Annotated in this window: 287 protein-coding genes, 1 tRNA gene and 1 pseudogene (1 of these 289 cut by a window edge); 153 read left to right on the forward strand and 136 right to left on the reverse strand. The window is 37.1% G+C overall.

The genetic code is table 11. From position 1 onward, the window contains the following. Both D017_RS13420 and D017_RS13425 read right to left on the reverse strand, forming a co-directional pair. A protein-coding gene (locus tag D017_RS13420) for a PEP/pyruvate-binding domain-containing protein (RefSeq protein WP_035337172.1) crosses the window boundary here: on the reverse strand, nucleotides 1–935 show its 5' end (the start). The gene continues 1,984 nt to the left of window position 1, outside the view; 935 of the gene's 2,919 nt are visible here — the first part of the coding sequence; its start codon is at nucleotides 933–935; its stop codon lies off the left edge, out of view. A 212-nt stretch (nucleotides 936–1,147) separates the two neighbouring features. Then, nucleotides 1,148–2,350 carry a GAF domain-containing sensor histidine kinase gene (locus D017_RS13425; RefSeq protein ID WP_035337175.1) on the reverse strand — a complete coding sequence of 401 codons (1,203 nt, stop codon included), beginning with the start codon at nucleotides 2,348–2,350 and terminating at the stop codon, nucleotides 1,148–1,150. A 301-nt stretch (nucleotides 2,351–2,651) separates the two neighbouring features. Between D017_RS13425 and D017_RS13430 the strand changes: the two genes are divergently transcribed. The 11 genes from D017_RS13430 (at nucleotide 2,652) to D017_RS13480 (ending at nucleotide 20,652) form a co-directional block, all read left to right on the forward strand. Then, nucleotides 2,652–3,107 (forward strand): MarR family transcriptional regulator, encoded by a 456-nt coding sequence (locus tag D017_RS13430; RefSeq protein WP_013752306.1) that lies wholly within the window; start codon nucleotides 2,652–2,654, stop codon nucleotides 3,105–3,107. Then, on the forward strand, nucleotides 3,107–5,515 hold the full coding sequence (locus tag D017_RS13435; protein ID WP_035337177.1) for a 3-hydroxyacyl-CoA dehydrogenase/enoyl-CoA hydratase family protein: 2,409 nt from the start codon (nucleotides 3,107–3,109) through the stop codon (nucleotides 5,513–5,515). Before D017_RS13430 ends, D017_RS13435 begins: the two co-directional genes overlap by 1 nt. Before the next feature lie 154 nt (nucleotides 5,516–5,669). Then, on the forward strand, nucleotides 5,670–6,863 hold the full coding sequence (locus tag D017_RS13440; RefSeq protein WP_035337179.1) for an acetyl-CoA C-acyltransferase: 1,194 nt from the start codon (nucleotides 5,670–5,672) through the stop codon (nucleotides 6,861–6,863). A 174-nt stretch (nucleotides 6,864–7,037) separates the two neighbouring features. After that, the gene (locus D017_RS13445; RefSeq protein ID WP_035337181.1) at nucleotides 7,038–8,852 is read left to right on the forward strand and encodes an acyl-CoA dehydrogenase family protein; all 1,815 of its coding nucleotides are present in this window, start codon (nucleotides 7,038–7,040) and stop codon (nucleotides 8,850–8,852) included. Between the two features lie 180 nt (nucleotides 8,853–9,032). Beyond that, nucleotides 9,033–12,485, forward strand: coding sequence for a pyruvate carboxylase (locus tag D017_RS13450; protein ID WP_035337183.1), 3,453 nt, complete (start codon nucleotides 9,033–9,035; stop codon nucleotides 12,483–12,485). Between the two features lie 230 nt (nucleotides 12,486–12,715). Continuing rightward, nucleotides 12,716–12,913: a helix-turn-helix transcriptional regulator gene (locus D017_RS13455; RefSeq protein ID WP_035337184.1), complete on the forward strand. Its 198-nt coding sequence runs from the start codon at nucleotides 12,716–12,718 to the stop codon at nucleotides 12,911–12,913. Beyond that, the gene (locus D017_RS13460; RefSeq protein WP_035337185.1) at nucleotides 12,910–13,965 is read left to right on the forward strand and encodes a DNA cytosine methyltransferase; all 1,056 of its coding nucleotides are present in this window, start codon (nucleotides 12,910–12,912) and stop codon (nucleotides 13,963–13,965) included. The genes D017_RS13455 and D017_RS13460 overlap by 4 nt, the downstream gene beginning before the upstream one ends. A 3-nt stretch (nucleotides 13,966–13,968) precedes the next feature. Beyond that, nucleotides 13,969–15,012: a DNA cytosine methyltransferase gene (locus D017_RS13465; RefSeq protein WP_035337187.1), complete on the forward strand. Its 1,044-nt coding sequence runs from the start codon at nucleotides 13,969–13,971 to the stop codon at nucleotides 15,010–15,012. Next, nucleotides 15,009–17,843, forward strand: a complete 2,835-nt coding sequence (locus D017_RS15495) for an AAA family ATPase (RefSeq protein ID WP_051583916.1) — start codon at nucleotides 15,009–15,011, stop codon at nucleotides 17,841–17,843. The genes D017_RS13465 and D017_RS15495 overlap by 4 nt, the downstream gene beginning before the upstream one ends. After that, nucleotides 17,843–19,270 carry an McrC family protein gene (locus D017_RS13475; RefSeq protein WP_051583917.1) on the forward strand — a complete coding sequence of 476 codons (1,428 nt, stop codon included), beginning with the start codon at nucleotides 17,843–17,845 and terminating at the stop codon, nucleotides 19,268–19,270. Before D017_RS15495 ends, D017_RS13475 begins: the two co-directional genes overlap by 1 nt. Nucleotides 19,271–19,368: 98 nt before the next feature. Further along, nucleotides 19,369–20,652: an MFS transporter gene (locus tag D017_RS13480; RefSeq protein WP_035337189.1), complete on the forward strand. Its 1,284-nt coding sequence runs from the start codon at nucleotides 19,369–19,371 to the stop codon at nucleotides 20,650–20,652. Nucleotides 20,653–20,751: 99 nt separating this feature from the next. Here the strand turns inward: D017_RS13480 and D017_RS13485 are convergent, their stop codons facing one another. Both D017_RS13485 and D017_RS13490 read right to left on the reverse strand, forming a co-directional pair. Next, nucleotides 20,752–21,903, reverse strand: coding sequence for a serine hydrolase domain-containing protein (locus D017_RS13485; RefSeq protein WP_051583918.1), 1,152 nt, complete (start codon nucleotides 21,901–21,903; stop codon nucleotides 20,752–20,754). A 63-nt stretch (nucleotides 21,904–21,966) separates the two neighbouring features. Beyond that, on the reverse strand, nucleotides 21,967–22,767 hold the full coding sequence (locus D017_RS13490; RefSeq protein ID WP_035337191.1) for a helix-turn-helix domain-containing protein: 801 nt from the start codon (nucleotides 22,765–22,767) through the stop codon (nucleotides 21,967–21,969). A 151-nt stretch (nucleotides 22,768–22,918) separates the two neighbouring features. On the opposite strand from D017_RS13490, the gene D017_RS13495 reads away from it, so the two are divergent. The 5 genes from D017_RS13495 to D017_RS13515 all read left to right on the forward strand — a co-directional run bounded on the left by D017_RS13495 (nucleotide 22,919) and on the right by D017_RS13515 (nucleotide 30,209). After that, on the forward strand, nucleotides 22,919–23,875 hold the full coding sequence (locus D017_RS13495) for a tRNA-dihydrouridine synthase family protein (protein ID WP_035337193.1): 957 nt from the start codon (nucleotides 22,919–22,921) through the stop codon (nucleotides 23,873–23,875). A gap of 78 nt (nucleotides 23,876–23,953) precedes the next feature. Then, nucleotides 23,954–25,690, forward strand: coding sequence for a glycosidase (locus tag D017_RS13500; protein WP_035337194.1), 1,737 nt, complete (start codon nucleotides 23,954–23,956; stop codon nucleotides 25,688–25,690). Nucleotides 25,691–25,808: 118 nt separating this feature from the next. Continuing rightward, nucleotides 25,809–27,359 (forward strand): M20/M25/M40 family metallo-hydrolase, encoded by a 1,551-nt coding sequence (locus tag D017_RS13505; protein ID WP_035337196.1) that lies wholly within the window; start codon nucleotides 25,809–25,811, stop codon nucleotides 27,357–27,359. Between the two features lie 108 nt (nucleotides 27,360–27,467). Continuing rightward, a complete protein-coding gene (locus tag D017_RS13510; RefSeq protein WP_035337198.1) occupies nucleotides 27,468–27,941 on the forward strand; it encodes a nuclear transport factor 2 family protein in 474 nt (157 codons plus the stop codon). Between the two features lie 90 nt (nucleotides 27,942–28,031). Beyond that, on the forward strand, nucleotides 28,032–30,209 hold the full coding sequence (locus tag D017_RS13515) for a radical SAM protein (RefSeq protein ID WP_035337200.1): 2,178 nt from the start codon (nucleotides 28,032–28,034) through the stop codon (nucleotides 30,207–30,209). Between the two features lie 53 nt (nucleotides 30,210–30,262). On the opposite strand, the gene D017_RS13520 is transcribed toward D017_RS13515, so the two are convergent. From D017_RS13520 to D017_RS13530, 3 genes are all read right to left on the reverse strand, one after another. Then, nucleotides 30,263–31,129, reverse strand: a complete 867-nt coding sequence (locus tag D017_RS13520; RefSeq protein ID WP_035337203.1) for a hydroxymethylglutaryl-CoA lyase — start codon at nucleotides 31,127–31,129, stop codon at nucleotides 30,263–30,265. Between the two features lie 96 nt (nucleotides 31,130–31,225). Then, nucleotides 31,226–32,788: an FAD-dependent protein gene (locus tag D017_RS13525; RefSeq protein WP_035337204.1), complete on the reverse strand. Its 1,563-nt coding sequence runs from the start codon at nucleotides 32,786–32,788 to the stop codon at nucleotides 31,226–31,228. 88 nt (nucleotides 32,789–32,876) lie between these two features. Further along, entirely contained in the window at nucleotides 32,877–33,146 is a 270-nt protein-coding gene (locus D017_RS13530; RefSeq protein WP_035337205.1) for a hypothetical protein, read from the reverse strand. Nucleotides 33,147–33,254: 108 nt separating this feature from the next. Between D017_RS13530 and D017_RS13535 the strand changes: the two genes are divergently transcribed. Genes D017_RS13535 through D017_RS13545 form a run of 3 tightly spaced genes read left to right on the forward strand, consistent with a single transcriptional unit; the run spans nucleotide 33,255 to nucleotide 35,864 of the window. Further along, entirely contained in the window at nucleotides 33,255–34,250 is a 996-nt protein-coding gene (locus D017_RS13535; protein WP_035338301.1) for a transporter, read from the forward strand. 18 nt (nucleotides 34,251–34,268) lie between these two features. Further along, on the forward strand, nucleotides 34,269–35,408 hold the full coding sequence (locus tag D017_RS13540; RefSeq protein ID WP_035337208.1) for a GNAT family N-acetyltransferase: 1,140 nt from the start codon (nucleotides 34,269–34,271) through the stop codon (nucleotides 35,406–35,408). A gap of 27 nt (nucleotides 35,409–35,435) precedes the next feature. Next, nucleotides 35,436–35,864, forward strand: coding sequence for a hypothetical protein (locus tag D017_RS13545; RefSeq protein ID WP_035337210.1), 429 nt, complete (start codon nucleotides 35,436–35,438; stop codon nucleotides 35,862–35,864). Nucleotides 35,865–35,890: 26 nt separating this feature from the next. Here D017_RS13545 and D017_RS13550 read toward each other — a convergent pair whose 3' ends face one another. From D017_RS13550 to D017_RS13565, 4 genes are all read right to left on the reverse strand, one after another. After that, nucleotides 35,891–36,757 carry an N-acetylglucosamine kinase gene (locus tag D017_RS13550; protein WP_035337211.1) on the reverse strand — a complete coding sequence of 289 codons (867 nt, stop codon included), beginning with the start codon at nucleotides 36,755–36,757 and terminating at the stop codon, nucleotides 35,891–35,893. A gap of 112 nt (nucleotides 36,758–36,869) precedes the next feature. After that, nucleotides 36,870–37,871, reverse strand: coding sequence for a type I glyceraldehyde-3-phosphate dehydrogenase (gene gap / locus D017_RS13555; RefSeq protein WP_035337213.1), 1,002 nt, complete (start codon nucleotides 37,869–37,871; stop codon nucleotides 36,870–36,872). Nucleotides 37,872–37,886: 15 nt separating this feature from the next. After that, nucleotides 37,887–38,873 (reverse strand): 6-phosphofructokinase, encoded by a 987-nt coding sequence (gene pfkA / locus D017_RS13560; protein WP_035337216.1) that lies wholly within the window; start codon nucleotides 38,871–38,873, stop codon nucleotides 37,887–37,889. Nucleotides 38,874–39,072: 199 nt separating this feature from the next. After that, nucleotides 39,073–43,533, reverse strand: a complete 4,461-nt coding sequence (locus D017_RS13565; RefSeq protein WP_051583921.1) for a translocation/assembly module TamB domain-containing protein — start codon at nucleotides 43,531–43,533, stop codon at nucleotides 39,073–39,075. Nucleotides 43,534–43,554: 21 nt separating this feature from the next. Here D017_RS13565 and tsaD point away from each other — a divergent pair, with 21 nt between their 5' ends. From tsaD to D017_RS13585, 4 genes are all read left to right on the forward strand, one after another. Then, nucleotides 43,555–44,595, forward strand: coding sequence for a tRNA (adenosine(37)-N6)-threonylcarbamoyltransferase complex transferase subunit TsaD (gene tsaD / locus D017_RS13570; RefSeq protein ID WP_035337220.1), 1,041 nt, complete (start codon nucleotides 43,555–43,557; stop codon nucleotides 44,593–44,595). Between the two features lie 2 nt (nucleotides 44,596–44,597). Next, nucleotides 44,598–45,302 carry a 16S rRNA (uracil(1498)-N(3))-methyltransferase gene (locus D017_RS13575; protein WP_035337222.1) on the forward strand — a complete coding sequence of 235 codons (705 nt, stop codon included), beginning with the start codon at nucleotides 44,598–44,600 and terminating at the stop codon, nucleotides 45,300–45,302. A gap of 204 nt (nucleotides 45,303–45,506) precedes the next feature. Then, nucleotides 45,507–46,436 (forward strand): hypothetical protein, encoded by a 930-nt coding sequence (locus D017_RS13580; RefSeq protein ID WP_035337224.1) that lies wholly within the window; start codon nucleotides 45,507–45,509, stop codon nucleotides 46,434–46,436. 116 nt (nucleotides 46,437–46,552) lie between these two features. Then, nucleotides 46,553–47,326, forward strand: a complete 774-nt coding sequence (locus D017_RS13585; protein ID WP_035337225.1) for a CDP-alcohol phosphatidyltransferase family protein — start codon at nucleotides 46,553–46,555, stop codon at nucleotides 47,324–47,326. 73 nt (nucleotides 47,327–47,399) lie between these two features. Here the strand turns inward: D017_RS13585 and D017_RS13590 are convergent, their stop codons facing one another. The 11 genes from D017_RS13590 to pyrR form a co-directional block, all read right to left on the reverse strand. Next, a complete protein-coding gene (locus D017_RS13590; RefSeq protein WP_035337228.1) occupies nucleotides 47,400–48,065 on the reverse strand; it encodes a porin family protein in 666 nt (221 codons plus the stop codon). Nucleotides 48,066–48,221: 156 nt separating this feature from the next. Further along, complete coding sequence (locus tag D017_RS13595; protein WP_035337230.1) at nucleotides 48,222–48,830, reverse strand: porin family protein; 609 nt, start codon at nucleotides 48,828–48,830, stop codon at nucleotides 48,222–48,224. Nucleotides 48,831–48,891: 61 nt separating this feature from the next. Continuing rightward, nucleotides 48,892–49,785, reverse strand: a complete 894-nt coding sequence (locus D017_RS13600) for a rod shape-determining protein (protein ID WP_035337232.1) — start codon at nucleotides 49,783–49,785, stop codon at nucleotides 48,892–48,894. Beyond that, nucleotides 49,785–51,851 carry a polyphosphate kinase 1 gene (gene ppk1, locus D017_RS13605; RefSeq protein ID WP_035337234.1) on the reverse strand — a complete coding sequence of 689 codons (2,067 nt, stop codon included), beginning with the start codon at nucleotides 51,849–51,851 and terminating at the stop codon, nucleotides 49,785–49,787. The genes D017_RS13600 and ppk1 overlap by 1 nt, the downstream gene beginning before the upstream one ends. A gap of 2 nt (nucleotides 51,852–51,853) precedes the next feature. Beyond that, nucleotides 51,854–52,336, reverse strand: a complete 483-nt coding sequence (locus D017_RS13610; protein WP_035337236.1) for a histidine phosphatase family protein — start codon at nucleotides 52,334–52,336, stop codon at nucleotides 51,854–51,856. Between the two features lies 1 nt (nucleotide 52,337). Further along, nucleotides 52,338–52,982: a pyridoxamine 5'-phosphate oxidase gene (gene pdxH, locus D017_RS13615; protein WP_035337237.1), complete on the reverse strand. Its 645-nt coding sequence runs from the start codon at nucleotides 52,980–52,982 to the stop codon at nucleotides 52,338–52,340. Nucleotides 52,983–53,113: 131 nt separating this feature from the next. After that, complete coding sequence (locus D017_RS13620) at nucleotides 53,114–53,527, reverse strand: hypothetical protein (RefSeq protein WP_225969308.1); 414 nt, start codon at nucleotides 53,525–53,527, stop codon at nucleotides 53,114–53,116. A gap of 9 nt (nucleotides 53,528–53,536) precedes the next feature. Next, a complete protein-coding gene (locus D017_RS13625; RefSeq protein ID WP_035337242.1) occupies nucleotides 53,537–54,454 on the reverse strand; it encodes a ribonuclease Z in 918 nt (305 codons plus the stop codon). 8 nt (nucleotides 54,455–54,462) lie between these two features. Continuing rightward, nucleotides 54,463–54,798, reverse strand: coding sequence for a hypothetical protein (locus tag D017_RS13630; RefSeq protein ID WP_035337244.1), 336 nt, complete (start codon nucleotides 54,796–54,798; stop codon nucleotides 54,463–54,465). Next, nucleotides 54,798–55,727 carry an aspartate carbamoyltransferase catalytic subunit gene (locus D017_RS13635; RefSeq protein WP_035337245.1) on the reverse strand — a complete coding sequence of 310 codons (930 nt, stop codon included), beginning with the start codon at nucleotides 55,725–55,727 and terminating at the stop codon, nucleotides 54,798–54,800. The genes D017_RS13630 and D017_RS13635 overlap by 1 nt, the downstream gene beginning before the upstream one ends. A 5-nt stretch (nucleotides 55,728–55,732) precedes the next feature. Then, nucleotides 55,733–56,272 carry a bifunctional pyr operon transcriptional regulator/uracil phosphoribosyltransferase PyrR gene (gene pyrR / locus D017_RS13640; protein ID WP_035337246.1) on the reverse strand — a complete coding sequence of 180 codons (540 nt, stop codon included), beginning with the start codon at nucleotides 56,270–56,272 and terminating at the stop codon, nucleotides 55,733–55,735. Between the two features lie 125 nt (nucleotides 56,273–56,397). On the opposite strand from pyrR, the gene D017_RS13645 reads away from it, so the two are divergent. Then, nucleotides 56,398–58,092, forward strand: coding sequence for an alpha-glucosidase (locus D017_RS13645; protein WP_035337247.1), 1,695 nt, complete (start codon nucleotides 56,398–56,400; stop codon nucleotides 58,090–58,092). Here D017_RS13645 and D017_RS13650 read toward each other — a convergent pair. Beyond that, nucleotides 58,089–58,706 carry a LysE family translocator gene (locus tag D017_RS13650; RefSeq protein ID WP_035337249.1) on the reverse strand — a complete coding sequence of 206 codons (618 nt, stop codon included), beginning with the start codon at nucleotides 58,704–58,706 and terminating at the stop codon, nucleotides 58,089–58,091. The genes D017_RS13645 and D017_RS13650 overlap by 4 nt on opposite strands. A 262-nt stretch (nucleotides 58,707–58,968) precedes the next feature. Continuing rightward, complete coding sequence (locus D017_RS13655) at nucleotides 58,969–60,003, reverse strand: quinone-dependent dihydroorotate dehydrogenase (protein ID WP_035337250.1); 1,035 nt, start codon at nucleotides 60,001–60,003, stop codon at nucleotides 58,969–58,971. A gap of 107 nt (nucleotides 60,004–60,110) precedes the next feature. Here D017_RS13655 and pepT point away from each other — a divergent pair, with 107 nt between their 5' ends. Further along, nucleotides 60,111–61,358 (forward strand): peptidase T, encoded by a 1,248-nt coding sequence (gene pepT / locus D017_RS13660; protein ID WP_035337251.1) that lies wholly within the window; start codon nucleotides 60,111–60,113, stop codon nucleotides 61,356–61,358. A 10-nt stretch (nucleotides 61,359–61,368) separates the two neighbouring features. Beyond that, the gene (locus tag D017_RS13665) at nucleotides 61,369–62,562 is read left to right on the forward strand and encodes an LETM1-related biofilm-associated protein (RefSeq protein ID WP_035337252.1); all 1,194 of its coding nucleotides are present in this window, start codon (nucleotides 61,369–61,371) and stop codon (nucleotides 62,560–62,562) included. Here the strand turns inward: D017_RS13665 and D017_RS13670 are convergent. From D017_RS13670 to D017_RS13690, 5 genes are read right to left on the reverse strand one after another with little or no spacing between them, the layout of a single operon-like run. Then, nucleotides 62,559–63,317 (reverse strand): LytTR family DNA-binding domain-containing protein, encoded by a 759-nt coding sequence (locus D017_RS13670; RefSeq protein WP_035337255.1) that lies wholly within the window; start codon nucleotides 63,315–63,317, stop codon nucleotides 62,559–62,561. The genes D017_RS13665 and D017_RS13670 overlap by 4 nt on opposite strands. 49 nt (nucleotides 63,318–63,366) lie before the next feature. Continuing rightward, complete coding sequence (locus D017_RS13675) at nucleotides 63,367–64,503, reverse strand: amidohydrolase family protein (protein WP_035337256.1); 1,137 nt, start codon at nucleotides 64,501–64,503, stop codon at nucleotides 63,367–63,369. Continuing rightward, complete coding sequence (locus D017_RS13680) at nucleotides 64,500–64,844, reverse strand: 2TM domain-containing protein (protein ID WP_035337261.1); 345 nt, start codon at nucleotides 64,842–64,844, stop codon at nucleotides 64,500–64,502. The genes D017_RS13675 and D017_RS13680 overlap by 4 nt, the downstream gene beginning before the upstream one ends. After that, entirely contained in the window at nucleotides 64,844–65,155 is a 312-nt protein-coding gene (locus D017_RS13685; RefSeq protein ID WP_035337263.1) for a 2TM domain-containing protein, read from the reverse strand. The genes D017_RS13680 and D017_RS13685 overlap by 1 nt, the downstream gene beginning before the upstream one ends. 6 nt (nucleotides 65,156–65,161) lie before the next feature. Continuing rightward, on the reverse strand, nucleotides 65,162–65,446 hold the full coding sequence (locus D017_RS13690) for a 2TM domain-containing protein (RefSeq protein ID WP_225969309.1): 285 nt from the start codon (nucleotides 65,444–65,446) through the stop codon (nucleotides 65,162–65,164). Between the two features lie 159 nt (nucleotides 65,447–65,605). Here D017_RS13690 and D017_RS15295 point away from each other — a divergent pair, with 159 nt between their 5' ends. The 5 genes from D017_RS15295 (at nucleotide 65,606) to D017_RS13710 (ending at nucleotide 69,108) form a co-directional block, all read left to right on the forward strand. Then, entirely contained in the window at nucleotides 65,606–65,770 is a 165-nt protein-coding gene (locus D017_RS15295) for a Lacal_2735 family protein (protein WP_035337265.1), read from the forward strand. An 82-nt stretch (nucleotides 65,771–65,852) separates the two neighbouring features. Next, a complete protein-coding gene (locus D017_RS15390; protein WP_160164977.1) occupies nucleotides 65,853–66,026 on the forward strand; it encodes a hypothetical protein in 174 nt (57 codons plus the stop codon). 58 nt (nucleotides 66,027–66,084) lie between these two features. Then, entirely contained in the window at nucleotides 66,085–67,989 is a 1,905-nt protein-coding gene (locus tag D017_RS13700) for a DNA polymerase III subunit gamma/tau (protein WP_035337266.1), read from the forward strand. A gap of 35 nt (nucleotides 67,990–68,024) precedes the next feature. Next, the gene (locus tag D017_RS13705; protein ID WP_035338305.1) at nucleotides 68,025–68,606 is read left to right on the forward strand and encodes a tRNA-(ms[2]io[6]A)-hydroxylase; all 582 of its coding nucleotides are present in this window, start codon (nucleotides 68,025–68,027) and stop codon (nucleotides 68,604–68,606) included. Between the two features lie 37 nt (nucleotides 68,607–68,643). After that, the gene (locus tag D017_RS13710; protein ID WP_035337267.1) at nucleotides 68,644–69,108 is read left to right on the forward strand and encodes a DUF6265 family protein; all 465 of its coding nucleotides are present in this window, start codon (nucleotides 68,644–68,646) and stop codon (nucleotides 69,106–69,108) included. Here the strand turns inward: D017_RS13710 and D017_RS13715 are convergent. The 3 genes from D017_RS13715 to D017_RS13725 form a co-directional block, all read right to left on the reverse strand. After that, on the reverse strand, nucleotides 69,105–69,629 hold the full coding sequence (locus D017_RS13715; protein WP_160164978.1) for a TlpA disulfide reductase family protein: 525 nt from the start codon (nucleotides 69,627–69,629) through the stop codon (nucleotides 69,105–69,107). The genes D017_RS13710 and D017_RS13715 overlap by 4 nt on opposite strands. A 114-nt stretch (nucleotides 69,630–69,743) precedes the next feature. Continuing rightward, the gene (locus D017_RS13720; protein ID WP_035338309.1) at nucleotides 69,744–70,820 is read right to left on the reverse strand and encodes a hypothetical protein; all 1,077 of its coding nucleotides are present in this window, start codon (nucleotides 70,818–70,820) and stop codon (nucleotides 69,744–69,746) included. Nucleotides 70,821–70,903: 83 nt separating this feature from the next. Then, nucleotides 70,904–71,569: a Crp/Fnr family transcriptional regulator gene (locus D017_RS13725; protein ID WP_035337269.1), complete on the reverse strand. Its 666-nt coding sequence runs from the start codon at nucleotides 71,567–71,569 to the stop codon at nucleotides 70,904–70,906. Nucleotides 71,570–72,036: 467 nt separating this feature from the next. On the opposite strand from D017_RS13725, the gene D017_RS13730 reads away from it, so the two are divergent. The 22 genes from D017_RS13730 (at nucleotide 72,037) to D017_RS13835 (ending at nucleotide 90,846) form a co-directional block, all read left to right on the forward strand. Continuing rightward, on the forward strand, nucleotides 72,037–72,375 hold the full coding sequence (locus D017_RS13730) for a hypothetical protein (protein WP_035337271.1): 339 nt from the start codon (nucleotides 72,037–72,039) through the stop codon (nucleotides 72,373–72,375). Beyond that, complete coding sequence (locus D017_RS13735; protein ID WP_035337272.1) at nucleotides 72,366–72,758, forward strand: hypothetical protein; 393 nt, start codon at nucleotides 72,366–72,368, stop codon at nucleotides 72,756–72,758. Before D017_RS13730 ends, D017_RS13735 begins: the two co-directional genes overlap by 10 nt. Beyond that, entirely contained in the window at nucleotides 72,755–73,066 is a 312-nt protein-coding gene (locus D017_RS13740) for a hypothetical protein (RefSeq protein WP_035337273.1), read from the forward strand. Before D017_RS13735 ends, D017_RS13740 begins: the two co-directional genes overlap by 4 nt. A gap of 199 nt (nucleotides 73,067–73,265) precedes the next feature. After that, a complete protein-coding gene (locus D017_RS13745; protein WP_035337276.1) occupies nucleotides 73,266–74,369 on the forward strand; it encodes a DUF262 domain-containing protein in 1,104 nt (367 codons plus the stop codon). Continuing rightward, on the forward strand, nucleotides 74,369–74,866 hold the full coding sequence (locus D017_RS13750) for a hypothetical protein (protein ID WP_051583923.1): 498 nt from the start codon (nucleotides 74,369–74,371) through the stop codon (nucleotides 74,864–74,866). Before D017_RS13745 ends, D017_RS13750 begins: the two co-directional genes overlap by 1 nt. A 150-nt stretch (nucleotides 74,867–75,016) precedes the next feature. Continuing rightward, the gene (locus D017_RS13755) at nucleotides 75,017–76,027 is read left to right on the forward strand and encodes a hypothetical protein (RefSeq protein WP_035337284.1); all 1,011 of its coding nucleotides are present in this window, start codon (nucleotides 75,017–75,019) and stop codon (nucleotides 76,025–76,027) included. An 84-nt stretch (nucleotides 76,028–76,111) separates the two neighbouring features. Next, nucleotides 76,112–76,663, forward strand: coding sequence for a hypothetical protein (locus D017_RS13760; protein WP_152023908.1), 552 nt, complete (start codon nucleotides 76,112–76,114; stop codon nucleotides 76,661–76,663). 209 nt (nucleotides 76,664–76,872) lie between these two features. Next, the gene (locus D017_RS13765) at nucleotides 76,873–77,652 is read left to right on the forward strand and encodes a hypothetical protein (protein ID WP_035337287.1); all 780 of its coding nucleotides are present in this window, start codon (nucleotides 76,873–76,875) and stop codon (nucleotides 77,650–77,652) included. Between the two features lie 118 nt (nucleotides 77,653–77,770). Continuing rightward, entirely contained in the window at nucleotides 77,771–78,436 is a 666-nt protein-coding gene (locus D017_RS13770) for a hypothetical protein (RefSeq protein ID WP_152023909.1), read from the forward strand. Nucleotides 78,437–78,489: 53 nt separating this feature from the next. Beyond that, entirely contained in the window at nucleotides 78,490–79,350 is an 861-nt protein-coding gene (locus D017_RS13775; RefSeq protein ID WP_035337291.1) for a glycerophosphodiester phosphodiesterase family protein, read from the forward strand. Nucleotides 79,351–79,421: 71 nt separating this feature from the next. Then, nucleotides 79,422–80,114 carry a hypothetical protein gene (locus D017_RS13780; protein WP_035337293.1) on the forward strand — a complete coding sequence of 231 codons (693 nt, stop codon included), beginning with the start codon at nucleotides 79,422–79,424 and terminating at the stop codon, nucleotides 80,112–80,114. Between the two features lie 220 nt (nucleotides 80,115–80,334). After that, nucleotides 80,335–81,078 carry a hypothetical protein gene (locus tag D017_RS13785; protein ID WP_035337294.1) on the forward strand — a complete coding sequence of 248 codons (744 nt, stop codon included), beginning with the start codon at nucleotides 80,335–80,337 and terminating at the stop codon, nucleotides 81,076–81,078. A gap of 254 nt (nucleotides 81,079–81,332) precedes the next feature. Further along, nucleotides 81,333–81,707, forward strand: coding sequence for a polysulfide reductase NrfD (locus D017_RS13790; RefSeq protein ID WP_160164979.1), 375 nt, complete (start codon nucleotides 81,333–81,335; stop codon nucleotides 81,705–81,707). Nucleotides 81,708–81,853: 146 nt separating this feature from the next. Then, nucleotides 81,854–82,468, forward strand: coding sequence for a hypothetical protein (locus tag D017_RS13795; protein ID WP_035337297.1), 615 nt, complete (start codon nucleotides 81,854–81,856; stop codon nucleotides 82,466–82,468). A gap of 332 nt (nucleotides 82,469–82,800) precedes the next feature. Continuing rightward, entirely contained in the window at nucleotides 82,801–84,429 is a 1,629-nt protein-coding gene (locus D017_RS13800) for a S8 family serine peptidase (RefSeq protein ID WP_035337298.1), read from the forward strand. Between the two features lie 223 nt (nucleotides 84,430–84,652). Next, nucleotides 84,653–85,231, forward strand: coding sequence for a hypothetical protein (locus D017_RS13805; RefSeq protein WP_035337299.1), 579 nt, complete (start codon nucleotides 84,653–84,655; stop codon nucleotides 85,229–85,231). Nucleotides 85,232–85,517: 286 nt separating this feature from the next. Then, nucleotides 85,518–86,033 (forward strand): GNAT family N-acetyltransferase, encoded by a 516-nt coding sequence (locus tag D017_RS13810; protein WP_035337300.1) that lies wholly within the window; start codon nucleotides 85,518–85,520, stop codon nucleotides 86,031–86,033. 112 nt (nucleotides 86,034–86,145) lie between these two features. Next, entirely contained in the window at nucleotides 86,146–87,105 is a 960-nt protein-coding gene (locus D017_RS13815) for an SDR family oxidoreductase (protein ID WP_192816519.1), read from the forward strand. Between the two features lie 129 nt (nucleotides 87,106–87,234). Continuing rightward, complete coding sequence (locus D017_RS13820) at nucleotides 87,235–88,146, forward strand: response regulator transcription factor (protein ID WP_035337303.1); 912 nt, start codon at nucleotides 87,235–87,237, stop codon at nucleotides 88,144–88,146. A 1-nt stretch (nucleotide 88,147) separates the two neighbouring features. Next, nucleotides 88,148–88,654 (forward strand): hypothetical protein, encoded by a 507-nt coding sequence (locus tag D017_RS13825; protein ID WP_035337305.1) that lies wholly within the window; start codon nucleotides 88,148–88,150, stop codon nucleotides 88,652–88,654. Nucleotides 88,655–88,843: 189 nt separating this feature from the next. Further along, nucleotides 88,844–90,163 (forward strand): MFS transporter, encoded by a 1,320-nt coding sequence (locus D017_RS13830; RefSeq protein ID WP_035337306.1) that lies wholly within the window; start codon nucleotides 88,844–88,846, stop codon nucleotides 90,161–90,163. Nucleotides 90,164–90,327: 164 nt separating this feature from the next. After that, entirely contained in the window at nucleotides 90,328–90,846 is a 519-nt protein-coding gene (locus D017_RS13835; RefSeq protein WP_035337308.1) for a hypothetical protein, read from the forward strand. On the opposite strand, the gene D017_RS13840 is transcribed toward D017_RS13835, so the two are convergent. Then, nucleotides 90,847–92,943, reverse strand: coding sequence for a M1 family metallopeptidase (locus tag D017_RS13840; protein ID WP_035337309.1), 2,097 nt, complete (start codon nucleotides 92,941–92,943; stop codon nucleotides 90,847–90,849). Between the two features lie 82 nt (nucleotides 92,944–93,025). Between D017_RS13840 and recG the strand changes: the two genes are divergently transcribed. Continuing rightward, the gene (gene recG / locus D017_RS13845; protein WP_035337310.1) at nucleotides 93,026–95,128 is read left to right on the forward strand and encodes an ATP-dependent DNA helicase RecG; all 2,103 of its coding nucleotides are present in this window, start codon (nucleotides 93,026–93,028) and stop codon (nucleotides 95,126–95,128) included. Here the strand turns inward: recG and D017_RS13850 are convergent, their stop codons facing one another. Further along, nucleotides 95,129–96,379 carry a TlpA disulfide reductase family protein gene (locus tag D017_RS13850; protein WP_035337313.1) on the reverse strand — a complete coding sequence of 417 codons (1,251 nt, stop codon included), beginning with the start codon at nucleotides 96,377–96,379 and terminating at the stop codon, nucleotides 95,129–95,131. It abuts the gene before it with no gap. Nucleotides 96,380–96,671: 292 nt separating this feature from the next. Here D017_RS13850 and pheT point away from each other — a divergent pair, with 292 nt between their 5' ends. The 3 genes from pheT to D017_RS15055 all read left to right on the forward strand — a co-directional run bounded on the left by pheT (nucleotide 96,672) and on the right by D017_RS15055 (nucleotide 100,531). Continuing rightward, nucleotides 96,672–99,098 (forward strand): phenylalanine--tRNA ligase subunit beta, encoded by a 2,427-nt coding sequence (gene pheT / locus D017_RS13855; protein WP_035337314.1) that lies wholly within the window; start codon nucleotides 96,672–96,674, stop codon nucleotides 99,096–99,098. Nucleotides 99,099–99,266: 168 nt separating this feature from the next. Continuing rightward, nucleotides 99,267–99,989 carry a hypothetical protein gene (locus tag D017_RS13860; RefSeq protein ID WP_035337315.1) on the forward strand — a complete coding sequence of 241 codons (723 nt, stop codon included), beginning with the start codon at nucleotides 99,267–99,269 and terminating at the stop codon, nucleotides 99,987–99,989. Nucleotides 99,990–100,006: 17 nt separating this feature from the next. Next, on the forward strand, nucleotides 100,007–100,531 hold the full coding sequence (locus D017_RS15055; protein WP_051583924.1) for a DUF2007 domain-containing protein: 525 nt from the start codon (nucleotides 100,007–100,009) through the stop codon (nucleotides 100,529–100,531). Between the two features lie 2 nt (nucleotides 100,532–100,533). On the opposite strand, the gene D017_RS13870 is transcribed toward D017_RS15055, so the two are convergent. Then, on the reverse strand, nucleotides 100,534–102,153 hold the full coding sequence (locus D017_RS13870) for an ABC-F family ATP-binding cassette domain-containing protein (RefSeq protein WP_035337316.1): 1,620 nt from the start codon (nucleotides 102,151–102,153) through the stop codon (nucleotides 100,534–100,536). A gap of 166 nt (nucleotides 102,154–102,319) precedes the next feature. Here D017_RS13870 and D017_RS13875 point away from each other — a divergent pair, with 166 nt between their 5' ends. Then, the gene (locus D017_RS13875) at nucleotides 102,320–103,723 is read left to right on the forward strand and encodes a thioredoxin-like domain-containing protein (RefSeq protein ID WP_035337318.1); all 1,404 of its coding nucleotides are present in this window, start codon (nucleotides 102,320–102,322) and stop codon (nucleotides 103,721–103,723) included. A gap of 77 nt (nucleotides 103,724–103,800) precedes the next feature. On the opposite strand, the gene fsa is transcribed toward D017_RS13875, so the two are convergent. The 4 genes from fsa to D017_RS13895 all read right to left on the reverse strand — a co-directional run bounded on the left by fsa (nucleotide 103,801) and on the right by D017_RS13895 (nucleotide 106,698). Then, entirely contained in the window at nucleotides 103,801–104,457 is a 657-nt protein-coding gene (gene fsa / locus D017_RS13880) for a fructose-6-phosphate aldolase (RefSeq protein WP_035337320.1), read from the reverse strand. Nucleotides 104,458–104,537: 80 nt separating this feature from the next. After that, nucleotides 104,538–105,341 carry an SDR family oxidoreductase gene (locus D017_RS13885; RefSeq protein ID WP_035337321.1) on the reverse strand — a complete coding sequence of 268 codons (804 nt, stop codon included), beginning with the start codon at nucleotides 105,339–105,341 and terminating at the stop codon, nucleotides 104,538–104,540. A 180-nt stretch (nucleotides 105,342–105,521) separates the two neighbouring features. Next, nucleotides 105,522–105,968 carry a thioredoxin family protein gene (locus tag D017_RS13890; RefSeq protein ID WP_035337324.1) on the reverse strand — a complete coding sequence of 149 codons (447 nt, stop codon included), beginning with the start codon at nucleotides 105,966–105,968 and terminating at the stop codon, nucleotides 105,522–105,524. Nucleotides 105,969–106,065: 97 nt separating this feature from the next. Then, nucleotides 106,066–106,698, reverse strand: a complete 633-nt coding sequence (locus D017_RS13895) for an NAD(P)H-dependent oxidoreductase (protein WP_035338315.1) — start codon at nucleotides 106,696–106,698, stop codon at nucleotides 106,066–106,068. 90 nt (nucleotides 106,699–106,788) lie between these two features. On the opposite strand from D017_RS13895, the gene D017_RS13900 reads away from it, so the two are divergent. The 7 genes from D017_RS13900 (at nucleotide 106,789) to D017_RS13930 (ending at nucleotide 113,066) form a co-directional block, all read left to right on the forward strand. Continuing rightward, complete coding sequence (locus tag D017_RS13900) at nucleotides 106,789–107,184, forward strand: acyl-CoA thioesterase (protein ID WP_035337327.1); 396 nt, start codon at nucleotides 106,789–106,791, stop codon at nucleotides 107,182–107,184. Beyond that, nucleotides 107,184–107,852, forward strand: coding sequence for an ElyC/SanA/YdcF family protein (locus tag D017_RS13905; RefSeq protein WP_035337329.1), 669 nt, complete (start codon nucleotides 107,184–107,186; stop codon nucleotides 107,850–107,852). The genes D017_RS13900 and D017_RS13905 overlap by 1 nt, the downstream gene beginning before the upstream one ends. Before the next feature lie 55 nt (nucleotides 107,853–107,907). Then, on the forward strand, nucleotides 107,908–108,645 hold the full coding sequence (gene gldF / locus D017_RS13910) for a gliding motility-associated ABC transporter permease subunit GldF (protein WP_035337331.1): 738 nt from the start codon (nucleotides 107,908–107,910) through the stop codon (nucleotides 108,643–108,645). Further along, on the forward strand, nucleotides 108,642–110,336 hold the full coding sequence (gene gldG / locus D017_RS13915; RefSeq protein WP_035337332.1) for a gliding motility-associated ABC transporter substrate-binding protein GldG: 1,695 nt from the start codon (nucleotides 108,642–108,644) through the stop codon (nucleotides 110,334–110,336). Before gldF ends, gldG begins: the two co-directional genes overlap by 4 nt. 118 nt (nucleotides 110,337–110,454) lie before the next feature. After that, on the forward strand, nucleotides 110,455–111,573 hold the full coding sequence (dnaN, locus tag D017_RS13920) for a DNA polymerase III subunit beta (RefSeq protein ID WP_035337334.1): 1,119 nt from the start codon (nucleotides 110,455–110,457) through the stop codon (nucleotides 111,571–111,573). A 193-nt stretch (nucleotides 111,574–111,766) separates the two neighbouring features. After that, complete coding sequence (locus D017_RS13925; protein WP_035337335.1) at nucleotides 111,767–112,840, forward strand: M28 family metallopeptidase; 1,074 nt, start codon at nucleotides 111,767–111,769, stop codon at nucleotides 112,838–112,840. Nucleotides 112,841–112,990: 150 nt separating this feature from the next. Further along, a tRNA-His gene (locus D017_RS13930) sits at nucleotides 112,991–113,066 on the forward strand. A gap of 133 nt (nucleotides 113,067–113,199) precedes the next feature. Here D017_RS13930 and D017_RS15395 read toward each other — a convergent pair. The 3 genes from D017_RS15395 to D017_RS13945 form a co-directional block, all read right to left on the reverse strand. Further along, complete coding sequence (locus D017_RS15395) at nucleotides 113,200–113,373, reverse strand: hypothetical protein (protein ID WP_160164980.1); 174 nt, start codon at nucleotides 113,371–113,373, stop codon at nucleotides 113,200–113,202. 184 nt (nucleotides 113,374–113,557) lie between these two features. Then, nucleotides 113,558–114,274, reverse strand: a complete 717-nt coding sequence (gene bshB1, locus D017_RS13940) for a bacillithiol biosynthesis deacetylase BshB1 (protein ID WP_035337338.1) — start codon at nucleotides 114,272–114,274, stop codon at nucleotides 113,558–113,560. Nucleotides 114,275–114,404: 130 nt separating this feature from the next. Further along, nucleotides 114,405–115,580 carry a PLP-dependent aspartate aminotransferase family protein gene (locus tag D017_RS13945; RefSeq protein ID WP_035337339.1) on the reverse strand — a complete coding sequence of 392 codons (1,176 nt, stop codon included), beginning with the start codon at nucleotides 115,578–115,580 and terminating at the stop codon, nucleotides 114,405–114,407. Between the two features lie 375 nt (nucleotides 115,581–115,955). Here D017_RS13945 and D017_RS13950 point away from each other — a divergent pair, with 375 nt between their 5' ends. The 3 genes from D017_RS13950 to D017_RS13960 all read left to right on the forward strand — a co-directional run bounded on the left by D017_RS13950 (nucleotide 115,956) and on the right by D017_RS13960 (nucleotide 117,889). Then, nucleotides 115,956–116,534, forward strand: coding sequence for a hypothetical protein (locus D017_RS13950; protein ID WP_051583925.1), 579 nt, complete (start codon nucleotides 115,956–115,958; stop codon nucleotides 116,532–116,534). A 30-nt stretch (nucleotides 116,535–116,564) separates the two neighbouring features. Further along, nucleotides 116,565–117,026: a GNAT family N-acetyltransferase gene (locus D017_RS13955; protein ID WP_192816520.1), complete on the forward strand. Its 462-nt coding sequence runs from the start codon at nucleotides 116,565–116,567 to the stop codon at nucleotides 117,024–117,026. Nucleotides 117,027–117,088: 62 nt separating this feature from the next. After that, nucleotides 117,089–117,889 (forward strand): MBL fold metallo-hydrolase, encoded by an 801-nt coding sequence (locus tag D017_RS13960; protein ID WP_035337343.1) that lies wholly within the window; start codon nucleotides 117,089–117,091, stop codon nucleotides 117,887–117,889. Nucleotides 117,890–117,976: 87 nt separating this feature from the next. On the opposite strand, the gene D017_RS13965 is transcribed toward D017_RS13960, so the two are convergent. After that, a complete protein-coding gene (locus D017_RS13965; RefSeq protein WP_035337344.1) occupies nucleotides 117,977–118,858 on the reverse strand; it encodes a hypothetical protein in 882 nt (293 codons plus the stop codon). Nucleotides 118,859–119,263: 405 nt separating this feature from the next. On the opposite strand from D017_RS13965, the gene D017_RS13970 reads away from it, so the two are divergent. The 10 genes from D017_RS13970 to D017_RS14015 all read left to right on the forward strand — a co-directional run bounded on the left by D017_RS13970 (nucleotide 119,264) and on the right by D017_RS14015 (nucleotide 131,627). Continuing rightward, complete coding sequence (locus tag D017_RS13970) at nucleotides 119,264–120,556, forward strand: DUF2254 domain-containing protein (protein ID WP_225969310.1); 1,293 nt, start codon at nucleotides 119,264–119,266, stop codon at nucleotides 120,554–120,556. Between the two features lie 198 nt (nucleotides 120,557–120,754). Then, nucleotides 120,755–121,315 carry a hypothetical protein gene (locus D017_RS13975; protein WP_035337347.1) on the forward strand — a complete coding sequence of 187 codons (561 nt, stop codon included), beginning with the start codon at nucleotides 120,755–120,757 and terminating at the stop codon, nucleotides 121,313–121,315. A gap of 101 nt (nucleotides 121,316–121,416) precedes the next feature. Next, nucleotides 121,417–123,156, forward strand: coding sequence for an FAD/NAD(P)-binding protein (locus D017_RS13980; protein WP_051583926.1), 1,740 nt, complete (start codon nucleotides 121,417–121,419; stop codon nucleotides 123,154–123,156). Nucleotides 123,157–123,161: 5 nt separating this feature from the next. Beyond that, entirely contained in the window at nucleotides 123,162–123,665 is a 504-nt protein-coding gene (locus D017_RS13985) for a GreA/GreB family elongation factor (protein ID WP_035337349.1), read from the forward strand. A 109-nt stretch (nucleotides 123,666–123,774) separates the two neighbouring features. After that, nucleotides 123,775–124,488, forward strand: a complete 714-nt coding sequence (locus D017_RS13990) for a pirin family protein (RefSeq protein ID WP_035337351.1) — start codon at nucleotides 123,775–123,777, stop codon at nucleotides 124,486–124,488. Between the two features lie 89 nt (nucleotides 124,489–124,577). After that, entirely contained in the window at nucleotides 124,578–124,895 is a 318-nt protein-coding gene (locus D017_RS13995; protein WP_035337353.1) for a heavy metal-binding domain-containing protein, read from the forward strand. A 156-nt stretch (nucleotides 124,896–125,051) separates the two neighbouring features. Beyond that, the gene (locus tag D017_RS14000) at nucleotides 125,052–126,152 is read left to right on the forward strand and encodes an endonuclease/exonuclease/phosphatase family protein (protein WP_035337355.1); all 1,101 of its coding nucleotides are present in this window, start codon (nucleotides 125,052–125,054) and stop codon (nucleotides 126,150–126,152) included. Nucleotides 126,153–126,186: 34 nt separating this feature from the next. Next, a complete protein-coding gene (gene amrB / locus D017_RS14005) occupies nucleotides 126,187–127,284 on the forward strand; it encodes an AmmeMemoRadiSam system protein B (RefSeq protein ID WP_035337356.1) in 1,098 nt (365 codons plus the stop codon). A gap of 147 nt (nucleotides 127,285–127,431) precedes the next feature. Further along, entirely contained in the window at nucleotides 127,432–127,809 is a 378-nt protein-coding gene (locus D017_RS14010; RefSeq protein WP_035337358.1) for a hypothetical protein, read from the forward strand. A 131-nt stretch (nucleotides 127,810–127,940) separates the two neighbouring features. Next, nucleotides 127,941–131,627 carry a hypothetical protein gene (locus D017_RS14015; RefSeq protein ID WP_081804698.1) on the forward strand — a complete coding sequence of 1,229 codons (3,687 nt, stop codon included), beginning with the start codon at nucleotides 127,941–127,943 and terminating at the stop codon, nucleotides 131,625–131,627. Nucleotides 131,628–131,816: 189 nt separating this feature from the next. Here D017_RS14015 and D017_RS14020 read toward each other — a convergent pair whose 3' ends face one another. Then, nucleotides 131,817–135,542, reverse strand: coding sequence for a metallophosphoesterase (locus D017_RS14020; RefSeq protein WP_035337359.1), 3,726 nt, complete (start codon nucleotides 135,540–135,542; stop codon nucleotides 131,817–131,819). 48 nt (nucleotides 135,543–135,590) lie between these two features. Between D017_RS14020 and D017_RS14025 the strand changes: the two genes are divergently transcribed. Then, nucleotides 135,591–136,832: a Pycsar system effector family protein gene (locus D017_RS14025; RefSeq protein ID WP_035337361.1), complete on the forward strand. Its 1,242-nt coding sequence runs from the start codon at nucleotides 135,591–135,593 to the stop codon at nucleotides 136,830–136,832. A 47-nt stretch (nucleotides 136,833–136,879) separates the two neighbouring features. On the opposite strand, the gene D017_RS14030 is transcribed toward D017_RS14025, so the two are convergent. Next, entirely contained in the window at nucleotides 136,880–139,267 is a 2,388-nt protein-coding gene (locus D017_RS14030) for a GAF domain-containing protein (RefSeq protein ID WP_035337362.1), read from the reverse strand. Between the two features lie 81 nt (nucleotides 139,268–139,348). Here D017_RS14030 and D017_RS14035 point away from each other — a divergent pair, with 81 nt between their 5' ends. From D017_RS14035 to D017_RS14045, 3 genes are all read left to right on the forward strand, one after another. After that, nucleotides 139,349–140,485 carry a TlpA disulfide reductase family protein gene (locus tag D017_RS14035; protein WP_035337364.1) on the forward strand — a complete coding sequence of 379 codons (1,137 nt, stop codon included), beginning with the start codon at nucleotides 139,349–139,351 and terminating at the stop codon, nucleotides 140,483–140,485. Nucleotides 140,486–140,552: 67 nt separating this feature from the next. Beyond that, nucleotides 140,553–141,608 carry an endonuclease/exonuclease/phosphatase family protein gene (locus D017_RS14040; protein WP_035337365.1) on the forward strand — a complete coding sequence of 352 codons (1,056 nt, stop codon included), beginning with the start codon at nucleotides 140,553–140,555 and terminating at the stop codon, nucleotides 141,606–141,608. A gap of 161 nt (nucleotides 141,609–141,769) precedes the next feature. Further along, complete coding sequence (locus tag D017_RS14045) at nucleotides 141,770–142,657, forward strand: mechanosensitive ion channel family protein (RefSeq protein ID WP_035337370.1); 888 nt, start codon at nucleotides 141,770–141,772, stop codon at nucleotides 142,655–142,657. A 75-nt stretch (nucleotides 142,658–142,732) separates the two neighbouring features. Here D017_RS14045 and D017_RS14050 read toward each other — a convergent pair whose 3' ends face one another. From D017_RS14050 to D017_RS14060, 3 genes are all read right to left on the reverse strand, one after another. Next, the gene (locus tag D017_RS14050; RefSeq protein ID WP_035337372.1) at nucleotides 142,733–143,992 is read right to left on the reverse strand and encodes an aminotransferase class I/II-fold pyridoxal phosphate-dependent enzyme; all 1,260 of its coding nucleotides are present in this window, start codon (nucleotides 143,990–143,992) and stop codon (nucleotides 142,733–142,735) included. A 137-nt stretch (nucleotides 143,993–144,129) separates the two neighbouring features. Then, nucleotides 144,130–145,170, reverse strand: coding sequence for a pyridoxal-phosphate dependent enzyme (locus D017_RS14055; RefSeq protein ID WP_035337374.1), 1,041 nt, complete (start codon nucleotides 145,168–145,170; stop codon nucleotides 144,130–144,132). A 133-nt stretch (nucleotides 145,171–145,303) separates the two neighbouring features. Further along, complete coding sequence (locus D017_RS14060; RefSeq protein ID WP_035337376.1) at nucleotides 145,304–147,364, reverse strand: oligopeptidase B; 2,061 nt, start codon at nucleotides 147,362–147,364, stop codon at nucleotides 145,304–145,306. 121 nt (nucleotides 147,365–147,485) lie between these two features. Between D017_RS14060 and D017_RS14065 the strand changes: the two genes are divergently transcribed. Beyond that, nucleotides 147,486–147,809 (forward strand): YbaB/EbfC family nucleoid-associated protein, encoded by a 324-nt coding sequence (locus D017_RS14065; RefSeq protein WP_035337378.1) that lies wholly within the window; start codon nucleotides 147,486–147,488, stop codon nucleotides 147,807–147,809. Nucleotides 147,810–147,970: 161 nt separating this feature from the next. Here the strand turns inward: D017_RS14065 and D017_RS14070 are convergent, their stop codons facing one another. The 10 genes and pseudogenes from D017_RS14070 to guaB all read right to left on the reverse strand — a co-directional run bounded on the left by D017_RS14070 (nucleotide 147,971) and on the right by guaB (nucleotide 160,560). Continuing rightward, a complete protein-coding gene (locus D017_RS14070) occupies nucleotides 147,971–149,077 on the reverse strand; it encodes an OmpA family protein (protein WP_035337380.1) in 1,107 nt (368 codons plus the stop codon). 192 nt (nucleotides 149,078–149,269) lie between these two features. Continuing rightward, nucleotides 149,270–150,298, reverse strand: coding sequence for a GntG family PLP-dependent aldolase (locus tag D017_RS14075; RefSeq protein WP_035337382.1), 1,029 nt, complete (start codon nucleotides 150,296–150,298; stop codon nucleotides 149,270–149,272). Between the two features lie 85 nt (nucleotides 150,299–150,383). Beyond that, on the reverse strand, nucleotides 150,384–152,780 hold the full coding sequence (locus D017_RS14080) for a zinc-dependent metalloprotease (protein WP_035337385.1): 2,397 nt from the start codon (nucleotides 152,778–152,780) through the stop codon (nucleotides 150,384–150,386). Nucleotides 152,781–153,095: 315 nt separating this feature from the next. After that, the gene (locus tag D017_RS14085; RefSeq protein ID WP_035337389.1) at nucleotides 153,096–153,644 is read right to left on the reverse strand and encodes a DUF4252 domain-containing protein; all 549 of its coding nucleotides are present in this window, start codon (nucleotides 153,642–153,644) and stop codon (nucleotides 153,096–153,098) included. Nucleotide 153,645: 1 nt separating this feature from the next. Then, nucleotides 153,646–154,182, reverse strand: coding sequence for a DUF4252 domain-containing protein (locus tag D017_RS14090; protein ID WP_035337391.1), 537 nt, complete (start codon nucleotides 154,180–154,182; stop codon nucleotides 153,646–153,648). 20 nt (nucleotides 154,183–154,202) lie between these two features. Then, complete coding sequence (locus tag D017_RS14095; RefSeq protein ID WP_035337393.1) at nucleotides 154,203–154,646, reverse strand: hypothetical protein; 444 nt, start codon at nucleotides 154,644–154,646, stop codon at nucleotides 154,203–154,205. Beyond that, nucleotides 154,633–155,142: a sigma-70 family RNA polymerase sigma factor gene (locus D017_RS14100; RefSeq protein WP_035337394.1), complete on the reverse strand. Its 510-nt coding sequence runs from the start codon at nucleotides 155,140–155,142 to the stop codon at nucleotides 154,633–154,635. The genes D017_RS14095 and D017_RS14100 overlap by 14 nt, the downstream gene beginning before the upstream one ends. A gap of 187 nt (nucleotides 155,143–155,329) precedes the next feature. Further along, on the reverse strand, nucleotides 155,330–157,216 hold the full coding sequence (gene yidC / locus D017_RS14105; RefSeq protein WP_081804699.1) for a membrane protein insertase YidC: 1,887 nt from the start codon (nucleotides 157,214–157,216) through the stop codon (nucleotides 155,330–155,332). An 82-nt stretch (nucleotides 157,217–157,298) separates the two neighbouring features. Beyond that, nucleotides 157,299–158,933 (reverse strand): CTP synthase, encoded by a 1,635-nt coding sequence (locus D017_RS14110; RefSeq protein ID WP_035337398.1) that lies wholly within the window; start codon nucleotides 158,931–158,933, stop codon nucleotides 157,299–157,301. A gap of 155 nt (nucleotides 158,934–159,088) precedes the next feature. Further along, a pseudogene (gene guaB, locus D017_RS14115) lies at nucleotides 159,089–160,560 on the reverse strand (IMP dehydrogenase). 337 nt (nucleotides 160,561–160,897) lie between these two features. On the opposite strand from guaB, the gene D017_RS14120 reads away from it, so the two are divergent. Then, nucleotides 160,898–161,143, forward strand: a complete 246-nt coding sequence (locus D017_RS14120) for a hypothetical protein (protein ID WP_035337403.1) — start codon at nucleotides 160,898–160,900, stop codon at nucleotides 161,141–161,143. Nucleotides 161,144–161,216: 73 nt separating this feature from the next. Here D017_RS14120 and D017_RS14125 read toward each other — a convergent pair whose 3' ends face one another. The 7 genes from D017_RS14125 to D017_RS14155 form a co-directional block, all read right to left on the reverse strand. Continuing rightward, nucleotides 161,217–163,694, reverse strand: a complete 2,478-nt coding sequence (locus D017_RS14125; protein ID WP_035337406.1) for a TonB-dependent receptor — start codon at nucleotides 163,692–163,694, stop codon at nucleotides 161,217–161,219. Further along, nucleotides 163,675–165,054, reverse strand: a complete 1,380-nt coding sequence (locus D017_RS14130; RefSeq protein ID WP_035337410.1) for an HTTM domain-containing protein — start codon at nucleotides 165,052–165,054, stop codon at nucleotides 163,675–163,677. Before D017_RS14130 ends, D017_RS14125 begins: the two co-directional genes overlap by 20 nt. 7 nt (nucleotides 165,055–165,061) lie before the next feature. Then, nucleotides 165,062–166,183, reverse strand: a complete 1,122-nt coding sequence (locus tag D017_RS14135; RefSeq protein WP_035337412.1) for an imelysin family protein — start codon at nucleotides 166,181–166,183, stop codon at nucleotides 165,062–165,064. A gap of 67 nt (nucleotides 166,184–166,250) precedes the next feature. Then, nucleotides 166,251–167,459, reverse strand: a complete 1,209-nt coding sequence (locus D017_RS14140) for a DUF4856 domain-containing protein (RefSeq protein WP_035337415.1) — start codon at nucleotides 167,457–167,459, stop codon at nucleotides 166,251–166,253. Nucleotides 167,460–167,587: 128 nt separating this feature from the next. Further along, nucleotides 167,588–168,055, reverse strand: coding sequence for a heme-binding domain-containing protein (locus tag D017_RS14145; protein WP_035337417.1), 468 nt, complete (start codon nucleotides 168,053–168,055; stop codon nucleotides 167,588–167,590). 181 nt (nucleotides 168,056–168,236) lie between these two features. Continuing rightward, nucleotides 168,237–169,520, reverse strand: coding sequence for a DEAD/DEAH box helicase (locus D017_RS14150; RefSeq protein ID WP_035337420.1), 1,284 nt, complete (start codon nucleotides 169,518–169,520; stop codon nucleotides 168,237–168,239). Between the two features lie 136 nt (nucleotides 169,521–169,656). Next, nucleotides 169,657–170,409, reverse strand: a complete 753-nt coding sequence (locus tag D017_RS14155; RefSeq protein WP_035337422.1) for a hypothetical protein — start codon at nucleotides 170,407–170,409, stop codon at nucleotides 169,657–169,659. Nucleotides 170,410–170,613: 204 nt separating this feature from the next. On the opposite strand from D017_RS14155, the gene D017_RS14160 reads away from it, so the two are divergent. Together D017_RS14160 and D017_RS14165 are read left to right on the forward strand one after the other, a co-directional pair. Then, nucleotides 170,614–171,174 (forward strand): L-threonylcarbamoyladenylate synthase, encoded by a 561-nt coding sequence (locus D017_RS14160; RefSeq protein ID WP_035337423.1) that lies wholly within the window; start codon nucleotides 170,614–170,616, stop codon nucleotides 171,172–171,174. Between the two features lie 125 nt (nucleotides 171,175–171,299). Continuing rightward, nucleotides 171,300–172,715 (forward strand): HD domain-containing protein, encoded by a 1,416-nt coding sequence (locus D017_RS14165; protein WP_035337426.1) that lies wholly within the window; start codon nucleotides 171,300–171,302, stop codon nucleotides 172,713–172,715. Between the two features lie 78 nt (nucleotides 172,716–172,793). Here D017_RS14165 and D017_RS14170 read toward each other — a convergent pair whose 3' ends face one another. From D017_RS14170 to D017_RS14190, 5 genes are all read right to left on the reverse strand, one after another. Beyond that, nucleotides 172,794–173,048 carry a CDGSH iron-sulfur domain-containing protein gene (locus tag D017_RS14170; RefSeq protein ID WP_035337429.1) on the reverse strand — a complete coding sequence of 85 codons (255 nt, stop codon included), beginning with the start codon at nucleotides 173,046–173,048 and terminating at the stop codon, nucleotides 172,794–172,796. Nucleotides 173,049–173,093: 45 nt separating this feature from the next. After that, a complete protein-coding gene (gene bla, locus D017_RS14175; RefSeq protein ID WP_081804700.1) occupies nucleotides 173,094–173,885 on the reverse strand; it encodes a subclass B1 metallo-beta-lactamase in 792 nt (263 codons plus the stop codon). A 7-nt stretch (nucleotides 173,886–173,892) separates the two neighbouring features. Continuing rightward, nucleotides 173,893–175,251 (reverse strand): DEAD/DEAH box helicase, encoded by a 1,359-nt coding sequence (locus tag D017_RS14180; RefSeq protein ID WP_035337431.1) that lies wholly within the window; start codon nucleotides 175,249–175,251, stop codon nucleotides 173,893–173,895. Between the two features lie 139 nt (nucleotides 175,252–175,390). Next, complete coding sequence (locus D017_RS14185; RefSeq protein ID WP_035337434.1) at nucleotides 175,391–176,233, reverse strand: ABC transporter permease; 843 nt, start codon at nucleotides 176,231–176,233, stop codon at nucleotides 175,391–175,393. An 8-nt stretch (nucleotides 176,234–176,241) separates the two neighbouring features. Next, nucleotides 176,242–177,135 carry an ABC transporter ATP-binding protein gene (locus tag D017_RS14190; protein ID WP_035337437.1) on the reverse strand — a complete coding sequence of 298 codons (894 nt, stop codon included), beginning with the start codon at nucleotides 177,133–177,135 and terminating at the stop codon, nucleotides 176,242–176,244. A 96-nt stretch (nucleotides 177,136–177,231) separates the two neighbouring features. On the opposite strand from D017_RS14190, the gene D017_RS14195 reads away from it, so the two are divergent. After that, complete coding sequence (locus tag D017_RS14195; protein ID WP_035337439.1) at nucleotides 177,232–178,302, forward strand: hypothetical protein; 1,071 nt, start codon at nucleotides 177,232–177,234, stop codon at nucleotides 178,300–178,302. A gap of 72 nt (nucleotides 178,303–178,374) precedes the next feature. Here the strand turns inward: D017_RS14195 and D017_RS14200 are convergent, their stop codons facing one another. The 3 genes from D017_RS14200 to D017_RS14210 all read right to left on the reverse strand — a co-directional run bounded on the left by D017_RS14200 (nucleotide 178,375) and on the right by D017_RS14210 (nucleotide 181,118). Beyond that, on the reverse strand, nucleotides 178,375–179,430 hold the full coding sequence (locus tag D017_RS14200; protein ID WP_035337440.1) for a nucleoid-associated protein: 1,056 nt from the start codon (nucleotides 179,428–179,430) through the stop codon (nucleotides 178,375–178,377). 71 nt (nucleotides 179,431–179,501) lie between these two features. Then, the gene (locus tag D017_RS14205) at nucleotides 179,502–180,023 is read right to left on the reverse strand and encodes a hypothetical protein (protein ID WP_035337442.1); all 522 of its coding nucleotides are present in this window, start codon (nucleotides 180,021–180,023) and stop codon (nucleotides 179,502–179,504) included. Between the two features lie 42 nt (nucleotides 180,024–180,065). Then, a complete protein-coding gene (locus D017_RS14210; protein WP_035337444.1) occupies nucleotides 180,066–181,118 on the reverse strand; it encodes a COX15/CtaA family protein in 1,053 nt (350 codons plus the stop codon). A gap of 299 nt (nucleotides 181,119–181,417) precedes the next feature. Between D017_RS14210 and D017_RS14215 the strand changes: the two genes are divergently transcribed. Together D017_RS14215 and D017_RS14220 are read left to right on the forward strand one after the other, a co-directional pair. Next, a complete protein-coding gene (locus D017_RS14215; RefSeq protein ID WP_035337446.1) occupies nucleotides 181,418–182,602 on the forward strand; it encodes a hypothetical protein in 1,185 nt (394 codons plus the stop codon). Nucleotides 182,603–182,852: 250 nt separating this feature from the next. Beyond that, the gene (locus D017_RS14220; RefSeq protein WP_035337448.1) at nucleotides 182,853–184,007 is read left to right on the forward strand and encodes a DUF3800 domain-containing protein; all 1,155 of its coding nucleotides are present in this window, start codon (nucleotides 182,853–182,855) and stop codon (nucleotides 184,005–184,007) included. A gap of 81 nt (nucleotides 184,008–184,088) precedes the next feature. On the opposite strand, the gene lpdA is transcribed toward D017_RS14220, so the two are convergent. Continuing rightward, nucleotides 184,089–185,486, reverse strand: a complete 1,398-nt coding sequence (gene lpdA, locus D017_RS14225; RefSeq protein WP_035337450.1) for a dihydrolipoyl dehydrogenase — start codon at nucleotides 185,484–185,486, stop codon at nucleotides 184,089–184,091. 163 nt (nucleotides 185,487–185,649) lie between these two features. After that, complete coding sequence (locus D017_RS14230; protein ID WP_035337453.1) at nucleotides 185,650–186,495, reverse strand: DUF2911 domain-containing protein; 846 nt, start codon at nucleotides 186,493–186,495, stop codon at nucleotides 185,650–185,652. Nucleotides 186,496–186,816: 321 nt separating this feature from the next. Here D017_RS14230 and D017_RS14235 point away from each other — a divergent pair, with 321 nt between their 5' ends. The 10 genes from D017_RS14235 to D017_RS14280 all read left to right on the forward strand — a co-directional run bounded on the left by D017_RS14235 (nucleotide 186,817) and on the right by D017_RS14280 (nucleotide 194,343). Then, the gene (locus D017_RS14235) at nucleotides 186,817–187,326 is read left to right on the forward strand and encodes an SRPBCC family protein (RefSeq protein ID WP_035337456.1); all 510 of its coding nucleotides are present in this window, start codon (nucleotides 186,817–186,819) and stop codon (nucleotides 187,324–187,326) included. A 28-nt stretch (nucleotides 187,327–187,354) separates the two neighbouring features. Continuing rightward, nucleotides 187,355–188,053, forward strand: a complete 699-nt coding sequence (locus tag D017_RS14240) for an SDR family oxidoreductase (RefSeq protein ID WP_035337459.1) — start codon at nucleotides 187,355–187,357, stop codon at nucleotides 188,051–188,053. A 110-nt stretch (nucleotides 188,054–188,163) separates the two neighbouring features. Next, nucleotides 188,164–189,474, forward strand: a complete 1,311-nt coding sequence (locus tag D017_RS14245; protein ID WP_035338325.1) for a deoxyribodipyrimidine photo-lyase — start codon at nucleotides 188,164–188,166, stop codon at nucleotides 189,472–189,474. Nucleotides 189,475–189,628: 154 nt separating this feature from the next. After that, a complete protein-coding gene (locus tag D017_RS14250; RefSeq protein ID WP_035337462.1) occupies nucleotides 189,629–190,036 on the forward strand; it encodes a DoxX family protein in 408 nt (135 codons plus the stop codon). Beyond that, a complete protein-coding gene (locus tag D017_RS14255) occupies nucleotides 190,029–190,766 on the forward strand; it encodes an SDR family oxidoreductase (protein WP_035337464.1) in 738 nt (245 codons plus the stop codon). The genes D017_RS14250 and D017_RS14255 overlap by 8 nt, the downstream gene beginning before the upstream one ends. A 204-nt stretch (nucleotides 190,767–190,970) precedes the next feature. After that, nucleotides 190,971–191,357 (forward strand): hypothetical protein, encoded by a 387-nt coding sequence (locus D017_RS14260; RefSeq protein ID WP_035337466.1) that lies wholly within the window; start codon nucleotides 190,971–190,973, stop codon nucleotides 191,355–191,357. Between the two features lie 213 nt (nucleotides 191,358–191,570). Further along, nucleotides 191,571–191,942, forward strand: coding sequence for a hypothetical protein (locus D017_RS14265; RefSeq protein ID WP_035337468.1), 372 nt, complete (start codon nucleotides 191,571–191,573; stop codon nucleotides 191,940–191,942). Nucleotides 191,943–192,009: 67 nt separating this feature from the next. Further along, the gene (locus D017_RS14270) at nucleotides 192,010–193,443 is read left to right on the forward strand and encodes an amidohydrolase (protein ID WP_035337470.1); all 1,434 of its coding nucleotides are present in this window, start codon (nucleotides 192,010–192,012) and stop codon (nucleotides 193,441–193,443) included. Further along, a complete protein-coding gene (locus D017_RS14275; RefSeq protein ID WP_051583930.1) occupies nucleotides 193,443–193,952 on the forward strand; it encodes a VOC family protein in 510 nt (169 codons plus the stop codon). Before D017_RS14270 ends, D017_RS14275 begins: the two co-directional genes overlap by 1 nt. 10 nt (nucleotides 193,953–193,962) lie before the next feature. Then, nucleotides 193,963–194,343, forward strand: coding sequence for a nuclear transport factor 2 family protein (locus tag D017_RS14280; protein WP_035337473.1), 381 nt, complete (start codon nucleotides 193,963–193,965; stop codon nucleotides 194,341–194,343). Between the two features lie 36 nt (nucleotides 194,344–194,379). Here D017_RS14280 and D017_RS14285 read toward each other — a convergent pair whose 3' ends face one another. From D017_RS14285 to zwf, 4 genes are all read right to left on the reverse strand, one after another. Further along, entirely contained in the window at nucleotides 194,380–196,020 is a 1,641-nt protein-coding gene (locus tag D017_RS14285; protein WP_035337475.1) for an ABC-F family ATP-binding cassette domain-containing protein, read from the reverse strand. A gap of 120 nt (nucleotides 196,021–196,140) precedes the next feature. Further along, nucleotides 196,141–197,142: a carboxypeptidase-like regulatory domain-containing protein gene (locus D017_RS14290; RefSeq protein WP_035337478.1), complete on the reverse strand. Its 1,002-nt coding sequence runs from the start codon at nucleotides 197,140–197,142 to the stop codon at nucleotides 196,141–196,143. Nucleotides 197,143–197,184: 42 nt separating this feature from the next. Then, complete coding sequence (pgl, locus tag D017_RS14295) at nucleotides 197,185–197,898, reverse strand: 6-phosphogluconolactonase (RefSeq protein ID WP_035337481.1); 714 nt, start codon at nucleotides 197,896–197,898, stop codon at nucleotides 197,185–197,187. Nucleotides 197,899–197,961: 63 nt separating this feature from the next. After that, nucleotides 197,962–199,473, reverse strand: coding sequence for a glucose-6-phosphate dehydrogenase (gene zwf / locus D017_RS14300; protein WP_035337484.1), 1,512 nt, complete (start codon nucleotides 199,471–199,473; stop codon nucleotides 197,962–197,964). A gap of 176 nt (nucleotides 199,474–199,649) precedes the next feature. Between zwf and gndA the strand changes: the two genes are divergently transcribed. From gndA to D017_RS14315, 3 genes are read left to right on the forward strand one after another with little or no spacing between them, the layout of a single operon-like run. Beyond that, nucleotides 199,650–201,059 carry an NADP-dependent phosphogluconate dehydrogenase gene (gene gndA, locus D017_RS14305; protein WP_035337487.1) on the forward strand — a complete coding sequence of 470 codons (1,410 nt, stop codon included), beginning with the start codon at nucleotides 199,650–199,652 and terminating at the stop codon, nucleotides 201,057–201,059. Nucleotides 201,060–201,118: 59 nt separating this feature from the next. Then, nucleotides 201,119–202,747 (forward strand): ABC transporter substrate-binding protein, encoded by a 1,629-nt coding sequence (locus tag D017_RS14310; protein WP_035337490.1) that lies wholly within the window; start codon nucleotides 201,119–201,121, stop codon nucleotides 202,745–202,747. Between the two features lie 43 nt (nucleotides 202,748–202,790). Then, nucleotides 202,791–203,405 carry a YigZ family protein gene (locus D017_RS14315; protein ID WP_035337492.1) on the forward strand — a complete coding sequence of 205 codons (615 nt, stop codon included), beginning with the start codon at nucleotides 202,791–202,793 and terminating at the stop codon, nucleotides 203,403–203,405. Here D017_RS14315 and D017_RS14320 read toward each other — a convergent pair. Continuing rightward, entirely contained in the window at nucleotides 203,402–203,794 is a 393-nt protein-coding gene (locus D017_RS14320; protein WP_035337493.1) for a thioesterase family protein, read from the reverse strand. The genes D017_RS14315 and D017_RS14320 overlap by 4 nt on opposite strands. Before the next feature lie 203 nt (nucleotides 203,795–203,997). On the opposite strand from D017_RS14320, the gene dnaA reads away from it, so the two are divergent. Then, a complete protein-coding gene (dnaA, locus tag D017_RS14325) occupies nucleotides 203,998–205,425 on the forward strand; it encodes a chromosomal replication initiator protein DnaA (RefSeq protein ID WP_035337496.1) in 1,428 nt (475 codons plus the stop codon). Between the two features lie 82 nt (nucleotides 205,426–205,507). On the opposite strand, the gene D017_RS14330 is transcribed toward dnaA, so the two are convergent. The 3 genes from D017_RS14330 to gltB are packed head-to-tail and all read right to left on the reverse strand — an operon-like array spanning nucleotide 205,508 to nucleotide 211,772. Beyond that, a complete protein-coding gene (locus D017_RS14330) occupies nucleotides 205,508–205,714 on the reverse strand; it encodes a hypothetical protein (protein ID WP_035337498.1) in 207 nt (68 codons plus the stop codon). A gap of 52 nt (nucleotides 205,715–205,766) precedes the next feature. Beyond that, complete coding sequence (locus D017_RS14335) at nucleotides 205,767–207,230, reverse strand: glutamate synthase subunit beta (RefSeq protein WP_035337501.1); 1,464 nt, start codon at nucleotides 207,228–207,230, stop codon at nucleotides 205,767–205,769. 3 nt (nucleotides 207,231–207,233) lie between these two features. After that, complete coding sequence (gene gltB, locus D017_RS14340; protein WP_035337503.1) at nucleotides 207,234–211,772, reverse strand: glutamate synthase large subunit; 4,539 nt, start codon at nucleotides 211,770–211,772, stop codon at nucleotides 207,234–207,236. Nucleotides 211,773–212,211: 439 nt separating this feature from the next. On the opposite strand from gltB, the gene D017_RS14345 reads away from it, so the two are divergent. The 5 genes from D017_RS14345 to D017_RS14365 all read left to right on the forward strand — a co-directional run bounded on the left by D017_RS14345 (nucleotide 212,212) and on the right by D017_RS14365 (nucleotide 216,299). Further along, entirely contained in the window at nucleotides 212,212–213,252 is a 1,041-nt protein-coding gene (locus D017_RS14345) for a porin (protein WP_035337506.1), read from the forward strand. A 12-nt stretch (nucleotides 213,253–213,264) separates the two neighbouring features. Next, nucleotides 213,265–213,603 carry a P-II family nitrogen regulator gene (locus D017_RS14350; RefSeq protein ID WP_013749505.1) on the forward strand — a complete coding sequence of 113 codons (339 nt, stop codon included), beginning with the start codon at nucleotides 213,265–213,267 and terminating at the stop codon, nucleotides 213,601–213,603. 35 nt (nucleotides 213,604–213,638) lie between these two features. Continuing rightward, complete coding sequence (gene amt, locus D017_RS14355; protein WP_035337509.1) at nucleotides 213,639–214,874, forward strand: ammonium transporter; 1,236 nt, start codon at nucleotides 213,639–213,641, stop codon at nucleotides 214,872–214,874. A gap of 118 nt (nucleotides 214,875–214,992) precedes the next feature. Further along, entirely contained in the window at nucleotides 214,993–215,466 is a 474-nt protein-coding gene (locus D017_RS14360) for a low molecular weight protein-tyrosine-phosphatase (RefSeq protein ID WP_035337512.1), read from the forward strand. Nucleotides 215,467–215,573: 107 nt separating this feature from the next. Continuing rightward, entirely contained in the window at nucleotides 215,574–216,299 is a 726-nt protein-coding gene (locus D017_RS14365) for an SAM-dependent methyltransferase (protein ID WP_035337515.1), read from the forward strand. A gap of 1 nt (nucleotide 216,300) precedes the next feature. On the opposite strand, the gene D017_RS14370 is transcribed toward D017_RS14365, so the two are convergent. The 7 genes from D017_RS14370 to D017_RS14400 form a co-directional block, all read right to left on the reverse strand. Further along, nucleotides 216,301–216,558, reverse strand: a complete 258-nt coding sequence (locus D017_RS14370; protein WP_035337517.1) for a DUF3820 family protein — start codon at nucleotides 216,556–216,558, stop codon at nucleotides 216,301–216,303. Nucleotides 216,559–216,563: 5 nt separating this feature from the next. Continuing rightward, nucleotides 216,564–217,277, reverse strand: coding sequence for a DUF2071 domain-containing protein (locus tag D017_RS14375; protein ID WP_035337519.1), 714 nt, complete (start codon nucleotides 217,275–217,277; stop codon nucleotides 216,564–216,566). 68 nt (nucleotides 217,278–217,345) lie between these two features. Continuing rightward, entirely contained in the window at nucleotides 217,346–218,977 is a 1,632-nt protein-coding gene (locus tag D017_RS14380) for an amidohydrolase (RefSeq protein WP_035337521.1), read from the reverse strand. Nucleotides 218,978–219,028: 51 nt separating this feature from the next. After that, on the reverse strand, nucleotides 219,029–219,583 hold the full coding sequence (locus D017_RS14385) for a hypothetical protein (protein ID WP_035337523.1): 555 nt from the start codon (nucleotides 219,581–219,583) through the stop codon (nucleotides 219,029–219,031). A gap of 50 nt (nucleotides 219,584–219,633) precedes the next feature. Next, nucleotides 219,634–220,101 carry a hypothetical protein gene (locus tag D017_RS14390; protein WP_035337526.1) on the reverse strand — a complete coding sequence of 156 codons (468 nt, stop codon included), beginning with the start codon at nucleotides 220,099–220,101 and terminating at the stop codon, nucleotides 219,634–219,636. Nucleotides 220,102–220,149: 48 nt separating this feature from the next. Further along, nucleotides 220,150–221,928 carry a TonB-dependent receptor gene (locus tag D017_RS14395; RefSeq protein WP_035337529.1) on the reverse strand — a complete coding sequence of 593 codons (1,779 nt, stop codon included), beginning with the start codon at nucleotides 221,926–221,928 and terminating at the stop codon, nucleotides 220,150–220,152. Between the two features lie 68 nt (nucleotides 221,929–221,996). Next, entirely contained in the window at nucleotides 221,997–225,017 is a 3,021-nt protein-coding gene (locus tag D017_RS14400) for a tetratricopeptide repeat protein (protein WP_035337530.1), read from the reverse strand. Nucleotides 225,018–225,367: 350 nt separating this feature from the next. Here D017_RS14400 and D017_RS14405 point away from each other — a divergent pair, with 350 nt between their 5' ends. Beyond that, a complete protein-coding gene (locus tag D017_RS14405) occupies nucleotides 225,368–226,381 on the forward strand; it encodes a pirin family protein (RefSeq protein ID WP_035337532.1) in 1,014 nt (337 codons plus the stop codon). Between the two features lie 99 nt (nucleotides 226,382–226,480). Here the strand turns inward: D017_RS14405 and D017_RS14410 are convergent, their stop codons facing one another. Beyond that, entirely contained in the window at nucleotides 226,481–227,359 is an 879-nt protein-coding gene (locus tag D017_RS14410) for a zinc-dependent metalloprotease (protein WP_035337535.1), read from the reverse strand. A 371-nt stretch (nucleotides 227,360–227,730) separates the two neighbouring features. Next, nucleotides 227,731–228,378 carry an LON peptidase substrate-binding domain-containing protein gene (locus tag D017_RS14415; protein WP_035337537.1) on the reverse strand — a complete coding sequence of 216 codons (648 nt, stop codon included), beginning with the start codon at nucleotides 228,376–228,378 and terminating at the stop codon, nucleotides 227,731–227,733. Nucleotides 228,379–228,522: 144 nt separating this feature from the next. Between D017_RS14415 and lysA the strand changes: the two genes are divergently transcribed. The 3 genes from lysA to D017_RS14430 all read left to right on the forward strand — a co-directional run bounded on the left by lysA (nucleotide 228,523) and on the right by D017_RS14430 (nucleotide 231,580). Further along, entirely contained in the window at nucleotides 228,523–229,728 is a 1,206-nt protein-coding gene (gene lysA, locus D017_RS14420; protein ID WP_035337539.1) for a diaminopimelate decarboxylase, read from the forward strand. Between the two features lie 71 nt (nucleotides 229,729–229,799). Next, a complete protein-coding gene (locus D017_RS14425; protein ID WP_035338327.1) occupies nucleotides 229,800–230,915 on the forward strand; it encodes a serine hydrolase in 1,116 nt (371 codons plus the stop codon). 101 nt (nucleotides 230,916–231,016) lie between these two features. Continuing rightward, entirely contained in the window at nucleotides 231,017–231,580 is a 564-nt protein-coding gene (locus D017_RS14430) for an alkylphosphonate utilization protein (protein ID WP_035338328.1), read from the forward strand. 78 nt (nucleotides 231,581–231,658) lie between these two features. On the opposite strand, the gene D017_RS14435 is transcribed toward D017_RS14430, so the two are convergent. The 4 genes from D017_RS14435 to D017_RS14450 all read right to left on the reverse strand — a co-directional run bounded on the left by D017_RS14435 (nucleotide 231,659) and on the right by D017_RS14450 (nucleotide 236,312). Then, nucleotides 231,659–232,606, reverse strand: coding sequence for a nitronate monooxygenase (locus tag D017_RS14435; protein ID WP_035337542.1), 948 nt, complete (start codon nucleotides 232,604–232,606; stop codon nucleotides 231,659–231,661). Next, the gene (locus D017_RS14440; RefSeq protein WP_035337544.1) at nucleotides 232,606–234,222 is read right to left on the reverse strand and encodes a S8 family serine peptidase; all 1,617 of its coding nucleotides are present in this window, start codon (nucleotides 234,220–234,222) and stop codon (nucleotides 232,606–232,608) included. Before D017_RS14440 ends, D017_RS14435 begins: the two co-directional genes overlap by 1 nt. A gap of 42 nt (nucleotides 234,223–234,264) precedes the next feature. Then, entirely contained in the window at nucleotides 234,265–235,458 is a 1,194-nt protein-coding gene (mnmA, locus tag D017_RS14445; protein ID WP_035337546.1) for a tRNA 2-thiouridine(34) synthase MnmA, read from the reverse strand. A 161-nt stretch (nucleotides 235,459–235,619) separates the two neighbouring features. Then, entirely contained in the window at nucleotides 235,620–236,312 is a 693-nt protein-coding gene (locus tag D017_RS14450; protein WP_035337548.1) for a toxin-antitoxin system YwqK family antitoxin, read from the reverse strand. Nucleotides 236,313–236,386: 74 nt separating this feature from the next. Between D017_RS14450 and D017_RS14455 the strand changes: the two genes are divergently transcribed. After that, the gene (locus D017_RS14455; RefSeq protein WP_035337551.1) at nucleotides 236,387–237,787 is read left to right on the forward strand and encodes a fasciclin domain-containing protein; all 1,401 of its coding nucleotides are present in this window, start codon (nucleotides 236,387–236,389) and stop codon (nucleotides 237,785–237,787) included. Nucleotides 237,788–237,936: 149 nt separating this feature from the next. On the opposite strand, the gene D017_RS14460 is transcribed toward D017_RS14455, so the two are convergent. Continuing rightward, nucleotides 237,937–239,961 carry a dihydrofolate reductase gene (locus D017_RS14460; protein ID WP_035337553.1) on the reverse strand — a complete coding sequence of 675 codons (2,025 nt, stop codon included), beginning with the start codon at nucleotides 239,959–239,961 and terminating at the stop codon, nucleotides 237,937–237,939. An 88-nt stretch (nucleotides 239,962–240,049) separates the two neighbouring features. Here D017_RS14460 and D017_RS14465 point away from each other — a divergent pair, with 88 nt between their 5' ends. Both D017_RS14465 and crcB read left to right on the forward strand, forming a co-directional pair. Further along, nucleotides 240,050–241,081, forward strand: a complete 1,032-nt coding sequence (locus tag D017_RS14465) for a GyrI-like domain-containing protein (protein ID WP_035337556.1) — start codon at nucleotides 240,050–240,052, stop codon at nucleotides 241,079–241,081. 6 nt (nucleotides 241,082–241,087) lie between these two features. Beyond that, nucleotides 241,088–241,459 (forward strand): fluoride efflux transporter CrcB, encoded by a 372-nt coding sequence (gene crcB, locus D017_RS14470; RefSeq protein ID WP_035337558.1) that lies wholly within the window; start codon nucleotides 241,088–241,090, stop codon nucleotides 241,457–241,459. 32 nt (nucleotides 241,460–241,491) lie between these two features. Here the strand turns inward: crcB and D017_RS14475 are convergent, their stop codons facing one another. Further along, complete coding sequence (locus tag D017_RS14475; RefSeq protein ID WP_035337560.1) at nucleotides 241,492–241,986, reverse strand: YkgJ family cysteine cluster protein; 495 nt, start codon at nucleotides 241,984–241,986, stop codon at nucleotides 241,492–241,494. A 23-nt stretch (nucleotides 241,987–242,009) separates the two neighbouring features. On the opposite strand from D017_RS14475, the gene D017_RS14480 reads away from it, so the two are divergent. Further along, nucleotides 242,010–242,720, forward strand: a complete 711-nt coding sequence (locus D017_RS14480) for a class I SAM-dependent methyltransferase (protein WP_035337562.1) — start codon at nucleotides 242,010–242,012, stop codon at nucleotides 242,718–242,720. Here the strand turns inward: D017_RS14480 and D017_RS14485 are convergent. Next, nucleotides 242,713–243,243 carry a DUF2059 domain-containing protein gene (locus D017_RS14485; RefSeq protein ID WP_035338330.1) on the reverse strand — a complete coding sequence of 177 codons (531 nt, stop codon included), beginning with the start codon at nucleotides 243,241–243,243 and terminating at the stop codon, nucleotides 242,713–242,715. The two genes, D017_RS14480 and D017_RS14485, sit on opposite strands and share 8 nt — an antisense overlap. 43 nt (nucleotides 243,244–243,286) lie before the next feature. On the opposite strand from D017_RS14485, the gene D017_RS14490 reads away from it, so the two are divergent. Then, complete coding sequence (locus D017_RS14490; protein ID WP_035337565.1) at nucleotides 243,287–244,063, forward strand: hypothetical protein; 777 nt, start codon at nucleotides 243,287–243,289, stop codon at nucleotides 244,061–244,063. A gap of 74 nt (nucleotides 244,064–244,137) precedes the next feature. On the opposite strand, the gene D017_RS14495 is transcribed toward D017_RS14490, so the two are convergent. Beyond that, on the reverse strand, nucleotides 244,138–246,183 hold the full coding sequence (locus tag D017_RS14495) for a LysM peptidoglycan-binding domain-containing protein (RefSeq protein ID WP_035337567.1): 2,046 nt from the start codon (nucleotides 246,181–246,183) through the stop codon (nucleotides 244,138–244,140). Nucleotides 246,184–246,192: 9 nt separating this feature from the next. Further along, on the reverse strand, nucleotides 246,193–247,725 hold the full coding sequence (gene guaA / locus D017_RS14500; protein WP_035337569.1) for a glutamine-hydrolyzing GMP synthase: 1,533 nt from the start codon (nucleotides 247,723–247,725) through the stop codon (nucleotides 246,193–246,195). Between the two features lie 373 nt (nucleotides 247,726–248,098). Between guaA and D017_RS14505 the strand changes: the two genes are divergently transcribed. Next, nucleotides 248,099–248,674, forward strand: a complete 576-nt coding sequence (locus tag D017_RS14505; RefSeq protein WP_035337571.1) for a hypothetical protein — start codon at nucleotides 248,099–248,101, stop codon at nucleotides 248,672–248,674. Between the two features lie 13 nt (nucleotides 248,675–248,687). On the opposite strand, the gene D017_RS14510 is transcribed toward D017_RS14505, so the two are convergent. Next, nucleotides 248,688–249,122 carry an Lrp/AsnC family transcriptional regulator gene (locus D017_RS14510; RefSeq protein ID WP_035337574.1) on the reverse strand — a complete coding sequence of 145 codons (435 nt, stop codon included), beginning with the start codon at nucleotides 249,120–249,122 and terminating at the stop codon, nucleotides 248,688–248,690. 108 nt (nucleotides 249,123–249,230) lie between these two features. Here D017_RS14510 and D017_RS14515 point away from each other — a divergent pair, with 108 nt between their 5' ends. From D017_RS14515 to D017_RS14535, 6 genes are all read left to right on the forward strand, one after another. After that, a complete protein-coding gene (locus D017_RS14515; RefSeq protein WP_035337576.1) occupies nucleotides 249,231–249,653 on the forward strand; it encodes a hypothetical protein in 423 nt (140 codons plus the stop codon). 135 nt (nucleotides 249,654–249,788) lie between these two features. Further along, complete coding sequence (locus D017_RS15300) at nucleotides 249,789–249,947, forward strand: lmo0937 family membrane protein (RefSeq protein ID WP_035337578.1); 159 nt, start codon at nucleotides 249,789–249,791, stop codon at nucleotides 249,945–249,947. Nucleotides 249,948–249,976: 29 nt separating this feature from the next. After that, on the forward strand, nucleotides 249,977–250,117 hold the full coding sequence (locus D017_RS15435) for a hypothetical protein (protein ID WP_013749540.1): 141 nt from the start codon (nucleotides 249,977–249,979) through the stop codon (nucleotides 250,115–250,117). Nucleotides 250,118–250,554: 437 nt separating this feature from the next. After that, complete coding sequence (locus D017_RS14525; RefSeq protein ID WP_035337581.1) at nucleotides 250,555–250,947, forward strand: cupredoxin domain-containing protein; 393 nt, start codon at nucleotides 250,555–250,557, stop codon at nucleotides 250,945–250,947. A gap of 81 nt (nucleotides 250,948–251,028) precedes the next feature. After that, entirely contained in the window at nucleotides 251,029–251,727 is a 699-nt protein-coding gene (locus D017_RS14530) for a hypothetical protein (RefSeq protein ID WP_035337583.1), read from the forward strand. Between the two features lies 1 nt (nucleotide 251,728). Beyond that, complete coding sequence (locus D017_RS14535) at nucleotides 251,729–252,016, forward strand: hypothetical protein (RefSeq protein ID WP_035337586.1); 288 nt, start codon at nucleotides 251,729–251,731, stop codon at nucleotides 252,014–252,016. Here D017_RS14535 and D017_RS14540 read toward each other — a convergent pair whose 3' ends face one another. The 3 genes from D017_RS14540 to D017_RS14550 form a co-directional block, all read right to left on the reverse strand. Next, a complete protein-coding gene (locus D017_RS14540) occupies nucleotides 252,017–252,910 on the reverse strand; it encodes a tetrahydrofolate dehydrogenase/cyclohydrolase catalytic domain-containing protein (RefSeq protein ID WP_035337588.1) in 894 nt (297 codons plus the stop codon). It lies immediately after the preceding gene. A 76-nt stretch (nucleotides 252,911–252,986) separates the two neighbouring features. Continuing rightward, nucleotides 252,987–254,315, reverse strand: coding sequence for a signal recognition particle protein (ffh, locus tag D017_RS14545; protein ID WP_035337592.1), 1,329 nt, complete (start codon nucleotides 254,313–254,315; stop codon nucleotides 252,987–252,989). Nucleotides 254,316–254,615: 300 nt separating this feature from the next. Further along, entirely contained in the window at nucleotides 254,616–254,867 is a 252-nt protein-coding gene (locus D017_RS14550) for a type B 50S ribosomal protein L31 (RefSeq protein WP_035337593.1), read from the reverse strand. A 181-nt stretch (nucleotides 254,868–255,048) separates the two neighbouring features. On the opposite strand from D017_RS14550, the gene D017_RS14555 reads away from it, so the two are divergent. The 4 genes from D017_RS14555 to D017_RS14570 all read left to right on the forward strand — a co-directional run bounded on the left by D017_RS14555 (nucleotide 255,049) and on the right by D017_RS14570 (nucleotide 260,225). Then, a complete protein-coding gene (locus tag D017_RS14555; RefSeq protein WP_035337596.1) occupies nucleotides 255,049–255,588 on the forward strand; it encodes a DUF4199 domain-containing protein in 540 nt (179 codons plus the stop codon). Nucleotides 255,589–255,597: 9 nt separating this feature from the next. Further along, on the forward strand, nucleotides 255,598–256,539 hold the full coding sequence (locus D017_RS14560) for a glycosyltransferase family 2 protein (protein ID WP_035337598.1): 942 nt from the start codon (nucleotides 255,598–255,600) through the stop codon (nucleotides 256,537–256,539). An 88-nt stretch (nucleotides 256,540–256,627) separates the two neighbouring features. Beyond that, on the forward strand, nucleotides 256,628–258,355 hold the full coding sequence (locus tag D017_RS14565; protein ID WP_035337601.1) for a phospho-sugar mutase: 1,728 nt from the start codon (nucleotides 256,628–256,630) through the stop codon (nucleotides 258,353–258,355). A gap of 34 nt (nucleotides 258,356–258,389) precedes the next feature. Then, nucleotides 258,390–260,225 (forward strand): ABC transporter ATP-binding protein, encoded by a 1,836-nt coding sequence (locus tag D017_RS14570; RefSeq protein WP_035337604.1) that lies wholly within the window; start codon nucleotides 258,390–258,392, stop codon nucleotides 260,223–260,225. A 1-nt stretch (nucleotide 260,226) separates the two neighbouring features. Here D017_RS14570 and D017_RS15060 read toward each other — a convergent pair whose 3' ends face one another. Continuing rightward, on the reverse strand, nucleotides 260,227–260,934 hold the full coding sequence (locus D017_RS15060; RefSeq protein WP_152023910.1) for a hypothetical protein: 708 nt from the start codon (nucleotides 260,932–260,934) through the stop codon (nucleotides 260,227–260,229). Nucleotides 260,935–261,179: 245 nt separating this feature from the next. On the opposite strand from D017_RS15060, the gene D017_RS14580 reads away from it, so the two are divergent. After that, nucleotides 261,180–262,235, forward strand: coding sequence for a VWA domain-containing protein (locus D017_RS14580; RefSeq protein WP_035337607.1), 1,056 nt, complete (start codon nucleotides 261,180–261,182; stop codon nucleotides 262,233–262,235). Nucleotides 262,236–262,353: 118 nt separating this feature from the next. Beyond that, entirely contained in the window at nucleotides 262,354–262,785 is a 432-nt protein-coding gene (locus tag D017_RS14585) for a hypothetical protein (RefSeq protein WP_035337609.1), read from the forward strand. On the opposite strand, the gene D017_RS14590 is transcribed toward D017_RS14585, so the two are convergent. Both D017_RS14590 and D017_RS14595 read right to left on the reverse strand, forming a co-directional pair. Beyond that, nucleotides 262,775–264,253 (reverse strand): family 20 glycosylhydrolase, encoded by a 1,479-nt coding sequence (locus tag D017_RS14590; protein ID WP_225969311.1) that lies wholly within the window; start codon nucleotides 264,251–264,253, stop codon nucleotides 262,775–262,777. The two genes, D017_RS14585 and D017_RS14590, sit on opposite strands and share 11 nt — an antisense overlap. A 78-nt stretch (nucleotides 264,254–264,331) precedes the next feature. Continuing rightward, nucleotides 264,332–265,540, reverse strand: coding sequence for a class I SAM-dependent rRNA methyltransferase (locus D017_RS14595; protein ID WP_035337615.1), 1,209 nt, complete (start codon nucleotides 265,538–265,540; stop codon nucleotides 264,332–264,334). Between the two features lie 106 nt (nucleotides 265,541–265,646). Here D017_RS14595 and D017_RS14600 point away from each other — a divergent pair, with 106 nt between their 5' ends. Beyond that, nucleotides 265,647–266,231: a M15 family metallopeptidase gene (locus D017_RS14600; protein WP_225969312.1), complete on the forward strand. Its 585-nt coding sequence runs from the start codon at nucleotides 265,647–265,649 to the stop codon at nucleotides 266,229–266,231. A gap of 2 nt (nucleotides 266,232–266,233) precedes the next feature. Here D017_RS14600 and D017_RS14605 read toward each other — a convergent pair whose 3' ends face one another. The 8 genes from D017_RS14605 to aroC all read right to left on the reverse strand — a co-directional run bounded on the left by D017_RS14605 (nucleotide 266,234) and on the right by aroC (nucleotide 275,528). Beyond that, the gene (locus D017_RS14605; protein ID WP_035337620.1) at nucleotides 266,234–268,732 is read right to left on the reverse strand and encodes a zinc-dependent metalloprotease; all 2,499 of its coding nucleotides are present in this window, start codon (nucleotides 268,730–268,732) and stop codon (nucleotides 266,234–266,236) included. A 109-nt stretch (nucleotides 268,733–268,841) separates the two neighbouring features. Further along, nucleotides 268,842–269,231 carry a hotdog domain-containing protein gene (locus D017_RS14610; RefSeq protein WP_035337623.1) on the reverse strand — a complete coding sequence of 130 codons (390 nt, stop codon included), beginning with the start codon at nucleotides 269,229–269,231 and terminating at the stop codon, nucleotides 268,842–268,844. 148 nt (nucleotides 269,232–269,379) lie between these two features. After that, complete coding sequence (locus D017_RS14615) at nucleotides 269,380–270,066, reverse strand: HAD family hydrolase (protein ID WP_035337625.1); 687 nt, start codon at nucleotides 270,064–270,066, stop codon at nucleotides 269,380–269,382. Between the two features lie 43 nt (nucleotides 270,067–270,109). Continuing rightward, nucleotides 270,110–270,964 carry a glycoside hydrolase family 16 protein gene (locus D017_RS14620; protein WP_035337628.1) on the reverse strand — a complete coding sequence of 285 codons (855 nt, stop codon included), beginning with the start codon at nucleotides 270,962–270,964 and terminating at the stop codon, nucleotides 270,110–270,112. 199 nt (nucleotides 270,965–271,163) lie between these two features. Beyond that, the gene (locus tag D017_RS15065) at nucleotides 271,164–271,982 is read right to left on the reverse strand and encodes a hypothetical protein (protein ID WP_152023911.1); all 819 of its coding nucleotides are present in this window, start codon (nucleotides 271,980–271,982) and stop codon (nucleotides 271,164–271,166) included. Nucleotides 271,983–271,988: 6 nt separating this feature from the next. Further along, entirely contained in the window at nucleotides 271,989–272,768 is a 780-nt protein-coding gene (locus tag D017_RS15070) for a hypothetical protein (RefSeq protein ID WP_051583935.1), read from the reverse strand. Nucleotides 272,769–272,885: 117 nt separating this feature from the next. Beyond that, nucleotides 272,886–274,331 (reverse strand): dicarboxylate/amino acid:cation symporter, encoded by a 1,446-nt coding sequence (locus D017_RS14635; protein ID WP_035337630.1) that lies wholly within the window; start codon nucleotides 274,329–274,331, stop codon nucleotides 272,886–272,888. Nucleotides 274,332–274,463: 132 nt separating this feature from the next. After that, nucleotides 274,464–275,528 carry a chorismate synthase gene (gene aroC, locus D017_RS14640; protein WP_035337632.1) on the reverse strand — a complete coding sequence of 355 codons (1,065 nt, stop codon included), beginning with the start codon at nucleotides 275,526–275,528 and terminating at the stop codon, nucleotides 274,464–274,466. 172 nt (nucleotides 275,529–275,700) lie between these two features. Between aroC and D017_RS14645 the strand changes: the two genes are divergently transcribed. Beyond that, nucleotides 275,701–276,510 (forward strand): UDP-2,3-diacylglucosamine diphosphatase, encoded by an 810-nt coding sequence (locus D017_RS14645; protein ID WP_051583936.1) that lies wholly within the window; start codon nucleotides 275,701–275,703, stop codon nucleotides 276,508–276,510. A gap of 31 nt (nucleotides 276,511–276,541) precedes the next feature. Here D017_RS14645 and D017_RS14650 read toward each other — a convergent pair whose 3' ends face one another. Beyond that, nucleotides 276,542–279,457 (reverse strand): FAD-binding and (Fe-S)-binding domain-containing protein, encoded by a 2,916-nt coding sequence (locus tag D017_RS14650; protein ID WP_035337635.1) that lies wholly within the window; start codon nucleotides 279,455–279,457, stop codon nucleotides 276,542–276,544. A gap of 90 nt (nucleotides 279,458–279,547) precedes the next feature. Between D017_RS14650 and D017_RS14655 the strand changes: the two genes are divergently transcribed. Then, complete coding sequence (locus tag D017_RS14655; RefSeq protein WP_013749568.1) at nucleotides 279,548–280,042, forward strand: hypothetical protein; 495 nt, start codon at nucleotides 279,548–279,550, stop codon at nucleotides 280,040–280,042. On the opposite strand, the gene bshA is transcribed toward D017_RS14655, so the two are convergent. The 9 genes from bshA to D017_RS14700 all read right to left on the reverse strand — a co-directional run bounded on the left by bshA (nucleotide 280,043) and on the right by D017_RS14700 (nucleotide 290,123). Next, on the reverse strand, nucleotides 280,043–281,173 hold the full coding sequence (gene bshA, locus D017_RS14660) for an N-acetyl-alpha-D-glucosaminyl L-malate synthase BshA (protein WP_035337638.1): 1,131 nt from the start codon (nucleotides 281,171–281,173) through the stop codon (nucleotides 280,043–280,045). Nucleotides 281,174–281,266: 93 nt separating this feature from the next. After that, nucleotides 281,267–284,188 (reverse strand): glycoside hydrolase family 3 N-terminal domain-containing protein, encoded by a 2,922-nt coding sequence (locus D017_RS14665; RefSeq protein WP_035337640.1) that lies wholly within the window; start codon nucleotides 284,186–284,188, stop codon nucleotides 281,267–281,269. 148 nt (nucleotides 284,189–284,336) lie between these two features. Next, complete coding sequence (locus D017_RS14670) at nucleotides 284,337–284,831, reverse strand: hypothetical protein (protein WP_035337642.1); 495 nt, start codon at nucleotides 284,829–284,831, stop codon at nucleotides 284,337–284,339. A gap of 197 nt (nucleotides 284,832–285,028) precedes the next feature. After that, nucleotides 285,029–285,820: a (Fe-S)-binding protein gene (locus D017_RS14675; RefSeq protein WP_035337645.1), complete on the reverse strand. Its 792-nt coding sequence runs from the start codon at nucleotides 285,818–285,820 to the stop codon at nucleotides 285,029–285,031. Nucleotides 285,821–285,853: 33 nt separating this feature from the next. After that, nucleotides 285,854–286,288 (reverse strand): phosphoheptose isomerase, encoded by a 435-nt coding sequence (locus D017_RS14680; RefSeq protein ID WP_035337647.1) that lies wholly within the window; start codon nucleotides 286,286–286,288, stop codon nucleotides 285,854–285,856. Continuing rightward, entirely contained in the window at nucleotides 286,281–286,622 is a 342-nt protein-coding gene (locus tag D017_RS14685; RefSeq protein WP_035337650.1) for a hypothetical protein, read from the reverse strand. Before D017_RS14685 ends, D017_RS14680 begins: the two co-directional genes overlap by 8 nt. Continuing rightward, the gene (locus D017_RS14690) at nucleotides 286,612–287,958 is read right to left on the reverse strand and encodes a (Fe-S)-binding protein (RefSeq protein WP_035337653.1); all 1,347 of its coding nucleotides are present in this window, start codon (nucleotides 287,956–287,958) and stop codon (nucleotides 286,612–286,614) included. Before D017_RS14690 ends, D017_RS14685 begins: the two co-directional genes overlap by 11 nt. Nucleotides 287,959–287,983: 25 nt before the next feature. Continuing rightward, on the reverse strand, nucleotides 287,984–288,928 hold the full coding sequence (locus D017_RS14695; protein ID WP_035337656.1) for an MlaD family protein: 945 nt from the start codon (nucleotides 288,926–288,928) through the stop codon (nucleotides 287,984–287,986). Between the two features lie 67 nt (nucleotides 288,929–288,995). Beyond that, entirely contained in the window at nucleotides 288,996–290,123 is a 1,128-nt protein-coding gene (locus D017_RS14700; RefSeq protein ID WP_081804702.1) for an N-acetylmuramoyl-L-alanine amidase, read from the reverse strand. Nucleotides 290,124–290,301: 178 nt separating this feature from the next. Between D017_RS14700 and D017_RS14705 the strand changes: the two genes are divergently transcribed. Beyond that, on the forward strand, nucleotides 290,302–293,067 hold the full coding sequence (locus D017_RS14705; protein ID WP_035337658.1) for a putative LPS assembly protein LptD: 2,766 nt from the start codon (nucleotides 290,302–290,304) through the stop codon (nucleotides 293,065–293,067). Between the two features lie 52 nt (nucleotides 293,068–293,119). Continuing rightward, a complete protein-coding gene (locus D017_RS14710) occupies nucleotides 293,120–293,500 on the forward strand; it encodes a Rid family detoxifying hydrolase (RefSeq protein ID WP_035337661.1) in 381 nt (126 codons plus the stop codon). Nucleotides 293,501–293,544: 44 nt separating this feature from the next. Here D017_RS14710 and holA read toward each other — a convergent pair whose 3' ends face one another. Then, the gene (holA, locus tag D017_RS14715; RefSeq protein WP_035337662.1) at nucleotides 293,545–294,549 is read right to left on the reverse strand and encodes a DNA polymerase III subunit delta; all 1,005 of its coding nucleotides are present in this window, start codon (nucleotides 294,547–294,549) and stop codon (nucleotides 293,545–293,547) included. A gap of 36 nt (nucleotides 294,550–294,585) precedes the next feature. Between holA and D017_RS14720 the strand changes: the two genes are divergently transcribed. The 4 genes from D017_RS14720 (at nucleotide 294,586) to D017_RS14735 (ending at nucleotide 298,050) form a co-directional block, all read left to right on the forward strand. Then, nucleotides 294,586–295,041: a type I restriction enzyme HsdR N-terminal domain-containing protein gene (locus D017_RS14720; RefSeq protein WP_035337665.1), complete on the forward strand. Its 456-nt coding sequence runs from the start codon at nucleotides 294,586–294,588 to the stop codon at nucleotides 295,039–295,041. Between the two features lie 48 nt (nucleotides 295,042–295,089). Continuing rightward, entirely contained in the window at nucleotides 295,090–296,082 is a 993-nt protein-coding gene (locus D017_RS14725) for a glycosyltransferase family 2 protein (protein ID WP_035337668.1), read from the forward strand. 82 nt (nucleotides 296,083–296,164) lie between these two features. After that, nucleotides 296,165–297,046, forward strand: coding sequence for an OmpA family protein (locus D017_RS14730; RefSeq protein WP_035337670.1), 882 nt, complete (start codon nucleotides 296,165–296,167; stop codon nucleotides 297,044–297,046). A 245-nt stretch (nucleotides 297,047–297,291) separates the two neighbouring features. Beyond that, entirely contained in the window at nucleotides 297,292–298,050 is a 759-nt protein-coding gene (locus D017_RS14735; RefSeq protein WP_051583937.1) for a hypothetical protein, read from the forward strand. A 100-nt stretch (nucleotides 298,051–298,150) separates the two neighbouring features. Here D017_RS14735 and D017_RS14740 read toward each other — a convergent pair whose 3' ends face one another. Then, nucleotides 298,151–298,768, reverse strand: a complete 618-nt coding sequence (locus D017_RS14740) for an L-threonylcarbamoyladenylate synthase (protein WP_035337672.1) — start codon at nucleotides 298,766–298,768, stop codon at nucleotides 298,151–298,153. 72 nt (nucleotides 298,769–298,840) lie between these two features. Beyond that, nucleotides 298,841–299,053 (reverse strand): DUF2945 domain-containing protein, encoded by a 213-nt coding sequence (locus tag D017_RS14745; protein ID WP_035337674.1) that lies wholly within the window; start codon nucleotides 299,051–299,053, stop codon nucleotides 298,841–298,843. Between the two features lie 105 nt (nucleotides 299,054–299,158). Here D017_RS14745 and D017_RS14750 point away from each other — a divergent pair, with 105 nt between their 5' ends. Next, on the forward strand, nucleotides 299,159–300,058 hold the full coding sequence (locus D017_RS14750; RefSeq protein ID WP_035337677.1) for an alpha/beta hydrolase: 900 nt from the start codon (nucleotides 299,159–299,161) through the stop codon (nucleotides 300,056–300,058). 137 nt (nucleotides 300,059–300,195) lie between these two features. Here the strand turns inward: D017_RS14750 and D017_RS14755 are convergent, their stop codons facing one another. Then, nucleotides 300,196–302,532: a UvrD-helicase domain-containing protein gene (locus D017_RS14755; RefSeq protein ID WP_035337679.1), complete on the reverse strand. Its 2,337-nt coding sequence runs from the start codon at nucleotides 302,530–302,532 to the stop codon at nucleotides 300,196–300,198. A gap of 81 nt (nucleotides 302,533–302,613) precedes the next feature. Between D017_RS14755 and D017_RS14760 the strand changes: the two genes are divergently transcribed. From D017_RS14760 to D017_RS14820, 13 genes are all read left to right on the forward strand, one after another. Continuing rightward, nucleotides 302,614–303,120: a VOC family protein gene (locus D017_RS14760; protein ID WP_225969313.1), complete on the forward strand. Its 507-nt coding sequence runs from the start codon at nucleotides 302,614–302,616 to the stop codon at nucleotides 303,118–303,120. Nucleotides 303,121–303,499: 379 nt separating this feature from the next. Continuing rightward, entirely contained in the window at nucleotides 303,500–303,652 is a 153-nt protein-coding gene (locus tag D017_RS15400) for a hypothetical protein (protein ID WP_160164981.1), read from the forward strand. Beyond that, a complete protein-coding gene (locus D017_RS14770) occupies nucleotides 303,636–305,330 on the forward strand; it encodes a DUF262 domain-containing protein (protein ID WP_035337683.1) in 1,695 nt (564 codons plus the stop codon). The genes D017_RS15400 and D017_RS14770 overlap by 17 nt, the downstream gene beginning before the upstream one ends. A 92-nt stretch (nucleotides 305,331–305,422) precedes the next feature. After that, a complete protein-coding gene (locus tag D017_RS14775) occupies nucleotides 305,423–306,154 on the forward strand; it encodes an HNH endonuclease (protein WP_035337685.1) in 732 nt (243 codons plus the stop codon). Between the two features lie 71 nt (nucleotides 306,155–306,225). After that, entirely contained in the window at nucleotides 306,226–306,573 is a 348-nt protein-coding gene (locus D017_RS14780) for a hypothetical protein (RefSeq protein ID WP_225969314.1), read from the forward strand. A gap of 89 nt (nucleotides 306,574–306,662) precedes the next feature. Beyond that, entirely contained in the window at nucleotides 306,663–307,541 is an 879-nt protein-coding gene (locus D017_RS14785) for a hypothetical protein (RefSeq protein ID WP_035337688.1), read from the forward strand. A 100-nt stretch (nucleotides 307,542–307,641) separates the two neighbouring features. After that, a complete protein-coding gene (locus D017_RS14790; RefSeq protein WP_152023912.1) occupies nucleotides 307,642–308,616 on the forward strand; it encodes a hypothetical protein in 975 nt (324 codons plus the stop codon). A gap of 75 nt (nucleotides 308,617–308,691) precedes the next feature. Next, on the forward strand, nucleotides 308,692–309,639 hold the full coding sequence (locus tag D017_RS14795) for a hypothetical protein (protein ID WP_035337693.1): 948 nt from the start codon (nucleotides 308,692–308,694) through the stop codon (nucleotides 309,637–309,639). 67 nt (nucleotides 309,640–309,706) lie between these two features. Next, entirely contained in the window at nucleotides 309,707–310,588 is an 882-nt protein-coding gene (locus D017_RS14800) for a hypothetical protein (protein WP_035337694.1), read from the forward strand. Between the two features lie 85 nt (nucleotides 310,589–310,673). After that, nucleotides 310,674–311,501 (forward strand): M23 family metallopeptidase, encoded by an 828-nt coding sequence (locus tag D017_RS14805; RefSeq protein ID WP_152023913.1) that lies wholly within the window; start codon nucleotides 310,674–310,676, stop codon nucleotides 311,499–311,501. A gap of 89 nt (nucleotides 311,502–311,590) precedes the next feature. Then, entirely contained in the window at nucleotides 311,591–313,252 is a 1,662-nt protein-coding gene (locus D017_RS14810; RefSeq protein ID WP_035337696.1) for a S41 family peptidase, read from the forward strand. A gap of 132 nt (nucleotides 313,253–313,384) precedes the next feature. Continuing rightward, nucleotides 313,385–315,271: a CocE/NonD family hydrolase gene (locus D017_RS14815; RefSeq protein WP_035337698.1), complete on the forward strand. Its 1,887-nt coding sequence runs from the start codon at nucleotides 313,385–313,387 to the stop codon at nucleotides 315,269–315,271. Nucleotides 315,272–315,627: 356 nt separating this feature from the next. Continuing rightward, nucleotides 315,628–317,457: a PLP-dependent transferase gene (locus D017_RS14820; RefSeq protein ID WP_035337701.1), complete on the forward strand. Its 1,830-nt coding sequence runs from the start codon at nucleotides 315,628–315,630 to the stop codon at nucleotides 317,455–317,457. Between the two features lie 84 nt (nucleotides 317,458–317,541). Here D017_RS14820 and D017_RS14825 read toward each other — a convergent pair whose 3' ends face one another. The 6 genes from D017_RS14825 to D017_RS15405 all read right to left on the reverse strand — a co-directional run. Next, entirely contained in the window at nucleotides 317,542–317,994 is a 453-nt protein-coding gene (locus D017_RS14825; RefSeq protein ID WP_035337703.1) for a peroxiredoxin, read from the reverse strand. A 2-nt stretch (nucleotides 317,995–317,996) separates the two neighbouring features. Beyond that, nucleotides 317,997–318,407 (reverse strand): 6-carboxytetrahydropterin synthase, encoded by a 411-nt coding sequence (locus D017_RS14830; RefSeq protein WP_035337704.1) that lies wholly within the window; start codon nucleotides 318,405–318,407, stop codon nucleotides 317,997–317,999. Next, nucleotides 318,404–318,922 (reverse strand): isopentenyl-diphosphate Delta-isomerase, encoded by a 519-nt coding sequence (idi, locus tag D017_RS14835; RefSeq protein ID WP_035337707.1) that lies wholly within the window; start codon nucleotides 318,920–318,922, stop codon nucleotides 318,404–318,406. The genes D017_RS14830 and idi overlap by 4 nt, the downstream gene beginning before the upstream one ends. An 82-nt stretch (nucleotides 318,923–319,004) precedes the next feature. Beyond that, on the reverse strand, nucleotides 319,005–320,951 hold the full coding sequence (locus D017_RS14840; protein WP_035337709.1) for an OmpA family protein: 1,947 nt from the start codon (nucleotides 320,949–320,951) through the stop codon (nucleotides 319,005–319,007). A 12-nt stretch (nucleotides 320,952–320,963) separates the two neighbouring features. Beyond that, on the reverse strand, nucleotides 320,964–321,908 hold the full coding sequence (locus D017_RS14845) for a type IX secretion system membrane protein PorP/SprF (protein WP_035337712.1): 945 nt from the start codon (nucleotides 321,906–321,908) through the stop codon (nucleotides 320,964–320,966). A gap of 209 nt (nucleotides 321,909–322,117) precedes the next feature. After that, nucleotides 322,118–323,457, reverse strand: a 1,340-nt coding sequence (locus D017_RS15405; protein WP_035337715.1) for a gliding motility-associated C-terminal domain-containing protein, incomplete at its 5' end; no start/stop codon positions are given.

Below are 323,457 nucleotides of genomic sequence, written 5' to 3' on the forward strand. Positions count from 1 at the left end.
GAAAGTACGTCTTGACGTATATAACAGAGTACATCTGCAATTTCTGGCACAAGTGTTTGCGCAGAGGTATCCTGAGCAGCTTTTTCTAAAAACGTGCTAATGCGTTCTGTTAGATCATTTTTTACAGAGATAGCGTTTACTTGACTATGTAGTTCCTTAAAATTGATAGGTGTATAAAATTCGGCGAGCATTTTTTCTAGTTGGTCAAACTGCTTTTTCACTTCATCAGAGAGGTCTCCCTTATGTTTAGCTCTAAACTCTTGAACCATCTGGATGTCACTCACACTGGGCTTGCCGTGTATTTTAATACGGGCATCCATAAATTTTGGGTAGGTCTCTGCCAGTATTTTTGACTCACTACGCATACGCTGGGCAATGTTGCTATCTCCATCGTGAGGAATATCACGTAAGGTCTGGCGTAGTAAATAGTAGTTTTGTCTAAAACGAATATCGCTACGCAATAACCACTCATAAAACTCAACGCCCCACGCCTCCTCATCTTCAGACTGTATGGCACCACGGTAAAACTGTGACTTGCGCTGCACCCATCCATTATCTACACTTGCAAGGTATCTCGCTAGTTGATATTGCTTGATGCGGCTATTATCATTTGTAACATCCCAGAAAGCAACCTTATCTGTGTTTGCAAGTATATCTGCAAAAAAGAGGTGATACTTAGTACCTAGCGTTATTAGGTCTTCACTATAACTTGCGTGCTGCACACCACCACCTATATCATCTGGACAAGGGTCACGTGCTTCTCGCATCGTACCATCTTCACAAAACCACTCTATTTTTTTATAAGGGCCTCGCGGATTTTCTTTAAAAGATTTGATATTCTTCTGTATAGTTGCTACGGGTAAGTCTTGAGCATACAGTGCACTTGCTATACAAATAGTAAGACTAGTGAGCAATAACTGGGTAATTTTCAACATGTAGTGTTGTTAGATTGGTTTGTTGCGCACTAATATAGTCGAGCCCTATTCCGATCTACTATAGATTAACGTATGTCTAAGTGATAATTAACTTAAAAATAACGATTCCAACCTGAAGCATACTCATTAGGCAGCAATAACTCTATGATAAATAGAATAGGCTTGATGTGACAATGACGTGAAGTGTTACGCTTTCGCGAAAGCGTACTTAGCTACCTCGCAATGGTAAAGATAAACTCTGTATATTTTCCAAGCTCCGACTTTACTCTTATCGTACCACCAAGATTATTTACAAGTTTCTGCACCGTAGAAAGTCCAATTCCATGGCCGCGTTCTCCATTCTTATCAAGATGTCCTACTGTACTAAAAAGAGTAAATATGCTATCAACCTTATCTTCTTCAATACCTCGACCATTATCTCTTACAGAAAATTCAAAGTGCTTAGCCGTTTGTGTGGCTTTAATATCTATTACTGTATGCTTCTTATCATTGTACTTAAGACTGTTTGCTATAAGATTTAAGAAAATCTGATCTAGTGCAGATCTGTTGCAATGTAATTCTATATTATTTTCTGGGAAATGAACTTCACATTCGTAGTTAATATTAAGAAGGTCTACAAGATCCTCAAGCATATCATTGAGCATGAATTCATGCACATCATCCTTATCATAAGCGGTACTCTCATAATGCGTAAGAATATTAGTGATATACTTACTCATAGACATAGATGACTTTTTAAGGTAGCTCAAGTAGTTTTTACCTTTTTCATCTATCTCGTCATTATATTTCTTTTTTAATATATCTGATGTAAGTATGAGGTTTGCTAGTGGCATCTTGAGGTCATGAGAAACAGTACCGGCAAAATCCTGAAGTAATGAATTATGCTTAGTTAGGTTTTCCTTGGTAGTTCTAAGTTTAGCATTTACAGATCTCAATTCAAAAAGTCGTTCTACCTGTTTCCCTAAGGTGATAAGTGCTTCTCTTTGTTCTTGATTAAGCTTATTAGGTTTATGATCTATAACACATAATGATCCCACAGCCATTTTATCTTTAGTGCGCAATGGAATTCCAGCATAAAAAATAACTGGCGCGTCACCCTTTGTAAGTGGGTTGTTTACAAATCTCAAATCCTTTGTAGCGTCAGGAATCTCAAAAATCTCATTAGGAGTTAAAATTGCATGTGCGCAAAACGAGCTATCTCGCGAAGTTTCACAAGGAGCAAATCCAACTTTTGATTTAAACCATTGCCTGTCTTCATCTACCAGAGTGACTAGGGCTACAGGAGTCTTACATATATATGCAGCTAATTTTGTGATGTAATCAAAATCTGGCTCCTGAGCTGTGTCTAGAAGGTCTAGACCATGTAAAGCTTTCATGCGCTTAAACTCATTAACTGGTGTTGCTGGTGCTATCATACTGGTAATAAATTTAAGTCGCCATTTAGGGAATTGTATTTGCTGGCTCAGTAGACAAAGATAATGGCTTCCTCTTAACAGGTGAACGTTTATAGATTATCATTTTGACTGTATTGAACAGACTGAGACGATATAATAACATAGAATTTACAAAATTTTTGCAAAGTTGAGGTATATTACAGTCAATGTATTAGCAACTACAGAAATAAAATAATGACTAATAATCAATAAAATTCGCAAAAACTACTGTGCGTGCATAGTAAATTATTGTATATTTACAACGATTTCGGAATAAAACCATATGAATGACAAAACAATAGACTACTGTTTGAGAGCCACTTGGCAAGCAGTAATGAAAATGTATAATGAACAAGCAGCAGAGTTTGATGTAACGATGGCCGTTGGTTTTGCACTATTAAGTATAGATCCAGACCAAGGAACACCTTCTACAGCATTAGGCCCTCGTATGGGTATGGAAGCCACTTCCCTATCACGTACACTTAAGACTATGGAAGAAAAAGGCTTGATAGAACGCAAACCTAATCCAGCAGACGGACGCGGAGTTCTTATACATCTTACTCCATTTGGAAAAGAAAAAAGAGATTTCTCAAAAACAAAAGTAAAGACCTTTAATGGTGCTGTGAGAAATACTATAAGTGAAGAAAAAATCAACAACTTTTATGAAGTTATTGATACTATCAATGATTTGATTCAAAATAGAAAAGTTTTTAACCAAAAAGAAACCTTAGTAAAATAATGGCAAAACGTAGAATAAAGAAAGTAGCCGTCATCGGTAGCGGAATTATGGGAAGCGGTATCGCTTGTCATTTTGCAAATATCGGTGTAGATGTACTCTTGCTAGACATCGTACCTAGAGAACTAAATGCTAAAGAACAAGCAAATGGTCTTACACTTGAAGATAAAGTAGTGCGTAACCGTATGGTAAACGATGCACTTAAAACTGCTTTAAAAAGTAAGCCTTCTCCTATTTACAACCAGTCTTTTGCAAGTAGAATCACCACAGGAAACCTTGAGGATGATATTGCAAAAGTAAAAGACGTAGATTGGATTATAGAAGTAGTTGTAGAAAGACTTGATATTAAGAAGCAAGTTTTTGAAAACTTAGAAAAACATAGAACTCCTGGTACACTTATTACTTCAAACACTTCTGGTATTCCTATCCAGTTTATGTCTGAAGGTCGTAGTGAAGACTTCCAGAAGCACTTCTGTGGTACACACTTCTTTAACCCTGCACGTTACTTAAAATTATTTGAAATCATCCCTGGACCAAAAACAGACCAGAGCGTTCTTGATTTCTTAAATAAGTATGGTGAGCAATTTTTAGGAAAAACATCTGTAGTAGCAAAAGATACTCCAGCGTTTATAGGTAACCGTATCGGTATCTTCTCAATTATGTCATTATTCCACACCGTTAAGGAAATGGGGATGACGGTAGAAGAAGTAGATAAACTTACAGGTCCAGTTATAGGACGTCCTAAATCTGCAACCTTCCGTACGGTAGATGTTGTTGGTCTTGACACCCTTGTACATGTTGCAAACGGTATTGCAGAGAACTGCCCTAAGGACGAAAGAAAAGAATTATTTGCCTTACCAGGTTTCATCAGCACGATGATGGAGAATAAATGGTTAGGTTCAAAAACAGGTCAAGGATTCTATAAAAAGAGTGTAGATGCGACAGGACAAAAAGAAATCCTTACGCTTGACCTAGATACACTAAATTACCGCTCAGCAAAAAGAGCAAAGTTTGCAACCTTAGAGCTTACAAAGTCTATCGATAACGTGTATGATCGCTTTAAAGTGCTCGTAGGTGGTAAAGACAAGGCTGGTGAGTTTTACCGCAAGTCTTTTGCACACTTATTTGCATACGTTCAGAATCGTATTCCTGAAATTACAGATGAGCTTTACAAGATAGATGATGCTATGAAGGCTGGTTTCGGCTGGGAGCACGGACCATTCCAAATTTGGGATGCTGTAGGTGTAGAAAAAGGTATCGAACTAATGAAAGCAGAAGGTCTTGAGGTTGCCTCTTGGGTAACAGATATGACTGCTGCTGGAATTGAGACATTCTATTCTGTAAAAGATGGTGCTACGCATGTATACTCCGCTTCCGCGAAAGCGCATGTAAAAAAACCTGGTCAAGATTCATTTATCATTCTTGATAACATCAGAAAACAAACAGAAGTATTCTCAAACACGGGAGTATCTGTTCAAGATCTAGGCGACGGAATCTTAAACGTAGAGTTCCGTTCTAAGATGAACTCTATAGGAGGTGATGTACTTGCAGGAGTTAATAAGGCTATTGATATGGCCGAAAAAGATTTTGATGGTCTCGTAGTAGGTAATCAAGGTACAAACTTCTCTGTAGGAGCAAACATTGGGATGATCTTCATGTTTGCCGTAGAGCAAGAATATGATGAGCTTAATGCTGCTGTAAAGTATTTCCAAGATACATGTATGCGTTTGCGTTACTCTGCTATCCCTACGGTTGTTGCACCTCACGGTATGACACTAGGTGGTGGATGTGAGATGACACTTCATGCAGATCGCGTAGTAGCTGCTGCCGAATCTTACATAGGACTCGTTGAGTTTGGTGTAGGTGTAATACCAGGTGGTGGTGGATCTAAGGAAATGGCCTTAAGAGCATCAGATAAGTTTGATAAAGGTGATGTACAGTTAAATGTACTTCAAGAGCACTTCCTTACTATTGGTATGGCAAAAGTGTCTACCTCTGCTCATGAAGCCTATGATCTTAATATCCTTAAGCATGGTAAAGATATTGTGGTGGTAAATCGCGATCGTCAGATTGCTACAGCAAAAGCTGTTGCACGCCAGATGGCAGACCAAGGATATACTCAACCGGCAAAACGTAATGATGTACTTGTATTAGGTAAGCAAGCATTAGGAATGTTCTTAGTAGGAACAGATTCTATGGAAGCTTCTCACTACATCTCTGAGCATGACAAGAAGATTGCAAATAAACTTGCTTACGTGATGGCTGGAGGAGATCTTTCTGAGCCTACAAGAGTTTCTGAGCAGTATTTACTAGACCTAGAGCGTGAAGCGTTCTTATCACTAGCTACTGAGAGAAAATCACTAGAGCGTATCCAGCATATGTTACAAAAAGGAAAACCTTTACGTAACTAATATATAATTGCCCTTAGCCTCCCCTTTGAAGGGGAGGTTGGTGGGGATGTATAAGTTTAGATTGTATCAGCAAATAACTTTCTAACCACAATAACATCTCCCCTAGCCCTCTTCAAAGAGGGAGATTATAACCTAATAAAGAAACACTGTTATTATGAAAACAGCATATATAGTAAAAGCATATAGAACAGCCGTTGGGAAAGCTCCCAAAGGTGTCTTCAGATTCAAGCGAGCAGATGAGCTTGCTGCAGAAACGATTCAGTATATGATGAAGGAGCTGCCAGAGTTTGATAAAAAACGCATAGATGACGTAATTGTTGGAAATGCAATGCCAGAGGGATCGCAAGGTCTTAACATGGCACGTCTTATCTCTTTAATGGGACTTGACGTTATTGATGTACCGGGTGTAACTGTAAACCGTTTCTGTTCTTCTGGAATAGAAACTATCGGTATGGCAGTAGCAAAGATTCAAGCAGGAATGGGTGATTGTATTATCGCTGGTGGAGCAGAGTCTATGTCTTCTGTACCTATGACAGGATTTAAACCAGAACTTAACTACGATACCGTAGTAAAGTCTGGACATGAAGATTACTACTGGGGAATGGGTAACACGGCAGAGGCTGTAGCAAATGAATTCAACGTATCTCGTGAAGATCAAGATGAGTTTGCATACAACTCACACATGAAAGCCCTACGTGCACTGGCCGAAGACCGTTTCCAAGATCAGATTGTTCCTATCGATGTGGAGCAAACATATATCGATGCAAATGGTAAGAGAGCAACTAAATCTTATACGGTAAATAAAGACGAGGGACCACGTGCTGGAACTAGTAAGGAAGCGCTTGCAAAGTTAAGAGCTGTATTTGCTCAAGGTGGTAGCGTTACTGCAGGTAACTCTTCACAAATGAGTGATGGTGCTGCCTTTGTAATGGTGATGAGTGAGGAGATGGTAAAAGAACTTAACATCGAGCCTATCGCTCGTATGGTAAACTATGCTGCGGCTGGTGTACCACCTCGTATCATGGGTATAGGTCCTGTAGCTGCAATTCCTAAGGCATTGAAGCAGGCAGGTCTTAAGCAAAATGACATTGAGCTTATTGAGCTTAACGAGGCATTTGCTTCACAATCTCTTGCAGTTATCCGTGAGCTAGGTCTTGATCCAGATATTATAAACGTAAATGGAGGAGCGATCGCTTTAGGTCACCCACTAGGTTGTACAGGAGGTAAACTGTCGGTACAGTTATTTGATGAGATGCGCAAGCGTGATATGTCAGGTAAATACGGGATGGTTACTATGTGTGTAGGTACTGGACAAGGAGCAGCAGGAATTTACGAATTCCTTAAATAATAAAATAGATGAGACCTCTTATTAAAAAGGAGTGTCTCATCTGTTTAAAGTTCGCTTTCGCGAAAGCGTAAAAAAACAATTAAAAAAATAACACAATTTAAAAATAGAGATCAGATTTTAGAAGGATGATTACCCCCTATCTAACGTCTAAAATCTCAAATCTAATATGTAATTATGGCTACAGAAGAAACAAAGAAAGATATCTTACGCGGTGGACAATTTATCGTAAAAGAAACAGCTTGTGAAGATGTCTTCACAATGGAAGATCTTAATGAAGAGCAGCGCATGATGCGTGACAGTACTAGAGAGTTTGTAGATCGTGATCTATGGGCACACTGGGAGCGCTTTGAGAAAAAAGACTATGCATACACAGAGGAGACAATGCGTACGGCTGGTGAACTAGGTTTACTAGGTGTTGCAGTACCAGAAGAGTATGGTGGGTTAGGAATGGGCTTTGTATCTACAATGCTTGTTTGTGATTACATCTCTGGTGCAACTGGATCTTTTAGTACAGCCTTTGGAGCACATACAGGAATTGGAACAATGCCAATTACTTTATACGGTAACGAAGAGCAAAAACAAAAATATGTGCCTAAACTCGCTAGCGGTGAGTGGTTTGGAGCTTACTGTCTTACAGAGCCAGGTGCTGGATCTGATGCAAACTCAGGAAAAACTAAAGCAGTACTTTCTGAAGATGGAAAATCTTACAAGATTTCTGGACAGAAAATGTGGATTTCAAACGCAGGATTCTGTAATCTTTTTATCGTATTCGCAAGAATAGAAGACGATAAGAACATCACAGGATTTATCGTAGAAAATGATCCTTCTAACGGAATCACACTAGGTGACGAAGAGAAGAAATTAGGTATCCACTCTTCTTCTACACGTCAGGTATTCTTTAATGATACTGTAGTATCTGCAGAGAATATGCTTTCTGAGCGTGGTAATGGATTTAAAATTGCAATGAACGCACTTAACGTAGGTCGTATTAAACTTGCAGCTGCTTGTCTTGATGCACAACGTCGTGTAGTAAACGAAGCAGTAACGTATGCTAAGGAGCGTGTACAGTTTAAAACTCCTATTGTAAACTTTGGTGCAATCAAACAAAAGCTTGCTACCATGGCTACAAATGTATATGTAGATGAGTCTGCATCATACAGAGCAGCAAAGAACATAGAGGATCGTATCGCGATGCGTCATGCAGAAGGAAACACACACCAAGAAGCAGAGCTTAAAGGTGTTGAGGAGTATGCCATTGAGTGTTCTATCCTTAAAGTTGCCGTTTCTGAAGATGTACAGAATACAACAGATGAAGGTATCCAAGTTTTTGGAGGAATGGGCTTTAGTGCAGATGCTCCTATGGAATCTGCTTGGAGAGATGCTCGTATCGCTCGTATCTATGAAGGTACAAACGAGATTAACCGTATGCTAGCGGTAGGAATGATGGTGAAGAAGGCAATGAAAGGTCATGTAGACTTTATGGGGCCTGCTACTGCTGTAGGTGAAGAACTTATGGGTATTCCTTCTTTTGATACACCAGACTTTTCTGAAACATTATCTGAAGAGAAAGATCTTCTTAAGCGTCTTAAGAAAGTATTCTTAATGGTAGCAGGATCTGCTGCAAAGAAATATGGAACAGAGCTAGAGAAACACCAGCAATTACTAATGGCTGCTGCAGATATCTTGATTGAAATCTATATGTCTGAGAGTGCAATCTTACGTACAGAGAAGAATATCAAGCGTTCTGGTCTTGAGAGCCAAGCAACGCAACTTGCAATGACTCAACTATACTTATTTAACGCAGTAGATATTATCCAGACTAAGGCTAAAGAAGCTATTATCTCTTTTGCCGAAGGTGATGAGCAACGTATGATGCTTATGGGTCTTAAGCGTTTTACAAAGTACACAAACCAGCCTAACGTAATAGGCTTACGTAACCAGATTGCTGCAGATGTGGAGCAACATGGAAAATATCGCTTTGACGCATAATACACTTTAATAAGTCACTAAAACTATGTGTAATAGATTACGTATTGAAAATGACTTAAAAGTGTTTATGTTCGCTTGCGCGAAAATTTAATTTTATCAAAGCCACTTCTCCTATTGAAGTGGCTTTTTTTGTACCCTACTACTACAACGATTTCGTAACACAACAACCTATCTTATACAATGAAAATTAAAAAAGTCCTTGTCGCCAATCGCGGGGAAATTGCCATTAGAGTACTGCGTGCCTGTACCGAACTTAATATCGCTACAGTTGCGATTTATACCTACGAGGACAGATACTCACAACATCGCAATAAAGCAGATGAGTCTTACCAAATAGGCAAGAATAATGAGCCACTCAAGCCCTACCTTGATATGGATCAGATTATTGACTTAGCCAAATCAAAAAATGTAGATGCCATTCACCCCGGATACGGTTTCTTGTCTGAAAACTCCACCTTTGCTAGAAAATGCGCCGAAAACGGCATTATTTTTATAGGTCCTAAACCTGAGGTGATGGACGCACTAGGTGATAAAATCACTGCAAAAAAAGTAGCACAAAAGTGTAATGTACCTATAATAGAAAGTAATAAAATTGCGCTAGACACCCTTGATATTGCACTTTCTGAAGCTACAAAAATTGGCTATCCAGTAATGCTTAAAGCCGCCTCTGGTGGTGGTGGTCGCGGGATGCGCATCATCCGCAAAGAAGAAGATTTACAGCTTAGTTTTGACTCGGCACGTAATGAGGCGCTTAACTCCTTTGGTGATGATACCATGTTTCTTGAGAAATACGTAGAAGACCCTAAGCACATAGAAGTACAGATTGTAGCAGACTCCCACGGCAACATCAGACACTTGTATGAGCGTGATTGCTCTGTACAACGTAGACACCAGAAGGTGGTAGAGATGGCTCCTTCTTATGGGCTATCACAAACACTATGCGATAATCTATACAAATATGCCGTAGCCATTGCTACCGAAGTAAACTACAACAATATTGGTACTGTTGAGTTTTTGGTAGATGCAGATGATAATATTTACTTCATTGAGGTAAATCCACGTATTCAAGTGGAGCACACGGTTACTGAGATGGTAACAGGCATCGATCTCGTAAAAACACAGATATTTGTCGCTGGAGGTTATAACCTATCAGACAAGCAGATTAAGATTTACGGTCAAGAATCCATTGGTACTTATGGTTTTGCGATACAGTGCCGCCTTACTACCGAAGATCCTGTAAATAACTTTACGCCAGATTATGGGAAAATTACTACCTACCGTAGTGCTTCTGGTATGGGAATTCGTCTTGATGCGGGAAGTATTTACCAAGGGTATAAAGTGAGTCCGTTTTTTGATTCTATGCTAGTTAAGGTTTCTGCACATGGTAGAACGCTTGATGGCTCTATTCGTAAGATGGTTAGAGCATTAAAAGAATTTAGAATACGTGGTGTAGAGACTAACATTCATTTTCTGCAAAATGTCATCCAGACAGATACCTTTAAAAACGGAAAAACTACCGTAAACTTTATACAGAATACTCCTTCCCTCTTTGACATCAAGCTATCACAAGACAGAACTTCAAAAGTGGTTCAGTTTCTTGCAGAAGTTAGTGTGAATGGAAATTCTGACGTAAAGAAAAAGGACGACTCTAAGATTTTTAGAACACCAGAAACCCCATTATACAGCCTCTCAGACCCTTTCCCGAAAGGGACCAAAGACTTACTCACAGAGTTAGGTCCAGAGGAGTTCTGTAAATGGCTCATGGCAGAAAAAAAGATACATTTTACAGATACGACCATGCGTGATGCTCACCAGTCCCTACTGGCTACACGCATGCGTTCGTATGACATGCTTAAGGTAGCATCTAGTTTTGCAAAAAATCACCCTAACACTTTTAGTATGGAAGTTTGGGGAGGTGCAACCTTTGATGTTTGCTTGCGTTTCTTGCACGAAAGCCCGTGGACACGCCTGCGCGAACTGCGTAAAGCGGTGCCTAATATTCTTTTCCAAATGCTCTTGAGAGGATCAAATGGTGTAGGATACAAGGCATATCCAGATAACTTGATAGAGAAATTTGTCGAAAAATCTTGGGAGAATGGTGTAGATATTTTTAGAATTTTCGATTCCCTTAACTGGGTAAAAGCCATGGAGCCTAGCATCCAGTACGTGCGTAACCTCACAGGAGGTATTGCCGAGGGTGCGATAAGCTACACCGGAGATATTCTTGATGTAAAGCAAACTAAGTATGATCTTAAGTATTATACCCAGCTCGCAAAAGATCTTGAAAACGCAGGAGCGCATATGATTGCCATAAAAGACATGGCAGGACTCTTAAAACCGTATGCCGCAACAGAACTGGTAACAGCGCTTAAAGACACCGTAAACTTACCGATACATTTACACACGCATGATACCTCGTCATTACAAACGGCTACCTATCTCAAAGCCATTGAGGCAAATGTAGATGTGGTTGATGTAGCCCTAGGCGGACTATCAGGACTTACGTCTCAACCTAACTTTAATGCGGTGGTGGAGATGATGAAATATCAAGAACGTGAGCACCCTTTTGAGATGGAAAAACTCAATCAGTTTTCAAATTTCTGGGAAGACACGCGCGAACTCTACTACCCTTTTGAGTCTGGACTCAAGGCAGGAACCGCAGAGGTTTTTAAACATGAGATTCCTGGAGGGCAGTATTCTAACCTTAGACCACAAGCAACGGCGCTAGGTCTTGGTGATCGATTTGCTGAAGTTAAAAAGATGTATGCTGCCGTAAATAGTATGTTTGGAAACCTAGTCAAAGTAACACCTAGTTCAAAAGTAGTGGGTGATATGGCGATATTTATGGTGACTAATAACCTAACGCCAGAAGATGTGATGGAACGTGGCGACATGATTTCCTTCCCAGAATCTGTGATTAATTTCTTTAAAGGCGATTTAGGGCAGCCCGTAGGCGGATTCCCTAAAAAATTACAGGCTATCATCTTAAAGAATAAAGACGCCTATACAGACCGCCCCAACGCTCATCTGGCTCCTGTAGATTTTGACAAGGAATATGAAACCTTTACGGCCAGATTCCAAAAAGGGTTTACACGTCCTCTAGAGATGGAAGACTTCTTATCATACATGCTCTACCCTAAGGTGTTTGAGCAAGCGCATGAAAATTACAAGAAGTATGGCAATCTAGCCCTCGTACCTACTAAGAATTTCTTTTACGGTATGGCGCTAGGAGAAGAGATTCTCATTGAGCTAGAGCCTGGTAAAACAGTCATTATCAAGTTACTTTCTATTGGGATACCTAGTGATGAAGGAATGCGCACCGTGTTCTTTAAAGTAAACGGTGAAAACCGCTTTGTCGAAGTGCACGACACCTCTCTCAACATTAAGAAAGTAGAAAATCTTAAAGTAGACCCAGAAGACAGCAACCAGATAGGTGCTCCCCTACAAGGATCACTCTATAAAGTGCTTGTTAAAAAAGGGCAAGAGGTAAAGGAAAACGACCCACTGTTTATCATAGAAGCCATGAAGATGGAAACCACCGTAGTAGCCTCAAAAGACGGCCGCGTAGCATCTATTACCGTAAGCGACGGCAATATGGTCTCACAAAATGACCTTGTCCTTACCATTGAGTAGTACGCTGCGCTATTGATTTCTTATAAATACGCTTTCGCGAAAGTGTAACAAACTAAAAACCACCCGAGGAATTGGGTGGTTTTTTTGTGTCTTAATGAGTAAGAATATTCTTTAATCTTACAATGTAATCTTAGCATTAATAACTATTTTTATGCTCACTAAATGATATAATAAAATATCATTTAATTCAGCCTAAATATACTTTAGATAAATCTATTGAAACTCAAAAAATGAACCGAATAAAAGAGGTTTTAGAAAAAAAAGGGATAAAACAAATTTGGTTATCCGAACAATTAGGAAAAAGTTATAATATGGTAAATTCTTATGTGCAAAACAGAAGACAACCGAGTATTGAAGATTTATATAAAATTGCTAAAATATTGAATGTTGAAGCAAAAGAATTACTAATAGAAAGAGAAATTAAATGAATGTATTAGACTTATTTTCCGGATGTGGTGGAATTAGCTTAGGATTTAAATTAGCTGGATACACCATTAGTGGAGGTGTTGATATTGACCCTGATTCTATCAAAACTTTTCAAAGAAACTTCCCAAAATCAAAAGCTATTTGTGAAAGTTTGTTGGAATATAGTGATGAAAAAATCATAGAGGATTTTGGAGATAGGAAAATTGACATTGTTGTAGGTGGCCCACCCTGTCAAGGTTTTTCATCTGCTAATAGATGGAATAAAGAAAATGAAGATCCACGAAATAAACTATTTTTTGAATACTTAAGGTTTGTAGAACTTCTTAAACCTAAAGCAGTTGTAATTGAAAATGTGAGAGGAATATTAACAAGAGATAAAGGGTTTGCAAAAAATAGAATTGAAAAACTACTTACAAACCTTGGGTACACTGTTGATTGTAAGGTGTTAAATGCATCTGATTATGGAGTTCCACAGAATAGATTGAGAGCTTTTTTTGTCGCAATAAGAAAAGATTATAAAGAAACTTTTGATTTTGAGCAGTTAAAATCAAAACCAAAAGTTACCGTTAAGGAGGCTATTGGTGAATTATATGATTTAGATAAAAATCCTAAAGATAAATTAACTACTCAACCTAAAAATAAATATTTACAATATTTAAGAAAAGAAAATCAGGAAATCTACAACCATGAAACCAAGTATCCTGCTCAATTAACACAAGAAAGAATAAGTCATGTACCTCAAGGAGGAAATTGGGCAGACATACCAACTGAACTCTTTCCTAACAATAGAAGCAACAGACATTCTTCTGCCTTCAAAAGATTAGATGAGAATGCATGTTCTGTAACTATTGACACAGGTAATGCACACAGTAATTATTTTCACCCTTTATACAATCGTATACCAACAGTAAGAGAAGCAGCCAGAATTCAAAGTTTTAAAGACGATTTTATTTTAGAAGGTAGCAGAACAAGTCAATATCGTCAAGTTGGTAATGCTGTGCCTCCATTATTAGCGAAAGCAGTTGCTGATGCATTAAAAAAATATTTAAAATAAATTATGAAAATTATAGATCTTTTTTCTGGAGTTGGAGGATTAAGCCAAGGATTTGAATGGAATGGTTTTAAGCCCGTTGTAGCAATCGACTTTTGGAATGATGCAATCAAAACGTATAACCACAATCGAAAGGAAAAGGTTGGCATTTCAATGGACGTTACTCAATTCAATGATGAATTGCTTCCTAACATTTTAAAGGAGCATAAAATCGATGGAATAATTGGAGGACCACCATGTCAAGGTTTTAGTACCGCCAGATTGTCCAACGCGACAGAAAAAATTGGTAAAATCAACGAAAGTAGAAACCATTTATATCTTGAGTTTTTTAGGACGGTAAATATTGTAAGACCCAAATTCTTTTTGATTGAAAATGTTAGAGGATTAGTGTCCGCCAACAAAGGTGCTTTTGTTGAAGACATAATAGAAAGGTTTGGAAGCATTGGATACAATGTCTCTTATAAAATTTTAAACGCTTCGGATTACGGTGTCCCACAAAATAGACAACGAGTTTTCTTTGTAGGTTTATTAGAAGGTAAATTTGAATTCCCCGAGAAATTCGGGTATAAAGTTTCTACGAAAGAGGCGATTATGGACCTTATTCAATCTAACGAAGAAGCAATTCAAAAATATAGTATACCTTCAAAAAATGAGTATCAGAAATTGATGCGCAATGGGAAGAAAACAATAAAAAATCACGAGGTAACAATCCACAACGAACAAACTACTAATGTAATCTCAATGGTACCTGATGGGGGAAACATTAAATCTTTACCTCCAAAATACTGGGAAATAAGAAAATACAACAAAGCTTTTCAAAGGATGAATAGTGCATTACCTTCTAATACTATAGATACCGGTCATAGAAATTATTTCCACTATGAAGCCAATAGAATTCCTACGGCTCGTGAATCTGCACGAATACAAAGTTTCCCAGACTCTTTTGAGTTTTTGGGAACGAAGGGAAGTCAATATAAGCAAGTTGGAAATGCTGTGCCTCCACTTTTAGCAAAAGTGCTTGCCGAAAAAATTAAATCATATCTTAAATGAGTTTAGAAAAATTAAAACGTGATCTAATTTCTTGTGGGAAAGAGTTCTTTATTGATAACTATACTGAAATTAAAGAATTTTCCCAAGGAAATATTGAGAGAGACAAACTCGACTCATTAATAACGGCTAAGGCACAATGGACTAACATAACTACACTTGGTAACCGAATAAGTGCGGTTAAGATGTTTTTTGAAAACAATCAAGTTATAGATGCACTGAAGATCACGATAGAATCGAGAGCTAAAGCAAATGTAACCGAAAAAGCTAAAGATTACTTTAAGCAAGAAACAGGAAGATCATATAATGAGACTAAAGATAAAATTTTGTCAGAATCAAATTCAGGCTTATTAAAAGAAATCCTTGATACCATTGAAACAGAATATATCAAAGAGCTATGTGACATTGAGGAATTCAGGTATCAAAAAGGATCAGATAAATTAATTGAGTTTGAAAACTATGCTGGTTTAACTAGGGAAGAAATTACCCTTCTATTAAATCAATTTAATGATTCTGGTTTAACCTTCACAAATTTTGTTGAATCTTTAGATAAAGAAAGTGACAAGTATCAGCTACTTACATTGTTGGGAGAAGTTGTTAGTTATTGCGACCTCCATGCCGCTAATAAGAAATTTTACAATCAATATGATGACAACAGAACGCTAGGTAAAGCTGGTGTTCGAATGAATGATTGGCTTGATAAACTTCTTAGTTATAAAATTGAAGACAATGACTTGTCGAAACTCACACCCAGCATTAAAAATGCGCTTCTTTACCTAAAAGATCCGGAAAATGGGTTAACAATGTTGAGTGAGAATCATAGAGAAAAGTTTTCAATAAAGCTACTACATAAAACGTACGAGCCCGAAAACATAATTCATGATTTAATCTCATTTTTTGAACCTTATGATATTGAAGTTTCGAACGAGAAAAATCGTACCACAGTTTATTGTAGTATACTTTATTCAGAAAATGTAAAACAACTTTGGCTTAATGATGATGATATTGAAGTAGAAGAAAATCCTGATACTAAAAATACAAATGATATGAAAACACCTTTAAATCAAATTTTTTATGGACCTCCAGGTACTGGAAAAACTTATAATATTTCTTCGGAAGCAGAGAAAATTATTAACTCAGAGAATAATTCTTCAGCAAATACCAGAGAAGAAAAGTTTCATCGAATTTGTGAATCTGTTAGAAATATCAGCGGTTTAGAAATAAAAGCAAATTCCTTATATCGAAATGAACGAGCTATATTATGGATGTATGGTTACTTATTAGAACCACCACATAATGCAACCAATTCGATTATAAATAATGAGGCAATTGCTAACGGTATGGATCCATCTCCATCCTCATGGGCACAATATTCACAATATCTTACACAATTTGGTTTTGTAGACGATTGGAGAAAGTCTACTGAAGTCAATCTAAATGAAAGAGGTATTGAATTAAAAAATGATTTAGTTGAATTCTTAAATGAAAACAATCTAACATTTGAAGATTTGAAAAACTGGAATCAAGATGCTCCAGACATTGTTAGAGAATCCTACTTCAGTGCTATTAGTGAAATTGAAAAGGACAATTTTACTAATCAAATGAAAGTTATTTATTGCGTTCTCAATTTAGCGTTAAACAATTTTCTTAGATCTGAAACAGAGTATAAAAAGAAAGAGGCATCAGATAGAGAAGAAGCTTCTGCATATATTGATATTGAAGATGATAATGCTGATATCAAATGGATTGGTCAAATTGGAAGATCTCTGAGAGGTTTAGGTATAGTAGATAATTATATTCTAGATAGTACAGGGAAGAACACATATCATCTTAGTGAAAATGGCCTTGAATTAGTTGACAAAATTATTGAAAACTGGGAAAATAATTACCCTGAATTATTTGGCGATTTTATCAGTTATGAAAATGCAGTTGAACATGGGCGAGTAAAATTTATAACATTCCATCAATCGTACTCATATGAAGAATTTATAGAGGGGATCAGACCAAAAATGGATTCAGATGAACTAACTTATTCTTTAGAAAAAGGTGTCTTTAAAGAGATTTCTGATAATGCTAAAAACTATCCAAATCATAATTATGTAATAATAATTGATGAAATTAACAGAGGTAATATTTCTAAAATTTTCGGAGAACTAATTACACTTATTGAACCTTCAAAAAGGCTATTTTCAGGCAATGAAAAAGAACACCCAAAAGAGGTTACTCTTCCATACAGTAAAAAGCTATTTGGTGTACCTAAAAACCTTTACATTTTAGGTACAATGAATACTGCTGATAAATCTATTTCTTTACTAGATTCAGCTTTAAGGAGAAGGTTTTCATTTACAGAGATGTTACCAAATTCAACAGTCGTAAAAGACAATATATCAATAGAAGGTATTGAGGTTGAAAAACTTTTTGAGACAATCAATTCTAGAATTGAATTCTTAATTGACAAAGACCATACGATTGGTCATTCATATTTTCTTAAAATAAAAGAAAATCAAACTATTGAGGCTCTATCGTTAATATTTAAAAATGAAATCATCCCATTATTGACTGAGTATTTCTATGGTGATTTTGAAAAAATTCAACTGGTTCTTGGTGAGAATAAAGATTGGAAATCTAAAAGTGACAATAAATTCTTTAATAAAAAAACCTCCCAGCAAAAAAGCTTATTCGGTAAAGATGAAGCTGTAGAGGGTTATGACGAAAAAATAATTTTTGAATTAAATGATGATTTATTAGGACTAAAAGAAGATGGAACTATTAAAGGTAAATCAGAAGACCTAATAAAGCTTTTCAAATCTGTTTATACTAAGAAATCGAATTAGTGAGAAAAAATTACGAAATATCGGAATATGGTGTTATTAGATCTAAAGAAGATTATGACATAGAATCATCTTTTAAATCTTTAAAAGAGCTTTACCTACCAAAAGAACTTTTCAATGACCTCTTTGAGTTTATTATGCAAAATCAAGAGGAAAAGAAAGAGGGAGAACGTATGTTCTCAATCTATTCTAAAGGAAAAAAACGTCAAATTAAAACAAAAAACTATGTTGGCGTAATTGAAACTTCAAAGGGTCTTACTTTGGAAATTTTACCTAAAATATTTTTCGATTATTCAGATGAGGATTACAATACTGAATTGATTGACACCAAAAAGGTATTTCTAAAGATGTTAAGTAAATTAAAGAATTCACCATTTCTAAATATCAGTTCAGCACATCTCAAAACATCATCTAGTTTTCCTTTATTAGAAGTATTTATTGAGAATTACATAAAGGAGATAAAAAAGATAATAAGAGGCGGTCTTAAATCTCAATATGTTGATCAGCAGGAAAATTTAAACTTCCTGAAAGGTAAGATTGTAAATTCAATAAACATAAAACATAATCATTCAAATAAAGCGAAGTTTTATTGTGCATTTGACGAGTTTTCTAATAATATGGTTTATAACCAATTGATTAAATCAACGTTATTAAAACTGAATAGAATTTCAAAATCACATTACAACAGGACAAGTATCCTTCAATTATTGCATCATTTTGATCCAATAAAAGAATCAATGGACTTGATATCGGATTTCAGAAAAGTCAGTGGTAGCAATCGCCTATTTTTAAATTACAAGCAAGCTATCTCATGGTCTGAAGTTTTTTTAATGAACAAATCGTTTACAAACTTTAGCGGTAACTCTAAGAATATGGCTATTCTATTTCCTATGGAAAGAATTTTTGAAGATTATGTTGGCTACTTAATGAAAACATATGCCGAAGGCCATGAAATAAAAACTCAAGATAGGTCATATTATTTGGTTTCAAGTCACATAAACAAAAATAAGTTTAGGTTAAACCCTGATATTGTTGCAACTAATGAGAAATATAATGAACAGATAATATTTGATACTAAATGGAAATTGTTGGATGAATCAAAGGAGAAAAAAAACTATAATATTTCTCAATCAGATATGTACCAGCTATATGCCTACGGGAAAAAATATGATTTAAAAAACGGATTTGCAACAGAACCTAAACTTGTATTACTCTACCCTTCCAATCCGAATTTTCAAAAACCACTTGACGATTTTATTTATGAAGGGGAACTTATCTTAAGTGTGCTCCCTTTTAATTTAAAGAGTTCTCTTTCTAAAGAAAACGAACAAAAAGAACTGAAGAAAATTTTTACTTCAATTAATAAATTACCTAATTATAAATTGGAGGAGATACAACTTCACATGGCCGCAGAAACAACCAATAAATAAATTTTTGAAGTTTGTGCCTCATTCAAATTTAGAACAGTTAAAAAATCCATCCCCACCAAAACCATATCTTTGAGTAAAACACCTCCACCACTCAACCTATGGACGCCAAACCGCAAAAACATTCTGTTACTTATATTGTATTACTCATACTAGCGGGAGAGGCGGTTTTTATATTACCATTTGTATTGGCTAGGGTTTTTAGAGCGACGGTGCTTGATGTATTTGAGATAAACAACACAGAGCTTGGTTTTTGCTTTTCTATTTATGGTCTGGTAGCGCTAGTGTCTTATCTTTTTGGCGGTCCGCTGGCAGATAGGTTTCCTCCTCGTAAGTTAATGGGTGTGGCACTTGTACTCACCGCCTTGGGCGGACTGGTATATGCAAATAGTCCCTCGCTTGTCACTTTGCAAGTGCTGTATGGCTTTTGGGGTTTTACGACGATTTTCTTGTTTTGGGCAGCGATGATTAAAGCTACGCGTGTTTGGGGTGGTGAAAAAAGCCAAGGGAAAGCCTTCGGCTTTCTAGATGGCGGTCGCGGCCTTGTAGGTGCGCTTTTTGGAGCGTTGGGTGTGCTTATTTTTTCGCTGTTTGCTCCAGAAAATGGAAGCGAACTATCACCAGAACAGCAAGCGGAGGCGTTTACTTCTGTAATCTATTACTCTTCTGCTATTGTAGCAATTATTGGAGTTCTCGTATTCTTCTTTCTCAAAAGTGATGTAGCAGCTGAGGAAATCAATCGAGAAAAAATAACCGTAAACACCATAAAACAAGTAATGCTATTACCCTCTGTAAGCTTGCTTATGGTCATTATACTTTGTGCATATGTGGGCTACAAAATCACAGATATCTTCTCGCTATACGCAAATGTAGTAATGGGATACAATGAGGTAGGCGCTGCCAAAACGGGAACTTTCTTACTCTTTATTCGTCCCGTAGTAGGCGTGGTAATTGGTTTTCTAGCAGATAGATCTAGAGCGTCTGTATACTTGATGATAGGTTTTGTGCTGTCTGTTCTTGGCGCCATACTATTTGCTTCGGGAGTGCTTCATGAAGGAACTACTATCCTATTTTTTCTCTCTATCATTATCACAGCCGTAGGTGTGTATGCTGCGCGTGTGCTGTATTTTGCCGTGATGAAGGAAGGAAATATTCCGTTGTATCTCACAGGTACTGCTGTAGGCATTATTTCATTTATAGGCTACACACCAGATATTTTTGCAGGACCTATGATTGGCTACTTTTTAGACGGGATGCCTGGTCGTGCGGGTCACGAGGCTGTGTTTTGGTTACTCGCTGCGTTTTCGGCAGTTGGCTTAGGTGCTTCGTTTTTGTTTTATCGATTTTCGCTACGTAATGATAAAGCCTCGTCTTTAAGGAAATAAGCTTTCGCGAAACTCTTCCTGAATTCATTTCGCAGAACTTGTCCCGAATTCACTTCGGGAAGCGTAAAAAAGCAGGGAACTTTTAGTATACATTACAATTTATGACTGCTTACCTAACCAGAGCATATAATTAATTACACGTTGCAAAGCTTCACTATCTGCATCGTTAGTGTCGTTAATTGCGATGCTACACTGATACTCCGGGAAATGAATAAAAAGTGTACCCCAAAAACCAGAATGAGTATAGGCTACGATATCGTTTTTCTTTCCTTGTATACTCCTAAAACCTAGTCGCTGTATAGGTAATTGCTTTCCCGCAGCATCATAATCCTTTTGTAGAAGCATTACGGCAAGACTATCTTCATGCTCATAAATCTTACCGTCAAAAAGCGCTTGTAGAAACATCGCTAAATCTCTTGTGGTAGAAACCAGACCGCCACCACCATATAAATCTACAGAGGCATCCCACTCTGACGCATCAAGCGGTCCCACGTACCTTTTTACAGACGGTAATAATCCTTCTGGGCTAGGTTCTAAGGTTTCAAGCCAGGTGGCGTTCATCCCAATTTTATCCAACTTTAAAAGACTTCGTAAGCCTTCGGCTAGTCCTGTATTAGTGAGTTTTTCTATAATCTCACCTAGTAATATATATCCCGTATCGCTATAATGCTGCTCTATTCCTGCTGCTGCATGTGGCTTGCCATAATCCATCGCAAACTGGATTTGTTCTGTTCTCGTCCATCGTCTTGAGGGTGTTTTTGAAGCTACCTCAATATATTCTGGACCACCTTCGGCATAATCATAAAGGCCACTAGAGTGAATTAAACATTGACGTATCGTAATTGCATCTGGATGATAACCGCCTTTTCTTAGTATCTCAATATGCTCTTGACTAATGTATTGTGTGATAGCATCGTCTAATGCTAGTTGGCCATTTTCGCGCAAGCGCATAATAGCAATCGCTACAAAGACTTTTGTAAGACTTGCAATCCTAAAAGGTTGTGCCGCATCAAGTTTTCTATCCTTTTCTAAACTATCAAAGCCCGCTGCACCTGTAAAGTCAATATCAAGCTTAGGCGAAATTACGGTGAGTGATAAACCCGTAGAGTGAGCCAACTTCTCTCCTGTCTCTTCATCTAAAATACGCTGAAGATTAATAGCTGGATTTGCATCATAATCAACAGCTTTTTGAGAAGTTCCGCAGCTTGTAAGTAAAGCACAAAGAGCAATATAAAAGTATCTGAATTTCATTGTTTTTATTTTTGGTAAAGATGACGCTTTCGCGAAAACGTCCATTGTAAAAATTCGTCACAATTACATAGGTCGCACTTTTATAAAGGCAGCGGTTTTTAACAATTGCCCTGGTGTGAGGTAGGTATAGCGCTTAATATCTTTAATAAAATGCGACTGATCATAATACCCATATTTGACTACATAATGCTGCCAGTCGCTATTACGAGTGATGTATAACTCTCGTAAAGCAAGTTTATAACGTTGCAACGACTGGAACCGCTTAGGAGTAAGCCCTGTGTCTTTTTTAAAATGACGCTCCATAGTGCTATATGAATATCCCGTAGCATCCATGATGGTTTTCATATCAAAAGTGCTGCTTATTTCTTGTGCCATTTCTACCACAAAACCTTCTGCTTGTTTATTATACTGCTCGAGGAACCACTCATCTAGCGCAGTAACGACTTGGGGTGCTTGAAGTGTGTCTAAATAGCTAATGAAGTTATTAATTGCAACGCCAAAAACATCATCTAGACACGCCACAGAGTCACGCATAATTGTTTGCGCATCTGCTCGTAAAAATGGACGTAAGGATGAGAGACCACGTGACTTAAACTTCACAATTATACACCGCTTAAGAGCAGATAAATCAAGATAAACCTGATCGTGGATAAAGCTAAAAAGCCTACTCGCATCAGAATGATAAATTTTTCCCATGTAAGTCATCGTGTAATGCCCTTCTAATACAATAATCATATCTGGAGTAATGCCAGGATAGGCATACATAAACGGACTTCCGAGTGATAATATTCCTGCATCATTGAGTATCCAATAATGATCAATATGTTTTTGAATTTCTGGGATGGATGGTGCTAGAATCACCATCCGAAGCTAGTCATAATATGTGAAGATGACAAAAGGTTTGTTTTAGAAAGGTACGTTCTTGACAAACTCGTCCCACACTAACTTCGCAAACCGTAAAAAACATAAGACATACCATGCTTTTTAAATTTATCTTTGCTGCCAAATAGATTCAATGTCCTTTACTCTTCTTTCCTCGCCTTTACAAGGCTTTACAGACTTTAGATTCCGTAATGCGCAACAGCAATTTTTTGGTGGCATAGACACTTACTATGCGCCATACATACGTCTCAATGGGAAGATGAAGATAAAGGGATCTTATCAACGCGACCTTGATCCTGCAGTAAACACGACACTTGAGGTAATCCCACAGGTGATGACGGCAAGTGCAGATGAGTTTATGTTTGTGATTAAATATATTGAGTCACTGGGCTACACAGAGCTCAACTGGAATTTAGGTTGCCCCTACCCGATGGTTACAAAAAGCGGAATGGGTTCTGGACTTATCTGTAACACAGAAAAAATAGATCATATTCTTGATCGTGCACATAGCGAGTCTAATGTGACCATCTCTATGAAAATGCGCCTAGGTTATGAGAGTCCAAATGAGATTTTAGAATCTTTTAAAGTACTCGATAAATATCCGCTTAAAAATGTGGCTATTCATGCTAGGCTTGGTAAACAGCTCTATAAAGGCGGTGTTGATCTAGAAGGGTTTCAGAAATGTATAGACGTGGCAAAACATACGTTGTACTACAACGGTGATATCACAAGTGTTGAGCAGTTTAGAAAAATGCGCGAGCGCTTTCCTTCTATCAAGCATTTTATGATAGGTAGAGGTCTCATTGCAGATCCGTTTTTACCAAGTATGATTAAAGCAGATACGACAGAGTATCCTGCTAAGCGCTGGGAAACTTTTAGAGCTTTTCACGATACGATTTACGAGCAGTATGATGCGGCATTATCTGGTCCTACGCCTATCAAGATGAAAATGCTAGGTTTCTGGGAGTTTTTCTCTCAGTCTACTCACAATCCGCATAAGGTGTATAAGGCTATCAAAAAAGCAGGAAATCCCGTAAAATATAGGCAAGCCGTTGGCGAGATTATCGCTGCGCAGCGTAAAGCACAATAATTTTAGACGAAGCGGTTGATAAAAGTGTTTTCTTCTATCAATTTCGCTATTTTTAGATTTCACAATTAATCCGTGTTTATGAAGTCTAAGATTCCCAATGGTGTAATGCTTAATGCTTATCCAGATAGCATAGGTAAAAAGCTACACGATACTGTTACCTTATTGCAGCGTCCAGAACTTAAGGATGTCTTCTCCTTGTTTTATGTACTACCTACTTTTTTTAACAGTGATCTAGACCGCGGTTTCTCCATTATAGACTATAATATAAATTCAGATTTGGTTAGTCAAGAGGATCTTGATGCGCTTAAAAAGCTAGATGTCATGCTTAAGTTTGACATTGTGCTTAACCATCTTTCTGTAGGCTCACCACAGTTTAAAGACATGCTAGAAAACGGTGACAACTCTATTTATAAAGACTTTTTTATTGACTGGAATACCTTTTGGGAAGGTAAAGCAGATGCCTACAACAATGGTGTAGCTGTTCCCAAAAAAGAGTACCTAGATAAGTTATTCATGCGCAAGCCTGGCTTACCAGTGCTCAAAGTGATGTTTCCAGATGGTACAGAACGCCCGTACTGGAACACATTTTATCAGCAAATTACGTATCATGAAATAACCATTGAGGATTTAAAAACTTTAAGCGAACTATCAACCGAGGATAAAAAGGATACGGTGGCACTTATAAATAATGCCATTGCTGGTGGGTATGATATTTCTGAAGTACGCTTTCGCGAAAGCGTAACACCTCACATCCCTGAGCTTTTAAAGATCATTGAGCAACAACGCTCTTATCTTGGGCAAATGGATGTAAATGGAAATTCTGAAATGGTTTGGGATTTTTATGATGAAACACTTAAAAAAGTAGCCGATTTTGGATGTAAAATATTACGCCTTGATGCCTTTGCTTACTTACATAAGGAAGTGGGACAAACCAACTTTTTCAATAAACCTGGAACCTGGACGTACCTAGAGCGTATCAACCAGATTGCTCAAAAATATGATCTTACCTTACTTCCTGAGATTCACTCAGAATACGGTTTAGGCCTACACGACGAAGTTGCTTCTGAAGGATATCAAATCTATGATTTCTTTTTCCCTGGACTTGTTATTCACACCATTGAAACTGGAAGCGCTAGCGCTCTTTTGTCATGGGCAAAAGAAGTGATTGCCAAAGGTTATAAAACCGTAAACATGCTAGGTTGTCACGACGGGATACCCGTACTCGACCTGAAAGGAATCACAGATGCACAAGGAAATAACCATCCAGGACTCCTAAAAGACACTGAAATTGAACATATCATTGAAACGATTTTAAGTCGTGGTGGACGTGTCAAGAATATCTATGATCCCGAAGGAAACAAAATCTCCTACTACCAAGTAAATGCTACGTTTTACAGCGCCCTGGGCGAAGATGATCGCAAGCTCTTGCTTGCTCGTGCATTACAAATATTTATGCCTGGAATCCCCCAGGTTTGGTACTTAGACCTTTTTGCAGGAAAGAATGATTATGAGGCGGCAGACGCTGCTGGAACCGGAGGTCATAAAGAAATTAACCGCACTACATTAACACAGGAAGATATTGAGCGCGGACTTGAAAAACCTGTGGTCTTAAAACAACTAGAATTACTGCGTTTACGTAACACCGCTGCTGCTTTTTCTGGAACAATGACCATAGAAATTGAAGATACTAGTCAGCTGGAAATTAGTTGGAAACAGGACGATGATACAGCCACCTTAAAAGCAAATCTCACTGACTACTCTTTTACGATTACTCATGTTTCTAATGGTGTAGAAACAGTCATTGCTAATAACTAGTTGATTACAAAACTCCGAATAATTTTAATTAACAAGCATGTAAGCACTTTATTGTGAGTCATCTTGCTCTTAATTTAAAATGCATTCGTAACTTCTACCATCTTAAAAACCAATCCAAATGAAATTAAAATACAGCACACTAGCGCTAGGTCTTCTTTTAAGCACCTCGCTATTTGCCCAAAAGGACAACCCAACCGTTCAAGCGCTTATTAAAGAAGCCACCACAAACTCACAGCTAGAAACGCTAGCACACGAGATTACAGACGTATTAGGACCTAGACTTGTAGGAACGCCACAAATGCAGGCTGCCAATGACTGGGCAGTAGCTCAATACAAATCTTGGGGAATTGACGCTAGAAATGAGCAGTACGGAGAATGGCGCGGCTGGGAACGTGGTATCTCACACATAGATATGCTAGAACCACGTGTACAAAGTCTACGCGGTACACAACTCGCATGGAATCCTAGCACATCAAAAGAAGGAGTTACTGCAGAGGTAATTACCTTACCTACGGTAAAAGATGCTAAGGATTTTACAAAGTGGCTTAAGAACGTAAAAGGGAAAATTGTACTCCTGTCCAAACCACAAATCACGGGACGACCAGATTATAACTGGGAGGAGTTTGCAACCGAAAAGTCTTTTGCCAAAATGAAAAGACAACGCGACTCACTTTCTAACCTATGGAATGATAACATACAACGCACAGGATTTACGAGTAGAGGTCTACCAGAAGCACTAGAAAATGCTGGTGCTGTTGGGATTGTTACTTCAAACTGGTCTAGAGGTTTTGGTGTGAATAAAATCTTTAGTGCCCGCACGAAGAAAATCCCAACTGTAGATTTAGAGCTTGAAGATTATGGAATGTTATACCGACTTGCTGAGTCTGGTCACACACCTAAAATCAATATTACAGCCATTTCAAAAGAGCTTGGAGTTGTACCTACTTTTAACACTATTGCAGAAATAAAAGGAACCGAAAAACCAGAGGAGTATGTGATACTCTCAGCACATTTTGATTCTTGGGATGGTGGTACAGGAGCAACAGACAACGGTACAGGAACGCTAGTTATGATGGAAGCTATGCGTATTTTAAAGAAAATTTACCCTAACCCAAAGCGTACTATTCTTGTAGGTCACTGGGGAAGTGAAGAGCAAGGTCTTAACGGATCAAGAGCATTTGTAGAAGACCATCCAGAGATTGTAGCAAAGGTGCAGGCATCTTTTAATCAAGATAACGGTACTGGACGTGTAGTACGCCTTAATGGTGGCGGATTCTTAAGAAGCTACGATTATCTTAGTAGATGGCTTAATGCAGTGCCAAATGAAATTTCAAATGAAATTGAGACTACGTTTCCAGGTGCTCCCGCACGCGGAGGATCTGATTATGCCTCCTTTCAAGCAGCTGGTGCGCCAGGTTTTAGCTTAAGTAGCCTTAACTGGTCATACTGGAACTACACATGGCATACTAACCGTGACACTTATGATAAAATAGTTTTTGACGATATACGTAACAACGTAATTCTTACAGCAATATTAACCTATATGGCTAGTGAAGACCCAGAGTTTACTTCTCGTGAGCGAGCGGTATTACCTATAGATCGTCGTTCTGGAGAGCCTAGAGAATGGCCTACACCTAGATCTCCTACCCGCAAAGGAGGAATGGATTAATTAAAATAATGGGTACACTTTCGCGAAAGTGTACCCATCTTTTTTATACAACTATGCTACTACTTCAATAATTGCCATACCATCTAGTTGAAGCTAAAAATGAACCTCATGAACCACAATACTCTTATTGCAACATTTTACAAAGCGTTTACTAATGGAGATGCTGCAGGGATGACAGCCTGTTATCACGATGACATTATTTTTTCTGATCCAGCGTTTGGAACCTTACATGGCAAAGAAGCAAAAGCTATGTGGCACATGCTTATCGAGCGTGGAAAAGGAGCTAATAAAGTGAGCAATAGTAACATTGAAACCACAGCCACCACTGGAAGCGCGCAGTGGACAGCCCGCTATCCGTACGGACCCAAAAAACGTCCCGTAGTAAATCATGTGACTGCAAACTTTACATTTAAGGATGGTAAAATCATAGAACATCACGATACTTTCGACATGTATAGCTGGACTAAACAAGCACTTGGCATGCCAGGAGTTTTATTAGGATGGTCAGGATTTATGCGCAACTCGATTCAAAAAAAGACCAACGGAATGCTCAAAAAATACATGGAAAGAAATCCGCAATAAGTCGGCTTCCTTTTAAAGTGTCCCACTGCCTATATCAATAGTGTGGAGTAATTCAATTATCTTTATGCCCCGTTAGAAAAAGCATTCTTTTTGAAAGATATTTTACTCATCACTCCGCCATTTACGCAACTCAATACCCCTTATCCTGCTACGGCATACATTAAAGGGTTTTTAAATACTAAAGACATCTCATCATTCCAGATGGATCTTGGTATAGAGGTTATTTTGCAACTATTTTCGGCAAAGGAATTTACAAGGCTTTTTGAGATTGCTCGCGAGCATGACACGATTGTTTCAGATAATTGTAGGCGTATCTATGCAATGCGAGATACCTATGTTAAGCTACTTGATGACGTAATGTCCTTCTTACAAGGAAAAAATCAAACCCTTGCAAGACAAATATGCACCGGCAACTTCTTACCACGTGCTTCTCGATTTGATCAGCTAGATGATATGGAGTGGGCTTTTGGCGAGATGGGAATGCAAGACAAAGCAAAGCATCTTGCTACTCTCTTTCTAGAAGATCTCTCAGATTTTATTGTGGAATGTATTGATCCTAATTTTGGATTTAGTCGCTATGCAGAGCGTTTAGGTCAAAGCGCAAACTCTTTTGATGAGTTATACACCTCGCTACAAGATGACCTCACTATTGTAGATGAGATTACTATTGATATTTTAGAAGCACGCTTTCGCGAAAGCGTACCAAAACTAGTGTTACTCTCCGTTCCATTCCCTGGAAATTTATACAGCGCTTTTAGATGTGGGCAGTGGATTAAAGAACACTACCCAACAGTCAAAGTAGCTATGGGAGGTGGTTTTCCTAACACAGAACTACGAGAATTAACAGACACGAGAGTCTTTGAATTTGTAGATTATATCACGCTAGATGATGGAGAACTCCCAGTAGAACTTCTCGTGGAAGATGTTGTGCAAAACGTGGAAAACCCTACCTATAAGCGCACATTCATTCTTGAAAATGGTGAGGTTACTTATAAAAATAATACGCTCCGTCAAGACTATAAACAGGCGTACTTAGGAACTCCAGATTATTCAGATTTATTGCTTGATCAGTATGTCTCTGTGATTGAGATTGCAAACCCTATGCACAGTTTGTGGAGTGATGGTCGCTGGAATAAGCTTACCATGGCGCATGGTTGCTATTGGGGAAAATGTACCTTTTGTGATATTTCGTTAGATTATATAAAAATCTACGAGCCCATCGCTGCGAGTATTCTGGTAGATCGTATGGAAATACTGATTGAGCAAACAGGAGAAACTGGTTTCCACTTTGTAGATGAAGCGGCACCACCAGCGTTGATGAAAGCGCTTGCGCTTGAAATCATCAAGCGAAAGCTAGTTGTCACCTGGTGGACAAACATCAGGTTTGAGAAAAACTTTACTAAAGATTTATGTAGACTTCTCAAAGCCTCTGGTTGTATTGCCGTTTCTGGCGGACTAGAAGTCGCTTCAGATAGACTATTGAAGCTTATTGATAAAGGAGTGACTGTTGCACAAGTTGCTCAAGTTACACTCAATTTTACCGAAGCAGATATTATGGTGCACTCCTACTTGATGTATGGATATCCTACTCAAACGGAGCAAGAAACGATAGATAGTCTTGAGATGGTACGCCAGCTTTTTGAGCTGGGCATTATACAATCTGGCTTCTGGCATCAATTTGCCCTTACCACGCACAGCCCTGTAGGCAAAGACCCGGAGAGCTACGGAGTAACTCCACATTATAACGAGATTACCTTTGCAAACAATGATGTAGACTTTAGTGATAAAACTGGAATAGACCATAGCAAATTCAGCTACGGTCTCAAGAAATCTCTCTTCAACTACATGCATGGGATTGGATTTGATGAGGGCTTGCAAGAATGGTTTGACTTTGAGGTTCCTCGCACAACGATTCATCCACATGTGATAGAGGATAGTCTTCAAGACGAATTACAATTTAATACAAAATCTACCTCTAGAATACTGTGGCTGGGCTTTCCTCCTATGCAAAAGACATTTAAGAAGAAAAAACGCGAACTAACAGAGCTTACGTTTCAAGATCAAACAGGAACTACACAAATTACGGTAGATACTCAAGATGCACTTTGGCTAATCGACATGCTAGAAATGGCGAGTCCACATCAAGATAAATTACCGACTTACGCCGCTCTCAAAACTTCGTATGAGGAAACGCAAGAAAATTTTGAGTTATTCTGGTATTCTAAGGCGATGCTAAGTCTGCGAGAAGCGGGACTACTAGTTATATAAGATAATAAGTTGTTGAGGTACGCTTTCGCGAAAGCGTAATAAGAAAAATACTCCTAGTGATATTTCTGAAAGATTTTTAAAGCTTCGTTGTAGCTACTTTCAAAACTCATTGCATTCACATTATCATCTGCCTTAACGGAGGCAAAATAAGAAACGAGTTTCTCTGTAGGCATGTTACCTGTAAGATCGTCTGCCGCCATTGGGCAACCACCAAAACCTTGAATCGCACCGTCAAATCTACGGCAACCCGCTTTATAAGCTGCATCTACTTTCTCGTGCCAAGTGGTAGGCGTTGTGTGTAAATGAGCTCCAAATTCAACTTTTGGATAGCGCTTTATAAGATTAGAGAATAGATAATCTATCGTCTCTGCATCTGAGGTACCTACCGTATCTGATAAGGAAAGTATTTTTACTCCCATACTGCTGAGCTTCTCTGCCCACTCCCCTACGATATCCACATTCCATGGATCACCGTATGGATTACCAAATCCCATAGAGATATAAACGACTAGCTCTTTATCCTTTGAATCAGCGAGTTCTATAATATCCTTGAGTAAATCTACAGATTGAGCGATAGTTTTATGCGTGTTACGCATTTGAAAATTCTCTGAGATAGAAAATGGATAACCAAGATAATCTACCATTTCATGCTGCACGGCATCTTGTGCTCCGCGCAAGTTTGCCACAATAGAAAGTAATTTACTATCGGTTTTTGATAAATCAAGACTGTGTAAAACCTCTGCAGAATCCTTCATTTGAGGAATCGCCTTTGGCGACACAAAACTACCTACGTCTATGGTGTCAAAACCACAGCGTAATAACGATTGTATATATTGAACCTTAGACTCTGTAGGAATCCAATCTTTTATACCTTGCATCGCGTCACGAGGACACTCAATAATTTTTACATTCTCATTCACTACGTAAAAATAGCAGTTTCAATTGTGGTATCACAACCAGAAGTAACAATTAAGTGATGATTTTATAATTTACTTGTCAACAAGATTTTGAGTAGCTTACAGTTGTGCTTCTTGTTTTGCGACAATTTTATCTACACAGTTTATACCGTCAATTGCCGCCGAGATAATCCCTCCGGCATATCCAGCACCTTCACCACAAGGATACAATCCTTTAATCTCTACGTGTTCAAGAGTTTCCCAATCTCGTGGAATAGAAACAGGAGATGAAGTACGGCTTTCTGGAGCGTGTATAACCGCATCATTAGTGAGATAACCTTTCATTTTTCTACCAAAACTTAAGAACGCTTTCTTTAATCGTTTGGCTATTAAATCTGGAAGCACTTTATTAAGATCTACTGCTACAATTCCTGGCTGGTAAGAGGTTTTAGGAAAGTTTTTTGACACACGACCGTCAATAAAATCTCGCATGCGTTGTGCAGGAGCAGCTTGAGTTTTACCTGCCGCTTCCCAACATGCACGCTCTACCGACTTTTGAAAGTCTAAACATACAAAGGGGTCTCCTTCTTTGTAATTAGGCAAATCTTCTGGAGTTACACTAACCACAATTCCGGAGTTGGCATACGGATTATCACGCTTAGAAGGACTCCATCCGTTGGTTACAATCTCTTCTTGATCTGTCGCACATGGAGCTATAATCCCTCCAGGACACATACAGAAAGAGTAAACTCCTAACCCATCAACCTGTTGTACTAAGCTATAGGAAGCTGGTGGTAAATATGGATTATCACCATCTGAGTGATACTGTATATCGTCTATAAGCTCCTGCTGGTGCTCAATACGCACACCTATTGCAAACGGCTTTGCCTCTATCTTAATGTTACGTTTATGAAGTAAGTAAAATATATCACGAGCAGAATGCCCAGTGGCAAGGATTACGTTATCGAAATTGAGCCAATCGGTATCATTTATCTGTATTGCTTTAATGGCACTATCTTCAATTTTGAGGTCTGTAAGTTTTGTATCAAATCTCACCTCTCCTCCATACTGGATGATGGCTTCACGCATCGCAGTAATGATTTTAGGCAATTTATTAGTACCTATATGTGGGTGTGCGTCTACCAAAATATCTTCTACTGCACCAAAATGTACAAACCACTCAAGGGCTTTAAGTACATTACCTCGCTTTTTTGAACGTGTATATAACTTCCCGTCAGAATATGTTCCTGCTCCTCCTTCTCCAAAACAATAGTTGGAGTCTGGATTTACAATATGTTCTTTATTAATCGCTGCTAGATCGCGTCTTCTAGCACGCACGTCTTTTCCTCTTTCAAAAACAATAGGTTTAAGTCCGCCTTCTACAGCGCGTAATGCGGCATATAATCCCGCAGGACCAGCACCTATAATCGCTATTTCTTTTGCGTTTGAAACATCTTGGGGTACAAAAGGAGGAATCTGTGGACGCTCTTCTCCATGTTTCCAGAATTCTATTTGTAGTGAGACTTTAACTGGAGATTTGCGAGCATCTATAGATCGCTTGCGTATATCCCATTCTCTTACATCATCTGCTCTAAGTCGCGCTTTTTTAAAGGCAACTTCTGCGATGTAATCATCATCTTCTGCTTGGTGTGGAAGTACGTTTATTTGAACAAGTGTAGACATAGCGCGAAGATAAGTCCTTACAATCTTGAAACCGAACTAGAATTTAAAAATTGGAACGTAATTTATTGGAAAGGTAAAAATAAAAGAACTAGTCTAATTCTTCATAGTCTACATATTCTCCTACCACTTTTGACGCCTTTTTAGGCACATCTTTAGTTTGAGCTGTAGGTCTTTGTGCCTGTTGTGCTTGTTGCTGGAAACCTTTAAAAGCATTTTCCATTTTCTGTCCTGCTTTTTTAGTAATATATTTTACCAGATAAGGCCAAAGTAATTTACCTAAGAAACGCAACCCAAAATAAACCATCAAGATGATGGCTAAGTTTTTTAGGAAACTAGGAATTTCTGCAACTAAGAGCATAAATATAGCTTTTAAACAAAATTAGTAATTATGAATCGCAACAATAGCCGGTATAAGCTTAAAAAAAAGATAAAATCTCCTATATTTGATATACTAACCTACAAACTTATGCATACTTTGCGTTTTTTCACCTCAGTCTTTATATACTTTGCAGTTGTTACTTCAGCAATAGCTCAATATACAGAGACAATCAATTCAAACAGACCTGGAGAATCTCAAGGTGCTTTTAGCGTAGGTACTCGTGTTCTACAAGTAGAGACAGGCTTTGATATAGGTAACGATACCCACTCCTTGTTGGAAACGGATACAGATATTATAGGCTATAATCTTAATTTAAGATATGGCTTGTTTTTTGAAAATCTAGAATTAAATGGACTTATGCGTTATCAACGTAACGAAGTTTCCTTTACTTCTGGCTCTGCACCATTAGACCCTATTTCTGGATTAGAAACTGTACAAATAGGAGCAAAATACCTAGTATATGATCCTTATAAATATGCTCAAGACGAGGTAAATCTATACAGTTATCATGCTAATAATCGTTTTAAGTGGAAGACACTAATTCCAGCTGTAAGTGTTTATGCCGCCGGTGTTTTTGATTTTACAAATAGTCAGTTTAATACAGTAAGAGAAGACGGTATTAGCCCAAATATTGCTTTAGTACTACAGCACAACTGGGGACGTTGGGTATGGGTAAATAACATAATCTTAGACAGAGTAGGTACTAACTTTCCTACTACCTCATGGATTACTACGCTCACACACTCGTTTAATGAGAAATTTGCAGGTTTTGCAGAGTATCAGCTTATAGATGGTGATTTATATTCCGACTATATTGTAAGAGGTGGTGCGGCATATTTAATTACAAAAAATCTTCAAGTAGACTTAGGTGGTCTTGTAAACTTCAAGGATACTCCATCTAGATGGAACGTATCTGCAGGGGTTTCATACCGATTAGACTTACACGAAAAAGACGAAATCATAAAGGATAAAAATGCGGCAGATGACAAGAACAGTTCATCTAAGAGACAAGCAAAACGCATAAATAAAAAGAAACGTAAAGATGCTGTAGATCCAGATGGTCAAAGCAACGATACAAACTAACTCCCCTAAATGCAATCAATGATTACCCTTAAGGAAATGACAACCCCTAGAGAACTTAAACAATTTGTTAAGTTCCCATTTTCCCTTTATAAAAATGAACCTAAATGGGTTCCTCCTATCGTGGCCGATGAGCTAGATAGTATGGATCCCGCAAAAAATCCAGTTTTTAAAAATGCTACGGCTCGTTATTTTCTTGCTTTCGCGAAAGCGGAAAATGGAAAAGAGAAAGTAGTGGGAAGAATATGCGCAATCATTAATGCCATTGAAATAAAAGAACAAGGAAAACCTAAAATGCGTTTTGGTTGGTTTGACGCCATTGACGATATAGAAGTTACAAAGGCACTTCTTGCCAAGGTTACAGAAATAGGAAAAGAAAATAACCTCGAGTTTATTGAGGGACCTGTAGGGTTTTCAAACATGGAAAAAGCAGGATTACTTGTAGAGGGTTATGAGTATATGAATACCATGATTACTTGGTACAATTTCCCATATTATAAAGATCACTTTGAACAATTAGGATTTGAGAAAGCTGCCGAGTGGGTAGAGTTTAAAATACAGATTGACCCACCAGAAAAACAAAACCCAAAAGTTAAGAAATTTGCAGATATTATTGCTAAACGCTATGAGCTTAGTCCGCTAGAATTTAAAACCTCTGCAGATGTAAAACCTTATGTAAATGAAATGTTTGGCTTGCTTAACAAAACCTATGACAAGCTAAGTACGTTTGTACCCATACAGCAGTACCAGATTGATCATTACAAGGAAAAATACATCAAGTACATACATCCAGATTTTATTAAATGTGTGCAAGATAAAGATGGGAAGTTAGTGGCATTTGCGATTACAATGCCATCCTTTAATGAAGCCCTAAAAAAAGCTAATGGTAGCTTGTTCCCTTTTGGGTTTTATCACTTGCTTAAAGCGAAAAAGCGAAATGATACTGCTGCGTTCTATCTCATAGGTATTGATCCAGAATACCAAAACAAAGGAGTTACTGCGGTAATCTTCCAAAAAATGCAAGAGCTTTTTAACAAGAGAGGTATCACTCAAGTTGAGACAAACCCTGAGCTAGAAGAAAACAAAGCCATCCAGCAACTGTGGAAAAACTATGAGCACAAACTACACAAACGCAGAAGAACTTATAGAAAAGATTTTTAATAGAGCTAAAACATTCTGGATAGTATTATGATAGATTTGCTAAGCCTTGTAGGTCTTGCAGTAGACGCAGCTATTGTCGTACTTATTCTAATCGTACAACTCATAATATACCCTAGCTTCTTATTTTATGATCGTGATAATCTTGTAAGTTGGCATAACAATTATACGGGTAAGATTGCTGTAATAGTAGGGCCGCTTATGGTTGTACAACTTTTACTAGCCGTTTATAATGTATTTACTGGTGGTTCATATACGATAGGGACTATTTATCTAGTCTTTGTATTATCTACCTGGGTTACCACTGCACTTATATTTGTACCGTTACATAAAAAAGTGACCCAAAATACTCACACAGATGGAGATCTTAGGTCACTTGTTTCAAAAAACTGGATACGTGTTGTTTTATGGGTTATAATTCTCAGTATAACCCTATTAAAACTTAATCTACTCCAGTAGTTTTCTTTTTATAATTAATAGTGTTGCTACTTGGCAAGTATGTGTTCTTTATGATGCGCAACAAGGCCATCTATAGGTCGTTTAAGAATCTTACCAGCAGTAAGTCCAAAACTACCTAATACTTCCTTAAGTTCGGCTTGTAAATAAAAGCCTATAGAACCTACAAAATGAATAGGTATTTCTTTTGCGTCTGGAAACTGGAGAACAATCTGATGTTCTACAAATACAGAAAGCCCTTCCTTTATAACTCCTTGGCAATACTCCTCATCTTTATTTTCAATAATGAAACGTGCAAAGGTTGCTAGATATGTATTAGGATTAGGATTTTTATAAAGGTGATTCTTTATGTTTTCCGAACTTAAGTCATATTCTGACTCAAATTTTTGGGCTAGTGCAGCCGGTATTTTCCCGAACTTATAATCACGTATAAGTTGACGTCCAAAATAATTACCACTCGCATCATCCATTACTACATAACCCAGAGAAACTACTTTCTGAATGATGTCTGTACCATCAAAGTAACTACAGTTTGACCCTGTACCTAAGATAGAAACAATACTTCTCTCTCCCTCTGTGGCTGTAGCATATAATGCTGCATACGTATCTTCTTTAAGAACAATATCAGTAGCCTGAGTAAATATCTCATCAAAAACACTTCTCATTAAAATACGAGGGCGCTCTGTACCACAACCAGCACCATAGAAGTAAAGTGCTTTCACATCTTTTCTATGTTTATAAAGCTCAAAGTTGTTTACAATACGTTCTCTTAAAATTTCTCGAGATAAAACTTGAGGATTTAATCCTAAAGTTTGTGTTTGAAAAAGACTTTTACCATCATCAGTTAGCGCAATCCAATCTGTTTTTGTCGAACCGCTATCTACTACTAAAATCATATAATACGTGTATGAAGAAAAATAATATAAAAACGCTTTTATAGCAATATACACCTACCTCCTATTTAAGAGCAGCTAAGTATATATTACTACAAAAGCGCATTAATGCATCTTAAAGTGTATTTACTTTTTCTGCAAGGTCAACTAGTTTATTAGAATATCCAAACTCGTTATCATACCAAGACACAAGCTTAAAGAATGTTGGGTTTAACTCTATTGCACTATCTGCATCAAATACAGAAGTACGTGTCTCGCTTACAAAATCTTGAGATACTACAGCATCTTCAGTATAGCCTACCACACCTTTCATAGAACCTTCGGCAGCATCTTTAAATGCTTTTTTGATAGCCTCTACAGAAGTTGCTTTTGAAGTCTTCACAGTTAAGTCTACTACAGATACATCTGCCGTAGGTACACGGAAAGCCATCCCTGTAAGTTTTCCATCTACTGCTGGTAATACTTTCCCCACTGCTTTTGCAGCTCCTGTAGATGTAGGTATAATGTTATTTAAAGCACTACGGCCTAGACGGTAGTTCTTACGGCTAGGTGCGTCTACTACAAACTGTGTAGAAGTACCTGCGTGTATTGTAGTCATAAGCGCCTCTTCAAGTCCAAAGTTATCTTCTATAACTTTTGCCATAGGTGCTAGACAGTTTGTAGTACAAGAAGCGTTAGACACCACGGTGTGCTCTGCAGTAAGATCTGCGTCATTTACTCCCATTACAAACATAGGTGCATCTTTAGAAGGCGCAGATATTACAACTTTCTTTGCTCCTCCTTCTATATGGTAATTTGCCGTTTCTAGAGTTGTAAAGATACCTGTACACTCTGCCACAACGTCTGCTCCAGCTTCATCCCACTTAAGATTTTTAGGATCACGCTCTGCAGTAACACGTATAGTTTTACCATCTACAACAAGGTGTCCATCTTTTACCTCTACAGTTCCATCAAAACGTCCGTGTACAGAGTCATATTTAAGAAGGTATGCTAGGTGATCTACATCCAGTAGATCGTTTATTGCTACTACATCTACATTATCACGCTTTACTGTCGCTCTAAATACGATACGTCCAATACGTCCAAAACCGTTTATTCCTAATTTTAAATTTGCCATTGTTCTTCTCTATTATTATGTGGTCATTATCTCAGACACACGGATTAATTCTTTATTTATTTTACTCTCACCTTTAATTGCTTGTTCTAGCGGTGTGAGTGTCATTTTATCATGTATGGTACCTACCATAAAATTGCTTTTACCTTCTATAAGGCTTTCTACAGCTTTTACTCCCATACGGCTAGCTAGCACACGGTCATAGCATGTAGGCGATCCTCCTCGCTGCATATGCCCTAGTACAGAAACTCGTACATCATAGCCTTCCATATTCTCATCTACGTAGTCTTTAAGTTCAAAAACAGACTTTCCTATTTTATCACCTTCGGCTACGACAACGATACTTGATGATTTTCCAGATATTTTAGAACGCTGTAGTGACTCTACTAGTCGTTCTATACCCATATCCTCTTCTGGTATTAAGATCTCTTCAGCACCAGCACCTACTCCAGCATTAAGAGCAATGTGACCTACATCACGGCCCATCACTTCTACAAAAAAGAGTCTGTCATGTGAGTGTGCAGTATCACGTATTTTATCTATCGCATCTACAGCAGTATTAAGTGCTGTATCATAACCTAATGTGCGATCTGTACCAGAAATATCATTATCTATAGTACCAGGAATTCCTATCACTGGAAAATTAAACTCTTCACTGAAATGAAGCGCTCCAGTAAATGTACCGTCACCACCTATAACTACGAGTGCATCTACACCTGCTTTTACCATTTCATTATGTGCAATCTGCCTACCATCTTTTGTTCTAAAGCGTTGACATCTTGCAGATTTTAAAAAGGTTCCTCCTTTATTGATAATCCCTCGAACGCTTCTAGCATCAAGAGGAATAAAGTCACCTTCAATCATTCCGTCATACCCTCTGTAAATACCTACACAATCTATATTATGGTAGGCGCAAGTACGCACTACAGAACGCACAGCGGCATTCATCCCAGGAGCATCTCCCCCCGAGGTCATCACTGCGATTTTGTTTATTTTTTTTGTCATATAAGAGCCAATAAAAATTAAATTTAGGAAACTTACCCTAGAAATATCAAGGAATTAGAGGGTATTTTGCGACATTGTCAATTTCAAACGTTTTCGTTTGAAAAGTTTTTTCAGATTCTGAGAATTTGGAAGAAAAAATGAAGAAAATAGAAGGAGAATATGAAAAATACGCTTTCGCGAAAGCGTAAAAAAAGTCTATTTAGCGATTAAACTGTACTCCGTCTGGAGCAATTTTTTTAGGCACGTCCTTTTCACCTTTAGCCTGCTCAACAGCTTCTTTGATTTTGCCTTTAAAGATTTTTCGAAGAAGTTCTTTGAAGGTATTGAAATCTACCGCATACGATAATCCCACTCCTTGTGTGTATCCTTCTGTCTCACCTATAAATTGAATATCTGTCTGGCGGTTGAAAACTTTGGCGCGAAGTGTACCATCTTCATTTAAGAGAAAGTCAATTTCTACATCTCCTACAATCACACTCTCACTCACACCGCCCGTAGGAACTCCTACTTTACCATTTATGAGGACACGGTTTGTAATCTGTGTAGACAATGTCACTCCCACTCTACCAGCAGACTGGACATCCAGTGTAGGATCACGATCTGCTTGTACAAGATCTATACCTACGTCAAAAATACTGTCGTCATCATTAAAAAGTATCCCTGATAGAATAGATGACGTAGTCTCAAGTAAGTTATTTACCGCAGCAGAAGCCGTATTAATATCTGCTGAACTTAAAAAGGCTCCTTGAGATACTAGAGATATCGCATTAAGTTCCTTGGCATTTCTATCTTGTAATAAAAACTCTAACTCTGATACCACAGTACTACCAGCTCCAGGAAATTCTATATCAAAGGTAATATCTGGCTTGAGGAGCTCTCCATCTAAATTGATGACTACATTAACAGGAATCTTTCTATTTACTGTAGATGTTTGCAGTAACGTTCCTGGATTTGCTTGCGTTCTGTAAATTGCGCTTACATCTAAGAGTGCTTTTGCTGGATCACCATCCCAACGTATGTTTGCATCTTGCTGCAAAACAAAGTCTTTTGTAATAAAACCACCGTACCTAAAATTAAAGACTCCTTCGGTAGCAATAAAATCCCCGTTCATTATAAACTTGCCGTTAGTATCGAGTTGTATTAAGAGTGTTCCTACTCCTCTACCTCTCAAAGTACTGCCGTTTGCTTTATCAACCACAACCTCTACTTCTGCATCTGGATCTATATCAAGATCAAAGTTTACAGAAAGTCCCTTTACAGCCTCTGTAATAACTTGTACGCCATTAATGCGCGCTTCTTTTTCTTCTGGACTTAAGAACTTAATGTAGGAGTTGTCACCTAGAGCCTCAGAGTCATCTATAGGTATTTTAAAAGTAGTTCCTCTCGCAGTCTCTCCAAAAACATCAATAACCAAGTTATCTGTAGGTCCTTTTATAAAGGCCTCTCCTTCTAGAAATGCCGTACCATAATATAAAGATTCTATATCTTCTTCTGTATCCAATACTGCAATTCTATTTGCCGAAATTCCAAGATCAAGTTTCCAGTCACTAAAGGATTTGTGACTTATAGAACCATTAAGTGCTCCTAAGGTATTATACTTGACATCTTCAAGTTGTATTGCTTCAAAAATGAATTGTTGCTTATTTAGTTTGACATTTGAAATGCCTTTGAAATCGTAATTTACATTTAAATAAGGAATGGCGATTCCTGCATTTTCGAGTGTAAGATTCCCATTGATGTCAGGATTTCTATAATCTCCTATTACTTTAGCTTCTCCACTCGCCAGTCCTCTTATTTGATCTATGACTCCCTTACCCATAGGATTAAATGGACTAAGATCTAATTCTTTAAGACCTACATCCATATCGATATAAGGAACCTTACCAGATGCGTCTATACTACCATCTGCTGTTAAGGAACGGAGACCGTCACGCTCTAACTTTGACTTGATATCATACTTTGATAATGTTGCATTACCTGTAACATTTAGATCTAGTTGTCCCAAGTTTGTACCATTTACCGAAAAATCATTAATAGCGAGAGAAGTATTAGGGAAATAAGCACCATTCTTTTGTAGAATATCTAGTTTACCATTGATACGACCTCCTAAATCAAGACTATCAAGATCTGGCGTTACCTTAGCTAGGTCTACATTTTTAAAATTTGCTTTGATATCCTTGAAGGTACTATCTCTAAGCTGTCCTTTAAGATCAATGCGTTCATCTTTATGGCTCAATGCCAAGGTATTAATATCAATATCTTTGAAATTATTATCAAAAACTACGCTGTTCTTTCTATCATTTTGCTCGTTGATATACCAAGGGTTATCCTTAAAAATAATCTTTGATTTTTTAAATCCTAAAACTGAGTTTCCTTCTGCATTAATGGTGTGATATAAAGAAAGATCAAACGAGTCATCATTACGTTTACCACCCGTAAATTCTGACCTCATAAATAGAGTATCTTTTAATGTTACATTGATGAGATTAAAATCTGACACAGCATAGAAACCTGCATTTACACTATCTGCAGCTACGTACGTATTAAATAAAGGGTTCTTGTTATCTACACGGACCTCGATATCTTCTGCCATGTAGCCAAAGGCGTCAATCTTAGGTGACTTGAAAGTAAGTTTAAATTCAGAATCATTTGCTACCACGCTCCCCCTTATGATAGTCTCTGGTTCAAAATCCAACTCAGGAACAAATATGGCAACTATCTTATTAAAGATAGTAAACTCAAAGTCCATAAACTGGTCTTCGGTCAGTACCTCGGGCTGGTAATTTGTATATAAACTCCCTATGGCATTTTTAAATAAAGGAACTACTTCATTAAATTTAAAAACACCACGCACCTCACCACTTATAATCTCAGTAGAGTTGATATCAATTGTACGCACTTTCTTAGCGTCAAATTTTGATGTAATTTCAAAATCTTTGAAGCTATAGGTATTATTCTTGTTTTGATAACTAGCGTCTGCAAAAGATATTCTTCCATATACATCTTCTACATTAGTTCCCTTCATATCAATAATTACATTACCCTTAAGGATAGAAATGCTATCATTGATAAAATTGAGCATTTTAAGATCTGCATAATCAATTTGAGCCTCTAGATCATAACTATTAAACTCTTTTGAGATATCTATTAACCCATTAAGTTTTGCTTTTGCATTAGGATCATCAAGCAACAATTCTCCATCAAAAACTGGCGCTTTAAGATTTCCAAAGACTGTGATGTTTTTATATAAATAGTTATTGTAACCTATGCTTTTAATACTTCCCGAGAGCTTTGTATTAATGTTTTCTTGTATAAACCCTTTTCCCTCAACATCCATATCAAAGGTGGTCTCCCCAAGCCTATTATCGTCTAGCAGTTTACCTAGGTTAAAGTTGTCAAATTTTACATTACCCTCATAGCCCGCATTATCCGCATCTCTCAATCCTTTAAGTAATAGATCAAGAGAGACATCTCCCAGATTTGTTGTGAGATTACCATCTGTGACCACTGTAGATAGTGTAACCGTATTTGCACCACGAAAAGAAACTTGGCCTAATTTTGACATTTCTGGTGGTAAGGAAGAAAGCACGTCTGGTAGTAATCTTTTTAAGTCAAAATAATTCGTCTCAAGATTATTGTACGTTCCAGAAATTCTAAAGTCATCACCGCTTACTAGACCGTCAAAATAAACATCACCTTCTATCACAGAATTTCCTAATCCTGTTACTTTAAGATTCGGCACTCTAAAGTCGTTAAGATGTCCGGTTACATTCCCAGATATATCTAAATCAATGTCTGGAGCAATCTCTCTATAAAATGGACGTATATCATTAGTAGATATTTTAGCTTTCGCGAAAGCGGCCTCCACCTCCACTAGCGTATTAAAATCATCCAGCGCTCCATCTGAAGTATCTAACTTGATATCACCTTCGATACTAGAAAAATCTGTTGTTAGTGAAAAATCTTTGAGCGTTATTAAATCTGGATCATAATTAAAAGTTCCATCTAGGGACCTTATCTGGTAGCCTCTAATGGCGTCAAAGGATAGTGACTCAATATGAGCATCTACAGAACTGCTATTGAGATAAAAGTCTTCCCAATTAGTTGAAAGATTTTGATAATCGAGTACTAAAGAGTTTTCTAAGTCTCCGTTTACATACATGAATCTTCCTTCAGAAATTGACACATTATCTGAAGACATAATGAAAGCCTTTCCAGATTTTGGAGCATTTGTAGCAAACTGGCGTGAGAATAGCGTTAAGTTATCTGTAGCTTCACCTTTATATTTTGTGAGGTAAAAATTTACACCCTCAAGTGTAATATCCCCTAGCTCCATATTATTATCAAGTGCCTTCTGAACGCTATAGAGACTTGTAGCAAGCTCTTTTACGTAGATCATAGTATCTTGCTTATGATCTTTAATCAAGGTACCTTTTGCAAGAACATCTCCGTTCCATTTGAGACCTACACGATCTACTTGTATACTGGTTCCGTAAGTATTATTTATACGCTCTGTAACGCTCTTGGCAATTCGAGTTTGAACGCTGGGAAGAGAAAGCAATAATAGAATGAGCCCAAAAAGCAAGAATAACACTAGAAGTGTGCGAAGTGCTATTTTTTTAAATTTCTTGATAGGGCTTATTGTTTTAACTTTGTACACTTACTGCAACTTACGTGCCTTATGAATAATAAAATTTCTTCTACTTATATTCTCGCAATAGAATCATCTTGTGATGACACTGCTGCGGCTGTTTTACACAACGACAAGGTACTCTCAAATGTTGTTGCAAACCAAGACATTCATCAAGAATATGGAGGGGTAGTTCCAGAGCTTGCTTCACGTGCACATCAACAAAATATTGTTCCCGTAGTAACCGCTGCTTTACGCAAGGCAAATATCGATAAAAATCAGCTAAGCGCTATAGCTTTTACAAGTGGTCCGGGCTTATTAGGATCTTTACTCGTAGGCACCTCTTTTGCTAAGTCTTTTGCTATGGGTTTAGATATCCCGCTTATTGATGTAAATCATATGCAGGCACACATTTTAGCCCATTTTATAGATGAAGATGGCTATAATAAACCTACATTCCCCTTTCTAGGAGTTACAATCTCTGGAGGTCACACACAGATTGTACGTGTAGATGACTACTTTACCATGGAGGTTATAGGGCAAACTATAGATGACGCCGTAGGCGAAGCTTTTGATAAAAGCGCAAAAATCTTAGGCTTACCTTATCCTGGGGGACCGTTAATTGACAAATATGCACAAGACGGAGACCCAAAGGCCTTTCCATTTACAAAACCCAAAGTAGGCGGCCTAGATTTTAGTTTTAGTGGTCTTAAAACTCAAATCATGTACTTTGTACAAAAACAGCAACTAGCAGATCCAAGCTTTATTGATAATCGTCGCGATGATGTTTGTGCATCTATTCAACATACCATTGTCAATATTTTAATGGATAAAATCAAAAAAGCTGTAAAAGAAACTGGCATTACTCAAATTGCCATAGGTGGTGGCGTTTCAGCAAATAGTGGGATACGCAGTGCGTTAAAAGCATCTGAGTCTAAATATGGATGGAGTACTTATTTACCAAAATTTCAATACACCACAGATAATGCAGCTATGATAGGAATTGTAGGTTATTTAAAATACAATCAGCTATCTGAGAAAAACACGTATCAAGATCTTGGTGTTAGTGCTCAATCACGATTAAAAATATAAGAATGCAGTTATTTTATAGTGAAACACTAACAACAGATAGCGATACTTATACGTTACCTAAAGATGAAAGTAAGCACGTGATACGCGTACTACGTAAAAAAACGGGTGACGCAATACAGCTAACTAACGGAAAAGGATATCTTTTTAATGCAATTGTGGCAGAAGAAAATCCTAACAAATGTAGGTTACAAATAGAAAATTATAGTTACCAAGAGCCCAGAGACTATAAACTTCATCTAGCTGTTGCACCTACAAAACTTAATGATCGCTTTGAGTGGTTTTTAGAGAAAGCTACAGAAATAGGTATTACAGAAATTACACCAGTACTCTGTGATCATAGCGAACGTAAGGTTATAAAAGAAGAACGCTTTATAAAGATTATTCAAAGTGCTATGAAGCAATCATTGCATTATCATCTTCCTAAATTGCATCCGCTCACTCAATTTTCAGAGTTTGTGAAGCATGAAAGAATGGATAAGACTTTTATTGCACACTGTGAAGATCTCAAAAAAGAGTCTCTCAAAGATTACTTACAGCCTCATGAATCATACACTATTCTCATAGGTCCAGAAGGAGATTTTTCAACAAAAGAAATTGAGCTAGCTCTAAAGGAAGGGATCACTCCCGTATCCTTAGGTAAAAGCCGTTTGCGCACAGAGACAGCTGCTGTAGTTGCTTGTCACAGCGTCGCTTTTGTAAATGAGTAATTACTTGCAATTACTCTCAAAACACTAGAGCAAAATCAAGATTTTGTAAATTCAAATAATAATGGTTTATTTGCTTCCTGCGTCTCCACAAGAGATAAAGGCCCAACCTATTATTAATCAAAAGATTAGATAAAATTGCGTAATTTTGTCAAAGTGGTTGCACCCTTTATCCCGGCGTTTATAAGCGTTTGCGGAGGCATTACTATGATGATAAGCTTAGAGTTATTTTTTACAAATGACCATCTACCTGAACTCAAAAACATACTTCTATTGCTCTTATTTTTGAGTTCTATTCTTGTTGTCGTTCTTCTTGGCTTTATACTTTCAAAAACAGCTCGTCTTAAATTTTCTGGAGACTCATTATTTCAAGAAATACAAAAATTGACTCAGCAAGTTCATTACTTTAGGGATATTGCAGATATTCTTATAAGATCATCAGTATGGACACCAGGGCTTAAAGAATACATTGACGAGGAATTCTCAAGTCTCAATTATTTTTTAGTTAAAGAGTTCTACAAAGGTAGATCTAAACTAGCTTTGGAATATATTGAAGAAAAAGATCGCTACGGAGAAACAGAAATACTTTACCTAGAAACCAAATCACTACTGCTCAATGACCCTAGTAAGAGTAGTGTAAAAGGATATATGAATCCTAAAGAATATGATGTTCGTATGCTTAAAAAGTGGACGGAACACAAAGTAGGAATGGGATGGAATCATTATTTTGGTTTTAAGTACAATCAGTTTAAGGAAGAACTAGATATCCATCGCGTCTATGAACGCCACCAAGAGAGAATTTTAAAGTATGCAGTACAACTAGATCCTCTAAGATACAGAGACATGGGTTTTAGTGAAGAACTTCTTTCAAAACTTGGTATGCACCTGTCTGAAGAGGTATTACCTCAATTATTAAGTCTTACTTCACAATCTGTACGTAAGGTTCCTAAAGTTATAACAGTGGCATACATACTCATTGTTTTGCTCGTCATATTTGGAGTAATACTGCCCACTATCACCCTTCTTTTTGGATTACATGTTTTATTTGGATTTCTATCTATAACTGTTGTAGTAAGTATAATTTTCTTTCTTATGCTTTCTATATACCCTTTTGTAAAACGCGAGATTAATGGTTGATTTACGCTTTCGCGAAAGCAAAATAAACCCTCTTATACCCTATCTTTGTACTCAATATAAATTGCTGTTTTAAATGCACCTTCTAGGTTTTTAAAAATGCTATTACCTAGAAGTTTATGTCAAAATTACCTGAAGCCCACAAATTTGTTGACCTTTCTGATTATGGTCGAAGCATTGCTCGTCAAATCGCCCTTACCCTTAAAGACACCTCTGCAACTCCGGTTCAAGTAACATACTCCTTTGTAGTAAGCGGTATAATGGCAATTGCCTGCATAGTTGAAGGGTATTACTTTCTAGCTGCTTTTTTCTTAGTCTTAAAATCAATTCTTGATGCGGCAGATGGAGAACTCGCAAGAATAAAAAATACTCCATCCTATACGGGAAGATACCTAGATTCTATATCTGATATACTTTTAAACGCTGCAATCCTCTACACGATTGGTTTTATAACTAATGCCAGTTTATACTGGACAGTGCTTGCGTTTTTATGCATCCAGCTGCAAGGAACATTATATAATTACTATTACGTGATATTACGTAGCAAGCTCAATGGCGACACTACTAGTCGTATTATTGAAATAGGTATTCCTAAGGCTTTACCAGGCGAACAGCAGAGTACGGTTACCTTTCTATATAAAACGTACAGGATTTTGTACGGAGCATTTGACGCTATTATTTATAAGGTGGACCCTAATGCCGAGGAGGGTTCTATTACACCAAACTGGCTTATGACCATAGTGTCTACTTTTGGCTTAGGTTTTCAATTATTACTAATTGCACTATTTCTTATTGTAGGCCTCCCTGAGTATATAATTCCATTTTTTATAGGATACACTATCATGATACCTGTTTTAATCATAACAAGGATAGCAGTAAGAACAGAAAAGTAATAGCTATTTCTATAAACTAAAAAAGCCCAGCTATGAGAATTAGCTGGGCTTTATATTTATGTGTAAGGTAAGTTTATAAACGGTACCCTATGCTTAATGTTATGTATTGATTAGTACCCGACCCATTCACTAGGAAGTTATCACCATTCACAAGACTATTATTATTTGCTTGTGGCTCGCCATCTTCTGGTGTATATGGTAAACGTACTGCTGCATCGTCTTCAAAAACCTCTAAGAAGCCTTTAGTAAATCTCGCCTCTATAAAGACACTCTCATTAAAGTGATATCCTAAACCTCCAAAAGCAGAAAAGTCAAACGACTTATAGTTTTCTGATTGCTCGTAAAATGAAATCTTAAGTCCTGCTTGTGGTCCCGCAATAAGAAAAACTCTATTAAGGTTAAGACGTAATCCTAAAGGGATTTGTAAGAAATCATAACGAACACCCTCGTACTTATTTCCTTGAGATGAAAATGCAAACTCTGGCTGAAAGCTCAATTTATTATTTACTGGAATCTCTGCAAGAAATGCAACTGCAAATCCGTAGCGGCTGTCATCTATAGAACTAAAAGGCGCAATAGCTGGATCACCATTTAAACCATTATTCTCAATAGTGTACTCGAGGTTACTTATTTCACTCACACTTAAGCCCGCTTTAAATCCAAAGCGTACGCCCTGAGCAAAAAGCTGTGTGCTACATAAAAATGCAAAAAAGATGATAGATAGTACTATTTTTTTCATAATTAAAAGATATTCGTCATTAGTAAATAGAGATAACGTTGGGAATCTCAGGGTATAAAGATAAATTGTATAAATCAGTTATCTACACTAAAATATTAAAACCAAGCAAATAAACTATAAAAAACAAATTATACCCGATAACGAACACATTTTTCATTAAAGTCTATAACCTATCCCTAGTTGAATCACTGCATTTTTACCTTCTAATTCTGAAAACCTAGTCTCTCCAGCATTATTAAAAGTAAAATTGTTATTATCTTGAAAGACATCTGTTAGACCATAAGTATATCTAGCCTCTATAAAAATATTAGAATCAAAAATATACCCTATCCCACCAAATGCAGATGCTTCAAAGTTTGAAAAAACACCTGATTTATTAGGGTCCCATACTTTTACCCCTACTTGTGGACCAGCATTTATATACAAATTACTTAGATTGAGCTTAAGGCCTAAAGGAAGGTTTAAATAATCTAAGCGAAAACTCTCCAAATTTTTTCCTTGTTGAGAAAAGATAAATTCTGGCATAAAACTTAACTTCTCAGAGAGAGGAATATCTACCAGAAAACCTACAAAATAACCTGTGCGTTTTCCGTCAAGTTGGTTTTCAATTCTCTCTGCAGCAGAGCTACCATCATTGTCAAAAGACAATCCAGTAACATCTGCAAAGTTTACTCCTGCTTTAAATCCAGAAGTAACCTGAGCGTTAATAAAAGAAAAAGATAATAGAGATAGTCCCGTTAATAATAAAAATAATGATTTTTTCATGATCTAATGTTTTGTATATCTATAGTTTACACAAAAATATACATTAAACTCCAAACCATTATCATGATTTATTAGAATGGTATAAGCTTTTTATAATCCCATCTGCCAGCCCAATTTTCGGAACAATAATCTGCTTTGCTTTAGATGATTTCATTGCTTGTAAATAAATACGCAATGCTGGTATAATCACATCTGCACGATCAGGGTTAAGAGAAAGCTTTACAATACGCTCCTCGTAAGTCATCGTTTTAAGTTCTTTATATAATTGCGTAAGAAATAAGTATGATAGCGTTTTTCCAGGCTTTTTTGCACTTAACTTAAATACCTTATTTATGTTCCCACCAGATCCTATAAGATCTATATGATCATAATTTTCACATTTTAAAGCAATCCATTTTTCTAAAATTTCCCAATCTTCAACAGAAACTAGATCATTTAATAAACGCACAGTTCCAATCTTGAAGGATCGAGAGGCAATCACATTGCCCATGTGATAAATTGTTATTTCAGTACTACCCCCTCCTACATCTACATAGATATAGGTCCGGTCTTCTTTAATAAAACTATTAAGATCTGTGGCCGCTATAATCTTTGCCTCTTCCTCACCATCTATAACATCAACAGTGATATTTGTTTTTTTCTTTAACGCTTTCGCGAAAGCTAAACCATTACGAGCATCTCTCATGGCACTAGTAGCACAAGCTCTATACTTCAGCACTTGGTGAGCATTCATAAGTAATCTAAAAGCTTTCATGGCATCTTCCATGCGCTCTTGATTCTTAACAGAGATCTCGCCATTTACAAACACATCCTCCCCAAGCCTTATAGGTACACGGACTAAAGCATTTTTCTTAAATAATGTAGGGCCATCTTCTTGTTCAATAATATTTGCGATAAGGAGACGCACAGCATTAGAGCCTATATCTATTGCGGCATATTTTTTTATGGTAAGCACTATACTTTAGAGAGTTTATTTACGTAATAATCATAAGTAGCAAATTGTGATCTTATTACTGGCTTATCATCTGTTTTATATCTGTTATCCATCTCTTTATTGAGTACACGGGCTTTTACATTGTCACTCCATGCAATGTCATGAGTCTCTATTATTTCCTTCTTAACATCCTCATCATAAATAGGTACAGTTACCTCTACCCTATTATCAAGATTACGGCTCATCCAGTCTGAGGAAGAAATAAATACTTTTTCCCATCCTGGTTCTCCAAAAATATAGACCCTAGTATGCTCTAAAAATTTATCGATAACACTAATAATCTTAATATTCTCACTCATCCCTGGAACTCCAGGAATAAGGCAGCATACCCCGCGTACAATCATCTCTATCTTTACACCAGCATTACTTGCCTCATAAAGCTTATCTATGATTTCATAATTAGATATACTATTAAGTTTTAATCGTATTAAACCAGTCCCACCGTTTTTTACAACTTCTATTTGTTCTTCAATAAGCCTATACATCTTATTTCTAGAATAGTGTGGTGCCACTACAAGATGCTTATATTTATTTACGATATAATTAGTATCAAAGAAATTAAAGAGTTTATTTAAATCCTTTAATATTTCCTTATTTGCGGTAAAGAGTGTGTAGTCTGTATAAATACGTGCTGTAGCGTGGTTGAAATTTCCAGTACTTATAAAACCATATCTTACAATCTTTCCCTCTTCTTCTCTATCAATAACACAAACTTTACTGTGCACTTTTAGACCAGGTACACCAAAAATGAGGCGTACACCTTCATTCTGCATTTTCTTGGCATATCGCATATTTGATTCCTCGTCAAAACGCGCTCTAAGTTCTATTTGTACCGTTACCTCTTTGCCATTTTGTGCGGCGTTTATAAGAGCACTTGCAATACTTGATAATTTTGCCAATCTATAGATTGTAATCTTTATAGATCTCACTTTTGGATCTAGTGCTGCTTCTCTCAAAAACTTGATGGTATAAGAGAAGCTCTGGTAAGGGGTATATTGTAAAAAATCTTTTTTGGCTACAACCGAAAACAGACTATCCTCAAGACTTATACCTGGTATAGGCAAAGGTTTTACACTTGGATAATACAGCTCTTGCCTATTAAATGTAGGGAAATTCATATAATCCTTTCGGTTGTGGTAACGACCTCCAGGTATGATACTATCCTTACGTTTTATACCTAATTTATTAAGTAGAAACTGTAGCGTTTCCTTTTCTATAGTTTTATCAAATACAAATCGTACAGGTTCTCCATCTTCACGTCCTTTAACGCTTCGTGTGAGTTTTTCTAAGAAACTTTTACCCAGATCAGATTCTATATCGAGTTCTGCATCACGTGTTATTTTAATCATATGAGCAGTGATACTGTCATAATCAAAAATGCTAAAAATCGTATCAAGATTATACCTTATGATATCATCAAGCATCATGATGTAATCCTTACCATCAACTTGAGGCAATACTACAAAGCGATCTATTGTGCTAGGTATTTCTAAAAGTGCATATAGTGGCTTTTTTGTATCAGATAGCACCATCTTAACCATTAGATAAGCATCTAAATCTTGAATACGTGGTAACTCCACATCTTCTCTCAAAATTATGGTCTCTACCGCAAGGGAAACTTGATCTGTAAAGAAGTCCTTTATAAAGGCCTTATGCTCTGGAAGTGTAATTTGATTCTCCTTGAGCATGTAAATATTTTGCTCTTCGAGCTTATTGTAAATATCTGCAAGTATTTTAAGACTTTCTGTTTGCTGTTCTATAACTACCTCTGTGATCTTTACTAGTAGCTCTTCGGCAGAATATACTCCTAAGGCTTTTCTTCCGGTTTTTCCAGCATCTACAATCCTACGCACAGTAGCATATCGCACTCTAAAAAACTCATCAAGGTTATTTGAAAAAATACCTAAAAAACGAAATCGCTCAATGAGTGGCACATTTTCATCTGCTGCTTCTTGTAACACCCTTGCGTTAAATTGCAACCAACTCAACTCACGGTTTATATATCTATTTTCGTCTGTTTGCGTCATTATTATAATTCTTTAGGAGCTTTGTAATAAATCGTCTTTCCTTGTTTAAGGTCTTTCCAGCTATTAATATCAAAAGTTATTGCAGTAAACGCTGCTGTAGAAACATTATCTATAGTTTTACTTCCGTACGTATTAACCACATTAGTCATTGCATTATTATGCCCAAAAACCATCAAGCAATCTACCTCATCACTCACATTACGTATCACCTCAACAAGGTCTGCACCTGCAAAATCATACATTTTATAATCAAGTACTAAGTGCTTATCATCTATCCCGTAAGCTTGTGCAAAAAATAAAGCGGTGGTTTTTGCTCTTAACGCATCACTACTCATCATAAGATCTGGCTTAGGCATTGCTGCCGCAATATGGGCTGCCATAGCAGGTGCATCATTTAAACCTTTTTCATTAAGCGGTCGCTCATGATCTATAACATCAAATTTCCAACTTGATTTTGCGTGTCTTACGAGGTAGAGTGTTTTCATATTATGAGGCTAGTCTTTCTTTAATCCACTTACCGTTATCAAGTCTGTAGCGTATTCTATCATGTAAACGGCTTGGTCTTCCTTGCCAAAACTCGATAGATACGGGCTTTACAATATAACCACCCCAGTGTGCTGGACGTGGTATGTCCTTGTTTTCATAAGCGGCTTTGAGTTCTTTCATCTTATCCTCAAGCACTTCTCTACCAGCGATCACACTACTTTGATCAGAAACCCAAGCGCCTAGCTTACTGTCTTTGGGACGTGCATTAAAATAAGCATCACTTCGCTCTGCAGTTACCTTTTCTATACCACCTTTGATAATCACTTGACGTTCTAGATTAGGCCAGAAAAAAGAAATCCCTACCTTGTTGTGGTGAGCAATACTCTCCCCTTTTTCGCTTGTATAGTTAGTGTAAAAAACAAAACCATCTTCGTCTAGTTCTTTGAGAAGAACAATTCTAGATTTTGGAAAATTATCTATACCTAAGGTGGCAACAGTCATTGCATTAGGCTCGGCAACGCCTCCGGCTTCTTCCACCTCCTTAAACCAGGCTTTAAACTGATCCATAGGGTTTGCCGCAGAGTTTTCAAGTAATAACTCGCCTTTCTCGTATGATTTTCTGTAGTCGTGTAAGTCTCTGTTCATTGCAGTAAATGTACGAAGACCAAAATGAAGATAAAAGTTAGAATTAATCCATAATTCGTAAAAATAGATTAAATTTTTACCTCAAAAACGTCGAAATATAATTGAGTACGCTTTCGCGAAAGCGCAACTCATTACTTCTTCATAAATCTCTTTTTAATTAGCAATTTACGCACCTTATCATTGTGTTTTCTAATACGCGTAAACTCTTCATAATCCATATCCTCATCATCTACCCCTGATGCGGCAAATTGCCCTTCAAAGTTCTCTAGCATCTCCACACGATCTGTGTAGATGTTGTAGCGGCGATGCTCTGTAAACCCTTCTGCTTGTAAAAAATACTCACATATGTATTGATCTTCAAGCATAAATATCTTGAAAGTAATACTGATATTTCCTTTTACAGAAGTAGATCCATAAATAGTATGGATTTTTTTGAGCTGTGTATCAGGACTTACTAAAAATAGGTTACGAGGTATTAAAATGTCAAAATGCTCTTGCAATTTTGCTAGTACTGGCTTTGCTATTTTTTTAATTTCTTCTTCCATCATAACTCTTTAAAATGTGAATTCTTTACCATCGTCTCCCAATAAGACATTTTCAAAATAGGGCCTAGCTTCTTCTTTAAATAGATTTAGATCTCCATATCTTATAGAATAATGACCTAATACTAAGCTCTTCACCTCTGCTTTTGCAGCAATTTGCGCAGCTTGTGCTGCTGTACTATGCCCTGTAGGCTTACATAAATGTGAATGACTTTCTAAAAAAGTTGCCTCATGATATAACACGGTGGCTCCTTTAATTTGTGTAGCAACAGATTCTTTATACGCTGTATCACTACAATATGCATAGCTTTTAGGAGTATCTGGGTCAAAGGTAAGCTTATCATTAGGTATAAGCGTCCCATCGTCTAAAGTAATGTCTCCCCCTTGCTTAATTTTTGAATAATAGGCCTTATCTATCTCTAGGTTGAGACACGCATTTATATCAAGCTTACGTTCACCAGGTTTTTCTTGAAAGTAAAAACCGTTTGTATAAATACGATGTTTAAGCGGTATCGTAGTAACCGTCACCTGCTCATCCTCATATATAATCGTAGGTTCTTTACTTGTAATCTCTACAAATCGCAATGGATAACTCGTAAACCCTTGTGTTATTTTTAATTGTAAAAGTATAATCTCTTTAAGCCCCTTAGGCCCATATATCGTAAGAGGAGCAGTTCTTTTGAGCAGACTAAAGGTCGTAATGACACCCATAAGCCCAAAAAAATGATCCCCATGCAAATGGGATATAAATATGTGCTTTATGCGAGAAAATTTAATCTTATTGCGGCGTAGTGCAACCTGCGTACCTTCACCACAATCTATAAGGAATAGGTGATTACGTATGTCTAACACCTGGGATGTGGGATTTTTAAAGGAGCTAGGAGCTGCCGCATAGCAACCTAAAATGGTAAGATGTAGATTGCTAGGCATAAAAAGTTTTAAAATCCGAGATCGCGTTCAATCTCTTCCATTTCTATAATATCTCCAGCCTCCTCAATTGTAGGAACTACAATCATCTCATCTGGAACTACATCATAATTGATCCCTGTATTTACAAAGATAAATGACTTCTTATCTGCACGCTGGTAGTTAGATAGCTTTAAGAATTGCACAAGATCCTCAAGTGTAAGATTCTCATACTTAAGCAAGTCAATTACTAGATTCTTTTGGTCGTAATGCGTAGGCACTACGTTTTCTAGGTGCACTGCAAATTCACGCACATCTGTACGATCATCTGCTAGTATAGTATAGGTAGGTTTTTCTGTAACCGTCATTATTTTTTAATTTTTGAAGCTAGAAGATACATTACCGCCATTCTCACCGCAACGCCATTTTGCACTTGATCTAAGATGATTGCATGTTCTGAGTCTGCTACGTCACTCGTAATCTCCACACCTCGATTTATAGGTCCTGGGTGCATGATTACAATTTGCTTATCTAGAGAATCTAGTAACTTTTTATTCACTCCGTATTGCTGGGTGTATTCTCTTGTGCTAGGGAAGTAACTAATATCCATTCGCTCATTTTGTACGCGCAGCATATTTGCCACATCGCACCACTCGAGCGCTTTGCGCAAGTCTAGCTCTACTTCTACTCCTAGTGATTCTATATATTTAGGTAAAAGTGTTTTTGGACCACATACTTTTACGTTTGCTCCTTGTAACTTAAGCGCATATATATTTGATAGCGCAACACGGCTGTGAAGAATATCACCTACAATCACCACGTTTTTTCCAGCAACATCACCTAGACGTTCTCTTATAGAATAACTATCTAGTAATGCCTGAGTAGGGTGCTCATGTGCCCCATCTCCAGCATTTACAATACTTGCATTAATGTGTTTGGATAAAAATACACCTGCACCAGGATTAGGGTGCCTCATTACTACCATATCTACCTTCATAGATAAGATATTATTTACCGTATCGATAAGTGTTTCTCCTTTCTTTACAGATGATGCTGCTGCAGAGAAGTTGATTACATCTGCACTTAAACGTTTTTCTGCGAGCTCAAAAGAAAGCTTGGTTCGCGTGCTATTTTCAAAAAAGAGGTTTGCAATAGTAATATCACGTAGTGATGGCACTTTTTTAATAGGGCGATTAATCACTTCTTTAAAGTGATCTGCCGTTTTAAAAATAAGATCAATATCTGCCTCGTTTATATATTTGATTCCTAACAGATGATTGACACTCAACTCGCTCATAATACTTAGCTTTTTACTAGATATACGGTATCTTCTCCATCATTCTCCTCCCAGCATACCTTCACTTGTTCATCATTTATAGCATCTACCTGACGTCCTTTATAATCTGGTTGTATAGGTAAGTGACGAGAAAAACGTCTATCTATAAGACATAATAACTCCACCTCTTCTGGTCTACCAAAGCTCTGCACAGCAGTAAGAGCAGCGTTTATGCTACGTCCGGTATATAAGACGTCGTCTATAAAGACTACCTTCTTATCCTCTACTACAAAGTCTATTTTGGTTTTATTTGCTTCTAGTGTTTTCTCGCTACGGCGAAAATCATCACGATAAAACGTAATATCTAGGTAACCCAGTTTTATAGCCTCAATGCCATAATCTGTAGTGAGCAACTTCTTGATACGTTCGGCTAGATAAACGCCACGTGGTTGTATCCCAATGAGAACGGTATTATTAAAATCAGTATGATTTTCAATGAGTTGACAAGCCAGACGATTGAGAATAATATTAATCTCTGTCGCAGTAAGAAGTACTTTTTGGCTCATAGAATTTTCCGAAATCTGTTCGGGGGTCAAAGTTACATAATTCTAAGGATTGATGGTAGTGTTTGTTACGCTTTCGCGAAAGCGTATCTATTACTAACTTCGTTATAACCTAAACGCTGAAAAAGATGCTACAAACTCAAACATGGTGGAAAGAAGGAATTGTATACCAAATCTACCCTAGATCTTATCGTGACACCACTGGTAACGGCATAGGTGACTTGCGTGGAATCATAGAAAAACTAGATTACATTGCTAGTCTAGGAGTAGACATTATCTGGCTCAACCCTATTTATGATTCGCCTAATGATGATAACGGTTATGACATACGTGATTACCGCAAGATTATGGCAGAGTTTGGCACTATGGATGATTTTGACGAGTTGCTTTCTGGAATGAAATCTAGAGGACTCCGACTAGTGATGGATCTCGTGGTTAATCATTGTAGTGACGAGCATGAGTGGTTTAAACAAAGTAGGACTTCTCGCGATAACCCTTACCGAGACTACTTCCACTGGTGGCCAGCCGAAAAAGGAACACCTCCAAAAAGATGGAGTTACTTTGACGTAGAAGAAAATGCATGGCAATACGACAAGCAAACGGATGCTTATTACTTACATTATTTTGCTGTAAAGCAGCCCGACCTCAAATGGGAGAACCCAAAAGTAAGAGCCGAAATATATGACATGATGCACTTCTGGTTTAAAAAAGGTGTTGATGGTTTCCGTATGGATGTGATTCCTTTTATAAGTAAAGACATCAACTACCCCGAAATTGACGCAAAAGAACCTCATGAATACATTGCGTATTACGCAAATGGCCCAAAAGTGCATGAATACCTCAACGAACTCAATACGGAGGTAATCTCAAAATACGATGCGTTTACAGTAGGTGAAGGCCCAGGGATAAGCATTGATGATGCGTTGGACTTTGTTCATGAAGAACGCAAGGAAATGGATATGTTCTTTCACTTTGACCTGATGAGTTTAGACCGTGCTCCTGGAGAGGTTTTTAAAATGCGTGATGGCGGCTACTCATTACCAGAATTTAAAAAAGTATTTAGTGATTGGGATGCTGCATTTGCAAAAGCTGGCTGGGGATCTTTATTTCTAGCAAACCATGATTTCCCGAGAACTGTGAGCCGCTGGGGTAATGACACCCAAGAACACTGGAGAAACAGTGCTACCCTACTTCAAACATTTCTATTAACCATGCGCGGTACTCCTTACTTTTATCAAGGTGATGAGATCGGGATGACTAACGTACGCTTTACAGACATAGAAGATTATCGCGATATTAATACCATTAACAGATATGAGACCGTAAAAAACAGAGGTGGAGATCTTGACGCTTTTATGGACAGTGAGCAACATGCTGCTAGAGAAAATGCACGCACGCCCATGCAATGGGATCACACAAAAAACGCTGGCTTTACAAGTGGCACTCCGTGGATAAAGCTCAATGAAGACTACAAAATAGGTGTCAACACAAAAGACCAACTTAATAAAAAGGATTCAGTACTCTCCTACTTCAAACAGATTGTTGCTGTCCGTAAAAAGTACCCAGCGCTCGTGTATGGAGCTTATGAGTGTATCAAGCCAGAAGATGAGCAAGTATATTGCTATACGAGAACGCTTGAGAGTGAACGTTTCTTAGTGCTATTAAACTTCTCTGAAGATACAGCACAGTTCTCGTTACCGCTTTCTGTAAGCTATAACAGGAAGATCAAAGTGATTTCTAATGATAAAATAATAGATGATAAGACCTTTAAAGAATTTACACTCCGCCCATGGCAAGCGATTGTGTATCGTTTAGAAAACTAGCCGTCTATAAAAATGTAAACAGCAATCCCTATAAAAACAATAATTTGCAGCCACTTTAAGACAATACCCGCGTTCTTATTGGTGCGAAGTACATGAGAGATTTTTCCTGCTACGAGTGCGATACTCCCGAAGATGACAAAGGATTCAAGCATAAACAGTAATCCTAACACATAAAATTGATACACCGTATTACCATCTGGCTCCCATAGAAATCCAGGAAAAAATGCTAAGAAGAATATCGTCACCTTAGGGTTAAGGATATTCATGATCACACCTTGTTTAAAAAGCGCCGTGTACGACTTTTTTGGAGCACCATCTGCGAGATTAATTGACGCATCGCTACGGTATACTTTGAAGGCTAGATAAAGCAAGTACATTGCTCCTACTGTTTTAATTGCAAAAAACAAAAAAGGCGAAGCAGCAATCACTGCCGATAGTCCAAAAGCAACAAGTGTAGTATGTACAATACATCCAGATATTAACCCCGCAGTGGTTGCAAGTCCAGATTTACTGCCATTTGCAACACTCTGCGTGAGTACATAGATATTATCTGGCCCTGGCGAAAACGCAAGCAAAGCAGTTGCTGCCAGAAAAGCGATGAGAGATTCTATCAAAGGAATACTAATTAGTTAGTCCATGCAAAATAAGAAAAAACAAGACACAAGCAGCCCTACCACTGTCGTTCCTTCCACATCGAGTAAAAGCCTAGCAATAATAAAAGACCTGCCGTAGCAAGCTTTGCCCATTGCGGGATAAAGGTTGCAATATCCGGTTTCATGGAAAAAAGCATGACGGCAATGGATGCAAAAATAAGTTTATGAGAATTCCTCATGATAAAAATTGATTAGCGTGTAGTTACTAGACGATGGTAACTTACTATCCTTTCGCTAAGATGGCGTTATTTATCTCTTTAATCAATCCTGGACCTTCGTATACAAACCCTGTATAGAGCTGTACAAGTGATGCTCCTGCTTCAAGTTTATCTAGAGCGTCTTGCGCAGAGTGAATTCCTCCTACGCCTATGATTGGGAATGAGTTATTACTCTTATCTGATAGGTATTTAATCACACGTGTAGAACGATCTGTAACTGGCTTACCGCTTAATCCGCCATTACCTATTTCTGCAAGGCGAGCGTCCGTGGTTATTAAACCTTCTCTATTTACAGAAGTATTACTTGCGATCACACCATCTAGACCTGTTTCTTTTACAAGGTCTACAATCTCATCTAGTTGCTGGTCATTGAGGTCTGGAGCAATTTTAAGAACAATTGGTCGTTGTACTTCATACTTCTTATTTGCTTGCTGCACTGCTCCTATAAGTTCCTCTAGATAGTCTTTATCATTCAATTTTGCATGACTAGACACATTAGGGCAACTTACATTAAGCACAAAATAATCTACTACAGGATGTAATTCGTGAAAACAAGTTAGATAGTCTGCTGTATAATCTTCTGGCTTGGTATCGGTGTTCTTACCGATGTTTCCACCGATAATAATGTTGTTGTTTTTACGAGATTTTAATCGAGTTACCGCTTCGGCTACTCCTCCATTATTGAAGCCCATTCTGTTTATGAGACCTTGATCCTCTTTTAATCGAAACAGACGCTGCTTTGGGTTTCCTGCTTGTGCCTTTGGAGTAACGGTACCTATCTCAATGAAACCAAATCCTAAGTCCCCAAGTTCATTAAAAAGCTTTGCATCTTTATCAAAACCTGCCGCTAGTCCTACGGGGTTTTTAAAAGTAAGGCCCAGCACTTTGCGCTCTAGTCGCTTGTCTTCCACCTTACCCATACGATTAAGAAGTCCTGAGAGTCCTAATTTATGTAATCGCTTTATCCATCTAAAGGTAAAATAATGCACTTTTTCTGGATCAAAGGAAAAGAGAATTGGGCGTATGAGGAGTTTGTACATTTCGGTGGTTTCTGTGGTGCAAAAATAGTCCAAAAAGAGGTATTTTTGAAGCAGAACTGAATGATGATTTTTACGCTTTCGCGAAAGCGTACTCACAACCACCCATTATGATTGATAAAGACGCACTTCTTAAAAGATTTATAAGCTACGTAACTACCTATACCGAAAGTGACCCTAACAGTGATACCACGCCAAGTACTGAGTGCCAGTGGGATCTTGCGAGACAGCTCAAGGATGAACTAGAAGCAATGGGAATGAGTGAGGTGACTATAGATGAGCATGCGTATGTGATGGCGACACTGCCTAGCAATGTAGATCACGATGTGCCAGTTATTGGTTTCATATCGCACTTTGATACAACTCCAGATTTTACGGGGAAAGACGTAAAACCGCAGATTTGGGAGAATTATGATGGTGGAGATCTTGTTCTCAATAAGGAACAGAATATCGTGTTATCTCCAGAATACTTTGATGATTTAAAGCAGTATAAAGGGCAAACTATTGTAACTACTGATGGTACTACCCTACTAGGTGCAGATGACAAGGCGGGTATTACAGAGATTATGGAAGCAATGAAATACTTGCTTGAAAATCCTCAAGTAAAACACGGAAAAATACGCGTAGGCTTTACTCCTGATGAGGAAATAGGTCGTGGTGCACATAAATTTGATGTAGAAAAATTTGGTGCAGAATGGGCATATACGATGGATGGTAGCCAGATAGGCGAACTAGAATATGAGAATTTTAATGCTGCTGGAGCGGTGGTTACCATAGAGGGTAAAATTGTACACCCAGGCTACGCAAAAGGTAAAATGGTAAATAGTATGTACATCGCTACAGACTACATAAACAGCTTACCTAGACTAGAAACTCCAGAGCATACTTCTGATCGTGAGGGGTTCTTTCACTTATATGATATTAACGGTAGCGTTGACAATACTACATTAGAATATATCATAAGAGATCACGACAAAGGACACTTTGAAGCTCGTAAACAAATGATGAGTCAACTAGCAGATGAGCTTAATGCGCAGCTAGAAAAAGAAGTAGTGACTGTAGAGATTAAAGATCAGTACTTCAATATGCGGGAGAAAGTAGAGCCTGTAATGCACATTGTAGATATTGCAGAGGAAGCAATGAAATCATTAGACATAGAGCCACTTATTAAACCTATACGTGGAGGTACAGATGGATCACAACTCTCATTTATGGGGTTACCATGTCCTAACATATTTGCTGGAGGTCATAACTTCCATGGGAGATATGAGTATGTACCTGTGGAGAGTATGATGAAAGCTGTTGAGGTGATTGTAAAAATTACAGAAATCACAGCTCAAAAGAACGCTAGCAACTAGTTAATTACTTATGAATCCTTCTGCTACAGGCTGGATAAATAAACACTTCCCAAGGCTTCTTGACTACCTTGTTAAGAACCCTATGGATGAACGTGAATTTTATGACTCGCTACGAGCCAAGGGTTTTATTTATGGACACTCGCTAGACACCTTGCTGGATAGTGAATCCTCACAACTTAAGTGGACGGTACAAGAGAAGACAAAGATTAACCTCTTTGACGCACTTGCTTTTACGTATTACGACACGATTGCAAATCCTAGGCAAGAAGATTGCCTAGAGGCTATCGTTTCATTTTATAAACTGTTAGACAAAAAGGAACAGTACTTTATTAAAATCCCATTGGGTAATGAATCTGCTTCCTCTAAGGTGGAGAAGATTATCCATCAGCGGGTGCAGACTAATGAGTCTGCTCTGCAGAAGAGTTTTAGCCATCTTATCACTAATGCTTTAGTGTTTATAGACATCCTAAGTTTTGATCACTACCTCATTACCCAAGGTGATCCTTATGAGTATGCAAAAAACCTAGAGGCTGTTCTTACAGAATCTATATGGCTTGCATTGCAACAAAAAGAAAGTAAAGATGAATATAACAAGCTCCTTATAAAACTATTTGAAAGCTCTGTACGTTATAACGAACTCATAAAGCACACGCATACTGAAGTTTCTGAGATTAACCTCGGGATTATCACAGAACCCCTAGAGCAACAATACCTTCTAGATTTATGTAGTCTATCACTATGGGATGATGAGAAAATCGATAAGCATGAACGCGAATTCATAATGCAGTTCTGTACGATTATGGGACTTGATGAAAAAGGGTATCTAGATGCGGTACTTGCTGTAAAAACTTTCCTGACAGAACACGGCACAGAGATATCCTATCTTAAGTACAGCAATCCTATAAAGCATTTTTATAGTCAGACGACTTCTTCTGTGGGTAATCTTATATCACGCAATAGCAAACGTCTTGTGAGAGAAATAAGAGAGAGTCGTGACTTGGTAATTTTACTAGGTCAGTCTACTACCCGTGATTTATCTAAAGAAGAACGTAAACTAGTAAAGAAACAACTACTTGACATTTGTAAAAGCATACCGTCACTCGCTGTATTCTTACTTCCAGGAGGAGGATTACTACTTCCTATTCTCGTGCGATTAATTCCTACTATGCTCCCTAGTGCTTTTAATGAGAATCTTGAGGATTAGGCAATCCACGTTTTAAAGTCTTTTACACGCTCTCTGCTCACAATAATTTCTTGCTCATTCCACGTATTGAGCTTTATTTTTAGTCTTGAGTTTGTGTAGGCTATGATATCTGCTATGGCATTGATATTTACGTAAAATTTCCTGCTTACGCGAAAGAATGTCTCAGGCTCTAGATCGTTTTCGAGTAGCTCCAGCGTAGTATCAAGTAAATAATTACGTCCATCTACAGTACCTGCGTAGGTTCCTTTGTTTTCACTATAAAAACACTCAATCTCATCTATAGGAATCATTTTTATATGCTGTCCTATTTTTGTGGTAAAACGCTTTTTATATTCTCGCTCAACGGGCGTTGCACCTAGCAACTTTCGGATGTCTTCAAAGTTGAGTGACACGTCTTGCGACTTAGGCATGCGCTCCTTGTATTTGCTTACTGCTTTTTCTAAGTCTTCGTCGTCTATTGGTTTTAATAAATAATCTACGCTATTGAGTTTAAAAGCTTGTAGCGCATATTCATCAAACGCTGTTGTAAAAATAATAGCACTCTTCACCTCTACTTGATCAAAAATCTCAAAAGACAACCCATCTGAGAGTTGAATGTCTAGAAAAATCAAATCTGGGTGCGTATTTGTCTTAAACCAGGCCACAGCTTCCTTTACAGAATGCAGCATTTCATTTACAGTAACTCCTACTTCGGCAAGCATTCTATTAAGGCGTCTTGCAGATGGTTTTTCGTCTTCTATAATGAGTACGTTCATGAGTTGGTTGTTTGATGATTTTTTTGATGTACGTAAAAATACTAATTCTTTATTCTTGTGCGATAAGCACGCCTTCTTTCCAGATATTTGCTATCGAGTTTATGTTCATCACATCATCTACAGGAGATTTATCAAGCAATAACATATCTGCTTTAAATCCTGTTTTGATGTATCCCACGTTCTCTAAAGAAAACTTATCTGCCGGTAATGAGGTGGCACTCGCTAGCACTGCTTCTTTAGGTAATCCCGCTTTCGCGAAAAAAGCTAATTCCTTATACAAATCGCTACCTATATTAATATTGGCATTAGGTGGATCTGTACCTGCTAGTATCGGAATTCCTGCATCATATAGGCGTTTAACTTCCTTTAGGAGACGCGCTTCTATTTCGGCAGTTTCTTCAGGAGTTTTATTGTAGTACAGTGGCTGAATCAATACTGTGGTAAGTATGGTAGGTATCACAAAGAAGTTTGCATCTTCATTAAGTTGATCGAGCTGTGCTACTGTGAGAGGCGCATCATTATAAATATGTACAAGACCATCTGCACCGCTTGAGAGTGCATCAAAAGCATCTTGCGCTCGTGATACATGTACAACTGCTATTTTATCTGCCTTATTTGCTTCTTTAATAATAACCGCTACGGTTTCTTTATCAAGTGTAGCTTTCCAAGGTTCTACAATGATTTTTATATAATCAACTCCAGCAGCTACACGATCTGCTACCCATTGTTGCGCATCTTCTGGCCCCGAAAGTGTGGGAATAGGAAAACCGTATTGTGTACCGTGACCGCCTTCTGTAGTGGCTGCATATCCTGCGCGATACAATCTAGCATTGCCAGGCGTATCACGTAGATTAATCATTCCCTCTTGCATAGGTTCCATGCCGTGCATGTCTAGCAAATTGAGAACACCTGCTTGGGCTGCTTCTTGTAGTTGTGGTGCTGCCCATGTATGTACATGTGAGTTAGTAAGAGCTGGCATTAAGAACTTCCCAGTGCCGTCTATGGTAGTCTGTGCAGTAAGTGGGTTTGAAGACACCTCACTGATGATTCCGTTTTCTACTTTTACAAATTGATTTGCTAAGATTTCGGTGCCATTAAATAAGGTTACATGTTCTACCACAAAACTTTGTTGCGCGCTCACTGAGTAGAAGCTCACGAATAGTAAGATAAATAGCGTACGTATCATGAATTCCTGTTTTCGCGAAAGCGGTTTGAAAACTCCTCTTCCTCTTGATTCATAAACTCTTGAATCTTGCGATCTTCCCACTTTTTTATAAATGTTAAAAATCGAAAGCCTTTAAAAACATATATCCAATGCACTAGCAGCGATAATCCCCAGAAAAAAGGTGTTGTATATCGTACCCACCACGGGGCATTACCCAGCACATCGAAGTTAAAAAACATGCCCGAATAGAATAATTGCAGGAGGATATTAATCACAATATAAACCGTGAGGTGTCTATAAAAACCTTTTTCTTCTTCTACGCGTTTTTTTGCGCGTTCATATTTACTATTATTTGATTCCATTAGTTCTTAAATAATGTATTAGACTGTGATTCTTGTTCTTCTTTTTTTAAGTGTTCTTCTATTTTCCTTTTCTCCCAACCTTTGCCTAAAAAAAAGTTGACACCGTATAGTTTAATTGCTTCAATAACGATACCCAGTAAAGAGAAGCCTATTACCCACAATATCCAAGGATTGCGAAATTCATTAACGTAGTAGTTTATGGCTGCTACCACTGCCGAGACAATGATTGCATTGACAATCTTACCATAAAATTTTCTAACACGTTGCACATGTTCTGTAGCTCTTTGATACTTTTCTTTCTGTGTTTCCATGTTATCTTATTTAAAGTCCTCTTTACGAATGTACTCATCTATCTTACGTTTTTCCCAATCTTTTGAGAAGAAAGGATTCCACCCGAAGGTCTTTGCAGCATGACTAAGTATCCCGATTCCCCAACCTGCGATAGGAAAAATAGCCCAGAAAAAACCTGTGGTATAAAAATTTAATACTAAGAAAAAGCATACAAAGATGAGGTATGTCCCTAGGTGTGTATAAAACTCTTTAAGCTCGCTTACTCTTGCTCTTGCTCTATCGTACTTTGTGTTTTCTGTTGTTGTGTTCATAATGTTTGTTTTTTTGTTTGATGGTGTAAATATCATATCAAAGCTTCTTTTTTTAAAGTAGTACTTACCGAAGTGTAGAAATTCATTACTGAATTGTAAAACTGTCATAAACTCATTGAAATCACCTCTTATAAACCGTATCTTTATGTAAAAAAAGTTATGTTCGGATTATTTAAAAAGAAAAGCGAAGTAGAAAAACTTCAGGAAAAACACAAACAGATATTAGAAAAGGCGTTCCAACTATCTAAAACTGATAGAAGTGCTAGCGATAGTTTATATGCAGAAGCTGCAGAGATTGAAAAGCAAATATCGCAGCATTCGTAATTTTGTGCATTTATTATTGTGAAATCGTTAAGTAATTGTAAAAAAAATTATATTTTACAACTGCAAACAAAAACACTCTAGTATGAAATCCCTATTCTACTCATCGCCAAAACTGAGGCGATTAATGGCGTATCGAAGGAAAGCCATGTGCAACGCAAAAAAATGGAGCAATAAAGATGAAATGGCTAGTCACAGCTACCAGATTATGGTGCATGTAATTGACCAGAAGCTCTCTGCACTTACTGTTAATAAATAAGCAATAAAGAGTCCATACTCACTAGCATAATATTACGTACCCCTTTATATTTGTGAGTATGGAACCTTTTATAGTATCTGCCCGAAAATACCGTCCCACCACTTTTAAAGATGTTGTTGGGCAACAGGCTATTACTAACACTTTAGAAAACGCAATACGCAACAACCACCTCGCTCAGGCGCTACTTTTTTGTGGTCCTCGTGGTGTGGGTAAGACGTCTTGTGCACGTATTCTTGCAAAGCAAATCAATACTGACGAGAACACAAGTCCAGATGAGGACTTTGCTTTTAACGTATTTGAGCTTGATGCAGCGTCAAACAACTCTGTAGATGATATACGTAGTCTTATAGATCAAGTACGCATCCCGCCACAGGTAGGAAAGTACAAGGTGTATATTATTGATGAGGTGCACATGCTCTCTGCTGCGGCCTTTAATGCGTTTCTTAAAACACTAGAAGAACCTCCTAAGCACGCTATTTTTATACTAGCGACTACAGAAAAACACAAAATCATCCCTACGATACTTTCTCGTTGTCAGATTTTTGACTTCAAGCGTATTACCGTAACAGATGCTCGCAAGCACCTTGTACAGATTGCGCAAGAAGAAGGTATTGAAGCAGATGAAGAAGCATTACATATCATTGCTCAAAAAGCAGATGGTGCGATGCGTGATGCTTTATCCATTTTTGACCGCGTAGTGAGTTTTAGTGGTAAAACGCTTTCGCGAAAAGCAGTGACAGAGAACTTAAATGTTCTTGACTACGATACCTATTTCACCACCACAGATTATTTACTTGCAAACGATATACCACAGGTACTCGTACAGTATAATGATATCTTGTCACGTGGTTTTGATGGACATCACTACATTGCTGGTCTAGCTTCTCATTTTAGAGACTTAATGGTTTGTAAAAATCCGCCGACGATTCATTTATTAGAAGTGGGCGATACAACTAAGAAGAAATACTACGAGCAATCACAAAAAACCGATATGGCTTTCTTAATGGAAGCTATCAATATTGCAAATGATTGTGATCTTAAATTTAGAACCAGCCGTAACCAGCGACTGCTAGTAGAACTTTGCCTCATGCAACTTGCCTCTATCACTTTTGATGGAGAAAAAAAAAATGACGGTCCGTTCTTAGTACCACCTTCTTATTATAAAGTAGATCATACACCGACTGGCGCAGCGCCACAAGCGCAAACGGCAGTTGTATCAAATAACACTTCAGCTACACAAGCACCAAGTGCTACAAATGCAGCAGCAGTAGCAGCAGCTGTTACGCAAACGCCGAGTACTCCTACTCCGCCGCCTACTGTACAGCAAAGTGTACCTGTACAAGAAAATACTGTTGCACCAAATACAAGTGCTCCACAAGCAACGCAAGCTCAAACGCAAAATGCAGCTCCTGCACAGAACACAGCAGCAACACCGCAAGCTGCTCCTGTAACGCCTCAAGCCTCACCTACTACTCCTAGCGTACCAGAATTATCATTGCGCAAGGATCGTGTGTCTGGGTTGTCACTTAAAGGATTACAGCGCAAAAAGGAGCTAGAGCTAAAGAAAGCTGACAAAAAAGTAGATGTAGAAAATCTACCTACAGAGCCATTTACAGAAATTGCAATGCAAGCTGCTTGGGCAGAGTATGTAAAACGTCTTCTTGCCAAAGGAGAACGTATTATCGCCTCTAACCTAGAAGCAGATCAGCCGACATTGAATGGGACTACCATTGAATTAGAGTATCCTAACGAGACGATGAAAATTGAAGTAGAACGTGCTCAAGGGCCGCTACTTGAATTTTTAAAACGTAGTCTCAACAATTATGATATTACTTTAGGAATTACGGTAAATGAAGAAGTACAGCGCAAATATGCCTATACTGCTCAAGAACGATATGATAAACTACGAGAACACAATCCTGCGCTAGATATCCTCAGGAAAACATTTGATCTCGACCTATAAAAAAACACGCTATGGAAAATAAAGAAGCTATCCAGATGCTCCACCTTAAATTACCTACAGATCCTCGCTGGGTAAATATTGTAGAAAAAAACATAGAAGAAATACTTACAGATCACGCCTACTGCGAGCAGAAAGCTGCTTCTAGTGCGATTTCCTTTATCATAGGTTTTCCAGAATACTCAGAGCTTGTTGCTGCGATGAGTGATCTTGCCATGGAAGAAATGAGCCACTTTAAAATGGTGCATGATATCATGATAGAAAGAGGATTACACCTAGGTCGTGAGCGCAAGGATGCCTACGTGCACAAGCTACGTTTCTTTTTCCCAAAAGGAGGATCAAGAGTAGAGAGCTTAGTCAACCGTTTGCTGGTTGCGGCGCTTATTGAAGGTAGAAGCTGTGAGCGTTTCCGCTTACTGTCTGAGGAGCTTGAAGATAAAAAGCTTGCTAAGTTTTATCGCAAACTCATGATAAGCGAGGCTGGACACTATACGATGTTCTTAAACTTTGCACGCCAGTATGGAGACAGAGCAAAAGTAGATGCGAAGTGGCAAGAGCTACTAGATTTTGAAAAGCAAGTAATGAAGGATCTAAGTGTTACAGAAACCATACACGGATAATATTTCCACTAGTTTTCTCAACTAAACATAAGCTTATATGCGCATACATATTCTTATCATTTCTTGTCTAGTAGTGAGCTGTATCGCTTGTAAGGAGAAAGCACCCGTACAAAAACCAACCACACCTTTTGATTATCTACTAGGAGACTGGGAGCGAACTAATAGTAAAGGCGGTAGTGAGACCTTTGAACACTGGAAAACGGTTACGGCTACAGAGCTACGAGGTCATGGTTACACCTTAGAAGACGAGGACACCGTTTTTAACGAGCGCATGCGACTTGTACAAAAGAAAAACGAGTGGCAACTGCAAATAAGTGGGCCAAATGAAACGCCAACCGTTTTTAAAATCACTGAGAATGATGGCAAGTCATTTACGGCTGTAAATCCTGAAAATGAGTTTCCTAAGGTGATTAGGTATTCTTACTTTGATGATGTGCTTACGGCAACTATCTCCTCAGAGGAAATGGAAATTCCGTTTATATTCTGGCGGATAGAAGATTAACCTTCGGTGAGGAGTTTATCTATGATGGTTCTTATGCTATCGCTATTCCAGTCTGAGGCGCCTGTTTCTTTTACCACTATATTTCCTTCCTGATCGATGATGTAACTCGTAGGTATCGAGCGTTCAAAAAGTAACTCCGGTGTTTCCATCGCAGGTAAAACTGCTGGGAGGTCTAGTTCTCTTTTAGTCATAAACTTTTTGACTACTTCAGGATCTTCGTTTGTGATGAGCAAGAACGTAATCTTATCTCCATAATCTGCATGCAGTTCAGCTATAGATGGTAGTTCGGCAATACACGGAGGGCACCATGTTGCCCAGTAACTTATAAAAGTGACTTTGCCCTTCCCTACGCCTACTTCGGCTGGGATTCCTTCTAGCGAGCTTACTTTATAATCAAAAGACTGGAGTTGAGTTTGGTCCTTTTTCGCGAAAGCGGACGGAGAAAATATCGCCACCTTCACCTTATTTATTGCCACCTGAATAGGAGTCCGCGTCTGCGGAATAATAAGCAGGAGAATCACAATGATGAACAATATATTTTGCCAACTAAATCTTTTTTTCTGAGCCATAGGGAATAAAAAAATGCGTGTGTACGATGAGTCGTACACACGCATTAAACTTACGTTTTTTTATACTTAATTACGAGTAACCGTCACAGGTTCTGATAAGTCAAAACAACCGCTTAGGTCATTTGCATTTGCACCCACCATAAGACCGGTAAGTCCTTCCTCATAACGCAGGTACCAGATAAGGCAAACGCCCGTTCCAGCATCATCAAAGTTTACGCCCTCTACCGCAGCCAGTGTAGGTGGTAATCCCAGGATCTCTCCAGTATCTGTAGTGATCACCCAGCTATTTAAAGCGCCTACGCTCTCTCCCGTAAGACCTAGCCCGCTTACCATATCTGGTGTGCCGTCTACGGTAAAGGTAAAAGGACCTCCAGTAATTTCGGCAGCGATTGCCTCGTTACGTACTACTTCTACAGGTTCAGATAGATCAAAAACTCCCGTAAGGTCATTTGCATTTGCTCCCACTTCTAGCCCTTCTAGTCCTGGCTCATAGCGTAGGTACCAGATAAGGCAGATTCCTGCTCCTGCATCGTCAAAGTTTACACCTTGCACCGCATCTAGCGTAGGTGGTAATCCTAAAATTTCGCCAGTGTCTGTGGTAATCACCCAGCTTCTCTCAGATCCTACAGAATCACCCATAAGTGATAAACCGCTTACCATATCTGGCGTACCGTCTACACAAAACTCAAAAGGCCCTCCCACGATTTCGGCAGCAAGTGGTCCCGCGTTGCGGTTTACGACAAGAAAGTTAGAGAGCTCAAAATCTCCTGCAAAGTCATCAAGATTTTCGCCCGTTGTTAGTCCGCTCAAGCCATCTTGATACGCAAGGTGATAGATGTAACAGGCACCCACACCAGCATCGTCAAAGTTTACACCCTCCAGCGCCTCCAGCGTAGGTGGGATTCCTAAGATGTTTTTAGAGTCATCTGTCACTACAAAAGTAGTCACATCTCCCGCTAGTTCGCCAGTGAGTGTCACGCCCGTTACCATATCTGGCGCTCCATCTACAAAGAAGGTAAAAGGACCTCCTGCTAGCGTGCCAGCTTCTGGTGTGATTGCGTTTGTGGTGGTATCGTCGTCAGAGTCACACGATACAAGGATAGCTCCTAGAGCGAAGCATCCCATTAATAGTTGCTTTTTCATTATTGATAGTTTTTTTTATTTAATAGTGTAAAACTAAAACCATCAAGATTGCTTAAATGTAAGCTAGCTTACATTTGGTGATTTTATGCCACTTTTATGCGAATTTCATTGCGAGAAAATTCTAAAAACTGCGTTGCCTTGAGCTCGTTCATAATCGCATTAAGCGTAGGTCTTGAGGTGCCTATGAGACTTGCGATATCTTTTTGAGTGTATGGATGTTTAATCACGGTATCACCCGTATTTGGGCAGCAGTAGCCATAATCTTCGGCTAGTTCTGTCATAAATTCCTTTACACGTGTGGTTGCATCTTTAAAGAGTAGCAAGTCTAGACGGCGCTCTAACTTTTTAAACCTGATCCCGAGAAATTTATACACCTTAAGACTAAAGCTGTGGTTATTGCGCATTAACTCCTGCATCTGGCACACCGGCACGGGGCATACCGAGGTTTTTGCATCTATAGACTGTGCAAACTCACTGCGCGACTCCTCCCCTAGTATCGCCTTCTCGCCAAAGAGTTCGCCCTTAGTAAGTATCGCCCGCACCACCTCCTTACCATCCTCTGCATAGTAACCCAGCTTTACCTTACCCTTCTCTATCAAGTACACCTTATTTGCCGCATCCTCCTCAAAGTAAATAAAGTCCTGCTTCCCGTATTGCGAGAAGTTATGCCGCTTTCTATAATGCTTTGTTTTATGGGGACACAACACGCTAAAAACATTTACATCTTCAAGAAACCAGATTTTTGACATAGCGCGTGTAGGATTTAATTGTTACACATCTGTCGGCAGCCGCTCTGTAACCTTACAGCCAGTAGGCGTTTATAGCATTGTGGGTGTAGTACGCTTACGCGAAAATGTCTCGCGTTATATCCATATGCTTTTATGAGCAATGTGTTTAGTGGGTGGTTGTTTTTAGTGACTGCTCGCGAAAAACTGATATCCTTTTTGAAGTAAAGTGACTTATTTTCAATTATTTCGCTATAAATGAGGATTACCGTATGGCAGTTTGGATTTGAGGTGGTAGATTAGTGGTTTGCTTGTAGGTATTGATTCTTTACAGCAATAAATGGCAATCTTAAATAATATTTTATCAACTGATATTCATTGGTTTGTGGTTGGGGTTTTGGTAGATTGCTTATGTATTCAAGTTGTGCTTAATGTTAGAGAAACATCGTTACAAACGTTAAAATTTATTACATTTAAAAAAATAAAAACTTATGGCAGTAAAAGTTGAGACAGTTGATATTCTGAAAAAATATTTTGAAGGAGTTACCAAACGAGCCAATCATCACGCACCAAACGTAAATGATGTAATTTATGGTTTACTCGGAGTGATAATTCTAAAAAAAGACGATGGCACACACATAGAAGTTCGTGGTAGCGACGATGATAAAACTGGAAATATACTTTGGGTAACTATAGGTGGTATACGATACGCTTTTAGATATGAGCATTCAGATGGAACAATAGAAATAAGAAGAGACACATACAAAGGTCCTTTGGTTTTAAAAATTGATAATTCAACAACTCTTCAACAAGTTATTAATTGCTTTTAGATAAAATGGAGTGGGCTAAAGTTTTCAATCAAGTATCTTCAATAAAAGTCAAAAGTGTAACTGACTCTTTGTTCAAATTTGGAACGTTTGGATTAATCATTGGAGTTGTTTCAGCAATTTTCTCTGACAAAGACTGGGTTGTAATCGTAGTCTTTTCTTTTTCAGCTTTATTTTATCTTATTGGTCTGTTTTTCTACTGTTTTTTTGCATTAAAAAAACCAGATTATCTTAGAAGTGAAGAATATCAAACTCAAAAACAAGCATTGGAATTGTTGGGCGACAACGAAAGAGCTCATAATCAAAATCTATCACACCTTCACCTAATAACAAACCCAAATGCACCAAAAAATGACAACAATAGCGAAAATCCGTTAACAGAATGAATTGGGATAAATTTTATATAATCACTTTGGACAATGATGGAATTCCCAGCTCATTTAATAAAAAAGTATTTCATAATCAACTGACTAAAACAAATGGAGTTATAGCGTGGTGGCATTATTTGGAATCCACCTACATTATTAAAGTTGGATATTCTGTGAATGCTGCTCATATTGCTGAGTTAATGAAAGAAATTGCACCAAGTAAAAAGTTTTTCACATCGGAAATAAAATTTAATGATTTTAATGGTTGGCTACCTAACGAAGCTTATGAATGGATACGCGAAAACACTAAGCACAACAACGTATAAAAACAATAGGGCAATTGTAGCAAAACCGAATGGCTTGGGTGCATTTACGAGGTCGCCAAATTTTTAAATTTGGCTTATTTACAAGAAAAAATAATAAGAAAAATTTAAAAATTGGGCTTGTGGCTCAACCGAATGGATAGCGTGCAAATCCGCCCTACTGTTCTTATAGACAACCGTTGTGCGTCATTAAAAAAAAACTATGTCTGAAAATATAAATATTGACCAAGAATTAGAGAACTTAGAAGAATCTCAAGAGAATCAGGATGACTATAATGAAAACCCACCTAATGATATTGTTGCATATAATGAACTTAGGTCTTGTGCCGATTTATTAAGAATGTACCTAGAGAACCAACTTGAAATTCAACCAGATTTTCAGCGAGATGTAGTTTGGAACAAGGCTATGCAAACTAGATTAATTGATTCTTTAGTTAAACAATTACCTATTCCAAGTTTGTGTTTAAGTCTTGATTATAAAACACAAGAAAGATTTGTAATTGACGGTCTTCAAAGAATAGCAACTGTCGTCAATTTTTTAAATGTCAAATCAGAAGATGAATGGAAATTAGCAAGACTGGACGATATTGACGAGAGAATATCCGGCAAAACTAATTTAACAATAAAGAAAAAATACCCTGAACTTTTCAGTAAAATCCAAAATACTGTTTTACCGATTACAGTATTGAGGTGTGACTATTCTAAAAAAAGCCATATGAATTATTTGTTTACAATTTTTCATAGACTAAATACTGGTGGCAGTAAATTGACAAATCAAGAAATTAGAAATTGTATTTATAATGGCACTTTAAATAATTTTTTAAAGAATATAGTCAGCAGAGAAAACTTTATAAATCTATTTGACATAAAAGCCAATAAGGTTTATCGCTTTTCTAATGAAGAATTAGTATTAAGATTTATTTCTTTTCACACAAAATATGAGGATTACAATGGTCGTTTAGCAAAATTTTTAAATGACTTTATGGAGGATAATAAAAATGCCAATGATGAATTTATCGTAAATTTAGTTGACATTACAACTAGAACAATTAATCTATTATATGAAACAATATTAAATAACGAACCCTTACCAAGACTAAGTAAAGCAACTACAGAAGCAATACTTGTTGGCATTTCAAGAAATATTGCAACATTAGAAAACAAAAATGCTGCAGAATTACATAATCTATATATGGCATTGAGAAATGATGAATTATTTTCTGTAGAGAGCTTAAAAGAGGGCTTAGCTCAAAAGGATAGAGTAATTGATAGATTAACAAGAGCAATAGAAATTTTCTCAGCATAATGATAGCAAAATCATATATTAAGTCGACTTTAATAGAGTTAGACAAATTATACAATTCTGCATCTAGTCAAAAAAAAGCTATCTATTTTTCAAAACTTGCAGTAATTGAGTTATGCGGTTGGATTGAAGAAACTTTAGATGATATAATTATTAAACACGGTAATCGAAATCTTAAAAGTGCTGACAATAAGAACTATTGTAAAAATAAAATTGTAAATCCTAATTATGGATTTCAATATAATAATAACATTCGACCAATGTTAATAAGCCTACTGGGATTAATTCAGGTTGAGAAATTGGAACTAGAACTTGAAAAAACAGCTCAAATAACTCTCTTAAAAAGTAATCTAGGAAACTTAAAAAGCACAAGAAATGAAGCTGCCCATACTCATTTGAAAGGTGTTACTAGAATTTACAATGCACCTTCTAGGACACTTGGAGATTTTAATAGAATATCAACGATTTTAGAAAAAATAGATAGTGAACTAAGGAAATAACTATGCACAACATTGTGTGTAATTCAGTGCTAGTTATAGCCTACTTACGAAAGTCCTCGCGGACTTTCTATCTGTGATTTATTTACTCACTTTAGTTCTGAAACACGCAACAAATCATATACAATCACGTTACCCACCATTTGAAAAAAATTGAGAACTAAAAATCCAAAAATTGCTAAACTTATTACAGATTGTGCAAAAACTGCTAAATCACAATCTAATAAGTGTATGCATCCAAATTGTAACGACAAAGCAATAAATTCTCATATTATGCAAAAGAATGGTATACTATCTTCAATTGCTGATAAAAATCATTTGTGGGAGTTATCTGTCGACCATTTTAAAGAGGAATACATTGGTTTCAAAAAGACTGGAATAAATAAAATTTACACCTTTACTGGATTTTGCAATAATCACGATACCTCAATTTTCAGCAAAATAGAAACTGAAGGGGAAATTGATTTTGAAGATTATGAATCCTGTTTATTATTTGCACTTCGAACAGCGTATAACGAAATCTGGGTTAAAGAAGTTGTTATAAAATTGCAAGAATGTTTGTTGTTAAATACGGAAATCGAAATTAATGAGAATGTTTTACAAAAAACTATTAAGCAAAACAGATTAGCATTAAAGGATATGGAATTTTATACAACTTCAATGTGGGAAGATTTGAATAGCCAATCTGAATCATTTGTATTTGAATTTCGTGAGATGGAATATCAAGAAATTTGCTTAAACTCGATTTATACTTATGATACTTCAAAAGAAATAATGGAGTATCAATATAAATATGGAAAGGATATGGAAAGACCAGCCGAGATTTTTATTTCGTTCTTTCCCTATGCATTTAAATCAATTTTATTAATGGGCTATCATAAAGATGATACTTCAAAAGTTAAGTCATTTGTAAATTTGTTTTTTAAAGAAAACAAAAAACGTACGAATAGAAGGTTATCAAGTTTAATTTCTTTCAATTGTGAAACTTGGGTTTGTTCACCAGCATTTTATGAGCAAAAATTTAAAGGTTTGGACTCTGAATTTTTTAAAGCAATGCAATTTTCAGGAAGAAATGGTAACGAGAGAAAAACATTTGATGTTGATTTTTTTAAGCCTGACTTTAGAAGTAAATTCAAAACATTCATCGAAAAAAACGGTGGCTAACAAAGAACTGATTTAAAAAACAAGCCTACTTCTACCCTTCCATCCTCTATAAAACCATCACTAATCAACCTTAAACCCATCCTCTTGAGAATCTTCTTTGTTATTTTATCGGTGTTCTTGGTGTCTCTTTCTTGTAAGAATGAAAAACAGCTTGCTCCTATCTTAGCACTGACTCATCAGGAAAACAATGGAATACGATGCACAGATAATGGATGTAGTGGTTCATACACCGGAGCAGAGTTTATAAACGGACATGATATTGCGCATCAATTTTCTAACACCATGAGTAATGCCGTAGGCAAGAGGCTAAAAGAACTCTATCGTGAAGAAAAATATAGAAAAGTAGATTTTTCCTCCATTACCATGAGCACCCAAGGAATGGGAAGCGGTAAAGTCGTTTACATGCTTGTGATACCTTTTACTGCTGTTAATGAGCCATGCGATGCTTATACTTCTTTTGATCACGTAGGAGGCTGGAATCACAAACCTGCATTAGCTAGAAGAAAAAAAGAACTTGAAGGAGTGACTATGACAGGTCATAAATTAGCGATAAGTAAACTAATAACAACACCTGAGGGATTACAAGAATATTGGATCCAATGGAAAAATAAAACAACGCAAGCAGATTGCGAATAGGGAATTGAGTTAAAGAGTGAGATTATTTCATTGTTTCTCAGCAGATGCCTACATCTACATTCCTACCTGGCCTTAAGGTTTTCCGGATTTTGTTTTGCTATCTGCCTTATTTAGGAGGTAATTTTATAATTTGCGCTCGGTAAGGCTTATACGAGACTTTACTATCACCAAACAACTAAGAAACCATTCATTACAATCAAAAATTAATCATGAAAAAATTATTGTTTTTAGTACTCATTAGCTTGGCTTTTGTAGCATGTTCATCAGATGATAGTCCTACAATCTTAGAAGAAGAAACTAATGCTTCACTTAAGCTTTACAAAAGAACAAACAGTTATTACGATGGGGTATTATCTTCAACTCAAGAAGTATTTTACAATAGTGAAAACAAGATTGAATCTGTCACCTTAAATGAGGTTGATTATTTAAATAGAACTTTTACAGTTAATTACACCAATGGCAACGTAAGCGGAATTACTAGTTACACAGATGTAATTAATCCAAATGGAATAGATGAAACCATTAACTACAATGACATAACGCTAACCAATAATACCATAATTCTTATCTCTGATGCCTCAGATAGAACCTTAGAAATTGAATTTTCTAACGGCTATGTAAACTCGACAAAGTTCTACCCAACGTCAATGCCAAGTAGCCTCTTCGAACAAATATTTACTCGTAATTCAAACAACCAACTTATTTCTAATACAACTGGTTTTGATAGTTTTGAATATTCAGATTTTGATGCTGACAAACAATTGGATCCGTATGGAAGCGTCATGGAATATGAACACAGTACATTCTTTATGATATTTGGTCTTGAGGTATCGAGAGATAATCCTTTGACCGCCACTTACAATGGAAACAATGGAGAAACTTATAGTAATTTTTTAGAATATGACGAACAAGGTTACGTCACAAAAGTGAGTTATGATTCATCAAACTCAAATTCAAACTATTCTGAACACCAATATATTACAGAATAAGCGGGTTCTAACCTTTGTAAGATGAGTAATAGACTTTCTGAAAATAAGATGCATTTTAATTAGAGAGTAATTTTATAATTTGCATCTCAATAGCCATTAAATACACTTTACAAATCGCTTGAAAAAAACATTTATCATAGCAATTAATATTTTGATTTTAGTTGGGTGTCAATCCAAAATCAAAAATGAGTTGACTACTGAAAGTCCTTCTGTGCAACTGAATGAAATCCGGAAAGAAACTAAAGTTTTTGGTGATAGTTTGAAAATAGTATATGAATATCGTGGAGATACTGTGATTCAAGAAAGAATTGATCTAAAAAAAATATCAGAAGATAATTTTGATGATTCATTTACGGTGGTTTCTGTCTTTTCTCGTAAGGAAAAATCTAATTTGTCATGTACAGAAATTTTCAAAATGACAATTGACAGTATGGATTTCCAGTATTGCTATGATGATATATTTAGCAAATTAGAAGCTGATCTTCTTACAGCTAAGAACGCTGATAAACCTTCGAAAGTAGAAGGTCTTAATGAAACTAAGAGAAAAATAATTGATTATAAAAATGGTACAAAAACAGATTTAAAATGGATAAAACGTCACTTTGTGTTTGATTTAATATTAGACTTAGACTTTGATATTTACGACAATAAAAACAGATCAGAAATTGAAAGCATTATCATCGAAAAGTATGAAACTAACTTTTCTGGAGGACACCAATATTATTTTTTAAACAAAGAACGGGATACAATTGTAACATATAATATTCGGGATTGGATTATTTAATTCAAAAGAACATAAAAGACTAAAAATCAATTAAATTACACTCAACCACACCAATGAAAACACTACTACTTCCCCTACTCCTAGTTGGAATTCTTATTGCAGGATGCACTCCATCTGTTGAGAAAAAAAATACGCTACAAGAGTTCTTCAGTTATACTGAGAATGGCGAGACCTTAATCAGTGCGCATCGCGGTGGTAAAAGTTATGCAGGCTACCCTGAGAACAGCTTAGAAACCATGAAATACATCAAAGAGTCTATTCCAAACGCGTTGTTTGAAATTGACGTGGCAAGTAGTGAAGATGGCGTTCTATTTCTTATGCATGACAGTTCGCTAGAAAGAACAACAACTGGCTCTGGAAGAGTTGATCAAAAAGATTGGGCAACACTCTCACAACTCCACCTCAAAGATGATTTTGACTCCATCACTGATTATCAAATCCCTTTATTTAAAGATGTTTTAGACTGGGCAAAAAAGGAAAACGCCATCCTCACGGTTGACATTAAGCGCAGCGTTGATCCAGAACTTGTACTCCGTTTTATAGAGGAAAACGATGCCTTAGCGCAATCGGTGATTATTACTTACTCCATGGAAACAGCACAACAACTTTACAAGTTAAATCCTGAGGTTGTACTTTCTGTGAGCATTAGAAATATGAAAGAGTTTGATACAGCTGCTAGCTCTGGCATTCCATGGAAAAATATGGTCGCTTTTACGGGAACTATAGAATCAGATCCATCATTGTATGCCAAATTGCATGAAAAGGGAGTGATGTGTATGCTAGGTACGTTAGGAAACCTTGATAAAAAGGCCAAAGCAAGAGGCGATGTGCTCTATAAAGAATGGACAAAGCTTGGCATAGACGTCTTTGCAACCGATAGACCACTTGAAGTGCAAAAAGCGCTTTCAAAGTAGCAAATCAACCACGAACACCTAGTATTAAAATAACCCAGTAACAGCATTTACGACCTTAGATTACCAAACCAATGAACAGACTAACACTTCTACTCCTTTCAATCGTATTAATTTCTTGCAATAACACCGAAAAGAAAGAACAGCTTCCAGAGAAAAAAGAAGTTGCACAACCCACAATTAAATCCATAGAGGAAGTCAAAAGTAAAATCAAACGTTTTAATGATTTCATCCCGAGCGATTATGAACTTGTGATTTCTAGAAATGAACTTAATAAAGTAATGTCAGATTTTAATAAAGACGGCGTTTCTGATTATGCGGTATTACTAGCCAGCGGAAAAAACGACAGAGACTACTCAAACACAAAAGATGTGCGCCTTGCGATTTTTGAAGGACAAGCAGATGGTTCTTTTATACTCAAAAGCCAAACCGGAAATTTGACCTCGGCCTTTTTACATGTAAACCCTAACCGTAGGATAAAAGTTGCCAGAGCAAATGTGATCAGTGTGAAGCATGAATCGATGAGACATGACTATGAGTTAAAAATCAAATATGATAAAACATACAACGACTATATGCTCATAGGCTCTGAATACAACAACTACGGCAACGCCGCAAAAGATGGAGCCGGTAACATAAGCTCAAATTTCATAGAAGGCAAAAGAGTGTCCACTATTGGTAAGAAGAAAACAACGAATTTAGATAAGAAGCTATTGCCTATTTCGGCAATTAGCGACGGTAATATTTATGAATTGATTGGTGGTTAATAATGTAAAAGCGATTACTGTTTGATTGTTATGCTTTCGCGAAAGCGTAACAACCACTATAAGTACTTTTTTATTTTAACAAAACACTGTCAACAAGGAATTTACGGTGTGAATTAGATACATTGAATTAAGCAGATACAAATATTAGGTTGGCTAATGCTATTAATGGGGAAACTAATCTATTAGAATTTTATTATAATATGTTACAACAATACCACCAATGAATACCTTCATAAAGAAATACATTATCGAAAAATGGTGGGTACCTCCATTAACTTTTATAGCATCGGTAATTATATTCTTTGCTACCATTGGAATTGACGTATTTCCTCCTAAGCTCTTCTTGATTTTTGGAGTTGCAGTACTATTTCTAGGAGGTGTTATTCAAATATTCAATAATAGAAGGCTTGTTGGCTTTTTGAATGTTGGCTTGTCTGTACTTATCCTAAGTTTTATAGCCATATTAGTATTTTCTTTTAACTCACTATATGGACCAACAGACTTATTTGCAAACGACCTTGAGTTACCAGATAATGTACTATTAGAGAAGCCACTCAATGACAGATTTGATAATTCTCCTGCACTAATAAATCATGAAAATAATGGAGAAATTTTAACTCATAACATCAATTTCCAACTCTATAATTCATATCAACCAGGGCTATACGAGTATGACCTATGGATACAATCAGATCAAAGCGGAACTGTCTTTTTAAAGGTTTATGAAATTACTCAGGAGATTTTGCTTTCATCTTCGAGTGTTATGAATGAGTCAAGTATAAGAATAGAGAATACACAAGGAAAGATTAAAAAGTATAGTTTTAAAGATGATTTTACCATTTACGAAGGAGACTGGGGTCAACCGTATGGAGCAAGATTTGAAGTTTGGTTTATCCCAGATGACAAAAATGGAGAGGAGAAGCTCGTTCAAAAAAATTATATCATTGAAGGATGGATGCGATAATAAAATATAAGATGTATTTCTAATTTATTGAGAGATATCACTAGCCACCTCAAATAGTACATATGGAATTATATAAACGACTTATTGAAATAGTTGACGCAAATGTGATCAACTGTTTGATTCCAATGATTCTGACTTTGCTTTTTATCAAACTCATATTCAAACAGAGATTTGAAGTTAAAAGAACATTGAATGTAATACGTTGGATAATTATCATCTATACAGTAATCACATGGACTTTTTATCTAATTGGGATGGCAACTACTAACAACCATGAAGAATATGCGTTTATCAACAGAGCAGCTGGCCCTTATGCTTGGGCTTATTGGTTAATGTTTCTATCTGCCTTAATTTTACCCCTTACCCTACTCGTGCAGAAATTAGCATCAAACTTTTGGTATGTATTATTGGTCTCTTTTGCGATGAAAAGCGGGATATTCTTTGAGCGATTTGTAATCATTACAACTAATCTACAGAGTAATACTCTGTCTAAAAATGGCGACACCCACCTCATTGATATAATTACATCTAGCATTGGAATGGTATTCTTACAAGGTGTTATTATTACCATCGTGATTTTGGGAATATTAGAGGTTTCAAAGAAGAATTCAAAGCTTACAGATTCTTAAATTAATTACTGTGTGGCTGTTGCGCTTTTGCGAAAGCGTATACTTCACTATGATTACTTGTATATTTAAGCAACATATTTATAATAATAAGTTTCGAAAAAACATAGGTTGCTGTTTTAAGAGTATTTTGAAATAAATAGAATAAGATGATGCTAAAAGAAAAATTTCTAAATCTTATAGAAAAGTATTCTGATGACAACAATTACAACTTAAAATGTTGGAATGAGATAGAAAAAAACTATTCATCTAAATCTCGTCATTATCATAATCTGAAACATTTAGAAAACATGATTTCTGATTTGGACCATGTTGAATCTCAAGTTAACAACATAGACGCGTTACTATTTTCCATTTATTACCACGACATCGTGTACAAATCAACTCAAAGTGATAATGAACACAAAAGCGCGCTAGTTTTTAAAGAGAGAATTTCTGTAACCTCTTTTAATCATATAGAGGAATGCGTAGAGCAGATTGAGGCTACAAAAGAACACCTACTATCTTCATATAATGACATAAATATTCTCTTAGATTTAGATCTATCTATTTTAGGCAAAAGTGAAAATAAATACAGTGAGTATTCACAAAATATCAGGAAAGAGTATAAAATCTATCCTGATTTCATGTACAGAAAAGGAAGGAAAAAAGTGCTAAATCATATGCTTGAATTAGAGTCCATATTTAAAAATAGTTTCTTTAAAGATAAATATGAAACCCAAGCAATCAGTAATTTACGGTCTGAACTGGATACGTTGAATTAAGCATTCAAAAACTAGACGTCAGCTAATATTAAATTCAAGATTTTAATAAAATTAGCAGATGGTAGGATCGTTGAGGGAGAAGCAACATCTGTAAATATTAAATAATGCGTTATACTATCTTATTGTAAAATGCAAATAAATGATTACTGATATCGCACTTACAAGTGTAAGCCGTTTTAATTGAATAGATTAAAGTTTTTTTATAATATTTAGTTTAAGTAGATTTGATTAATTCATCACAATCATCAATCAAAAATTAAGACTTCTCTTTCAATCAAAAAGTTAGTTCCTATAAATGCTAGCTTTACAAGAAAGTGGTCTTCTCTCTAATTATGAAAAAAACATTTTCAAACATGCTACCCGTTCTGGTTGTAGTATTTGGCTTAGTAACCATCCATGCGCAAACAAATAAAAAGCTAACTAATGCCGAATTTAAACAATGGCACCATGCGGATCTGACTACAGACTCTATTCTTGGGATTAGCACAGAAAAAGCTTATTCTTTCTTAAAAAACAAAAAGAATTCCCAAGTAATAATAGGCGTTATAGACTCGGGTATAGATTTAAAACACGAAGATCTAAAAAACAAAATTTGGGTGAATCCCAATGAAATAGTAAACAACAATATAGACGATGATAAGAATGGATTTATAGATGATATTAATGGCTGGAACTTTGCTGGTGATTTGACCTATCAGAACTTCGAACATGAAAGAATACTAATGAATCAGTCTCTTGCAGAAAATAAATCCATAATATCTAAAGCTCAAAAGACTTATAAATCTCGATTAAAGAGAGCTAAAAAGAATATCAAAGTCGTACAAAATAGATTAGTCAATCTTGAAAAATCACATGATGCATTTTCCTCACATTTAGGAAAACCAGACTACACCTTAAAGGAAGTACTGGCGATAGAAACAACAAATGCAAACCTCAATAAAGAGATTGAGACGGTTAGAAAACATATAGAAATTATTGAGAAAATAAGCCAGAAATATGCAAGGCATGAACCTATAAATATTGACATCCCTTATCATATAGTAAATCGTATAAAGTCTAATAGAAGAGAATTAGAAATCGATAGTATTCTTATTTCTGGGAATAGCATAACAACAGATTTAAGAGCGACCCTAGGAGATAATCTTACCGACATAAAAGACACACAATACGGCAGTAATAGTCTTAACAATAACATAGATAATGAAGAGCATGCTACGCATGTAGCGGGGATAATAGCTGCGACTAGAAATAATGAAAAAGGTATCAATGGAATAACTGATAACTGCCTTATACTGCCAGTACGATTAAATGGAGCTGATGGTGATGAGCATGATAAGGATGTTGCCCTTTCTATAAGATACGCTGTAGACAATGGTGCTAAGATTATAAATGCCAGTATCGGGAAGGAATTCTCACCCTATAAAGAACTCGTTTATGAATCAATATTGTACGCTGCAAAAAATGATGTCCTAATTGTCATTGCGGCTGGTAATGACAACATAAATCTTGATAAAAATTTTAAGTATCCTAATGATTCTAAAAATCTAAAAACTGAATTTTCAAATAATGTTATTGTTGTTGGTGCAACAAATAGTTATTATGGAGAAAATCTAGTAAGTATTTTTTCAAACTATGGGAAGCTTAATGTTGACATTTTTGCTCCAGGAAATTCTATCTACGCGACAATTCCTAATAATGACTACGATTTTAAAGACGGAACATCTATGGCTGCACCTATGGTAGCAGGTGTTGCAGGATTAATACGTTCTTATTATCCAAGTCTAACAGCAACCCAAGTCAAGGAAATCATCCTCAATTCAGGAACAAAAATTAATATGCAAGTAAATGCTCCAGGTAGTTATAACAAAAAAGTTGACTTCTCAGATCTTTGCTCTTCAAGTAGCATTTTAAATGCGCACAACGCAGTTATTATGGCTGATCAAATGACTAATAATAAATAAACTAAGAACTATTACTATCAGCTCGCTTCACAAGATTATTGTAGAAATAAAAACTCATCGTCCATACCTCAAAACCACCATCTAATCACTCAACCTATTAAACCAATAGTTGTTTCACGCTGTATAAAGGGAGATTACGCTCAATGAAGATGAGCAATTAACTAACTACATATCAATGCTCTAAATATAGTTTTGTGTCAATATAAATCATAAAACTTTTGACATGCCTACAGAAACAAAAAAATCAGACAACGTTCTTGAACAATTTTTAAGCGAATTTGAAACCTTAGTATCCGGAATCACCGAGCACGCATTAAAAAATGCAGAGGACGAAGATGAAAAAGCGGTGATACAATCATTTGCTCCTTCACTTAATAATCAAATTTTTGAACTCAATCAGTTTATTAGAGAAGGTTCAAAAAAGTCATCAAAACAACAAGAACATGACGTTATTGAAGTTTTGAAAATTAGCTCAGGAGTATCACTTGCCAAAAATGCAAAAGGGATGTTCCCTAGCATAGGTTCCCTCGTAGGAAAACTTGGAATTGATAGAATTATCAAAGAAATTAAAAAGATTATCTACGCTATTCTTGATATGATAGGTATCAAACTGCCTAAATGGTTGGATAAAATCATAAACCTTATTGATGAAATAATCGCATTTATCTTATCAGGAGGCTCTTCAAAAATGATGACTACCTTTTCTATTCAAGAGCAGAATTACTTGAACGAATTAACGCAGCTAGCCAAATTAGAGCAAGCGCACCAATTCAAGTTTCAAGAGGATGAAGATGAGGAATAAGACATTAGAATAAAAAAGCTGCACTAAGCAGTTAGCGTTCTAGTCCATTACTACAAGCTTTTAATTCAATCTATGCCATTATAAACCTTTGGCTTGCGCTATAATTTGTGGCTCATGATTGTATTAAAAGCTTGTTTTTTTATAGATATTTCAATGGCTGTTACGCTTTCGCGAAAGCGTATACTTCACTATAAATTCTTGTATATTTAATGTAAGATAAATTGCTATTCACTATTAACAGATTAGAATCCATAAAGTTCCACTTCCTAATCTTTGATTATTATTTATGCTAGAAACTACCAGACTAAGGTTTGAGCCAATATCTCCAAAACATCTAGAAGATGCTGCTGATATGTTTTGCACCAATAATCGGGTTATGGCATCTACACTAAAAGGCAGCGTTTTTACTAGAAGCGAATTTGATTCCTTACTTCATACAGATTTTATAAATGAGCAAGAGGCCGTATTTGGCTTCTGGTGCGTCTTATTAAAGGAGAGCAATCGTTTTATAGGAGTCTCTGGTATCCATAAAATCAATTATCAAGATAAAGAGTATTGTGAATTTGGCTTTATATTAAACGATAGTCACTGGGGTCAAGGTTTAGCCACAGAGATAGGTCACCACTGGATTTCATATGCAACGGAAACTCTAAAACTAGACCAGATTATAGCCACTGTAAGTCCGCACAACCTAGCATCTAGAAGAGTATTAGAAAAACTTGATATGAAGTATATGGATCAAGTAACATCTGTAGATAGAGGCGACCGCATTATCTTAGGTAAGAACCTCTTTAAGCACTGATTATAAACAATTAAACCAAAAAGTATACGTATTATGAAAATGTGTATACAAGAAGTAAGGATAGCTACAACTAATTTTGCCCTCATAAATCTTAAGCTAAAAAGTAATAATTATGAGTGCAAATATATTTGGTAAAGAAGGATGGACACCGGAGCGAATAGGTGACTTAACTAATCAAACGTTTTTAATTACTGGCGCAAATACTGGTGCAGGTTTTGAAGCAGCTAGACTGTTGTTAGAAAAAAATGCAAAAGTCGTTATGCTCAATCGGAACAGTAAAAAATCTGAAGATGCTATTACTATTTTAAAAGATGAGTTCGGTGCTCAGGTAGACGTTTCTTTTATCAAAATGGATCTGGCAAATCTTGAATCTGTAAGGAAAGCTGCCTTAACTATAAATAATAAGATTTCTAAAATTGACGCGCTTCTATGTAATGCAGCTGTCGCACAGCTTCCTAAACAAACATTTACAGCAGATGGTTTTGAGAGTCATTTAGGTATCAATCACTATGGACATTTTTTACTATGTGGTTTATTGTTTGATAAAATTGAGAGTTCAAAGGGGCGTATTGTAGTTGTAGCAAGTGAAGGCTATAAAATGGGGATTAAAACAATTCAGTTTGAAGATATGAATTGGAATAAGAATTATCATCCTAACAAAACGTACTGTCACAGTAAACTAGCTCAAATGATGTTTGCATATGAGCTTCAAGACAAAATTAAAGCTGCGAAAAAAAATGTAAATGTGTATGTATGCCATCCTGGAGCATCTGCCACAACACTAATTAAAAACAGCGGTGGCCTTAAAGATAGGATCATTTTTGGCTTAATGTCACTTACTCCACTAGTACAATCTGCACGAAAGGGTGCCTATCCAGAAGTTATGTGTGCTACAGAGGAGGAAAGACTACTAAATCTTAAAGGATATTATGGTCCTACAGGGAGAATGCAATGGACGGGACCTGTGGGTGAATGTACTCTAGAATCACATGCTCAAGATAAAGCAGTAATGAAACAATTATGGCAGGTATCAGAGAAAGCCACCAATTTTAAATGGGATCTAAAATCATAATAATCAATACATTATTTTAAAGAAGGTGTTATTTTCTGCGATACCATATCTTTAAAATGATTACTTTAATTACTTAAATTATAGACGGTTTATTGACTTTCGGATGTACCATTAATTTCACGACTCATCATGCAACATTTTAAAACACTATCTGCGTATTTAGAATATATAGAACTACCAATGCCAGAGCATCCTATGTTAAGCGTTTTTACTACACATGGAGATGGGTTTTTACCTTGCCCAAAAGATAGTTCTCCTCCTATCACAAATGACTGTTATAGCATAAGTCTCAAAAAAATAATGAAAGGCGAGCTCAATTATGGTCGCACTACCTATGATTTTACAAATGGTGCACTTATATGTATCGCTCCCCGGCAGGTATTACAATGGGATAATAGCGTAGTATATGATCAAAAGGGATTTTCTATTAATTTTCATCAAGATTTTTTAAACGGTACAGAGCTAGCAAAGCAAATCAAATTGTATGGTTTCTTCTCTTATTCTGTAAATGAAGCTTTACACCTATCTCCTAAGGAAGAAAAGCAGATGATATCCATTGTAGATAACATAGCGCTTGAATACAACAATAATCAAGATGCATTTAGTAAAGATATTATCATATCGCAACTAAGCACGCTCCTTAAATATGCAAACCGCTTTTATGAAAGACAGTTTATAAACCGAAAAAAACTATCTAATGATCTTCTTAAATTATTTAATAATTACTTAAATCAATATTTTGAATCTGGCCAGCTACAAGAAAAAGGAATCCCTAGTATAGATGATATTGCGACCCATCTATCTGTATCAAAGCGCTACCTAAGTGATACGCTTAAAAAGGAAACAGGTAAAACCTCTACAGAGCACATACAACTTTACTTAATAGACGAAGCCAAGAATGTTTTATTAGATCCGTATAAGACCATCTCGCAAGTAGCTTATGATCTTGGGTTTGAGTATCCAGCTTACTTCTCTAGATTATTCAAAAAGAAAGAAGGGATGAGTCCGAGTACATATAGACAAAAACACCAAATGAATTAATATGGAAATTTTAAAAATTGCCATTGAGTGGGCAAAAGCTGAAGTCTTTTCTTCAAAATTTTTCATCCTTTTTGCCATACTGTTTATAGCTGGGAGCGTGGGATTTTGGCACCTAGGAAAAACAGAAATTGCAAAAGCATATATTATCCCAACTGCAGTAGCCGGAGCATTACTCTTGGTTGTAGGTACTGGTATACTCTATGCTAATAATAAAAGAATTACAAGTTTTGAAACGGACTATAACACCAATACTACAGCATTTATAGCATCCGAAATTAAGCGTACAGAAAAGTCTATGAACGAGTACAAATTAATAGTTTTTAAAGTAATTCCTATTATTATAGTTGCTGCAGCTTTACTTATCGTATTCATTGACAAAAACAACTGGAGGGCTATTTGCATTACAACTATTGCAATGATGCTTGTAATATTACTTATAGATAGTAACGCAAATGAAAGGTTAAAGGAATATCATAGACAATTACAGATTGATGTTACACAGTCATAAATTATAATCCAGCAATAATATACACCTCTATTAAGTTACTAGCATACTCGTATTCAAATACCATTATTTTACTAGTAGTACGCTTTCGCGAAAGCGCACTAATCCATCAATAACTTCCATTAAAGACTGAAAGACATAATAAACGTATATTTATCGCTTTGTTATTATGTAAATATCTTAATACGCTTTATGCCATCATCTTCCCTCAATAAACTCTACAAGTACTTAAATAATGAAGGCGATGAGCGGGTTTGTAAAGGCATTACAGATGAGGCCTGTAAACATGTTGCTACAAACTACTTTAGTATACTCTTTACGCACACCTTTACAAAACTAGGTGATACACTAAGTAATCCTAAAACAGTGCTCACATGGCTCATGAATTATGTGGGAGCACCGGTTTTTCTCATAAGTCTCATTGTCCCTATACGTGAGTCTGGTGCCCTTATCCCGCAAGTTGCTATCTCAAACTATGTAAAAAGAAAACCCATACGTAAGTACATCTGGGTTATAGGTGCTATTATTCAAGGTCTTGCTATTGCTGCAATAGGGATTGTGGCATTACAATTTGAAAAACAAACTGCGGGATGGTTAATAATTATATGTTTAATCATTTTTAGCCTTGCGCGTGCTCTAGCTTCTGTGAGTTCTAAGGATGTAAAAGGAAAGACTATCCCAAAAACGAGGAGGGGAAAACTAGGAGGGTATACTTCCTCTTTTGCTGGTGTTTTAGTTCTTGCTGCAGGCTTGTACATTACCTATAAGTCGAAAACTAATGAGGATATACAGTTTTATACAAACCTCATATTCTTTGCAGCTTCCATGTGGGTCATTGCAGCGGTAATTTATGCATTTATCAAAGAATTCCCAACAGACATTACAACAGACGAGAGTGAGCAAAACAGTATTTTAGATAATATTAAACTGCTTAAAGACGATAGCCACCTAAGAAACTTTGTCATTGCAAGATCATTATTACTCTGCTCTGCCCTATCTGCACCGTTTTACGTTACGCTAGCGCAAAATAACGTTGAGGGAACTAGCTATCTTTTAGGGTTACTCATTATTCCAAATGGACTTGCCTCTATTGTGAGTTCGCCATCCTGGGGAAAACTGGCAGATAAATCTAGTAAAAATACGATGGCATATGCAGTTACGATAGCTTCGCTTTGCGGTATTATACTAGTCATTCTTATAAGTTTTTCAGCTAGTTTAAAAACACAATTATGGTTATACCCCACTGCTTTCTTTATCCTTGGTATTGCACACAGTGGCGTACGTCAAGGCAGGAAAACGTATGTTATAGATATGGCAAAGGGTAATGAAAGAACAAATTATGTCTCTGTAAGTAACACCATCATTGGGATTATTTTACTTTTTACAGGAGGATTGAGCGCTGCGCTATCATTGATATCTGTAGAGATAGTCATTGTTGTACTATCTATTTTAGGCTTTTGGGGTGCCATAAAAAGCTACCGCTTACCTAATGTCGAAAAAGAGAACGGGTAATTATGAGCCAACTTATTACTGAGTTCTCATGTAAAATCTAATTGCATGGGTTGATGCAAATCTAATGTTCGCGAAAGCGAATAATCACATCACATTTGGTTGCATACTAAAAAGCAAGTAAGTTTGTTATTCATCCAGAACATAGCAATTATAACCTACTTAATATGACACAAGACCTTACTAATCTCGCTTTTAACCTTCTACCTGCAGTGATTGTTGCGTTGCTGGCATATTACTTTTTTAGCCAGTACATAAAGGAGCAAGATGGACAACGCAGATTTCAACTTCATAAAGCCAATCAGGCAAATGCGTTACCGCAAAAATTGCAAGCTTATGAGCGCATAACGCTATTTCTTGAGCGCATCTCCCCGGGCAATCTCGTATCGCGTGTAAAGCCTTACAGTGATGATGCAAATGATTATGAAGCGCTTTTATTACGCACTATTACAGAAGAATTTGAGCATAACTTATCACAGCAAATTTATATTACTCAAGAGTGCTGGAACGTGGTGCGCACTGCCAAAAGTGCAACTGCAGCCCTCATACGTAAAACGAATATGAGTGATAAAGTTGATACCAGTGATAAATTGCGTGAGACCATCTTACGTGATCTTATGGACACCCCAGCTCCTAGCGACACGGCTTTACAATTTATCAAGCAAAAAGTAAGCGAGATTATCTAATTATAACGCTTTTATACGTTGCAAATAAGCGATTTCTTGATCTGAGAGGTCGCTTTTTATATTTAGAATCATAGCGGCTATTTTTGGATTTTTAAGGGCATTAGTAAGTAGCTTTCTTGCGCTTTCGCGAAAACGCCAAACGTGATGTACACTAGCTTCTAAAAGATTATGTAAGCTCTCCTCCTCATAAGATCCTAGCTGTCTTAAATAGTTAAATGCATTCTCCCGTAGCTGATACGGTTGAGATGGCGCTGTATAACCTATAAGCTCTTTATAACGGGCAAATGACTCTTCAGGCTTATATTGTGGTGTCGCGAGGGATAACGCAAGCCACAGCGTTCTTATATTGCCATCTGCAAAACCCAGCTGATTATCCATAAGATCTAATACTTTACGCTGTGACTTAGGATCATTGCGCTGCTGGTGATATACCCACAATTTAATCATGGCCTGCTCACGTGTGATATAACTCTTATCACTAAGTAGCTCATAAAACTCAAGTACCAGGGCTTCTGGAACTTCCTCAAGCGAACTAGCAATAGCTTGTCTTATAAAAACATTCTCTGTTTCCATGGCGCTTTTATATGCCGGAAGCGTAGCATTTATTGATTCTTGCGAGAGCTGGTAGATTGCCTCTGCGCCTAGATAATCGTTATTTGTAGCTATGGCATTCATAAGCGCTGTAAACTTAGAAGAAAGCGCTACTGCTCTACCCGACTGCAATTGGAAATACTGTTGCATAAATGTGTTTTCCCTGAGGGAAGCAAGCGCTTCCTCAGCTTGAAAGGCACTTTGATATAACCAGTTTTTCTTAAATGCAGTGAGATCTACGCTTGTTACTGCGGCTACTTCTGCCATAAATAGGTCTGTAGTGACATTATTATAAGCATATTTGGTCAGGTAGTTTCTCACTGCGGTATCAAAAGCTCCAGCTCCTACTTGTTCTCGTAGTATATGCACTGCCCATGCGCCTTTTTGATAATATGTAAGGCTACTACCTCCAGCAGCCACGAGTCTCTGCCCTTTGCCCATATCGCTGAGTTCACGTAGCTGCTCTGCGGTTTCAAAGAGCTTGAAATAAAAATAATCATCACCAAAAATCTCACGCTCTGCTAGCAATGCGTAATACGTAGCAAAACCTTCATGTAGCCAGTGATGCTCGCTGCTAGTCTCTGTTACTAAATCTCCAAACCATTGATGTGCCAACTCATGTGCGTTTACATTGACATAATTGCGATCCGTGTAGCCTATCTCATCCACCATAAAACTATCTGAAAACACAGTGAGGCTTGCGTTTTCCATGCCTGCATACAGAAAATCCTTTACGGGGACTTGCTTATAATCTTGAAAAGGAAACGGCACTCCAATCGTGGTTTCTAAGAAGTCGAAAATCTCTTTAGAGTATTTGTAAGTAATCTCGACCTTAAGCGAATCTTCAGGACGGTAATAATATTCCAACGGAACACCAGAACTAGCAGTCTCGCTCTTCATGTCATAATCGCCCGCTACGAGGGCAACGAGATAGCTAGAAATAGGCTGTTGCATATCAAAAGAAGAAAACAGAGCACCATAATCCTTTAAGACTCTATTACCTTTTCCATTTGCAATAATGGTCTTGCTATTATGTCCAGCTACTTTTAAGTCAAAAATGATCTTATCATTCATATCATCAATACTCGGTAACCAGTGTGAGGTGTACTTTCCTTGCCCCTGCGTCCAGAATTCCTCTTTGCCATTATTATTTACAAAGTAAGCCGCTATTAATGGTTTCACTTGATAATCAAACTGGGCTTTGTAAGTTGTTCCTGCCTTAAATTCCCCAGTGAGCACAATAGTATTATCTGTAGCGGTTACAGTGATTGACGGTGTTTTATCTACAACCGTCATTGCCACGCCATCCATGACAACTTGATCTACATTTTGTAATATCGTAAAGGTCGTTTCAACGGTTCCTAAAATGGATTTACTGTCAAAATCTAAGGACAATGACGCATTGATGGTCTTAAAATCAACAGCGGCGGTTTGTGCAGATATCTCTTGAGTATACGCTTTCGCGAAAGCGCAACAAGAGATTATAAACAGGAATAGGTATTTCATATTTTAAAAATAACAACTTTTAAGCCACTATCTTTTAAATATCAATTCGAAAATCTGAATTAAAGACCTTATTTTTACTTTAATGAATCCCACTTTTTTACAAACTCCCATAGATTACCTCAAAGGCGTAGGTCCTAATAGAGCAGACTTGCTCCGTTCTGAACTGGGTATTCATACATTCCAAGACCTAATGCACTTGTTTCCTAATCGGTATATCGATAAAACGCAGTATTACAAAATAGGCGAACTAGAACGTAATAATGCCGATGTGCAAATAATAGGCAAGTTTTCAGGACTCAAAATGATAGAAGGAAAAGGGCGACGACTCGTTGCTACTTTTAAAGATGAAACTGGGCAAATGGAGCTTGTTTGGTTTAGAGGACACAAATGGATTAGGGAGAGTATAAAGCTCAATACGCCTTATGTGATTTTTGGAAAATGCAATTATTACAATGGTAATTTCTCTATGCCTCACCCAGAAATGGAGCTACTTGCAGATCATGAAAAAAGTATCAAATCTGCGATGCAACCGGTCTATCCATCTACCGAAAAATTGAGCAATCGAGGGATCACAAATAAGGTGATAAATGGTGTGATGCAAACCCTCTTTTTAGAGTGTAAAAGTCACCTGTTTGAGAGCCTCTCAAAACCCATAATTACGGAGCTCAAATTGATGCCAAAAAGAGAGGCGCTTTTGAACGTTCATTTTCCGCAATCTCAAGAGCATTTAGCAAGGGCACAATACCGCTTAAAATTTGAAGAATTTTTTTACATTCAGCTGCAATTAGCTTTCAAAAATGTTAACCATAAAACTAAAATAAAAGGGTATCCATTTGAAAAAATAGGACCTAATTTTACCACCTTTTACAATGACCATTTGCCCTTTGAATTAACGGGTGCACAAAAACGAGTGCTCAAAGAAATACGTCATGATCTAGGTACAAATGCCCAAATGAATCGTCTTTTACAAGGAGATGTAGGTTCTGGGAAGACCATAGTGGCACTCATGTCAATGCTCATGGCACTTGACAACGGTTTTCAAGCTTGTTTAATGGCGCCTACTGCCATCCTGGCAGTACAACACTACCAAGGTTTAAAAGAATTATGTAAATACCTGAATACCAGTATTTCAATATTACAAGGTTCAACTAAAACTTCAGAACGTAAAATCATTCATGAAAAGCTTGAAAATGGCGAGTTAGACATCTTAATTGGTACTCATGCACTTCTAGAAGACAAGGTGAAATTTAAGAATCTTGGGCTTGCGGTAATCGATGAGCAACATCGTTTTGGGGTGAAACAGCGCAGTAAATTATGGCATAAAAATGAGTACCCTCCACACGTACTTGTGATGACCGCCACCCCTATTCCACGCACCCTTGCTATGACCGTTTATGGTGATCTAGATGTGAGTGTAATAGACGAACTTCCACCGGGCAGAAAGTCCATAAAAACAGTGCATAGATATGATGCAAATAGACTCAAAGTTTTCAAGTTTATTAGAGACGAAATTGCACTAGGAAGACAGGTCTATATTGTGTACCCATTAATCCAAGAATCTGAGGCTATGGATTACAAAGATTTGATGGATGGATATGAAAGTATTTCGCGAGAATTTCCCATGCCAAAATATCAAATTTCCATCGTCCACGGACAAATGAAACCAGCCGATAAGGAGATTGAAATGAATCGTTTTATAAAAGGCGAAACACAAATCATGGTCGCCACTACCGTTATTGAAGTTGGCGTAAATGTGCCTAATGCATCTGTGATGATTATAGAAAGCGCAGAACGTTTTGGGCTAAGTCAGCTACACCAATTACGTGGTCGTGTAGGTCGTGGTGCAGAGCAGAGTTACTGTATTTTGATGACCAGTCATAAGTTGTCAAGTGACAGTAAAGTGCGTTTAGAAACGATGACACGCACTAATGATGGTTTTGAGATCGCAGAGGTTGACCTCAAGCTACGTGGTCCAGGAGATATTACAGGAACTCAACAAAGTGGCGCACTAAACCTCAAAATAGCCGATATTATAAAAGATAATGATATTCTTAAAGTAGCCCGAAGTTACGCATGGGCTGTGGTTAAGGACGACCCTACCTTTAAAAAGGAAGAAAATCAAATCATTAGATTCATGTATGCCCAGATGATGAAGTTTAAGAACATCTGGAGTTATATATCGTAATTACTCAGCTAGCAACTGTGCTATAAATTTTTCAAACTCCTCTTTAAACTCAAGGTGCTTCTCCCCTGTCGCTGTACCATTATATCCAGTGTGGATGCGTCTCACAGCTCCTTTCTTGTCAATATAAATCGTAGTTGGATATGAAAGCACATGATTAAGCATAGGCAGCTTTTCGGCTGCTTTTTTCTTATCTGCCCCTTCTCCATACTGCGCAAGTAGTACTGGATATGGTAATTGCAATCTATCTGTAAGTCGGTTGATGCTCTTTACTGCTGTAGCTTCAGTCTTTGCATATTCAAATGCTAGCCCCACAACCTTCAAGTTCTCATTAGGGTTGCCAGTGATGTAATCTCTATAAAAGATAGACTCTTCAAGACAATTAGGACACCAAGAACCCATTATTTGTACAAGCACCACTTTATCCTTGTATTCCTCATCTTGCAAAGAAACTATACGACCGCTGGTATCTTTAAATGAAAAATCAAATCGATCATACCCTTCTTTTAAATACGTAAGCCCTTTTGCGTCTGGCAATTCGTAGTCATTATTTTTTATCGCTGTAAATGCTTCTTTAAAGTGGTTTCCGCTATAGAACTGCCCCTGCATCGTACTATCTGTTACAGTTGCCACAAAGAGAAAAGCATGCGCTCCGTCAAAAGTTGACAGCCTAAGTTCGTCACCATCTAATTTTCCTTCGAGATAGCGATAATCACCCGTTGTAGTTCTAAAAGTACCCGTAACAATATCACCATCTGACTTAAAAGTACCTTTGGCGATATATCGATCTTTAGCATTATCTGGGCTAAAAACAGTCTCCCAACTACCATCTACATTCACACTTGCTGTATTCTCGCTTAATACTTCGGCTGAGGAAACAAAACGTTCTTTTACTCCGTAATTCATTGTAAACGGTACCACTCGATCAAGACTTGGCTTTATAAAGGAGCCCGTTATTTGATTCCCGCTTTCGCGAAAGCGTCCTACAAAATATCCCTCAAAAACAGGAGTTTGGATACGTATACTATCGCCATTAATCTCAATTTCATCCACTTCTATACGCTCCTCTGCGTTATAAATGGTTATGATTTCATCATCATTTACCTCAAATACAAAAGGAAGTTCTTCTTGATCCTGAACAGCTAGTGTAGCTCTCCAAAAACCTGAATTCAACGTTTGAGGAGTGATTACTACCTTGTCTTGTTTGCAAGAAATAATGCTAATAAATGAGATGAGAATAAGTATGTGTTTCATAAATCAAAGATATACCAACACAGTCTCATTCTTTTAAAGCGCCTTACAGAAGTTTTAAATAGTAAGCCACGCATAAAGTCTCACCGCCTAATAATTATAAAATGATCACTACCTATAAAACAACCTTTATTGACACTTAATAGCGATGTGACAAGTTGTTAAAACATAATTTTAGAAAACTAGTTTCTAATTCACTCCATGAAGCCTAAAAAAACTACTGAGATACTCGCTCATCTGCTTTGCTCACTAGCTAGGTTATTCTATCTTTGACGTCTTAAAATCGCAACGTTTTATGAAGATTTCTTACAACTGGCTAAAGCAGTTTATCGATATAGATTGGAGTGCCGAAAAAACCGGAAACCTCCTTACAGACTTAGGTCTAGAAATTGAAGGAATAGACACCTACCAAAGTGTAAAAGGTGGTCTAGAAGGAATTGTAATAGGTCATGTACTTACCTGTATGCAGCATGAAAATGCAGATAAGCTCAAGGTAACCACCGTAGATATAGGTGCAGATAAGCCTGTACAAATAGTATGTGGAGCTCCTAATGTAGCAGCAGGACAGAAAGTACCCGTAGCAACTATAGGAACTACACTTTACACTGAAGAAGGTGAAGCTTGGAAAATAAAGAAAGGTAAAATACGTGGTGAAGAATCTCACGGAATGATCTGTGCAGAAGATGAGCTAGGATTAGGAAAGAGCCACGATGGAATTATGATTCTTGATGAGGATCTTATACCTGGAACACCAGCTGCCGATGTTTTTGACATAGAAAATGATCAAGTTTTTGAAATAGGATTAACTCCTAACCGTGCAGATGCGATGAGTCACTGGGGTGTTGCCCGTGACCTTAAGGCCGGTTTATTACAACATGAGGTTAATAAAGGGCTTATCACTCCATCAACATCTTCTTTTAAAATTGAGAAGCGCTTGCACAAAATTGATGTGCAAGTACTAGATGCAGAAAAAGCGCCTCGCTATGCAGGAGTTGTAATTAGTGACTTAAAAGTGAGTGAATCTCCAGAGTGGTTAAAGCACAGACTTAAAGCTATAGGCCTCTCTCCTATTAACAATATTGTAGATGCAACTAATTATGTATTACATGATCTTGGACAACCGCTACACGCATTTGATTTAAACAAGATTGCAGGAGATAAAATTGAAGTGCGCACTGTTGAAGCAGGCACTAAGTTTACTACACTAGACGGTGTAGAACGTGAGTTACATGAAGACGACTTGATGATTTGTGACGCAGAGAAACCTATGTGTATTGCAGGAGTCTTTGGAGGAGCGCATAGCGGAGTTACAGAAAACACCTCTGCAATTTTCTTAGAAAGTGCCTATTTTAATCCCGTTGCTGTGCGTAAGACAGCAAAACGTCATGGATTAAATACAGATGCATCTTTCCGCTTTGAAAGAGGTATTGATCCGCATATTACTGAGTATGCTCTTACAAGAGCTGCGCTTCTTATTATGGAAATTGCTGGTGGAGAAATTACTAGCGAGATTGTAGACATCTACCCAAAGAAAATAGAAGATCAGCAGGTATTTTTAAACTTTGATAACGCTACTAAACTTATAGGAGAAGAGCTTCCTAAAGAAGTTATTAAAGGAATATTGATGTCTCTAGATATTAAGATTAACAACGTTACAGAAAGTGGTATTGGGATGACTATTCCTGCTTTTAGAAATGATGTTACTCGTGAAGCAGACGTAATAGAAGAAATTTTAAGAGTGTACGGCTACAACAATATCAACTTTGGCAATAAGCTCAACGCTACGGTATCTTCCAGTTCAAAATTTGACGATCACAAAGTAAGTGATGTGATAGGAAACCAGCTTGCGGCACAAGGTTTTTATGAGATGATGGCAAACAGTCTCACTACGCCAGCATACACAGCACTTTCTGAGAACCTCAAGGAAGAACATCAAGTTGAGATGCTTAATCCGCTAGGGAAAGAATTGAGCGTGATGCGCCAGTCTATGCTATTTTCTGGGCTAGAAGCGATATCCTACAACGTAAACAGACGAAGAAGTAACATAAAGCTCTTTGAGTTTGGTAAAACGTACCACAACTACACTGAAGAGCGCAAAGAAGATAAGCACCTTGCCCTTTTTGTCACTGGAGGTCGTACAGAGGAGTCATGGACTACCCCTAGCTCTCCTACTAACTTCTTTTACTTAAAAGGAATGGTAAGTGCTATTCTTGAAAAACTAGGAATTTCAAGAGTAAGATCTTCTGCGGTGAAGAACGATATTTTTTCTGAGGCTGTAGGGCTTTCACTAGGAAAGCAACAAGTAGTAAGTTACGGTATTGTAAAGAAAAGTATCCTCAAGAAATTTGACTTATCACAAGATGTGTATTATGCAGATTTTAACTGGGATGCTATTTTAGAGATTGCGGCTCGTAATGATGTCAAGTTTAAAGACATTCCAAAATACCCTTCTGTGCGTCGTGATTTTGCACTTTTATTAGATACAAACGTGAAGTTTGAAGATATTAAAACCATCGCAAAGCAAACCGAAAAACAATTACTTAAAGACGTCAACCTTTTTGATGTTTACGAAGGTAAAAATCTCCCTGAAGGAAAGAAAAGTTATGCAGTAAGCTTCTTGCTACAAGATGAAAAAAAGACACTTACAGATAAGCAAATAGACAAAACGATGAATAAACTGCAACAGCGTTTTGAAAAAGAGCTAGGAGCTACACTTCGATAGTAAGGTAGCTGTACTATTTTGAAGCTCTTAGATACTTGATGTATCTAAGAGCTTTTTTTTGGCTCATATTTTCTTAACTGTTTTGTTTAATTAATACATAAATCACCTAGTATCAATTATTCCCATTGACATTATCGCATTTGTATTGTATCTTTAAAAGAAAAAAAGATGCTATTATCCAGAACCAACATTCACGAAAAGTTGCTTCGTGAGCGCAGTAAAAGTGAGCAAGAACAAGATATCCTAGCACAAGTACAACAGGTTTTTGATCAAGACCGCTTTCGCGAAAGCGGAATCCTCAAAACCCTAAAAGGAGCTTCTGAGGCAGGTTATAACGAGTTTGACTTTGACTTACTTGAGACCTCAAAAATCTTCCACATTAAACAAATAGAGAAAATATGCGTAGACTATAGACTGCGTTTTCTCGACACCAAATACTTTAAAGGAAAATATCCTCAAGAAGTACTTGACAATATTAAACACCTTGAAAACACACATCACACGGAACTTGATGGTTTTAAAATCATTGCTCCTTCTAAAATGTTTGTTCTAGAAAAGGCAGACGACCCATTATTATTTGCGCCTATGGGTAACGGCTATTACTATCTTATCCACCAGTGGGGTAATGATCTTAACCCTTTTAGAAAACAATGGGCATGGTCGTTTAAGTCTATTGAAAACTTAATAATTACGACAGTACTCATTAGCATAATCGCGACATTATTAACACCAGACGGTCTTTTTACAAAGAATCAAGATTTTGGTCAAGATATTATGGTATTTTTCTTTATGTTTAAGTCCATCGGAGCGGTAGTTCTATTTTATGCATTTGCACTAGGTAAGAACTTTAACAAAGCGATATGGAATAGCAAGTACGATAAAACAAGATAACCTGACCAAAATAATATATGAGCATACTTCCAGACTCTCGTTATGAAAAAATCCACACTGGATCCATCATAGAAATAAAGAGATTACAAACCATACTTGAGGAAAAAGATATCCCGAGTATTGTAAGAGATGACAACGAGAGTGCTAAGCTCGCTGGGTATGCCCTAGGGTCTCCTGATCAATCTAGATTGCTTGTAGACAAAGAATATCTAGTAAAGGCCAAGCACATTGTAGAAACAGCGCTTGAAGATTTTTCTAATAATGCACTATCTGATGAGGAACTAAGTAACTTATCGCAGCAAGAAGCACCTAAAGCTACTATAAACAGGATCACGAGGCCTACACCAGAAAAGAAAAAGCCAGAATTATCTTCTGGCCGTATTCTCTTATATGTATTTTTTCTAGGACTCTCGATCTGGAGACTATTACCACTACTTCAAGGTGAAGAATTACCTACATTCCGTATTATAATAAGTGGAGGTCTTCTTGTCTTTTGTAGCTATATGCTTATTACACATTTCATGAACAAGAGTAAGGCGTAGCCTTACTCATACATTGCCATGCGCTGTTCCTTTATACTTTTATCGCTCATATACTCATCAAAGTTCATATAGCGATCTATAACACCCTTAGGTGTTAATTCTATCACACGATTACCCACAGTGCTCGCAAACTCGTGATCATGTGTTGTAAGCATCACTGTACCCTTAAAGTTTTTAAGTGCATTATTGAATGCCGTAATTGACTCAAGATCTAAGTGGTTAGTAGGCTCATCTACCATAAGGATATTTGCACGTTTCATCATCATTTTTGAAATCATACAACGTACCTTCTCTCCTCCCGAAAGAACATTAGACATTTTAAGCGCTTCCTCTCCTGAGAAAATCATCTTACCTAAGAAACCTCTTAAAAACACTTCTTCTCTCTCTTCTTCTGTTTGCGCATATTGACGTAACCAGTCTACAAGATTAAGTGTTCCATCTTGAAAGTAGGATGCATTATCTAAAGGTAAGTAAGATTGTGTAGTCGTTACTCCAAAATCAAAAGTCCCGCTGTCTGCTTGTTGATTACCATTTATGATTTCATAAAAAGCAGAGGTTGCACGGCTATCTCTTGAAAATAACACCGCTTTATCACCTTTATTCAAATTCATATCAACTCCTTTGAATAAAACTTCACCATCTAGAGAGGCACTTAAACCAGCACAATTAAAAATCTGATCTCCAGCCTCACGATCTCTATCAAATATAATCCCTGGGTATCGACGACTTGAAGGCTTAATTTCTTCTATATCTAGTTTATCAATCATCTTCTTACGAGATGTTGCTTGTTTTGATTTTGCAACGTTTGCAGAGAAACGAGCGATAAATTCTTGAAGTTCCTTTTTCTTCTCTTCAGACTTTTTATTCTGCTGCGCGCGTTGTCTAGCCGCTAGTTGAGAAGACTCATACCAGAAAGTATAGTTACCGCTATAATGAGTGATTTTATTATGGTCAATATCTGATATGTGTGTACAAACCGCATCAAGGAAGTGACGGTCATGCGATACAACAATCACACAGTTATCATAATTTGCAAGGAAATTTTCTAGCCATGAGATTGTCTCATAATCCAAGTCATTTGTAGGCTCATCCATGATAAGTACATCAGGATTTCCAAAAAGCGCTTGCGCTATAAGAACACGTACACGTTGCTTACCATCAAGATCTGCCATCATAGTATAATGGTTCTCTTCTTTTATACCAAGGTTAGAAAGCATGGTTGCAGCGTTACTATCTGCATTCCATCCGTTCATTTCCTCAAACTTTACTTGAAGCTCTCCGATACGATCTGCATTTTCATCAGTATAGTCTGCATACAGAGCATCTATTTCAGACTTTATTTCATAAAGAGGCTTATTACCCATTACCACTGTCTCGAGCACATTATACTCATCATAAGCATAGTGGTTTTGCTCTAGTACAGACATACGCTTTCCTGGCTCAAGGTGCACATGACCTGAGGTAGGCTCTTGCTGGCCTGTAAGTATTTTTAAAAAGGTAGACTTTCCAGCACCGTTTGCACCAATGATGCCATAACAGTTACCGTTAAGAAATGAAGTATTTACTTCATCAAATAAAACACGTTTACCAAATTGAACTGAAAGATTAGAGACTGATAACATAAAAAACTTCTATTTTGAGCGTGCAAAAATACCTATAATTAAAGAAATTATAATGATAACAAACACAAAATGCTTTTAACGATATGTTAACAATATGCAAAAGTCATTAAAGTTACTTTTGGAAATAACACCATAAGCTATCTTATTCAGTGTAAATTGACCTTTTATGAAGTACCTCCTACTCTTACTTATAGTTTCTACTACCCTTACTAGCTGCGTTTTTGAAGAAAATGATAAAGCTCAAGGAACATATTTAGGGGGACAGATTATTAACCCCGTACAGAGTTATGTATTGCTTCGCAAGGGCGAAGTGGTTACAGACAGTATTCCCCTAGATAGGAGAAATAGGTTTTTATACAAATTTGATGATTTCCAGCCAGGTCTTTATAGACTCGAGCACGGAGAACACCAACTTGTGCATATAGAAGAAGGTGACAGTATATTATTGAGAGTAAATACTAAAGATTTTGATGAATCTCTTAGTTTTTCTGGCTATGGCGCAGATAAAAGTTCATTCTTACTTGACATGTATTTACACTGGGAAAGTGAAAATGAAAGCATCAAAAAAAAATATCAAAAAAACCCAAAGAACTTTCAGAAGACGCTAGATTCTATGGCGATTACTCATAAAGAGGAGCTCGATAAATTTTTACTTGATAAAGATTATTCGGATGAATTTATTGAAATAGCCAGATCTGTAACAGAATTTGATAATTACCAGCGTAAAGAGTGGTATCCATTTGCACATTATGGAAAAGACAAGTTATCATTTATCGCTAGCTTACCTGATGATTTTTACAGCTTTCGCGAAAGCATAGATGTAAACAACCCTAATCTTGAAGAACTTTATAGCTTTAGAAGATATCTTTCTTCTTACATTAATAATTTAACCTACCAACGCTATGGAAAGGAAAATGATTATAACCGTACCTCATACATACACAACCACCATCAGATAGCAGTAATTGACAGCCTTATAACTAATAAAGAACTCAAGGAGAGACTTTTATCTCAAATGTCGCGTATTTTTATTGCTAATAGTAACAACTTAGAAGAAGTTGATAAGCTTTTTGACGAAATAAAAGAGGTCTCCACCTCTACCGAGACAGTTGCCCTGATTAATGCGTTATACGACAATAACAAATCTATGCAGGCGGGAAATATGATTCCAGATGTCATGATTATAGGCGCAGACTCTGGAATGAACACCTTGTCTAGTCGTATTACAAAGCCTACAGTATTATTTTTCTGGTCTTATTTAAGAATGGCTCACATGGATAACTCTCATGCAAAAGCACGTGAACTACAAGTAAAGTACCCAGAGTTCAATTTTATTGCCATTAACGTAAACACAGAGCATAATAAGTGGATGCTTCACTTAAATAAAAATAATTTTGATGAGTCTAAAGAGTATAGACTTGCAAAACCAAAACAAGCTAGAAAACAGCTTGTACTCAATGACATTAACAAGACTATCGTTCTTGACAAAGACGGAAAGATTTTAAATAGTCATGCAAACCTGCACAACTCAAAATTTGAAAACGAACTTCTGGCTTACTTAAATCAATAGGCTTTATAACATTACAGCAATAGAAAAACCCCTTCTACTTTAAAGTAAAAGGGGTTTTTTGTGGGCGTATACTAGTATTAGTTATTACCCTTCTCGTAATCTGCTAAGAATTTTGCAAGGCCGCTATCTGTAAGTGGGTGCTTTAATAATCCTTCTATAGAAGATAAAGGTCCTGTCATTACATCTGCTCCTATTTTTGCACAATCTATTACGTGCATTGTATGACGTACGGATGCTGCTAGAATTTCTGTTTCAAACATATAGTTATCATATATGTGACGAATTTCTGCAATTAGGTTTAATCCATCTGTTGAGATGTCATCTAGTCTTCCTATAAACGGAGAAACATATGTCGCCCCAGCCTTTGCTGCTAGTAATGCCTGCCCACAAGAAAATACTAGCGTACAATTTGTACGAATTCCTTTATCAGAAAAATATTTTATGGCTTTAATTCCATCTTTAATCATAGGTACTTTTACTACAATTTGATCATGTAATGCAGCAAGCTCCTCCCCTTCTTTTACCATCTCATCATAAGTAGTTGCAATTACCTCTGCACTTACATCACCAGTTACAATCTCACAGATATCTTTGTAATGTTGTAATATGTTTTCACGTCCAGTAATACCCTCTTTGGCCATTAATGATGGGTTTGTAGTCACACCATCAAGAACTCCTAGATCTTGTGCTTCTTTAATTTGGTCAAGGTTTGCGGTATCTATAAAAAATTTCATAGTCTTTTCTTTTATGATTATACACAAATGTAACTAAAAGTGATAAGTAGAAATTACAAGCGCGTTTAATTGTTTGTTAACTAAAGTTTATAATGGTTAAGTAGTAGTTTTTCATACCAAGTATCTGGCAGTAAACGCTTGAGTGCAATACTAAAACGCTGCATAAAAAAGCCTACACGATAATGTACTTTAGGGTTTTTAGACTCCATCACGCGCTTTACTACTTTTGCCATGATTATGGTATCCATTCCTTCATCTACATGTGCATCCATTAAGGATAGTGTATTCTTATAATTTTCTTTATATGGGGAGTTTTCAAGCACTGGTGCGTGGTAACGTCCTGCAGCAATATTAGTTGCAAAATCTCCGGGCGCAACGGTAGTCATTTTTACGTTAAACTCCTTAAGCTCCATTCGGTAGGCTTCAGTAGTAATACCAAGAGCTCCTTTGGTTGCAGAGTAAATACCTCTGTATGGTAAGCCCATATAACCTGCTATCGAGGTAATATTAATAACCATACCACTGCGCTGTTTACGCATTGTAGGTAACACTGCTTTTATTACTTCTAATGCTCCAAAGTAATTAGTCTCAAAGACTCTTTTAATTTCGGCATCTGGTGTCTCCTCTAAAGGCCCTGTGATACCCATTCCAGCATTGTTAATTAAATAGTCTATGCGCCCCTCTTTTTCTAATACAGATGATACTGCTGCTGTTATAGTCGCCGGTTTTGTAACATCTAGCGCAACCATATGCACTCCTTCTTCTATATTATTTTTTGGGTTTCGACTTGTTCCGTATACAGTATACGACTGGTTTACAAGAAACTGAGCTATGGCTAAACCTATTCCTGAGGAAGCCCCAGTGATTAAAACTACTTTTGACATAAATCTATTTAAAGGTGGTCAAAGATAAGAAGTTCGTTTATTGTTAATTAATACATGTGAGTTTTTGTTGAGAGTATCTTTGTACAGCATAATTTTAAGGTTACGCTTTCGCGAAAGCATAAAAAAAACGCTCAGCATAGTGCTGAACGTTTTCATATATAAAACTTATAAACTTGTAACTTATCTAGAACGTCTTGCTTTATTAAAAAATGCATAGTACGGAGCTGTATCTCTAAGCATACTATATCCTGAAACTTCATCCTTTCTTCTACCATTTGAGTCAAGCAACAATACGGTAGGAAAAGATTTGTCCTTATTATACTTATCTTGGAGCTTCAAATTCTTCTTCTTTTGCTCTGGAGAAATTATGTCTTCTCTAAAAGGGATATCTACCTCAAGTAAAACAAAATCATCTGCTTGCTGTATAAACTTATCTGTACTCCAAAGATCTTTCTTAAGCATTTTACAAGGACCACACCAATCACTACCTGTAAAATACATGATAATAGGTTTCCCTTGGCGTTGTGCTACCTTTTTTGCTTTGTCAAAATCAGTATGCCATTTGGCTTCCTGAGCTTGTAATGTTACTGTTGAAATAAAAAATAATAAAAATGCTATATGTTTCATTGTACTAAAATTAGGGCTACTGCAAAGTTATAAACTTTTAGAAAATAACAAGAATCCTGCCACAATATTGTAGTGCAGCCCTATATTCAATCGAAAGTTACAAATCAAGAACGGAATTGTCCAAAGATTTGCGCACTTTTTTCATAGTAGAAAACATGTCACCTTCTGCTCTATACCCTACAGGCATTACTAAAACCGACTGTAAACCTTTATTAGTGAGATCAAAAAACTCATCATATCCCTCAGGTGAAAAACCTTCCATGGGGCAAGCATCTATTTCTTCAAATGCACAAACTGTAAGTAAATTACCCATTGCTAGGTATGCCTGTTTTGAAGCCCACAAGTCATTCTCTACATCTGTCGCTTTCTTAAAATGATCAAGAAGGTAATTCTTAAATGGCTTTATGATTTCTTCTGGAGTATTTCTGATTTGCTTTACGTTATCAAAATAATTTTTAACATAATCTTCATCTACTTGTTTTTCGATACAAAAAATGAGTACATGTGAGGCATCTGCTACTTGTCGCTGGTTCATTGTTAAAGGAACGAGTGCTTCTTGTTTCTCCTTATTACTTACCACTACTAATCGCACGGGCTGTAAGCCAAAGCTTGTAGCAGTAAGGTTAAAGGCGTTTTTGATTATTTCTATTTTTGACTCTGGTAGCATGCGTGTATTGTCAAACTTTTTAGTCGCATATCTCCATTTTAAAGCTTCTATTACTTGTGGCATCTGTTCTATTTTAAGACCTTGCAAAGATACACTTAGAAGTAAGCACTGCATATTTTTTGTCTATTAAATATGCAAAATGATTAAACAATTATGATTACTCTCAAAGAACGCATTGAAAACTCAGAAACTCGCATCTTTAAAGCGGTCTTTCCCAACACAACAAATCATTATGACACTCTTTTTGGTGGGACTGCAATGCATATGATGGATGAAGCAGCTTTTATATGCGCCACACGCTTTAGCCGAAAAAAAGTGGTTACCATTTCTACCAGTCAAATAGACTTCACTAAAGCCATTCCTCAAGGAACTATTGTAGAATTAATAGCTCGTATAGAGAAAGTGGGCAATACAAGTTGCGTGGTACGCGTTGAGATTTACAAAGAAGATATGTACAATTATGACCGTGAGCTAGCCGTAGCTGGAACATTTACTTTTGTAGCTATCAATGATGAAAAGAAACCTATTAAAATCATAGATAACGCCTAGTGCTTAAACATTTAAAAAAAATAATTGCCGTCACTCTCGTTGGGATTATCCTTCTTATTTGTGGAGTTTATGCGCTTTCTTACCACATTGAAGAAAGCACAAAAAAACAAACATTTACAGCTATTTCGCAGGTTCCAAAAGCTTATACTGTAATTGTCTTAGGTGCTAGTGTACGAGCAAACGGCAATCTATCTACAATGCTAGAAGATCGTGTATCAAGCGCCCTTAGCTTATATAAAGAAGGTAAAGTCAAGCGTTTTTTACTCTCAGGAGATAATGGCACTGCATCCTATAACGAGCCGAAGGCAATGAAAGCATATCTCATGGATAGAGGTGTTCCAGAAGATGATATCTTCCTAGATTATGCTGGTTTTGACACATACGACAGTATGTATAGAGCTAGCTCTGTATTTAATGTAAAGGAGGCTGTAGTGGTTACTCAAGAGTTTCACTTGCCACGAGCACTGTATATTGCAAATCAACTTGGCCTTACCTATTACGGCTTTGTGGGAGACCAGCGAACTTACCAAAGAGAAAGTGCAAATAAACGCAGAGAATTACTAGCAAATGTCAAAGCCTTTCTTGAGCTCAGCATTAACAAAGAGCCTACATATTTAGGAGCAAAAATCCCTATTGATGGACCTCCGCAGTCAAGCTATCCTCAATAAATACCTTTTAAGAAACAAAAAACTACAGTAAATTTACTTTTAAAAATAATTCACTTTGTTCGCTATACTTAAAAAAGAAATATCCTCATTTTTTTCCTCGGCTATTGGATATCTGGTTATTGGGTTATTTCTCGTAGTTACCGGTTTATTTTTATGGGTTTTTGAAGGGTCTTTTAATATCACAGAAACTGGATTTGCAGATCTCGCACCTTTCTTCCAGATTGCACCATGGATATTTATATTTCTTATCCCTGCTGTTACTATGCGTTGTTTTAGTGAAGAACAGAAAGTAGGAACCTTAGAACTTTTACTCACAAAACCTATCTCAAAACTACAGTTAACGATAGGAAAATTTTTAGGCGCATTCACGCTCATCATACTCGCTATTGTACCCACACTTATTTATGTAGTTGCTATCTACCAGCTGGGTAATCCTGTGGGAAATCTTGATGTAGGAGTTACCATAGGCAGCTATATAGGCTTATTGTTTCTAGCGGGCACATTTACAGCAATAGGAATATATGCCTCTAGCCTTACCAGTAATCAAATCATAGCTTTTATAATCGCAGTATTCTTAAGCTTCTTTCTATATTTTGGACTTGAAGGCATAGCAGCATATAGCACAATAAGCAGTGTGAGAGATTTTATTAATTTAATGGGTTTACAAGCTCATTACAGTAGCATAAGTCGTGGTGTTGTAGATACTAGAGATCTTATTTATTTTATTAGTGTAACCGTATTTTTTATCGTTATCACGGTATTAAACCTGCATAAAAGGAGTACACTTTCGTGAAAAATTTAAAACACATATCATACCTCCTAGTAGCAATCATAATATTGATTGCATTAAATATCATAAGCTCGCTAGCGCACAAACGCTATGACCTAACGCAAGATCAACGTTATAGTTTAAGTGATCCTACGCTTGATTTATTAGATCAAGTAAATAGTCCGCTTATTATTGATGTATTTCTCGAAGGAAATTTTCCAGCAGAGTTTAAGAAACTTCAAAACGAGACGCGCTATCTGCTAGAGGAAATGCAAGCCTATAACGATAATATAAGGTTTGAATTTTCTAACCCAGTTGAAGAAGGAGAAAATGTAGCCGAAGTTGCGGGACAATTCAATGAATTTGGGATGACTACCATCCCTCTCAAAGTAAAAGAAAACGGAAAAGAAACCACGCAAACTATATTTCCTTGGGCTACCATAAACTTTAATGATAAAGCTCAACCCGTATCACTCGTAAAAAATGTAGTAGGTGCCTCTCCAGAACAGCTTGTATATGGCTCTATCCAAAATCTTGAGTACGCCTTTGCCGAAAGTTTACACAGCACTCTTAATGCAAAGTCTAAGCGTATTGCTGTTTTAAGAGATAATGGCGAGCTACCAGATGCAAATATTGCAGATTTGTTTCGTAAACTAGGTGACACCTATAATATCGCTCCTTTCCCATTAGAATTTGCAAACCAAGATCCAGATAAGGCACTCAAAGCTTTACAAAACACCTTTGATCTAGTAGTTATTGCAAAACCTACAAAAGCCTTTACAGACAAGCAGAAGTATGTGATTGATCAATATATCATGAATGGTGGTAACAGCCTTTGGATGCTCGATGCAGTAGCCATGGAAGATGATAGCTTGCGTAATGACCAAGGAAAAACCATTGCTTTTCCTAGAGATATTAATCTAGATGACCAATTATTTAAATACGGAATTAGAGTAGACCCATCCTTAGTAGTAGACCTCTACTCTGCCCCACTTAGCGTTGCATCTGGTGATGGCAGTGATGCTCAGTACATACAGTTACCTTGGTTGTACAGACCGCAAGTACCTAGTATGAATACGCATCCCATTAATACTAATATTGAAAAGCCTGTTCTTTTTAATTATGCAAACCCTATCACCTTATTAGACAACAATAGTGACGTAAATAAAACAGTATTACTACAGTCTAGTATTTATACCAAAATAGAAAGTACGCCACGAGAAATCTCTTTAGGCCAAGTAGATATTGAACCTTTAGAGAGTGATTTTCAAAATGGGCAACAACCACTTGCTGTTCTCCTAGAAGGCTCGTTTAATTCGGCTTTTACTAATAGAGTCTTACCAGATGGAAGTGATCGTAGTATTTTTCGCGAAAGCGCACAAAAAAATCCTAAGCTTATTCTCATAGCCGATGGTGATATAATCTCAAATAGCCTTGATGCACGGGGGCAACCACTAGAATTAGGTTTTGATTATTACACAAGGACCAGCTACGGGAATAAAGAGTTTTTACTCAATGCGATTAACTATCTTCTCGATGACAGTGGGCTTATTAACATAAGGACTAAAGAAATTGCACTTCCTTTTCTCGATATGAAAAAGACAGCGCAAAGTGTAAGCACGTGGCAAGTCTTGACTATTGGGCTTCCGCTGGTTATTTTACTTATCTTTGGACTCATCTACAACGCAATTAGGAAGCGTCGCTACGCGCGCTAGATGTTGATAAGTTAATTATAAAAGCCGTCGCATTTAAAATATATTTGTAAGTAGTGAGTGAGGCATAAATAGCGTCACTTTTGATACCATTTTATTGTATTGCAAAACCTAACTTTCTATGAAATTTATAGTCTCTAGTACATACCTCCTTAAACAATTACAAGTATTGGGTGGTGTGATAAATAATAGCAACACCCTACCTATACTCGATAATTTCCTTTTTGAACTAGATGGAAATACACTAACAGTTTCTGCATCAGATCTAGAAACTACCATGACATCAAAGTTAGATGTAGAGTCTAGTGATAATGGTGCGATTGCGTTACCAGCTCGTTTACTTCTTGACACGCTTAAGACGTTCCCAGAGCAACCACTTACTTTTACACAACACGAAAACAACACCGTAGAGATAAGCTCTAATCATGGTAAATATGCACTAGCTTTTGCAGATGGTGCAGAGTTTCCTAATGCAGTATCACTAGAAGACCCTAGTGTTGTAAAAATACCTGGAAGTGTACTAGCTACCGCAATAAGCAATACTATTTTTGCTACTGGAAATGACGATTTACGTCCAGTAATGAGTGGTGTATTTTTTCAATTTGGCACAGACGGACTTACGTTTGTAGCAACAGATGCTCACAAGCTTGTAAAGTATGGTCGTACAGATGTAGTTGCATCTCAAGCGGCTGAATTTATTATGCCTAAGAAGCCTCTTAACTTACTTAAAGGAATACTTTCTACTTCTGATGATGAGATTGCGGTAGAGTATAACGAGAGTAATGCAAAATTTACTTTTGATAATGTGGAGCTTGTATGTCGTCTTATTGATGGTAAGTATCCTAACTACGAAGCAGTAATCCCAAAAGAGAATCCAAACAGACTTACCATAGATCGTAATCAGTTTTTAAACTCTGTACGTCGTGTTTCTATTTTCTCAAATAAAACTACACACCAGATTCGCTTAAAAATTGCCGGGGCAGAACTTAATATTTCGGCAGAAGATATTGATTACAGTAATAAAGCCGAAGAGCGTCTTACTTGTGATTATCAAGGTGATGATATGCAAATAGGATTTAACTCAAGATTCTTAACTGAGATGCTTAATAATATGAATGCAAATGATGTTTCTCTAGAGATGTCACTTCCTAATAGAGCAGGTATCTTAACTCCAGTAGATGGTCTTGATGAAGGTGAGCAAGTAACAATGCTTGTAATGCCAGTTATGCTTAACAATTAAGATTTTACATCTTTAAAATAACAAGGTCACTCTAGCAATAGAGTGACCTTTTTTTATATGTAGCATTTTGAGATTACTTGCCTATAATTGTGGTTAGTAACGCTTTCGCGAAAGCAAAAAAAACACACTACGCTATCTCATATTTTATCCAATTGAATTCAGTACTTTTATCAGAATAAACAATTCCTTATAAATGAAAAAATATTTTGCCCTAATGGGATTGGGACTTATTGCCCTTTCTTGTAACGAATCAAAAAAAGTAGTAGCACCTGCTGCTCCTTCTGAACCTGTACTTATAGATGTCACTGCTCTTGAAAGTAATGAGAATGACGTACGTAAATACACTAACACTATTACTGCAAATGAGCTACAAGACATGCTCTACGTATTTGCAGGAGATGATTTTGAGGGGCGTAATACTGGAGACCCAGGACAAAAGAAAGCAGCTGCATACTTAGTAAATTATTATAAGCAATTAGAAGTAGCACCTGGAAATAAGGGAGATTACTACCAGATTGTACCTAAAACATTTTTTAGAAAAGGAAGTCATTTAAACGACTCTGAAAACGTGCTAGCTTTTATAGAAGGATCAGAGAAGCCTGAGGAAGTACTTGTGCTCTCTGCACACCTAGACCACGTAGGAATGGACTCAAAAGGTAATGTCTTTAACGGAGCAGATGATGATGGATCTGGTACTGTGGCATTACTAGAGATTGCAGAGGCTTTTAAACAAGCTGTAAAAGACGAAAAAGGACCTAAGCGCTCTATACTCTTTTTACACGTCACAGGAGAAGAGAAAGGCTTATACGGGTCTAGATTCTACTCAGAAAATCCAGTATACCCGCTAGCAAACACCATTGCAGACCTCAACATCGATATGATAGGTCGTAATGACGATGCACACTTAGAAGATAATAACTATGTTTATTTAATAGGTTCAGATAAATTAAGTACAGATTTACACAATGTATCATCTGCCGTAAATGCAAAGTATTTTGATATTAACCTAGATTACCGATACAATGTAGAGAATGAGCCTAACCGTTTTTATTACCGCTCAGATCACTACAACTTTGCAAAGAAGAATGTGCCTATTATTTTTTACTTTAATGGAACACATGAAGATTATCACAAAATAGGTGATACACCAGATAAAATCAATTACCCATTACTAGAAAAGCGTACAAAACTTGTCTTTGCAACTGCTTGGGAACTTGCAAATCGTAAGGATAGACCTGTAGTAGACAAAGCAGAGAAAGAAGAATAAATTATTTTAAAAATTATTATGTGTTTTATTTAAGTAAATTCACCTAATAATCAACACTTTGAAAAAGGAGTGAGAAATTTCACTCCTTTTTTTATTAGAAAAAGTTGCACATCTTCTAATATTATTTATCTTTGCACTCGCAATTAAAATGGTGGTTGTAGCTCAGTTGGTTAGAGCGCTGGTTTGTGGTACCAGAGGTCGCCGGTTCGAACCCGGTCTTCCACCCTTATTCAAGTCTTCAGAGAAATCTGAAGACTTTTTTTATGCTCATAAGTTGACAACATATAGTTTAGCTGAAAACATTAAGCACAAGAAAGCCACCCGTAGGTGGCTTTTTTATAACTCAGAATATTTATTCCCTAGTTATTTAATGTGGTCTTATCTACTCCATATATTCTTAAGTATTGCTTCGTGGTGGTATCTGGGATAACGACTGTCATCTCGTCATTTGATTTAACAGAATAAACCCTCATGGTATATGCTTTCTGTTTACTAGACGCAAGCTTTTCATCAACAATGAGATCTCCTGACATATCATATCTCTTAAGCAGTTGAGAAGTTAACTTCTTAAGGGTATCTAAGGTAGATACATTTGGCAAGTGTTTGAAAGGTATCGAGGTAGGTATACTATCTAAATGAAACATAGACGTTTGACCTATCGCAACCACTCCGCACGTTAAAAAACAAACAATTAAAATCCGTTGTATCATCACCATTTTATTTTAAATCAAATAAACTTTCTACCGCTGGATAGCGCTCTACAGTAAAACCTTCTCCATATTCTGTACCTATGAGACGTCCAAGGTCTCTAGAGCGATAATTAATACTCTCCTTGAAGGTTTCGCTAGAAATTGGTGTATCACCATCTTTATTATTTGGATCGTGAAACTGTGAGCTGTATGCAAAGACAGCATCATACTTTTTATCCATAAAACCACTTACATCTACCACTACATCCGGCTCGATGTGCTGCCATTGTATATAATGATATACCGTTTTAGGACGCCATTTTTCTTGAGCCTTCCCATCTACAGAGGTTTCTATTTTTTTTAATCCACTCAAGAAGCAAGCATCACTTGCAAGTTTACTTCCCTTTCCGTGGTCTATATGCCTGTCTGTAATAGCATTACAAAGCACTATTTCTGGCTGATACTTTCTTATTACTTCGATGATTTTGAGTTGGCTCTCTTTATCATTCACAAAAAAACCATCTGCAAGTGCAATATTCTCACGTACGGCTACACCTAGAATCTTTGCTGCAGCTGCAGCTTCCTCATCACGTATCTCTGCACTCCCTCGAGTTCCTAGTTCGCCTCTCGTGAGATCAAGTATTCCTACTTTCTTTCCATTTGCAATTTCCTTTGCTATGGTTGCACCACAGCCTAATTCTACATCATCTGGGTGTGCTCCTATGGCAAGTATATCTAGTTTCATATGTATGCTCGCTGTGCGAGTATCTTTTGTGTTATTGTTATATAGTCATCAAACTTACGTGTGAATGACATTTCCCTTTATTTAATTACCCACTTTTAAGAATAAATAAAAGGTTAAGCGCAATCGAGTTTTAATCTGCGACTAGTACTGTCTTTTTCAAAACAGCCTTAAGTGCTTGGTCTATATCTTCCATCAGGTCTGCCTTCTCCTCTATTCCTACAGAAAAACGAATTAAGCCATCTGCGATACCCTGTTTTGCTCGCTCTTCTTCTCCTAGTAATGAGTGCGAAGTTTGTGCTGGACATAACATCGTACTCTCTACACCTGCAAGACTCATAGAAGGTTTGATAAGTTGTAGGGCTTTCTGAAAATCTTCGGCATCAATATGTGCTGCTAGTTCAAATGACATCATCCCTCCAAAACCACTCATCTGCTCTTTGGCTAGTTTATAATCTGGATGAGATTTTAATCCTGGATAGTACACCTGACTTATCTCGTCTTTCTTATCAAGCCATTTTGCTATTTTCTTTGCATTTCTATTTTGTGCTTTTACACGTAGAGCCATGGTTTTCATGCTACGCTCAAGCATCCATACGGTAAGATCACTTAGACTTCCTCCTAGATTTTTTGCTAGATTCCAGATGCGATCCATATGTTCTTGACTCGCAGCAATTGCTCCAGCACAGATGTCACTGTGCCCTCCCATATATTTTGTTGCAGAGTGAAGTATAATATCAATCCCAAAATCTGCTGGATTTTGATTTACTGGAGAGGCAAATGTATTATCTATCATAGTCACAATGCCATGCTTTTTGGCAAGTGCAGCAACCATCTTCATATCTGTGACCTTCATAAGTGGATTAGAAGGTGTCTCAATGTAAATCACTTTAGTTTGTGGAGTTATCGCTTTCGCGAAAGCGGCTTCACTCAAATCCTCTGTAAATGAATATGTAATACCGTACTTTTCAAACTCCTCAACTACGAGGTTATACGTACCTCCATATAAAGTTTCTTGAAGTACAACATGGTCGCCACTTCTCAAAAAAGCCAGCAATGCAGTACTTACTGCCGCCATACCACTACCAAAGATCATCCCCGCTTCTGTCTTCTCAAGAGCAGCAATTTTCTTACCCAATCCTTCTTGATTAGGAGTATTAAAATAGCGTGGGTAGCGCTTTACATCTACATCCATAAAGGCATAAGAAGATGATAAGTAAATAGGAGATACAGCTCCCTGAAACTGCTCGTCTTTGATTTCTCCTGTATGCGTACAAATGGTATTAAGACCTTTATGTGATTTACTCATAGTGTATGTTTTTTTCAAATCTAAAAATACAAAAAAGGGTTACAGTAAATCAGCCAATTTATTATAGATTAGAAGGGGACTTATCAAGAAAATTCTTACATTACTAACGTTCAATATTTTACATTTTTAATATGAAATTCTCCGCACAATCTTAGATATATAATGAAGTAAAGTTCCTACCTTTAAGACGGTTAAAAGTACTATTAGAATTAAATCATTAAGAGATCCCTAAGCACATGGATCCAATTACTTTTATCCAATTATAAAAAATAGCATATTTAATAATCACGAAAACCCCTACCTTTTTATAATGCGTTAAGTTATTGTCTCTATATACTTCCCCAGTAAATAATGATGCGCAGACGAAGGAATTTTATGATCATACCTAACTTTAACATTACACCAGGAAATACCGTAGGTGACATTTTTATTAATAAAGGAATAAGAACATTTTACGATGCTATACGTGCTATACATAATCTTCCATATGGTAGGTTAAAAAACCCCTTAGAATTGGGATCTGTGATTACCGAAGGGCAAGGCACATGTAGTACAAAGCACGCAACTTTAAAAGCACTCACAGATGAGCATGCGATCTATGGACTGCAACTAGAGCTCATAATTTATGCCATGGATAATACCAATACCCCAGGCATAGGTAATGTGCTTGAAAAGTATGACCTACCTTATATTCTGGAGGCACATACCGTACTGGCATATGATGATGAGATGTACGATTATACCTTTGCTGGAACATACAGTATGAAATGGAGAGATGCGGTACTTATGCAAACCACTATAGATACAGATCAGATACAGGATTATAAAGAAGACTATCACAAATCTGTACTACAAGATTGGATAGAAAGAGATAATCTAGCATATAGTCTTGATGAAATATGGAAGATAAGAGAAGAGTGTATACAAGAACTAAGCGCTGTAAAATCACATTAAAACAATCACAACTTTTACAAATCAATCACTGTGAACATCATTCCATACAATTCTCAATTTGCTGCAGACTTTAAAACTCTTAATATAGAATGGCTCGAGGCCTTTTTCTACGTAGAGCCTTATGATCTCAAAGTGTTGAGTAATCCTGAAGAATATATCATAAACAAAGGAGGTTTTATCTTCTTTGCATCAAAAGATGATCAAATTCTAGGTACGGTAGCGCTCATGCCTTCTGGAAATACGGGTGTGTTAGAACTCACAAAGATGGCAGTTTCACCTTCGGCGAGAGGGATGGGTATTGGGCAGCAATTGATTGCACATTGTCTCGCTTTCGCGAAAGCGCAACACCTCAACAAACTCATCTTATACTCACACCGTACGCTAGAAAATGCCATTCATATCTATAAAAAATGGGGTTTTATAGAAATTCCTCTTGAAGAAGATGTGGTCTACAAGCGCGCAAACATTAAAATGGAACTCGTATTTAACTAATTTTTGTCATAATGTAACACACGAGACAATAACTTTGTTAATGTAATCCATAAAACAATGTTATGAAATATTTATGTACCCTCTTTCTTATCGCTTGTACGATGAGTAGCTGTAAAGAAACAGTAAAAGAAACGGAAACCGTTACCACAGTAGAAGAAGTGGAAGAACTAACTACCACAACAGACTCAGAAGTTAAGGAGTTTGAAATTATCCCTATTGAGCACGCGTCTACTATTCTTAACTGGGATGGCAGAACCGTTTATGTAGATCCAGTGGGAAAACCTGAGCTTTATAAAGGTTATAAAAAGCCAGATCTTATTGTAATTACACACCTACACGGAGATCACCTCAATGTAAAGACGCTCGAAGGTCTAGACACCTCAACCGCAAGAATCGTTGTGCCACAATCTGTAGCAGAAAAAATGCCGGAGGCTTTTAGCTCAAAGTTAGATATCTTAAATAACGGAGAAAAAGTAGAAATTTTAGGTATTACGACAAATGCTGTACCCATGTATAATCTAGGTCCAGTAGAGAAGCGCCGTCACAAAAAGGGATGGGGTAATGGCTACGTACTTGAGAAAGATGGTAAGAGAGTTTACTTTTCTGGAGATACAGAAGATATACCTGAAATGCGCAATTTACAAGATATTGACGTTGCCTTTGTATGTATGAACTTACCTTACACTATGACGGTGGAGAGTGCCGCTAGTGCAGTTTTAGATTTTAAACCTACACAAGTATATCCTTTTCACTATAGAGGATCTGACGGCCTAAGTGATGTTAGTACGTTTAAATCTCTTGTAAACAAAGGAAGTGATGCTATTGAGGTTGTACAGCTAGACTGGTATCCTAATCGTGACTAAAAAACTATAGTAACGTTTATAACAAAATAAACCCGCAATGGACCTAGGTCGCATTGCGGGTTCTTACTTAACCTACTTAAGTATCTTCTATTTTAAACTGAATGATGTTTGAGCAATAAGTACTCCTTTATCAAACACGTTTACCTCATATTTTCCTTCAAGAAAATCCTTTGTTGTTTTACCTACATTCTCACAGATATCAAGTGCAGTGTTTTCATAGTAGAACTTAGAGATAGCACTATAATTAACCACTTTACCGTCAAAGGCAACTTGCTTGTTTTCTCCTAATGTAGCTCCAGAAGGATCAATGATTTGTACATATAATACACGATCTCCAGCTTCTGCAAGTCTGTTTTGAGGTACTGTATAACAAGCCCTAAGTTTATCTACACGTCTATTATTAGAATTTTCGACTAGTTTACCAGAAGAACGCTCTATTACTCCTACCGCTCTAAGCTTATTTGCTGCTAGTGCAGATCCTAATGTTACTCTTTCTGCAAGGGCGTTATTTTCTAGTGCAAGAGAGTCCCCTACCCCACGCTGTACTTCAAGTTCATAAGTAGTACTGTCTATACGCATAGCAAGCATCTGGTTACTTCCGCGTAAAGAATCATTTTGAGCAAATAAGAAATCACGCTCATTACGTAGTTTAAAGACCTCAGCTCTATATTTTCCTAAACTCGCAATGGTTGCGTCTTTTGCATCAATATCGCCTATAAGTTTCTGGATTCTATCGCGTGCATCATTAAGTTCTGTGTCTTTAAGGTTATTCTCCTCAATAACTACATCATATTTACTCACCATTTCTTTAAGATCTGAGAGTACAACGTTCTTCTCCTTTGTGAGTTGGCTTTTTGTATTCTTCTCTTGGTTATACAGTTTTACAGCAAAGGCACCGGCTACGACAAGAAGTACCGCAAGAATTCCTGCAATAATCTTAATTCCGTTTCCACTTTTTTGGTTATCCATAATTTAATAGTTGTTTAATGGTTATACGTTTAATGCAAAGAATTGGATTTTATTATAAACGCTTTAGCGAAAATATTCTTTTTACCATACAATTAACGCCAACTATTAAAAAATGTTAAAACATATTATAGGTTTAGTTCGTAGAAGCTGAGCTTATTAAAATATTGCTCGACATTACTCATGTATTGGAGCAACGTATGTACTTTATTTAGAACTAAACTTTAAAGTGCGTACTAAGACTTACATGTTCTGGTTAGTGGGACTATCCCTTGTAGGGTGATACTATAGAAGTCCTATTTCTATAATTTTTTACGCTTTCGCGAAAGCGTAATACTCTAAACACTAGTCACACTGTTAACTAATATTAAAAAAGAATCCTACTCAAACTATTTTACGGAAATTGCAATGATGAATAAAATTTACACAAAACTCAAGTTATTATATAGCCAGATTACTGGAAACATAGCGTTCTTCCCAAGTCTTATTGCATTAACCGGACTTGCCTTTGCTTTTTTAATGCTTTATATAGAAGAGCAAGGAGTTTCTAAATATTTCATGGAAAATATACCATGGTTAGTAATCAATAACGCAGATACCGCTCGCACCTTACTGAGCACTTTTATAGGGGGAATCATCTCTCTTATGGTTTTTAGCTTCTCTATGGTGATGTTATTACTCAATCAAGCCTCGAGTAATTACTCTCCTCGTATCCTCCCCGGACTTATATCAAATAAAAAGCACCAATATGTATTAGGGTTTTATATTGCTGTAATCATCTATTGCATTATCGTATTGCTAAGTATTGTGCCTAGTGATGACAAGCATCAGTTACCTGGCTTTGCAGTGCTTGTGGGAATTATTTTGAGTATTCATGTACTTGCAGCCTTTATCTATTTTATACATTCTATATCGCAAGCTATACAGATTAATAATATTACAGACCGCATCTTTTCTTCAGCTCACAAAAGGTTACAAACATTAATTGATAAAGAAAGTGAAGTTCAAGGTTTAGAAGTTTTTGACGATATTTCTGAGTGGCATGGTTATAAAAGTACCTCATCTGGATATCTCAATGATATAGCATTTGACTCACTGTCTAAGCTGGCAAAAGACTGTGACATCTCTATAAAAATGCTGGTTTCTAAAGGAGAATTTGTACTAGTAGATGTTCCTATTGTAAAAGTGAATAAAGAACTAGACGAAGAAAATCAAGAAATGCTACAGTCATGCTTTGGATTTTCTCGTAGTGAGATAGTAAAACTCAATTATGTACTCGGTTTTAAACAGCTCACAGAAATTGCAGTAAAAGCAATGAGTCCGGGAATTAACGATCCAGGAACTGCCATTACCTGTATTGACTATCTCACAGAACTCTTTGCTTTGAGAATGCTTAAAAAAGATAATAGCTACGTAGTAAATGATAATAATAAAGCTGTTGTCTCCTTAGACACTGTTGATTTTGAAGAGCTTATCTATTTCATTTTCGCTAGCTTACGTCAGTACTGTAAGTCTGATTTTATAATGATGACAAAAATGCTAACCTCACTATATTACCTAAAAAACGTAAAAACCATAGACGATAATTATAAGGAGGTAATAGACTCCCAAGCACACCTCATTCTAGAAGATGCACAAGCATATATTAAAAATGAAACAGATTTAAAGAATCTAAAAGAGTTTAGTGAAAAATTTGAGTAGAATTAAATACATCACAACTACCCAATTAACTATCAAAACTAATAGTGTACGCTAGATTTGTAAAAATGTTTTAGCTACTAGCGATTATAATACTTGATAAAGTACCTTACGTTTGCGTATGCGTTGGTTTTTAGACTTTAACAGATTAAAAAAACGTAGTTAATGTAACAAAGTGAAATACTTTCCTACATATAGGGTATGTATAAATCATTTTTTCAAAATATAGCGACAGAGCAAGGAGGTACTTTTTTATACCAAGATCAAGATACTAGCATAGGTGGCGGCATACGCCTTCCTAAGGTTCAGTATTTATTAAAAATACCTGTAGGAAATACTGAGATGAATATCATTAATATCACTGGAAAAGAATTTTCTGGTCATATCTCTATGAAGTTACCAAAACAGCCAGAGAGTCACACTTTTGAACTCACTACAAACTCGCATATTAAGTCACTTTTCATAGGAAAATCAAAGCGCTTTAACATCAATAGCGACAGCTCTAAAATGACTGATTTTTTAAGAAACAATAGCCATATTGCAATCTTAAAAGAAATTGCTCAAGAAGACAGCTTCCAGCCTATAATTAAGGGTACAAACGAAGATGATCATTATCTATTGATAGCAAAATATCATCTAGAATTTGACAATTGGAACAGTCCTGTGCTTCCACTTATAGATTTATTTAAAGAGTTGCACACACGGTTTGTGGTTAACAACGAGCGCTTTGCAAATGATGTTACTATCAGTATGGGGTCTTAAATAACTCCTAACACAATCTTAAACAATTACCGTCTAGCATAGTAATGCCATAGCTTTGTTACACTTGCCCTTTTATAAAGGATGAGTATAACAACCAATCTATGAAACACTACGCCATAATAGGAGGAGGTCCCAGAGGACTTTTTGCTCTTGAAAGCCTTTTTACCGCGCTCTACAATAACGCTCCAGAAGCTCAAATAAAAGTCACCTTATTTGAACCTTTTAAATATCCTGGAGCAGGCTGGGTATGGAATCCTGAGCAAGTAGAAAGCAACTGGCTTAATATTACTGAGCGTGCCTTACAAGACTTACCTGGCAGACCAGAAATAAAACTAGGTGATGATATCATCCCTGCATTTCCCTCATACACGGAGTGGTTACCAGAAGAACAACAAAATCCACCAGCTACGCATCCAGATCAGTTTCCTCCACGGGCAAAGATGGGAACCTACCTTAATGCTCGTTTTGAGACTATTACTAGTGCGCTTAAGGGATTTGATTTATTAAATCTTGTTGAGGAAACTGTTACCAAACTCACCTATATCGCACCAGTATTCACAGCAATTACAAAAAATACATCAGTCACTGCAATAGATGAAGTAGTTCTCACAATAGGACATCAGGATACGGAGCTTTCAGAGCAGCTGCAAGAATGGAAAGATCACGTTGCACAAACGGATAACGCCCTGCTATTTACAGAAGCCTATCCCGTAGAAAAGATGATAAATGCAAACATTACCTCAGAGAGTGTAGTTGCTTTTAGAGGTTTTGGACTTGCAATGATTGATCAGATACGTGCGCTCACCTTGCAACGCGGAGCACATTTTGAGATACTTGATAATGATACCAAAGAAGTAGCTTTTCAGGCTGGAGAAAACCATCCGCAGCGGTTTGTTCCATTTTCCTTAGACGGACTTCCTATGGTGCCAAAACCAATAAATAAAGCGGTAGATAAGTGGTTTATGCCAAGTGATGATGCTATAAACGCTTTCGCGAAAGCGATACATAAAGGTGCCTGCGGCGATCACCCAGCCAAGGATCAATATTTCTTACTAGAAGCAATGGCAACTGTTGTAGCCCCCCTGTTTTTAAAATTAGGAGACAAAGCCACACAACACGATCTTACTGAAGAAGAAATTTATTTCTTGACGATAAATTACCTCAACAATAAATCACTTGCGCATCCCCTACTCTTATCCCATCAAAAACCTGTCTTGCAAATGATGCAACAGCAAGTGGAAATGGCAGTAGGAGAAGCACCGGTTAGCCTCGACTATTTTATAGGTCAAGTATGGCGACACTGCCAACCATCCATCTACAGAGAGTTCTCATATCCAGCAAGCGCAGATGATGTGGTTGCCGAAGTTATTGCGCTAGACGAAGCATCAAAGCGATATTCTTACGGTCCACCTGTTGAGAGCATACAACAGCTTATCGCGCTTGCAAAAGCAGGATTATTAGATCTTGGCTTTGTAAATAATCCAGAAATCACTTGCGTAGACGGAGGCTGGCAACTTGAATCTGATGGCAATAAAATTACCGTAGACATAATGCTTAACGCCGTACTGGACTCACCACAACTTGTCACCGTGGATACACCAATTATAAAAAACTTGCTTAGTAATAAAATGATTGAACCCAAACATACAGATCTAGGCATACGCACAGACGATTATGGTTATGTAGAAGTACCAGAAGGTAAAAGTTTTGTGCCACTAGCGGTATTGGGCAGACTATCTAAGGGAAGTGTGATAGGTGTAGATGCAATTTTAGAGTGTTTTGGACCGCGTACTATAAGCTGGTCTGAGCGCAGTATAGCCTTAATGAAGAACGAAAAATAAAGAAGATGAGCAGAGGATTTGTAAAAGAAGATGACCAAGAAGAAACTCCTATAATTCCGCCTAGGGCAGCACTACCAGATGGTGTAACAAATTACGTCACTAAACACGGATTAACGCAGCTTAAGGAAGAGCTTAGTACGCTAGATAATAAAATCTCCACCCTAGATGAGACAGATGAGCGCGAGCGTAGGCGCGCACTTGCCGTACTTAATGGTAAGCGCAATTTACTTCTGGAACGCATACAGAGCGCAAGACTACTTGATCATATTAAGGATGAGGGAGAAATACGTTTTGGCGCCACAGTCACCTATACTATCGCTGGTATGCCTAAGCCTATTACTATCCAGATTGTGGGCGTAGATGAGGCTAATGTAAAAGACAAGAAAATTGCCTTCACCGCTCCTATTGCTAGGGCACTTATTGGCAAAAAGGTGGATGAAACAACTACATTTCAGCTAGGTAATGAGGAGAAGAAACTCACTATTAAAAATATAGCCTACGTAGAGTAGTATGAGGTTTACGCTTTCGCGAAAGCGTAACAAAGACATTTAAATACAAGTACACATATCGTAACTTTATAACCAAAAATAGAGCTACTTAATCCCTAATTTATCACCTATGCAAACGATTCTATATAAAGCAAACACTCGAGGAAACGCAAACCACGGCTGGTTACAGAGTTTTCACACCTTTAGCTTTGCAAGCTATCATAACCCCAACCGTATGAACTTTGGAGCGATGCGTGTGCTCAATGATGACACCGTAGCGGCTGGTAGAGGTTTTGATATGCACAGGCATCTCAATATGGAGATTATATCTATCCCGCTTTCTGGTGATCTAGAGCATAAGGATAGTATGGGTAATCAGACGGTGATACAGCAAGGTGACATCCAAGTGATGAGTGCTGGGACTGGAATAGATCACAGTGAGTATAATAAAAATAGTGATCGCGAGGTACAGTTTTTACAAATCTGGATTATGCCTAACCAGCGTCCAGTCTCGCCTCGATATGATCAGATTAAAATAAATGAACATCACCTCAAAAATGAATTTGTACAAATACTATCACCAAATCAAGATGATGAGGGCGTATGGATTTACCAAGACGCTTGGTTTCATATGGGTGAGTTTACACAAGAGCAAACGCTTGTACACAAATTACATAAAAAAGGGAACGGCCTTTTTGTTTTTGTACTTGAAGGTAGCGCCCACGCCGCTGGCGAACTACTAGACAGACGTGATGCCATAGGAGTTTATGACATTGCCGAGCTAGAAATCACTGCACAATCTGATTCCAAAATATTACTTATCGAGGTGCCTATGCAGTTTTAAGTAGAGGCCTCAGTTATTGTTTTACATTACGCTTTCGCGAAAGCGTAACAAAACCATCTTAAAAGCTACTTACATACAAACTTATATAAATGATTATAACAACTACAAACAGTATACAAGGCAGAGAGATCACACAGTACTTAGGTGTGATTACAGACTTCATCTATGCAAAGATTTACGATACTAAAGGGCTTAGTTTTCGAGATTCACTTAATAGTGACAAGATTTATGAGCGAAGTGAGGAAGGAATAGATGCTGCTAAACAAGAAGTACTCAAGAAACTGGAAGCCAAAGCTAAAGAAATGGGAGCTCACGCGATTGTAGGAGTTACAATGGATGTAGAGGTCATAAATGAAGGTCTTAAGTTGGGAATCTCTTCAATGGGAACTGCTGTAGTATTGAGATAAGGATACATATAGAACACTGTAAGATTGGCGATTTTATTAATCGACAGCCTAGCGGTATCTGACGTTCTAAAATCTTAAATCTTTCCCATTTAATATGGCTTTAAGAGAGTTAAGCATTTTTAAGGATAATTTTACGTAACCAACCAATCCAATAAAATGAATTTCACTCTCAAAAACTTCTTGCAAGGTTTTGGCATCATTGCTGTCATTTTAACATTGTTACCTCTTATTGCCGTAGATTACTGGTGGATACGCATTTTTGATTTTCCACATGCACAGCTTACAGGATTAACGCTTATTGCGATTATCACTTACTTTATAAAATTTGACATCAAATATTATAATGATTATCTGTTTGTTTTTATTCTTATAAGCTGTTTTGTATATCAATTTAGTAAAATTCATGCCTACACACCTTTATCATCTTACGAGGCAAATGAAAGCACGATAACAGACACGGCAAATACATTAAACATATATACAGCAAATGTTTTACAGAAGAATAGGGAGTACCAACTCCTACTCGACCAAGTAGCCCAAAAAAATCCAGATATTGTATTACTCATGGAGACAGATGTGCAATGGAAAAATGCTGTACATAAAACCTTGTCTTCATCACACCCTTATTTTATGCTTGAGCCACTAGATAACACCTATGGGATGTTGCTATACTCACGCTTACCTATGTCTCAGAACAAAATTAATCATCTTGTAGACAAGGAAATTCCTTCTATGGAGGCGATTGTTACCTTGGAGAGCGGTAATCAATTTCAATTATTTGCCATCCACCCTACTCCACCTATGCCACAGCATAATCCTATGAGCTCAGACAGAGATACAGAGATGATGACTACGGCACTTCGTGTATACAAAAGAGAAATGCCCGTGATTGTCATGGGCGATTTTAATGATGTTGCTTGGTCTGAGACAACCTCATTATTTAGAAAGACAAGTACATTACTTGATCCTCGAATAGGCCGTGGCTTTTACAACACATTTAATGCACAAAATGTGCTTATGCGCTGGCCACTTGATCATCTATTTGTTTCTGAAGAGTTTCGTGTAAAGACACTAAACCGCACAAAAGACATCAAGTCTGATCATTTCCCGATGTACACAGAACTTACTTTTGAACCAGAGAAAGCAAAAGAACAAAAAGCCGAAAAACCATCCAAGGAAATTCTCGAGAGAGCACAATCCCAATTAAAAGAACAGCATCTTCTTAATATGGAAATGCCTACAATTTCTAGTGATTAAAGTTTATCTATATTTATAGTCTAACTCACTGTATATGCGCTTTATTATATTACTATTTGTATGCTGTATTTGTGTCGTTGCTTGCGATAAAACTCCTCAAGTAAAGGCTGCACTACATCAAAATCATATAAGGCATCAAGAGGATACTATCGGTTTTGCTCAATATTCATGGCAAATGGATAGTATAATCAGTAGAATGGATGACGCAGATAAACTACCAAATTCTGAAACCTACAAAGCTGTAATATGCCCACATGATGATTATGGATATGCTGGAGGATTATATTACAAAACCCTCTCTGGAATAAAAGCCAAAACAATTATCCTTGTGGGCGTAGCTCACAGAGCAAGAAATTTTGACTTACAAGATCGTATCATTTTTGGGAGTTATGATAGTTGGCAATCTCCCGATGGCATTATTCCTGTAAGTAACCTTAGAGATAAACTCCTCACTAAACTCAAAAAAGAAACATACGTCGTGCATGATTCTATGATGCAGTTAGAACATTCTCTAGAAGCTATAACCCCTTTTTTAAAACGCAAAAACCCTTCTCTAGAAATCATACCTATGCTCGTTCCTTACAACACATTCCAAAACATGCAGTTATTTTCTGATGATATAGGAAGTGGTATTGCTGCGCTAATGAAGGAAGAGAATCTAATATATGGTAAAGATATTGCTGTCGTAATTTCTAATGATGCTATACATTACGGTTCTGAGGGCTGGGGAAGCGGTAATCTCGCTCCCTTTGGCACAGACAGTACAGGGACAGCTCAGGCTAGGCAGAAGGATCTTGATATTGTAAAGGAGACGCTACAGGGAGAACTCACCACAAAGAGGATTAAAAAGTTCAATGATATAACCATTATGGCTGACGATTATAAGGCTTATAAATGGACTTGGTGTGGTAGATACTCCACTCCTTTCGGCTTACTGCTTGCAAATCGCATTGAGCAACTTACGGGAGCGTCTAATAAAGATGGAAAACTTCCGCACCTTACTGGTACGTTTATAGACTGGCGATCTAGCATACACAATACTCATATTAAGGTTGACGATTTACACATGGGGCATACCGCACAGGCAGATAGCACGCACTGGGTAGCTTATGTAGGTATGTCTTATCAATAACGTTTTAATTTCTCGATGATGTAAAATGTTTGGTGTTACGCTTTCGCGAAAGCGTACCTATTCTCAATACTAGCTTTAACATTAATCGAAATTATTTTAACCCGAGCTTAATACTAAACTACTATTTTATCTCCTATCTTACTGATTATGATATACTCAGATAAGACAGACAACAAAAACAACACATTTTTAACAGAAACAATCGAATATCTAGAAAACAAGGGATTCGAAAATATCAAGGCTGATGCCGAAGGTTATGAGACTCCTATTTCGTTTAAAAGACAGGAAACGGGGAATTCTCTCACTCCAGATATCGTAGCCGAAAAACGTGGTATCAAATACTTTTTTGAAGTGAGTTTAAAAAGTTCCAAACCAAAATTATTAAAGTCAAAGTGGTTACTTCTAGATACCCTAACTAGAATGAAAGATTATCGTTTTAGAATCATAACAACCAAAGGACATCTAAGCTTTACAAGAGATATGATTGCAGATACCAATCTCAATAAGGATTTCATTCGCATATAAATTTCAATACATCACAATCATTGAAAGGGTCTTGCTTATATAAGCAAGACCCTTTTTTTATTAACATACTTTAATAGTACTATGGCAACTATTTAGGAGAAAAGAGATGTACATTGAAAAAAATATTTCTTGTGAATAAAAGACTACTCTTCTTTAATAAAATGTTTGGCTTATCTATTGTATCTCTGCTATTTATAGCGTGTGCTGTACATCGCGATAATTATAGAGATAAAGATAATAGTACTTTTTTTGACTCCAATTCTAGAGAATACACGAGCATATTTTCTATAGCCAATGCTGGTGCAGCCTTGAAAGGTCCAAATAGCCAATTAATCGTCTCATTAGAAAAAGAGTTTGCCACATTATCAAAAGAAGATGACTATCTCCTATTTCTAGGAGATAATCTACATAATAGCAATCTAGAGGATAGCCAGGTTTCATCTCAACTAGATGCACAATTATCGTTATCTACATCATTCAAAGGAACTTCATTATTTCTCACTGGAGAGCAAGAATGGAACGAGAGAGGTGTAAAAGGTCTTGAAGATATTGAGACGTACATTGAAGACTTTTATAAGGAAGAAGATCACTTTCTGCCTAAAAATGGTTGTCCGCTGGAGGTAATAAGCGTGAATGACGAAATAGAGCTTATACTCATAAACTCACAATGGTATATTGAGGATTGGAGTAAAACGGACGGAATTAATGATAAGTGTGAGTTAAAGACAAGAGTACAATATAATACCTTGCTCGCTAGTGAAATGCGTAAAGCTCGTCACAAAACAGTGCTTATCGCTATGCATCATCCTTTATACTCAAATGGTATTTATGGGGGAGAAATCCCGTCTACTGTTGTATATAAACCTACTTCTGAAAATGCATTTATACCACTTGCAGGAGCCTCGTGGTCATTTTTAAGATCACAAGGAGGCCTTTCTAAGCAAGACCGATATAATCCTCTTATGAACGAGTTAATGTCTACCATAGAACTAGCTGCGTTTGATGTTCCTAAGGTAATTATAGTTTCTGGTCATGAACGCTCTTTGCAGTATATAGATCACGGGGCTATAAAACAAGTAATTACGGGAACGGGAAGTAGTGTAAAACCTGCCCGTTTGAGTAAGAGAGGACTGTTTACCTCAACAAAGCCTGGATATACAGAAGTAAGAATTTATGAAGACAACTCATCATCTGTTCACTTCTTTACTTTGCAAGACGGTGCGTTTAAAGAAGCCTTTAGCCAGAGAGGTGTTCCTAGGCTGTTTCCTGGTGGGCAACCAGAACCTTATAACCTTGATTCTCTTACTACAGTATTTCCTAAAACAGTGAAGGCATCTGTGTATCCTGCAGAGGCTGTAAAGAAATCTGAGAAGTATGAAAAATTTTGGGGTAAACATTATCGATATGTATACGGAGTTGATGTAGAAGCACCCGTTGTACTACTCGATACCCTGTACGGAGGACTTACTGTAGAAAGAGCAGGTGGTGGAAACCAGACTAACGGTTTGCGACTAGTAACAAAAGACGATAAAGAGTATAACATGCGAGCTATTGCAAAAGACCCAATCGCCTTTCTTAAATCTGCTGGATATAATGATCTTGATGGAGAGAGTTATTTTAAAGGAACTGTGCCGGCGAGTATCATTAAAGATTTTTACACCGCTGCACATCCCTATGGCGCTTTTGCTATCCCTAGACTAGCAGGCGCTATAAAATTACCACATACGCATCCTAAATTATTTTATGTGCCTAAGCAAAAACTTCTAGGCAACTTTAATAAAACACATGGAAATCAATTATACATGATTGTCGAAAAACCTGATGGCGATTTTGATAATTCACATATGTTTAGGTTTAGTAAGGAAGTAGAAAGCACTCAGGATCTTTTTAAAGAACTACGCGAAGATGATCAAAATCAACTTGATGAAAGAACTTATATAAGAGCTCGCATTTTTGATATGCTCATAGGTGATTGGGATAGACATGAGGATCAATGGCGCTGGGCACAAAGTCAAGTAGATGAGAAAGAAGGAACTACCATATACACTGCTGTCCCTAGAGATCGCGATCAAGTGTTTGCAAAGTTTGATGGTTCATTTCTTACCTCAATGCAAAAAGTGATGAGTGGTTTGAGACAGTTTGGTAATTACGGCCCAGATATTCCATACATAGAACAATTTAGCCAGAGCGCTATTAATCTCGACCGGGCCTTAGTGATGCATTCAGATAAGTCTGTGTGGATAGAAGAGATGAAGTATATCCAGCAAAATATCACACCTGAAGTGGTAAAAAAGGCTTTTAGTGAGGCTCCAATTGAAATTCAAGATGAGATATGGAAAGGTATTCAAACTGATCTTCTCTCACGTAAAGACAACCTAGAGGACATTGTACAGAGGTACTACAAGCACTTTCTAGAGTTTCAAGTGCTCAAGGGAACCGATAAAGACGACCATTTTGATATCCAGAATCTTGCTAATGGTGAGGTACGTGTAACGGGCTATAGAATTAAAGATGGTGAAAAAGGAAACGTATTATTTGATCGTACTTTTAATCCTGTTGATACTAAAGATATCTGGATTTATGGACTTGATGACAAAGATGTATTTGATGTGCAAGGTGAACATAAAAGTGCGATTAACATTGTGCTATCTGGAGGATTAGATAATGATACTTATGAAATTATTGGTGGAAATAATGTTACCATATACGATCAAAAATCTACTAATAATAAGATTGTAGATAAAGGGAATGCGACAAGGCACATAGATGACATTTATGAAAACCGCATTTACGATGCAGAGAGAACACCTAAAAAAGGAGGAAGCTTTGGTCTTGAGGCGGTCTATAATCCAGATGAAGGTTTCTCTCCAAGAATACAATTTGGAAAAGCTACTTTAGGATTTGAAAGAAATCCTTTTACTACAAAATTTGAGCTAGATGCTCGCTATATTTCCCTTACACAAGCTGGTGATGTTAACTTATCATGGCACAAAGCACACCTTTTTCATGACTGGAATTTCAAAGTTTTTGGACGAGCAACTACTGCAAATTTTACAGAAAACTTTTTCGGAGAAGGTAATAGTTCACTATACAACACCACCAACTCTTTTGACGCAAACCGCATTAATATGCAGTACCTCACAGGTGGTATAGGATTGTATTACAATGGAGAATACGGTACCACTTCTGAGATTGACATATCTTATGAAGATATAAACGTGGGACCTCAAAATAATACTAGCATAGTAGATGCTCGTTATTTTGTAATAACAGGGCTCTATAATTATCATAGTATCGATGATGAGCGATTCCCTACTCGCGGGATGGATGTGGCTATAAGAGGAAGTTTTCTTGATGAAGTAACCTGTACTAATACTGTAGGAGTGCTAGATCCTCGTCTTACGCTTTGGAATGCAATAGATAGATCTCGTGATCTTGTACTTAAAACTAGTATAGCGGGACAGTTGCGCTTTGGAAATGATATACCATTCTATAAAGCAGCTTCGTTAGGAGCAAATACAGGGTTGAGATCTTATAGGCAAGATCGTTTTATAGGCAAACAAGCGCTTGCAGCTTCAGCAGATCTGGCTTTCCAATTGAAACCCATTAAAACAGCATTTTTTCCATTGAGAATAGATATGTATGCAGGTTATGATACTGGAAGAGTCTGGAGCGAACTCATGGAAAGCAACACACTACATTATAGTTATGGTGGTGGTGTTAATCTTTCTACCGCTAGTGCTCTTAAAGGAAATATAAGCTACTTTGACGGTCCAGAAGGTGGAAGATTAGGCTTCGGCATATCATTAGGATTATAATTAAATACTAGTTTTAGAGTTACGCTTTCGCGAAAGCGTGAAAAAGGAAATTTACCCCCTAAAAAAGAATCAAGTCTTAGTCTTTTACAACCTACACAAATTCAAAAATAGTACACAAAAAAAGCTCCCAAATAGGGAGCTTTTTTTATGCATTAATGCGAGATTTTAAAGTCTTTCTATAAAGGATTATTACAATCTTACACCGAATCTAAAATCGATTCTCATACCATCTTCACCAGCAAACGCTCCTAGTTGGCCAGATACAGTATCTACCATATTTAACCAGAAACCTCCACCAAAGTTATTGTGCCACTTCTCACTATCTTCTCCATCAAGCCAAACACGACCTACATCTCCTCCGCCAAAAACACCTATCTGGATAGGAATCAATCCTGTAGAAAATCTATTGAAACTATATCTCAAATCTGCCGAACCAGCTAGTGCTGATTCTCCTGTAAATCTATTAAATCTATATCCTCTCAAACCAGAATTTGCACCTAAAGATGCGGCTTGGTAGAACTCATAGTCATCACCTATGCGCACTTGAGCTTGCACAAGTGTTTTAAGGACTAACTTTCTGTTTTTAGACAAGGCATTATAAAACCCTAATTTAGGATTTACATAAGCATACATTCTACTACCATCGCTTATATTGCGCTTTGCTCCTATTATTGTTGCAAAATCCATTCCTCTTGTGGGGTTAGCCTGGTTATCTGCACTTACATAGGTATAAGCTCCTTCTACGCCTATAAAAGATTGCCCTCCAAAGAAATTACTGCGATCTGGTGCAAATAAGCTAGCATCATCTATCACTCGGCCACCTGTAGGTTCAATTTCAATACGCTCATAATTAAATACAAATCGCAATCTACTTCCAAAGGTGTTGTCACTTTCTACTCCTATATGTGCGCCTACTTCCCCATTACGAACTCTATTGAAGTCTAACCCTAAATCATCATCATTATTTACAGTCTCGTTACCAAAACCAAAGAAGTTACGAGAAAAAGCTTCGTTTGTAAACTTACCTCCTACTATCAAGTTCCACTGCCCAAAAGCGTTTGCAAAATTCCCTTCATATTTTAAACTTAGGGACTCCGTAGCAAATGAATAAGTTCCATTTAGCGTATGCCTACTACTAAAAGGATCATTCTTAAAACCGTTAGTAGTAAACACATCATTTATTCCTATCAGAAAACCATCATCAGGATTAAAACCTATAGCTGGTAAAATATTATTTGCATAACTCTTTTTCTTTAAGGGATCATAGGTGTTAAATGAATAAATATTTGACATTTTAAAACTTGCGCCTCCTTTTTCTTTTATCGTATTAGGCAATGTTTTGTGCTCATAAACCTTGAGGCGACGACCGTCTTTTATCTCGTAGATATCGTTGTTTTGTCCTCCTACAATTTTCATTCTTATAGGCGACTTTCCTTCTCCACTTACCTTAAAGCTATCATCATCATCAAGACCGTAAATCCATATCTCGCCAGTCTCATCAGAGTTTATAACACGATCTACAAAAGGAGTTTGAACTTCTCCATCTTTAATTCTTGATATCTGGACTCTAGTCTCCTTATCATTACGAGTAATTTCAAAATGATCATCCTTATCTGTTCCTGTAAGTACTACTAGCGAAGCCAGATAATCATAATATTCACCTGCGATGTCAACAATGTTACCTCTACGTTCTTTAAGGCTTTTCTCAATCTCATCTACACCTACATCTTGAACTTCAAGAGGCAATTTTGTAAATGCTCTCGCGATATCTTCATCACTGAGATTATCTTGTATATATTGAGCTTGTGCTATCCAATCCTTCTTTACAGAATTCTTGGTGAGCACCCCACCAACCATTATTATACCTGCCTCGTTAATCCACTTTACATTTTCTAGATCTCCATCATAATTTTGAAACTGTCTAGACGCTGGAATTAATGTTTTGAGTAATCCTAAAATAGCACCATCAAATTTTGAAAAAACCTGATCTCTATCTCTTGGAATAGGCTTGTATATTTTTTTTCCATCACTATCAAAACGTGCCCATCTCCACTGGTCTGCGTGACGATCCCAGTCACCTATAAGCATATCAAAAATACGTGCTCGTAAATAGGAGTCTTCATCTACTTGATACTTCTCATCCTTACGTAAGTTTTCATAAAGATCATCTGTACTATCAATACTATCAGGGTTTCCAAAAGAAGGAACATCTAGAAAATCTTCGTCTGGGCGTTCTTCTATAATGTATAGTTCATTCCCGTACTCTGCATTGTACTTACCTAGTGCATCATGTTTGGGCACATAAATTAAGCTAGGGTTTGTGTGATAAATACCCACTGCATCAGATAGCTCTGCCACCGCAAGGGAAGCATATGGATGTGCAGAAGTATAGAAATCTAAAATTAAATCTTCTGTAAATGTATCTCTGAATTCTTCTTGAACAAAAACCTCTTTAAAAGCAACACTTTGTAGGAACTGCACTGCGCTCTTTCTCACTGCTCTTAAATTATAAGCTCTCCCATCTTTATCTTTAAGTCGTAAAGATCTCGTCTGGTGACCTCCACCCTTACGATCTACTGTAAAGCCGCCCATGAGTGTGTCTAGCGTAGCAACTTTAGCGGTTACTGGAGTTCCGTAAACAGCTCTATAATGATCTCCCCATAGTGACTCATGTACATCTGACACATCTGTATTATTCTGTGCATACACTGTAGCCATCACAGTCTCTGGATATATATCTGGTAGCGAATCTAAGTTTACTTCCTTACGAGGAGCAAAAACCTCTTTTGTATATAATAAAGTAGGTTCTCCTTGATTTGCCGCATAAAATCTTACAGATGAAGACTCATCTTCATATACGTCCAGAATAGCAAATCCCTGACCTCCGTAAGAAAACAAACCATCGTCTCCTAAAGCTGCGGCACTGTTCTTTGCTCCTGCTCCGCTCACGATTTGCTTTATACCATCATGCTCTATATACTGGATACTATGCTCATGTCCTGATGCAAAAATCACTTTATCTGTATCTCTCGCAAGTACAGAGATGCGCTGCATTAACTCATTATATTGCTTGTTATAGCGATCTTGAATTGACACTCCACCCTGTGATCTTACTTGGGTAACAAGAGACGCAAGAACAGGTAGTGGTAAATTACTCTGTGTAGGATACAATTGCTTTCTTATACCATACTTTCCACCATGTATCCCATTTGTATACATCGGGTGGTGCATTACTACAAGAATAGTCTTTTCGTTATTCTTTTTGAACTCATTTTCTATTTCTAAAAATAAATCAGTTCTATTCCTAATGTCACAATTATCATTAATTGTAGGATGCTTGTCCCAGTCTTCTAGATACCACTGTGTGTCTATAATCATTAACTCTACAGATTCACTTAAGCTTTTCATTTCAATAGGACACCCATTTTCAGGTTGAAATGCCTCCTTATCATCTAGCGCGTCTTCTATATACTTCTCTTGGCGCTTTACACCTTCTACGCCATCTGCATACCAATCATGATTTCCTGGGATAAACATCGTTTTCCCCTTGAAGTTTTCGACTGCTGCTACTTGTATGTTTAATCTGCGCTCAGCTTCGGCTCTTTCTGGGTGTTTTTTTGATGGAAGTCCCGCATCATAAATATTGTCACCTAAAAAGATTGCATAGTCATTCTCTGTCTGTGCCGTGTCTATCACTTTCTTAAATGCGTCAAGAGCATAGGTGCTACCACCATCTTTATCTCCTCCTGCATCGCCTATGAGGTAGAAGGTTTTATGTATACGCTTTCGCGAAAGCGAACTATTATCAAAACGAGAAGGCTCGCTTGACTCATCTGCATATTTAGGAGAATAAGTCGCACAACTACTAAGCAAAATGGCTACTGAGAAGTTAAGAAAACGGTAATATTTGTTCATGTCCTTGTTTTTAATGTACATTAGAGGTCTAACAGGCTTATAGTAACTATGACTGAACTACTAGAAAAGACAGATAGATTTATTTCTGAACTATTTGATAATGAACTACCTAAGACATGTATATATCATAACTATGTCCATACCAAACGAGTACTTAAAAGTACCCAAGAAATAATTGATAATAGTGAAGAAAGTCTTAAAGATGAAGAAAAGCTCATCTTACAGCTTAGCGCACTACTACATGACATAGGATATGTAGATGGAACCGAAAATCATGAAGCGCGTAGTGCTCAAATGGCTGAAACGTTCTTAAAAGAACAAGGAGTTGAGACTTCCATCATTGAAGAAGTCAAAAAGGTGATTCTCGCTACAGATATGCGTGTAGAACCTCAAACGTACCTAGAGAAAGTATTGAGAGATGCAGATGCATCACATTTTGCCAAGAATTATTTTCCTGAAGCAAGCGAATATTTGCGTCAAGAATTAAAAATTAAAGGCATTAAAGAATTTACCGCCGAAGAGTGGAATAAGGCAAATATTGAGATGTTTACTGTCAAGCATCGCTACTACACGCATTATGCACAAGAAAACTGGAAACCTAAAAAAGATAGTAACTTAAAAGACCTTACAAAAGCAAGAAAGAAGGCTAAAAAAGCACGCAAAAAGGAGAAACTAAAAGTCCAACTTAAAGATGCTAGCCCTGAAAAAGGCATACAGTCTATGTATCGCATAGCGCTGCGCAACCATATTAAATTAAGTGATATTGCAGATACTAAGGCAAACATCCTTCTTTCTGTAAATGCAATTGTGATTTCTCTCGCTCTAGCAAACCTAATCCCAAAACTAGAGTCTCCTAGCAATGCTCACCTTATTTACCCAACGGCTGTGTTTGTACTTTTTGCCATGATATCAATGATTATGTCTATAATTGCTACTCGACCTAATGTCACTAGGGGCGAGTTTGACAGAGAAGATGTAAAGTTGAAAAAGGTGAACCTACTCTTTTTTGGTAATTTTCATAAAATGAAACTAGAAGATTACGAATGGGCGATAGGAGAAATGCTTCAAGATAAAGAGTATATATATTCTGCTCTTACTAAAGATTTATATTTTCTTGGAGTCGTACTCGACAGAAAGTATAAACTATTGAGAATTACCTATAATATATTTATGGTAGGCATTGTTATATCTGTACTTACTTTTGCCGTGTTCTTTGCATACAGAGATCAAGCTGTTGAAGTCATGGAGGATGTAGAAGGCCTCACTAATGTAATATCAACACTACTATAAAAAGTAAAACGGGTTCTTTGCAGAACCCGTTTTTTTTATGTGTTATCTTAATTTTTTATTTCCTCTATGAGATCTTCATAGGTATAAAACTCTTTTGCCTCTTTACCTATTACTTTTTTATACAATACATTCACACGTATAGCTTTTAAGCCTGTAACCGCTTGTAAGTCTTCTAACTCAAGGATTTCTACTTCATTACCTAAGTGATTCTTTAATTGTAAGAAGTTTATATATCTAAGATACTCTTGCTCATCTGCTTCTTGTGAGTAGACTATAGTGATTTTTCCAGCTTGTGTTATACGTTCTGTAGTACCTTTTATAAAAGCCTTATCCACACGTTTCTTTACAACTTCATAACGAGCATTATAAGTTCCATCTACATCAAATCTTTTTTCATCCATACGGTAACGTACAGATAATGATGTATTAAACACGAGAATCATAGAGGCTACCTCAAGTGGATGATCCATTTTTTGCGCAAGCGAGAAATGCTCGTTTTCCATCTCACACATGACTTGTAGCTGCCACAACCTTAAGTTGTAGAGATAAATCTTATTGAAACTATTATGCTTTGTAATAGACTCACCTACATACATATTGTGCTCTACCCCATCTGTCTTAAAAAGCTCAAAAAAGTGAGGGTACATCATTTGCGCCTCTTTCTGCTTGCGTTGTAATACAGAAGCTAGACGTTTATTTAATAACATTACAGATTCATCATAAAATTTACGATGACGATATACAAGACCTAGGCTATCTTCTATCTGGCTTCTGTATGCAGTAATTAGCTCATTAAGCTCGTCACTTTTCTTAAGTAAATGCGTAAATAATGGTCGGATATTCTCACTCAAGAAATTTAAAATCTTACGCTCACTATCTACCTCTAATTTCTCTTTTGTTTTCTCTAAAAATATATTAAGATTGAAAATAAGTTGCTCATAAATAGGTAGACTTTCATTAGTCTTAGCAGCTTCTAATATCGCAATGGCATTATGTAACTGTAATAATATATCTTTTTGAGTAGCCGCATTACGAGACTCAGAAGATCCTTTAATATCAATTTGACCAAATAATGGATAAACATCCTTAAAAACAACATCTCTATATTGCACGTTACTATCTCCTTCTATCTGTAACCTTAAGTAACGTTTTGCTTCTTTTTCAAACTTCCAATACACACTTTTATGAATAGATGTACATTCATTTTGAATAATTAGATCTATTTCATTTTCTTGTTGCTCTTTGTTACGTAAAACCGCATCAATAAGATACGGCATAATGTCTGCAAGTTTATTTGCATTTATACTATTAAGAGCACCTTTATTAGGAGAGGCCAGCTCTAGAATACCAAGTAAAACTCCTTTGTGACGTATAGGGGCTAGAATAACACTTTTTATACCTTGGTCATAAAGATTTTGATACATCTTTATGCTCTTGTCGCTTTTGTGATGTTTTTCAATATCTGAAACAGCAAAGTAATCTCCTGTATTAAATACGGCTTCATAAGATCCTTTACAGAGTATGGTATTACATGAAGCCTCGGTATCTCCGTACAACAGGTAACTACTTATGTCTTTAAATGGCACAAGCTCAAAAGCCTCATCTTCCTTATTATAATTTGAGAAACCTATTTGTAATTCTGGAAGACCAAATATCGCTTGAAAAATTCTATGGAAATCGTGTGTAAAGTTTATATCCTCATCTTCATAACGAAGTAATCCCGACTTAAAATCTGAAATAGAAACTTCGGTGGTTGCGTCATATAAATTTGCCACCACAAATCCTTTAAAAATATAACTGTGGGGAGGAAATTTTTCTTTCCACAATTCTATATTATCAAAATTATCTAGGAGTATGTTTACTTCTTCTTCAGTTATTTTAGGTGTTCCCTCCTTACGCTCTATATCAATGTAATCTCCATTATAGAGCATCCTATAGAAACGTGTCATTCCTAGACCATCAGGAATTTCATAATAAAAAGGACGCCTAAAGTCTATTTTAAAACCATAGTACTGCATGAGAATAATACTACATCCCATGAGATAATAGTGGTCATCATTAAAATTTTTAATCTCTGGAATAAAATTATCGCCGGCATTGAGAAGTATATTATCATACCTCTCTGTAGATTGTAATACAGCCTCTTGAAAAGGCATAGAGGCAATTTTTATCTCATTTTGTTGCAGTGCGCTTGGAAATAAATCACTAAAAAGATCATCTATTTGATTTTTATAAGTGCTCAGGCTATCAAGATTTTTTATTCCTGATTCTAATTCTGGATACTCAGAGACAATTTCCATTATTTCTTTTGCACGCCTTTGTAATCTTAAATTATTTGAGGCGAGATTATTTTTATAATGACTCAATAATTTACCTACACTAAAATGCAATTCTAGCGGGAACTCTTGATCTCTAAAATGTACTCCGGTTTTCATAAATTGGGTCTTCAAAACTCCTCTTCTCTTCTTTATTAATAACTGTAAACCTTATTTTTGTTATTATAAAAATATGATCTCATGAAACAATTACTAATTCTTGTAATTTTATTCTCTTTATTCTCCTGTGGAGATAATAATAGTACTCCTATAAAAGGTACCGCTGCTGGTATGGCTGATGGTACGTCACTTATCTTAGAGGAATTAGGGCCTAATAATAAACGTATTCCTTTAGACACTGCCATTGTAAATGCTGGTAAATTCACTTTTACAAAAGCTATAACAGAAGGCACTGGATTATTAATACTAAGTGAAGCTACAGCTACTAGCCAACTTTTGCTAGTAAAAGATGAGCAACCACTTACTCTAACTCTGTACAAAGATAGCTTATCTAGCTCTTTAGTCACAGGTAGTATAGAAAATGAGTTGTTTAATAATTACCGTAAGACTGCTATGCAGACTAACAAAAAGAGACAACAGCTCATTCAAGAGATGCAAAAGGCACAGAGAGAAACAGATGGAATTAAGGTAAACATTATCCGTGACCAAATAGCAGCCATGGACACGCAATTTATTACCGATAAAAAAGCAGTAGTTGAGAAAAATACTGACAAAATGGTCTCCGTAATTGCACTATCTGACTTAATAAATGAGAAAGTCTTGAAAATTGAAGAGTCCGAAGCATATTACAATAGTCTTTCTGAGGATATTCAAAACTCTACTGTGGGAGAAAGTGTAGAAAATTATATCGCTCAACTCAAATCACAACGTATCGCAAGCAGTCTCGCTAGCATAGGGAATAAAGCTCCTGAGTTTACCGCAAAAACTCCAGAAGGTAAAGACCTATCACTTTCTGAAACTTTAGGTAAATATACCATCATTGACTTTTGGGCTTCATGGTGTCGTCCTTGCCGTATGGAAAATCCTAATGTTGTAAATGTGTATAATCAATATCATGATAAAGGCCTTAATATTATAAGTGTATCTCTTGATAGGCCAGACCAAAAAGAAAGATGGCTACAAGCCATAGAAAAAGATAAAATGGACTGGTATCACGTATCAAACTTACAGTTTTGGCAAGATCCTATACCTAGAAGTTATGGAGTACGAGCAATACCTGCGACATTTTTACTAGATGAAAATGGCGTTATTATAGCAAAAGATCTAAGAGGCCCTGCACTAGGAGCAAAAATGAAAGAGCTCTTAGGAGAAATTTAGGTTTATTCTTCACAAACAATTCTAAAAAGCATCGCTCCTATCGCGATGCTTTTCTATTTTTACTATAATGTTACTACTACTATTCTCAATATTTATCATAGGGCCACTACTCCCCTTGCTTCCGGCGACACACTGGAGCATACGCTTTTTTGATTTTGTGAGAATTCAAACAGTAGTTATTCAGCTACTTTTATTGGGAGTTGCATTTATATCCTGGGAGGTCTTCACTGTGACACAAATAGTATTTATCGCTGTGATGATAGCGGTACTTTTATTTCAATTATGGCTCATAAGACCTTACACACCTTTTTATCACAGACGCAAGCCTAAGGCAGAGTTCCATAAAGAACAGCTCACACTCGTTACCGCAAATGTATTGCAGACTAACACGAACTACGATAAATTTATAACTATCATAAAGGAGAGCAATCCTCATATATTTATCACCATGGAGTCTGATCAAAAGTGGGATGAAGAAATATCTCAAGCTTTTCCAGAGTATACTCACACCGTAAAAGCAACATTAGATAACTTTTATGGAATGCATGTGTATTCAAAAATTCCGTTTCAATCTTCAGAGATTAAATATCTTGTAGAAAAGGACATTCCATCGATACACTGCGAGATAACCTATGCAGACCAGCCATTTAATCTTATAGCAATACATCCTGCTCCTCCTAGTCCATCAGAAAACGAAACTTCAAAAGAACGTGATGCAGAGTTGATGCTGGTAGGTAAGCAATGTAGAGAATCTAAAGATGCAACCGTCGTTTGCGGTGATCTCAATGATGTGGTGTGGTCTAAGACTTCGAGACTTTTTAGTAAAATCACAGGATATCTAGATCCGCGCGTAGGTCGTGGTCTCTATCCATCCTTTCATGCAAATTACTGGTTGCTCAGGTTTCCCCTAGACCATTTATTTTACTCAAAGGATCTGCATGTAACAAACATGAAACGACTCGCATATTTTGGGTCAGATCATTTTGCAATGTACTACAACATAGCATTTCCTATGGTAAATATTGATGTTGCAAATCCTAAAATGAGTACAGAAGACAAGCAAAACATTCAGGAGATAATAGGCGATGGAATTCTTTCGGCTAGAGCTTCACAAAATCCTTAAGCGGAGGATTAATGTTTTTTCACGCTTTCGCGAAAGCGTGACAATTCCCATTGAACTTCTTAATATTTACTCAAAATATCTTAGTACACGCGTTAATGATGGTTAAAGCCCTTGTGCAAGGCAAGAAGCAGAGGTAAATTGAAATCCAACAAAAAAAAGACATGGATAAGATTACCGAATCATTAAATAACCTATCGACTAAATTGTGGGGATGGGTAGAAGCATTTATAAGAAACTTACCGAATTTAGGCGTTGCTCTTTTAGTATTACTTATTGCTTACTTCGTATCGAGATTTGTAAATAAGTACTCCCAAAAAATTGTAAAACGATATGTACCGCAACAGTCTATCACTAAACTTATAGGTAGAGCCCTCGCTGTATTTGTAGTACTTGTAGGTATATTTCTTGCCTTAGGCGTATTAAACTTAGATAAAACATTGAATACCTTAATTGCTGGTGCAGGAGTTTCTGGGCTTGTTATAGGTCTAGCATTGCAAGGTGCTCTTGCAAATGGAATCGCGGGTATTATTTTATCATTTAGAAAAAGAGTAAATATAGGAGACTGGGTAGAAACTAGTGGATATGTAGGTTTTATAGAAGATATTAAGCTCAACAACTTTAGTATTAGAGAGCCAGATAATAATATTGTGGTGATACCTAACAAAACAATTACTGATAATCCGATGAAAAATTATTCGGTTACAGATCGCATGCGCATTATCATAGAATGTGGTGTAGGTTACGAGTCTGACCTAGAAATGGTAGAAAAACTTACTAAGGATACCATCTCAAGTAAATTCCCTCAAGAAGGTGATAAGGAGGAGGTAGAATTCTTTTATACAGCCTTTGGAGGAAGCTCAATTGACTTTGTATGTAGATTTTGGGTAGACTGTGTAAATGGCAAACAAAAACTAACTGCCAAGCACAAAGGAATGCTAGCGATAAAGAAAGCCTTTGATGCAAATGATATAAATATTCCATTCCCTATTAGAACATTACAATTTGATAACCAATTGCACATGGCTTCATCTACTGATAGTCAAGAATAAATTTAAAATAGTTTTAAAAAAAATAAGCCGTTACTCAAAAAGTAACGGCTTATTTTTTTATTATTTATTAGAACTTTATGCTCCAAAAGCTTCTGCTACCTTAGCAGAAAGTCTCTTATATGTTCCATTATCTAATCGTTCTCGTATTGCCTCAAAAGCATTGAGCGTCTCTTCTACATCTGTAAGTGTATGTGAAGCTGTAGGTATCATTCTAAGTAGAATAAGCCCTTTAGGAATCACTGGATATACTACAATAGAACAAAACACACCGTGGTTCTCGCGTAAGTCTTTTACAAGCGCCATTGCTTCTGGCACACTCCCTTTAAGATATACAGGTGTTACACAAGATTGCGTTGTTCCTATATCAAAACCTCTTTCTTTAAGACCTCCTTGAAGTGCATTAACATTCTCCCATAACTTCTCGCGAAGTTCTGGCATAGAGCGTAACATGTCAAGACGCTTAAGTGCTCCGACCACAAGTTGCATTTGCAATGACTTTGCAAACATTTGTGAGCGTAAATTATATTTTAAGTAATCTATTATTTCTTGATCTCCAGCTATAAAAGCTCCTGTAGATGCCATAGACTTTGCAAATGTTGCAAAATATACATCTATATCATCTTGTACTCCTTGCTCTTCTCCTGCCCCTGCTCCCGTTGCTCCTAAAGTTCCAAAACCATGAGCATCGTCAACTAATAAACGGAAGTTAAATTTTTTCTTAAGGGCAACTATCTCTTTTAGTTTTCCTTGCTCACCACGCATTCCAAAAACACCTTCAGAAATCACAAGGATTCCTCCTCCAGTTTGCTCTGCCATTTTTGTAGCTCGCTCAAGGTTTTTTTCGATACTTGCCATATCGTTATGCTTGTAAGTAAAACGTTTACCCATGTGTAAACGAACACCATCTATAATACAAGCGTGAGTATCTACGTCATATACGATAATGTCATCTTTACCTACTAATGCATCAATAGTAGACATGATACCTTGGTAACCAAAATTTAAAAGATATGCCGCTTCTTTTTGTACAAACTCGGCACATTCGTTTTGTAATTGCTCATGTAGCGCAGTGTGACCAGACATCATACGAGCACCCATAGGGTAAGCCGCACCATAGTCTGCTGCTGCTTGCGCATCTACCTCACGTACTTCCGGACGGTTTGCAAGACCTAAATAATCATTTACACTCCATGTAATTACTTCTTTCCCTTGGAACTTCATTCTGTTAGAAATAGGTCCTTCTAGTTTAGGAAAAACAAAGTATCCCTCTGCCACTGAAGCCCATTTACCTAATGGCCCCTTATCCTTGTAAATTTTATCAAATAAATCTCTCATAAACTTGTTTTGAAAACAGGTGCAAAAGTACACCTTTTTGATATTTTGAACAAATGCAAAAACAATTGCAATATGATGCCCAAAATAAAAAGCTCCTACATAGGTAGGAGCTTAAATATACGTAATATTCTAGATGTTTACTTTATGTATTCTATAGTCGCTACTGTCTCTTCATTTTGACTATCAAAAAAACCTTGATCATTCATCCACTTGTCACTAAATACTTTACTCATATAGCGACTTCCGTGATCTGGAAATATAACAACCACCTTGCTATTGTCATCAAATTCTCCTTGTGCTGCGAGTTGCTTAAGACCTTGTACAGCTGCTCCACTTGTATAACCTACAAACAGACCTTCTGTAGTTGCAATTTCTCTTGCTGTATGCGCACTCTCTTGATCACTTACTTTTTCAAACTTATCAATGGCATCAAAATCTGTTGCTGTAGGTATTAAGTTTTTACCTAGTCCTTCTATACGATATGGATAGATTTCTGCTGCATCAAATTCACGAGTTTCATGATATTTTTGAATCACAGATCCATAGGCGTCAATCCCTATAATTTTTATGTCTGGATTTTGTTGCTTTAAAAATCTTGCAGTACCAGATATAGTACCTCCTGTTCCACTACAAGCAATTAAGTGAGTGATATTTCCTTCTGTTTGATTCCAGATTTCTGGTCCCGTAGTATTAAAGTGAGCATCCATATTTGACTCATTAAAATACTGGTTGATATATACAGATCCTTTGTTTTCCTCATGTAAACGTTTTGCAACGCTATAATAAGATCTTGGGTCGTCTGCCTTTACATTTGCAGGACATACGTACACCTTTGCTCCCATCGCTTTTAAAGCATCAATCTTATCTGGCGATGATTTTGAGCTTACAGCAAGAATACACTCATACCCCTTAATTATACTCACCATTGCAATACTAAATCCAGTGTTTCCAGAAGTAGTTTCAATTATCGTATCTCCAGGTTTAAGGACTCCTGTGCGCTCTGCCTCTTCTATAATGTGAAGAGCAATACGATCTTTTGATGAGTGTCCTGGATTAAAAGCCTCTACCTTTGCGTGAAATTGACCTTTAAAACCTTCAGTAATTTTATTTAACTTGATGAGCGGTGTGTTACCTACTAGTTGTAACACATTATCATACACGTTTAAATCCTTATTCATATATCTTGATTAAAGCGTTGCACAATCCTAAAAAAGAGCCGTGCAAAACAGAGCAAAAGTAACACAAAAATGTGGAACGTCTTTCCTCTACTTCACTTCAATATCATGCAGTTATAAACAGCAAACTGGCACACTATTGGTTAATAGACTCTAAATCAAGCAAAAAGGCATAATCTTCGGCAATTTCTTTTAAGGCTTCAAAGCGTCCAGAAGCACCACCATGACCAGCATCCATATTACAATGAAACATGACTTTTGTATCCGCAACGTTCATTTCTCTTAATTTTGCCACCCATTTTGCTGGTTCCCAGTATTGCACTTGACTATCATGATATCCAGTGGTTACAAAGATATTTGGATACGCTTTCGCGAAAGCGTTGTCATAAGGACTGTAGCTCTTCATGTACTCATAGTATTCCTTTTCATTAGGATTACCCCACTCATCATACTCCCCTGTAGTAAGCGGAATAGTATCATCAAGCATCGTAGTTACTACATCTACAAATGGTACAGCAGCGATTACACCATTATAAAGCTCTGGCGCTATATTTATAATTGCACCCATTAATAAACCTCCAGCCGAACCTCCATAAGCATATAAATGACTAGCCGAAGTATAAGACTTACTTATCAAATGTTTTGAAACATCAATAAAGTCTGTAAACGTATTCTTTTTCTTGAGGAGTTTTCCATCCTCGTACCATTTTCTACCTAAATATTCACCTCCTCTCACGTGAGCAATTGCATATATAAAACCACGGTCTAAAAGAGATAATCTTATTGTAGAAAAAGAAGGATCTGTCGTACTTCCATAACTTCCATAAGCATACTGTAATAATGGAGCAGTACCATCTAGCTGCGTTTCTTTATGATAGATTATAGAGACAGGAACTTTAACGCCATCTTGAGCAGTTGCCCAGATGCGCTCCATATTATAATTATTTTTATCAAAGGTTCCACCCAAAACCTCTTGCTCTTTGAGCACTACTTTTTCTTGGGTAACCATATTAAAATCTATGACAGACGCAGGTGTATTAAGAGCATTGTATGCATATCTTAAAATCTGCGTATCAAAATCGATATTTGTGGTAGGGTAAGCATCATAAGTTTCATTATCAAATGGCAAATAATAGCTTTCTGTATTGTCCCATCGCTTAATGTGAATTTTATTCAAACCATTATTGCGCTCACTTACCACAAGAAAATCCTTGAAAATCTCTACATCTTCTAGTAGGGTATCATCACGGTGAGGTATAACATCTACCCAATTTTCCATTCCAGTAGCAGAAACTGGCGTTTTCATCAGTTTAAAGTTGGTCGCCTTATCCTTATTAGTCTGTATATAAAAAGAATCGTCATAATGAGATACTGCATACTCTAGCCCCCTTGTACGTTCTTGAAAAACCTTAAAATCAGTAGTCCCTTTTGCCGCAGATGCAAAACGAAATTCACTTGTCATCGTACTGTCAGAACCTATCATAATATAGTCCTTAGACTTTGACTTAAAAACATACGTATAGAATGTCTCATCATTTTCTTGATAAACAAGCTCGTCTTTACTTGGATCTGTACCTAAGGTGTGCTTAAATATTTGATTAGACCTTAACGTTTCTTCATCTTTACGCGAGTAATAAACGGTTTTATTATCGTTAGACCAAACGGCACCACCAGTAGTATTTTTAATTTCAGCTGGATAAATTTCTCCAGTCTTGAGGTTTTTAAACCTTATTGTATACTGTCTTCTACTTACTGTATCTATTCCAAAAGCAGCAATCATATTATCCTCAGATACAGCATAACTGGCTTGACTAAAATAAGAATGTCCTTCTGCCATTTTATTATTATCAAAAACAACAATCTCTTCACTATCTAAGCTAGCTTCTTTTCTACAATATAAAGGATAGTCTTTTCCAGTCTCAAAACGACGATAGTACCAAAAACCGTTGTGTTTATATGGCACCGAGGAATCATCTTCTTTGATACGCCCTTTCATTTCTTCAAAAAGCGATTGCTGAAAGTCCTTAGTATGAGCTGTAAGTTTATGATAATATTCATTCTCTTGATTTAAATAATCAAGAACCTCAGGAGCATCACGCTCTTTCATCCAGAAATATTCATCAGTTCGAATGTCTCCGTGTTTTTCTAATTGTACGGGAATTTTATTAGCTACAGGAGGTAATATGGGCTTTGTCAAAGTATTTTGTTTTAAAAACTGCTTGCAAAAATACAACGCGTACGGTTAACTATTTTCCATTCTTGTAAATAGCTTCATAATCATTTAATAACTTTGTTTTCTTAATATTAAACACAAAATTATGTTTGGAGATATGATGGGCTTAATGGGTAAACTCCAGGAAGCAAAAGTAAAAGCAGAAGAAACAAAGGAACGTCTTAAAACAGTTCTTGTGGATGAGTCATCATCTGATAATTTGTTAAAACTTACAGTTACAGCAAGTGGACGCTTAAAGGAGATCACTCTTGATGATAGTCTACTTGAAGATAAAGAGCAATTAGAAGATTATTTAATCTTAACCCTCAATAAAGCCTTAGAAAAAGCACAAAGCATTCACGATACAGAAATGGCAGCAGTTGCCAAAGAAGGGATGCCTAACATCCCTGGTATGGATATGTTCAAGTAAGCATTATCCAATATTAAAATTAAAAGCCAATCAATTAATTTGATTGGCTTTTTTTTGGTTTACCGTATTAAACCAATAGTAGAGATTACTATAAATAAAAAAAGCGCCTTCTTACGAAGGCGCTTTAACATTGGGCTGGTTAGCTAATGTTTTATAAAGTCTTAGTTATTGATAAGACGGAATTCAGTACGACGGTTAGCAGCATGCTGACGCTCAGTACAAGAAACACCATCTGCACAACGGTTTTTAAGCTTACGCTCACCAAATCCGTTTGCTACAAGAAGACTGTTGTTTACTCCTTTAGAAATAAGGTAGTTTGCTACAGACTGTGCACGACGCTCAGAAAGATCCTGGTTAGAAGAAGCAGCTCCTCTAGAATCAGTATGTGAAGCAATCTCTAATTTTACACCTGGGTTTTGAGCTAATAATGGCATAAGACGTGTGTCGATGATGCTTTTAGCAGCAGGAGTTAATGTTGCAGAGTTAGTATTCCAGTTGATTGGAAGTGCTTGGTACTCAACAAGAGCACACTCAACTTCTCTCCAAGTAGTAAGACCACCTTTTTGCTTAAGAACTTCTTTAGATACAGTGTCAAAAGTTGCAGCAACTACATCTTCAGTAGTAGTAGCATCTTTTACCATTACAGTTTTAGTAATAGTTGCAAATTCAGCTGGGATTTCTTCCTCAACTACACGTGCTGGCTGATCAATTACTCTTACAGTGTAAGTTCCGTTTGCAGAAGCACCTGGAGTAGACTGTACAGTTGCATCAGAAGCTAAAGTACGCTTAGATACAGTAGTATATTCTGCTGGGTATCCTTTGTAACACCAGTAACGACAATCGTCAGGGTTAGAAGAAGCACAATCAGGAGCTGGAGCACCTAATTCCCACTGCGCATATGCAGATTTTACTTCAATAGTTTCAGTATCGTTAGAAAAAGATGCAGGAATTACTCTTAAAGAAGATCCTGAAGTACTTTTAACATAAGTTACTGTTTCAGTTTTGTAAGTAGCAGGAATTACTCGAAGACGCTTAGAAGCTTCTTTTACCATAACACGCTCAGTAACTGTATCATATTGAGCAGGTACTACCTTAAGAACCTTGTAAGCAGGAGTCTTTTGGATTTGAACACTTTGAGTCTCATAAATGTCTGGAGTAGTACAACGTACATAACATTTTCCTGGCTCTGGGTTTGTTGGTAAATCTTGCGCTTGAACATTTGCAAATGCAAAACCTACAAAGGCACATAAAAATAAAATTTTCTTCATAATGTTGATTTTAAAAGTAATTGTTGTGAATTTCAATTTCAAAGTACAAAAATAAGTGCTTTCCCTAACAAATGCGTTAACTTTTTTTTAAGAATTTTAAATTCTGACGAAATCACATCTTTTACCGATGAAATACATGAATAAAATGAAACTTAGCAATTGTTATGATATTAATGCATAAATCCTCAAAAACTAGACACTCTCAAATTTCTTCAAAACGTCTAAAACAAGCTTATGAGAAGCTTCACTGTAGTCATAATGAGTAACAATTCTCAACTTACCCTGCCCCATATCACTTATAACAATATTATTATCAATGAGATAACTCAAAAAAGCAGCTTCATCAGTAGTTTCTTTAAGATTAAATATTAAAATGTTGGTCTCTATTTCTTCGACAGATTTTATATATGATAACGAGTCAAGTAATTTTCCAATTTCTTTTGCTTTAGAATGATCATCGGCCATTCTATTTATGTGATGATCTAAGGCATATAAACCAGCAGCTGCCATAAAGCCCACTTGCCTCATTCCTCCACCTAATACCTTACGCACGCGCATAGCTTTATTCATAAATTGCTGTTTACCTACTAAAACAGAACCCATAGGAGCTCCAAGTCCTTTGGATAAACACACAGAAATCGTATCAAATAGCTCTCCATAAGAGCTAGCCGTTTGACCAGTAGCTACAAATGCATTCCATAAACGCGCTCCATCTAGATGTAATCCTAGACCATGGGCATCACAAACTTCTTTAATTTTTACAATCTCATCAAGATCATAACAAGCACCACCACCTTTATTAGTTGTGTTTTCTAGACATACCAATGTTGTAAGCGGGCTATGATAAAAATCTGGTGGATTTATAGCATCTTCCACCTGCGCTGCAGTTATTAAACCACGATGACCATCTATAAGCTTGCATGAAACTCCACTATTAAAGGACACTCCTCCACCTTCATAATTATAAACGTGTGCATACTTATCTGCGATGAGTTGTTCTCCAGGTTGGGTGTGAATTTTTATGGCAGCTTGATTAGTCATACTTCCTGTAGGGAAATAGAGCGCGCTATCCATCCCAAACATCTCTGCAATACGCTGTTCAAGCTTATTTACCGTGGGATCCTCTTTATAAACATCGTCGCCCACTTCTGCACGCATCATATAATCAAGCATTTCAGGCGTAGGCTTTGTAATTGTATCAGAACGTAAATCTATTTTCATCAAAAAATATAGGTATTAATTAAGGAGATTGTTAGCTAATCTCCATTATGATTGGCTTAATAATGTATGCGCTTTCGCGAAAATGTTATTCAAAACACCCTATAGGCGATCCATCGGGAATCTTAGGTGATGGAAGAACTTTAAACTTCTCTGGTGATTTCAAAAAGTCCTTAATCTCATCTACCATAAATGCAGCATTAGCATCAGAGGATTTTGAACCAAAATTAGACATCACCTCTTTTAACTGTGCTTTTGCAAAAGCCTTAGTTTGTGGTATCGCCCTTGAATGATTTGCAAGGTTCATTAGGTGCTTCAGTACATTATAATTTATAGTCTGCTGCACCTCCTTGTGGTAACTATCTGATTCTTTTGAATAAAGTGTAGCCTCAACTAAAGTCTCTAACATACCATCTAATCCCATTTGCTTACTATCTAATGCCTTCTGTTGCACTAGTCTGTTTGCTCGTTCTGGGTGCAATAGCAAACCTAATGTCATATCACTAGCTGTCGCTGCTGCGCCTAGTGCATCAAATGCTACTCCATCATTACTTTTAAAACTTTCTCTAGAGCGATAATAGCCCTGCGCTCTAGGTGGAAATAAAGCCAATTTATCTTTGGGAATTGCTAGTTGGCTAGCGGTAAGTGTTTTTAAAACACTTTTTAAAGCTCTCTGCTGCTCTTTGGGCGTAAGTGTTTCTGTTACTTTGAGATTATTATCTCCTTTAACAGCATAGTTATAATCAAGACCTCCTATCATCTTTACTGCTCCTTCGGTTTGATATCTATGATAGAAATATAAAGGGACAAAAACATCTTCAAGCACTGAGTATGGCTCGTTTGTACGGATGTTGTCTATAGAAAAGTTTGAAATTGCACCTTTTCTAAGAACAAGCATTTTCTCTAACTCATCTGCCGCATCTGTTCCGTTATCCCATAAGTGTGCTTTATAATGTGCTCCGCCTTGAGCTCTTGCATCACTATCTGTAATGTATCGCAATCCTGCCTTTTCTGCACTAGTAAGTATATTATCAAGAAAGACCTCTTCTGATGTTCCCTGAGGTGCCACTCCGTAGCTATAGTTAACAGTTACTTTATCCCAAGCTCCTATTCCTGTGGCGTAGGCATTAGAAAAATCTACTTCGTCACCAGACCATGTAAGTGTAGGGTGTGGATAATCCATCACACTTGCTCTATTTTCTGTACTAGCAGCAAAGTTATGTGCAAAACCAATGGTGTGTCCCACTTCGTGAGCGCTTAGCTGGCGTATTCTAGCTAACGCCATTTCTAGCATAGGCTTGTAATTATCATCTCTTTCGGCAAAAGGTTTATTCATGAGCGCTTGAGCAATAAGGAAATCTTGACGAATACGCAGACTCCCTAAACTTACATGACCTTTGATAATCTCACCCGTACGTGGGTCTGTAACGCTTGCTCCATAACTCCACCCTCTTGTACTGCGATGTACCCATTGTATCACGTTATATCGCACGTCCATAGGATCTGCATTTTCGGGTAACATTTTTACTTGAAAAGCATCTTTAAAACCAGCAGCTTCATAGGCTTGATTCCACCAGCTGGCTCCTTCTAATAATGCAGAACGAACAGGTTCTGGAGTACCTGGGTCTAGATAATATATGATAGGCTCTACCGACCCACTTACTGCTGCCGTTGGGTTTTTCTTTTCTAAACGGTGACGGTTTGCATAACGTTTTACAATAGGCTCTTGTATAGGTGTTGCATAATCTAGATATGTAGTTGAGATATTTCCAGCTCTTGGATCAAAACGTCTAGGTGTATAATTATCATCTGGTAATTTTACAAATGAGTAATGTTGCACCACTGTGAGTGCACTCGCATCTGGAGCTACACTTCTTATGTTTCTGCCAGTAGGTGTACCTTTAAATGTAAGTAGCGCTTCAAACTCTGTATTTTCTGGAAATGCTTTTGTGCGTTCCATATACATTGCGCTTCTAGTCTTATCTAATTTATAGGCTCCTTCTTTACTTCGCTTTAATCTAGCAGCCACTCCATGAGTGTCTTCTAGTAAAAATGGTGTGAAATCAATGAGGTACTTCCCTCCTTTTGTTTCCTTAATAGGAAACCCAAACAGCACCGACTTTGCAAATGCTTCCTCTATAGATTTACGCTCTAAGGCATTATCAGTGTTTGCTCGGTATTTTAAATTAGGCTGGACTAGTAATAATTTATTACCTGCCTTTTGAAACTTTACAACCGCAGTTCCTCCTAGTTGACCTCTATCTATCCCAATATCATTACTTCCTAAACCTGTGCGAAGAGAGTGAACATATAAAAACTCCTCATCCAGCTTATCTACCTCTACATATACTTTATCCTCGCTTTCGTCATAGTGAAGGGTGAAGAAACCCTTTTCTGTAACGAGGTCTTTTTTTGTTTCTAAAAATTGTGCGAAGGCAGAGCTTGCGACAAGCAAGGTAACGGTGAGAATTAGATATTTTTTCATGGATTGCTGTTAAGGTTGTCTAAGATACGTGTTTAGCTCAAAAAAGTAAATCCAAATATCAAAATAGCTAATATCATCTGGCTGAATATAGTAGGGACACACAACACCCTCCAAGCTAGCCCCGATTGCCGTGTAAATCCCACAGCTGCCTGGCGCAGCCGGCGCGAGGAATTGCAACAGAAAGCGGGAAACCTAGTGTCCGGTTACACAGCGACCAATATGCTCCAAACAAAAAAAGAGCACCCCAAGGGATGCTCTTTATATATGGAAAGCCTATCGCCAAATAGGACTCATGCGTTCAACATTTTTTGATCATTACTGATTTTCAAAAACTTCCATAATACTGCCAAACTGAGATACGTCTATATCACTTTTGTTAAGTGACTCTGCCATGCGCATCATATCTCCTATATTCATGTCATTACCTAACAGACGAGCCAGAACGAATCCTTTATTCTCATCTGCACCAAAGAAAATTACTTCATCGATAGCCTCTTCTTCTCCTTTAAAATAAAGGCGCATTTGCCCCATATCTCCAGAAGCTTTCATAAGCTCTTCATAATCATCTGAGGTAAGGATATCTTTTACTTTATCACGCTCTATCTGCATGGCTGCAGTGTCTCCAGATTTTGTTTGATATGCCATAAGATTGATCTTACGCACGGTCTTAAAAACCTTTTGTTGCTCCTCTGTTAATGCCTCTACATTCTTACCCAGCAGGCTTGTAGGTACATCTACAAGAATGAAATCGCCATTCTCCTGATTGTCTACATAATACTCTTGTAAAGACTGCTTATTACTACAACTGGCTAGTGTAAGAACAGCTAGCACTGCAGTGATGGTTACTTTTATAAATGTGTTCATCTTACGATTTTTTTGCGTTACCTACTTCTTTAAGGGCATCACTACCTTTAAAGTCTAAATCTTGTGCAAGTTTTGAGATTTGCTTGAGATCAATGTTTCCTGTTACTTGAAAGAATACAGCACGTTTCTCACCTTCCATATCTCCGCTTAAGAACATTACAAATTCTTTTACATAATCTTCACTACTTCCTTCTTTGTAGTAGAATTTTACATTCTTACCATCGTCCTTTACTCTCATTAATTCTTGAAGATTGCTACTTGTAATATAGCTCTTCATAGTACCGCTCATCTGGTCCATTACTCCTGTATTTGCACTTGTGTACATCTTTACATTCTCAAGATTATCTACAAGGTTGATATACTTTTGCATTTCTGGGTCAGATGAGTTGAGATCTACTTTACTAAGCAGCTTGAACATCTTTTGATTCATTACAATAGATGTAACTCCTTTTACATCCTCGTATTTATCAAAAGGACTTTGTGCGTAACTTACTAAGGTTACTAGGGCAAATGTCACTAACATTATTGATTTTTTCATAATATTTTTAATTTGAATTTTTATTTAAACAAAGTGCTGGATGCCTTATCAAATTCTTGTACCACCTCCAGCTGTGTCGTACTTTGATTAATCATCTGGGACATCACCCCAAGTGCTTGTTTTGTTTTTAAGATGGCTAGTTCTTCATTCTCATAGTTAGTAGAAATACTAGCATCTACCTGAGCACTTTGCGTCCATAATACTAACCCTACAATAACTGCAGCTGCAGCACTAGCTGCAAATCTGTAAATAGATGTTGACCGTTGTTTTTGAGGTAGCACTATTGGTGCATCATATGTTTCCTTAGAAGCAACGCTAAATGCTGTAAACATGCTAGTATATTCTTCCAAGTGTGGCGCCACATGATCACTTGTAAAATAAGCTCTTAACTCCTGCTCTTCCTTAAGCGTAGTTGCTCCTTCAAAGTAACCATCTAGTAGCTTCTCTATATTATGAGATTCCATAGTTTCGTTTTTTAATCAATTCTTCTCTTAGTTTTTTGCGAGCTCTAGATAAAGCTACTCTTACAGCAGTTTCATTCATCTCGAGTATCACAGCAATCTCTGCGTTATCCATTTGCTCAACATCTCTCATTTGTACAATAAGTCGTTGCTGCTCTGGTAAATCTTCCATGAGTTTAAAAACCCAAGCTACCTCATCTGCAACCTCTATATGCTTACTCGTATTTCCTGAGTGATCTTCATAATTGTTATGAACGATTTTAAGATTATTGCTTCCTTTAGCCTTAAGCTTATCATAGCAATAATTTTTTGTCATCGTCATCGCAAATGCTTCAACACTTCGATATTTTTTTATGTCGGACCTCTTCGTCCATAAACGCAGTAGTACTTCCTGCGTAGCATCTTGAGCCTCATCGTCAGATACGAGTAACCGCTTTGCAACGCGGTACACTTTATCCTTAAAAGGAGTCACAAGTTTTATGAACGTATGTTGGTCCATCGATTAATTGGTTAGTTATAAGGAAGACGAAGCAGTATTACTTTTGTTACAATGGGGATAAGAATTTTTATTTCGCTTTCGCGAAAACGTGATACAAACACAAACAACTCTTCTATAAAAACAAGAAATCCCGTCTCAATAAAGACGGGATTTCTAAGTAATTATGAAGTAGTAATACTAAAGTGTATTATTTCTTTCCTTTTTGTTGTTGCTCTGCCTGCTCCATCATCTGTTGCATTTTCTTAGCAAATTTACCTTGCTTTTTCGGCTTAGCTTTCTTCACTTCAATTTTTGCTTTAATCTTTTCTTCATCGATAATGAAGTTTTTGATTACCAAAATAATACCAATCGTAAGAAGGTTTGATATGAAATAATATAAACTCAATCCACTTGCATATTGGTTAAAGAAAACAAGCATAAGTAGTGGAGAGAAATACATCATGTACTTCATCATCTTACTCATATCTGGCATTCCTTCTTGCGTAGGCTGTTGCATTTGCTGGTTACCTGTAGTTAATCTCATTGAGAAGAAAATAGTAACTGCTGCAAGTATTGGGAATAAACTCACGTGATCTCCATAAAAAGGAATCTCAAACGGAAGCTTTGCAATCTCATCATAGCTAGATAAATCATCTGCCCATAAGAAGCTCTTTCCTCTTAAATCAAACGCAGATGGGAAGAATGTAAATAGCGCATAAAACACAGGAATCTGTAATAACGCTGGCAAACAACCTGCAGCGGGACTTGCTCCTGCTTTACTGTATAGCGCCATTGTTTCCTGCTGCTTCTTCATCGCATTGTCCTTATGCTTCTCTGAAATTGCTGCAATTTCTGGTTTTAAGATTTTCATCTTAGCCTGAGAAGTGTACTGCTTGTACTGAACTGGTGACAATAATAACTTTATTGAAATAGTCATCACAATAATTGCGATTCCAGCTGGTAAGAATCCAGATAAAAATGCAAAAAACGGAATTACCAAGTACTTGTTTAAGAACCCAAAGATTCCCCATCCTAATGGCATTGCCTCATCTAGACCTTGATCATAAGACTTTAAGATTGTATAATCTGTAGGTCCATAATACATCTGCATGGCATAGTCTATCTCACCATTTTTTGCTTCTAGCAATAGGTCAGACTTATACTCTTTTGTAAATATAGTTTTCTCGTCTCTATCATCTGCTTCCTTATATAAATCTGTAGATGATAATCTTGCCTCTTTAAATGGAGTCTCAGAAATAAGCATTGAGCTAAAGAAGTGCTGGCGGTAATTCATCCATACAAGATCTTCTTCTATCTCATCGTCATCTCCTGCTGGAGATAACTTATCTGTCTTATCTTCTTCATACTTATAGGTAAGACGTGTATATCTATTTTCGTAAGACTGGCTACGTGCGTGACGCATTCCTTTAAAATCCCACTGCATGCGCATAGGGTTAGACGTATTTAGACGAGAAGAAAGCCCTTGAGACTTCATCCCAAAATCCATCATATAATCACCCTCTTTGAGCTCATAACGATACTCTAAGTATTCACTAGGAGACACCTTAAGCTTCATAGACAGAACATCATTCCCTCCATTTTTTGATAACGTAGGCTCAAAAAACAAGTCTTTAGTATTAAGATTACGATTATCTGCAGTGCTGAAACTTACATTAAATTGGCTATTACCATCTTTAATAAGATATACAGGAATAGAGTCAAAAGTACTGTGTTTAAGCAGCTTTACTTCTGTAATATAACCTCCTTTATTACTTACTTTAACCTCTAATACATCATTTGCAATCGTAGTGCTTGCTCCTTCCTTTGCAGATGGTAAGGACCCAGAGTAAGCAAAACTTCCAAGTTTGTTTTGCAATGCTATGTTACTCAAAGAGTCTGTCGCAATTGCAGGCGTAGTATCCATAACTGGCAAGGAAACAACATCCTCATCAGTTTCTTGAAGTTGTTCTGTTTGTGCTGCTTTTTGTGCTTCAATTTCTTCTGGAGTAGGCTTATTAAAATATATAATCCATACTAGAATCCCTCCCATAAGGAGCATTCCGATAAGAGAGTTTGTGTCGAAATTCTTTTTCATCAATTGTATTTAGGTAGTGTTTTTATTACGCTTTCGCGAAAGCGTGATTTTCTCAAAGCAATTCTGCTTCCATTATTGTACTTTATGACATAGTGACACGAGTACTATCTTGAGCATAACTTACCGCTGCTCTTACAAATGCCACAAATAATGGGTGTGGATTAGATACCGTACTCTTATATTCTGGGTGATACTGCACTCCCACAAACCATGGATGGTCCTCTATTTCTATAATTTCTACAAGTCCCGTGTCAGGATTTGTTCCTGTTATTTTCATACCAGCTTTTTCTAGCTGCTCACGGTATGCATCATTAAATTCATATCTATGACGGTGACGCTCCATAATAACTTCTTCTTTATAAACATCACTTACAATACTACCTCCTTCAAGTTTACAAGCCCAAGCTCCTAAACGCATCGTTCCACCCATTTCTGTGATGTTCTTTTGCTCATCCATTAAGCCTATAACTGGATGCGGAGTGTTTGCATCCATCTCTGTAGAATTTGCTTTTGCTAGATTACATACGTTTCTACCATATTCTATCACTGCCATTTGCATCCCGAGACAAATTCCTAAAAATGGAATTTTATGCTCTCTAGCATACTGTACCGCCTTGATCTTACCCTCAATACCGCGTTCTCCAAAACCTGGCGCAACAAGAACACCATCTAGTTTTGCTATTTTATTTTTGATTACATCTGGAGTAATGTGCTCACTATGGATACTCTCTATATTTACCTTTACTTCATTTTCTGCTCCTGCATGTATGAAAGCCTCAAGTATAGATTTGTAAGAATCTTGTAATTCTACATACTTTCCTATTAGCCCAATAGTAACTGTAGACTTTGGGTTTTTATGTTTTGCAAGAAACTCATTCCATCCAGTAAGTTCTGGTTGTGTAGTATCAGAAAGATCTAATTTTTTAAGTGAAATTACATCTAAACCTTCCTCTAACATAAGATTAGGTACATCATAAATTGTACTTGCGTCTCTAGATTCTATAACTGCCTCTTGCTCTACATTACAAAAACGAGCTAGTTTTGACTTGAGCTCATATCCTAATTCGTGCTCCGTACGACATACTAAGATGTCTGCCATAATCCCACTTTCCATAAGCGTTTTTACACTGTGTTGCGTAGGCTTAGTTTTAAGTTCTCCTGCAGCTGCCAGGAAAGGAATAAGTGTTAAGTGAATAACTAGTGAATTCTGCTTTCCTAGTTCCCACTTAAGTTGTCTTATACTTTCTATATACGGCAGTGATTCAATATCACCCACGGTACCTCCTATTTCTGTAATAACGATATCATAATCACCGCTTTTACCTAAAATCTGGATACGCTCCTTGATTTCATTTGTTATGTGTGGAATTACCTGAACCGTTTTACCTAAAAACTCTCCACGGCGTTCCTTGTCTATTACGCTCTGGTAAATACGTCCTGTTGTAACATTATTTGCCTGCGAAGTAGGAACGTTAAGAAAACGCTCATAATGACCTAAGTCAAGATCTGTCTCAGCACCATCATCTGTTACATAACACTCACCGTGCTCGTAAGGATTTAAAGTACCTGGATCAATATTTATATAAGGATCTAATTTTTGGATAGTAACTCTGTAGCCTCTGGCTTGAAGTAATTTAGCTAGCGATGCTGCGATGATACCTTTACCTAGAGAAGAAGAAACTCCGCCCGTTACGAAGATGTATTTTGTAGATGCCATTGAAGGATTTTCTGTAGTTCGTTTACGGGGTGTAAAAGTACAAGATTTTAAGAGACTTTAAGACACTTGACCCGTTTATTTAATCAAAACAAAAGGCAATCCTAAGCTGGATTGCCTTTTATAATTTAAGTTATGCTTTTTAGAATGCAGCCTACTTATCTAGAGTAATTAGGTGCTTCTTTTGTAATAGTTACATCATGAGGATGGCTTTCATTAATACCACTTGCTGTGATTTTTACAAACTGGCCATTTTCCTTTAATGCTTCTATACTTCCAGCTCCACAATATCCCATTCCTGCTCTAAGACCACCTACAAACTGATGGATACTTTCATTAAGCTCTCCTTTGTAAGGAACGCGACCTACAATCCCTTCTGGAACAAGTTTTTTAATATCATCCTCTACATCCTGGAAGTAACGATCTTTAGATCCTTGCTTCATAGCTTCTACAGAACCCATACCACGATAAGACTTAAATTTACGCCCTTCATAAATGATAGTCTCTCCTGGAGATTCTTTAGTTCCTGCAAGTAATGACCCTAGCATCACACAATCTGCTCCTGCAGCAATTGCTTTAGGGATATCACCCGTGTAACGTATTCCACCATCTGCAATTACTGGAACTCCTGTTCCTTTAATTGCTGCTGCACATTCAAGTACTGCACTAAACTGCGGAAAACCAACACCTGCTACTACACGTGTAGTACATATAGATCCTGGCCCTATACCTACTTTTACTGCATCAGCCCCTGCTTCTACTAAGTACTTTGCAGCAGCTCCAGTTGCAATGTTTCCTACAACACAATCTAGTGTAGGGTATTCTTTCTTTACAGATTTCAACACTTCTACCACACCCTTTGTATGACCGTGAGCAGTATCTATAACAATTGCATCTACTCCCGCTTTTACTAAAGCTCCTGCACCTCAACAGCATCTCCAGTTACACCTATTGCAGCTGCAACTCGCAGTCTACCATAGATGTCCTTATTTGCATTAGGCTTTAAAGTAAGTTTTGTGATGTCTCTAAAAGTGATGAGACCTATAAGTGTATTACTATCTGTAACTACAGGTAGCTTTTCAATTTTATGATTTTGAAGAATTTCTTCTGCTTGTTGTAGTGATGTCCCTTCGGCAGCAGTTACTAGGTTTTCTGAAGTCATTACCTCACTTACCGGACGATCATTGTTTTTCTCAAAACGTAAATCTCTGTTAGTTACGATACCTATCAATTTTCCGGCATCGTCAACAATAGGAATACCTCCAATGCTGTGCTCCTTCATGGCTGCTTTTGCATCGCCTACATTTGATTCAAGAGGTAATGTAACTGGATCGATGATCATTCCGCTTTCGGCTCGCTTTACTTTGCGCACTTTAATAGCTTGCTCCTCAATCGTCATATTTTTATGCAACACGCCTATTCCACCTTCTTGCGCTATAGCAATTGCCATACGGCTTTCTGTTACTGTATCCATTGCCGCAGAGACAATAGGCACATTAAGTGTGATGTTTCGGGTAAATTTTGATTGTATACTAACCTCTCTTGGAAGTACTTCAGAAAAAGCTGGTACTAAAAGTACGTCATCGTATGTAAGTCCTTCTCCTAAGATTTTATTCTCGTGTGCAGTCATCGCAATTATTGTTTTAAGAAGTGAGAGTGGATTATTACGCTTTCGCGAAAGCGAATAAACGATAAATCCACGCTAACAATTAATTGCGTGTAAAGATACATTTTATTCCGCAATATGTAAGGAAATCAACTGCAATCTAATAATTACTAACCTACATTCTTTAAACTACAGTCGCTTAACCTAATTTGCTATTATAATTATCTAGAAACTACGCCAAGTATAGAACAACTATTCTTACTCAATCTAAATACAAACAGACTGATTAACAATTAATTATAATCTTTATGCTTTATTAATACTTAACTTTAAAGGAGAAATAAATTAAAAAGATAAAATTATGGCTATCAAACTCGCACACAACTGCTCAAATTGTAACCAACTAAAAGATGGTAATTTTTGCAAAAAGCATGAAGTACACGTAGGTGCTCAATACACCTGTGATAGCTTTGATATGAAAGCTGCTTTAAAAGACGATCGCAATTGCGTTACTTGCACTCGCTATCATGAAAGTGATTGCGCAAACCCTACACAAGCTGCTCCCGGAATGCTCTGCGCTTCTTGGGCTCCACAAGGCAATGCGTAACACAACATCACCATATAACAAAGCCATCTCATAAACTTATGAGATGGCTTTGTTATGGAGTAAAACTCAACTTCTATAACTTAATCTGAAGTGTCGTATAGAAGGTAACTGGCTCTGCAGGTATAATTCCTGGGCCAGGATATCCTGTAGCACGTCTTGTGAAGTAAGATTCATCTAGTACATTATTTACTCCAGCCTCTAGCTTGAAACGCTTCCAAGTATAGGCTGCCGAAATATCTAGTACTCCGTATGAAGGGATTGTTCCAACAATTCCTGATAAATTGCTTTGGCCAGCTTGAGGTGCTGGATTATTATTTGCGTCTGTAAATTGTTCAGATAATAATGTGTACTGTATGCTCGTAGATAGGTTTTTGTACCCAAAATTGATTCCCGTTTTAAAATTGAATCTAGGTATAAACTCCACAGAATTATCTTTAATATCCGGTTCTACTACGGTAGTACTGCCCGGAATATTAAATGCGTTTCCACTTAGGTATTCAGAATTTGTCAAGGCCAAATTTGCAAATACTTTCAGTCGATAGTCATCCCTTTGACTAAAAAAAGCTTCCTTTAAGTTCCAATCTACAAAACTTTCTAACCCATAAATAAATGCGTCACCAATGTTACCTCTACGTCGCTTTATACTTCCATCAGTGCTCACAAAAGTCAAAAATCCTAAACGATCATCATATCGCAAACCAAAAACACTTATATCATAAGACAGCTTATTATCAAAATTGCCTCTTACTCCCAAATCTACCGTATACCCTTCCTCGTCTTTTATATTGGGGTCGACCGATGCATTTGGATCAACCACTCGAATATCATTAAAAGTAACGGAACGATAATTCTGGCTAAAGTTTCCATACAATTCAACTGCTGAAGATAGATCATACGTTACACCTGCACCTAATAGTAAAAAATCACGGTCAAAAACTCTATTATCTGCTACATCTTCATTTAGAAGTACATTACCTGCTAAGTCAACCACCACATTATTAAAAGAACCTTCACTTTCTGTTTTGATTTGCTCATACCTAAAACCTGGAGTTATAGAAAGCCTGTCTGTCACATTAAAAATGTTTTCCCCAAAAATAGCTAGGTTTCTATTAGGAAAATCAAATTCAGCTTGACGTTCATAATTAGGAAACTGCTCTGTAGCAAAACTAAAATCTGCATCGTCTGCTGTAGTTCCAGGCCCTTGCTGCTGACTGTTACTTGCATCGTAATACTTACTTCCTATTAAGAAAACAGCATCCTTCTCTCCTATCTTATATCTCGTAAGCAAGCGCGCCTCCGCACCCCAGTTTGTAAAGTTATCCACAAGAAGTTCTCTAGGTTCTTCAAGATCATCTGGCTGTGACACTCTATTCGTTCTAAAACCTACAGCACTACGTTGTGCATCTAGACCAAACACATTTAAACTAAAATCTGTTTTCTCACTAAAGGCGTGATCAAGGCGTAAAGAGTATACTTTCCAGTCTACATCAAACCAGTTACGATCACGGTTACTAAAGCTAGGGTCTTCTATAAATTGAGCATCTGTGAGACCTCCGGCTTGTTTTGCTAAATAATTAAACAAAGTCAATTCTCCAGTTATTTTAGTGTTCTCACTAAGCTGGTATGCAGCGTGTGCAAGGTAATTACGGCTGTTAAACTGAGAGTTAGGTCTCCAGCCATCTCCTTCTTTGTAATTAAAATAAGTGTAATAACTGAACTTCCCCACTGTACCGCTTAAACTATTAAAAGAAGTAAGCAACCCATAAGAACCTGCAGTCTGTCTCGATATTAATTCAATCTTCTTGTCTTTTACTGGCTCTTTAAATTTAAAATTTATCAATCCGCCAAACTGTGTCCCGTATTGTAAAGATGCAGCACCACGTACAACTTGAATTTCTTTAAGAGCCTCTGCCGGTGGCGTATAATAACTTTCTGGATATCCAAGAACGTCTGCACTTATATCATAGTTATTCTGTCTAATATTAAAGTTGGCAGAGCGGTTAGGGTCTAGACCACGGCCACCTATATTGAGTTGCAATCCAGCATCTCCGTTTTCATAAATATTAAGTCCTACCACTTGACTATAAATCTGTCTAGGTGCATTTGCTGCTAGGTTTGCCGTAAGTTGATCTACAAGTACTACTTCACTCTTTTTACCAGCATAAATTGCTGTTCCCTCTACTTTTTTAAGTGAGCGAAGTGCAAAAATCTTCTCACGACGGCTTGTAAGCACCACCTCAGAAAGTGACTCTCCAAGCTCTTGAAGGCTATAATTTTTAGTGATATTACTGGTAATAGAAACCTGGTCTTCTATAAGCTCGTAAGCAAAACCAAAAACAACTACAGCGTAGTTTCCAGATGGCACATTATCAAATGTAAACGCACCAGAAGCATTTGTAGTAACCACCATATTTGCCTGGCGCACATATACCTCAACCTCTGGAATACCAGCACCAGTGGCGTCTCTTACTTTACCTGAAAATGTAAATTGTGCACTCATAGAAAGCGCACATAAAATCAATAATAACGTACTATAAACCTTTAATTTCATCTGTAAATGGTATAATCCAATTTTTATGAGCAAATGAATCTTCTATTTGCGCGAGATCCACTTTAGGATCAACATAAGCGGTACTTAACCTTCCATTGAGAGCAACATAAGACTCAACGTAGACTTCTACCTCTTGATGACCTTGCCCCTCAAAATGGTCGCGAAGATAGTGAGCATATTCTAAAATAAAGTCTGGTTGGAAGCTCATTTGCTTTTCTTGCAGTGGCGTTAAGAAATCTGTATTATCTACATAAAATCGCTTTCCGCTTACGCCGTCTACTATTTTAAATTGTGCATAGCCAGATTTTTCCATAAGCATCACTCTCCATGAAAATCTGTAACCTTCTTCTGTCCAAAATAACTCCCCAGGATACGCGAGGTTACGCCATGGCAAGAGCAGTTGTATAGTAAAAAACACTGCTACTATGACTACAGAAGTCCTTGCTAGATTAGAATTTTTAGGTACATAGCGCTGTTTAGTTTGTAATAACTGTTGTGGGTATTTTACCGCTTTCGCGAAAGCGTAAATAATCTTTTTATGAAAACCTGCATCAAAGAAAATCAACGCACTCACTATCATCACATACGGAAACATCCCGATAGGAAATAGTACTCGGGTGAGCACATGGAAGATAATTACCATGATAAATGCAAAAGTTCTAGACTTACGCCAGAGCAGAAAAAATGGAATAAATAAGTCATATCCCGCTCCAAACCAGCTAAAAACATATTGCACCCATTCCTCTCCCAGCAAGTTTCCTATAAATGGAATATCAAACTTAGAGGGTAACCAGATTTTAAGCGGCATAGCCTTAATGAGCCAGTCGCTATTAAGTTTTGCTAGGCCAGCATACACATACACTATCCCCAGAAGTAGTTTTATACTATCTATAGTCCAACGAGGCACAAACTGTATAGGTGTTATGGTACGCTTTCGCGAAAGCTGTAACGCATCAATCGAAAAATAAGAACCTGCAGGTATAAAAATCATCAGGAAACTAAGCATACTGATGAAGTAGTAGTGATTGAGATACATGGTTTTATCCATGAGCTCTATGTAAGTAAAGCTTAAAAAGAAGACAATGATTGCCAAACGGTATTTATAACCTAGGGTAATCATGATCGTACTTAACGCACATATCGCAAATAATAAGTAGGTATAATTCCCAAAAGGACGCACCCACTCAAAACCATAAAATGTAAAATGAAAGGATGGCGCAATATAGAATTTTTCAATCCATCCGTAACTCCAGAATCTGATGAGACTGGCTAGCATGAGCAGCCCAAAAGACACACGAAAGACCGCTAGTGGTGCGGCCTCTCTTTGTGTATTTAAATATCTTTTGACTTGCTGTATCATCTAAGATTTAATCTCCGTCTGCATCTGCAAAGTCAATACTAATACTCATCGCGCTTACCATATCTACTTTGAGAAGTGGTACAAGACGCTGTACTTCATTATAAGACTCTAAGAATGTTGTAGGCGGATTTTGAGAAAGTTCGCTTTCAAAACTACCTAAAGCCGTTACAGAAGCACGAGCAACATCAAACTGATTATTAATAATCGAACTTAGAAATATATCACCTTCTATAGCGTTAAGCTCATCCAGGTATGATGATAAGCTTTCGCCTTGAGCGCTCGTGTTATAAGCTATTCCATTAAAGAAGTCTTGAGTTGCATCTAGACCTACTAAGAATAAATCTTTAGAAAGGTTGCCTGCATACAGTGCTTCTATATTTCCTACCTCTACGTTACCAGAAAATACGCCTCCAGGAATCCCCATTTTTCCTGCTCTTAGGTGCTTTTCAAAGTAAAAGATATAATCATTTACAAAACGATCTGTAGATGCCGTCGCCGAAGCTCCATCATTTTCTACAAAAGCAGCTCTGTAAGAACCTTGCCACTCGCTTAATACTGATGATGTAAGTTGCTTCATATCTGCAACTACATCGATTAAATACTGCTTATAATCTGCGCCTTCTGCTCCATTATAAACAGCAAGAATTGCAGCGTCGTCTGCTCCAAGACCGTATAATAAATAATCGATTGCGGGAAAACCTTTGGCAGAACGGTTAGATGAAAGTCCAAAATCATAAGAGCCATTATCAATATTACTTTCTATAGTAGTAACATTTGCTGGGTAAATATTTACGTTAAGACGTAGGTTTACCGTTTCGGCTGGGCCTATTTCAAACATAGAAACTCGTTGCCATGTTGTGTAAGCGTCTAACCATGCGGCACGCACTGCTGTAAGATCACTAGCATCTGCAGTAAATGCTGCTGTTGCGCTTTCTAGCGCATTTACCTTTGCATTAAAGTCTACATAACCTGGCACAATAATATTATCTGCCCAATTAGTAAGCATCGCACTACGATCAAAGTTACTTGTGTTTTCTGTCCCACTATCGTCTGTTGTAATGGTTGTATCATCACTACCACATGCATAAAAGAACAAAGCAATTGCTATAATTCCAAAAATCTTTTTCATAGTTAATTCTTCTTTTTACCCCCAAAAGGGAGCCAATGGGCTCCCTGTTAATAGGTGTTATCTCTTGTTAACTTCCTGCCTGCTCTAGTGTGAAGTCAAAACGATCTGAAATTGTAGTTGAAATCAAATCAAGTGTTTCAGGTGTAACTTCCCAAAGTCCGTTACCAGCTGTAAGTTGGCTCACAATTCCTTGCACTTCTTCTCTAGATAAGTATGGTGCATCTGTATCAGGGTTACGTGTAAATTGTAAACTATATACAAATCCAAAACCTTCAGATAAATCATGAAATGCAGTTCCAAAGTTATCTTGCTCTACTGCATTTTTACCTTGTTGTAAGTAGTAAACCGCACGCACTCCAATAACTTCAGATATTTTTGTTCTTAAGATTTCTGCTTGCTCATCTCTCAATTCGTAGTCCTTTGCAACGATTGCTGCACGACCTAGTTTAAAAGCATCAAAAACATCTTGAGCGATACCTGCAAAGTCTTCATCACCTTCCACACGACCTAAGTATCTGTTTAAGAAGAAATCATCTGTACCTATTGTAGCATTTGCATTTGCTGGGTCTGCACTGTTACCAAAGAGGTATCCAAAAGCCTCGTCCCACTTGTGCTCCATATCTGTATAAGCTTTACCCTCTACAAGTATATCTGCATCATTATCTGCTACATTAGTACCCGCATCTAGTACGTTTGTACCTAGGTAATTGTTAAGCATTTGATCTACCATCAAAGCACCTATAAGACTCTTTGCTACTACTTGGTTATATTCAAAACCATTTGCTGCTACATAGCGAGTACTTTCTCCATCTGCTATTTGACCCGCAACACCTATAGAGGCTTGTGTATTTTGAGCTGGAAACACTTCATTTACTTGAGTTGTAAAGTGTGACTCTATATATGCTTTAATTTCGGCAGAGGCTGCTGCATTTGTAGAAAAATAATCTGTAGAAGCAGCTACTTTGCTTTTTACACTCTTATCAGACGCATTTAAATCTGCATCCTCAAAAGGGTTGTTCTCATTTGCAAACATATCTGTTAATGATGCTACTGAAGCATTATCAAAATCACTCATCTCGCTCACAATTTCTTGTGCCATCGCGATACGTGTTGTTTGGCCTGAGAAGCTCACAGTGCTTTCTCCATTTCTTTCAAAAGAATAAGTTGCTGGTGCAACTACTTCAATTTCTTGATCGATTACTGGGCTATCGTCATCTTCACATGATGTAAAGGCGATTGTCGTAATTGCTAATGCTATTGGTAAGAAGTTTTTCATTTTTATTTAGACTTAATATAAATAGTGAATTTGTTTACGACGGCAAAAATAATAGTCATTTCTTGTTCTCGCAAGCTTATTTAGAATAAATAAGAATAAGAATGTGTTAAAATTGATTTTTGCTTGTCCTACTCAACCACCATCTTGCTCTGTAACTGGGATCGAGTGGCTTTTGCCCAATTTTCTAAAAGCTCTTTTTCTTCTTCAGAGAGGTCTCCATGAAGCAACGTATATGACTTCAATGGCATTTCTCCCTCTTCTACTTCTTCTATAAGCTCATCTAGTTTATGGTCTTTTTTCTTAAGCGAGTAGTTATTCCACTCTTCCACATCAAAATGTCTTTTTCCATCTTTAATATGATCATTAACCCAGAAAGATAATGGTGCTATATCTGCATACCAAGGATATGTAGTTACACCACTATGACAATCATAACAATTGTTTCTAAATATTGCTTTAACCTCTGCTGGCATGTTAGTCTCTGCCTCAAAAGCATCGATAGCAAGGTAATTACCCTCCTGCTTGTCAGGTCTGATAAATTGGATAACCACAAGGACTATAAGTGCAAGAATCAAAAAGTAGCGAAGTATTTTCATAATATATATAAGTATTGAGCTCGCGAAAATAATAAGCAATTGAAAAACAAACAACCTTATATTTAATTATTCTAAATAAGTTTAAGGATAATAAAGTTTTCTTAACATACGCTTTCGCGAAAGCATAAAAAAACCCTCTATCCATATAGATAAAGGGTTTGATAATAACAAAAGACAACGATTAACGTCTTCTTGAATTTTTTGTTCTACTATCAGAATTTTTGTTTCCTCCAGTATTTTTGCCTCGTCCTCCACCATTACGTGAGTTACGACGGCCTTGCTGATGCCTGGCTTTATTTTCGGCAGCTTGTTTTTTAATTTGTGCAAGCGTGTCTGTTGGCTGGAAACCTTCTAGAACTTCGCTATGTAGTTTTTCTCCCAATAGTTTTTCTATACCTTTTACATAGTCTACCTCATCTACTCCTACTAGTGAGATTGCTTGTCCACTTGCTCCTGCTCTACCTGTACGACCTATGCGGTGTACGTAATCTTCTGGTACATTAGGCAGCTCATAGTTAATTACATAAGGTAATAATGGAATATCAAGACCACGTGCAGCAATATCTGTCGCTACAAGTACACGTACTTTACCGCTTTTAAAACCTGCGAGTGCTTTTACTCTTGCGTTTTGCGTTTTATTACCATGTATCGCAGCAGATGAGATTCCTGTTTTATCTAATTTTTGAGATAGTCTATTTGCACCGTGTTTTGTTCTTGTAAACACAAGTACTTGATCCCAATTTCCCTCTTTTATGAACTTTATAAGCATTTCTGTCTTACGAGACTTATCTACTCTATAGGTTTTTTGATCTACTTTTTCGGCAGTTGTATTTTCTGGTGTCGCTTCTACTAGTACAGGATTTGTAAGGATGCTACTTGCAAATTTCTTGATATCTGTATTAAAGGTTGCACTAAAAAGAAGATTCTGCCTTTTGGCAGGAACCATTTTCAACACTTTCTTAATATCGTGTATAAAGCCCATATCTAGCATACGGTCTGCTTCGTCAAGTACTAAGAACTCCACATCAGAAAGACTTAGTAGACCTTGATTTTGTAAATCTAATAACCTACCTGGAGTGGCAACTAGAATATCTACCCCTTGACGCAAAGTACGTACTTGTGGATTCTGGTTTACTCCTCCAAAGATTACCATAGATTTAATATCTACATACTTACTGTACTCTAATACATTTTCTTGTATTTGTGCAGCAAGTTCTCTTGTAGGTGTAAGCACAAGTGCTCTTATCTTGCGGCGTCCTTGTTTTGGGTTACTTATAAGCCTATGAATCATAGGCAATGTGAATCCTGCAGTTTTTCCTGTTCCTGTTTGTGCACTAGCAAGGACATCTTTGCCTTTTAGTACTTCCGGAATTGCTTTTTGTTGAATAGGTGACGGCGTTGTATAGCCTTTTTCGCTCACAGCTTTGAGCAGGGCATCAGAGAGCCCTAAAGATTTAAATGACATATAAAGGTTTTGTTAAATGACCTAAATGTAGCCACTTCTTTAAAGGCACGAAGGTAGTGCTTATTTAATTACTTACTTCACTATTAGCAAAGTCTTGTGACTACATGAATTTTCTTTACCGCTCCACACAGAAATACTACTTCCAGAATTTCAATCTCTTTTTGAGTCGTTTCTTTTTGTAGAATGCTTCTTGAAATTTTTGTACTCCTGCAAGCATCGCATCATATACATTTTTTTCATTTTCACCACTTACTAAAGCATAAGCTCTAGCCATCACCGCAATATCCTCCGGACGTGGAGACAAACGTGCAAAATTATTCATGCGCGTATGAAAGTCCATAGGGCCAAATTTCATTCTATTAAGGTCTACCAAGTAAAAATCGTATCCTTTTTCTGTAATAACAATGAGTGTATTACCTAGAGAATGATCAAGAAAGTGAATTCCCTTTTCATGTAAATTATACGTAAATCTTGCAAAAGCGCTCAGTATATCTTTATTTCCTAGGTAAGGAGATGCCTCACATAGTTCTCTATAGGTAAGATCATAATTAAGATGATTACTCACATAATAACTATGTCCAAACAACAATCCCTCTTCTTCAAAATAAGCAATAGGCTCTGGTGTAAGTATTCCTTTTTCTAAAAGTTTATGAGCATACTCAAAAGATCTCGCTGCTTTTGAGCCGCGCACATATTTGTAAGCTATTCTATTGACAAGATTAGGAACCTTAAAAGACTTCACATTAATGACTTTCCCTCCTACTTCAAAAAGTTTTAGAGAATTGCGATTACGCTCATCAAACTTCTTTCCCGAAGTATCAAAATCTGTGATACACTGCGTGATTGCTTCTGTATCACCCTTAAAATTTTTAGAGAAAACTATATTCACAGATATGAGTTCGTTAAGATGGTAATTAATACCGTTCCCTTAGAAATCCATAAGAATTTGCTCTTATGATTAACCTAACTAGTGGCAAAGCATTAATACATTATATCTCGCAAATATATAAAATTGCAATCCTTCCCTTTACAAAGTGCCGCAGAGTATACTAATAAAAAAAGAATAGGTTATTTTTGCATTTAAACTTATTTGATGAAACAAGAACACGACGCAGCACTAGCCGTTTTAAAAAGAGGTGGCCTTATTCTTTACCCTACTGACACTGTATGGGGAATAGGTTGTGATGCTACAAACCCAGATGCCGTAGATAAAGTTTATGCACTTAAAAAGCGCGCAGAGAGTAAATCTCTTATCTGTCTTGTAAGTGATTTTAAAATGCTTAACCAGTATGTCGAAAATATTCCTGAAGTGGCATATGACATACTTAAATATGCTGCAAAACCTACTACCATCATTTATGACGACCCTATACGCGTAGCAACTAATGTGATTGCACCAGATAACAGCACTGCATTTAGAGTATGTCGCAATCAGTTTTGTAACTTTTTACTTAAAAAGTTTAGAAAACCTATTGTTTCTACAAGCGCAAATGTGTCTGGAAAACCTACTCCACAAAGTTTCAGTGAGATTTCTCAAGAAATTATAGATGGTGTAGATTATGTTGTGAATCTAGATCGCAATCGCACTTCAACAAAACCTAGCGCAATTATAAAACTTACAGAAGACGGTAAAGTAACCATCATAAGAGATTAAACTATGTAGCACCTACTTTTAATCAAGTCGTTGCTATCTCTCAATTTATAAAAATACGCTTGGTATTATCTCGCTTTCGCGAAAATGTACCAAAAAACACCTTTACCTCTATTTAAATTCTAGCAATGAATCTAAAGAATGCACTCTCCCTTCCTATCTTTAATACCATTTCTAATGCTGCCGATGCACTTGAACTAGAAACCTACGTTATAGGTGGATTTGTGCGTGATTACCTTTTAAAACGTAATAAAGAAGTTAAAGATATTGATGTAGTCGCTGTAGGTAGTGGGATTACTCTTGCTCGCAAAGTATCACAAATTTTACCGAAAAAGCCAAAAGTACAAGTTTTTAAAACTTACGGTACAGCCATGTTACGTTCTGGTAATATGGATATAGAGTTTGTAGGAGCTCGTAAAGAATCGTATGCTGCCGATAGTCGGAATCCTATCGTAGAGAATGGTACACTAGAAGATGACCAAAATCGTCGTGACTTTACTATCAATGCACTTGCCATTAAACTTAATGATAACGGTTATGGCGATGTAATTGACCCCTTTGATGGAATAAGCGATCTTGAGCGTAAGATTATAAGAACACCTCTAGATCCAGATATTACTTATAGTGATGATCCCCTACGTATGATGCGTGCAATACGCTTTGCATCACAATTAGACTTTATGATTGAGCGCACGTCGCTAGAATCCATAACTAAAAATGCAGAGCGCATTAAGATTATCACAAATGAGCGCATTGTAGATGAGCTTCATAAAATAATGTTGAGCCCTACTCCTTCTAAAGGTTTCTTACTACTAGAAAAAACAGGGCTACTTCCATACATCTTACCAGAGCTTATGGCGTTAAAAGGTATAGATGAGATAGAGGGACAAAAACATAAAGATAATTTTTACCACACGCTAGAAGTAGTAGATAATATCTCAGAACATACTGATGACCTCTGGCTACGCTGGGCTGCTTTATTACATGACATAGGTAAGGCACCAACAAAGAAGTTTTCAAAAAAAGTAGGCTGGACCTTTCACGGGCACGAGTTTGTAGGTTCAAAAATGGTCTACAAATTATTTAAACGCCTCAAGATGCCATTAAATGACAAAATGAAATTTGTTCAGAAAATGGTACTTATGAGCTCGCGACCTATTGTTATCTCAGAAGATCATGTCACAGATAGCGCCGTACGAAGACTTATTTTTGATGCAGGAGATCACATTGAAGATCTCATGACTTTATGTGAGGCAGACATTACGACTAAGAATCCAAAACGTTTTAAAAGGTATCACAATAATTTTAAAGTGGTACGCGAAAAAATGAAAGAGGTTGAAGAACGCGACCACATACGTAACTTTCAGCCGCCAGTATCTGGAGAAGAAATCATGGAAGCTTTTAACATTAAACCCAGCCGTGAGATCGGAATACTTAAAGAGGCTATTAAAGAAGCTATTTTAGAAGGTGAAATACCTAATGAAAAAGAAGCCGCCATTGCTTTTATGATGAAAAAAGCAAAAGACATTAAACTCATTAAATAGAGAAGGTCTTCATTTTAATAAAAAACCCTTAGCATATCTGTGAAATGCTAAGGGTTTTTTAGTGATAGCTAGTTAAGCTTATCCTATCTCACACGTCTTGTGACTACCATCACAGTATGGAGGATTCTTTGTCATCTTACAATTACATAAATAAGCAGTTCCTGTTTTTTGCGCTTCAAAACGTAAACTAGGTGTACTTTCTGCCGCTTTATGTCCTCCATCGCAAAAAGGTTGCTTCTCAGAGTGTCCACACGTACACCATGAATATTTCTTTCCTTCTTCTAGCTCTACGGCTATTGGTGCAATACCCGCTACTTTTTTATTGTCTTCCATAATTTATTTGATAATCACCTATAAAGATGGTGTTGATTTATAGTGTTAATTTGTTACTGCTGCCATAGTTTCAGCAGTGGTCTTTTCTTCTAGATTATTTTTTTTAAACATGTTGATTGTATAATCTAGTAACTCCTTGTTCCCTCTACCTCCATGTCCTGGGATTACCAGTAGTACTTTTGGATAATGGTTTTGTAGTGTAGTTACCGTATTTGACCATTCATCAAGGTTTGCATCTTCTAGATTTCCTTTTGTTCCATCTAATGGCTTGATCATACAACCTCCTAATAAAATATCTGATGCTTGTATGTATGCAATGGAGTTATCATCACTATGAGCAGGACCAAGATATTCCAAAATGATAAAGTTTTTGGCTATCTGTATGCTGTCTTTTTGTAAAAATGAATTGCTCACTGCAACGGAATCTTGAGCTAGTAATGCCGCTGTTTTGGCAGAAGCGTAGGTGGGGATTTTTGCTTTCGCGAAAGCGTTAATACCACCAGCTCCATCCATATGCGAGTGACTTACTTGCACCCCTTTTATAGTTGCCTTTAAGTCTTCTTGTACAAATGCGATAAGCTGCTCAGAAAGAGTATCATTTATAGGTGTGTCAAAAATAAATGCCTCACCTTCTTGAACGCGTATATAACCGTTACAAGGAATATAACCTCCATGTTGATCTTGTAGAAAAGAAACATGAATGTAATCTTGCTCAGATAATTTTATGATTTCCAGAGATCTTACGTATGGCTGTGGATCATACTTACTATTATCAAAACAGGAGTTTAATAGTAGTACGGCTAGACAGATCCCTAACATCTGTAGTAGTCGACGCATTGTTCTATTATTTACGTTTATTTCTTTTGTTGTAGTTCTTGTCTCCCCTAGTCTTAGGTTTCTTGTATTTTTTTGCTATTTCTCTTCGATAAGAACCGCCTAGGTTAACCTTTGAATTCTTCTCACTTTTCTCGTGAAAAGCAGGTCCAGGAGCATCATCGTCATTTTTATTCCATCGATGCGGATTAAAAATCTCTTTTGCCTCTGGGCGCTCCTCAGGTGTAAGTTCTTTTGAGATTTGCACATCTTCAGGAAGGTCTTTTATAGCAACCTTTACTCCCATTAGTGCTTCTATCTCAGCTAGATACTCATCTTCTTCTGGAGTGCTTAACACAATAGAAACTCCTTCTTTTTGCGCACGCCCTGTACGACCTATCCTGTGCAGGTAATTTTCAGGAAAGCGAGGAGTATTGATATTAATTACGTGTGTAATATCATCTATGTCAAGACCACGCGCCATGACATCTGTAGCAACCATCATACGTACCTTACCTGCCGAGAAGGCCTTGATACTATTGATACGGTAATTTTGAGTTTTATTTGAGTGTATAAGATCTACCTGCCCCGGGAATGCTTCTTCTAGTTTTAAGTACAGCCTATCTGCCATGCGTTTATCTCGCACAAATAATAAGGCTTTAGGATACCTTTTTGAAAAAGCAAGCTCTTCTAGTAAGAAGTTAACCTTCGTATAGAAGTTAGGCATTTTATAACCTATCTGCGTGATATTTTCTAACGGAGTACCACTTTTTGCAACTTTAATGTACTGTGGTTTATTAAAGTAATCCTTTATTAAAGCATCTACATCTTCTGTCATTGTTGCACTAAACATGATATGCTGGCGACGCTTAGGTAAAATATCAAAAATATTCATGAGCTGTGGTCTAAAACCTAAGTCTAGCATCACATCTACCTCATCAATCACCACCTTCTGGATACTCTTGAGTTGCAGTACCCTGCTCACTGCAAGATCATATAACCTTCCTGGAGTAGCAATAACAATATCTTGCCCTTGAGCAATAAGTGCTTTTTGAGTATTAATATTTGCACCTCCATATACACCAGCCACACGCACATCAATGTACTTTGTAAGCTTTTCTAGTTCACTCACCACTTGCAGCACTAATTCTCGTGTAGGGACAAGGATAAGCACACGCGGATTCTCTTGGCGAGAATATGGTAGTGTTCTAAGTATAGGAAGTAAGTACGCGTAGGTTTTACCCGTACCAGTTTGTGCAATCCCAACCACATCTCCACCAGACATTACTGGAGCGAGTGCATCCACTTGTATAGGAGTAGGTTGAGTGAATCCCATATCGTCTAGGGCATTCCACAAAAATTTATCGAGATTGAGGTCTTTAAAAGTCATAGCTATAAACGCGAAAATACCTCTTTTTTAAAGATTGACAGTACTTTAGCGCCTACATTATGTATAGCTTGTATATAAAAAAAGCACTCACGATGATGTGAGCGCTTTGATGTATGTACGCTTTCGCGAAAGCGAGATCTTATAAATCCCTCTTTTTAAGTAAAGCAAGACTCGCATAGATAAATATGAATATCCATACAGATACAATGGCAATCTCGTGGAAATATACCGTGTAATCTGAAAGCACATCTGCCTGAATTTGATTTGCTGCAGATTGTACTACATTTAATCTAGTAATAGGCTCTTCTATCAAGTTGCTCATAGATTCTAGCGGCAAAAACTGTGTTACACTGCTGCGTAAGCCTTCCATGTCATACTTCTCTTGAAAGAATAAGCACACTAATTGTACTACACCTTCAAAGAAATACCACATAAGTAGAAAACCTAATGCAAAAGCCGAACGCTTTATAAGTATCCCTAAAAAGAGACAAAACGAAAAGAATGCAACTAGCTTGATAAAAAATGCCAGTAAGTACTCCATATCAGAAAAAACGATAGATGCTTCTGTAAAGTCTGAAAATGCAAAGCCTAAAATAAGACTCATTACTGCTACAAATATGGTAGACACTGCCGAAAACACAACAACTGTAAGAAACTTAGAGAGTATAAACTCCTTCTTGCTTAATCCATCAATAAGGTTTTGCTTTAGTGTTCTATTGCTATACTCATTTGCCGTCATGGATACAATCACCACGGCAAGAAAGAATTTAAGTATTGCCGCAATATAGGTGTTAAAATGCCAGATGTACGGGAAGTTAAATATACCCTGATCTGCAAGGCGGAATTCGGCTCCAAAAAGATTAAATTTTATAGAGGCAAGCAATGCTATTGCCGATAGTAAAATAAAGTAGCCTATGATGAGTACTCGCGACGTTTTACTGTGCTTGAGTTTATGATATTCTATGGTAAGTAGTCGTAACATCTGGTTGGTTAGTTTTTAGTTAATTCAAGGAATTGCTCTTCAAGGCTTTCTTTACGTTTCACTAGGTGCGTAAGTACTATCCCTTGCTGGTGTAGTTGGGTATTTAACGTTTTCGCGTCAAGCGGATTTGTTAAGAACCCCGTGAGGAGATCATCTTTAATACTCACTTCTCCAAAGTCTGAATGACTCTCTAAATAGGTTTTTAGCAATGTAAGATCGTCTGAGCGTAGCTCAAAGAACCCATGACTTGCATTCATAGCATCTACACGACCAGCATAAAGTTTTACTCCTTTACGTAAGATTACAACATGCGTACATACTTTTTCAACCTCGTCTAGTAAGTGAGAAGCTAAGAGAATGGTAGTTCCACCTGCTGCGATGTTTTTTATAATCTCTCTTATCTGGTGTATTCCTTGAGGATCTAAACCATTAGTAGGTTCGTCTAGAATTAAAATCTCAGGATCATTGAGTAATGCAGAAGCAATAGCTAGACGCTGTTTCATCCCAAGGGAATACGTACTGAACTTGCTGTGCATGCGATCTAGTAGACCTACAACAGTAAGCTTTTCTTGTATTTTATCTGGTGAGACATCTTTAATCTTACAAACTAAAGCAAGATTTTGTGCTGCGGTCATGTATGGGTAAAAATTAGGACGCTCTATAATTGCTCCTACTTTCTTTAAGGCATTGTGTGTAGTATCTGTCCCGTCAAACCAGTGAAAGGTTCCTGCTGTGGGGTTTACCACATTAAGCACCATTCCTAAGGTAGTAGATTTACCACTTCCGTTAGGTCCTAGAATTCCGTACACGTTTCCTTTTTCTATCGTAAACGAGAGATCATTTACCGCCTTCACATGGCCGTAATGCTTCGTGAGATTGTTAATCGTTAAAATAGTTTCCAATATCTTGGTTGTTTTTTGATTGCTAGTGTTTACAAGACGTCTGTCTCCAGTATTTGTTACAAGCCTTTAGTATCTTTACTAAAAAGCATACACCCCATGGAGAAAAAGTTAATGTCAAAGAAGAAACCTTCCTTCCCTGTAAATGAGAAGCTCTTAGCTTATCTAGATAATTATGGAAGGACTACAAAGGTTTCTATTTCTTATGAAGATCTTTTACGCTTTTCTGGTGGTATTACGGTTTATGACAAGGAAGATAATGACACGCTATGGATACGCGTGTACTACCCCGAGTTTGAACAAAATGAAATTGAATACAATCTCAAAAGTATATATACCCAACTACACTCTGATGGTAATGAAAACATCTTCGACTACTTAAAGATAGCCGGCATAGACTACTGTACATTTGGAAACTCTAAGCCTTTTCGCATCAAAGTTTTAAATGTGTACAATAATAACTACGTATACTTTTATGTAAAACAAGCAGACGCGAGTAGAATTTATGGACTAGAACTAGAGCACATACTTTCTCCTAACAGAATAAATTTTTTAGTTTATAAAAATACGCTCATTGAAGAGCATATTGCTGGTATTCCTGGTGACGAATTTATCAATGAACACCTTAAAGATTGTGATGACTTAGGACTTGCCCAAATAGCCAAAGAATTTGTAAAGTTTAATGAGCGCTGTATGATTACCTTATTAGGCGATATGAGAGCTTATAATTATGTGATTATACCAACCCATGATTTTGACTTAGTTCGCTATAAAATACGGGCTATAGATTTTGACCAGCAGTGTTATGAAGGTAACTTTAAAGTGTACCAACCTGCAATTTTTAAAGAAAATATAAAACTTGTTAGGCTTGTTGCAAAACGCTTAGATAATAGATCTATAGAGCAATATCGCAATGAGGAGAGAGCACTACTAGCAAAGCGTATTATTAATGGTAAAAAACGTCTCACTAGATTGCTTAGGGTAATGGCAACAGATAATATCTCACCACGCGACCATGTAAAACAATTGCGAGCAGATATTTACGACTTCACAAATGATATGAAATTTAGACGTGCAGCAAATATGGGAGCTATACTGAGAGCGGCCCTAGAATTTGTAAAACGTAACTACGAAGACATTAGTTTAAAGAGACTTATAAAAGAAATCTAACCACTAGTAACTAGTGCATAAAAAAAAGCGTAGCACAAAGTGCTACGCTTTTCTAGTATTTAAAAGTTCTTACTACTTCTGTTCTTTATTAAAGTACACTAAGTAATAATACATTTGCTTTTCTTCATCCCATCCTTTTTCAACAAACTTCTCTGCACTTTCTCCATTTACAAAGTCTAGCTTAATTTGAATATTGGTATCAAGTGAGATAAGACTTTTTATCTTTTTGCGCTGGGCTGTTACGGCCTTGTTGCTTATAGAGAAATCGGTGAGATCTTCTATTTTATATTTTGGAGATTGCTCTGTTTTATAATTACGAAACTCTGGTATCAGATCTGGATTTTCAATCACCTCATTCATAAAAGCCGACTCATCAAAGGTGTCATTTTTTGCAAAGTGATTTACTGCACGGTTCATAAACAGCACTTCTTCCTTTTTATCCTCTGCTGGTAGTACAACGTCTTTTGCAAAGTCTTGACAAAATTTTAAGTACTTCTTCGTGTAAAAAGTTTCGTCTTCAAAAATCTCTACACCTAAGAAATTCTCTAGCCAGTACTTTGTATCATAGCGATTAGAATCTACAGAGAGTACTTTGTACCCCTCCTCTTCTTTATGGTTAAAGATTAAACACCCTTTATCAAGTTTATTAAGGTTAATCCCTTGCTCAAGAATCATCTCGAGGTTTGTCCCGCTTTCGCGAAACTGTAAGAAATCTTGTTTTAACTCGCTCTTAAAGATACCTATCGCGTCTGTTTTCAAGTTATCTATTTGTACCCCTTCTAAGTGAACGATGTATAATTCTCCCGGCTTAATATGTGGGTGGTCACTTTGAGCATAGAGATGCTTTGCGATATCTTCAGAAAGTAAGTGAGTACCGCTAGGATTATCAAAAATTTTCTTTGCAAGTCCAAAGAGCGTATTAAACTCAATGTCTTGCTCATGAAAGAACTTATAATAATTCTCCTCTTTCTCACGAAAAGGCTTAAAGAAAAACTCCTTAATAAGTGGCGTAAGTTCGTCGCTTAGTGGATATGGATCTTGAGATACAAAAAGCCCTTCTGCTTTACCTTTATTCCCAACACGGTGAATGGAAAGTGATTCTATCTGGGCACTATATAAGTTTATCATCTGTAGGTTTAAGTTGTTAGTAATGTGATTACAGTAGTAAACACATAATAATTGGCACGTTTAAAAAAAGCCTAATTCCAGTTTTCATCAAAACTAAGATCGTCAAAGTCGTCGATGTTATAGTCATCATTAAACTCATCATCATCGTCGTCCTCTGCTCCTAGATCTTGATCTTCCATTTCAAACTCTGGTGCTTGATCTGGTACTTGACCTTGTACATACATAAGATTAGGATACGTCATTCCATCTTCTGGCTCTGTAATTTCGGCCAGTTCTACTAGAAAACGCCACATATTTAAAAAGTCATACACATAGATAAGACGTGTCTGGTGCTCTCCTAGAAGACCATCTAGCGATGTCTCATTCATAATACGAAGCTGGCTCTCACCTTCTCCCATTTCAAATTGTGCAAACTCCTCTCCTTGCATCCATGTATCATCACTCAAGTAAAAAGCGGCAACCTCTGCCCCATCAAACCCAAAAGACTGATTAATAGCATTATGTAAATCTTCAAGAGTATCTGTTGCTTCAATTTCAAGATCGCGAAAAACGTCTTCCTCTGTGTCTAGAATTGCTCTAAAACGGTAAATCATTGTAAAATTTTTAAGATGGTAAAGATAATTGGTTTTAAACAACTACGCAGGAGAGACAGCTCCCCTTTTTGGGAAACTTTCTAACAATACGTAGAATTGTGCGCCAAATAATAGTGACGAGATCACAAGGTGTAAAGGTTGCGTACCAAATGGAAAATCTATATAGTACATGGCAATCCCAGTAACAACCTCAAGAGCTATAAAAATAAGCACCCAGTTAAGCAACTTGGTATGACCTAGTGATAGGCTTCTGCTACGCCAGAAAATATAAAGATTTAATAACGTTACGAGTATTGAAAAAGATCTGTGCACATAAAACCAAAGGGTTGCAGGGTTAAGCCATAACTCTTTTGCTTCATAGCCTACTTGAGCAACGCGCTCGTCTACATATTGACGTACTTGAGTTCCCAGCGCAATCTGTACAAGCGTGAGAATACTTGCTATGATTATTAAGTTCTTAAAACGAGGATCATAAATACGCTTTCGCGAAAGCGCATCCTGCATACCTTCCTTGATCTGAGATTTCCACCATAAGAATAACAATAAGGCTACAATAAATAACGCCGCTATCATGTGAATCGTAATCTTCACAGGAAGTAAATTTGAATCTACCACTTGCTTCCCTAGCCATGCTTGAAAAAGCATGAGAGGTAACACCATGAACGTGGCAAAAATGAGCCATTTATTACCTTTCCAATACCAGAAAGCAAGGATAACCATAAGTAACATAGGGATTCCTGCAAGTGCAGTTACAAGCCTGTTTATATACTCTATCCAAGTATGCCATACGTTAAAACTAGCATAGTCGTGCTTATCATAAGTATCCCAGTTTGCCTCGTTGAAAGTCTCTCCAGAAGTAAAATCTGTAGGAGCAATACGCAAGGATTCCTCTAGTATGATTACTTGTCCGTCTTCATACAGATGGTTAGGTTCCCATCGCAGCTCACTCTCCTCTGTAGGTGGCACCAGATAACCAAAACACTGCGGCCAGTCTGGACATCCCATACCACTTCCCGTCATACGCACCACCGCTCCTGCAATGATAATTAAGTATAGAAATATAATGGATATTTTAAGGAGGCGTCTGTACCACATAAATGCTCTTTTTAGGAGGTGCAAAAATACAAAACGACCTTATTTTAAATCTCGTTTGGTGTTCAAAATACTTGAAAATTGAGACTCCTATTAAAATTCATTTTCTAGTCGTAATTACACCTTAATTAAAAGCTTTTACCTCTTACAGAACTGTCTATTCCAATGTTTTAAACCCTATGCAACAGCCACCTAGGTAGTTAATCGAGAGTAATTATGATTATATCGAAAAAACTCACTTTTGAATTACTGACTTACAGTCAATTACTATTTTTACGACTGGTTAACCCAAGTCTATTGCTATGAAATTTACTACAACAGTCCTCTTAGTTGCTTCATTACTTTGTTCAATACAGTCCTTTGGCCAAGTAGGAATAAATACTACGTCACCTGCTAGTACTCTTGACATTACAGCTAGTAACGAAGCCCTACCTAGTAATACAGATGGAATCTTAATCCCGAGAGTGCAGGCTTTTCCTGTTGTAGACCCTACAGCAGATCAAGATGGTATTTTAGTCTTTTTAAATACTACAGACGGTTCTGATAATCGTGGCTTTTATTACTGGGATCACTCGCAAACAAGATGGGTAGGTTTTGCAGATGAATGGAGAGATGGCATAAACGCATCTGGAGATGATTTAATCTTTGCATCTCAAGCAAGCACAACAGGAACACAAATCGTGATTACAGATGATGGTCGTATAGGTTTTGGGACAGAAGATCCTATAGAACGCTTTGAGTTTAGAGGCCCTGGAGATAATGATTTTCAAATTACAAGTGCAAATACTAACCCACCTAATGTAATTGTATACAATACAGGAGGAACACTAGATAGTCCAACAGCACTTGCTAGTAATGGTGAAGTTGGTTCATTTATAGCAAAAACTCACGATGGTAATGGTATACAAGAAATAGGTGGTTTTAGATTTTATATGGACGGCATGGCCTCTCCAGGAAATACGCCATCTCGTTTTGTAATTAATACTACACCTCAAGGTGCTACTACTCAACGTGAACGCATAATTGTAAGAAGCACGGGTAATACTGGACTTTCTGAAGCAAACCCTACTGCAACCTTACACATAAGACCAGGTACGACAGCAGCACAATCTGCACCTATAAAGCTAAGTCAAGGAACCATCATGACTACACCAGAAAGAGGTGCGATAGAATATGATGGAACAAGCGTGTATATTACTGATAATACAGACACTCGTGATGAAGTTGTCTTAGGAAGTCGCAGCACGTCCACGACAATATCTACTACCATCAATGGACGAAGCACTTTTGATTCAGCAAATATTACGGTTACAGGTGCGAGAGTAGGAATGGCTTGCAATTGCGCTCCTCAAACACTACCTCCTGCAGGATTAATGTGGAGTTGCGTTATCACTGCAGCAAACACTGCAAGAGTACGACTAGCAAATGTTACTAATGCTAACATTACTACAGGTAGTTTAGTTTTTACAGTAAAGGCTATTAAATAATACGATATAAACTCAAGGTACTATTAAAGTTTGAGAACGATTTAAAAAGAGCTAAACACAATGTGTTTAGCTCTTTTTTTGGGTTGATGTTTTATGAGTTGGATCAAAGATTGCATTTACTAAAAAATCGTGTTATATGTTAATAACACTTGGTAAGTAAGAAACTCACATTAAGCTTAATAGGTATTTCTGGTTGTATATTTAGGAAAAGAACACAAACCCTTTTAATTAAATTAATCAAAGTAAACTATTGGAAAAAGCAAAAATTTTTATCGATGAATTTGGAAACTCACATTTGAATCTTTCTAAAAAAGGCACATTTAGTCACTTCGTTTATGCTTCAGTTATTATACCTGAATCAAGTATTGAAAAGGCAAGAATATTAAGGAGTGAAATTTGCGCAAAATTTAGACTAGGTAGTGATATCAAATCAAAAAATATCGGAGATAAAAAACACTTTCAAAAGAGATTAGATATATTAAATTATTTAGTAGAGAATTTAGATTTTACTATTGACGTTTTAGTTATTGACAAAAGTAAACTAGATCAAGAAAAGGGAGGACTAAAGTTCAAAAAAACGTTTTACAAATATTTCCAAAAACTATTAATCAGCAAATATAATAACCTATACAACTCATATAACATACACTTAGATAGATTAGGTTCTGATAGCTTCAAAACAGAACTATCTCAATTCATTGACAATTATGGCACTCAAAGAGATCTTTTCAACCCAGATCGTACATTTGAACTTTCTGATGATAAAACTGATGAGAAATTAGTCCAATTTGCGGATATAATTGCAGGTTCATTAGGAAGATTATTTTGCTTGAGTAATTATAATTCAAATAGTGATAAAATTTATCAGATTTTACACACACGAATGTCTGTAAGCTACTTTCCATATCTTAAGATTACGAAAAAAGAAACTTCAAAAACTAAGATACTTAGTGAAGAAATAAGTACATTAAATTTAGAATCCTTAAAAAATTACTTAAAAACTTCTGAGAAAAGTGAAGATGCTTTAAAAAGAAGATTACTGGAATACTTATATACAAATTCAAAAATTGACTCAGATAGACTTGTACCTAGCTACGAGTTAATTGATTACTTAAAAAACTTTTCAAAAACGATTAATGAAGATAAATTAAGACTTCTTATTAGAGATTTACGTTATGAGGGCTTATTTATAATTAGTCATTCAGGAAAACCTGGTTATAAATTAGCTTCGAACTATTCAGATATAGAACAGCACTTCGGTCATTTTATGAAATATATTGAGCCTATGCTTCAAAAAATAAATGTTCTAAATCAAAATATTTCTCAGCTTTCATTCAACAAAATAAATCCTTTAGAAAAAGATAAACAATTCATTAGAATCAAAAAATTAATAGAACAACTGTAGCTCCTTGTTTATTTACAAACCCACAAACAAAAAAAACCTGCTATCACTAGCAGGTTTTTTATTCTATAAATCTAGTGGTGACTAGATATGTAATGCGCGATCCTCGGTTGCAGCAAGTGCTGCTTCTTTTACAGCCTCTGCATAAGTAGGGTGTGCGTGGCTCATGCGTGCAATATCTTCTGCACTTGCACGGAATTCCATTGCGGTTACACCTTCAGCAATTAAGTCTGCTACACGAGCTCCTACCATATGTACTCCTAGTACCTCATCTGTTTCCTTGTCTGCAAGGATTTTTACAAATCCATCGGTATCACCACTTGCGCGGCTACGTCCTAGTGCACGCATAGGGAACTGTCCAGACTTGTATGCTACTCCAGCTTCTTTAAGTTGCTCTTCGGTTTTACCTACAGAGGCAACCTCTGGCCATGTGTACACAACACCTGGAATTAAGTTATAATCAATGTGAGGTTTTTGACCTGCCATGATTTCGGCAACGAGTGTTCCTTCTTCTTCGGCTTTGTGAGCGAGCATCGCTCCTTTTATCACGTCTCCTATTGCATAAATGTTTGACACATTAGTTTGCAAGTGCTCGTTTACCTCAACTTTTCCTCTCTCATCTGTCTTGATACCTACGGCATCAAGATTAAGACCATCTGTATAAGCACGACGTCCTACGGCTACAAGCACGTAATCTGCCTTAAACTCAACTTCTTTACCTTTCTTATCTGTAGCTTTTACAGTAACCTCATCTCCGTTTCTCTCTACAGCAGTAACACCGTGAGAAAGTGCAAATTTCATTTTTTGCTTCTTGAAGACTTTAAGTAGTTCTTTACTTTGCGCACTATCCATAGTAGGGATTATGCGATCCATATACTCTACTACGGTTACTTCTGCACCTAGACGCTTGTATACTTGTCCAAGCTCAAGACCTATCACTCCTCCACCTATCACAACAAGGTGCTTAGGTACTTCTGGAAGTTTTAACGCCTCTGTAGAAGTAATGATACGCTCTTTATCTAGTGTGATAAAAGGTAATGTACTAGGCTTAGAACCTGTGGCAATAATGGTATTTTTTGCCTCAATAGTTTCGTTCTTTTCTCCTGTGATATTGATATGCGTAGCATCTTTAAAAGAACCTACCCCTTGATAAACGTCTATGCTATTTTTACCCATCAAGAACTCGATACCCTTTGTAGTAGTATCTACAACACCTTGCTTGCGCGAGATCATTTTCTCTAGGTTAAATTTTACATCACCTACCTCGATACCGTGCTCTTCAAAGTGCTTGATGGCATCTTCATAGTGGTGTGATGAGTCTAGAAGCGCCTTAGAAGGGATACACCCTACGTTAAGACATGTTCCTCCTAGTGTACTATATTTTTCTATAATTGCAGTTTTCATTCCTAGTTGTGCACAGCGTATTGCTGCAACATACCCACCAGGACCAGAGCCTATAACGGCTACATCGTATGAACTCATAATTTGTTTTTAAAAGTTACACAAAGATACAAAGAGCTGCGAAGTTAGATAGATAATGGGTCGCTCTTTTTACTCGTAAAATATGTTGCTTTTGAACTATTGTACATAAAAAAAGCCCTCTAGTGAGGGCTTTCCTATTTTCGCGAAAGCGAAAAAGAATAATTTACATAGCTCCCCATTCTTTTAGAGAGTCCATATTCATCTTGATATAATCTTGATTCTTTGCTTTCTTAGCTCCTTCTAGAGATGCTTTTGCTGCCTTGATAGCACCTTTTTTATTGCCCACTTTTGCAAGTAATAAAGACTGCTGGCGTAGTTGCCAGAACTTAGGGTCTTTGTTCATAGCCATTGCTTTCTCCATATAAGTGTTGGCTTTTTCTAGAGATTGCCCAGTGCTTGAAAGGTATACTGCTGCTGCATAGTAATCGCCCACGCCCGCTCCACCCATCATTTTATCAATCTGAGCCATTACAGTCTCGTTTGCTGGTACATTAAAAGGTACTGCAACATACGTTTTATCCCACTGCATTGTTAAGTGTGCACCATCATTATTAATGTGGTTGATGCCCATAGTAAATGACTCTGCAGCCATATTAGTAGTCTGCACTTTTGCTGTAAACGTAGCTGCTACTTTACTTTCATCCCAAGTTGCTGGAGTTCCCCAGTTGCTTGTATCTGTATAAAAATATACTTCCCATGCATCTTGCATAGGCTTTGTGTATATAGCATAAGAACCTGCTTTAAGCTCTTTCCCTCCTACTGTTACTGGAGTAGAAAAACTTACTGTAGAATTTGCATTTGCTCCCGTACGCCACATTGCACCGTAAGGAACTAGATCTCCCATAATAGTACGTCCTCTCATAGCTGGACGTGAGTATTCTAGTGTAACATCTGTAAGACCTACAACTTGCATCACTTTGGCCGCTGGGCTAGGTGCTGGTGTGTCAATTTGTGCAGTAACTCCAGCAGTCATAAGACCTAAGAAAGCTACAAAAAGTAATTTTTTCATCATTGTTGTTTTATTAGTTAAGGTGCTTTTTACGCTTTCGCGAAAAAGTCTCTCACAAAAATAAGGCGTTCTCAAAGGCTAAGTGTTAACAAAATCTTAATATCAACGCATTCTCTTAAAAAGGATTACTACTGTTTATTCATATAATTTGTTTGAAATTTTGCACTCACTATTGACGCAGCCGCCTACTTAACGTACCTCTGAAGTCCTCAACTCATAAGTCTGGAAACCGAAAGTTATTTTAATTTAATTTTTGTTTAACCTTTATGCGCTTGTAATTAAACATTTTGATTGTATTTTTAAACTTTCAATAAAGAGCCTATGAAAATCTACCAAATACATACCAAGCAAAATGTTCCTATCTCTGTGGAGGAGGCTTGGAATTTCTTATCAAATGCCCGTAATCTAGGCACCATCACGCCATCATATATGAACTTTAATATCTTATCTGGTGCAGATAGACCTGTATATGCAGGACAGCTCATACAATATACGGTAACTCCTATTTCTAATATTAAGATGAAGTGGGTGACAGAGATTATAAGTGTAAAAGAAGGAGAGTACTTTGTAGATGAGCAAAAATATGGTCCATATGCATTATGGCATCACAAGCACTTTATCAAAGCAATACCGGGAGGTGTAGAGATGGAAGACATTGTAGACTATGCTGTACCTGCAGGATTTTTGGGAAGACTAGCACATCCCTATCTCGTGCAACCTAAGCTTGATGAGATTTTTGAATATAGAAAGAAAGCATTAGAAGAAAAATTTGGAGTGTACAAAGCTCCTACAGATACTACCACAACTTTAAAACAAGATATAATCGCATAACTGCATTACCGCAATAACAAACAATATTATGGGAAAGAATATACTATTAATAGGAGGAAGTCACGGGATTGGTTTTGAAATAGCCAGCAAATTACACCACGATCACACTGTATACGTAGCATCGCGTACCAATGAAAATCTTGGAAATCTTGATGTAAATTACATCGAGTACGACACAGAAAAGGATGAACTAGATTTGAGTCAGCTGCCGGATCATATCGATGGTTTTGTATTCTGCCCTGGGACCATCAACCTCAAGCCTTTTAAAATGCTGAGTGTAGACACTTTTAGGGATGACATGGAGCTTAACTTTTTGAGCATGATTAAAGTGGTGCATCAGGTTATGGAACATTTAAAGAAATCTGAGCAAGCGAGTTTAGTATTCTTTAGTACCGTAGCAGTAAAGGTAGGTATGCCTTTCCACACGAGTGTAGCGGCAGCAAAAGGCGCTATCGAAGGTTTTGCAAAAGCACTAGCAGCCGAGTATGCTCCAAAGCTTAGAGTAAACGTGATTGCTCCATCGCTTACAGATACTCCACTTGCCAAAAGGTTACTGAGCAATGACAAGAAAAAAGAAATGATGGACGCTCGTCACCCACTTAAACGCGTAGGTACTAGCCAAGACATTGCAAATATCGCAGCCTTTTTATTAGGTGATGAGAGCTCTTGGATAACTGGACAAGTGATTGGTGTAGATGGAGGAATGAGCACGCTTAACGTAAATTAAACCCCTACATTTATTAATAATGGGTGGTACGCTTTCGCGAAAGCGTAAAACTCATTTTCACAAGGCTCAGAGATGCGATTAGTATCTTTGAGCTTTCTTATGCAACAACTATGAGCAGTAATAAAGTAAATATTTTTTGGTTTCGTCGTGATTTACGATTAGATGATAACGTAGGATTTCTTGAAGCACTAAAAGGTGATCTACCAGTACTTCCTATCTTCATTTTTGATAAAGAAATTCTCGATAAATTACCAAAAGATGATGCTCGTGTGACGTTCATTTTTGAAACGCTCCAAAGAATGCGCAGCACATTGCAGGATGAGTATGGTAGCTCGCTAGCCATGTATTATGACACGCCAGAAAAGATTTTCAAGCAGCTTAGTAAAGATTATGAGATTACTACGGTTTTTACAAATCGTGATTATGAGCCATATGCAAAGGAGAGAGATGAAGCGATTACTTCATTGCTAGAAGAAAATGATATTGAATTCAAGACCTTCAAAGATCAAGTGATTTTTGAAAAAGACGAGGTGGTTAAAGGCGATGGTGATCCTTACGTAGTCTACACACCGTTTAAGAATAAGTGGAAAGAACGCTTTGATGCAGATAAAGATCTTACCATACACTATACTTCCCAGCATCTCCACAATCTTATAGAACACAGTCGCCTGCCTAATCTGAGTTTATCAGACATGGAGTTTGAAAAATCATCTATTGAAGTTCCTGAGTATGACGTCACTCCTACTCTTATCCAGAATTATGAAGATACACGCAACTTCCCTGCGCAAGATGGCACCTCACATTTAGGTCCGCATTTGCGTTTTGGGACGGTGAGTGTGCGTAAAATGATGAAAAAAGCCATCGCTGAAACCAATGAGATTTTCTGGAGCGAACTCATATGGAGGGAGTTTTTTATGCAAATTCTGTATCACTTTCCACATACAAAGGATAAAGCCTTCAGATCAAAATACGACCGTATAGACTGGCGCAATAACGAAGATGAATTTGAGAAGTGGAAAAATGGTGAAACTGGTTACTTACTAGTAGATGCTGGTATGCGCGAGCTCAACGCTACGGGATATATGCATAATAGAGTGCGTATGCTGGTGGCGAGCTTTTTGTGCAAACACTTACTTATAGACTGGCGATGGGGAGAAACCTATTTTGCTGAAAAATTATTGGATTACGACATGAGTTCAAACGTAGGAAACTGGCAGTGGGCAGCAGGTTCTGGAGTGGATGCAGCACCTTACTTCCGCATATTTAATCCTATGACGCAGGTGGATAAATTTGACAAGCAAAAAGAATACATCTCAAAGTGGATTCCAGAGCATGACACAGATAAGTATCCTGAGAAAATGGTAGATCACAAAGAAGCTAGAGAGCGTTGTTTGAAGACGTATAAGGAAGCGGTGGCTTAGTACGCTTTCGCGAAAGCGCAACTACATAGGTAGTAAAATTCAAAAACCTTACAAAATAAAATAGGTTTAACAACGCTGCCAAAATTTTCATAAAGAACACATAATTACTTTTGACGCGTCTCGTACTTACTAGAGATTTGTTTTAAAAATAATTATGAAAACAACAACTATAGCAAAAATACTAACCATAATAACCATTGTGGCAATAGGGTATTTTGCATTACCAAAACTGATAGGCCTTGAACAAAGCGTTAAAGGTTTTTCTAATTTTAATGAGGTCATAGGAATTCCTAACAACATTGCGAGATACGTGACGGGGTTTGTAGAGTTAATAACGGCTATACTACTTATACTCTCGCTTACGCTTACAAGAAAAAGAGAGGTTACTCATATTTTAGGTTATTTACTACTAACGGGAACAATGCTGGGAGGCCTACTTACGGAGTATTTAATACGTCCCGAGCCTAAAATGATGCTCGTATATATTGCCATAGCTTTGCTTATAATTGCTGTGTACCAACTTCTTAATACCTATACACTTAAAACCGAAAACCATGACTAACTCACTTAATAAAGTAATACTCATCACAGGTTCATCAAAAGGGATAGGCAGCGCGACAGCAAAACTACTTGCAGCACATGGCGCAAAAGTGGTCATTAACTATGCATCAAGCGATAAGGAGGCTTCTGAAACATTAGAAACTATCAAAGAAAACGGCGGTGATGCGATTGCTATAAAAGCAGATGTAAGTAATCCAGAAGATGTACAAGCGTTATTTGATAAAACCATTGCTCATTACGGTAAAGTAGATGTGCTTATCAACTGTGCGGGCATTATGAAAAACAAACCTTTTCAAGATATTGAGCAAGATGATTTTACATCACAATTTGATGTAAATGTGAGAGGTGTTTTTAACACCATGCAACGAGCATACCACGAACTTTCTGACAACGGAACTATCCTTAATTTTTCATCTAGTACTACAAAAATGATGTTGCCCAGCTACGCTATTTACTCGGCTACCAAAGCTGCTGTTGAGCAAATGACGCGAGTAGTAAGTCAAGAGATAGGACGCGGTATTTCTGTAAACTGTATTGCTCCTGGCCCAACAGAAACCGATTTATTTCTAGAAGGCAAATCTGCCGACTTTATAGAGCAACTTAAAAGTAAATCCCCATTCAACAGACTAGCACAACCAGAAGATATTGCTAAAGCAGTTCTCTTTATGGTAAGTGACGAGTCAAAATGGGTCTCTAGCCAAGTACTATACACAAATGGCGGTATCGTATAGTTTTCTTTTTACACTTTCGCGAAAATGTGCTTGTTAAAAACACATTTTTAAGCGCTTCGCTCTCTATGCCAATTCATTATATATTTAGATCGAATAAACGGGAACAGATTTTAAAACGAATCAGGAGTTCCTTTAGCTATTAGGAAGGGTATTTCTTTTATATCATGGGCTATAGTACATAAATTTGAGAAAAATATCAAAAATATGAAGGTACACGTTTTTTTAGGAGAGTTTAAAACTAGAAAAGACGCTACATCATATACTGAATCATATTGGGAACCTGAACCTGATGAATCTGTATCTGATAGAGATTACGAAATATGGGAAAATAGTAATCCAAAATGGAAAATGAAATCTGATTTAAACTGTTATTTGGATGGAGATTTTATTGAAACAATTACTGAGGGTAACAAATTTGAATATCTATGTGGAATGATACAAAACCCAGAAAGCATAAAACATTTAAAAACAGAACTAAACAAGAAAGTACTTGTTTTAATATTTGAAAAGGGAATAAATAGTCAAAAATCTAAATTAAAATCAACTGAGGTTTTAGAATATATAGGAGTTTTTGAAAGTACTTTGAAATAAAACATCCGTTAGACTACATATCCACACTCCAACCCTGCTAGAGCTTAGCTAATTTCAAACTTTAAATAATATAGGTTTACCCTTATAACAAGTAACGGCTTCCTTAAAAAGATTACACATAACTCCAAATAATACTAGTATGTTGCTGTAACCTTTCTTCATTATTCTTTCGCGAAAGCTTACTTTTCATATATTAGTAGCTAACAATCAACCATGCTAGCACCCATACTCACTTTCTGGAAGTCCTTATCATACACTACCAGATTCTCCATCATAGCTTTTGTAGCAATACTTCCTATGGGACTCTTTAGTATGGGAATTCTAGGAGCGTTACTGTATTATCCCGTTTCATTCTTATTTACCTCCTATCCCACCCTTAATGATTGGACAGGCGATTGGGTATGGCCAGCAACTATAGGTGTTGGGATGTTTTGGTCTTTTGGCTTTATCTGGGCTGGACTTGCTTGGCACTTTCTAAGCAACAAACTACATTCTGTACATATTCTGAGAGTTATATATGCGATTATATGTTGGGCGTGGGCTGCAGTATTATGGTATGGAGTGATAAATACTAACCTGTCGTAACGATATCATTTTCTGGAGTTTTGATTTTGTGTATCTTAGAAGCTACCAACCAAAATGTTAGACTTTAATGAAAAAATTGACACTCCTCTACGTTTTGAGTATAATCACGCTAAGCGTCTCTGCTCAAAAACTATCAAAAAACAAACAAGCAGTAATTGCCTCTGTTGAAAAACATGAAAAAGAACTCATCCGCATTTCTGATGAGATATGGTCTATCGCCGAGACTGCTTTTGAAGAAACCCAGTCGGCTGAAATTCTTGCAAGTTATGCTGAGAAAAATGGATTTAAAGTAGATCGTGGCGTTGCAGGAATGCCTACAGCTTTTGTTGCTACGTATGGATCTGGAAGCCCTCTAATTAGTGTTTTGGGAGAGTTTGATGCACTGCCAGGACTTTCTCAAAAAACTGAGCCAACAAAGAATCCGCTTAACGAAGGCGAGCCTGGTCATGGCTGTGGTCACAATATGTTTGGCGCAGCGAGTTTAGGTGCTGCCATTGCCATTAAAGAACAAATAGAAGCCGGAAAAATCAAAGGAACCGTAAAATTTATGGGAACACCTTCTGAAGAAAAGTTCTTTGGGAAAATATGGATGGTGCGTGAAGGTCTCTGGGATGATGTAGATGTAAATATTTCTTGGCACCCAGCAGCAGAAATGAAAGCAGATGTACAAAGCTCTCTCGCGCTGGTAGATTTTAAAATAGAATTCTTTGGTCAAGCAGCACACGCCAGTGCAGACCCATGGAATGGACGCTCTGCCTCTGATGCGCTTGAAATTTACACAACAGGTGTAAACTATTATCGTGAGCACGTAAAGCCTACCGTGCGCATGCATTACCACATACAAGATGGTGGTCAAGTGGTAAATGTAGTTCCAGATTACTCGCGTCTATGGATGCGAGTGCGCGACACAGAACGTAAAGGGATGATGCCCGTGTATGAACGCTTACAAGAAATGGTAGAGGGCGCGGCCATCCTTGCCGATGTAGATTATAAAGTGTCTCTTATTTCTGGGATTTATGAAGTACTCGTCAATAGAACTGGTGGAGCAGTAATGCAAAACAATCTTGAGCTTCTAGGACCTATTAATTATACGCCAGAAGAAATTGCCTTTGGTAAAAAAATTCAAGAAGTAACTGGAAAGCCTCAGGTAGGTATGGATAGCACTATCAAACCACTTGAAGCGACTAGAGAAAATCCAGGTGGCGGTAGTACAGATGTAGGTGATGTGAGCTGGAATGTAGCAAATATTAACCTTGGCGTTACCACTGCTCCTAAGGATACACCGTGGCACTCATGGGCTGTCGTGGCTTGTGGAGGGATGTCTATTGGTCATAAAGGAATGACATATGCTAGTAAAGCAATGAGCATGACGATGCTTGATCTTTTTGAAGATCCTACGCTTGTAAACGAAGTTAAAGCAGAATATAAGGAACGTAAAGGCGATGCCGTGTACGAAGCGATTGTACCAGCAGGACCACCGCCAGTAAACCAAGGAAAATAATGATGACTAATAAATTATTTACAAACGCAGTAGCTCTTACAGTTACTGCGTTATGTTTTTTCTCATGTGCAGAAAAAACAAGTACAACACCCACTAATCTAGACTCAGCGTCAGGATTTCAAGTTGCGATAGATCATTATGCGATTAACGTAGCAGATCTGGATGAAAGTGTGGCTTTTTATCAAGAGGTCTTTGGTTTGAAGGAAATTAAAGATGGTACAGAGGAGCCGCATATAAGATGGTTTAGACTAGGATCATCGCAAGAATTACATATTATTCAAGTAGATAGTCTTGATAAGAAAATACCTAAAGGAGTTCACATAGCCCTTGCTGTAGGTGATTTTGACCGCTTTCGCGAAAGCATAGAAAAACGAAACCTCAACTACTACGACTGGCCAGGAAGTGCTAACCAAATTTCAACACGTCCAGATAAAGTACGCCAACTATACTTCCAAGATCCAGATGGATATTGGGTCGAAGTAAATGATGGGAAGCAGTTTAATCATTAAAAGCCACATCATGTCTAAAACCGAAACCATGAAAGAAAATGCCATCGCTTTTTACAAAATGGCATATGAGGGAAATCCACGAGAGGCGGTTTCTTTATACGTGGGTGATGAATATATACAGCACAATCCCGACGTAGAAAATGGAACCGAAGGATTCATATCTTACTTTGAAAGAATGCAGGCTGAGTATCCTGAAAAATCAATTGACTTTGTACGCGCCATTGCCGAAGGTGACCTTGTATCCTTACATACCCATCAAATATGGCCAGACGATGATCAATACATCACGATGGACTTTTTTAGATTTGACTCCAATGAGAAAATCGTAGAACACTGGGATGCTATACAGCAAATTCCAAAAACATCTGCAAATTCTAATACGATGTATTAAAACTTAGGTCTTAAGTCGCTCGTTACCTAGAGCGACTTAAGACTTCATTAAATCTATTTCCTTAAGATTTTCAATACGGTTTCTTTTTAAGAAATCGTCAATGCTTTCAAAGTGTTCAATAACTCGCTTCTCCTTAAATTCAAATACCTTTTTAGATAGTCCTTGTAAGAAATCACGATCGTGAGAAACAAGGATAAGTGTTCCATCAAAGGTTTGTAGTGCTTCTTTCAAGACATCTTTAGACTTTATATCTAAGTGGTTTGTAGGCTCATCCAGTATTAATAAGTTTACTGGATCAAGAAGCAACTTCACCATTGCTAGTCGTGTTTTTTCTCCTCCAGAAAGTACACTTACCTTTTTATCTAGATTATCTCCAGAAAACATAAAGCGACCTAATATATTTTTAATCTGCGTGCGCATATCGCCTTTGGCAACCTCATCTACCGTTTGGAAAACGGTAAGATCTGGATCTAATAATGCAGCCTGATTTTGAGCAAAATAACCCACTTTTACGTTATGTCCTAGTTCGCAAGCACCTTCTACCTCGATTTCACCAAGTATGGCTTTAATCATCGTTGATTTCCCTTCGCCATTTCTACCTACAAAACTCACTTTTTCGCCTCGAGCGATATCCATATTTGCACCACTAAACACCGTATGATTATCATACTTCTTAGTAAGATCTTTCACTTTTACAGGAAAATCTCCAGACCTAGGCGCCGGTGGAAATCTCAATGCTAGTGCCGAGTTATCTACCTCATCAATCTCAATGATGGTAAGCTTTTCTAGCATACGCTCACGAGAAGAGACTTGATTTGTTTTACTATATGTTCCTTTAAAACGATCTATAAAGGCTTGGTTATCTGCAATAAATTTTTGCTGCTCTTGGTAGGCTTTGATTTGATGTGTACGACGATCTGCACGTAACTCAAGATAGTGTGAGTAATTTGCTTTATAATCGTAAATGCGTCCCATTGTAACCTCTATCGTACGATTTGTAATATTATCAATAAACGCCTTATCGTGAGAAATCACAACGACAGCCTTTGCCTTATTCAACAAGAAATCCTCTAACCATATCACAGACTCAATATCTACGTGGTTTGTAGGCTCATCCAGTAAGATAAGATCTGGTTTTTGTAGTAAGATTTTGGCTAGCTCAATACGCATGCGCCATCCTCCAGAAAATTCGCTCGTAGGTCTTGTAAAATCCTCACGTTTAAACCCAAGTCCTTTTAACGCTTTCTCAACTTCCTCTTCATAATTTACCTCCTCAATCGCATAAAACTTCTCGCCAAGATCTGTCACCTTCGTGATGATGTCCATGTATTCCTTAGACTCATAATCTGTACGAGTTTCAAGCTCCTTGTTAAGACGAGCCATCTCCTCCTTCATTGTAAAAACAGTAGAAAAAGCCTTAGAAGCCTCCTCCATTACCGTACAATCATCATCTGTAAGTAAGTGCTGTGGTAAGTATGCTATGACTGCATCCTTAGGAGTTCGTACGTTACCACGAGTAGGTTTTAATGCTCCTGCGATAATTTTCATCATGGTAGACTTACCAGCTCCGTTTTTACCCATTAGGGCAATTTTATCATTCTCATTAATAGAGAAAGAAACATCTGCAAAAAGTGTGTCTCCGCTAAACTCAACGGCAAGGTTATCTACTGCAATCATAATATAAATTTAAGATTGCAAAAATACTATATTAAGTGGTGTTGTGTGAAGATTAGTACGCTTTCGCGAAAGCGTAATTTTAAAACAATAATCTAAGCGAAAAGATGAAAAATCAGCACACTATTCTTCTGCAAGTTCAAACGTGAGAGGTAGCATTGCTCCTACCTTACGTGCTGCCATCGCACCGCCTGTATACAAAACATCAACAGGACTATGATTTCCAAATGAATCAATAAAAAATGAAGCTGTAGCTTCAAGTTTAGATTGCTCGTCTTGGTTATAAAGAATCTGGATATCATCTTCAAGAAGGGTTACTTCATGTCCTTTATCTGTAGCAATTATTTTAAAAGGCGCATATGGAGCAGTCTCATATTTGCCTAGAAAAACTCTATATTTTTCTTCTACTAGTTTATGATCGCGTAGCGCTCTCAAAAAGTGAAGTAGTGAGCCTTTATATTCTGCAGATCTATTTTTTAAAATCTTACGGCTTGTTTTTTCTTTAATATTTTCAAAGAAAACAGTCCCTACAAAAAAGGACTTCCTTGCCATATTAAATCCATTGAGACTTTTCTCATAAGTAACCTCAAAGTCCATGAGATCATAAGATACGAGATACCCTAAGTTTTTATTTCTAATCCTAATAGGCACATTGCTGTCTGCATACAGCATCCCGTTAGTAGCGCTATATCTCAACCGGATATCTTTTTCATTGAGAATCTTGACACCCTTTGTATTTAACACAGAACCTATAAAGTGCTTTTTAAAAGCCCTCATTTTACGTTCTCTTGACCAAGTATCGTCATCTAATATTACCTCATCCAGTGAGTCGATACTTTCTTTAAGATATAAAGTTCCTAAAGAGCCAAGTTGATTATGAGGGATAATAAGCGTCTCAAAACCTAAAACACTTATAATAAGTTCGGTTTGTATCGCATTATCTCTAGTAATTCTAAAATCTCCTTGCACATTAGATATAGCGCCAATTGTGGTATTATTAAAATAGACAGAGGCATTCTCGATGGCAAGACTGTCTTGTGTAGCTAGTAGTGTTCCTGTAATTACATCTTGAGCGTGTATTGTTATCGCAAAAAGAAAAAAGACAATACAACTAGCTACTTTCATAAGATATAAATTACGACAACATATTACTACTTTGGGATTACGCTATCCGTCTAAACCACTTGCTGCATCTTCGTCCATAAACCAATGAAGTTCTCCAGAGAGTGGTGAAACAAGACTTGCTGGATAATATCTAAAATCTTCTTCTTGATTAATGATTGTTTTCACCTTTTCTTCTTTTGAAGCTCCAGTAACTAGAAATGCTACCGATTGCGCATTATTGATAATATCGCCCGTAATACTCACGCGTTGTTGTCCAGATTCTGGATGTGTCGCAACTTCGCACCAGTTTGATGAGTCCCAAAGTTCTATCTCATGTGGAAATATAGATGCAGTATGACCATCATCTCCCATACCTAGTATCACTAAATCAAATTGAGGCACCTCATTTTCCGTAGCGAGCGTACTTTCTAAAACCTCTGCATAGCGTATAGCTTCTGCTTCTGGATTATTTTCGCCAAGGATGCGATGTATATTTCCCGCAGGGATATTGATTTTTGAAAACAAATGATCTACAGTCATTTTGTAATTGCTTTGCTCATCTGTAGGAGGAACACAACGCTCATCACCCCAATAAAATTGAAACTTAGACCAATCTGCATCTGTATGCTTCTCTGCAAGTAAGTCAAAAACAATTTTAGGAGTACTTCCTCCAGATAGTGCAACAGTAAAACGCTCTTTACCACTTGCAGCTTCCATTAAATAAGTAGCAAAATCTTGTGCTACTTCTTGCTTTGTTTTTGATATATGTAGTGTCATTGTTTTCTATTCTATAATTACAACCGCAGAACGCTAGTTAAAATGGGTAACAACTCAATATTATTATTCTATCACACAGTATCCTGGATCGTCTGCTAGATGTGCTCCTGGATTACGCCAGCCTCCTTGACCTTCAATAAGATCATCTGCAAATTCTGGTCCCCAGACTCCTGCCGCATATCCATACATCTTTACATCACGACTTGTCCAATATTCAAGTATAGGATCTGTAAACCTCCATGCTGCTTCTACCTCGTCTGCACGAGAATATAACGTAGCATCACCTTGCATCGCATCAAGTAATAGTCGCTCGTAAGCTTCCATAATATCTGTATCACCTAAGCTAGAGTAATAAAAATCAAGATTACCACGTTCTACCTTAAAACCTTGTCCTGGAACTTTCACACCAAACTTTACTAGGATACCCTCATCTGGCTGAATACGTATGATGAGTTTATTATCCTTATTAATGTCTGAGTTTTTAAAAATCTGGTGGTGTGGTGACTTGAAGTGTATCACAACTTCCGTAACCTTTGTAGGCATACGTTTTGCCGTGCGCACATAAAAAGGTACATCTGCCCAGCGCCAGTTATCTACATAAAACTTAACCGCAGCATAGGTTTCTGTAATACTATCTGTGTCTACGTCTTCTTCCTCGCGGTAGCTATTTACACGCTCGCCATCTATCTCACTACTTAAATATTGCCCGCGTATGGTATTTTTATCAAGCACCTCTGGGTCTGTCATTAATCGTAATGACTTTAGTGCTTTTAATTTTTCGTTACGTATTTCTTCTGGATCTGCACTTAATGGTGGTTCCATTACTATTAATGCAACAAGCTGTAATAAGTGACTTTGAAACATATCTCGCAATGCTCCAGATTTATCATAGTAACCACCTCGAGACTCTACACCTCCACTCTCTGCATTTGTAATCTCTACGTGATCTATGTAATCACGATTCCATAAGGGCTCAAATATGCTATTTGCAAATCGGGTGACAAGTATGTTTTGAACGGTCTCTTTACCTAAATAATGATCTATTCTGTAAATCTGCGATTCTTTAAAATATCTGTGTAATCCCTCGTTGAGTGACTTTGCGGTCTCAAGACTGTAACCAAATGGCTTCTCTACAATAAGGCGTTTCCAGCCTAGACGCTCATCATTAAGTCCTTTTGCAGTAAGATTCTTTGCAATGGCTTCAAACAAACTAGGAGGTGTAGATAAGTAAAAGATGATATTATTATCACACTGGTATGCGGTATTGATATCTTGTATGCGCTCATTGAGCTCACGGTAATCTACATCGTACTTTTTATGGAGATCTTCATAAAATAGTTTCTCAGAAAATGTAGCAAGAAACTCCTCACTGTCATCTAAGTATTTACTTTCTAGCACGACACGCTTTCTAAACTCCTCATCGGTCATAAAACTACGCGCTACGCCCAACACGGCAAAATGCTCAGGCAGGTGTTTATCTTTATAAAGCTTGTATAATGCAGGAACTAATTTTCGGGCAGTGAGGTCTCCCGAGGCGCCAAAAATGACTAATAACTGATTCTCTGTCTTGCGCATATGAATGACTTATTTAAGGTGCTTCAAAAGTATTGAAACTTTCGTCCATTCCCAACCGACTTCCCTACCACTTACTCACAAAAACAATTATTTTTCCACTATTTTTGAAGAGCAATGCCCACTTCTAAATTTGACTCACTTTTCTGGGTTCATTTGTGGGGAATGAAACTGTATTTATGGAAAATTCTTATGATTTTGGCTTGGTTGGACTGGGCGTAATGGGACGTAACTTTATATTAAATGTAGCCGATAATGGCTTTAGCGCGATGGGCAATGACCTTGACCCAGAAAAAGTACAAGCGCTTATTGAGGAAGGCGGCGACCCAAAACGCGTAGATGCGACGGTTGATGTATCCGCTTTCGCGAAAGCGTTATCATCCCCACGTAAAATCATGCTACTAGTACCCGCAGGTAAAGTAGTAGACATCGTCATAGAAAGTTTACTACCACACTTAGATAAAGGAGATATCATTATAGACGGAGGAAACTCCTTCTTTACAGATACCGACCGAAGAGAAGCTTACTTATCTGAAAAAGGAATTCACTTTTTTGGAGCAGGAGTTTCTGGAGGAGCAAAAGGCGCACGTATAGGACCTAGCATCATGCCTGGAGGATCAAAACCAGGATATGCAGCAGTTCAACCCATTTTTGAAGCAGTATCTGCCAAATATAATGGAGAACCTTGTGTTGCTTACTTAGGACCTAAATCTGCTGGTAACTATGTAAAAATGGTGCACAACGGAATTGAGTACGGACTTATGCAACTTACTTCTGAGATATACGACGTGCTTAAAAAGGCAGGAAACTTATCTAATCAAGAACTTCACGAAACCTATAAATCATGGAATGAAGGGCGTTTACAATCCTTCTTAGTTGAGATTACATCAGAAATTTTTGCCGAAAAGGACACTCTTACTAGTGGTGACCTTGTAGACCAGATTCTTGATAAAGCAAAACAAAAAGGAACAGGAAAATGGACCTCACAAAATGCGATGGACCTAGGTATTCCCGTACCTTCTATTGATATCGCTGTGAGTATGAGAGAAATCTCTGCACTTAAAGATGAGCGTACCATTGCAGATTCTCTTTACGATCGCCCAGAAGTGGCAACAATGGATAAAGAAAAGCTGACTAAGCTTACAGAAGAAGCACTTTACTTCTCTTACATCATTACTTATGCTCAAGGTTTGCATCAGCTAGCAGACGCGTCTAAGGAATATGGATATGACCTCGATATTGCGGTAATTGCAAAAATATGGAGAGCTGGATGTATTATAAGAGCAAAGCTCCTTGCAGATATCACAGATGCTTTTACAGAAGACACAGAACTACCTAACCTTTTATTATCTCCATCGTTTATCAAGAAGATACAAAGCACGGTAGACTCGGCTAGAGAACTTGTTGCTTATGGAGCTATTAATGGAATCCCGCTTCCTGGAGTATCAAACTCGTTAACGTATTTTGACGCATATACTTCTACGAGATTACCACTTAATCTTATACAAGCACAACGAGATTATTTTGGATCTCACACCTACGAAAGATTAGACCGCGAGGGAATCTTCCATACAGAATGGGAGAAATAAAACGAAGTATTTAAAATCACCACAGAAGCACTTCCGTATTGTACAAAAACAATTACTTTTTGAGAAAATCTAGCACATGGACAGCAGCTGTATGGCTCGCTTTCGTGCTTTTAAGTTTATGTACAGTAGGTTGCTCAAACAGTAAAAGCACAGAGCGAGATCATGAAGTGTTTAGATACAACGAGCAATACCAGATTTCGACATTAGACCCTGCTTTTGCTCGTAATCCGCCAATTATCTGGCCGGTAAATCAGTTATTTAATGGACTTGTTCAATTAGATAATGATCTTAATGTGCAGCCAGACATCGCTAAGTCTTGGACTATTTCTGAGGATGCACTTACCTACTCTTTCACACTACGTGATGATGTTAAGTTTCATAAACATGAAGCTTTTAATACTGTAGATAGCACAAGAAAAGTAGTTGCAAGTGACTTTGTATATTCCTTTGATAGACTTACAGACCCCGCTATTGCATCCCCAGGAAGCTGGGTGCTTAGTAACGTTGATCATTATAAAGCAGAAAATGACAGTACTTTTGTAGTGCAATTAAAGCAGCCTTTTCCTGCATATTTGGGATTGCTTAGCATGAGATACTGCTCTGTTGTACCTAAGGAAGTGACAACTTTTTATGGAAATGAATTTAGATCAAACCCTATAGGTACTGGTCCGTTTAAATTTAAACGTTGGAAAGAAGGTGTAAAACTCGTTCTTCGTAAAAACGAATTGTATTACGAAAAAGATGCTGCTGGAAATAGCCTCCCTTACTTAGAGGCGGTTGCCATTACTTTTTTACCAGACAAGCAAAGCGAATTTTTACAGTTTGCTCAAGGCAATATTGACTTTTTAAATAGTCTTGATCCTTCTTATAAAGACGAGATACTCACTGCCTCTGGAACACTACGCGAGAAGTATGAAGACAGAGTGAATTTTGAAAAAACACCTTGGCTCAACACTGAGTACATAGGTTTCTATCTTGATAGTAACACTCCAGAAGTGCAATCTACTTTATTACGTAAGGCAGTAAACTACGGTTTTGATCGTGAGAAAATGATCACCTACCTGCGCAATGGAATAGGAAAACCTGCAGTAAACGGTTTTATCCCAAAGGGGCTTCCAGGTTTTAATGAGATAGAAGGTTATAGTTATAATCCCACACTTGCTAAGGAACTTGTAGCTCAGTACACTGCACAAACTGGAGATCAGTCACCACAACTCACTATTGGTACGAATAGTCAATATCTTGATATCTGTGAGTACATACAGCGCGAGCTGCAAAAAGTAGGACTGGATGTACAAATTGATGTAATGCCTCCATCTACATTGCGCCAGATGAAAAGTAGTGGTGAGCTAGACGCTTTCCGTGCAAGCTGGATTGCAGATTACCCAGATGCAGAAAACTACTTGAGTTTATTTTACAGTAAAAACTTCACTCCTAACGGACCTAACTATACACACTTTAAAAGTGCGACTTTTGACAGTCTTTATGAGAAAAGCTTGAGCATTACAGACATAGATGAGCGCAAGCAATACTATATCAAGATGGATTCTCTTATTATAGAGCAGTCTCCTATAATTCCACTATATTATGACGAGGTCGTACGCTTTACACAGAAAACTATTTCAGGTTTTGAACCAAATGCTCAGAACTTCTTAGTATTGAAACATGTGAAAAAAAGTAAAAAGTAGCGTGATTACGCTTTCGCGAAAGCGTACCTAAAACAATTATAATATCGAACAAAAAGACACTTATAACACCATTTTATCGCCCTCTGAAGAGACACTCTTTAAGGATCGTAATAGCAAATTCTTTGGCTATGCATTTCCCGTTACCACAGAGGAAGAAGTCAAGGAACATATAGATGCCCTAAAAAAACAGCACTACCAAGCCAGACACTGGTGCTATGCGTATGTATTAGGTAAGGAATACGAACAATACCGCGCAAATGACGATGGTGAACCTTCTAATAGTGCAGGTGCCCCTATATATGGTCAACTACAATCCTTTGATGTTACTAATGTGCTTGTAGTAGTGGTACGATATTTTGGTGGGACAAAATTAGGTGTAGGCGGTCTAATCAATGCTTATAGAACGGGTGCACAACTTGCACTTGAGAATGCTCGTATCGTAAAGAAAACAATTGACATCCCTTTTTCTGTACAATTTGAATATCCTCTACTCAATAAAGCGATGCGCTTAATAAATGATCATAAGGTGACCATAATCGAACAGAAGATGGAAATGGACTGTGTGTTTCATCTCGCCATACGAAGAAAAGAGTCTGAAAAGGTCATTGAGGCTTTTAATGAAGTCTATGGAATTAACCTTCTTAAAGACGAATATTAGAGCTTCTCTAAAATGTATTTTGGGCACCTCATAGGTCGCCCAGTTTTTGTATTCATAAAGATCAATTCTGTACTCGCCACTGTTAATAACTCTTCATTTTGGTTATAAACTTTATAATCGAACATAATACGCACCGTAGGAATATTCCTAAGTGAGGTTTCTATTTTAAGGCGATCATCGAAAAGTGCAGATTTTTTAAATGTTGTATTTAAATTATAAACTGGTAGCATTACACCATTTTCTTCCATCCATTTATAAGAAATTCCGAGTTGTTCTAGCCATTCAAGTCTCGCAATTTCAAGATATTGAGCATAGTTACTGTGATGCACAAAGCCCATCTGATCGGTTTCTGAGTAGCGAACTTTAACAAAAGTATTATGGTTTTTCACGGTAAAGAGGTCTTATTTTTTGTAATTTTAAATCTTACAAATGATGCAACAAAATTTGCAAAAAAACAACCCTCCACTCGTTTTTTTATTACTTTTTTTGTTCACATATTTGCTTAGCTTTTAAAGGGAGCATTATCAACAATACGATAATCTTTTTAAAAGGCATTCTGTACTAAAAAACAACCAATAATTTAACTCAACGAATGACTCTAACTGCGCAATCTGTATGGGATAATTGTCTCGCATTTATTCAGGACAATATTACACCCCAGGCATATAAAACGTGGTTTGAACCGATTAAAGCGGTCAAGCTCACAGATAACGCATTAAGCATACAAGTGCCTAGTAAATTCTTTTATGAATGGCTAGAAGAACACTATGTTAAACTTCTTAAAGTTGCGCTTAACAAAGTACTAGGTGAAAACGCCAAACTGGTTTATGTAATCAGAATGGAAAACACTTATGGAAATAATCAACCGTTTACAGAAAAAATTCCTAGTGCAAATAGAAGTGCTATGAAATCTCAAGATGTTGATGCTCCATTTAAAAATAAAAATCCAGAGCTTAAAAATCCTTTTGTAATTCCAGGTATTAGAAATTTACAAATAGAATCACAGCTTAATCCTAATTATAATTTTGAAAATTTCCTTGAAGGTGAGTCTAACCGTCTAGCAAGATCTGCTGGAATGGCTGTGGCAAATAAACCAGGAGGAACATCATTTAACCCACTACTCGTTTTTGGCGGTGTAGGTTTAGGAAAGACACACCTTGCACACGCAATTGGTGTTCAAATAAAAGATAAATATCCAGCAAAGACTGTTTTATACATATCTGCTGAGAAGTTCACACAACAGTACATTGAGTCTGTAAAAAAGAACAACCGAAATGACTTTATACATTTCTATCAAGTTATTGATGTTCTTATTGTAGATGACATTCAATTACTAAGTGGTAAAGCAGGAACTCAAGATGTGTTCTTCCATATCTTTAATCACCTACATCAGAATGGTAAGCAAGTAATTCTTACCTCAGATAAGGCGCCGGTTGATATGCAAGACATCGAGCAACGCCTTCTTTCTCGTTTTAAATGGGGATTAAGTGCAGAGCTACAACACCCAAGCTTTGAAACGCGTATTGCTATTATAAAGCAAAAGCTGTATCAAGATGGTGTTGAGATGCCAGAAGAGATTGTAGAATTTCTTGCAAATAACATCAAGACAAATGTAAGAGAGCTAGAAGGTGCTATTATATCACTTATTGCGCACTCTTCTTTCAATAAGAAAGAAATCACATTAGATCTCGCTAAGAAGATTGTAGACAACTACGTGAAGCATACGAAGCGCGAAGTATCTATAGATTACATACAAAAGATTGTATCAGATTACTTCCAGATGGATGTAGAGACACTACAGTCTAAAACTCGTAAACGTCACATTGTACAAGCAAGACAGCTCGCTATGTTCTTTGCAAAGAAGCTTACAAAGGCATCTCTTGCAAGTATAGGTTCTCAAATAGGACAACGTGATCACGCAACTGTATTACACGCTTGTAAAACGGTAGATAACCTTGCTAGCACAGACAAGCAGTTTAGAAAATACGTAGAAGATTTAGGAAAGAAGCTATCTGTGTAACTTCTATCTTGAATTGATTATAATAACAAAGCCTCTACATTTTCATGTAGAGGCTTTGTTATTTTTACTGTTATAGTCAAATTTAAATCTCTTTTTCTATTTTCTTTTTTACGACACCACTCTTAAGTGAATTGACCACTCCAACACTCGTAACAAGAATACCCGCTATGAGAAATCCAAAAATAAAATAACTACTGGTCTCAAAAACCATACACATGATTCCTATTAAAACAAGCACTCCTCCAAAAGTTGATATCCATTCTCCTTTTGAACTTTTTTGAATTTTCATGATACTACTTCTATTGTTAGAAATGTCAATATACAATTAACATCACAAATAGTTAACGTCTAGGCAAATCGCTTTCCTCATCTTTTAATGGAAGCTCAGAACTTCCCATTAAAAACTTATCTACGTGATGTGCTGCTTGACGTCCTTCTGAAATTGCCCAGACGATAAGGGATTGCCCTCTACGCATATCACCTGCTGCAAATACACCAGAAACATTAGTACTATAATCAGTTGCCTTAATGTTACCCCTCAAATCTGTATCGAGATGTAATTGGTCAATTAGTGTTTTTTCTGGTCCGGTAAAACCTAGAGCTAGAAATGCCATATCACATTCCCATTCTTTTTCTGAATTAGGAACTTCTTTTAACTCTCGCCTTCCACTTTCATGAGTAATCCACTCAACTTCTGCGGTAATTAATCCCGTGAGATTTCCTGCAGCGTCACCCACAAATTCTTTGGTTGATATACTAAATACACGATCAACCCCTTCTTTGTGTGAAGAACTCGTGCGTAGTCGCATAGGGTAATATGGCCAAGGCTGCTCCGCTGGTCGCTCTACAGTAGGTTTATTGAGTATCTCAAAATTAGTCACACTAATCGCTCCCTGCCTATTACTCGTGCCAATACAATCAGAACCTGTATCTCCTCCGCCTATTACAATAACTTTCTTATCGGTCGCTACAATCTCTTCTTCCCAGTTATTTAAACCATCTTGACGCTCATTATTTTGCTTTAAAAAATCCATTGCTTGATACACTCCTTTAAGATGTGCTCCTTTAATAGGAATAGATCTTCTCACTGTAGCTCCACCGCAAAGTACAATAGCATCATACTCATCTTGAAGAGCCTCTACGCTTATATTTTGTCCAACATTTGCATTCGTTTTAAAGGTGATTCCTTCTACTTCAAGGACCTCAAGACGACGATCAATCACCTGTTTTTCCATCTTAAAATCTGGAATACCATAGCGTAGTAGCCCACCTACTTTTGCATCTCTTTCAAAAACTGTTACAGCGTGCCCAGCCCTATTAAGTTGCTGTGCCGCTGCAAGTCCAGATGGACCAGAACCAATAACGGCAATAGACTTTCCTGTACGTTTTACAGGTGGTTGCGCTGTAATCCAGCCTTCTTCGAAAGCACGCTCTACTATATTTTTTTCGATGTTTTCAATACTTACAGGGTCTGCATTAATACCAAGAACACAAGCCTCCTCACACGGAGCAGGACAAAGTCTTCCCGTAAATTCTGGAAAGTTATTTGTCGCATGTAATATTCCTGCAGCTTCTTTCCAGCGTCCTTTGTAGACGGCATCATTAAAGTCTGGTATAAGATTACCCAACGGACATCCAGAATGACAAAATGGAATCCCGCAATCCATACACCTACCTCCTTGCTTTTTAAGGTCAACCTCTTCTAGAGGAACGGTAAATTCTTTATAATTTTTTAAGCGTTCCTCTGGCGCTACATAGCGCTCATCTTTACGCTCAAATTCTAAAAATCCTGTTACTTTTCCCATCTCTTAGTTTGCTATTTTTTGTTCTTCCTCTAGTCTCAGTAAAGCTTGGCGGTATTCTTCTGGTAGCACTTTCGTGAAATTACCTATTTCCACATCCCAATTTTCTAGGAAACGTTGTGCTAGTGGAGATTGTGTTGCATTATAATGGTTCTCAACCAACTGTCTAAGCTCCTCTCGGTCTTGTGTTTCTTCTACCTTTAAGAAGTTTAAGCCCTCTGAGTTTGCTTTTCGCGAAAGCGTACTATCTACATCATACACATATGCGATTCCTCCGCTCATTCCAGCTCCGAAGTTTCTTCCCACAGCTCCTAAAATCACTGCTACTCCTCCTGTCATATACTCACAACCATGATCACCTATACCTTCTACAACAGCTCTAGCTCCCGAGTTACGTACACAAAAACGCTCTCCAGCCTTTCCATTGATGTAAGCCTCCCCAGCAGTGGCACCGTAAAATGCTACGTTTCCAATAATGACATTATCTTCAGGAATTATGGTTGCCTCTACAGGTACTTTTACAATAACTTTTGCTCCAGAAAGCCCTTTGCCTATGTAGTCATTTGTATTTCCAGTAACCGAAAGCGTCAATCCATGAGTAGCAAATGCCGCAAAGCTCTGACCAGCCGAACCTTCAAAATTGATTTTTAAGGTATTTTCTGGTAGCCCATTAACTCCATAAATTTTTGAAATCTCATTACTTAAGATGGCTCCTACCGCTCGGTCTTCATTTGTAATCTTAAGATCAAGCGTTGTCTTTTCTTTTCTAAACAATGCAGGGTGCGCCTGAGATATAATTTTAAAATCTAATGCCTTTTCTAGATCATGGTCTTGCTTCTCGATATTTCTCAGGGATTGCCCTTCCTTAACATCTACTTTATGCAGAATAGGAGTTAAATCTAATCCTAAAGCTTTGTATTGATCAATGGTCTTGTTGCGGTCTAGCTTTTGCACTTGCCCTACCATCTCATCTACTGTCTTAAAACCGAGCTTTGCCATAATCTCACGAAGCTCTTGCGCAACGAAATACATGAAGTTTACCACATGCTCCGGTTTTCCATTAAATCGCTTACGTAGCTCTGGGTTTTGCGTTGCAATTCCCACAGGACAAGTATTTAAGTGACACACACGCATCATTATACAGCCAGAAGCCACTAGCGGTGCAGATGCAAAACCAAATTCTTCTGCCCCTAGAAGACATGCAATTGCTACGTCTCTACCTGTTTTAAGTTGGCCATCGCACTCTAGTCTCACACGGCCACGCAAATCATTCATAACGAGTGTTTGCTGCGCTTCGGCTAGCCCTAGCTCCCACGGAAGTCCCGTATGTTTTAATGAAGTAAGTGGCGTTGCACCAGTCCCTCCATCATGTCCAGAAATTAATATCACATCTGCCTTAGCTTTTGCAACACCTGCGGCCACAGTCCCTACCCCTACTTCTGACACTAATTTTACATTAATACGCGCCTCTCTATTTGCAGATTTTAAATCATAAATTAATTGTGATAAATCTTCAATAGAGTAAATATCATGATGCGGTGGTGGAGAAATCAATCCTACATATGGTGTAGAGTTACGCGTTTTTGCAATTTCTGGATTCACCTTAGGGCCTGGCAACTGCCCTCCTTCTCCAGGTTTTGCGCCCTGCGCCATTTTTATTTGAATCTCTGCTGCATTAGTTAGATAATTTGAGGTAACGCCAAATCGTCCAGAAGCTACTTGCTTAATTGCACTATTTTTCCAATCACCGTTTACATCTTTATAAAAACGCTCTTGATTTTCTCCTCCTTCGCCAGAATTTGATTTACCGTCTATACGATTCATCGCTACAGCTAGTGTCTCATGCGCTTCTTTACTGATAGATCCATAAGACATTGCTCCCGTTTTAAAACGTTTTACAATATCCGTCCAAGGCTCTACTTCATCTATATCTATAGGATCATAATTTGTAAACTCAAACAAGCCTCTAATAGTCATTAGTTGTTTAGCTTGATTATTTACTCGATCTGCATACTCTTTATAGATTACAGGTTTATTACTTCGTACAGATTCTTGAAGTTTTGCAATCGTAAGCGGATTAAATAAATGCGCTTCACCATCTCTTCTCCATCTATACTCACCACCTATTTCTAGTGGCAAATCTGCAGCAATTTCTTTTTTATCATATGCAGCTTTATGACGCTTACTTATTTCTCCTTCTAGTTGATGCAATCCTACACCCTCAATTCTAGTCACTGTGCGCGGAAAGTATTTTGAAACTACTTTTTTACTGATGCCTATACATTCAAATAGTTGCGAACTGCGATATGAATTGAGTGTAGAAATACCAATCTTATTCATCACCTTGAGCACTCCCTTACCTACAGCCTTATTAAAGTTTTGAATAGCTTCTTCTACATCTACACTAGCAAGCTCAAGATCTTCTGGGTGATTTTCTATAATCTCATTTACCATATAAGGGTTAATCGCGCTCGCGCCATAACCAAATAATAACGCAAAATGATGCACCTCTCTAGGCTCTGCAGACTCAATAATTAAACTTAATTGAGATCTCTTCTTATGAGTTGCTAGTCCGTTGTTTACATAAGAGCAGGCAAGCAATGCTGGTATAGGTGCCTCTGTAATTGACGTATTTCTATCTGATAGAATAACAATATTTGCTCCCTCATCAAGCTGCTTACTTACGTTTTGCAAGAGTTTTTCTAGTGCTTCCTCGAGGCCATTATGACCTCTCTCCACCTGATACAACATCGGTACAGAAACTACTTTAAAATTCTTATCATCAAGACTTTTAATCTTATCTAAATCTTGTTTTGATATAACTGGATTTTGGATTTTCAACTTTCTACAATGCGCAGCATTAATGTCAAAAATATTATAATCGGCTCCTAGGGTTAGAGAAATATCTGTAATCAACTCTTCTCTTATTCCATCAAGAGGCGGATTTGTAACCTGAGCAAATAACTGCTTGAAGTAGTTATAAATGAGCTGCGGCCTTTCTGAAAGCGCAGCAATAGGAGCATCATTACCCATAGAACCTATAGGCTCCTTGGCATTTGCAGCCATAGGTAATATGATGGTGTTTATATCTTCTTGCGTGTATCCAAAGGTGATTAAACGCTCCTTTAGTGGTGCTTCATCTAAAAATAGTGGACACTCATTATAAGGAATATCCCTTAAGTGGATTAAATTTTCATCAAGCCATTGTTGATATGGGTTACGCGATGCGATCTCTTCTTTTATTTCTTCATCATTAATGATACGGCCTTGCGCCATGTCTACTAGAAACATTTTACCCGGTTCTAGACGACCATGCAATTGCACATTGCTAGGCTCAATATCTACTACCCCAATTTCTGAAGACATAATCACATAACCATCCTTTGTAACAGAATAACGCGATGGGCGCAGTCCATTACGATCAAGTACAGCACCTATATAATTACCATCTGTAAAAGGAATAGATGCAGGCCCGTCCCAAGGCTCCATAAGGCAAGAGTTGAACTCATAAAAAGCACGTTTGGCAGGAGACATCTCCTTATTTTTTTCCCATGCCTCTGGAACGAGCATCATCATTACCTCTGGAAGTGAGCGGCCGGTCATTAACAACAACTCCACCACCATATCCATAGATGCACTATCAGACTTACCTGGTATTACTACGGGAAGGATTGCTTTGATATCCTCTCCAAAAAGCGGACTCTCCATAAGTTCTTCTCTGGAATACATACGAGTTACATTGCCTCGCAAGGTATTAATCTCTCCATTATGACACATATATCTAAAAGGCTGTGCAAGATCCCATGTAGGGAATGTATTTGTTGAAAAACGCTGATGCACAAGCGCCAGACGCGTCACAACTCTAGGATCCATCAAGTCCTTATAATACACCTTAATGTCTTGAGGCATTAATAGCCCCTTATAAATGATTGTTTTGGTAGAAAAGCTAGGCACATAAAAGAATGAACTTTCAGAAAGCTTAGAACCATATATGGTATGTTCTGCAATTTTACGTGCAGTAAATAATTTTAAATTAAATGCAAATTCTGGAGTGGGTTTTTGTTGCGCTTTCGCGAAAGCGGGATTTTTATCACCACCATCATAAGAAACAAAGATTTGCTTTACAAAGGGTTCTGAAACCTGAGCAATCTCACCTAAGATAGATTTATCTACCGGCACATCTCTCCATCCTATAATATGTATACCCTGATCTGTAAGACTCTTCTCAAACACCGAAATACAGTAATCCCGTTGATTTTGTTTACGAGGAAGAAACACATTACTCACAGCATAACTCCCTTCTTGAGGTAGATCAAAATCACAGCTAGCCTGAAAATAATCATGAGGAATATCTATGAGTATCCCAGCACCATCTCCCGTTCTTCCATCTGCACTTACAGCTCCTCTATGTTCTAGCTTTTCAAGAATTTCTAACGCCTTATGAATAATGTCATTTGACTTTATTCCTTTTAAACTACAAATGAATCCCGCTCCACACGCATCGTGTTCAAATTCCCTTAAATATAATCCTTGATCCTTAAGCATTGTGTACATTTTTATGGTAATACCATTGTTTCTTATTCACAAGATAATCCTACTTATCTAAGTCACAAAAAGCACCATTCATTATTACGATTAATGAAATTTAGGCAGCATGAAATTCATATAACCGCATTATAAGCCTGCTTATTTTGTCAAATTCAAACTGTTAAAAGTGGTTAAAAATGACGATAACGTTATAGTTAATTTAAAGAATAGATTCAAATTTAAAAATATCCTCAATTATTTAACTAAAAAATCCCTCAAAACTCAATTATGTCGAAATGCATATCACAACAAATCAGCAAATAATTTATAACACCCCTAATTTAATAGGGGTAATTTTGAAAAAACCATAAAAATTTACAAAACACCTATAAAATTTACACCCTTAACTAAATTTTAAGATACATTTGAGAACTAATCAACAAAAAATTACACTCTTATGAAGTCCATTGTTACGTTCTTAGTACTGGCTATTACATCCACTTGCATATTTGCTCAAGAAGATTCAAAAAAGAAAAAATTTACTGTAGAGGGAAGTGTCGATACTTACTTTAGACAAAATCTTTCTGGACCCAATGGCGAGGATGCAATTGCCCCAAATACCTCTTTTGCAAATCGCAATGGTTTTGCAATTGGTATGGCAAATGTGATAGGCTCTTTTGAAAGTGAAAATGGAAAAGTAGGTGCTGTCGCAGATTTAGTTTTTGGCCCTAGAGGTGAAGAAGCGGTTTTTTTATCTGGACCTTCTTCAAACATTGTAAACCAACTTTACGTATACTGGAATGTTTCGGATAAAGTAAAACTTACTTTAGGAAACTTTAATACCTTCTTAGGTTATGAAGTAATCTCTCCTACTCTCAACTTTAACTACTCAACGTCTTATATGTTTTCATATGGACCATTTTCTCATACGGGTATAAAAGCAGACTTTACTTTATCTGAAGATTGGAGCGCTATGGTGGGTGTACTTAACCAGACAGATGCTACAGAATTTAATTTTGATAACGATTACACACTAGGCGCTCAATTAGGTTACAAAACCACTTACCTTAATTTCTTATATGGAAAGCAAGGAGGAAGTACAGAAAGTACATTCCAAGTAGATCTTACTACCGGTCACGATCTATCAGATGACTTTTACCTAGGTCTTAACGCAACATACAATGACACAGACGGAGCTTCATTTTATGGAGTTGCACTATACCCACAATACAAAACATCAGAATCTTTCACCCTAGGATTAAGAGGAGAATACTTTGCAGAAACAGAAGGTGGTGCTGGTGCCATAGGAGGTTATGATGAAGAGGGAGATGCATCTGTACTTGCAGTTACTCTTACTGGAAGTTATACCGTAGGCGATCTTACCATCAAACCAGAATTTCGCTTAGACAGCGCAAGTGAAGACACCTTCCTTGATACTGACCTTGAGCCTAACAGCTCATTATCTTCATTTCTAATCGCAGGCATATATAAATTTTAAATAACCTAAAACATGAAAAAAATAGAAGCAATCATTCGTAAATCCAAATTCTCGGCGGTAAAAAAGGCACTGCATGATGTGGGTGTAAACTTCTTCTCCTATTGGGATGTTACTGGACTTGGTAACGAAAAAAAAGGTTCTGTTTACCGCGGCGTGAGCTATAGCACCAGCGACATACAACGACGCTATTTAAGCATCGTAGTAAATAATGAATTTGAAGAAATTACCATTAAAACAATTATCGAATCTGCACGCACCGGAGATGTAGGAGACGGTAAAATCTTTGTCTCAGATATAAGCGAGTGCTATCGTATTCGTACTGGAGAGAAAGGAAATCAAACACTTAAATAGTCTAAAAACTTATAATAATATAGCATTAACAACTTATGGAAATTTTAACTGTAAATAATGTATGGATGATGATCTGTACTGGTCTAGTTTTCTTCATGCACCTTGGGTTTTCATTTTTAGAAATAGGACTCACACGTCAAAAAAATACTATCAACATTCTTTTTAAAAATATTTTTATAATCACCGTAGGTCTCCTACTTTATTGTTTAGTAGGCTTCAATCTTATGTACCCTGGAGAATTCAACGGGTTTTTAGGGTTTGCGGGCTTTGGTCTTGATGCACCACTCAATGCAGAAGGCGTTCTTGATCTCACTTATAACGAAGGCTATACTTACTGGACAGACTTTCTTTTTCAAGGGATGTTTGCAGCAACAGCAGCAACTATAGTATCTGGTGCCGTAGCAGAGCGTATTAAAATAGGTCCATTTATGGTCTTTGTATTACTTTACGTAGGGTTTGTATACCCTATTGCTGGATCTTGGAAATGGGGAGGCGGATTTTTACAAACACTAGAAACACCTTTTTATGATTTTGCTGGATCTACACTTGTTCACTCTGTAGGAGGATGGGCCGCACTCGTTGCCGTATTCTTACTTGGATCGCGAATAGGGAAGTTTGATGAAAATGGTAAACCACAAGCCATCCCTGGACATAATGTACCGCTTGCAACGGCAGGTGTACTTATCTTATGGTTAGGTTGGTTTGGCTTTAATGGAGGTTCTGTACTATCTGCAGATCCTGCACTAACATCTCTTACTCTTGTAACTACGTCACTTGCGGCAGCAGCCGGAGGAGTATTTGCTTTTCTTGTATCTACATTGATGTACAAAAACTATGATCTCACCATGTTTTTAAATGGAATACTAGGAGGTCTTGTGGGTATAACAGCTGGGGCAGACGTAATGAGCCCTACAGATGCGATTGCTATAGGGGCGATTGCAGGAGCCATAATCGTTTTTGGTGTCGCACTTGTAGATAAACTAAGACTAGACGATCCTGTAGGAGCTATTGCAGTACACTTAATATGTGGTATTTGGGGCACACTTGCAGTTGGTATTTTTGGAAGCCTAGCTAGTGGAGCACAGTTTGTGAGCCAACTAATAGGTGTAGGATCTTATGCTGTTTTCTGTATTATTACGTCATTTATAATATTATTTATTCTCAAGAAAACTGTGGGACTACGAGTTTCAGAAACTGAAGAAATTGAAGGACTTGATCCTCACGAACACGGAATGAGTGCTTATCCAGATTTCCGTTTAAACGAGCATTAATATTAAGTTTTGTGCTATGTGTATGTGAGCCTCGACCATTTTTGGTCGGGGTTTACTGTTTTTAGGGTTTTTGGTTTTGCTTTCGCGAAAGCGTAATAAATTTAATTACCTTAGAGTAATGAATAAACAAGCTCCCTCCACTACAAAGATCTTAATGGTATGCCTAGGAAACATATGTAGATCCCCACTTGCCGAAGGTATTTTAAGATCTAAACTAGACGCAACTCTTTTTAATGTAGACTCCGTAGGCACAGGAGACTGGCACGTGGGAAATCCACCAGATCCCAGAAGCGTAAAAGTAGGATTATCTCATGGAGTCGATATCTCAGGACTTAGAGGACGCCAGCTATCCGAAAGTGACTTTAATGATTTTGATCATATTTATGTCATGGATCAAAACAACCTAGAAGATGTACTAGCAAAAGCCACTACAGATGAACAGCGCCGTAAAGTGACAATGATTCTAGATGTAGTTTTTCATGGAGAGAAAGTAGATGTTCCAGATCCATATCACGGAAGTCAAGAAGACTTTGAGAGAGTATATGAAATGCTGGATACCGCATGCGATCATATCGCAAAAGAACTAGCATAATTAGGGCATTTAAAATTATGGACATTGCAAAAGTAAATTTTGTGCATATCCCGCGATCTAATTATATTGCACCCATACGATAACCCCAACCTATAAACTACCTACCTATGAGTTCATTTACTGCAACTGGAAAATTATATCTGATACCCACTACACTAGGTGATACTAGTGCACTAGAGGTGATGCCTATCTCTGTAAAGAAGGTGGTAGAATTTATAGATACATACATCGTAGAAAATGAAAAAACAGCGCGTCGCTCCATAAAAGCGATATCTCCAAGTAAATCGCAGCCCTCTTTAAAATTATTTCCGTTAAATAAATACACAGATATATCTGAGCTTCCATCATACCTAGAACCATGTTTACAAGGGGAATCTGTAGGTTTATTATCTGAGGCGGGAGTTCCAGGCGTTGCAGATCCTGGAGCAGAGGTGGTGAAGATTGCACATCAAAAAGGCATCCAAGTTGTGCCACTTGTAGGTCCATCATCTATACTCATGGCAATGATGAGTAGCGGTATGAATGGTCAAAATTTTGCTTTTAATGGATATCTACCTATTGATGCACAACAGCGTAAGCAAGAGTTGAAACGATTAGAGCGCTTATCTTCAGAACAAGGACAAACGCAATTATTCATCGAGACCCCGTATCGCAATAATAAGATGCTAGAAGACATTTGCAATACTGTGCATCCTGAAACTCAAGTTTGTATTGCTTGTGATATCACACTTCCAACAGAATATATTGTGACAAAAAGCGCTTCTTTCTGGAAAACTAATGCACCAGACTTACACAAAAGACCTGCAATCTTTATAATTCACAAGTCGTTTTAAATTACCTCCTTAAATTAGCTGGTCTAGGATACTTTTGTTGGATTTTTTTAATCATGGGTTCTAAACCATTTATTTTAATTTCCATCATTTCTTGAAGTAACCTTCCTAGCTTACCCTCTGGAAAACCTTGTTGTCTAAACCACACAAAATAAGATTCTGGCAGATCAACCAAGTACCAACCTTTGTATTTGCCAAAAGGCATTCTATAATAAGCCATCTCTATAAGGTGATCTTGCGCTTCTTTATGAATATCTGCCATGCTCGTTATTTCTTAATCACCGTTTTGCCCTCAATCGTTATTGCCGAACCTTCTATCAAATATATAGAAGCAGGCTCCTGGGCTTGTAGGAAACTAAATTTAGCACCGTACATCGTCTCAAATTTAATATCAAAGGTTGCTTTCTTTATAGGGTAATGATTCCATCGCGGGTGCGTTACCTCGTACTCATTAGTTTTAACCTTAGAAGGACTCGCATATCCCCAGTAATGCTCTGCTATAAACTCCATCTCACTATGCTGATCGATGGGCTGCGAAGCTACAGCGGCTTCTATATCAATAGACTGCCATTTGTTGTCCTTTTTCCATCCATAGGAAATCTTACGATCTTCACTTGTAATATCCCACTTATGTCGCATAGGTAGCGTTTCATAACTCTCGTTATAAAGTGCGTTTGCTACGATAGAAATTGCAGGCTTAGGAACTACTTCTTTTATAAACACTGCACCACGTTTCCAAACACCTCCATCTTTTCTACGCACATAAAACCGCAGATTCACTTCCTCAAAATTTACGTGAAAGGGAATTTTGACACCCTTTATGCGTGTATCCATAAACATAAAGGCAATGACACTCACATAACATTTACCTTCATAAAAATCTAACTCTGTTCCATGAGGGACATATGGCTCTAAAAGAGCTGGATCTACTTCATAATTTATAAAAGCAAGCTGGCGCCATGCTGCGGTAAGGAAGCTCATAGAATTATAGTGTAATTGTGATTAATATAAAAACTGCTAGCCTCACCTGGATTGCAAAGCAGTATCGCCTACTGCTGATACACTTTTACACCATCCACATACGTAGCAGCTACTTTTAAGTTAGGGATTTTATCCTCTTCTACCGTCATAATATCTTCATCCATGATAATAAAATCTGCAAACTTTCCAGTTTCAATACTTCCTTTCTCGTCTTCTTCAAAATTTGAATAGGCAGCCCAGATTGTCATTCCTTTTAACGTTTCTTCTCTAGTAAGTGCATTCTCCATCTGGTACCCACCTTCTGGATATTGTTTTAAATCTTTACGAGCAACAGAGGCATAGAATGTATAAAACGGACTTACCTGCTCTACAGGAAAATCTGTTCCTAGGATTACAATACCTGACTGATTTAATAAGTCTTTGTATGCATACGCTCCTTTGATACGCTCTGCTCCTACTCTATCTTCTGCCCAATACATATCGCTAGTAGCGTGTGTAGGCTGTACTGAAGGTAAAATCTTCTCGCTAAAAACATCAAAATCTTCTCTTGATACTATTTGTGCATGTTCTACTTTCCATCTTGGATCTGTTTTAGAAGCTAGTACTTTTTCATAAGCTCTCAGCACAACTACATTTGCACTATCACCTATGGCATGTGTATTCATTTGAAAATCTGCTGCGGCAATACGTTTTGCAAGATCATTCATCTCTTCAGATGGAGTGATCATCGCTCCAAAATGTCCATCCTTATCGCTATAAGCCTCACGCATTGTCGCTCCACGAGAACCTAAGGCTCCATCACCATACACCTTTATAGAACGTACATTAAGACGATCTGTTTTTACTTTTCCTGTAGTTAGGTAGTGATCTAGATTTTCTTCATTATTAGATAACATTGCATATACCCTCATTTGCAAACTTCCAGTTTGCTGAAGACTATCTATAAGTTCTACAATGTTTTTATTAAGACCTGCATCATTTACTGTAGTAAGACCGTAAGAAAAACAAAGCTCCTGTGCTTCTAGTAACACTTGAGCACTTTCGGCAGTGCTAGGTTGTGGTAATACTGCGTCAACTAATGTTTGCGGTGTGTCAATAAGAACACCCGTTACTTTGCCGTCTACAAGTACGACTTCTCCTCCACTTACCTTTGTAGAAGCATCTATACTAGCAAGATCTAATGCTTTTTGATTTACTAAATATGCGTGACCGTCCACACGCTCTAAAACAACAGGAACATCTGGAAATAAAGCGTCAAGCTTATCTTTTGTAGGAAACTCTTTTACAGCCCAATCGTTCTGATCCCATCCTCTTCCTCTCAACACAGTTGCATCAGGATTTGCCTTTGCAAAGGCAGACACTTTTGCCATTACCTCATCATAACTTTCAGTACCAACGAGATCTGCTATTTGGAGGTTTTGACCAAGTCCATAAAAGTGACAGTGACCATCTATAAGCCCTGGCAACACAGTTTTGCCCGTAGCATCTATTGTTTCAGCAGCTTCATACTTTTCGGTAATGTCGTTAGATGTGCCTACTGCTATAAATTTTCCATCTTTGATTGCAAAAGATTCCGCTTTCGCGAAAGCGTTATCTACCGTATACACATTTGCATTTGTAACAATAAGATCTACAGATTGCTTGGTGTCACAAGAAAATAATAAAGGAAGGATTGCTAAAGAATAAAGAATTTTACGCATCGTTGGTTTTTTGTTTAAAAATACAAAAGACTCCTAGTACGTTGATAGTTTTTATCTAGGTTTATGAACCTCAAGATTAACTTTTGCATCTTGAGGCGACCTATAATTGGGGTGAAGATCAATCTCTAAATCATAAGTGATATTATACAGCTCCAGAACTGCGTCTACCCTATCTTTTTTGAGTTTTGCCTCTCGAGTTTTCAAAATGTACATATTGTACATGCCAATAGCTTGTGATAAAACTTTTAAGGCAACACCAAAAATTATAAACGGAATGAGATACAACTTGAGGGCATGTGCATTTGATGGAGCTAGTGAAGAATGCATTTCTGAAACATAACTTAGAGAATATACAGACAACCCCAAAAGGCCTACTCCCAACAACCCAAATAGTATTGTATAGCTATAATTCCACCATTTATCTTGAATAGTATGCTGGTAAACAACGTTAACCTCTCTTAGCCTGTTTTTGAATTTTGTAGAAAATAGCTTTTTTGAGCACGTACGATTAAAGTCTGGTTTGCGTTTTGTGAGATTACAAATAGAACCCTCACGTAAGTTTTTACGCTGGTGATTACAAAGTTCGCAGTGCCAATTATTGTTCAATAGTCTTTAATATCTTACAGTAACTGCTACTATCTTAATAACAGACTGGCTTAAAGATATACATTATAGAAAAAACCACCCTGACTCTGCACTACATTTTCAACATTTAAAAACTGTACATCTGAGTAGTTATTTATATTACAACATTCTCCCTCTTGAAACTCCACGTCAAAAGACAAATCTGTTTCAAAACCATTAGGAACGGTTATACGCAACACTACATTTGAGCGACTTTCTGCAAAAGCATTAAGTGCTACTTGAGCCATTTGTGACTCATCAGATATACCCGTAAAAAAAGGGAAGTCTGTATTATTTGACACATCTGTAACTACTAGCTCATCAAAAGAATATGTGTTGTTAAAAAACACATCTTCTCCAGTTTCGGCGTCTACGAATTGTATAACAATATTACCAGACGCACAAGATACTGCACTGCAATCTGCTAGAGCGCTGTCTAAATCAGTACTACAAGAACTCAGCATAATAATGAATGCTAGCGCACCTATTAATCTCTTCATAACCTTAGGGTTTTCATAGAAGATGCACTCTTTGTGGAAAGGTTGCTTTTAAAAGTCAAATTTATAGGTAGCTCCCACCATTCCTTGAAGACCCTGCACTTCATAGTTGAGCCATTTCTCGTAATTACTGTCTAGAATATTGTTTACACGAGCAAATGCAGACAAGCGATTATTAAAGCGATACCCCACATGAGCATTTGCATCAAAATAGCTATCTAGAGTTTGTATTGTGTTTGTAACTAAAAGATCTGCAGGGTCGTTACTAGATACTAAATCACTGCGCTCTCCCACAAAAAATAAATTAACCCCAGCAAACCATTTTTCTGTAATCTGATAATCTGCAAAAACAGATGCTTGTAAGTCTGGAAGGTTCCAAGCTTCTTGCTGGCTATCTGTGTCATACGTATTGTATTGACCGTTTACTTTCATTTTAAGATTTGCATTTACATCAAAATTAAACTCTGCAAATACTCCTACCGTATTGATATCATCATAAGCGATTGAGAAAGAGTTTCCGTTTGCATATCCATTTGCACCAAAGCCATTACCGCTTTGCGAGTATGGATTGTGAATGAATAAAGCCTTATCACTCTCTGCCGTATAACTTGCACGTAGGTTATAACTCAAAGCTTCAGATAATTTACCCTTCATTCCTAAATAACCGTCGTACTGTTTATCTGTTGGCTTGATAGTAAGTGTAGGTGATATAAAAGGATTTTCTTGTGCAAAATCATGGTAGTTATTTTGTTGTAATCCGCCTTCAAGTCCTGCATACGCTATAAAATAATCTCCAGCAACTCGATAAGATGCTGTAATTTTTGGATACACAAAGAAGTCTGTTTCACTTGCCTCGGTATCTAGTGACACCATTGCCTCTACTCCTAAAGTCACCTCAAGATCATCTCTTAAAATCACAAGACTTGGATTTATCCCCGCATTAAGAAAGCTATAATTGATTTCTGTATCTACGGTATCAAATGCGTTGTCAAAAGAACCGCTTACATAATCTGCTGTTACTTTTGTTGTAATAAGCTCTCCCGCAATAGGAAACTCAAATGTAGGCGCAACTACTGCTCTAAGTTCGCCGCTGTCTTGATCATCACCAAAGTACCTCAACGTAGCATTTGCCTTCTTAAAGAAAGAATCTTGCAAACTTACACTACCATTTAATCCTGCTGTGAGAAAAGAATGAGACACATCAAAATCTTCATTAAATAAAGGCGTGTTACCAGTTCCGTTTATTGTCTTAAGCTCCTCAGGAATTCCATACCAATTATATACTTGATGCTTTGCATCAAGATCTGCTCTCCATGTCATATCACGCTCGCGCGCACCGTAACTTAAATTAAGCCTGCTATCATAAAAATAATCGTCTACTACAGTGCCGTCTATTCCGCCCTGAGAAGAATTATGGTTTAAAAAGATACCAAAATCCTCTGTACGGCTTATTTGAAAATTACTATAAAGCTCTGCTAGTACCGATGTGTAGCTACCAAAACCAACAGTTGCATAGTTATCGTACAACTTCTCCTTTTTTGTTTTCTTTACTACTGCCGCTTTACCTTTGGCTGGAGTAAACGTACTTGCTACAGGCACAGAAAAAATACTATAGGTCACCTTTTTTTTTGCCGTAGTGATAGAGTCATTAAGCGCAGGAGTTGCTTTTACTTTAAAAGCATCACTTATAGTAGGAGTATACGCCTTTACAACGTTTACCACCTCTGTTCCTATGGTAGACTCCTCTTCTTGTGCAGTAACCACTTGAACAAAAAGCATTGCAAATGCAACAAGTCCTATGTTATATAATGTATTGAATGAACGATTCATATAATGTATTGTCTTAATTCGTTAGACGTTTGTCTTATTTATAAAGCAAGTGATTTATTAATCAGCAATTACCCTTTTTCTACAGAGGCATTTGTTTTTCCTTCTGCTTGTTTAATAATTGCTAGTTCGCCACGAGCTTTTTCTACAGTTTCTGGATAATCTGCAAAGTTTGTAATCACACTTTCTAAAATGTAGGTAGCTTGATAAGCATCTCCTAGTGCATAAAAGTTTTTTGCCATGAGCACAAGCCCTTTTGCTCCATACTCTTTAAAACCGCTATAATCTTTTGCTAGTTTTTGCACTGCAACATTAGATGCTTCAAAGTTTTGAGCTTCATTTTTAAAGTAGGCATCATAATATAAAGCCTCTGCTGCAAGTGCTCCTGTAGCAATTTTTTGTACTTCTGCATAAGCTGTTTTAGCTCTAGCGTTATCACCCGTCTTTATAGAAGAGCGAGCAATTATTATTTGTGCGTCACTTTTTACTGCATTATCAATTTTTGCATTTCCAAGCACTTTTTCGGCATAGCTTACTGCCTTTATCAAGTCCTCACTTTCATAAAAAGATTTCATGAGGTTAGACTGAGCAAAAACGATATTCTGTGGGAAGTCTGCTTCTGTTTCTAATCGCTTTAACACTGGAATTGCAGCTGTGTAATTTTTATCAGTAAGATATACTTGCCCTAAACGTGCAAGTGCTTGCTCCGTAAATTCACTACGCTCCTTTGCAATAACATATTGATAATGCGGAATTGTCTTATTGTATTCCGCTTTCGCGAAAGCGAGCTGCCCCAAGTAAAAATGAGCTTGTAATGCATGCTGACCTTTAGGATAGTTACTCAAGTAAGATTCAAAAAGTCGTTCTGCTTGACCTATATTATTCTCCACGTACTGCTTCTCTGCCGAAGCGTATGCAGCATCATCAAGCTCTGCATCCTCCACATCAATAAATTCTAGCGTACTCACCCATTCACCATACTCATCAACACGGCCGAGATCTATATAGATAAGCTTTGCCGTAGTTACTGCTTGTAACGCCTCCGGAGTTCCTGGATAATCGCCAGCCACCTTACGTAATAGCGCCAGTGCTTCATCAGATTTGTTTTTATTATCTAGTATCAATGCTTTCTTAAGCATCGCTTTAGACACGTAAGAGCTACCTGGTAAATCTCTTACGAGTTTATCATAAGCTGTAATTGCTTGATCATTTTTGTTTTGAGAAACATAAATGTTCCCTAATTCATAAAGCGCATCATCACGATAAGTAGAATTTGGAAATTTGGTAGAGAAAGTTTGAAGTCCGTTTATTTTGTCCTCGTCCTTTTTTATAAAACCATAACTCATCGATTTTTGAAAAGTTGCATAATCTTGATCTGTCTTATTAAGCGCTATAGACTTATTATAAGCCTCAAGTGCAGGCCAGTATTTACTACTTATAAAACGGCTATCACCTAGACGTAAGTAGGCATCATTGAGCTTAGTCTCATCCTGTACGTTACTAGCTATATACAACTCAAAGAAGCTTGCTGCCTGTTCATATTGCTTATCAGAAAAATATGCGTAGGCTAGGTTATAATTAATGTCTTTATACTCTGGTGTACTTGCAGCATTACTGTTATTTAAAAACTGTTTGTATCCTATAATTGCTTCCTTAAAATCATTTGCAACATAGTCACTCTCTGCTTTCCAATAAGTAGCACGTGTCACATATAAGGGGTCACGTGGTTCTTTAAGAGATTTTTTAAATGCTGCTGCAGCTTCTGGATAATTACCTTCATTATAAAGATCAAGACCATAAAGGAACGCTACTTTTTGATAAGCTACCTTATTATCAAAATTGCTGTTGCTTTCTAGCAAGCGCATTGCTTCTTTGTAATTTTTTGAAGTGATATAGGAATCAATAAGTAACGCTTCTAGCTCTGCCTTAGCTGGAGATTTTGGATACGCATCTATATAATCTGTAATAACAGCAGGTGTAGACTTGTATGCATTACCTATTTCATAACTCAGCTTTGCATAATTAAGACCACTATCTTCCTTAATTTGCGCATTAAAATCCATTTCACTTGCATTTTTAAATGCATTAAGTGCCTCCTGCTTTTTATCTAACTTAAGATAAGATTCTGCAAGATGATAATAACCATTTTGTGCTACACCGTTATTCCCGTCAATAATTTTATTAAATTCATTAATAGCATTTGTGTAGTCTCCTTGCTTATAATAAGTATATCCTAGCTGGTAGTAATCTGTATTATTCCACTTTCCACGCTTACCTTTATATTCTTTTAAATAAGGTAATGCCTCTGCATACCTCTTTTGATTGAAATAGCTTTCTCCTATAATTTTATTAAGCTCAGATTTTTCTTTAGGATTTGCACTGGCTAGTTGAGATTTTCCTTCTGATATTGCTTCGTCAAATTTTCCTAACTTAAAATTAAGATCTGCCTTAAAGTATGCAAGATCCTCATTATATTCTCCCCCAGTCTCTGCTTCTACCTCCTCAAAAAGCTCATTTGCTTCTTCATAATCATCACCTTCATAAGCCATGAAGCCTATGTAATACTTAGCTTGCGCTCCATATTTTTTTGAATCACGTACACGGTTTAAGTACTTCTTTGCTTCATCAAAACGATTGCTTTTAAAATAAGCATAACCATTATTAAAGTAAAAAGTCTCCTTCTCTCCTGCTGCAAGTGTGCTTTCATCAACGCGATCATACCATTTACGAGCATAAGCAAATTTGCCATTATCAAAGTAATACTGAGCTACATCTAGAAATGCACTGTTGCGTTTTGTACTCGTAGGATACTCTGTCACAAAAGTGGTCATAAGATCATCTGCCCCTTGCTGGTTAAGACGTACTGCTGCATTTGCAATGTAATAAGCACAATCACCTTTTACGGTGGTATCATCTGTATCGCCTTTTACTTCTTCAAAAAGAGTTTGAGCTGCTAGATATTGCTTGCTGTTATATAAGGAGAGCGCCTTATTAAATTGTACAAGATCATTCGTATATATAGCCGATTGTTGCCCTACAGCAATAGTAGAATATAAAAATAATGCAACAAGTACATACTTGATTTTATGCATAGTTAAGAGTTGTTTTATGTGTTCTGATCATTATCAGGAATAGACTAAAAAACTGTAATATGTGTACGCTTTCGCGAAAGCAAAACGTAACATTTACACCTCCCCAAAGTTAAGTTTCTTCCCTAAAGATAACGTCAGAAATCTTTGTTAATTATATCAAGTTGTGAAAAGGATTTTAACATATCAAAAGATTAATTCAAAAAGCAAAACAATTAAAATAGAACCACCTGCCTGTAAGCAGATTAAAAGTTCATGTATGCTTTTTTGATTTTGACATCATACAACAGCCATCAACACATAATATTCCTGCATATCTTTGTAATGTTCAGGACAAAAAAAAGGAAACATCTATGACAGCAATTATAAAAATCAAACAACTGGGTTTTCAGTGGGAAACCCAAGATCCATTTCTTTTTTGTGCATATCATTTAGATAACTACCCAAAAGGCAATGAGCAGCTAGGTCCAGCCGCTTCACTACAAGGACGCAACCTAGGAATGGATTTTGAACCTCATCCAGAAGGATGGAATATGTATCATGGCACTACAGTACCGGGATTTCCTGCGCATCCTCATCGCGGTTTTGAGACTGTAACAATTGTAGAGCAAGGTCTCGCAGACCATAGTGACTCTCTAGGTGCTGCTGGACGTTTTGGAAACGGAGATGTACAGTGGATGACCGCTGGCAAAGGCGTACAACACAGCGAGATGTTTCCATTACTGAATGATGATAAAGAGAATCCGCTGTTATTATTTCAACTTTGGCTCAACCTACCTAAAAAGAATAAGCTGGTTGACCCACATTTTAAAATGCTGTGGAATGAAGACATCCCAATTCATAACTCACAAGATGATTATGGAAAAAGTACAAGCATAAAACTCATATCTGGAGATTACAATGATCTAAAAGCTCCCGATGCTGCTCCAGATTCTTGGGCAATGGATCCTAGTAATCACGTGGCCATCTGGCTTATTACTATGGAACCAAACGCTGTATGGAAATTACCCTCGGCAGCTGGTCAGCTAAATAGATCTCTATATTTTTATAGCGGAGAAAAAGTAACCATAGAAGGTAATCAGATACCGGTAAATCATAGTATTGATCTTTTAAGTGATCAAGAGATTGAGATTAAAAACGGCAGTAGCACTGCAAGCTTCCTACTCTTACAAGGTAAACCTATAAATGAGCCAGTTGCTCAACAAGGACCTTTTGTAATGAATCACCCTCAAGAAATTCAAGAAGCCATTTCCGAATTTAGAAAAACGGCTTTTGGTGGCTGGCCCTGGAGTTCTTATGATCATACGCACCCTAAAGAGCGTGGCCGTTTTGCTCTACATGCAGATGGTCGGGAAGAAGTAAAATAATGCTGTCACATTTTCGCGAAAGCGTTACATAAAAAACACCTCGCCTTTTACAGACGAGGTGTTTACATATAAAACTATAGTGTGGGTAAACTATAGCTCTTAGTACATAGCTCTTAATGCAGTAACATCATTTGAGCTGAATTCTCCATCTTCACTGTTTGAGAAACAAGCCTGCATGATTGAGTCAAAATCTCTTGTTGGAGTTCCAGGTAATTGTATTGCTCCCGTAGATCCAGCAGACTCACCTCCACCGCTTCCACAGCTTGCGCGGTCATAGTAATCTGAGTGACGGAAACCTATAGAGTGACCAATCTCGTGTGTGATTACATGCTCATTTACGTTTGTAGATGATCCTTCAAGACCATAAATCTGTACAAACTTGTTAGGAAGTCCTTGTGCACTTGGAAAACCAGCTACACCTCCACTTTGACCAGGATTATTTGCAGTGTTATCATACACTACCATATCACTGTTATTGAAGTTAGTCCCAAAAGTAAGACGGAAACGCAATGCAGATCCAGAGATACGGTTGTAGTTATTTACAGCCCATTGTAATGCAGTACGCCCCTTTGATGAAAGTCCGAAGTTGTCATTACCAGTGTATCCTATAATATCTATCGTTCTGTTTGCTCCAGTCACAAGGTTATTTGTTCTAAACTGTCTTGTGTCTTGGTTTGCTGTCATTTCATCAAGCTCCTTTGCTGTCACAACAATATCTTCACCTATGTAAATGCGTTGCTGTACTGTACCATCAGGAAGATGAAAATCCCCTCTTGTTACTGCACCTGCATCAAGCTTAAGATCTTCTCTAATTTTGCCTAGAACACCTGCATCTGTTACAGCCTCTCTAGTTTCTGCGAGAAGTTCTTCGGTTACAAGATCATTCTCAATAGCTTCTTCGGTTTCCTTTTCACATGATGTGAACGTTATAGCCATCATAGCGATAGCCATTGCACTAAATTTGAATTGATTTTTCATTTGGATTAATTAATTAAGGGTTAACATTTCTCCAAATTTAACTTTTTTTAACAATTAAAATACATTAACCACACCACTACAACGTTTTCGTTAATATTTTTATTAAATAAACATTAAAAACATGTAAATATTCATAAAGCCATAAAGAGAATCCTTTTTTCAATTTTAAAGCCCTGAAAAGCAACATATTGAAATCCTATAGGAGTTGTATGATTAATCTACATTTTGTTAAATTTTGCGCAATAACATAGTAAAAAGCATAAATTTGATTATAAATTCACATACAAAATCCTCAATAGAACTATAACTATTGAGGATTTCGCAATTTAATCTATTAAATGATTGATTATGATAAACTACAGGTGTAGAGATCACATTTTATAATCCTCAAAGTCTAGAGGATCAAAGTTTTTAAAGTGCCCATTAAGAGCAATTAGTCTTTTAGTCCTATTTACAGATTTAAGCGTAGGTAGTGCTATCTCTAGATGTTCTATGAGATATTGCAATCGTCTATCTTCAGAAGGAATTTGTAGCAACTCATATTCTTGCTCCAAGGTCAATCCCATTTTATGAGCAAGTGTAAAACTTCGTATAGTATCTACATTGATTTCTGGAGTTTTCATATCAAGCTCATCGTAAAAGTCAGAAAGCAAATTGATGAGTCTTATTTTACGAGAAGATGACGGCTCTTGACGTTCCTCAATAAATGTTACCTCACCTCCAGCATATAATCGTTCTCCCAGCGTATTATAAAAGTTGATAAGCTTAAAAACCCTTAAACCCTTGCAAATAATATCTGCAGCTCCAGAAGGATATCGTTTTACTACATGTGTAATTTCCATTTCAGTACCATAGGCAAGACTATTATTTATATAAGTAGGAATTCCAAAGGTGATACCTCCAGATTCACAGTCTTGTAATAATTGTTGATACCTATCTTCAAACACATGTAAATTGAGCGGTTCACCTGGAAAGGCTACCATTTCTAGAGGAAACATAGGGAGTACTGCTGTTGTCATAACTTAAATTTATCTATGAAAAATACAAAAGCTTCTGCTCACTGTTATATAATGAACAATTTTTAACCTTATTGTTCAACATTTATTAACGTTGTACATTATCAATTTCTAAAACTCTCCTAATTTTGCTTTAAATACGTTATGATGAAAAACAGAGATCTTTTAAACGTAGTTAACACCTACGGAAGTCCAGTTTATGTATACGATGCAGAGACTATCACTACACAATACAATAGACTTACTAATGCATTTAAGCATGTAAAAAAGTTAAGACTTAACTATGCCGTAAAAGCTTTAAGCAACATTTCTATATTACAGCATTTAAAAGGCTTGGGTTCTGGACTAGACACTGTTTCTATTCAAGAGGTACAACTAGGACTTCTTGCTGGCTTTACTCCAGATCGTATCATCTTTACACCTAATGGCGTATCACTTGCAGAGATAGAGGAAGTAGCACAAATGGGTGTGCAAATTAATATAGATAACCTTTCTATACTAGAACAGTTTGGTACAAAGCATCCTCAAATACCTGTGTGTATCCGTGTGAATCCGCACGTGATGGCTGGTGGAAACACTAATATTTCTGTAGGGCACATCGATAGTAAGTTTGGGATAAGTATTCACCAGCTGCCGCATGTGTTACGTATTGTGGAAAATACAGGGATGAATATCAATGGAATACACATGCATACCGGAAGTGACATTCTCGATATTGATGTGTTTGTATATGCGACAGAAATATTATTTGATGCGGCACAAAAATTCAGCGACCTTACTTTTATTGACTTCGGTAGCGGTTTTAAAGTACCCTATAAAGAAGGAGACATTGAGACTAACATAGAGGAACTAGGAGAGAAATTAGGGAAACGTTTTAACGCTTTCGCGAAAGCGTACGGAAAACCACTCACTCTTACCTTTGAACCTGGTAAATTCCTTGTAAGCGAGGCTGGTAAATTTCTGGTACAAGTTAATGTGGTAAAACAAACCACCTCTACAGTATTTGCTCAAGTGGATAGCGGATTCAATCACTTAATAAGACCTATGCTCTACGGTAGCCAGCATGAGATTCACAATATAAGCAACCCAAAAGGAAGAGAACGTTTTTACAGTGTAGTAGGCTATATCTGTGAGACAGATACTTTTGCAAACAACCGTCGTATCTCAGAAATTTCTGAAGGTGACATTCTTGCCTTTGATAATGCAGGTGCGTATTGCTTTACGATGGCGAGTAATTATAACAGTCGCTACAGACCTGCCGAAGTATTAATAAAAAACGGCGAAGCGCATTTAATACGCAAGCGAGAGACCTTTGAAGATCTCATAAGTAACCAGGTAATTCTCAAAGAATAACTTCACATAAAACTATCACAAAGACCAGCAAACAGCTGGTCTTTTTTATGAATACTCAGTACATTTATACTATGAAATATTGGGTATTTATAATAGTAATATTTGCAAGTTGCAGCAATCCTATCGAGACAGCATTAAGCTCAGAAAATGAGCTTATAAAGACTGTTGTAAACAATATTGAAAAACATGAAGTACAAATACTGTTTACACAAATTGACACGTCTAATACTGGTGAGCTATTATTTACAGATTACGAGTATAATGTAAATAATAATCAATATTTCTACCCTGCCAGCACTGTAAAACTCCCAGTAGCGCTACTAGCCACTGAGTTTATGGATAGAAATGAACAACTTCATATTGACACTCCATATATTGAAAACAACAATGACAACCTGCACACAGTGTCTAACGATATTAGACAGATTTTTGCAGTAAGTGATAATGAATCTTATAACAGACTTTATGAGATTTTAGGTAGGGATTATATTAATAACCGCTTGCGCGAAAAAGGGCTTAACAAGACCCGCATAGCCCATAGACTATCTACACCAGATGCTGATAAAGCTAGAAGAAACGATATTCATTTTTTTCCAGGATATACAGAAGAGGTAATTGAATTAAAAAATCAAACAGATAGCGATATTACTCCAATTACCATTCAAGGAATTAACAAAGGTAAAGGCTATAAAAAACATGGAGTTTTAAAAGAATCTCCAATGGATTTTAGCAAGAAGAACTACTTCCCACTAGAAGAGCAACATCTATTAATGAAAAAGCTTATAGCTCCAGAGATATTTCCAGCATCTGAACAGTTTGACATTACTGATGAAAGTCGGGCTCGCTTTTTAAATGCCATGAAAGCACTACCTCATGAGGCAAAATACAATGCACCAGAGTATTATGACAGCTACGTGAAATTTTTCATGTATGGAGACTCAGAAGATAGTATACCTAGCAATATCAAAATTTACAATAAAGTGGGATCTGCATATGGAACGCTTACAGAGACTGCCTATATTGTTGACACAACAAACAACATACGCTTTATACTTTCCGCCACCATATTAGTAAACGAAAATGCAATTTTTAATGATGATACCTATGAGTATGAAAATATAGGTATCCCCTTTCTCGCGCAACTAGGTCGTGAGTTTTATAAACAAGAAAAAGAGCGTAGGGAATAAAGCACCTTAGATGGAAATTTTGTTACTTCGCAGCACTATCAAGGCAATGCCTTAAAACGACAGCAAATTAATTTGCTTTTACAACCTATAAATTGAGTACTGTGAGCTTAAGAGAACTTAACAAACGCACCATTATATGCGAACTATGTAGTAATGAATATGATCTTTCTCCCTTTATCGTCGAACCAAGGGAGGATGATATTCTTGCTTGTAAAACATGTATCAATCAGATCAATAATCCAGAGGAAGTAGATGTAAACCACTGGAGATGTCTTAATGACAGCATGTGGAGCACAGAACCTGCAGTACAGGTTCTAGCGTGGCGTATGCTTACAAGATTACGTAAAGAAGGCTGGCCACAAGATCTTCTTGATATGATGTACTTAGAAGAAGAAACACTTGAGTGGGCAAAAGCTACAGGAGAGCACATAGAGGAAGATGAAAATACTATCATACACAAAGACTCAAACGGTACGAGACTAGCTAATGGAGATAGTGTTGTATTAATTAAAGATCTAGATGTAAAAGGAGCCAACTTCACTGCAAAACGTGGAGAGTTTATGCGTAATATTAATCTGGTACACGATAATGCTGAGCACATAGAAGGGCGCATACAAGGACAACAAGTTGTGATTGTTACTCAATACGTTAAAAAGAGTAACTAGTCTCTCTTCAAACATCTTATAACTAAAAAAACGCTCTGGTAAACCAGAGCGTTTTTTTTTAGTTCGTTTTGTATAAAACTACCAGTTATCAAAATTAAGTAATGCGTTCTTTGCCTCCGTATATTCTGTTATCATGTCTGAGACTATTTGAGCAGCTGGCTTTATATCATGTATAAGTCCAGAAATCTGACCTATTTCTAGTTCGCCATCCTCGAGATCTCCTTCAAACATACCACGTTTTGCACGCGCACGCCCTAACAGTTGAGAGAGTTGCTCTTTTGAAGGTGCCGTAGTGTATAATTCTGCTACCTGCTCATAAAATTTATTTTTTATCAGTCTCACTGGCGCAAGTTCTTTAAGTGTTAGTACGGTATCTCCTTCTTGCGTATCGACTATCGCTTGTTTAAATAATTGATGCGCACTAGACTCTTCACTTGCGGCAAAACGACTTCCTACCTGCACACCGTCTGCACCTAAAGTCATTGCTGCAAGCATACCTCTACCTGTTGCGATACCACCAGCAGCGATAAGAGGTATATCTAGTTTTTCTTTAACCATAGGTATCAGTGTAAATGTTGTAGTCTCCTCTCTACCATTGTGACCTCCTGCTTCAAAACCTTCGGCTACTACTGCATCAACTCCTGCTTCTTGTGATTTTAAGGCAAACTTTACACTACTTACTACATGCACCACTTTTATTCCGTGCTTCTTTAATTCTTTAGTCCATAGTTTTGGATTACCAGCGCTCGTGAAGACAATAGGGACTTTGTAGTCTACTACCGTTTTCATGTGCTCTTCTATGTTAGGATACAACATAGGTATATTTACCCCAAATGGTTTATTAGTTGCTTTTTTACATTTCTCTACATGCTCCACTAGAACATCTGGATACATAGAAGCAGCTCCTATTAACCCGAGACCTCCAGCATTACTCACGGCACTTGCGAGACGCCAACCTGAGTTCCATATCATTCCACCTTGTATAAGCGGATACTTAACCTTAAATAGGGATGTAATTCTATTCATTATGCTTTTATAAATTTTTGAGTAACGATTGAGGCTCCATCGTTTATTTGGATGAGATACACCCCTTTTCTAAGTGTTGAGATAGGAAGTTCATTTACCTGTTGTGACATGCGTATGGTAGTAATCTTCTTCCCTAAAATATCAAAAATAGTTACTTCTACTTGTTCTACCTCCTTAGGCAAGACTAATACTGCCATCTCAGATGCAGGATTAGGTAAAATTTGATAATCATCATATTCTTGAGCTTCACTAGTTTCTGAGGTATTTGCAACCTCAGCTAATGCCTTTCCAAAATCTGGAATACCATACCCCAGCTGATCATTAGGATTGTCATATATACTAGCACTCTCCCGAACGAGCTGCATTACACGAGCATTTGTAAGCTCTGGATTTGCCTGCCAAAAGCTTGCGATTGCTCCGGCAATTATTGGCGAACTAAAGCTTGTTCCGTTATTTGTAGTTACATTATCATATTGATCTATAACGGCACTACCCTCACCCCTTGCCATTACATCTGGCTTAACCCTACCATCACTTGAAGGGCCTAAACTGCTAAAGCTTGCATAGTCACCTCTAGCGTCTACGGCCCCTACCGCAAATGAGCCAGCAGCATCTGCTGGTGCACTTATCCTTCCTGCTCCACTATTTCCTGCACTAGTTACCACGACCATACCTTTTTCAAAAGCAATTGTCGCTCCTCTTGAAATGAAGGTAGTCTCACCGTCCATGTCATCGTAACTGTAATCATAATTGGGATTGTCAAAAGTTCTATACCCCAGTGATGTGTTTATTACATCTACACCTAGACTATCTGCTCTTTCTGCAGCCTCTACCCAGTAAGATTCTTCTACCGGATTCTCACTTGCCACATCTTCTGTTCTAAAACAGTAAATTGCAGCATCTGGAGCCGTACCTACAAATTGATTTTCAATGAAGCCCACAATATCACTTGCTACTCTAGTACCATGACTATCATTTGAAAAATCAAATTCATTGTTATTTCTACCTACAAAATCATATCCATCTAATAAGTTCCCTGCATTTCTCAATCTTGAAAACCCTGCATTTGCATCAACCCCTGGAAAACCAGAATCCATAATGGCAATTACCATACCTAGCCCTGTAAAATCTTGCTCATGCAACTCTTCTACAGAGAGCATAGTCACTTGATTATTTGTAGACCCGTAATTAAATGTCACTCGTGAATCTTGTGGCAAAGGATCATCTTTTAAAAACTCAAACGGACTAGGTTGTCTATTTATGCTTCGATCTGCATACTCTATATAATCTACAATTTGCAATGCTTCTAATGCTGCAATCTCTGCTGCTGCACCTCTCACGTGAACGCAATTCATCCACTTAGATTTTGCTAGTACAGTTATGCCAGGTTGAGATCTAATCTGAGTGATATAACCCTCATTTACAGGCACATCTCGTTCATCTACAGCTATACCGTGAAGTTCTTTGCGGTCTAATGCTTCTTGAGAAAGAATTGAAATAGGGTTATCAAGACTTGTGGCAACGTTTTCTTTATCTACAAAAAACACCCAAGCATCCTGCTGGGCGTTTCCATAAGCCGTCATAAAAAGCAGTACAAAGAGTAATTTTAGATTCATAAGCGAGACGTTGAGCTAAGCTCTACGAGATGAGTACGTAAGTTACGAAATAACTCCAGAACCTAAGCACTCTTCTCCATGATGCCATGCCACAAACTGACCTTCGGCTATGGCGGTCTGAGGATTATCAAAAATCACATACATACCACCTTCTACTCTATAAAGTGTTGCTTTTTCTAGTGGCTGTCTATAGCGTATCCTTGCTTCTACTTCCATAGTTTCATCTATAGCAAGCGTGAGATCTTCTCGTATCCAGTGTATTTCTTCCTCTTTTACAAAGAGCCCTTTGCGGTATAATCCTCTGTGATTTTTCCCTTGACCTGTGTAAATTACATTTTCATTTACGTCTGTATCTATCACAAAAAGAGGCTCTACAGTGCCACCCACTGCAAGTCCCTTGCGCTGGCCTATTGTGAAGTAATGTGCTCCTTGGTGCTTACCTACTACTTTCCCTTCGGCTACGCTGTATGTTGGTTTTTTTACAAGGTTTTCTAAGTCCGCTTTCGCGAAAGCGTTACTAGCCTCCATACCACCTGCAACTTCTGGAATAGTATCTTCCATCACCTCAACAATAACACCTTCCTTAGGTTTCAACTGTTGTTGTAAAAAGTCTGGCAATCGTACTTTACCTATAAAACAAAGTCCTTGAGAATCCTTTTTTCCTGCAGTCACGAGGTCTTGTTCTAGAGCAATCTCGCGCACTTTAGGTTTTTGTAAATGACCTATTGGAAACAAGGTTTTTGCCAATTGCTCTTGCGATAACTGACATAAAAAATAGGATTGATCTTTATTATTATCTGCCCCAGCTTTAAGCTGATAGATAGTCTTACCGTCTACTTCTATCGATGTTTTTTGACAATAATGTCCAGTAGCTACAAAGTCTGCACCGAGTGAAAGTGCAATTTTCATAAACACATCAAACTTGATCTCCCGATTACAAAGAACATCTGGATTAGGAGTGCGTCCCATCTCATATTCTTTAAACATATAGTTTACGATACGCTCTCTGTATTGCTCGCTTAGGTCAACTGTTTGAAATGGAATTCCTAACTTTTCGGCCACGAGCATTGCGTCATTGCTATCATCTAGCCAAGGACACTCATCAGATATCGTTACAGAATCATCGTGCCAGTTCTTCATAAAAAGACCTATCACGTTGTATCCTTGCTCCTTTAATAAGTGAGCCGTAACACTACTATCTACTCCACCACTAAGACCTACTACTACCGTTTTCATTTTCTAATATATGTTTGCAAAACACTACTTATTATAGCTTTACTTTGCCATTATGTGAGCTGTTACTACTGCTCATAATTGAGGATGCAAATTTACACAATAAGAGTGCATTATTTTACACAAGAAGTAGTTGATATTTATACTCAAAACTTACACCTTGATTACTGTACTCCTATTTTATTACGAGGATATTTAATTTCTTTATCTACAGTTCCATTTTTATAATACTTCCAGAGACCATGCTTACGGTTATTCTTGTAAGCACCCTCTATCTCTAGTTGCCCAAAGCCATTATACAATCGCACGGGTCCTTCTAATTGATCATTCTTATATTGTAATTCTTTGAGTACTTTTTTTTCTTCTGAGTAATAAATGGTTTTGCCTTCTTTTAAACCACGTTTATAAAACTCTTGCTGGGCTAGTAAACCATTTATAAAATAAACCATGCGTTCTCCTTCTAATTTCCCATTAACATAACGCTCTTTTATCATAATTGACTTTCCATCTTGATGATATGACAGCCATTCCCCTAAGCGCTCTCGACCGTTCATCTTTCCTTTACTTACAATTTTTCCATCTGTTGTAAAAAAAGTTACATCTATATGAGGTGAATCTGGCGTATATATTTTTACCGCAGTAGGATGACCTCCCTTAATATCATAAAAATTAAAGGTGCCTTGCTCTTTGCCGTGGTCAAATGTTCCTGTGTATCGTAATTGCTTACTTCCATCAAAAAACTTTTGCCATTGCCCGTGACGCTTACCTTCATCATCATATTGATTATAGCTTTGTGCCATACTTAACTGCTGATATTGCGCTACTAGAATTACTAAAAGAATTGTTAATCTCGTCATTTTAACTGTTTATTGGGATTTTACTTTGTTTACTCATTATAGCTTTGTGTTAAACAAAATAAAACTACATTACTATGAAAAATTTAATTAGCATTACAAAATTAGCGTTTATTGCATTAACGCTATTAGTTACAGTTTCTTGTAACGATGATGACGATAATGGTAACATTATTGAAGGAGAGAGCAACACTATTGCAGACTTTGTAGCAGGTAATGAGAATTACAGTTCTCTACTAGCCGCTTTACAGCGCACCAACCTTGATGCTACACTAGCAGGAAGTGGAACATTTACCGTATTTGCACCTGATAATGCAGCCTTTGAAACATTTTTAAACGGAGCAGCTCTTGAGGATGTAGATGACGCAGTATTAACCCAAGTACTATTAAACCATGTACTTAATACAACAGTAACTTCTAGCGAACTATCAACTGGATACGTAAGTAATCTTGCTACTGAGCCTTCTTCTAACGCAAACATAAGTTTATATGTAGATACAACAGATGGTGTTGTGCTTAATGGACAATCTACAGTAACTACTGCAGATATAGTAACAGATAATGGAGTGATACATGCTGTAGATACAGTAATTGATTTACCAACTGTGGTAACATTTGCCACTACAAACCCAGCTCTCACATCACTCGTTGCAGCCCTTACAGATGAAGGTAATACAACATTTACAGATTTACTTAGTGACACAGAAGCAGACTTTACAGTCTTTGCTCCCACTAACGATGCTTTTGGAACATTTTTAGGAGATAATACCCTTGAAGATGTAGATAATGAAGCACTAGCACAAGTATTATCAAACCACGTAGTACCAGGAGCTGTAGCGATATCATCTACTTTAAGTAATGCATACGTTAATACCGCAGCTACTTTTGAAGGAAATGATGACGCACCAATAAGCCTTTATGTAAACACAGATAATGGTGTATCATTAAACGGAAGCTCGAATGTAATTATAGCAGATATTGTAACTGTAAATGGAGTAATACATGTAGTTGATACCGTAATCGGACTTCCAGACATCACAACATTTGCTACTGCAGATCCTAACTTTTCTACACTTGTTGCAGCATTAACTGCAGATGAATCTTTTGGGTATGTAGCTGCATTGCAGACACCTTTTGGAACGTCACCAGCACCCTTTACTGTATTTGCTCCAACTAACGATGCTTTTGGAGATTTACTAGCAGACTTAGAGTTAGAGATGTTATCAGATATTCCTACAGAAACTCTTGCTGCAACATTAGAATTGCATGTGATTCCTAATTCAAATGTAAGAGCAGAAGACCTTGCAGATCTTGATGGTACTGCAGTAACTCCATTAGGAGGAGCAGATGTGACTATACAAGCAGATCCTGCAGCGGTTATTGACCCAGATGGCGATGCAAATCCAATAGTTGCTACAAATGTACAAGCTACAAATGGTGTAATACACGCTGTAAGTAGAGTACTAAGAGATTTATAAAAATAAACTTACCCAACTATTTAAAATCTCCACTGCAATATATAGCAGTGGAGATTTTTTTTGATATTACATTATAAAAAAAACCTCCCATCTTTTTCAAGACGGGAGGTTTTAGGTATCACGCTTTCGCGAAAGCGTACTTATTACACTTAATCTAAATGACCGTATTTGCTAGAATAATCAAGCATTTGATTTTCGAAGCTTTCTGGTTGCTCTATAGTAAAGCCAGTAATTTTCTCACCTTCCATTTGCGGAACGATTACAGGATTTACAAAACCACTGTAAGGTGCGCTTTTAAACTGGCTATTACGATCAAGTACTTCCTTATGTATGTCCTGATCTACTTTTACACCATAATTCTCTACAAGTGCCTTTGCAGCTTCATAATCACCTTCTGAAGTGATGCGCTGTGTCTCTCTCAGTAATTCTCCAAAGATTGCACGAAGTTTCTTGTAATCTGTGATATTAAAGTAAGTCTTACCATCACGAGTTACTTTCTCAATTACATTCTCATTTGCACCACGCTCAAAAGCCCAAGCACTAACCCACTGACGATTAACCATATGCGCTTCTTCTACATTATCTCCTAGCTCAAGGCGTATAAGTTGCGTCATCAAACCATTACGGATGTAGCCATCATAAGCAGCCATTCCTGTTTTTTCCCAGTCTTCTACTAATCCAATTTCTTGAAGTTTTGGATCCATAAGATAGTATAGCCCAAAAAGATCTGCGCGTCCTTCTTCTATAGTAGATTTGTAACGTTTAAGTGTTTCCTTAGGAGTTCCTACTCCTTTATTAATCTGTCCAGAGGCATGACCTACTACTTCATGTAAAGCTGTGTGTAACTTATCGCCTAATTGTCCATATTGCTCTTCTAATGCTATCTCCTCTTCGTCATGTGCAAACTCTTTAAGACGTCCAGATCCACCAGCGTTGTTGTAAGCATTGATTATGTTACCTAGAGAAACCGATTTACTACCATGCGTCTGGCGTATCCAGTTATTGTTAGGCAAGTTTACACCTATAGGCGTAGATGGTGAGGCATCTCCTGCTTCTCCTGCTACAATCACTGTTTTGTAAGACACTCCTTTTACTTCCTTCTTCTTATGCTCTGGCATTAATGGTGAGTTATCCTCAAACCATTGTGCATCTACAGATAGTGCTGCCATCTTTTTTGACATATCAAAATCTTTAATTTGAACTATAGTCTCATAAGAACCTTTATACCCTTTTGGGTCATTGTAAACTTCTATAAATCCGTTAATCCAATCTATATTTCCTTCTGTAGAAGTTGCCCAAGCGATACAGTAATCATCCCAAGTATCGAGGCTTCCTGTCTTGTAATATTCAATAAGCAGTCCTAAAGCTTTTCCTTGCTGCTCATTTTCGGCAACGGTTTGGGCTTTTTCTAACCAACCGATTATATTATCTATAGCCTCGCCATATAATCCTCCACTCTTGTACACTTGTTCTACAAGCTTACCGTCTTCTTTTACAAGGCGCGTGTTGAGTCCTTTTTCTATAGGCTCATTTTCATCTACTTTAATCGCATCATAAAATGCTTCTGCCTCTGCTGTAGTTACATCTGGGCCATAAAAGTTAATCGCGCTTTCTAGTACGATATCAACATCTTTGGCTAGGTTTACTTTCTTGCTATCCTTATCATTAAAGAGTACTTCAAAAGCTTCTCCTTCTAATGTTGCTCCACTTTCGGTAAGTAGTTGTTTCAAGTAATCCTGAGAAAAATCAGGTTTCATCTTAGCATTACTGTAATGATGGTGTATACCGTTTGCAAACCATACACGCTTCATGAATGTTTCAAACTGCTCCCACTCTTCTCCGGTTTTTGAAACCTTGTCAGATGTATAAATTGTCTCCAGAGCGTTTCTAATCTCAAGATTGTGACGGTAATTTTGAGCCCACATGATATCACGTCCAGCAAGTCCTGCCTGTGTCATGTAGTACACCAGCTTTTGCTCTTTAAGTGTTAGGTCTTCAAAACCTGGTATCTGGTAACGTAATATCTTGATATCGGCAAACTGGCCTACTGTAAAATCAAAATCTGTTGTTGTTGTTTCCGCTTTCGCGAAAGCGTTATCATCTTTCTTTTCTTCTCCACATCCTACTGCGAGAACCGCTGCAATTGCTAGCGTATATATTCCTTTGTAACTCATAAGTTATGTAATAATTTGTGCACGTAAATATAGGGAAATTCCACACGATGAATTTTGTTATCTTTACTGCAAAACCAAACTACCTCCAATGAAATTTTTAAAATTTTTACTCTTCGTTATTCTTATTGTTGTTATTGCTGGAGCTATATACTTTGGTACTCAAGATGGTACTTATCAAATAGAAGCAACAAAGGAAATTAATGCCCCACGAGAAGTGGTTTACGATATTGTAAACGAATACAAAACATGGGAAGATTGGGGTCCTTGGAAAAAAGAAGAGCCTACTATGGTTTTTAATTACAGTGATAAAACTTCTGGTGAAGGAGCTTCATATAGCTGGCAAGGTGAGGTAGATGGTAGTATGACTACAACAGAAGCTGTGCCTCATAATTCTTTAAAACAAGACATGACGCTACAAACACCAGGAGGTGAACGTAAACCAGAGGTGTACTGGACTTTTGAGACTACAGAGCAGCTTGCAACCATAGCTACATGGGGAATAAAAGGTGAGCATACACTTATGGATAAAGTATATTTTGCGTTTACAGGAGTTGACTTTGAGGCCGATATGCAAGAAATGTACGAGAAAGGACTTACTGGTCTTGAGGAAGCTGCTCGTGAGGAAATAGGAAAATATGAAATCAATATAGATGGAATCACCCAATACAGTGGAGGGTTTTATCTTTACAGAACTACTTCTGCCAAAGCTTCTTCTGTACCTACTATCATGTCTCAAAATTATAATGGCATCTCTACATTTATGTCTGAAAATAATATTGCAGTAACTGGGATGCCTTTTACTATCTACAATGAGACATTTCCTAATGGTGATGTTATTATGACCAATGCATTACCTGTACGTGAAAAGATCATTGTAGCTGGAGATACAAACGTTTTTAGCGGTTACATGCCTACCGTGACTGCCGTTAAGGTAACACTTCGTGGCAATTATATAAATCTAGGGGAAGCATGGACTACTGCCATGAAACATGTGAAAGATAAAGGATATACTCTTTCTAAGGAAAAGCCTTTTGAAGTCTACGTGACAGACCCTCAAGATCATCCTAATCCGGCAGATTGGATTACGGAAGTTTATGTACCTATTGAAGATTTAAAATAAACATCCTTGAAAACTTTAATACTCGTTTTTATAGGTGGTGGTACGGGAAGTATTGCAAGATACCTTTTAGGTAAATTTATAAATGACCCTAGTTCTGGTATACCTTATGGCACATTTGCCGCAAACATTATAGGCAGCTTATTGATAGGTCTTATTTTAGGATGGGCACTTAAAAATAACACACTCAATAGCAACACCACATTGCTACTAGCAACAGGTTTTTGCGGTGGCTTTACCACCTTCTCTACTTTTGCTTATGAGAATCACGTACTTCTTAAATCTGGAGATTTTATGACATTTGCGCTGTATGCTATTGCAAGTTTTGCACTGGGTATTCTTGCAGTGTTTGGAGGTATGGAACTAGCTAAGAGCTTTTAAGATATATAGCTGTTTACTTCAAAGTATATTAATTACACTTTGATTCTTTTTTTCATCTCCTCTACAATATTAAAGGCAGCTGGACACATCTTTATGTTCTCCATAGTGAGCTTAGAAATTTGCTGAAATTTCTTTCTATCCGTATGAGGAAACTCTCGACAAGCTTTAGGCCTTACATCATAGATAGAGCAATAATTATCTGCTCCTAGAAATGTGCATGGTGTTTCTTGCAGGACATAATCCTTCTCTTCATCGATACGTAAATACGTCTTAATAAAGTCAAATTCCTTCATGCGGAAGTGCTTTGAGATACGCTGGATATCCTTATCTGTAAAGAGTGGTCCCGTAGTTTTACAACAGTTTGCACAAGAGAGACAATCTGTTCTTTCAAACTCCTCTTCATGGAGTTCTTGCATGATGTAATCTAACTTTTTTGGAGGTTTACTGCGTAGCTTTGCAAAGAACTTTTTATTCTCATTCTGCTTATCTTTGGCAAGCTGCGGGAGGGCCTTAATAAAATCTTCCATGACGCAAAGGTAATCATAAAGCTATGGCAAAAGAGGTAGATATTTTTGGGGCTGCGCTCCAGGATTTTATTGATAACAAGTACACAGAAGATATCGTGGTGCACTCCTCTATTGCAGAAGATGATGTAATCCCCGTTCCTTACTTATTTAGGCCATTTGAAGAGATGCCAGCCATAGAGCAACGAGCATTATCACTTTCTAAGGGTGCCATACTTGACATAGGCAGTGGCGCTGGCAGCCATAGTTTATGGTTACAAGAACAAGGTCTTGATGTTACTGGAATAGATATAAGTGAGGGTGCTGTTACGCTTTCGCGAAAGCGTGGTTTACAAAAAGCCGTAAACTCTAATATTCTAGAACATAAAGGCAGCTACGATACTCTTTTATTACTCATGAATGGCACTGGAATTTTTGAACGTATATCAAAAATAGACAGCTATTTACAACATCTTAAAACATTACTCAACAAAGATGGGCAGATACTTATAGACGGATCAGACATTGCATTTATGTTTGAGGACGAAGATGGAGGTTTCTGGATGGATACACATCGTGATTACTATGGAGAAGTAACATACTCGATGAGCTATAAAGGAGCGCAGAGCTCTAGCTTTGACTGGCTTTATCTAGACTATGAAAGACTTGCATGGTATGCAAAAAAAAATGAGCTCAATTGTGAGCTCATTTTAGAAGGTGATCATTATGAATATTTAGCAAGGCTTAGCCTTACATAGTATATCCTTTTTCGGCAAGTTTATCTACCATCATTCTGTATAGATCTCTACTCCAGATTTCTGATATTTCACCAATATTTTGAGCAATATCTTGTTCGGCTGTTAGTATTTTTTGTCCTGTAGGTGTATTATAAAATACAGATACTTCTTTTTGCTGTTCGTAATCCAATGCAGTTTTGTCTATTAGTATTTGACGTCCAGCACCTGTTTCATAAAAAGCGAGCATATTCTGTATATCCTCCTGATTATAGGTTCCTCTATATGCAGAAACCAGCATATTTAAGATACGATCTACTTGTTTTGGCGTTTCTGTCTTTAATTCGTTCCACACAGCGTCTGGAACATTCTTACTAGCGTATTGATTTTTTAATAAATCAAAAAGACCATTAGTTGCGTTACTATACTGATCTGCAGTACCATTCACTTGAAAATATCTCAAAACTTGCTCGTGGTAGGTTTTCTCCTGTGAGTATCCAACTAAAGAAGTAAAGAGAAATACGGCTATAAATATTTTTTTCATCATTTTTGTTGTTATAATAAGGGCATAAATATAGAACATTATACACATGAAATCATTGAAACAGCTTGCATTTTTAATACTATCACTTATTTTTATTATAAGTTGTGACGATGATGACCCAACCACAATATCATCTGACCCAGCAGAAAATGCTGCAAATAAGCAACCTCTAGGAACCTCTGCAAATGAATTGCTATCTAGTGATGAGTTTACTAGCCTACGGGTTGAGATTGCATATCCTGCGGGTTTTAGACCAACAGATAGCACTATAGAATTATTAATTCCATTTCTAGAAGAGCGACTTAACAAACCAGATGGTATTACAATCGTAGAATCTACAATCACAACTGATACCGAAGGCCCTTATGACATAAATGAGATCGTGGCCATAGAAGATGCAAATCGATCTGTTTTTAATAATGGTGATGAGATAGGAGTATGGTTATTCTTTTCTGACGAAAGTAACCCTACTGACACTGATACTTCTGTGGTATTAGGCACTGCCTATAGAAATACCTCGATGGTTATCTATGAGAAAACACTAAAAGATATCAGTGAGAATACAATAACTCCTGGAAATAGAACTGCGATTGAAACAGGTACTATACGTCATGAGTTTGGTCATATTTTTGGACTTGTAAACGGTGGGACACCACTAACCTCAGATCACCATGACGAGGAAAATGGTAGACATTGTAGCGTAGAAGATTGCTTAATGTATTTTCAAACCGTTACTACTATCTTTAATACTAGTAATACAGCATCACTTCCTAATTTTGACGCGTTATGCATTCAAGATTTACAAGCAAATGGAGGATTATAGAATTTTATCCTAGCAACTAAAAAAGGGATTGACTTACGTCAATCCCTTTTTTAATCCAATGTAAATAAATCAATTTATTCTTCTACAAATGGCACTTCTTCAAGTTCTAATGTATCTGTATATTTCATAAGATACACGGCATTGTTTGAAAAGCCTCCTTTAGCTCTTGTTCCATACTTGAACTTATTTTCCACATAATCTGTCTCCACACCAGTAGCTGCTGCAGCATATAAGTCTGACGAGTATGCAAGACGTAGTAGTGTGTCATACATAACATCATAACCTCTTATTGCTGCCTCACTAGGACTTACACCATACATCGTCTCATAACTGTCAATAAAAGCCTTTGCTTTATTGTACGCATACTCTTTTTCTACAGATGGGAAATGGAAAGCGAGATTCTTTAGGTGATCATGCTGTATCTCATCACTATCATAAGCATTACCCCTGTTTGTAGTAAACATTACAACCTTAAGAGCACCTAACTGGCCATTAAGACTAGTAGTTACACTACTAATTAATGGCACATCATTAGTCTCTACAATTACCCAGTTTTCTAGTTCGCTAGAAAGTTGTGATGGTATATCATCTGGATATAGATAATATCCTTTATCGTTAGAACGAGGAGTTACCGTCTTAAGATTTGGAAAAATAGCTCTCAATTTTGACAATGTTGAGCTATTTTTCTTATCTGCTATTACCACGATATTTTTACCAGATCCATTAGCCTTTAAATAAGAAAGCATCTTTTTACTTAACAAGTTATCCTCTGGTCTTGACACAAAAATGTTCTTTCTACCAGCTACCTTGTTAGACATAGGTGATATCACGGGTATGTTGCGTGCATTGAGAAGTGATGACACTCTATCTATATTATTACCTAAAAGCGGTCCTATTACAGCATTAACCCCAGAAAAATCATTTGACTGTATAATAGTTTCTACTTTGCGTGCATTTGTTGCCGCGCCATCTTTACGATTGTATGAGGTATCATAGGTATCTACCGTAGTAGAAATACCAGCTTTTTTTGCATCTTGAACTGCCATAAGCATACCACTGTATAAGTCTAATGATAGTCTAAGAATACGATCATCTCTAAGTAAATTTTCATTTACCTCTGTATTCCCTGTATTTACACGCCCCACTCCAAAAGGAAGCATTACAGCAATACGTTTTGGTGAGAAGTCTGTTAATTGATTGAGCAAAGATCCTTTTTTACCTTCTAGAATGGTAACCTCAGGATTCCCTTGGTTTTCTGCAACGGCCTGTGTAGGCGTGCCAGATCCTGGGCTTCCCTTAGGCACTTTGAGAATCATACCTTCCTTAAGACCTTCGTCTAGTGCAGGGTTTAATGCTATCAGCTCGTCTGCTTCTAGCTTAAAAATGCGTAACAGGCTATATAGTGTATTTCCCTTCTGTACTTCATAAAAGGCATACTCATCATTATCAATGATAGTACTTTTTGCAAAATTTGCTTTAGGAACCCTAAGTTCATCCCCTATCTTTAGTCCATCTCTAAGCGACGGATTTGTACTTTCAAGCTCTGCTATAGTAATTCCATACTTTCTAGCAATTCCGTACTTAGTCTCTTTTGCAATTACATTATGCGTTATGTATGACACCTGTGTTTCTGGTAAATTTACCACCGCATCTGGCGTGCTAGCTTCTGAATAATTAACAGGTATGCGTAGCTTATCACCTTTGCGCAACACTTCGCTATATAAAGACTTATTAAAACGTTTTATCACATCTTGAGAAACGCCATACTTTTTAGAAATGCTATAAAGTGTCTCTTTGCGCTTTACCTTGTGCGTCTTAAACTTTAAGTTGTCTTGATCAACGGTCTCTGTTTTATTTACAACAGTTGCTGTAGATGGCAAGATTAAAACTAAGCCTTCGTAAACCTCCTCACGAGCATCTGGATTGAGTCTTGTGATATCTTTTGTGGTTATACCATACTTATCGGCTATATCATTTAGTGTTTCACCAGCTTTTACTTGGTGGGAAACAAACTTTTGAACAGTAGCAGTATTGCTAGATAATGTAGCTGCTGGTGTTGAGCACGCTTTCGCGAAAGCGCTAAAAACAACAATCGCAATTACAGTAATATATTTTTTCATAGTTAAGAATTATTCCCACTCAATAGTAGCAGGTGGCTTAGAGCTTATGTCATAGACTACTCTATTAACGCCTTTTACCTTATTAATTATATCGTTAGACACTTTTTGTAAAAATTCATAAGGAAGATTTACCCAGTCTGCCGTCATTCCATCTGTACTCTCTACAGCTCTAAGTGCCACACATTTTTCATACGTGCGCTCGTCACCCATTACTCCTACTGAGTTTACTGGCAATAACATAGCACCTGCTTGCCATACTTTATCATATAATCCCCACTCACGTAGACCGCTAATAAATATATGATCTACCTCTTGTAAGATACGTACTTTCTCTGCGGTGATATCTCCCAGAATTCTAATCGCAAGACCAGGTCCTGGAAAAGGGTGTCTTCCTAAAAGTTCTTGTGATAAACCCATGCTCGCTCCTACTCTACGCACCTCGTCTTTAAATAACATTCTTAAAGGCTCTACTACTTGAAGTGTCATATAATCTGGTAATCCACCTACATTGTGGTGAGATTTTATAGTTGCACTAGGTCCTCCCGTTGCACTTACAGATTCAATTACGTCTGGGTAAATAGTACCTTGACCTAACCACTTTGCATTTTCTACAAGTTTACTCTCGTCATCAAATACTTCTACAAAAACGCGTCCTATAGCCTTACGCTTAGTCTCTGGATCACTCTCTCCTTCTAGCGCTTCCAAGAAACGTGCCGAAGCATCTACACCCTTTACATTAAGCCCCATACCTTCGTACTGCTTGAGAACTTGAGTATATTCATCTTTACGTAACAATCCATTATTTACAAAAATGCAGTATAAATTCTTGCCTATTGCTTTATGAAGTAATGTAGCTGCAACAGTACTGTCTACACCTCCTGAAAGTCCTAAAATCACACGATCATCATTAAGCTTTGCTTTTAGATCTGCAACCGTAGTATCCACAAAGGCATCTGGTGTCCATGTTTGTGCTACTCCTGCAATTTTTACTAAGAAGTTTTCTAAAATCTGCTTTCCATCTGTAGAGTGATATACTTCTGGGTGAAACTGTATTCCATAAGTTTCTTCCCCCTCAAGTTTATATCCGGCATTTTCCACATCATGAGTAGATGCTATGCGCTTTGCTCCTGCTGGTAATTTCTTGATGGTATCACTGTGACTCATCCATACCTGACTACCTGCAGAAACACCTTCTAAGAAAAGTTCGCCTTCGTCTACCACTGAGAGTTTTGCTCGCCCGTACTCACGAGTGTTAGATTGTCCTACCTCACCATCATAAAAGTGAGCTAGGTATTGCGCTCCGTAGCAAACTCCTAGAAGTGGCTTTTTACCTTTTATTTCTGAAAGGTCTGGATGCGGAGCATCCTCACCTCTTACAGAATGCGGTGATCCAGATAGGATTACAGCTTTGTAAGAAGACAAATCTTTAGGCGGATTATTAAATGGCTTTATCTCGCAGTATATATTTAATTCTCGCACTCTACGTGCTATTAACTGCGTGTATTGAGACCCGAAGTCTAATATGAGGACGTTATTTTGCATAGACAAAAATAGTATAATTTGACAGAGTACCTATAAAGACAAAAGGAGAAATATTAGGATTTTTTTTTAGAGCGCTTTTAGTATTTCTGGGCATTTCTTACAATAGCTTAACTATGCCATAAATTCAACAATAATCATGTAACTCTGTTGATGATTTAATAACTATCAATAATTTAAAACATAAGATCTATAGCCACCAGTAATTAAAAAGACCCTCTAATCGGATTTTTTTATCGACTCAACGAGAAGTTGTAAGGTATCGTAGAGAGTCGATTTTGACGATAATAAAAAGTCTAACTTTGGTTATATATGTCTTCCTCTCATTATAAAATTATACAGTAAAGGTCATATAAACAATGTAATATTAAGCGCTATGACCGAAGATGAAAACAATCGCTATGACAAAGGAATTGATGAGTGGCGTAAACTTCCAGTTTTTAGACAAGGTGTTGTAATCCTGCATCTAGTGGAACATATTATAGAAGGTATAAAACTAGAGGACAGTAATCCTAACTCTCAATATAAGAAAGCATTATACCAGCGCTATACAGAGCAAATGATGGAAAATGCTTTACTCATACCATCTGCTATCGCCACTGCTCATGGGGTAGATCTTTATGACCTCAAAATGGAGAATGCCACTGTAGTTAGAAAGGCAGCTAGAGAAATTATTCAAGACTCAAAAGGCTTACTAGCCTCTGGCTATAAAGATGTAGAATATCTCGATTTACTAGGAGATGCCATTGAGATGCTCAGACCTATCTTTGCACGATGGGTACAAACTTTTGATATCGCACAGTATATTATTGATAGATGGGGCCTATTTAATCCACCAGGTATAAATTTTGATGATCCGGCTCAAGCAATGAGCTCAGATTTCAATTCATTTTTAGACAACCTAGATGAAGATGAGGACTGGGACGATAATGACGAGAAGGACTCTCAATAATAGCACCTATTACTTATTTGAGAATGGGGTTTTGAGCAACAACATGTGATAATACGATTTGTGTTTTTGACTCTCCGTAAGAAATAACTCTATCTATAAATTGCTCAAGGTGCTTTTGATTGCGCAACACGACTTCCATCACGATATTTTCATTACCAGTAATACGATAACAATTTACCACCTCTTCCCATCCTTTTACATTTTCTAAAAAGGGTTTCAATTTCCCCATAAAAGCTCTAATCGTAATAATTGCCTTAAGTTGATATCCTAGCGCTTCTTCTGATACTTCTGCCTTATACCCTAGTATTATTCCTGAGTCTTCCATCTTTCTTATGCGCTCCCCCACAGCAGGAGAACTAATTCCCACCTGAGTTGCGATTGCAGTATTAGACTGTCTTGCATTTTCTTGTAAACATTTTAAAATACGATTATTAAGTGCATCTACCATACAATTTAAACTTAAGAGCTAAAAATACAATTTTATTAAAGCAAAAAACCTCTTTTGCTTAATAAACCAAATTTACAATAACCATTCTAATTGTATTTTTACTTTACGATGAAAATAGTACAAGAACCTAAACTTCAACAATCTTTTGATATAAAGCGTCTTGCTTTGTACAATGAAGCTATGGATCTTTTTACGCTTTCGCGAAAGCTTTCTAAAGGAAATTTGCAACAAAGCATTTTAAACTGTCCTTCAGAAAAAGAGCTGGCCACAAACCTATCTGAGTTTATTTCGCACACAGCATTATCACTACCCATGTCTATTGCTGAAGCCTCTATAACAGCAGACTATTCTAAAAAGCTGCACTTTCAAAAGCATATAGAAGAGCGTATTAGCCAACTTTCAAAGCTTTGCAAAAAACTAGAAATACTTTATCGTAATCGCTGTCATAGTGTACAACAGCTAGCACATACTGCTCACAAACTCGAGACAGGATTTAAAAAATGGTCTTTACAATTGACTAGACAGAACTAGTGCCTCAAGGACACTAAACTCTTTAAAGAAAATTGTCAATACATTAAGAGGGCTATGTTAAATAGCGTTAAGCAAATACTTCAATCTCAGTAAGCTAACTACTTTTAATATCAAATAACTATAAAACCAATTGTTATGAGAGATATTATATCACTTATTGTAGTACTTCTAATTATAGGCTGGCTCGTAGGCTATTTTGGCTTTGGAGATGCAGTTGGAAGTTTAATTCACATCTTACTTGTACTAGCTGTAGTAGGTATTCTCTACAGACTAGCCACTGGAAAAAAGTTATAAAAACAAATTAATCAATAAACCATAAAACAATGACTAAGAAATTTTTAACACTAGCAGCAATTGCAATTTTCACACTTTCATTTTCAAGCTGTAGAGAAAAAACTACTGGTGAAAAAGTAGGAAACGCAGTAGAAAATGCAGTAGATGATGTAGAAGACGCAGTAGACTAGCATCATTAAAAAGTTAAATAGAAAAGCCTTTCCATAACGGAAAGGCTTTTTTTTGTTTCCACTGTTTACAAATGAAATGCTCTTAGCATTTCTTTTCCAGACAGTTTTTAAAATGAGGGATTCATTTAGGAAACTCGTTGCATTCTATTTATCAATCTCAAATGACTCAATCCATTTGAGAACCACTATATAAATTTATATACGTTAGAAAGAATGTGTTTGGATTACTCAGCATAAAAAAAGTGCTATTCACAATTGACTTACAACTAGTTACCACCTAATCAAAAAAATATCGCTATTGAAATGTAAGCGTTGCCATAAAGCTCCGTCCAACCGAGCATAAGAATTTCAAATGATAAAGCTTTAGTGATCACTATAACCATCATGAAATTACTAAACTGATTTTTAAAAAACATTTACGTTCAAAATCCAATACAATGAAAAAAATAATTTCAATTTTCGTACTTATCTTAACAGTAACTTTCTCTGCACAAGCTCAAGATAAAATGATGAAGGAGAGCTCAAACAAAGTAATCGCATTAGAGCAAACTAAAGGAGAGTTTACTCAAAAGCAAATCGTAGTAAGTGAAGGTACTTACACATTTTCAATTGCAAATAACAATGTAGGTACAGATGTAGGTTTTGTTTTAGTTCCTAAAGGAAAAGATATTTCTAATCCAGAAAATCACATCAAAACTGCTTATGTAACTGCAGTAGTACCTAACAATACGACAGGAACTTCAAACGTTACAAAACTCACTAAAGGCGAGTATGTTTACTTCTGCCCACTTAACAAGACATCTACAGACAACGTTCTTGTAGTACAGTAATCTATAATAAATATAGCAAAGCCTTGTATAATCTTATACAGGGCTTTTTTTTAGTTATTTTTGTAATTCAAAAATAACACTATGAAATTATACTCAATGCTTCTAGCATCTTCTCTAGTTATCTTAAGCTGTAAAGAGGAGAATACTACTTCTACAAGGGATACAAACAACTTAAAAGTTGAAGCTACATTTACACCAACCACAGAAGCAGAAAAAATTGCTTATGCAAACGGTCTTGCAAACTGGAAAGATGTAAAGCAACTTGACTTTACATTTAATGTAGATCGCAACGGCGCTACTGTAGCAAGTCGTTCATGGTCTTGGAAACCAGTCACAAATGATGTGACTATGATTGCCGCTGGAGATACTATTTCATACAATCGTGCTACCGTAGACAGCACCTCTATGCAAGCAGACCAAGGGTTTATAAATGATAAATACTGGCTTCTTGCTCCTTATCAACTTGTTTGGGATGAAGGAACTTCAATAAAAGTAACCGATAGTGTAATGAGTCCGCTTTCGCGAAAGCAAACTAAAAAACTCACTCTTCTCTACGGAAATGAAGGAGGTTACACACCAGGAGATGCCTACGACTTTTACTACGGAGATGATTATGTAATTACCGAATGGGTTTTTAGAAAAGGAAATGCTACAGAGCCTTCTATGATTACAACTTTTGAAGGTTACAAAAATATCGAAGGGCTCTCTATAGCAACAGATCACAAGAGTGAAGATGGTAGCTTTAGGCTATACTTTACAGATGTAAACGTCATCAAATAATATGAGCTTTACACAAAAAAAGAACAGCCCAAAGTGGAACTTAATCACTTTGGGCTGTTTTATTATCATCTGTACCGCAATGCTCTACTATGGCGATTATGGTACGCTAAGCAAGAACGCAGCTTCGGTTGCTGGGATTCCACTTATTCTAGGAGTTGCAACAGCTTTGCTATATGTTTTATCAAGATTAATTGGCAAACGATATAACTGGATTATTACTATCCTAGGAATTATGAGCATGCTCATGATTGCGATTCCTATTTTCTTTGGAGCCGCAAGAAATGCCTAATTACTTTTTCTTAGACATCGCTCTGTGACGCTCACGTGCAAGCAATGTGTTTTTAAGTAGCATTGCGATAGTCATAGGCCCTACTCCTCCTGGTACTGGCGTAATAAAACTCGCCTTTTTACTTACAGGCTCAAAGTCTACATCACCAGTAATATAATATCCTCTCTCACGAGTTTCATCTGGTACACGAGTGATTCCCACATCTACAATTACAGCTCCATCTTTTACCATTTCGGCTTTAAGAAATCCAGGAACTCCTAGTGCAGTAATAATGATATCTGCTTGCGATGTAATTTGCGTTATATTCTTAGTATGACTGTGTGTTAAGGTAACAGTAGAGTTTCCTGGGAAGCCTTTACGCCCCATTAATATACTCATAGGTCTACCTACAATGTGGCTACGTCCTATAACCACGGTATGTTTTCCCTTAGTCTCTACACCGTAGCGATCCATAAGCTCAAGGATACCAAAAGGCGTTGCAGGGATAAATGTACTCATATCAAGAGACATCTTTCCAAAGTTTGTAGGGTGAAAACCATCTACATCCTTATCTGGATCTACTGCTAGTAATACTTTTTGAGTATCGATCTGAGGTGGTAGTGGTAGCTGCACTATAAAACCATCGATATCTTCGTTCTGGTTAAGCTCTTCAATTTTATCTAGTAATTCAATTTCACTAGTAGTGTTTGTCATGCGTACCATAGTAGACTCAAAACCTACACGCTCACAAGCACGTACTTTGCTCCCTACATATGTGAGAGAAGCTCCATCATTACCTACAATCACAGCAGCAAGATGAGGAACCTTCTCACCATTTGCTTTCATTTTATCAACTTCGGCTTTGATTTCGTTTTTAATGTCATTTGATGTTTTCTTCCCGTCAAGAATAGTCATAGGTAATAGCGTTATGGTTTAGTTTGTATTTGTAAAATTAAAAAGGCACCCGTTAAGGCGCCTTTTTAGGATAATTTTATTTCATTTGATTCATCATCTGCATCATCTTGCGGCCTCCGCCTCCTTGCATCATTTTCATCATCTTACTCATCTGATTAAATTGTTTGAGTAGCTGATTTACTTGTTGCACAGATGTACCAGAACCTTTCCCTATACGTTTTTTACGACTGGCGTTTATCGTAGCGGGATTTTCACGCTCACTAGGCGTCATAGAGTGTATGATTGCCTCTATATGCTTAAAAGCATCATCATCTATATCTACATCTTTGAGCATCTTTCCGGCACCTGGGATCATTCCCATAAGGTCCTTCATGTTACCCATTTTCTTTACTTGCTGTATTTGTTTTAAGAAATCATCAAAACCAAATTGGTTTTTTGCAATCTTCTTTTGCAGTTTTCTAGCTTCTTCTTCGTCAAACTGCTCTTGAGCTCTTTCTACAAGAGATACAACATCTCCCATTCCAAGAATACGATCTGCCATACGCGAAGGATAGAATACATCTATCGCCTCCATTTTCTCCCCTGTACCTATAAACTTAATAGGTTTGTTTACTACAGATTTAATGGAGATTGCTGCACCACCTCTAGTGTCACCATCTAGCTTTGTAAGGATAACACCATCAAAGTTAAGGATATCATTAAAAGCTTTTGCTGTATTTACAGCATCCTGACCAGTCATCGAGTCTACTACAAAAAGTGTCTCTTGTGGTTGTATTGCAGTGTGTACATCTGCAATTTCTTTCATCATTGCCTCATCTACAGCAAGACGACCTGCTGTATCAATAATTACTACGTTGTGACCGTTTGCTTTTGCAAAAGCAATACCATCTTGAGCAATCTTGATTGGGTTCTTCTCATCACGATCAGAATATACATCTACCTTGATCTGATCTCCTACTACGTGTAGCTGATCAATTGCTGCTGGACGGTATACATCACAGGCAACTAGTAAAGGTTTCTTTGTTTTCTTGGTTTTAAGGAAGTTTGCAAGCTTACCTGAGAAAGTTGTCTTACCAGAACCTTGTAATCCTGACATTAAAATAATAGACGGTGTACCAGAAAGGTTAATTCCAGCTGCATCACCTCCCATTAATTCTGTAAGCTCGTCTTTTACTAGCTTAACCATTAACTGTCCAGGCTGGAGCGTAGTTAATACATCTGCTCCAAGAGCTTTTACTTTAACACGGTTTGTAAATTCCTTTGCTGTCTTAAAGTTAACATCTGCATCTATAAGAGCACGACGCACTTCCTTAAGCGTCTCTGCAACGTTTACTTCCGTAATGCTACCGTGACCTTTGAGTACGTGTAGGGCTTTATCTAACTTATCACTTAAATTATCAAACATAGTTATCTGCTATTGTAAAGGTTGCAAATTTAAGTATTTGTAGTGGTTTATCAGTCGTATAATAATTACAGATTATATAAAAATGTCTATAAAAATCATAACAACCAGAACCAGACTACTAGGGTTACAAGTATAATTTAATCACACTTGCCCTTGTCCCACTCAAAAATAACACTGTAGTAAAGTACTACTGCCTATCTATACAACAAACCACCGAAGCATTAACACCACCTACTTAACTATTACAAATAAAAAAAGCCTCCTAAAAAGGAGGCTTTGTACTTAAATAAGAGCAAGAAATTACTTCTTGAACTTAGCGTATTTGTTTTTGAACTTATCAATACGTCCAGCTGTATCTACAAGCTTAGCTTTACCTGTATAGAATGGATGTGAAGTTCTAGAGATTTCTAATTTTATTAAAGGATACTCAGTTCCTTCGATCTCAATAGTTTCTTTAGTATCTGCAGCAGATTTTGTTAAGAACACCTCATCATTAGACATGTCTTTAAATGCTACTACTCTAAAATTTTCTGGGTGTATATCTGCTTTCATTATAATCGTACTTAAAATTATTCTATTTTTCGAGGTGCAAATTTACACAAATTTTAAAAACGAACAACTATTTTTTAAAATAAATATCACCTATTTCACGAAGTTACGATTTTTCTACGCTCGGTGTAACGATATTGTATATTTGTGTACTAACTGACCATAACACAAAACAACCATTATTATGATATTAGAAGACAAACCAACATCTGCAAAAGATGTAATGCTCAAATTTGGTCTAGTACTAGGTATACTAGCCATTCTCTTTAATGTAATATTATACGTAACAGATAACTTCCTTGCCCCTCATTGGTCATTAGGGGTTCTCAATTTTGTAATGACAGTCGTAGTTATTATTCTAGCTTTAAAAGCGTTTAAAGAAAGTAACGGAGGTTTTTTAAAACTTGGACAAGCGATTAAAATTGGCTTAGGAGTATCACTAATAGCAGCACTTTTAGGTGCTCTATGGGTTCTCGTACTCACTCAAGTTCTGGAACCTAATTACTCAGAACTAGCACTTGATGCGCTACGTACTCAAATGATTGAGATGTATCCAGACATGACAGACTCACAAATTGATCAGACTATTTCTTTTCAAGAACCTTTTACTAAGATTGGCTTTATAATTCCTATTGCTATCATGTTGTCATTATTTTTCGGCTTCATTATCTCTTTAATAGGAGGTTTAATAATGAAAAAAGAAAACCCATACGCAGACGCTTAAAAACTATTTATGCAAATATCTGTTGTCATACCTCTACTTAACGAGGAAGAATCACTTAAAGAACTACACCATTGGATTTCAGAAACTCTGGAAACCAATGGTTTTTCTTATGAAATCCTATTTATAGATGATGGAAGCACAGATGGTTCTTGGGAGGTGATAGATACGCTTTCGCGAAAGCATGATAACATCAAAGGAATTCGCTTTAACCGCAACTACGGTAAATCACAAGCACTACACGCAGGTTTTGAAGCTGCCGAAGGTGATGTGATTATCACTATGGATGCAGATTTGCAAGATAATCCAGAGGAGATTCCAGATTTATACCGAATGATTACTCAAGATAAGTATGACTTAGTCTCAGGATGGAAAAAGAAACGTTACGACTCTGTCATTGCAAAAAATTTACCTAGCAAACTCTTTAACGCAGCAGCGAGAAAAACTAGCGGACTCAAACTACACGACTTTAATTGTGGTTTAAAAGCCTACAAAAAAGAAGTAATAAAAACCGTAGATGTATATGGCGAGATGCACCGCTACATCCCAGTGCTTGCTAAGAATGCAGGATTTTCAAACATAGGTGAAAAAGTAGTACAGCATCAGGCTCGTAAGTATGGTGAGACTAAATTTGGTATGGAGCGCTTTTTAAATGGCTTTTTAGATTTACTCACAATTTGGTTTTTAGGAAGTTTTGGAAAGCGACCTATGCACCTTTTTGGAGCCTTAGGTGTACTCATGTTTGTAATAGGTTTTGGATTTGCCGGCTATTTAGGTGTAGATAAACTATTTGTGAATAGAGCTGGTAGACTTATTACGGAGAGACCACAATTTTACATCTCACTTGTTGCGATGCTTATAGGTATTCAACTATTTATTGCTGGCTTCTTAGGAGAACTTGTACTAAGATCAAAACGTGATAAAAAGAGATATAATATTAAAGAGACTATATAACACGTAGCTCACCACGTAGACAACAATCGTGGGAGCTTTACAAATTATAACAAAATCGTATTTTTGTTAGTAAACAACACTTATTCTTATGGTATACCACGATCCCGCTATTTTAGAGAAAGCAAATGCATGGCTTACAGCAACCTTTGATGAGGAAACTCAGCAAGCCATTAAAGAAAATATCGCTCACAATCCAGAGGAGCTAGCAGATAGTTTCTATAAGAATTTAGAATTTGGTACTGGCGGTATGCGCGGTATCATGGGAGCTGGGACTAACAGAATTAATAAATATACACTAGGAAAAAATACTCAAGGTCTATCTGACTACTTGCACAAACAATTTCCTAATAAGGAAATAAAGGTCGCTATTGCTTATGATTGCCGTCATAATAGTAAAGAACTTGCCCAAGTGGTTGCAAATGTATTTTCGGCAAATGGGATTAAAGTTTTCTTATTTTCTGATCTAAGACCTACACCAGAATTGAGTTTTGCTGTGCGTCATCTAGATTGCCAGTGCGGTATTGTACTCACTGCAAGTCACAACCCTCCAGAATACAACGGTTACAAAGTGTACTGGGAAGATGGTGGACAACTTGTGCCACCACAAGATGCCGAAATTATAGCTATGATTGAGGCGCTTGACTTTAGTGCCATAAAATTTGAAGGAAATGATTCCCTTATTGAACTTGTCGATAAGGATGTAGATAAAGCTTTTATAGATGCAAGTGTTGCAAATGTATCTTTTGGTCTTACTAGTAAAACAAAGAAGGACCTCAATATTGTATTTACCTCACTACACGGCACCTCTATCACGCTCGTTCCAGATACGTTGAGACAAGCTGGTTTCACCACACTTAATATTGTAAAAGAACAGGAGGTTCCAGACGGTAATTTCCCTACAGTGGTTTCTCCTAATCCAGAAGAAACTGCCGCTCTTAAAATGGCGCTAGAGCTTGGTGAAGAAAAAAATGCAGATATAGTCATAGGTACAGATCCAGACTGTGATCGCCTAGGTATTGCTGTGAGAGGTGATGATGGCAAGCTTACCATTTTAAATGGTAATCAAACTATGATCTTGATGACAGATTATTTATTAGAACGCTTTCGCGAAAGCGCAGATCAACACCCAGCACCTTTTATAGGAAGCACCATTGTGTCTACACCTATGATGGATGTACTTGCAGATGCTTATAATGTAGAATGTAAAACAGGACTTACTGGCTTTAAATGGATTGCCAAAATGATTGTGGATTACCCTAACCAGCACTTTGTAGGTGGTGGTGAAGAAAGTTTTGGGTACATGGTAGGTGATTTTGTAAGAGATAAAGATGCCGTGACCGCTACCCTACTCGCCTGTACGATTGCTGCGCAAGCAAAAGAACAAGGACAAACACTGTTTGAAAAACTGAAGTCGCTGTACGTAAAACACGGTTTTTACAAAGAAACACTCATTGCCCTTGTAAAAAAAGGACAATCTGGCGCAGAAGAAATCAAGCAAATGCTCAAAGATCTTCGCCTAGAGCCTATGAAAGAAATTAATGGAAGTAAAGTGATACGTGTAGAAGATTACCAATCGTCTACTAGTCGTGACCTGCTTACGGGAGAGACCACTACCATTGATGTTCCTAAGTCTAATGTGCTTATTTTTTATACAGAAGATGGCAGCAAAGTGGCAGCACGACCAAGTGGTACAGAACCTAAAGTAAAGTTCTATATAAGTGTAAATGATCCGCTAGCTTCGCTGAGTGAATATGACACAATTTCTGCTTCACTAGATAAACGTCTTGCTGGTATAAAAAATGTATTAGGCGTTTAAACAACTCAATAGTTCGCGCAAGCGGAAACACCCTATGGAATATTTTAAGAAGATTCTCAAGTTTGCCATTCCTTATAAGAAATACGGATTTTTAAATATTTTGTTTAATATTTTATATGCTCTTTTTGGTACGTTAGCTTTCGTCTCCCTTATACCCATGCTTACAGTGCTGCTTAAACAAGTAGATCCTGTGAGAATAAGACCTACTCTTGAATCTTCTAGCAGCTTAAAAACCTTTCTAGATGACTCTCTTAACTACTTTATCAATACGCAAACTGATCTGCATGGAGACGTTTATGTATTGGGTATCATGGTTGGCCTTGTCATTGTGACCTTTTTATTAAAAAACGTCTTTGGATACCTAGCAAACTACTTTATCACATATCTTAGAAATGGAGTACTTAAAGACATTCGTAATAAGATGTACAACCGTATTGTCCATCTTAACTTGAGTTTCTACTCAGAAAAAAGGAAAGGAGATACTATTGCAAGAATCACCTCTGATGTTCTTGAAGTACAACATTCCTTTTTATCGATACTAGAACTTTTCATAAGAGAACCTCTCACTATTCTATTTGCGATAGGCACTATGTTATTCATGAGTGCACAGCTTACTCTGTTTGTTTTTATTTTTATTCCTGTAGCTGGATTTATAATTTCAAAAATCGGAAAAAGTCTCAAAAAGAAATCAGGTCAAGTACAGACAGAACAAGGATATTTCTTGTCCCTCGTAGAAGAAACACTAGCCAATCTTAAAATTATAAAAGGATTTGCAGCCGAAGATAGAATGGAAACCAAGTTTCAAACCTCTACTAGCAATTTTGAAAAATACAGTAATACACTTACACATAGGCAAAACTTAGCATCTCCCGTAAGTGAGTTTCTGGGAATTACAGTTATCGGAATCTTATTATGGTACGGTGGTAATATGGTATTAGATGGTTCTGGAGGATTAGATGGTGCTCAGTTTATTGTTTATATGGGTTTAGCTTACCAAATTTTAACCCCTGCAAAGGCAATAGCAAAAGCAAGTTATTCCGTTAAAAAGGGAGACGCTGCCGCCGCTCGTATTCTAGAAGTTTTAGAAACTGAAACAATTATAAATGATAACCCAAAAGCTGTTAGCAAAGATACTTTTAACAGTCGTATAGGTTTAGAGGGCATCTCTTTCAAGTATGATGAGGAAAGTGTACTCAAGAACTTCACACTCAATGTAAAGAAGGGACATACTGTAGCCCTAGTAGGGCAATCTGGTTCTGGAAAAAGTACTATTGCAAATCTAGTTACTCGTTTTTATGATGTTAACAAAGGAAACATAAAAATAGACGATACAGATATAAGAGATATTTCTAAAAAATCCCTACGTAACCTCATGGGCTTAGTCACTCAAGACGCTATTCTCTTTAATGATACCATACGTAATAATATTAATCTAGGTAAAGAAAACGCCACTGACCAAGAAATTATTGATGCATTAAAAATTGCCAATGCATGGGAGTTTGTAAAAGACCTTCCAAAGGGGCTTGATACTAATATAGGCGATAGTGGTAATAAATTAAGTGGAGGGCAAAAACAACGCCTCTCTATTGCTAGAGCGGTTCTCAAGAATCCACCTATTATGATTCTAGATGAAGCTACCTCAGCATTAGATACAGAAAGTGAACGACTCGTTCAGAAAGCGCTAGAAAACATGATGAAGAACAGAACTTCAATCGTAATTGCTCACAGACTTTCTACCATTCAAAATGCAGATGAGATTGTAGTTATGCAAAAAGGAGAAATTGTAGAGCAAGGAAAACATCAAGAGCTTATTGATAAAAAAGGTATGTATCACAAACTAGTGTCGATGCAATCTTTTGAAGAAGCTTAGACTAGTCGTTTTCTTTTACGATGACAACGGTTGCTGTGTATCCAGATGCTAGAAACCAAGTGTTTGAAGAAATCACCTTTTTCATATCGTCATACATTACAAACTGTGCTGTATTTGCTCCTACTGAGCCTTGATTAAGTGCCTTAATTTCTATTTTATTAAATCCTTTTTTAAGATCGAGATAAAATCCTTGAAACTGGCCTTCAAGAAATATTCTAGGATGCACAATCGTATCATTGACACTCACACTCACTAGATCTCCATCTACAGCGCCGTGATCTCTATACGTAAAGTTTACAAATTTAGAACCGCTTTTAAAGTCTCCTAGATTTTGGTTTCTAAAATATTCTGGACGAAGTTTTTCTATATCTTTTTCTTGAGACTTATTCATCTTATTCTCTAGAGCAGTATACGTTTTCTCTGCAAAGTCGGTGCCTTCCATAAAATTGATCTCTCTTTTCTCATTTGATTTAAAAGGATCTTTAAGCTTTACTTTGCTCTTAAAAATAAGGGAGCCCGACTGTACATCACTGCTCTTTTCCCGTGCCATAGGTGCTATAAACACAGGCGCTGGTACATCATTAGGCTGCTTCCCTTTAATTTCTATAGAGGCACTAGGCGCATCTATTTGAGCCTGTACACTTAGAGTAACCAAGAGTAAGGCTAATAATGGAAGGGCTTTTATTGATATGGAAAAAGTAGTTTTCAAATAGTAAGTGAGTCGATGTAACATTTTAAAATTATGGCTTCCATGCATATTTACCATAAAGTATGCCATTGTTTCTTAAAAGTACGCTTTCGCGAAAGCGTACCAGCAAACAAACGCATTCAAAGATAAAATATTTGAAATTTATAGCTCAATATATCAGTTGGCAAAATTTCTTGTTCATTACAACATATTAAGAAATAAATTAAAATGTAATGCGTTCTTACCTCATCAAACAAATGATATTTATGAAACTACGTGCACTACTTGCTATTTTTATCTTAGCCTCCTTGTCTTTTTCTTGTAGCTCAAGAGATGATGATGGAAATAGCGCAACAGATATAGATTGTCTTAACTTAGGAACCCAAGAACTTGATATTACGATACAAGAATCGTTTACAACATTACCTTCAAAGGTGTCGGTATTCTTTAAAGTAAACGGTAGCGACGGAAGTCCTGTGGCAGGGTTAACGCCTTCTAATTTTACGATTTTTGAACAAGGTCGTAATGATGATTGCTACAATGAAATTTCAAATTCTGAGGCATCAGGGGTTATATCTCCAAATGCTCAAATTTTTTCAAATAATACATTACTAGTTTTAGACTTAAGTAATAGTGTATTGAGCACAAGCTTGCAAGAGCTTAAACAAGCTTCTAGCAGTTTCATATCTAATGTGATGCCAGCAATCTCAACAGATTCTTTTAAAATGGCTATTTACTGGTTTGATGGAGAAGATGTTCTTCATGAGCTACAACCACTTACCACGAGTGCTGCTGTACTTCAAGAAGCTATAGATGGAATTACAGAAAACATAAGCAATGATCCTTCTACAGATTTATATGGAGCCGTAATTAAAGCTTCTGAAATCGCAAATAATATTATTGATACTTCTGAAAATGAAGAACTATTTGCTGCAGCATCTGTCGTAGTTTTTACAGATGGAACAGATCAAGCAGCAAGATATACAGAACAAGAGGCGGTAGATGCAGTTTCAAATGCAGATGATGATATAAGCTTTTTTACTATAGGCCTAGGCTCAGAGATAGATGAAGGCATACTTTCTAAAATAGGACAAACAGAAAGTGTTTTTGCAGCTGATGCTGCAGAGTTAGAGTCTGTATTCAATGATATTTCTAATGGAGTAGCAGGACAAGCAAATAGCTTTTACTTGTTTGAATACTGCAGCCCAAAACGTGATGGAAGTGGGATGAGTAATCTTGTAATTCAAGTAATTAATGGCGGGCAAGATGGTCTAGTGCAAACTTCTTTTGATGCAACAGGATTCACTAGTGGTTGTGAATAGGTATTTAAACCCTTTAATTTGAGTACTTAATCGATATAAAACGCATATTTACAGATTGATACGATTGCATATTACTGTTATCATATAGTATTTTTGATAATAGTAATATCTTTGTAATATGTTAGTATCAGAATCAAATCTCAACAATGTATTAGAAGACGTGTACATCTTAGACACAGGGACTTACTATTTTTTTGAGGATTTTATCATCTCAGAAATTAATGAAGGTTTACTCTTTGACTGGAATATGGCTCAAGAACTTATCAATCTAGCCGAAAACCATTACGGCAAAAATAATAAGGTAGCTTACATATCTAACCGCGTACACTCCTACTCTTTAGTGCCTCAAGACTGGCTTAAATTTTTTAAGGCTCGCAATTCTATTAGTGCTTTTGCTGTGGTATCCTATAATGAAAAAGAAAAGTCTGATATACTTATAGAACGTCTTTTCTTTAAATCTAAAATTAAAAAATTCTTTAACCTCAATGATGCGGTTGCTTGGGCGTCAGAGCAGCAAAGAGAATATAATGTAAAAAAGACTACGGCTTAATCTTAGTTTTAAGTAGTGGGGATTTATAATAGTTTATTCCTAAGATATTCATCCTGTTATAATGCTTATTTAATCGCAACTTATAGGAATCCCAGTTATAATTCCCAGGCTTGCTCCAGCCTAACTCGGCGTGACCTATAAGCCTAGGAAAAGCAAGATATTCAATATCATCAGAGGATTTTATGGTCTCAGACCACAAAGGAGACTCTATACCTAACACTTGTGAGACGGGAACATCTTTAAAGATTTGTGATGGATTCCAGATATAAGCACTATCTACCTCTACATTTCCAGCCCAAGTAAGTCCTATAGGTGACTTCTTTGTATATTTCATATCAAGATACATGCGCTTTGCAGGAGATAAGATAACTTTTGCACCTTGAGCAAGTCCACGCGATGCAGTAGTCGTTCTTTGCCAGTGTTGAACTACGTAGGTGCTATCTATCCCAGCACTTTCTATCTCCTCCCAGCCTATCACTTGTTTATTATATTTCTTTACTATGGGATATACTTTATTGAGAAAAATATTATAATCTTTCTTTGAGGTGACATGAGATTCATCACCTCCTAGATGTATATATGGCCCAGGTGTCATTGCCGCCATTTCCTTTATCACATCCTCTACAAAGGCGTACGTAATATCTTTATCTACGCACAAGGTGCTAAAACCTACACGCATTCCCCTATACAACTTAGTAGCTTTACCATTACAGTTGAGTTCTGGATAAGATGCCAGTGCTGCGTTAGTATGACCAGGCATGTCAATCTCTGGAATCACCGTAATAAATTTTGACTGAGCATAAGCTACAATGGATTTATAATCCTCTTGAGTATAAAACCCTGGGCGTTCACCACGTACAGACGAGCTCCCTCCTATTTCTGTGAGTTTAGGCCATGATTTTATTTCTATACGCCATCCTTGATCATCTGTTAAGTGTAAGTGCAATTTATTGAGTTTATACAATGCCATTTGATCAATGAGACGCTTTACTTCATCTACGGTAAAAAAGTGACGTGCAACGTCTAGCATCATGCCTCTATACTCGTACTGCGGTTCATCAACAATTTTTAGACCTGGGATGACTAGACTATCAATCTGCTTTCCTGCGATAAGAGCATCTGGTAATACTTGCAATAGCGTTTGCATACCTCTAAAGACACCAGTAGGTGTAGACCCAGCAAGTGACAACCTCTTATTATTTATAGCAAGTACGTAGCCCTCTGGAGAAGGTATACTGTCACTGGACACTATATTAAATGAAACAAAATTTTCATCTACTTCATTATCTAGTGTTAAATGAAAAGGTGTTTGTTTTAAAAGACTTTTAAACTGCGTGGCAATTGCTTGCACTTCTGGCAATGTATCACTCATCACTCTCGTTTCTTGATCAAAGAGAAAACCGTAATCCCCCTCAACTATATGATCTGGAATTGGGATAAGAACGAGCTTATCAATATTTGTAGGCACCAGATTTTTTTCCTTTTTACAAGAAAAAAATGAGATACAAATAAGAAGTATGAAAAATCTAAAAGCCATAATCCAACACTAGTTTAATCTATAATAACCACACTTGAGATATGCTCCTTCTGGAAAACTAATAGGGTGATCACTATCATGATACGTCTTGCCTTCTACTGTAAACTTGCGATCTGCCTTTTTAATATTGAGTTCACAGATGTCAAAAAACACCTCTGCTTCTACTCTAGATGAGCAAGATGCTAGTACAAGCATCCCTCTTTTGGCTGTTAGTTTGGTTCCTAATTGAGCCAGTCTAGCATAACTATTTTTGGCCGTGTTAACTTCTTTTGCACTTTTGGCAAAACTTGGTGGATCTATCACAACAATATCATACTTTTCCCCATCATCTATAAGTTGCTGTAAGCCTACAAAAGCATCTATAGCAAGAATCTTATGCTTTCCCTTATGTTTATTGAGTTTACCATTTTCTAGCGCAACTTGTAATGCCTGGGCACTTATATCAAGGCTCAACACCTCTTTTGCTCCTCCTGCAAGTGCGTGTACAGAGAATCCCCCGGCATAGCTAAAAACATCTAGCACCGTCTTACCTTTTGCCATGTCTCCAACTCTTTTTCTATTGTTGCGGTGGTCTAAAAAGTATCCTGTTTTATGCCCATGAATCACGTTTGCCGAAAAATTCACTCCATGTTCTACAAAACGAACCACTTCATTACTAAGAGTTCCATATATAATCTGGCCATCCGTAAAACCATGTGACTTACCTTTAGCTACGTTTCGACTTAAGCGCAGGACCATCGTATTTGCTTTTGAGATTTCAATAAGCTCTGGCAAGATTTCTTCTAGATATGGAAACCATATGGCGCTGTAAATTTTTACAACGATGACATCATTATAGACATCTGCAATAAGTCCTGGAAAACCATCATTCTCTCCAAAAATGAGACGATAACTATTGGTGTTTGTTCTCAATAGCTGTTTTCTCAAGGAGAATGCTTCTTTGATTCTAGTTTTAAAGAACTCCTCATTTATTGTTGCCGGCACGTTGCTCAGAACCTTTATTCTTATAGGAGAGTCTGGATCATACAATCCTATTCCAAACACTTTATCTGATCGATTATCAAAAAGAATGGCAATGTCACCAGAAGTTCCAGCTTTATTAAGCTTTGCTATACTATTTTCAAAAATCCAAGGATGCCCTTGTTTTACTAGCTTTTCGGCATTTGTAGTGAGGTGTACTGCAAGTCTCTTTGTCTTTATTTGAGGTAAATCTATCATGTAAGATGTAGTATTATGAAATTACGCTTTCGCGAAAGCGTGAAAAAAACCAAATTAATCGTAATTTTCCAGTATGAGAATGTATCGCACGCTTTTTTTAGTAGTAATGGCCCTTTTTTTTCTAACCTTCCAAAGTGATGATGAAAGTCCGCTGGTAAATATAGACCAGTTTGACTCAACTTTTGCATACGATGTACGTTATGCTACAGATGATAATTTTTTAAAACAAACAGTTTATGACTGTGTGCAATGCTTACTCATACCAGAGGTGGCAGAGGCGCTTGTAGATGCAAATAACTACTTCTGTGAGTTAGGCTACATGGTAAAGCTGTATGATTGCTACAGACCATTATCTGTACAGAAAAAAATGTGGAAAATTTATCCTAATCCAGGTTACGTAGGAAATCCATATGGTAGTGGCTCTATACATAATCGTGGAGCTGCCATAGATATGACTATTGTTAAGCTTGATGGCACTCCGCTAGATATGGGGAGTGACTATGACTTTTTTGGTAAAGCTGCTCATATTGATCACCCACATAATGAGACCATAACTGCAAATAGAAAGCAATTATGGTCTGTTATGAAAAAATTTGGCTTCTCACCTATTCGTACCGAGTGGTGGCACTTTAATTATGATGCAAAGAACTATGGTCTCAAAGTGCTCGACATCGATCTTGACTGTGAGTAATTTTATTTAGGATCTAGCAATTGCTCTATGCGTGCAAGGGCATCTTCATAGTGATATTTTGTAATCGTATTCACATTGCTATTACGCGCTGAGCGTAGTTTGCTACGCAGTTTTCCTAGCTCACCTCTTACTAGCGGTCGCACATCTGATACACTTACATCATAGTATAGAGTTCCTTCAAAACCTGGTCTACTAGCTCTAGCTCTCGGTCCTTGGTCTGTCATTAAAAACTCCATTCTATCTAAGTAAGAACGCTGCAAATTACGACGGTACAAATCTACCGAAGTGCCTCTGCTAGTTTCTGACCAAATACCATTTCTAAGGTCTGAAAGCATTTCTAATGCGCTATAATAATCTGTTTGCGTAGTCTCTGCATCAATAAGACGACCTATTCTGTCAAAACTCAGGATTCTATTAAGATAACGCGATTGCGCTCTTCTTACCTTTTCTGCATATCCTGCGTGATCTATATTTTGCATGATTGCTGGATCTACAAGCCACGTAGGAGTTTCAAAAAGATTGTTTTGTAACCAGCTCATAGATTCTTTTTGCGCAGCTTTATCTAGGTGCGTATACACGACTCCGGATTGTGAAGGCATTTTAATATCTTCAAAAACTCCTCCTATATTTGTTACAACATGACCTACAAATCTGCTATACACACCTACAAGCTCTCCATAAAGCTCTTCTAGATCTCCGTAGTCGTTTGTTTTATCTGATGTCCAGCTAGGAAGGTTTTGTGCAACATAGCGCAAGTTCTTGAGTCCGTAGGTACTTGCTTTTACTGGGTCATTACCTATAGATTCTGTCTGTGATTGCGGATCAAAGCTACTAGACTGTCGTCCAAATTTAAAACGAGGATCTCCCGCTTTTTCTTGAATCCATTTATTAAGAGTTGCTTTTTCCATTAACGGTGAAGAAGAGTCTGGTAACCAGCGGTAACCCCAGTTAGTCGCATAATGATCATAAGGTCCCATCTGGCGTACAAAACGAATGTTTGTATCTCCTGGTTGTGCTATATAATTATATCTAGCATAATCCATAAGACTAGCTGCAATACCATTTTCTTGTGTAAAAGCTCCGTCTCTGTAAGACTCTACATCATAGGCATAACTAGCTGCCATGTTATGAGGAAAACCTAATGCGTGACCTACCTCATGGGCAATAACCATACGCATCATCTCTCCTATTTCTTCATCTGGTGTATTTAAAGTTCTAGCACTTGGATTTGCTGCTCCAGTTTCAAGAAGGTATCTATTTCTATAACTACGCAGGTGATTATGGTACCAGATAATATCACTTTCTATAATCTCACCACTACGCGGATCTGAAACACTTGGTCCCACAGCATTACGCGTAGTACTCGCCACATATCTTACAACAGAGTATCTTATATCTTCTGGGCTAAACTCTGGATCTTCTTCTGGCGTAGGAGCATCCTTTGCGATAATTGCATTTTTAAAACCTGCTGTTTCAAAAGGTTTCTGCCAGTCTTCTATTCCTTGTTTTATGTACTCTTTTAGGCTTTCTGGTGTTCCTGAATCTAGGTAATAGACTATTGGTTTTACAGGCTCTACAAGCTCACCTCTCTTATATGCTTCTGGATCACTAGGCTCTAGTCTCCAGCGACGTATGTATGTTTTCTTATCTGCTTTTAAGGCATCGCTTCCATAATCATACTGATTTACAGTAAAGAATCCTACCCTTGGATCATATAATCTAGGTTGCATTGCTACTTCTGGAAGCAAAATCATAGATTGATTCACTTGTAAACTTATACTCTCTGCCGAACGTTCTGTAGGTGGCTCTGAGGCATCATATGTAAAGTCTTGCTTTACTTCAATATTTTCTGGAAAACTCTTAACGCTATTGATAAAGCTACGACTACCGTCAAGTTTCTTTACTTTATATTGTTTGCGCAAGCGTCCAGATAGCGGACTAATTGCTTTTACATCTGTAGAAAATAATTTTGTTACATCTACTACTACGGCAGTAGAGTCTTGATTAAAAGCTGCTACATCAAAGGCATATAATGTAGGTTCGTAATTATTTACTCGTACAGAGTTGCTTATTGCCTTGGTGCTATCTGCAACATTTGTATATGATTTTATCTTAAGTAACACCTTATTTTGAAAACGCTGCCAGTGCACAACTTGCTCGTTAGTTTTTGAGCCAGCATTCATGTATCCTCCACCTAGTCCATTAGGAATTTGAGCAATACGAGTAACCCACAGCATGTCTTTTTCAAGTGCTGTAAATGGGATTTCATAGTAAAAATTATTCTTTACTTTGTGTACTTGAAATAAGCCAGAATCTGTTACTGCTTCTTTTGTAATTACCTCAGCATAAGATTTGATTGCATCCTTATTAGCTTTTTTTGGAGGTGAGACCTGCTCTTTTTTGTTTTTTGACTTACGTTTTCTCAATTCTTTGCGTTGTGCAAAAGAATCTTCAACGTTTAAAAATGTGGCAATAAGACAGAGAAGTAGTATTCTTTTCATGGAGTTTATTTAAAGTACTCCGAAAATAAGAATTGAGTGCAATGAGCAAGATTACTTTTAGATAACATTAACAGAATAAAACCATATTAACAAAACTGTTTATGGTCATCTATTTCTCTAGTCTATCTTTAACAAATTCTATTTGTGTTTTACCATGTGCTTGCGCTTTACCATCTTCATCGAGACCTACCATCACAATACGTTCAATACTAATAATAATCTCTCGAGTCATCTTATTGCGCACCTCACATCTCAATGTAAGAGATGCAGTGCCAAACGCCGTGGCTTCTATCCCTATTTCTACAATATCTCCTTTTTTTGCACTTGAACGAAAGTCTATCTCACTCATATACTTTGTAACCGTCCTAGGGTTTTCGAGTTGGATGATGGCATAAAGTGCTGCCTCTTCATCAATCCATTCTAAGAGCCTTCCGCCAAAGAGTGTTCCATTAGGATTTAAGTCTTCTGGTTTTATCCATTTACGTGTGTGAAAATTCATCATATTTGGGTTGAGATTTATCTAAAGTTAACAAAAAGATGTGTCACGCTTTCGCGAAAGCGTAATTAAATAATTCATTTTATCACATCATCAATAAACTTCATAAATATGAAGAGTAACTCATAAAATGACTCTTATAAAATAGCAATTATAAATGCTTGAGAATATCGCTAGAAGCTTTAAATGACTTAAAACGCTCGTGAGTAATCTCTATATCTACCTGCTCATGCGCCCATGTAGTATGGAAAGGAATATGAAATGCATGACCTCCTATTTCTAAGACTGGCAGCACATCAGACTTCAATGAATTACCTATCATTAGAAAAGAATCAGGTTTGATATCTAGATGCTTCACTAGCTTAAGATAATTTGCTGGCTGCTTGTCTGACATTACTTCTATGTGATGAAAGTATTTTGAAAGTCCAGATTTTTCTAGTTTACGCTCTTGGTCGAGAAGATCTCCCTTAGTAGCTACTACAAGTTTATACTTATCAGAAAGCTTCTCAAGCACCTCTTCAATACCATCAATAAGGTCTACAGGAGCGTTAAGCATTTCTTTACCTATATCTATAATGCTTGCAATAATCTCATTAGTGACATTCCTTTCAGAAACTTCTTGCGCACATTCAATTAGTGATAAAGTAAAAGGTTTTATCCCGTATCCGTAAAGAGAGAGATTGCGCATTTCCATCTCAAAAAGTCGTTGCTGGCATGCATCATAATCTATATAAGGGCTCAGTAACTTACACACCTCATCTTCGGCATCACGGAAGAACGTTTCATTAATCCATAAGGTATCATCTGCATCAAAGGCGATTGTTTGAATATTGTTCATGGTATTGTTTTAAGTATGCTTTCGCGAAAGCGTAATAGTCCCTTTAATCCATTTCGTACACACGTACATAATCTACCTCCATTGATGCTGGAAAAATGAGGTCGTCTACCTTACCTCCAAGATTACCTCCTACGGCAATATTGAGTATAAAATAGTACTCCTTCATAAAAGGCCAGTTTTCATTATTATAATCTTCTGGACGATCTATGGTAAGCGTTATATTATCAGGGCTATCTATATAAAATTGAAGCTGGTCTTCTTTCCACAATAATCCATAGATATGAAACTCCTCTTCAATAGTAGGAAGTGCGATAAAATCTGTTGAAATTTGTGTTCCATTAGAGTGATTATTTGCAACACTATGTATCGTTTGTAGTACTTGATCTGGATTTTTACTTACATATTCCATCACATCGATCTCACCACATTGTGGCCATCCTATCTCTGTAATATCTGCACCTAGCATCCATAATGCAGGCCAGATACCTTTTCCTTTATAATCTGGCATTTTTGCTCTGATAGCTACGTGACCATATTGCACTTTCTGAGTACTAGTTATTCTAGCAGAAGTATAATCACCTACTTTTTGACCTTTGCCCTCTTTTTTTACAATAATTTTGAGAGACCCGTCTGCCACCTCAACATTATTCCCATCTGTATAGTTTTGTAATTCTTCATTTCCCCAGCCAGTAGCACCTGTCTTGTAATTCCACTGCGAAGTATCTAGAGTTGTACCATTGAATTCTTCACTCCACTTTAACTTTTGAGTTTCTGTTCCTTCTTGAGAAGAGGGTACTACTTGTTCAATTTTACTCTCTAAGTCATTATTGTTTTGATTTTGCTCTTTACAGCTCAAAATTGTTATAAAGAGAAATGCCAAAAGAATACTATTTTTCATAATAATGGGGTATACATTTATAAAGTTTAAAAATACAATATAACTGCAACAATAGTTAAGACTATAAATTGTAATTGAGACTTGCTATACACTAAAACTTTATCTCAAGATATTATTTGTAGATATACAGAAGAAGCACGCCTATAATTTTAAATAAAACTTGCGTACTTAAAAAGAGTGGTTGAATAGTTAAAGATGCCTAATCGAAACTCTGATCATTATTTGCTGCTCCAGAAGTACTAATAGCAGAAGTTATCCAGTTAAAGTTAGCATAGACATTTCCAGGACCACCTCTAAGCTGTAGAGATTGGCCTATAGGTGTTGCGGTATTTTCTTCTACACCTATATTTATGGAAGTTATACCATCTGCTACGCCACCTACCGCTGTAAACACACCTTCATAACTTAAAAACTGGATTATCTTACCTGCTGGATTTACAAGTGCAAGGCCATCTGGAAGGGCGCCGCCATTTTGAATTCCATTAGGTGGATAACTAATAGTTACAAAGCCGAAACCATTCCCAGTATCATTAGGTATGAGTCCGGTTAAGAATTGGGTATTATATGCAGAATTATTGTTGCCATTATAGAGCACAATAGAATATCCGTTAATATCTAAACCGGCGGCTCCTGCGATCTCAATAAACTCTCCTGTATCTGGGCCTGCGTTTTCATAATGTATTTCATTTATCCAAATATCTGTCCTCACTGGAATCTCTGATGCACATTTTATATGACCCCAGAATTCTCCATTAAAAATATCGATACAGCCCGTAGCCTCTACATAGACCATCATACCTTTATCTGCAATAGTTGTTGGTATGCCATCTCTTGCTGCGTCAGATGGAACCCGTGGTGGCATAAAACCTAAATAAGCACCCGCACCATCTATTTGACTAGTTACTTCTAGCATCGCCTTTTCTGAGGGATTTCTAGTGCCTACCCCTACTTGACTTATTAAAACAAATGAATAGAAAATCATTCCAATTACACACAAAGACTGTTTTGATAAACTCATAATCTCCTAATTAAAAGTTTGCCCTACATTTTTTGTTCCTGCTGTACTTTGTCCTACAGCACTAGTACTCCAAGTAAAATCTATAAAAGAATTGCCTGTTCCTGTAAGATGTATAGATTGCGTTGCGGTTGTACTTGTAGTCTCTATGACGCCCACATCAATTGATGTAAGTCCATTTGCTGGACCACCAGTAGCTGTGATAGTTCCTTCATAACTTAAAAACTGTATCACTTTACCATCCGGACCTACTAGCGCAAAACCACTGGTGTCATTTCGTAAATTAGCATCTACAGAAATAGCTCCATAGCCATTTTCCTCATCATCTATAGTTCCAGAAAATGTAAGGATTACACCATAGGGTTGTCCTGTATCTGCACGGTATCTTACTAGGTAATAACCAGAGATATCCAAACCAGCAGGTCCAACAATTTCGATAAACTGATTTACATCTGTACCGTTATTTGCATAATGAAATTCGTTGATCCAAATGTCTGAAGGTCCGCCTGAACAATAAATACTTTCCCATGCGGTACCAGTCCAAAAGTCTAGACAACCGGTTTCCTCCACAAAAACCATAAGACCTATATCTGTAGTGGTAGGTGCAATACTAATTTGATTTGCCGTGGTCGCCACTCTTGGAGGAATAAATCCCTTATAGTCACCTCTGCTAGTAACACCGCTTATTTCGAGCATAGCAGCATTAGAAGGTGTAGTTGTGCCTATACCCACTTGAGCATGTAAAAAAGATGTTGCTAGTAGCAACAATGAACACGTAAATACTTTCATAACTATGATTTTACACCATAGCTAAGTAGCTAATATACAGAATAGTAGTCTGGGATTATGAAAGTAATGAAGATTTCCCCTACAAAATGTTTTTAAGCCATTTTTTCGCCTAACTACCTATTTATCAGGATTAAAGGCGTCATCTGGATTTACATTCTCATCATAATTAAGCATTCCCTCCGTTTTTGCAATTATAGAAGAAACTGTTGCATCTCCAGTTACATTTACAACCGTTCTACACATATCGAGAATACGGTCTACAGGAAAGATAATCGCAATCCAAGCTGGATTTAAATCTACAGATCCCAGCACAATAATAAGCATCACAAGTCCAGCACTAGGTACCGCTGCAGATCCTATAGATGCTAATGTTGCAGTAAGTACAATAGTAAGCTGTTGTCCTAATGTAAGATCAATCATGTGAAGCTGTGCAAGAAAAACCACTGCTACAGCTTGATATAAAACAGTACCATCCATATTTACTGTAGCTCCTATAGGAAGTACAAAACTCGTTATCTTCTTATCAACTCCTAAGTTGTCCTCCACACACTCCATCGTTACTGGAAGAGTCGCAGCACTACTTGAGGTAGAGAAAGCTGTTGTTTGTGCTAGTCCCATTGCTTTAAAGAATCCTCTGTAAGGAATCTTACGTACAATGAGCTTTATAATCAATGGGTACATCACAAATATCATTAGCATCAAGCCCAAAAATACTGTAAGCGAATACCAAGAAAGTCCTTTAAATATTTCAACAACCTTTCCTATATCATCTCCCGCCATTTTACTAATGACACCAGCTAACAAAGCAAACACAAAAAATGGAGATGCTTGCATTACAAAATCCACCATCTTTAAAAATACCTCCATCACACTGTCTACTAGCTTAATTACCGGTCCAGATTTTTCCTTAGGAATAAACAACAAGCTGATTCCAAAAAATATAGCAAAAAAGATAATTTGCAACATTAACCCATTATCTGTGAGCGCTTTAAAAAAGTTTTGAGGAACGAGATCAATAAGAGGTTGTAAAGGACCTGCGTCTTTAGTCGCGTTTGCAGTTTTCATTTTTTCGGCAACGGTTGCATCTTCCCCTTTTGATTTTACGAGTTCGTTTACACGTCCAGCACGCTCCATAAACTGAGGATCTTGTAAATAATTTACACCATCCTTTATTTCAACACCTTGTTCTTGAGCCCAAAGTTCATAACTTATTCTGTTATCTATACGACTTTCTTGATCTACAAGTGCTCCAGGTTGTATAATGTTTACAAGTGTCAAACCTAATCCTACAGCTAGTAATGTAGTAATAAGATAAGCTAGAAGTGTTTTTCCACCCATTCTACCTAAACTAGATGGATCACCTATACCAGCAACTCCAGCGATGATAGAAAATAGAACTAAAGGAACTGCAATAAGTTTTAACAGATTGATAAAAATCGTTCCAAAAGGGGCAATCCAATTAATTGTAAAGTCACTTAATCCTACCGAAGAAGATATCAGTGCCCAAACCACACCTAAAATTAAACCAATAATAATCTTCCAGTGTAGTGCTAATTTTTTCATAGGTAGTAGTTCCTTCTTGAATAAAAATCCAACTAGTGAGTTGAATATGTGATGTTTAAAATTATTCCAAATTACTATTAATTCCTTGGTAATACATAGCCTTACTAGCTATCCTCCTTAGAAATTTTACTTCTACAATCTAACAGATTTATTTCGTAGTACAAAATCTGCTATTACAAGTGCTGCCATTGCTTCTACAATAGGTACTGCACGAGGTACAACACACGGATCATGCCTTCCCTTTCCTTGCATTTCTACCACTTCTCCAGATGCATTAATAGTTTCTTGCTTTTGCATTACGGTTGCCACTGGCTTAAACGCTACTTTAAAGTAAATATCCATCCCGTTAGATATACCTCCTTGAACCCCACCACTTAGATTGGTTTTTGTAGTTCCATCTGTATTAAAATGATCATTATGATCACTTCCTTTCATAGTTGCCCCTTCAAAACCACTTCCGTATTCAAATCCTTTTACAGCATTTATGGATAACATTGCTTTTCCTAGCTCTGCATGAAGTTTATCAAATACCGGCTCTCCAAGACCTACAGGTACATTTTGAATTACACAAGTGATCACACCTCCTATGGTGTCTCCTTGTTTTTTTATTTCCTTAATTTTTTCTTCACACGCTTTCGCGAAAGCGGGATTTGCACACCTCACATCATTTTTTTCAATCTCGCTAAAATCAAGATCTTGGTATGGTGTATCCATAGTTAAGTCGCCCACAGCACTTGTAAATGCGTGAAATGATATCCCTTTCAAAAATTGCTTTGCAATGGCTCCAGCAACTACGCGACTAGCTGTCTCCCTCGCCGAAGATCTTCCTCCACCACGGTAATCACGGTTTCCGTATTTTTTATCATAGGTATAATCTGCGTGACTAGGTCTGTAGGTATCTTTAATGTGACCGTAATCCTTAGATTTCTGATTAGTATTTACAATCTGAAAACCTATAGGAGTTCCCGTTGTTTTGTCCTCAAAAAGGCCTGACAAGAAATCTACGGTATCTGGTTCTTTACGCTGGGTTACAATTTTAGATTGTCCAGGCTTGCGACGATCTAAGTCATGCTGGATCGCATCAAAATCAATACTCAAACCGGCAGGGCATCCATCTATAATTCCACCTATAGCCTTACCATGTGATTCACCAAAAGTGGTGACCTTAAATATAGTTCCGTACGTATTACCTGCCATCGTATGTGTTTTTAACAAATGTAAATTGAAAAGGCCATAATCAAAAACTAAAAACTCACTTAATGATTAATTAACTTGATCTATATTATATAACTATAACTTTTATACTTCTTAACATCTACTTTACCATCCTCTCTTAAAATCTAAAGACCTTACAAGCAAAACAATCTCGGTGAAAAGACCCGTAGAAATTGCAGTACTATCAGACATACATCTAGGCACTTACGGTTGCCACGCTACAGAAGTCTGTCAATATTTAAACTCTATCGCACCAGAAATACTCATCTTAAATGGTGATATTATTGACATCTGGCAGTTTAGAAAACGTTTCTTTCCTAAAGAGCACCTTAAAGTGATTAAAAAAATAATCACACTTGCTTCAAAAGGAACTCACGTGTACTATATCACTGGCAATCATGATGAGATGCTTAGAAAATTTAGCGATGCTACCATGGGAAACATCCACCTCATAGATAAACTTGTTCTTAATCTAGATGGTAAAAAAGCTTGGTTCTTTCATGGTGACGTATTCGACGCATCCATACAGCACACTAAGTGGATTGCAAAACTAGGCGGATGGGGTTATGATTTTTTAATTCTATTTAATAGACTCCTCAATAAATGGCTCGTAAGTATGGGAAGAGAAAAGTATTCTCTCTCAAAAAAGATTAAAAATAGTGTAAAAGGAGCTGTAAAGTTTATCAATGACTTTGAAAAAACCGCAACAGATCTCGCTATCGAAAATAATTTTGATTACGTTATCTGTGGTCATATACATCAACCAGCAAAACAACAGGTAAACACTCCGAAAGGAAGCACACTTTACCTAAATAGTGGCGACTGGATTGAAAACTTGAGCTATCTAGAGTACCATAACCGTAAATGGAGTCTCAACTACTATAGAGAAATCCAGCCTAAAAAATCGCATAACAGCTCAAAAATTCTCCTAGAGCCCCAGAATGTTCAAACCAGATATTCTTAATTAATACTCAATAGTCACGTACCATTAATTACTACTCTAAAAGCGCATCGCGTAACACGCTTACAGGATGCATAGCGACTCGTGCTGTACCGTCTTTAATCTGATGCCTACAGCTTGTACCATTGGCTACAATAATAGTCTCACCATCTGCTTTTCTTATCGCAGGAAATAGCGTTTGCTCGCCTACTTTCATACTTACCTCATAATGCTCTTTTTCATACCCAAAACTACCCGCCATCCCACAACAACCAGAAGGTATAATAGTAGGAGTATAATTTAAAGGAAGATTAAGAATGGCAAACGTATGTGACACAGAGGAAAGTGCTTTCTGGTGACAGTGACCATGTATTTTTAGTTTTTTGGCTTTCGCCGAAAATTGCTCGGAGGTAATAACACCTCGTTTGATTTCACTATGTAAAAACTCTTCAATTAAAAATGATTGTGCCGAAAGCTTTTGGGCATTCTCCACATCATCTGCAAGCCGAAGATATTCATCTCTAAAAGATAAAATAGCCGAAGGTTCAATACCTAGAATTACAGTGTCTTCTGCCAAATCCTTTAATAGTTCAATATTCTTATTTGCCAGCGTCTTTGCCTCCTCAAGAAATCCTTTAGAAATGTAAGAGCGGCCACTATCATGGTTAGTCACAACTTCCACCTCATAACCAAGGTGACGTAACAGCGTTAAAGCATCTTGACCAATGTTTCCATCTAGAAACTGAGTGAATTCATCAATATATAAAATGACTTTTGTTTTACTTTTCAATTTCTGATTTACACTAGAATTAGCTTTTCCAGATATATCTGCAGGATCTGAAAATACATTTAATAAAGGTAGACTTCTCTCTTGTGCTATTCCCAAGCTAGCTTTTGTTATCCCTGCAGTTATTTTAAGAAGTGTATTATATATTCTAGGAGAAAATGCTCCTAGTTTATTGATTTTTGTCGTGTTTGCAAACAGCTTTGTACGAAGACTGCTTCCATTAGCTTTCTGATATTGATACTCAAACTCAGCTTTTAGCGTGGCTACGTCTACATTACTAGGACACTCACTAGCACAGGCCTTACAGCTTAAGCAAAGATCAAAGACCTCCTTTAACTCTGTATGATCATATTTATTAGACTTATTTGATGTAGTAAGAAACTCCCTTAAGGCATTTGCTCTTGCTCTAGTAGTATCCTTTTCTTCTCTTGTTGCTCTGTAACTAGGGCACATTGCACCTCCTGCACTTGGTAATTTTCTACAATCGCCACTTCCATTACATTTTTCGGCAAGTCTTAGGATTCCTTGATTATCCTCAAAATTCATGAGTGTATCTACCGCTGGCTCCTTGCGATCTACTTCATACCTCAAGCTTTCATCCATCGGGAAAGCATCGATTACTTTTCCAGCATTAAATATTTGATGAGGATCAAAAGCTCCTTTTACGGTTTTCATTACCTCATAATTCTCATCGCCTACCATCATAGAGATAAACTCTGCGCGCACGATACCATCACCGTGCTCGCCACTCATAGAACCATTGTATTTTTTAACCAAATGCGCTACATCTGTAGTTATCTGTCTAAAAAGTGCTACATCTTGAGAAGTTTTTAAATCAAGAATAGGACGTAAATGTATTTCTCCCGCACCAGCGTGGGCGTAGTACACGGCATCTTGCTCATGTTTTTTCATGAGCGCAGTAAATTCACTTATATATGGCGCAAGATCATCTAGCGCGACCGCTGTATCTTCTATACATGCTACGGCCTTTCTATCTCCTATCATATTCCCCAGCAAGCCAAGACCAGCTTTGCGCAGGTCCATTGCTTGTGCAATCTGATCTCCTTGTAATATAGGATATGCATATCCTTGCCCATCCTGCTGCAAACTATCTATAAGCTCTTCTGCCTGCTGCATGGCCCCTTCAAGAGTAGCATCCCTTAACTCGAACATTAATATTGCTGCTGGGTCGCCTTCTATAAAAAATCTATTTTTCTCTTGCTCCCGATTGTTCTTAGTACAATCTAAGATCACCTTGTCCATCATCTCACAAGTATACAGATCATGCTTCATGGCAGGAACTACAGCTTGTAAACAGGAATCTAAATCCTTGTAATGCCCTGCAACCATAACGCCATGAGCAGGTGGCAACACATCTAACTGCAAGGTAATTTCTGTGGTAAATGCAAGTGTACCTTCACTCCCAGATAATAGTTTGCAGAAATTAAAAGGCTTTCCGTGCTCTTCAAATGGCGCAGCATTAGCAATTTCATCAAGTGCGTAACCCGTATTTCGGCGATGGATTTCAGGTTTTGGAAACTGCTCTTTGATCTCATTGCGAACGGCACTTTGAGAAAAGTAATCGTTTGCTGTCTTATAAATGGAACCTTCCAAGTTGTCAAGGTTCAATTTTTGGCGAAAGCCAGTTACATCTAGTTCTTCAAAAATAGCTTCACTACCATCTGATAATACCGTCTTTAATTGAATGACTTTATCCCTTGTAACACCGTACTTGATACTGGTGGTTCCAGATGAATTATTTCCCACCATGCCACCTATCATACATCTGTTTGCAGTAGAGGTATTAGGTCCAAAAAACAAACCGTGGGGCTTTAAAAACAAATTGAGTTCGTCTCTTATAACACCAGGCTGTACTGTTACCTGCTGCTTTTCTTTATCAAAGTGAATAATCTCTGTAAAATGCTTAGAAACATCTACTACGATACCATCGCCCACACATTGGCCAGCAAGGGAGGTTCCCGCGGTTCTTGGGATAAGGGTGATGTGTTGCGCTTTCGCGAAAGCGCATAATTTCTTAATATCATTTACCGTCTTAGGAAATGCAACAGCAAGCGGAATCTTGCGATATACAGATGCATCTGTTGCATAGATAATTTTATGTAGTTGATCTACATGTAACTCTCCATCAAACTCGATTTCTAATTTTTTCAAACTAATTTCCATTAAGATAAAAGTAACTAAAACTTTATGTAGCCCTTAACGTTATGACTATATAATTACTAATAGTTTTGCCAATTCAAACAAACAATTACAATGAAAAAAACACTAGTTATTGCCCTACTTTTTCTAGGATTAAGTGGAATAGTTTATGCTCAAGAAATCTCTCCTAATGCAATAGGTCTGAGAATAGGAGACAACGACGGATTCAGTACAGAAGTAAATTACCAAAGAGCTTTAAGTGAAAACAACAGACTAGAATTAGGATTAGCTTGGAGATCTGGAAACAACTTTGACGCAGTAAAAGGAACAGGAATTTACCAGTGGGTATGGAACATCGATGGCGGTTTTAACTGGTATGCAGGTGTAGGTGCCGCTGTAGGTGCTTTTGATGTAGATAACGACGCTCCCTTCTTTGACGATGATGACAATGAGTTTTTTGTAAACGCAGCTGGAGATATAGGTATTGAGTATCGTTTTGATATCCCATTACTATTATCGCTAGATTTTAGACCAGAAATAGGGATCCTAAATGACTTTGATGATGATCTAGAATTTGACGTAGCATTAGGGATACGTTACCTATTTTAATCAAGAGACTTTTTCTAAAGCTCTCTTATAAAGAGATTCATAAAGCGGCACAATGTTTTGTATATCAAACTTGGCCGCTTCTTTTCTTGCGTTTGTTTTGAACTTTGCAAGCGTATCATCATCTTCTAAGATTCTAATAGCGTTTTGAGCCATATCTGCAATGTTACCTACGTTAGACAAGTAACCGGTCACTCCATCTACATTTACTTCTGGAATACCGCCTGCGTTACTTGAAATCACAGGCACACGATTTACCATCGCTTCTAGCGCCGCAAGTCCGAAGCTTTCTGCCTCAGATGGCAGTAGGAATAAATCAGAAAAACATAAGATTTTATCTACTTCATTACTGTTTCCTAAGAAACGTACTTTATCTTCTATACCTAGTTCTTTTACGCGCTCTTCTGCTGCTTCTCTTTCTGGGCCTTCACCTACCATAAGTAGCTTAGAAGGAATTTCTAATTGTAAACGATAGAACACCTCGATCACATCTGAGATACGCTTTACTTTTCTAAAGTTACTCACATGCGTAACAATACGCTCATCTTCATTTGCCATCAAATCACGCTGGCAATCTGTAAAGGTATCTGTTTTTGCACCAAAATCTATAAAGTTAGGCACCACATCAATCTCTCTAGTGATTTCAAAGAGTCTCAGTGTGTCTTGCTTTAAGCTTTCTGAAACTGAAGTTACCACATCACTATTATTGATGCTAAAACTTACTGCCGGGCGATAAAATGGATGACTACCTACAAGCGTAATATCTGTACCGTGTAACGTCGTTACCATAGGCACATGAATACCTTCCTGCTTGAGCATTTCCTTTGCCATATATCCTGCATATGCGTGAGGAATTGCATAGTGTACGTGCAAAATATCAATTTTTTCTTTCTTGATGATTTTGACCAGCTTGCTAGAAAGTGCTAGTTCATATGGCTGATAATGAAAAAGAGGATAATCAGGAACGTTTACCTCGTGAAAATGAATATTGTCATTTAATAAAGCTAGGCGTACAGGTTGCTTATATGTTACAAAATGTACTTCGTGACCTCTTTTTGACAAGGCGATTCCTAGTTCTGTTGCTACTACTCCACTTCCTCCGAAGGTTGGGTAACAGACAATTGCAATTTTCATAACAGGATTTTTGGTAGATTTCTTTTTTGCTTTCGCGAAAGCGTACTCACATCATATCACTTACAATACGAGTATATAAATAGCACTTCAAATTTAATCAATTAAAGCATTATAAATGACTTCTTGAATCTTGGTTCTTAGACCAGATTTTATGAGGGCACGGTTATCCATAGTGGGGAATGTTCTATTAGATAGAAATACATAAACAAGTTCGTTCTCTGGATCTGCCCACGTGTAAGTCCCCGTAAAACCACTATGACCAAAACTCGTCATAGGCACACAACCACATGTAGGGCCACCACCGCTTAGCTGTGGCTTATCAAAACCTACGCCTCGTCTCACATTCTTATCACAGTAATAACAGGTATTAAAGCGATCCATAGTCTCTTTTGAAAAGTAGCGCTTACCACCATAATATCCGTTTTGAAGATACATTTGCATCATTTTGGCAACGTCATTTGAGTTTGAAAATAAACCAGCATGACCACCCATATTACTCTGCATGGCTGCTCCCATGTCATGCACATAGCCTTGTACTTTCTGATTGCGCCAGTAAGAGTCGTTTTCTGATGGTACAACCATATCTTTGGCAAACTTGCGCAATGGTCTGTAGCCCGTAAAGTTTGCTCCTAATGCGTTATAAAAGTGTGATCTTGTAATTTCATCAAGATTATCATTGTAGTGATCTTCTAGAAATTTTTTCATCAAATAATAAGGAAGGTCACTGTACTTATAGGATAGTCTAGAACGAAGGTCACTATCTGCTATTTTCTTAACTAGTGTATCACCGTACCCTGTACGCAGGTACATTTTTTCGGCAACTTTAATATTATAATTTTCTGAGTATGCCGTGCTATAATAATCATCAAGTGGCTTTTTTGTAACAGAATCTAGTGTGCTGATATAAAAAGGTATCCATGCCTTGAAACGACCATAGTGTGATAGCGCATCTTTGAGTGTTATATTTGCCTTATTACTCCCTTTAAGTGCAGGAATAAGAGCGCCTAGTTTATTTTCTAATGCAATAGACCCTTCACTCTCAAGCTCCATCAATAAAGGTAAAGAAGCGAGTATTTTTGTCATAGAAGCAACATCATACATATCTTCTGGACGTACAGCGCGCTTTTTATTGTAGGTGTGATATCCAAAGCTTTTATCGTAAATCACTTTACCACGGCGGGCCACTAGTACCTGAGCACCTGGCATCATCGCTCTTTTGATCCCGAGATTTACAAGGGAATCAATTTTGATATTAAGCGTATCTGAATCTACCCCTACCTCTTCTGGAATTCCATATGAAAGCCTTCTTAAAGTTCCAGATTGCAAACCTGTCCTGATTGGCGTTTTACCAAGAGAAACTGGTAGCCTTCCTTTACTAGGTATAGCTCCAAAAATAAGTTGCGCACTTTTTTCTTGCGCTAGCTGGCTATTCTGATAGCTGTGAATTATAGCCTCAATATCTGAGCTATTTTGCAAATCTAGCATTGCATAAGGCCTTACAAAAAGGTCTAAAACAACAGTTTTAGTTTTTGCAATCTCCGTAATCCATCTAATCTCTTCTGCCGAAAATTTATAGGACTTCCAAGGGTTTGCATTAGATCTATGAAAACCTATAATGACATAATTAAAATCTTCTAATGCCTTCTGAGCAGCTTCAAGAGTTTTTGATTTTATCTCATCCACCTGCGCATACTTGCGTAGTTGGAATTTAAATGCAGATCCATCATCATCACCTAAGCCTAAATAAGCAATCTTTTTCTGATCTATATTTACAACAGGAAGGACATTATTGTTATTCTTTGTAACAGTAATTGCGTTTTCTATTGCCTCACTATAAACCACGTCATCTAGTCGAGAGTTTAGATCATCAAGAAGATATTTGGTAACAACAGGTTTATAGTTATTTAAGCCTACTTTATATTTAGCGTATAATATTTTCTTTACCGAGTGTGCTAGTCTTTCCTCAGTAATTTTTCCAGATTCAAGAGCCTTCATAATTTTGGCAGATGCAGAGGGTACATCTTCACTTATCAATAAAATATCATTTCCTGCCTCAAAAGCTGCAAGGTCAATATCTCCAGGCTCTTTAAAATTTGCAGCGCCTTTCATATTCAAAGCATCTGTAAATATTAGACCGTGAAAACGGTAATCTTCCTTAAGCATTTTTGTCACGATAGTAGGTGAGATACTTGTAGGCACTCCTACTTCTGGCACAAGTGCTGGCACATTAAGGTGTGCAACCATAATACTTGCTATACCATTTTGAATAATAGGCTTGTAAGGATACATCTCTACGCTCTGAAGGCGTTCCTTGGTAAAATTAAGTGTAGGTAGTGTTTTGTGACTGTCTTTATCTGTATCACCGTGACCAGGAAAGTGTTTTGCACTTCCTAAAACTCCAGCTTCTTGCATTCCTTCCATGAAGGCAATTGCTTTTTCTGTAACGTTGATTTTATCTTCGCCAAAAGATCTATTTCCTATAATAGGATTTGCTGGGTTGATATTTATATCTACTACTGGAGCAAAATTAATGTGTACTCCCAATCGCTTAGAATGTTCTCCTATACGCTTTCCTACTTTCCTTACGATATTATTATCTTGTATAGCTCCTAGCGTCATATTCCAAGGGAAAGCGTAGGTACTATCTAATCTCATCGCAAGCCCCCACTCTGCATCCATCCCTATGAGAAGCTTCGTTTTTGCAAGGTCTTGAAACTCATTATTGAGTTTCGCCTGTCGCATAGGACCACCCTTAGAAAATATAAGTCCACCTATATGTTCTTCCTTGATAAGTTTCTTAATCTTATCAATTTTAGCCTTAGGGTCACTAGAAAAAACATCGACCATAAATAACTGCCCCACGCGTTCCTTAGGCGTCATTTGCTTGTAGACAGAATCTACCCATTTACGCTGAGCAATAATGTCATTTGCATAGAGCGGGTATCGCTCTTGGGCATAAGAAATTATAGAAACAAATAAGAAAAATAATATGGTGATAATGCGTCTAGGCGCCATAAATGCAATATTTTAAGTTGTAATTACGATTGCAATAATAACGCCAGACAGCGCCTATGACAATCTAATATAAAAGTAAAGGGTTTGAGGTACGCTTTCGCGAAAGCGTGCAAATCTTAACAACATCTTAAGAAGCTGCAAGATTCTTCTATTTTCCCTTCTTGAGAAAACGAGCGTGCCAGCTATCTATTGCTGGAATTTCCCAATTAGTTTTATACTCACCTACATTTGCAACAAGGTTATTAAACACCTTGGTATTTTTACCTACTGCCCCATCTTTCACCATCTTCTTAAACTCTAGCAGTGTTTTGTAGTGAATACGATCATTCTGATAGTAGGTCACATTCATTTTATCCAATAAATCTACCCCTAGCTCCTCTTGCTGCGCTATGATAAAACGCACTTGACTATCAATCGAGCATCCTGTTGCAGCAGCTTCAGACTGGTCAAGACCTATCACAATAAAGCGGTCATATTTAATTTCAAAACCAGCTTTTAGGCTTGCTCCGTGAGCAGTCCAGCTTGTTAAAAAAGTAGCCATATCTTTCTCTAGTTGAGCCACTTGTTCTTCTGTAAATTTTTGATCAGATTGATATAACCAGATTCTCGATGAGTCAGAAAGTGAATTAAAATCTACAAGCATTTTTATATTTTTTTTAAAAATAAAAGCGGAAATTAATCCGCTTTAAAATAAACTAAAACTATCGTACTTCAAGTATCGATATATGATTCTTATAATAATTATAAGGAGTACAATACTGCCAGGAGTAGCTATAATATGAACGACCTTATCGAACAAATCCGGCTTCTGACTAGGTTTATCCTTATCATTGATAGCCTCTATAATTCTTCGGCAGATGCTATCATTTCGGCAACGTCCATTACCTCGATGCTACCTTCTTTTTCTTTACCTTTTATTCCGTCTGTCATCATTGTATTACAGAAAGGACATCCAGCAGCAATAATATCAGGCTTCACTTCAAGTGCTTGCTCTGTGCGCTCTATGTTTACATCTTTATTTCCTGGTTCTGGCTCTTTAAACATTTGTGCTCCACCAGCTCCACAACAGAGTCCGTTAGTTTTACACTTACGCATTTCAACAAGCTCAACATCGAGTTTACGTAGCAAATCTCTTGGAGCCTCGTATACTCCGTTTGCACGACCTAAGTAACATGGATCATGAAAAGTGATACGTTTTCCTTTAAATTTACCTCCCTCTACTGTAAGACGACCATCTTCTAGTAAAGACTTTAAGAACTGTGTATGGTGTACTACTTCGTAGTTTCCACCTAGTGATGGATATTCATTTTTAAGTGTATTAAAACAATGAGGACAGGCCGTTACTATTTTTTTAACTTCATATCCGTTAAGCACTTCAATGTTTGTTACTGCTTGCATCTGGAATAAGAACTCATTTCCAGCGCGTTTTGCTGGATCTCCAGTACAACTTTCTTCTGCTCCTAACACAGCAAAATCTACATTTGCTTTATTTAAGATACGTGCAAAAGCCTTTGTTATTTTTTTTGCTCTATCATCAAAACTTCCTGCACAACCTACCCAAAATAATACTTCTGGTTGCTTTCCTAGCGCCACATACTCGGCCATAGTGGGTACTTTAAGTGTCTCGCTCATATTCTTGTATTCCGTGTAAAAAACGGTATTTAATTAATCTTCAAAAACTTCAATAGTTACTTTCTTCTCGATAAGGTCTGTAAACTTCCCTTTATAACGAGTTGCTTTTACTAAGTGATTATCTACCCAGTGATAGTTACCTCCTCTAGGTTTCCCCATAAGTAAGCTGTGGAATTTAAACCCATGACGATTAAGCCATTCTGTAGTAACTGCTCTATGCTCTTCTGTTCTAGAGGTAAAGAAGCAAATAATATGACCTTCATCATGCCATTTATTTAATGTTTTAAGCGCATCTGGAAATGGCTCACATGTACTCATACGTTCTGGTTCCTCGTTAGGAACATCTTCTGTAATAGTACCATCTATGTCAATTAAGTAATTTTTGACTCCCTCTGGAAGCACCGGACTTACGTGTTCACCATCCTCTAGTTTCTCACTTAACATCTTGTCTACGTCTTCTTTATTCATGGTTGTCGTTTAAATTCTTAAAATCTTCTTTACTAAATCTCACATAAAGTGCCAGTCTGTGTTCTCCTGGTTTATTATACTTAGGATTATAACGCTCTATAAGGGATTGTCTCATTGCTTCGTCACGTAGTACACCCATTTGAGAATCACTACAATAATCACAAAAAATCTTTTTTACAGTAACGCTATCTACTTGTAACTGTTCATTTACAAATAGACGTGTATACATTTTAAATTGTAAGCTGTCAATTTTATAATTCTTTGTAGGGGATTGCGCTTTCGCGAAAGCGAAACTCAACAATAACACTACAACTATAAAATATCTATGCTTCATTTATCCAGTTACCTCTATCCATCTGGTTAAACGGCCATGGCGCTCCATTATTTTCAATATTGGTCATCGCGTTGTTTAAATCTGTAGGCGCTGCACTTTCCTCCATTACCATATAACGACGCATGTCAACAATAATACTTAAAGGATCGATACCTATAGGACAAGCTTCTACACATGCATTACACGTAGTACAAGCCCAAAGCTCTTCTTTTGTGATATAATCATCAAGCAACTGCTTGTTATCCATCACAAATACTCCGTTATTTTCATCTATATTTTTACCTACTTCCTCAAGACGATCACGTGTATCCATCATGATTTTACGAGGGCTCAATTTTTTTCCAGTTTGGTTTGCAGGACATTCACTTGTACAACGACCACATTCTGTACAACTATATGAGTTCATAAGTTGTACCCAGTTAAGATCTGTCACATCACTAGCTCCAAATTTTCCAACCTCAACCTCCTCAGCACCTTCGGCTGGGGCTGCAAAAGGATCTGCATTTGGATCCATCATAAGCATTACCTCATCTGTTACAGCCTTAAGATTATTAAACTCTCCCTGTGGCTTAAGCTTAGCATACCAAGTATTTGGGAATGCAAGTAGAATGTGTAAGTGTTTTGAGTAGTATAAGTAGTTTAAGAAAATTAAGATACCTACAATGTGTAACCACCATGCAGCACGCTCTACAATAACGAGTGCGCTTACAGACATACCCTCAAAAAGTGGAGCAATGAAGCTACTTATTGGGAATGAGCCAGTGATACTTCCATCTGCCGAGGCATAATGATCTGCACCCATCATTTGTAATTGTAAATCTGCGGCATTCATTGTGAGGAATAACCCCATTAATACTACTTCAAAATAAAGAATAATATTACCGTCAGACTTAGGCCATCCTTTAAGTTCTGGACTTAAGAATCGTTTTATGTTCATCACATTACGACGTAGCCAGAAAATAATAACAGCAACCAGTACTAAGAAAGCAAGAATTTCAAAACTTCCAATTAAGAAGTCATATACTCCTCCTAAGAAACTAAAAATTCTATGTGTACCAAAAAGTCCATCTATGATAATCTCGAGAACCTCAATATTGATAATAATGAAACCAATATAAACAACGACGTGTAAAATACCAGAAACTGGTCTTTTTACCATTTTATATTGCCCTAAGGCAATTTTTGCCATATTCCGCCAGCGTTGTGGCTTATTATCAGACCGGTCTACGTCCTTTCCTAGGTTAATATTACGTAGAAGTTTCTTGATGTTTTTAACAAAAAAACCAACTCCTAAAACTAGAACAATGAGAAAAATGATGTTTTGTACGTATTGCATATAAATTCGTTAGTTAAGCTCCCGCCTACTGTAACGAATCTTTAGGCGGGGTATACTCTCCTGGCTTTTTCCCGAAGAGTGAAAAATGTACATAACGTTTTGGGTTAAGCTTCATATCTTGAAGAAGATCTCCCATCTGGTTTGCTGTACGATCCAAATTTAAGTAAAGTTGATCATCATTCAAAAGTTTACCTACGGTTCCTTCAGGAGAATTTAACTTATTAGATAATTCTTGGAAATCTGCGATAGTTTTTTCTAAATCTGCAACCATTTGTCCCATTTGAATTTTTGAGAGCGAATCTGATAATGTAGCAAAGTTGCCACTCATCTTATCTAGGTTTGTAATGGTACGGTCAAATTTATCTTGATTAGAAGCTAGTAATCCATTTACAGACTTAGAGATTCCTTTCATCTCACGAGAAGCATCTGTAAAGTTTGCTATGGCGTCTCTTAAATTTGCTCTCGTATCTCTATCTAATACTGAGTTTACGTTTACCAGCAACGAGTCTGTATCTCCTATAACTTTTTCTACTTGATTTTGAAGTGGAGTAAGACGTTCATTTACAAGCTCCATGATCCCTTCACCCATTTCACCAGGTAAGGTATCTCCAGTCTTAGCATTTCTCCCCTTCTCGTAAGAAGGAATAATTGCCAGAGATTTACCACCTATAAGACCTCCTCCATATACTCTCGCAAGACTCTTGTTTGAAAACTCAAAGTCTTTTTCTACTACAAATTTAACCACAAGTTTACCGCTACTATCTGCAAAGTCTATAGACATTACTCTCCCTACTGGCAATCCATTAATAGTCACTTGAGATGAAGGCGCAAGACCTTCTACATTATCATACTTAGCATAAAGGATTTTACTCTTATCTAAAAGATTATTGCCTTTGAGGTAGTTGTAACCAAATATTACAAGCAGCAGCGCTGCGATAACTAAAATGGCGGTTTTTATTTCTTTAGACATTAAATAAGATGCTTATTGGTTAAAACAAATGTAGGTCAATTGTTAAAGGCAATCCTCACGTATAAGACTAATTTAACACTTGATTAAGCGGTACTTTAATATTATCCTTATTAAAGGATACGATAAAAGCTTCTTTATAGCCTTTATTCTTTGCTTCTTGTAATTGCTCGCGCGCCAAATTATAATCTGAGGTCGCTCCGTAATAATATTTATAAAGACGCCCATCTTTGGAGCGGCTTATAGACCTGAGCCCTTTAAAATTATAAGATTTTGTTTCTAGCTTACGTTTACTCGCTGCAAGTTGTACTTTAAAGGTCACGCCCTCTACTACCTTGGACTTAGGTGTTGCAATAGGTGTCGTAGTTTTTTCAATCACATGATCTGCAATTTCAACACGCTCGTTCATCTGTATACTCTTCTTATAATTTGTAACAGCTTTACTAATTGCCTTTGCCATTTTTTCTTGACCAGCACGAGAGTTTAAAAATTTTCCTTCTTCGTTATTAGTGAGAAAACCTGTTTCTATAAGTACACTAGGCATTACAGACCTGTGCAGCACCCAGAATATAGCTTGCTTTACACCACGACTGCTGCGCTTCACGCTTCCTGTAAATTCATTTTCTACAAAGCTTGCTAGGTTGATACTTTGATCTAAGTATTCCTCTTGCATAAGCTCAAGACCTATACTAGTTTCTGGACTATTAGGATCAAAACCTGCATATCGTTTCTCATAGTTTTCCTCTAGTAGGATCACTGAGTTTTCTTTTTTGGCAATGGCCATATTCTTTGCATTACCGTCTATACCAAGCACAAAAGTTTCTGTTCCCTTGGCTTGTGAGGAGTGTGAATTACAGTGTATGCTTATAAAAAGATCGGCATTTGCATTGTTTGCAATATCTGCACGTTCCCATAATTCTAAAAAAACATCTGTTTTCCTTGTATAAATTACCTCTACATCAGATTGTTTTTCTAATTCTTTCCCTAAGGCTAGCACTACATTAAGCGCTATGTTTTTCTCATAGTAACCATTCCCACGGTTACCACTGTCGCCTCCACCGTGCCCAGCATCGAGAACAACCTTGAATTTTTTAGAATTATTATTGGATTGCGCTTTCGCGAAAGCGCCTGAAAAACAACTCACCACAAGAAGCACAGTTGTTAAATAAATATTAAAAAAGTTTTTTTTACGCATCATTTATATCAAATATGACTCTTTTGAACGTTAGGTATTAAATTGAACTCTATAAACAACGTAACGTGCATTACACGCTTGTTATTTTCAAAATTGTATTTCTAGGGCTGTAGCCGAAAAAAATATACGTAATTTTGACACTTTAATTGATAATTATTTGCACAAAAATAGGCTAATCGCATTGCAAACAAAAACTGCACACTTTCTTATTGTATTCGCTCTTTGCTTGCTACCATTGCTTACAGCAAGTGCACAAGAACTTCCATCCAAGAATGATGCCAGACGTGTACCAGCGAGGGATACAACTTTAATTCAATCGGCAACAGAAGGTTTTGCTAGGCTTGATTCTATCGCTCCTACCGTAGTTGCTATAGAAGACACTACTAGAACCACACAAGATTCTATAAAACGAAAGCCAGAAACCCTAACTGACAAGGTTGTTTACAAGGCAACAGACTACCAGCGCATATCACAACGTAAAAAGAAAATCTACCTCTATAATGAGGCAGAGATTGTTTATGAGGATATGAAAATAAATGCGGGAGAAATCATTCTTGATTATGAAACTAACACCGTTTTTGCTCGAGGAATCGAAGATTCTGCTGGAAACTACTCCCAAATACCATTTTTTGTCCAAGGTCCTAATCAAGTTAAGCCAGATTCCATAAAATTTAATTTTGATACGCAACGAGCTCTTATCTATGGTTCGCGCGTAGAAAAAGCTGGCGGACAGCAAATAAATTTAAAAGCAGAACGCAGTAAGAGAGTAAATGACTCTGTAATCTTTATGAGTAATGTAAAGATTACCACCTCTGAAGATCTTGATAATCCAGAATATTACTTTCTAGCTCGTAAAGTAAAGTTTGTACCTGGTAAAAAACTTGTTGCCGGACTTACTAATATGTACATCGCAGATGTTCCTACTCCTATAGGGTTACCATTTGCATTTTTCCCTATGGAAAAGGAAACAAGCGTATCTGGATTTATACTACCTGGACCTGGAGAAAGTACAGAACGCGGCTATTCCTTAACAAATGGAGGTTATTATTTTGCGCTTAGTGAGTATTTTAACCTAGCGCTTACCGGTGATTATTATACAAACGGTAGTTATGCCTTTAGAGCAGACTCAGATTATAAAGTGCGCTATAAGTTTAATGGTAGGTTTAGCTTTAGTTCAGAACGTATCTTGTTTAGTGAGCGTGGCCTTCCAGACTTTTCTGAGACTAACACATATAACATACGATGGAATCACAGTCAGGATACAAAGTCTAGCCCTAACAGTAGATTTTCGGCATCTGTAAACTTAGGTAGTAGTAACTTTTATAGACAATCACTTAATCAAGCAAACACAGGTAACTTCTTAAATAATAACTTTAGTTCTTCTGTTTCTTATTCACGCACATTCCCTGGTACAGTGCCTGTAAACTTAACGGTTGCAGCTACTCATAGTCAAAACTCACGTACGGAAGAAATTACGATGTCACTTCCTACTACCCAACTTAACGTAGATAGAATTTATCCTTTTGCTGGCAAGTCTGGATCTAAGAAAGGTCTTATCAAAAATTTAAATCTGAGTTATGCATTACGCGCAGATAACCGTTTTAGAACAAATGATGATGAGTTTTTTACAGCTGCTATGTTTGAAAGTGCAGAAACCGGTATAAGACATAGTATTCCTATTGCAACCAACTTTAAACTATTTAACTACATCAGTGCTTCGGTAAGTGGTAGTCTTGAGGAGAGCTGGGTTTTTAAAACGATAGATCAAAGTTTTGATGAAGAGACTAATACCGTAGTAAGAGATACAGTAAACGGCTTTGATGCGTATAGAACCTACAGAGGAGGATTAAGTCTTGGTACCACGGTCTACGGAACTTTTAATTTTAAGGAGACCAGTAAGATTCAAACCATACGTCACGTAGTAAGACCATCGTTAAGTTGGTCTTACACCCCAGCTTTTGATCAGTTTTACGAGACCTACACACGACCTGACCCTAATGATGTGACAGATCCTCAAAATGTAGATGTAGAGTACTCAAGATTTGAAGGAGGATTCTTTGGCGCCCCTAGTAATCGCGTTTCTAATTCGCTCTCATTTAGTCTTGCAAACACACTCGAAGCAAAAGTCAGGAGTAAGGATAGCACAGATACTGAGCCCAAGAAGATAAAGCTCATCAACAACCTCAACATAAGGACCTCTTATAATTTTGCTGCAGAGGACCTCAAGCTCTCGCCTATTTCTGTAAATGGATCTGTTCCTGTTTTACAAGATAAACTTGACATCAATTTCAGTGCAAACCTAGATCTCTACGCGCTTAATAGTGCAAACCAGCGCATAAACACGCTTAATATAAATAATGGTGGTAGCCTCTTTAGACTTACCAGCGGCCAGGCGAGTTTTGGGTACAGTTTTTCTAGTAGAGATTTTGACAAGGATGCGCAAGCGGGTGTAAATAAAGATCGCACAGAAAACGAAACCTTTGCTGGTGGTGGACGTCCAGATGACTTATTAGGAAAAGGCGTTGACATTACTGGAAACACAAACGCAGGAAATAGAGAGCCAGAAGACGAAGAAGAAAAAGAGATTGAATTTTATAGATTTAAAATTCCATGGAATTTACGCTTTGGGTATCAAGTAGGATACGCAAACAATGCTCGTCAAAATGACGTGAGCTCTCACTCTATCGTTGTAAGTGGAGATGTAAAATTAGGAAATAGATGGACCGTAGGTGGGTCTACTGGATATGATCTTGCAAATCCAGGTATCACCTTTACCTCTCTTAGCTTTGCGCGTGATCTTGAGAGTTGGAATATGCGTTTCAGTTGGGTTCCTCCTGTAAATTCAGACCCTAGTAGAACCTCTTGGAATTTCTTTATCGGGATTACAGGTAATCTATTAAGTGATATTAAGTATGACAAACGTCGTACACCAGATCAACGATTATAACCGATAAATGTATAATCACGCTTTCGCGAAAGCGTAACAAATACCATTACTCATGAAAAAAATTATCACCACATCAAATGCTCCGGCTCCAATAGGCCCTTACAACCAAGCAACATTAGTAAACGGAATGCTATACACTAGCGGACAGATTGCTATCATACCTGCAACGGGAGAACTATTTAAAGGTAGTATCGAGGAAGAGACTGAACTTGTTATGCAAAGCGTCAAAGCGATTCTTACAGAAGCTGGGATGACTTTTGAAAACGTGGTGAAGACTTCTATTTTCATCAGTGATATGGAAAACTTCGGGAAGATCAATAGTGTGTATGGAAAGTATTTTGATGAAGCTACAGCTCCTGCTAGGGAAACGGTAGAAGTGGCAAACCTTCCTAAATATGTAAATGTAGAAATAAGTGTTATCGCTGCAGCATAAGCTAGCATACACTCCAAATAATTCTGAGAGCTGCTTGTAAAATCTTAATTCATGATTTTTACAAGCAGCTCTTTTAGTAAGTCATTACTTGCAAAAGCACTCGCTCCTACCCCTTTACTTTTTACATCTACCTCTCTTATTAAGGAGATACATGCGCTCACTTTTTTCATAGGGTAATTGCGACCTGCAGTAATATATTCTCCCACAAAAAATGGAGAAACACCAAGCGCTCTGGCTACGGTAGTCTTATCTTTTTGCGGTAATCCATGATATTTAAGAATACTTGAAAACAAACTAAACAGCTGGCTTACCGTCAGCACTAGCGGATTGTCTTTAGGGTTCTGTGTAAAATATTGAGCAATGCGCTGTGCTTTTACAATATCTTTTTCTGAGATTGCCTTACGTAACTCAAAAATATTGAAGTCTTTACTTATCCCAATATTTTCCTCTATGGCCTGTGGTGTAATCTCACTTCCCTTAGGTAAAATAAGCATCAACTTATTGAGTTCGTTTACCACTTTGCTCAAATCATTACCAAGGTAATCTACTAGAATTTGTGCCGCCTTAGGTTGGATATGATATCCCTCATCTATAAGCACACGTCGTAACCAGTCGCCTACTTGGTTTTCATATAGCTTCTTACTTTCATAATGCACTCCGTATTCCTTTAAGGCTTTTGCGAGTGCTTTACGCTTGTCTAGCTTCTTATATTTATAGGCCACCACAAGCACCGTAGTAGGTTGCGGATTTTTTACATAATCTACCAGCTTCTCGATCTGTCGTGAGAGATCTTGCGCTTCTTTTACAATTACCACCTGACGCTCTGCCATCATAGGGTAACGCTTTGCATTGCTCACAATATCTTCTATCGTCACGTCACGACCGTATAGTACCACTTGATTAAAACCTTTCTCGGCTTCATCAAGTAGATTATGCTCTATATAATCTGAGATTTGATCTATAAAATAAGGCTCTTCCCCACTTAAAAAGTAAATAGGTTTTATGATTCCTTTTTTAATGTCTTCAACTATGTTTTTTGCGTGCTTCACCTTTGGGTTTTCCTGCAGAACTCGTACTATTGTGGTATGCAACAACTCTCTTTTCCTGCATACTCTTTCAGGCTCAAAAGTAGCGAAAACAAACGGTATATTTTTGACGTCATTCGTAAAAAGTTCTTGGTACTTACTCCCGAAGAATGGGTGCGACAACACATCTTACAATGGCTTCTTACCGAAAAAGGATATCCGCTAAGCCTTATCAATGTTGAGAAAGAAATAAAAGTAGGAAATACTCGCAAGCGTTATGATATCGTCATTTTTAATAAAGATGGCTCCCTCCTACTCATTGTAGAGTGTAAAGCTCCTGCTGTAAAAATTACCCAAGAAACCTTTGACCAGATTGCTCGTTATAATTTGCAATTACAAGCAGATTACCTGATGGTGAGCAACGGACTTTCACATTATTATTGCCAAGTAGACACAGTTGCAGAGCGTTATGACTTCTTACGATCGCTTCCAGATTATAAGCGAGAAGTAAAATAAGTACGCTTTCGCGAAAGCGGAATCCCATAAAAACCTTTTATTTGTAGTGTGAATACAGCCATCGTCATCTTAAACTGGAACGGAAAAGAACTACTAGAACGATTCCTTCCCACCGTTATTGAGCATAGTGCAGACCTCGCTACCATCTATGTAGCCGATAATGCAAGTACTGATAGTTCTGTACGTTATGTGCAAGATCACTTCCCAAGCGTGCACATTATAAAGAATGTTGAAAATGGTGGTTATGCAAAGGGCTATAACGATGCACTTAAAACCATTAAGGCAGATATCTATGTACTCCTCAACAGTGATGTACAAGTAACTAAGGGCTGGCTAGCACCTATGATTGCTCTTTTTGACGATCCTAGAGTATCTGCGGCGCAACCAAAAATTAAAGATTTAAAAAAACCTACGCACTTTGAATATGCAGGTGCAGCTGGAGGTTTTATAGACAAGTTAGGCTATCCATATTGTAGAGGTAGGCTTTTTGATACTTGCGAGGAAGATACAGGACAATATGATGCTACTATAGAAGTACAATGGGCAAGTGGTGCTTGTCTCTTTGTTAGAGCATCTACCTTCTGGGAGGTAGGAGCACTAGATGAAATATTTTTTGCTCATCAAGAAGAAATAGATTTATGCTGGCGTATTAAAAACAAAGGATATCGTGTACTCGCCTGTGGTAATAGCGAGGTATATCATCTAGGTGGAGCTACGTTACCCTCTGCAAATCCTAAGAAGACTTTTTATAATTTTAGAAATACGCTTTTTAATGTTGTGAAGAACATTAAGGGTTTTAAGGCGCTATTTATTATACTCTCAAGACTTATACTTGACGGTGTTGCAGCACTAAAGTTTCTATTATCTGGGCAGCCTAAGCATCTTTTGGCTATCTTGAAGGCTCATTTAAGTTTTTATGTGCACATTCCTGCGCTATTGCAAAGGCGCTTACGCCTAGTATCGTCAAGACGTTATGCTGATACAACTTCCATTATATGGAGCTATTTTGTACAGAAAAAGCACACGTATAAGGACTTATGAAAAACCATAAATTACTGTTAAGAAGTATCTATGGCATCACTGTTTTAGTACATTTATCACAAATTTAAAAGTTACACAAACTATGAAACGATTATTAATTGCTGGTATTACCAGTGCCCTATTGCTTACTTCTTGCGTTTCTAAGAAAGAATATGCTGCGCTTGAGGCTAGACAACAAGAAACTCAAGATCTTCTTAACTCTGCTACGGTAAAGTTAAACTCTTGTCTAGAAGAAAAAGCAAGTGCAACTACGCGTGTGCAGTCACTAGAGGAGCGTATTGCAGAAATGAGAAAAGACAGAAACGACCTTATACAAAGCTCTAAAGATCTTACTATGCTTACTAAGCAAGGAGCGTCTAACTTAGAAAAGTCTCTAGAAAGCTTAAAAGAAAAAGACCTTAAGATTAATCGTCTTCAAGATGCACTTACTAAAAAGGACAGTGTAACACTTGCGCTAGTTACAAGCCTTAAGAAAGAGGTAGGTATCAATGATACAGACATTGAGGTTAATGTAGAGAAAGGTGTGGTATTCATATCACTTTCTGATAAAGTACTATTTAAAAGCGGAAGCTATAATATTACGTCAAGAGCAGAAGAAATCTTAGGAAAGGTTGCTACCGTGATTAACGGAAAGCCAGACTTTGAAGCACTTGTAGAAGGACACACAGATAATGTACCTTATAATAAAGGAGGTGTTCTTATAGACAACTGGGATTTAAGTGCAAAGAGAGCAACCGCTATCGTAAGAAAACTAGTAGACTTAGGAGCAAATCCTGCACAGCTTATTGCTGCTGGACGTAGCGAGTTTGTACCTCTAGTAGATAATAGCACTGCAGCAAACAGATCTACAAACCGTAGAACAAAGATATATGTACTTCCTAAGATTGATCAATTTTATGATATGATTGAGCAAGAAATGAAAAACATGTCTGGAGAAGATGTAGAGGTAGAAGAAGGGAACTAAGGATCTCATTAGACAACTCTTACAGAACAAAAAGCGACTATCGGCAAGATAGTCGCTTTTTTCGTTTAACTACACAGATGAGATTTGAATAAGTGCTCTTAAACGTCAATATCATCGCTCAAAGACACAATTTATACGTTTAAATGTTAAAATTTAGTGTACTTGGTCGATTATCGTCTTAATTGTGTGTTTCATAGAGGTTTTCGCCATACTTTCGATGTATCGCAATATTAAACAGCCCCATTATGAAAAATATTACTCTTATTATCTTAGCTCTTTTCTGCTCATCAATACTTGTAGCAGAGATCTCTCCAAAAGAAAAGCAAGCTCTTGTAGATTTATACAATAGCACTAACGGAAATGAGTGGACAAACTCTTGGGACCTTTCTCAAACTCCAGAAAACTGGACAGGTGTAACTATCTTTAGAGATAAAGTATTTGCGGTAAGTCTTAAGGACAACAATCTTACAGGTACAATCCCAGCAAGTATAGGTGACCTTACAGGACTTAAAATATTAAATCTTCAAAAAAATGATTTACACGGAGCGATACCAGCTTCTTTAGGATCTATAAAAGGTCTTAAGACAATCAACTTATCTTTAAACAAACTTGAAGGGAACATCCCTAGCGAAATCCTTGCGATGGGAAGCCTAGAGTACTTAGACCTATTCTTTAATAACTTAAGTGGAGAATTAAAGAGCGATGTAGCTGGATTAAAAAACTTAAAAAGATTAAGTCTTGCAAATAATGACTTTAAAGGTCAACTACCTGTAGCAATCACTTCATTAGAAAAACTTACAGACTTACAACTTAGTAGTAACAACTTCTCTGGTAACTTGCCTAATGGTATTGCTGCATTACCACAATTAAAGAAACTTAACCTTTTTGACAATAACTTTACAGGTGCGTTTCCTACAAAACTTAATGCTCTTAACTTAGATGAGCTTACATACAATAACAACAACTTTACAGAAACAACTACCCTACTAGCTGGTGGCGAATAAGTTACTAGTCTTTAGGTTAGATTAGTAAGTACCCCAAATCTTTAATTAGATTTAGTTAAGAGCCTCTCCTTTTGGAGAGGTTTTTTAATAGGTATCTATTTTATAATTCTGGACTTCCTTTTCCTTCTCTTATGAGAATAGGCTCATCACCCGTAAGATCTATTACGGTAGAAGGAACGTTACCTCCATAGCCACCGTCTACAATTACGTCTACGCGGTTCTGCCACTTCTCAAAAATAAGTTCTGGATCTGTGGTATATTCTATCACCTCATCTTCATCATAGATTGACGTAGAGATAATAGGGTTCCCTAGCTCTCTCACAATGGCTCTAGTAATCTCGTTATCTGGCACACGTATTCCTACTTCCTTTTTCTTTTTAAAGACACTAGGCAAGTTATTATTACCTGGCAATATGAACGTATAAGGTCCTGGCAGGGCTCGTTTCAATATTTTAAAGGTCTTAGTATCTATCTGCTTTACATAGTCAGATAAGTTACTTAGGTCTTCACATACAAAGGAGAAATTTGCCTTTGCTAGCTTTACTCCTTTTATCTGTGCTACGCGTTCTAGTGCTTTGGTATTTGTAATGTCGCAGCCCAGCGCATACACGGTATCACTTGGATAAATGATAAGTCCGCCGTTTTTTAGAATTTTTACGATTTCTTTTAAATCCTTAGGATTTGGATTCTCTTCGTAGAGTTTTATAAACTTTGACATGGCTGTAATTTTTTGTGAATGTACGAGTAAGAATTAATATGCTCATCACGCTTTCGCGAAAGCGTAACTTTCCTAATCTACGCGCTGTACTTCGTCCTCAAGTTTGAGTACATTATCACCATCTTCTTGCTCGATGTAAAGTGCTTTATTGCCAGATTCTCCATTACGAGTGACTTCGTTGCCTTTGATAGTTTTGGTTACTTTCTCTGTAAAAGTTTCGGTTACTTTTCCTTCTGCGGTACCGTTACCCCACTTCCACTGTACTTTTGTTCCTTCCTTAATCATAACTTTTTTATTTAAAGTTACTTATAAGCTTAAAATATCTCGCAGAAACTAACGCAACCTTAACATAAAAGTAAAATCTATGCGTTATACCTTAAAATTGTCTTAATGAAACTACTATATATTCTTTTTGTACTCGCTGCCATGAGCTGGAGCTGCTCAGATAGTGATGAGACTAGCACAGATGTCATTACTCCTGATATGGAGATGGAAGAAGCCGTTGCGCTCGAGGCGCTTACGCTTACAGATGTTCCTTACGGTAATGACCCTGCGCAGGTGTATGACATTTATTTACCTGCAAGACGTAGTGCTGCCAAAACAAAAATGATTATCCTCATACACGGTGGTGGCTGGACAGAAGGAGATAAGGAAAACGTATCTGCTTTTATAAATCTTGTACAATCACAACATCCAGATTATGGCGTGGTAAATATGAATTACATACTGGCAAATCCTCCAGCGATACCAGCATTTCCTAATCAGTTTCTGGATGTGCAGGCGGTGATTAATCAGCTTAATGATACTAGTAGCGAGTTGCAATTTAATAACGAGTATGCTTTTATAGGCCTTAGTGCTGGTGCACATATTGCGATGATGTATGACTATACCTATGATGTAGATGACCAAGTAAAATTTGTAGCCAACATAGTAGGCCCAGCAGATTTTACAGATCCTTTTTATGCAGACGGCCCAGGTTTTGAAACCTACATAGCCGCACTTACTGATGAAACTGCCTATCCCGAGGATGCAAATTATAGCGAACTGTTAAGCCCTGCCAAAGTAGTCACTGCAAGTGCTAGCCCTACCCTTCAGTTTTACGGAGATCAAGATCCGCTGGTGCCGCTTACTAATGGTCAGCGACTAGATACGGCGCTTTCTAATGCTGGTGTTCCGCATATCTTTACAATTTATGAAGGTGGGCATGGAGATTGGGATGCTACGAGCTACCTCGATGTGCAGCAAAAAATAGGCGCTTACATTGACCTCTACTTACCTATAGAAGATTAAGTATACAATGCTAAACAATATTACGAGATAGAAGGTATTCCTGTATAGCTTTCGCGAAAGCGTAGTTATCACCATAAAAAAAATGCTGACATCTTGTGGACGTCAGCATTTGTATTTTTTATCAGCTTGTACAAGTACTAGCTTACAATCTCAAGCTTAGCAAAACGTAGTAACAATTTTTTGAGACCGCCGCTTTCAAAATTAATTTCTGCTTTTTGATCTTGGCCTTTTCCTTCTAGTCCTACTACAATCCCTTTCCCAAAACGGATATGCTTTACCACCGTACCCGGTTCTAGCGCTCCCGCGAGTGAAGACACAGGCTCATTACCGCTAGTAGGCCTTATCTTGCGCAACTTGCGTAGCTGGTCTTGTGATGGGTTACCCACTCTAGGAGGCGTACCGCTCACGGGCTTCTTTAATCGTAATTTACTTTTATCTACCTCGCCAAATTCATCTATATCCATGAGTGACTTATAGCGGTTTCTCATCATAGGCGTCTGGTAGTCCAGATACTTATCATCTATTTCCTCTATAAAACGGCTAGGCTCTGCATCTACCAGTTTACCCCAGCGATATCTAGACTCTGTATAGGTAAGGTATGCCTGCTTCTCTGCTCTAGTAAGTGCCACATAAAACAAGCGGCGCTCCTCCTCTAGTTCACTACGTGTGCTCATACTCATACCAGAAGGAAAGAGATCTTCCTCCATACCCACGATGTATACAAATGGAAATTCAAGTCCCTTTGCCAGGTGGATGGTCATTAATGCAACGCGGTCATCATCACCCGTATCATTATCCATACTTGTGGCAAGTGCCACATCTTCTAGAAACTCTGCCAGCGATCCTGTGGTATCTGCCAGCTCCTTTTGCTCCTCTACAAAGTCGCGCATACCGTTGAGCAGCTCCTCTATATTTTCTATACGAGCAACACCTTCTGGAGTTCCATCCTTTTTAAGTTCTTGTAAAAGTCCTGTTTTCTTTGCCACCGTTTCTGCCACGGTAAAGGCATCACTTTGCTCATTAAGAATCTGGAAACTCTTAATCATCGTGACAAAATTCTTAAGCTTAGTCTGTGTACCGCGATTTATATTCATCGAGGGACCTAGCTGTTCAATTTTATCCATCACCTCAAACATAGAGCGGCCATAATGCTTTGCCGCCACCGTAAGCTTGTCTAAGGTAGTACCACCTATACCACGCGCTGGGTAGTTTACCACACGCTTGAGTGCCTCCTCATCTTTAGGATTAACAAGCACGCGCAGGTAGCCCAGCACATCCTTAATTTCCTTACGTTGATAGAAGGATAATCCTCCATAAATACGGTATGGGATATCTCGCTTGCGCAAGGCATCCTCCATCGCACGTGACTGTGCGTTTGTTCTATACAGTATCGCAAAGTCACCATTGTTGAGCTGGTGATTCATTCTATTTTCAAAAATAGAACTCGCCACATAGCGTCCCTCCTCACCATCTGTAGGAGAGCGGTGCACGATAATCTCACCACCATCTGGGTTTGCCGTCCAGACCGTTTTATCCAGTCTGGTTTTGTTTTTTTCTATCACACTGTTTGCCGCCTCCACAATCACTTTTGAAGAACGGTAGTTCTGCTCTAGGCGGTACATTGCTACATTCTCATAATCCTTCTGGAAGTTCAGAATGTTATTAATGTTTGCCCCACGGAAGGCGTAGATACTCTGAGAGTCATCTCCCACCACGCAGATATTCTGAAACTTATCAGACAGTGCCTTTACAATAAGGTACTGGCTATGGTTTGTATCTTGGTACTCATCTACCAGTATGTACTTAAAACGATTCTGGTATTTATTAAGCACCTCTGGAAAACGATTAAGCAACTCATTTGTGCGTAGTAGTAAATCATCAAAATCCATCGCTCCTGCTTTAAAACAGCGATCTACATACTCTGCATAAATCTCTCCCATACGCGGGCGTTTTGCCATCGCATCTGCCTCTACCAGCTCAGGATCATTTTGATACGCACGTACCGTAATCAAGCTGTTTTTAAAAGAAGAAATACGGTTTTGTATCTGTTTGTACTTATAGATATCCTTATCCAGCTGCATCTCCTTGATAATCGCGCTTATTAAACGCTGCGAGTCTTGGGTATCATAAATCGTAAAGTTAGACGGGTACCCCAGCTTATCTGCCTCAATACGCAAGATTTTGGCAAAAATGGAGTGAAAGGTTCCCATCCATAAATTCTTTGCCTCAGAGCTACCCACAATATCAGAGATACGCTTTTTCATCTCACGTGCCGCCTTATTTGTAAAGGTGAGTGATAAGATGTTAAAGGCGTCTACTCCCTGTGACATGAGGTAAGCAATACGTAAGGTAAGCACACGCGTTTTACCAGATCCCGCACCTGCAATTACAATTAATGCTCCGTCTTTATGTAGTGTGGGAGCGCGTTGGGCCTCGTTTAAGCCCTCAATATATACTTCTAATTTTGAATCCATAGCAGGGGTACAAAGTACGGATTGATCACAAGAATTAAAACCACAATCTATGATTTTATAGCTCTTTTGTAAACAATAACAATGGCTACGCTTTCGCGAAAATATGACACCTCGCACCTACCGCGTTCCATAATAACTATTGCTAGTGAGGAGCAGCGTATTTCATTAAAAATGAAGATATTTAGCTTCTTAAAACCAATCATCATGAGCACATTCTTTATAAATCATATTGCCATTTCTGTACAAGACGTAGCCGTCTCCATTGCTTTTTATCAAAAGGTATTTGGCTTTACCGAAATAGAAAATACCGCCTCTGTCTCCCCTACTCGCTGGCTCGCCCTAGGTGATGGCAAGCAGCTGCACCTCATCCCAAGACCTGGCGAAACCGTAATCACAAACAAAGCAGTACACCTCGCACTTGCCACCGCAGACCTTGCTTCCTTTATCACGCACCTTAAAAGCCTCAACATAGAGTATGCCGACTGGCGAGGAACACCCACTAAAGATTATGTGCGCAATGATGGGATACAGCAAGTGTACTTCCAAGATCCAGATGGTTACTGGATAGAAGTAAATGATGATGCCTAGCGTCTAGATTTATCATAGTGAAACTAACTATTTTACATTTTTTTGCCTTAAATGAGGAAATACGTAAAGAAGTGTGGATGGGAGGTTGTAGATTAGCTTTTTAGAAAGTGAATGAGTGATTTTGCTTTTTGAATATCAAGACATAGTAATTAATAACATAGATCATCTTGTTTCTGGTTTTTGCTGGGGATGGGTGAAGGAAATAATAAACTTGTTTGTATATGCAAGATGGCATTAATTAGAAACAAAAATTGAAAACATTAAGACATCCTTGGAAACAGGGGTAGACAATATGCTCTGCAATGGTTTTGTTCCAGTAGCTTTTTTAGTAACCTTAAGGTTCATATTGAACCAAATAACCTTTAAAAAAAATACGGATATGGAGCAAATTAAAAACAGAAACAATACAGTCAAAACGAAAATTATGAGTGGAATAAAATCTACGATTGAAACAGTTTGGGCTATTGGGACATCCGTTGCAGGCGCTATTGCGCTAACATCAAATAAAAAGATAAATGAACAACAGAACTGAAAATTTATTAAATGCAAATACTATATCATTTAGTGATATTATTTCTGGAGATAACACATATCAAGTGCCACTATTTCAAAGGGACTATTCTTGGAAAGAAGAAAACTGGGATGATTTATGGCTAGATATTAATAATGCTTTAAAAAGTAACACAAGGCATTACATGGGTTCTATTGTCTTAATTAAAAAGGAAAAGAAACAACTTGAAATTATTGACGGTCAACAAAGATTAACTAGTCTAAGTTTACTTGCATTAAGTTGTATTAGGATAATTGAAGAGCTAATTCTATCTAATGAAAATAAAAGCGATAATTTAGAAAGAAAAGACATATTAATGAGAAAATTTGTTGGGTTTAAATCTGCAAAATCATTAATGTTTTCACCTAAACTTAAATTAAACAAATTAAATAATCCAACATATTCATCATATTTAATTCAATTTCACAATGTCCCAAATAAAAGTAAATTAGCTAAATCTAATAAAGCTTTACTTGATGCTTATGAATATTTCTACAAAAAACTCAAGCAAGAAATTTTCAAAGATAACAACACAGACAACCTTATCGATTTTATAGAATTTGTGGGAGATAATCTACAATTTATTCAAATAACAGTAGTGGATGAATTAAATGCTTATCTAGTTTTTGAGACCTTAAATGACAGAGGAATCCCTTTAACTGTAACAGATTTATTTAAGAACTATCTTTTTTCGAAAGTTGAAGAAGGTGACCAAGAGCACATAAAGAATAAATGGGATAACATTTTAAGTTACGTAAGGCACAGAGATTTTTCTAATTTCCTTAGATATTATTGGATTTCAAGAAATAGATTAATAACCGAAAAAGAACTATTTAAAGCTATAAAGAGAACTGTATCAGACCAAAAAGATGTTATTGATATAATCACAAACTTAGAAGCACACGCAGAAGTATTTAATGCCTTATCAGACCCAAAAGATGATTTATGGAAAGGTAATCCAGAATTAATTTACCATTTAACTGAATTACAAATTTTTGGAATTAAACAACCTTTTCCTTTATTGCTATCTGCATATGAAAAATTTAACATCACTACTTTTACGAAAATTGTCAAAATTTGTTCTGTTGTAGCTTTCAGATATACCGTTATTTCCGGTTTAAAAACTAATATTTTGGAGCAAGTTTATAGTAGAGCAGCAAATAATATAATTAAAGAAAGCAGTACAAATGCATCACACGTTTTTAGTGATTTAGGACAACTGTATGTTTCAGACGAGATATTCACAAATCAATTTACATTAAAAACAATAAATACAAAATCTAAAAACAGACTAGCGAGATATATCATTTATTCTCTTGAAAACAAAAACTCTGATTTAAGCACATTTGATTTTGAACAAGATAATGGAACTCTGGAACATATTCTGCCCGAAAATCCAAGTGACGAATGGAATAGTAGTTTTGTGAAAGATACTCAAGTTGAATTTATTTACAGAATTGGAAATTTCACCATTTTAGAGAGTAAACTCAATAAAGAGTGTGAAAACAAATTGATAGAAGAAAAAAAAGAAAAATATCTTAAATCTAAATATTCATTAACTAAAGATTTTGATTATGAAATATGGAATCCAAATAAATTAAAACATAGACAATCAAAACTTGCTAAATTGGCGAAACAAATTTGGAGATTGAACTACTGAAAATATCTAATGCCAAAAAGGAACTGAGTTCAAAAACAAGCCTTTTTAAGCTACATTAAGTACATAACACTTTTACCTCTAAATTACATACAATGGCTTGGCCTCAAAAAGTGAAAGATAAAGTATTAGTTGCATGTGGAAGACATTGCTGTATCTGCCACAAATTTTGTGGTACTAAAATAGAATTACATCACATAAAACTTAAATCAGAAGGAGGTACAGAAACAGAAGATAATTGTATTCCATTATGTTTTGACTGCCATGCAGATCAAAAATCTTATGACTTTAAACATCCTAAAGGAACAAAGTACTCACCACGGGAATTAAATGATCACAGAGATAAATGGTATAACCTAGCACAACAAAGTTTAGGAACAGGAACAAGTGACCACTTAGAGCAAGACAAAGAAACTTTTAAAATTATATATGATTTAGTACCAGCAGACAAGACTATATATTTTCTAAAAACAAAAGATTTTAATTCAAGGAAATTTAGTCTAACACCTATCAAACCAATCTCTGAATTATTACTTAAAGTTCATAATGAAGCATGGATTGAATTTTATGACTCAGACCTTGAAGCTTTAAGATTGCGGCTGTTCACAGCTTTCGAAGAGTTTACAGATAAGATTCGTACGGATACTTATAATTTTCCAGACACTCAATATGATACTCAATGCGTTCCAAGAGAATGGATGGAACAGCAACCGGCACGATATCATGAAACAGTTGATTTTTTGAATAAAAAAGCAGATGAAATAGCAATTATCTATACAAATTTAGTTCGCTTAAGTAGGAAAAAATTGGGAGTGAAGACTGCTTGATAATAAATAATAAAATAAGTCTCTAAAAAAATCTAGAATCTATAGAATGGATTGACTAAAATTTATAAAAAATGAAAATAGATAACATAGTTGAAACCATTTCAGGATTTGGTGTTCCTGGTTTAATATTATTAATAACTATTAGTGTAAGTGGTTTAGCTGGAGGTGCTGCACTCACAGCATCTTTGGCTATTTTAGGAGGGCCATTTGGAATGTTAGGCGGCATTGGAGTTTTAGGAGTAATGATGCTTATTTCAAGAGCTATATCAAAATACGGGTTTGAAAAGATTTATTATTTAGTCTTGAAAGAGCTAATTGAGAAAGGAGAAACTAAAGAGTCAATTATAAATAGAATTAAAGGCTATCCAATATCAAAGGTTATGAAATTAAAACTCATTGATAAAATTTCAACTTCGTAAAAAAAATGGCAGATAACAAAAAACTGAATTAAAACAACCTTAAACAACATGGAAAAATCTGAATCAGGTGCGCCTATTTAAAAGAAACTATGAGAATAACTACCTCAATTATCTTCTTTATTATTTTGAGTTGCTCGAATAATAAAAATGACTTTAAAAAATATAATGCGCTAGAACAACAAGCAATGTTAAAGTTTAAGGACGAAGCGTATGAAGATGCGTTGTTAAACTTTGAAAAAGCTATTGCATTAAAACCAACAAAAAACGTTTCTATATATTTTTATGCAGCAGCTGCAGCCTTACACTTAAAAAGAAATCAGAGAGCCAAAGAATTACTTATTGAGTCCATACATAACACAAATGCCTCAGAACAATACTTCTTGAATTTTAATGAATTCAATAGGTTTAGAAATGAGACGTTGTTTACCGAAATTGAAAGTGATTATGACAATCATATTTCGAAATTCTATAATAATCTAGAGCATCCAGAGATCTATCGAGAAGTAGATAGTTTGGTAGCAGTAGACCAAGAATTCCGCAACAACAATAGCGATTGGAAAGAAATTTCCAGAATTGATTCATTAAATGTGAATCGATTAATTGAAATCACCAAAGATTATGGCTGGCAGCAGAAAGGTTGGCTAATCTTATGGCATCAACGTGGAACTTTCGGGAAAGATAATTACGTATGGAACTTTTTCAAACCCTATTTTGATGAGCAAATTGCCAAAGGAACTATTAAGAAAAGTTTTTGGACAATGTTTGAGGAGGAGCAATCATTGATGAAAAACAAGCAACAGATTTACGGTCTTTACACAAGTCAATTTGATCAGTTCCCGATAAGAGATATTAAAAATGTAGACAAAAGACGAATTGAAAATGGGTTACCTCCACTCTGGTATATGGAGAAAGTATATGGTATACAATTACCCTCTGAATATAAAGAGATAGCGCAAGTAAAAAATTGAAGTGAAGGAGTTAGGGTAGAGTTTTACCCTAATTGATAAATGAGTTTTTAATAGATGCGTTTTACTAACCGAAAAAAGGTTTTAGTTGTTTGTAGAAAATATGAAAGAAAATAAAATAGGTTTTAGGTTATCTAAGGTTAACTGGGTATTAGCTTTAATTGTAATTGGTATTTCGTCGTTTATTTTTTTAAAGAGAGATGGAGTAAATGGATTCAGTCTTGGTTTCCTTTCTGCTTCAATCGGACTGCGTGCACTAATACTTTTATTTTTTGCATTTATGGTTTATCTAATAAAAGGCAAAAAACCTTATGCGGGCACATATACTTTTAATGGTGTATTGATCTTTATGTGTCTCGGAATGATGACAGAAATTGGTAATATCAACCGAGAAAGATCTGAAGGTGTTGAAGCTCTAACAAATTCTATTTCTGACTATAAAGACAAAATAATTAATGAAGAAGACGGTTTATCTGCCTATCAAGAACATAGTGCCAACATCGATAATGGACTTTCCAAAATAATAGCAAATAGCACTGGGAATGACCAAAAAGTATATCAAAACTTACAAAAGTTTACCTACATCAATAATGCTGTAATGATAAATTGGCAAAAAGCATTTGACTCAGTTTCTGCCACTCGAATTTTAGATTATTCAGTTTTAAATAATCAAGCTGAGTTTGAATATCAAATTGATGTACTAGAACATTATAAAGAGCAGTCTAAATTGTACAGAGATCATTTTTATAAGAGAAAATCTATTATTGATGACCTCAACGACAACATTCCAAAAAGTAACTTGACACTTAAAGGTGTAATGAAAGGAATAAATAATAAAGACTCTATTCAAATACCCATTTTTAAGCCATTTATACAGTCTCACATTAATTATAGTGAGAATTTGATAGCTATGATTAACTTCCTTCAAAAAAACAATGAAAAATGGTCTTATAGTGATGATGAAATAATATTTGATAATACTGAACTTGAGAGAAAATTTAATGAAATTATAGACTTAATAATTGAAGATGAGGATCAAATCAATGAGCTAACAGATAGTTTAGTTGAAGTAATTTAAAACATATTTACCTCATCTTAGATACCAGATAGCCTCAACCTAAAATTTTCGCCGAAAGGCTAACAAACAATAACAATGCAACATTCATTAATAATCACCCTACTTCTATTATCCATTTCAAGTATTGTTGTTGGGCAAGAATTACCATCACAAAAAACGGAGCGTCACCTTCAAATTAAGGGAACGAATATTTTTATGATTCCTCCGGTATCATTTACAGCTTCAGATAATTTTAAAGGTTTTCAAGATCCACAAGATCCATCTTCCATGATTATAGCTTTTGAAATCCCAGGGCCTTACAGTGAAGTATCAAAAGGCTTTAATGCAGACATGCTAAAAACGCAAGGCATGGAAATGAAATCCAGAAAGGAAATTAAAGTAGGTAACTATAATGGAATATTTCTAGATGTAGAACAACCCGCAAACGGGGTGATTTTTTCAAAACACATTCTTATTTATGGTGACGAAAAATCTAGCACCTTACTAAATGGTGTGTATGTAAAGGACTCTCTTGAATTAGGTGAAAAAATAAAACAAAGTGTACTAAGCACCTTTGTGGACACTACGGTAGAAAACAACCCTAGAGAGGCACTTAATTACTCACTAAATGAAGATGTAGGATCTTTAAAATATGTAGCAGTCATAGGTAATGGAATGCTCTTTAATAGAGATCTAAAAACACCAACAGAAAGTATTGATAAAGCAAGCTTACTCACCGATAAATCTTTTGCAAAAGTAAATATCCCAGATAAAAAATTGTTTTGTATCTCGCGATTAAAAAAATATCCTGATGACTACTCCGTAATTCCAAGCAAAGGAATCAACAGTATAACAATAGACGGACTAGATGGTTTTGAGCTCTTTGCCACAAATAATGACAACAATCTCGAAGAGATGTATCAAGTGATCTTATTTGATGATAATGGAGGGTATTATTTATTTGTAGGAACCTACGTCCCTGGAAGCAATCAAGCAATATCAGATATAAAGAACGTTGTGCAAACTTTTGAAAGGAAGGAGTAGTTGATCTGATTTATATATCTAACTATAAAGAACCTAGTCTATTTTAGAAATATCTTATCGCCGATACATGTCAAAAACAACAGTTCGATTACTCTTAATTTTCATTGTTCAGTTCATTTTTATAAACTGTGCCTCAGCTCAAGATGCAAAGAAAAACTATCAGATTGAGATTGATAGTTCGCAATTAATTTTGAATAATTTTTTAAATATTGAAATATTTACAGAGTTTAACGATATTGAAATTGATTTGGAAACAAACGAATCCTTTGAATTCCGAGAAATTAAAATCGATTCAACAAGTCAAACAAGCAAAATTACTAAGACCTCGAATCATGAAAATTCAAATAGATTTATAAAAATCGCTCGCTTCGAAATCAAAAAAGCAGGTAGATTGAGCTTACCTTCAATCAAAATAATAACTCCTTCTAAAAACTTCAAAACAGAAATTCAAGAGTTAACTGTGATGACTATTGAAGATTATAAGAAAAGAACAAATAGTTTTCCATTTATAAATAATGAAGGGCATCCAGAAATTGAAAAAGGTATTTTAAGCGAATTCATAATGACCAATAATGACGGTATAAATAAGAAAGATACACTATCTGGATCCTTAAGAATTTATACACGCTTTTCAAATCAGATTGTAAATTATGGTGTAGAGCAATCAAACGATAAATTGGATATAATTCTTTTAGACAAAGAAGCGAGTGTTAATAGCGTTACTACAATTAACGGAAAAGAATATCAATCATTTGATATTCTTTTCCTCCAACTAATTCCACATACTGAAAGTAATAAGATTTCAAATAACCTTAATCTAAAATCACTCATTAAAATCCCTTTTAGAAAGCGAAGAGGATTATTTCATAATTTAACAGGCCCGCATTATGCTAACTATATCAACCTAGCAATAGTAACAGAGAAGATAATTGAGGTAAACAAACTTTAAAATGCGACTTTCCTAAAAAAGCCTTGTGGACCTAGGGCTCTGCAAATCAATATAAGGTTCGCATATAATTATTAAAAAATCAACATTGAAAAAACTTATCCTTTTACTGTCCATAATTTGCCTTGCAGCTTGCAATAGCCTAGACAATTTCCCTAAATTGGAGCACTCTGCTAAATTAAGCTTTAAAGATGCGTATGAAAATGACACCATATCTTTTCAATTAAAGAACCCTCTTATGTGTCCCATAAGCGTCAGGCTTGTTAAAGATGCTACGTATCCTGACCTAGCAACACTATTCGGGCATGTAACCTTGAGAAAACAGCAAGACACCATCATTAAGATTCATTATCCTGATGTAGAATCTACTGTAAAACCAAAATACAGCATTGAATATGGGGATTTACAGCGTAAAATCAATAAAAGTAGCATAGGATTACCATTTCCAAAGGGCAAACAATACAAAATCATACAAGGCTTTAACAACAGCTTTTCTCATAATAAAATCACGAGTAAGTATGCTATTGATTTCGATCTAAGCATAGGGGATACCATCGTAAGTGTAGATGATGGATATGTGGTAAGCTTGATTGAGAAATACAAAGATCATGGTACAAGCCAGCAATGGAGGGACAATGATAGAAGTAATTACCTAACCGTTTACCATCCTGACAGTGGTTTGTACTCTCAATATGTACACTTAAACTATGAAGGAGCAATCGTTGAGCTTAGTGATTATGTAGAAAAAGGTCAACCCATCGCGATTAGCGGAATGACGGGTTTTACCACCGTTGAGCACCTACATTTTAATGTTAAAATTCCATCTGCAACTAATGGCCTCATATCTACCGAGTATACATTTGACAATGCAGTAGATGCAAGTACATTAAAAAAAGGTGATGTAGTCAGAAATTAGAATGAATAGAAAAATGTCTACCCATTTACTTGATATGGTTTGAGTAATTACGCTTTCGCGAAAGCGTGCCTGTAACAATTAAAATCTTTATGAAATATATTTTAGTTCTCCTACTCTGCTTACATCTTACCAGTTCATTTAGTCAAATAGATGAACATGAAAAAGTGGAGCATTTTATTAAAATATGGGGTTTACTAAAATATTACCACCCAGATATAAGTAACGGCGCCTATAACGTCAATAAAGAATTTATTCAGGAATATCAAAAACTGCCCTCACTAGATACAAAGGAAGCTTTTAACAAGGAAATGATTGCTTGGATAGAAAGTTATGGCACCTCTGATTTTGACATAAAAGAGAACTTTGAACAAGAGCTTTTTGCCAAAAATCAGAATTTCAAGTGGATTCTTGAGTCTGGTTATAGCGCTCAGCTATCGCAACTACTAAGCGACTTAAAAAATAACGCCAACTATAAAAGTCATTATGCTGACATCAAAAAACTAAGCAGTTCTATTGATTTTAGTAATGACGGTGCCCTAGCAGATTTCGATTACACTAATGATGTACATAGGCTACTCTTTCTTGCTTCGTTCTGGAATACGATGAATTATTGGAATGTGAATTTACACCTAACAGATACACCGTGGGAACAAACTCTTAGCAAACTAATACCAGCTTTTAGCGCTGAAGGAAAGGAGAATTTTGAAAAAGCCAAGGAGCATTTATTTAGCAAGCTCAACGATTCGCATTCCAATTATCAATATAGCTATACGCTAGATTCATTAGACAAGTTTCCAAACTTTGGCGGGAGAATCATTAATGATTCCTTAGTGATTACATCTGTGTACAATACAAAGATATTTCAAGAGGACTCATTAACTAAAGGCGACGTAATTTATGCCGTGGATGGCGTTAAACTTGAAACCTATTACAACACTAAATTTTCTAATGTAATAAGTGCCTCAAACAAGAACCATCTAAGGCGCGCTATTGAAAAAACCTATTTACTGGCATCGGCTAAAGATTCGGTTCTTGTCAGTATTTTAAAAACAAATGGTCAGAACAAAGAGCAGTATATCCAACTAAGCCCTTTAGCATATCCCTACCAAAAGTATGAACGCTTAAAGCCTTCTGAAAGTGAGGATTGGAAAGAAATAAGTGATAAGATTGGATATATAAATCTAAATAAGATTGATAAAAACCAACTGAAAGAAGCTTTTCGCGATTTTGAGCATTTTAAAGGTGTCATCATAGATCTACGTAACTATCCGAGGAATATAAATATTGCAGATATCGCAAAGTATCTGTATCCAGAGAGAACATCATTTTTAAAAGCGTTAACCGCAGTAAAACCTGCTTATGGAAACTATGGAGCAAATGCGGCGACAAGTTTTATCATGGACCCATTTAAAGCGGGAAAGAAAAATAAGAACTACTTTAAAGGAAAAGTAGTATTGCTAGTAGATAGAACAACGGCAAGCATGGCAGAATGGATGGGAATGGCTATCCAAGCATCACCTAACTGTATTACCATAGGTGAGCAAACCTTTGGTGCGGTTATGAATAGAAATGAAGTACCACTCATGGACGGTACTAAAATTGATTTTACAGCAGTGGGTGCTTTCTATCCAAATGATGAAGGTGTGCAACGTAAAGGATTACGACTAGATCATGAGATAAAAGAGAGTGCGCTACACTATGACAGTGATCTATATATTAAGAAAGCAATAGCTTTAATTAGGGAGAAGTGACACCTTACCACCCTCAAAATTAAATACTTGTTACCACAAAAATTATCAGCCCCAATAAATTCATTGTATATTTAGAATCATATTTATTGCTTAACTGTTGTAATCCTCATTACAATCTAATATCCCTATACGATGAAGAAAATTACGTTTTTTCTATTTCTTGCGCTTGCGATGTCTATGATATCGAGCGACACTCTTTACGCACAAAACGATGTGCTCGCCGAACTTGAACAAATAGCTATTGTAGATCAAAAGGTCATGATGCCTATGCGTGATGGCATACGCCTCGCTACTGATATTTATAGACCAAAAACGAGTGGTAAGGTTCCTATTATATTCTCGCGAACTCCTTATAATTTTAATTCTTGGGGAGATGGGAAACAAAGAACAAGAACCGCCGAAAGAGCGCTAGAAGCTGTAAAAAGAGGATATGCTTACGTGGTTCAAAATGAAAGAGGAAGATACTACTCTGAAGGCGAATGGGATATACTAGGCGTACCGCTCACAGATGGGTATGATGCCTTTACATGGATGAAAAATCAATCTTGGTCTAATGGGAAAATTGGCACACTTGGCTGCTCCTCTACTGCAGAGTGGCAAATGGCGGTTGCAGCATTAGACCATCCTTCACATGCAGCTATGGTACCGCAAGGCTATGGAGCTGGCGTAGGGAGAATAGGCGATATTCAAGAGCAAGGAAATTGGTATCGCGGTGGTGTTGAGCAAATGCTCTTTTTCTCCTGGTTGTATGGTGTGGAACATGATAAATTTAAACCTCGTATTCCCGCAGGAGCGACACAAGAGGATTTAATTAGAATTTCACGATTTTATGATTTAGCACCAGAAAATCCGCCAGTGGATATGGCAGAGGCTTTGAAGCACTTACCTATTCAAGATATATTAAAAAACATCAACGGTAAGAACGAGATTTTTGACAAAATGATACGTCGTAAACCTAACGACAAAGCATGGTTTGAAGGAGGAATCTATCATGACAACAAAGATATTGGTGTCCCTAGTTTCTGGTTTGCCTCTTGGTATGATGTTTCTATCACTCCTAACCTAGCACTATTTAATCACGTTAGAAATAATACTAAGGATGCCACTGTAAGAGATAATCAATATCTCGTGATTGCTCCTACCCTACACTGTGCATACACAAGAGCAACCGAAAATACAATTGTGGGAGAGCGCAGCGTAGGTGATGCAACACTCAATTATGAAGAGCAGATTTATGGCTGGTTTGATTTATGGCTCAAGGGCGAAAAGAATGATTTTAAAGAAAAAACACCTAGGGTTCAATACTACACCATGGGAAGCAATAAGTGGCAAGCTGCCGAAACCTGGCCTCCTAAAAAAGCAAAACCTACCACCTATTATTTAAATAGTAATGGAAATGCTAATAGCCGTTTTGGAAACGGAAAGTTATCCACCAGCAAAGCTACTGCAGATAATGCAGACGGGTTTACATATGATCCAATGCAACCGGTTCCTTCTTATGGTGGTAATGTATGTTGTACAGGTAACGCAGTTCAAGGTGGCGCTTTTGATCAACAACAAATGGAAACTAGAAACGATATCTTAGTGTATACCACAGATCCGCTAGAAGAAGGCGTAGAAGTATCTGGTTTTATAAATAGCACCTTATACGTATCATCTGATGCAAAAGACACCGACTTTACTATCAAGCTGATTGATGTGTACCCTGACGGTACAGCTTACAATCTGGATGAAACGATACAGCGTGCAAGATACCGAGAAGGATATGACAAAGAGGTATTTATGAAAAAGGGCGAGGTGTACAAAATAGACCTCACACCAATGTCTACTAGTAACTATTTCAAAAAGGGACATCGTATTCGTGTAGAAATCTCAAGCAGTAACTTCCCACGTTTTGCTCGCAATCTAAATACAGGAGGAAATAATTATGATGAAAAAGAAGGTATTGTAGCGCATAATAAGATCCATCACTCTGCGGTACACGCATCATCTATCGAACTGCCGATAATCAAAAATTAGATAACAATCATCACTATAGGTTTTCAATGTATCATAGCTTGGCTATTTGCAAGCTGTGCCATTTCATTGTTAAACCTTCATTAAAAAATAATAATTCACAGTGCGAGTCTTTGCTATTGCAAGCGACTCGCATACTTTTGTAAAATCGTTTTATCTGCTCATACTTTACGTGAATTTTTAAGTAAATTAATGGTTTACATTACTTGTAATTAGCCACATTTACACTAATTGAAATAAGTACTATTTGAGAGTATTTACTGTTAGGAATAGCTGATAAAAGCGTCTAAAATTATCCTTTAAAAAATTAATATTCAAGGTGTCTTTATGTGATGAAGACACACTTTTAAAACTTATAAATGTTACACTACATCAAAGAAGTACTCGATAATATGCCCAACGACTGGATAGGCCTCACCACCCATCGATTGGATATTTATAATGAACAGCTTGCAAAATCTGAGTTTTTAGATGAATTTGAAGCTTTATACAATGAGAAAAATGCAACTACTGCTGCTCTAGCAAATCTTCCTACTGCTTATGATTACATAAGGTTAGGCCACCCACTTTCTAGTATTCTAGAATGGAGCGTTGCGAGATTACTAGACCTTGAAGCAGATAGTGTTATTAGCTTTGATTCTATAACCGTTCCAGTACTTGCCGTGCTGAGAAAGAATTTATTAGACGGTAAAAAGACACAAATCAACTATACGGGAAAGCTTCCTTCGATTTTTGATGCAGAAGCCTTGAGAAAAGTTTACGGATACCACTTTGAACTTAATCAAGTGGACGGCCCAGAAGATATTTCGGCTTTTGACGGGAGTACTGTTTATCTCTCGCAAGAGGACCAAATAAAGGCAGAACCTATAGCAAACAGCGTTGATTTTCACGTAAGTGTATATGAAAATATAGGTAGTCTACTCGTTATTAATGGTGAGAAGAACGTACACTATGTTTCAGATATCCAACATGTGCGCAGAAGGGAGACTATCGCCATGACACCTTCAAATTCTTTAGTAGCATTAAAATCCTTGGTAAACAATGCTTCTATAGATTACACAGCTGGTGATGTGGCAAAAGACAAAGCGCGTGTACATGAACTCATTAAAGAAGTAAATGGAACCGATACAGAGCCTCTAGTGGCTTCTAGCGGACTTTCTATACAATATGCTATCATGATGGGATTAGTAGACGATGCTATCAATAAACACCCTGGAAAGGCGATTAAATTTATTGTCCCTCCTAACTGTTATGGAGGTACAAATGATCAGGCTAGACGTGTTGCTGCTTGCCTTGATAATGTAGAAGTAGTAGATCTACCGGTAGATGGTGATAATGATATGGTGCAAAGCGTAGATACTGTGCTTACCAAAATAGCTGCAGAGGACGCAGTACCCTATATTATTGCAGAAATACCGACGAACCCAAGAGTAGAAGTTCCAGATCTCTTACAACTAAAAGAGGCGCTTAGTAAAAAACGCACTACCCCTACTGGAGCAACGGCAATAGACCCTGTTTTTATTCTTGACCAAACGTTTTGCCCTAATGTTCATTTCTTAGGAGAAGATAAGATACTATCTACCGTGCGCACTATTTCCTATGCCAGCGGATCAAAATTTCCAAGTGGTGGTAAATGTACTGCAGGCTATTGCGTGGTAAACAATAAAGCAGAAGACCTCATTAAGAGCATCTCTTTTCACCTTGAGCTTTGTGATAACGAGGCGACAGATTTACAATATGAGATTCTAGCCGCACAATTACCTTCTATGAACGAGCGCATAGCCGCAGCTTATGTAAATACGCGTGAGTTTGTGACCTTTATAGAAAAAGAACTTCCTGATGCAAAAATTAATTTTGTATCAGAAGAGCTAGCAGCACAAGGATTTACTCCTTCTGTATTTTCTCTGGACTTACCAACTAAAGGAACCAATGATATAGAAAGAGAGCAATATAAAAGAGCTCTTAATCTTAAACTCATTAACTTAATGATTACAGAGATTCCTAATGAAAGTAAGTTTTGTGTAAGCTACGGCCAGCTCAAAGGCTGTTACTGGACAATTCCAGCGACATCCACACAAGGAACTACAAAGGAAGGTGATAAAGATTACATCGTGAGAGCTTCTCTCTCGCCAGATTTAGATCTCGATCTACATAAAAAGGTATTTTTAGATTTTGTAAAATCTATATAACATAAAAAGGGAGATGCTAAGCATCTCCCTTTTATATTTGTGGTGGTATAAAATAATTACGCTTTCGCGAAAACGTTATTTACATTACAATCCTTTAATAACTGCAAGCGCTTTAGGTATATGCTTTGCAGCCATCATACTGTTGAAACGCATCTTTATAATTCCGCTTGCGTCTATTACGAAAGTTTCTCTACCAGGCAACAGTCCTAATAGTTCATTCTTAACACCATATTTTTTACGCACCTTATTACTGGCGTCTGAAAGCGTGTCAAATGGCAAATTATGTTTTGCTCTAAAGCGTTTATGGCTCTCTACACTATCTGCACTTATACCGAATACTTTTGCTCCTGCATCTGTAAAATCTTGGTATTGATCTCTAAAGCTACAAGCCTGAGCAGTACATCCAGGTGTAAAATTTTTAGGGTAGAAATAAATGACCATAGGTACCTTCCCTATCAATTCGTCTACTACAACTGCCTCGTTATCTTGATTTTTTAGTGTAAAACCAGGTGCTCTATCTCCTAATTTTAATGCCATACTTATTCGCCTTTATAAGTTACAAAGTTACGCGGTGTCTCATATAATGTGACTTCTAAATCAAAATTATCTTCTAGAACAGCTTTTATACGATTATGAATAACAACAGCTATATTTTCTGCAGTAGGATTGAGCTTTTTAAATTCTGGAACTTCGAGATTGAGATTTTTGTGATCTAAGTAATCCTCTACCTCTGCTTTAATAATATCTTTTAGAATTTTTAAGTCAATGAGAAATCCCGTTTCAGTGTCTATTTCTCCACTTACACTAACGGTGAGATCATAATTATGACCGTGGAAATTGGGATTACTACATTTCCCAAATATTTGCATATTTTTTGCGTCGTCCCAGTCTTCTCTATATAATCTATGAGCAGCATTAAAATGCGCCTTTCTATGTGCTGTTATTCTCATCTCTTAATGTGGGTATAGAATTTATCAAATATGATTTTAAACCACTCCGTATATAGTTCTGGATGATTTGCGATATCAGTTTTCACATCTTCTAGATCCATCCATTTCCAAGCCGCTACTTCATCTTCATTGATGACTGGCGATTGCTCAGAGTGACCTATAAGAATATGATCTAGTTCATGCTCTGTAAGGCCATTGTCAAATGGAGCTTTGTAAATAAAAGAGATGGTCTCTTCTAATGGGACCGAAAATCCCATTTCCTCTTGTAAACGTCGCATACCAGCATCCACATTGCTTTCACCTTCACGTTGATGACTACAACAGGTATTTGTCCAAAGACCAGGGCTGTGGTATTTATGTAATGCTCGTTGTTGTAACATAAGTTCGTTCTTATTGTTAAAAACAAACACTGAAAAAGCTCTATGTAATACAGCCTTTTCATGAGCTTCCATTTTGGGCATAAGCCCTATTTGATTGTCATTTTCATCCACAAGGATGACTAATTCTTCTTTCATAAGCATTGTAAAAATACAAATAACTCATAAAAAAAGCGCCTCAATTGAGGCGCTCTTATTATTAATATATGAGATTCTAGTACTAATTGCTTACTACTATAAATTCACTACGTCTATTTAATTGATGTTGCTCTTTGCTACAACGTACACCATTACCACAGTCGTTAACAAGTTGTGTCTCTCCATAACCTTTTCCAGTTAATCTAGAGGCACTTATTCCCTTTGAAATAAGCCAATCTCTAGTTGAAATATTTCTATTTTGTGATAGGTTGAGGTTATATGCATCTCTACCTCTACTATCTGTATGAGATCTTACGTCTATACGTACAGAAGGATATGTTTCCATGTAAACTAACACCTTTGCAAGTTCAACCTCTGCGTCAGGACGTATGTCGTACTTATCAAAGTTAAAGTAGATAGGATTAAGGTCTAATATTTTTGCAATGTCATCACCTGGAACTACAGGCTTTAATGTTTTCTCTAGTTGTAATATCTCTTCTAATTCAGATGAAACATTAGGCGTTGTAACCATTTTTTCAGAAGTATTGTATCCTTCCTTCTCTGCGCGAATAAGGAAAATTTTATCACAATCAGGAATAAAAGCAAAAGCTGCCGATGCTCCAGTCACTACAGATTTAAAAAGATTATTATTTGTATCATATAAACTTACTGTGGCACCTTCAAGATATGCTCCTGTATTTTTATCAGTTACAACACCAGATAACAAAATATCACAAGGAATAGAAGGTTTGTTTATTTGCTTAAGCATATAAATATCATCATCAATACCTCTATTACCACGGTTAGATGACAGGAAACCTACATTTGCTTCATTATTAATTACAAATGCAAAGTCATCTTTTGAAGTATTTGCTGGCTCTCCTAAGTTCAAGATTTCTGCAGTTTCACCGTTTTTTCCTAAAGCAGTAACAAACAGATCTAAACCTCCTAAACCTGGATGACCATCTGAGGCAAAGTAAATATCATTTTCTGAGCTAATGAATGGAAATGATTCTCTACCTTCAGTGTTGATGTCACTTCCTAAGTTCACAGGAGTTCCATAAGTATCATCTTCATTGATTGACACATACCATAAATCAGAAAGTCCAAAACTACCAGGCATATCTGATGAAAAATATAAACGCTTACCATCAACGCTTAATGCTGGATGTGCCACTGTGTATTCATCACTATTAAATGGAAGCTCTTGAGAATCTGTCCATTTACCTTTTACTAGTGATGCCTTGTACAGTTTTAATTTATTTGTTCCGTCGTTATCTTCTCTATACTTCCCATTGTTATAATTATTGCGGGTAAAGTACACAGTTTTACCATCTTCTGTAAATACAGGAGTACTTTCATGGTATTGTGTATTTAAATAAGCACTAAATTTCTCCACATACCTATTACCAGCGTCTTGATCTACTTTATTTAAACTTACTTGATATAAGTTTAAAAAAGGCTGACCGTTCCACTTATGAATACGCTTTGTAAAAGATCCAGTATCCCTATTTGAGGCAAAAATAAGTTTATCCTTATATAGCATAGGGCCAAAATCAGAATAACCAGAGTTAATTGTCGTTATTGCAACATCATAAGAACCTTTTTGATAATCGATTTCCCTAAGGTAATCCGGAGTTTCTTTGAATAGCACTGCTCTTTTATCATCTTCTTTTATATCAAAAAATCTAGACATCATTCTATCCGACAATGCGTAATCTTTTGTAGCTCTTAATGAAAGTGCGTATCTAAAGTATGCTTCTGCTTCTGCTACTTCTGGAAATTCTTTAATTAGTTTACCAAAATATACAGCAGCTTTATCATAACGTGCATTAAGATAATAAGAATCACCTAATCTTTTAAATAAGTCTGCAGACTCGTAACCTTTATCTGCGACTTTTTGGTAAATTTTTTGAGCATCAACAAAATCATACTGATTAAAATTTTTTGTTCCTCTCTCTATTTTTCCTTCTTGAGCATTTCCTACAATGGTAGTTAATAAAAGGAGTGCAATAGTAATATATTTCATAGTAGACTTTTATTAAAAGAATCTTGGGGTTAACATTCTGTCATACTCGTTGAAAAGTTCAAAACGTAAAAACACTTCAAAACTTCCGTCATTATAGACTGTATTTCCTAAATCAGTACTTTCTCGGTCATAAGCAAGACCTATAAGCATACTATCTGAAACTTGGAAACCTACAAGTCCGCTCAAAGCAGCACTCCATCTATAAGCCGCTCCTAAATGTAATTTTTCCATTACTAAAAAGTTTGCGGTAATATCAACTTGCAACGGTGCCCCAGACACAAGTTTAACTAAAGTACTAGGCTTAAACTTAAGCTGGTCATTAATATCAAACGTATATCCCATGATACCGTAATAATTGATACGCTCTTCAGCCACAAAACTAGCTGAGTTACTATTATTACTTTCATCGAAATGTTCTGTCTGAATAAGGTTTGGTGCGCTTAATCCAGCATAAAATCTATCCGTATGGTAGTAAAGTCCTGCACCTATAATTGGCGAGATTTTATTATCTATACTTTGAGAAAAACGAGGGTCAGAAACATCAAAAAGTGTAAGCTTTGAAAAATCAACATCAAGAACGTGTCCTCCTGCTTTTAAACCGAAACTTAGTCTGCCACTATTCGATGTGTTTATCGTATAACTAAAGTCTGCTCCTATGTAAGTTTCTTGTGCTGGTCCTAGTGCGTCATTCACGATTGATAAACCTAGTCCAACTTTACCTTCACCTATTGGAGAATGTATACTTAAACTTTGTGTACGTGGAGCCCCTTCAAGGCCTACCCATTGACTTCTGTGTAATCCTACTATACTGGTAACTCCTCTGTTACCTGCATAAGCCGGATTTATAGCTACAGTATTATACATGTATTGTGTATACTGAGGGTCTTGTTGGGCACTTACTTCTGTAAGACTCAAACCCGTAATAATTAATAGGACTATAAGATGTAGTTGTTTCATTCTAACTTTATTTGTTGCACCTATAATAAGTGACTTTTTGGTAAAAATAGCTCAATTTGAATAATTAATAATTTAAAAGATGTTTCACGCTACCTTAGTGTACTTCATCTAGAAATTTGATTATTTTATCCTAATCTCATTAAAATTTCAAAAAGTCAAATATTATTTATGATAGTTGTTATGACGCTTTCGCGAAAGCGTGATTTATATTAACGATTAATGTATAAATATCCACTCTTTCTCTTCAGACCGTCTGGTGTCTGATAAGTAATAAGATAATAATACGTTCCAGCTGGTAATCCATCATCTGTTCCAATAGTAGCTCTACCTTCAGAGATACCTTTAAAACCAGTACTTGGATCATTTGTATAGCCATCTTGTTCAAAAACTTGAACTCCCCATCTATTAAATATCTGAACGTTGTTATCCGGGAAGGCATCTATTCCTTCAATAATGAAGAAGTCATTCACTCCATCACCATCTGGTGAGATCCCATTGAACACTTCAACATCAAATATATTAAGAACACCTTCAAAATTAGTGAGTGTTGGATCATCCGGGTTACCATCCATATTAGGATCAACATTTTCATCGTTGTTAGGGTCATCAGATAAATCTGTTACACTTTCACCGTTTGAGTTTGTTGCATCTACGATAGCTTGATTTAGTACAAATCCATTTGCTATATCAAAAGGAGTTACAATGTAAGTTGCTGTAAATGTTGTGCTGTCTGACTCTCCTGGTAATAGTGATATAGGTCCTCCATCAACTGTTACTAATGGGTCAGTTATCATAATGTTATCCAGTGGAAGTGACCCTGTATTCGTCACAGTAAATGTGTACTGAATTACTTCTCCATCTTGAATTAAGCCATCACCATCAATATCGAGAGTTGTTCCTACTTTCTCTAAAGCTATTGAACTTTCGATTGGAAGATTAGTAACTGTTTCATCATCTTCGACACTGTTATTATCGTCTGAAATATCAACAACATCATTACCATCAGGATCTTGCCCTGTTGCAATGGCTTGATTAGTTACAAAACCTTCATCTATATCACTTTGAACAATAGTATAAACAGCTACAAATGTAGTGCTATCTGTTTCACCTGGCTCTAAATCGATAGGTCCGCCAGATACAATCACTAATGGATCTTCAATAATAATGTTTGTCACCGTTACGTTTCCAGTGTTTGTTACTGTGAAGTTATATGTAATGGTTTCGCCTACTTGTGCAAATCCGTCACCATCTACATCATTAAATACAGCTGTTTTGATCAAACTTATGCTAGCTCCTTGCGGTAAGTCTGTTACAGTAATGTCATCTTCAAGGTTACTATCATCATCAGAAGTATCTGTTACAGTATCACCATCAGGATTCTGTCCCGTAGCAAGTGCTTGGTTTGTTACTCCACCTGCATCCACATCTGCTTGTGTAATTGTATAAACAGCGCTGAACGTATCCGTGTCAACATCTCCAACTGCTAAATCAATAGGTCCACCAGTTACAGTTACCATTGGATCTGTAATCACAATATTTGTGATTGTTA

This window comes from Dokdonia sp. PRO95, from assembly GCF_000355805.1.
GTDB lineage: Bacteria > Bacteroidota > Bacteroidia > Flavobacteriales > Flavobacteriaceae > Dokdonia.

Coding starts and splice junctions, on each gene's coding strand:
- D017_RS13425 (WP_035337175.1), bottom strand. CDS start 2,350: ATGATAGCACCAGCAACACCAGTTAATGAGTTTAAGCGCATGAAAGCT.
- D017_RS13430 (WP_013752306.1), top strand. CDS start 2,652: ATGAATGACAAAACAATAGACTACTGTTTGAGAGCCACTTGGCAAGCA.
- D017_RS13435 (WP_035337177.1), top strand. CDS start 3,107: ATGGCAAAACGTAGAATAAAGAAAGTAGCCGTCATCGGTAGCGGAATT.
- D017_RS13440 (WP_035337179.1), top strand. CDS start 5,670: ATGAAAACAGCATATATAGTAAAAGCATATAGAACAGCCGTTGGGAAA.
- D017_RS13445 (WP_035337181.1), top strand. CDS start 7,038: ATGGCTACAGAAGAAACAAAGAAAGATATCTTACGCGGTGGACAATTT.
- D017_RS13450 (WP_035337183.1), top strand. CDS start 9,033: ATGAAAATTAAAAAAGTCCTTGTCGCCAATCGCGGGGAAATTGCCATT.
- D017_RS13455 (WP_035337184.1), top strand. CDS start 12,716: ATGAACCGAATAAAAGAGGTTTTAGAAAAAAAAGGGATAAAACAAATT.
- D017_RS13460 (WP_035337185.1), top strand. CDS start 12,910: ATGAATGTATTAGACTTATTTTCCGGATGTGGTGGAATTAGCTTAGGA.
- D017_RS13465 (WP_035337187.1), top strand. CDS start 13,969: ATGAAAATTATAGATCTTTTTTCTGGAGTTGGAGGATTAAGCCAAGGA.
- D017_RS15495 (WP_051583916.1), top strand. CDS start 15,009: ATGAGTTTAGAAAAATTAAAACGTGATCTAATTTCTTGTGGGAAAGAG.
- D017_RS13480 (WP_035337189.1), top strand. CDS start 19,369: ATGGACGCCAAACCGCAAAAACATTCTGTTACTTATATTGTATTACTC.
- D017_RS13485 (WP_051583918.1), bottom strand. CDS start 21,903: ATGAAATTCAGATACTTTTATATTGCTCTTTGTGCTTTACTTACAAGC.
- D017_RS13490 (WP_035337191.1), bottom strand. CDS start 22,767: ATGGTGATTCTAGCACCATCCATCCCAGAAATTCAAAAACATATTGAT.
- D017_RS13495 (WP_035337193.1), top strand. CDS start 22,919: ATGTCCTTTACTCTTCTTTCCTCGCCTTTACAAGGCTTTACAGACTTT.
- D017_RS13500 (WP_035337194.1), top strand. CDS start 23,954: ATGAAGTCTAAGATTCCCAATGGTGTAATGCTTAATGCTTATCCAGAT.
- D017_RS13505 (WP_035337196.1), top strand. CDS start 25,809: ATGAAATTAAAATACAGCACACTAGCGCTAGGTCTTCTTTTAAGCACC.
- D017_RS13510 (WP_035337198.1), top strand. CDS start 27,468: ATGAACCACAATACTCTTATTGCAACATTTTACAAAGCGTTTACTAAT.
- D017_RS13525 (WP_035337204.1), bottom strand. CDS start 32,788: ATGTCTACACTTGTTCAAATAAACGTACTTCCACACCAAGCAGAAGAT.
- D017_RS13530 (WP_035337205.1), bottom strand. CDS start 33,146: ATGCTCTTAGTTGCAGAAATTCCTAGTTTCCTAAAAAACTTAGCCATC.
- D017_RS13535 (WP_035338301.1), top strand. CDS start 33,255: ATGCATACTTTGCGTTTTTTCACCTCAGTCTTTATATACTTTGCAGTT.
- D017_RS13540 (WP_035337208.1), top strand. CDS start 34,269: ATGATTACCCTTAAGGAAATGACAACCCCTAGAGAACTTAAACAATTT.
- D017_RS13545 (WP_035337210.1), top strand. CDS start 35,436: ATGATAGATTTGCTAAGCCTTGTAGGTCTTGCAGTAGACGCAGCTATT.
- D017_RS13550 (WP_035337211.1), bottom strand. CDS start 36,757: ATGATTTTAGTAGTAGATAGCGGTTCGACAAAAACAGATTGGATTGCG.
- gap (WP_035337213.1), bottom strand. CDS start 37,871: ATGGCAAATTTAAAATTAGGAATAAACGGTTTTGGACGTATTGGACGT.
- pfkA (WP_035337216.1), bottom strand. CDS start 38,873: ATGACAAAAAAAATAAACAAAATCGCAGTGATGACCTCGGGGGGAGAT.
- tsaD (WP_035337220.1), top strand. CDS start 43,555: ATGAATAATAAAATTTCTTCTACTTATATTCTCGCAATAGAATCATCT.
- D017_RS13575 (WP_035337222.1), top strand. CDS start 44,598: ATGCAGTTATTTTATAGTGAAACACTAACAACAGATAGCGATACTTAT.
- D017_RS13580 (WP_035337224.1), top strand. CDS start 45,507: ATGATGATAAGCTTAGAGTTATTTTTTACAAATGACCATCTACCTGAA.
- D017_RS13585 (WP_035337225.1), top strand. CDS start 46,553: ATGTCAAAATTACCTGAAGCCCACAAATTTGTTGACCTTTCTGATTAT.
- D017_RS13590 (WP_035337228.1), bottom strand. CDS start 48,065: ATGAAAAAAATAGTACTATCTATCATCTTTTTTGCATTTTTATGTAGC.
- D017_RS13595 (WP_035337230.1), bottom strand. CDS start 48,830: ATGAAAAAATCATTATTTTTATTATTAACGGGACTATCTCTATTATCT.
- ppk1 (WP_035337234.1), bottom strand. CDS start 51,851: ATGACGCAAACAGACGAAAATAGATATATAAACCGTGAGTTGAGTTGG.
- D017_RS13610 (WP_035337236.1), bottom strand. CDS start 52,336: ATGAAAACACTCTACCTCGTAAGACACGCAAAATCAAGTTGGAAATTT.
- pdxH (WP_035337237.1), bottom strand. CDS start 52,982: ATGAACAGAGACTTACACGACTACAGAAAATCATACGAGAAAGGCGAG.
- D017_RS13620 (WP_225969308.1), bottom strand. CDS start 53,527: ATGGAAGAAGAAATTAAAAAAATAGCAAAGCCAGTACTAGCAAAATTG.
- D017_RS13625 (WP_035337242.1), bottom strand. CDS start 54,454: ATGCCTAGCAATCTACATCTTACCATTTTAGGTTGCTATGCGGCAGCT.
- D017_RS13630 (WP_035337244.1), bottom strand. CDS start 54,798: ATGACGGTTACAGAAAAACCTACCTATACTATACTAGCAGATGATCGT.
- D017_RS13635 (WP_035337245.1), bottom strand. CDS start 55,727: ATGAGCGAGTTGAGTGTCAATCATCTGTTAGGAATCAAATATATAAAC.
- pyrR (WP_035337246.1), bottom strand. CDS start 56,272: ATGAGCCAAAAAGTACTTCTTACTGCGACAGAGATTAATATTATTCTC.
- D017_RS13645 (WP_035337247.1), top strand. CDS start 56,398: ATGCTACAAACTCAAACATGGTGGAAAGAAGGAATTGTATACCAAATC.
- D017_RS13655 (WP_035337250.1), bottom strand. CDS start 60,003: ATGTACAAACTCCTCATACGCCCAATTCTCTTTTCCTTTGATCCAGAA.
- pepT (WP_035337251.1), top strand. CDS start 60,111: ATGATTGATAAAGACGCACTTCTTAAAAGATTTATAAGCTACGTAACT.
- D017_RS13665 (WP_035337252.1), top strand. CDS start 61,369: ATGAATCCTTCTGCTACAGGCTGGATAAATAAACACTTCCCAAGGCTT.
- D017_RS13670 (WP_035337255.1), bottom strand. CDS start 63,317: ATGAACGTACTCATTATAGAAGACGAAAAACCATCTGCAAGACGCCTT.
- D017_RS13675 (WP_035337256.1), bottom strand. CDS start 64,503: ATGATACGTACGCTATTTATCTTACTATTCGTGAGCTTCTACTCAGTG.
- D017_RS13680 (WP_035337261.1), bottom strand. CDS start 64,844: ATGGAATCAAATAATAGTAAATATGAACGCGCAAAAAAACGCGTAGAA.
- D017_RS13685 (WP_035337263.1), bottom strand. CDS start 65,155: ATGGAAACACAGAAAGAAAAGTATCAAAGAGCTACAGAACATGTGCAA.
- D017_RS13690 (WP_225969309.1), bottom strand. CDS start 65,446: ATGAACACAACAACAGAAAACACAAAGTACGATAGAGCAAGAGCAAGA.
- D017_RS15295 (WP_035337265.1), top strand. CDS start 65,606: ATGTTCGGATTATTTAAAAAGAAAAGCGAAGTAGAAAAACTTCAGGAA.
- D017_RS15390 (WP_160164977.1), top strand. CDS start 65,853: ATGAAATCCCTATTCTACTCATCGCCAAAACTGAGGCGATTAATGGCG.
- D017_RS13700 (WP_035337266.1), top strand. CDS start 66,085: ATGGAACCTTTTATAGTATCTGCCCGAAAATACCGTCCCACCACTTTT.
- D017_RS13705 (WP_035338305.1), top strand. CDS start 68,025: ATGCTCCACCTTAAATTACCTACAGATCCTCGCTGGGTAAATATTGTA.
- D017_RS13710 (WP_035337267.1), top strand. CDS start 68,644: ATGCGCATACATATTCTTATCATTTCTTGTCTAGTAGTGAGCTGTATC.
- D017_RS13720 (WP_035338309.1), bottom strand. CDS start 70,820: ATGAAAAAGCAACTATTAATGGGATGCTTCGCTCTAGGAGCTATCCTT.
- D017_RS13725 (WP_035337269.1), bottom strand. CDS start 71,569: ATGTCAAAAATCTGGTTTCTTGAAGATGTAAATGTTTTTAGCGTGTTG.
- D017_RS13730 (WP_035337271.1), top strand. CDS start 72,037: ATGGCAGTAAAAGTTGAGACAGTTGATATTCTGAAAAAATATTTTGAA.
- D017_RS13740 (WP_035337273.1), top strand. CDS start 72,755: ATGAATTGGGATAAATTTTATATAATCACTTTGGACAATGATGGAATT.
- D017_RS13745 (WP_035337276.1), top strand. CDS start 73,266: ATGTCTGAAAATATAAATATTGACCAAGAATTAGAGAACTTAGAAGAA.
- D017_RS13750 (WP_051583923.1), top strand. CDS start 74,369: ATGATAGCAAAATCATATATTAAGTCGACTTTAATAGAGTTAGACAAA.
- D017_RS13765 (WP_035337287.1), top strand. CDS start 76,873: ATGAAAAAATTATTGTTTTTAGTACTCATTAGCTTGGCTTTTGTAGCA.
- D017_RS13775 (WP_035337291.1), top strand. CDS start 78,490: ATGAAAACACTACTACTTCCCCTACTCCTAGTTGGAATTCTTATTGCA.
- D017_RS13780 (WP_035337293.1), top strand. CDS start 79,422: ATGAACAGACTAACACTTCTACTCCTTTCAATCGTATTAATTTCTTGC.
- D017_RS13785 (WP_035337294.1), top strand. CDS start 80,335: ATGAATACCTTCATAAAGAAATACATTATCGAAAAATGGTGGGTACCT.
- D017_RS13790 (WP_160164979.1), top strand. CDS start 81,333: ATGGCAACTACTAACAACCATGAAGAATATGCGTTTATCAACAGAGCA.
- D017_RS13795 (WP_035337297.1), top strand. CDS start 81,854: ATGATGCTAAAAGAAAAATTTCTAAATCTTATAGAAAAGTATTCTGAT.
- D017_RS13800 (WP_035337298.1), top strand. CDS start 82,801: ATGAAAAAAACATTTTCAAACATGCTACCCGTTCTGGTTGTAGTATTT.
- D017_RS13805 (WP_035337299.1), top strand. CDS start 84,653: ATGCCTACAGAAACAAAAAAATCAGACAACGTTCTTGAACAATTTTTA.
- D017_RS13810 (WP_035337300.1), top strand. CDS start 85,518: ATGCTAGAAACTACCAGACTAAGGTTTGAGCCAATATCTCCAAAACAT.
- D017_RS13815 (WP_192816519.1), top strand. CDS start 86,146: ATGAGTGCAAATATATTTGGTAAAGAAGGATGGACACCGGAGCGAATA.
- D017_RS13820 (WP_035337303.1), top strand. CDS start 87,235: ATGCAACATTTTAAAACACTATCTGCGTATTTAGAATATATAGAACTA.
- D017_RS13825 (WP_035337305.1), top strand. CDS start 88,148: ATGGAAATTTTAAAAATTGCCATTGAGTGGGCAAAAGCTGAAGTCTTT.
- D017_RS13830 (WP_035337306.1), top strand. CDS start 88,844: ATGCCATCATCTTCCCTCAATAAACTCTACAAGTACTTAAATAATGAA.
- D017_RS13835 (WP_035337308.1), top strand. CDS start 90,328: ATGACACAAGACCTTACTAATCTCGCTTTTAACCTTCTACCTGCAGTG.
- D017_RS13840 (WP_035337309.1), bottom strand. CDS start 92,943: ATGAAATACCTATTCCTGTTTATAATCTCTTGTTGCGCTTTCGCGAAA.
- recG (WP_035337310.1), top strand. CDS start 93,026: ATGAATCCCACTTTTTTACAAACTCCCATAGATTACCTCAAAGGCGTA.
- D017_RS13850 (WP_035337313.1), bottom strand. CDS start 96,379: ATGAAACACATACTTATTCTCATCTCATTTATTAGCATTATTTCTTGC.
- pheT (WP_035337314.1), top strand. CDS start 96,672: ATGAAGATTTCTTACAACTGGCTAAAGCAGTTTATCGATATAGATTGG.
- D017_RS13860 (WP_035337315.1), top strand. CDS start 99,267: ATGCTATTATCCAGAACCAACATTCACGAAAAGTTGCTTCGTGAGCGC.
- D017_RS15055 (WP_051583924.1), top strand. CDS start 100,007: ATGAGCATACTTCCAGACTCTCGTTATGAAAAAATCCACACTGGATCC.
- D017_RS13870 (WP_035337316.1), bottom strand. CDS start 102,153: ATGTTATCAGTCTCTAATCTTTCAGTTCAATTTGGTAAACGTGTTTTA.
- D017_RS13875 (WP_035337318.1), top strand. CDS start 102,320: ATGAAGTACCTCCTACTCTTACTTATAGTTTCTACTACCCTTACTAGC.
- fsa (WP_035337320.1), bottom strand. CDS start 104,457: ATGAAATTTTTTATAGATACCGCAAACCTTGACCAAATTAAAGAAGCA.
- D017_RS13885 (WP_035337321.1), bottom strand. CDS start 105,341: ATGTCAAAAGTAGTTTTAATCACTGGGGCTTCCTCAGGAATAGGTTTA.
- D017_RS13890 (WP_035337324.1), bottom strand. CDS start 105,968: ATGAAACATATAGCATTTTTATTATTTTTTATTTCAACAGTAACATTA.
- D017_RS13895 (WP_035338315.1), bottom strand. CDS start 106,698: ATGCCACAAGTAATAGAAGCTTTAAAATGGAGATATGCGACTAAAAAG.
- D017_RS13900 (WP_035337327.1), top strand. CDS start 106,789: ATGATTACTCTCAAAGAACGCATTGAAAACTCAGAAACTCGCATCTTT.
- dnaN (WP_035337334.1), top strand. CDS start 110,455: ATGAAATTTATAGTCTCTAGTACATACCTCCTTAAACAATTACAAGTA.
- D017_RS13925 (WP_035337335.1), top strand. CDS start 111,767: ATGAAAAAATATTTTGCCCTAATGGGATTGGGACTTATTGCCCTTTCT.
- D017_RS15395 (WP_160164980.1), bottom strand. CDS start 113,373: ATGTCAGGAGATCTCATTGTTGATGAAAAGCTTGCGTCTAGTAAACAG.
- bshB1 (WP_035337338.1), bottom strand. CDS start 114,274: ATGAAACTAGATATACTTGCCATAGGAGCACACCCAGATGATGTAGAA.
- D017_RS13945 (WP_035337339.1), bottom strand. CDS start 115,580: ATGAGTAAATCACATAAAGGTCTTAATACCATTTGTACGCATACAGGA.
- D017_RS13950 (WP_051583925.1), top strand. CDS start 115,956: ATGATCATACCTAACTTTAACATTACACCAGGAAATACCGTAGGTGAC.
- D017_RS13960 (WP_035337343.1), top strand. CDS start 117,089: ATGAAATATTTATGTACCCTCTTTCTTATCGCTTGTACGATGAGTAGC.
- D017_RS13965 (WP_035337344.1), bottom strand. CDS start 118,858: ATGGATAACCAAAAAAGTGGAAACGGAATTAAGATTATTGCAGGAATT.
- D017_RS13970 (WP_225969310.1), top strand. CDS start 119,264: ATGATGAATAAAATTTACACAAAACTCAAGTTATTATATAGCCAGATT.
- D017_RS13975 (WP_035337347.1), top strand. CDS start 120,755: ATGTATAAATCATTTTTTCAAAATATAGCGACAGAGCAAGGAGGTACT.
- D017_RS13980 (WP_051583926.1), top strand. CDS start 121,417: ATGAAACACTACGCCATAATAGGAGGAGGTCCCAGAGGACTTTTTGCT.
- D017_RS13985 (WP_035337349.1), top strand. CDS start 123,162: ATGAGCAGAGGATTTGTAAAAGAAGATGACCAAGAAGAAACTCCTATA.
- D017_RS13990 (WP_035337351.1), top strand. CDS start 123,775: ATGCAAACGATTCTATATAAAGCAAACACTCGAGGAAACGCAAACCAC.
- D017_RS13995 (WP_035337353.1), top strand. CDS start 124,578: ATGATTATAACAACTACAAACAGTATACAAGGCAGAGAGATCACACAG.
- D017_RS14000 (WP_035337355.1), top strand. CDS start 125,052: ATGAATTTCACTCTCAAAAACTTCTTGCAAGGTTTTGGCATCATTGCT.
- amrB (WP_035337356.1), top strand. CDS start 126,187: ATGCGCTTTATTATATTACTATTTGTATGCTGTATTTGTGTCGTTGCT.
- D017_RS14010 (WP_035337358.1), top strand. CDS start 127,432: ATGATATACTCAGATAAGACAGACAACAAAAACAACACATTTTTAACA.
- D017_RS14020 (WP_035337359.1), bottom strand. CDS start 135,542: ATGAACAAATATTACCGTTTTCTTAACTTCTCAGTAGCCATTTTGCTT.
- D017_RS14025 (WP_035337361.1), top strand. CDS start 135,591: ATGACTGAACTACTAGAAAAGACAGATAGATTTATTTCTGAACTATTT.
- D017_RS14030 (WP_035337362.1), bottom strand. CDS start 139,267: ATGAAAACCGGAGTACATTTTAGAGATCAAGAGTTCCCGCTAGAATTG.
- D017_RS14035 (WP_035337364.1), top strand. CDS start 139,349: ATGAAACAATTACTAATTCTTGTAATTTTATTCTCTTTATTCTCCTGT.
- D017_RS14040 (WP_035337365.1), top strand. CDS start 140,553: ATGTTACTACTACTATTCTCAATATTTATCATAGGGCCACTACTCCCC.
- D017_RS14045 (WP_035337370.1), top strand. CDS start 141,770: ATGGATAAGATTACCGAATCATTAAATAACCTATCGACTAAATTGTGG.
- D017_RS14050 (WP_035337372.1), bottom strand. CDS start 143,992: ATGAGAGATTTATTTGATAAAATTTACAAGGATAAGGGGCCATTAGGT.
- D017_RS14055 (WP_035337374.1), bottom strand. CDS start 145,170: ATGAATAAGGATTTAAACGTGTATGATAATGTGTTACAACTAGTAGGT.
- D017_RS14065 (WP_035337378.1), top strand. CDS start 147,486: ATGTTTGGAGATATGATGGGCTTAATGGGTAAACTCCAGGAAGCAAAA.
- D017_RS14070 (WP_035337380.1), bottom strand. CDS start 149,077: ATGAAGAAAATTTTATTTTTATGTGCCTTTGTAGGTTTTGCATTTGCA.
- D017_RS14075 (WP_035337382.1), bottom strand. CDS start 150,298: ATGAAAATAGATTTACGTTCTGATACAATTACAAAGCCTACGCCTGAA.
- D017_RS14080 (WP_035337385.1), bottom strand. CDS start 152,780: ATGAAAAAATATCTAATTCTCACCGTTACCTTGCTTGTCGCAAGCTCT.
- D017_RS14085 (WP_035337389.1), bottom strand. CDS start 153,644: ATGAACACATTTATAAAAGTAACCATCACTGCAGTGCTAGCTGTTCTT.
- D017_RS14090 (WP_035337391.1), bottom strand. CDS start 154,182: ATGAAAAAATCAATAATGTTAGTGACATTTGCCCTAGTAACCTTAGTA.
- D017_RS14095 (WP_035337393.1), bottom strand. CDS start 154,646: ATGGAATCTCATAATATAGAGAAGCTACTAGATGGTTACTTTGAAGGA.
- D017_RS14100 (WP_035337394.1), bottom strand. CDS start 155,142: ATGGACCAACATACGTTCATAAAACTTGTGACTCCTTTTAAGGATAAA.
- yidC (WP_081804699.1), bottom strand. CDS start 157,216: ATGAAAAAGAATTTCGACACAAACTCTCTTATCGGAATGCTCCTTATG.
- D017_RS14110 (WP_035337398.1), bottom strand. CDS start 158,933: ATGGCATCTACAAAATACATCTTCGTAACGGGCGGAGTTTCTTCTTCT.
- D017_RS14120 (WP_035337403.1), top strand. CDS start 160,898: ATGGCTATCAAACTCGCACACAACTGCTCAAATTGTAACCAACTAAAA.
- D017_RS14125 (WP_035337406.1), bottom strand. CDS start 163,694: ATGAAATTAAAGGTTTATAGTACGTTATTATTGATTTTATGTGCGCTT.
- D017_RS14130 (WP_035337410.1), bottom strand. CDS start 165,054: ATGATACAGCAAGTCAAAAGATATTTAAATACACAAAGAGAGGCCGCA.
- D017_RS14135 (WP_035337412.1), bottom strand. CDS start 166,183: ATGAAAAAGATTTTTGGAATTATAGCAATTGCTTTGTTCTTTTATGCA.
- D017_RS14140 (WP_035337415.1), bottom strand. CDS start 167,459: ATGAAAAACTTCTTACCAATAGCATTAGCAATTACGACAATCGCCTTT.
- D017_RS14145 (WP_035337417.1), bottom strand. CDS start 168,055: ATGAAAATACTTCGCTACTTTTTGATTCTTGCACTTATAGTCCTTGTG.
- D017_RS14150 (WP_035337420.1), bottom strand. CDS start 169,520: ATGTCATTTAAATCTTTAGGGCTCTCTGATGCCCTGCTCAAAGCTGTG.
- D017_RS14160 (WP_035337423.1), top strand. CDS start 170,614: ATGAAACAAGAACACGACGCAGCACTAGCCGTTTTAAAAAGAGGTGGC.
- D017_RS14165 (WP_035337426.1), top strand. CDS start 171,300: ATGAATCTAAAGAATGCACTCTCCCTTCCTATCTTTAATACCATTTCT.
- D017_RS14170 (WP_035337429.1), bottom strand. CDS start 173,048: ATGGAAGACAATAAAAAAGTAGCGGGTATTGCACCAATAGCCGTAGAG.
- bla (WP_081804700.1), bottom strand. CDS start 173,885: ATGCGTCGACTACTACAGATGTTAGGGATCTGTCTAGCCGTACTACTA.
- D017_RS14180 (WP_035337431.1), bottom strand. CDS start 175,251: ATGACTTTTAAAGACCTCAATCTCGATAAATTTTTGTGGAATGCCCTA.
- D017_RS14185 (WP_035337434.1), bottom strand. CDS start 176,233: ATGTTACGACTACTTACCATAGAATATCATAAACTCAAGCACAGTAAA.
- D017_RS14195 (WP_035337439.1), top strand. CDS start 177,232: ATGGAGAAAAAGTTAATGTCAAAGAAGAAACCTTCCTTCCCTGTAAAT.
- D017_RS14200 (WP_035337440.1), bottom strand. CDS start 179,430: ATGATAAACTTATATAGTGCCCAGATAGAATCACTTTCCATTCACCGT.
- D017_RS14205 (WP_035337442.1), bottom strand. CDS start 180,023: ATGATTTACCGTTTTAGAGCAATTCTAGACACAGAGGAAGACGTTTTT.
- D017_RS14210 (WP_035337444.1), bottom strand. CDS start 181,118: ATGTGGTACAGACGCCTCCTTAAAATATCCATTATATTTCTATACTTA.
- D017_RS14215 (WP_035337446.1), top strand. CDS start 181,418: ATGAAATTTACTACAACAGTCCTCTTAGTTGCTTCATTACTTTGTTCA.
- lpdA (WP_035337450.1), bottom strand. CDS start 185,486: ATGAGTTCATACGATGTAGCCGTTATAGGCTCTGGTCCTGGTGGGTAT.
- D017_RS14230 (WP_035337453.1), bottom strand. CDS start 186,495: ATGAAAAAATTACTTTTTGTAGCTTTCTTAGGTCTTATGACTGCTGGA.
- D017_RS14235 (WP_035337456.1), top strand. CDS start 186,817: ATGAAAATCTACCAAATACATACCAAGCAAAATGTTCCTATCTCTGTG.
- D017_RS14240 (WP_035337459.1), top strand. CDS start 187,355: ATGGGAAAGAATATACTATTAATAGGAGGAAGTCACGGGATTGGTTTT.
- D017_RS14245 (WP_035338325.1), top strand. CDS start 188,164: ATGAGCAGTAATAAAGTAAATATTTTTTGGTTTCGTCGTGATTTACGA.
- D017_RS14250 (WP_035337462.1), top strand. CDS start 189,629: ATGAAAACAACAACTATAGCAAAAATACTAACCATAATAACCATTGTG.
- D017_RS14255 (WP_035337464.1), top strand. CDS start 190,029: ATGACTAACTCACTTAATAAAGTAATACTCATCACAGGTTCATCAAAA.
- D017_RS14260 (WP_035337466.1), top strand. CDS start 190,971: ATGAAGGTACACGTTTTTTTAGGAGAGTTTAAAACTAGAAAAGACGCT.
- D017_RS14265 (WP_035337468.1), top strand. CDS start 191,571: ATGCTAGCACCCATACTCACTTTCTGGAAGTCCTTATCATACACTACC.
- D017_RS14270 (WP_035337470.1), top strand. CDS start 192,010: ATGAAAAAATTGACACTCCTCTACGTTTTGAGTATAATCACGCTAAGC.
- D017_RS14275 (WP_051583930.1), top strand. CDS start 193,443: ATGATGACTAATAAATTATTTACAAACGCAGTAGCTCTTACAGTTACT.
- D017_RS14280 (WP_035337473.1), top strand. CDS start 193,963: ATGTCTAAAACCGAAACCATGAAAGAAAATGCCATCGCTTTTTACAAA.
- D017_RS14285 (WP_035337475.1), bottom strand. CDS start 196,020: ATGATTGCAGTAGATAACCTTGCCGTTGAGTTTAGCGGAGACACACTT.
- D017_RS14290 (WP_035337478.1), bottom strand. CDS start 197,142: ATGAAAGTAGCTAGTTGTATTGTCTTTTTTCTTTTTGCGATAACAATA.
- pgl (WP_035337481.1), bottom strand. CDS start 197,898: ATGACACTACATATATCAAAAACAAAGCAAGAAGTAGCACAAGATTTT.
- zwf (WP_035337484.1), bottom strand. CDS start 199,473: ATGCGCAAGACAGAGAATCAGTTATTAGTCATTTTTGGCGCCTCGGGA.
- gndA (WP_035337487.1), top strand. CDS start 199,650: ATGGAAAATTCTTATGATTTTGGCTTGGTTGGACTGGGCGTAATGGGA.
- dnaA (WP_035337496.1), top strand. CDS start 203,998: ATGACTCTAACTGCGCAATCTGTATGGGATAATTGTCTCGCATTTATT.
- D017_RS14330 (WP_035337498.1), bottom strand. CDS start 205,714: ATGAAAATTCAAAAAAGTTCAAAAGGAGAATGGATATCAACTTTTGGA.
- D017_RS14335 (WP_035337501.1), bottom strand. CDS start 207,230: ATGGGAAAAGTAACAGGATTTTTAGAATTTGAGCGTAAAGATGAGCGC.
- gltB (WP_035337503.1), bottom strand. CDS start 211,772: ATGCTTAAGGATCAAGGATTATATTTAAGGGAATTTGAACACGATGCG.
- D017_RS14345 (WP_035337506.1), top strand. CDS start 212,212: ATGAAGTCCATTGTTACGTTCTTAGTACTGGCTATTACATCCACTTGC.
- D017_RS14350 (WP_013749505.1), top strand. CDS start 213,265: ATGAAAAAAATAGAAGCAATCATTCGTAAATCCAAATTCTCGGCGGTA.
- amt (WP_035337509.1), top strand. CDS start 213,639: ATGGAAATTTTAACTGTAAATAATGTATGGATGATGATCTGTACTGGT.
- D017_RS14360 (WP_035337512.1), top strand. CDS start 214,993: ATGAATAAACAAGCTCCCTCCACTACAAAGATCTTAATGGTATGCCTA.
- D017_RS14365 (WP_035337515.1), top strand. CDS start 215,574: ATGAGTTCATTTACTGCAACTGGAAAATTATATCTGATACCCACTACA.
- D017_RS14370 (WP_035337517.1), bottom strand. CDS start 216,558: ATGGCAGATATTCATAAAGAAGCGCAAGATCACCTTATAGAGATGGCT.
- D017_RS14375 (WP_035337519.1), bottom strand. CDS start 217,277: ATGAGCTTCCTTACCGCAGCATGGCGCCAGCTTGCTTTTATAAATTAT.
- D017_RS14380 (WP_035337521.1), bottom strand. CDS start 218,977: ATGCGTAAAATTCTTTATTCTTTAGCAATCCTTCCTTTATTATTTTCT.
- D017_RS14390 (WP_035337526.1), bottom strand. CDS start 220,101: ATGAAGAGATTAATAGGTGCGCTAGCATTCATTATTATGCTGAGTTCT.
- D017_RS14395 (WP_035337529.1), bottom strand. CDS start 221,928: ATGAATCGTTCATTCAATACATTATATAACATAGGACTTGTTGCATTT.
- D017_RS14400 (WP_035337530.1), bottom strand. CDS start 225,017: ATGCATAAAATCAAGTATGTACTTGTTGCATTATTTTTATATTCTACT.
- D017_RS14405 (WP_035337532.1), top strand. CDS start 225,368: ATGACAGCAATTATAAAAATCAAACAACTGGGTTTTCAGTGGGAAACC.
- D017_RS14410 (WP_035337535.1), bottom strand. CDS start 227,359: ATGAAAAATCAATTCAAATTTAGTGCAATGGCTATCGCTATGATGGCT.
- D017_RS14415 (WP_035337537.1), bottom strand. CDS start 228,378: ATGACAACAGCAGTACTCCCTATGTTTCCTCTAGAAATGGTAGCCTTT.
- lysA (WP_035337539.1), top strand. CDS start 228,523: ATGAAAAACAGAGATCTTTTAAACGTAGTTAACACCTACGGAAGTCCA.
- D017_RS14425 (WP_035338327.1), top strand. CDS start 229,800: ATGAAATATTGGGTATTTATAATAGTAATATTTGCAAGTTGCAGCAAT.
- D017_RS14435 (WP_035337542.1), bottom strand. CDS start 232,606: ATGAATAGAATTACATCCCTATTTAAGGTTAAGTATCCGCTTATACAA.
- D017_RS14440 (WP_035337544.1), bottom strand. CDS start 234,222: ATGAATCTAAAATTACTCTTTGTACTGCTTTTTATGACGGCTTATGGA.
- mnmA (WP_035337546.1), bottom strand. CDS start 235,458: ATGAAAACGGTAGTAGTAGGTCTTAGTGGTGGAGTAGATAGTAGTGTT.
- D017_RS14450 (WP_035337548.1), bottom strand. CDS start 236,312: ATGACGAGATTAACAATTCTTTTAGTAATTCTAGTAGCGCAATATCAG.
- D017_RS14455 (WP_035337551.1), top strand. CDS start 236,387: ATGAAAAATTTAATTAGCATTACAAAATTAGCGTTTATTGCATTAACG.
- D017_RS14460 (WP_035337553.1), bottom strand. CDS start 239,961: ATGAGTTACAAAGGAATATATACGCTAGCAATTGCAGCGGTTCTCGCA.
- D017_RS14465 (WP_035337556.1), top strand. CDS start 240,050: ATGAAATTTTTAAAATTTTTACTCTTCGTTATTCTTATTGTTGTTATT.
- D017_RS14475 (WP_035337560.1), bottom strand. CDS start 241,986: ATGGAAGATTTTATTAAGGCCCTCCCGCAGCTTGCCAAAGATAAGCAG.
- D017_RS14480 (WP_035337562.1), top strand. CDS start 242,010: ATGGCAAAAGAGGTAGATATTTTTGGGGCTGCGCTCCAGGATTTTATT.
- D017_RS14485 (WP_035338330.1), bottom strand. CDS start 243,243: ATGATGAAAAAAATATTTATAGCCGTATTTCTCTTTACTTCTTTAGTT.
- D017_RS14490 (WP_035337565.1), top strand. CDS start 243,287: ATGAAATCATTGAAACAGCTTGCATTTTTAATACTATCACTTATTTTT.
- D017_RS14495 (WP_035337567.1), bottom strand. CDS start 246,183: ATGAAAAAATATATTACTGTAATTGCGATTGTTGTTTTTAGCGCTTTC.
- guaA (WP_035337569.1), bottom strand. CDS start 247,725: ATGCAAAATAACGTCCTCATATTAGACTTCGGGTCTCAATACACGCAG.
- D017_RS14505 (WP_035337571.1), top strand. CDS start 248,099: ATGACCGAAGATGAAAACAATCGCTATGACAAAGGAATTGATGAGTGG.
- D017_RS14510 (WP_035337574.1), bottom strand. CDS start 249,122: ATGGTAGATGCACTTAATAATCGTATTTTAAAATGTTTACAAGAAAAT.
- D017_RS14515 (WP_035337576.1), top strand. CDS start 249,231: ATGAAAATAGTACAAGAACCTAAACTTCAACAATCTTTTGATATAAAG.
- D017_RS15300 (WP_035337578.1), top strand. CDS start 249,789: ATGAGAGATATTATATCACTTATTGTAGTACTTCTAATTATAGGCTGG.
- D017_RS15435 (WP_013749540.1), top strand. CDS start 249,977: ATGACTAAGAAATTTTTAACACTAGCAGCAATTGCAATTTTCACACTT.
- D017_RS14525 (WP_035337581.1), top strand. CDS start 250,555: ATGAAAAAAATAATTTCAATTTTCGTACTTATCTTAACAGTAACTTTC.
- D017_RS14530 (WP_035337583.1), top strand. CDS start 251,029: ATGAAATTATACTCAATGCTTCTAGCATCTTCTCTAGTTATCTTAAGC.
- D017_RS14535 (WP_035337586.1), top strand. CDS start 251,729: ATGAGCTTTACACAAAAAAAGAACAGCCCAAAGTGGAACTTAATCACT.
- D017_RS14540 (WP_035337588.1), bottom strand. CDS start 252,910: ATGACTATTCTTGACGGGAAGAAAACATCAAATGACATTAAAAACGAA.
- ffh (WP_035337592.1), bottom strand. CDS start 254,315: ATGTTTGATAATTTAAGTGATAAGTTAGATAAAGCCCTACACGTACTC.
- D017_RS14550 (WP_035337593.1), bottom strand. CDS start 254,867: ATGAAAGCAGATATACACCCAGAAAATTTTAGAGTAGTAGCATTTAAA.
- D017_RS14555 (WP_035337596.1), top strand. CDS start 255,049: ATGATATTAGAAGACAAACCAACATCTGCAAAAGATGTAATGCTCAAA.
- D017_RS14560 (WP_035337598.1), top strand. CDS start 255,598: ATGCAAATATCTGTTGTCATACCTCTACTTAACGAGGAAGAATCACTT.
- D017_RS14565 (WP_035337601.1), top strand. CDS start 256,628: ATGGTATACCACGATCCCGCTATTTTAGAGAAAGCAAATGCATGGCTT.
- D017_RS14570 (WP_035337604.1), top strand. CDS start 258,390: ATGGAATATTTTAAGAAGATTCTCAAGTTTGCCATTCCTTATAAGAAA.
- D017_RS14580 (WP_035337607.1), top strand. CDS start 261,180: ATGAAACTACGTGCACTACTTGCTATTTTTATCTTAGCCTCCTTGTCT.
- D017_RS14585 (WP_035337609.1), top strand. CDS start 262,354: ATGTTAGTATCAGAATCAAATCTCAACAATGTATTAGAAGACGTGTAC.
- D017_RS14595 (WP_035337615.1), bottom strand. CDS start 265,540: ATGATAGATTTACCTCAAATAAAGACAAAGAGACTTGCAGTACACCTC.
- D017_RS14600 (WP_225969312.1), top strand. CDS start 265,647: ATGGCCCTTTTTTTTCTAACCTTCCAAAGTGATGATGAAAGTCCGCTG.
- D017_RS14605 (WP_035337620.1), bottom strand. CDS start 268,732: ATGAAAAGAATACTACTTCTCTGTCTTATTGCCACATTTTTAAACGTT.
- D017_RS14610 (WP_035337623.1), bottom strand. CDS start 269,231: ATGAATTTTCACACACGTAAATGGATAAAACCAGAAGACTTAAATCCT.
- D017_RS14615 (WP_035337625.1), bottom strand. CDS start 270,066: ATGAACAATATTCAAACAATCGCCTTTGATGCAGATGATACCTTATGG.
- D017_RS14620 (WP_035337628.1), bottom strand. CDS start 270,964: ATGAAAAATAGTATTCTTTTGGCATTTCTCTTTATAACAATTTTGAGC.
- D017_RS15065 (WP_152023911.1), bottom strand. CDS start 271,982: ATGAGTTTATCAAAACAGTCTTTGTGTGTAATTGGAATGATTTTCTAT.
- D017_RS15070 (WP_051583935.1), bottom strand. CDS start 272,768: ATGAAAGTATTTACGTGTTCATTGTTGCTACTAGCAACATCTTTTTTA.
- D017_RS14635 (WP_035337630.1), bottom strand. CDS start 274,331: ATGAAAAAATTAGCACTACACTGGAAGATTATTATTGGTTTAATTTTA.
- aroC (WP_035337632.1), bottom strand. CDS start 275,528: ATGGCAGGTAATACGTACGGAACTATATTTAAGGTCACCACTTTTGGT.
- D017_RS14650 (WP_035337635.1), bottom strand. CDS start 279,457: ATGGAAATTAGTTTGAAAAAATTAGAAATCGAGTTTGATGGAGAGTTA.
- D017_RS14655 (WP_013749568.1), top strand. CDS start 279,548: ATGAAAAAAACACTAGTTATTGCCCTACTTTTTCTAGGATTAAGTGGA.
- bshA (WP_035337638.1), bottom strand. CDS start 281,173: ATGAAAATTGCAATTGTCTGTTACCCAACCTTCGGAGGAAGTGGAGTA.
- D017_RS14665 (WP_035337640.1), bottom strand. CDS start 284,188: ATGGCGCCTAGACGCATTATCACCATATTATTTTTCTTATTTGTTTCT.
- D017_RS14670 (WP_035337642.1), bottom strand. CDS start 284,831: ATGCTTGTAGATTTTAATTCACTTTCTGACTCATCGAGAATCTGGTTA.
- D017_RS14675 (WP_035337645.1), bottom strand. CDS start 285,820: ATGAGCGAGACACTTAAAGTACCCACTATGGCCGAGTATGTGGCGCTA.
- D017_RS14680 (WP_035337647.1), bottom strand. CDS start 286,288: ATGAATAAAGAAGACGTAGACAAGATGTTAAGTGAGAAACTAGAGGAT.
- D017_RS14685 (WP_035337650.1), bottom strand. CDS start 286,622: ATGAAGCATAGATATTTTATAGTTGTAGTGTTATTGTTGAGTTTCGCT.
- D017_RS14690 (WP_035337653.1), bottom strand. CDS start 287,958: ATGCAATACGTACAAAACATCATTTTTCTCATTGTTCTAGTTTTAGGA.
- D017_RS14695 (WP_035337656.1), bottom strand. CDS start 288,928: ATGTCTAAAGAAATAAAAACCGCCATTTTAGTTATCGCAGCGCTGCTG.
- D017_RS14700 (WP_081804702.1), bottom strand. CDS start 290,123: ATGATGCGTAAAAAAAACTTTTTTAATATTTATTTAACAACTGTGCTT.
- D017_RS14710 (WP_035337661.1), top strand. CDS start 293,120: ATGAAAAAAATTATCACCACATCAAATGCTCCGGCTCCAATAGGCCCT.
- D017_RS14720 (WP_035337665.1), top strand. CDS start 294,586: ATGCAACAACTCTCTTTTCCTGCATACTCTTTCAGGCTCAAAAGTAGC.
- D017_RS14730 (WP_035337670.1), top strand. CDS start 296,165: ATGAAACGATTATTAATTGCTGGTATTACCAGTGCCCTATTGCTTACT.
- D017_RS14735 (WP_051583937.1), top strand. CDS start 297,292: ATGAAAAATATTACTCTTATTATCTTAGCTCTTTTCTGCTCATCAATA.
- D017_RS14740 (WP_035337672.1), bottom strand. CDS start 298,768: ATGTCAAAGTTTATAAAACTCTACGAAGAGAATCCAAATCCTAAGGAT.
- D017_RS14745 (WP_035337674.1), bottom strand. CDS start 299,053: ATGATTAAGGAAGGAACAAAAGTACAGTGGAAGTGGGGTAACGGTACC.
- D017_RS14750 (WP_035337677.1), top strand. CDS start 299,159: ATGAAACTACTATATATTCTTTTTGTACTCGCTGCCATGAGCTGGAGC.
- D017_RS14755 (WP_035337679.1), bottom strand. CDS start 302,532: ATGGATTCAAAATTAGAAGTATATATTGAGGGCTTAAACGAGGCCCAA.
- D017_RS14760 (WP_225969313.1), top strand. CDS start 302,614: ATGGCTACGCTTTCGCGAAAATATGACACCTCGCACCTACCGCGTTCC.
- D017_RS15400 (WP_160164981.1), top strand. CDS start 303,500: ATGGAGCAAATTAAAAACAGAAACAATACAGTCAAAACGAAAATTATG.
- D017_RS14770 (WP_035337683.1), top strand. CDS start 303,636: ATGAACAACAGAACTGAAAATTTATTAAATGCAAATACTATATCATTT.
- D017_RS14775 (WP_035337685.1), top strand. CDS start 305,423: ATGGCTTGGCCTCAAAAAGTGAAAGATAAAGTATTAGTTGCATGTGGA.
- D017_RS14780 (WP_225969314.1), top strand. CDS start 306,226: ATGAAAATAGATAACATAGTTGAAACCATTTCAGGATTTGGTGTTCCT.
- D017_RS14785 (WP_035337688.1), top strand. CDS start 306,663: ATGAGAATAACTACCTCAATTATCTTCTTTATTATTTTGAGTTGCTCG.
- D017_RS14790 (WP_152023912.1), top strand. CDS start 307,642: ATGAAAGAAAATAAAATAGGTTTTAGGTTATCTAAGGTTAACTGGGTA.
- D017_RS14795 (WP_035337693.1), top strand. CDS start 308,692: ATGCAACATTCATTAATAATCACCCTACTTCTATTATCCATTTCAAGT.
- D017_RS14800 (WP_035337694.1), top strand. CDS start 309,707: ATGTCAAAAACAACAGTTCGATTACTCTTAATTTTCATTGTTCAGTTC.
- D017_RS14810 (WP_035337696.1), top strand. CDS start 311,591: ATGAAATATATTTTAGTTCTCCTACTCTGCTTACATCTTACCAGTTCA.
- D017_RS14815 (WP_035337698.1), top strand. CDS start 313,385: ATGAAGAAAATTACGTTTTTTCTATTTCTTGCGCTTGCGATGTCTATG.
- D017_RS14820 (WP_035337701.1), top strand. CDS start 315,628: ATGTTACACTACATCAAAGAAGTACTCGATAATATGCCCAACGACTGG.
- D017_RS14825 (WP_035337703.1), bottom strand. CDS start 317,994: ATGGCATTAAAATTAGGAGATAGAGCACCTGGTTTTACACTAAAAAAT.
- D017_RS14830 (WP_035337704.1), bottom strand. CDS start 318,407: ATGAGAATAACAGCACATAGAAAGGCGCATTTTAATGCTGCTCATAGA.
- idi (WP_035337707.1), bottom strand. CDS start 318,922: ATGAAAGAAGAATTAGTCATCCTTGTGGATGAAAATGACAATCAAATA.
- D017_RS14840 (WP_035337709.1), bottom strand. CDS start 320,951: ATGAAATATATTACTATTGCACTCCTTTTATTAACTACCATTGTAGGA.
- D017_RS14845 (WP_035337712.1), bottom strand. CDS start 321,908: ATGAAACAACTACATCTTATAGTCCTATTAATTATTACGGGTTTGAGT.